General features: G+C 49.5%; 392 protein-coding genes and 1 tRNA gene (1 of these 393 cut by a window edge). 241 read left to right on the forward strand and 152 right to left on the reverse strand.

Annotation, left to right across the window (positions count from 1 at the left end; genetic code table 11):
• Window positions 1-89 carry the 5' portion of a hypothetical protein gene (locus B5D63_RS15335; protein ID WP_078669652.1) on the reverse strand. The gene continues 160 nt to the left of window position 1, outside the view, so 89 of the gene's 249 nt are visible here — the first part of the coding sequence; the start codon lies at window positions 87-89; its stop codon lies off the left edge, out of view.
• A gap of 343 nt (window positions 90-432) precedes the next feature.
• Between B5D63_RS15335 and B5D63_RS15340 the strand changes: the two genes are divergently transcribed.
• The gene (locus B5D63_RS15340) at window positions 433-1539 is read left to right on the forward strand and encodes a glycosyltransferase (protein WP_143312926.1); all 1107 of its coding nucleotides are present in this window, start codon (window positions 433-435) and stop codon (window positions 1537-1539) included.
• Window positions 1540-1623: 84 nt separating this feature from the next.
• Here the strand turns inward: B5D63_RS15340 and B5D63_RS15345 are convergent, their stop codons facing one another.
• A complete protein-coding gene (locus B5D63_RS15345; RefSeq protein WP_078669654.1) occupies window positions 1624-1953 on the reverse strand; it encodes an arsenate reductase family protein in 330 nt (109 codons plus the stop codon).
• 99 nt (window positions 1954-2052) lie between these two features.
• On the opposite strand from B5D63_RS15345, the gene polA reads away from it, so the two are divergent.
• The 3 genes from polA to B5D63_RS15360 all read left to right on the forward strand — a co-directional run bounded on the left by polA (window position 2053) and on the right by B5D63_RS15360 (window position 6782).
• Entirely contained in the window at window positions 2053-4863 is a 2811-nt protein-coding gene (polA, locus tag B5D63_RS15350) for a DNA polymerase I (protein WP_078669655.1), read from the forward strand.
• Between the two features lie 146 nt (window positions 4864-5009).
• The gene (locus B5D63_RS15355; protein ID WP_078669656.1) at window positions 5010-5555 is read left to right on the forward strand and encodes a GNAT family N-acetyltransferase; all 546 of its coding nucleotides are present in this window, start codon (window positions 5010-5012) and stop codon (window positions 5553-5555) included.
• 84 nt (window positions 5556-5639) lie between these two features.
• A complete protein-coding gene (locus tag B5D63_RS15360; protein WP_078669657.1) occupies window positions 5640-6782 on the forward strand; it encodes a C1 family peptidase in 1143 nt (380 codons plus the stop codon).
• 529 nt (window positions 6783-7311) lie between these two features.
• On the opposite strand, the gene B5D63_RS15370 is transcribed toward B5D63_RS15360, so the two are convergent.
• Window positions 7312-7935: a hypothetical protein gene (locus B5D63_RS15370; protein ID WP_078669659.1), complete on the reverse strand. Its 624-nt coding sequence runs from the start codon at window positions 7933-7935 to the stop codon at window positions 7312-7314.
• Between the two features lie 13 nt (window positions 7936-7948).
• Window positions 7949-8566, reverse strand: coding sequence for an L-threonylcarbamoyladenylate synthase (locus B5D63_RS15375; protein WP_078669660.1), 618 nt, complete (start codon window positions 8564-8566; stop codon window positions 7949-7951).
• 169 nt (window positions 8567-8735) lie between these two features.
• Here B5D63_RS15375 and mtgA point away from each other — a divergent pair, with 169 nt between their 5' ends.
• A complete protein-coding gene (gene mtgA, locus B5D63_RS15380) occupies window positions 8736-9512 on the forward strand; it encodes a monofunctional biosynthetic peptidoglycan transglycosylase (RefSeq protein WP_078669661.1) in 777 nt (258 codons plus the stop codon).
• Here mtgA and B5D63_RS15385 read toward each other — a convergent pair.
• From B5D63_RS15385 to B5D63_RS15400, 4 genes are all read right to left on the reverse strand, one after another.
• Complete coding sequence (locus B5D63_RS15385; protein WP_078669662.1) at window positions 9478-9999, reverse strand: AAA family ATPase; 522 nt, start codon at window positions 9997-9999, stop codon at window positions 9478-9480. The two genes, mtgA and B5D63_RS15385, sit on opposite strands and share 35 nt — an antisense overlap.
• Window positions 9996-10619: a nicotinamide riboside transporter PnuC gene (gene pnuC, locus B5D63_RS15390; RefSeq protein ID WP_078669663.1), complete on the reverse strand. Its 624-nt coding sequence runs from the start codon at window positions 10617-10619 to the stop codon at window positions 9996-9998. The genes B5D63_RS15385 and pnuC overlap by 4 nt, the downstream gene beginning before the upstream one ends.
• 30 nt (window positions 10620-10649) lie before the next feature.
• Window positions 10650-12347, reverse strand: a complete 1698-nt coding sequence (locus B5D63_RS15395; protein ID WP_078669664.1) for a PNGase F N-terminal domain-containing protein — start codon at window positions 12345-12347, stop codon at window positions 10650-10652.
• Between the two features lie 85 nt (window positions 12348-12432).
• On the reverse strand, window positions 12433-13029 hold the full coding sequence (locus tag B5D63_RS15400; protein WP_078669665.1) for a NifU family protein: 597 nt from the start codon (window positions 13027-13029) through the stop codon (window positions 12433-12435).
• A gap of 151 nt (window positions 13030-13180) precedes the next feature.
• Between B5D63_RS15400 and B5D63_RS15405 the strand changes: the two genes are divergently transcribed.
• From B5D63_RS15405 to B5D63_RS15420, 4 genes are all read left to right on the forward strand, one after another.
• Window positions 13181-13696 carry a ferritin gene (locus tag B5D63_RS15405; RefSeq protein ID WP_078669666.1) on the forward strand — a complete coding sequence of 172 codons (516 nt, stop codon included), beginning with the start codon at window positions 13181-13183 and terminating at the stop codon, window positions 13694-13696.
• 54 nt (window positions 13697-13750) lie between these two features.
• Entirely contained in the window at window positions 13751-14203 is a 453-nt protein-coding gene (locus B5D63_RS15410; RefSeq protein WP_078670336.1) for a methylglyoxal synthase, read from the forward strand.
• Window positions 14204-14287: 84 nt separating this feature from the next.
• Complete coding sequence (locus B5D63_RS15415; protein WP_078669667.1) at window positions 14288-16141, forward strand: mechanosensitive ion channel family protein; 1854 nt, start codon at window positions 14288-14290, stop codon at window positions 16139-16141.
• Between the two features lie 73 nt (window positions 16142-16214).
• Window positions 16215-17756 (forward strand): glycoside hydrolase family 10-like protein, encoded by a 1542-nt coding sequence (locus B5D63_RS15420; RefSeq protein ID WP_078669668.1) that lies wholly within the window; start codon window positions 16215-16217, stop codon window positions 17754-17756.
• A 23-nt stretch (window positions 17757-17779) separates the two neighbouring features.
• Here the strand turns inward: B5D63_RS15420 and B5D63_RS15425 are convergent, their stop codons facing one another.
• Window positions 17780-18868 (reverse strand): hypothetical protein, encoded by a 1089-nt coding sequence (locus B5D63_RS15425; RefSeq protein ID WP_143312927.1) that lies wholly within the window; start codon window positions 18866-18868, stop codon window positions 17780-17782.
• 363 nt (window positions 18869-19231) lie between these two features.
• Here B5D63_RS15425 and gltB point away from each other — a divergent pair, with 363 nt between their 5' ends.
• From gltB to tamL, 5 genes are all read left to right on the forward strand, one after another.
• Window positions 19232-23761, forward strand: coding sequence for a glutamate synthase large subunit (gene gltB / locus B5D63_RS15430; protein WP_078669670.1), 4530 nt, complete (start codon window positions 19232-19234; stop codon window positions 23759-23761).
• A gap of 97 nt (window positions 23762-23858) precedes the next feature.
• Window positions 23859-25334: a glutamate synthase subunit beta gene (locus tag B5D63_RS15435; RefSeq protein WP_078669671.1), complete on the forward strand. Its 1476-nt coding sequence runs from the start codon at window positions 23859-23861 to the stop codon at window positions 25332-25334.
• Window positions 25335-25625: 291 nt separating this feature from the next.
• On the forward strand, window positions 25626-26243 hold the full coding sequence (locus B5D63_RS15440; RefSeq protein ID WP_143312928.1) for a hypothetical protein: 618 nt from the start codon (window positions 25626-25628) through the stop codon (window positions 26241-26243).
• A 270-nt stretch (window positions 26244-26513) separates the two neighbouring features.
• On the forward strand, window positions 26514-31583 hold the full coding sequence (locus B5D63_RS15445) for a translocation/assembly module TamB domain-containing protein (protein ID WP_078669673.1): 5070 nt from the start codon (window positions 26514-26516) through the stop codon (window positions 31581-31583).
• Window positions 31583-34045, forward strand: a complete 2463-nt coding sequence (gene tamL / locus B5D63_RS15450; RefSeq protein WP_078669674.1) for a translocation and assembly module lipoprotein TamL — start codon at window positions 31583-31585, stop codon at window positions 34043-34045. The genes B5D63_RS15445 and tamL overlap by 1 nt, the downstream gene beginning before the upstream one ends.
• 43 nt (window positions 34046-34088) lie before the next feature.
• On the opposite strand, the gene B5D63_RS15455 is transcribed toward tamL, so the two are convergent.
• Complete coding sequence (locus B5D63_RS15455) at window positions 34089-35825, reverse strand: thiamine pyrophosphate-dependent enzyme (protein ID WP_078669675.1); 1737 nt, start codon at window positions 35823-35825, stop codon at window positions 34089-34091.
• Window positions 35826-35971: 146 nt separating this feature from the next.
• Here B5D63_RS15455 and B5D63_RS15460 point away from each other — a divergent pair, with 146 nt between their 5' ends.
• Complete coding sequence (locus tag B5D63_RS15460) at window positions 35972-36349, forward strand: septal ring lytic transglycosylase RlpA family protein (RefSeq protein ID WP_078669676.1); 378 nt, start codon at window positions 35972-35974, stop codon at window positions 36347-36349.
• A gap of 54 nt (window positions 36350-36403) precedes the next feature.
• Here B5D63_RS15460 and B5D63_RS15465 read toward each other — a convergent pair whose 3' ends face one another.
• Window positions 36404-36958 (reverse strand): type 1 glutamine amidotransferase domain-containing protein, encoded by a 555-nt coding sequence (locus B5D63_RS15465; protein WP_078669677.1) that lies wholly within the window; start codon window positions 36956-36958, stop codon window positions 36404-36406.
• 284 nt (window positions 36959-37242) lie between these two features.
• Here B5D63_RS15465 and B5D63_RS15470 point away from each other — a divergent pair, with 284 nt between their 5' ends.
• Window positions 37243-38502: a DUF3472 domain-containing protein gene (locus B5D63_RS15470; RefSeq protein WP_078669678.1), complete on the forward strand. Its 1260-nt coding sequence runs from the start codon at window positions 37243-37245 to the stop codon at window positions 38500-38502.
• 211 nt (window positions 38503-38713) lie between these two features.
• On the forward strand, window positions 38714-39823 hold the full coding sequence (gene corA / locus B5D63_RS15475; protein WP_235021551.1) for a magnesium/cobalt transporter CorA: 1110 nt from the start codon (window positions 38714-38716) through the stop codon (window positions 39821-39823).
• On the opposite strand, the gene B5D63_RS15480 is transcribed toward corA, so the two are convergent.
• Complete coding sequence (locus B5D63_RS15480; RefSeq protein WP_078669680.1) at window positions 39820-40326, reverse strand: DUF2480 family protein; 507 nt, start codon at window positions 40324-40326, stop codon at window positions 39820-39822. The genes corA and B5D63_RS15480 overlap by 4 nt on opposite strands.
• A gap of 107 nt (window positions 40327-40433) precedes the next feature.
• Window positions 40434-42524, reverse strand: a complete 2091-nt coding sequence (locus B5D63_RS15485) for a peptidylprolyl isomerase (protein ID WP_078669681.1) — start codon at window positions 42522-42524, stop codon at window positions 40434-40436.
• Window positions 42525-43290: 766 nt separating this feature from the next.
• Here B5D63_RS15485 and nadA point away from each other — a divergent pair.
• Window positions 43291-44298: a quinolinate synthase NadA gene (gene nadA / locus B5D63_RS15495; protein WP_078669683.1), complete on the forward strand. Its 1008-nt coding sequence runs from the start codon at window positions 43291-43293 to the stop codon at window positions 44296-44298.
• A 2029-nt stretch (window positions 44299-46327) separates the two neighbouring features.
• Here the strand turns inward: nadA and B5D63_RS15500 are convergent.
• Window positions 46328-46564: a FeoA family protein gene (locus tag B5D63_RS15500; protein ID WP_078669684.1), complete on the reverse strand. Its 237-nt coding sequence runs from the start codon at window positions 46562-46564 to the stop codon at window positions 46328-46330.
• Between the two features lie 164 nt (window positions 46565-46728).
• Here B5D63_RS15500 and ybeY point away from each other — a divergent pair, with 164 nt between their 5' ends.
• The 5 genes from ybeY (at window position 46729) to B5D63_RS15535 (ending at window position 54403) form a co-directional block, all read left to right on the forward strand.
• Window positions 46729-47160: an rRNA maturation RNase YbeY gene (gene ybeY, locus B5D63_RS15505; protein ID WP_078669685.1), complete on the forward strand. Its 432-nt coding sequence runs from the start codon at window positions 46729-46731 to the stop codon at window positions 47158-47160.
• 2443 nt (window positions 47161-49603) lie between these two features.
• A complete protein-coding gene (gene mnmG / locus B5D63_RS15520; RefSeq protein WP_078669688.1) occupies window positions 49604-51472 on the forward strand; it encodes a tRNA uridine-5-carboxymethylaminomethyl(34) synthesis enzyme MnmG in 1869 nt (622 codons plus the stop codon).
• Between the two features lie 575 nt (window positions 51473-52047).
• On the forward strand, window positions 52048-52638 hold the full coding sequence (locus tag B5D63_RS15525) for an RNA polymerase sigma factor (protein WP_078669689.1): 591 nt from the start codon (window positions 52048-52050) through the stop codon (window positions 52636-52638).
• The gene (locus tag B5D63_RS15530) at window positions 52631-53875 is read left to right on the forward strand and encodes a hypothetical protein (protein WP_078669690.1); all 1245 of its coding nucleotides are present in this window, start codon (window positions 52631-52633) and stop codon (window positions 53873-53875) included. The genes B5D63_RS15525 and B5D63_RS15530 overlap by 8 nt, the downstream gene beginning before the upstream one ends.
• Window positions 53876-53992: 117 nt before the next feature.
• Window positions 53993-54403: a hypothetical protein gene (locus B5D63_RS15535; protein WP_078669691.1), complete on the forward strand. Its 411-nt coding sequence runs from the start codon at window positions 53993-53995 to the stop codon at window positions 54401-54403.
• A 4-nt stretch (window positions 54404-54407) separates the two neighbouring features.
• Here the strand turns inward: B5D63_RS15535 and cls are convergent, their stop codons facing one another.
• Window positions 54408-55889: a cardiolipin synthase gene (gene cls, locus B5D63_RS15540; RefSeq protein WP_159456037.1), complete on the reverse strand. Its 1482-nt coding sequence runs from the start codon at window positions 55887-55889 to the stop codon at window positions 54408-54410.
• A gap of 189 nt (window positions 55890-56078) precedes the next feature.
• Here cls and B5D63_RS15545 point away from each other — a divergent pair, with 189 nt between their 5' ends.
• Window positions 56079-58097, forward strand: coding sequence for a glucosidase family protein (locus B5D63_RS15545; RefSeq protein WP_078669693.1), 2019 nt, complete (start codon window positions 56079-56081; stop codon window positions 58095-58097).
• 32 nt (window positions 58098-58129) lie between these two features.
• Here the strand turns inward: B5D63_RS15545 and B5D63_RS15550 are convergent, their stop codons facing one another.
• On the reverse strand, window positions 58130-60274 hold the full coding sequence (locus tag B5D63_RS15550) for an alpha-galactosidase (RefSeq protein ID WP_078669694.1): 2145 nt from the start codon (window positions 60272-60274) through the stop codon (window positions 58130-58132).
• 216 nt (window positions 60275-60490) lie between these two features.
• Here B5D63_RS15550 and B5D63_RS15555 point away from each other — a divergent pair, with 216 nt between their 5' ends.
• The gene (locus B5D63_RS15555; RefSeq protein ID WP_078669695.1) at window positions 60491-61291 is read left to right on the forward strand and encodes a lipid II flippase Amj family protein; all 801 of its coding nucleotides are present in this window, start codon (window positions 60491-60493) and stop codon (window positions 61289-61291) included.
• 65 nt (window positions 61292-61356) lie between these two features.
• Entirely contained in the window at window positions 61357-61890 is a 534-nt protein-coding gene (locus B5D63_RS15560) for a hypothetical protein (RefSeq protein WP_078669696.1), read from the forward strand.
• On the opposite strand, the gene B5D63_RS15565 is transcribed toward B5D63_RS15560, so the two are convergent.
• Genes B5D63_RS15565 through B5D63_RS15575 form a run of 3 tightly spaced genes read right to left on the reverse strand, consistent with a single transcriptional unit; the run spans window position 61859 to window position 63307 of the window.
• Window positions 61859-62539, reverse strand: coding sequence for a ClpP family protease (locus B5D63_RS15565; protein WP_078669697.1), 681 nt, complete (start codon window positions 62537-62539; stop codon window positions 61859-61861). The two genes, B5D63_RS15560 and B5D63_RS15565, sit on opposite strands and share 32 nt — an antisense overlap.
• A gap of 11 nt (window positions 62540-62550) precedes the next feature.
• Window positions 62551-62808, reverse strand: coding sequence for a hypothetical protein (locus B5D63_RS15570; RefSeq protein ID WP_078669698.1), 258 nt, complete (start codon window positions 62806-62808; stop codon window positions 62551-62553).
• Entirely contained in the window at window positions 62789-63307 is a 519-nt protein-coding gene (locus tag B5D63_RS15575) for an RNA polymerase sigma factor (protein WP_078669699.1), read from the reverse strand. The genes B5D63_RS15570 and B5D63_RS15575 overlap by 20 nt, the downstream gene beginning before the upstream one ends.
• 126 nt (window positions 63308-63433) lie before the next feature.
• Here B5D63_RS15575 and B5D63_RS15580 point away from each other — a divergent pair, with 126 nt between their 5' ends.
• Complete coding sequence (locus B5D63_RS15580) at window positions 63434-64900, forward strand: hypothetical protein (RefSeq protein WP_143312930.1); 1467 nt, start codon at window positions 63434-63436, stop codon at window positions 64898-64900.
• 5 nt (window positions 64901-64905) lie between these two features.
• Here B5D63_RS15580 and B5D63_RS15585 read toward each other — a convergent pair whose 3' ends face one another.
• Window positions 64906-65388 (reverse strand): DUF4240 domain-containing protein, encoded by a 483-nt coding sequence (locus B5D63_RS15585; RefSeq protein ID WP_078669701.1) that lies wholly within the window; start codon window positions 65386-65388, stop codon window positions 64906-64908.
• A 190-nt stretch (window positions 65389-65578) separates the two neighbouring features.
• On the opposite strand from B5D63_RS15585, the gene B5D63_RS15590 reads away from it, so the two are divergent.
• Window positions 65579-66136 (forward strand): hypothetical protein, encoded by a 558-nt coding sequence (locus tag B5D63_RS15590; RefSeq protein ID WP_078669702.1) that lies wholly within the window; start codon window positions 65579-65581, stop codon window positions 66134-66136.
• A 31-nt stretch (window positions 66137-66167) separates the two neighbouring features.
• Here the strand turns inward: B5D63_RS15590 and B5D63_RS15595 are convergent, their stop codons facing one another.
• The 5 genes from B5D63_RS15595 to recQ form a co-directional block, all read right to left on the reverse strand.
• Window positions 66168-67307 carry a DUF8184 family protein gene (locus B5D63_RS15595; protein ID WP_078669703.1) on the reverse strand — a complete coding sequence of 380 codons (1140 nt, stop codon included), beginning with the start codon at window positions 67305-67307 and terminating at the stop codon, window positions 66168-66170.
• A gap of 121 nt (window positions 67308-67428) precedes the next feature.
• Entirely contained in the window at window positions 67429-68355 is a 927-nt protein-coding gene (locus tag B5D63_RS15600; protein WP_143312931.1) for a hypothetical protein, read from the reverse strand.
• 66 nt (window positions 68356-68421) lie between these two features.
• Window positions 68422-68494: transfer RNA gene (locus B5D63_RS15605), tRNA-Phe, on the reverse strand.
• Window positions 68495-68578: 84 nt separating this feature from the next.
• The gene (locus B5D63_RS15610) at window positions 68579-69343 is read right to left on the reverse strand and encodes a DUF3050 domain-containing protein (protein WP_078669705.1); all 765 of its coding nucleotides are present in this window, start codon (window positions 69341-69343) and stop codon (window positions 68579-68581) included.
• A gap of 45 nt (window positions 69344-69388) precedes the next feature.
• Entirely contained in the window at window positions 69389-71590 is a 2202-nt protein-coding gene (recQ, locus tag B5D63_RS15615; protein ID WP_078669706.1) for a DNA helicase RecQ, read from the reverse strand.
• Window positions 71591-71765: 175 nt separating this feature from the next.
• On the opposite strand from recQ, the gene B5D63_RS15620 reads away from it, so the two are divergent.
• From B5D63_RS15620 to B5D63_RS15630, 3 genes are all read left to right on the forward strand, one after another.
• Entirely contained in the window at window positions 71766-72740 is a 975-nt protein-coding gene (locus B5D63_RS15620) for a KpsF/GutQ family sugar-phosphate isomerase (RefSeq protein WP_078669707.1), read from the forward strand.
• Window positions 72740-73831 carry a mannose-1-phosphate guanylyltransferase gene (locus tag B5D63_RS15625; protein WP_078669708.1) on the forward strand — a complete coding sequence of 364 codons (1092 nt, stop codon included), beginning with the start codon at window positions 72740-72742 and terminating at the stop codon, window positions 73829-73831. The genes B5D63_RS15620 and B5D63_RS15625 overlap by 1 nt, the downstream gene beginning before the upstream one ends.
• A gap of 84 nt (window positions 73832-73915) precedes the next feature.
• A complete protein-coding gene (locus B5D63_RS15630) occupies window positions 73916-75049 on the forward strand; it encodes a methionine aminotransferase (protein ID WP_078669709.1) in 1134 nt (377 codons plus the stop codon).
• A gap of 217 nt (window positions 75050-75266) precedes the next feature.
• Here the strand turns inward: B5D63_RS15630 and B5D63_RS15635 are convergent, their stop codons facing one another.
• The 3 genes from B5D63_RS15635 to B5D63_RS15645 form a co-directional block, all read right to left on the reverse strand.
• Window positions 75267-75941 (reverse strand): carbonic anhydrase family protein, encoded by a 675-nt coding sequence (locus B5D63_RS15635; RefSeq protein WP_078669710.1) that lies wholly within the window; start codon window positions 75939-75941, stop codon window positions 75267-75269.
• 85 nt (window positions 75942-76026) lie between these two features.
• The gene (locus B5D63_RS15640) at window positions 76027-77676 is read right to left on the reverse strand and encodes a SulP family inorganic anion transporter (RefSeq protein WP_078669711.1); all 1650 of its coding nucleotides are present in this window, start codon (window positions 77674-77676) and stop codon (window positions 76027-76029) included.
• Window positions 77677-77890: 214 nt separating this feature from the next.
• Complete coding sequence (locus B5D63_RS15645) at window positions 77891-78184, reverse strand: hypothetical protein (RefSeq protein WP_078669712.1); 294 nt, start codon at window positions 78182-78184, stop codon at window positions 77891-77893.
• A 389-nt stretch (window positions 78185-78573) separates the two neighbouring features.
• Here B5D63_RS15645 and B5D63_RS15650 point away from each other — a divergent pair, with 389 nt between their 5' ends.
• The 4 genes from B5D63_RS15650 (at window position 78574) to B5D63_RS15665 (ending at window position 83857) form a co-directional block, all read left to right on the forward strand.
• The gene (locus B5D63_RS15650; RefSeq protein WP_078669713.1) at window positions 78574-78915 is read left to right on the forward strand and encodes a PadR family transcriptional regulator; all 342 of its coding nucleotides are present in this window, start codon (window positions 78574-78576) and stop codon (window positions 78913-78915) included.
• Window positions 78916-78953: 38 nt separating this feature from the next.
• The gene (locus B5D63_RS15655; protein WP_078669714.1) at window positions 78954-80633 is read left to right on the forward strand and encodes a PspC domain-containing protein; all 1680 of its coding nucleotides are present in this window, start codon (window positions 78954-78956) and stop codon (window positions 80631-80633) included.
• 150 nt (window positions 80634-80783) lie between these two features.
• On the forward strand, window positions 80784-82916 hold the full coding sequence (gene feoB, locus B5D63_RS15660) for a ferrous iron transport protein B (protein WP_078669715.1): 2133 nt from the start codon (window positions 80784-80786) through the stop codon (window positions 82914-82916).
• 41 nt (window positions 82917-82957) lie between these two features.
• On the forward strand, window positions 82958-83857 hold the full coding sequence (locus B5D63_RS15665) for a M28 family peptidase (protein ID WP_078669716.1): 900 nt from the start codon (window positions 82958-82960) through the stop codon (window positions 83855-83857).
• A 150-nt stretch (window positions 83858-84007) separates the two neighbouring features.
• Here B5D63_RS15665 and B5D63_RS15670 read toward each other — a convergent pair whose 3' ends face one another.
• Together B5D63_RS15670 and B5D63_RS15675 are read right to left on the reverse strand one after the other, a co-directional pair.
• A complete protein-coding gene (locus B5D63_RS15670; protein ID WP_078669717.1) occupies window positions 84008-85426 on the reverse strand; it encodes a S41 family peptidase in 1419 nt (472 codons plus the stop codon).
• 50 nt (window positions 85427-85476) lie between these two features.
• Window positions 85477-86112, reverse strand: a complete 636-nt coding sequence (locus B5D63_RS15675; protein WP_143312932.1) for a DUF922 domain-containing protein — start codon at window positions 86110-86112, stop codon at window positions 85477-85479.
• Between the two features lie 189 nt (window positions 86113-86301).
• Between B5D63_RS15675 and paaA the strand changes: the two genes are divergently transcribed.
• The 5 genes from paaA (at window position 86302) to nadD (ending at window position 89763) form a co-directional block, all read left to right on the forward strand.
• The gene (gene paaA, locus B5D63_RS15680) at window positions 86302-87300 is read left to right on the forward strand and encodes a 1,2-phenylacetyl-CoA epoxidase subunit PaaA (RefSeq protein ID WP_078669719.1); all 999 of its coding nucleotides are present in this window, start codon (window positions 86302-86304) and stop codon (window positions 87298-87300) included.
• 79 nt (window positions 87301-87379) lie between these two features.
• On the forward strand, window positions 87380-87748 hold the full coding sequence (locus B5D63_RS15685; RefSeq protein WP_078669720.1) for a 1,2-phenylacetyl-CoA epoxidase subunit B: 369 nt from the start codon (window positions 87380-87382) through the stop codon (window positions 87746-87748).
• Entirely contained in the window at window positions 87745-88509 is a 765-nt protein-coding gene (gene paaC, locus B5D63_RS15690; RefSeq protein WP_078669721.1) for a 1,2-phenylacetyl-CoA epoxidase subunit PaaC, read from the forward strand. Before B5D63_RS15685 ends, paaC begins: the two co-directional genes overlap by 4 nt.
• Before the next feature lies 1 nt (window position 88510).
• Window positions 88511-89008 (forward strand): 1,2-phenylacetyl-CoA epoxidase subunit PaaD, encoded by a 498-nt coding sequence (gene paaD, locus B5D63_RS15695; protein WP_078669722.1) that lies wholly within the window; start codon window positions 88511-88513, stop codon window positions 89006-89008.
• A gap of 185 nt (window positions 89009-89193) precedes the next feature.
• Window positions 89194-89763 (forward strand): nicotinate (nicotinamide) nucleotide adenylyltransferase, encoded by a 570-nt coding sequence (gene nadD, locus B5D63_RS15700; protein WP_078669723.1) that lies wholly within the window; start codon window positions 89194-89196, stop codon window positions 89761-89763.
• On the opposite strand, the gene B5D63_RS15705 is transcribed toward nadD, so the two are convergent.
• A complete protein-coding gene (locus B5D63_RS15705; RefSeq protein WP_078669724.1) occupies window positions 89760-90836 on the reverse strand; it encodes an AI-2E family transporter in 1077 nt (358 codons plus the stop codon). The two genes, nadD and B5D63_RS15705, sit on opposite strands and share 4 nt — an antisense overlap.
• 209 nt (window positions 90837-91045) lie before the next feature.
• Here B5D63_RS15705 and B5D63_RS15710 point away from each other — a divergent pair, with 209 nt between their 5' ends.
• The 3 genes from B5D63_RS15710 to B5D63_RS15720 are packed head-to-tail and all read left to right on the forward strand — an operon-like array spanning window position 91046 to window position 92121.
• Complete coding sequence (locus tag B5D63_RS15710) at window positions 91046-91240, forward strand: YtxH domain-containing protein (protein WP_159456039.1); 195 nt, start codon at window positions 91046-91048, stop codon at window positions 91238-91240.
• Between the two features lie 26 nt (window positions 91241-91266).
• Window positions 91267-91740 carry a hypothetical protein gene (locus B5D63_RS15715; RefSeq protein ID WP_078669726.1) on the forward strand — a complete coding sequence of 158 codons (474 nt, stop codon included), beginning with the start codon at window positions 91267-91269 and terminating at the stop codon, window positions 91738-91740.
• 18 nt (window positions 91741-91758) lie between these two features.
• On the forward strand, window positions 91759-92121 hold the full coding sequence (locus B5D63_RS15720; RefSeq protein ID WP_078669727.1) for a hypothetical protein: 363 nt from the start codon (window positions 91759-91761) through the stop codon (window positions 92119-92121).
• On the opposite strand, the gene B5D63_RS15725 is transcribed toward B5D63_RS15720, so the two are convergent.
• A complete protein-coding gene (locus B5D63_RS15725) occupies window positions 92122-93147 on the reverse strand; it encodes an SPASM domain-containing protein (protein ID WP_078669728.1) in 1026 nt (341 codons plus the stop codon). It lies immediately after the preceding gene.
• 129 nt (window positions 93148-93276) lie between these two features.
• On the opposite strand from B5D63_RS15725, the gene B5D63_RS15730 reads away from it, so the two are divergent.
• Window positions 93277-94044, forward strand: a complete 768-nt coding sequence (locus B5D63_RS15730) for a glycoside hydrolase family 25 protein (protein WP_078669729.1) — start codon at window positions 93277-93279, stop codon at window positions 94042-94044.
• Between the two features lie 4 nt (window positions 94045-94048).
• Complete coding sequence (locus B5D63_RS15735; protein WP_078669730.1) at window positions 94049-94330, forward strand: hypothetical protein; 282 nt, start codon at window positions 94049-94051, stop codon at window positions 94328-94330.
• Here the strand turns inward: B5D63_RS15735 and B5D63_RS35295 are convergent.
• Entirely contained in the window at window positions 94327-94965 is a 639-nt protein-coding gene (locus B5D63_RS35295) for a CAP domain-containing protein (RefSeq protein WP_200817009.1), read from the reverse strand. The genes B5D63_RS15735 and B5D63_RS35295 overlap by 4 nt on opposite strands.
• A 407-nt stretch (window positions 94966-95372) precedes the next feature.
• Here B5D63_RS35295 and B5D63_RS15745 point away from each other — a divergent pair, with 407 nt between their 5' ends.
• Window positions 95373-95561, forward strand: coding sequence for a hypothetical protein (locus B5D63_RS15745; RefSeq protein WP_078669731.1), 189 nt, complete (start codon window positions 95373-95375; stop codon window positions 95559-95561).
• Between the two features lie 133 nt (window positions 95562-95694).
• Here B5D63_RS15745 and B5D63_RS15750 read toward each other — a convergent pair whose 3' ends face one another.
• Window positions 95695-96132, reverse strand: coding sequence for a YybH family protein (locus tag B5D63_RS15750; RefSeq protein ID WP_078669732.1), 438 nt, complete (start codon window positions 96130-96132; stop codon window positions 95695-95697).
• A gap of 116 nt (window positions 96133-96248) precedes the next feature.
• On the opposite strand from B5D63_RS15750, the gene B5D63_RS15755 reads away from it, so the two are divergent.
• The 4 genes from B5D63_RS15755 to rmuC all read left to right on the forward strand — a co-directional run bounded on the left by B5D63_RS15755 (window position 96249) and on the right by rmuC (window position 100920).
• On the forward strand, window positions 96249-97439 hold the full coding sequence (locus B5D63_RS15755; protein ID WP_078669733.1) for a DegT/DnrJ/EryC1/StrS family aminotransferase: 1191 nt from the start codon (window positions 96249-96251) through the stop codon (window positions 97437-97439).
• Between the two features lie 87 nt (window positions 97440-97526).
• Window positions 97527-98252, forward strand: a complete 726-nt coding sequence (gene kdsB / locus B5D63_RS15760) for a 3-deoxy-manno-octulosonate cytidylyltransferase (RefSeq protein WP_078669734.1) — start codon at window positions 97527-97529, stop codon at window positions 98250-98252.
• Between the two features lie 20 nt (window positions 98253-98272).
• Window positions 98273-99349: an iron-containing alcohol dehydrogenase family protein gene (locus B5D63_RS15765; protein ID WP_078669735.1), complete on the forward strand. Its 1077-nt coding sequence runs from the start codon at window positions 98273-98275 to the stop codon at window positions 99347-99349.
• 116 nt (window positions 99350-99465) lie between these two features.
• Complete coding sequence (gene rmuC / locus B5D63_RS15770) at window positions 99466-100920, forward strand: DNA recombination protein RmuC (protein ID WP_078669736.1); 1455 nt, start codon at window positions 99466-99468, stop codon at window positions 100918-100920.
• Between the two features lie 7 nt (window positions 100921-100927).
• On the opposite strand, the gene B5D63_RS15775 is transcribed toward rmuC, so the two are convergent.
• Complete coding sequence (locus B5D63_RS15775) at window positions 100928-102115, reverse strand: MFS transporter (RefSeq protein ID WP_078669737.1); 1188 nt, start codon at window positions 102113-102115, stop codon at window positions 100928-100930.
• Window positions 102116-102290: 175 nt separating this feature from the next.
• Here B5D63_RS15775 and B5D63_RS15780 point away from each other — a divergent pair, with 175 nt between their 5' ends.
• From B5D63_RS15780 to B5D63_RS15795, 4 genes are all read left to right on the forward strand, one after another.
• On the forward strand, window positions 102291-102761 hold the full coding sequence (locus B5D63_RS15780; protein ID WP_078669738.1) for a Dps family protein: 471 nt from the start codon (window positions 102291-102293) through the stop codon (window positions 102759-102761).
• 103 nt (window positions 102762-102864) lie between these two features.
• Complete coding sequence (locus tag B5D63_RS15785; protein ID WP_078669739.1) at window positions 102865-103614, forward strand: NYN domain-containing protein; 750 nt, start codon at window positions 102865-102867, stop codon at window positions 103612-103614.
• A 4-nt stretch (window positions 103615-103618) separates the two neighbouring features.
• Window positions 103619-104161 (forward strand): O-acetyl-ADP-ribose deacetylase, encoded by a 543-nt coding sequence (locus tag B5D63_RS15790; protein ID WP_078669740.1) that lies wholly within the window; start codon window positions 103619-103621, stop codon window positions 104159-104161.
• A gap of 91 nt (window positions 104162-104252) precedes the next feature.
• Window positions 104253-105629, forward strand: a complete 1377-nt coding sequence (locus tag B5D63_RS15795) for a TlpA family protein disulfide reductase (RefSeq protein WP_078669741.1) — start codon at window positions 104253-104255, stop codon at window positions 105627-105629.
• An 83-nt stretch (window positions 105630-105712) separates the two neighbouring features.
• Here the strand turns inward: B5D63_RS15795 and B5D63_RS35045 are convergent, their stop codons facing one another.
• From B5D63_RS35045 to B5D63_RS15810, 4 genes are all read right to left on the reverse strand, one after another.
• The gene (locus tag B5D63_RS35045; RefSeq protein WP_159456040.1) at window positions 105713-105856 is read right to left on the reverse strand and encodes a hypothetical protein; all 144 of its coding nucleotides are present in this window, start codon (window positions 105854-105856) and stop codon (window positions 105713-105715) included.
• Window positions 105857-105927: 71 nt separating this feature from the next.
• The gene (locus B5D63_RS15800) at window positions 105928-107901 is read right to left on the reverse strand and encodes an alpha-ketoacid dehydrogenase subunit alpha/beta (protein ID WP_078669742.1); all 1974 of its coding nucleotides are present in this window, start codon (window positions 107899-107901) and stop codon (window positions 105928-105930) included.
• 35 nt (window positions 107902-107936) lie between these two features.
• The gene (locus B5D63_RS15805) at window positions 107937-108287 is read right to left on the reverse strand and encodes a phage holin family protein (protein ID WP_078669743.1); all 351 of its coding nucleotides are present in this window, start codon (window positions 108285-108287) and stop codon (window positions 107937-107939) included.
• Between the two features lie 171 nt (window positions 108288-108458).
• A complete protein-coding gene (locus B5D63_RS15810; RefSeq protein ID WP_078669744.1) occupies window positions 108459-109388 on the reverse strand; it encodes a hydroxypyruvate isomerase family protein in 930 nt (309 codons plus the stop codon).
• 189 nt (window positions 109389-109577) lie between these two features.
• Here B5D63_RS15810 and B5D63_RS15815 point away from each other — a divergent pair, with 189 nt between their 5' ends.
• The 3 genes from B5D63_RS15815 (at window position 109578) to B5D63_RS15825 (ending at window position 113282) form a co-directional block, all read left to right on the forward strand.
• Window positions 109578-110543, forward strand: coding sequence for a formylglycine-generating enzyme family protein (locus B5D63_RS15815; protein WP_078669745.1), 966 nt, complete (start codon window positions 109578-109580; stop codon window positions 110541-110543).
• 38 nt (window positions 110544-110581) lie between these two features.
• The gene (locus tag B5D63_RS15820; RefSeq protein ID WP_078669746.1) at window positions 110582-111916 is read left to right on the forward strand and encodes a Gfo/Idh/MocA family protein; all 1335 of its coding nucleotides are present in this window, start codon (window positions 110582-110584) and stop codon (window positions 111914-111916) included.
• Between the two features lie 76 nt (window positions 111917-111992).
• Window positions 111993-113282 carry a D-alanyl-D-alanine carboxypeptidase gene (locus tag B5D63_RS15825; RefSeq protein ID WP_078669747.1) on the forward strand — a complete coding sequence of 430 codons (1290 nt, stop codon included), beginning with the start codon at window positions 111993-111995 and terminating at the stop codon, window positions 113280-113282.
• A 5-nt stretch (window positions 113283-113287) separates the two neighbouring features.
• Here B5D63_RS15825 and B5D63_RS15830 read toward each other — a convergent pair whose 3' ends face one another.
• Both B5D63_RS15830 and B5D63_RS15835 read right to left on the reverse strand, forming a co-directional pair.
• Window positions 113288-113932, reverse strand: a complete 645-nt coding sequence (locus B5D63_RS15830) for a hypothetical protein (RefSeq protein ID WP_143312933.1) — start codon at window positions 113930-113932, stop codon at window positions 113288-113290.
• 106 nt (window positions 113933-114038) lie between these two features.
• Complete coding sequence (locus B5D63_RS15835) at window positions 114039-115811, reverse strand: carboxypeptidase-like regulatory domain-containing protein (protein WP_159456041.1); 1773 nt, start codon at window positions 115809-115811, stop codon at window positions 114039-114041.
• Between the two features lie 232 nt (window positions 115812-116043).
• Here B5D63_RS15835 and B5D63_RS15840 point away from each other — a divergent pair, with 232 nt between their 5' ends.
• The 3 genes from B5D63_RS15840 to B5D63_RS15850 all read left to right on the forward strand — a co-directional run bounded on the left by B5D63_RS15840 (window position 116044) and on the right by B5D63_RS15850 (window position 121813).
• Window positions 116044-119109: a SusC/RagA family TonB-linked outer membrane protein gene (locus B5D63_RS15840; protein ID WP_078669750.1), complete on the forward strand. Its 3066-nt coding sequence runs from the start codon at window positions 116044-116046 to the stop codon at window positions 119107-119109.
• Window positions 119110-119119: 10 nt separating this feature from the next.
• Window positions 119120-120868 carry a RagB/SusD family nutrient uptake outer membrane protein gene (locus B5D63_RS15845; RefSeq protein ID WP_159456042.1) on the forward strand — a complete coding sequence of 583 codons (1749 nt, stop codon included), beginning with the start codon at window positions 119120-119122 and terminating at the stop codon, window positions 120866-120868.
• 159 nt (window positions 120869-121027) lie between these two features.
• Entirely contained in the window at window positions 121028-121813 is a 786-nt protein-coding gene (locus B5D63_RS15850; protein WP_143312935.1) for a hypothetical protein, read from the forward strand.
• A 72-nt stretch (window positions 121814-121885) separates the two neighbouring features.
• Here B5D63_RS15850 and B5D63_RS15855 read toward each other — a convergent pair whose 3' ends face one another.
• The 3 genes from B5D63_RS15855 to B5D63_RS15865 all read right to left on the reverse strand — a co-directional run bounded on the left by B5D63_RS15855 (window position 121886) and on the right by B5D63_RS15865 (window position 126011).
• Window positions 121886-123337 carry a Gfo/Idh/MocA family protein gene (locus tag B5D63_RS15855; protein WP_078669753.1) on the reverse strand — a complete coding sequence of 484 codons (1452 nt, stop codon included), beginning with the start codon at window positions 123335-123337 and terminating at the stop codon, window positions 121886-121888.
• Between the two features lie 142 nt (window positions 123338-123479).
• Window positions 123480-124166: a gluconate 2-dehydrogenase subunit 3 family protein gene (locus tag B5D63_RS15860; RefSeq protein ID WP_078669754.1), complete on the reverse strand. Its 687-nt coding sequence runs from the start codon at window positions 124164-124166 to the stop codon at window positions 123480-123482.
• 105 nt (window positions 124167-124271) lie between these two features.
• Window positions 124272-126011, reverse strand: a complete 1740-nt coding sequence (locus B5D63_RS15865; protein ID WP_078669755.1) for a GMC family oxidoreductase — start codon at window positions 126009-126011, stop codon at window positions 124272-124274.
• Window positions 126012-126094: 83 nt separating this feature from the next.
• On the opposite strand from B5D63_RS15865, the gene B5D63_RS15870 reads away from it, so the two are divergent.
• Window positions 126095-127555 (forward strand): gluconokinase, encoded by a 1461-nt coding sequence (locus tag B5D63_RS15870; protein ID WP_078669756.1) that lies wholly within the window; start codon window positions 126095-126097, stop codon window positions 127553-127555.
• Window positions 127556-127650: 95 nt separating this feature from the next.
• Here the strand turns inward: B5D63_RS15870 and mutL are convergent, their stop codons facing one another.
• On the reverse strand, window positions 127651-129552 hold the full coding sequence (gene mutL, locus B5D63_RS15875; RefSeq protein ID WP_078669757.1) for a DNA mismatch repair endonuclease MutL: 1902 nt from the start codon (window positions 129550-129552) through the stop codon (window positions 127651-127653).
• Window positions 129553-129876: 324 nt separating this feature from the next.
• Here mutL and msrB point away from each other — a divergent pair, with 324 nt between their 5' ends.
• Window positions 129877-130359 carry a peptide-methionine (R)-S-oxide reductase MsrB gene (gene msrB, locus B5D63_RS15880; RefSeq protein ID WP_143312936.1) on the forward strand — a complete coding sequence of 161 codons (483 nt, stop codon included), beginning with the start codon at window positions 129877-129879 and terminating at the stop codon, window positions 130357-130359.
• A gap of 82 nt (window positions 130360-130441) precedes the next feature.
• On the forward strand, window positions 130442-131458 hold the full coding sequence (locus B5D63_RS15885; RefSeq protein WP_078669759.1) for an SRPBCC family protein: 1017 nt from the start codon (window positions 130442-130444) through the stop codon (window positions 131456-131458).
• A gap of 54 nt (window positions 131459-131512) precedes the next feature.
• On the opposite strand, the gene B5D63_RS15890 is transcribed toward B5D63_RS15885, so the two are convergent.
• The gene (locus tag B5D63_RS15890) at window positions 131513-131791 is read right to left on the reverse strand and encodes a YciI family protein (RefSeq protein WP_078669760.1); all 279 of its coding nucleotides are present in this window, start codon (window positions 131789-131791) and stop codon (window positions 131513-131515) included.
• Window positions 131792-132019: 228 nt separating this feature from the next.
• Here B5D63_RS15890 and B5D63_RS15895 point away from each other — a divergent pair, with 228 nt between their 5' ends.
• The 4 genes from B5D63_RS15895 (at window position 132020) to B5D63_RS15910 (ending at window position 136168) form a co-directional block, all read left to right on the forward strand.
• On the forward strand, window positions 132020-133864 hold the full coding sequence (locus B5D63_RS15895) for a DUF4836 family protein (RefSeq protein WP_159456043.1): 1845 nt from the start codon (window positions 132020-132022) through the stop codon (window positions 133862-133864).
• Between the two features lie 98 nt (window positions 133865-133962).
• A complete protein-coding gene (locus B5D63_RS15900) occupies window positions 133963-134613 on the forward strand; it encodes an ATP-binding cassette domain-containing protein (protein WP_078669762.1) in 651 nt (216 codons plus the stop codon).
• Window positions 134614-134622: 9 nt separating this feature from the next.
• Window positions 134623-135819 (forward strand): ABC transporter permease family protein, encoded by a 1197-nt coding sequence (locus B5D63_RS15905; RefSeq protein WP_078669763.1) that lies wholly within the window; start codon window positions 134623-134625, stop codon window positions 135817-135819.
• A gap of 25 nt (window positions 135820-135844) precedes the next feature.
• Entirely contained in the window at window positions 135845-136168 is a 324-nt protein-coding gene (locus tag B5D63_RS15910) for a Dabb family protein (protein WP_078669764.1), read from the forward strand.
• On the opposite strand, the gene B5D63_RS15915 is transcribed toward B5D63_RS15910, so the two are convergent.
• The 3 genes from B5D63_RS15915 to B5D63_RS15925 all read right to left on the reverse strand — a co-directional run bounded on the left by B5D63_RS15915 (window position 136165) and on the right by B5D63_RS15925 (window position 141092).
• Window positions 136165-138723, reverse strand: a complete 2559-nt coding sequence (locus B5D63_RS15915) for a DUF3857 domain-containing protein (RefSeq protein WP_078669765.1) — start codon at window positions 138721-138723, stop codon at window positions 136165-136167. The genes B5D63_RS15910 and B5D63_RS15915 overlap by 4 nt on opposite strands.
• A 28-nt stretch (window positions 138724-138751) precedes the next feature.
• A complete protein-coding gene (locus tag B5D63_RS15920) occupies window positions 138752-139777 on the reverse strand; it encodes a DUF2891 domain-containing protein (protein ID WP_078669766.1) in 1026 nt (341 codons plus the stop codon).
• Between the two features lie 79 nt (window positions 139778-139856).
• Window positions 139857-141092 carry an NAD(P)/FAD-dependent oxidoreductase gene (locus tag B5D63_RS15925; protein WP_078669767.1) on the reverse strand — a complete coding sequence of 412 codons (1236 nt, stop codon included), beginning with the start codon at window positions 141090-141092 and terminating at the stop codon, window positions 139857-139859.
• Between the two features lie 136 nt (window positions 141093-141228).
• Here B5D63_RS15925 and B5D63_RS15930 point away from each other — a divergent pair, with 136 nt between their 5' ends.
• The 4 genes from B5D63_RS15930 (at window position 141229) to B5D63_RS15945 (ending at window position 144277) form a co-directional block, all read left to right on the forward strand.
• Window positions 141229-141531 (forward strand): YbaB/EbfC family nucleoid-associated protein, encoded by a 303-nt coding sequence (locus tag B5D63_RS15930; protein ID WP_078669768.1) that lies wholly within the window; start codon window positions 141229-141231, stop codon window positions 141529-141531.
• Between the two features lie 334 nt (window positions 141532-141865).
• Entirely contained in the window at window positions 141866-143110 is a 1245-nt protein-coding gene (locus tag B5D63_RS15935; RefSeq protein WP_143312937.1) for a PepSY-associated TM helix domain-containing protein, read from the forward strand.
• Window positions 143111-143346: 236 nt separating this feature from the next.
• Window positions 143347-143712, forward strand: a complete 366-nt coding sequence (locus B5D63_RS15940; RefSeq protein WP_078669770.1) for a DUF7674 family protein — start codon at window positions 143347-143349, stop codon at window positions 143710-143712.
• A complete protein-coding gene (locus tag B5D63_RS15945; protein WP_078669771.1) occupies window positions 143699-144277 on the forward strand; it encodes an N-acetyltransferase in 579 nt (192 codons plus the stop codon). Before B5D63_RS15940 ends, B5D63_RS15945 begins: the two co-directional genes overlap by 14 nt.
• Window positions 144278-144369: 92 nt before the next feature.
• On the opposite strand, the gene B5D63_RS15950 is transcribed toward B5D63_RS15945, so the two are convergent.
• From B5D63_RS15950 to B5D63_RS15960, 3 genes are all read right to left on the reverse strand, one after another.
• Window positions 144370-145068, reverse strand: coding sequence for a hypothetical protein (locus B5D63_RS15950; protein WP_078669772.1), 699 nt, complete (start codon window positions 145066-145068; stop codon window positions 144370-144372).
• Window positions 145069-145127: 59 nt separating this feature from the next.
• A complete protein-coding gene (gene obgE / locus B5D63_RS15955) occupies window positions 145128-146162 on the reverse strand; it encodes a GTPase ObgE (protein ID WP_078669773.1) in 1035 nt (344 codons plus the stop codon).
• Window positions 146163-146325: 163 nt separating this feature from the next.
• Entirely contained in the window at window positions 146326-146913 is a 588-nt protein-coding gene (locus B5D63_RS15960) for an adenylate kinase (protein WP_078669774.1), read from the reverse strand.
• Between the two features lie 279 nt (window positions 146914-147192).
• On the opposite strand from B5D63_RS15960, the gene B5D63_RS15965 reads away from it, so the two are divergent.
• Complete coding sequence (locus B5D63_RS15965) at window positions 147193-150174, forward strand: serine hydrolase domain-containing protein (RefSeq protein WP_078669775.1); 2982 nt, start codon at window positions 147193-147195, stop codon at window positions 150172-150174.
• Window positions 150175-150282: 108 nt separating this feature from the next.
• Here B5D63_RS15965 and B5D63_RS15970 read toward each other — a convergent pair whose 3' ends face one another.
• Window positions 150283-150729, reverse strand: a complete 447-nt coding sequence (locus tag B5D63_RS15970) for a hypothetical protein (protein WP_143312938.1) — start codon at window positions 150727-150729, stop codon at window positions 150283-150285.
• A 178-nt stretch (window positions 150730-150907) separates the two neighbouring features.
• On the opposite strand from B5D63_RS15970, the gene B5D63_RS15975 reads away from it, so the two are divergent.
• Window positions 150908-151951 carry a COX15/CtaA family protein gene (locus B5D63_RS15975; RefSeq protein WP_078669777.1) on the forward strand — a complete coding sequence of 348 codons (1044 nt, stop codon included), beginning with the start codon at window positions 150908-150910 and terminating at the stop codon, window positions 151949-151951.
• Between the two features lie 100 nt (window positions 151952-152051).
• On the forward strand, window positions 152052-154283 hold the full coding sequence (locus B5D63_RS15980) for a patatin-like phospholipase family protein (protein ID WP_078669778.1): 2232 nt from the start codon (window positions 152052-152054) through the stop codon (window positions 154281-154283).
• Window positions 154284-154340: 57 nt separating this feature from the next.
• Here the strand turns inward: B5D63_RS15980 and B5D63_RS15985 are convergent, their stop codons facing one another.
• On the reverse strand, window positions 154341-155342 hold the full coding sequence (locus tag B5D63_RS15985) for an alpha/beta fold hydrolase (RefSeq protein ID WP_078669779.1): 1002 nt from the start codon (window positions 155340-155342) through the stop codon (window positions 154341-154343).
• Window positions 155343-155617: 275 nt separating this feature from the next.
• Here B5D63_RS15985 and typA point away from each other — a divergent pair, with 275 nt between their 5' ends.
• Complete coding sequence (typA, locus tag B5D63_RS15990; protein ID WP_078669780.1) at window positions 155618-157426, forward strand: translational GTPase TypA; 1809 nt, start codon at window positions 155618-155620, stop codon at window positions 157424-157426.
• Window positions 157427-157816: 390 nt separating this feature from the next.
• Here typA and recA read toward each other — a convergent pair whose 3' ends face one another.
• The 5 genes from recA to B5D63_RS16015 form a co-directional block, all read right to left on the reverse strand.
• A complete protein-coding gene (gene recA / locus B5D63_RS15995) occupies window positions 157817-158827 on the reverse strand; it encodes a recombinase RecA (RefSeq protein ID WP_078669781.1) in 1011 nt (336 codons plus the stop codon).
• A gap of 533 nt (window positions 158828-159360) precedes the next feature.
• A complete protein-coding gene (locus B5D63_RS16000) occupies window positions 159361-160059 on the reverse strand; it encodes a hypothetical protein (protein WP_078669782.1) in 699 nt (232 codons plus the stop codon).
• A gap of 7 nt (window positions 160060-160066) precedes the next feature.
• Window positions 160067-161569, reverse strand: coding sequence for an RNA polymerase factor sigma-54 (gene rpoN, locus B5D63_RS16005; RefSeq protein WP_078669783.1), 1503 nt, complete (start codon window positions 161567-161569; stop codon window positions 160067-160069).
• Window positions 161570-161686: 117 nt separating this feature from the next.
• Entirely contained in the window at window positions 161687-162286 is a 600-nt protein-coding gene (locus B5D63_RS16010) for a ribonuclease HII (RefSeq protein WP_078669784.1), read from the reverse strand.
• Between the two features lie 74 nt (window positions 162287-162360).
• The gene (locus B5D63_RS16015; protein WP_078669785.1) at window positions 162361-162804 is read right to left on the reverse strand and encodes a hypothetical protein; all 444 of its coding nucleotides are present in this window, start codon (window positions 162802-162804) and stop codon (window positions 162361-162363) included.
• A gap of 268 nt (window positions 162805-163072) precedes the next feature.
• Here B5D63_RS16015 and B5D63_RS16020 point away from each other — a divergent pair, with 268 nt between their 5' ends.
• The 7 genes from B5D63_RS16020 (at window position 163073) to B5D63_RS16050 (ending at window position 171941) form a co-directional block, all read left to right on the forward strand.
• Window positions 163073-165235 carry a S46 family peptidase gene (locus tag B5D63_RS16020; protein ID WP_078669786.1) on the forward strand — a complete coding sequence of 721 codons (2163 nt, stop codon included), beginning with the start codon at window positions 163073-163075 and terminating at the stop codon, window positions 165233-165235.
• A gap of 141 nt (window positions 165236-165376) precedes the next feature.
• Window positions 165377-166552: a porin gene (locus B5D63_RS16025; RefSeq protein ID WP_078669787.1), complete on the forward strand. Its 1176-nt coding sequence runs from the start codon at window positions 165377-165379 to the stop codon at window positions 166550-166552.
• A gap of 12 nt (window positions 166553-166564) precedes the next feature.
• Complete coding sequence (locus B5D63_RS16030) at window positions 166565-167995, forward strand: anion permease (RefSeq protein WP_078669788.1); 1431 nt, start codon at window positions 166565-166567, stop codon at window positions 167993-167995.
• A gap of 17 nt (window positions 167996-168012) precedes the next feature.
• Window positions 168013-168681: a succinate dehydrogenase cytochrome b subunit gene (locus B5D63_RS16035; protein WP_078669789.1), complete on the forward strand. Its 669-nt coding sequence runs from the start codon at window positions 168013-168015 to the stop codon at window positions 168679-168681.
• Window positions 168682-168687: 6 nt separating this feature from the next.
• Window positions 168688-170598: a fumarate reductase/succinate dehydrogenase flavoprotein subunit gene (locus B5D63_RS16040; RefSeq protein WP_078669790.1), complete on the forward strand. Its 1911-nt coding sequence runs from the start codon at window positions 168688-168690 to the stop codon at window positions 170596-170598.
• A 5-nt stretch (window positions 170599-170603) separates the two neighbouring features.
• Window positions 170604-171350: a succinate dehydrogenase/fumarate reductase iron-sulfur subunit gene (locus B5D63_RS16045; protein WP_078669791.1), complete on the forward strand. Its 747-nt coding sequence runs from the start codon at window positions 170604-170606 to the stop codon at window positions 171348-171350.
• 216 nt (window positions 171351-171566) lie between these two features.
• Complete coding sequence (locus B5D63_RS16050) at window positions 171567-171941, forward strand: IPT/TIG domain-containing protein (protein ID WP_078669792.1); 375 nt, start codon at window positions 171567-171569, stop codon at window positions 171939-171941.
• 107 nt (window positions 171942-172048) lie between these two features.
• On the opposite strand, the gene B5D63_RS16055 is transcribed toward B5D63_RS16050, so the two are convergent.
• The 12 genes from B5D63_RS16055 to rlmD all read right to left on the reverse strand — a co-directional run bounded on the left by B5D63_RS16055 (window position 172049) and on the right by rlmD (window position 185526).
• On the reverse strand, window positions 172049-174022 hold the full coding sequence (locus tag B5D63_RS16055; protein WP_078669793.1) for an SGNH/GDSL hydrolase family protein: 1974 nt from the start codon (window positions 174020-174022) through the stop codon (window positions 172049-172051).
• A 177-nt stretch (window positions 174023-174199) separates the two neighbouring features.
• Window positions 174200-174907: a DUF4377 domain-containing protein gene (locus tag B5D63_RS16060; RefSeq protein ID WP_078669794.1), complete on the reverse strand. Its 708-nt coding sequence runs from the start codon at window positions 174905-174907 to the stop codon at window positions 174200-174202.
• Between the two features lie 105 nt (window positions 174908-175012).
• Window positions 175013-175894 carry a hypothetical protein gene (locus tag B5D63_RS16065; RefSeq protein ID WP_078669795.1) on the reverse strand — a complete coding sequence of 294 codons (882 nt, stop codon included), beginning with the start codon at window positions 175892-175894 and terminating at the stop codon, window positions 175013-175015.
• A 17-nt stretch (window positions 175895-175911) separates the two neighbouring features.
• On the reverse strand, window positions 175912-176532 hold the full coding sequence (locus B5D63_RS16070; RefSeq protein WP_078669796.1) for an alpha-ketoglutarate-dependent dioxygenase AlkB family protein: 621 nt from the start codon (window positions 176530-176532) through the stop codon (window positions 175912-175914).
• A gap of 41 nt (window positions 176533-176573) precedes the next feature.
• Window positions 176574-177200, reverse strand: a complete 627-nt coding sequence (locus tag B5D63_RS16075) for a DNA-3-methyladenine glycosylase family protein (RefSeq protein WP_078669797.1) — start codon at window positions 177198-177200, stop codon at window positions 176574-176576.
• A 52-nt stretch (window positions 177201-177252) separates the two neighbouring features.
• Window positions 177253-178227, reverse strand: coding sequence for a M28 family peptidase (locus tag B5D63_RS16080; RefSeq protein WP_078669798.1), 975 nt, complete (start codon window positions 178225-178227; stop codon window positions 177253-177255).
• Window positions 178228-178265: 38 nt separating this feature from the next.
• A complete protein-coding gene (cysS, locus tag B5D63_RS16085) occupies window positions 178266-179762 on the reverse strand; it encodes a cysteine--tRNA ligase (RefSeq protein ID WP_078669799.1) in 1497 nt (498 codons plus the stop codon).
• A 155-nt stretch (window positions 179763-179917) separates the two neighbouring features.
• Window positions 179918-181060, reverse strand: coding sequence for an endonuclease/exonuclease/phosphatase family protein (locus B5D63_RS16090; protein WP_143312939.1), 1143 nt, complete (start codon window positions 181058-181060; stop codon window positions 179918-179920).
• Between the two features lie 30 nt (window positions 181061-181090).
• The gene (locus tag B5D63_RS16095; protein ID WP_078669801.1) at window positions 181091-182164 is read right to left on the reverse strand and encodes an endonuclease/exonuclease/phosphatase family protein; all 1074 of its coding nucleotides are present in this window, start codon (window positions 182162-182164) and stop codon (window positions 181091-181093) included.
• Window positions 182165-182295: 131 nt separating this feature from the next.
• Entirely contained in the window at window positions 182296-183231 is a 936-nt protein-coding gene (locus B5D63_RS16100; protein WP_078669802.1) for a rhomboid family intramembrane serine protease, read from the reverse strand.
• 48 nt (window positions 183232-183279) lie between these two features.
• Window positions 183280-184104: a rhomboid family intramembrane serine protease gene (locus B5D63_RS16105; protein WP_078669803.1), complete on the reverse strand. Its 825-nt coding sequence runs from the start codon at window positions 184102-184104 to the stop codon at window positions 183280-183282.
• Window positions 184105-185526 (reverse strand): 23S rRNA (uracil(1939)-C(5))-methyltransferase RlmD, encoded by a 1422-nt coding sequence (gene rlmD / locus B5D63_RS16110; protein WP_078669804.1) that lies wholly within the window; start codon window positions 185524-185526, stop codon window positions 184105-184107. It lies immediately after the preceding gene.
• 97 nt (window positions 185527-185623) lie between these two features.
• On the opposite strand from rlmD, the gene B5D63_RS16115 reads away from it, so the two are divergent.
• The 4 genes from B5D63_RS16115 to B5D63_RS16130 all read left to right on the forward strand — a co-directional run bounded on the left by B5D63_RS16115 (window position 185624) and on the right by B5D63_RS16130 (window position 189538).
• Complete coding sequence (locus B5D63_RS16115) at window positions 185624-187030, forward strand: TlpA family protein disulfide reductase (RefSeq protein ID WP_159456044.1); 1407 nt, start codon at window positions 185624-185626, stop codon at window positions 187028-187030.
• Window positions 187031-187153: 123 nt separating this feature from the next.
• Window positions 187154-187867 carry a porin family protein gene (locus B5D63_RS16120; RefSeq protein WP_078669806.1) on the forward strand — a complete coding sequence of 238 codons (714 nt, stop codon included), beginning with the start codon at window positions 187154-187156 and terminating at the stop codon, window positions 187865-187867.
• A gap of 155 nt (window positions 187868-188022) precedes the next feature.
• Window positions 188023-188649, forward strand: a complete 627-nt coding sequence (locus B5D63_RS16125; RefSeq protein WP_078669807.1) for a porin family protein — start codon at window positions 188023-188025, stop codon at window positions 188647-188649.
• A 190-nt stretch (window positions 188650-188839) separates the two neighbouring features.
• Window positions 188840-189538, forward strand: a complete 699-nt coding sequence (locus tag B5D63_RS16130; RefSeq protein WP_078669808.1) for an outer membrane beta-barrel protein — start codon at window positions 188840-188842, stop codon at window positions 189536-189538.
• Window positions 189539-189976: 438 nt separating this feature from the next.
• On the opposite strand, the gene B5D63_RS16135 is transcribed toward B5D63_RS16130, so the two are convergent.
• A complete protein-coding gene (locus B5D63_RS16135; RefSeq protein ID WP_078669809.1) occupies window positions 189977-190930 on the reverse strand; it encodes a methylenetetrahydrofolate reductase in 954 nt (317 codons plus the stop codon).
• 171 nt (window positions 190931-191101) lie between these two features.
• On the opposite strand from B5D63_RS16135, the gene lptB reads away from it, so the two are divergent.
• From lptB to fabG, 3 genes are read left to right on the forward strand one after another with little or no spacing between them, the layout of a single operon-like run.
• The gene (gene lptB / locus B5D63_RS16140; protein ID WP_078670338.1) at window positions 191102-191863 is read left to right on the forward strand and encodes an LPS export ABC transporter ATP-binding protein; all 762 of its coding nucleotides are present in this window, start codon (window positions 191102-191104) and stop codon (window positions 191861-191863) included.
• Between the two features lie 23 nt (window positions 191864-191886).
• The gene (locus B5D63_RS16145; protein WP_078669810.1) at window positions 191887-193416 is read left to right on the forward strand and encodes a GH3 auxin-responsive promoter family protein; all 1530 of its coding nucleotides are present in this window, start codon (window positions 191887-191889) and stop codon (window positions 193414-193416) included.
• Between the two features lie 17 nt (window positions 193417-193433).
• Window positions 193434-194183: a 3-oxoacyl-[acyl-carrier-protein] reductase gene (gene fabG / locus B5D63_RS16150; RefSeq protein WP_078669811.1), complete on the forward strand. Its 750-nt coding sequence runs from the start codon at window positions 193434-193436 to the stop codon at window positions 194181-194183.
• A gap of 59 nt (window positions 194184-194242) precedes the next feature.
• Here fabG and B5D63_RS16155 read toward each other — a convergent pair whose 3' ends face one another.
• Together B5D63_RS16155 and B5D63_RS16160 are read right to left on the reverse strand one after the other, a co-directional pair.
• On the reverse strand, window positions 194243-195706 hold the full coding sequence (locus B5D63_RS16155; RefSeq protein WP_200817010.1) for a SusD/RagB family nutrient-binding outer membrane lipoprotein: 1464 nt from the start codon (window positions 195704-195706) through the stop codon (window positions 194243-194245).
• Between the two features lie 24 nt (window positions 195707-195730).
• Window positions 195731-198928 carry a SusC/RagA family TonB-linked outer membrane protein gene (locus tag B5D63_RS16160; RefSeq protein WP_143312940.1) on the reverse strand — a complete coding sequence of 1066 codons (3198 nt, stop codon included), beginning with the start codon at window positions 198926-198928 and terminating at the stop codon, window positions 195731-195733.
• Window positions 198929-199281: 353 nt separating this feature from the next.
• On the opposite strand from B5D63_RS16160, the gene B5D63_RS16165 reads away from it, so the two are divergent.
• From B5D63_RS16165 to B5D63_RS16185, 5 genes are all read left to right on the forward strand, one after another.
• A complete protein-coding gene (locus B5D63_RS16165; protein WP_078669812.1) occupies window positions 199282-199851 on the forward strand; it encodes an RNA polymerase sigma-70 factor in 570 nt (189 codons plus the stop codon).
• A gap of 70 nt (window positions 199852-199921) precedes the next feature.
• Window positions 199922-201013, forward strand: a complete 1092-nt coding sequence (locus B5D63_RS16170; RefSeq protein WP_078669813.1) for a FecR family protein — start codon at window positions 199922-199924, stop codon at window positions 201011-201013.
• A 372-nt stretch (window positions 201014-201385) separates the two neighbouring features.
• The gene (locus B5D63_RS16175) at window positions 201386-204430 is read left to right on the forward strand and encodes a TonB-dependent receptor (protein ID WP_159456045.1); all 3045 of its coding nucleotides are present in this window, start codon (window positions 201386-201388) and stop codon (window positions 204428-204430) included.
• 23 nt (window positions 204431-204453) lie between these two features.
• A complete protein-coding gene (locus B5D63_RS16180; RefSeq protein ID WP_078669815.1) occupies window positions 204454-205938 on the forward strand; it encodes a RagB/SusD family nutrient uptake outer membrane protein in 1485 nt (494 codons plus the stop codon).
• A gap of 129 nt (window positions 205939-206067) precedes the next feature.
• Complete coding sequence (locus tag B5D63_RS16185) at window positions 206068-209082, forward strand: glycoside hydrolase domain-containing protein (RefSeq protein ID WP_235021552.1); 3015 nt, start codon at window positions 206068-206070, stop codon at window positions 209080-209082.
• 163 nt (window positions 209083-209245) lie between these two features.
• Here B5D63_RS16185 and B5D63_RS16190 read toward each other — a convergent pair whose 3' ends face one another.
• Window positions 209246-210139: an SMP-30/gluconolactonase/LRE family protein gene (locus tag B5D63_RS16190; RefSeq protein ID WP_078669816.1), complete on the reverse strand. Its 894-nt coding sequence runs from the start codon at window positions 210137-210139 to the stop codon at window positions 209246-209248.
• A gap of 130 nt (window positions 210140-210269) precedes the next feature.
• Between B5D63_RS16190 and B5D63_RS16195 the strand changes: the two genes are divergently transcribed.
• Window positions 210270-211322 (forward strand): nucleoid-associated protein, encoded by a 1053-nt coding sequence (locus tag B5D63_RS16195; protein WP_078669817.1) that lies wholly within the window; start codon window positions 210270-210272, stop codon window positions 211320-211322.
• A 189-nt stretch (window positions 211323-211511) separates the two neighbouring features.
• Here B5D63_RS16195 and B5D63_RS16200 read toward each other — a convergent pair whose 3' ends face one another.
• From B5D63_RS16200 to radA, 6 genes are all read right to left on the reverse strand, one after another.
• Complete coding sequence (locus B5D63_RS16200; protein ID WP_078669818.1) at window positions 211512-212993, reverse strand: PSP1 domain-containing protein; 1482 nt, start codon at window positions 212991-212993, stop codon at window positions 211512-211514.
• A 147-nt stretch (window positions 212994-213140) separates the two neighbouring features.
• Entirely contained in the window at window positions 213141-214280 is a 1140-nt protein-coding gene (locus B5D63_RS16205) for a DNA polymerase III subunit (protein WP_078669819.1), read from the reverse strand.
• Between the two features lie 34 nt (window positions 214281-214314).
• Complete coding sequence (locus tag B5D63_RS16210) at window positions 214315-214863, reverse strand: DUF6252 domain-containing protein (protein WP_143312941.1); 549 nt, start codon at window positions 214861-214863, stop codon at window positions 214315-214317.
• Window positions 214864-214975: 112 nt separating this feature from the next.
• A complete protein-coding gene (locus B5D63_RS16215; RefSeq protein WP_078669821.1) occupies window positions 214976-215497 on the reverse strand; it encodes a glutathione peroxidase in 522 nt (173 codons plus the stop codon).
• Between the two features lie 106 nt (window positions 215498-215603).
• Entirely contained in the window at window positions 215604-216293 is a 690-nt protein-coding gene (locus B5D63_RS16220) for a ComF family protein (protein WP_078669822.1), read from the reverse strand.
• Window positions 216294-216312: 19 nt separating this feature from the next.
• Complete coding sequence (gene radA, locus B5D63_RS16225; RefSeq protein WP_078669823.1) at window positions 216313-217689, reverse strand: DNA repair protein RadA; 1377 nt, start codon at window positions 217687-217689, stop codon at window positions 216313-216315.
• Between the two features lie 559 nt (window positions 217690-218248).
• On the opposite strand from radA, the gene B5D63_RS16230 reads away from it, so the two are divergent.
• A complete protein-coding gene (locus B5D63_RS16230; protein WP_078669824.1) occupies window positions 218249-218938 on the forward strand; it encodes a zinc metallopeptidase in 690 nt (229 codons plus the stop codon).
• Between the two features lie 59 nt (window positions 218939-218997).
• Here the strand turns inward: B5D63_RS16230 and B5D63_RS35440 are convergent, their stop codons facing one another.
• Window positions 218998-219183, reverse strand: coding sequence for a hypothetical protein (locus B5D63_RS35440; RefSeq protein ID WP_235021553.1), 186 nt, complete (start codon window positions 219181-219183; stop codon window positions 218998-219000).
• Between the two features lie 285 nt (window positions 219184-219468).
• Between B5D63_RS35440 and rplM the strand changes: the two genes are divergently transcribed.
• The 5 genes from rplM to pyrH all read left to right on the forward strand — a co-directional run bounded on the left by rplM (window position 219469) and on the right by pyrH (window position 223219).
• Window positions 219469-219912 carry a 50S ribosomal protein L13 gene (gene rplM, locus B5D63_RS16235; RefSeq protein ID WP_078669825.1) on the forward strand — a complete coding sequence of 148 codons (444 nt, stop codon included), beginning with the start codon at window positions 219469-219471 and terminating at the stop codon, window positions 219910-219912.
• 14 nt (window positions 219913-219926) lie between these two features.
• Window positions 219927-220316, forward strand: coding sequence for a 30S ribosomal protein S9 (rpsI, locus tag B5D63_RS16240; RefSeq protein ID WP_078669826.1), 390 nt, complete (start codon window positions 219927-219929; stop codon window positions 220314-220316).
• Window positions 220317-220378: 62 nt separating this feature from the next.
• Window positions 220379-221362, forward strand: a complete 984-nt coding sequence (rpsB, locus tag B5D63_RS16245) for a 30S ribosomal protein S2 (RefSeq protein WP_078669827.1) — start codon at window positions 220379-220381, stop codon at window positions 221360-221362.
• A gap of 117 nt (window positions 221363-221479) precedes the next feature.
• Entirely contained in the window at window positions 221480-222304 is an 825-nt protein-coding gene (gene tsf, locus B5D63_RS16250) for a translation elongation factor Ts (protein WP_078669828.1), read from the forward strand.
• A gap of 201 nt (window positions 222305-222505) precedes the next feature.
• Complete coding sequence (gene pyrH / locus B5D63_RS16255) at window positions 222506-223219, forward strand: UMP kinase (protein WP_078669829.1); 714 nt, start codon at window positions 222506-222508, stop codon at window positions 223217-223219.
• A gap of 158 nt (window positions 223220-223377) precedes the next feature.
• On the opposite strand, the gene B5D63_RS16260 is transcribed toward pyrH, so the two are convergent.
• Window positions 223378-224487 carry a DUF3298 and DUF4163 domain-containing protein gene (locus tag B5D63_RS16260; RefSeq protein WP_078669830.1) on the reverse strand — a complete coding sequence of 370 codons (1110 nt, stop codon included), beginning with the start codon at window positions 224485-224487 and terminating at the stop codon, window positions 223378-223380.
• An 87-nt stretch (window positions 224488-224574) separates the two neighbouring features.
• Here B5D63_RS16260 and pdxH point away from each other — a divergent pair, with 87 nt between their 5' ends.
• Window positions 224575-225222, forward strand: coding sequence for a pyridoxamine 5'-phosphate oxidase (pdxH, locus tag B5D63_RS16265; protein WP_078669831.1), 648 nt, complete (start codon window positions 224575-224577; stop codon window positions 225220-225222).
• A 102-nt stretch (window positions 225223-225324) separates the two neighbouring features.
• Here the strand turns inward: pdxH and B5D63_RS16270 are convergent, their stop codons facing one another.
• The 6 genes from B5D63_RS16270 to B5D63_RS16295 form a co-directional block, all read right to left on the reverse strand.
• A complete protein-coding gene (locus B5D63_RS16270; protein WP_078669832.1) occupies window positions 225325-225450 on the reverse strand; it encodes a 30S ribosomal protein THX in 126 nt (41 codons plus the stop codon).
• A gap of 153 nt (window positions 225451-225603) precedes the next feature.
• Window positions 225604-225873: an HU family DNA-binding protein gene (locus B5D63_RS16275; protein ID WP_012788562.1), complete on the reverse strand. Its 270-nt coding sequence runs from the start codon at window positions 225871-225873 to the stop codon at window positions 225604-225606.
• Window positions 225874-226189: 316 nt separating this feature from the next.
• A complete protein-coding gene (locus B5D63_RS16280; protein WP_078669833.1) occupies window positions 226190-226492 on the reverse strand; it encodes a DUF4286 family protein in 303 nt (100 codons plus the stop codon).
• A gap of 49 nt (window positions 226493-226541) precedes the next feature.
• Entirely contained in the window at window positions 226542-227306 is a 765-nt protein-coding gene (locus B5D63_RS16285) for an exodeoxyribonuclease III (protein ID WP_078669834.1), read from the reverse strand.
• Between the two features lie 8 nt (window positions 227307-227314).
• Window positions 227315-230086 (reverse strand): methionine synthase, encoded by a 2772-nt coding sequence (metH, locus tag B5D63_RS16290; protein ID WP_078669835.1) that lies wholly within the window; start codon window positions 230084-230086, stop codon window positions 227315-227317.
• Window positions 230087-230106: 20 nt separating this feature from the next.
• The gene (locus B5D63_RS16295; RefSeq protein ID WP_078669836.1) at window positions 230107-231123 is read right to left on the reverse strand and encodes a homocysteine S-methyltransferase family protein; all 1017 of its coding nucleotides are present in this window, start codon (window positions 231121-231123) and stop codon (window positions 230107-230109) included.
• A 412-nt stretch (window positions 231124-231535) separates the two neighbouring features.
• Between B5D63_RS16295 and B5D63_RS16300 the strand changes: the two genes are divergently transcribed.
• Window positions 231536-231751 (forward strand): hypothetical protein, encoded by a 216-nt coding sequence (locus B5D63_RS16300; protein ID WP_078669837.1) that lies wholly within the window; start codon window positions 231536-231538, stop codon window positions 231749-231751.
• A gap of 207 nt (window positions 231752-231958) precedes the next feature.
• On the opposite strand, the gene recR is transcribed toward B5D63_RS16300, so the two are convergent.
• Both recR and B5D63_RS16310 read right to left on the reverse strand, forming a co-directional pair.
• Entirely contained in the window at window positions 231959-232576 is a 618-nt protein-coding gene (gene recR / locus B5D63_RS16305; RefSeq protein ID WP_078669838.1) for a recombination mediator RecR, read from the reverse strand.
• Window positions 232577-232636: 60 nt separating this feature from the next.
• Entirely contained in the window at window positions 232637-234124 is a 1488-nt protein-coding gene (locus B5D63_RS16310) for an Ig-like domain-containing domain (RefSeq protein ID WP_159456046.1), read from the reverse strand.
• A gap of 110 nt (window positions 234125-234234) precedes the next feature.
• On the opposite strand from B5D63_RS16310, the gene B5D63_RS16315 reads away from it, so the two are divergent.
• Entirely contained in the window at window positions 234235-234696 is a 462-nt protein-coding gene (locus tag B5D63_RS16315; RefSeq protein WP_078669840.1) for an SRPBCC family protein, read from the forward strand.
• Between the two features lie 3 nt (window positions 234697-234699).
• On the opposite strand, the gene B5D63_RS16320 is transcribed toward B5D63_RS16315, so the two are convergent.
• From B5D63_RS16320 to B5D63_RS16330, 3 genes are read right to left on the reverse strand one after another with little or no spacing between them, the layout of a single operon-like run.
• The gene (locus tag B5D63_RS16320; RefSeq protein WP_078669841.1) at window positions 234700-235239 is read right to left on the reverse strand and encodes a hypothetical protein; all 540 of its coding nucleotides are present in this window, start codon (window positions 235237-235239) and stop codon (window positions 234700-234702) included.
• 31 nt (window positions 235240-235270) lie between these two features.
• Window positions 235271-236278, reverse strand: a complete 1008-nt coding sequence (locus B5D63_RS16325; protein WP_078669842.1) for a lipid A deacylase LpxR family protein — start codon at window positions 236276-236278, stop codon at window positions 235271-235273.
• A 33-nt stretch (window positions 236279-236311) separates the two neighbouring features.
• Entirely contained in the window at window positions 236312-237583 is a 1272-nt protein-coding gene (locus B5D63_RS16330; RefSeq protein ID WP_078669843.1) for an acetyl-CoA hydrolase/transferase family protein, read from the reverse strand.
• A 146-nt stretch (window positions 237584-237729) separates the two neighbouring features.
• On the opposite strand from B5D63_RS16330, the gene B5D63_RS16335 reads away from it, so the two are divergent.
• The 7 genes from B5D63_RS16335 (at window position 237730) to B5D63_RS16365 (ending at window position 241969) form a co-directional block, all read left to right on the forward strand.
• Window positions 237730-238230, forward strand: a complete 501-nt coding sequence (locus B5D63_RS16335) for a GNAT family N-acetyltransferase (protein WP_078669844.1) — start codon at window positions 237730-237732, stop codon at window positions 238228-238230.
• Window positions 238231-238360: 130 nt separating this feature from the next.
• Window positions 238361-238840 (forward strand): RNA polymerase sigma factor, encoded by a 480-nt coding sequence (locus B5D63_RS16340; RefSeq protein ID WP_143312942.1) that lies wholly within the window; start codon window positions 238361-238363, stop codon window positions 238838-238840.
• Window positions 238831-239307, forward strand: coding sequence for a hypothetical protein (locus B5D63_RS16345; RefSeq protein ID WP_078669846.1), 477 nt, complete (start codon window positions 238831-238833; stop codon window positions 239305-239307). The genes B5D63_RS16340 and B5D63_RS16345 overlap by 10 nt, the downstream gene beginning before the upstream one ends.
• A 127-nt stretch (window positions 239308-239434) precedes the next feature.
• A complete protein-coding gene (locus B5D63_RS16350; protein WP_078669847.1) occupies window positions 239435-239926 on the forward strand; it encodes a hypothetical protein in 492 nt (163 codons plus the stop codon).
• A 131-nt stretch (window positions 239927-240057) separates the two neighbouring features.
• Window positions 240058-240549, forward strand: a complete 492-nt coding sequence (locus tag B5D63_RS16355) for a lipocalin family protein (protein ID WP_159456047.1) — start codon at window positions 240058-240060, stop codon at window positions 240547-240549.
• 116 nt (window positions 240550-240665) lie between these two features.
• Window positions 240666-241415, forward strand: coding sequence for a metal-dependent hydrolase (locus tag B5D63_RS16360; protein ID WP_159456048.1), 750 nt, complete (start codon window positions 240666-240668; stop codon window positions 241413-241415).
• Window positions 241416-241450: 35 nt separating this feature from the next.
• Window positions 241451-241969, forward strand: a complete 519-nt coding sequence (locus tag B5D63_RS16365; protein WP_078669850.1) for a GNAT family N-acetyltransferase — start codon at window positions 241451-241453, stop codon at window positions 241967-241969.
• Here B5D63_RS16365 and B5D63_RS16370 read toward each other — a convergent pair whose 3' ends face one another.
• The 3 genes from B5D63_RS16370 to ispG form a co-directional block, all read right to left on the reverse strand.
• Entirely contained in the window at window positions 241970-242863 is an 894-nt protein-coding gene (locus B5D63_RS16370; RefSeq protein ID WP_078669851.1) for a LysR substrate-binding domain-containing protein, read from the reverse strand.
• Window positions 242864-242979: 116 nt separating this feature from the next.
• Window positions 242980-243321, reverse strand: a complete 342-nt coding sequence (locus B5D63_RS16375; protein WP_078669852.1) for a hypothetical protein — start codon at window positions 243319-243321, stop codon at window positions 242980-242982.
• A gap of 79 nt (window positions 243322-243400) precedes the next feature.
• Window positions 243401-245362 (reverse strand): (E)-4-hydroxy-3-methylbut-2-enyl-diphosphate synthase, encoded by a 1962-nt coding sequence (ispG, locus tag B5D63_RS16380; RefSeq protein ID WP_078669853.1) that lies wholly within the window; start codon window positions 245360-245362, stop codon window positions 243401-243403.
• 127 nt (window positions 245363-245489) lie between these two features.
• On the opposite strand from ispG, the gene B5D63_RS16385 reads away from it, so the two are divergent.
• Window positions 245490-246353 carry a helix-turn-helix domain-containing protein gene (locus tag B5D63_RS16385; protein ID WP_078669854.1) on the forward strand — a complete coding sequence of 288 codons (864 nt, stop codon included), beginning with the start codon at window positions 245490-245492 and terminating at the stop codon, window positions 246351-246353.
• A 515-nt stretch (window positions 246354-246868) separates the two neighbouring features.
• On the opposite strand, the gene B5D63_RS16390 is transcribed toward B5D63_RS16385, so the two are convergent.
• The 4 genes from B5D63_RS16390 to kbl all read right to left on the reverse strand — a co-directional run bounded on the left by B5D63_RS16390 (window position 246869) and on the right by kbl (window position 250968).
• Complete coding sequence (locus tag B5D63_RS16390; RefSeq protein ID WP_159456049.1) at window positions 246869-247627, reverse strand: tetratricopeptide repeat protein; 759 nt, start codon at window positions 247625-247627, stop codon at window positions 246869-246871.
• A 45-nt stretch (window positions 247628-247672) separates the two neighbouring features.
• Window positions 247673-248695, reverse strand: a complete 1023-nt coding sequence (locus B5D63_RS16395) for a VWA domain-containing protein (protein ID WP_078669855.1) — start codon at window positions 248693-248695, stop codon at window positions 247673-247675.
• Between the two features lie 117 nt (window positions 248696-248812).
• On the reverse strand, window positions 248813-249616 hold the full coding sequence (gene blaOXA, locus B5D63_RS16400; RefSeq protein ID WP_078669856.1) for a class D beta-lactamase: 804 nt from the start codon (window positions 249614-249616) through the stop codon (window positions 248813-248815).
• 164 nt (window positions 249617-249780) lie between these two features.
• Window positions 249781-250968: a glycine C-acetyltransferase gene (gene kbl, locus B5D63_RS16405; protein WP_078669857.1), complete on the reverse strand. Its 1188-nt coding sequence runs from the start codon at window positions 250966-250968 to the stop codon at window positions 249781-249783.
• Between the two features lie 384 nt (window positions 250969-251352).
• On the opposite strand from kbl, the gene B5D63_RS16410 reads away from it, so the two are divergent.
• The 6 genes from B5D63_RS16410 to B5D63_RS16435 all read left to right on the forward strand — a co-directional run bounded on the left by B5D63_RS16410 (window position 251353) and on the right by B5D63_RS16435 (window position 258112).
• The gene (locus tag B5D63_RS16410) at window positions 251353-251838 is read left to right on the forward strand and encodes an RNA polymerase sigma factor (RefSeq protein ID WP_078669858.1); all 486 of its coding nucleotides are present in this window, start codon (window positions 251353-251355) and stop codon (window positions 251836-251838) included.
• Window positions 251839-251877: 39 nt separating this feature from the next.
• Window positions 251878-252987, forward strand: coding sequence for a hypothetical protein (locus tag B5D63_RS16415; protein ID WP_078669859.1), 1110 nt, complete (start codon window positions 251878-251880; stop codon window positions 252985-252987).
• A gap of 2 nt (window positions 252988-252989) precedes the next feature.
• A complete protein-coding gene (locus B5D63_RS16420) occupies window positions 252990-253955 on the forward strand; it encodes an outer membrane beta-barrel protein (RefSeq protein WP_078669860.1) in 966 nt (321 codons plus the stop codon).
• Between the two features lie 28 nt (window positions 253956-253983).
• Window positions 253984-254316 (forward strand): hypothetical protein, encoded by a 333-nt coding sequence (locus tag B5D63_RS16425; RefSeq protein WP_143312944.1) that lies wholly within the window; start codon window positions 253984-253986, stop codon window positions 254314-254316.
• Between the two features lie 169 nt (window positions 254317-254485).
• Window positions 254486-257428: a M16 family metallopeptidase gene (locus tag B5D63_RS16430; RefSeq protein ID WP_078669862.1), complete on the forward strand. Its 2943-nt coding sequence runs from the start codon at window positions 254486-254488 to the stop codon at window positions 257426-257428.
• A 120-nt stretch (window positions 257429-257548) separates the two neighbouring features.
• Entirely contained in the window at window positions 257549-258112 is a 564-nt protein-coding gene (locus B5D63_RS16435) for a L,D-transpeptidase family protein (RefSeq protein ID WP_159456050.1), read from the forward strand.
• Window positions 258113-258296: 184 nt separating this feature from the next.
• Here the strand turns inward: B5D63_RS16435 and B5D63_RS16440 are convergent, their stop codons facing one another.
• The 3 genes from B5D63_RS16440 to B5D63_RS16450 form a co-directional block, all read right to left on the reverse strand.
• The gene (locus tag B5D63_RS16440; RefSeq protein ID WP_078669864.1) at window positions 258297-259241 is read right to left on the reverse strand and encodes an alpha/beta hydrolase; all 945 of its coding nucleotides are present in this window, start codon (window positions 259239-259241) and stop codon (window positions 258297-258299) included.
• A 118-nt stretch (window positions 259242-259359) separates the two neighbouring features.
• Window positions 259360-261273, reverse strand: a complete 1914-nt coding sequence (gene acs, locus B5D63_RS16445) for an acetate--CoA ligase (protein WP_078669865.1) — start codon at window positions 261271-261273, stop codon at window positions 259360-259362.
• A 272-nt stretch (window positions 261274-261545) separates the two neighbouring features.
• Complete coding sequence (locus tag B5D63_RS16450; RefSeq protein ID WP_078669866.1) at window positions 261546-261818, reverse strand: hypothetical protein; 273 nt, start codon at window positions 261816-261818, stop codon at window positions 261546-261548.
• 457 nt (window positions 261819-262275) lie between these two features.
• Between B5D63_RS16450 and B5D63_RS16455 the strand changes: the two genes are divergently transcribed.
• The gene (locus B5D63_RS16455) at window positions 262276-262887 is read left to right on the forward strand and encodes a helix-turn-helix domain-containing protein (RefSeq protein WP_078669867.1); all 612 of its coding nucleotides are present in this window, start codon (window positions 262276-262278) and stop codon (window positions 262885-262887) included.
• A gap of 39 nt (window positions 262888-262926) precedes the next feature.
• On the opposite strand, the gene B5D63_RS16460 is transcribed toward B5D63_RS16455, so the two are convergent.
• Entirely contained in the window at window positions 262927-263466 is a 540-nt protein-coding gene (locus tag B5D63_RS16460; RefSeq protein WP_078669868.1) for a 5' nucleotidase, NT5C type, read from the reverse strand.
• A gap of 72 nt (window positions 263467-263538) precedes the next feature.
• Here B5D63_RS16460 and B5D63_RS16465 point away from each other — a divergent pair, with 72 nt between their 5' ends.
• Together B5D63_RS16465 and B5D63_RS16470 are read left to right on the forward strand one after the other, a co-directional pair.
• Window positions 263539-264294 (forward strand): DeoR/GlpR family DNA-binding transcription regulator, encoded by a 756-nt coding sequence (locus B5D63_RS16465; protein WP_235021554.1) that lies wholly within the window; start codon window positions 263539-263541, stop codon window positions 264292-264294.
• Window positions 264295-264329: 35 nt separating this feature from the next.
• Window positions 264330-265484 carry an MFS transporter gene (locus tag B5D63_RS16470; RefSeq protein WP_078669870.1) on the forward strand — a complete coding sequence of 385 codons (1155 nt, stop codon included), beginning with the start codon at window positions 264330-264332 and terminating at the stop codon, window positions 265482-265484.
• Window positions 265485-265574: 90 nt separating this feature from the next.
• On the opposite strand, the gene B5D63_RS16475 is transcribed toward B5D63_RS16470, so the two are convergent.
• The 3 genes from B5D63_RS16475 to B5D63_RS16485 are packed head-to-tail and all read right to left on the reverse strand — an operon-like array spanning window position 265575 to window position 267427.
• Window positions 265575-266192: a hypothetical protein gene (locus B5D63_RS16475; protein ID WP_078669871.1), complete on the reverse strand. Its 618-nt coding sequence runs from the start codon at window positions 266190-266192 to the stop codon at window positions 265575-265577.
• A 6-nt stretch (window positions 266193-266198) separates the two neighbouring features.
• Window positions 266199-267125 (reverse strand): MbnB/TglH/ChrH family RiPP precursor modification enzyme, encoded by a 927-nt coding sequence (locus B5D63_RS16480; RefSeq protein ID WP_078669872.1) that lies wholly within the window; start codon window positions 267123-267125, stop codon window positions 266199-266201.
• Window positions 267126-267175: 50 nt separating this feature from the next.
• Window positions 267176-267427, reverse strand: coding sequence for a hypothetical protein (locus B5D63_RS16485; RefSeq protein WP_078669873.1), 252 nt, complete (start codon window positions 267425-267427; stop codon window positions 267176-267178).
• Window positions 267428-267812: 385 nt separating this feature from the next.
• Here B5D63_RS16485 and carB point away from each other — a divergent pair, with 385 nt between their 5' ends.
• The 5 genes from carB (at window position 267813) to B5D63_RS16510 (ending at window position 276773) form a co-directional block, all read left to right on the forward strand.
• Window positions 267813-270629, forward strand: coding sequence for a carbamoyl-phosphate synthase large subunit (carB, locus tag B5D63_RS16490; RefSeq protein ID WP_078669874.1), 2817 nt, complete (start codon window positions 267813-267815; stop codon window positions 270627-270629).
• A gap of 528 nt (window positions 270630-271157) precedes the next feature.
• Entirely contained in the window at window positions 271158-273164 is a 2007-nt protein-coding gene (locus B5D63_RS16495) for a ComEC/Rec2 family competence protein (RefSeq protein ID WP_159456051.1), read from the forward strand.
• Window positions 273165-273349: 185 nt separating this feature from the next.
• Complete coding sequence (purH, locus tag B5D63_RS16500; protein WP_078669876.1) at window positions 273350-274864, forward strand: bifunctional phosphoribosylaminoimidazolecarboxamide formyltransferase/IMP cyclohydrolase; 1515 nt, start codon at window positions 273350-273352, stop codon at window positions 274862-274864.
• Window positions 274865-274975: 111 nt separating this feature from the next.
• The gene (locus tag B5D63_RS16505; RefSeq protein ID WP_078669877.1) at window positions 274976-275557 is read left to right on the forward strand and encodes an RNA polymerase sigma factor; all 582 of its coding nucleotides are present in this window, start codon (window positions 274976-274978) and stop codon (window positions 275555-275557) included.
• Entirely contained in the window at window positions 275550-276773 is a 1224-nt protein-coding gene (locus tag B5D63_RS16510) for an energy transducer TonB (protein WP_078669878.1), read from the forward strand. Before B5D63_RS16505 ends, B5D63_RS16510 begins: the two co-directional genes overlap by 8 nt.
• A gap of 9 nt (window positions 276774-276782) precedes the next feature.
• Here B5D63_RS16510 and B5D63_RS16515 read toward each other — a convergent pair whose 3' ends face one another.
• The 6 genes from B5D63_RS16515 to mutY all read right to left on the reverse strand — a co-directional run bounded on the left by B5D63_RS16515 (window position 276783) and on the right by mutY (window position 282760).
• The gene (locus B5D63_RS16515) at window positions 276783-278159 is read right to left on the reverse strand and encodes a LutB/LldF family L-lactate oxidation iron-sulfur protein (protein ID WP_078669879.1); all 1377 of its coding nucleotides are present in this window, start codon (window positions 278157-278159) and stop codon (window positions 276783-276785) included.
• Window positions 278160-278272: 113 nt separating this feature from the next.
• A complete protein-coding gene (locus tag B5D63_RS16520) occupies window positions 278273-278839 on the reverse strand; it encodes a DUF3109 family protein (protein WP_078669880.1) in 567 nt (188 codons plus the stop codon).
• 75 nt (window positions 278840-278914) lie between these two features.
• Window positions 278915-279517, reverse strand: a complete 603-nt coding sequence (gldD, locus tag B5D63_RS16525) for a gliding motility lipoprotein GldD (protein ID WP_078669881.1) — start codon at window positions 279515-279517, stop codon at window positions 278915-278917.
• A 30-nt stretch (window positions 279518-279547) separates the two neighbouring features.
• Window positions 279548-280867, reverse strand: a complete 1320-nt coding sequence (gene gldE, locus B5D63_RS16530; protein ID WP_078669882.1) for a gliding motility-associated protein GldE — start codon at window positions 280865-280867, stop codon at window positions 279548-279550.
• A 159-nt stretch (window positions 280868-281026) separates the two neighbouring features.
• The gene (locus B5D63_RS16535; RefSeq protein ID WP_078669883.1) at window positions 281027-281488 is read right to left on the reverse strand and encodes a single-stranded DNA-binding protein; all 462 of its coding nucleotides are present in this window, start codon (window positions 281486-281488) and stop codon (window positions 281027-281029) included.
• 198 nt (window positions 281489-281686) lie between these two features.
• Entirely contained in the window at window positions 281687-282760 is a 1074-nt protein-coding gene (mutY, locus tag B5D63_RS16540) for an A/G-specific adenine glycosylase (protein ID WP_078669884.1), read from the reverse strand.
• Window positions 282761-282979: 219 nt separating this feature from the next.
• On the opposite strand from mutY, the gene B5D63_RS16545 reads away from it, so the two are divergent.
• The 4 genes from B5D63_RS16545 to B5D63_RS16560 all read left to right on the forward strand — a co-directional run bounded on the left by B5D63_RS16545 (window position 282980) and on the right by B5D63_RS16560 (window position 288054).
• Window positions 282980-283267 carry an HU family DNA-binding protein gene (locus B5D63_RS16545; RefSeq protein WP_073084475.1) on the forward strand — a complete coding sequence of 96 codons (288 nt, stop codon included), beginning with the start codon at window positions 282980-282982 and terminating at the stop codon, window positions 283265-283267.
• 122 nt (window positions 283268-283389) lie between these two features.
• On the forward strand, window positions 283390-284133 hold the full coding sequence (locus B5D63_RS16550; protein ID WP_159456052.1) for a tetratricopeptide repeat protein: 744 nt from the start codon (window positions 283390-283392) through the stop codon (window positions 284131-284133).
• Between the two features lie 454 nt (window positions 284134-284587).
• Window positions 284588-286138, forward strand: coding sequence for an Rne/Rng family ribonuclease (locus tag B5D63_RS16555; RefSeq protein WP_078669886.1), 1551 nt, complete (start codon window positions 284588-284590; stop codon window positions 286136-286138).
• 194 nt (window positions 286139-286332) lie between these two features.
• Entirely contained in the window at window positions 286333-288054 is a 1722-nt protein-coding gene (locus tag B5D63_RS16560) for a L,D-transpeptidase family protein (protein ID WP_078669887.1), read from the forward strand.
• A gap of 48 nt (window positions 288055-288102) precedes the next feature.
• Here the strand turns inward: B5D63_RS16560 and B5D63_RS16565 are convergent, their stop codons facing one another.
• The gene (locus B5D63_RS16565) at window positions 288103-288483 is read right to left on the reverse strand and encodes a RidA family protein (protein WP_078670343.1); all 381 of its coding nucleotides are present in this window, start codon (window positions 288481-288483) and stop codon (window positions 288103-288105) included.
• A gap of 111 nt (window positions 288484-288594) precedes the next feature.
• Here B5D63_RS16565 and B5D63_RS16570 point away from each other — a divergent pair, with 111 nt between their 5' ends.
• From B5D63_RS16570 to B5D63_RS16595, 6 genes are all read left to right on the forward strand, one after another.
• Entirely contained in the window at window positions 288595-289257 is a 663-nt protein-coding gene (locus B5D63_RS16570; RefSeq protein WP_078669888.1) for a 3-hydroxyacyl-CoA dehydrogenase family protein, read from the forward strand.
• A gap of 2 nt (window positions 289258-289259) precedes the next feature.
• Complete coding sequence (gene tsaB / locus B5D63_RS16575; RefSeq protein WP_078669889.1) at window positions 289260-289937, forward strand: tRNA (adenosine(37)-N6)-threonylcarbamoyltransferase complex dimerization subunit type 1 TsaB; 678 nt, start codon at window positions 289260-289262, stop codon at window positions 289935-289937.
• 214 nt (window positions 289938-290151) lie between these two features.
• The gene (locus B5D63_RS16580; protein WP_073084462.1) at window positions 290152-290511 is read left to right on the forward strand and encodes an ArsR/SmtB family transcription factor; all 360 of its coding nucleotides are present in this window, start codon (window positions 290152-290154) and stop codon (window positions 290509-290511) included.
• Window positions 290512-290669: 158 nt separating this feature from the next.
• On the forward strand, window positions 290670-292073 hold the full coding sequence (locus B5D63_RS16585) for an MBL fold metallo-hydrolase (RefSeq protein WP_078669890.1): 1404 nt from the start codon (window positions 290670-290672) through the stop codon (window positions 292071-292073).
• A 249-nt stretch (window positions 292074-292322) separates the two neighbouring features.
• The gene (locus B5D63_RS16590; protein ID WP_235021555.1) at window positions 292323-292808 is read left to right on the forward strand and encodes a BON domain-containing protein; all 486 of its coding nucleotides are present in this window, start codon (window positions 292323-292325) and stop codon (window positions 292806-292808) included.
• A gap of 20 nt (window positions 292809-292828) precedes the next feature.
• Window positions 292829-293206, forward strand: a complete 378-nt coding sequence (locus tag B5D63_RS16595; protein ID WP_078669892.1) for a LysM peptidoglycan-binding domain-containing protein — start codon at window positions 292829-292831, stop codon at window positions 293204-293206.
• A gap of 57 nt (window positions 293207-293263) precedes the next feature.
• Here B5D63_RS16595 and B5D63_RS16600 read toward each other — a convergent pair whose 3' ends face one another.
• Genes B5D63_RS16600 through B5D63_RS16620 form a run of 5 tightly spaced genes read right to left on the reverse strand, consistent with a single transcriptional unit; the run spans window position 293264 to window position 299276 of the window.
• Window positions 293264-294136 carry a lysophospholipid acyltransferase family protein gene (locus tag B5D63_RS16600; protein ID WP_078669893.1) on the reverse strand — a complete coding sequence of 291 codons (873 nt, stop codon included), beginning with the start codon at window positions 294134-294136 and terminating at the stop codon, window positions 293264-293266.
• A 54-nt stretch (window positions 294137-294190) separates the two neighbouring features.
• The gene (gene nadB / locus B5D63_RS16605) at window positions 294191-295789 is read right to left on the reverse strand and encodes an L-aspartate oxidase (RefSeq protein ID WP_078670344.1); all 1599 of its coding nucleotides are present in this window, start codon (window positions 295787-295789) and stop codon (window positions 294191-294193) included.
• Window positions 295790-295836: 47 nt separating this feature from the next.
• Window positions 295837-296499 (reverse strand): lysoplasmalogenase, encoded by a 663-nt coding sequence (locus B5D63_RS16610; RefSeq protein WP_078669894.1) that lies wholly within the window; start codon window positions 296497-296499, stop codon window positions 295837-295839.
• 48 nt (window positions 296500-296547) lie between these two features.
• The gene (locus B5D63_RS16615) at window positions 296548-297888 is read right to left on the reverse strand and encodes a sensor histidine kinase (RefSeq protein ID WP_078669895.1); all 1341 of its coding nucleotides are present in this window, start codon (window positions 297886-297888) and stop codon (window positions 296548-296550) included.
• A gap of 41 nt (window positions 297889-297929) precedes the next feature.
• The gene (locus B5D63_RS16620) at window positions 297930-299276 is read right to left on the reverse strand and encodes a sigma-54-dependent transcriptional regulator (protein WP_078669896.1); all 1347 of its coding nucleotides are present in this window, start codon (window positions 299274-299276) and stop codon (window positions 297930-297932) included.
• Window positions 299277-299489: 213 nt separating this feature from the next.
• Between B5D63_RS16620 and B5D63_RS16625 the strand changes: the two genes are divergently transcribed.
• The 11 genes from B5D63_RS16625 to B5D63_RS16675 all read left to right on the forward strand — a co-directional run bounded on the left by B5D63_RS16625 (window position 299490) and on the right by B5D63_RS16675 (window position 318507).
• Window positions 299490-300737: an efflux RND transporter periplasmic adaptor subunit gene (locus tag B5D63_RS16625; RefSeq protein WP_078669897.1), complete on the forward strand. Its 1248-nt coding sequence runs from the start codon at window positions 299490-299492 to the stop codon at window positions 300735-300737.
• 65 nt (window positions 300738-300802) lie between these two features.
• On the forward strand, window positions 300803-301492 hold the full coding sequence (locus B5D63_RS16630) for an ABC transporter ATP-binding protein (RefSeq protein ID WP_078669898.1): 690 nt from the start codon (window positions 300803-300805) through the stop codon (window positions 301490-301492).
• 34 nt (window positions 301493-301526) lie between these two features.
• Window positions 301527-303920: an ABC transporter permease gene (locus B5D63_RS16635; RefSeq protein WP_078669899.1), complete on the forward strand. Its 2394-nt coding sequence runs from the start codon at window positions 301527-301529 to the stop codon at window positions 303918-303920.
• A gap of 15 nt (window positions 303921-303935) precedes the next feature.
• Window positions 303936-306326: an ABC transporter permease gene (locus B5D63_RS16640; protein ID WP_078669900.1), complete on the forward strand. Its 2391-nt coding sequence runs from the start codon at window positions 303936-303938 to the stop codon at window positions 306324-306326.
• 93 nt (window positions 306327-306419) lie between these two features.
• Window positions 306420-308825 (forward strand): ABC transporter permease, encoded by a 2406-nt coding sequence (locus B5D63_RS16645; protein ID WP_078669901.1) that lies wholly within the window; start codon window positions 306420-306422, stop codon window positions 308823-308825.
• A 28-nt stretch (window positions 308826-308853) separates the two neighbouring features.
• Window positions 308854-311247 (forward strand): ABC transporter permease, encoded by a 2394-nt coding sequence (locus tag B5D63_RS16650; RefSeq protein ID WP_078669902.1) that lies wholly within the window; start codon window positions 308854-308856, stop codon window positions 311245-311247.
• Window positions 311248-311259: 12 nt separating this feature from the next.
• Window positions 311260-313668 (forward strand): ABC transporter permease, encoded by a 2409-nt coding sequence (locus B5D63_RS16655; RefSeq protein WP_078669903.1) that lies wholly within the window; start codon window positions 311260-311262, stop codon window positions 313666-313668.
• A gap of 76 nt (window positions 313669-313744) precedes the next feature.
• On the forward strand, window positions 313745-314410 hold the full coding sequence (locus tag B5D63_RS16660) for an ABC transporter ATP-binding protein (protein ID WP_078670345.1): 666 nt from the start codon (window positions 313745-313747) through the stop codon (window positions 314408-314410).
• A gap of 154 nt (window positions 314411-314564) precedes the next feature.
• The gene (locus B5D63_RS16665; protein ID WP_159456053.1) at window positions 314565-315917 is read left to right on the forward strand and encodes a TolC family protein; all 1353 of its coding nucleotides are present in this window, start codon (window positions 314565-314567) and stop codon (window positions 315915-315917) included.
• Between the two features lie 23 nt (window positions 315918-315940).
• Window positions 315941-317305 carry an efflux RND transporter periplasmic adaptor subunit gene (locus B5D63_RS16670; RefSeq protein WP_078669905.1) on the forward strand — a complete coding sequence of 455 codons (1365 nt, stop codon included), beginning with the start codon at window positions 315941-315943 and terminating at the stop codon, window positions 317303-317305.
• A gap of 173 nt (window positions 317306-317478) precedes the next feature.
• The gene (locus B5D63_RS16675) at window positions 317479-318507 is read left to right on the forward strand and encodes an NAD(P)H-dependent glycerol-3-phosphate dehydrogenase (RefSeq protein ID WP_200817011.1); all 1029 of its coding nucleotides are present in this window, start codon (window positions 317479-317481) and stop codon (window positions 318505-318507) included.
• A gap of 15 nt (window positions 318508-318522) precedes the next feature.
• On the opposite strand, the gene B5D63_RS16680 is transcribed toward B5D63_RS16675, so the two are convergent.
• Window positions 318523-318801 carry a hypothetical protein gene (locus B5D63_RS16680; RefSeq protein WP_078669906.1) on the reverse strand — a complete coding sequence of 93 codons (279 nt, stop codon included), beginning with the start codon at window positions 318799-318801 and terminating at the stop codon, window positions 318523-318525.
• Window positions 318802-319472: 671 nt separating this feature from the next.
• On the opposite strand from B5D63_RS16680, the gene B5D63_RS16685 reads away from it, so the two are divergent.
• The 4 genes from B5D63_RS16685 to B5D63_RS16700 all read left to right on the forward strand — a co-directional run bounded on the left by B5D63_RS16685 (window position 319473) and on the right by B5D63_RS16700 (window position 324184).
• Window positions 319473-321749, forward strand: a complete 2277-nt coding sequence (locus B5D63_RS16685) for a glycosyltransferase (RefSeq protein WP_078669907.1) — start codon at window positions 319473-319475, stop codon at window positions 321747-321749.
• Entirely contained in the window at window positions 321694-322116 is a 423-nt protein-coding gene (locus B5D63_RS16690; RefSeq protein WP_078669908.1) for a response regulator, read from the forward strand. Before B5D63_RS16685 ends, B5D63_RS16690 begins: the two co-directional genes overlap by 56 nt.
• 69 nt (window positions 322117-322185) lie before the next feature.
• A complete protein-coding gene (locus tag B5D63_RS16695; RefSeq protein WP_078669909.1) occupies window positions 322186-323619 on the forward strand; it encodes a sigma-54-dependent transcriptional regulator in 1434 nt (477 codons plus the stop codon).
• A 61-nt stretch (window positions 323620-323680) separates the two neighbouring features.
• Window positions 323681-324184 carry a low affinity iron permease family protein gene (locus tag B5D63_RS16700; protein WP_078669910.1) on the forward strand — a complete coding sequence of 168 codons (504 nt, stop codon included), beginning with the start codon at window positions 323681-323683 and terminating at the stop codon, window positions 324182-324184.
• Here B5D63_RS16700 and B5D63_RS16705 read toward each other — a convergent pair.
• Together B5D63_RS16705 and B5D63_RS16710 are read right to left on the reverse strand one after the other, a co-directional pair.
• Window positions 324181-325620 carry a hybrid sensor histidine kinase/response regulator gene (locus B5D63_RS16705; protein ID WP_078669911.1) on the reverse strand — a complete coding sequence of 480 codons (1440 nt, stop codon included), beginning with the start codon at window positions 325618-325620 and terminating at the stop codon, window positions 324181-324183. The genes B5D63_RS16700 and B5D63_RS16705 overlap by 4 nt on opposite strands.
• A 77-nt stretch (window positions 325621-325697) precedes the next feature.
• Complete coding sequence (locus B5D63_RS16710) at window positions 325698-327128, reverse strand: sensor histidine kinase (RefSeq protein WP_078669912.1); 1431 nt, start codon at window positions 327126-327128, stop codon at window positions 325698-325700.
• A gap of 320 nt (window positions 327129-327448) precedes the next feature.
• On the opposite strand from B5D63_RS16710, the gene B5D63_RS16715 reads away from it, so the two are divergent.
• From B5D63_RS16715 to B5D63_RS16730, 4 genes are all read left to right on the forward strand, one after another.
• Entirely contained in the window at window positions 327449-327652 is a 204-nt protein-coding gene (locus tag B5D63_RS16715) for a hypothetical protein (RefSeq protein ID WP_078669913.1), read from the forward strand.
• 31 nt (window positions 327653-327683) lie between these two features.
• Window positions 327684-328259: a YciE/YciF ferroxidase family protein gene (locus B5D63_RS16720; protein WP_078669914.1), complete on the forward strand. Its 576-nt coding sequence runs from the start codon at window positions 327684-327686 to the stop codon at window positions 328257-328259.
• 90 nt (window positions 328260-328349) lie between these two features.
• Window positions 328350-329216 carry an SDR family oxidoreductase gene (locus tag B5D63_RS16725; RefSeq protein ID WP_078669915.1) on the forward strand — a complete coding sequence of 289 codons (867 nt, stop codon included), beginning with the start codon at window positions 328350-328352 and terminating at the stop codon, window positions 329214-329216.
• Window positions 329209-330279, forward strand: coding sequence for a DNA topoisomerase IB (locus B5D63_RS16730; protein ID WP_078669916.1), 1071 nt, complete (start codon window positions 329209-329211; stop codon window positions 330277-330279). The genes B5D63_RS16725 and B5D63_RS16730 overlap by 8 nt, the downstream gene beginning before the upstream one ends.
• On the opposite strand, the gene B5D63_RS16735 is transcribed toward B5D63_RS16730, so the two are convergent.
• Entirely contained in the window at window positions 330265-330612 is a 348-nt protein-coding gene (locus tag B5D63_RS16735; protein WP_078670347.1) for a hypothetical protein, read from the reverse strand. The two genes, B5D63_RS16730 and B5D63_RS16735, sit on opposite strands and share 15 nt — an antisense overlap.
• A gap of 119 nt (window positions 330613-330731) precedes the next feature.
• On the opposite strand from B5D63_RS16735, the gene ku reads away from it, so the two are divergent.
• The 5 genes from ku to B5D63_RS16760 all read left to right on the forward strand — a co-directional run bounded on the left by ku (window position 330732) and on the right by B5D63_RS16760 (window position 336020).
• Window positions 330732-331520, forward strand: coding sequence for a non-homologous end joining protein Ku (gene ku / locus B5D63_RS16740; protein ID WP_078669917.1), 789 nt, complete (start codon window positions 330732-330734; stop codon window positions 331518-331520).
• Entirely contained in the window at window positions 331517-332131 is a 615-nt protein-coding gene (locus tag B5D63_RS16745; protein WP_078669918.1) for a DNA polymerase ligase N-terminal domain-containing protein, read from the forward strand. The genes ku and B5D63_RS16745 overlap by 4 nt, the downstream gene beginning before the upstream one ends.
• A gap of 53 nt (window positions 332132-332184) precedes the next feature.
• Window positions 332185-334047: a DNA ligase D gene (gene ligD / locus B5D63_RS16750; protein ID WP_078669919.1), complete on the forward strand. Its 1863-nt coding sequence runs from the start codon at window positions 332185-332187 to the stop codon at window positions 334045-334047.
• Window positions 334048-334072: 25 nt separating this feature from the next.
• On the forward strand, window positions 334073-334588 hold the full coding sequence (locus B5D63_RS16755) for a DUF4199 domain-containing protein (RefSeq protein ID WP_078669920.1): 516 nt from the start codon (window positions 334073-334075) through the stop codon (window positions 334586-334588).
• 103 nt (window positions 334589-334691) lie between these two features.
• Window positions 334692-336020 (forward strand): sigma-54-dependent transcriptional regulator, encoded by a 1329-nt coding sequence (locus B5D63_RS16760; protein WP_078669921.1) that lies wholly within the window; start codon window positions 334692-334694, stop codon window positions 336018-336020.
• A gap of 1 nt (window position 336021) precedes the next feature.
• On the opposite strand, the gene chrA is transcribed toward B5D63_RS16760, so the two are convergent.
• The 4 genes from chrA to asnS all read right to left on the reverse strand — a co-directional run bounded on the left by chrA (window position 336022) and on the right by asnS (window position 340878).
• Entirely contained in the window at window positions 336022-337182 is a 1161-nt protein-coding gene (gene chrA / locus B5D63_RS16765) for a chromate efflux transporter (RefSeq protein ID WP_235021580.1), read from the reverse strand.
• Window positions 337183-337575: 393 nt separating this feature from the next.
• On the reverse strand, window positions 337576-338532 hold the full coding sequence (locus B5D63_RS16770; RefSeq protein WP_078669923.1) for an isopenicillin N synthase family dioxygenase: 957 nt from the start codon (window positions 338530-338532) through the stop codon (window positions 337576-337578).
• 128 nt (window positions 338533-338660) lie between these two features.
• Window positions 338661-339191, reverse strand: coding sequence for an ExbD/TolR family protein (locus tag B5D63_RS16775; protein ID WP_078670348.1), 531 nt, complete (start codon window positions 339189-339191; stop codon window positions 338661-338663).
• A 247-nt stretch (window positions 339192-339438) separates the two neighbouring features.
• The gene (gene asnS / locus B5D63_RS16780) at window positions 339439-340878 is read right to left on the reverse strand and encodes an asparagine--tRNA ligase (RefSeq protein WP_078669924.1); all 1440 of its coding nucleotides are present in this window, start codon (window positions 340876-340878) and stop codon (window positions 339439-339441) included.
• Between the two features lie 464 nt (window positions 340879-341342).
• Between asnS and rho the strand changes: the two genes are divergently transcribed.
• Entirely contained in the window at window positions 341343-343058 is a 1716-nt protein-coding gene (gene rho / locus B5D63_RS16785; RefSeq protein ID WP_078670349.1) for a transcription termination factor Rho, read from the forward strand.
• Window positions 343059-343243: 185 nt separating this feature from the next.
• Here rho and B5D63_RS16790 read toward each other — a convergent pair whose 3' ends face one another.
• The 9 genes from B5D63_RS16790 to trmB all read right to left on the reverse strand — a co-directional run bounded on the left by B5D63_RS16790 (window position 343244) and on the right by trmB (window position 349781).
• A complete protein-coding gene (locus tag B5D63_RS16790) occupies window positions 343244-343849 on the reverse strand; it encodes an outer membrane beta-barrel protein (protein ID WP_078669925.1) in 606 nt (201 codons plus the stop codon).
• A 62-nt stretch (window positions 343850-343911) separates the two neighbouring features.
• A complete protein-coding gene (locus B5D63_RS35450) occupies window positions 343912-344550 on the reverse strand; it encodes a TetR/AcrR family transcriptional regulator (protein WP_078669926.1) in 639 nt (212 codons plus the stop codon).
• 298 nt (window positions 344551-344848) lie between these two features.
• Window positions 344849-345598, reverse strand: a complete 750-nt coding sequence (locus B5D63_RS16800) for a LytR/AlgR family response regulator transcription factor (protein WP_078669927.1) — start codon at window positions 345596-345598, stop codon at window positions 344849-344851.
• 34 nt (window positions 345599-345632) lie between these two features.
• Window positions 345633-347714 (reverse strand): histidine kinase, encoded by a 2082-nt coding sequence (locus B5D63_RS16805; RefSeq protein ID WP_143312947.1) that lies wholly within the window; start codon window positions 347712-347714, stop codon window positions 345633-345635.
• Between the two features lie 19 nt (window positions 347715-347733).
• Entirely contained in the window at window positions 347734-347964 is a 231-nt protein-coding gene (locus B5D63_RS16810; protein ID WP_078669929.1) for a 4a-hydroxytetrahydrobiopterin dehydratase, read from the reverse strand.
• A gap of 91 nt (window positions 347965-348055) precedes the next feature.
• Window positions 348056-348499 carry an IPExxxVDY family protein gene (locus B5D63_RS16815; RefSeq protein ID WP_078669930.1) on the reverse strand — a complete coding sequence of 148 codons (444 nt, stop codon included), beginning with the start codon at window positions 348497-348499 and terminating at the stop codon, window positions 348056-348058.
• Between the two features lie 35 nt (window positions 348500-348534).
• Window positions 348535-348972 (reverse strand): MGMT family protein, encoded by a 438-nt coding sequence (locus B5D63_RS16820; RefSeq protein WP_078669931.1) that lies wholly within the window; start codon window positions 348970-348972, stop codon window positions 348535-348537.
• Complete coding sequence (locus B5D63_RS16825) at window positions 348896-349102, reverse strand: C1orf53 family protein (RefSeq protein ID WP_078669932.1); 207 nt, start codon at window positions 349100-349102, stop codon at window positions 348896-348898. The genes B5D63_RS16820 and B5D63_RS16825 overlap by 77 nt, the downstream gene beginning before the upstream one ends.
• Entirely contained in the window at window positions 349074-349781 is a 708-nt protein-coding gene (gene trmB / locus B5D63_RS16830; RefSeq protein WP_078669933.1) for a tRNA (guanosine(46)-N7)-methyltransferase TrmB, read from the reverse strand. The genes B5D63_RS16825 and trmB overlap by 29 nt, the downstream gene beginning before the upstream one ends.
• 536 nt (window positions 349782-350317) lie before the next feature.
• On the opposite strand from trmB, the gene B5D63_RS16835 reads away from it, so the two are divergent.
• Window positions 350318-350785 carry an Lrp/AsnC ligand binding domain-containing protein gene (locus B5D63_RS16835; RefSeq protein WP_029465139.1) on the forward strand — a complete coding sequence of 156 codons (468 nt, stop codon included), beginning with the start codon at window positions 350318-350320 and terminating at the stop codon, window positions 350783-350785.
• Between the two features lie 66 nt (window positions 350786-350851).
• The gene (locus B5D63_RS16840; protein WP_078669934.1) at window positions 350852-351781 is read left to right on the forward strand and encodes a tryptophan 2,3-dioxygenase family protein; all 930 of its coding nucleotides are present in this window, start codon (window positions 350852-350854) and stop codon (window positions 351779-351781) included.
• 6 nt (window positions 351782-351787) lie between these two features.
• Here the strand turns inward: B5D63_RS16840 and B5D63_RS16845 are convergent, their stop codons facing one another.
• Complete coding sequence (locus B5D63_RS16845) at window positions 351788-352492, reverse strand: alpha/beta fold hydrolase (RefSeq protein ID WP_078669935.1); 705 nt, start codon at window positions 352490-352492, stop codon at window positions 351788-351790.
• Between the two features lie 166 nt (window positions 352493-352658).
• A complete protein-coding gene (locus tag B5D63_RS16850) occupies window positions 352659-353411 on the reverse strand; it encodes an SDR family NAD(P)-dependent oxidoreductase (RefSeq protein ID WP_078669936.1) in 753 nt (250 codons plus the stop codon).
• Between the two features lie 139 nt (window positions 353412-353550).
• On the opposite strand from B5D63_RS16850, the gene B5D63_RS16855 reads away from it, so the two are divergent.
• The 8 genes from B5D63_RS16855 to B5D63_RS16890 all read left to right on the forward strand — a co-directional run bounded on the left by B5D63_RS16855 (window position 353551) and on the right by B5D63_RS16890 (window position 362543).
• Window positions 353551-354264 carry a DUF4290 domain-containing protein gene (locus B5D63_RS16855; protein ID WP_078669937.1) on the forward strand — a complete coding sequence of 238 codons (714 nt, stop codon included), beginning with the start codon at window positions 353551-353553 and terminating at the stop codon, window positions 354262-354264.
• Window positions 354261-355571, forward strand: a complete 1311-nt coding sequence (murA, locus tag B5D63_RS16860) for a UDP-N-acetylglucosamine 1-carboxyvinyltransferase (RefSeq protein ID WP_078669938.1) — start codon at window positions 354261-354263, stop codon at window positions 355569-355571. The genes B5D63_RS16855 and murA overlap by 4 nt, the downstream gene beginning before the upstream one ends.
• Window positions 355572-355680: 109 nt before the next feature.
• Window positions 355681-356250, forward strand: coding sequence for a guanylate kinase (gene gmk, locus B5D63_RS16865; protein ID WP_078669939.1), 570 nt, complete (start codon window positions 355681-355683; stop codon window positions 356248-356250).
• A 42-nt stretch (window positions 356251-356292) separates the two neighbouring features.
• Window positions 356293-357558, forward strand: a complete 1266-nt coding sequence (locus B5D63_RS16870; RefSeq protein ID WP_078669940.1) for a hemolysin family protein — start codon at window positions 356293-356295, stop codon at window positions 357556-357558.
• Between the two features lie 579 nt (window positions 357559-358137).
• On the forward strand, window positions 358138-358995 hold the full coding sequence (gene tatC, locus B5D63_RS16875; protein WP_078669941.1) for a twin-arginine translocase subunit TatC: 858 nt from the start codon (window positions 358138-358140) through the stop codon (window positions 358993-358995).
• 34 nt (window positions 358996-359029) lie between these two features.
• Complete coding sequence (gene rpiB / locus B5D63_RS16880) at window positions 359030-359491, forward strand: ribose 5-phosphate isomerase B (protein ID WP_078669942.1); 462 nt, start codon at window positions 359030-359032, stop codon at window positions 359489-359491.
• 126 nt (window positions 359492-359617) lie between these two features.
• The gene (locus tag B5D63_RS16885) at window positions 359618-361105 is read left to right on the forward strand and encodes a M28 family peptidase (RefSeq protein ID WP_159456054.1); all 1488 of its coding nucleotides are present in this window, start codon (window positions 359618-359620) and stop codon (window positions 361103-361105) included.
• Window positions 361106-362012: 907 nt separating this feature from the next.
• Window positions 362013-362543, forward strand: coding sequence for an HdeD family acid-resistance protein (locus B5D63_RS16890; RefSeq protein ID WP_078669944.1), 531 nt, complete (start codon window positions 362013-362015; stop codon window positions 362541-362543).
• A 72-nt stretch (window positions 362544-362615) separates the two neighbouring features.
• On the opposite strand, the gene B5D63_RS34670 is transcribed toward B5D63_RS16890, so the two are convergent.
• Complete coding sequence (locus B5D63_RS34670) at window positions 362616-362819, reverse strand: hypothetical protein (protein WP_143312948.1); 204 nt, start codon at window positions 362817-362819, stop codon at window positions 362616-362618.
• A 36-nt stretch (window positions 362820-362855) separates the two neighbouring features.
• Between B5D63_RS34670 and B5D63_RS16895 the strand changes: the two genes are divergently transcribed.
• From B5D63_RS16895 to B5D63_RS16925, 7 genes are all read left to right on the forward strand, one after another.
• On the forward strand, window positions 362856-363356 hold the full coding sequence (locus B5D63_RS16895; protein ID WP_078669945.1) for an RNA polymerase sigma factor: 501 nt from the start codon (window positions 362856-362858) through the stop codon (window positions 363354-363356).
• A gap of 147 nt (window positions 363357-363503) precedes the next feature.
• Entirely contained in the window at window positions 363504-365849 is a 2346-nt protein-coding gene (locus B5D63_RS16900) for an ATP-dependent helicase (protein ID WP_078669946.1), read from the forward strand.
• Between the two features lie 4 nt (window positions 365850-365853).
• Window positions 365854-366312, forward strand: a complete 459-nt coding sequence (locus tag B5D63_RS16905) for a regulatory protein RecX (RefSeq protein ID WP_078669947.1) — start codon at window positions 365854-365856, stop codon at window positions 366310-366312.
• A gap of 65 nt (window positions 366313-366377) precedes the next feature.
• A complete protein-coding gene (locus B5D63_RS16910; RefSeq protein WP_078669948.1) occupies window positions 366378-367184 on the forward strand; it encodes an amidohydrolase in 807 nt (268 codons plus the stop codon).
• Window positions 367185-367196: 12 nt separating this feature from the next.
• Window positions 367197-367586 (forward strand): VOC family protein, encoded by a 390-nt coding sequence (locus tag B5D63_RS16915; protein WP_078669949.1) that lies wholly within the window; start codon window positions 367197-367199, stop codon window positions 367584-367586.
• Window positions 367587-367597: 11 nt separating this feature from the next.
• Window positions 367598-367918 carry an amidohydrolase family protein gene (locus tag B5D63_RS16920; protein ID WP_078669950.1) on the forward strand — a complete coding sequence of 107 codons (321 nt, stop codon included), beginning with the start codon at window positions 367598-367600 and terminating at the stop codon, window positions 367916-367918.
• A gap of 41 nt (window positions 367919-367959) precedes the next feature.
• Window positions 367960-369639 carry an ArnT family glycosyltransferase gene (locus B5D63_RS16925; protein ID WP_078669951.1) on the forward strand — a complete coding sequence of 560 codons (1680 nt, stop codon included), beginning with the start codon at window positions 367960-367962 and terminating at the stop codon, window positions 369637-369639.
• 200 nt (window positions 369640-369839) lie between these two features.
• Here B5D63_RS16925 and thiL read toward each other — a convergent pair whose 3' ends face one another.
• Window positions 369840-370871, reverse strand: a complete 1032-nt coding sequence (gene thiL, locus B5D63_RS16930) for a thiamine-phosphate kinase (RefSeq protein ID WP_078669952.1) — start codon at window positions 370869-370871, stop codon at window positions 369840-369842.
• 12 nt (window positions 370872-370883) lie between these two features.
• On the reverse strand, window positions 370884-371654 hold the full coding sequence (locus B5D63_RS16935; protein WP_078669953.1) for an inositol monophosphatase family protein: 771 nt from the start codon (window positions 371652-371654) through the stop codon (window positions 370884-370886).
• 166 nt (window positions 371655-371820) lie between these two features.
• On the opposite strand from B5D63_RS16935, the gene B5D63_RS16940 reads away from it, so the two are divergent.
• A complete protein-coding gene (locus B5D63_RS16940) occupies window positions 371821-373365 on the forward strand; it encodes a GH3 family acyl-acid amido synthetase (RefSeq protein ID WP_078669954.1) in 1545 nt (514 codons plus the stop codon).
• Window positions 373366-373388: 23 nt separating this feature from the next.
• Window positions 373389-374027, forward strand: a complete 639-nt coding sequence (locus B5D63_RS16945; RefSeq protein ID WP_078669955.1) for a LysE family translocator — start codon at window positions 373389-373391, stop codon at window positions 374025-374027.
• A gap of 200 nt (window positions 374028-374227) precedes the next feature.
• Here B5D63_RS16945 and B5D63_RS16950 read toward each other — a convergent pair whose 3' ends face one another.
• The gene (locus B5D63_RS16950) at window positions 374228-375265 is read right to left on the reverse strand and encodes a 2-oxoacid:ferredoxin oxidoreductase subunit beta (protein WP_078669956.1); all 1038 of its coding nucleotides are present in this window, start codon (window positions 375263-375265) and stop codon (window positions 374228-374230) included.
• Between the two features lie 48 nt (window positions 375266-375313).
• Window positions 375314-375658 (reverse strand): carboxymuconolactone decarboxylase family protein, encoded by a 345-nt coding sequence (locus B5D63_RS16955; protein ID WP_078669957.1) that lies wholly within the window; start codon window positions 375656-375658, stop codon window positions 375314-375316.
• Between the two features lie 246 nt (window positions 375659-375904).
• Between B5D63_RS16955 and B5D63_RS16960 the strand changes: the two genes are divergently transcribed.
• Window positions 375905-378118 (forward strand): transferrin receptor-like dimerization domain-containing protein, encoded by a 2214-nt coding sequence (locus B5D63_RS16960; protein WP_078669958.1) that lies wholly within the window; start codon window positions 375905-375907, stop codon window positions 378116-378118.
• A 53-nt stretch (window positions 378119-378171) separates the two neighbouring features.
• Here B5D63_RS16960 and B5D63_RS16965 read toward each other — a convergent pair whose 3' ends face one another.
• The gene (locus tag B5D63_RS16965; protein ID WP_078669959.1) at window positions 378172-379917 is read right to left on the reverse strand and encodes an N-acetylmuramoyl-L-alanine amidase; all 1746 of its coding nucleotides are present in this window, start codon (window positions 379915-379917) and stop codon (window positions 378172-378174) included.
• A gap of 141 nt (window positions 379918-380058) precedes the next feature.
• The gene (locus B5D63_RS16970) at window positions 380059-381852 is read right to left on the reverse strand and encodes an acyl-CoA dehydrogenase family protein (protein WP_078669960.1); all 1794 of its coding nucleotides are present in this window, start codon (window positions 381850-381852) and stop codon (window positions 380059-380061) included.
• Between the two features lie 289 nt (window positions 381853-382141).
• Between B5D63_RS16970 and B5D63_RS16980 the strand changes: the two genes are divergently transcribed.
• From B5D63_RS16980 to B5D63_RS17090, 23 genes are all read left to right on the forward strand, one after another.
• Window positions 382142-382942 carry an alpha/beta hydrolase gene (locus B5D63_RS16980; RefSeq protein WP_159456055.1) on the forward strand — a complete coding sequence of 267 codons (801 nt, stop codon included), beginning with the start codon at window positions 382142-382144 and terminating at the stop codon, window positions 382940-382942.
• Entirely contained in the window at window positions 382943-384085 is a 1143-nt protein-coding gene (locus tag B5D63_RS16985; protein ID WP_078669963.1) for a glycosyltransferase, read from the forward strand.
• 99 nt (window positions 384086-384184) lie between these two features.
• Window positions 384185-385306 carry an ABC transporter permease gene (locus tag B5D63_RS16990; RefSeq protein ID WP_078669964.1) on the forward strand — a complete coding sequence of 374 codons (1122 nt, stop codon included), beginning with the start codon at window positions 384185-384187 and terminating at the stop codon, window positions 385304-385306.
• Window positions 385307-385354: 48 nt separating this feature from the next.
• A complete protein-coding gene (locus B5D63_RS16995) occupies window positions 385355-385789 on the forward strand; it encodes a hypothetical protein (RefSeq protein WP_078669965.1) in 435 nt (144 codons plus the stop codon).
• Between the two features lie 67 nt (window positions 385790-385856).
• A complete protein-coding gene (locus B5D63_RS17000) occupies window positions 385857-386969 on the forward strand; it encodes a glycosyltransferase (RefSeq protein ID WP_078669966.1) in 1113 nt (370 codons plus the stop codon).
• 55 nt (window positions 386970-387024) lie between these two features.
• Window positions 387025-387369: a gliding motility protein GldC gene (gldC, locus tag B5D63_RS17005; protein ID WP_078669967.1), complete on the forward strand. Its 345-nt coding sequence runs from the start codon at window positions 387025-387027 to the stop codon at window positions 387367-387369.
• A gap of 32 nt (window positions 387370-387401) precedes the next feature.
• Window positions 387402-387851, forward strand: a complete 450-nt coding sequence (locus B5D63_RS17010) for a GatB/YqeY domain-containing protein (protein WP_078669968.1) — start codon at window positions 387402-387404, stop codon at window positions 387849-387851.
• 96 nt (window positions 387852-387947) lie between these two features.
• On the forward strand, window positions 387948-388490 hold the full coding sequence (locus tag B5D63_RS17015; RefSeq protein WP_078669969.1) for a CvpA family protein: 543 nt from the start codon (window positions 387948-387950) through the stop codon (window positions 388488-388490).
• Window positions 388491-388550: 60 nt separating this feature from the next.
• Window positions 388551-389327: an alpha/beta fold hydrolase gene (locus B5D63_RS17020; RefSeq protein WP_078669970.1), complete on the forward strand. Its 777-nt coding sequence runs from the start codon at window positions 388551-388553 to the stop codon at window positions 389325-389327.
• A 115-nt stretch (window positions 389328-389442) separates the two neighbouring features.
• On the forward strand, window positions 389443-390102 hold the full coding sequence (locus B5D63_RS17025) for a CBS domain-containing protein (RefSeq protein ID WP_078669971.1): 660 nt from the start codon (window positions 389443-389445) through the stop codon (window positions 390100-390102).
• 114 nt (window positions 390103-390216) lie between these two features.
• Window positions 390217-391656, forward strand: a complete 1440-nt coding sequence (locus B5D63_RS17030) for a POTRA domain-containing protein (RefSeq protein ID WP_078669972.1) — start codon at window positions 390217-390219, stop codon at window positions 391654-391656.
• A gap of 113 nt (window positions 391657-391769) precedes the next feature.
• Window positions 391770-392660 carry an NAD kinase gene (locus B5D63_RS17035; RefSeq protein WP_078669973.1) on the forward strand — a complete coding sequence of 297 codons (891 nt, stop codon included), beginning with the start codon at window positions 391770-391772 and terminating at the stop codon, window positions 392658-392660.
• A 170-nt stretch (window positions 392661-392830) separates the two neighbouring features.
• A complete protein-coding gene (gene porG / locus B5D63_RS17040) occupies window positions 392831-393697 on the forward strand; it encodes a type IX secretion system protein PorG (protein ID WP_078669974.1) in 867 nt (288 codons plus the stop codon).
• A 219-nt stretch (window positions 393698-393916) separates the two neighbouring features.
• The gene (locus tag B5D63_RS17045) at window positions 393917-394678 is read left to right on the forward strand and encodes an isoprenyl transferase (protein ID WP_078669975.1); all 762 of its coding nucleotides are present in this window, start codon (window positions 393917-393919) and stop codon (window positions 394676-394678) included.
• Window positions 394659-397406, forward strand: coding sequence for a BamA/OMP85 family outer membrane protein (locus B5D63_RS17050; protein ID WP_078669976.1), 2748 nt, complete (start codon window positions 394659-394661; stop codon window positions 397404-397406). Before B5D63_RS17045 ends, B5D63_RS17050 begins: the two co-directional genes overlap by 20 nt.
• 66 nt (window positions 397407-397472) lie before the next feature.
• Window positions 397473-397988, forward strand: coding sequence for an OmpH/Skp family outer membrane protein (locus B5D63_RS17055; protein ID WP_078669977.1), 516 nt, complete (start codon window positions 397473-397475; stop codon window positions 397986-397988).
• Between the two features lie 60 nt (window positions 397989-398048).
• Window positions 398049-398558 (forward strand): OmpH/Skp family outer membrane protein, encoded by a 510-nt coding sequence (locus B5D63_RS17060; protein WP_078669978.1) that lies wholly within the window; start codon window positions 398049-398051, stop codon window positions 398556-398558.
• Between the two features lie 187 nt (window positions 398559-398745).
• Window positions 398746-398901, forward strand: coding sequence for a 50S ribosomal protein L34 (gene rpmH, locus B5D63_RS17065; protein WP_012788729.1), 156 nt, complete (start codon window positions 398746-398748; stop codon window positions 398899-398901).
• Window positions 398902-398925: 24 nt separating this feature from the next.
• A complete protein-coding gene (locus B5D63_RS17070) occupies window positions 398926-399312 on the forward strand; it encodes a ribonuclease P protein component (RefSeq protein WP_078669979.1) in 387 nt (128 codons plus the stop codon).
• Between the two features lie 90 nt (window positions 399313-399402).
• Complete coding sequence (gene yidD / locus B5D63_RS17075; RefSeq protein WP_078669980.1) at window positions 399403-399624, forward strand: membrane protein insertion efficiency factor YidD; 222 nt, start codon at window positions 399403-399405, stop codon at window positions 399622-399624.
• A 57-nt stretch (window positions 399625-399681) separates the two neighbouring features.
• Window positions 399682-401358 carry a S41 family peptidase gene (locus B5D63_RS17080; RefSeq protein ID WP_078669981.1) on the forward strand — a complete coding sequence of 559 codons (1677 nt, stop codon included), beginning with the start codon at window positions 399682-399684 and terminating at the stop codon, window positions 401356-401358.
• Between the two features lie 145 nt (window positions 401359-401503).
• Window positions 401504-402886 carry a Gfo/Idh/MocA family protein gene (locus tag B5D63_RS17085; RefSeq protein WP_078669982.1) on the forward strand — a complete coding sequence of 461 codons (1383 nt, stop codon included), beginning with the start codon at window positions 401504-401506 and terminating at the stop codon, window positions 402884-402886.
• A gap of 20 nt (window positions 402887-402906) precedes the next feature.
• Entirely contained in the window at window positions 402907-403698 is a 792-nt protein-coding gene (locus B5D63_RS17090) for a 3-keto-disaccharide hydrolase (protein WP_078669983.1), read from the forward strand.
• Window positions 403699-403770: 72 nt separating this feature from the next.
• On the opposite strand, the gene B5D63_RS17095 is transcribed toward B5D63_RS17090, so the two are convergent.
• Entirely contained in the window at window positions 403771-404379 is a 609-nt protein-coding gene (locus tag B5D63_RS17095) for a superoxide dismutase (protein ID WP_078669984.1), read from the reverse strand.
• 238 nt (window positions 404380-404617) lie between these two features.
• On the opposite strand from B5D63_RS17095, the gene B5D63_RS17100 reads away from it, so the two are divergent.
• From B5D63_RS17100 to B5D63_RS17110, 3 genes are all read left to right on the forward strand, one after another.
• Window positions 404618-405322: a LuxR C-terminal-related transcriptional regulator gene (locus B5D63_RS17100; RefSeq protein WP_078669985.1), complete on the forward strand. Its 705-nt coding sequence runs from the start codon at window positions 404618-404620 to the stop codon at window positions 405320-405322.
• Window positions 405323-405618: 296 nt separating this feature from the next.
• Window positions 405619-405828 carry a hypothetical protein gene (locus tag B5D63_RS17105; RefSeq protein WP_078669986.1) on the forward strand — a complete coding sequence of 70 codons (210 nt, stop codon included), beginning with the start codon at window positions 405619-405621 and terminating at the stop codon, window positions 405826-405828.
• Between the two features lie 194 nt (window positions 405829-406022).
• Window positions 406023-406955, forward strand: coding sequence for an SPFH domain-containing protein (locus B5D63_RS17110; RefSeq protein ID WP_078669987.1), 933 nt, complete (start codon window positions 406023-406025; stop codon window positions 406953-406955).
• Between the two features lie 67 nt (window positions 406956-407022).
• Here the strand turns inward: B5D63_RS17110 and B5D63_RS17115 are convergent, their stop codons facing one another.
• Genes B5D63_RS17115 through ligA form a run of 3 tightly spaced genes read right to left on the reverse strand, consistent with a single transcriptional unit; the run spans window position 407023 to window position 410285 of the window.
• Window positions 407023-407694, reverse strand: a complete 672-nt coding sequence (locus tag B5D63_RS17115; RefSeq protein WP_200817012.1) for an acetyltransferase — start codon at window positions 407692-407694, stop codon at window positions 407023-407025.
• 40 nt (window positions 407695-407734) lie between these two features.
• A complete protein-coding gene (locus B5D63_RS17120) occupies window positions 407735-408175 on the reverse strand; it encodes a nucleoside deaminase (RefSeq protein ID WP_078669988.1) in 441 nt (146 codons plus the stop codon).
• Between the two features lie 4 nt (window positions 408176-408179).
• On the reverse strand, window positions 408180-410285 hold the full coding sequence (gene ligA, locus B5D63_RS17125) for an NAD-dependent DNA ligase LigA (RefSeq protein ID WP_078669989.1): 2106 nt from the start codon (window positions 410283-410285) through the stop codon (window positions 408180-408182).
• A 167-nt stretch (window positions 410286-410452) separates the two neighbouring features.
• Between ligA and B5D63_RS17130 the strand changes: the two genes are divergently transcribed.
• The 11 genes from B5D63_RS17130 to B5D63_RS17180 all read left to right on the forward strand — a co-directional run bounded on the left by B5D63_RS17130 (window position 410453) and on the right by B5D63_RS17180 (window position 429609).
• The gene (locus tag B5D63_RS17130) at window positions 410453-411172 is read left to right on the forward strand and encodes an NUDIX hydrolase (protein ID WP_078669990.1); all 720 of its coding nucleotides are present in this window, start codon (window positions 410453-410455) and stop codon (window positions 411170-411172) included.
• A gap of 833 nt (window positions 411173-412005) precedes the next feature.
• The gene (locus B5D63_RS17135; protein ID WP_078669991.1) at window positions 412006-415401 is read left to right on the forward strand and encodes a methylmalonyl-CoA mutase family protein; all 3396 of its coding nucleotides are present in this window, start codon (window positions 412006-412008) and stop codon (window positions 415399-415401) included.
• 249 nt (window positions 415402-415650) lie between these two features.
• On the forward strand, window positions 415651-418080 hold the full coding sequence (locus B5D63_RS17140; RefSeq protein ID WP_078670351.1) for a bifunctional YncE family protein/alkaline phosphatase family protein: 2430 nt from the start codon (window positions 415651-415653) through the stop codon (window positions 418078-418080).
• A 64-nt stretch (window positions 418081-418144) separates the two neighbouring features.
• Complete coding sequence (locus tag B5D63_RS17145; protein ID WP_078669992.1) at window positions 418145-419575, forward strand: glycoside hydrolase family 125 protein; 1431 nt, start codon at window positions 418145-418147, stop codon at window positions 419573-419575.
• Window positions 419576-419669: 94 nt separating this feature from the next.
• The gene (locus B5D63_RS17150; protein WP_078669993.1) at window positions 419670-421451 is read left to right on the forward strand and encodes a MutS-related protein; all 1782 of its coding nucleotides are present in this window, start codon (window positions 419670-419672) and stop codon (window positions 421449-421451) included.
• A 133-nt stretch (window positions 421452-421584) separates the two neighbouring features.
• Window positions 421585-422667, forward strand: a complete 1083-nt coding sequence (locus B5D63_RS17155) for a PA0069 family radical SAM protein (RefSeq protein ID WP_078669994.1) — start codon at window positions 421585-421587, stop codon at window positions 422665-422667.
• A 735-nt stretch (window positions 422668-423402) separates the two neighbouring features.
• Window positions 423403-423969 carry a DinB family protein gene (locus tag B5D63_RS17160; protein ID WP_078669995.1) on the forward strand — a complete coding sequence of 189 codons (567 nt, stop codon included), beginning with the start codon at window positions 423403-423405 and terminating at the stop codon, window positions 423967-423969.
• An 828-nt stretch (window positions 423970-424797) separates the two neighbouring features.
• On the forward strand, window positions 424798-425862 hold the full coding sequence (locus B5D63_RS17165; protein WP_078669996.1) for an AAA family ATPase: 1065 nt from the start codon (window positions 424798-424800) through the stop codon (window positions 425860-425862).
• Between the two features lie 129 nt (window positions 425863-425991).
• Complete coding sequence (locus B5D63_RS17170; protein ID WP_078669997.1) at window positions 425992-426741, forward strand: hypothetical protein; 750 nt, start codon at window positions 425992-425994, stop codon at window positions 426739-426741.
• 12 nt (window positions 426742-426753) lie between these two features.
• The gene (locus tag B5D63_RS17175; RefSeq protein WP_078669998.1) at window positions 426754-428166 is read left to right on the forward strand and encodes an RtcB family protein; all 1413 of its coding nucleotides are present in this window, start codon (window positions 426754-426756) and stop codon (window positions 428164-428166) included.
• 225 nt (window positions 428167-428391) lie between these two features.
• Complete coding sequence (locus B5D63_RS17180) at window positions 428392-429609, forward strand: sterol desaturase family protein (RefSeq protein ID WP_078669999.1); 1218 nt, start codon at window positions 428392-428394, stop codon at window positions 429607-429609.
• Here the strand turns inward: B5D63_RS17180 and B5D63_RS17185 are convergent.
• Window positions 429594-430715, reverse strand: a complete 1122-nt coding sequence (locus B5D63_RS17185) for an acyltransferase family protein (protein ID WP_235021558.1) — start codon at window positions 430713-430715, stop codon at window positions 429594-429596. The two genes, B5D63_RS17180 and B5D63_RS17185, sit on opposite strands and share 16 nt — an antisense overlap.
• Before the next feature lie 68 nt (window positions 430716-430783).
• A complete protein-coding gene (locus B5D63_RS17190; protein WP_078670352.1) occupies window positions 430784-431284 on the reverse strand; it encodes an RNA polymerase sigma factor in 501 nt (166 codons plus the stop codon).
• Window positions 431285-431829: 545 nt separating this feature from the next.
• Here B5D63_RS17190 and B5D63_RS17195 point away from each other — a divergent pair.
• The 23 genes from B5D63_RS17195 to B5D63_RS17305 all read left to right on the forward strand — a co-directional run bounded on the left by B5D63_RS17195 (window position 431830) and on the right by B5D63_RS17305 (window position 461367).
• Window positions 431830-434337, forward strand: a complete 2508-nt coding sequence (locus B5D63_RS17195; RefSeq protein WP_078670001.1) for an SLBB domain-containing protein — start codon at window positions 431830-431832, stop codon at window positions 434335-434337.
• 19 nt (window positions 434338-434356) lie between these two features.
• Window positions 434357-435439, forward strand: coding sequence for a Wzz/FepE/Etk N-terminal domain-containing protein (locus B5D63_RS17200; RefSeq protein WP_078670002.1), 1083 nt, complete (start codon window positions 434357-434359; stop codon window positions 435437-435439).
• A gap of 42 nt (window positions 435440-435481) precedes the next feature.
• The gene (locus tag B5D63_RS17205; protein ID WP_078670003.1) at window positions 435482-436774 is read left to right on the forward strand and encodes a nucleotide sugar dehydrogenase; all 1293 of its coding nucleotides are present in this window, start codon (window positions 435482-435484) and stop codon (window positions 436772-436774) included.
• A 4-nt stretch (window positions 436775-436778) separates the two neighbouring features.
• Window positions 436779-437903 (forward strand): DegT/DnrJ/EryC1/StrS family aminotransferase, encoded by a 1125-nt coding sequence (locus B5D63_RS17210; protein WP_078670004.1) that lies wholly within the window; start codon window positions 436779-436781, stop codon window positions 437901-437903.
• A gap of 12 nt (window positions 437904-437915) precedes the next feature.
• Complete coding sequence (locus tag B5D63_RS17215) at window positions 437916-438488, forward strand: acyltransferase (RefSeq protein WP_078670005.1); 573 nt, start codon at window positions 437916-437918, stop codon at window positions 438486-438488.
• Entirely contained in the window at window positions 438488-439510 is a 1023-nt protein-coding gene (locus B5D63_RS17220; protein ID WP_078670006.1) for a Gfo/Idh/MocA family protein, read from the forward strand. The genes B5D63_RS17215 and B5D63_RS17220 overlap by 1 nt, the downstream gene beginning before the upstream one ends.
• A gap of 13 nt (window positions 439511-439523) precedes the next feature.
• Window positions 439524-440969, forward strand: a complete 1446-nt coding sequence (locus B5D63_RS17225) for a lipopolysaccharide biosynthesis protein (RefSeq protein WP_078670007.1) — start codon at window positions 439524-439526, stop codon at window positions 440967-440969.
• On the forward strand, window positions 440966-442042 hold the full coding sequence (locus B5D63_RS17230) for a DegT/DnrJ/EryC1/StrS family aminotransferase (protein WP_078670008.1): 1077 nt from the start codon (window positions 440966-440968) through the stop codon (window positions 442040-442042). Before B5D63_RS17225 ends, B5D63_RS17230 begins: the two co-directional genes overlap by 4 nt.
• A gap of 71 nt (window positions 442043-442113) precedes the next feature.
• Window positions 442114-443298 carry a TDP-N-acetylfucosamine:lipid II N-acetylfucosaminyltransferase family protein gene (locus B5D63_RS17235; protein ID WP_159456056.1) on the forward strand — a complete coding sequence of 395 codons (1185 nt, stop codon included), beginning with the start codon at window positions 442114-442116 and terminating at the stop codon, window positions 443296-443298.
• A gap of 10 nt (window positions 443299-443308) precedes the next feature.
• Window positions 443309-444760: an O-antigen polymerase gene (locus tag B5D63_RS17240; RefSeq protein ID WP_078670010.1), complete on the forward strand. Its 1452-nt coding sequence runs from the start codon at window positions 443309-443311 to the stop codon at window positions 444758-444760.
• Between the two features lie 73 nt (window positions 444761-444833).
• A complete protein-coding gene (locus tag B5D63_RS17245) occupies window positions 444834-445859 on the forward strand; it encodes a right-handed parallel beta-helix repeat-containing protein (protein ID WP_078670011.1) in 1026 nt (341 codons plus the stop codon).
• 57 nt (window positions 445860-445916) lie between these two features.
• Complete coding sequence (locus tag B5D63_RS17250) at window positions 445917-447023, forward strand: glycosyltransferase (RefSeq protein ID WP_078670012.1); 1107 nt, start codon at window positions 445917-445919, stop codon at window positions 447021-447023.
• A gap of 47 nt (window positions 447024-447070) precedes the next feature.
• Window positions 447071-448096, forward strand: coding sequence for a glycosyltransferase family 2 protein (locus B5D63_RS17255; protein WP_078670013.1), 1026 nt, complete (start codon window positions 447071-447073; stop codon window positions 448094-448096).
• A 10-nt stretch (window positions 448097-448106) separates the two neighbouring features.
• Window positions 448107-448784: a class I SAM-dependent methyltransferase gene (locus tag B5D63_RS17260; RefSeq protein ID WP_078670014.1), complete on the forward strand. Its 678-nt coding sequence runs from the start codon at window positions 448107-448109 to the stop codon at window positions 448782-448784.
• 26 nt (window positions 448785-448810) lie between these two features.
• Window positions 448811-450028: a DegT/DnrJ/EryC1/StrS family aminotransferase gene (locus tag B5D63_RS17265; protein WP_078670015.1), complete on the forward strand. Its 1218-nt coding sequence runs from the start codon at window positions 448811-448813 to the stop codon at window positions 450026-450028.
• Window positions 450029-450038: 10 nt separating this feature from the next.
• Window positions 450039-451256: an SDR family NAD(P)-dependent oxidoreductase gene (locus B5D63_RS17270; RefSeq protein WP_235021561.1), complete on the forward strand. Its 1218-nt coding sequence runs from the start codon at window positions 450039-450041 to the stop codon at window positions 451254-451256.
• A gap of 5 nt (window positions 451257-451261) precedes the next feature.
• Complete coding sequence (locus B5D63_RS17275; protein WP_078670016.1) at window positions 451262-451924, forward strand: sugar transferase; 663 nt, start codon at window positions 451262-451264, stop codon at window positions 451922-451924.
• A gap of 59 nt (window positions 451925-451983) precedes the next feature.
• Window positions 451984-453096 (forward strand): GDP-mannose 4,6-dehydratase, encoded by a 1113-nt coding sequence (gmd, locus tag B5D63_RS17280; protein ID WP_078670017.1) that lies wholly within the window; start codon window positions 451984-451986, stop codon window positions 453094-453096.
• Between the two features lie 8 nt (window positions 453097-453104).
• Window positions 453105-454043 carry a GDP-L-fucose synthase gene (gene fcl / locus B5D63_RS17285; protein ID WP_078670018.1) on the forward strand — a complete coding sequence of 313 codons (939 nt, stop codon included), beginning with the start codon at window positions 453105-453107 and terminating at the stop codon, window positions 454041-454043.
• Between the two features lie 131 nt (window positions 454044-454174).
• A complete protein-coding gene (locus B5D63_RS17290; protein WP_078670019.1) occupies window positions 454175-455785 on the forward strand; it encodes a hypothetical protein in 1611 nt (536 codons plus the stop codon).
• A gap of 192 nt (window positions 455786-455977) precedes the next feature.
• Entirely contained in the window at window positions 455978-457729 is a 1752-nt protein-coding gene (locus B5D63_RS17295; protein WP_159456057.1) for a cytochrome-c peroxidase, read from the forward strand.
• A gap of 85 nt (window positions 457730-457814) precedes the next feature.
• Entirely contained in the window at window positions 457815-459152 is a 1338-nt protein-coding gene (locus tag B5D63_RS17300; RefSeq protein WP_078670021.1) for a N,N-dimethylformamidase beta subunit family domain-containing protein, read from the forward strand.
• A 313-nt stretch (window positions 459153-459465) separates the two neighbouring features.
• On the forward strand, window positions 459466-461367 hold the full coding sequence (locus B5D63_RS17305) for an ABC-F family ATP-binding cassette domain-containing protein (protein WP_078670354.1): 1902 nt from the start codon (window positions 459466-459468) through the stop codon (window positions 461365-461367).
• The last annotated feature ends 6 nt before the right edge of the window (window positions 461368-461373 follow it).

Consider the following 461373-nt stretch of genomic DNA (forward strand, 5'->3'; position numbering starts at 1 on the left):
CTGATTTGCCTTACAGCAGACTGGATCTGCTGCTCTGTGTACCTATCTTCATGTAGCAGGATCAATAAATCTCTATCTACCGGTTTCATGAAAAAAATTTTGACTGTTCCCCGAAATAATTGTTTGGCCAGGTTTTCATGGGATAATTCAAAAAAGATAAGGTAAAATCATTTCAATGTTGCGTCAGAAGTGCCTCTTAGTGCATTCGTTTTTTGTTCATAGTGGGACATCCGCAATCGTTCTTCTTAAACACTTTGCAACCTGTCATCGTTAAACTTCCACAAAGAAAAAAGATCACCATCCATTTAAGCCTTTTCATACTGCTAGTTAAAATACTTCCGGTTAATTATAAATCCTTCCCTAATTAGTTTACCTTTTCTTAACAATCACCCTTTGTAATTTAAGCTAAATTCGCAAAAAAATTCAATTTATTTGTCCACAATCCAGCCTCCCGTAAAAATTTTAACAGTGCCTCTGGACTGGGGCCTGGGACACGCCACCCGCGACATTCCCCTCATCTATGAAATGCTAAACGCAGGCGCCCAGGTTTTTATTGCTGCCGAAGGCAAACATGCCGCACTGCTGAAACAGGAATTTCCGGAAATTACCATTTTACCGCTTCCCGGATACCGCATCCAATACGCACAGAAAGGTAAGTTCTTCGGAATGAAGATCATACAACAAATACCCAAGATATATAAGGCGGTGAAATATGAGCAACGGTGGCTCAAAAAGATCGTAAAAGAATACCAGATCGACGCCGTGATCTCGGATAACCGCTTCGGGCTGTCCCATAAAGACATCCCCACCGTGTTCATCACCCATCAACTCCTGATCAAAACCCCTTTCGGCGGCTGGATTGAGCGAACACTACAGAAAATCAACTATAATTTTATCCGTAAATACAGCGCCTGCTGGATCCCGGACTTTGCCGGCGACAATAACCTCTCCGGTGAACTGGCCCATCCGGCAAAACTCCCGCCCAACACTACGTACATTGGCTGTCTAAGCCGCTTTGAGCCACAGCAGGATGTCGAAAAAAAATACGACCTCCTCGTGCTCATCTCAGGGCCTGAACCCCAGCGCACCAACCTGGAAAAGCTGGTACTGGAACAGGTAAAAGACCTCTCCCTGAAAGCCCTGATCGTCAGCGGAAAACCGGGAACCCCTTTTCATGAAGAGGTAGCCCCCGGCGTAATGCATGTTAACCATCTGAACGCCAAAGCGTTAAACGAAGCCATGCTTGCTTCCGACATGGTGCTGAGCCGCTCCGGCTACACCACCCTGATGGACCTTGTGAAGCTCAACAAAAAAGCGATCCTGGTACCCACACCCGGCCAGTCTGAACAGGTATATCTCGGGGAATACCTGATGGAAAAAGGCTATTTCTACGCTGTCGCACAAGAAAAATTTGACCTGAAGACGGCCATGGAAGAGGTTTCCCGTTTTCCGTTCAAATCTTTCCAGCACGAACAGGACATGTCGCTTTACAGGGAAGTGGTCAGACAGTTCGTCCAGAAACTGCAGCAGCCCGGCTGACGCCAGATGAACACAGTGCCTTCCCTGTTTTCCGGAAAAATCTCCGCTTATCAGGGAAATCAGCAGGAATCATGGCCATCACAGCTACATGTTTTTCACTTCCGCCCCGATATAAATCCTGTTTCCGGCAATGCCCACCGGCCTTTTCAGGAAAGAATACTCCTGTAATATCAGGTCCCGGTAATCCTGCTCCGTCAGGTTTTTCTCATGCAGCCCCATTGGCCTGTATTTCTGGGACCTCCGGCTGAAAAGCGCTTCATAGCTGCCCGCCAGCGCATGCATCTCGTCCAGTTGCCCGGGCGTGATTTTTTCCGTTTTAATGTCCTGCAACTCAATCCCCCTTTCTTTGGCCTTTATTTCTTCCAGAATTTTTTTGCAGGTATTGCAGGTAGACAAATGATATATCTTGCTCATATGCTTTGATTTATTTCCGGGTTTAAAAATACATTCTGAACGTATATTGTGGTACTATCTTAATTTTGTGCATTCAAATTAATTCTTGTAGGTTTAGTGATGCAAAAGAAATTATTTTTACTGGACGCTATGGCCCTGATTTACAGGGCTTATTACGCGCTGATCAGAAATCCCAGGCTTACCAGCACGGGCCGCAATACCAATGCCCAATTTGGTTTTACGACCACCCTGCTGGACCTTATCAATAAGGAAAAACCTACCCATCTGGCTGTTGCGTTTGACACGCACGCGCCCACCGAACGCCATACCACTTTCACCGACTATAAAGCCAATCGTGAAGATGCTCCGGAAGATCTGCTGGACGCCCTCCCTGATATTAAACGGATCATCGAAGGGTTTAATATCCCGGTAGTGGAAATTGATGGTTACGAAGCCGACGACGTGATCGGAACGCTTGCGTGGCAGGCTGCTGACGCCGGTTATACCGTATACATGGTAACGCCCGACAAAGACTATGGCCAGCTTGTGAAAGAAAACGTATTCATCTACAAACCGCCCTATATGGGCAGCAAAGAAGAAATTCTGGGCCCGAAGGAAGTGTGCGAAAAATGGCAGATCAAAGACGTGCACCAGGTGATCGATATCCTCGGCCTCATGGGCGATGCGGTGGACAATATCCCCGGTATCGCCGGCGTGGGTGAAAAAACAGCCATGAAACTGCTGGCCCAGTACGAAACACTGGAAAACGTGCTGGCCAATGCTGACGCCATCGGCGGCAAAATGGGAGAGAAGATCAAAGCCGGTCACGACAACGCCCTGCTGTCCAAAGAACTGGCCACTATCATCACCGATGTGCCGGTTACCTTCCATGAAGAAGATTTCTCCCTGACCGGTATCCATAAAGAGAAATTAACGGAGATATTTACCGAGCTGGAATTTAAAACCCTCGGTAAAAGAGTACTGGGAGACGGTTTCACCTTTTCCGGCGGCGCCCCCGAACCCAAAGCCAAAGTGGTGCAGACAGACCTCTTCGGACAGGCCGTGGAAACAGCCGTGGCAGAAGAACCCGCCGAAGCCGCCAGCTTCCTCGCACCCGATAAAAACATTCACAACACGCCACACAACTACCTGCTGATAGACTCGCCGGAAAAACGCGCCGCACTGCTGGCCGATCTCCTGCAACAACAGGAAGTGGCCTTCGATACCGAAACCACCGGCACCGATGCCAACGAAGCGGACATCGTGGGCATGAGCTTCGCTTACAAAAAGGGAGAAGCCTATTACATCCCCCTCCCGGCAGATTACGACGCCGCCCGTGCGATCATGCATGAGTTCAAACCGCTCTTCGAACATCCGTCTATTACCCTGGTAGGCCAGAATATCAAATACGACATGCTGGTGCTGAAATGGTACGGACTGGAAGTGACCACCGCGCTGTTCGACACCATGCTGGCCCATTACCTCATTGAGCCGGAAGGCCGCAGAAGCATGGACGCGCTCAGCGCCCAGTATCTGCAGTACGAGCCGGTAGCCATCGAAACCCTGATCGGCAAAAAAGGAAAAGGGCAGGGCACCATGCGCGACGTGGAAGTAGAAAAAATCAAGGAATATGCCTCTGAAGATGCGGACATCACACTGCAGCTGAAGCACACCTTCCTGCCCATGCTGCCGGCAAAAGCAGTGGAGAAAGTATTTTACGAAGTAGAAAACCCGCTGGTGAAAGTGCTGACCGATATGGAGTTTGAAGGCGTACGCATCGATACACAGGCGCTGGCAGACTACTCCCGCGAACTGGAAACAGAAATCAAACGCGCAGAAGAAAGCGTATACGAACAGGCAGGCGTAAGGTTCAAACTGGCGTCTCCCAAACAACTGGGCGAAGTGCTGTTTGAAAAACTACAACTGGACCCCAAAGCCAAAAAAACGAGAACAGGACAATACGCCACCGGTGAAGACGTGCTGGCCAAGCTGGCCAACAAACACAAGATCGTGGATGACATCCTGATCTTCCGTGAACTGAGCAAGCTGAAATCCACCTACGTAGATGCGTTGCCGTTAATGATCAACAAACGGACGAACCGCGTACATACTTCCTACAACCAGGCAGTAGCCGTTACCGGCCGCCTGAGCTCCAACAATCCCAACCTCCAGAATATTCCGATCCGGACTGACCGGGGACGGGAAGTGAGAAAGGCATTTGTGCCCCGCAACGAAGAATTCGTATTGTTGTCTGCCGACTACTCGCAGATCGAGTTACGCATCATTGCGGCGATCGCGCAGGATGAACAGATGATGACTGCCTTCCGCGAGAAAATAGATATCCACGCAGCCACCGCAGCCAAAGTGTACAACGTGGAGCTGGACGCCGTTACTTCAGATATGCGCCGGAACGCCAAAAGCGTCAACTTCGGTATTATCTACGGGGTGAGCGCCTTCGGCCTGTCCGAAAACCTGGGCATCGCCAGAAGCGAAGCAAAAACCCTGATCGATAACTATTTCACGCAGTATCCGTCTATCAAAAAATATATGGACGATCAGATACAATTTGCGCAGACTAACGGTTACGTACAAACGATACTCGGACGTAAAAGATGGTTGAAAGACATCAACTCTTCCAATGCAGTGGTACGTGGCTATGCGGAAAGGAACGCGATCAATATGCCCATACAGGGCACGGCCGCTGATATGATCAAACTGGCCATGATCTCAATCCACAAGGCGTTTAAAGAAAGGAACCTGAAATCCAGGATGATCCTGCAGGTGCATGACGAATTGGTATTTGACGCCCATCGCTCTGAACTGGAAATTATTAAACCCCTGATATTAGATTGTATGCGTAATGCGCTGCCATTGGACGTTCCCGTTGAAGCAGAAATGGGAATCGGTGAAAACTGGCTGCAGGCGCACTAATTTAATTTGCACATTTTTTCATTTTGATATTTGGTTTTGACGTGCGGAAAAAGCCGTTTACCCCGCGGTATTCCCCACCGACAAATATCAAAATGAAAAAATGTTTAAATGTTGTATTTCCCAAAACAGTTTACTAGTTTCAAAACATGATCCAAACTCCTCGACTACAATTGTTGCCTTGCACATTGCAGCATTTTGAGTCGCTATTACAGGGCAATGATACACTGGCCGACCTTCTTGGCATTTCGGTTCCGGAAGGGTGGACAGAATATCCCGAAATGGTGCTGGTAGCATATGATAAATTACGCAATGACCCTTCCATGCTGGGATGGTTCTTTTACCTTGTTATTCACCGGGAAGACAAACGCCTGATAGGCGCCGGTGGATTTAAAGGCAAACCCAATCACCAGGGACTCGTTGAAATGGGCTATGAAATCACTGCAGATTACCGCGAGCAGGGCCTCGGCTCTGAAATGGCGCAGGCGCTCGTCCGCTTCGCCTTCGGCCATTCGTACGTTAAGAAAGTAATCGCCCACACAGAAGAAGAATATAACGCCTCCGTTAAAATATTACAAAAAGCAGGAATGCGTTTTGTCGGCACTGTTAAGAACAAAGAAAACGAAGACCTCTGGGAATGGGAGGTTACCAGGGAACAATACCAGGAACAACAAAATACTGTACAAAAGCTGTAGCAAGCTCCGTTCATCCATCTTTTTCCGGGTGGAATACCCCGATTCCCTTATTTTTGACCCTTGTCTAAAACCTGTCTTAACAACATGAAGAAATGGATGTTCGGCGCTGCCATGCTGTGCAGCAGTGCTGTATTTGCTCAAACAAGCACCAATGCGGACGGTAGCCGCTACCAGTTTTCCGTTATTAAAAATATGGACGCAGGAGATGTACAGAACCAGGGCCGCACCGGCACCTGCTGGTCTTTCTCCGGCCTCTCCTTTTTTGAATCAGAACTGCTCCGCAGCGGTAAAGGCAAAGGCCTGAACCTCAGCGAAATGTTCGTTGTCCGCAAAATGTACCCGTTGAAAGCGGCTAACTACGTAAGAATGCACGGACGCGCCAACTTCGGCGAAGGCGGCGGTTTCCCCGACGATCTGCTGTGCCTGCGCGAATACGGACTGGTGCCACAGAGCGCCTACGACGGCAACAAAGGCAAAACATACAACCACGCTGAAATGGAAGGCCTGCTGGAAGGTATGGTGAAAACCATCGGCAACGCCAACGGCACCATCAACCCCGACTGGCAGAAAGCATTTGATGGTGTACTGAACGCCTACATGGGCGACGCTCCTGAAAAATTCCAGTATAACGGCAAATCCTATACGCCGCAGTCTTTTGCCAAAGAACTCGGCCTGAGCGCAGACGACTACGTGCTGATCTCTTCCTTTACCCACCACCCGTACAACAGCGAGTTTGTGCTGGAAGTACCGGACAACTGGAACTGGGAGAAAGTATACAACGTGACCCTCGATGATTTTAACCGCATCGCGGAAACAGCCGTTACCAACGGTTATACCCTCGCATGGGCTGCTGACGTAAGCGAAAAAGGCTTCAACTTCAAAGAAGGCCTTGCCATCGTTCCCGATAAAGATTGGGCCGACATGTCTGCAGAAGAAAGGAAAAAAATGTTCCTCGAACCAGTTAAAGAAAAAACCATCACCCCGGAAGTACGCCAGCTCGCCTTCGATAACTTCGAAACACAGGACGACCACGGCATGCACATCGTAGGCATCGTAAAAGACCAGAACGGTAACAAATACTTCCGCGTGAAAAATTCCTGGGGCACCGAAAACTTCGGCCAGGGCTATTTCTACGCTTCTATGCCGTACTTCTCTTATAAAACCACCAGCTTTATGGTGAACAAAAAAGCACTGCCGGCCGATATCGCGAAAAAATTAAAACTCTGATGCCCGTAGATCAGGCACAAACGCCTGATACAGGATTTTCAACTACTTTTAAAGGGGCTGCCTCCGGGTTAGCCCCTTTGTTTTTTTGGAACTCGTCCCCCTGAATCGTACTGCCGATACTACCGCAGTGCCCGCAGACGCATCGCAGCCAGCGCTACTGCCATCACATTTCAGCTGCAGCATTCTCTTTCTGGTTTCCTGCTCAACAGCATCCGGTCTGACTGCTCCACCGGCTACTGAAAGTTGTTACGCAACCGGTTCGCCAGATTCCTCGTTACAGCATCCGGCCGGACTATTCCTCCGGCTGATGAAAGTTGCTGCGCAACCTGGTTCGCCAGGCTCCTCCTAACAGCTGAAATTTTAGCCGTCATCTGATACCAATCCTCCAAACGGTCCGAAACTAGCCCAGCCGCTTTTCCCATAAATGCCTTGTTTTTCATGTTAAATACTTATTTGACTTTGTCAAATAAATATATTTGATTAAGTCAAACAATTATTTATAATATATTGTCTTATAAAATATTATAGATCATTTCCCTTCCTGTCGTTGGGTGAGGTCATAACTTCCCAGCCTTAATTTCACCGGGATACCGGTTTGTTTCTGCCAGCCCCATTCTTTCTTACAGAAAAAACCAAAATGCTGGTCATAGTAAGCATGGCTGGTCATCAGATAGGCCGGGGAAGGAGGGAGGGAGGATGCAGAAGGCGGGGCAATCCGCAGCGGAATATGATCATTGGTCCGCCCTTCTTTCGAAGGCCGGTCTGAAAGGAAGCTACCGAAGGAGATCCTACCGGCCGGAAGGCCATCTGTAAAGAAGCCGTCGAACGACTGCCGTCCGGAAGCATGGCTACCGGACAGGAAACGGGCGTTGATGCCGCCGGGAAGGCGACTGCCGGAAGCGGGGGCTAATGGATGCGCAGCGGGGCTGCCGGTAAAAAGGACAGCACCATTACGGGAAAACAACACAAAGGATACATTATTTCCTGCCTGCGCGCTCCCCCGAGCCGATAAACGCCCATGCCCGGAATCTGCATCCGGCAACCAGGTGTTGCCGGACACCGGCGACGCCGCTTCTGTGATTTTACCGGATGGTACCTGTGCCTGTAATGATAAAGGCCCTATCATCAAACAACCGATCATCCACCATTTCATCTTATAAAATATTTCAGGTAATCGCTTCATAACTACCGATGCCTTCACGTATCAGTTCGGGTTCCGGGCCGGTACAATCCACCACGGTGGAAAAACCCATTCCACCGGGGCCGCCATCCACTACAATATCCACCACCTTGCCGAATTTCTCATAAATGATTTCCGGGTCCGTATATTCTTCCACGTAGTGGTCAACCGGAAGCGTAGTGCTCATCAGCGGATTGTCCAGTTCATGCACAATCGTCCGGCAGATATTGTTGTCCGGCACCCTGATGCCCACCGTATCCTTCTTTGTTTTTAACAGCTTAGGCACCATCTTGCTGGCAGGCAGGATAAACGTATAAGGACCGGGCAGCGCTTTTTTCAGCATCCTGAATACCGGCGTATCCACACTTTTGGCATAATCCGAAAGGTGGCTGAGATCATAACAGATAAAGGAAAAATGTGCCTTCTTAGCATCAACCTGCTTAATACGCGCGATACGCTCGATCGCTTTGTGCTGGGTAATATCACAACCCAAACCGTAAACGGTATCGGTAGGATAAATAATGATACCTCCATCCTTCAGACATTCCACGATCGTTTTTATATGGCGGGGATTCGGATTATCCGGGTGAACATTTAACAGCATAGTATCATGAATTAAATGAAAGTAACAACGATGACAACTGCGCAACAACCGTGCTGCTACTGTAAATTTACCAAATTAAATGCTCACTGTAACTTAATATGCAATTCGTAATTCATAATTCCACAATTACTTCCTATCTTTCAGCCCGATTTTTCCAAACCTACGCGGAATGAAGTTAAAAGGCATTGTCCCCAGAACGTGGAGGAGATTAAAGCGGATACTGCTGGTCCTGTTTGTCGCACAATTTGTATATATCATCCTGTTACGATGGGTCAATCCACCGATCACCATCACCATGATCTCCAGCTGGTTCAGCGGCTGGGGCACCGACAAACATCTGCAGAAATCCTGGGCCAGCTACGATGAAATATCCCAGCACGCCAAACTGGCCGTGATTGCCAGCGAAGATCAGCTCTTCCCTGACCACGACGGGTTCGACTATAAGTCTATCGAAAAGGCGATGAAACATAATTCCACCAGTAAAAAAATAAGAGGGGCCAGCACTATCAGCCAGCAAACGGCTAAAAATGTATTCCTCTGGCAGGGCCGCAGCTGGGTGCGTAAAGGACTAGAAGTGTATTTTACATTTATGATCGAAAAGATCTGGGGAAAGCAGCGTATACTGGAAGTATACCTAAACGTGGCCCAAACAGGGGATGGCATCTTTGGCGTGGAAGCCGCTTCACAGGCTTACTATCACAAAACTGCCGCCAGCCTGAACCGGGAAGAAGCTGCGATGATAGCCGCCTGTCTTCCTAACCCGGTTAAATATACCGTGACGCCACCGGCCCGCATTACCACCTGGAGGCAAAGGAAAATTCTGATACAGATGCGCAACCTGGCGCCGGACCCGGACATTATGGAACTTGTTTCCGGCGTGAAAAAAGAACCGGCCGCATCAGATAAAAACGCTACTCCGCCAGCAAACGGCTCACAGCCTCAATAGCCAGCGCCTCCCGCTGTTCATAACTTCCCCGTATATCCGTCCAGGTTACGCCCGACTGCATCACGATGTCGCGGTACACCTGGTAGAAATAAGACCGCATCTCGGGGTCGGGATATTCACGCTGGGGATCTTCTTCCCAGGGCAGGTCTATATAAGTCAGCAGATAATGATCGCACTCCTGTGCCGCGATGGCTGTCAGTATACGGGGATCGCATTCCTGGTATTTATGCTCGCTCCAAACTTTTATCACATACAGGTCTGTATCACATACAAGCAGGCTGTTGGCCCTGGCGGCCATTTCACGCTCCAGCTGTAACTGTCCCTCGGCGATGGACAGCAGATCATGCTGCTCATAGGGGCGCCCCAGGCCGTCCAGGTATTTCCGGGCATACTCCGGTGTCCAGACGGTGTGGAAATGCGCTGCCAGCAGGGCGCTAAGCGTACTTTTGCCTGTTGACTCAGGCCCTATGACGACTACTTTTTTCATGAATGGGAGGTTTCCTGTTGCAGCACAGCCTTACGCCAGCTACGATATCCGAAGATAGCAATGATAAACAAAAAGATGGTCAGCAACGCAGTCGGATACAGATGTTTGTAAAACAACAGCGGTACCGCCACAAAATTGGAGATATTCAGCAATATCCAGGTTTCTACTTTCCGCTTCGCCAACAGCCACATGCCGCCACAGGCGGTGGCAGAAATAAAGGAGTCCATGACCGGTACGTTAGAATCGGAAAAGTTGACCAGCAACAGATAGAAGGTAGCCCATCCTGCCAGTGCGATGAAGATCGCCGTAGCCAGCTCCCGGGGGCTGCTACGGCTGATCTTCACTTCCGGTTTGGCCGGTCCCTGCCGGGACCAGTATATCCATCCGTAAATGCTCATCACCAGGTAATAGGCGTTGAGCGTGGCGTCTGCATAGAGTTTAAAGTGCTCTCTTGAAAGGAGCCAGGTATAGATGCCGGTACTGATAATACCGGTGGGATACACCAGTATGTTATTTTTCTTCTGAAAGATGACCGACAACACGGAAAACAGGACTGCAACAACTTCCTGCCATGTCATTGCCTGCAGGCCTTTTTGCAGTTCTGCTATAAAATCATTCATACAACAAATGTAAGTATTGCAGTTGATGGATTATTTTTTCCGTGTACCCATGAGCGTGCCGGACACGTCCCAGAAACTCTGGCTGGTACCCGCGGGAGCGCCCTGCGGAATAGCTACCTTAATGGTATGCTGTCCAGGTCCGAGATCAGGCAGGGAAATAAACACCGGCGGCGTCAGCGTGCCCGGGCACCAGTTGGAGCGGCTCAGGTCTGAAGAGGACAAGCCGTTGCCGAAGTTGCCGGATGCCGGATTGGACAGGCGATAGGTGCCACAGTCTGTACGCCACGGGATGAAGTGGTACACTCTTTTTCCGTCAACGAATATTTCATTCTGTTTCGGGTTGAACTCATCGCCGCCGCCCCAGCCACCGTGGCCGGTAGTAATGTAGCGTAGCTGCAGGTTGTGAACCCCTTCCGGTATGTTGACGGTCACGGTCAGAGAATCCTTATCGAAGAGGGTAGGGTACTCCTGACCGGCCATTTCCATCAGGTTGGTCGTATTAAAAACCGGGGAGATCCAGTCCGGCTTATGATTGTTTTCATCTTCATCATCACCAGGATAATATTTAAAGCGCAGGCTTACTTTGTGGCCGCCCTTATCGTAGTTACCGATGTAAACGCCGAGCCACACTTCGCCCTGGAGGCGGTTTTGCAGTTCGGTGATGTCTTGTTTGTACATCACGGAATCGGCCCAGTGGTATCCTTTGATCTTCACCTGGTCATTGAAGTGGCGCACGCCGAACGGTGTAAAGAAACGCAGCACCTCCAGTGCCGGAAGATAATGATCGGTGGCGACCATGCCCTGGTACTGTTTGCCGTTTTTAGCGGTGAACACCGGCAGGGCGGCGGCGCCTTTGCGGAGACCGTCGAGGAAGGAGGACGCTTTGTCTGTGGGCACCATGAATACCGAGCCGGTACGGTCATAGGCGTCCCCGTTGGAATACTGCACCAGTTCAGCGAACATGGTTTCCCCTTTTTTAGGAGCGGGCAGTTTTACTTTTTTGAGGATCACGGTACCGCCGGCATAGCGGTAAGTGACGTTTGGCTGGTCGTCTGCCGGGTTGGCGATATTGTTGCCCCAGCTGATCTGCTCCTGGTCAAACACCGGCAGGGTGGAGTAGCGGCTTTCGATCACCTCCCGCATATAGGCGGCATCGTCTACCAGTTGACCTGTTTGTGCTGGCCATGCCAGTTCTGCCGGGGTTATTCTGCGGTAATCGATTTTTTGGGCGATGGTTTCACTGTTGCCATTGCGTACGATTTTGAGCACCAGTCCCAGTCCCGGCGCAATGGTCAGGTTGGGCGTGCCTTTGAGAGGCAGCTGGTTAGTATACCATACTTCGATGGTATTGGAGCGGATGAAGAGTTTGGCTTTCTGGCACACCAGTCCGAGAATAGTGTCTGTACCCGGCAGCAATTCCGGTTGTACATACTCCGCGAAGGGTTTCTTCAACGTGTAGTTATTCCCGTTAGGACTGCCAAGTACCTGCAGCGAGGCTTTTTCGGCCAGGTCCAGGTACTGCTGCTCTTTGGCGGCAGTACCGCCGGGAACGATATGGGCCTTGTTGTGGTCAATGAACAGCCGCAGGCCGCTGCCCACTTCTTTTCCGTTGCTGCGCATCCCGTAGGTGATCACGGCGGTGGCGCTGTCGGTGTTTTTCTTCTTCTGTGCCAGTACCGGCTGGGCTGTGATGGCCAGGCCGGTCAACATAACCAGTAATCCTTTCATTGTCGCTATATCTATCTTAAAAAATAAAAAAGCACAGCCAAAAAGACTGTGCTTCATTTAACACTATCATTCACTCAACTATGGCTTATTCTGCTTCTGCCACAACTTCCTTCACTTCCGGGATCATACGCTTCATCATGCCTTCGATACCGGCTTTCAGCGTAATCATGGAAGAGGGGCAGCCTGAACAAGAACCCTGTAACATCAACGTAACCGTGCCTGCTTCGTAGTTTTTGAACTGAATGGCGCCGCCATCCATTTCTACCGCAGGCTTCACGTAGTTTTCCAGCAGTTCCTTGATTCTTTTTACCACGTCGCTGTCATCCGCGCTAACGGTGTTGCTGGCGGTGTCTTTGGTCACTACCACTTCGTCTTCGTTGATAACAGGGCGGTTATCCTCCAGGTATTCCTTCAGGAAGGCTTTTACTGTAGGGATTATATCGTTCCAGTCAGTTTCACTGGTTTTGGTAAGCGTAATGAAATTGGCCATAATGAACACGCCCCTGATGAAAGGGAAGCTGAACAATTCTATTGCCAAAGGGGACGGTTTTGCGCTGGCCTCATCCGGAAAATCAATGCTCTTGCCGGGATACAACAGTTTGTTGGCTACAAACTTCATGGTTTCCGGGTTGGGCGTCATTTCCGTGTATATGCTAATGATCGGATTTCCTGTTTTAATCATTTTATCCTAATTTACCCGACAAAGGTAGCACTTTCCGGGCAGAATTTTAGCCGGCTGAAAGGGAAACCTCATCGAATTTTACAATAACGTTATAAGCGGCGACAATATCCCCTCTAACGCCGTTCCCTACATCAAATTAAAAACTAATGTCATGTTACTGAAAGAGCTTTCTCCCAAAATTCAGGCTGCGCTCAACCAACAAGTGGAAATGGAAGCCGCTTCGTCCCAGTATTACCTTGCCATGGCTTCGTGGGCCGAAGTACAGGGGTATAACGGTACCGCACAGTTCCTCTACCGGCATTCCGATGAAGAGCGTATACACATGCTGAAACTGGTGAAATTCATCAACGAAAGAGGCGGTCACGGCCTCGTGCCGGCACTGCGGCAGCCGGAGCATCAGTTCGCCGACATACACGCTGTTTTTGAACATGTGTACAGCCATGAACTGGCCGTTTCCCGGGAGATCAACAACCTGGTGGACCTCTGCCTGCAGGAAAAAGACTATGCCACCCATAACTTCATGCAGTGGTATGTCACCGAACAGATCGAAGAAGAGCGCATGGCCCGCAACATTCTCGATAAACTGAAACTGATCGGGGAAGACAAAGGCGGCCTTTACATCTTCGATCGTGACCTGGCCAACATGGATACGGCCGACAGACACTAATATTATTAAATTTTACATTTATTTTATTCGGGCGGCTTAGTACTTTTGCAGCATATGCAGACCATCAAAACGCTGAAAGCACGCAAAAGGATCGCCCTGATCGCGCACGACCACAAAAAGGCCGAGCTGATAGAATGGGCCACCTACAACAAAACGGTACTGAGCCGCCATGAACTCTACGCTACCGGCACCACCGGCAAACTGATCGAGGAAGCGCTGGACGTTTCTGTCAGGAAACTGCTGAGCGGCCCGCTGGGTGGCGACCAGCAGATCGGCGCCCTCGTTGCGGAAGGCGCGCTGGATGTGATCATCTTCTTCTGGGACCCCATGGAAGCCCTGCCACATGATCCGGATATCAAAGCCCTGCTGCGGCTGGGCGTAGTGTGGAACATCCCCGTGGCCTGTAACCGCGCTTCGGCCGACTTCCTGCTGACATCCCCGCTGATGCACCAGGACTACGAAGTGATCCTGCCAGACTATTCCCAGTACCTGCAGCGGAAAGTATAGTCCCACCTTTATATTCCCCCTTTTTTATGCCCTGCAGCGATGCTGCGCCGGGAAATTTCCGTACTTTAATAAAAAGCTTCGGGAATGAGATCCGTATTTTCCATTTTATTAACCATCCTTACCATCCATCAGGGCCTCGCGCAGGACAGCAGCAAAGTATCACAAGACTCCACCACCAACGCACAGCTCATTGCCACCACCCGGCTGCTCCGGGAAAGCGACTCCCTGATCAGGGCGGATGCCGCCACTAAAGCCGCCCTGGAACAACAGATCCTGCAACTCAGCAATAACAACCAGCGCAAAAAAGAACTGGAACAACAGCTCGCTGTTGTCGTGCAGGCCGATTCGCTCAAAAAAATCCGCCAACGGGAACGCATCCTCCAGATGAAAGCCCTCTCACAAGGCATACCCGTAGCCCCTTTCGGCGATACCCTGTTCCGCGTGTACAACAAACTGGGGCCGTTCAAACCCAGCGACCGCGCCGCTAATATCTCCCGTAAACTGCAACTGATCGAAAAAGATCCGTTCTATTCACCGGACTCCATCAGGGTGGTACCCAATGAAAACAATGTGGATGTTGTGTACAACGACCTGATCATCCAGACCATCACTGATGACGATGCGCTCTGGCTGGACCAGGACAAGGAGCAGGTGGCCACCGCCTACGCAGCCCTCATCCGCAAAGCCATACGGCAGGAGAAAGCACAGCACAGCGTACAGTACATCCTGGTGCGCCTCGGCTGGCTGGCGCTGATACTTGTAGTGCTGGGCTTTATCATCTTCGGCATCAACCGGTTGTTCAGGGCCCTCCGCAAAAGACTCGTCCGTGAAAAAGACCGTTATGTAAAAGGTGTGAAAGTAAAGAACTACGCCCTGCTGAACCAGCAGAAACAACTCAGCCTTATCTACAGCGCCCTTGGCGTGGCACGCATCGTCCTGGTCCTGCTGGTCCTGTACATCACGCTGCCGCTCATTTTTGGCATCTTCCCCTGGACCAAAGGCATTGCCGATAAACTCATTGACTGGACGTTATCGCCCATCAAATCCATCCTGCAGGGTATTTTCAGCTATCTGCCCAAACTGCTCACGATCCTGGTCATATATCTAGTGACACGGCTGCTTATCCGGCTGGTCAATTATCTCGCCAGCGAAATCGCCTGCGGAAACCTGAAAATCAACGGCTTTTATACAGACTGGGCCTGGCCTACGGCCAGCGGAATCAAATTCCTGCTGTACGCTTTTATGTTTGTCGTGATCTTCCCTTATCTCCCCGGGTCAGACTCCAAAGTGTTCCAGGGCGTGTCTGTATTCCTCGGCATCCTTTTCTCCCTTGGATCATCCTCCGCTATTTCCAATGTGGTAGCCGGTTTCGTGATCACCTACATGCGGCCCTTTAAAATAGGGGACCGTATCCGGCTGGGGGAAATCACCGGCGATGTGATCGAAAAAAACCTGCTGGTAACGCGACTGCGCACCACCAAAAACGAAGAGATCACCGTGCCCAACGCCAGTATCCTCAACGGCCATACGGTCAATTTCACCTCTTCCAGTAAAGATCTCGGGCTGATCCTGCATACAACCGTCACTATTGGTTATGATGTTCCCTGGAAGCAGGTGCATGACCTGCTGACCCGCGCTGCTTTGGCGACAGACGGTATCCAGAAAGACCGGCAGCCCTTTGTGTTGCAAACAGCGCTCAACGATTTTTCCGTGGCCTATGAAATCAACGCCTATACGGAAAAATCGCACCAGATGAGTGAGATCTATTCCCTGCTAAACCAGCAGATACAGGACCATTTTAACGAGGCCGGCGTAGAGATCATGTCGCCGCAATACCATGCGCACCGCGATGGAAATGCAACTACCATTCCGGCTTCCTATATGCCGGGAAATTATGAGCCTCCTGCCTTTAAGGTAAAAGTGGACCCTAAGCCGTAAGAATCATATAATTAAGCAAGCAAACAGGCTTCCTTTTTGCTATTTTCGCATCTTACGGTTTAAAGCAAGGCAGATGTTGAAGCAGTTATTAGCCGGTGTGGCCCTTTGTGCGGGCCTCACACAACAGGCATGGGCGCAGTTGCCGCCCAAAAGGGAAATGCGCGGGGTGTGGATTGCCACAGTAGAAAATATTGACTGGCCTTCCAGGCGCGGGTTGCCCTCGGAACAACAAAAACAGGAGTTTATCGATTTGCTCAATCAGATGCAACGCAACGGCATGAACACAGTAGTGGCCCAGGTACGCCCGGCCACGGATGCGTTTTATGCCTCTCCCTACGAGCCCTGGTCCGAATACCTGACCGGCACGCAAGGGCAGGCGCCTAACCCTTACTACGATCCCCTTCAGTTTATGATTGAAGAATCGCACAAGCGGGGCATGGAATTTCACGCCTGGTTCAACCCCTACAGGGCCGTATTCAACGTCAGCCGCAGCAGCTTGGCCGCCAATCACATCACCCGCCTGAAACCACAGTGGTTCCTCACCTACGACAATAAAAAATATTTTGATCCGGGCATCCCGGAAGTACGGACCTATGTGACCTCCGTCGTGCGTGATGTGGTAAAAAGATATGATATCGACGCCGTTCACTTCGATGACTACTTTTATCCTTATCGTGTACCCGGCAAAGAATTCCCCGACAACGTTTCCTACCGCATGTATGGCAACGGGATGATGAAAGACGACTGGCGCAGGGCCAACGTGGATGCCATCATTGAAATGCTCAGCGTCGCCATCAAAGCGGAAAAACCATGGGTGAAATTCGGTATCAGCCCCTTTGGTGTTTGGCGCGACCGCAGCAAAGACCCTGAAGGCTCCTACACCCGCGGCGGCATGACCAACTACGACGACCTGTACGCTGATATTTTAAAATGGCTGAAGAAAGGATGGATAGACTACGCAGCGCCACAGTTGTACTGGGAGCGTGGTCACCGCCTGGCGGACTATGAAGTGTTGCTCAACTGGTGGAGCCAGCACGGCTATGGCCGGCAGATATACATCGGACACGGCGTTTACCGCCTCGGTAGCAACGCCGCCTGGAAAAATCCCCGCGAACTGCCTATGCAGATAGAAGAAGCACGGACACTGAATACCATACAGGGCAGTATCTTCTACAGCGCCAAATCTTTCCGCGGCAACCCGCAGGGCATCGAAGACTCGCTGCGCAACCACTACTACAAATACCCCGCGCTGCGGCCTGTCATGTCGTGGCTGCCCAATACTACCCCCGATCCGCCTTATTTCATCGATGCTTTTGAAAGACCCGGCGGACTGGAAATCCACTGGACCGACGACGATACCAGCGGCCGTACCAAACAATATGTACTGTACCGTTTTGAAGCTAATGAACCGATTAACGTGACCGATCCCACGAAAATTCTGGCCATCCTGCCACAGGCGTCAGATCCGGAATATAAAGACCAGACCTATGTGAGAGGGAAGACCTACACCTATGTAGTTACCGCTCTGGACCGGCTTCAAAACGAGAGCCACCTTAGCGAACCGCTACGGATGGAGATCAAAAACGGGAAAACGACATTTATCTTTGAACCCTGACAACCCGGAAACAGGCGCATGTATCAGAAGATAAATGCGCCTGTTTCCATATCTATAGCGGTAGCGTCCGGATTAACTTTCAGGGCCGGAAATGCATCGGCGCTGACCATATGACCGCTGCCGGATGCGACCATAGCCCCGACAGCGCCACCCAGTATGCCACCGATCATGGCAGCACGGCTACGGTCGCGGCTATCTTTCAGATAACGGGAAAGCACATATCCATATTCGAAACGCTCCAGCTGGATCAGCTTCCCGTCCACATAACGAAATATGTTTCCTTCTTTTACAACAGCCCAGCACGATTTAACCCGTCCCTTTTCGCCTTCCGGGGTAGTTGCGATAATGTCCCACCATTCATACTCGTATTCACCTTTTTTGATTTCAAACTGCGTAAAAGCGGGGCTGTTATTCCGGAAAGCCTCAAAATCCGTATACACGCCATCTTTCATCTGTGCCGTTAATGCCGGCACTTGTCTTGTTTGCAGGTGATGGGCGAGGATATCTGATTTCGCGCACAGGCTGCCAGATTTTTCCGGCGTTTTCTGCAGCAGCTCTGTAAAAACATTGGCAATAAATTGATGGTGTTTTTTTGTCAGCCCAATGCCTCTGTTCAGTTTAGCTTCATCCATGGCGTACAGCCGTTTGTAATGCTGGCCGTCTGTGGAACCGTAGGCCGTAGCTTTCAGGCGGATGAAGGCTTTTTCAGTCACGCCGCCGGGCTGTTCGCCAATACGCAGGTCTTCTATCACCCACAGGAGTTTTATACCATCAGGGGCATAAAGGTGGGCAAAGGCATTTTCCACAAATTCCGAGAGGTAGGAGGTCATTGCTTTATCCGGGGTGGCAGGCACCCAACGGGAGCCCAGTGAAATAAAGCCGAGGTGCGCCGTATCCCACAGCGCGCTGACCACTTCAATATCGCTGATTTTTAACGGCAGTTTCTCCGCCGTCAGCAGTTTTTCCTTTCCAAGCGTGATTTTTCCTTTATTCAGCTCAGTCTGCTTTTGTGATTTCACAGGCGCCACTTCATCAGTAGGGTATTGTGCCATGGCGGTCATCGTAAAAGCAGTTAACAAAGCCGAAAGCAGCAGGGACTGTTTTGTTGACATCTTATATTAATATACGAATGATAGATATAGGATACTTTTTTATGACAATTACCGCGAATTTAACCGAATCCCGGCATTGTCACCGCCTGCTTCCGGGTCAGGACATTTTCGTCTGCCTGGTTGACAAATACTGCCGCAGTCACGTGCCCGGTTTTACCGGCCCCACTGCATCATTTTTCCATAAATTCTAACAATAAGGGATATATTTTTATTTTTTTCTAAATTTTTAGCCTCTATCAAAAATTTGTATAAAAAATACAGCATTCCTTTAGTATCTTTAAACCGTTCCCGAATTATATCGTACACCACCCATCGACGAAAGTCAGAAGGGAGGAGTGTATCAAAGCAAAAAATCTAAACCAAATGGATGAAGTGAAGCAAACGCAAGGTTTATACCGTCCTGAATTCGAACATGATGCCTGCGGAACAGGTTTTACGGCTCATATCAAGGGTCGTAAATCCCACCATATTATTCGTGATGCCCTCACCATGCTGGAAAACATGGAACACCGCGGCGCCTGCGGCTGTGAGCAGAACACGGGTGACGGTGCAGGAATCCTGTTTCAGGTCCCCCATGAATTTTTGTATGATGAGTGCCTGCGGTTAGGTATCAGCTTACCTGAATTTGGTAAGTATGGCGTAGGCATGGTCTTTTTCCCGAAAGAACCCCGCTGGCGCGAAGAGTGCCGCGAAATCCTGCAGCGCAGCGCTGAAAAACTGGGCCTCGAGATCCTGGGATACCGTAAAGTGCCCGTTCGCCCCGATGGCATCGGTGAGTCCGCCCTGTCCGTAGAACCGGAAATTGAACAGGTATTTATCGCCTGTCCTTATCATATCAGCGACCCGGAACTGTTTGAGCGCAAACTGTTTGTGCTCCGCAATTACGTGTCCAAAACCGTTCGTAATTCCATTCCCAAAGAGAAAGCACTGTTTTACATCGCGTCTCTTTCCTATAAGACAATCGTATATAAAGGTCAGCTGACCACCTACCAGGTACGTCATTATTATACTGACCTGAGCGATGAGAAGATGGTATCCGCCTTCGCCCTCATCCACTCCCGTTTTGCCACCAATACTTTCCCCAGCTGGCGGTTGGCGCACCCTTACCGTTATATCGCCCACAATGGTGAAATCAATACGCTGAAAGGCAACCTCAACTGGCTCCGTTCCGGTGAGCGCGACTTCATGTCCCGGTTCTTCACTCCCGAAGAAATGGACATGCTGCTGCCCATCGTAGAAGAAGGACAGTCCGACTCCGCCAGTCTCGACAACGTGATCGAGCTGCTGACCATGACCGGCCGCTCCCTGCCGCATGTAATGATGATGCTGATCCCCGAAGCATGGGACGGCAACGAAGACATGGCGCCGGAGAAAAAAGCTTTCTACGAATACCACGCATCCCTGATGGAACCCTGGGACGGCCCGGCTTCCATCTCTTTCACCGACGGTAAAATCATCGGTGCCACGCTGGACCGTAACGGACTTCGTCCCAGCCGCTTTGTCGTGACCAAAGACGATCGGGTGATCATGGCCTCCGAAGCCGGTGTATTACCTATCGATCCTAAAAACGTAAAAGAAAAAGGACGTCTGCAGCCCGGCAAAATGTTCATCGTGGACATGGACCAGGGCCGCATCATCGGCGACGAGGAACTGAAACAACAGATCTGCACCCAACAGCCATACGCTGAATGGCTCAATAAATACAAGATCCGGCTGGAAGAACTGCCAGAGCCAAGGGTTACCTTTACCCACCTCGAGCACGACCAGATCTTTAAATACCAGCGCGCTTTCGGCTACAGCACCGAGGACATGGAGCATATCATCGCTCCGATGGCCATCGACGGCAAAGAGCCGGTAGGCTCCATGGGCACGGATACGCCACTGGCCGCGCTCAGCAACCAGCCGCAGCATCTGGCCAACTACTTCAAACAGCTGTTCGCCCAGGTAACCAACCCACCCATCGATCCCATCCGGGAAAGACTGGTGATGTCGCTCGCCACCTTCGTAGGCGGCAACGGCAACCTGCTGGACGAAGATCCGCTGCACTGCCACAGCCTGGCCCTGCGCCATCCGATCCTGAATAACTACGAACTGGAAAAAATACGCAGTATCGATACGGGCCTGTTTCAGGCAAAAACGCTCCACACCTACTTCAAGGCCGACGGCAAACCCGGTTCCCTTGAAAAAGGGCTGGCCCGCCTGTGCCGCTACGCCGTAGACGCCGTGGAAGACGGATTTGAGGTGATCATCCTCTCTGACCGCGCCATCGACTCCGAGCATGCCGCCATCCCTTCCCTGCTGGCTGCATCCGCCGTACATCACCACCTGATCCGCAAAGGTATCCGCGGCTCGGTAGGACTGATCGTGGAAGCCGGCGACGTTTGGGAAGTACACCACTTCGCTTGCCTGCTGGGCTTCGGCGCTACCGCTGTCAACCCATACCTGGCACTCAGCACCATCCGCGACCTGAAACTGTCCAGCAAACTGGACACCGACCAGGACGTAGATAAACTGAAGAAAAACTACATCAAAGCCGTTTGCGACGGTCTGCTCAAAGTATTCTCCAAAATGGGCATCTCCACCCTGCAATCTTATCAGGGCGCGCAGATATTCGAGATCCTGGGCATCAACCAGCAAGTGGTAGATAAATATTTCGCCGGCGCCGTGTCCCGTATCCAGGGCCTCGGCCTCGATGAAATCGCCCGCGAAACGCTGGCAAAACACTGGATGGGCTATGGCCGCAAGGAAACACCGGTACAACGGCTCACCGAAGGCGGCGTATACCAGTGGAAACGCAAAGGGGAATTCCACCTCTTCAATCCCACTACCATCCACCTGCTGCAGTATTCCACCCGTATGGGCGACTACAGTGTGTTCAAGAAATACTCCAAAGCCGTTAACGACCAGAGCGAAAAAGCCTGCACCTTGCGTAGCCTCTTTTCGTTTAAACGTACCCGTGCTTCCATCTCTATCGATGAGGTGGAACCAGCTTCCAGCATCTTCAAACGCTTTGCGACAGGCGCTATGAGCTTCGGTTCCATCTCTCATGAGGCGCACTCCACCCTCGCCATCGCCATGAACCGCATCGGCGCTAAAAGCAATACCGGCGAAGGGGGAGAAGATGAGATCCGCTATGAGCAACTGCCCAACGGCGACTCTATGCGCTCCGCCATCAAACAGGTAGCCAGCGCCCGTTTCGGCGTTACCAGCTACTACCTGACCAATGCCGACGAATTACAGATCAAAATGGCCCAGGGTGCCAAACCTGGTGAAGGCGGACAGCTGCCCGGCCATAAAGTGGACGACTGGATCGCGAAAGTAAGGCACTCCACCCCGGGTGTAGGCCTCATCTCTCCGCCACCGCACCACGATATTTATTCCATCGAAGACCTGGCACAGCTCATTTATGACCTGAAAAATGCCAACCGCGCCGCCCGCATCAGCGTAAAACTGGTGTCTAAAGCCGGCGTGGGCACTATTGCCGCCGGTGTGGCCAAAGCTCATGCCGACGTGGTACTGATTGCAGGTCACGATGGCGGTACCGGCGCTTCTCCGATAAGCTCCATCAAACATGCCGGCCTGCCGTGGGAACTGGGCCTCGCCGAATCCCACCAGACACTGGTGAAAAACAAACTGCGCAGCAGGGTAGTACTGCAGACCGACGGCCAGCTGAAAACAGGCCGCGACATCGCTATCGCCACACTGCTCGGCGCTGAAGAATGGGGCGTGGCTACCGCCGCCCTCATCGTGGAAGGCTGTATCATGATGCGTAAGTGCCATGTCAATACCTGCCCCGTGGGCGTAGCCACCCAGGACCCGGACCTGCGCAAACGCTTCTCCGGCGATCCGCAACACGTGGTGAATCTCTTCACCTTCCTCGTGGAAGAACTGCGCGAAATCATGGCCGACCTCGGCTTCCGTACCATCACCGAAATGGTAGGCCAGGTAGATAACCTCCAGATGCGCGAAGGTATCACCCACTGGAAAACACAGAAACTGGACCTTTCTCCCATTCTGTACAAAGAACCGGCTGCTCCTGAAACAGGCCTGTACAAACAGGAAGAGCAGGACCACGGTATTGCCGAAGTGCTCGACTGGCAGCTGCTGAAAGCGGCACAGCCGGCGCTGGAGAAAAAGACGAGGGTTTACCAGCAGTACCCTGTTAAAAATACCGATCGTACCATCGGCACCATCCTCTCCAACGAAGTATCCAAACGCTACAAGAGCGAAGGACTGCCGGAAGATACCATCCACTTCAAGTTCACCGGTTCTGCCGGCCAGAGCTTCGGCGCCTTCTCCACCAAAGGGCTGACGCTCGAACTGGAAGGCGAAGCCAACGACTACTTCGGTAAAGGCCTTTCCGGCTCTAAACTGATCCTCTATCCTCACGGAGAAGCAGGCTTCAAAGCGGAAGAAAACATCATCGCAGGTAACGTGTGCTTCTATGGCGCCACCTCCGGTGAAGCCTATATCCGCGGTAAAGCCGGCGAACGCTTCTGCGTCCGTAACTCCGGCGCTACCATCGTGGCAGAAGGAGTAGGCGACCACGGCTGCGAATATATGACCGGCGGCCGCGCTGTCATCCTCGGGGAAACAGGCCGCAACTTCGGCGCCGGTATGAGCGGCGGTATCGCTTATGTGTACGATGTCAAAGGCTCCTTTGCCAACCATTGCAACCGCGATATGATCGACCTCGATCCGCTGGATCAGGAAGATGTAGCCGCCCTGCAGGACCTGATCACTAAACACCACGCCTACACGAACAGCACCGTGGCGAAATTTATCCTGAAAGACTGGGAAAATCAGCTGCGTCACTTCGTGAAAGTATTCCCGAAAGAATACAAGGCTGTGCTGAAATCAGGCGTAGCACAGGGACAGAAGATAAAACGTTAATATTTGGCTATTGGGTTATCGGATTGTTTAATGAATGCAGAGAGAAACGGACCGGAAGAATAATCAAATAACCCAGTGATAAAATGAGATAATAGTTATGGGTAAACCTACAGGATTCCTGGAATTTACACGAGAGCTGCCCGGAAAATCAGATCCCCGGGAAAGGATAAACCACTACAACGAGTTTGTGGAGCGTTTCCCTGAAAATAAACTGAACCAGCAGGCGTCCCGCTGCATGAGCTGCGGCGTGCCTTTCTGTCACAGCGGATGTCCGCTGGGCAACGTGATACCAGAATTCAACCATGCCGTATACCGTCAGGACTGGCAGGATGCTTACGATATCCTGACTTCCACCAATAATTTCCCTGAATTCACCGGCCGCATTTGTCCGGCTCCCTGTGAAAGCGCCTGTGTACTGGGTATCAACCAGCCGCCGGTAGCGATCGAGGAAATTGAACGGCATATCATAGAAATTGCGTTCGACAAGGGCCTGGTACAGGCTAAGATTCCCCGCGTGCGTACCGGCAAAAAGGTTGCCGTGATCGGTTCCGGTCCTGCCGGACTGGCCGCCGCCGCCCAGCTGAACTATGCCGGCCACAGCGTGACCGTGTTTGAACGCGACGACAAACCGGGAGGCCTTCTCCGCTACGGCATTCCCGACTTTAAACTGGAAAAATGGACCATCGACCGCAGGATCAAACTGATGGAAGAAGAGGGCGTTACCTTCCAGTGCAACGCCAACGTAGGCGTTACCGTAAGCACCAATGACCTGTTGAGGGAATACAATGCCATTGTACTGGCAGGCGGCTCCACCATTCCGCGCGACCTCGGTATCACCGGCCGCGAACTGAAAGGGGTACACTACGCCATGGACTTCCTCAAACAGCAGAATAAAAGAGTCAGCAACCTCCCCGTTGACGGACAGGATATTATGGCCTCCGGTAAAAATGTGGTCGTGATAGGAGGGGGCGATACGGGCTCCGACTGCGTAGGCACCAGCAACCGCCATGGCGCGGTGAGCGTTACCCAGCTGGAACTGTTGCCCAAACCTCCCGGCGAGCGCACCGATTACATGCCATGGCCTACCTATCCCATGGTGCTGAAAACATCTTCTTCCCATGAAGAAGGCGCAGACCGCCAGTGGGCCATTGCTACCAAAGCCTTTATCGGCGACGACAACGGGAACCTGAAAGCCCTCCGCATAGTAGACCTTCAGTGGACACTGGGCGCCGACGGCAAACCAGCCAGATTTACCGAAGTTCCCGGCTCTGAAAGAGACATCCCCTGCGAACTGGCATTGCTGGCAATGGGCTTCGTACACCCGCAGCACACCGGTATGCTGGAACAGCTCGAAGTGGAGAAAGATGAAAGAGGCAACGTAAAAGCCACTGAAAAAGATTACCTGACGTCTATCCCTAAAGTGTTTACCGCCGGTGACATGCGCCGCGGCCAGTCACTGGTGGTATGGGCAATTAGCGAAGGTCGCGAGTGTGCAAGGAAAGTGGATGAATTCCTGATGGGCAGCTCCCAGCTGGAAAGCAAAGACCATTCCCTGCAGGCAATGGCACTGTAATAATAGCGTACACTTTTAGCCTGTTGCTTAACATTGACAGGCTGAAGGCAACGTTCATAAAAATATGATATCGGCTAACGGCTAAAAGCTAGTAGCTATTTATTAACGCTTTTCTCATAAGCAGGTTTAGATTTTGTTGTAACCTTCAGCCGGGCCGGGTTTTTACCCGGCCTTTTATTTGTACCTCCCCCTCATAACTTTACAGACAGAAATAACAGATCAGCAGAAACAATTCCTCCATTCAGCTATTTCCCTCCACCAGCGTACAGATTCCGGATACATTTGTGCCCTATGAAAAAATGGTGCAGCCTCTGGGGACTTCTCTGCTTTTGCCTGACAGCTATGGCCCAGGATGAGTTTATCCTGCAAGCCGCCACCCTCAGGAAAGGGCTGTACAGGTCTTTCCGCGAATTTCAGCAAAACAGCCCCTCCGAATCGGGCGACCTGGTCGTGAAAAATCGCAGCACAGCAGCACAGATCTACCTGCTCGCCAACAGGAACGGGCTGGTGCTCCGCGATGCAACAGGGCAGGAGCACAAAGTGAAAAATTACTGGGGGTTTTGTGATGGCGCCCATAGCTACATCAAAGACAACGGGCTTAATGTCATACAGATCACCGGCTACTATTGCACCTATGAACTGCAGGGGGTGCAGCCCTCCCGCAGTATCTATAACCCCGCCGATATGACGGTGAACGCGCTCAATACGCCCGTCAGGCTCAAAAAGGTCATTAATATCGTTACCGGAGAAATCCTGGAGTTATCACTTTTTAATCTCAAAAAATATATCCTCCCACAAGATCCGGAACTACTGGAAGAGTTCCGGTCCGACAAAGCCAAAAAAGATAAGCTGGATTATTATATCTCCCGCTTTAACGCACGCAACAAACCACCTCAAAGCGGGCAATAATCTACCCGGTCGCCAACAGGGCCCTCTGGATATTATTCACTTCCAACACCAGCCAAAGACGGTTATTTTCGGCCTTCCGGACAATTTTCAGTATGTCCGTTCCCGTATTTTAATGTATCCTTGCAGTACAGTTTATCCCCATTACCCGCGGGTATGGATTTTGTGCTTTTCGCCGGGCAAGCGGACGGAACACGGGTCTTTATCCGAAAGTAAACCATTGGGACGCTCATGCGTTTTAATTCAGTAAATTACTTTTAGTAAGCTATCATAGTGACAGAACCAGCAGAAACAGAAATTAAACACAGGCGCCCCTGGTGGCGGTGGCTTTTATGGATCATCGTTGCGGTGCTTCTTTTGCCCGTGATGGCGGTGTTATTATTGCAACTGGACGGCGTACAGAATTATCTGCGGCAACAGGGCGAAAGCTATCTGCAGAAAAAACTGAAAACCAAAGTACAGATCGGGTACCTCCGCGCCAGAGGATGGAAATACCTGGAACTGAGAAATGTGTTTGTGGCGGACACCTCCCATCAGGCCCTGCTGTATTCCGGCTCCCTGAAAGTACGTTACAACCTGCTGGCTTTTTTCAACAATGAGCTGCAAATAGATAAACTGGAGTGGGATACCCTGCTGGTCAATGTTTACCGTCACCAGGGAGACAGTACTTTCAACTTCCAGTTTGCCGTAGACGCCTTCGTTGCCCCTGATACAAAACCGGACACACTGGCATCCGCTACCGGTACGACGATCCAGTTCCGCATCAAAGATGTTTCCCTCCGGCATGTGAAACTGAGCTTCGAAGACCAGACCGGCGGCATGCATGCGGTGGCCTCCTGGGACACGCTCCACGCCGATCCTGATGATCTTATCCTCAACGACGGCATCTATGCTTTCAGAGGCATAGAACTGGCAGGCCTGAAAGGCTTTTTCCGTCAGCATTATATTCCGTCGGCCGCTGCCGGCGCCGCACCACCACCGCCACCGGCCGATACCAGCAGCGCAGGACTTCACCTGCTGTTGAAGAAATTGCGTATCAAAGAGAGCAATTTCCTCTACAGCAGCGATGGCATCGGTATCACTACCGGCTGGAAAATAGGCGACCTCGTATTACGCAACAGCAGTCTTGACCAGGACTCCACCCGCATACAAGTAGGCGACCTCTCTATTCACCGTACTACCGGTATCCTGGCGATGATGCCCGGAAAAGATACTACGCCCGCACCACCCGACACGGTGCCCAACACATGGCAGGTATTTGCCACACAGGTCAATCTCGATAAACTGGCGCTGCGTTATGACAACGGCGGCCCGGCACCCAAAGCAGCTGGTCCTGACCCGGATTATAACCACCTGTTCCTGTCAAACGTAAATGCTAAAGTCAGCAACATCCGCTACACTCCCGACAGCATACAGGCAGGCCTCAAAAGCCTGGCAGCCCGCGACTGGTCAGGGTTCACTCTCCGGAAAGCCAATATGGACGTGACCTTCACTCCAAAAAGCCTGGAACTGCGCAACTTTTTCCTGCAAACCAACAAGAGTGTTTTCAGGAAACATATAGCCATTACCGTTCCCTCCTGGTCCGGTATCGCAGATCATATGGACCAGCTGGGGATCGACGCCAACCTGGACTCCGTGCAGGTGGCCCTCGCAGAATGGCTGCCGTTTGTGCCCGACGCCCGTAAAAACAAATCCTTTGCACCACTGTGGAAAAAGGAACTAACGCTATCGGCTATATTAAAAGGCAACCTTGGTTTACTGAATATCAAACAGCTCTACCTGAATGACCATGAAGGGAACCTGATCAGAACGGCCAACGGCCAGATAGAACATGCTACCGATGTGGACCGGCTCAATGCGAATCTGCCGGAGCTCTATATCCAGTCCGGCAACAAAGCCCTGCGCTCCTGGCTGCCGGCCGGCACCCTGCCCGACACACCAAGACTGCCGGAAAACATGCTGATCACCGGCCTGTTCAAAGGCGGCATGAAAAATATGCTGGCACAGCTGCAACTGAAAAGCGATTACGCCAACGCCACTATCAACGCCAAACTGGCCAATATTACCGACAGCATCCGTGGCACCTACGATGTAAGTGTCCCATCCTTCCGGGTACATCCGGGTATCATGCTCTATGACACCACCTTTGGCTGGGTGAGCGGTAACCTCATGGCTAGTGGACAAGGATATACGCTAACACAGATGGCAGCACAGGCAGCTATCCGGTTGAACGAAGCGACTTATAACCGATATACTTATCACGATGTCAACGTGAATGCCAATATCCGGAAAGGCGAATTCGACGCCAACGGCGAAAGCGCAGATACCAGCTTAAATACCCGCTTTACCGTCAACGGTAACCTGAGCGATACCGCGCTGCGTAGTCTGAAGGCCAACGCGGAAATTACCAACGCCGACCTGTATGCCACCCACTGGTACGCAGAACCGCTGACCATCAAAGGTAACCTGGACGCCGACTTCAGCAGCCTGGAGCCACAGCGGCTGGAAGGTGCTGCGTTACTGACCGGCTGGCAGGTAGCCACCCAGGGCCATGTGGTGCCGCTGGACACCATTGCTCTCACCGCCCACTACGACAGTCTGCAATATATCGCGCTGAAAAGCCCCTTTGGGCCGGTAACAGCGCAGGGACGTATGGACTATACCAAAATCGGCAACGCTTTCAGTCAGATCATCATGAAACCACTGAAGCCCACCGATTCCGGCCGCATCGTGATTGTTCCTCCCGGACAATATCTGGAGTTTGCCGCAGCCCTGCAGATACCTCACACGCTGGAACCCCTCATACCAGGCATCCGCATGGAAGTACCGATGGACATTGCCGGCCGCATCAACAGCGACAGCAGCCTGCTTTTCGTTAAAGCAAATCTGCCGAAAGTGAATTACGACTCCATCCAGGTAGACAGCCTGCGCTTATACGCCCGCATCGTAGACACTACCTTGCAGACTTATGTGTCTATCGCAGACATGAAACATCCGTCATTCCCGCTTTATCATACGGTGTTATCTGCCAAAGCCAATACCGGCGTGGTGGATTTCGGCCTGCTCATGGACGATGTTAAACGACAGCCTAAATACCGCCTTGGCGGCATCTTTACCTTCCTGCCGGACAATATGATGCAGCTGGTGCTCAAACCAGACCTGCTGCTGAACAAACAAGCCTGGAACGTAGCAGAAAATAATATTTTCCGCATCAAAAACGGCGGTCCGGATACGGCGAACATCAAACTCTCCTATGGTGATCAGTCCATACAGGTCAATACACAGGCGGATACTTCCGGTGTGCCGGCCCTGCAGGCGAAAGTCAGCAACTTCCAGCTGGCCACCATTACCGGTATGCTGGCTACTGACACGCTGCTGGCCAACGGCCTGCTCAACGCCGATGCCGTAGTGCGCAACTGGAACACCCAGCCGCTCATTCATGCCCAGCTGAAAGTAGACAGTCTCACCGTGAAAACAGCACCGCTCGGCACACTCACCGCTACCGCAGAAAGTACCGCTCCCAATACCTATAAACTGGACGCGGCGCTGAAAGGCGACAACAACGATGTCACCGTTACAGGCACCTACGACAGCACCATCAACGCCCGGGTAAACATCGCCAACTTGCGGATGGCCTCCCTCGAACCCTTTACCATGGGCAGCGTTACCCATATGTATGGCGACGCCACCGGTAAATTCGATATCTCGGGCACCGCCAGCAAACCGGAAGTAAGAGGTAATATGCACTTCAACAACGCCGGCGGCATTATCAGCTTCATCGGCAGTAATCTTCACCTGCCCGATGAAGATATCGTGATCGATGAGAAAGGCATCCTGCTTAACAACCTGGTAGTGGCCGACAGCCTCAACAATGAAATGGTGGTGAATGGTCGTATCAATACCTCCGACTTTATCAAATACGGCTTCAACCTGAATATCAACGCCGATAACTTCATGGCCCTGGGCAAACAGCAGAACCAGGACCAGTGGATCTACGGCCCGGCCTTTATAGACAGTAAAGTCACCGTGCGCGGCTCCCTCGATCTGCCCCGTGTAGACGCCAACATTAAACTGCGGGACAAATCCAGTGTTACCGTTATGCTGCCGCAGGAAGAGCCCGGGCTGGCCGACAGGGAAGGAGTAGTGGAATTCATCGACCGCGATCATCCCATCGACAGCGCACTGCTGGCCAAACAGGACAGCGCCAAATATAGCAACCCCAGGCTCAAGGGCATGTTCTTCTCCGGTAATGTGGAAATCACACCCGAGTCGGTGCTGAAAATCATTATCGACCAGGCTAACGGCGACTTCGTACAGGCAAAAGGTACGGCCAACCTGAACGCAACCCTCGACCCCTCCAGCAAAATGAGCATCACCGGCCGTTATGAGATCTCGGAAGGTAAATACGAGATGTCGCTCAATCAACTGATAAAACGCTCTTTCGATATCCAGAAAGGCAGCTTCATCTCCTTCAACGGCGATGCTATGGCCGCAGACCTGGACATCACCGCCAAATATACCGTCAACGCACCTGCCATCGACCTGGTCCAGGACCAACTCGGCGGAATGACCGCAGAACAACGGAACACCTACAAACAACGTATCCCGTTTGAAGTATATCTCAAAATACAGGGAAGCCTGCTGAAGCCCGATATCAGCTTCCAGCTGGATATGCCGGAAAGGGAAAGGAATGCCTTTAATGGTATGCCTTACAACCGGATCAAACAGATCAACCAGGTGTCTTCTGAACTGAATAAACAGGTGATGGGCCTCCTGGTACTCAATACCTTCATCCCGGATGACCCCATGTCTACCCTGGATGGCGGCGGTGGCGCCGTAGGACAGGCAGCCCGCAACAGTGTGAGCAAAATCCTGTCTCAACAGCTGAATAACCTCGCCGGTAACCTGATCAAAGGGGTGGACCTCAACTTCGACCTGCAAAGCAAGGAAGACTATTCCTCTGGCTCCGCACAGGAAACCACCAACCTCAATATCGGTGCGTCCAAGAAGTTATTCAACGATCGTTTAACCGTTTCCGTTGGGTCCAATATCATGCTTACCGGCAACACCCAGAATGCCAGCTCGCTGGTAGGGGATATCTCCATCGAATACAAATTAAGCCGTGACGGCAGATACCGCCTCAGAGTATATCAGCGTAATGATAACCAGACCGTTATTCAGGGCCAGTATACCGAAACCGGCGTAGCGTTTATGCTCGTCATGGATTACGACGAATTCAGGGAGATATTGCAACGTTCCAGGAGAGAGTCCAGAAAAGAACGCCTGCGCGACGAAAAAAAGAAAAAGCAGGCCGCGCAAGATGAATCAAACAAAAACAAGTAATGCAGAAGGGAAATAGCTATATCATCTGTTGTATCATATTATGCCTGGGATTCCTGGCTATCAGCTCCTGCAGCACTACCCGTACCGTGCCAGAAGGCGACCGCCTGTATACCGGCAGCACTGTGGCCTGGAAAGGAAAACAACCCAAAGATTACGGTTCTCTCAGCGAGGGACTGAAAAAAAGAATACGGCCCAATACCAACCGGAAATTCCTTGGCATGCCTATTAAGCTGTGGCTGTATAATATGGGCCACGAACCCAAAGGCAAAGGGCTTAATTACCTCCTGCGCAAGAAATGGGGAGAGCCCCCTGTACTGCTAAGCCAGGCTAAACCCGATTATACCGGCGAGGTGCTGGAAGGTTACCTGGTGGACAACGGTTACTTCCAGGCAGAAGTTTCCTCTGCCGTAAAAAATTCCGGCAGCAAAAAAGCTTCCATCCGTTATGAAGCGGTACCCAATCACCGATACACCATCAAAAGCGTGGCCTACCTGACAGACAGCAGTGCCATTGGCCGTACGGTGACCAAAGCCTATCACAAAAGCTCCCTGGTGGTAGGGAAGCCTTATTCGCTGGATTCCATTAAGGCAGAACGGGAACGTATACACGCTGCGCTGAAAGAACAGGGATACTATTACTTTACACCTGACTATCTGCTGGTACAGGCCGACACTACCAATAACGGTACGGTAGACCTTTTTCTGAAGATAAAAGACAATACGCCGCTGGTGGCGCTCCGGCCTTACCGGATGCATGATATCAGCCTTTTTCCGGATTATTCGCTGGACAATGAGGCACTGTCCACCACCGGCACACCGGTATACTACCGCGGCATGTATATCATCGATTCCTCCAAACGCTTTAAGCCCATTGTATTCGAACGCTCCGTGTTCCTCCGGCCGGACAGCCTTTACCGTTTAAGTTCACACAATATCACGCTGCAACGCCTGATCAATCTCGGTGTATTCAAATTTGTAAAGGGGACCTTCCGTCCAGTGAGAGATACTTCACGCCATAACATCACAGGTGGCAGCCCCAATGCGCCTACCCCCGCCCGGGACACCGCTGCGCCCCGCTTTGTGAAACGCAACGCCGCCGCCGATAGTACCTATCGCCGCGACACAGCGTTGGCCGGCACCTATCGCGCCATGGTGAATAACAAAGTAGCGCTCGACAGCGGATGGCTCGACGCTAAATTTTATCTCACCCCCTACAAACGGCGCTCGCTGCAGACAGAGTTGCGCGGCACTTCCAAATCCAATGGATTTATCGGTTCTGAAGCCCGTATCACAGCGAAAAACCGTAACTGGCTGCACTCTGCGACTTCATTGGAAATAGGGGTCCACGGCGGCATGGAATGGCAAACAGGCAATAAAAGCGCCGGTGGCTCCAACTCCTACAGCCTCGGGGCGGAAGTCGCCGTCACCTTCCCGCGCTTCCTGACGCCCTTCCGGCTGAATATCCGTACACCCTACGTGCCACGTACCCGTATGAGCGCCAGCTATGAATTGTACAGCCGGGCAGACTTGTATAACCTTAACGCCTACACGTTGCAGTTACAATACCTGTGGCAAAAGACAGCTTACCTGAATCATGCTTTTGCACCTGTTGCGGTGACCTATGTACTGCCCACCAAAACCACGGCGGCATATGACAGCATCCTCAAGAACGATCCCAGCCAGCGGGCTTCCATCGAAAAACAATTTATCCTGGGAGGAAACTATACCATCACTTTCAATAACCAGACAGCTAACCGTATCCACAGCTTCTATATCAGCGGCAACGTGGATGTATCGGGCAACATCGCCGGCCTGGTTATCCCCAAAAGTGATTCCGGTACAAAAAACATCCTGAAAAACCCGTTCGCCCAATACGAACGCTTCTCCCTGGAAGGCCGCCACTATTGGCAGATCGGCAAAGGCAAACAATGGGTAAACCGCCTCTTTCTCGGCTACGGCCTGCCATATGGCAACTCACAAACACTGCCCTTCGTAAAACAGTTCTTTACCGGCGGTAGCAGCAGTATCCGCGCCTTCAGGGCACGCACACTCGGTCCCGGCTCCTATTACAACAAAGGGCTTGACACCGCTGCATTGCTGGCCAATGAAGCTGGTGATATCAAACTGGAATTTAACTCGGAAGTACGCATACACATCGCCAGCGTATTTAACTTCGCCGCCTTTATAGACGCCGGTAATATCTGGCTGCAAAAGCAGGTACCGGAAAAACCCGGCAGCCAGTTTAAACTGGATTCCTTCTATCGGCAAATAGCCGTGGGCGGTGGCATCGGCCTTCGTATAGACGCTTCGATCGTGGTGGTACGCTTCGATCTCGCAACGCCTTTCCGCATACCTTATCTCCCGCCAAAAGAACGATGGGTGTTTGACAAGATTAATTTCGGAGACCCCGACTGGCGGAAGAAAAACCTGATCCTCAATATCGCTATCGGATATCCTTTCTGATGATAAACAAAACGGATGGTACGCAGGTACCATCCGTTTTGTTTTATAACACGTCTTTAATGTGTTTATAGTTTGACTTCACTGCTTCCAGCACATCATCCAACCTTCCTCCCAGTATCAGTTTCCCCATCCACAAGGCATATCCTTTCATCTGTTCGAACTCTATTTTTGGAGGCATGGCCAATGAAGCCGGATTCGTGAAAATATTGACCAGCACTGGTCCGGAAGCATCCCCCGCCTGCGTTAGCACCGGCTCCACTTCATCCGGCGTACGGATCGTAAATGCGGTAAAACCCATCGCTGTAGCCACTCCCGCGAAATCCGGGTTCACCATATCCGTTTGCCAGTCAGGCAGCCCCGCTACTTCCATCTCCAGTTTCACCATACCCAAAGCACGGTTGTTGAAAACGATCACCTTTACCGGCAGGTTGTACTGCCGGATAGTCATCAGATCGCCCAGCAGCATAGTAAGGCCTCCGTCGCCGCAAAGGGCGTACACTTCCCGGCCAGGCTGGCACAGGGCGGCGCCGATAGCCTGCGGCATGGCATTGGCCATGGAACCGTGGTTAAAGGAGCCTAACAACGTACGTTTGCCGGTAGCCGCGATATAGCGGGCAGTCCATACATTGGTCATACCGGTATCGACGGTGAAAATAGCGTCGCGCGCTGCCAGCCGGCTGATGACTGTGGCCACATACTCAGGACTGATCGCCTCCTCCTTACCGCGATCTTCCACATAAGTATCCAGTTTCCGTTTTACCTCTTCATGGAACTCCAGCATGGTATCCAGAAATTTTCTGTCTTTCTTGTCCTGTATCAGCAGCATCAGCGCCTGCAGGGTAGGCCTGATATCGCCGCAGAGACCCATTTCCAGGGAGGCTCGGCGACCCAGCTTTTCCGGTTGGTTATCGATCTGTACGATCTTCGCATTTTCCGGCATAAATGGCGTGTAAGGAAAATCAGTCCCCAACAATAACACCACATCTGCTTCGTGCATGCTTTTGTATGCGGATGCCAGCCCCAGCAGCCCTGTCATCCCTACTTCATGGGGATTATCATATTCGATGCCCATTTTAGCCCGGAAAGAATAGCCTACGGGCGCTTTCAGAAGGGACGCCAGCGTTACCACCTCGTCGTGAGCGGCAGTGGCGCCTAACCCGCAATAGATGGTTACCTTGCCGGCAGATTGCAACAGCGCCGCCAGCTGTTGCAGTTCTTTCTCCGTTGGCCGCAGCACCGCTGCCGGCCGGTATAGTTTCAATGCAGTACTGATATTTTCCGCGTCGGCCGACGCCACATCGCCCGGTAGCCCCAGCACGGCCACGCCTTTCTTGTGCACGGCATGTTGCAGCGCCGCCTGCAGCATACGCGGGGCCTGTGCCGGCGTACTGGCCACCTGGTTGTAATGGCTGCAGTCTGCGAATAATTTGATGGTATTCGTCTCCTGGAAATAATCACTGCCAAATTCATTGGTGGCGCAGGTAGAAGCAATGGCGATGACGGGCGCGCCGGAGCGATGTGCATCGTACAATCCGTTGATCAGGTGTACGTGCCCCGGCCCACTGCTACCGGCGCAACAGGCCAGCCCGTTCAACTGCGCCTCCGCACCGGCGGCATAGGCGCCCACCTCTTCATGACGCACATGTATCCACTGGATGCGGCCATCTCTGCGCACAGCGTCGTTAATATGGTTCAAACTATCTCCCGTAACAGCATAAATACGTTTAATGCCAGCATCCACCAGCATTTCCACTAATTGGTCGGCAACTGATTTTCCCATAAATATGTTTTTATTTTTTTCAGGATGTGTTTTTTAAAAACAACCCGGCTGACACTTTGTTTACGCCTGTAATGGCTCCAATAAACGGGCCTGTTCACCCATCAGAAAATATTTCTATATTTATACGACTAAACCACGGCCTTTTTATGAGACTTTCACTACATCCTTCCCTGTTACTCGCCTGTGCTACGCTCATCATCAGCACCACTGCGTGTAGCCGTAAGGTTACCCAAAACGGGAAAGCGTCCTACTATGCCGATTCATTTGACGGGAAACGTACGGCCAACGGGGAAACATTCCGGCAACGCCACCTCACGGCAGCCCACAGAACACTTCCTTTCGGTACCCGCGTGAAGGTGGTCAACATCGCCAACGGACGCACGGTAAAAGTGCGGATCAACGACAGAGGACCTTTTGCTCCCGGCAGGATCATCGATCTTTCTAAAAAAGCAGCTTCCAAACTGGGTATGATCAATACCGGCGTGGCCAATGTGGAAATCAAATACAAAAAGCCTAAAAAATAGGGAAGGAGAAACGCCGCAGCATTTCTCCTTCCGCTAACGCCCAACACAATTGTATCATACCACATGTGCGCCCTCTGCAATCTCTTCTACCATCTTCTTACAAAAAGCAGGCAGATCTTTTGGCGTACGGCTGGTCACCAGTCCATGGTCAGTGACCACCGCTTCATCTGTCCAGTTAGCACCGGCATTTTCAAGATCTGTTTTCAGGGAAGGATAGGACGTGACCCTGCGACCTTTTAGCTCCCCGGTTTCAATCAGCGTCCAGGGACCATGGCAAATGGCAGCAATCGGTTTTCCGTCTTCAAAGAAACCTCCTACAAAAGCGACCGCCTGCTGATTGATACGCAGCTGATCCGGGTTCAACACCCCGCCGGGCAATACCAGCGCATCATAGTCCTGCGCGTTGGCTTGAGACAGGTTTTTATCCACCGGATAATCTTTCCCCCAATCTTTTTCTGCCCACGCCCTCACTTTTTCTTTCTCGGGAGAGATGATATCCACTTTTGCTCCCGCCTCCTTTAACGCTTCCAGCGGCGCTGTCAGTTCCACTTCTTCAAATCCGTTGGCCACCAGTACTGCCACTTTTTTGTTCTGCAATTGAGTTCCCATAATTCATGTTTTTTTTGTGATTAAACCAGCTCTTTTTCCGCTGTGCCTGACGGGCACAGCTAATTCCCATATTTTGTTTCTTCCCCCCACTGCACAAAAAAGGTTCCCCTGTGAGAACAACTGACCTATGGCCGGGGTCCCGCGCCAGCGGTCGTATAACCGTTGTATATATTTTTTCCCATACCGTAGAAGAAAAGGAATCTCATTCCAGTGTAATATTTTTATCCCTCCTGTTGCATTTGGGACGATTGACTGTTTTATTTGTTGATACTAATTCCTGAACAATGAAAAAGAATATGCTTTTCTGCGCCTTGTTCGCTGGTCTGATGGCTATGCAACAGGTTTCGGCGCAATCATCTCCCGTAGTACTGCCGGGGTTTACTGCCTATGCAGACCCTGAAGAGAAAAACGTTGACATCAATGAAAACAACGGGGTAACAAACTGGACCGGCAATGAGAATACGGTCAACTTCTATTTTCACGCTGCCAATACCGGCAAGCTGAAAGTCACACTGCAGGCCCGCTCTGACGCAGGCAGTAAATTGCTGGTGACACTAAACGGCGTTTCAAAAACGGTTAGCATTCCTGTCAATAGTAACTATGCAGCTATCCCTGCGCTGGAGACAAATATTAAAAAACCGGGTTTCTATGCGGTAACGCTGAAAGGGCTGGACAAATCCGGTAAAGTGTATGCTGATGTGAAAGGTGTTAACCTGGAGGGCGCCGCCACCAAAGATATCCAGTTCAATCCAAAACCATGGCGGCGTTCTGCTTCCGTACACCTGAACTATCCTGTTCCGGAGGGTAAAAATGCAGAGTGGTTTTATGGCGAGATAAAAGTACCGGCGGGGGAAGACAAAGTGGGCACATACTTTATGTCCTGCGGCTTCCATCGTGGTTATTTCGGCATGCAGGTCAACTCGCCGGAGGAAAGAAGGATCATTTTCTCCGTATGGGATGCGGGCAGTGAGCCAGACAGGCGCGACAACGTAAAGTATGAAGACCAGGTAGTGCTGCTGGCCAAAGGCGACAGCGTTTATGCCAGCGGTTTCGGCGGCGAGGGTACCGGCGGCCACAGTCACTGGATATATAACTGGAAGGCAGGGGATACCTATCGCTTTTTAATGCACAGCGTGCCTACCGGTACCACCACCACCTATACCGCCTATTTCTATGTGCCGGAACACCGGGAGTGGAAGCTGATCGCCAGCTTCCGTGCACCCAAAGACGGTAAGTATATGGGACACCTGTATTCGTTCCTTGAAAATTTTTCTTTTGAGAACGGACATCTCGGCAGAAAAGGATACTATGGTAATCACTGGATAAAAACAGACACCGGCGAATGGATAGAGCTGACAAAAGCGAAATTCACCAATGATGCTACCGCTAAAGCAAAAGACCGCCTGGATTTCGGCGGCGGTGCTGAAAATGGCTGGTTCTATCTCTGGACCAGCGGCTTCAAGCCCGCAGATGCCCGGTATGGCGACATTTTCGAGCGCCCAGCTACGGGTAAACACCCTGAGATAACGCTACCGCGTTTCTAAAATATGCTATCCCCTGTCGTATAACGTTCACCGTTAGTATTACGACCGAAAGCCGCCGGAAGTTTTTCCGGCGGTTTTTTATCCGTTTTGTTTCCTATATACCCTATGGGGTATTAGGGACAAATTTACTTTCGCCGGTGCTTACCGGATTTTGGTTTAAATTCGGTTTGAAAAATGATCCTTTTGCAGATACCGTTTTATGCTTAAATCAGTGAAAAAGAGACTACCCATTCCCGGTGTGCTGGATGTGTTGGATGAGCTGAACCCATTCAAGGTGAAGCGGCAGCGTATTATGAACTTCAACCCGGCTACAAGCGTGGCTTCGCGCAAACCGGCGGAAACCAGCAAGATCACCGTTTTCGATTATAGCGGTAACGGCTGTACGGAGGAAACACTGGTGTCCCTGGAAGAGGTATTTGCCTTCCGTGATAAACCGACGTCTACCTGGATTAATGTGGATGGTATCCGGAAAGATGATGTACATGCCATTTGTCAGCATTACATGATCCACCCGTTGATAGAGGAGGATATCCTGAGTATAGGACAACGTGCTAAAATGGACGACATTGGAGAACGGCTGTTTTGCCAGTTGCCCATGATGTATTTTAATAGCGAAGCATCTACTATAGATCTTGAGCAGGTAAGCATCGTGATGGGCAAAAATTTCGTGATCTCTTTTCAGGAAGATCCTACACGGGATGTATTTGATCCGGTACGCGATAAACTGAAAATACCAGGTTCCCGTATCCGTAATGGTACGATGGACTTCCTCTGTTATTCCCTGCTGGATCTAATTGTAGACAGTTATTTTTCGGTGCTGGATAAACTGGGAGAAAGGATAGAACTGATGGAAGACCTGGTACAACACTATCCGAATACCCGCACGCTGGCGCGGATCAACTTCCTTAGGCGACAGGTATTCCTTTTCAAAAGAGGAATAGCGCCTGTGCGTGACCTGGTCAACGGATTCCTGAAAAGTGACAGTAACCTGCTGGAGGACAATGTGACGAAATATTACAAAGACGTATACGACCACATCATTCAATGTAATGATCTGGCAGATAACTACCGGGATATGATCCTCAACGTACAGGAGATGTACCATACCCAGCTCAATCTCAAAATGAATGAGATCATGAAAGTGCTGGCGGTGGTAACCACGTTACTGTCGCCCTTAACCCTCATTGCCGGTATTTATGGTATGAACTTCCATAATATGCCGGAATTGGCAACCCGCAACGGCTATTTTTATACCCTTGGCGGAATGGGGATATTGTTAGTACTGATGATCCTTATTTTCCGGAAGCGGGGCTGGTTTTAGGCCTTTTTCTTATATACCGGTACAGAAGAGCAGGGCTCCCCGTACATAATGCTTTTGGCTACCGGACGCAGCAGTCGGGTTACCTCTGCATAGGCTACTTCGCCTACCCGCTGATCGCCGCAACCTTTGATCACGATGCGTTTGTCTGTGAAGGCGGTCACGTCCAATGAAGATAAGTTCTTCAGGTATAGCGTTTTATATATAAATTCTGCATCACCGAACGCAGCATAGGCGGCCACCGGTTCCAGGTTGGTCATCACCAGCATATAAGCCCATAAGGGTACTACAGCGTCAGCCGTGCATACCAGGCCTACGTTTTTGCCACGGTATTGTTCCCAGTCGTGCGACTGCATAGCGGTACGAAAGTCTTTCTCTTTCAGGATCATTCCCATAAAAAGGTAGTCCTTCATATCAAAAATGACAGTCTCCCCCTTAGGGTAGAATTGTTCCAGGTCAATGGTTTCCAGGCCACTCTGTGCTACTTTATTAACGATTTCATCCATAGCTGTCTGTTTTTAACCTCACAAATTTACGAAGATATGGGCATGTAAAAAGGGAGGCATTACTGCCTCCCTTTTTCCTTATGTCAGTTAAAAATGTATGCTGTCTGTTAGAAGAATTTACCGCGGGTATCTTTGATATCGCTTTTCTTCTTCAACACTTCAAACAGCTGCTGGTCGAGCAGGGATTTGATACCTTGTTCGTAAGCAGCCTGCTGGGTGGCCAGGTCTTGTGCCTGCTGGGCTGGTTCGTAGCTATCCGCTTTGATTACGTATACCGCAGCATTGCCTTCAATCGGAGCAGATACTTTGGCAGTACCCCAGCTTTTGTTGAAAGAAGCGCCGGCAACGCGAGGTTCAAAGCCGAGGGAAGCGATAAACGGAGAAGCGAAGCTTACACCTTCTGCTTTCAGCACCGGTTGGTTGGTGGATTTAGCAGCTGCGTCCAGGCTGGCCGGAGTTTGCAGTTTAGCGATGATTTGTTCAGCTTTCTTGTGTTTTTTCACTTCAGCTTCCACCTGCGGTCTTACGTCATCCAGCGGAGCGGTGCCTTCAGCGCGAACGCTGCTCAGTACAGCTACCACATATTTGTCGTCGAAGGTAAACACAGTGCTTACGTCGCCTTTTTTGGCTTCATAGGCCCAACGTACCAGTTCGCGGGACTGTCCGATGCCGGGGATCACAAAATCCATCGGGCGAAGGTTGTCAGCGATTCTTTTATTCAGTTTGCCTTGTTGTACGTTCTTTTCGAAAGTAGCGGCGGTACGGCTTTTACTAGCGAAATCGCTGGCGGCACCGTAGGCGTTATTGTTGGTTTCCTTGCTGGCATCCACGGCTTTACCGAGGTAAGCCACTTTGATAGCCGGGCCAATGTTTTTCTGGTCCATGATTTCGATTACGTGGTAACCGAACTGTGTTTTCACCGTTTTAATCTGGCCTTTGGAACCTTCGAAAGCGAAATCTTTGAATTCAGGCACAAACTGGGTAGCAGGGGTGATATCATATTCACCGCCTGTTTGTTTGCTGCCCGGATCGTCAGAATACTGGGTAACCAGTGCTTTAAAGTCTGCGCCGCCTCTAACTGCTACCTCGATGCTGTCGGCACGTTTTTTAGCGATAGAGTCCGGTAAACCTCCCTGCGGACCGGAAGCGATCAGGATGTGGCGCACTTTCACGCTGTCAGGCATGTTTTTGCGGTCTACCATTTTCGCGAACACGATCAGGTTATTATCATAATAAGGACCATATACGGCGCCTACCGGCAGATTTACGATAGAATCCTTCTGAGGTACCTGGGCGGCGCTTTTGGAAACGTAGCCATCATAGTATTTAATCTCAGAGTTACGGTTAATGAAACCGGCCACATCATTAGTAGTATCCAGTTCTGCCTTCAGGGCAACGATTTGCTGGATAGCAGCAGCGGAGTCCTGGGCAGAAGGAACGGCGTCGAAAGACACATATTCCACTTTGCGGGATTCTTCTACTTTAAAGAGCTCTTTATGGTCCTGAATGAAACGGTTCAGTTCCGCATCAGTTACTTTAATAGTGGAGTCAGCGATAGAAGCATAAGGTACGCTTACATAAGAGATAGTAGCGGTCTTGCTGTTATCTTCCTGCTGTTGGGCAGCCATCCATTTAGGATAGTATACCCCTTGTTTAATCAGGGTGATATATTTCAGCTGTTCCTGCGACTTGGCGATGTAGGTTTCCAACTGCGCGAGGGCCGCACGGATCTGAGGATTCTGGGGAGCCTGTGCGATTGTCTGCTGTAATGCTGCGCGGTCGAACTGACCATCGCGGGTAAACTGCTGAACCACGATCGGGTTCGGGTTTTTACCTTTGATTTGGTCTACCACTTCCGCTTCAGTCACTGCTATACCCAGTTTTTCATATTGGGCCTGCATAATCTGTTCATTCAGAAACTGGTTCCAAACCTGCTCACGGATATATTGACGGGTTTGTTCGTCAATATTACCATTGGGCATCTGCTGGCGTGCGCCTGCTTCGGCATCCTGAATACGGCGCTGGTATTCTCCGAGATCCAGCTCTTCACCGTTTACTTTACCCACAGTGGTAGAACGGCGGGCGAGAGAACTTTTGCCAAAAAAGGCATCCTGCAACAGGAAACTAACAATAGCCAGGCAAATCACTACTACGATCACGACGGCATATTTGTCCCTGATTTTCTGAATTACTGACATATATTATATAGTCTACATTTTTAAGGAAAGCAAAAATAGAATAAAATAACTGTAACTGCAAAAGAGTATTTTTTGCCTCCAAACCCAATACAGTAAAGGATTTGAGGCCTTTCTAACACTTTTGTGGACTGGTTATCATTCACAGGTTTTCCACAGATATCCCCTTTTTTCAAGGTGCTTTTTTTCAAGGTGTTAGTATTTCAAAATACCGGCAGGAACGGGTATTTTCGCAAAACAGTCCACCTGGGAAGCTCAACAGTTTATACACAAATGTGAAAAAGCCATTTTTCACAATCCACAGGAAAATGTGAATAAAACATGGTTATTTTCAACAACACCTCATTTTGGCGTTTTGACTCGTCCGATCGTTTTTTTTCCACAATACCTGTGTAAAACCACCTGTAAAACTGAAAATAAGGTGGGAAAAGGTGCCTTTAGACACCGGTAAAACTAATTTTGTTTTTCTGCCAAAAGTTTACCTCAAAAAAAGCAGTTGTGAATTGTGGATAGTAAAAGCGTTCTTTTAACATTTTTCCAATACCCTCCCGGTAAAAAAGATTTTCACCAACAACGATATCCACGTATGTGGATGAAATAGGTAAAATCCAGCAATGACGGGGAAACAGGGTGTTAATTAGATGTGGAAAGCGTATAAAAAAGGAATAACAACTACATTTGTACAGGTGCTGGAAAATTAATTTCCACATATTCACAGCCCTAATAGTAGTGGGCTTTTCTTTTTAAATAAATAAATAAGTATATAGTTATGATTACTGAAATCGCTGTCGCGAAAAAAAATTTGCAGCATAACGGATTTTTGGATATACCGGTTGACCCAGCTCTGGACCTGTTTGCAGCGATCGAAAATCTGAAAAAGGAAAAAAACGCGATCGTACTGGCGCACTATTACCAGGAGCCTGATATCCAGGATGTGGCCGATTATATCGGAGACAGTCTTGGGCTCAGTCAACAAGCTGCCAAAACGGATGCCGATATTATTGTTTTTGCCGGTGTGCACTTTATGGCGGAAACGGCAAAAATTCTAAGTCCGCAGAAAAAAGTGCTGTTGCCCGACCTGAAAGCGGGGTGTTCTCTGGCCGACAGTGCTCCTCCGGAACTTTTCAAAAAATTCCGTGATAAGTATCCTGATCATATCGTGATTTCGTATATCAACTGTTCAGCAGGTATCAAGGCACTGAGTGATATCATTTGTACTTCTTCCAATGCGGAAAAAATTATCGAAAGTGTTCCGAAGGACCAGCCTATCATTTTTGCGCCTGACCGCAACCTGGGATCTTACCTGATTAAGAAAACCGGTCGTGATATGGTTTTATGGAATGGCGCCTGTATGGTACACGAGATTTTTTCGCTGGAGAAAATCACGAAACTGAAAGCACAGCATCCGAAAGCAAAAATTATTGCACACCCCGAATGTGAGCCGGCAGTGTTGGCGGTGGCTGACTACATTGGTTCCACTACCGGGTTGTTGAAGTTTAGCCAAAAAGACGATGCCCGGGAATATATCGTGGTAACGGAAACCGGAATTCTGCATCAGATGCAAAAGGAAAATCCGGGGAAAACTTTTATTCCTGCTCCGCCTAATAATGCGTGTGCCTGTAACGACTGTCCACACATGAAATTGAATACGCTCGAAAAGCTGTACCTGTGTATGGAATACGAACAGCCGGAAATTACCATGGAAGAAAGTCTTAGAATCGCCGCTAAAAAGCCGATAGAGCGAATGCTGGAGATTAGTGAACGTGCTGGACTTTGATTTAACTATTTGATTTTCAGTATTATTCAAATTTTATTTTTTAGTCAATTAATTATTTGACCATATTCAGAAGCCCCGAGGTTTATATAACCCCGGGGCTTTCCTATTTTAGTCGGAATCATTTAATTCTCAGGCGGTTATGAAGGCTTTGAGAGTGTGATATTTAATTTTGTCCGTCCATTTCCCTGGTTTATTGAACGGAGCTGTCTTAATTTCTCTTTCGTATATGTGCATAAACAGCTAAATCTGCTTTTTGAAGGCGCTGAGATTTTAATTTTTTTTTCCCACCTTGGGTATGCCCGATAAATTTTTTTTTATAAGATTCTCAAAGCCTTATAAGTTTCGCGAGAGTCTTTTATTTGTTTACTTCCTCTAATCCTTTCCGAAATTTTCCGTTATAAAACTGTTGCCCTGTAATTTTTGAAGGCGCTGAGAATTGAATGAAATGTTCAGTAACGGCAAAACCCCGTGATTTCATATTTTATTCAATTCTCAGCGCCTTTATTTTTTACGGACGTTTTTATTTTCTGCATTAGGACGTATTAGCCGTGCCCGGCAAGCTTTGCATACTGGCGTATAAAAATCTTTTTTTCTCCAAACGGAGGCCCTGAGGAGACTACAAGGTGTGATTTTCAGGAGCGCTCTGACAATTAGATATTTGTTTCAGATCAAGGGTTACCCCGGGATTTTGTTTTTCATTGGAACCTCAGCGCATTGCCTGTGGGCTGAGAATAGCTCGGGTATTGGGGGGAGCCTGGCACTGAAAAATATATTCGATTCTCAGCGGCTAAGCAGTGCCTTGAGAATTGAATATATTTTGAGCGATCTAAATTTCTGCGCAGGATGAAAATCCATTGAAATGTCAGGGTGTAGTGAGGCCGCTGAGATTTTAATATTCATGGAGGATTATATGCTCTTTTGAAAAGAAATAGAATATTCGATCCTCAGCGTGTAGTCTAAGCTGTGAGAATTGAATATTTTTTCCAAAAGTGAGGAAGCGGGTATATGGGAGTAACAGAAGCCAGTCTCACGCGCCACACAATGTGGTGAGAATTGAATATTTTTCTGCTTTTGTGACATGACCAACGATCAAACTGTTTTATCGAAATCTCACGGCACAGGAAAGGCGCTGAGAATCTGTTTTATTTGAGTCCGGTGATGGGAAGGGTAGAGGGGAATGTTCTCCAGGCTTAAATAAAGGTCGGAGAATACAGCGGAGAAGAATTTCGTGGGGGGATGCCATTGTTTTAAGCCGGACAGGTTTCTCAGGGCATTCGTAACGCCTTGAATTTTTACTTGAGAGTAAATCGCAGTTTAAAAAGGTTTTTTCGGAAAATTTTTCCTGTTTTCACTATAACAGATGAAGAAAATGTGGAAAACAGCTGTTTTGACGCTGGTTTTAAAAAAATTGACCACGTGATGTGGAAAAGTGCATATTTTTTTGAGTTTCCGGATCCGAATGGAGGAAGAATCCTATGTAAAGTCGGAATTTTGTGGAAAACCGGCTATTTCGAAAATTTTTTTTGTTTTTTCTATTGGAAAATGTGAAAAAGTCTTCGAATTTTTTTCAAAAGATGTAAGTACCGGCGTTTTTTAAAGCGATCTGCATGTTTTTGGAAAATTTTTTTGATTTTTTGCGGAGATTATGTGGAAAAAAGGAAGCTTTTCTCCCTAATTACTTTTTGAAGGTCCTTTTTTGTGGAAAAGGACCTGTATTTTCTAAATTTTTTTTGCTTTTAACCGGATGTTGTGGAAAAGCGGCTTAACAGAAAGGATTTTTGGAGGGAGCGCTTCTAAATTGTGTATAAGGAGTGGCTTTTAGGAGTTAGTTATAGGAAAAATTTTATGAAAGAAGGGTACCTGGGTTATGACAGCGCCAAAATTTTTCTTCTTTTAATGGTAGAAAATAGAAATAGAGGGGATGTTTCCACATCCAGGGCAATTTTTGAAAATTTTTTTTGTTTAAGGGGAAGATAAATAATCAAGGGAAGGGGAGAGAAGAGAAGAAAGGGGGAAACGAGTAGAGGAATTATATTTCCTCTACCCAAATATGATCAGCTTCTGTTTTTCTGAGCGACAGATTATAGCCTGCCACCATGATTGAAATGGGATCACCAAGGGGGGCGATTTTTTCAATCTTAACGGTTTCGCCTGGTACGCAGCCCATCTCCATTAACTTAATATGTAGATCGTCTTTTTCAAATTCTATGATTACTGCGCTTTTACCTGTTGCCAGGGAAGATAATTTCATTATGCCTTTTTTCATACCTACGTATTAATCTGTTTAAACTAAGTTTTGGCAACGGGGGTATTGCTACGATGAATGACAGGGCAAAGGTACCTCCGAGCACGGAATATGCAAAAAGAATCCGGCATTCAATCCAAAATTTCACTTTACTTTTACACCACTTTATTTAATTCGATACATCAATGGCAATTCAGTTTACAGCGCATGAGGTAAAAGTGGACCTGAAAGAAAAAACAAAGTTGAAAACCTTTTTAAAGGATTTATTTGCCGGTGAAGGGCAGGGATTAAAAAACCTGCATTACATTTTTTGTTCTGATGCGTATTTATTGGAAATCAACAAACAGTTTTTGCAACACGACACATACACTGACATCGTCACTTTTGAGATGGGCGAAGATCCTGACGTTACGGAAGGTGAAATTTACATTAGCATTGACAGAGTGAAGGAAAATGCGGAAAAATTTAAGGCATCTATAAACCAGGAGCTGCATAGGGTAATTTTTCATGGTGCTTTACATTTGTGTGGGTTTAAGGATAAAAGTAAAGCAGAAAATGAGCTGATGCACCAAAAGGAAGATGAATATCTTATTAAATATTTCGGTGCGTTGGAATAATTAAAATGTTTCACGTGGAACATTTTAATTAGACGAATTTTGAATGTTCCACGTGGAACATTTTTGCATTTTAAAAGAAACGGTTGACCGCACATTTAGTCTGAGCAAATTTTTATTATTTAAAGCTTTCTGCAGGGGCCGGTTAGGATTCATAACCAATAAGGAAATATGCTTATGAATTTCCTGTCAAACAGACCATAAAAAGGGGGGCAGAAGTCATACACAAGGTTTCCTATCGATGTACCCACGAAGGAAGGCTATTAAGGCTCCAACATAGGCTGCTTTAAGATGCCCGCGGTAAGTAAGTTAATTTCACATCAGAACAGACAGTATATCGTTTATTAGGGGAGATGAAAATTTCTATCGGATCTCTCTTGCCGTTGAGAATTTTACCAGAGAATATATAGCTGGGTTATAACCACTGTTTCCTATTTTAAAATCACTGTGTTCTCCTGGGAGCGCTGCCTGTTACCGACAGGAGTTGCCTGTCTGAAGATTTTGCTTTGGGCAGTTTAAAGGAGAATAATAGCTCTTTGCCGCTTCCTTTGGAATATGTTGAAACGGAAGGTTTATACCTTCCACAATCCACCCGTTGAACCTGGTGCTATATCTCTGTACCTGATACATTCTCTTAGATACTTTCTGATTCTCTGGCCTGATTTAGAAAGTTTCGGCATATTGCCACATTCTTCTTTCTTTGAAACGCAGTTTCTACTGAATACCACTCCATCGGGTAACAGATGAAATGATGCCGGTATTAGCTATTTTAAGCCCTTCTACGCCCTTTTACAGCATATAGGGGTACTGAGGGGAATGTTTACCGCTGAGCGCCTGAAACAGCGGCATAACGCTGTTTTTACAGCATTCTTGAAAGAAGGCGTTTTCATCCTTGAATAACAAAGTAAATCCTTGAACTAAGAAAGTAAATGAAGAGCGAAGTTGTTCCCGGGAGGTTACCTTCGTTTTTACCCCGGGTATTCTCATGTTATCTTAAAAGCCAGCCTGTGATATTGCCATGGGTATTACCGTCTTTGGGGATAACTGTATCTTAGCCCAACCTTCTTAATGCTTCTCCATAGATGCTGTATTGCTTCCTTCCCACGAGGAGCGGTTTGTTATTGCGGCCCCGTTTGACGGGGAGAATTTTTGTCTGATATTCCTCATGGCTTTTCTTTTGGTGATTTTAAATATTCTTCTGATGATGCTAATGCAATGGAAAAGTCGTAGCACCCGCAAAGCGCGAGGTTGCCGGTATTCTGAACAACTTCGAATTCAGGAAAGGAGCCTGTTAGGAGAAGTTGCGTTGCCCGTTTTTGGGATGATAATGACGGTGATTCAGTAACCTGGAGGGTATCCGGATTCAGAGAAATAATCTGTAAGTAAAAGTTGGAAAGTTGTAGGGGGGGATAGTACTTCAGAAAACCGGTATTTCTCCAAAGTTGGAGAGGGGTTAACTGGGGATAATACATGAGTGTTTCCCAATGAATGGATCATATGAACCTGGAGGTATCCGGATTCAGAGAAATGATCTGCTAGTAAAGTTAGCAAGTCGCAGGGGATGATAGTACTTCAGAAACCGGTATTTCTCCAAAGTTGGAGAGGGGTTAACTGGGGATTATACATGAGTGTTTCCCAATGAATGGATCACATGAGTCTGGAGGGTATCCGGATTCAGAGAATCTGTAAGTAGAAGTTGGAAAGTTGCAGGGGATGATAGTACTTCAGAAACCGGTATTTCTCCAAAGTTGGAGAGGGGTTAACCGGGATTATACATGAGTGTTTCCCAATGGTTGGATTTCATGAGCCTGGAGGTCTCCTAATTTAGAGAAGGCGTTGTCAGGAAGATATAAAAGTGGCCCGGATGTTTTGGGGTGATAGTTCTTCAGAAACCGGGGATGTCCCTGAAGTTGGAGAAGAACGTTAGGGAGAATTAACAAGTAACATCCATGTTTAGGATAATAGTGCCTCGTGAACCACATATCTCAATGAAGGATATAGGTGATATAGTTTTGCGAATGAGTATTTAAATCAGGGTGTTTTCGATTTTTGCAGATCTCCGGATTCAGGAAAATGGCAAATGTACTATTTAATGCAGGGGAGAGACCCAATGCCTCAGGTTTACTATATTTCCGGAGGATTGTTCCCATTCAGCATTGAAACGACAGCGAATGTGCCGGGTGTAAAGCATGGTTTGGAGGGAGATACGTCGGGATGAAGTCTTCTGAAGGTTTTTAGGCGTTCCGATTTGTGAAAAGGTAAACCTGCAGATTGGGTCTTGGACATAGGATGAGTGTTTTCAGGATGCCTAAAGGAACAGCAAGATTACTAGATCTTGCCGATTTGTCAATTAGGAGTAAATCGCCGAATGTTCCACGTGGAACATTCCACTTAATCTCTGCAATGTGCTGTCTTCTCCGTAATTTTGCACTTTCTTTTAATTATTATGTTTCCATCATACGATATCATTGTGGTAGGCGCCGGCCATGCGGGGTGTGAAGCCGCCGCTGCTGCTGCCAATATGGGCTCCAAAGTTTTACTGGTGACCATGAACATGCAAACCATCGCGCAGATGAGTTGCAACCCTGCTATGGGGGGAATCGCCAAAGGGCAGATTGTAAGAGAAATTGATGCGCTCGGCGGTTTTTCCGGGATTGTTACAGACCAATCCCTCATCCAGTTCAGGATGCTTAACCGCTCTAAAGGACCAGCCATGTGGAGCCCCCGTGCACAGAGCGACCGTATGCTTTTTGCTGCAAAATGGCGGGAGGCCCTGGAAAAAACACCGAACGTGGACTTCTACCAGGACATGGTAAAAGGCCTCCTCGTAAAAGATGGTCGCTGCTATGGGGTGATAACCGGCCTGGGACATGAAATCAAAGCGAAAGCAGTCGTCCTCACTAATGGTACTTTCCTCAACGGCGTAATTCACATCGGCGACAAACAATTTGGCGGAGGCCGCGTTGCTGAAAAAGCGGCGACGGGCATCACGGAACAACTCGTGTCCCTGGGCTTCGAAAGCGATCGCCTGAAAACAGGAACACCTCCCCGTATCGATGGCAGAAGCCTGGACTATTCCAGAATGGAGGAACAACTGGGAGATGAAGACATCGTCGGATTCTCTTATCTCGATGTAGAAAAAATAAAACCAGCGCAACAAAGAAGCTGCTGGATCACCTATACCAGCGACGCCGTACACGAAATGCTGCGCACCGGATTTGACAGATCTCCCATGTTCCAGGGCCGTATCCAGGGCACAGGCCCCCGTTACTGCCCCAGCATCGAAGACAAAATCAACCGCTTCGCAGAACGGGAAAGACATCAACTGTTCGTAGAACCGGAAGGCTTCGATACCGTGGAAATATACGTGAACGGATTCTCTACCTCCCTGCCGGAAGATGTGCAAATGAAAGCGCTCCGCCTGGTACCAGGTTTTGAAAACTGCCGCATGTTCCGCCCGGGTTATGCCATCGAATATGACTTCTTCCCACCTACACAACTACAGTTCTCCCTGGAAACAAAACAGGTGCAGAACCTCTTCTTTGCCGGCCAGATCAATGGCACCACCGGATACGAAGAAGCCGCATGCCAGGGGCTGATGGCTGGCATTAACGCACACCTGAAAGCCACAGAACAGGATCCGTTTATTCTGAAAAGAAGCGAAGCTTATATCGGTGTGCTGATCGACGACCTGATCAATAAAGGAACGGAAGAACCTTACCGCATGTTTACTTCCCGGGCCGAATTCCGGACACTGCTCCGCCAGGATAACGCAGACCTGCGCCTTACCGAAAGAAGCTATAAACTGGGCCTCGCCAAGGAAGACAGAATGGCTAAAGTGCAACAGAAAAAAGAACAGGTGGAAAAGGTGAAGACCATCCTGAAAGAATTGTCGATAGAGCCGGAAGAAATCGGTGCCCTGCTGGAATCCAAATCTTCCGCCGGCCTCACCCAAAAACAACGGGCCCACCAGATATTACTTCGCCCGAACCTGGACATCTTCTCTATGAAGACAGCTGTTCCTAAAATAGAACAGGCACTGGCCGGCTTCGGAAAAGAAGTATTGGAACAGGCGGAAATCCAGATCAAATACGATGTATATATTGAGAAGGAAAATGAACTGGTGAAAAAAATGAGCCAGCTCGAAGACCTGATCATCCCGGAAAACTTTGATTACAGTAAACTGGTTTCCCTTTCTACCGAAGCCAAACAGAAGTTTACCAAAATCCGTCCGCATACCCTGGGACAAGCGAGCAGAATCAGCGGCGTTAACCCCAGCGATGTACAAATCCTGATGGTATATATGGGAAGATAATTTCCATCAAACGTATAAAAACAAAAAGGAGTATCGCTCAGATACTCCTTTTTGTTTTTATAAAAGACGACTATTGGGACCGGAACAGGTCCAAACATACCAGCCCAAAATTTCAGCAGGAAAGTTCCGTTATAGTCATGAAAAATTTTCAGTCGGGATAGACGCAAAAAAATGAAGGAATATTAATCCTTCAAAATTTCAGCAATAATTTTCCGCCGGTTTTTAACATCCGGAAAAAGAACCAGCGCAAAACCTAAAGCGCACGGATGACCGCTTTTTCTATGAAAATGAAAAATTTTGGGTAAAAAATCAAAAAATCGACCTTCAGAAATGGGGTAAATTTGGCAAAACGCGTTGGGATTGATATTAGTCATTCAAAAAAGAGACAGGCGCGAAAATGGGCTTAAAAATGCCCAAAAAAAGAGAGGGATTTTTTTAGAGAGAAAAGCAACCAATTTTACATCGCCTTCGTATGCATAGGACATCAACCAACTGTTTTTCGGGGAACGGACCCAAAAAATTCAGGGGACGACCACAGTTTGGTTTTTTTAGCTAAAGACAGGTAACGATCATTTGTGGAAGACCTGAATCAAATTCATACAATCATATCAGGTTGCTGTGATAAGAATCGCAGCAGCCAGGAATTGCTATACCGTAAATTTTTTGGGTATGCACTGAGTATTTGTATGCGTTATGCACCGAACAGGGAAGAAGCGATCGAAATAATGAATGATGGTTTTCTGAAAGTTTTTCAGCGTATCTCTACCTTTGACACCAATCGCCCGTTTAAAGCCTGGCTGAGCAAAATTATGGTCAATACCGCCATCGATTTTTTACGCAGCAAAAAGAAACTGGTATTTACAGACCAGGCAGAACAATATCACGAATTGGGAAAGGAAGATAATGTGGTGGAAAAACTGTCGTACGATGAACTGCTGATGCATGTGCAATCCCTGTCACCAGCCTATCGGACTGTATTTAATCTCTATGTTATGGAAGGTTATCAGCATCATGAAATTGCTGTGCTGCTGGGGATTTCTCAAGGCACCTCCAAATCCAATCTGTTTAAAGCAAAAAAAATACTACGGGAAAAAATTCTTATCGCTGCAGGTAAAGGCACTGCCGCCAATGCCGCTGTTAACTTTGTTGTGCATAAAAATGAGTGAAGATTTCGAAAATAGTATCCGCAACAAGCTAAACGAAGCTGACCATCCATTTGACCCACAGGCGTGGGACAAAATGGAAGCGCTGCTGGATGGAAATAAAGGCCGCAAGCCTGTATTCATCTGGTGGTGGGCCGCTGCTGCCGTGCTGTTGCTGGCGCTAAGCGTATGGTGGTTTATGCCGGATACAGGCAGCACAAAACAACCGGAACCCATAACAAACGCTCATCATCTCCCGGGAGAAAATCTCCCTGAAAAAAATACCGGTCATTTCCCTGAAAAGAAGGAAAACCAGGGAAAAATACCGGGAAAACAACAACAAACGCCGGTTGTATCCCCCGCTATAACTAACCGGCAATCCAATACAGTTAAAAAAGAAACTTCGGCAACTGCTTCCTACACCGTAGCAGCGAATAACAACAATAATACACAACGCCCGCCGGATAAAGGAACTACCCGGCTGGTACCGGATCAGCAAGCCCCTGTATTACCATTATCCGGTGAAAAAAAAGAAGATAACGATAATGGATATACGAAAATAAATGTAGATAACATCAACGACTATACGAAAATAGATACGACCGCTGTCAATGATGATTATAGAACGGTATCAGTTGCTTTAAAAGACAGCACACTAACGGCCGTAAAGCGTAAAACAAAAAAATGGTATGCAGGCCTTGTACTGGGGCCCGACCTGACAGTGGCGCCCTCTTTTAAATACGGTAACATCGGCTTTAATGCAGGCGTACTGGTGCACTATTATTTCAACCCTCATCTCTTCGTGACAACAGGAGCCGTGTACAGCAAAAAAATATATGGCGCCGCACCGGAAGACTATCGCACCGGGAGCACCAGCACCCCTTATGGCACCCTTGAAAAAGTAAACGCGGACTGTGACGTGCTGGATGTGCCCATCAATATGAACTATACTTTCCTCTCGGTAAAAAAGAATAAAGTCAGCGCCACCCTGGGTTTCTCCAACTACTTTATGCTGAGAGAAAAATACCGGTACCTGTATGAATACGGTCCACCGAAAGAAAGAACCGTCACCAACGAAAACCAGCATTATCTCTCTATCATCAATGCCGGTATCCTCTATCAACGTCCGGCAGGCCGCGGCCTGCTTCTGGGAGTACAACCCTATGTCAAAATTCCGCTGAATGGGGTGGGATATGGACAGGTAAAACTGTACTCCGCCGGGATGACAGTACACCTGACTTTTACCGGCAGAAAGCCGTGATAACGGCAAAGCAGCTTCCGTTCAGTATAACCGGCTAAAACAATCGGTTTTTTCCGTTGTTATCATGGTAGATGGCACGTCATTTTCTGCGTGTCATCGTACCAAAAAATCTTTTTTATGACAAACAAACATGACGATAAAAAGAAGAAAAAAACGGGGGAGGAAGAACAGGAATTTCCGGGATATCCGGAGTATCCGGCCAGCGAAGATATCATGAACAGGGAAAATCGTGGCAATGAGGTGGACCTGAATATGGACGATGTGACCCGCTCGTTCCGGCATAACAGTGAGTTGCCCGAAGAAAAGCAGAAAAGCCCTAAACGCAGCGATGAACAGGAAGAAACCTGGCGCCAGGACAAAACAGGCGATGACCTGGACATACCAGGAGCAGAACTGGATGACGAGGAGGAAGCAATCGGGGAAGAAGATGAAGAAAACAACCTGTACAGCCTCGGCGGCGATCGCCACCAGGACCTGGAGGAAGACAACGGTGAATTTCTCGATGAGGATGAGGACGATAAATATTAAGCGGTTACAGTAAAGGCGTCAGCAGCCTGCAGACAGAGTCCATAAACCGTTTGAAGATATTTCTTTTGTTCCAGCGGGTTTCCTGTACAGGTAAAGAATACAGCAGATCTTCATCAAATGCGCGGTCCAGTTTGGCAGCCACTTCCTTATCATACACCAACACGCCGATTTCACAATTCAGAAAAAAGCTGCGATTGTCAAAATTGACAGAACTCACCCAGGCCAGGTTATCATCTACGACCATGGTTTTGGCGTGAATAAATCCCCTCGTGTAAAAAAATACCTTCACACCTGCTGCCAGTAAGGGCTTCATATAGGAGAGGGCCGCATGTTGCACAATAAAGGAATCGCCTTTCAACGGTAGCAGCAGCTGTACATCTTTTCCCGCTAAAGCCGCCATCTGTAAGGCTGTCAGCAATTCTTCCGTAGGTACAAAATAGGGATTGGTGATCCTGATCCGCCTTTTGGCCACGTTGATGGCCATAAGAATAGAACTCATCGTCATAGGCCATTCTGAGTCCGGCCCGCTGGCGACGATGTCGGTAAAACAAGTGCCTGTGAGCGGGAGAGAACGGCCGAAGAATGGCGCTTCAAAAGGAAACACTTCTTTGCTGCAATAACGGTAACTCATGAGGAACTGCAGCTGGAGCAGGTTTACGGCATCTCCCTCAATTTTAAGATGCGTATCACGCCAGAAAAGATCGTGCTTGCCATTATTGATATAACGGTCGTCGAGATTGATGCCTCCCACAAATCCCACCGTGCCGTCTATCACGATGATTTTCCGGTGATTCCGGTAGTTGGCATTGCGGTACAAACCCACCAGCACAGGAGAGAATGTATATACGCTGGCGCCATTCTCCTTCAGTATCTTAGGTATCTTTTTGATCCGGTCGCTGCCCATATCATCGTAGACAAAGCGGACCTGCACGCCCTGGTTCAGTTTTTCCACCAGTATTTGTGTCACTTCATTGCCCACATCGTCTGCCGCGATCATGTAATACTCAATATGGATATGGTGTTTGGCAGCCCGCAGTGCGGCCATTACCTCCGGGAATTTTTCTTCTCCGTTGATCAGCAGTTTGACCCGGTTGTTTTTGGTGAGAATAGACTGCCGTGTGTTAAGCAGCATGGCCGACAGTTCCTGTTTGGTGCCCACCGCCTGCCGCAATTCCAGTTGCATGTGTTCTATTTCCGACCGCTGCGATTGCCAGTATTTAGCAAATAACACCTCATCTTTACTGCCTTTGAGGGTGAACCGCCTTTTTTTACGCAGGTCTCTTCCCAGGTAATAGTATACGATCAGGCCAACGATCGGTATAAATACCAGCAGCATAATATAGGCCATAGCCTTTACCGGGTTCCGGTTTTCCAGGAGTATGGAGAAGATGACGCCGGCAAATGTCAGGATTAACAGCACCGTGCTGCTTATTTTAACATACAGGTGCCAGTCGGAGCCAGTCAGATAGTTAATGAGCGTGTGCACTCTCTTGATACGGTTTTAGTATTTAACGCCGGGCCTGTTAAAAAGTTAAACCCGTTTACACCATGAAGATAACAAAACCGCCATTTATATTATTTTATCCGATGTTAACCGGATACTGTCCGGGATGATCTTTCCGTTATGAATTGCGCGGACAATGGTATAATTTGTTTGCCACACATCCACGAATTTATGAAAACGATACTGATCAAAGGGGCGCTGGCCGCGGCATGTTTATGCGCGTATGACGGTTACGCCCAAACGCCCGATCGCTGGCAGATAACGCCCGGCGGCAGCATTATCTGGAACATTAACGGTCATATCCCTCATGCTGACCATATCGAAATGGCTGGTAAAAAGGTCGCCCTCTGGCTGCAATACGGGGTAGACAGCAGTGGGGCCAGCGCCATCACACGGACGATCGTGTTTCCTACGTACCGCCTGGTGCCCAACAAGACGGAGACTGCCATGATGTATACTATTTCCGATAATATGCTGCCCCGCTTTTTTATCAACAACAAGCTGTGGAAGCCGGACGTGTACAACGGCGGGCCGGTAAAGGCGCTGCCGGAGAAAGTGCGTAGCATACAACACAAGGGGATCACCACCGTCACCAGTGTATTGGGAAATGACCACCGGATAGAATTAAAAAGGACTTTCTTTCCATCTGATAACCAGCCACTGGTACTGGAGCAGTTTGTATTCATTAATCATGGCACACAGCCCGTGCCCATTGAGATGGAAGCCATGCAACTGGAACGCATGCCGGCAGAAAGCCGTAGTGCGAACGGACCGCTTTATTTTACCGTGGAAACAGCCGGTGCAGGCAGGCAACAGGTAGCTGCCGGCGATTCTGTCCGTTTTGTGGTAGGGTACAGTGCCCGCCGTGGTACCGAACCCCGGCCGCAGATCAACGCTGATGCGGAGATGGCAGGCCGCCGGCAACGGATCGCCGGTATCTTGTCATTGCTGCAGCTGGAAACACCGGATACCCTTTTGAACACCGCTTTTGCTTTTGCTAAGATCAGGGCCACCGAAAGTATTTATCTCACGAAAGGAGGGTACCTGCACGGACCTGGCGGATTGCGTTATTATGCTGCGATCTGGGCCAATGATCAGGCGGAATATGTAAACCCCTTCTTCGGCTTCCTGGGCGACAGCATAGCGCTTAATTCCGCGATGAACAGCTATCGCTGGTTTGCGAAGTACATGAACCCGGATTATAAACCCATTCCCAGCTCCATCGTAGCAGAGGGCGACGGTACCTGGCATGGCGCCGGGGACCGGGGAGACATGGCCATGATCGCCTATGGCGCCAGCCGCTATGCCCTCGCTGCCGGCAACGCCGATTCTGCCCGCGTACTGTGGCCCCTGATAGAATGGAGCCTGGAATACCTGCGCCGGCAGGTGAACGAAAACGGCGTAGTGCATTCCGACAGCGATGAACTGGAAGGCCGTTTCCCGGCGGGGAACGCTAACCTCAATACCAGCGCCCTCTATTACGATGCGCTCCGCTCCGCTGTGCTGCTGGCGAAACAATTAAAGGTGCCGGCGCGGGACTATGCGCAACGCGCTGCCGAGCTGCGGAAAAACATTGACCGGTTCTTCGGCGCTACCGTGGAAGGCTTTGATACCTATCGCTATTACGGGGAAAACAAAGTATTGCGTGCCTGGATCGCAACACCGCTGACAACCGGCCTGTTTGAAAGGAAAGCGGGCACAATTGCCGCCCTGTTTTCCCCGAAGCTGTGGACGGAAGACGGCCTCGCGTCCCAGTCCGGCGATCGCACGTTTTGGGACCGCTCTACGTTGTATGCCCTACGGGGTGTGTTTGCTGCCGGCGAAACAGCCAGGGCGATGGATAAACTGGAATATTACTCCCGCCGCCGGCTGCTGGGCGAACATGTGCCTTATCCGGTAGAAGCTTACCCGGAAGGCAACCAGCGGCACCTCTCTGCAGAAAGTGGCCTGTATTGCCGTATTTTCACGGAAGGTATGTTTGGTATGCGGCCAACGGGATTTAACAGTTTTGACTGTACGCCACGGCTGCCGGAAGGCTGGGACCATATGGCATTGCGCAACATTCACGCCTTCGGTAGAAAATTTGATGTCGAAGTAAAAAGAAAAGACAAAGGAAGATTATTGGTGATGGCTAACGGAAAAGAATACACGATAAAAGAAGGGACAACTTTACCCATTGTACTGAAATAAAAAACGGGCCGGAACTATCCGGCCCGTTTGCATTACTCTGCTATTACCTCCAGTATATTGCTGCTCAGCGGTTTTACCCTGCCGGGTGTTAGACTGATACCTGTATTCATAAGGAAATCTCCGCTGTATACCTGGTTGCCGAAAGCTGACCTGGTTCCGGGAAAAAGGTTGGTCTCACTGACACGGTAGTTCTTGCTAGGGTCCAGTCCCTGTAGCTTCACCACCGGGAAAACATCCACCCGGCGGGTATTCATGAGATAATGAAATACTACAGCTTTTTGTTTGTCAGCGCTTGTATATTGAAATACTGCACGAGGCTGCCCGTAGGGAGAAACAAGACGATAGAGGTCGCCATACCAAACGATGTCACGTAAACGGTTATACGTAACTACGGCATCGTGACTGAATTGCAGTTCCTGTGGTGTGAAATCGTCTACTTTGATATCATAACCCAATTTACCCATCATGGCCACATCCGTACGGAACTTCAGGGATTGTTTGCCCATGTTGGTCACATGTGCCGCCATGGTGTTGGCCGGGAAGAAATGGGAGTACCCGTATTGAATGTAAATCCTGTCGAGCGGATCGGTGTTATCACTGGGCCAGAATTCCGTAAAGTATTTCATGGCGCCGTAATCCGTACGGCCACCGCCACCGGAGCACAACATAATGGGAAGATGCGGGTATTTGGCGCGCACTCTTTCCAGCACTTTATAAAGGCTGCGGGTATAGTCAATAAAAAGATGGGATTGTTTTCCCTTCAGGTAAGGGGAGTAAGAATTGGTCATCATCCGGTTGCAGTCCCATTTGATGTAGGCGATACCAGGGTTTTCACGCATTGTTTTATCCACGATATCAAATACAAAATCCTGTACGGCAGGATTGACCAGGTCCAGCACCAGCTGGTTGCGATAGTAGTGCTCTTCACGATTGGGAAGACGCAGTATCCAATCAGGATGTTTGGTGTACAGCTCACTTTTGGGGTTAACCATCTCCGGTTCCAGCCAGATGCCGAATTTCACGCCCTGTTTTTCCGCTTCTTTTACCAGGTAGCCCAGGCCATGGGGAAGTTTATCTTTATTGGTGTCCCAGTCGCCGAGGCCGGCGTTGTCCGCATCGCGGGGATATTTATTGGCAAACCATCCGTCGTCCAGCAGGAAGAGGTCTGTTCCGAGTTTGGCTGCGCCGCTGAACAGGCTGGTGAGTTTAGTCTCGTCGAAGTGCATGCCGGTGGCTTCCCAGTTGTTCAGCAAGGTGAGTCGCGGCGTGTGTCCGTCGAGGATACCGTAGTTTACCGCCCAATGCTGAAAATTGCGGCTGGTTTGGCCTTTGCCATGGTCGGACCAGGTGAAGAGGAAAGCGGGCGTAGTAAATACTTCATTGGGCTGCAGCGTGTAGTCGCTGGCGTAAGGGTTGATGCCTGCGCTCACGTGCAGGGCGTTTTTTTCGTCCACTTCAAAGCCAAAACGGAAGTTGCCGGTCCAGGCCAGCGTGCCGGCCAGCACTTCGCCGGTGTTTTCATTGGCGGCGCCGTTGAGGGAAAGCAGGAACATGGGCGACTGGTACATATTGGCACGTACACCCAGTTTGCTGTCCAGTATTTTATTGCCTTTGGTCAGTTTTTCTTCCACCATGTTAGCTTCTTTGGCCCAGTCGCCATGGAACTGGGTCAGCCAGTAACGGGCAGCATTAAAATGCAGCATGGAAGAAGCATAGGCGGTCATTAACACAGGTTGTTTTTCCGTGTGCCTGATTTCTGTCCACGCCTTGATCATATCTTCCTGGAAGAAGGTCTCAAAATGCAGGGTAACGGTTACCGGATATACGGGGTCCTTGAGTATGATATCCGTAGTGGAGACATTATTATCTTTTTTGTCAGTCCGGGAAGAGACGTATTTGAGCTCCAGTGAGGGATTACCGTCGTTATGCACGATCCGTATGGCGGGGTCCAGCAGGCTTTCCATACCGGCGGTAGTATAGGCTTCCTGGGTGTTCCGGGCGGCGGTGTCGGCTTCAGCAGGCTGCAATGCCCGTCCGAAGTATTGCTGTACCAGCCGGCCCTGGGGATTGACGTTATAAACCAGGCTGATATTCCTGGTGGCAAGCCGTATCTGTTGACGCTGCGCGAAAACGCTATGGGAGAGCAGCAGCAGCCCTATGCAGAGCAATTTTTTCATGTGTTATTTTTTAACGCGGAGGAATAAGCGTACAAAATACAAATATTGATCAGAAAAGCTGATGATAATTTACCGGAAAGCGGTTGTTTTGTGCAGTTGCGAACGAATACGTGCGGATAAGTGCGGGGATGGCCTGCAAACTGGCGGTCACCACGCCGGTGAAAAGTTTAAAAACAGAATAATCCGTAGTTTGGGGAGGATTTAAAACGACTCTCCATGACGCCGCAGATCATCATTGTACTGGTACTGACAGCCGTTATCAACCTGATTGTAACCTTATCTTTTGCTGTAAGGACCGTTGGGGTAACGACCGGCAGGATAGCGATTACTTTCTCTCTTTTTAATATACTGGTGCTGGTATCCCGTACCGCCAATACTTTCCAGGCGCCGCTGCTGGCCAAAACGGTGGAGGAGGAGTTAAAGCGGCAGGTGACGGGCAACGAAGGACTTTTCCGGCTTATTATTTTATCCTGTACGATTGGTTCGGTGATCGGTGCGGCGCTGATACCTTCTTTTCAGCGGATGTTGTCAAAGGCCGTAGAACATTTTAGTGTGCACCGTTCTGTTCCCCGGCTCTTCTATCTTGGCTTTTCGGGATCAGGGATGCAGTTTATCAAAGAGAACCTGAGGATGCCTTCCAGGGGAAGTATTACAGGATTACATCCAGTGAAGGGGTTTCCGAGAAAGATGTTTTTGTTTAACCTGGTTGCCACGGCTATTATGACCATCAGTGTGCTCTGCTGTGTATATGCTGCGTACCTGAATCCTGACTACAGGACCACTGCCAGCAATTTATCCGGCGTTATCAATGGCGTAGCGACGTTGCTGATGGTGCTTTTTATAGATCCGCACTCTTCCGTGCTAACGGATGATGTGGTATTGGGAAAAGTGAGTGTCAGTTATTTCCGGCAGTATATCACCTATATGGTGATTGCCCGTGTAGCGGGCACTTTATTGGCCCAGCTGCTGCTGTTGCCGGGGGCCATGCTGATAGCAAAACTGGCGGAATACGTGTGATTTTTTTCTTTGAACGTTAAGAACTGATTAACATTTCAATAAAAAAAAATGCTTTTTTTTGAAGCATGTTTTTTAACCCCCAACCACTTTTTGTTATTGTTGGTTATCCTAACGTTGGTAAACGAAAGGTATTGCAGGAGATCTTTGCCCGAAAGAATTTTTTTCCGCTGAAAGACCCTTTTATACCCGTTGCGTTTCCGGAAAATAAGTTTGTAGTGATCAACAGGACCAATCATCGTGGTGCATCTGATACGTTATGCACACATCTCAGTCACGTAATGAGTAAGCATATTTTTTCTTCTGCGGCTTTTATGCTGATGTTAAGCTTTATCCTGGATGGAGGCCGGCGGGATGCGCGGCGGGTCGTGCAGTACCTGGAGGCGTCCGGGTGCCTGGTGCATTACCTGGTGCTGGCGGGTAGCTGGGAGGATAAACGGGTGCTGACCGAGGAGGCGCTGGAACCCTTACTGGCAGCCATCGGGAACGGACGTATACATTACTTTGACCGGTTGGTGACCCGTTCGCCGCTGCGTTTTCAGCAGCGAACGGAGGAGGTGACCACGGTGATCAGGAGCGTGCTGGCCGGGAGCCACCGGTAAGCGTTTTTCCGGTTGTTAGCAGCGGTTGCATGAGCGCCACCCGGAACGGGGAATGTTCGAGAGCAATGAGGTCTTCCGTACTGCCAAGTACCTGGTCTATCAGGCCAAAAGCCTGTGCTTCGACAGCATTCATGAAGTGGTCGTTTTCGAAGGCGGTTGCTATCTCTTCTGTACTTCTGCCGGCATGTTGGGCAAGCAGGTAGAAGAGCTGACTTTGCAGCCGTTCCTGTTCGCGGTAGGCGATGCGCACATCTTCGGTGTAGCCTTTGGCGCCGCCGGCGGCTGGATGCATGTGTATTGTGGCATGGGGGAGGGCGTACCGCTGTCCCTTTGCACCGGCAGTAAGGATGGCGGTAGACATGCTGCCGGTGAAGCCCATGGACATGGTGGATACAGGCGACTTCAGCATTTTCATGGTGTCGTAGATAGCGAGGCCTGAATAAATAGCGCCGCCGGGACTGTTGATATACATGCTGATAGGCTGGTGCCCGATACTGTCGAGGTACAGCAGCTGAGCTACGATCAGGTTGGCCACCTGGTCGTCGATGGCTGTACCGAGAAAAATGATGCGCTCTTTCAGGAGCAGGCTGTATATGTCAAAGGCATTGCGGCCATCGCCGTCAATGACGGTAGGAATCAAAAAAGCCATATGTAAAAGGATTATTGGAAGATGGAAGTGATTTTCTGACGGTATGTTTCGTCGGTCATCAGCTGCTGATACAGATCGTCCAGCTGCTGGCGCCTGTTGCGGCGTGCCAGCCAACGTACGAGCTGTATTATTTTCCGCTGATAACTAACTTTTGCAGCCAGTTCAGGAGAGGTCAGTTCGCAGGCCTCAAACACCCGTTGATCAGCGGTATCCTGCTGCTGTTCGAGGTATTGTTCGATATCCCTGATTTCACAAAGCTGCTTCCTCATGTTGTGTTTGTTTTACCTGTTCCCTGATTTTTTCGAGGCATTTGTATTTCTGCACGGTAGCCACATGTTGCGTTTTGTATTGCAGCGTCCGGGCTATCTCAGACATCGGCAGTCTGTCATAGTAAAACGCCTGTAGTAGCTGCAGGCATTTTCTGCCGGCGTTTTTCAGGTAGGTGATCACCGGATGGGCAACTGGCGGCGGATCGTAAAAGTCAGCCGGAATAACATCATCACCTTCAGCCGAATGAAAGGCTACATATTGGCGGTCGTCTTTCAGGCGGCGCAGGCAAAGTATCCGGGCGATGCCCATGATATAAGCCTGGTCTGAAACAATGAAAGAGGTGTTTTGTTGTTTTTTCTCCAGGTAGATGATCACCGCATCATGAAAAATATCTTTGGCAGTATCCAGGTCACCACCCATACGGTGTACCATCCTTGCCACTTTAGGAAGGGTATCCCGGTATACCGACTCAAAAATGGGATCGTTATGCATGGTCATACAATCTTCGTTTACAGAGTAGTGTCGAGAATCGCGGAAATATCACCCTGAAAATAAAAAAAACAAGGATGATTCGGAAGGGATCATGTATGTTGCACTAAGTTGTTGTTAACGAACGAGCCATATATGAGAAGCCTTATTATATTCCTTCTTTGCCTGACAGTACAGTGCGCTTTAGCGCAAACGCGCCAGGAGGCGGGCAATGCCATGCCGCGATCTTCAGGGGCCACGGGAAAAAGCAGGGGAACGGAGGGCCGCAAGTCGACCGGGACAACCACCGGCGTGCCACCTTATCGTACGGGTAACACCGCCCCGGCTGTTCCGGACCAGTGGGCCGGCAGCTGGAAAGTGGATTACAAACCCTGGCCGCACATTCCTGCGGTGACCATGCAGTTGCAGATAGGCTTGCCGAGGCAAAACATGCTGTATCCTGCGCTGTTATCGCTGAATTACGGATCGTTTCACGGAGAGTACTACCTGTTACTGGTCCGGAAAAATGAGCAGCAACTGGGCATCGGCAGAGGGAAGTATCCCGTGAAGGAAACTCCCTTCAAGCTGGGGATCTGGATGTTATACCTCAACGGCACCTTCAATTATTCCCGGAAAGGCAATGATATGCCGGTGATGGACATACAACGAATGTGGATAAAAGACTTCGGTATTTTCATGAAAGGCCTCTACGACGATGATGAAATTTTCGTCAGCACCAAAGTCACCCTGCGGGACATGCTGTACCGCAATCCCATACAGCTGAAAAAAATCAGCCATCAGCCATGGGCGGCGCCGGCGGCACAGAAAATGGTAGATCCGGACAGGGACTCCATCTACCTCGGATTATATGATCGTATAGACGTGTACGATAGTACGGGACAGCTGACCATTGTAGATGAAGATCAGCTGGATAAAGACACGGTTACGCTGGTGCACAACGGCCGGACACTGCTCCGGTCGCAGGAAATCAACGAGCAGACACAGTCACAGCGGATACGGCTGGATACCGGCATGAACCTGCTGGCGTTCTTTGCAGACAACTACGGCCGCCTGCCGCCCAATACAGGCGACATGCGCGTGGAAATAGACGGTAAAAAATACAGCTTTGACTTCAGCGACCGCTCCAATGCCTATGCTACTTTCCTGGTGGCGCAGCTGTACCGCAGGCCGGTGGCAGGCAAACCGTCACCGGACACTGTATCACCGGCAATTCCCCCGTTACAGCCGCCGGCAAGGGACACCGCAGCGCTCACCCGCACCGCCACCAGCCGGAAAGACCAATGGGTGACCACCATCAAAGTGAAACAGCAGGAAATTACACTGGAACTCTGGGACGCTCAGACAGAAGACGGAGACAGTATTTCCCTGCGGCTCAACGAAAAATGGATCGTCAGCGGCTTCCCGGTGAAGAAACAGATACAGGAACTGAAAATCACGCTGCTACCGGGCGAAAACAGGCTGCAGTTCATGGCAGATAACCTGGGGCGCATACCGCCCAATACGGCTGCATTACGGTTGCTATTCGATAAGATCAGCCGCCGGGTGGACCTGAGTACAGACATGAAACGGAACAATATGATCCGGATTATTTATGAACAATGACAGGATCACCAACCCTTTTTGTTGGAGCCGCTTTCAATACAATACCGGGTGTTGCGGGAAAAAGGCTCTCCAAACTTATCGAGGTAAACCTCGTAACCGATAAAACCGATGCTTTCCGCTTCTACGTCCATGGTGGCCAGCGCAGGGTTGCTGTCTATGCCGTTGTAATAGGCTTCGCCCATGCCCACGATAAAGCAGCGGCAGTAAAGAAAGCCATCGTCAGCACCGTCGGTGTATTGCTGAACTTCGTGTCTGTCAATGTGATACAGTTTTTCCTCCATCAGGAGGATGAAAGCCGTCAACGCGGGCTTCTCCAGTGTTTCCAGCTGCTGGCGGAGGTTTTCGCCGATAACATCGGTCAGTTCGTAACTAAGGGATTCGAGCAGGAAGGGATCGTTGGTCCTTAAAGCAAGCCGGCGGGCTGCATTGAGTTCGGGAGATGATGACCAGGCAGTTTCTATCAGCTGCCAGAAGTTGGCTTCATTCATAACGAAAGAGATAAATGGGTGAAAAAGAAATTTTCGAGCTAACAGGTCAAAGGTAGGAGGGGGCTGCGTACTGGATATGCGTAACAAAAGGTACAGAAACCGCTGCTGTAACAGGTTTGCAGTAGATGCACCATTTAATCGCGGGGAGTTGTAAATTACAGTACCTATCCATCATGAAATACTATTTCACATGACACCACGTTTTTCCGGAAAGGGTTTTTATCAGAACGTATATATATTTCTGTTAGTAACAGGGATTATACTGATGGTATTTGCGTATCTGCTTTACCGTCATACTTTTATCTCCCTGCTGATACCGGCAGGCGTAGTCCTCCTCGCGGGGATGATCGCATTTGTGGCGGTCCGTAAGCACTATAACCGGGTGTATGGTATCAGGGGTTTCTTTTATGCGTTGTCCAACAGCCTGCTGGCATACGGCGGCATGGTGGCGTTCCTCTTTTTGCTGATCAATTATTACGGCGCCAGTACGGTAGATGAAGGGCTGGTGGTACCCATAAAGCGCAAACACCTGGCAATAGACAGCACCGGGCGTATCACCAGACTGGAGAAGCCTTCCATCATTATTCATCATCAGGGGGTGGACAAGGAGCTGGTATTTGATTTTGCGCGGTATCCGCAGGTGATAGCAGCAGAATATGTGGTGATAGACTATAGCAGGGGATTTTTCGGATACGACATCTTACATTCTTATGATGTGGTGCAGAAGCTGCCGGAACCGGAGCCATAAAAATGCCGGGTATGGATTCATCGGAAAAGCGCTAAAAACGGGACTTAAACGGTTGTCTTAAAGGCAGCAGCTCGTGGAGCAGCGTCTTTATAAAGGCGTATGATTTAATGGGGTGCTGAATCGTCCTGCAAGGTATTGGGTGAGCGATAACATTCACTCGTTCATCATTCTCATATTCGAATTGCTGCGGCTTTGTGCGTACGGAAATAACCTCCTGCTGCATGTCTAAATCCTCAATTTCATAATACTTCCAATGGGGTACGGCATCCACGATCACAAACTTTTCATCCACAATCTCCGGATGGGGAGCCATGTTATCGCTGTTCTGGAAGCAGTTATTGGCGTCGAGCTCCTGCACAAAAATCTTCATCCCCGCACCTTCCGTGTACATATTGATGATGCGGTTATTGGCGTCATAGTTCCGGGTGGTAAGTCTTGTTAGCACACCTTCGGTCAGCTCCAGCTCCAGTTCGCAATAATCTGGCAGGGGACTGCTTTTCAGCTGTTCACTTTTATGAAGATCGTGGATGGCTTTAAACAGGACGCTGTCGGTGGGTTGCCAGGCTTTCAGTGTGATGGTCTTGTAGGCGCCGGAAGCCAGTACGTTAAAAGAGAGCGCTGTATAGTCCTCATTGATCACCAGGTCGAAAACCGGGAGGGCATAGCTTTCCCCGTATGGGTTTTCCAGGTATTCAAACAGCGAGCTTTTTTGATTATAGTTCAGGATGACACCGCTTTTCGACGTGGAGCCGATGTAAATTCTGAACAGGTCTATTGAATGCGGATGATGGGTAAGGTAGCTTATCTTCGATTTGATCGTCTTCGGTTTTCCTTTCTCCAGGCCAAATGCAAAGGCCGTATTCAGGATAAAGTCGGTCAGTTCTTTCGTGTATCCGTTGTAAATGAAGCCCCATAGGAATTCAGGGGCCTCTTCTTCCTGTTTAAAGGTAGACAGTGACCGGAATATCCATTTGATACTTTTAGCGATGCTTTTGCTGTCCGCGCTTTGCGACAGTCTTTTGATGTAGGTGTCCAGATCGGCGGAGCAGTCTTCGATATTACGGGTGGTGTAAAACCTGTCCGCTGCGGCGGTGTTCTCCAAGTCTGTATACATCCGGGTGATGATCTGTTGTTTATCGTCTTTGATATTTTCAGGAACAATGGTTTCCATTTTGTGCTGGGTGTAAGTCTGAAGGGGTAAAAATAAAAAAAGATCATCAGTGAATGATGATCTTTTTCTGTGGACTTCAACTTTCCGGTTATCGGATGATTTAGTATTGGTAAGCCCATTTTTATCGGAGGATAAGTTTCATATCTTTGGGTTTGAGATTATAACTAAGCGCGCTTTTGAATCTAAAGGCAGTGCTAAGAGTGCGTAGCTCCAATACACGTATCAGTTTAGTGTTGCTGTTTTGTACGTATTCAAAAAGAAAAAGAGGTTCATTTTTCTTTTCTTTAAGGAGCTTAATCAGGTCGGCAGTAGCGATAAATTGGAATTTACCCTTGTATTCGGAAAACAGATCTTCGCTTTGCCGTTTTTCTTTACCGCCGGCATAAATATTACGGTGATAAATGAGACTGTCCGGCACATAGAGCGTGCTTTTTTTTAATTGTGCGAGGAGTACCTTGTCTGCAAGCGGATCGGCCAGATTAAGCTTGCTTCCGGTCTCTATTTGTTCCTGTGTAAACTTCAGATAGGCCAGCATATAGGGCAGGCTAAAATTGCGGATGTTATATTGGGTATACATCTGCTCAATAATCGTTTTGGTGTTTTGTATTCCCATCGAGCCTATTTCAGGATACATATCTACCAAGCCAAGTTGCTTCACTTTTAACCGGTTTTTACCTGCTTCCTTATATGGAACATCAAGCGCCATGTTCACATAGGTGTTGGTGCCGTATCTGTGCGTTATCACCTCTTGGTGCAGGGTAAAATAGGTGTAATGTTCCGATGCCGCCGGATACAAGGCCGCTTCCTTATAGGTCACAACTTTGACAGGAGAGATCGTCCATACCTGTGGTAATAGTTGTTTATAGTCTTCCATATAAGGAAGTTCTTTATCAGGAACGATAAACACCATTGTTCTGGCTTTTACGATTGCGAGGAAATCTTTTTTCTCTCTTACTGGTCGCTGTGGCGGATGGCAACTAAATAAAAAGGAGACACAACACAGCGCAATGAATAACCGCATCAACCGGCAGGGTAGAATAGAAAACATATTGGTATAGGTATACAAAGGGTTAAAAATAAAAAAGATCATCAGTGAATGATGATCTTTTTTCTGTGGTGTGGGGCGGGATCGAACCGCCGACACAAGGATTTTCAGTCCTTTGCTCTACCGACTGAGCTACCGCACCATGTCTTTTTTTTGTGTCCCTCTCGTGAAGGGATTGCAAAAGTAAGACAAAAATTATAATTGCAAAATTTTTCTTCAGAAATTTTTAAAAAACTTTTTCCTGAACGATACCGCTCCACAGTTGAGCGCGCCAGAACAGTGATGTAGCGGCATATTCGGCGGCTTCTTCCCATTTCTGCGGATCGTCGCCACAAAGTTCCTGTACCATCTGCATGGCCAGCTGGCTGTGATGATCACCGTCTACTTCGATGTGTCTTTCGAGGTAGTAGATGAAAGTGCCCAGTTTGCCGGGGAACTTACGGTCGAGGTCTTTTACCAGTTCGTGGAACATGTCGGGGATGAGATCTTCACGGCCGAAGGTGAAGACGGCCGCCATGACATGCGCCTTGCCCGTGGCGATCACATCAAAGGTAAAGCCGAGAAAGCCTTTTACAGCCTCAGGGAGCGTTGATGTTGCCAGAATGGTATGTACCGGCGTGCCAGCAGTGATAGCGGCAATAAGGGCCTTTATATGCCCGGTATCGGCGCCTGCCTGTTCCATTGCCTTTTCGTATAATTCGAAGTGGCTGCAACGCTGGCCGTTCATGTCTATATCACTTTCTTCACCGGTAACGATTTCGTTGATGAGATAGCGGGTAGCGGCATTGCCTACAGGCACCCAGGGTACCTGTACACAGGTCAGTTGTTGCTGCAGGCCTTTCAGCAGCGACATAAAATCCCACACGGCATACACATGGTATTCCATGAAAAGACGGATATCGTCAAGGGTTTCGAGGGATGCGTATAAAGGATGGGAAATAACTTTTCCCCTGTTGGCGGAAATGGTTTCCTGTATTTTCTCGATGTTCATTCTATGACTGTTGATTCACTGGTTTCACATGACTGGTAAACTGCATTAGTTGCCGTATTCTACCAGGAACTTAATACGGACCAGTTTTAATTGTTCGAGCGTGTAATCGTTTTCGATCAGCTCTTCCCGGGCCAGCGCCAGGCTAGAAGTTTCGCAACCTTTGAAGTATTCCATGATTTCATCCTGGGCGTAATCGTCCAGTTCCTCGTCGATACAATAATCCAGGTTGAGCTTGGTACCGCTGGCCACGATGGTTTCCATTTCATCCAGTAGCTGGGAGATCGTGAGCTCTTTGCTTTTGGCGATGGTTTCCAGCGGGATTTTTTTATCGATGTTCTGAATGATGAACACCTTCATACCGCTTTTGTTGACAACGCTTTTCATCACAAAGTCATCCGGCTTGGTGATGTTGTTTTCCTCCACGTATTTGGCGATAACGTCGATGAATTGTTTACCGTAGCGGATAGCCTTTCCTTTACTGACACCCTGGATTTTTTCCAGTTCCTGTACCGTAGTAGGGTACTGGGTGGCCATGTCTTCGAGGGATGTTTCCAGGAAGATCACGAAAGGGGGCAGGTTTTTCTCTTTGGAAACTTTTTTGCGCAGCTCTTTCAGCATTTCAAACAGCACCGGATCGGCAGAGGCGTTGGCTTCTGCATTGGCTTCCTCTTCGTCTTCGATACCGTCTTCGTCAAACTGGTGATTGAGTGCCACCATAATTGAGTAGGGCTTTTTGAGGAATTTTTTGCCTTTGTCCGTCACCTTTAGCAGGCCGTATTCTTCGATGTCTTTTTCGATCAGGCCTTCCAGCATCATCTGCCGGAGGAGGGAGTTCCAGAAATGGGCGTCGAATTCTTTGCCTTCGCCGAAGATGTCCAGCTGGTCGTGGCGGTAGGTGGAGATCTGCGGGCTGGTTTTGCCGGTGATCACGTTGACCACATATTCGCTGCCGAAGCGTTCTTCCAGGGCTTTGATGGCTTTGAGCACGATCACCACCCTGTTTTTTACTTCTATTTTTTCTTTCGGGTTACGGCAGTTGTCGCACTGTCCGCAATCTTTCGTTTCGTATTTTTCCCCGAAGTAATGCAGGATCACTTTACGGCGGCATACGGCGCTCTCAGCGTAGGCTACGGTTTCGTTGATCAGCTGCGCGCCCATTTCCCTTTCACTGAGGGGTTTATCGCGCATCAGGTGTTCCAGTTTCTGTACGTCCTTATGGGAATAGTAGCAGATACAGTTGCCCTCCAGGCCATCACGGCCGGCGCGACCGGTTTCCTGGTAGTAGTTTTCCAGGCTTTTGGGAATGTTGTAGTGGATCACAAATCGTACGTCGGGTTTATCGATGCCCATCCCGAAGGCGATGGTGGCCACAATTACTTCCACGTCTTCGTGCAGGAACATATCCTGCCGTTGGGCGCGGGTAGTGGGGTCCAGACCGGCATGATAAGCTACGGCCTTGATATTGTTGGCAGTCAGCATATCGGCCAGCTCCTCGGTGGTTTTGCGGTTGAGCGTGTAGATAATGCCGCTTTTGCCTTTGTGCTGATGGATATATTTAACGATATCCTTGATCGTCTGGTCTTTCTTGCGTTTGGGCCTGATTTCGTAGTACAGGTTGGAACGGTTGAAAGAAGAGATATAGATATTGGGATTGTTTAATCCCAGGTTCTTTACGATGTCGCTCTGCACCTTGGGCGTAGCCGTGGCGGTCAGCGCAATGATCGGCAGTTTATCGTTGATCTGGTCGATCATCTCTTTGAGCCGGCGGTATTCCGGACGGAAGTCGTGCCCCCATTCGGAAATACAGTGTGCTTCATCCACCGCGATGAACGATATTTCCAGTTCCCGGAAGAAATCCAGGTTTTCCTGTTTTGTCAGTGTTTCCGGCGCCACGTACAACAGTTTCGTTTTGCCGGTTTGCAGGTCGGTGCGTACTTTTTTGATCTGCGCCTTGGAAAGGGTGGAGTTCAGAAAATGCGCCACGTTGTCTTTACTGCTATAACCCCGTACCAGGTCCACCTGGTTTTTCATCAGTGCTATCAGGGGAGATACTATCAGCGCACAACCCGGGCTCATCAGTGCCGGTAACTGATAGCACAGGGATTTGCCTCCGCCGGTTGGCATGATAACGAAGGTATCTTTTCCCGATAGGATGCTTTTTATAATGATTTCCTGATTTCCTTTAAAGGAATCGAACCCGAAATGTTCGCGTAATGCATCCATCAAACTTACCTTTACAACAGCCATTGCATTCAAAATTTAAAAAGAATGGTAAACTCAAACTCTAAAGAATCAACAAATGATGAAATAGTTCTATACGTTTTTTAGGGGACACGAAGTTACTTAAAAAAGCGCGTAGTATCAATATAAATTACATGATCGCACTGCTGCTGACTAAAAAATGATAAATTTGTAATTCGTCATGAAAAGGAATGGAACCATTAACATTGGAACAGTAGCCAAACGCACAATTGCATTGGAAGCAGCGGCTATTAATGATTTGCAACAGTTTATAGATGCAGATTTTGAGAAAGTGGTAGAACTGGTCGCCCAATGCAAAGGAAGACTGGTGGTGACAGGCATCGGTAAAAGCGCCATTATTGCGCAGAAAATTGTGGCCACCTTAAACTCAACAGGCACCCCGGCGCTGTTTATGCACGCAGCAGACGCCATCCATGGGGACCTGGGCATGATAACGCCGGACGATATCGTGATGTGTATCTCCAAAAGCGGTACGTCTGCCGAAATCAAGGTGCTGGTGCCGCTGGTGAAGAATTTTGGCAACACTTTAGTGGCCATGGTGGGGAATATGAGCTCATTCCTGGCGCAGGAAGCAGACTATGTGCTGAATACCACAGTAAGCATAGAAGCCTGCCCCAATAACCTCGCACCCACTACCAGCACGACTGCCCAACTGGCGATGGGCGATGCCCTGGCGGTATGCCTCATCGAATGGCACGGATTTACGGCGTCTGATTTTGCCAAGTTCCACCCCGGTGGCGCGTTAGGCAAAAAATTATATCTCAAAGTAGCAGACCTCTGCAAATTACACCAGGCCCCTAGTGTATTGTTAACCAGCACATTAAGGGAAGTAATTGTGGAAATATCCTCCAAAATGCTGGGGGTGACCGCTGTACTGGATGAAAACGGCGCGTTACAGGGCATCATCACCGATGGAGACCTGCGGCGCATGCTGGAAAAGAATGTCGCTACCGCCGGCGTGACCGCCAAAGACATCATGTCGGTCCACCCGAAAAATATCCAGCAAAACGAACTGGCGATCAACGCATTGGAAATGATGCGCCAGCACGACATCACACAACTGCTGGCTATGGACGGAGAACGCTACTGCGGAGTGATCCACTTACATGATTTAATCAGAGAAGGAATTATATAATGACACAACTGAACAGCCATTTTTATGTGGCCATCATGGCCGGAGGCATTGGCAGCCGCTTTTGGCCTCATAGCCGGACAGACAATCCCAAACAGTTCCTGGACATCCTGAACACGGGGAAAACATTGCTCCAATGGACATATGAGCGGTTCGCCACCTTTATTCCAAAGGAAAATATTTTCGTGGTCACGCATCAGCAGTATACCGGTAAAGTGGCAGAACAGCTGCCCGAAGTAAGCGCCGCGAATATTGTCAGCGAACCTTCCCGTAAAAATACGGCCCCCTGTGTCGCCTATATCTCCCATAAAATACACAAACAAGACCCGCTGGCCAATATCATCTGCGCCCCGGCTGACCACCTGATCATGGACGGACCGGCATTTACCTCCGCCTGCCTCAATGCACTCCTGTTTGTGCAGAAACACAGCGCCCTGGTGACCCTCGGTATCAAACCCACCCGCCCTGACACCGGGTACGGCTATATCCAGTATGAACCTCAACAGGTGGCAGACAACGTCTATAAAGTCAAAACATTCACCGAAAAGCCCAACCTCGAACTGGCTAAAACATTCCTGCAAAGCGGCGACTTCCTCTGGAACGCCGGCATTTTCGTCTGGAATGTGAAAACCATCGTTGCCGCTTTCCGCGATTACCTGCCGGAAATAAACGAACTGTTTGAACAAAGTGCTGCAGCACTGAACACGCCGGAAGAGAAAGAGTCTATCGAAAGAGTCTATCCCCAGTGTACCAATATCTCCATCGACTACGGTATCATGGAAAAGGCGGACAATGTGTATGTCATCCCTTCCAACTTCGGCTGGAGCGACCTGGGAACCTGGGCCTCCGCTTATGAAAACCTGGAAAAAGACTATCTCGGCAACGCAGTACAAGGCAAAAACGTAGTAGTGATAGACGCTACCAAATGCATGGTGAAAGTGCCAAACGAAAAACTGGTACTGCTGCAGGGCCTCGATGAATTTATCGTGATAGACACCCAGGATGTCCTTATGATCTGCAAAAAAGATAATGAACAACAGATCAAGGAATACGTGGCGGAAATCAAGCGCAACAAAGGCGAGAAATATTTGTAATCAATATCATCACGAATTACGGATCACGAATTACAATTACAGGGGTAAACTCCGTAATTTGTAAGACGTAATCCGTAATTTTTTATGTCCAAATTACCGCACACAGGAACCACCATTTTTTCCGTAATGTCTGCCCTGGCAACGGAACATAAAGCGATCAACCTCTCACAGGGCTTTCCAGACTACGATTGCAGCGATGAACTGAAAGAAATGGTCAACCAGGCCATGCAGCAGGGACATAACCAATATGCGCCCATGCCCGGCCTGATGCAGCTTCGCACCGCCATCGCCGCCAAAATAAAAGGGCTTTACCAACGGTCCGTCAACCCGGATACGGAGATCACCATTACCCCGGGCGGCACCTACGCCATCTATACGGCGATCGCTACGTATATCCATCCCGGTGATGAAGTGATCATCTTTGAACCGGCATACGACAGCTACATCCCCAATGTGCTGGTCAACGGCGGTAAGCCGGTATTGATATCGCTTTCTTTCCCGGATTACCGGATCGACTGGCAGGAAGTGCGCCGGAACATAACACCCCGAACCCGCATGATCATGGTCAACACCCCCCATAACCCTACCGGTAGTATCCTCCGTGAAGAAGATATGGCCGAACTGGAAAAGTTGGTAGCGGAACATAACTTGCTGGTACTATCCGATGAAGTGTACGAACACCTGGTATTCGACGGCGCCCGCCATCTTAGCGTATTACGCTACCCGGCCATTTACAGGAACAGTTTTGTGGTGTTTTCTTTCGGGAAAGTATTTCATAACACCGGCTGGAAAATGGGCTATTGTGTGGCTCCGGAACACCTGATGAAGGAATACCGCAAAGTACATCAGTACCTTTGTTTTTCTGTGAATACGCCGATGCAGTATGGCCTGGCGGAATTCCTGGAAACACCTGCGCACTACCTGGAACTGCCGGCATTTTATCAGCAGAAGAGAGACTATTTTCTGGAGTTGATGAATGGATCGCGGTTTACACCGCTGGCCAGTGAGGGAAGTTATTTTCAGTTGATGCGGTACGACGGGATCTCGGGGGAAGGGGACAAAGAATTTGCCATCCGGCTGACGAAAGAATTTGGGGTGGCGGCTATTCCTGTTTCGGCCTTCTACCATGATGGGAAAGATGATCATGTGGTCCGTTTCTGCTTTGCCAAAAAAGAAACAACGCTGGAACAGGCGGCAGCACGCCTGAAAAACATTTAGTCATTTGGATATTTAGATATTTAGATATTGTGTTAAGGAATGTAGATTTCTTAATAGCCCGCTAAATATCAAAATGGACAAATAGACAAATAACAAAATATAATGGGGCTTCGATAACCGCCAGACTGGTACCCCTATAAAAACCGGCCTGGCTTGGTTATCTCCGCCCCATTAATATCACAAGCAAACATACGTCTCCTCCTGAGGAGACTTTTTATTAAACGGCCATGGCTGGAGCCGCTTTTTTGTCGTTATTCAGGATCAGCGTATGCTCCATAAAGTCGACGATGCCGGTTTCCACGTTGTACATAGCGCCGATAATGCCTACATCCCCTTTCAGGATCATGTCGCGCAGGATATGGCTTTGTTCCATGATCGCCTGCACAGAGCGCTCGATGTGAATATTGGTCACCGCCTGTACAAACTCCGGATTTTTGGAAGTCCGGTTATCGGTAACGGTTTTTTCTGCAAACACAGACGGCGTGATTTTATTGAGCAAGCCGGTGAGGTTGCCCATTTCCACAGCGTCGCAGGCGCCGCAGATAGCGCCGCATTTGGTATGCCCCAGCACTACGATAAATTTGGAGCCGGCAGCTTTACAGGCGTACTCCAGGCTTCCGAGCACGTTGTCGGAGATAACGGCGCCCGCCAGGCGGATGCTGAAGATGTCACCCAGTCCCTGGTCAAAGATCAGTTCAGCGGAAGTACGGGAGTCCATACAGCTCACGATAGCTGCCATCGGCCACTGACCGTCACGGGTATCGTTCACCATCTGCAGCAGGTTACGGTTGATGCGGAGATTATCCACGAAACGGAGATTGCCTGATTTCAATAATTCCAAAGCTTGTCCTGGTGTAATTTCACTCTGAGATACTTTATTCAATGTTTTCATGATTGTTCGTTTTGTTGGGTGAATGAAGGAGGAAGAGAGCATGGTTTCCGGTTTCTCTTGCCTCTTGTTTACGCTTTAAGCCATATTAGTTCAACTGTAATTCTTTCAGTAACTCCTTGTGATTACCGGCTGCAATAGTGTGTACATGTCCGTTGGCTTTACGGGCATGCTCTTCTACCAAACTCCCGGGAGTGTTAGGGATTTTGTATACGTCCTTAAACCCCGTGAGGATGACAGTAATATTTTTCTGTGGCGCCTTGATGTCTTTAAATTCCCGGATGGTCTGGAGTATATCGAAGTCGATATACGCTGTTTTCTGGGCGTCTATCACTACTGTGGTATCAGCAGGCAGATGGTCCAGTGTGAGCAGGATGCTGGCTTTGTTGAGGAAAGACACTTCCTGCGCCAGTTCCAGGCGGATGCTGTCGCCGGTCTGGTATTTCTCTTTACGGAAATAATAAGAGCTTTTCATATTACCCCGGAGGATAGCCAGTACGCTCACGGCCATACCGATACCAATACCGATCAGCAGGTCGGTGAATACGATGGCGACAACGGTGGCCACGAATGGTACCCACTGGTATTTACCATTCTTGAACATCTCTTTGAAGACCTTCAGCTTACACAGCTTATAACCGGTCACCAGCAGTACTGCCGCCAGGGTGGCCAGCGGGATCATGTTGAGGACCATGGGGATCAGGGCCGCACAGATCAGCAGCAGGGAGCCGTGTATCATGGTAGACATTTTCGTACGGCCGCCGGCGTTAATGTTGGCGCTGGAGCGCACAATAACGGAAGTAATGGGCAGGCCGCCGATAAGGCCGCTCACGATGTTACCGATGCCTTGTGCTTTGAGCTCCCGGTTAGGAGAGGTGTGACGTTTCAGGGGGTCCAGCTTATCGGTAGCTTCCACGTTGAGCAGCGTCTCTACAGAAGCCACAATTGCGATGGTAAGGGCAGTGATCCACACTTCCTTGTCGGTGATGGCGCTGAAGCGAGGGAAGGTGAACTGTCCGAGGAAGTCGTTGAACGACTGCGGCACGGGCAGGTTTACCAGGTGGTTCGTCCCCAGGGCCAGCACTTCGCTGCCGGCAAAGGCACGGTTCAGCAGAATACCGGCTATAACGGCAACGAGGGGTGCTGGTACCAGGTTTACTTTTGGAATCTTGCTCCAGTACAGAATGATAAGAATGGATATGAGGGTGATGACCGTCGCACCGATGCTGATGTGGTTAAGGGTAGACAACAGCGCGCTGAAAGTATTTTCCCCGTCAGCCTGGAAGAAAGCGATGCTGCCTTCACTTTCGGCATCATAACCGAAGGCGTGGGGAATCTGTTTCAGGATGATAATAATACCAATCGCTGCCAGCATGCCGGTGATCACATTAGAGGGGAAATAGTTGGCCACTGTTCCCGCTTTAATGAGACCAAGGATCAGCTGCAGACCGCCGCCGATCACGACTGCCAGCAGGAAGATGTCGAATGCGCCCAGTTTGGTGATGGCTGTCAGCACAATGGCAGTAAGACCTGCCGCCGGGCCGCTCACGCTCAGCTGGGAGCCGCTGAAAAATCCAATGACCAATCCGCCGATAATACCGGCAATCATACCGGAGAAGAGCGGAGCGCCGGAGGCTAGGGCAATGCCCAGACACAACGGCACAGCAATGAGGAAAACAACGAGACCTGCAGAAAAGTCCCCCTTAATATTGGAGAATAACGAAGTTTGCTTGTTCATAAAAAATGCTTTTTCCGTTTAAGGATCGCAATACCGGACAGCAGCCTGCGCCACCACCGCGGAAATAATTACAGATGACACTCCCTTTGGGGTTTCATCGCAGGTATCACGTTATTCGATACACGACACACGATGTCCCTGGAAGGCCTGAGAATAAAGACTTGTAATAAATAGAAAGATCAAGCTGACTGTGTTCACAGTAGCAAAAGGGTGTTTACGCCATCAATGCGTTAGGAGGGGGAGCATGGATTTCCTGGGCTGGGTTGCTGGGTATATCCTCCATTAAAAGAGGGTGCAAAACGCCGATCAGTAATATTGGGTTGAACTGCAGTGCGTCAAATTGCTTGCAGAATTTTAATTCCTTGGCAATTTTTACATGGTCTCCTGCTGCGTCAACAGGATGCTCTTCTACAATCTGATTATTAAACAGCAGCTTTCCTACCTCCTTGATAGGGAGGAATTGGGAGATCATAAGACCCAAAAGGAATATGCCGATAATTTTCTTCATGCGTATTAACTGCTGATACAAAAGTAAATGAGCAAAACCATATATACTAAGTTACGGTAATTAAAAAAATGTTAAAGCAATTTAGTGATGACTGGTGGCGGAAAAAAGTACCGTGAACCGAAAATTCCATTTATCCTTTATAATTACCGTTCATCACATTGTTTTGTTCGCCGGCTTTTATCTTTTTTTGGGAAGACGCCCTACAGTATTGCGTTTGCCCTATTTTCTCAGTAATGTTCAAAACAAGTTATTTTGCTTTCTATGGTATTGTGTATTGCATAGTAGTAAATAATTCCTATTTTTGTATCGTAAAGTTGAAGGAAGGTGTACAAGCCATCAACTGAGACCAATCAAAAACCACCATTTATACAAATTAAAGCTCACTTGCCATGAACATTGATAACACACAGTCACAGATGCGGAAGGGGGTGCTCGAATTTTGCATCCTGTCCGTGATCAAGCAAGGAGAAGCTTACCCGTCAGACATCATAGAAAAGATGAAAGAGGCAAAGCTGGACATCCTGGAGGGTACCTTATATCCCTTACTGACACGGCTGAAAAACGCAGAGCTGCTCACCTACAGGTGGGTGGAAAGCAGCTCAGGTCCCCCACGAAAATATTTTTCCATGACCGACAAAGGGGAAACCTTTTACCGCGAACTGGAAAGCACCTGGAACGAACTGGCCAACGCGGTCCATCAGTTAACACAACAAAACAGCGCACCGCTGTAGCTTATATACCTAAACCTAAAATCTAAAAGAACCAACAAATGAAAAAGATTATCAACATAAACCTGTCGAGTCGGCTGATTCCCATCGAGGATAGCGCCTACGAGCTGTTGCGCCAGTACCTGGACAGCCTCAAGAGCTACTTCTCCAAAGAAGAGGGTGGCGACGAAATTGTGGCCGACATTGAAAGCCGCATTGCAGAGCTGTTCCAGGATAAGCTGAAAAAAGGCGCTCACTGTATTACCGACGAAGACGTGGCTGCTGTAAAGGTATCCATGGGCACACCGGAACAGTTTGACGACGCTGCGGCCGGCGGCGGTGCGCAATCCCAGACAACCAACGATGACGCCTTTTTTATGCCGCGTCCCCGCAAGCGGTTTTACCGTGACCCCGACAACAAGGTGCTGAGCGGTGTCTGCGGCGGCCTGGGGGCTTATTTCAACGTAGACCCTGTGATCTTCCGTGTCATCTTCGTACTGCTGGCCATCGGCGGCTTCGGTACCGGCGTACTGGTATATTTCATTCTCTGGGTAGCCACTCCCTCTGCTGATACAGCGGCAGAGAAACTGGAAATGCGCGGCGAAAAGGTGGACCTGAATAATATTAAAACCACTATTCAGGAAGAACTGAACAATATGAAGGACCAGATGAAAAATGTCGGAAAAAACGTAGGAAAAGATTTCCAAAATTTTTCGCAGGGCCGCGGAAAGCAGGTGGGTAATGATCTGGAACGCTTTTTTGTAAACCTCGTCAACGGGTTGGGAAAAGTACTGGTGTTCGTCACCAAAGGATTCTTTTACTTCCTGGCAGTAGTGATACTGATCTGCCTGATCGTTACAGGGATAGCGATCGCCATTTCTTCTGCGGCCCTCTTTCCCCTGAAAAACTTCCTGCTCACCCCCCACACTGTACAGAGCTTCCTCTTCTGGCCTGCGCTGGTGCTGCTGATCGGTATCCCCGTGGTAGCGCTGCTGATCTTCATCGTCCGTAAGCTGACCGGCATGAAACAAGGCAACCGCTATGCCGGTTACTCCCTGAGCTTCCTCTGGCTGCTGGGCCTTGTGTTCGCCGGCATCGTAGGCGCCTCCCTGGCAAAAGACTTCAGAAGACGCAGTAACCTGTCCGCAGAAAAAGTGGCCATTCAACAGCCTTCACAAAATAAACTGACGCTGCGCGTAGCACCCGGGATCTTCAATAACGGCGACTTCAGCTGGTTCGACGACAACCTGGTGGTAGCAGACGATACCACAATGATCAACATCGTGAAACTGAGGGTGGAGAAAAGTGCCAACGACAGCTTCGGCGTGGAACTGTTCCGCTACTCACAGGGCCGCACCCTGTCACAGGCCAACAAGCTGGCCAGCGACATCCACTTCAGCCTCAGACAGGAAGACTCCGTGCTGTACATCCCGCAAGGGTTCTCCCTGCCGCCTCACTCCACGTTCCGCGGCCAGCGCCTGGTAATGGTAGTGAAAGTGCCGGTAGGCAAAAACCTCGAAGTAGATGACGATATCTACCGCCATTTCTCCTTCGATAAGTACGGCCGCCGGTACAACGACGATGACTGGTATATCGATGCGGACAATGACGGATACAGGAATCACACCCGTCTGAAAATGACGCCCGATGGTGTTACCGAAGAATCCAATACGACGAAAGCGCAACGGGATTCCACGGAAGCTACTTATCACTACAAGGGTAACGACACTACACACAGATAGTTATATATTTTCCGCCATTTTAATGGAAGCGGGGCAGGCCTTTCCGGGCTGCCCCGCTTCTTTTTTCCCGATCCGATCATTACCCGGGAAGATTAATGATTAACTTTGTGTATTCGGCACATAACATTAAAAAAGAGGATAAGATAAGGAATGCAGGCACCAATAAACATCGCGCTGGTAGGAAATCCTAATAGTGGAAAAAGCTCCCTTTTTAACGCACTCACCGGGTTAAATCAGAAAGTCAGCAACTTTCCCGGGGTGACAGTAGATAAGAAAACCGGAACGGCCAACATTGTTCCTGGACTTTCGGCCAACATTATCGACCTTCCGGGGACGTACAGCCTGTACCCCAAAAGTGCGGACGAATATGTGACTTACGATGTGCTGATCAATCCGGCAAACGAAGACACCCCCGATATGGTGGTCATCGTAGCCGACGCCTCCAACCTGAAACGGAACCTCCTCTTCTGCTCCCAGATCATTGACCTCAAGTTCCCGGTGATCATCGCCCTTACTATGATGGACATCGCCCGCAAAAAAGGGGTGGAAATAGACATCGACGGGCTGGAAAGAGAGCTGGGCGTGCCGGTGGTAGCCATCAATCCCCGCAAAAATAAAGGGGTGGCTGAACTGAAAAAGACCATCGAACTCACTGCCCGCGGCAACTATAACGCCGCTCCCCGCGATTTTATCTCCAATGCCGCGTTAGCCGAAAACGTGATAGCAGACGTGAAAAAAGTAGTGCCCTCCTGTAGCGATTACGGGGCCCTGCATGTTGCCGTAAACACAGATGAGCTGACTTTCCTTAATGCCGGCCAGAAACAGGCCATCCGGCAATCACTGCAAAACAATCAGTTCAATAAAACAAAAGTACAGGCGGAAGAGATCATGCAGCGATACAACCGTATCAAGCATATCATGAAAAGTTCCGTTGTGGAAGCCGACCCTTTACAGAAGCAGCTGCGCTCCGAAAAAATTGACGACCTGCTGCTGCACCGTTTCTGGGGGTATGTCATCCTGCTGGTAGTGATGTTCCTGCTGTTCCAGAGCATCTTCTGGCTGGCTTCCTACCCGATGGACGCCATAGAGGCCGGTTTCGGCGAATTGAGCGGCTGGCTGACCAAAGTACTGCCCGACAATAAGATCACAGATGTCTTTGTCAACGGTATCCTGGCCGGTATCAGCGGGTTTGCCGTATTTGTGCCACAGATCATGATCCTGTTTGGCCTGATCACTGTACTGGAAGACACCGGCTACATGGCGCGTATCAGCTTCCTCACCGACCGCCTTATGCGGCAGGTGGGCCTCAACGGTAAATCCGTGATGCCGCTGATCAGTGGTGTCGCCTGCGCGGTCCCCGCCATTATGGCCACCCGGACCATCGAAAACAAAAAAGAAAGACTTATCACCATACTGGTCACGCCGCTCATGAGTTGCTCCGCGCGGTTGCCTATTTATACCATGATGATCGCGCTGGTGATCCCCGACAAAAGAATATTCGGCTTCCTGGGCCTGCAAGGCCTTGTGATGATGGGCCTCTACCTGCTCGGTTTCTTTATGGCCATCCTGATTGCAGCCGTGATGAAGCTGTTTGTGAAGATCCAGGAGAAAAGCTATTTCATTATGGAACTGCCGGTATACCGCGCTCCCCGCTGGAAAAACGTCGGCACCACCATGGTGGAAAAAGCGAAAATCTTTATCACCGACGCCGGTAAGGTAATCGTGGTCATATCCGTTATCCTCTGGTTCCTGGCCTCCTACGGGCCGTCTTCCCGGATGGAGCCGCTGCATGCCAAATACGAAAAAATGATCGCGGCGGCGCCGGCAGACTCTCCCGAAGCTGAAGAGCTGGACCGCGAGTTCCGCTCCGAAAAACTGTCGCATTCCTATGCCGGCATCCTTGGCCATGCTATTGAACCGGCTATCCGCCCGCTGGGGTTTGACTGGAAAATAGGCATTGCGCTGATTACATCTTTCGCCGCCCGTGAAGTATTTGTAGGTACCATGGCCACCCTCTACAGTGTAGGTGAAAATCCCGATGATAACAACGCCACCCTCCGCGAAAAAATGGCGTCCGCCACATGGCCGGACGGCAGACCGGTATACACCCTTGCCTCAGGACTTTCCCTGATGCTGTTTTATGCATTTGCGATGCAGTGCATGAGTACTATGGCCATCGTAAAAAGGGAAACAAAATCATGGAAAATACCCTTCATACAACTGGGGTACATGACTGCCCTGGCCTATGTCTGCAGTCTGATCATCTTTAACATCTTCAGATAATATCTTGTACATTGCAGTAATGCTCACGAAATTGCATTGCTATGAAAGTGCTTTGTTACACCTTATGCCTGCTTTTTGCAGGGCCGCTGATGGCGCAGTCGGTTGATTCCGCTCAGCTAATGAAAGATGTGCGGACCCTTTCCGCCGATAAGTTTGAAGGTCGTAAAACCGGCAGCCGCGGTAGCCGCCTGGCCCAGTTTTATATCATCGACCGTTTTAAACAGATCGGTATCACCCCTTATCATGATACGTACGAATACCCGTTTTATTTCCAGGAAGGAAATAAAAAAATAATGGGGACTAACCTCTACGGCTATATTCCCGGTAAAAGCAACGAGGTGATCGTCATCTCCGCGCACTACGACCACCTGGGAACAGGCCGGCCCAATGCAGCAAAGGACAGTATCTACAACGGCGCAGATGATAATGCTTCCGGAGTGGGCACCCTGCTGGCAATGGCCGCCTATTTTAAAAAGAACCCTCCCAAATACACGCTGCTGTTTGTTGCTTTTGACGGGGAAGAAGAGGGACTGCAGGGCTCCCGCGCTTTTGTACAGCAACCACCGGTATCCCTGAGTTCCATCCGGCTCAATATCAATATGGACATGGTATCGCGCAATGATAAAGGGGAACTGTACGTGGCCGGCACTACGCCTTATCCGCAGCTGAAAAAATATACCGATGCCGCTGCGGCGAAGAGCAGCATCAAACTGCTGGCAGGCCACGACGTTTCCGGTACCGGCTCCGACAACTGGACCAACCAGAGCGACCAGGGGCCGTTCCATGCAAAGAAGATCCCCTTCCTGTATTTTGGTGTGGAAGATCATCCCGACTACCATCAGTTGGGAGATGAGTATGACCACATCCACCACCGCTTTTATTATCAGGCAGTGAAAACCATCGTGGAGGTGGCTAAAGAGGTAAATGAAGCAGGAATTTAGGGATTTTCTGATTTACGATTTTTTGATTTCAGGAATAAATGAGAAGACCAAAGCGAGTAATAATCGCTTTGGTCTTCTCATTTTTATCATTTTATAAAATCAAAAAATCCTAAATCAGAAAATCCTAAATCAGAAAATCTTTACATGTATTTATCTCATGGTCTGTATCATGCCCTGGAAGCGGTTGCTCTGGCGCAGCGTTCCGATCCTGCCGGTGCTAAGCTCCGTGGTGGCTATTCTGCCCAGCGCGGAAGCCGGGATGCCCATGTCCGTCAGCGCGGAGCGCAGCAGCGGGTCGGCGAGGCTGCCCCAGTTGTGGGTGTAGTCGTCTGTTACGGTAAGGGTAGGGGCGATACCACTGAAATAATCTCCTTCTCCGGCAGAATTGAATGTCTGGAAAGAAACCGCATACATATCATACTGGCCAAAAGGGATGTTGATGAAACCTACTGGTTTGCCATAAGTGGTGCTGCCGATCAGATGTGGTTTCATGGAAGGTTTCAGTACGTTGTACAGCAGCTCGCTGGCAGATACGGTGCCATGGGTAACGAGGAAACTGAGATGGGTCAGCGCCAGGCTACCCTGTTTCCGGAATTTGGCGGTCTTGTAAATGGTGGCTTCGTTCCGGAAAATTTCTGTCCAGTACATATCAGGGTTGTAAGGAACCGCTTTCATATTCCGGAAAATGTAGCTGTAGTTGTTATTATTGACGTTGCTGTTGAACTGCTGCGTGTACATCACGGTATTGCTGGCGCTGGCCGGTGCGAGATTATTGGCCAGGTATTCCGCTGTTTCGAGGAGGCCGCCGCCGTTGTAGCGCAGGTCCATGATCACCCGGGTAACGCCGCCCTGCGACCATACATTGAACAGCGAATCAAAGGTGGGCTTTACATCCATAAGGGCGACGAAGCTGTTGAAAACAACGTAACCCACTTTGGTGCCGTTAAAATTGTAAGTGTTGGCGTAGAGAACAGGATTCAGTTTATAAATGGCGGGTGACAGTGTGATGGTCTGTGAATTATTATCCGGTTTGCGGAATATCCAGGTGGCGCTTTTGCCGGCAAAGGCGGCGTTGAGCAGGTTGTCGGTCGCCTGTCCTACCTGGAAGCTGGTGGTGCCGTTGACACTGGTGAGCTGCCATCCGCGTTTGATGCCGGCTTTGTCTGCCGGGGAGCCGGCGTAAACGTATACCACATAGAGCGTGTTGTCTGTCTGATAGCCTACTTCAAAGCCCATATCGCCCACAATACCGTCCTGGATGGCGCGGGAAGTGCTGCCGTCGTCGAGGAAGCTGTATTTATCGAGCGGCTGGCCACTCGTATTGTTCTTTTTGATGCTGATGAGTGAGCGGAACATGCTCACCGGCGAAGCATAACTTTCCGGTTTAAAGGTGGCAGAATCGGGGATCACATCTGTCCAGAGATAAATGTCTTTAAATACGGAGAAGATACTATCGTTGATATTGCCCTGTTGCCGTTGGGGGCCTGCCGCGTCCTTTTTTTTACAGGCAGAGAACAGGACGGTAAACAGGAGGCCGGCGATCAGCCAGTTGCGTCGATTTGGTTGCATAGCAGCAAATTTAGGATAACCCGAATGATTAAACGAACAATAGCACAACACTATTGTGGACCAAAGTTACCAAAGAGATCATATCCAAGTTCTTCCGGCATCACCCCTTTGTTTTTAAGGCCCAGGTTGACTTTATCCCGCCACCGGACCTGCGCGGCCATGTTGTTGCCGTGATGGGTGTCGCGGTCGAAGGCGTACTGCATGCGGTTCATTTCCTGAAAAGACTGGAGATACTGATATTGTATAACACTGTCGTAGTCGTCGCGGTTCAATGCTGTTTGCCGCAGCTTTTGTTTGAAGCGTTCCACTACCAGCCGGGTGATGTCGAAATGCAGTTGTTCGTGCATCAGCGCGTAGTTATCGCGCGCATCGTTCCTCACCCAGGAGGCGCTTTTAATAAAGAACACCTGCATGATAAGCTTGATTTTCAGCGTATCATGAGAAAGCGTGCTGGCCCCTTCGTAGGAGAAGCTGGTGTAGGATACGGCGGCGCTGGGTCCGGCAGGAGAGGGCACGCCCTTGAAGTCGTCCCAGCGGAGTCTGCGGGTATTGGAGTAAAAAAGGGTGTCTGAATCGGGGTCGTCCTCGTTTTCCCGGTCCTCGAATTCCAGCTGGATATGGATGATTTTATGCGGAGGAGCAGGCGGCATGTGCGTTTTCGTCTGCCCGAAAGGCAAAAGAAACATACAAAATATATGTAATAAGGGTGGCATACCTGTGGACAACAGCAATAAAATTAGGAAAATGCGGGACTGCCTGTTCCCGGGGGCGAAAATTTGTAAATTCTATAACATTTGGGGCAGGGTTTTAACAATCATTTTCTGCCGGAAACGGGCTTTTTTCCGTAATTTACTTCCAACCAAAACAATCGCACTATGTACGGCGGCGGATATATTTTCGACGAACCAAACGGTAAACAGCTGCGGGAAGAACAACAGCATGATGATCCCGGAAAGCTGTCGGCCTTTGAAGAAAGAATCGCCAGAGGGGAAAAAATTGAGCCGGGCGACTGGATGCCGGCGGAATATCGCAGACAACTCATCCGTTTAATTGAACAGCACGCGCATTCGGAAATCATTGGCGCATTGCCGGAAGGAACGTGGATCACCCGCGCTCCGGGATTTAAGCGTAAACTGGCCCTGATTGCCAAGGTGCAGGATGAGATCGGTCACGGCCAGCTGCTGTACAATGCGGCAGAAACCCTGGGCAAGTCCAGGGAAGCCATGATCAACGATCTGCTCAGCGGCAAATCCAAATATTCCAACGTATTTAACTATCCCGCCAAAACATGGGCGGATGTGACGGTGATCGGTTTCCTGATCGATGCGGCCGCTATCGTGAACCAGGTGGCCAATGCCAAAGGCTCCTACGGCCCTTATTGCCGGGCGCTGGAGCGCATCTGTTACGAAGAGAGCTTCCACCTGAAACAGGGGCACGATGCTTTTATCGAACTGGCCACCGGTACACCGGAGCAAAAAGCCATGCTGCAGGATGCGCTGAACCGCTGGTGGCAGCCGATCATGCATTTCTTCGGTCCTCCCGACAAAACCTCCCAGCATAGCGAAAAGCTGATGCAATGGAAAGTGAAGATGGCGAGCAACGACGAAATGCGGAACCAGTTCCTCGACAGCTATGTGCCCAAGATCTGGGAATTGGGACTGACCCTGCCGGACCCGCTGCTCCGCAAAAATGCGGATACCGGCCGCTGGGAATATACCGACCCCAACTGGGACGAGTTTTTCCGGGTGATCAATGGCGGCGGTCCCTGCAATGCAGAGCGGCTGCAGGTACGCAAGTGGGCAGAAGAAGAAGGACGCTGGGTACGCAAGGCTTTAATGAACCCGGCAGAGCGACGCTCCCTGCCGGTGGCATAAATCGTATATACCTGCGCGTTATAGCCTGCGATCCCGGTCGACAGGCAGATTTTCGTTTTAAAAAGCAATCAACAAATTCATGTCTAACGAGTCTTTAGATCCGCGTGTTAACAGGCTGAAACTGGGTGATGCCAGCGCGGTCATCAAAGTAGAAGAAGGGGAGAACTGGAATGTGTACGAGGTGTTTCATCAGGAGAAAAGGGGCGCCCATCACGAGCATGTGGGCTGTGTGCATGCACCGGACCCGCAGCTGGCGCTGGTTTTTGCCAAAGAACAATTTGCCCGCCGTAAAAAATGTGTGAACCTGTGGGTAGTCAGAAGTGCCGACATTCTTGCTTTTGATGTGGAAGATGAAGATATGTTCGCCAACAATCTGGAAAAGAACTACCGCGATGCCAGTGGTTTCAAGGTAATGGAGAAGATCAACAAATTCAAACAATCGAAATGAGCAGCAACGCAGCATTAACAGACCTTATTATAAAGATGGCCGATGATGAACTGGTCCTGGGCCATCGCAATTCCGAATGGACAGGCCTCGGGCCTGTGATGGAAGAAGATATTGCCTTTTCCTCCATGGCGCAGGACAAGATCGGCCACGCCTGGGCGCTGTACCGCATCCTGCATGAAAACCTGGGTGGGGAAGACCCGGACCGTTTTGCGTTCATGCGCCCGGAGAGCGCTTTTAAATGCGCCCATCTCGTGGAGATGCCCAACGGCGGTTATGACTTTAGCCTGATACGGCATTTCCTGTTCGACCATGCCGAAACGGTGCGTTATGAAAGTCTGCAGGACAGCAGCTTCGAACCGTTTCAGCTGCTCAGTAAAAAAGTAAAAGGGGAGTTGAAGTACCATACGCTGCATGCCAATGCGTTTATCATACAGCTCAGCAAAGCCAGTGAAGAAGGATATGCCCGGATGCAGACGGCGCTGAACGACACCATCGCGCTGGCCGCCGGTATCTTTGAACCTTCTGCCGCTCACGAAGAGGAGTTGATCGCAGAGAAGGTATATCCCGGGGAAAAAGCGCTGTACCACCGTTGGCTGGACCGTATCTATCCCGTGCTGGTGAAAGCGTCCCTTAACCTCCCTGATATGGAAACCATCACGCCGGTATATGGCGGCAGGCAGGGGTTTCATACCACACACCTGGCGCCGCTGCTGAAAGAGATGGGAGAAGTATTTAACCTGGATACGGAGGCCAGCTGGTAATATGATGTCAGCCACTATTTCACAGGAAGAAGTATATCATGCGCTGGAACAGGTGATGGACCCTGAAATACCGGTGCTCAGCGTGATCGATCTCGGGATGATCACCGGAGTGGACATCACGGAAGGGCAACCGGTATTGATCCGCATGATACCCACTTTCGCCGCTTGTCCGGCCGTCAGCTATATTAAGGATAATATCAGAACGGTGGTGGAAAAAGCGCTTGGGATAGCCGTGACCGTAGAAATCGACAAACACGTGCACTGGGAGAGCAACCGGATGACGGCTGCCGCCAAAGAGAAACTGAAGAATTTCGGGATAGCGCCGCCGCCGGTACTGGAAGGGGATGTGCGTCCGGAGATCATGCTGAACACGCCTTGTCCGCATTGTGGCAGCGAACACACCTATCTCCGTTCGCCGTTCGGGTCTACGTTGTGCCGCGCTATTCATTACTGCAAGTCATGTGGCCAGGTGTTTGAGCAATTCAAGCCGCTGGAATAAGCGTTGTTTCTATGTTTCCACCATGGCTATCGCAGGAAATACCTACTTTTACAATTACGAATTACGAATTACAAATTACGAATTGAGGGCGTTCTTATAGCAAGATTACTTGAGAAAGTTTTCCATAAGGGGGCTCTCAATTCGTAATTTGTAATTCGTAATTCGTAATTGTAAAAAGATGAAACATGAGAATAGGTTTGTATTTCGGGTCTTTTAATCCTATACACACAGGGCATTTGATCATTGCCAATTATGTAGCATACAATACTGACCTGGACAAAGTATGGTTTGTGGTTTCCCCGCAGAACCCACTGAAGACTTCCTCTACTTTGCTGAATGAGCATGATCGTTTTCATCTGGTGGAACTGGCCATCAAAGATGAGCCGCGCCTGCGCGCCAGCAATATCGAGTTTTCCCTGCCGCGGCCTTCCTTTACGGTAGACACCCTGGCCTTCATGGGGGAGAAGTTCCCCACACAGGAATTTGCGATCATTATGGGGAGCGACAGTTTTCAGAACCTGCCGCGCTGGAAGAATTATATGCACATCGTACAGCACTATCCGATATATGTATACCGCCGTCCGGGGCATGATATCACCGATACCTACGGCGCCCGGGTGGAAATACTGAACGCGCCCATGCTCGACATTTCCGCGACAGACATCCGGAAATGGATCAAAGAGGGCAAGTCCGTCCGGTATATGGTACCGGACGGGGTGATCAATTATATTCAGGAGAACAACTACTTCCGCTAGTCAGCAGCTGGTTGGTTTCCCTGCGCAGCCGCTTCCTGCTCGTGCCGTCGCCGGCGGTCCCTTCTTTTCACCAGGTATTCGTTGGAGTAGATTTCCAGCAGCAGGATGAACATGGAAATGAGCAGGGGGCCGAATATCAGACCAATAAAACCAAAGAGGTTAACGCCGATGATGACGCCGAAGATGGTAATCAGTGGATGAACGTCCGCTATTTTTTTTGCCAGCAGAAAACGGGAGATATTATCGGAGGTGCCCACCACCCCAAAACCGTAGACCAGTACCGCAATGCCCTGCCAGGTGTTGCCTGCAGCCAGCAGATATACGCCCATAGGCACATATACCGCCGCAGCGCCGATCACCGGCAGCATGGCCGTGAAGCAGGTGACCACAAACCAGAAAAACGGTTGCGGAACACCGAAAATAAGATACCCTATCAATGATACAACCCCCTGGATAAAAGCAATCAGCGGTATGCCCAGCGCATTGGCAAATACCAGTGTGTTGAATTCTCTGCCCAGTCTTTCCACGTTTTCGTCCCTCAGTGGGATATACTCGTAGAGATTTTCCTCCATCTTCCGGCCGTTGACCAGCATAAAATACAGGATGAAATACATGATGGCGATGGCAGTCAGCGTATTGAACGTGGCGCCGAGGAAGCCGGGGAGGAAGGCCGTGAGCCCGTCCTGCAACTTCTGCAGCTGCTGGGTGGATAGTAAGTCTATCCCCATTTGCTGGTGCAGCCTTTCATTGAATTCCCGGGCCTTGTTGATAATTTCCCCGGAATGGCTGGCGGCGTAGGCCACGCGGGAAGACAGCATGTTTACCAGCGCGCCGATAGGTAACAGAATGACAAGAAAGGAAGCCGTCATCAGGAGGGCGGCAGCGGGGCTCTTCTTCCATTTGCGGACTTCCACCAGCCGGAACATCCATTTGCGGCAGGCCACATACATCGTAACGGCCCCCAGGAAGCCGGGGAAGAACACATATAATTCCTTAAACAGCAGGATAGCCAGGAAAAGGATCAATAAAAGAAAGCCAATTTGTTTGAGGCGGTCGTTGTCCAGGTAGCTCATAGTACAATAATATCGGATAATTTATCCGTACAGGCAAAAAATGAACCAGCGCTTCCGGCCATGATAGCTAAACAAAAAACCGCAAAGCTTGTTCTTAATGCGGAATTTTAGTGGAAAGTTTTATACATTATTCATTTATGGAATGGTGTTTGTGAACCTTTAGGTACCAAAAAATGAAAACTTATTCTCTCACCTTAAAAACCTATTTTATGAGTACAAGTTCCAAAGCTGTTGTTTCTTTTATTGTTGGTGCGGCCGTAGGCGTAGCAGTAGGGTATTTCCTGAACTCCGACAAAAAAGATGAACTGGTGGAAAAACTGAAAGACCAGACAGACAGACTGAAAGACAAATGGAGAAAAAGAAAGGACCAGTTCCAGGATGAATTGGAAAATGAGTTGGTATAACCCCTAAGCTGTTTAAAAAACATTGCATGGAAGAAAATTTCGGCAACTATTTTAACCAAACGGGCAAGGTAGCCAGAGAGTATCTGGAAACCAGGCTGGACCTGCTGAAGCTCCAGGCAGCGGGAAAGCTGTCGAAGGCGTTGGGACTGTTCTTTTCCCTGACGATGGCTTTCCTGCTGTTCTTTTTCGTGATCGTTTTCCTCGGAATGGTAGTAGGATTCTGGATCGGCGAAATGACCGGCAGCTTCACGATTGGTTTTGCGTGCGCAGCAGGCTTGTTTGTGTTGTTATTCGTGGTGATCCTGCTGTTTCGCCGGCAGTTGATACAGCGGCCCCTCACCAGGTTGTTGCTGACTGAATTGGTAGAGGAGATCTCAGAAGCGGACGAACAGTCCGGTCATATTCATAACCAGCCCGGACACAACCCGTCCGGCCGTGATCAGGATACATATAGACATGTGCCCAATGAAGAGGCTACAGAAAACACTTCAAAAGGATAACATGAAAAATGTTTACACATGCGTAAGGTAAAAGTAACCAATCAGGAGACCCTTGACCTGGAAATTGCCCGTTTGAAAATGCGCTCCCGGCAACTGGAAAATGATCTGGGCAGGCGGGTAGATTACTTCAAAGACAACTATAAGAAGATGGCGCTGAATGCCGTTATACCCGGCAGCGCCAGGCATAGCGGCGTACTGAATATTGCTGCCAACGTGGCCAAGATGGCCTGGGGCAGCGGTAAATTCAAGAATTTCGCCACCGGCGCCCTCATGACGGCACTGGAGTTTATAGGCGTGCAGCTGGGCATCAATATTTTCAATAAGGTGACTAACCGCCGTAAGAAGAAAAAAGCAGCGCAGGCCAGCGCTGAGGAAGAATAGTTACCCCCAGACTTTCGTACCCTCACTGCAATTGGCGCAGATATCGATGTTTTTCCGGGTTTCCAGGATCTGGCTACGGAAACGGATATACTCTTTGTTGTGCCACAGCGCCTTGAATGATTCCTTTTTGAGATTACCCAGCCGGTGCTGTGCATCTTTATCGAAGCAGCAAGGCACTACGAGGCCGTCCCAGGTAACAACCGGGGAATGCCACAGGCGCCAGCAATGGTTGCCCAGTTTGTTTTTGATGGCGTAAGTACCGTCTTCGTTACGGTGGTAACGGGAGTATTTGTCAATAGTGGGGATGAGGCGGTTGCCTTCTTCGTAGTCGTATACCTGAGCCGTCTTGAACCGCACCTGGTCCACCCCGATTTCTTCCGCCAGTCTTTTAATGTCTTCAATCTGGTGCTCATTGGGCTTTACCACGAGGAACTGGAAAAACACAAAAGGTTTGGTGGACTTCAGCTCTTTTTTCCACTTCACGATATTTTTGGCCCCTTCTATCACTTTGTCCAGCTTACCACCCACACGATATTGCGTATATACGTCCTGGGTAGTGCCGTCAATGGAGATGATCAGCCTGTCCAGCCCACTTTCCACGGTTTTTTTGGCATTGGCGTCTGTCAGGTAATGCGCATTGGTGGAGGTGGCGGTATAAATGCCTTTGGACGAAGCATATTTCACCATGTCCAGGAAGCCGGGATTGAGGTAGGGTTCCCCCTGGAAATAGAAGATAAGGTATAATAGCTCTTTCGAGATTTCGTCGATGGTTTTCCGGAAAAAATCCTGTTCCAGCATTCCCGTAGGGCGGGTAAAAGCCCGCAGGCCGCTCGGGCATTCCGGGCAGCGCAGGTTACAGGAGGTGGTAGGCTCAAAAGACATGGAAATGGGGTACCCCCATTGCACCGGCTTATTGGTCCACTTGCTGAAGAAGTAGCTGCCAAGCACTTTTCCGGCGTTCCACGCACGACGGAAAGTGAATTTGGAAGCGAGGTTCAGGGTATCATTCAGGTTAAAATCAGGCATATAAAATTCACTTGACCTATGTAAAAGTAGCGTCTTTAAACAAATTATAACCTATACTTGCCGTAAAAAAAGGTCTGCCGGCATTAAACAGCAGCAAATTACCCAATCCCAGCAACTAACTGAAACAAAGTGAAACGTAACTGGACGCGCATTATTTTATTGACGGTATTAACGATCCTGTTGGCCTTGGGCGCCTGGAAATGGTGGTATTCCCGGGAGGAGCGCATCTTCTTTGTGCGATATGATGAATTTGGGATCGATATACCGGTCAATTATAAAATCCACGGGATCGATGTGTCCAAATTTCAGAAGGATATTAACTGGCATGCCGTGAAACAGATGCAGGTCGATAAAATTCGTATATCCTTCGCCTTTATAAAAGCGACGGAAGGCATTACCCGCCAGGACGCCACTTTCCGGCAAAACTGGGAACGGGCCGGCCGGGCAGGGTTGGTAAGGGGCGCTTACCACTTTTTCTACAGTACCCGCGACCCCCTGAAGCAGGCCATCAATTTCCGGAATGTGGCGGACCTTCAGCCGGGCGACCTGCCGCCGGTCCTCGATATCGAAACCAGTAATAACCAGCCGGCGGCGGTGATCCGCAGCACCGCTAAAATATGGCTGGAAGAAATGGAGAAAGCCTATAAGGTGAAGCCGATCATCTATACCAATATCCATTTCTATGAAACGTATCTTGGCAGCGAGTTTGATGATTATCCCCTATGGATCGCGCATTACTACCAGAAAGAGCGGCCGGCGTCCAAAAGGGCATGGCTTTTCTGGCAGCATAGCGACATCGGCAGGGTGAACGGCATCAGAACGACAGTAGACTTTAACGTATTCAGGGGCGACAGCGCAGCACTGGCGAGGCTGTGCATCCCGGCGAACAGAAACTGATCATATGGCGGAAGAAACAGAACATCCACAGCAGGAACCCAGGAAAATAGACAAGCTGGACAGAGACCTTTTCTGGTTTCTTATCAAGATCATGCGTACCATCTTTGTCGGTTTCTTCTGGATGTTTTTTAATGTATTTCTGGGCCTGTTTCTGGGATTTGCCGTGCCGGAGGAGTCAACCCCCGGCCGGATGATATTCTTTTACTCGTGGTTTGTATTATCGCTGGCAGCCTATCTCTATATGATATGGCGCTTCTGGCGTAAAAAAATGGACAGGCCTGATTAGTTGCCACTTCGTCTGCCCAGGTCCATGGTCCAGTAGTTACCGGCCTTGCCAATACCCATTTCCTTGAAGTTGCCGTTCATGATGTTTTTGCAGTGCCCCGGACTGTTGATCCACCCGAGGATGACACTTTGTTCATCCATATAGCCCTGTGCAATATTTTCTCCGTAAGTGTTCCAGTTGTAGCCCACGGCATCGAGGCGGGAGCCCGGTGTGGAACCGCTGGGGGAGGTATGGCTGAAGAAGTTTTTGGTCTTCATTTCCACGCTGAAATCATAAGCTGCTTTTTCCAGCAGGCCGTTCCAGGTAACAGGCCCTACGGGGGGCATTGCTACGCCTCCGCAGTTACAGCCTTTGGTACGAAGGCCGTTCACCAGGTTAAGCAACGCTTCGCGGTCGATGTTGTTCCCGCTTATGCCTGTGCCTGTACCGGGGTTGGTGGTTCCGGGTTTGGTCGTGTCTGTACCCGGCGTGGTACCGCTACCCGGTTTAGAAGTGTCTCCCGAAGGTTTTCCCGGCGTCGTGGTCGCCGTGTCTTTTGGATTTACAGGGAGCAGGCCCGAATCTTTGGAACAGCTTGTAAATACTGCTACTGCTACACATACACCTAAAATCGCACAAATAAATTTCCCTGTCATAACCAGTTAAAAATTAAAAAAATGAATAAATGAACAGATACAGGTCTAAACAGGATAAGGACTAAAACTATAGGAGGTTCCAGGGGATAAGATTAAAACTACTCAGTGGCAGTTTCAGAGGTTATGGGTTAAGGATGTAGTTGCAGTACAAATACATTTGCTGCGCCACGAAAATAGGTGATCGCACTGAAAAAAGAAACGGTGTTTTTGCAAACCGAATGTTAATGAACGCAACCTTTTGCTACTCAGTATTGTAGTGAACTTTTCCCACAAGAGGCCGGCACATGGGGAGGGTTTGCCCCGTCTCCAGTCCGCTACACAGGCCAAAACAGCGGATTTTCATCTGGAATAGTGTTTGCCGGGCTTATAGAGAAGTTGTTTTCATGCTATTGTTCAAAACCGGTATTATGAAGAAAAAGAAACTTAGTGAAGAGAAGTCGGCAGGGTTTTCACAAAACAAGAAAAGACCGGCGGAGGTGTTGACTACCGACAAAGGTTCTGTGAGCCGCAATCCGCTTCATGGAGATTTATCCGAGTCGCCGGAAGAGGAAAATAAGGCGGTACGCGACAGTGAGAAGAGCAAAAAATCGAAATAGAAGACAAATAATTACCATATCCGGAGAAAACCCGAACGTTTTTTATTAAAAGAAGATAACAGCTTACTTTTTAGTTTCTTCTTTAATGTTGTGGTGTATAGCGGCCATCCTACTCTTAGGATGGTTTTTTTATTTAGCTGCTGTGGTCCGCGATAATTTTCCAGGCGCCGTGGATGCGGCGGAGGGTGAGGCTGAAATGTCCCTGAAGGTCGCCAATGCTGCGCTGCAGATGCCATTTGCCAACTACAAAGTATACGTCACGCCCGAGGGGTTTAAATTCCAGCAGTTTGAAGTCCAGCTTGCCCATGGCGGTGCTGTCCGGATAGGTCTTTTTATAGCGGTCCAATGTGGCCTGCCAGCCATAGGTGACGCCATTTTTACCGATAAACAGGAGGGAGTCGGAGCGCCAGTAGGTCTGCATAAACCCGTCGATATCGCCGCGGTTCCAGGCGCTGGTTTGGGCGGCCATCAGGCTCTCGATCTGGCGGCGGTCGTCCTGTTGTGCGTTGGCGTGGCGGGCAGGTAAGGCGGAGAAGCTGGCTATTATGATCAGGAACAGTATAAAACGCATGGTGAATTTTTAGCAAAAGATAAACAGAATTTGCGATGTAACGCAACACTGATTATAGTAACTTTGCAGCACTATTTTGACATCTCTTTCAATTATATTTTAAAAATCAACAGCTTATGCCCGGATATGAACTATTTGGCGCCGAAGAAAGGAAAGAAGTAAATGATGTACTGGAAACAGGGATCATGATGCGTTACGGATTTGACGGTCCGCGTAAAGGCATCTGGAAAGCAAAGGAGCTGGAACAGGCTATTTGCGACAAACTGAATGTACAGTACACACAGCTTGCCTCCAGCGGTACTGCCGCACTGACCACCGCTATGGCAGCCCTCGGATTGGGTGCCGGCGATGAAATTATCATGCCTACCTTCACTTTCGTCGCCAGTTTTGAATCTGTATTCTCCGTTGGCGCTACGCCGGTGCTGGTAGATGTTGATGACACCCTGACACTGGACCCCAAAGCAGTGGAAGCGGCCATTACTCCCCGTACCAGGGCGGTGATGCCGGTACATATGTGCGGCGCTATGGCCGACCTGGACGCGCTGCAGGCCATCTGTAAAAAACATAACCTGTTGCTGCTGGAAGACGCCTGTCAGTCTTTCGGGGCTACCTATAAAGGTAAAGCGCTGGGATCCATCGGCGATGCCGGCACCTTCTCGTTCGACTTCGTAAAGACCATTACCTGTGCGGAAGGCGGTGCCATCATTACCAATAACAAAGACGTTTATATCAAATGTGACGGGTATACCGATCATGGTCATGACCACCTTGGCGTGGACCGCGGGGCCGACCTGCATCCGTTTATCGGGTACAACTACCGTATTTCCGAGCTGCACGCTGCCGTGGGCCTGGCGCAGGTACGTAAACTGGACACCTTCCTGGCCATGCAGCGTAAGACCAAAAAGATCTTCAAGGAAGCACTGGCTACCGTACCGGGGGTAACTTTCCGCCGTCTGCCGGATGAAGCCGGCGACAGCGCCACTTTCCTGTCCTTCTTCCTGCCGGAAGCGGAACAGGCGAGAAAAGCCGCTGCTGCTATGAAAGCCGCCGGTCTGCCTGCATTCTACTACTATGATAACAACTGGCACTACATCCGTCAGTGGGACCATTTCAGGAACGGCGACGTATTAACACCGTTTGCCCCCGGTCTGAAACAGGCGATGGAAATCTATAAAACCAAACAGTTCCCCGCTTCCGATGCCATCATCAGCCGGAACATCTCTACCCCGATCAACCTGTCCTGGAGCGATACCGAAGTACAGGAACGGGCTGAGAAGCTGGTGAAAGCTGTAAAAAGCGCTTTATAATTTCCGCACGCAAAGGCGCAAAGCAGCAAAGGTGTCAAGATCTTTGCCTCTTTGCTGCTTTGCGCCTTTGCGTGAAAATAAACCAACATGAAGAAAGTAGCTTTGATACCTGCCCGTTATGGCGCTACCCGCTTCCCGGGGAAAATGATGGCCCGGCTGGGCGGCAAATCCGTGATCCTGCGCACTTACGAGTCCACCGTTAACACCGGTGTGTTTGACGATGTGATGGTGGTAACCGACAGCGATGTGATATACAACGAGATTGTGGATCATGGCGGTAAAGCTGTGATGAGCCAAAAAGAACATGAATGCGGTACGGACCGTATTGCCGAAGCTGTTGTGGACATGGAGGTGGACATTGTGGTGAATGTCCAGGGTGATGAGCCTTTTACCCAGAAAGAACCGCTGGAGAAACTGCTCCGGGTGTTTGAAGGGGAGGCCGGAAAGCAGGTGCAGGTAGCGTCCCTGATGCAGGAGCTGCATGATGAAGCGTCCATCACGGATCCCAACTATGTGAAAGTGGCGGTAGACAAGCAGTTCAACGCCCTGTTCTTTTCCCGTTCCGTGATCCCTTATCCCCGTAACAAAGACATCAAAAGCATTTATTACGAGCATATTGGTATTTACGCTTTCCGCAAACAGACGTTGCTTGCGTTCACGCAGCTGGCGCCTACGCCGCTGGAGCTGGCAGAGAAGATCGAATGCCTGCGTTATCTTGAAAACGGTATTCCGATGAAGATGGTCGTAACCTCCTATATGGGCGTGGAGATCGATACACCGGAAGACCTGGAAAAAGCGGCCAAATATTTATAACATCTAACTAAAACGGATATATGAAATTCAGGAATTTCAAAATGGTGGACTACGTAGTTTACGGCAGCGGATGTTTTGATCAGCTGGGCGAAATACTGGCCCCCCGTCGTAAAGGCGATGCTCCCATGATTTTTTTCGTGGATGAGTATTTCCAGGACAAACAGGCCTTTCTGTCCCGCATTCCTTTGCAGGGGAAGGACAAGATAGTGGTGATCGATGTGACGTACGAACCCAAGACCGTAACAGTAGATAAAATCCGTGATGAGCTCCAGGCCGAATTCGGCGAGGTGTCCGGTATCATTGGTATCGGTGGTGGTTCCGTGATGGACATGGCCAAGGCCGTGGCGCTGATGATGACCAACCCCGGTTCCTCCGCTGATTACCAGGGATGGGACCTCGTAAAGAACCCGGCCGTGTATAAAGTGGGTATCCCTACTATTTCCGGTACCGGTGCAGAAGTGAGCCGTACCTGCGTGCTGACCGGCCCCACCCGTAAGCTCGGTATGAACTCCGACTATACGCCGTTCGATCAGATCGTGCTGGACCCGGCGCTGACGAAGACCGTAGAAGTCAACCAGCGCTTTTATACTGCTATGGACTGCTTTATCCATTGTGTGGAATCGCTGACCGGCACCTATCTCAATGCTTTCAGTAAATCTTACGGTGAAAAAGCACAGGAGCTGTGCGAGGAAATTTTTCTGGATAAAGACGTGTGGGACGATGATTCCGACGAGAAACTGATGATGGCTTCCTACGCCGGCGGTATGAGCATTGCCTACTCCCAGGTGGGCGTGGCCCATGCGGTGAGCTATGGCCTGGCCTACCTGCTGGGCACCAAACACGGTATCGGCAACTGTATCGTGTTCGACAAGCTGGAAGAGTTCTATCCGGACGGCGTGAAGAAGTTCAAGGAAATGGTGAAGAAACATAACATCGATATTCCGCAGGGTATTACCAGGGGGCTGACCGACGAGCAGTTTGACACCATGATCAATGTGTCGCTCGGTATGGCGCCGTTGTGGGAAAACGCGCTGGGCAAGGACTGGAAAGAGATCATGACCCGCGAGCGGCTGCGTAAGCTGTACGAGCGGTTATAACCTTACGGGAAACCATATTAATAAATACGAATTGCAGCGTAGTTTGCAATTCGTATTTTTTTTGTACGCAGATCCAATGCGTAGTCATAAACGATATTGCTTTTAACGAACTAATCATGTTGATATTATTGATTGTTACGGGAATTGTAGCCCTTGTGCTGGGGTATCTGTACTTCATGGCAACGGGCCGTCAGCGGGCACTGCAAGCGGAAGTGTCAGCGTATCAGGAGCGTTATGCCCAGCTGGAGGCAAAGCAGGGCTATTTACAGCACCTGGTGGAGGACAAGCAGCAACTGGCCCGTGAAAAGCAGGAACAGCTGGAGCGGCTCAATGAGGAGTTTGCTTCCCTGATGGCGGAGCAGGGCCGGCTGGCGGAGCAGAATAAGTACCTGCACCAGCAGCTGCAGAGCGAGAAAGAGCGCCTGCATGAGATGCACCAGGATTTTAAAGCGCAGTTTGAAAATACTGCACAGCAGCTGTTACAGCGAATATCCGGCAATTTTATGCAGCAGAACCAGGTCAAGATGGACGACCTGCTGAAGCCGCTGGCGGAGAAGATCGATAATTTCCGGAGCAGCGTGCAACAATCGCTCGTGGCGGAGACATCGCAACGTACGGAGTTGAAAGCGGAATTGCAGCGTTTGTTGCAGCTGAACCAGACCTTGTCCAAAGAAGCGAACAACCTTACCAAAGCGCTGAAGGCTGATACCAAGAAGCAGGGCAACTGGGGAGAGATGATCCTGGAAAAAGTACTGGAAGCTTCCGGGCTGGAGAAAGGCATTCACTTTTTTACACAGGACGCGCAGCGTGACGATACGGGGCAGCTACGCCTGCCGGACCTGGTGCTGCAGCTGCCGGAAAACAGGCAGATCGTCATTGATTCCAAGGTGTCCCTGAAAGCATACGAACAGTATTGCAGCGCCACAGAGGAGGCGGAGCGGCAGCAGGCGTTGAAACAACATGTGCAGTCGGTGAAGAACCACGTGAACGAACTTAGCAGGAAAGCCTACCACACGCTGTATAAGAACACGACCGATTTTGTGATGCTGTTTATCCCGATAGAACCGGCTTATGGGCTGGCGGTGATGCAGCAGGAAGAAGATCTTTACGACTTCGCTTTCCGCCGCAAGGTAATACTGGTCAGCGTTCCGTCATTGCTGGCCACGCTGCGGATCATTGATGCTATGTGGAGACTGGACAACCAGAACCGGAATGCAGAAGAGATCGTGCGGCAGGGCAGCGCATTGTATGATAAGTTTGTAGGTTTTGCGGAAGACATGGGGATGATCGGCGAACACCTGAAACGCAGCCAGGGGGTGTATGAAAGCGCCATGAACAAACTCAACACCGGTCACGGCAACCTGGTAGGCAGAGCGGAGCGTATGCGCAAACTGGGACTGGAAAATAAAAAGAACCTGCCCTCTCAGCTGATCGTAGCGGTAGACACAACACCAGAGAATGAAGCGGACGCCCCTGAATCCGGAACCAAACAGGTCCCCGCGCCGGGCATTACCATACAGCGTCCTGCTTCTTCCGATGAAGGAGAGATGCAGGATATGCAGGGCCGGTAGGGAATGGCTACCGGCATTCTTTAGCGACCATCACCGGTTTTTTATAGAAGAAGGTGAGATAGAAAGTAGCCAGTAACGTAATGCCGGCAAACAGGTAAAACGTTAGCGGGAAATTGGAAGATTGGTTATTGTACACAAATGCGGAGAAATAGGCGCCCAGCCCGATGCCCGCTTCCATAGCAATATACATGCTGGCCAGTGCCCGGCCGCGGTGTTCGGGCTGTCCGAGGTCGATGGTCCATGCGGTTACCGCCGGGGCATTGAGGCCCACGGAAATGCCATACACCACCGCAGAAGCCATCAATAGGGCCTGAGATCCGGCCAGGCCCATCATTAGCATGGACGCTGCCATCAGTATGGCGGAAGTTTTCAGTACCGGTACCCGGCCGTAGCGGTCAGAAACTTTCCCCGCCAGCAAACGGATGCCGATAGAGCTGATGGTAAAGTAGGTAAAGAACACGCCCTTGTTGGCCACACCGAGGAAAGCACCGAAGTCCGGGATAATGGTAAGCATGGCGCCGTAACTGAAGTAGGTGAGGAAACAGATGATCACCGGAGACCATACCAGCGGCTCAAATATCTCATCTCCTTTGATTTTGAGCAATGAAAAGCGAAAAGATTGTTTGTTGGCCAGCGTTTCTTTCATGCCGATCAGAATCACGACTGACAGCAAGGCAAAAACGGCTGACAGCTGAAACATCACATTGATATTCCATCTTACCGCCATGTAACCGCCTATCGCCGGCCCGAGCGCCATACCAATGGTGCTGGCCAGGCCCACCATCCCCATGGCCTCCCCCCGCCGGTTGAACGGAATGATATCTGACACATAGGCAGATGTGCCGGTCGGTTTGAAGCCGGTGGAAAAACCATGAAAAAAACGGAGTAGCAGAAACGCCCCAACGGAACTCACCAATGGGTATAACAGGCTACACACCACACATACAAGAGAGCCGAAAATCATCACCGGCACCCGGCCAATGGTATCTGTAAGCTTACCACTGAATGGTCTCGACAAACCCGCCATCAGCGTGAATAATCCGATAATATATCCTTTATAATCTGCACCACCCATATTGCTCAGGTAGGCCGGTAACTCAGGGATCATCATATTGAAACTGGCAGAAAACAAAGCATTACTCAGGCATAGAAGAATAAAATGCAGACTATAGATTTTTCCGGAAGACTGGTCCATACCACAAAATTAGTAACTATGGTACAATTTTGGCAAATATGTTGGCCTGGCCCTGAAACCTGAACAAAAGCGGCTATGGACCTGTTTATTATACCGATTGTTAATTTATGATAAACATCAGGATAGCCCTCCCAAAGAATTCGTAAATTTATTTAAACCAAAAAATTCAAAGAATATGAAAATCGATATTGGCATTTCTGCAGAACACGCGAAGAAAATAGCATTAGAGTTGAACAAAGTGCTCGCTGATGAATTACTGGTTTACGCGAAAACGCGCAACAGCCACTGGAATATCGAAGGCTCCAACTTCATGGAAATGCATAAGTTCTATGAAGGTCAATATGAGGAGCTGGAAGAAATCGCTGATGAAGTGGCAGAGTACATCCGCAAGATCGGACATTATGCAGAAGGCCGTTATACAGACGTGCTGAAACTCACCAACCTGCTGGAATCCGAATATTCCAACGACCAGAAAAAACAGCTGCAGGAGCTGCTGAATGACCACGAAACCATTATCCGCAACCTGCGCAGACTGATCGACGAGTTCGATGAAAAGTACAAGGACAAAGGAGCTGCCGATTTCGCAACACAGTTGCTGCAGAAACACCTGTCACTGGCATGGATGATCCGTTCCTACCTCAAATAATAATAATTGGGTGATTTGATTATTTAGAAATTTAATCATTTATAGAACCCATTAAATGATTAAATTTCTAAATAATCAAATCACCCAATGTAACGTGTTCCACATGGATAATTCAAACGATCTCCGCCTCGCCGTACTCATAGATGCCGACAATATACCCTACCACAACATCAAAGGGATGCTGGAAGAAGTAGCCAAATACGGGAACCCCACTTTCAAAAGGATTTATGGAGACTGGACCAAACCCACCGTTGCCGGATGGAAAGGCGTTTTACTGGAAAACGCTATTACCCCCATCCAGCAGTACAGCTATACCTCCGGAAAAAATGCCACCGATTCGGCCATGATCATCGATGCGATGGACATCCTGTACACCGGCAGAGTGGACGGCTTTTGCCTCGTTTCGAGCGACAGCGATTTCACCAGGCTGGCCACCAGGCTGAGAGAAGCCGGTATGCGCGTGATCGGCATGGGAGAGAAGAAAACACCCAGCGCCTTCCGCGCGGCCTGTGATAAGTTTATCTACCTCGAAATATTACAGATCAGGGAAAAGAAAACAGAAACAGGCGCCAAACCCAAATCGGCTAAGGAAAAACCCAAAGGCATCAGCAAAGCCGACAAAGATTTGATAGACCTGCTGTCTACCAGTATCAATGATATCGCTGATGAAGACGGATGGGCATATCTCGGGGAACTGGGCAATCTCCTGCTGAAGAAACAGCCCGATTTCGATGCCCGTAACTATGGCTTTAACAAGCTGGTACAGCTCATCAAAAACTTCCCCAATTTCGAAATCGATATCCGGGAAAGCGGCAAGAAGACCGGCAAACTGGTGTATGTAAGAACAGTATAACGTTATGGCATATAGGAAAATAAAAGTTCTCAAAGGGGATATTACCAAAATGGAGACAGCTGCCATCGTAAATGCAGCCAATTCATCCCTGATGGGTGGTGGTGGCGTTGATGGCGCTATCCACCGGGCCGGCGGCCCGGCTATCCTGGAAGACTGCCGGGCAATCGTGGCCCGGCAGGGCGGCTGTAAAACAGGAGAAGCTGTGATCACCACCGGTGGCCGCCTGCCGGCCAAACATGTAATACATACCGTAGGACCGGTATGGAACGGAGGAAACCATCACGAGGCCGCCCTGCTGGCCAACTGCTACCTGCATTCCTTACAACTGGCATCCCGCCACCAGCTTGCATCGGTGGCTTTTCCCAATATCAGCACCGGCATTTATCATTTCCCGAAAGACCTCGCTGCCAGCATCGCCATGGAAACCATCGTCGGTTTCCTGGAGCAGGACGAGGTGCTGCAGGAAGTAGTGCTGGTTTGTTTTGACGATGAAAACTACCGGCTGGCGCAACATTACTACAACCAGTACATAAGGCCCGAAGAATAAATAATGATGGTTTGGGGGTAACAGATAAGCCTGTTTGTCTATATTTGAAACCACAACGATTAATGATCGAAAACCAAACCACCATTAAGAAATGAAACCAACCAAAGTAAGCAGGCTGCTGCCTCTGGTAGCCTGCATGGCGTGGGCTGCCCCTACTGTTGCAGGTCCATCGCCTGTTTCCACCCTCGCTGTCATTCAGGGACAGGCTCCTGAAAAAGCTAGAAAAATCACATTGTACGCTGTACAGGAAGGCCGCAAAACAGAAATCGCCAATACGGCAGTGGATGAGCAGCAGGCCTTTGCCTTCGCTATTCCGTCGCCCAAAGAAGGCTTCTATTACCTCTCAACCGGTAGCCGCGGAGACACCCGTATCTACCTCAAACCGGGAGATCAGTTGAAACTGAAAATGGACGCCGGCGCTTATACTGTACAGGTGGGATCGCCGGAAAATAAACAGCTCTGGCAATGGCAGGAACAGCTGGGCACTATCTCCCGGCACGCCAGCCTCGGAGATACCGCCACCTACCTGTCTTTCTTTCCCAAGCTGGAAGCGCTGGCTCCCAAAGTAGCCGCCCTGAAAAAGGCCGTGAATACGCCTAACCGGAAGTTCAACGAGCTGCTGAAATACACGATGGACGTTGATGTGGAATATACCGCGATGTCGTTCCTCCTGATGCCGCACTCAAAGCATCCGGAGAAAAGCCAGTACCCGGCTTACTACCGGCAGATCATACAGGATAAAAAGTACTGTGATGGCCGGTTGCTGGGCAACGGAGATGCCGGTCGTATCGTTCGTTTATACGAGACCTTTACCCATATTATGAGCACGGAGAAGCGGCAGGGACCTGCTTCCCTTGAGGAAAACACCCGTCTGTTCTGTAACGATACGATCAAAGGGTTACTGATTACCGAAAGCCTGGGTGGGTTCAGGACGTACGATAAACTCACGGAAGCAGTAGCACCGGTGAAGCAGTATCTCGTTACAGAGAGCCAGCAGCAACTTTATCTTGCAGCGGAGAAAGGGCTGCGTAAGTTTTCTGCCGGTGAACCGGGTTTCAACTTTTCCGGAGAGGATATTAATGGTAAAAAAGTGACTTTCAACGATTTAAAAGGAAAAGTAGTGGTGGTAGATGTATGGGCTACCTGGTGTGGTCCATGCAAAGCGGAACTGCCTCACCTGCAAAAGCTGGAAGAAGAGATGCGTGACCGGAACGTCACTTTCCTGGGGTACTCTGTAGATGAAACCAAGGATAAAGAAAAGTGGCAGGCGTTTGTAAAAGAAAAGGAGATGAAAGGAGTGCAGCTCTTTGGCGCCGGCTGGAGCGACATCACCAAATTTTATGATATCAAGGGAATTCCCCGTTTCATGGTGTTTGACCAGCAGGGTAAGATTGTGACCATTGATGCACCACGGCCTTCCACCCCGGAGCTGAAAGCGCTGATAGAAAAAATACTGAGCAAAAGCTGATAAGTGCCCAATAGTGATGATAAAAGAAAAAGGCTTCCGGAAGGAAGCCTTTTCTACTATAATGCGATGTAAAAAACGGGGTATTAGAGTTTTGCGTATTTCACCCAGGCGTAAATGAACATCAGGGCAAAAATAACGATGGCACAAGGAGCCAGAAAATGACCAATGCTATCACCCACCTTGTAAAAGTTGGTGGTCTGTACTACTGTTAAGAGATTCGTCAACATTGTATAATGATTTTATTTATTTCTGGATGCAAATTAGAACATTCGTGGCAAATTCCCAATCCCGTATGCTATTACCAGTCTGTTAATTGCCGGATACACTGATCCAGCCGGGATTTGGCGAGGAAATTTTTTTCCAGCGCAACAGCGAAAGGTACCGGGGTGTCCAGGCTGGCGCAGCGTATAACGGGCGCATCCAGCAGGTGGAAGCAGTGTTCTGCTATCCAGGCGCTTATCTCGCCCCCCAGTCCGCCGGTGAGGGTGTCTTCGTGCAATACCAGCACTCTGCCGGTAAGGGCTACGGCGTCGCGGATGGCGGTATAGTCCAGCGGCAACAGGGTGCGGAGGTCCAGGATGGCGATGGAGAGCGCCGGATGGGCGGCGGCGTATTCCAGGGCCCAGTGCACGCCACTGCCATAAGTGATGATACTGACATCGTCGCCCGCCTGCACTAGCCGTGCTTTTCCTATTTCCACGGTATAATAGCCGTCGGGCACCAGGCCGCTGATGCTGCGGTAGAGGGCCTTATGCTCAAAATACATTACCGGGTTAGGGTCTGCGATAGCTGCATTCAGCAGGCCTTTGGCATCTTCCGGGGAGGAAGGGTATACCACTTTCAGCCCCGGCACATGGGTAAACCAGGCCTCGTTGCTCTGGGAGTGGAAGGGCCCCGCTCCAACGCCGCCACCGGTGGGCATCCTGACGACCACATCTGCCGTTTGTCCCCATCGGTAATGCATTTTAGCGAGATTATTGACGATCTGGTTGAAGCCGCAGCTGACGAAATCGGCGAACTGCATCTCCACCATGCTTTTAAAACCTGCGATAGACAGGCCGAGCGCGGTGCCGACAATAGCGCTTTCACAGAGCGGGGTATTGCGGACCCGCTCTTTTCCGAAGCTGCCCAGCAACCCTTCCGTGATCTTGAAAGCACCGCCATAGGCCGCAATATCCTGGCCCATCAATACCAGTTCGGGGTACTGCTCCATAGACTGCCGCAGCCCATCGGAGATGGCGTCGATAAACCGTTTTTCCGAAGCGGTGCCGGAGGGAGGTATGACCGGCGCCGCCGGTGCATAGATGTCTTCCAGTTCGGTGCTGGTATTGACAGCGAAGGGGAGGGGCTCCAGTCCTTTGGCCACGTCTTCGTCGATGCGGTGTTTCAGTTCCTGCCGGATGGCCTCTATGCCGGTGGTGTCCAGCAGATGGCTTTCCCGCAGGAAAGTTTCATACTGTGCTACCGGGTCTTTTTTGCCCCACTGCTCAAAAAGTTCGGGAGGCACATATTTTACGCCGCTGGCTTCTTCGTGGCCGCGCATGCGGAAGGTCATCGCCTCTATGAGCACGGGTTTTTGTTCTTTGATGGCATACGCGCGGGCGGTGCGGATGGTCTGGTATACCTCAAGGAGGTTGTTGCCATCTACCTGAACCCCTTCCATACCGTAACCGATGGCCTTATCAACCAGGTTTTTGCAGTGATATTGTTCGCTGACAGGCGTGCTGAGGCCGTAACCGTTGTTTTCCACCAGGAAGATAACAGGAAGCCCCCATACGGCGGCCACGTTCAGCGCTTCATGAAATTCGCCTTCGCTGGTACCGCCTTCACCGGAGAATGCCAGCGACACTTTATGTTCCTTTTTCAGCTGATGGGCGAGGGCTATACCGTCGGCGATGGAAAGCTGCGGCCCAAGGTGGGAGATCATCCCGCAGATATGAAAGGCCCGGCTGCCGAAGTGGAACGAGCGTTCCCGGCCTTTGCTGTAACCATCCTGGCTACCCTGCCATTGCAGCAGCAGGTGATGCAGCGGCATATTACGGGTGGTGAATACGCCCAGGTTGCGGTGCAACGGCATGATCCATTCGTCGGGTTCCAGCGCCAGCGTGGCGCCTACGGCGATGGCCTCCTGGCCAATGCCGGAAAACCATTTGCTGATTTTCCCCTGCCGCAGCAGGAGCAGCATTTTTTCCTCTATCAGTCGGGGGTATAACAACGCCCTGTAAAAAGACAGTAACTCCGTGTCACTGAGATTAGACCGGTCAAAATACATGTATAGGCTGTTTACAACGTGAATAGGGCTGGAGGTCAGTCGTTGCTGCCGCCGGCGAGATTGATCATGATACTGTTGATAATAGTCATCACGATACTGAATAACATGGCCCACCAGAAGCCGTCCACCTTAAATCCGGGGACGATTTTTGCGGCCAGCAGTATAATGACGGCGTTGATCACAAATAAAAATAACCCCAGCGTGAGAAGGGTTACCGGGAAGGTAAATAATACCAGTAACGGTTTTACCAATGCATTGAGCAATGCCAGCACCAACGCCAGGATCAGAGCGGTAACAAAACTATCGATTTTGACTGCCGGCTTCAGCAGGTAGGTTGTTAACATAGCCGCCAGTGCACTTACTAATATACGGACCAGGAAACCCATATGATTGTGTTTAGTGTATCAGTAAGATAACGAAAAAAACAGCACCAGCGTATATTGACATATAACCGCAGTGGTAGCGGCATCATCAAATAAAAACGCCCTGTCAACCAAGGCAGACAGGGCGTTAAGAGGTCTGATTATTTTAATCATCGCAAATCAGGGAAGTCAGTATTAATCCTGTAAATCAACGTTCCGGTAGGCTTTTATCAGCGCCGCTTCGCCTTCTTTACCCTGACCGGCATTGCCATGTTCCATGCCCAGCACACCTTTATATCCTTTCTTGTGGAGGTGCGCGAAAACATTTTTATAGTTGATTTCGCCGGTGCCGGGTTCTTTGCGCCCGGGGTTGTCACCGATCTGGACATACGCAATTTCATCCCAGCACTGATCGATAGTGGGAATGAGATTGCCGGTGTTGCGTTGCATGTGGTAGATATCGTAGAGTATCTTACAGGCGGGGCTGTTTACCGCTTTACAGATTTCATAGGACTGTTCTGCGGTGCGCAGGAACAGATCGGGCGTATCGCTGAGCGGTTCGAGTACCATGACAAGTTTGTGCGGCTCAAAGATAGCGGCGCCCAAACGGAGCGCAGCAATAACGTTGGCCGTTTGTATACCCATCGGCAGATTGCGGTCGAAGAAGCCGGGCACTACGGTAGCCCATTTGGCATTACAGCGTTTTGCCACGTCTACACTGTCTTTACAGGTTTTTACAAAAGCATCGGTAAATTCCTGTTTGCCCGAGGCCAGTGAAGTTTTCCAGTTGTTGCCTGTATCCACTACAAATACGCCCATGGTCATACCCAGTTTAGCGAGCAGGTTGCCGATTTTTTCCTGTTCAGCCACAGGGCGGTGCATCATGCCGTTATCTTCTATAGACCGGAAGCCCTGGTCGTGCATATATTTGATCTGATCGAGGAAATCTGCGCCTGCGCTGTTTTTAAACATGCCATCATGCGGGGCGAAGTCCATTTTAAAGGGTTTTTCCTTAGCAGCTGTTGTGCCGGCAGTAGCAGCCTGGCTTTTGCTGGTGATACCGCCCAGGGCCAGCGCGGAAATACCGGCCAGAGTGCCCTGCTGCAGGAATTTTCTTCTTTCCATAACGTTAGGTTATTTTAAAATGATCATAGAAAAGGACATTGGCTAAATTTAATCGCTTTTACAAGGAAATGCTAATAAAGCTGAAAAAAATTCAATTCATCCTCCTTTTTTCGCATTCATAAAAAAATATTGCATTCCACTTTGTAATTTTTTAAATTCACCCACTTGTATTTTTTTTAAATCGTTTGGATGACTAGATATTATGTGACCTTTCTGCTGGGCGGGTTGCTCGGCCAGGTTATGACTACTCAGGCGCAACAGACCTTTACGCCATTTGAACAACAGATCCCCGGAACCACGGTAAGTTTTAAAATGGTGCCGATTAAAGGCGGCACTTTCACGTTAGGAAGCCCGGACAATGAAAAAGGAAGAAACAAAGACGAAGGCCCTGCGAAAAAAGTAACCGTCGGAGATTTCTGGATGGGAGCCACGGAAGTGACTTTCGATGAATATGATGTATATGCCGATGCGGAAAAGGATAAAACGCCTACTCCGGACGGTATGACACGCCCCAGCCCTCCATATATTGATCTTACCCTGGGGATGGGCAAAGGCGGAGGGTATCCGGCCAACAGTATGAGCCAGTATGGCGCGCTGATGTACTGTAAATGGCTGTATGCCAAAACGGGCGTGTTCTATCGCCTGCCTACCGCCGCAGAATGGGAATACGCCTGCCGCGCGGGGTCTACAACGCCCTACCCGTATGGCACCGACGAATCGCAACTGAAAAAATATGCCTGGTACCGGGCCAACAGTGAAGATAAATACCATAAGGTAGCGCAACTGCAGCCCAATGCATGGGGCCTTTACGATATGCTGGGCAACGTAGCAGAATGGACGCTGGACCAGTACGATGAAACGGGCGTAGCTGCCGCAGCAGCCACCGATCCGTGGACAGTCCCCACCTCCAAGATGCCCCGCGTGATCAAAGGCGGCAACTATAAGGACGGAGCACCTGCCTTGCGCAGCGCCGCCCGCCTGAAGTCCGACCCCGTGTGGAACCGCAGGGACCCGCAGATCCCGAAAAGCTCCTGGTGGAATGCTGACGCACCTTTCATCGGCTTCCGTATCGTGAAACCTGCGAAACAACCTACCCCCGAAGAAGCACAGAAATTTTTCGAAGACGTAGTTGATAAATACAAAGGCGCACGCTAATCATCATCCAAAAAATCAATAAATCACAACGCATTTTTATGGAAAGCGAACAACAAAAATTCCACGACAAAGGCCGCCGCGATTTCGTTAAGCAGACATCAATGCTTGCTGGCGGATTGCTGGCCATGCCCATCTTATCTAAAGCAAATTATTTCTCCGGCTCTTCTGATGTCATCAAAGTGGCGCTCATCGGTTGCGGCGGCCGCGGTACCGGCGCAGCTACACAGGCGCTGAGCACAAAAGAAAACGTTCAGCTGGTGGCCATGGCCGACGCCTTCCCCGATAGGCTCAAAGAAAGCTACGACAACATCAAAGAAGCTTTAGGCGATAAAGCCAGCCGCGTGAACGTACCGGAAAAAAATAAATTCACCGGTTTCGACGCTTATAAACAAGCCATCGCACTGGCAGACGTGGTGATCCTCACCACCCCTCCGGGCTTCCGGCCTATCCACTTTGAAGAAGCCATCAGACAGAATAAACACGTGTTCATGGAAAAACCAGTGGCTACAGACCCTGCCGGTATCAAAAGAGTACTGGAGGCCGCAGCGCTGGCTAAATCCAAAAAACTGAACGTGGTAGTGGGCCTGCAGCGTCGTTACCAGAACTCCTATCGTGAGCTCTACAAACGTGCGCAGGATGGCATGATCGGCGATATCCTCTCCATGCAGGTATGGTGGAACCAGGGCGCGCTCTGGGTAAAACCCCGCAAACCTGAATACACAGAAATGGAATACCAGATGCGCAACTGGTATTATTTCAACTGGCTCTGCGGCGATCATATCGTAGAACAGCATATCCATAATATCGACGTAGGCAACTGGTTTAAGAACGCCACACCGCTGACTGCCGGCGGAATGGGCGGCCGTGCCGTACGCACCGGTAAAGAATACGGTGAAATCTTCGATCACCACTTCGTGGAATACCGTTATGCCGACGGCGTGGTCATGAACAGCCAGTGCCGCCACTGGAAAGATGCGCCCAGCAAGGTAGATGAAGAGATTGTAGGCACTAAGGGCCGTATCTACTGCGATAAGGCGCAGATCGTGGACCACAAAGGGAAAGTGCTCTACCAGTTTGACAAAACGAAAGAAAACAACCCTTATCAGACAGAACATGATGAGCTGTTTGCGGCCATCGCCAAAGGGCAATACAAATTTGCAGACGCCCAGCGGGGTGCAGAGGCCACCCTCTCCGCCATCATCGGCCGCCTGGCTACTTATTCCGGTCAGATCATCAACTGGGACACGGCGCTCAACTCCGGACTGAACCTGCAGCCACAGAAGTACGCTTTCGACGCACCGCCGCCGATAGTACCGGATGCGTCCGGAAACTACGCGTATGCAAAGCCAGGAACGACAAAATATTTCTCCTGATATTTTTCTGCACACGATTTTCAAACAATGGGAAGATGCCAACGTCATCTTCCCATTTTATTTTTAACTTACTGCTATGAGATCTGTTTTACTGCTTTCCGCCATCAGCCTGTCTTTACAGGCATCGGCCCAAACGGCCGCCATCAGCAAGTGGGCCAGCCGCTCCCTCTTACATCAGCAACCACTGGAACAGGCGCATGTGGGGATCTCTATTTATGAGCCGGCCACCGGGAAATACTGGTACCAGTACCAGGACGATAAGTTTTTTACACCCGCTTCCAACACCAAAATATTTGCGCTGTACGCCGGCCTGAAGCTGCTGGGCGACTCGCTGCCGGCCGCCCGCTACTATGAAAACGATACTGCCGTCTTTGTGAAAGGGATGGCCGATCCTTCTTTCCTGCATCCTGATTATACTTTTCAGCCGTTGTTGCAGCTGCTGCAACAAACCGCAAAACAGATATACCTGGTGCCGGCCAATAATCTCAACAAACGGTACGGCCCCGGGTGGTCCTGGGCGGATTATGCCGATGATTACCAGCCGGAACTGACGGAGTGGCCCATGTATGGTAATGTGGTCCGGATCTATCATCATGGCGATACCAGCAAAATAATGCCGGCCCTTTACGACCTGGAAACAACGGAAGACCGCACCATCACCAAAATCAGCACCGAGCGGGATGAGCGAAACAATCTTTTCTTCCTGAAGTATAACCCTGCTTACAAAGAAGTATCCACTACGGAGGTGCCCTTTATTACAGGGACTGAACAGGAACTCCGGCAACGGTTACAAGACACGCTGCATAAGCGTATAGGCCTTGCCGTTGCTCCGCAGCCGGCATCGTTTCAGTTACTGAAAAGTATTCCGGCGGACTCCCTGTTTACGCCGATGATGCACCGCAGTGATAATTTCTTCGCAGAGCAAACGCTGATGATGGCATCCGCCAGCCTCTGGGATACGATCAGCACTAAAAAGATGATCAGCTGGCTGCTGGAAGGAGACCTGAAAGACCTGCCACATGCGCCGCAGTGGGTGGATGGTTCGGGCTTGTCGCGTTATAACCTGATCACGCCGCGCGACTTTGTCAGCGTGCTGAACAAGATGTATGCGCAATATCCGCAGCGGCGGTTATGGGATATTTTCGCTACCGGCGGAAAAGGCACGCTGCGCAATTATTACCAGCAGCAGTTTGTACATGCCAAAACGGGAACCTTGAACGGGGTAGTGGGGCTGAGCGGTTACCTGGTGACAAAAAAGAATAAGACGCTGATATTCAGTGTACTGGTAAATAATCACCAGGATACGGCTACGAGCGTACGAAGAGCGGTAGAGCGGTTGCTGACGATGATCTGGAAGGAATACTAAACGGTTCAGGGCTTGAGAATATAAGATACCAGTTTGATAGTATCGTCTGCCTGGTCTGCTTCAATAAGGCCGATACCTTTGGCGTAGTAGCTGGTGGAGATAGTGCCGATGGTGACCGGGTTGTTAAGCACAATAGCGGAGGCGTCCAGCTTTACAGCGATCACGTCGGGATAGTTTTTCCCGTTAACGGTTTTGGTGACGCCTTTTTGTACGATGGTATGCTGCAGAACGGCTTTGGTAGTAAGCGTACCATTGCTGATGGTGACGGTGTCTGACCAGCTGCTGCCCATGGCGGCAGTTTCTTTCAGGTAGGTAAGTTGCAGACTGTCCGCTTTATATCCCTGAAAAGTGAAGATACTGGCTATTTGTGTGTAAATACCGTCTTTGCAGCTGGAGCAGAAGAATACGCTGTCGTCGCCTACCATTTTGTAAGTGTTGCCGTTGACAGTGGTGTCTCCGGAAACAGTCAGGGTATACGCAAGCGTGTCCTGGGTGAGGTTCACATCAATATAAGAAAAGGAAGAGCCGGTTGTATAAGGGGCATAATCGCAGGTGGGGAATCCTGTCCCGTCATGGCTCATTTCTTTACTACAGGCGATTAGCAATGCGCAGCCTGCCAGAAACAAAAAGAATACGTGGAGGTGCTTCATAAACAATAGATCTGGTTACTGTATAACGTTCAGTGCTATGAATTTATGCAAAAAGGCCGATAGTTTTTTGGACTATCGGCCTTTTTGCTTGTATAACGATTTTAAGTTATTCTATTCTTACTTTAAATGAGCCACTGACGGGAGCAGTAGTATTGCCCGGTATTTTTTGGACGTTCCCGGAAAAAGTGCCTTCGAGGTATTCGCCTGCTATCCCGGTGCGGGTGATGGTAATATTCAGAGACTCACTGAAGTAAGTGCCATCGTTCATAGCGACCGTAAAGTAGCGGGACACGCTGGGGCCTGTTTGAATACCCGACAGCTGTATATTGATCCGAATGAGCCCTCCTGGTGTTTTCTGAGCGGCGGAGAGGGAATAGATGCTAACGGTAGATGTGTCCGAACGGTAGGACGTAAACAGGACGGAATCTGCCGGGGAGGTAAACGTGGTTGTCTGCCCTTCCAGCAGGAGCGAGATGGTACTAACCTGTATCACGTCACAAGCCTGCAGGTCGCGTGTGTAATTGCCCGGTGCCAGCTGGAAAGTGGACGTTGACATTTTATCGGCGGTTTCGTCTATGGGGTTCAGCACCACCGTTGCCGCACCAGTGGCGCAGCGCAGAATGGAGGTGGCGTAATTACCGTTCTGAATAGCTGTTTCGTAGTGTACGCCGTTTACCTGTATGTTGACCAGCCCTTTGGTAACGGCAGCGCCGTCGCAGGTGGTCACTTTGCCGCTGAGGGCTAACCTGGCGTCAGGATCGATGGACACGTTGAAGGTGCCGGCGTTGGCGTCGGTGGACCAGGGGCCGGCATTTTTAGAGAAGATAATTTTGCCACATTGGTCTTTCACAGAGATCGTTACCTGTTCATTGGCAGGAACGAGGCCGCTTACTTCACCCGCTTCATCGGTGTAGCCGTAGCTGCTGCTGTTATTGTTACGGGTAAGCTGTATCGCGGTGTAAGCCAGCGGATTGTTTTTATCGTCTTTGAAAACAGCTTTGAAATTCACCATCGGGAACTGTGCGTCACAATTCCAGAAGGAGAAGTGTTTCACAGTACCGACATAACTGTCGCCCATTTTTTCTGCGCTGCCTTCCTGTTCCCACAAACCGGTGCTCTCATTGAAGTGCCACAGTGGAATGACCGCCGGCGCTGTTTTCCGCAGCGTGGCGGGTATGACCATACGGAAGGTAACGCTGTTGGTGCCGTCGGGATGCAGTTTTTCCCCGGTTGCTCCCTGCAGCTCCAGGGCCATCATTCCGAAGGACTGCAAGGCCACCAGTTCATTTTTATCATTGACAGCGCGTAAGTCGCCGGGCATAATGTCTGCGAAGTCATTACTTTCAGGATTGATGAAAGCATACGACAGCGTGGCTTGACCCTTGTAAGGTTTGTTGGCCGCGTCCAGTACCTGGTTGGGCACGAAGATGAACTGCGCGTTAGACGCCGCCACTACGCCGCCGGCGGTAGCGTCAAAGGTACCGGCGGTAGTTTTGGGAAGCAGCTGTACCTGTACAAACTGGTCCCTACCGGGAGCGGTTACACGAAAAGTACGGATACCGTTAAAGTATCCTGCTTTCTGCACGGTCACTACTGCTGCGGCTTCCGTCATGTTCACTTCCTGGAAACGGAAAGCGCCGTACTGATCGGTGATGGTGTTCTGGTCGCCGCATACTACGCGTGCGCCCGCCAGGGGATCATTATTGGCGTCGGTAACAATACCCTGTACGCCTGCCTGTACTTTTTTATCGGAGATAGGAGGGGCGCCGGTAGTGGGATTGTTGGTTTCAGGGGGATTGTCTGCTGTCACCATTCTTTTGTCGCAGGCCGAGAGCAACACGATACAGCAGGTTAACAGCCATAAAAATCTTCTGGTCATAGGGATGAAAGTTCTGTTGATAACTAATGAGGTAAAGACACGCAAATATAAAATATACTTTTTATGCAGGAGCATTTTAAAAAAAGGCGTAAAAAACACACTTATTTTTAGAAAATAATCAAGTTATTTCTGAATATCTTGCCACAAGGTAAGATTACCACTATGTTATGGATTAAACTATTTATTGAAAAACAGTAGAACGTAGCATTTTTATCACCCAAAAATCTCATTTATGAATCCACGTTATGCGAAGGCAATGCTATTGCTATGCCTTTCCGCCGCCTCCTCGGGGCCGGTCGCTGCCAGGGCTTTAGTGCCTGCGGTATGGCAGCAGGCCAATCCAACAGTAGAAGGTAAAGTAAAAGACGTCAACGGGAATCCCCTGCCGGGGGTAACGGTGTTGTTGAAAGACAGCCAGCGCGGCGCCGTTACAGACGTTAAAGGAAGCTTCACCCTGAAAGATGTAAAAAAGGATGGAGTGCTGGTATTTCAGTTTGTGGGTTATGATCCACAGGAAGTAAAAGTAGAAGGGCGCACGTCCATTAACGTTGTTCTGAAAGAAAATCAGAAAACCCTGGACGAATACGTAGTGGTAGGTTATGGTACCCAGAAGAAGGTGACCAAAACCGGCGCTGTGGCCACCGTAAAGGGTGCTGAATTACAACAGTCGCCCAACGTGAACATCTCCAACTCATTGGTAGGCCGTATCCCCGGTATCATTGCCGTCAATAACAGCGGCGAGCCGGGAAACGACAACTCCCGTATTTTTATCCGCGGCCGCAGCACCCTTGGGGTAAGTACGCCGCTGTATGTGATTGACGGTATTCCCCGTGAAGGGTTTGCGCGTTTGGCGCCCGGCGACATCGAAAGCGTATCCGTCCTGAAAGACGCGGCTGCAGCTATCTACGGCTCCCGTGCGGCCAACGGTGTTATCCTCGTCACCACCAAACGCGGTAAGATAGGAAAGCCTACTATCAACTACGGATTTAACCAATCCTTCGTGTCGCCTACCCGCCTGCCAAAAATGGCGGACGCACCTACCTACGCCAGGCTGGTCAATGAAATACTCCAGTATGGCGGCGATGCGCCCCGCTTTTCGGAAGAGCAGATCAAAAAGTTCGGTGATGGCTCAGACCCCTGGTTGTATCCCAACACCAACTGGTATGATGCTGTTATCAAAAACACATCCCTGCAGAACAGGCATGACCTGTCCCTCAGCGGCGGTTCTGAAAAAATGACGTATTACGTATCGCTCGGAAGCCTCTTCCAGGACGGTATCTACAAGTCCAGCGCTACCTATTACAAACAACAGAATATCCGGGCCAACCTCGATGCTAACGTGAACGAATATGTGCACCTGCGTTTCGACCTGGCAGGAAGACTGGAAAACAGGCACTATCCGCCCCGCTCCGCCGGCTCCATCTTCCGCTCCCTCATGCGCGGACGGCCTACGGAAAATGCTATCTGGCCCAACGGTCTCCCCGGGCCAGACATCGAATACGGGGATAACCCGGTGGTAACCAGCACAGACGTCATCGGCTATACGAACGACAAAAACTATGTAGTCAACGGTACCCTCGGCGCCACCATCAATATACCCTGGGTACAGGGATTGTCTGTGGACGGAAACTTCGCCTATGATCAGAACTTCGCTTTCCTGAAAACATGGGTGAAACCCTGGACGCTGTATACGCTCGATCCCAACAGCCCGGACCACAAGCTGAACCCGGCCTCCAGAGGGGTAAGCGCTCCTGAGCTGAACGAGAGCTTCAACAGCAACCGCATGACAACGGTGAACGTGAAACTGAACTATGTACGTTCTTTTGGAAAACATAACCTGAGTACTTTCGTCGCTTTTGAACAGGCAACTTTCGACGGTGATACCATGCTGGCCAACCGCCGGTATTTTATCAGTGATAAGCTCGATCAGCTGTTTGCCGGTGGCGATAAAGAGAAAAACAATGGCGGCACCGGTTTTTCCTTCGCCCGTCGTAACTATTTCGGCCGTATCTCCTACAACTATAAAGAAACTTACCTGTTCGACTTCAACGCCCGTTATGATGGTACCCAGAATTTCCCGAGCAACAGCCGCTTCGGTTTCTTCCCCGGCGCGTCTGTAGGCTGGGTGGTGTCTAACGAAAACTTCTGGAAAAGAGGCGTGCCCGCAGTGGATTACTTCAAGATCCGCGCGTCATGGGGCCAGATGGGGAACGACCAGATCCCGTCTTTCCAATACCTCAGTACCTATGGCTTCAGCGATGGCGGCGTGATGTTCGGCGGCGACCTGAACAAAGGTATCTACCAGCTACGCTCTCCCAACGAAGCCATTACCTGGGAAATGGCCAACAACTACGACATCGGTATCGAAGCATCACTGCTGGGTGAAAAGCTGTCCCTGGAAGCGGACTACTTCTATACCCGCCGCGCCAACATCCTCGTGAGCCGCAGCCAGTCTATGCCTGCCTATACGGGCATGACCCTGCCACAGGAAAACATCGGTAAGGTGGAAAACAAAGGTTTCGAAGTGGTGCTGAAACATAAAAACGACATCAACAAATTCCATTACGAAGTAGTCGGTACCGTTACCCATGCCCAAAACAAAATCCTGTTCTGGGATGAGGTGCCCAATGTTCCGGAATGGCAGAAATCTACCGGCAGGATGATAGATGCGCCCTTGTATTATAAAGCCATCGGTATTTACAAAACACAGGAGGAAGTAGACAAGTCGCCCCACATCAGCGGCGCCCGTGCCGGAGATGTCATCTTTGAAGATGTTGACGGCAACGGTGTTATCGATGACCTGGACCGCATCCGGGTAAACCGCACTGAAAATCCCACGTGGATTTTCGGTCTCACCCTGAGCGCCAAATACAACAACTTCGATTTCACCATGTTATGGCAGGGCGCTACCGGCGCCAGCCAGTATCTGCATACCGAGTCCGGCCTTATCGGCAACTTCCCCGAAGCCTATATCAAAGACCGCTGGACAACGGAGAATATCAACGCTTCATGGCCAAGGGTGAATGACCGTGACCGCGAATACTGGGTAAACCGCCAGAACACTTTCTGGTTCTGGAAAACAGACTATGCCCGTTTGAAAACGCTGGAACTGGGCTATACTATTCCCGGTATGGCGATCAAAAGCATCGGTCTGCAAAAACTGCGTGTATACGTGAGCGGTCAAAACCTGGTTACCATCGACAATGTAAAAATATTTGATCCGGAAGCGCCTATGGGCAGCGGCCAGTTTTATCCGCAGGTGAAGATTTACAATGTGGGATTAAATGTTACTTTCTAAACAACAAGCCATGAAAAAATCAAACATCATACAATATCTGCTGGCGGCGGGATTACTGTTGGCCTCCGCGGCGTGTAAAAAGGACTTCCTCGAGAAGAAACCGCTGACAGAATACGAGGAATCAGATGTATGGAAAGACCAGGGCCTGGTACAGGCTTTTGTAAATGACCTCTACGTGCAGATGCGCCCGGGGTACCTGGAAGTGATGCTGGCCTCTATGACAGACGAAGCGCGGTTTATCCACGACTATAACACCTCCCGTGTGGTGCAGGGTAACGTATCGCCCGACGATATCGGCAGGCTCAGTGATTTTGCCCGCTGGGATAACCACTATAAAGAGATCCGGAACTGTAACATGTTCTTCGAAAAAATCGATCAGGCGCCCATTGACGGGACTACACGCAACACCATGAAAGGCGAAGTACATTTCATGCGGGCCTGGTATTATCACATGCTGGTGAAATACTATGGCGGTGTGCCGCTGATCACCAGAACTTTTAATGTAAAGGGAGATGAACAGGTGATCCTTAATATCAAGCGTGCTACTTATGACGCCTGCGTTAAATTTATCTCCGACGAATGCGACAGCGCCGCAAAGATGCTGCCCACTGTGTATGAATTACCGAAAGACAAAGGCCGTGTTACCAAAGGCGCTGCCCTGGCGCTGAAATCAAGGATGCTGCTGTATGCCGCGAGCGATTACTTTAATAAAAACGTGAAAAGTCCGCTGATGGGATACACATCCGGCAGCCAGACCGATCGCCTGCGCGCTGCTAAAAATGCCGCCAAAGCGGTGATGGACATGGGCATCTATGAACTGTACCATCCTACAGATTCCGCAGCGGAGAACTACAGCCGTATCTTCCTGGATAAAGATCATAAAGAGCTGATTTTTATAAAACAGTACGATAAAGCGCTGTTGGGCACTTCCCATGACCTCTACAACGGGCCTAATGGTTATCATAACTGGGGCGGTAATGTGCCACTGGAAAATTTTGTGACAGGTTACCAGATGAGAGACGGCTCTGCGTTTTCCTGGGCCAATGCCGCACAAGCCAAAGCGCCGTATGTAAACCGTGATCCTCGTTTTTATGCTACCATCCTTTACGATGGGGCTAAATGGAAACCCCGTCCGAAAGACGGTGCTGAAGTAGATCCTATCGGTGTGATACAGACCGGTAAGTACGAGCCTAAAAACGGTGGCAGGGACAGCGTATGGGGGTTGGACACCCGTAACAGCACCATCGAAAACTGGAACGGTACCTTCTCCGGGTACTACCTGCGTAAGTTCATGGATAAAAACCTGGACGCACAGTTTTTCAGGGGTGATCAGAACTGGATCTTCATCCGTTATGCCGAAGTATTGCTGAACTACGCAGAGGCAAGCATCTGGCTGGGCGAGTATGCAGACGCGCTGCCGGTGCTGAATGCAGTACGCACCAGGGCAGGCATGCCGGCCACCAATGCTACCGGCGATGCGCTGAAAGCGGTGCTGAAATATGAAAGAAGGTATGAACTGGCTTATGAAGAACATCGTTTCTTCGATGCACGCCGCTGGGTGACAGACGCCATGACTTACTTCAACGGCAGTGCGCTGGGCATTGAGGTGCTGGGCTCGCAGATCGCCAACCATCCTTTTGTATACAGACCTATCAGTATCCAGAGCCGTACTTTCAAGGAAAAGGATTATTTGCTGCCTATTCCTGCCGCGGAAATCAGGAAGAACAGCAACCTGGAACAGCAGGTGCCGTATAAATAAGTGAGATATTTGCCTATATAAAGAAAGATGAGGGTGTCTCTGTAACGGAGACGCCCTCTTGTGTTTTTTCTCACCCGTAAATCTCGTAAAAGAAGCCCCAAATAATGTAACAGATATGTTGCCGTATGCCGCGAACTTTACACCATAATTTTAATCATTATGGAAATGAATCACCACCACCACGGGCACCATAAACAGTATGAACAACCTTCACCCGTAGTCATGAAACTGATCGCCGGCGCTGCCGGCCTTATGACCGGTGAAAACGCCAGATTGGTATTCAGACCGGTGAACAGCCATCACCCTGAGGCCTCCGTTCCATTAAGCATACAGCATGAAGCCGAGTTTCACCTGATTATCGTCGATAGCCAGCTGACATCTTTCGGGCACCTGCACCCGCAGCGCGCTGCCGATGGTAACTATTTCATAGACGTTACTTTTAATCATGCAGGCCAATACCTCGTTTATGCCGATTATCAGGCAGAAGGGTATACACCGCAAACAGACCGGCTGACACTATTGGTAGAAGGCCGGGAGCAACAGGGCGCTGATGAAACGAACGAAAAACTTTCCGCAGTTACTGACGGGTTGTATCTTGCTGTCGCAGCAACAGCTCCTTTTGTGGCAGGAGCAGAAAGCCACATTCCGGTAACTATCACAAAAGATGGGAAGACATTGAACGCTGCCGACATCGATCCGTACCTGGGCGCTGTGGCACATATTATTTTAATCGGCCGGGAAGACAAGGATTTTCTGCATATCCATCCCATGTCAGACAGTCAATTTCCTATTATCGGCCATACGATGTTTCCGAAGGCAGACATTTACCGTATGTGGATACAATTTAAAACAGAAGGGGTATTGCATACGGCCAACTTTACGTTACACGTAGGCAACGCTGCAGCGGAAGTGGCAACCGGCCATGGTCATCACCATCACCACTAGCCGGTAAACGCAGGAGGAACAAAAAAGGGCGCCCGTCGGCGCCCTTTTTTGTTTGGATCAAATATCTCCGTATTATACGCCGAGAGACCAGCCGTCGCGATAGGTACGTTTCACGAACTGATTGGCTTCGTCGAAGTTGGTGATCTTCATATTGGCGCCGTCCCAGAGCAGTTTGATATAACGGCCCGGGTAGTCGTAGCCTTTACCGGAGGCTTTCGCCTTGCGGATGTCGAAGCTGCGGATAGCGAGGTTGGCCATCAGTACAGTTTCTGTCAGCGGACCGGCAATGTCGAACGGAGAGCTGAGTGTTTTCGCCAGTTTACTGTTATAGCCGGCGATGGCAGCGTTTACCCATTGCACATAGTGTCCTTCCGGCACGCGGGCAATTGTTTGCGGCACGTTTGCTTCGGCGGTGCGGGAAGTAGGCAGCAGTTTGGGGTACATACCGTAGGTGCCGCACATCATCTTGCCTTTATCGCCGATGAAGACGGCGCCGTTGCCGCCGTCGCCCATCACTTCGTTGGGGCCCAGTTCTTCCGGACGTTCCGGCTGAATACCGCCATCCATCCAGTGCAGTGTCACTTCTTTACCGTTTTTGCCGGGGAATTTCATGATCACATGAGAAGATGGAGGGCAGCTTTCGGGGAAGTAGCCGCGGGTGAATTCACCGACGTACACGCTGCCTACGCTGCATTCTACGGAAGTGGGGTAGCCAAGGCCCAGTACGCGGAAAGGCGGTTCAATGATATGACAGCCCATATCGCCGATGGCGCCGGTGCCGTAGTCCCACCAGCCGCGCCAGTTGAACGGCACGAGGTTGTCCACGTAGTCTTTTTTGGGTGCGGTGCCCAGCCAGAGGTCCCAGTTCAGTTCTTTCGGAACTTCTGCTTTGCCGGTAGGCCATGCAATGCCCTGCGGCCAAACGGGGCGGTCTGTCCAGCAGTATACGGTATGTACGTCACCGATCAGGCCGGCGTTGTACCATTCCATCAGCTGACGAACGCCGTCGCCGGAAGCGCCCTGGTTACCCATCTGACTTACCACCTTATGTTTCTGGGCGCCCTGCGTGAGCATACGCGCTTCATAGATGTCATGCGTCAGTGGTTTCTGCACATATACGTGTTTCTTCAGCTGCATAGCGCCCATGGCGGCTACGGCGTGTGTGTGGTCCGGAGTGGACACGGAAACCGCATCAAAATTTTTATGCTCTTTATCGAACATCTCCCGGAAGTCGGCGTAGAACTTCGCTTTCGGGAATTTCTTAACGGCATCGGCCGCACGACGGGTATCTACGTCGCAGAGGTAAGCAATATCGGCGGGGCCTGCAGCAAATCCGGTAAGATCGCTGTAGCCTTTACCGCCAACACCGATACCGGCAACGCGCAGACGGTCGCTTGGCGCGGTATAACCTCTACCCAGTACATGACGTGGAACGATCATAAATCCCGCCGCGGCAAGGGCGCCGTTCCTCAGGAATGATCTGCGGGACACCTGGTTGTTCCCGCTCTTTTTTTCTGGAACCATGAGTGATATTCGTTTTTAGGTACTTATTAATGGCTTGATAATGATGAATCGCGGATCGCAGGGGCGAAGATAAAAGGCGAAACCAGTTTTTCTATGCCCGCTTATCAATGGACGCTCCGGATTTATCATTCATAACGTTTATTTAATCCCAGGTCATGATCTTGCCTCTGTCTTCTATCTTGAGGCAGGTGGCCAGGGTTTTTTCGTCGTAGGCATAACCGTATTGTTTCAGTACGTCTGCCGGTACCCCGTCCCATTCGTTGGGGGTATTACCCACATAACCGAGGTCTTTGATACCGATTTTGCTGGTGAAGAAACCGGTGGCGGTCAGGCTGCGCATACGGTTGAAGAAGGCCACCCCCTGGCTGTTTTCAGGAGCCGCCTTTTCGGGGTAGGCGATCAGGTCCACTACGGCTATCCGTTGCTCGGGGCTGCACTCCGCAAAGGACTTATTATAGCGTTTGGCGCATTGAACGTCGAGCCAGCGGAGACCGCCGCGCATGGGCAGCTGATGTTCCGGTATATCTTTTACGATAAACTCAATGAACTCGGGCACTTTCGCGTCGGAGGCGCTGCCGGAATGTTCATCTGCCGGTATAATAATATCTGCGAGAATGGTGATGGTCTTCATTTCTTCTGCGGTGAAGAATTTTTCTTCCATCAGGCCTTTGTCCCGCAGGGCTTCGTCGGGCGTGCGCCCGTAGCCCGGGGTGTTGCCCGCTTTGGCCTCGCCGGTGTTTTTTTTGTCTTCACAGCCGGTGGCGGATAAGATAGTGCCTACAGATAAAGTTCCCAGCGCAAGGGCTTTAAGGGATTCTCTTCTATCCATTTGGGTATTTTTTTATTTGGTTATTTGATTATTTACCGGGCGCTTTCGTTGTTTGGATCACCCGCTTCGGTCATTAAATAATCAGATAATTAAATGGCTAAATGATTACAGGTTTTGTTTTTTCAATTGGTCCACGATGTAGTCTGAAGCGCGCCAGGCGAGGGCGAGGATGGTCCAGGTCGGGTTTTTGTCCGCCTGCGACACAAAGGCGCCGCCGTCTACCACGAACAGGTTTTTTACCTCGTGTGACTGGTTGAATTTGTTGAGCACGGAAGTAGCCGGGTTGTCGCCCATACGGGTGGTGCCCACTTCGTGGATGATACGGCCGGGGTTTTCCAGTCCGTACATGGTGTCTGCACCGGCCTTGGTACCGGAAGGAATGCCGCCCATTTCAACGATCAGCTGTTCAAACGTGTCCTGCATATGTTTGGCCTGTTTGATCTCATGATCGCTCCAGGTATAATGGAAGCGCAGCACGGGAATACCGTATTTGTCTACCACGTTCGGATCTATTTCACAGTAGTTGTCTTCCCGGGCAATACATTCGCCTCTGCCGGCGAAACCGATATAGGCGCCATAATAACGGCGGTAGTCGTCTTTCAGCGATGCGCCATAACCGCCGGCTGCTTTGGGTTTGCCATCGCGGCCGGGGTATTTGCCGTTCATATTTTCGAGGCCAAAGCCGAAGCCGTAGGAAGGCATGTGCATGCCACCGCCGAGTTCAATATGGTAGCCACGGGCAAAATCCAGTTTTTTATTGTCGGCCCACCATGGGATGTACACGTGCATGCCGCCTACACCGTCTTCGTTGTAGCGTTTGCGGTCCATCAGGGCGGGTACGAAGCCGCCGCGGGACGCGCCGGTGGAGTCATGGAGATATTTACCCACAACGCCGCTGGAGTTGGCAAGGCCGTTAGGATGTTTGGCAGATTTGGAATTGAGCAGCAGGCGCGCTGATTCGCAGGCGCTGGCAGCGAGTACCACTACGCGGGCGTTAACGGAATACTCCTGCATGTCGGATTTATCGACGTAGGCCACCCCTGTGGCCTTGCCGCTGTCGTCAGTGAGCACTTCCCGTACCATGGCGCCGGTGTAGAGGTCTACATGACCACTTTTCATGGCAGGTTTGATCAGTACGGAGGACGAGGAAAAGTCGCCGTACACGGTACAGCCGCGGCTACACTGACTGCAATAGAAGCATGGGCTACGGTCTTTGTTGACGGAGCGGGTGAGAATAGACAGGCGGGCGGGAATCACGGGAAGGCCCATTTTTTCGCCGGCGCGTTTTACCATCAGCTCGTGGAGCCTGGGTTTGGGAGGAGGTAGGAAGAAACCGTCCGGTTCATTGGGCAGGTTTTCTTTAGAGCCGAAAACACCGATCAGCTTATCTACCTTGTCATAATAAGGCGATACGTCCTGGTAACTGATAGGCCAGTCGTCTCCCAGTCCGTCATAACTTTTATGTTTGAAATCGCGTTCTCCAAAACGAAGGGAAATACGGCCCCAGTGGTTGGTGCGGCCTCCCAGCATACGGGAGCGGAACCAGTCAAATGCTGTCCCGTTCTTTGTCGTGTATGGCTCACCGTCAATCTCCCATCCGCCGTAGGCGGCATCAAAATCGCCGAAAGGGCGGGTAGTGCTGGCGCCTCTTCTGGGAGATTCATAGGGCCATTTCAGTTGAGTCGCCTGCTCCGGGTCTGCCGGATCATATTTTGGCCCCGCTTCCAGGAGCGCTACTTTAAGCCCGGCCTCTGATAATATTTTGGCTGTCATGCCGCCGCCGGCGCCAGATCCAACAATACAAACATCATAAAGCTTAGCCTGTTTTTTAATTTCAAAAGCCATCTGCGTGGAAATTTTTAGACTTTATTTAAAGAACACCGGTTTTAAATCTATAAATTAAATGCGTAAAAAGCTGTCTTTTTTTTATGAGTGACCAGACACCCTACATCATCGGCGCAGATATTGGCACCAGTAGTGCTAAAACGATTGGGCTGAGGCTTCAAAACGGAGCGGTGGCAGGCGTATTTCAACAGGCTTATGCCACCCGCTACCCGCAGCCGGGATATGCGGAGCAAGATCCGCTGCTGTTGCTGGATGCGGTGAAAAAAGGTATCCGTGAAGTGGTGTCCCGGGCGGGGCATCCGCCGGCGGCCATCTCCTTCAGCAGCGCCATGCACAGCATTATGGCGGCAGATGGCGATGGCCAGGCGCTTACGCCGCTGATCCTCTGGGCCGACAATCGCAGCGAGCCGCAGGCGCTGGCCCTGCGCGACACAGAAGCGGGGAAAAGGCTGTACCGGCAGACCGGCACCCCGGTACATGCCATGTCGCCCCTCTGTAAGTTACGCTGGCTGCGGGAACAGCAGCCGGCACTTTTCGCCCGGGCGGCCATCTTCCCGGGTATCAAGGAATATATCATACATCATTTTTTCGGGAGATATTATAGCGATCATAGTATTGCCTCCGCTACCGGGCTGTTTGACATTGCCGGGCTGCAGTGGAGCCGGGAGGCGCTGGACTATGCCGGTATTACGGCCGCGCAGCTGCCGGAGCCGGTACCGGCCACTTTCCGGCTGCCGCCCTTATTACCCGCGGTGGCTGCGGAACTGGGCATACCAGCCGATACGCCTTTCATCATCGGTGGTAGCGACGGATGCCTGGCCCAGCTGGGCAGCCACGCGCTGGACCCGGGGCATGCCACCGTCACCATCGGTACCAGCGGGGCGGTACGCATGGCTTCTTCCCGGCCACAGACAGACGCCCATGGCCGCCTGTTCACCTACCTGCTGACGGACGACGTCTATATCACCGGTGGCGCCACCAATAATGGCGGCGCGCTGCTGCAATGGCTGGTGCGCGATTTCCTGCGGATGCCGCTGACAGCCCTGCAACCGCTGGTGGACGAGGCGCTGCAAACAGACACCGGTCCTTTGTTATGCCTGCCCTACCTGCTGGGGGAGCGGGCGCCTATCTGGAACAGCCACGCTACCGCAGCTTTTGTGGGCATACAACCCGGTCATACCGCGGCGCATTTTATGCGGGCCATGCTGGAAGGGATCTGTTTTGCGCTGTTGAGCATCCGCCAGGCGCTGACGGAAACTGCCGGACCGGTACGCCGGATATCTGTCAGTGGTGGATTTACCGCTACCCCGGGATGGATACAGTTGCTGGCCGATGTTTTCGGGCAGGAGATGACGCTCGATCAGCAGAACGACGCCTCGGCGATGGGAGCTATTATATTGGCTGCCAATGTGTTGCAGTTGCCGTTTGGGGCCTGGGAAGGAACGCCGGCGATGATTTTTTCACCCGACAAAGAGAAATATGAGGGATATCAGCAAAAATACGGGCGGTTCCTGCGACTGTACGAGGCGGTGAAGGAAATTTAGCCATTGGGTTATTTTGGTATTTGGTTATTTAGAAGCCCCTCAATCAACGGGTTCGTCAATAACCAAATATCAAAATATCAAAATATCAAAATGATTTAGTTGCCTCTTTCGAACATCCGGGCCAGGTCCGTGAGTTTGAATGAGATGAAGGTGAACTTCCCGCTGGGCGCCACATTGGGCATGCTGCAGGCGAAGAGTTCATCGATCATGTTCTGCATTTCACGGGCAGACAGGATTTTGCCGGCCGGGATGGCGTTGTTGCGCGCCATAGAGCGTACCAGCTGTTCGCGGCGGTTGATTTTAAGCTCACTGAAGTTTTTAAACTGCTCCAGGAGGCCTTCTATCGTTGCCTGGTCATTGCCAGACTGCATATCGGCGGGGGTACCTCTTACGATAAAGGTATGGTTGCCGAAGGGTTCCAGTTCATAGCCCAGCGCCTGGAGTTCGGGCAGCATCTCCGTGATCAGCACAGCGTCTGCGGGAGGCAGCTGCAGGGTCTGGGGGAAGAGGCTTTGCTGGGTGGCCATCGGTGTTTCTTCGAGGGCGCGCTGGTAGCGTTCAAACAGGATACGTTCGTGGGCTGCCTGCTGGTCTATCAGGATGAAGCCTGATTTTATCTGGGACAGGATAAACTGCTGATGTACCTGCACCGGCACTTTCTGGTCGGTGGCGGTGTCCTGCCAGCGTTCGTCGATCACGGAAGCCGTGGCGTGGGGCTGGCTTTCGTAGGTCACGGCCGGGCGGGTTTCCGGCTCCACGGTATAGGAGCTGATGGTGTAACCTTCGGTTTCCGGCGTGTTTTTATTGCTTTCGTACAGGTCTTTCCAGTGCTTCAGATTGCTGCTGTTGCTGCTTTTGTCAATCATATGGGCCTGGTTGGCCTGTGTAAAGGATTTATAGAGGGGGGAATGGGTGTATTCCTCCTGTTGTTGTTTGGTGAAGGGTTTGCTCACTGCGTCCAGGGCCTGTATGCTGGGGTCCAGGTCGAAATCGAGCGTGGCGGTCACATTGAACTGTGCCAGCGCGTGTTTCACCGTTGCCTGCACGAAGGCGTACATTACTTTTTCATCGTCGAACTTGATTTCCTGTTTGGTCGGGTGTACGTTGATGTCCACATGTTCGGGGTTTACATCAATAAACAGGACGTACAGCGGGTAGCTGTCTGCCGGGATGATATCTGCGAAAGCGCTCATCACTGCGTGGTGCAGGTAAGGGCTTTTGATGTACCGGTTGTTGACAAAAAAGAACTGGTCGCCCCTGGTTTTTTTGGCTGTTTCCGGTTTACCGACAAAACCGTATACGTTCATATAGTCGGTACTTTCCTTCACATTGACCAGGCGGGCGTTGTAATGCTGCCCCAGGATGGCGATGATCCGCTGTTTCAGGGAGCCTTTATCGAGATGGAACAGTTGCTGGTTGTTGCTGGTGAGGGAGAACTGCAGTTGGGGGAAGGCCATGGCCACCCTGATAAACTCGTCCACAATATGTCGCATTTCTGCCGCGTTACTCTTAAGGAAGTTGCGGCGGGCGGGCACATTGAAAAAGAGGTTTTTCATGGCGATGCTGGTACCTTCCGCGGTCTGGCAGGGTTCCTGCTTTTTGATCACGCTGTTGTCTATCTCTACATAGGAACCTACGTCGGCGCCTTTTTTCCGGCTTTTGAGTTCTACCTGGGAAACGGCTGCGATTGAAGCGAGGGCTTCTCCTCTGAAACCCATGGTCCGGATCTGGAAGAGGTCATCTATGGATTGTATCTTAGAGGTGGCATGGCGCTCAAAGCACATACGGGCATCTGTTTCGCTCATACCGCCACCGTTATCGATTACCTGCACCAGTTCTTTGCCTGCGTCTTTTATGATCAGCTGAATCTCCGTCGCACCTGCGTCCACGGCATTTTCCAGTAATTCTTTTACCGCTGATGCCGGTCTTTGTATCACTTCGCCCGCAGCTATCTGGTTCGCTATATTGTCTGGTAATAAATTGATGATGTCCGCCACTTAACTAGCCTTTTGGCGTAAAGTTAATAATTTATACGCAGTTGCTCGCGGGTGATTATCAGACTGTTTGAAACATTTAAGCACGGGATTTGCGAAATACCAGGTTGATTTGCAGGAAATAACAATCCATTAAGCCAGTTCATACGTAATTTATTAAGAGAAAAAATATTCATCAGGCCAACAGAGAAAAATACAATGATAGTGTTAATGACCCGTTAACGGAAACAAAACGCTATGCATGAACCTGCAGAATCTGATAATTTTGAGCATCTTATTAGTCACCAACTGAACAGACCCACGCTAAAAAGCGACAAAAAGAAATCAATGGAAGAAGGAAAAAAGAAGGGAGAAGTTTACTCCCATTCGGATACAAGTAAGGTTAACTTAACGGATGACGAATGGAAAAAGATCTTACCGCCGGAAGTTTATAACATCGCCAGAGAGAAGGGAACAGAATGGGCATTTACCGGCAAGTACTGGAATAGCAATGAAAAAGGGACCTATTATTGTGCAGCCTGTGGCCATCCGCTTTTTGTATCCAATGCCAAATTTGAGAGCAGCTGTGGCTGGCCCAGCTTTTTTGAGCCGGTAGCCAAAGCCAGCGTCATCTATGCCCCCGATAACAGTCATGGCATGCACCGCACCGAAGTATTATGCGGCCGCTGCAGATCGCACCTCGGGCATGTTTTTGACGACGGTCCGCCGCCAACAGGACTCCGCTACTGTATCAACTCTGTGATCCTGGATTTTGAACAGGCCACAGAAGCCGACAAGCAATATTCAGAAAAAGGAAAGGAAAAAGAATAACCCGAACTGTTTATCACTGATGCCAACAGCTCCGGAGGCACAATAAAAAGCGTATTTTTATTGTAATCAATTCACCGGAGTTATGAAAGTCTTAAAAGCACTTGCCTGGATTGTAGGTATTCTCTTGCTTGTACTGATTATACTCATTTTTGCTGCCCCAACCCAAATGCACGTGGAACGTACGGTGGAAATCAACGCACCGGCATCTGTCGTGTGGAATGATATTGTCCGGTTCGAGAAGTTCAACCAATGGAATACCTGGAAAATGATGGACTCCACCGCGGAATACACTATAACCGGAGACGACGGCACCGTGGGCGCTGTCAGCTCCTGGAAAGGCAAAAAGATAGGAGAGGGCAAACTGCAGCATCTCTCGCTCGATCCGTATAAATCCGTTCAGCAGAAACTGACATTCATTTCTCCGTTCCACTCCGAGTCGGACGTGTTCTTCCAGCTCTCGGAGGCTGCCGGCAAAACCAAAGTGGTATGGGGCTTCGACGCCCATTACGACCGCCCGCAGAACGTGATGGCCCTTTTTATGAAAGGCGCGCTGGAAGAAGATTTCGCCAAAGGGCTCAGTAACCTCAAAAGTATGGCAGAGGCCGATAAGAACGGCCCGGGAACGCCGAACGGGATCAATGTCACCGTACGGGAAATGGATTATCCCGCCACCACCTATGCTGCTGTCCGGAAAACCGTGCCTTTTAAAGGGATCTCTGATTATTACCGGACCAACCTGGAACAGATCTACAAAGCGGCCACAACCGCAAAGCTCCAGCCGGGCGTGCCTTGCGGCCTTTTTTATACCTGGGATGAAAGAAAACGGGAAACAGACATGGCGGCTGCCATACCGGTACCGGAAGGGAGCTCCTTGGGACCTGGATTCGAAATCATCAAACTGCCGGCTGCTCAGGCCGCCTATGTGGACTACTACGGGCCCTACGATAAAATCGCCAATGCCCACGTCGCCATCCAGCAGTTCATAGAAAAAAAGGGTAAAAAAGTAATTCCGCCCACCATGGAGATGTATGTGACAGATCCGGGCAAAGAGAAGGATAGTAGCAAATGGCTGACGAAGGTCATTTACTTTATGCAGTGAGCATCAGCACTAACGGAAAGAAATCAACGAAAAAAGCCGGCAAAAACGGAAAGACTATCTGGCAGAAGCAGTGGCGTAGGCGGTAGGTTCAAATTCTATGATCTCATACATGGCCAGCTGGTTTCTCTCCAGCGGATCTTCGCTCATGATCTGCTCCACTTCTTTGCGGCTCGAAGCCTGACAAAGGATCAACGCGCCGGATTTGGGCTTCCGCCTGCCCGACAGGATGAATTTGCCGTTATCATAATATTTTTGCAGGAACGCTGTATGCGCTTCCATAAAGTGCTCTACCGCCGCTACCGGTCGGATGTACTGTAGAAGAATCAGGAACATAAAGGTTTTTCGATGGTTTTAGATGTTTGTTTCATAGTAAGCAACAAAGGTATTAACTATAATGATCCCAAAATATTGTATGTGGCATTGCTGCCCCAAAAAAATAGAGACATATAAGCTACAAAAATATGCGTACTTTCGCACCACCGAAATACCACGATTGTGGGAATGTGCCGGTCAGATGGTCGGTATCCCTACCATAGTCAATTATTAACTCTTATATCTTTTATGAAAAGAACAATTTCCAAAGTTTTGTTAACCGCTGTAACTGCAGCGGTAGTGCTGTCGTCCTGCTCCACCAAGGTACCGGAAGAAAGTAAACACATCCCCAAAACAGCCGGCGTAGTGATTGACCTGAACGCCAAAGAAATTACCCAGAAACTGGCTACCAACGGGCTTACCATGGACAAGCTGTTTTCTGCCGTACAGTCTAAAGACACCTCCAGTGAAGCCATGAAAGCCTGGAAAGATGCCGAAAATTCCGGTGTTGACCTGAAAGGCCACTTCTTTGTGTCCTTCGTTTTCCCGGGCCAGGGTGGTGGCACCAAGTCCTACATCAGCGCCACTGCCAGCCTTGCTGATGCTGATAAGTTTGAGGCCTTCCTGAAAAAAAGTGAAAAAAACTTCTCCCTGAAATCCGGCAGCGACTTCAAATACATCGTGGAAGAAGAAAGCAAAGGGGTGGTTGCCTGGAACAAAGGCACTGTTATTTTCCTGACGGCTATCCCTGATGGTATTGATAAATATGCGCCAGCCGGCACGCCCGGTCTGCCAGGCGCTGACGCCGACTCCGAAGAGGTACAGGTAGATACCGCAGCCACCGCTACCCCGGTAGCCCTCGTGACTGCTGAAGAAGACGCTAAGACCAAAACCCTGGTAGCAGAAGTAGATCACCTCTTCCACCTGAAAAAAGACGAAAGCGCCGGCGTTATCGAGCCATTCGCCAAAATGCTGAAAGAGAATGCCGATATGAGCATCTTTATCAACCCGGAAGCGATCTATAACAGCGGGATGCTTACCATGATCCCGGCCAATTTCAAAAAACTGATGGAAGGCACCTATTATACCGGTACCTCCACCTTCGAAAAAGGCAGGATCGTTGCTAACGGTAACTACTATATGGGTAAAGAAATTGCCGGCATCTATAAAAAATACGGTAACAAGGAAATCGACCTGGATATGCTGAAGAAGTACCCTTCCCAGAATATCACCGGCTTTACCTCCTACGCTTTCGACTTCCATATGGTGGGCGAAATCGTTAAATCTACCGGCATGGACGGCATCGTTAATATGTTCCTGGCTAAATCCGGCCTGTCTATGGATGATGTCCTGAACGCCTTCGAAGGCCAGTTTACCTATGTGGTGTCTGACATGGCTGTTCAGAAGAAAGAATCCAAATACTATCCCGGTGAGTTCCACGACGAACTTACTTCCAAATGGATCTTTAACCTGAAAGTGGGCAACAAGGAAGCATTCAATAAAGTAATGACTTCCCCGATGCTGAAAGAGATGTTCACCAAGGAAGGCGACCGCTACGTATACGCCAATCCTGGTATGTCCGCTATGGGTATGCCGGCTGTGTCTATCACCGAAAAATTCATCACCGTAGGCTCCGACAGCGTACTGCTGCAGGAATACCTGGCCGGTAAAGGCAGCATCAAACTGCCGGAAGGCATCGAAAGCAAAATCAAAGGCAGCATGATGGGCGGCTACGCAGACCTGGAAAAAGTGATCGGCGCTATCCCGGAAGATAAAGCGGACAGCGATGAAGAAAAAGGCCTCCTCGTGAAACTGAAAGGCCTGCTGAAAGACGTTACCATGGTCGTTAAAAACACCAGCGGAGACGTTTCCAAATCTGAAATCATCCTCAACTTCAAAAACAAGGATGAAAACAGCCTGGTACAGCTGGTTAACTTCGGCACGGAAGCTGCCAAAGTAATGGAAGCTAAAAAAGCAAGACAGAAAGCAATGGAAGACAGCCTGTTCGCTGAACCGGCAGAGGGCGCTGTAGATGCCGCAGCAGATGCCGCTATTGCAGCTCCTGCTGTTGACAGCGCCGTTGTTGCACACTAAGCTGCATTGTTATCTTTCAAAATATCTGCACGGGCCGGAGCAATTAAGCTGCTCCGGCCCTTTTTATTTATATTGGGACCTGTTAATCAGCTCGGCATATGCAAATTCAGATACAACACCTGCTGCCCATCCCCCTGAAGGACAAGCTGCTACAGCGTACCTCAGGCATCTGGAACCAGGATGTCTCCTTCAGCCCCGGCAGCTTTGTCAAAATAAAAGCCCCCTCCGGCACCGGGAAAACAACCCTCGTGCACTACCTCTACCATATCCGTTACGACTATACGGGCACCGTGCTGGTCAATAACCGGCCATGGCCCTCTTATAATAAAAATGAACTGGCCACCATGCGGCAGCAGCAGATCAGTATTATTTTCCAGGACCTGCGGCTGTTTGAACAGCTCTCCGCCGTAGAAAACATCAACCTGAAAAGGGTGATGCTGCCCAACCCGTACTGCTCCCCGGAAAAAATCCGGGAAATGGCGGCCCGCCTCAACGTGACGCATGTATTGCAGCAAAGCAGCAAAACACTGTCCTATGGCGAACGACAGCGCATTGCCATCATCCGGGCGCTGTCACAACCCTTCCAGTGGCTGCTGATGGACGAGCCCTTCAGCCACCTCGACGAGGAAAACACCCGCCGCGCCGCCAACCTCATCGCGGAAGAATGTAAAGCCCGCAACGCCGGATTTATTTTAACCGATCTGGATGATGACCAACATTTTTCATACGATGTTCATTACCAGCTTTAATGTTTTTTCATGCGCCCGTTTTTTGAACTGCTAAAAAAGATTATCCATACTGGCATCGGCAAAAGCCGCTTCCTGATGGCCTCTGTGGGCCTCGGCATCGCCATGCTGCTGATATTGGTGGCCATACAGGTACACTCCAACTTCAACCAGCTGCTGTACAGCGCCAAAAATCAGAACGAGACGGCAGACTTCCTGGTGATCAATAAAAAAATCACCAACGCCATCATGGGACAAAGCGGTAAAAGCGCTTTCACCCCGGAAGAAATAGACCGGATCAAAGCCCAACCCTTCGTGCAGTCGTTCGGGTTAATCACCTCCAGCCGGTTTAAAGTGGTGGTGCAAGCCCCCGGAGATCTGCATTTTGCAACCGACATGTTCTTCGAATCGGTGGCTGACAGCTTCCTGGACGTAAAAAACGACGACTGGAAATGGAACACCGGCGACCGTACTATTCCTATCATCCTTCCCAGCGACTTCCTCAACCTGTATAACTTCGGGTTCTCGCTGAGCCAGGACCTGCCGCAGATTTCACAGGAAACAGTCAAAGCCCTACCCCTCCAGGTGGTCATCTCCAACAATATCACCCAGGAACCGTTTATCGGGCAGGTGGTGGGCTTCTCAGACAGGATTTCCTCCTTCCTGGTGCCCGCATCCTTTATGTCCTGGGCCAATGACAAATACGGCACCACCCGCGAAGCACCTACTTCCCGTGTGATCATCAAAACGCCGGACCCGTCCAACCCAACACTGGTGAAGTTCCTGGAGGATAACGGCTATACCACCAACCTAGACAAACTCAAGTTCAGTAAAACACGCCTGATCGTACAGACCATCGTATCCGTGATCGGCTTCTTCGGACTGATACTACTGCTGTTTGCGATGCTTGTATTCAGTATGTTCATCCAGCTGATCATAGCATCCTGTAAGCGGGAAATACAATTGCTGGTGATGTTGGGCACAGCGCCCCGTCAGCTGAAACGGTACCTGCTGAAACAGTTTGTGCCGCTGTATATTATCATCGGGTGTGTGTGTGTGCTGCTGCTGGCCGGATTGCAGTACATGACTGCTGTGGTGTTGGCCAAACATGATATGGTGGTCAGCATATGGCCAGGTCCCGGTGTATTCGCCGGAACAGTACTGGTACTCGGACTGGTGTACATCGTCAACCTGCTGACGGTCAGCCGCTACGTCAACAAAGAATCCTGATTACGCTCATCTAAAATATTTAAGTATGAAAGCACTAGAGAAAAAGCTCGTACACGTGGTGAATTTTTATCTGAAGCCCGGATTGTCTGAGGAGGACAGAAAACGCTTTGAAACCGGCATAAGCAGTCTGCATACGATCGACGACATCACTATCTTTAATGTGGGCAAACCCGCACCGGTGGTAGACAGCCCTACCATTGATAAAGACTACGACTACTGCATGTTATGCGTATTTGAAAACCTGGAAGCGCACGATCGTTATCAGGCGCATCCTGTGCATATCAATTTTATAGAGCAGTGCAAACAGTACTGGTCACGGGTGGTGGTCTTCGATTCCGAAACCATTTAACGGTCCCGCAGCAGTGCCGGATGCGGCATAATAAAAGTTGCTTTCGCACGCGGGGACATCAGCAGATAAGGAACCCAGAGGGCCATGCGTAGCAGTGGCCATACAATGGAGTCCGGATCAAGAAAATTTCCCTGCGTGCTTTCCCCGAAATAATAGCCGTAAATACGGTGAAAAAAGAACAGGTATAGCGTATTGATGAAGTAATAGGTGGCCAGTGCAAAAGGAAAGGTATCCCTTTTGTTGAAGAACAGCACCGCCAGTAACACCGAATAACACAGCAGGAAAACCCGTATGATCATGTCTCCGATCAGGAAAAGCTGTACCAGCGTGATATTCCCCATGTCCCTGCGGGCAGAGATGCCAGTCCACGTTTCATAATTAAATACTTTGGCCTCACAGAGGACCAGCACATCAGACATAGGAGAGAATACCAGCCCTATGGCCAGCAGCGCCAGCCAGCCCCCGATGGGCAATGGTTCCAGCGGATGCTGTACCGGCAGTACGGAATGTTTGTAATACTGAGCGCCCAGATAGGCGAATACCGCTGCGGCGCAGATGGCCAGTACGATGGCGAGCCAGTTGCCATTGCCGGCCGGCTGACCGGCAGGCTGCAGGAGCGCGGGCTTCAGTGTCAGGTCCAGTGAAGTGGTCTTTTGTATTTCTTTGACCTCCCGGGCATACTGCGGCATAAATGACGGTGGCACATGGTCCCGGAATGTTTTCAGGACGTAGGAAAGTACAATCTGTTTGCCGGTGCGGGTGGCGGTGAAGTCGAACTGATAGTAGTCGTTTTTGATATGCAGCGGCTTTTCATCCAGCGACCATTCTATGGGCGTGTTAACGATGATCTGGTAGTCCTGGTCAAAAGGGTACTTAATGGCGAGGGGGACTTGTCTGTTTTCGTCTGTCACATAAGGCAGTATGTCTGAAGGTGACTGTGCGATAATGGAAAAGAGGAGCTTACGGCTGGCGCTGTCTTTTTTCCATAGATGACGGATCACATAATTCTCCCGGATACGGAAGATGTTACTGTCGGCATCGTCGTGCAGCTGGAGGGAGTCTTTCAGCGCCATTTCTCCATAAAACTTCCGGTAGAAAGTGAGAAATGTGGCTTCTTTATCCTTGAGGCTGGCGGAAGCCATGGCGGCCCTTTGTGCATCGGCATCTTCCCGGTACCAGGTGGTGCTGGCCAGGAGGGAGCCGTCTTTCCGTTCTTCTTCCGGGAGGGTAAGGGTTTCCCGGATAACGATATGTCCGTTCTTCTTTTTAGGGATAGGCGTTAGCTGGGTGGTGGTATCTGTGATCACCAGCGCCAGCTGAAAGTCTGGTTCGCAGAAATCAGCCAGTGCGCCCCGCTGATAAGAGAGGGTGGCATCCAGCCAGTAGGTTTTGCTTCCGGGCGTGGCGCAAACAATCGCGTGATTGAAGCTGGTAGGGGAGGGTAGCCGTTGGCTGACTGCCTCTTTCAGGTCGGTATTCACATAGGCCATGTGGGCGCTGATACCGTTTCCGTTGAGCAGGGTGCACAGCAGGAGGGACTTGTCTTTACAGTCGCCGAAACGTTGTGCCAGTACTTTATCGGGTGTATTGGGGCGGTGGGAGTATTCTCCCATTTCGATGCCCATGTAGCGGATATCGTCCTGTACAAAACGGAGGGCTGCCTGGAGATAGGCTTCCTTGCTGTTACCAGCCTGTTGTTTCAGCGCGGCGATTTTGCTTTTGACCGCATTGCCTGGTGGTGCGATGGTATTGATTCGTTGCGCCCACTGTGCTATTTCCTGCCAGCTGTTGTATTCACTGGCTTGCAGCCGGGCGAAGGGGTTGTACCATGAAGGGAGGTGGCTGAAGTTATCAGTATCCTGCAGGTTGATGTTATGCCATTCGTAGACGGTAAGCCCGTTCCAGCTGCGTTGTTGTGGCAGTGCGGCGTGGTTGAACGCTTTGAAGTGCAGCTGCCTGCCGGGGCGCGCGATGATATTCCGGTAGAAGTTGACCACCGGCGCTGCGGTTACCTGGTAATATTCTTCATCTATTTTATTATCGAAGATGGGGTTGACGCCGGTAAGGGAATAGCTGTATTCTATCTGATCGCCTTTGCGTACGTCTTCCAGGATCAGCCAGGCGGTGTAGGTGCCGCTGTAGATAAAGCGGGAGAGTTCTTCTTCCTGCTGCAGTACTTTAAAGGAGGCGCCTGCCAGGCGGTTGATTTCGCGGCCATCGCGTTTGATAACGATGCGGTGGAAAGTAAGTTTTTCGTATTGCGGGTCATAGTCTACCGATATTTCGGAGCCGTTTTGGATGCCGGCTTCCGATACGATCTGGCGGACGTAGTGATGGTAGTCGCTTTTCAGTTCAGCATGGTACTGTGTTTCAGCCAGCAGCAGGTAAAAGCCGTCGCTGATATGTTTGGCATTGGGCTTTTGCTGGAGGTTGGGTTGCCAGGGAACCAGCCAGGAGGGGACAGGGCCGGTGCTGACAGCTTTATGCTGTGCCTGTGTTACTGCCGGCACGAGTGCCAGCAGTAACAGCAGTATTGTTTTCAAGGTACAGGTCATAGCAGGGGATTAATACGTTCAGCACAGCTTATTGCTGTTCTGCCGTGAGCAGGTATACAGCAAAGGAGGCCAGCCAGTGTTCACCGGCATAGTCGCCGCTGGCGATCTGTGGGAAAGATGTCAGCAGGTGTTTGTTGGCGAGGGCCTGGATGGCCTGCTGATTTTTGCCGCCGTGACGGGCGATGGCTTCGAGGCACCAGGTACGGCTGAGATTGAGGCCGTCGAGATGTACGAGTTTGCCATCGGTGCGGTCTTTTACCTGTCCGGGTTGCAGAATGGTGATAGGATGCTGGAAGAGGCCGGGCAGAAAAGCGTATAGCCATGGGCGGTATTCCTTTTCCGGCATGATACGGCGCATCAGGTCGGCTTCTTCCAGGCTGGGAGAGAGGAAGTCGTATCCGCCGGGCTCCCATGCCACCGGAGCGTTTTTGTCTTTGGCATAAAAGCGCATCGCTGCATCGTGGATGGCAGTTTGCAGGGCTTTATCACCGGTAGTTTGTGCGTAATCCCAGGCCAGGCAGAGGCCGAAAGCCAGGTTGGTATGTTCGCCCACACGGATGGGATACATCAGTTTACCGAGGAAATCGACATATGCCTTCGCAAAGTGGCTGGCCAGCGGTTGTACATTGCGGCTGAGTTCTTTGCCCAGCGGATCGTTCCAGGTCAGGAGCTCCCGCTGCAGCTGCAGCAGCCAGCTCCAGCCATAGATGCGTTCAAAGCTTTTGTTTTCTTTGCCCTTAAACAGCTGCAGCTCTGTCTGTATATTTTCTGCGGTGAGGTGCTGTGCCAGCCTGGTGCGGATTTCCGCTGCCCTGTCCATATCGGGGAACATTTTTAGCAGGCGTACCAGCATCCAGTGGCCATGGACGCTGCTATGCCAGTCGAAACAGCCATAGAAAGCCGGGTGGTAGCTGGCCGGTGTGCCCAGCAGCGAGCTGTCCGGAAATACTATGCCTGTTTTATAAGGGAAAGGCAGGTCCAGGCATTTCAGCGGCAGTGCTGCCAGCTGGTTGGCGGTTTTAACCGTCATCTTAGGCCGTTGTTCAGTGGTCATGGTCTGTTTTTGAGCATGAGCGATAGCGGTAGAAAAGCAAATGGCAAGCAAAATGATGTATCTCACAGGGATGATCGGATTATCGGTTAAATAATAGCTTCACATAAAACAGCGGGTTGCCCAGCCGCTTACGGAGGTCTACCTCGTGGAACATGCACGTCATCAGCTCTTTCAGCTGTTTGTTCCGGGAACCCATTTTCATCAGCAGGTTAAACAGCCACGGGTATTTGATCAGTTTTTGCAGTTTGGTGCTGACTTCCATTTCCGGTCCAAGGATGCGGTAAATCTCTTTATCGTAGCTGGCCAGGAAACTATCTGAATAGTCGTTGGCGGCGATGGCTGCTGCGGCTTGTTTGGCAGCTATCTGGCCGGAATACAGCGCGTTGCCGATGCCTTCGCCGGTGAAGGGGTCGATCAGGAAACCGGCATCGCCGACCAGCATATACCGTTCGCCGTGCAGTTTCCGTTTTTTGCTGCCCAGGGGAAGACCGTAGCCGTCGATGCTCCCTTCCAGCGTGGCGTTTTTAAAGCGCTCTTTCATGATGGGATCGGTGGCGAGGGTGTCGAGCATCAGCTTTTTCAGGTTCACCTTTTTGTTGCGCACGGTGGTGCTGAGCATGCCCACGCCTACGTTGGCTTCGCCATTGGGGAGGGGGAATATCCAGAAGTAACCGGGTAGCATGTTTTTCAGGAAGTGCAGTTCAATGAAAGCATCCTGGTGGAGGTCTGCCACGCCTTTATAATACGCGCGAAGACCGGCGATGTAGTGGTCCGGCTCCATTTTGATGCCTGCCACCTCTTTGGTGAAGGCGGAATGGGCGCCATTGGCCACCAATATAAGATCGGCTTTCACCTGGAAAGTTCCTTCTTTGTCTGAGAGGTGATAACCGTCTGGCCGCAGTTCATATTTATCGATACTGACACCTTCGAACAGGCGGATCTCCGGCCGGCGTTTCAGCTCTTCCACCAGGAAGTTGTCGAAGTCCATGCGTTTGCAGACGAATCCCCGGGGATCGGTTTTATCCTGCTGATAGTCAGCTTTATAGGGGATGTCCATGCCGATGCGGTTGGGGGCGACGAAAGTAACGCCCCAGCTGTTCATTTTAAAGGCAGCCTGTTGTAACCGCTCGCCAATGCCTTTGTCTATTCTCTCAAGGATGGTTAAAACTTTTCCGCTGAGGCCATCACCGCAGACTTTATCCCGTGGAAAAACGGCTTTGTCTACTACGATGCATTCGATGCCCAGCTGTGCCAGTTGAAGGGCTGCACATGCTCCGCCCGGACCGGCGCCAATAATACAAACTTTAGTCTCCATTTTTTTTAAGCTGATAACTTATACCTGATGGTAAGATACATAATTGTTGGTTGTAGCTAACGTATGTTTAAAATATTGAATATTAAAACGGTGTGCTAAAAACTTATCTTTACGGCCCTAAAAAAAAACACAAGATATGTTTGGTGATTTATTCGGCAAGCTGACGCAGATCCAACAGAAAATGAAAGAAGGGAAAGAGCGTCTGGCTAAAGTTACGCTGGAAGGCGAAGCGGGCGATGGTGCAATTAAAGTAACAGTAGATGGCAACCGCCAGGTAAAAAGTATTGAGGTAGCAGAGCGTCTGATGGCGCCGGAGCATAAAGAAGAACTGGAAGACCTGCTGCTGACTGCGCTGAACCGTGCATTGAAAGATGCTGAAAATACGTGGGAAGCGGAAATGAAGAGCGCTGCCGGCGGTATGCTGGGCGGTTTGCTGTAGTCACGCAAAGGCGCCAAGCAGCAAAGCGCGCTAAGAAATTTTAAGATTAAATAAGAAAAGCAAAGGAGCGGAGACCTCTTTTTATTTTCTCATTCAGATATTTAACAATTAATAATTATTATTTTTTATAATAACTACGCGGATAAATGAATGAATAAATAATAAAAAGAGGTCTCCGCTCCTTTGCTTTTCTTATTTAATCTTAAAATTTCTTAGCGCGCTTTGCTGCTTGGCGCCTTTGCGTGAAAAATTTCCGGATTGCGTAAATCATTTTCCTCTTCCGCGGGTATATTTCGCGCAACGGATCGTTTTTTTGCGGTTGGATCAATCTGATATGAAAGTTTTTTTTCGCCGTATTCACTTATACCTTGGGCTGGCGGCAGGCCTGGTTATTACCATCAGCTGTCTGACCGGTGCCTTACTGGTATTCGAAAAGGAGTTGACGGAAGCGTTTAATCACAGCCGCTATTACGTGCAGCCTGAAAAGGAACGGTTACCGCTGGACCAGATCGCCGACATGGTGAAACAGCAGGTACCAGGCGCGGGTATTTCCCGTATCCAGGTGTATGCAGATCCATCCCGTTCGCTGGCCGTTCAGCTGGACGAGGGCAAAAAAGGAGAGAAGAACAAAGAAGCCCGCGGGGAAGGCGGGAAAGAGACCGGCAAAGAAGTGAAGGCTGTGGCAGGTAAAGCCGCCAGGGCCGGCGGCAAGGAACAAAAGAAATCCAAAGGTCGTACCGCTTTTGTCAACCCCTACACCGGTAAAGTGATAGCGCTTTACAGTTATCAGAAAACCTTCTACTACCAGATATTTTCCCTGCATCGCTGGTTATTGGCCGGAGACACCGGCAAGATGATTACCGGCGCCAGCACCCTGATTTTCCTTTTCATTCTCATTACCGGCATTATATTGTGGTGGCCTAAAACACGCAGGATCCTGCAACAGCGCCTTAAGGTGAAGTGGGATGGCGGCTGGAAAAGGCTGAACCATGATATGCACGTGGTGCTGGGCTTCTATGTCTGCATCTTCCTGTTTGTATCGGTATTTACCGGCCTTACCTGGTCATACGAGTGGTTTAATAAGGGGCTGTTCGCTGTGCTGGGTGCATCTCCCAAACCAATGGAGGCGCCGGCATCGGTAGTGGTGCCGGAAACGACCGGCAATGTCTCCTACGAGGCGGCGCTGGCAGCGGTAAAACAGCAGGCGCCCGATGCGCAGTATTATGCCGTGGCGATGCCGAAAGACAAAGAAGCGTCTATACAAGTGACTCTGCTGCCCGCCGGTGCGCTGAACGAAGCGGCTACCACCAGCTACTACCTCGACCAGTTCAGCGGTAAGGTTTTAAAATCGCAGACTTTCAGCGAAAGAAACCTCGGTCAGAAGGTACGGGGCATGATCAAGCCGCTGCATACCGGTTCCATTTTCGGGCTGCCGTCTAAAATTTTTGCACTGATGCTGGCTTTGCTTGGAGCCACGTTCCCCACTACCGGAACTATCCTGTGGATCAACCGGACCATGAAGAAAAAGAAAGCGACGAAGAACAAGCGCAGCGTGGTTCCTCCGCTGGCTGCCGCCTGATTTTCACAGACAAAATAATGGCAGAGAGCCTGGCACCTTTTACGGTGCCAGGCTCTCCCGTTAATAGCGGTCACCGGCTTTGCATTTTTTGAAAACACCATGCAGAAACGGAAGGCTTTTCCCGTTTGGCATCATCCGCAAATTGTTGAAAAACCTTATCCCTGCTGTGTTTTAACGTTTTGCTGCTGTTTGTGGAATACCATTTGGCATTAGCTGAATAGTAACAACGATCAGCCATGATAAACCAATACGAAGTGCCGGCTTATATAGAAGATCATATACCGGCACTTAAAAAAGCTTTACATCAGTTTCCGGCGATATTTCACATATACGACACCGTAGGATGCTTCAGTGAATATACCGACCGGCAGTTGCGGGAACAGAATTTTCCGGTGGCCGGCAGATGCCTGCAGCTGGCCGGGAAGTTATATGAACGCGGTAATGAAGTGGTAAAAGGGGCCATCACCCGGGTATTTGTGCCGGCGCTTAGTAAGGTGCCGCTGGGCGATGCCGTGAACCGGATCAGGATTTATGGCCTGATACCGGATGCGATTTATGGTCTTTACATACAGCAACAACTCATTTATAATGGAAACAGATGAGGAGATAATTGTCAGGGTAGCGACGCCGGAAGACGTGGACTTTGCGCTACCCATTGTGGCCGAAATGGAATCGTCCGCCAAAGCCAGGGGCACTGGTATTGCGAAACGGAATCCATTGGATATCAAGAAAAAGATGCTGCAGGGAGATGCGGTCATCGCGTTTACGAAGAGTGGTTTCTGGGCGGGGTTTTCTTATATACAGGCCTGGCAAAACAACCGTTTTGTATCGAACAGCGGTTTGATTGTGGCGCCGGCTTTCAGGGGACTGAAAGTGGCGGCGGCCATCAAAAAGAAAATATTCGAGTTAAGTCGTTTTTTATATCCATCTGCAAAAATTTTCAGTATCACTACCGGTTTGCCGGTGATGAAATTAAACAGCCGGCTGGGATTCCTGCCGGTTACTTATTCCGAAATTACTACTGACACCCATTTCTGGGAAGGGTGTAAGAGCTGCATTAACTATCCTGTTCTGGTGGGGCATCAATTTGCGAATTGCCTGTGCACCGCTATGTTATTTTACCCGCCGGAACCGAAAAACCCTGTTCTGTTAAGTACAGCCGATTGATACGAACCGGTGATGCGTCTGCATTGCCGGTTCTCTTTTTTAGCGCTCTCCTGCCAGGGAGGGGCGTACCTGGTGTGAATTTCAGCCCCCTGTCAGGGCGTTACCTGGATGATCAGCAGTTTATTGATTTTAGTGGGGGAGTTGCGCAGGGTGCCGTTGAACTTCAGGAAGTAGGTGGTGATGACCGCCTCGGGCAGTGCTTCCAGCAGGGCCACCTGGTTTAAAAGTGCCTGTCCGTAATGTTTTTTTACGTGTTGTTGCAGGCTTTCGAGGGTGGCGTCGTCGGGTAGCAGGTTGGTTTGTGCGGCGGTATATTTCCGGCAGATAAAAAAGTTGCTGGCTTCGGGGCGAAGCTGTTCCCATTCGCTCCGGTAGTGTTTCCACTGGCGGAGTATCTGCCGGCCTATGCGTGCGCTGGTTTCGAAGCGCTGCCATACTTTTATTTTTTCGGCTTCGCCGGTGGTGATGGCCAGCATCTGGCCTTCGATGGTGCGTTTGGGCGCGAGTGAAAAGTAGAGGGTGTCGGGATGTTTTTCAAAGTCATTGCGCTGCTGGTCTGCCGAGATCCAGTCGAGCGAAAAGTAGCAGTCACCGAACCGCACATACGTTGTACTGTCGCGGCTTACTACCGACACTTCATTGGACGCGACTTTTTCAGCTGACGGCGCCGGGAGGGCTATCAGCTGCATGGTATCGATCTGGACGGGTTTTTCCTTAACTGGTGTTTTTGTTTGTTGGCAGGCCGTCATCAGCAGGGATGCCGGCAGTACAAGCTTTAACAGTGTTTTCATAGTAGCTGGGATCGTGTAACGAAACATTGACGTTTATCACCTATCCCTTGTCCTGTCAGTTACTCGGCACTAACGGTGTCGGCTGTACTTATCTGGTTGTCTTTATCTGTCAGGGCTTGCCACAGGATATCTTTCAGCTCAGTGATTCCCTGCTGGGTGACAGAGGAGATAAATACATGCGGCACATCTTCCGGCAATTCTGCTGCGATGGCGGCTTTCAGTTCGTCATCGAGCATATCGCTTTTACTGATGGCCAGCAAAAACTGTTTATCCAGGAGCTCGGGATTATACTGTTCCAGTTCGTTGACCAGTATGTCGAACTCCTTACGGTGATCGGCGCTGTCGGCTGGAATCAGAAATAATAATACGGCGTTTCTTTCAATGTGTCGTAAAAACCGGTGACCCAGTCCTTTGCCTTCGTGGGCGCCTTCGATGATACCCGGAAGGTCTGCCATACAGAAGGATTGGTTGTCACGGTATGCTACCATCCCCAGCTGAGGGGTGAGGGTAGTGAAGGCATAGTCTGCCACTTTGGGTTTGGCAGCGGAGATGGCGGAAAGGAGGGTGGATTTGCCGGCATTAGGAAAACCTACCAGCCCTACATCGGCCAGCACTTTCAGTTCCACGACTTTCCAGCCTTCCTGTCCCGGCATGCCGGGTTGAGCATATTCCGGAGTCTGGTTGGTGGCCGATTTGAAGTAGGCGTTGCCACGGCCCCCCTGGCCACCAGGGATCCAGATCACTTCCTGGCCATCGTGGAGGATTTCCGCTTCCACGCGGCCTGTTTCCTCGTCCTTGGCAGTAGTGCCCAGCGGTACTTCGATGATGATATCTTTTCCAAAGCGGCCGGTACAGTTGTCGCCGCTGCCGTTTTCACCGTCTTCCGCCAGCAGGTTCTTATGCCAGCGCAGGTGCAGCAGGGTCCATAACTGAGCGTTCCCTCTCAGGATCACGTGTCCGCCTCTGCCACCGTCGCCACCGTCCGGGCCGGCCATCGCATTGAATTTGGTACGCATAAAATGCATACTGCCTGCGCCGCCTTTACCAGACTTACAAAATACACGGATATAATCTACGAAGTTCGCTTTTTCCACTAATCAATATTTTAAACCAAAATGGCTACTGCCAGAAAATAAAACGCAAAGATCGTTAAGTTTGAGCGAATTTGGTACACTTTCCGGTGTCCTTAGCTCCTAACTTACAATCTTTGCGTGTTATATAAGGTCTGTATGTCTTTCTAATGGCGGGATAAAACCCTTATACCTTCTCTGCTACCAGTTCATTCAGTTCTTTGCAGAGCAGGTCAAATACTTCTGCTTCGCTGCCATCTCCCTTCACTTTCCTGAACTTGCCGAATTTTGCGTAGTGGTCAGCTACCGGCGCTGTTTTATTATGATATTCCACAATACGTGCTTTTACCACGTCTTCTGAGGAATCGTCGCTGCGGCCGGAGGTCTTACCACGGTTCAGCAAACGCTTGATCAGTTCATCTTCCGGTACTTCGAGAGACAATACCACCGAAATGGCCGTTTTTTTCAGGGCCAACAACTTGTCCAGCGCTTCCGCCTGGGCAGTAGTACGGGGAAAACCGTCAAAAATGAAACCCCGGGCCTCCGGATTGGCATCCAGCTTGGAGCTGATCATACCGATCACCACTTCGTCCGGTACCAGTAAACCCTGGTCCATAAACTTGGTGGCTTCCATACCCAAAGGAGTTTTATTGGCTATCTCTGAACGCAGCAAATCGCCGGTAGACAGATGTATAAGCCCGTACTTATCTATTATCTTAGCACTTTGTGTACCCTTACCGCTGCCGGGAGGGCCAAATAAAATGAGATTGACCATGTTTTATTAAAATCTACTTTACTCGCAAGGTTGCAAATATAACAAACAATTGAATGTATTGGTAACTAAAATTGCGATTGGTTAAAAAATGTAAAAGATTTAGACAAAATAGTAAAGATATTTTAATATTTATAGCGGAACTGTAAAATATCTTCAATAGAATATTCTAATTTAACGAATATCTGGCGATTTGACAAAAACATATACGGTTTTTTAATAATTATTTGATAGTCAGGCACTGGTAATGAAATCTTGCCCGATTATTTGTAAGTTTATGACATGAGGAAACAATTATTGGTTGCAGGACTGACAGGCTTGCTGATGACTGGGAGCGCTATACCTATGCCGCCCGGCGTTATGAACAAAAAGAAGAACAAGAAAGTCAACACCATCACCAAACGGCCACAAGATAAGGCTTCACAATGGGTTGACAGCGTATTCCAATCCCTGACGCCGGAAGAACGCATCGCGCAACTCATCGTGATCAGGGCTCATTCGAACTTCGGACAGGACCACATCAACGCCGTGGCCAAAGATATCCGTGACAACAAAGTCGGCGGCGTCATCTTCTTCCAGGGCGGCCCCGTGCGGGAAGCCAACCTCACCAACTACTACCAGTCCATCTCCAAAGTACCCCTGCTGGTATCCATTGACGGCGAATGGGGCCTCGGTATGCGCCTCGACAGCGTTACCTCCCTTCCCCGCAACATGATGATCGGCGCCACCCGTGATACTGCGCTGGCCTATGAAGCCGGCCGCGTCATGGGCGAACAATGCAAACGCATCGGCATCCATCTCGACTTCGCCCCCGATATGGACATCAACAATAACCCGAACAACCCGGTTATCAATGACCGCTCCTTCGGGGAAAACAAATACCTGGTGGCCAGCCTCGGCGTAGCCGCCATCAAAGGCATGCAGTCCACCGGCGTAATGGCCTGCGCCAAACATTTTCCCGGCCATGGCGATACCAACGTGGACTCCCACTTTGACCTGCCCTCCATCAATAAAAGCCGGAAGGCGCTCGATTCTCTCGAGCTGTATCCCTTCCGCGAAGCCATCGCTGCCGGCGTAGGCTCCATCATGGTAGGGCACCTCTTTATTCCCGCGATCGATAACAAGCCCAATACGCCCACTTCTATCTCCTATAAAGCAGTCACCAAACTGCTGAAAAATGAGCTGGGCTACAAAGGCCTTATCGTTACCGATGCACTCGAGATGAAAGGCATCGCCAAATTTTACTCCAAAGGCCAGGAATCCTTACAGTCATTGCTGGCCGGCAACGATCTCATGATCCTGCCCTCCACCGCCTCCGGTAGCATATCCGCTATCATGAAGGCCATCAAAAAAGGACAGATCAGCCAACAGGAAGTAGATGCCCGCGTTAAAAAGGTTCTCCACGCCAAATATGACTTAGGTCTCTGGAAACCACAACGCATCGAGACAAATAATCTCACTAATGATTTAAACGAACTGACGGACACACTGACGCGCCGCATCGCAGAAAAGGCCATCACGCTGGTAAAAAATGATGATAAACTGATACCGTTCTCCCCGGCCATGACCCAGCAGAAGCTGGCCGTGATCGCGGTGGGCGCCGATGGAAACAACGCGTTCATCGATGCTGTCAGGGCCTATAAGCCCGGTACAGACGCATTTATCTTCACCTCCCGGCAGACCGTGCAACAGATAGCGCCGATCGTATCCCGCATCCAGCGCGATTACAAAGCCGTTATCATCAGTGTGCATAACTTCAGCCGCCGCCCGGCCAACAACTTCGGCCTGACCCTGGCAGAACGCCTGATCGTTAAACAACTGCAGTCGGAAATGCCTTCCGCCACCGTGGTATTTGGTAATCCATACGCCCTCCAGCACTGGTGCGATGCCAAAAACATTGTAGCTGCCTACGAAGATGACAGCATCACCCAGAAAGTAGCGGCAGACCTGCTGTTCGGTAAACTGGGCCCCAAAGGCAAACTGCCGGTAACAGTATGCCCCGGCCTGCCCGAAGGAGCCGGCATCTCTTATGATGTGGACCTCTATACCGATCTGCCGACCGTCACCCCCGCCGAAGCAGGGATGAACGAGGCCCGCCTGGCTGGCATCGACGCCCTGGCCAACGACATGGTGGCCCGTGGCGCCGCACCCGGCTGCGAGGTACTGGCCCTGAAAGATGGAAAAATTGTTTACAACCGTACTTTCGGTCACTACGAATACAACAGCCAGGAGCCGGTTTCCCCCGGTTCTATCTATGATCTGGCCTCTGTTACCAAAGTATGCGCTACCACCATCTCCATCATGCGCCTGTATGATGAAGGCAAAGTACGCCTCGACGGAACGCTGGGGGAGTATCTGCCCTTCGTACAAGGCTCTGACAAATCCGGGTTGAAAATCAGGGACATCCTGCTGCACCAGGCCGGACTGGTGGCTTTCATCCCGTTTTACAAGGAAACTTTATACCCCGACGGACGGCCTGATACCGCGTTGTATCACAGCGTCCCGGACGAATTACACTCCGTGCAGGTAGCGGAAAATATGTATTTGGACCACCGCTATGTGGACTCCATCTGGAAAAAAATCCTCGATAGTAAAGTAAATCCCCATCAGGGCTATGTTTACAGCGACCTGGATTTTTTATTCCTGGGGAAAATAGTAGAGCAGGTGACCGGCAAAAAGCTGGACCAGTACGTATGGGAAACATTTTATAAACCGCTGGGGCTGGCCACTACCGGCTTTCTGCCACGGGAACGGTTCCTCTTGCGTTTGCTGGTACCTACGGAACGGGAAAATTTTTTTCGGATGCAGTTGCTGCGTGGTTTTGTACATGATCCCGGAGCAGCCATGCTGGGCGGCGTAGCCGGCCATGCAGGCCTGTATTCCAATGCGCATGACCTGGGAGTGATCATGCAGATGCTGCTGAATAACGGCGCTTTTGGAGGCGTACAATATATTAAACCGGAAACGGTGAGGTTGTTCACTGCTTATAACAGCAGTATCAGCCGTCGCGGCCTGGGTTTCGACAAACCGGAGAAAGACAATAATACCCGCCGGGAAAGCTATCCATCCAAACTCACCTCCGGCGCTACTTTCGGGCATACCGGCTTCACCGGTACCTGTGTCTGGGCAGACCCCAACAGCAAAATGGTGTTTATCTTCCTGAGCAACAGGGTGTACCCGAATGGTGGTTCCAACGGCAAACTGTCGGCCCTCAACACAAGGGGCAAAATGATGGACGTGGTATATGAAGCGATGAAACCCTGACGATTACAGTATTTTGGTACAGATTAAAATACGAAGGAGATTATCAGACGATAATCTCCTTTGCATTTTAAATAACCAATTAACCAAATCAGAAATAGTGTTGCAGGATTATTTTTCTACGGAAACTGTTCTGCTTACCATCGTCTGTGTTTTGATACCGATGGCTTTTTCCGCTACTTTATTTTTTCCGCTTCTGATTTCGAAGATGTACTGGCCGTCTTCGAGTGATTGCAGGTTGTAGCGTGCTTCAAATTTAACAGTTGCAGGTAATACTTCCCGGTGAAGGGTGTTGTTGTAGCTATCTTTGATGTAGAGTGTCAATTTCTCGTTTTCCGGATTGATCACTGCCAGCGTGAAGTTCAGTGTTTCTTTCTGAGGCTGGCTGATTTCCACTTCCAGGTCCTTTTTGATGCCGGAGGAAGGCTGTTCTGCTACAAACCGGTTGTTGTAAGCAAAAGATCTTTCCTGTGCATGCATGGTTACAAAGGGAATGAGGATGGTGGCTAATACAATCATCGTTGCTTTGGGAACTAAAACAAAACAAAAGTGTTTCATGACATTATTTTTTTAATGTGTTGTCTTTTTTACTTGTAAGGGCAGTATTAGCTAATACAATTTGTTGCCGTTTAATTTTCACCGCAAAGATCAGAGGCCAGCGTTAACAGAACATTACGCGATTGTTAAAAGAATGTGAGTATTTCGGGAGCCGTAATTCACTATTTTTGCAGCGTTTATGGAAACAGTTAATATCAAGAATAACCGCCCGGTGGCCATCTGGCTGTATATAGGAGTGGGCATGCTGGTGATCCAGGTATTATTGGGAGGGCTGACCCGCTTAACCGGCTCCGGCCTGTCAATTACAGAGTGGCAGCCGTTGTTGGGCGCTTTTCCGCCAATGAATGAAGCGGCCTGGCAAAAAGCCTTTGACGGATATAAGCAGATTGCGCAATATAAATATGTCAACAACCATTTCACCTTATCAGATTTTAAATTCATTTATTTCTGGGAGTGGCTGCATCGTGACTGGGCGCGGTTGATCGGTATTGTATTTATTGTACCGTTTATTTATTTCGTGGTGAAGAAGAAGATCAGCAAAGAGATGATCAACCCGATGATTGTACTTTTTATGCTGGGCGGCCTGCAGGGGCTTATCGGCTGGGTCATGGTTAAGAGCGGCCTGAACGATGAAAATCTCTACGTAAGCCATATCCGCCTGGCGGTACATTTTATGTCGGCGCTGGTGCTGTTATGTTATCTTTTCTGGTTTGCGTTGAAAATCAGCGTTCCCGGTAAAGAAATCCTGAAAATACCTTCCCTGAAGCGGTTAAATATCTGGTTGCTGGTACTGGTGACGGTACAACTGATATATGGCGCTTTTATGGCGGGCCTGCATGCCGCACTGGTAGCCAATACCTGGCCGGATATCAACGGCGCCTGGGTACCTGCCGGGATGTTTTCCCAGGGCGGCTTCTGGACAGACATTGCACATAACACGATTACTATACAGTTTATACACCGCGGACTGGCTTACCTGATCACCATTCTTATAGCGATATGGTGGTGGAAATCAGCGCAAACGCCGGCCAACAGCCTGCTGCATGGTATCCGTTACCTGCCCCTGTTGCTGGTGTTGCTGCAGGTGCTGCTCGGAGTGCTCACCCTGCTCAACAGCCAGGTGAAAATCCCCATCAGCTACGGTATCCTGCACCAGTGCGTGGGGATGCTGTTGCTGCTGTCGCTGGTATGGACGCTTTATCTCAGCAAGGCAAGACAATAATAACAACCACCGATAATACATAAGGGGTTCATGCATCGCATGAGCCCCTTATTCGTTTTTACTGATTTTTTACGTAGGTTTAATTGTAATTATTGGTCTGATGAAGGTGAAGCTATTCCTAATAAAAACGTACTATTCTTTCCCTGTTCAGTTGCTCCTGCTGCATTTCAGGAAATATCAGGTGTTGCTCATCTTCTGGGTAATTCTCTTTAGCACGATCAATGGCGGATTTGCCAAGGTCTTTGGCGGCGACGCGCTCTTCCTGGCGCCGGAATACCTGGGGAAAGTGAATTTTTACAGTACGGCGATTCTCGGGCTGGCCACGGGCATGTTTATCATGAGCTGGCAGATCACTACCTTCATCCTGCATACCGGCCGGTTTAAGTTTCTGGCCACCACCTCCCAGCCTTTTTTCCGGTATTGTCTCAATAACTCCCTGATCCCGCTGGCGTTTTTTATCTGCCTGCTTTACCGCGGTTGGGAATATCAGCGTTATGAACAGCTGAGCTCCATTCCCGAAATCCTTCTGCTGGGAGAAGGGTTTATCTGTGGCGCCCTGTTTGTCGTTTTTTTTGGGTTCTTTTATTTTTTTAATGCCGATAAAAACATCGGCCGGCGACTGGAGAGACGTTTTGGTAACCCGCGTAATTTTCTCCGGGTGATCCTGAAGCCTACGCAGGAGCCGGATGAGAACGCACTGCCGGTGCACAACTACTTATCCACGCCGTGGAAGATACGCCGGGCGCGGAATGTAGACCACTATAACAAACACTATCTCGATAGTATCCTCAAACAGCATCACTTTGCAGCGATGATCACGGTAGGTTGTGCGCTGATTTTCCTTGTGATACTGGCATATATGATGGACTACGAAGTCTTCAGGATTCCTGCCGGCGCCAGCGTGCTGATTTTTTTCGCATTCCTGATCGGCGTGGCCGGCGCTTACTCGTACCTGTTGCAGACATGGTCTATCCCGGTGGTGCTGGTGCTGCTGTTCGGGCTCAACTGGATGGTAGAGCATAACTGGGTAGATAACCGCAACAAGGCATATGGACTTGATTACCAACAGAAAAAGGCAAGGCCGGAATATAGTGTGGAAGCGTTGCAGCGGTTTTTTAACCGCGAGCGGTATGAGGCAGACAGAAAACAATCGCTGAATATTTTGAAGAAATGGCGCAGCAAGTTTCCGGCGAACAAAAAGCCGCGGCTGGTGGTGCTGAATTTCAGCGGCGGCGGTAGCCGTTCCGCCACCTGGTCGCTGCATGTATTACAGCGGCTGGACAGCCTTTTACAGGGGCGGCTGATGAAACAGACCGTGTTGATGACCGGCGCCTCGGGGGGCATGCTGGGCGCCAGCTATTTCCGGGAGCTGTATTATCAGCAGCTGATGGGGAAACCGATCCGGCTTACGGACAGTATTTATACAGAGCGTGTTTCCAGGGACCTGCTGAATTCCGTGTTCAGCGCTATGGCTGTGAATGACTTCATTACTCCGTGGCGCACGTTTAAGATGGATAACAAGCGGTATGCGAAAGACCGGGGGTACGCCTTTGAGATGCAGCTGAACCAGAACACCGATAATGCCCTCAATAAAATCCTGCGGGATTACAAGGCGCCCGAGCAAAATGCAGAGATCCCGATGTTGATATGGAATGCTACCATTAATGCAGATGGCCGCCGGCTGATGATTTCGCCGCAACCGATCAGTTACCTGTGCAGCCCGCAGTACCTGTATCCTACCAGGCAGGTAAGGGATATTGACGGTGTTGACTTTGCGCAGTATTATGCCAATCAGGACGCGATGGACCTGAAAGTCACCAGCGCTATCCGCATGTGTGCTACTTTCCCCTATGTGCTGCCCAACACGTTTTTACCGAGCAATCCTATTGTAGATGTGATGGATGCAGGTATCAGGGATAATTTCGGCCAACAGACCACCCTGCGTTTCCTTTATACTTTCAGCAAATGGATCAATGAAAATACCAGCGGGGTCGTGTACATACAGATCCGGGACACCCGCAAAAATGATATTTCCCCGATCAAGAAAACCAAAGACCTCAGCGACCTGCTCTTCGAGCCTTTATTTACGATGCAGCAGCATTGGAGCGCCATGCAGGATTTTGATCAGGACGACCTGGTCAACTATATGGAGGGGTATTTTCCCGATAAATTCCACCGGATCATTTTCCAGTATGTGCCGCAGAAACAAGACAAAGGGGCGGCGCTCTCGTGGCACCTCACTTCGCGCGAGAAGCTGGACATCGCGCATGCGCTGGATAATCCGGCGAACCAAAGTGCGCTGGATTATGTCGTTCAACTGATGGCCGAATAATCAGTCCCGTTTTACTTTCCGGATGGCCGCCGGCTATGCTTCGCCGGGATGCTTTCTCTAATGCTGCAGGAAATCCAGTAGCGGCGTAATAAATTTCGTATAGGCTTCAATGTGAGGCAGGTGACCTACCCCTTCGATAGGTACGAGGGTGGCGTGCGGGATACGTTTGGCCGCTTCTTTTCCCAGTTCAGGATAATTGCCCAGGGTTTTACGGATGTCCGGCCGGACGTTGGCTTTGCCTAATGCGGTGCGGTCACGCTGCCCGATGATGAGCAGGGTGGGGGCCTGGATGTTGGGAAACTCGTAATATACTGGTTGGGTGAAGATCATGTCGTAGGTGAGGGCGGCGTTCCAGGCTACCTGGGCGTAGTCGGGACTTTGAATCCAGCTGGCCTGCAAGTGTGCCCATTTTTCGTATTCCGGTTTCCACTGTCCGGCGTAGTAGTTATCCAGTTGATATTGTTTGATTTTATCGTAGGTCTGTTTTAGCTCAGCGTGATACCATTTATCCACAGATTGGTAAGGAACCGCCACTTTCCAGTCTTCCAGCCCGATGGGGTTCTCCAGTATCAGTTTGGTGGTGATTTCGGGGTACATGAGGGCGAAGCGGGTGGCGATCATGCCGCCCATGGAATGCCCGAGGATGGCGGCTTTAGGGATACCGAGCGTATCCAGCAGCGCTTTGGTGTTTTGTGCAAGCAGCTGGAAGCTATATTGCAGGTGGGCGGGTTTGGAGGATTTGCCGAAGCCGATCTGGTCGGGGATGATCACGCGGTAACCGTTGTTGGAGAGGCTGGCGGCGGTGCTGTCCCAGTAAGCGCCGCAGAAGTTCTTACCATGCAGCAGCACAACTGTCTGGCCATTGGGGCGGGAAGGCTGTACGTCCATGTAGGCCATTGTCAGCGGTTGGCCCTGGGTTTGGAATTTGAAATAATGAACAGGATAGGGGTATTTGTAGGACGATAGCATAATATCTTGTGTGGCAATGTCTTGTCCGTAAACGGGGGAAAGGAAGCAGCAGTAAAAGGCGAGTAATAAAAATAAAAAGGTACGTTTCATGCTGATAGGTTTTTATCCGGAGGCAAATCAAATCTCCCGCCATAAACCTGGCGGGATATGCCTGCGCAGGACAGTTTCCGTCACGACGAAATAAGCGATCTTGTAATTGACTGATAATTAGTGTGTTATGAGGGATTTTGTACAAGTGACTAAATGGTTACATTTATTTAAAGCATGAATCCTTCATTCTCGTCAGGTTTTCGTACCTTTGCGCCTCATTTTTGCAGCTATGAGCCAAGAAGTTACAAGCTGCTTATAGCTAAAGAATTAAGTATATGAACATTCGTAATATTGCAATTATCGCGCACGTAGACCATGGTAAAACTACTTTGGTTGACAAAATTCTTCACCAGACGAACGTTTTCCGGGCTAACCAGGAATCCGGCGAGCTGATCATGGACAGTAACGATCTTGAAAGAGAACGTGGTATTACCATCTTCAGTAAGAATGCTTCTGTTGAGTACAAAGGCACCAAGATTAATGTGATCGATACCCCGGGCCACGCCGACTTTGGCGGTGAGGTGGAGCGTGTATTGAAAATGGCAGACGGTGTAATCCTGCTGGTGGACGCTTTCGAAGGTCCGATGCCACAAACCCGCTTTGTGTTGCAGAAAGCTTTGCAGCTGAACCTGAAACCGATCGTGGTGATCAACAAAGTGGACAAGGCTAACTGCCGTCCTGATGAAGTACACGATGCTGTATTCGAATTGTTCTTCAACCTCGATGCAACAGAAGAGCAGCTGAACTTCCCGACCTTCTATGGTTCTGGTAAAAACGGCTGGTTCAACTCTTCCCTCACGCCTTGTGACGACATCACGCCGTTGATGGATGGTATCATCGAGCACGTTCCTTCTCCTAAGATCCCTGAGGGTAACCTGCAGCTGCAGATCACTTCCCTGGATTATTCTTCTTTCCTCGGCCGTATCGCCGTAGGTAAAGTAACCCGTGGTTCTATCGAAGAAAACCAGTGGATCACCCTGATGCAGGCTGATGGTACGTCTAAAAGACAGAAGGTACGTGAGCTGTACATCTTTGAAGCTTTAGGTAAAAGAAAAGTAAATAAGGTACTGGCCGGCGACATTTGCGCCGTAGTAGGTATCGAAGATTTTAATATCGGTGACACCATTGCTGATGGTGAAGTTCCGGAGGCCCTGCCTGTTATCAGCGTAGACGAGCCTACCATGAACATGCTGTTCGGTATCAACAACTCACCTTTCTTTGGTAAGGACGGTAAGTTTGTTACCTCCCGTCACCTGCGTGACCGTCTGGTAAAAGAAACCGAAAAGAATCTGGCGCTGCGTGTAGTGGATACAGACAGTGCGGATAGCTTCCTGGTATATGGCCGTGGTATCCTCCACCTGGGCGTATTGATTGAAACCATGCGTCGTGAAGGTTATGAGCTGACTGTTGGTCAACCGCAGGTTATCGTTAAAAACATCGACGGTAAAAAATGTGAACCATACGAAACACTGGTGGTAGACGTTCCGCAGGAATTCGCCAGCAAAGTGATTGACCTGGTAACCCGCCGTAAAGGTGAGATGCTGATCATGGAAACAAAAGGTGAAATGCAACACCTGGAATTTGAAATTCCTTCCCGTGGTCTGATCGGTCTGCGTACACAGATGCTGACCGCCACTGCCGGCGAAGCTGTAATGGCTCACCGCTTCAATGATTACAAAGCCTGGAAAGGCGCGATCCCCGGCCGTAACAACGGCGTGCTGATCGCCAAAGAAGCTGGTTCCACTACCGCTTACTCTCTGGATAAATTACAGGACAGAGGTTCTTTCTTCGTTGATCCGGGAGAAGAAGTGTACAAAGGCATGATTATCGGTGAAAACAACAAACCCGGTGATCTGGTGGTAAACCCGAACGAAGGTAAGAAGCTGACCAACATGCGCGCCAGCGGTAGCGACGGCGCTGCGAATATCGCACCTAAAATTCTGATGACATTGGAAGAATGTATGGAGTATATCCAGCATGATGAGTGCATCGAAGTTACGCCTAACTTCATCCGTATGCGTAAAACCATCCTGGACGAAGAAGAGCGTAAGAGAAATGCGAAAAGCATGAAAGCAGAAGCGTAATCTGATTATAAGGCCCGCCCCTCAAGGCAGGTTCATAATAAGGATAACACTAACTTGAAAAATGTTTGAAAGGAGAGGGCTGACCATTTGGTCAGCCTTTTCTGTTTGTATGCTGCAGACAGGAATCCCGGGTGTAGACTTTGGGCAACGAATGCAGATCGGGGAGTGCCAGGTCATTCCGAGGGTTTATGTATAATCGCTGGCAGGCAATCAAAACGATTAGGTATAGTTGACAGTGAGAAAAGCATCGGCATATATTCCGGAAAATAAAAAGTCCCCGCCCAGGATAAGGCGGGGAGTGCATACTAACCCAATGCTTACTAAAACTAAAACTAACTTCTATGTATGTATAGTAAAGAGTAAATCTAATTTTTGCAGCTTACATAATAATTAAGCCTCTTCTTGTTTCTCTGCAATTTTCAGTTTGATCTTTGCTTCGATTTCCGCAGACAGCTCCGGATTATCGCCCAGTAACTGTTTTACTGCATCGCGGCCCTGACCCAGTTTATTGGAGTCGTAGCTGAACCAGCTACCGCTTTTCTGGACGATGCCGTATTCTACGCCCATGTCGATGATCTCACCCATTTTGGAGATACCCTGACCGTAGATGATATCGAATTCAGCCTGACGGAACGGCGGCGCTACTTTGTTTTTCACCACTTTCACTTTCACACGGTTACCTACTGCTTCATCACCGTCTTTGATCTGGCTCATACGGCGGATATCCAGCCTTACAGATGCATAGAACTTCAGGGCGTTACCACCGGTAGTAGTTTCCGGGTTACCGAACATTACACCGATTTTTTCACGTAACTGGTTGATGAATATGCAGCAACAGTTGGTTTTGGCGATAGTGGCTGTCAGCTTACGCAGCGCCTGGGACATCAAACGTGCCTGCAGGCCCATTTTGCTTTCACCCATTTCACCTTCCAGTTCGCTTTTCGGTACCAGCGCGGCTACAGAGTCCACTACAACTACGTCTACGGCGCCAGATAAAATCAGACGGTCCGCAATTTCCAGCGCCTGCTCACCATGGTCCGGCTGTGAAATCAGGAGAGAATCCACATCCACGCCCAGTCTGCGTGCATAGCTGCTGTCAAAGGCGTGCTCAGCATCCACGATGGCACAAATACCACCTTTTTTCTGCGCTTCCGCAATTGTGTGGATGGCTACGGTTGTTTTACCGGAAGACTCAGGACCATAGATCTCAATGATCCTTCCTTTCGGAAAACCGCCAATGCCCAGTGCGATATCAAGCCCCAGGGAACCGGAAGAAATTACTTCCATCGGAGCTTCTGCTTTTTCGCCCATCATCATCACAGATCCCTTACCGAAATCTTTCTCAATCTTATCCATTGTAAGGCGTAACGCCTTCAGTTTTTCTGTATTGGCTGTAGACATATCTGTAGTTGTTTTTTACAAATTTAATCGAAAAGCATATCTCCAACTGGAATGCTAAATTATAACCTAATTTTTGATTTTCCTAAATTTTTTAGCATTTTATTTTCAATGCTAAAAAAACTAGTATTCATATCGTATTCGGTCTCACTTTTTTCGCTTCGCCCTAACGACATAACAAAGATCCGAAGCCATTACGCATTGAATGTGCGTAATCATCTTCCCGTGAAAAAAAATTTCTGAGGCAGGGGACAGGGGGGAAATACTGCATTTTTAAAAAGCGTAGTTATACGCTTGAGGTTCAACGCAGAATATCGGACTTTTGTATTGTCAAGTTTAGTTGTTGATGATTGTACCCCAGATGTTTGTTAGATTGTTTGTTAACCTGCCTTGCGGCCTTGCATCCATGTTACCGGAATAAGCAGTCCGGCTGTTAAGGTAAACCCCAAAAAGTTTTTTCCCCATCCAAAACATAGCATATTCCTTGTCTGGCGCTCTGAAAAGAGAAAGCCGGCAGGGAGTATGCTACCGTTGGATCAGATCACCAGGAACCAGCAGGCGGCCAGCTGGGTGATGATCCCGATAAATAAACCGGTGTAAATCTCGAAAGGCTGATGGGCGTTCAGTACCATCCGCGCTGTAGCTACCACGCCGGTCACCAGGAAGGTGATCACCAGCGGTAACGACACGTTCATGTGCATGCCCCACATCAGGGCCAGCAGAAACCCAATCACACCGCCCCAGCCGATACCATGCAGGCTGGTCTTCATAAAACTATTGGTAATGAAAGAGATAGACACGGCGAGAAAAGAACCAAGGAAAAAAGCGGTGTAGAACCGCGGCGCCCGGCCTTCCTGCAGAAAAGTGTAGAAAGCCCAGAAGTAATAAATAATAATAGCGACGTATGGAATAATCCGCTCCCGCTGCGTCTTCATATAAACAGAGGACACAAACCCCAGCTGCTTGCCCAGCAGCACTGTCAGCAACGGGAAAAATATCGTGATCGCCACTACCCGGAAATACAGGATGTCAAAAGCAAACTTTTTGCTCATGGGCTTAAAAGCCACCATGTACTCCGGAATGGACTGTAATATTAAAAAGGTTACCAGCGTAGGGATAAACAGCGGATGGGTGATATAGGAGATCACCTGCGACAGCGACCTGGCTGCAGGTGGAAATACCGGGCCTTCACCGGTACGGATGTTACTTTCCGGTAACGCTTGTTCGTGCATCATCTTATTCTTATAATTCTTTACGTAAACGGGCAACCGGTATGTTCAGCTGCTCCCTGTATTTGGCCACCGTCCGGCGGGCAATATTATAACCCTTGTCCTGCAGCATCTTGGTCAGGTTCTCGTCACTCAGCGGCTTCCGTTTGTTCTCCGCCTCTATCAGGTCGGAGAGTATCTTCTTCACCTCCCGGGTGGATACTTCCTCACCGCTGTCGGTAGACAGGGACTCGGAGAAAAAGAACTTCAGCTTGAAGGTACCGAATTCTGTCTGCACATATTTACTGTTGGCCACGCGGCTCACCGTAGAGATATCCAGCTGCGTACGGTCGGCAATGTCCTTCAGGATCATCGGCTTCATGGTGGTTTCATCACCGGTCAGGAAAAACTCCCGCTGGTAGTCCATGATAGACTCCATAGTAGATAACAGCGTATGTTGCCGCTGTTTAATGGCGTCGATAAACCATTTGGCAGCATCAATTTTCTGTTTGATAAACAATACCGCTTCCTTCTGGCGCTTGTCTTTCTTGTCGCCGCGGTCATATTCCCGCAGCATGTCTTTGTACCCGCCGGAGATCCGGAGGTCAGGCGCATTGCGGGAATTCAGCGTCAGCTCCAGTTTACCGGCATTGTTCATGATGAAAAAGTCCGGCAATACGTAACTCTCCGCTTTGTTGAGCGTCGCATAATTGCCGCCGGGTTTCGGATTCAGCTTGATAATCTGATTGATGGACGCTTTCAGCCCTTCATCGCTTAGGCTCAGCGCTTTCTGTATCTTTTCGTAGTGTTTCTTGGTAAACTCGTCGAAATAATTCTCGAGGATCTGGTAGGCGGTGTTCACGCCTTCATCGTCCTGCGGTTTCCGCTTCAGCTGCAGCAGCAGGCATTCTTTCAGATCGGTGGCACATACGCCGGCAGGGTCAAATTCCTGGATCTTTTTGATCAGCTCCCGGAGCTCTTCTTCTGTGGTGTCTATGTTCTGGGAGAAAGAAAGGTCATCTACCATGGCGCTTACTTCACGACGCAGATAACCGTCGTCATCGATACTGCCGATAATATGCTCGGCGATGGCGTTCTGGTGATCGTCCAGTTCCAGCATGCCCAGCTGGCTCAGGAGGTGTTCGTGGAAAGATGTTTCCACCCGGATAGGGATGGTTTTGTTGCTCTCATCCGGATCGGGATAGTTGTCGTCCCGCAGTTTATAATCCGCTACATCGTCATCTCCATCACTTACGTATTCGGAAATATCTATATTGTCATATTCGCTTTCGCTGCCGTCCGGCTCAAAATCATCCTCTTCATCGCCTTCACTGTCTGTCTTGGCGTCAAAATCCTCCTGCTCTTTGAATTCGTCTTCATGTGTGTCTTCACCGTATTCGAGGGCAGGGTTTTCTTCCAGTTCTTCTTTAATTCTTTCTTCCAGGTTGACAGTAGGAACCTGCAGCAACTTCATGAGCTGAATCTGCTGTGGTGAAAGCTTTTGTAATAACTTCTGCTGTTGTGTCTGCTTTAGCATAATAATCGTTCCCTACAGGGCAAAATTAATAAGTATAAGGTTAACGATAGCCTTACCGCCTTTAGCAGTCCACAGTCAGCGGTCATTACCGGCAACGGTGGCAGCTAATGCCGGGGGCTATAGGTCCAGTTCCAATTGCTCCGGCAACAGGCGGAAAGACTTGCGGTGGTAGGGGGTGTCACCGAACTCCCGCAAAGCATCGCGATGTTGCCGCGTCGGATAGCCTTTGTTTTCATTCCAGCCGAAATGCGGATACTCCAGGTGCAACTGCTGCATGTACTCGTCACGATACGTCTTGGCCAGAATGGAGGCAGCGGCAATGGATGCATATTTGCCATCTCCCTGAACAATGCAGGCAAAAGGTACTTTGCCGTAAGCATAAAACCGGTTACCGTCAATGATGATAAATTCCGGTTGCCGGCTCAACTGCTCCAGCGCCAGGTGCATTGCCCTGAAAGAGGCTTTCAGTATGTTTATCTTGTCTATTTCCACATTGTCTACACTGGCTACGGCATAGTGCAATGCTTCTTTTTCTATCACTCCGCGCAACAGGTCCCGGTCTGCCGCCGTCAGTTGTTTGGAATCATTGAGCAGCGGGTGACTGAAACCTGCCGGTAATATCACGGCCGCAGCAAACACAGGGCCCGCAAGGCACCCTCTGCCGGCCTCGTCACAGCCAGCCTCCAATAATTCGTCCTGATAATGAGATAGTAGCAAATCCGGTTCTGTTTAAGACGGGTAAAATTACAAGATTAATGTTAAGGAACAAGGAATCCCGAATTTTACACGGCTTACTGGGAATCGCGTTTGAACAGGTCTTTGAAATCCTGTTTGAAATCTGTCCACTCTTTATCAGATTTTTTCATCAGCTCATCAGCTGCCTTACGGGTACTGTCCCACGCATCGGCGCTGCTGTTCTGCACCTCTTTCATTTTTTTGTTCATCTCCACTTTCAGGCCCTCCAGCTTTTTCCGCGCTTCCCTGCTTTTCTCCGTCCCTTCTTTTTTCAATTCCTCGCTGGTCTGGTCTATCTGCTTAATCCGCTCCCGGATCGCATCTTCCGCCTGCTTTTTCTGTTCGTTGAGATAATCCCCCGTACTGTTGGCGGCGTTTTTTACGTCCTCCTTCAACTTAGCCGCGTCTTCCTTCATCTCTTCCCGCTTCTCTTCCTGCTGTTTGTTCTCATTACACGCCAAAAACGCTGCTACACCCAGTATTAACATTATTTTTTTCATGATCAATCCATTTAAACAATTAAAAAATATAGGCTTTTAAATTTTTGGCACGCCTTATTGCGTTGCTCCCTTTTATCAAAACATATTCCAGTTTTTTTGTTCACTGCCGGGATATATTATTTACAGAAGAAAAAATAGGTATAAATTATTAATATAATTTAAAAAGACAAATTACCGGGGAAGATCCTACTCATTATGCCCCATCCATGCGTCCGTTAACAAAAAAATAGCTAGGTTTGAGGTCCTTTTACAACAAAACCAAACTGATATGAGAAAAAAATTACTGGTTTTGCTCTTGCTGCTTAGCGTAAGTATTAAATGGGCAAAAGCAGACGAGGGCATGTGGCTCCCTTATTTACTGGGCCAGCAGACCTACAATGACATGGTCAAAAAAGGTCTTAAACTGACCAAGGAACAGCTGTACAGCATCAACAAAGCATCCCTGAAAGATGCGATCGTGATCTTTGGCGGCGGCTGCACCGGCGAAATAGTAAGCAATGAAGGCCTCATCTTCACCAACCATCACTGCGGCTACGGCGCCATCGCGGCAGCCAGCTCAGTAGAACATAACTATCTCAAAAACGGTTTCTACGCAAAAAATAAACAGGAGGAAATTGCTTCCCCCATGCTTTCTGTCCAGTTCCTGGTGAAAGTGGAAGACGTTACCAAAGATGTGGAATCCCAGCTGAAAGGACTCAGCGGTGCCGACAGAATGAAGAAAGAACAGGAAGCCTATGCCGGTATCATCACCAAAGCTACTACCGGCACCGAATACGAAGCGAAAGTAGTGCCGATGTTCAAAGGAAACCAATACCTGATGTTCGTATACGAGCGCTTTAAAGACATCCGCCTCGTAGGCACTCCGCCGGAAAGCGTAGGTAAATACGGCGGCGACACCGATAACTGGGAATGGCCCCGCCACACCGGCGACTTCTCCGTTTTCCGCGTGTATGCCACCAAAGACGGTAAACCAGCCGCCTATTCCAAAGATAACGTACCCCTGAAGCCTAAACACTTCCTGCCGGTATCTGTCAAAGGCGTGAAAGAAAACGATTACGCCATGATCTTCGGTTACCCCGGCGGCACCAACCGTTACGAAACTTCTTACGGCCTCAAACTGAAAACAGAAGTGGAAAACCCGTCCCTCGTGAACCTGCGCGACGTTAGGCTCAAAGCCATGATGGAGCAGATGGTGAAAGATCCGGCGGTGAAACTGCAACTGGCTTCTTCCTACGCCGGTATCGCCAACTACTGGAAATTCTTTGATGGCGAAACCAAACAGCTGAAACAACACCACGTACTGGAAGACAAGGAAAAAAATGAAGCTGCCTTCGCGAAATGGGCCCAGGACAAACCTGAATTCGCCAATATCATGAACGACTACGCAGCAGCTTATAAAGCATGGTCTCCCTACGCCAAACACCGCGTATACCTCACGGAAGGCGTACTCGGTTCCCCGGTAGCGGCTTATGCCGCCTCCCTGATGGCGCTCGAAAAAGCCCTCGTAACACCCGGCGCTCCCAAAGACGCCGCACAACAGGCTGCCGCCGCTGCTGATAAAGCACGCGCCAACTTCCTCGGTGAAGAAAACAAACCCAGCGACCAGAAAATACTGGCAGCTACCGCCCGCATGTTCTACAACGACGTGCCGAAAGATCAGCAGCCTACCGGTTACTTCGAAACACTGAAAAACAAATTCGGCAGCCTCGAAGAAGATAACACCTGGAAACTCTGGGCCGCTTCCCTGATGAACAACACCATCATCTTCGACGATGCGAAATGGAAAGCGTTTATCGCTAACCCCGACGCGGTAACCCTGCAGAACGATCCGATATTTAACTACGCCAGCACTTTCATCAGGAATTATGCAGGTAAATATCAACCGATCCACAGCCAGTTCGTAGTGAAAAACAATGACCTGGGCCGCGAATACCTGAAAGGCGTCATGCAAATGCAGCCTAACGGTAACAGATACCCGGATGCGAACTTCACCATGCGCCTTTCCTATGGCCGGGTGAAAGCTTACTCCCCGCGCGACGCTGTACATTACGACTACGCAACTACCATGAAAGGCGTGATCGAGAAATATGTTCCGGGAGACTATGAATTTGACCTGCCGGCCAACTACATGGACCTGTACAACAAAAAAGATTTCGGTCAGTATAAAGACGCCAAACGCAACGACGTAGTAGTGGGCTTCATCACCACCAACGATATCACCGGCGGTAACTCCGGTTCCCCTGTGATCAATGCCAACGGTGAACTGATCGGCCTCGCCTTTGACGGCAACTACGAAGCGCTGAGCCACAAAATCCAGTTTGACGCCGACTACAACCGCACTATCTGCGTAGACGTACGCTATGTGCTGTGGTGTATCGAAAAACTCGGAGGTGCCAAAAACATCATCCATGAACTGAAGCTGGTAAAATAAGCCTTTGCCTGCTCAAAATATACATCCCGTTCCGGTACCGCCGGAACGGGATTTTTTTATGCCGGGCCGCCAAACATTTCCCTTCTGCACGGTGTTATCACCAGTAAATAACCGCCTGATCCGAAAACTCAACAACCGTGCATGCATAAACGAAATATCCGACTGGCCGCCTTTTTCCTGTGCTTGTGTACGGCTATTCCCCTGGCCTATGCAGGGGCCGGACCTGTCATCGACACTACTGTCACCAGGGACACCACCGCCATCAAACCCGGATTTCTGAAGAAAATAACGCTGGGTGGCGTATTCCAGGCGAGATACACCGTTTCCCTCCATTCCAATGTGGATGTAAATGGCACCCATCAGGCGGATGCGGGGAAGGAAGTGGTGCGTAACAGCTTCAGTCTCAAAAGAGCGCGCCTTCAGGTGAAGGCACAGGTAAGCGACCGGTTCCAGGCAGGCGTGCTGGTCAACTTCGCCGACTTCGCCAGCGACCCTAAAGGAAAAGTGCTGGAAAATGCCTTCATTTCCTACCGGTGGAATGACGCTGTCAACTTCACGGTGGGCCAGTTCCGGCCCTCCTTTGGCCTGGAAGACCTCTACCCGGTAGATATCATCCGGTCCATGGATTTCTCCAATCAATACTATGCTTTTGGGAATAACGGCTGGCAAAGTTTCCAGGTGGGCGTGTCCATGTTCGGCACCTTCCGGAAAAACACATCGCTGCCCATTAAATACGCCGTCTCTGTGGTCAACGGAAACAACCGTAACCAGGTGGCCGACGATGACAATGGAAAACTGGCTTCCGCCCGGCTGGAATTCGGGGACATGAACAAGCTGTCACTCGGCCTGAACGGCGGCGCCGGCACCGTAAAACAATACAGCGTATATGCGTTGGGGATAGACTTCAGCGGCGTGGTGCCGCTGGCGGAAAAATTTGACCTGCAGCTGCAGTCAGAGTTTAAGCAGGGAACGAACCATCGCTTGTTTTACGGACTGGCGGACAGCCTCCGCAGAGGCCCGTTGAACGAATACGGGATGCATGGTGTTTATCTGTTGCCTAACTTCCGGTACAAGATCAACTACCATAAACTTACATCCATTGAAGTGTCGATGCGTTATGAATATTTTAATGAAGACTACCGTCATAGCGGCAACGCCCGCCGGACCTACATTCCCATGATCAGCCTGGCTTTCCTGAAGGATTATGGCGGACGTATACAGCTGGGTATGCAGATTGACAATTACGACCGGAATATTCCCGGAACAAAAACACACAATAGTAACCTGATGATCGTACAGGTGCAATGCAGAATATAAAAGGCCATTATTATGAAAGAAATCAAGTATCTACAGCTGTTGGTCACGGTTATTTTCGGCGTTATTATCTGGCTGATACCTCCGCCGGTGGGCGTAACACCGGAAGCATGGCACCTGCTGGCCATCTTCCTGTCCACTATCCTCGGTATTATTCTGAAAGCAGCCTCCATGGGAACGATGTCCATATTGGCCATCACCCTTGTGGCTTTAAGCGGTGTGTTGGCGCCCGGAAACCCCGGCAAGTCCATTACCCTGGCGCTCAGTAGTTTCGGAGACAAGGTAATTTGGCTGATCGGTATTTCTTTCTTCATCGCCCGTGGGTTTATTAAAACCGGGTTGGGTAAACGTATCGCCTATATTTTTATCCGCATCTTCGGCAAAAGCTCGCTGGGTTTGGCTTACGGCCTGGGCCTGGCTGACCTGGTACTGGCGCCGGCGGTGCCCAGCAACACGGCAAGGGGGGGAGGCATCATCTATCCCATCATGAAATCCATGGCCATGAATTTTGGCTCAGTGCCGGAAGATCCTGCCACCCATCGCAAACTGGGCGGCTTCCTGACGCTGAGCAGCTACAATATGAACCTCATCACGTCATCGCTTTTCCTCACCGGCACTGCGAGTAACCCTATGTGTCAGAAATTCGCCAAAAATATGGGTATCGATATCACGTGGATGTCGTGGTTTGCCGCTGCGCTGGTGCCGGCTGCGCTGTCTATCATCGTGGTGCCTTTTGTGTTGTATAAAGTATATCCGCCGGAGCTGAAGTCAACCGGCAATGCGCCGGCTATGGCAGCGGAGAAATTGAAGGAAATGGGGCCGGTGCATAAAAACGAGTGGCTGATGCTGCTGGCTTTTGTGATCCTGCTGGTCCTGTGGATCACCGGCGATCTGTTTGGGATAGACGCGACCACTACTGCGCTCATCGGACTGGTGTTCCTGCTGCTGTCGCAGGTGCTGGACTGGGAAGATGTTAAGTCTGAAAAAGGCGCCTGGGACACGATCGTATGGTTTTCTGCCCTGGTAATGATGGCCAGCTTTCTCAACTCGCTGGGCTTCATTCCCTGGTTCAGCGACCTCATTAAAAAGCAGGTGGGCGGTATGCAGTGGATGGTCGCTTTCCCGATTATTGTGCTCGTTTATTTCTACAGTCATTACATATTCGCAAGCGCCACCGCACATGTGGCGGCCATGTATTCGGCCTTTCTGGCGGTGGGCATTTCTGTGGGCATACCTGGCACGCTGCTGGCGCTTGTGCTGGGCTTCTGCGGCGGTATCTTCGGTACGCTGACCCACTACGGTCACGGCCCGGCGCCGGTATTCTTCGGCAGCACCTATGTGGAACTGAAAGACTGGTGGAAATGCGGATTTCTGTTGAGCATCGTGTATATCATTCTCTGGATGGGCATTGGCGCCGGCTGGTGGAAGGTATTGGGCATCTGGTAACAACTAAATATCAAGCTATGGGTCAATGGCGACAAAAAACATTAACCAGGAAAAACTGGATGGCGTTTACAGGATTATTCCTGTGTTTCTTTCTCGTTATTCACTTGCTGGGCAATCTGCAGCTGATGCTGCCCGACGAAAGGGCGCACCTGCAGTTCAACGCTTATTCTCACCTGCTGTCTGGTAATATCCTGATCAAGATTATTTCATGGGTATTGTATGCAAGTATTATCGCGCATGTGGTATATGCCATTGCTATAACGTTAACGAATAAACGTTCACGTGATGTTAAATATCACTATGACAGACGGGGAGAGGTGAGTAAATGGTATACCCGTAACATGGGCGTGCTGGGCACCATCATTTTTATATTCCTGGTGATTCACTTCCGCGATTTCTGGTACGTGTACAAATTTGGTTCGCTACCGTTGGACGAACGGGGCAATAAAGACCTGTACCGATTGGTGGTGGCGGTATACAGCGAAACATGGTATGTGCTGGTATACGTGTTGTGTATGGTGGCTTTGTGTTATCACTTGTTGCATGGTTTCTTCAGCGCTGCCAGAACGCTGGGGGTATATCACCCGCGTTATGTGCGATGGGTGAGGGTGATTGGCTGGATATACAGTGTGGGCATCTGCGCGGCCTTTGCATGGATACCGATTTATGTTCACTTCTTAAAATAATGGGGTATGCTGGACGCAAAAATACCGGACGGGCCGCTGGAACACAAGTGGCGTCATTACAAGGAACATGCTAAGCTGGTAAATCCTGCTAACCGTAAGAAGCTGGAGGTGATCGTGGTGGGCACAGGATTAGCCGGCAGCGCTATTGCAGCCTCGCTGGGGGAGATGGGTTACCGGGTGAAGAGCTTTTGTTTTCAGGATACGCCGCGCCGGGCGCATTCAGTGGCGGCCCAGGGAGGCGTTAATGCCTGTAAGAACTATAAAAACGACGGGGACAATGTTTTCCGCATGTTTTATGATACCATCAAGGGAGGCGATTTCCGGGCACGGGAGGCCAACGTGTACCGCCTGGCAGAATGCAGCGCCAGCCTGATAGATCAGGCCGTGGCGCAAGGCGTGCCTTTCGGCAGGGAGTACGGTGGTTATCTCAACAACCGTTCTTTCGGCGGCGTGCAGGTATCGAGAACATTTTACGCCCGCGGGCAAACCGGGCAGCAGTTACTGCTGGGAGCCTATCAGGCGCTGATGCGGCAGGTACACCAGGGCACCGTGAAAATGTATGCCCGGCATGAAATGCTGGAACTGGTAACGATCGACGGTAAGGCGAAAGGCGTCATTGTCCGTAATCTCGATACCGGCGAGATAGAACGGCATGGGGCACATGCCGTGATACTGGCCACTGGTGGTTTCGGGAAGATCTATTACCTGTCTACCCTGGCGATGGGCTGTAACGGTTCCGCCATCTGGCGGGCGCACAAGAAAGGCGCGTTGATTGCTAATCCGAGCTGGACGCAGATCCATCCTACCAGCTTGCCGCAGTCGGGGGAATACCAGTCCAAGCTGACACTGATGTCTGAATCCCTGCGCAATGACGGTCGTATATGGGTACCTAAGAAGCAGGAGGAAAACAGGCTGCCCAACCAGGTGCCGGAAGAAGAGCGGGACTATTACCTGGAACGCCGTTATCCGGCGTTTGGTAATCTATCGCCAAGGGATATCGCTTCCCGGGCGGCGAAAGAGCGTATCGATGCGGGTTATGGCGTAGGGCCCCTGAAGAATGCGGTTTATCTCGACTTCTCGAAAGCGATTAAGGACCAGGGAATAGATAAAATCAGGGAGAAATACGGGAACCTGTTCCGCATGTACGAAAAAATCACGGGTGTAGATGCTTATAAAGAGCCGATGAAGATTTCGCCGGCAGCACATTTTTCTATGGGCGGTTTATGGGTGGACTATGAGCTGATGACCACCATTCCCGGATTGTTTGCGCTGGGAGAAGCGAATTTTGCGGACCACGGCGCCAACAGGCTGGGGGCTAATTCGCTGTTGCAAGCCTGTGTGGATGGCTATTTTATCGCGCCGTACACGCTGGCCAATTACCTGGCGGATGAAATTAAGACCCCGGCGACGGATGTGCATCATCCGGCTTTTGATGCTGCGGTTAAGCAGGTGGAGGAGCAGTTGCATCTGCTGAAAAGCATTGGTGGCAAACTATCGACGGATTATTTCCACAAAACGCTGGGTAAAATACTGTACGACAAATGTGGGTTGTCACGCTCCGCAGAAGGGCTGGAAGCGGCGATCGGGGAGATCAGGGAGCTACGGCAGCAGTTTTATGCCGATCTGTTTGTTCCGGGCGGATATGCCATCAACAGCGAGCTGGAAAAAGCCGGGAGGGTGGCTGACTACCTGGAGCTGGGAGAGCTGATGTGTTATGATGCACTCACGCGGGAGGAGTCCTGCGGGGCGCATTTCCGGCTGGAGTACCAGACCCCCGAAGGGGAGGCGATGCGTAATGATGCGGATTTCGCTTTTATATCTGCCTGGGGGTGGGCGGGAGAAAACCAGCCGCCGGTGTGGAATAAAGAGCCCCTGATCTTTGAATTTGTTACACCTACCGTAAGAAGCTATAAATAACGTGTATGCATATACGATTGAAAATATGGAGGCAGGAAAACAGCCACGATACCGGTAAGATGCAGGATTATGCAATAGCCGATGTGAATCCCGACATGTCTTTCCTGGAGATGCTGGACATGCTGAATGAGCAGTTGCTGGCACAGGGGCAGCGGGTCGTGGAGTTTGACCATGATTGCCGCGAGGGCATCTGCGGACAGTGTGGTATGATGATCAACGGGCGGGCGCACGGGCCTTTAAAGAACACGACCACCTGCCAGCTGCATATGCGCAGTTTCCGGGAAGGGGATACCATTTACATAGAGCCTTTCCGTGCGACGGCCTTTCCCGTGAAATGTGATCTTAAAGTAGACCGCAGCGCGTTTGACAGGGTGATACAGGCCGGCGGTTATGTAGCTGTCAACACCGGGCAGGCGCCAGAGGCCAACAGTATTCCGGTGGGGCACCCGGTGGCGGAAGCGGCGTTTGATGCAGCAGCCTGTATCGGATGCGGCGCCTGTGTGGCGGTGTGTAAAAATTCCAGTGCAGCATTGTTTACCAGTGCGAAGATCACCCATCTGGCATTGCTGCCGCAGGGAGCCGTAGAGGCGCAGGAAAGGGTACGTCGTATGGTGGACCAGATGGACGCCGAAGGGTTCGGTCATTGCAGCAATACAGAGGCGTGTGAAGCCGAATGCCCGCAGCAGATTTCGGTGCTGCACATCGCACGGATGAACTGGGAATACAACAAGGCGCAGCTGCTGAAAAAATAGCGCAGTACTACGTTGCGGCGTATACGTAGTTATACGTAATTTGAAAATTTTGTTGTTTAAAACGAATGTTATTTGCAAAAAAAGGTGTAGATTTGCATCCGCTTTTATACCGAAGATATACTGTTGCGAATAAGAGTTGCTACATGCAATAGTGTTACCCCGGATTTTATTTGTAACAGGGTTTGTTACCCTACCCCAAAATGAAGTATTAAAAAGATGAAACATTACAACACGTTTGTGGTGGCCCTTATGCTGCTGGTAGCGGCAATGACGGCTTGTTCCCCAAACCAGGAAAGAAAAGAAAAAGAAACAGCTACAGTGACCGGTAATGCCGGTAATTTTCTGATCATCAGAGGTCATGGTTTTAGCAAAGAAAAAGAAGCTAACAAAGTGATCTTTGGAGATGTGGTAGCGCATATATTGCGTGCAGAAGCCAACTATCTGCTGGTACAGGTACCTGAGCAGAAAGCAGACACTGTACAGGTGGTAGTAGCAGTAGGAGCTAACACCTCCAACGCTATGTTGTTTGAATACAACTCCGCACGGAAGCTGGTTGCATCCGCACGGGAGTTCGCCAGCGTGGCCTATTAATAACGCAGCGTTTAATTGTTATACCATAGCTTTATTAGTAAAGTAGAAATGAAGAGGGCGCCTCCGACAGAGGCGCCCTCTTTTGTTTTTTTCCGGAAGATGTCCTGCTAGATTTTTATCAGCCGGTGCTGATACTTTTCCGTACCACTGATCAGTCGGATAATATAAACGCCGGGCGCCCAGCCATTGACAGACAGGGTGGTCCTTCCTGCACGGCGTTCGCTCAGTATCCTGTTGCCCGCTGCGTTGAATACTTCCAACACAAAAGGCGCATTGTTTACCGGTGGGATCACCACATAACTGGTAGCAGGGTTGGGAAACACCGCCAGCGGGTGACTGCCGGCAGCAATGTGCCCGGTCATGGCGTAAGCCGTTTGAGGCGCAGCCATGAGCATCGGTGCGGCTGCGGCGGCGGTATCGGGGCAGACAACGGAAGGGATGTATTTATCCACTACCCGTTGAAACAGGATACGATGGCCGGCCGCGTTAAAATGTACATCGTCGCCACTGTTGTATTCAGGCAGTATGTATCCGTTGGGTTGTGCGAGTCCGTTCCAGAAATCAATGGCCTTATCTCCGAAGTAGAGATTGATGGTGTCTTTCATCTGTGCCAGCCGCAGTGCGGCGGCATAACCGAGGTTGCCTCTGGGTTGGGTGGTAGCCACCCATAATGGAACATGATGCAGCGCTGCTTCCTGTTTCAGGGCAAGGTAATTGGCGGTTTGTTTGGACAAGGGGAAGTTCCGCGCTTCATCGTTGCTGGGCATATTGATGATGATGGCATCTGCCTGCAGCGCGATAGCTTTTGTGATGTTGTGCGCGGTGTCTACGGAATACGTGATGCCGGACACGGTATAGGGCGGAGTGCCGGTGGGCATGATCGCCTGTGTTGTGTTGCTGCCGAACGCCATCAGGATGATAGAGTCTGCACTGTTATGCTGTTGTTTGAGATAACGGTTATACCGCATTACCCAGGCGCTGTCGCGGTTGGGAAGACCGTTGCCCCATGCGGTAGAAGAGCCCAGCACCACAATACGCAGCGGTTTGTTGCAACTACCGGGTACATATACCACTTTACCTCCGGCAACGCTGCTGTAGTAGTGGCGGTTTAAGGTGGCTTCCATATTCAGCCGGTAATAGTATTGTTGGTTGAGCGCTGCGGTAGTGTCGGTAAACTGGTAATTGCGTTGTGTGGATGCGCTTCCCGCGGCGTTAACGTTGCCGATGGCCATCCAGCTGATGGTATCGATGCTTCGTTCGATGACGAATTTTACCGTACTGTTTTCTTCGATGGTGCTCCAGGAGAGTTGTAGCCGTTGTCCGGCGGTGGCCACTGTAAAAGCGGACAGCCGGAAGGGCGGGGCGGGAGCTGTGGTACACAGCGCCTGCGGCAGTTGTTTGGTCACCACCCGGTCGAACAGGATGCGTTGTCCGGCGGAATTCAGCAGGGCGTCATCGCCGCTGTTGTAGGCCGGCAGGATGTATCCTCTGCTGTCGGCCAGTCCTGTCCAGAAATCGATCGCTTTGCTGCCGAAATAGGTAATGATGCTGTCTTTCATTTGCGTGAGACGGGTACCGGCGGCGAGGCCCAGGTTGCCGCGGGGTTGTGTGGTGGTTATCCACAAGGGGATGTTGTATAAGGCGGCTTGCCTTGCGAGGGCTTTCAGGTTTGCCACCTGTACGGTCATCGGGAAGTTGCGGGCTTCGTCTTCATTGGGAATGTTTATGATAATGGCGTCGGGCGACAAGGCAATGGCGCGGGTGATATTACACGTGGTGTCTACTGCGAAGGTGTTCCCGGACACGGTATAAGACGGTGTTCCATTGGCCTGGATGGTGTGGGTGGTATTACCTCCTTTCGCCAGGATGATCACCGTATCGGACGGATGGTGCGTTGCTTTCAGGTAACGACGGTAACGGAATGTCCAGGCGCTGTCGCGTACCGGCACGCCGTTGCCCCAGGCTGTAGAAGAACCTAGTACAACAATCTTCAGGGGATTGGTACAGGTCTGGGAATAGCTGCCGGAAAACGGTAACAGGGAAAAGAAGGTAAGCAGATACAAGTAGCACAGCTGTTTCATGGGGTTGATAATTAGGGATTAATAATAAAAATTCAGCGGCTGTAGTGTATACGAAAAACAGGGGGTGTATCTGCGGTTAAAAAGTATTTAAAGTTAAGCAATTTAACCCGTTTGCGGAAAAAAAGAGGTTGTCTTATACAAGACAACCTCCTCTGTTATAATGGGTTACTAAGTAGTCTATTTCAGGTCTTTCGGCTGCATCCCGAATATCATGACCAGCTGATTGTTTTCGTAGAAGTTCAGTGTCTGGTCTGCCACATCATAGCGATAGGTATGTTCGCCGATCCTCTTCAGAAATTCCGTTTCGCGGCGCATCACATTTTCATCCATGCAAGCCATTCTTGTGCTGATCGCCATTGTAAAGGTAATGTTTTCTCCGTTAGTTTGGTAACCTCCGGAAATCCTGTTACAACCACCTTTACCATGGAAGCGTTTAGCTACCGGATCAAATTCTACCCAGATACCGGATTGTGTGAGTGTGCTGTCTCCGAGTTTGATGAGGTTCCATCTTTTACTGGCGATAAACGCCCACGGGGAGCCTGCTTCAGGAGTGGTGTTCACTTTTTTCTTCTCCAGAACTTTCCGCAACGTATATCTGATTGAAGAGCCATCGGCCGGTGGATTTTTAACGGGCGTCACCCTTACCAGCAGTTTGTAACGATAGCCGGGCGTATATTTAAATCCTTCAATGTTGGTGTACAGGTTAGACCATTCGGTATCCTTCACTCCTTTGATCTGCAGACATTCCATGGGCGCCACACCGGTGCAAGGCTCCTTGGACTCTTTCACATAAATAGTCTGTTTTTTTGGGGACTGCTGCTTTTGTACAGGCTTCACGGGCGTCATCAATGTCGTAGCCAGCGTCAATGCTAATTCAAGAAACATAATTGTGATTTTAATCTTTAACAACAAAAGGTACCTGACGGTTTACTTTTGTCAGAATACCTTCTGTTTGCAAAAACGCTGCCAGCATGCAGAATGTTACAGCTTTCAGGACGATTTTCGTTTACCTATCCGCTGAATGATGCTGGTATAGTAGGCCAGTTTATCTTTTCCCGGCAGGCTGATTACCTGTACATCATTGGCGGCAAGCAGGTCCAGCTTGAATTTGGAGCCAGGCACCAGCTCTTCCGGAATATAGTAATAGAGGGTGTTGTGTACCGGTACATTTTTATGATGAAATTTCTGACGCGCCCTGTAAGTGAGCAGCCACCAGAGGTCTGTTTCCACAAAATCGAGCGATAGCCCGAAGATGTGGATGTCGTGCGTAAAGAAAAAGTCTATCCACGAATGGTAGTACACCTGTTTGGCGTGTATGCGTCGCAGTAAGGATTCCTTGGGTACTTCCTTGCTGGAGTAGAAGGTGCCGCTTACCACATAATTCCGCATCAGCTGGAGCTGTCCGCCATAGTGCTCAAAGCCAAGGTTGATACTCATGGGATTGAGGCAGTCGCCATGGATGTGCCAGTAATGGATATCGTCCATGGTGTACCTGCGGAAGATGCTGTAGAATTTTTCGTTGATAAGACTGGTGTTTTCATAAGGAGTCCGGCCTTCAAGGGTAAACTCATAATTGGTGGTCAGGATATGCGCCGGTTTCAGCGCCCGGATGGCGGCGTGGATGCCATTGGCTTTAATTTCGGCGGCTTTGATGGCGATAAAAGCTTTCAGTTCCCGTTCCCGAAGTTTTTCTCTTTTGATGGCGGTTAAAAAAATTTCTTCATACAGCAGCGGGAATGGTTTTTTATCATCCAGTTCCACGCAGTCTCCTGTATGACAGAAGGTGATGATATCCTGCAGCAGGTCTTTCCAGCTTTGTCCGCTGGAAATGTTGTTGATATCATTTCCGATTAACAAAATAAGGTTGTTCATAGCAGGTGTATATGGTTTTATGAGTGGATAAAGCGGAAGGTGAGGTTAATCCTTCCGGAGATCTGCCGGTTTGTTTTGGGTACCTGATGTTCCCAGTATTGCTGCAGTGTCCCTTTCATGACCAGGAGGGAGCCGTGTTCCAGCAAAATTTCATGTTTCAGGTGATGATCATTTTTATAGCGTAATAAAAAACGGCGGGAGGCGCCGAAGTTGACAGAGGCGATTACCGGCTGGGGGCCCAGTTCGGGCTCGTCGTCCGCATGCCAGCCCATGGAGTCGCTGCCGCTGCGGTAAAGGTTGAGCAATACACTGTTGAAATCTGTTTGGGCAATATGGGTAATACGGTCGCGTATTTCCTGTAGCGCCGCCGTCCAGGGACGAGGTTCAAAGGTATTGCCCGAAAAACTGTAGGAAGTGGCTACGTCTCCATACCAGGCCATCAACCGCGGGAATAACACCTGTTTGCCATACATGTTCATCGATTCCTGTTTCCAGTCGATCGTATCCAGTAACGTCTGATAATAAACATCACTTTCCGCGGGCTTAAAAAGGCGCGGATAATAAGCCAGTTCTCCGTTCTTCAGGTGGATGGCATTCCCGGCGTCGGGCTCTTCAAAAAGGCTTCCCTGCAAACTCATGATACAAATTTACGACGGCAGTACGCAATGTATTTACATGCTTATTGATCTTTCCACTGCCAGAGATAACGGCAGGCATGGGTCCGGTAGGGCGACCATTTGGCGGAGATGGTTTTCATTTTCTCACGAAAGGCTTTTTTATCGGTGATGTCCAGTTTGTACAAACGGGCCATCGCCTGTTGTATGCCCAGGTCGTCGATGGAGAAAACATCTTCGCGGTGCAGGTGGAACATGAGCAGCATTTCCACCGTCCACCGTCCTACGCCTTTGATCTGGGTAAGGCACAGCATCACGGCTTCGTCGTCCATTTTATGCAGCCTGGCGTCGGTGAGCTTCTGCGTCATGAAGAAGTTGGCCACATTATGCACATAGGAGACTTTGGCGTTGGATAATCCGATGGCGCGGAGCTTTTCCGGAGGGGTGGCGGCCACCTGCTGGGGCGTGGGTTCTTTATTGTCGTAGAGGGCCAGGAAACGGGCGTAGATCACATCGGCCACTTTGGTGGACAGCTGCTGGGCCATGATCGCTCCGATGAGGCGCAGGGGAAAGTTTTTCTGCTTTACCCCCACGGCCAGCGGCCCGCTGATGATCTTCTGCAGCTTTTTGTCTTTGCTGAGATGGGAGATATAAGCATGCTCCGTTACCGGAGTGCCTGACGGTCTGGGCATAAACGATTGATTAAATGATTATATCCGCTATCCTGCGCTCCGGCAAGGGCCTTTAATAGGTGAAAGGCTGATTGTAGATCACCTGCAGGATAGTTTGTCCTACTGCTTTTAATGTTTTGGTATCAATCACGCTCATGTTATCTCCCTGGGTATGCCAGTGCGGTGCGAAGTTGCCGCTGGCCTGCCAGGCGATGATGTCAAAGGTCGGGATGTTGGCCATGGTATTCACATAGATGTGATCGTCGGTAATGTAAGACCCGTTTTTTTCGTACCGGAAATAGTCGGAATACCCCAGCTGGTTGGCCACGTCCCAGAACATTTTCATCGGGCCGTAAGCGTATTGCTGGGAAGAGCCCTCCATGTAAAACTGGGAGCCGCGGCCGCCTACCATGTCCAGCAGGATGCCGTAATTGGCTTTGTAACCCTTTATATGCGGGTTTTTAGCCCAGTACTGGGTACCGAGGCAAAAGGAGTTTTCGTTGTCTTTAACGCCGTAATCCTCTACGTCTACCAGCAGGATGTCCACGCCGGCTTCAGGTTTCTGCGCTTTGAACTGGCGGGCGGTCTCCATGAGTACGCCTACGCCGCTGGCGCCGTCGTCTGCGCCGTCCAGCTTGCCTTTTTTGTTGAAGGCGTCTTCATCGGCCCAGGGACGGGTATCCCAGTGCGCCAGCAGCAGCACGCGCTGTTTGGCAGCAGGGTTGAAGCTGGCGATAATATTGATACAGGGCAGTTTCTCTTTATTCGGACCGTCCACGGTGGTACGTTGCACATACACGGTGTCTGCCCATTGTTTCAGGGTGCTGATCATCCAGTCGGCGCAATGTTGCTGTGCGGGCGTATTGGGTATTCTCGGTCCGAAGCTCACCTGCTTTGCCGTGTAGGCGTAGGCAGAATCTGCGTTGAACGCCGGTACCGGCACGCTCAGTTTGGCCACTTTGCTGGCGCCGGTGCTGTCAGCAGTGTTGTCTGTTTTTGTGGATGGCTGCTGACAAGCGCCGGCCAGGAGGGCCAGCGTTGTCAACATGCTAAGAACTTTACGCATTATTATCAGTAGGTATTTGCTTATTGAACGCTATAAGTGACGTTACCGTCTTTTTCATCCTTGAGCTGTATCCCGATGCCCAGCAATTCATTGCGGATACGGTCGGAAGTAGCGTAGTCCTTGCGGCCTTTGGCTTCCTTACGCATGGAGATCAGCATCTGCAGTACGCCGTCCAGTAACTGGTCGTCGCTGCTGGCCGGCGGTTGCTGTACGCCGAGGATGTCCACCAGGTAAGTTTTCCAGGTCTGTTGCAGCAGCCGGAAAGTGTCTTCGCTGATTTCATGCATTTTGATCTGGCCGCCTTTCAGGGAGTTGATAACAGGCGTCAGCTCAAACAGGTTGGCCAGCACCTTGGCGGTGTTGAAATCGTCGTTCATGAAATCGGCGCATTCCTGGCACCACGTACGTACCTGTTTATCCAGCTCCTCGTTGAGGGCGGCGCCATCGGAGGCATAGCTCAGTTTCTGCAGCGTTTCGTAGGCGGCCCAGAGGCGTTGCAGTCCTTTTTCGGCCGCCTGCAGCGCTTCGTTGGAGAAGTCGAGCGTGCTGCGGTAGTGCGTCTGTAATACGAAGAAGCGGATGGTCATGGGGCTGTAGGCCTTGTCCAGCTGCGGATTTTCACCGGTGAACATTTCCGTGAGCTTGATGGTGTTGCCATAAGCCTTGCCCATTTTACGGCCGTTGATGGTGATCATATTGTTGTGCATCCAGTAACGCGCCATCATTTCGCCGTGGGCGATCTCACTCTGCGCTATCTCGCACTCGTGGTGGGGAAACTGGAGGTCCATACCACCGCCATGGATATCGAACTGATGGCCCAGGTATTTGGCGCTCATGGCAGAGCACTCGATATGCCATCCGGGGAAGCCTTCGCCCCAGGGGCTCGGCCAGCGCATGATATGTTCCGGCGGCGCTTTTTTCCACAGGGCAAAATCTGCCTTGTTGCGCTTTTCGTCCTGGCCTTCGAGCTCGCGGGTGGTCTCGAGCATGTCTTCCAGCACACGGCCGCTGAGGATACCGTAGTCATAGCCGGCGGCATATTTTTTTACGTCGAAATACACGCTGCCGTCCACCTCATAGGCATAACCCTTTTCGATGATCGTTTTAATCATCTCTATCTGCTCGATAATATGACCGGTAGCGGTAGGTTCAATGCTCGGCTCCAGGTTGCCGAACTGCAGCATGGCCCAGTGGAACAGGTTGGTGTATTTCTGTACCAGTTCCATCGGCTCCAGTTTCTCCAGTACGGCGGATTTGGAAACTTTGTCTTCCGCCGCGCGGCCTTCTTCTTCAAAGTGGCCGGCGTCGGTGATATTGCGTACGTAACGTACTTTATAGCCCAGGAACTGCAGGTAGCGGTATACCACGTCAAAAGTGATATACGGGCGGGCATGGCCGAGATGGGATTCTCCGGATACGGTAGGGCCGCAAACGTACATGCCTGCGTGGCCGGGGTGCAGCGGGGTGAATACTTCTTTCTGGCGGTGTATTGAATTGTATATTTTGAGTTCTGACATATGCTGTAATTAAGATTTCCGGGGGACCTGTTACAGGCAACAGGCCTTTTTTCCGGTGGTGGATGGCAAAGATAAATATTGTTCCAGATGTAAGTGAAAAGTCCGGAAACAACATCGGTCAGATCTCAAAATATTAAACATTTTCATAATTATACTTATTTGTTTACTTCTACTTCCTGCACGCCGCTGCCAACGAGGCTGAGATTGGCGATGACCGGATAGTGGTCCGACAGGTCGGATATGATTCTCCGGAAACTGTTGACCTTAAAATCAGTGCTGGCAAACACATAGTCAATGCGCAGGGTGGGGGCTATCCCGTTAAACGTGCGGCCTACACCCCAGCCCTTGTTCAGGAAAGCGTCCTGAAGGTTGCCTTTGATCGTGAAATAGGTATACGACGCCGGGGTGTCGTTAAAATCTCCGCATACAATCACCGGGTAAGGGCTCTGCCGGATAAAATTACCGACAATATCGGCCTGCTGACTGCGGCGTATATACGCCTCGCGCATTTTCTGAATGATGTTCTTCGTTGCCACCAGGCCGGTATCTTCCTGGTTTTTGATCTTGCGGATATCGGTATAGTCCTTTTCATTGAAACGATACGATTCCAGGTGCATATTCACAATGCGGATGGTATCGTCGTCTTTCACGATATCTGCATAAATCAGGCTCTCACTGAGGGGGCCCATGCTCATTTTCACCTTGTCTGATGCAATAATAGGGTATTTTGAAAATATGATGGAACCCCAGTGCTGCATTCCGTTCCGGTTAAAGTCGCTTGAAAAGAAGCGGAACGGCATTTTCATCTCCCGGGAAATATCCTCCCGGTTATTAAAATCATTCTTCCGCTCAGACGTATAAAAATCCTGGAAACAGGCGATGTCCGGCTCCTGTTTTTTGATCAGCGCAAACATGGCCTGCCGGTTGTATTTACTGTCTTTTTCGCGGTACAGGCCAAACTGGCTGACGTTGTAACTCATCACGGTCAGGCTCTGCGCTGCCGGCGCCGGTTTGTTACCGGAAGGCAGGTTAAACGCCAGGAAAGCGCTGATGGACTTCCAGCCGAGGAACAGCGCGGTGAGTGATAAAAAAGCATATTTGTAGTTGAAAAACAACCATCCCGCCAAAAAGATCACCAACAGCCCGAGTAAAAAAGGAAAGGCCAGCGTGATGAAGCTGATAGGCCAGAACCAGGCCGGTGAAATATACGGTGCAAGGCAGGCGGCAAGAAACAGCACCACCACTCCAACGTTGATGAATACAAAAAAGCCCTTCGTAAATAGTCTTAAGAATCGCACCGCGTTTCCACGTTTGTTGAATGAATAAAGTTAATGTTTTTTCAACGACAGACGGGATATAACCGGGAAATGCTCCGACTGCGGCATTTCCAGCACCCGGCATCCTTTGATGCTGAAACGCTGGTCTGGCAGTATGTAATCAATGCGCAGGGTGGGCGACAGGTAGGAGAGCGTCCGGCCCCAGCCCATGCCGGTGGCCAGAAAGGCGTCCTGTAGCCCGGCGGCGGCCACACGGTAGCTGTAGGATGCCGGCGTATCATTAAAATCTCCGGCCACTATCACCGGATAGGGACTGGCGGCGATCAGCGCCGTCAGCTGCTCTACCTGTGATGACCGCCGCCGGAAAGTAGCTTTCATTTTACTGCCAAGGCTCATCAGCCGCTGTAAGCCGGTTAATTGCAGGTCGCTACGTTCAAGCATATACGAAGTGAACTGAACACTGAAAATTCTCACCGTGTCACCATGGACCACTACGTCTGCCTGCAGGAAACTGCGGCCGCTGCGGGGAGCGAGGCTATCGCTGAGGATCATGGCGGCGGCTGCAACAGGGTAGCGGGAGAACAGCGCTATACCGTAGTGCCACGTATCCCAGTTGGTATGATCAGGGGCAAAATAATGATAAGGATACTGGCCTATCAGCCGCAGCGAGTCGATATTGTGCGACTTGCCGGGGCCGTCGTTGGTGTAAAACTCCTGCAGGCAGAGAATATCCGGCGAGGCGTCCGCAATCTGCCGGAAAATGGCGGTACGGAACGACTGGTTGATGTTATACCCCTGTAACCCCATGCTGCTGCTGTTGTAAGTCATCAGGGTAAAATCAGTGCTGCCAGCTTCAATATGAAGGTCGGCCTTCGGGGAAAAATGAAGCCCCCAGGTATTTAAAGCCGGGCGGATGCAAAGCAGCAGCGCAATGCCAAGCGCGAAGAAGTACTTTCTTTGCTGCCGCCAGCACCATAAGATCGGTAATGACAACCCGCAAAAGAGAAAAACGACGGGAAAAACAAGGGCGGCAAATCCGGAAACCCAGTAAGTTCCGGGATTAAGCAGCGGCAACCAGGCGCTGGTCAGTAAAAGAATGATGAACAGAGAGCAAACAAACTTCATGGAGGGATATTGATATTTAGCTATTTTTTTATTCAGGTATCTTCCGGGAACGGTAAGTTATCATATTAATCAGCAAGTTGCTCATCAATAACCCTTAAATAACCAAATATTAAAATCAAAATCCCCGGATGTTAGTTGTCGCCCGCCCGCAGCAATGTTTCCCGCTCTTCAGGGGAGAGGGAGTCGAGGCCCATTTCGTTGATCTTATCCAGAATCTCATTGAGCCGTTGCTCCGGGACCTGACCGATCTTGCGGTAAGGCTGACTTTCCAGCCGGGCAACGATTTTGGCGGCGCTTTTCGGATGGTTGGGATCTATTTGCTGTGCAGCGGGATGGAAAACGTGTGTCAGTTTAAACAGCAGATGGTTGAACCCTGCGCCCCAGTCATGCCCCTTTCTCCAGCTGTACATGAACAGCAGCCCGGCAATAGCGCCGCCGGTCAGCTGTACCAGGTAGGCAATGCCGCCCGGGGTAGACACGCTGGTGCCGATGGACAGGCCGGTATACACTATGGTAATGATCCAGAGGGGGATGCCGCCGGCCAGCAGCGGAAAGATGCGATAGCGCGGAGAAATCAGCGTAGCGCCGGCCGCCATGGCCATTATGCTGGGGGAAGACCCCATAGTGGCTGCGTTGGGCAGCAGGGTATGCAGGCCGGGAATGGCCTGAATGCCGAGGATATAAAAGAGGTTGCCCACCAGGCCGCCAAACAGGTACATGGGAAGTATCCGCTGATGACCGGCGATATGCTGCAGGAAAGTGCCGAAACACCACAGCCATACCATATTGGTGAATACCTGCCAGACTTCTATATGGGAGAAAAGGGAGGTAAGCAATGTCCACGGACGCGCCAGCAGTTGGGTAGGGTCAGCCGGCATCCGCAGCCAGTTCATAATATTTTTATAGAAAAGGGCATCTCCTTCTTTCCCTACTTCCATGGTATAAATCACCTTGGCGAAAAGCAGGAATATAAAAATAGTAAGATTAACAACCACTAACTGGGTGACCATATTCCGCTCTTCCCCGAGGGAGAGACGTGGCATTTTCTCTTTTTCCAACGCATGCATGGTACAAGTAATTTACAATACAAAATTACGGCTTAATAAGGTCTTGCGTCAATAAAAATCCGTTCGGTTTCTTTTATTCCAGCCTCTGAGCAACAGGTACGCAAAAAGTGCGCCGCCCAGGTGCGCAAAGTGGGCTACATTATCGTCCGGTGCGTTTTGTACACCGGCCCATACTTCCGTAAGGATCATAAAGGCCACGAAGTATTTGGCTTTTACCGGGAAAAAATACAGGAAGATGATTGCGTTGGGGAACAGGTAACCAAAAGCGAACAGGATACCGTATACCGCGCCGGAAGCGCCTACCACGATACTGTTGCTGTAAGCAATCGTGTATTGTTTGACATAGATTTTTGCCATGTCGATGGCAAACTGGTTCCCCTGCGCAATGGCCTCCTTCATGTCATTCATGCTCACATTGGCATTGTCCAGATGGAACTTGCGGTCCAGCGCTACGAAATTATCAAAGGTAGGATGGTCCAGGAAGGCATTGGCGTATTTGGTCAGCGTCATGTTCTCATAGGTGAGCACACCCATGTAACAAAGCGAAGCACCAATGCCGCAGATCATATAGAAAATCAGAAAACGTTTGGAACCCCACCGGTTTTCCAGGGTAGACCCAAACATCCAGAGGGTAAACATGTTCATGAACAGATGCCAGAAGTCACTGGTAGAGTGCATGAACAGGTGGGTAATGAACTGATGAGGCCGGAATCCCGGTGACCCCCAGTAATGAAGGGCAAAAAGGTCGTTCATATCATACCCGTACCGCTTGAGCAGGGTGATCTGTACCAACCAAACCAACCCGTTAATGATCAACAGATTTTTGATCACAAGGGGTAAAAACTGAAATTTTCCGGGCCTGTACTCGTTCATTTATTGCTGATTATTTTCTCTTTTCTTCAGTAACACCACATTTTCGATGTGATGCGTATGCGGAAACATATCTACGGGTTGTACCTTTTCCACCGTGTACAGTGCATCCAGCAATGCCAGGTCTCTGGCCTGTGTAGCCGGGTTACAGCTTACATATACGATTTTTGGGGCAGCGATTTCCAGCAGTTTGTTGACCAGTTTTTCGTGCATGCCTGCCCGTGGAGGGTCCGTGATGATCACATCCGGTTGTCCGTGATGCGCAAAAAAGGCGTCGTCACAGATGTCCACCACGTCGCCGGCAAAAAATTCGGCGTTGCCTACCTGGTTCCGTGCGGCGTTTTCGCGGGCATCGTCAATCGCTTCTTTGATCAGTTCTATGCCTACCACTTTTCCGGCCTGCCGGGATACAAAAATACCAATACTACCAGTACCACAATACAGGTCGTATACAATTTCCGAACCAGTCAGCCCTGCAAAATCGCGGGTAACTTTATATAACACTTCTCCCTGGTAGGTGTTTGTCTGGAAAAAAGATTTCGGGCCAATTTTAAAAACAAAGTCCTCCAGCTTCTCTTCTGCATAACCTTTCCCGAAATAAACTTTGGGGTCCAGGTCAAAGATCGAGTCGTTTTTCTTCGGGTTGATGGTATACAGCAGTGTGGTGATGGCTGGCACCGTCTTCAGCAGATGGTCCAGCAGCGCCACCCTGTTTTCCTTGTCTTCGTGGTGAACCACCAGGTTGACCATGATCTCCCCGGTAGTACACAAACGTACGACCAGGTTCCGCAGCCACCCTTCCTGCAGGCGGATATCGTAGAAAGACAGTTCGTGTTGTATCGCATATTCCCGGATGGTGTTCCGGATAAGGTTGACCGGCTCCTGCATCAGATAGCAGGTGTTGATGTCGAGCACCTTATCGAACAATTTGGGCACGTGGAAGCCCAGTGCGGGGCGGACGGGGATTTCGCCGTTGAGGGCGCGCACTTCCTCATTGGTGAGATACGCCTTGTTGCTGAAGGTAAACTCCAGTTTGTTACGGTAGTGCTCCGTATGGGCCGAGCCGAGGATGGGGCTCATGGCAGGGAGCTCCAGCTTACCGATCCGCTGCAGATGGTCCGCCACCTGCTGCTGCTTGTATTCCAGCTGCAGGCTGTAGGGCATCATCTGCCATTTACAGCCGCCACAGGTGCCAAAATGCTGGCAGAACGGAGTAATACGTTTGTCGGAGTAACTATGTATATGAACGGCTTTGCCTTCCGCCCAGTCTTTTTTATTTTTGGACAGGCGTACGTCCACAATATCGCCGGGCATTACGCCGCCTTCGATAAAGATAACTTTACCGTCATGCCGTGCCAGGGCCTTACCTTCTGCGGCATAGCCGGATACAGGTACTTTTTCTATTACTACGTTTTTTTTCCTCACGGCTGCAAAGGTAAAAGGAAATCATGAATCGTTGGCCGTAAAAGGATATCACAGTTAGCTTTTTTACATGTATTTTTACATATTGTTACCAATTCCTATGCGTAAGATATTTCTCCTGCTTCTGACAGCACTCTCTATCCAGCTCCACCTGCATGCGCAGGGCTATCAGCTCTCTATCCGGCTGAAGAACTACAACAGTGGCAAACTGTTCCTGGCCAACTATATGGGACGGACCACCTACCTGGCCGATTCGGCAGAGGTAAACCCCGCAGGGGAAGTGGTACTGAAAGGCAAAACACCGTTGTATCCCGGTATCTACCTGATCGTATTGCCCGGGAAACAGAAATATGTGGAAACGCTGATCGACAGGCAGCAGTTCTTCTCCGTGACGATTGATACGGCAGACCTGGTGGGTAAAACTGTCTACAAAGGGTCCCCGGACAACGAGCTTTTCCTGGCTTATAACCGGTTTCTGTTCCAGCAGGAGTCGCTGACACGCAGCATCACCGACCAGCTGAAAACGGCCCGCACCGCCGCTGATTCTGCCAAGGTGGCGCCGTTGCAGCAGGAACTGGGCAAAAAACTGCAGGAATACCGCCATGAACTGGTGTCCCAACATCCCCAGGCTATCCTGTCGGCTATTTTCAAGGCGATGAAGGAGCCGGAAATACCGCAGAAGCCGGAAGGGGAGGATTCTTCCTTTGCTTACCGCTACTTTAAAGGGCATTACTGGGATGAAGTGGAGCTGTCCACAGACCGGCTTGTGAGGACGCCGGTACTGGAGGCCAAGCTGAAAAAGTATTTCTCCCAGTTGGTGGTGAATATGCCTGATTCCATTATTGTAGACTGCGACGCGCTCCTTGCCCGCACCCGCAAAAGCAAAGAAGCCTTTAAATACGTGTTGTGGTGGCTCACCTACAACTACGAAAGTTCCCCTTATATGGGCATGGACGCCGTATTTGTGCACCTGGTGGAGAAGTACTACGTTCCGGGAGACGCTTTCTGGCTGAATGATGAACAACTCAACAAAATCATCAACCGCGCCTATACGCTGGCGCCTAATCTGATCGGCCAGCAGGCGGCGCCGCTGGAATTGAAAGATACCGCTTCCAAACCCGTCTCGCTTTATAAGACAAAAGCAAAATACACGGTGCTGGTATTCTGGGACCCTACCTGCGGACATTGTAAGACAGAGCTGCCACGGCTCGACTCCGCCTTCAAGGCCAGCTGGAAAGATAAGGGGGTAGCTATGATCGGTATCAAAACAGAAGGTACCCGCGAGGAGTGGTTATCTTTTATCAGGGACAACCACCTTACCGGATGGATACACGCCCTCGATGCGGACAACTCCACTAACTACCGCCGGCTATACGACGTTTACAGCACCCCGGTAGTATACCTGCTGGACGAGCGCAAGAAAATTGTTGCCAAACGTCTCGCTGTAGAGCAACTGAACGATTTTCTGGAGCGTTCGGGACAAAAAAACACAGCAGCAAAGCTGTAGAAAACAGGGTGTAGAACGTAGAATATACACCCCGTTTTATACTGAAAATCAATTACTTGTAAAACTTTAACATTCTTTTGGCATACTCTTTGAATTTTGGGACGCGGACCAAAAATTCAGGTTATGACCAAGAAGACGATTTTCCTCTCCTTTGCAGCGATGACCTTGTCCTTTGCAGCGATGGCTCAGGCCCGTGTAGGCGTTAAAGGTGGCTGGAACCTTTCCAACATCACCACCAGCAATGACGGCAGTACGAAAGATGCCAAAAGTCTCTCCGGCTTCAATGTCGGTGTGATAGCGGATTTACCGTTGGTGCCCCGTATTTTGTCATTCCAGCCTGGGGTGTTTTATACCACAAAGGGTACTAAATCCGAAGTTGGTGACAAAAACAATGTGACGGTCACCAATCCTTATGCTAAGTACACACAGAATCCATCTTACATCGAAGTGCCCTTAAACTTTGTTGCGAAACTGCCGGTGGGTGAGCACGCCAGCCTGTTTGCAGGCGTAGGCCCGTATTTTGCATTCGGGGTAGCGGGGAAGAACAAGTACGAAGCCACTACTGTGGCCGGTACCACCAGCGGTTCTTCCAGCATTAAGTGGGACGATGACACGCCGTTTAACAATGGAGACCTCAACCAGGGCCGTGACAAGTGGAAACGGTTTGACTGGGGTGGTAACGTACAGGTAGGCGCTGAAATCAGCAATTTCCTGATCAGCGCCCAGTATGGTATCGGCTTCGCCAAAGTGTATTCAGGCGAAATCAACAGTACGGACAACAAAGACAAGAACCGTGTATTCAGTGTTTCCGTGGGTTATCTCTTTGGCGGCAGATAAAAAATTTCCGAACAATTTTTAACTCGTGTTGTAATTACAGCTAGCAAGCAAAAAGTACAGGCTGATTCATAATCATTTAGCAATCAGAAAAAGACAAAAAGTGACGTCACCGGCCTGTTGGCGTCACTTTTAACCTCATCCAAATACACATTAAAATGAAAAAGGTACTCTTAGCTGCGGTCGCTTTATTGATCGCAGGTGTTACATTCGGTCAGACAAAATGGGGCATTGTAGCAGGCCCTCAGTTTTCCAGTGTAACCACCAAAGCATCCGCTTTTGGTACTACCTCCAAGGAAACCAGCAAACTTTTGACAGGATTAAGAGCTGGCGTAACCGTCGACATTCCTTTAGGGGATGAATTTTATGTAGGCACCGGCTTATTGTATTCCGGTAAAGGCGGTAAGTTCAAAAACTCGGATATGAAAGTATCCCTGGGCTACCTGCAGGTGCCGATCAACTTCATGTTCAAACCGGAAGTAGGTAGCGGTAACCTGGTACTGGCCGTTGGTCCTTACATCGCCTATGGCGTTACCGGTAAATACAAGGACATGCCACTCGTTGGCGAAAGAAAAGCGTTTGATGATGAAGCCGGCCTGGCCAAACTGAAACGTTTTGATGCCGGCGGTAACATCCAGATCGGCTATGAAATCCCGGCTGGTCTTTACTTCGGTCTGAATGCCGACCTGGGTATGGTGAACGCATTTGACAACACCAGCAACGACGCAAAGTTCAAAAACACTTCCTTCGGCGTGTCCGTAGGATATAAATTCAGCGGTCGTTAATCATCGCAAAAACACCACATCACAATTAATTAACAGGCTGCCTGGTAAGTTCCAGGCAGCCTTTTTTATATAAAATCGAAACCTTTTGTTTAGCTTCGCCGTTAGTATCCGTTGGGTGAACCTGAAGAACCTTGTCTGTTTCATAACGATATATTGAGCAAGTATCATTAATCCCGTAGTACAGTTCTACATGAAGTGTTTAAAATTCCTGTGTGTGTTGGCCTCTCTGGCCATTACCACCACAATTGTTAACGCCCAGGTAAGCTTAGGCTTGCAAGGGGGTTACGTGAATGCCGAAATGAATGTCTCTTCCGGAAGTGCCGGAGTTACACAGCCCGGACCGCAGCCACTGCACAGCTGGCAAGCTGGTTTTTACCTGAATATTCCTGTATTTCCCAATGGCGCCCTGCAACCTGGCCTGAACTATATCGTGAAGGGGGCCAACCGGTCATTTAACGGTCAGCAGGACGTTAATGTAGCCTTGCCCGGCGCTACTAAAATCAGGTTGCAATACCTGGAACTGCCGGTGAACCTGGTATATAAAATACCGATTGGCATCGGGAAGCTGGCCATAGGCGGCGGCGGTTACGGCGCTTATTGTACGCGCGGTGACTATAACCTGGCCATCTACAAAGAAGGAAAACTGCTACAGTCCAGCAACCAACGGGTGGACTTCGGAAAAAATCCCAATGTGTTTACCACCGGATATAACCTGCAACGCTGGGACGCCGGCTTAAATGCCGTTGCTACCATCGAGTTTAACTGCTATGTGACACTTGGTGTTAATTACAGCCACGGTTTGGTGGACCTGGACCGGTCTGACGGTAATATCAAAAACAGATACTTCGGCATTAATGTCGGCATCCTGTTTAACAGGGAAGACTGGTAGGGTGTATTTAAATATTTTATTATTTATTTATTTTTTATATTTGTTGACTGATGGATACTGTTTCCGGGGCTGCCGTACAGACATCATGGAAGAGGTTTTCCTTGTGACAGGGGGAGCGTAAGGTAATAGCAGGCATTCGTTTATTTATTTTCGTACATACTTATCAGTTAATCATTAATAGGACCAGGAGGCTGCCGTAACAGGCGGCCTCTTTTTTTTGCCGGGAGAATAGGGGTGAACCTGTTTGTGTGCGTCTTGTTTATAGAAAGTTGCTTCCCCAAGGGGTTGCGATGATCATTGGACAGTTAATTTAAATGTGTGACAGTTATAGGGATATGCCACTACGTCTCTACGTAATGGCATTATAATATGAAAGAAAAGCAAAAAAGGGAAAGACTTTCGTCATTCCCTTTTCTTTTTATGTAAAAGCGGTTCGTGTTATATAATAGCTTCCACGGCTTTGCGTACTACCTGTGGTTTGCCCAGCGTGTAGTAATGAAGCACCGGTACACCAAAAGCCTTTAATTCCCTGGACTGGTTGATCAGCCATTCGGTTCCTACCTGTTCTACTTCTTTATCTGTTTTACAGCGCATAATTTCGCTGGACAGCTCTGTGGGCAGATCTACGTGGAAAATCCGGGGCAGGATGTTCATCTGTTTTTTGGAGGTGAGGGGTTTCAGGCCCGGGATAATGGGTACAGTAATGCCCATTTCACGGCATTTGGCCACAAAATCGAAGAACTTCTGGTTATCGAAGAACATCTGGGTAACGATATAATCCGCTCCCATTTCCACCTTTTTCTTCAGGTAGCCCATATCTGTCTGCATATTGGGCGCTTCGAAGTGTTTTTCCGGGTATCCGGCCACCCCGATGCAGAAATTGGTTTTTACGCCGCCCTGCAGGTCGTCTTCCAGGTATACCCCGTTATTCATGTGCACTACCTGGTCCAGCAGCTCGCTCGCATAGGCGTGTCCGTGAGGGTCGGGCTCGAAAAACGTTTCATTTTTTGGAGCATCTCCTCTGAGGACCAATACATTATCGATTCCCAGGAAGGCCAGGTCAATCAGTGCGTTTTCCGTTTCCTCCCGGCTAAAGCCGCCACAGATCAGATGAGGGACCGCGTCCACAGTATAGTGGTTCATAATGGCGGCGCAGATACCTACCGTACCGGGGCGTTTCCGGATTTCCACCTTCTCGAAAGCACCGTCGGCCTTCTTTTTGAACATATGCTCACTGCGGTGGTAGGTTACATTGATATAGGCCGGCTTGAAGTCCATCAACGGGTCCAGATGGTCGTAGATGGATTCAATGCTCTTTCCTTTCAGCGGGGGAAGGATTTCGAAAGATATCAGTGTATCCTTCGCCTGGGCAATATGTTCTGTTACTTTCATGTGTTATGGAATTTGTGGAATAATGGCTGTTTGGGTAAACCTTATTCCGACTGAAAATTTACGGGGGCAAAAATAACATATCCCCTCATCAATCTTCTATGATTTTTCATCTTGGCAGAACTATGACTAGGCCAAGTGAATGAATTGTTTAATTTTGCTAAGTTTGATCATATGGCATTAAGAATACATACGGACCAGCTGGTAAAGCGCTATGGCGCCAGGACGGTGGTAAACCACGTGTCTGTTGAGGTGTCCCAGGGGGAGATCGTAGGGCTGCTGGGCCCTAACGGAGCGGGTAAAACCACTTCCTTTTACATGGTAGTAGGGCTCATCAAGCCGGATGAAGGGAATGTTTACCTCGATGAGGTGAATATTACCAAGCTTCCCATGTATAAAAGAGCGAAAATGGGCATCGGTTATCTGCCGCAGGAGGCCTCCGTGTTCCGCAAACTCAGTGTGGAAGACAATATCGCCGCCGTGCTGGAGATGACCGACCTCAAAAAGGCCGAACAGAAAGATAAGCTGGAGGCGCTTCTGAGCGAATTCCGCCTGACACACGTCCGTAAAAGCCCCGGTGACGTACTGAGCGGTGGGGAACGCCGCCGTACCGAAATTGCCCGTGCACTGGCCGTAGACCCTAAATTCATCCTGCTGGACGAACCCTTTGCCGGGATCGACCCTATCGCCGTGGAAGATATCCAGTCTATTGTAGCTAAACTGAAATATAAGAACATCGGTATCCTGATTACGGACCACAACGTACAGGAAACGCTGTCCATTACCGACAGGGCTTATTTATTGTTTGAAGGAAAAATCCTGAAATCAGGGTCGGCAGAAGAACTGGCTGAAGATGAACAGGTAAGAAAAGTGTATCTTGGCCAGAATTTCGTTCTTCGCAGGAAGAATTACCTGGACGAAGCAGCTAAACAATAAAAACACGCTACAGCATCCTATATATGAAGATTTTAAGTCCTGCCATATCACAACTCGCACGTTTGCGCATGGGGCGCATCGCCTATTTTATGCAATATCCCGTGCAAGTGCAACAGCAGGTATTCCAAAACCTTATCAGCGCCGCCCAGTACACAGAATTCGGCAAACAACACGGCTTTTCGAAAATTTATAAGATAGAGGAATATAAAGAAAGGGTACCGGTACACACGTACGATACCATCAAGCCCTATATCCAGCGTACCATGGAAGGCCAGCAGAACGTGCTGTGGAACACGCCTATCAAATGGTTCGCAAAATCAAGCGGCACCACCGCAGACAAAAGCAAGTTTATCCCCGTTACCGTGGAAAGCCTGGACGAATGTCATTACCGTTCCGGCCGCGACGTGATCTCTCTTTATTACAATAATTTCCCTGACTCCGACGTATTTACCGGAAAATCGCTGATCATCGGCGGCAGCCACCAGGTCAACAAGCTGTCGGAAGACAGCGACTCCTATTGCGGAGACCTCAGCGCTGTCATGCTGCAGAACATGCCCTTCTATGGTAACATGATCCGCACGCCCGACCTGGAAATCGCGCTGATGGACGAATGGGAAGAAAAAATAGAACGCATGGCCAATGCGGTCATTCACGAAAACGTGACCTCCATCGCCGGCGTTCCCACCTGGACCATCGTACTGATCAAACGGATATTTGAGCTTACCGGCAAAGATAACCTGGCAGACGTATGGCCCAACCTCGAACTGTATATGCACGGCGGCGTGAGCTTTACGCCTTACCGCGACCAGTTTGCGAAACTGATCCGCAACCCGCTGATGCACTACCAGGAAACCTATAACGCGTCGGAAGGCTTCTTTGCCGCCCAGGACGTTATCGGAGAAGAAGGATTGCTGCTGTTCCTTAACCATGGCATCTTCTACGAGTTTATGCCTATGGAGGAACTGGGCAAAGAAAATCCGCGCACCCTGCAACTGCAGGAAGTGGAAACCGGGAAAAACTACGCCCTGGTGATCAGTACCAACGGCGGATTATGGCGTTACCTCGTAGGCGACACCATCCAGTTTACCTCCCTGCTGCCTTACCGCATCAAGGTTAGCGGCCGCACCAAATCGTTTATCAATGCCTTCGGTGAAGAAGTGATCGTGGAAAATGCTGACAGCGCTATCGCAAAAGCCTGCGAAGTGACCGGCGCCGTAGTGAATGATTATACCGCAGCACCCGTATATTTCAGTGATGAAGGCAACGGCGGCCACGAATGGCTCATCGAGTTTGAAGTGCCGCCGGGAGATATCAACACCTTTGTAACTGTGCTGGACAATACACTGAAGTCCATCAATTCAGACTACGAAGCCAAAAGACACAAGGATATCGCACTGCGCCCGCCGGTAGTACATGTGCTGCCCAGAGGAACCTTCTGCGAATTCCTGAAAAGTAAAGGCAAACTGGGCGGCCAGCACAAAGTGCCCCGCCTGAACAACGACCGCAATTACCTCGAGGAAATCCTGAAGTTTGCGGCAACCATGAACACTTAAAACCTATCAACTATAACATGAAATTACTGGAGAACAAAGTAGCGATTGTAACTGGCGCCAGCCGTGGTATTGGAGAAGCGATTGCTTTAAAATTTGCAGAACAGGGAGCTAACGTGGCTTTTACTTATGTAAGTTCTGACGAAAAAGCGAGAATCCTGGAAGAAAAACTCCGTGCGCTGGGCGTACAGGCAAAAGCCTATAAGTCAAACGCCGGTGTTTACGAAGAAACAGAAACGTTGGTAACGGAAGTGCTGAAAGAATTCGGAAAAATTGATATCTGCGTGAACAACGCCGGTATCTCCAAAGATAACCTCCTGCTGCGTATGAGCCCGGACCAATGGGATGATGTGATGAACATCAACCTGAAAAGCGTGTACAACATGACCAAACACGTGATCCGCCCGATGATGAAAGCCAAATCCGGCAGCATCATCAACATGAGCTCTGTTATCGGTATCATGGGCAACGCTGGTCAAAGCAGCTATGCCGCCTCTAAAGCCGGTATCATCGGGTTCACCAAATCCATCGCACAGGAACTGGGCAGCCGTAACATCCGCTGCAACGCGGTAGCACCAGGCTTTATCGAAACAGATATGACCAGCTACCTGAAAGAAGGCGAACAAGCCACCAGCTACATTCAGCAAATTCCGCTGGCCCGCTTCGGTACACCAGACGATATCGCTAATGTATGCCTCTTCCTGGCCTCCGATATGAGCAGCTATGTTACCGGTCAAACGATCAGTGCCTGCGGCGGTTTATGCATGTAATTTTATTGAAGAGATAAAAAAAACGCGGGTGACAACACCCGCGTTTTTTTGTTATGTGGTTATTGTTCCCACCATACTTTGATATTGATCTTATCTCCTCCCATCTGTTCTACCGCTTTCAGATAATTGTCGGTATTGTAAATCCGGGCAGTAGTAGGATAATATAACCGGGTGGGCATCTTCCTGTCATTATACATGAAAGTAGTGGTAGGCAATACCGGCAGGCCGGTACGGCGATGCTCAAACCATTGCTGGTAATCGGTAAAGAAAAGCGCATAATACTTTTGCAGCATAATACGGTCCAGCGTGCCGTCGTATTTGGTGCTCTCCAGTGTAAAATAATTATCCGGCATCACACCTCCCCACATTTCAATAGCTGCTTTCACCCCTTTCTGGTAATGCTCTTCGGCGGTTGCAGCAGGAATAATATTGCGCTGGGCCAGTTCCGCCTGAATCAGTTCCACTTCGGCGTAGCTGAGGATCGGCGCTATCATCGGTGCAATGACCAGCCGCTGTAATAACCCGGAAGGGCTGTAATTAACGCTGGTAGGGGATTCCATGTAATTCACCGGAAGCCCTTTGTACCCGATGTTTTTGTTGTTCTTATCTTTTGCCTGACCAGCGAACAGCGCTAAGCGCGGATCTTTGAAGTTACTCAGGTTGCTGACAAAGAAGTCAAAATACACGCGGCCGGTACTGAAGTCCTGTGGCCTGCTCCAGGGAGAGATATTCGGCGTAGTGCCGGTAATGCTCAGCACGGCGGCTTCGGCATTGCTCTGGAAAATGGGATACTTCGTAGCGTCCTGCAACATGGCAGACATGATATCTGCATTGCCAGGCAACCTTTTCAGGGTACGCAGCAGCAAACGGAGACGGAGGGAGTTGGTGAACTTTCTCCATTTGGTCAGGTCGTTGTTGAAAAGGATATCCGGTGCATACATAGTAGCCGGGCCAGTGCCATAGAGCGTATTGGCCTTTTCCAGGTCTGCCAGGATGGTTTTGTAGATCACTTCCTGTTTGTCGAATGCAGGGAAAAAAGTGCCCTGTTCGCCGTTCAGTGCGTTACTCATCGGGATATCGCCGAAACAGTCTGTCAGTATGGAGTAGAACCAGGCTTTCAGGGTGAGCGATATCGCGAGGTAGTTATTGTTGCCCAGTTTGATGGCAGACAATTCCATCTCGCGGGCGTTGGCGAGGCCCTGGTAATAAGTATTCCAGATGCCATTACCAATATCTTCGCGGAAGTCGTACAGATAAGCCTGGTCTTCCACGGACTCATTCGGGTATCCGCCGGCAACCTGCATCAGTTCAAACGTAAAGGAGCGGCTGCGGCTCATGCCGTAGGAGGCGCCGTCGTAAATGGTAGGATTCAGCAAGGTGCCCGGTGTGATGCTTTCAAGGCGGTTCGGGTCCTTGTTGGTTTCCACAAAGTCTTTGGTGCAACTGCCCAGCAGCGCAGTGGCCAGTACGGCGGCAGATAAGGCTTTGAGGCGATTGCTTATGTTCAGAAATATCATGGTCATACTGATTTCAGTAACAGAGATCGATTATAATTTCACTTTCAGATTGAAGCCAAAAGTTGATGGCGTCGGCATCTGGCCTACTTCCACACCGGTGAGGATACCTGTTCCGCCGGCCTGTGTGGCTACTTCCGGATCATAGATCGGGAAATCGGAGAGGGTAGCCAGGTTACGGCCGTAGATGGCGAGGCTCAGGTTCTGTACTTTGGTACGGCTGAACCATGCTTTCGGGAAATTGTATTCCAGTGATACTTCCCGCAGCTTGATGAAAGAAGCGTCGAAGGAGTTGGCCTCGGTGTTGTTCAGGCGGTAGTACTGTGCGTAGTAATCAGCTGGCCTTACTTTTACGGTGTTGGGGCTGAAGGTTCCGTCGGCATTCTGTACCACGCCTTCGCCCACGATCCATCCTTCTTCCCTGCCTTTCAGCGTATGTTTGAGTTTACCCTGTTCTGTCATTTTATGGTGGGAATGGGAATACAGGGTGCCGCCCAGCTGTCCGTCGATGGTGGTGCTTAACCTGAAGCCTTTATAAGTGAAGCTGTTGTTCCATCCGGCTCTCCATTCAGGGTTGGTATCGCCTACATATTCGGCGACCTGCGTTACGCTGGGGATGCCCTTTACGTAGATGATCTGGCCATCCGGGGCACGCTGGAACTTCAACCCGTAGAGCGCGGAAGCTGTTTGTCCTTCTACGGCTGTCAGCGTAGCGCTGGAAGAGCTCATGATATTCAGTTTACCGCCAAGGCGTGCATCGAGGCTCAGCACTTTACTGCGGGTGGCCGCCCAGGTGATGATGGTGTTCCAGGTGAAGTTTTTATTGGTGACAGGCGTGGCGTTTAAGATCAGCTCCAGGCCCTGGTTGCGCACTTCTCCGGAGTTCAGCAGGGCTGAACTGAAGCCGCTGGACCAGTCCAGGGGAACGGAAAGGATCTGGTTTTTGGTACGGGTACGGTATACGGATGCGTCCAGTCTCAGGCGGTTGTTCAGGAAAGCCACTTCGATGCCGGTTTCCAGACTGGTAGATATTTCCGGTTTGAACTGCAGGTTATACAGTTCGCTGGGTGCTTCTGCGGAGCTGGGAAAGCTGCTGCGGCCGTAGTATTTGGCGGTTCTGCCAGGCTCGGTGTCGTTACCTACCTGCGCCAGTGACAGGCGGTATTTCAGGTAGCTGATGGACTTGGGCAGTTTCACCATGTCGCTGATGATCATGCTCAGGTTGGCAGAAGGGTAGAAGAAAGACCAGTTAGCTTCCGGCAGGGTGCTGGACCAGTCGTTTCTGCCGGTCAGGTCAAGGAATACCACGTCTTTGTAACCCAGGTTGACAAAGCCATACAGGCTGTTTACCTTTTTCCTGGAATCGTAGGTGGCTACGAGCGGGTTGCTGATACCATTGGTCATTTTATAGACGCCGGGCACCACCAGTCCGATCAGGGTATTGTCTGTCCGGTCGTAGCGGCTGCTCATGGCGTTGCCGCCGGCGGATGCGGTCAGGGTGAACTTGTCCTGCATCCATGCATTTTTATAAGACAGGAGGAAGTCGGTGTTGATTTCCTGCGTGTATACGGTTTGTTTGGTGAACAGCCCTTGTCCGTAACGGTTGGTGTCGTAGGGACGGCGCTGGTCCCTGTTCTGGTGGTTGGTGTTGATACCACCGCGCAGCATCAGGGTGAGTTTAGGCGCCAGCTGTACGTCTGCTTTCAGGTTGCCCGTGATAGCATTGCCACGCAGGCCGTTGGTGATCTCTTCAGAGATAACGAACGGGTTATCGATGAAAGAGCTGTAAGGGCGTATCATGTCGATGCCTTCCATCCCTGGTCTCCATTTGGGCCTGTACCAGTCGAGGTCTACGTTGGGATTCTGGAAAATCATGAAGTAGGCGATGGAGTGGTTGTTATACCCCAGTCCCGGCAGGTTGTCGCTGGACTTATTGGTATAGTTCACTGCCGATGACAGCCGGATGCTGTTAGACACTTTATAGTTGGCGTTCACTGCGGCGGTGATGCGTTCAAATCCGGTAGTGGGCATGATCCATTTGTTGTTGGAGTGCGTCACGGAAGCGCGGATAGAGCCATCCTGACCGGAGTTTTCGAGGGACAGGGTATTGGTGACTGTGCGGCCTGTCTGCCAGAATGATTTGCGGTTGTCTTTATAGGGTTGCCACAGTGTTCTTTCGGCGCCGGTGCCCATCTTAACGGGGTCGTACTGATAGTAGTATTGTCCGTTGAATTTGGGACCGAAGGCGCTGCTGCTGCCACCGGTGCTGCGACCGTCTTCGGTGGCGCCATAAGAATAATACAGTTCGCCGTTGGCGTTATAGTTGGTTTTACCGTCGCCCTGGCCGTACTCATATTGCCAGTCGGGCCAGCGGGTGATCACGTCGAAGCTGGTGTTGGAATTGAAAGAGATGCCCAGTCCTTTTTTGGCTTTAGCGCCTGATTTGGTGGTGATCAGCACGGCGCCATTGGCAGCGCGGCTGCCATACAGCGCAGTAGCGCCGGGTCCTTTCAGGATGGTGACGCTGGCGATGTCGTCGGGATTGATATCTGCGATACCGTTACCGAAATCGACCGGTACGTCGATGGAAGCAGCGCCGCCCATATAGGCGTTGGAGGCGCCGGAAGTCGTGAGGCCGCCGTTCACGGGAATACCGTCTACCACCACCAGCGCGGCGTTGCCGTTGGTGGTGAGGGAGTTGGTCCCACGAAGCCTGATCTCCTGGGAATTGAGCGGGCCGCCGAGGGAGGCGATGTTCAGGCCGGCTACTTTCCCGCGCAGCGCGTCAGACCAGTTGTTGGGCCGGGCGTCTGTCATGGCTTCGTCGTTGAGGGTTTGTTGTGCGTAACCCAGTGCTTTCTCTGCTCTTTTGATGCCCAATGCGGTCACCACCACCTCATTGAGTTTACCCGTGGTGGTTTTCAGACGCACCTGCAGGTTCAATACTTCTCCATTTACAACCAGTTGCTGTTTTTCATAACCCATCATGGTGATGTAGACGTCCGCGCCCGGAGGAATGGCTTTGATGTCAAAGGCGCCGTTTACGTCGGTGATGGCGAGGAGTTTACCAGCGGCCATGATGGCTGCGCCCGGAATAGGCTCACCTTTGTCGAATGATTCCACGCGTCCTTTTACGTGGACAGGCTGTTGTGCATACAAGTGTCCCGAGAGCAACAGTACAGTAGCAAGGCCCAGTGGTCGCTTCAGATACTTCGTAAATTTTTTCTTCATGCTTTGACTGGTTTTTAAAAAAAATCAGACTGCAAAGCAACCGCTCCACTGTTATGGGCATATTAACAAATGTTTACAAAACTGTTAACTTACTAAGTATCAGTTTTCATTTAAACTTAACCCGCGGTATGATGAAATTTCAGTGACGATTACAGGTAGGGAAGCGGCGGACATTGTTATTTTTTTTACACATCTCTGTGTTATTTCCAATAATTTGTCAATTACGTGCGGACTTGTCGTATCTTTTCATGAACGTATCACATATATTTGTTTGCGGCGGATGAGCAATGAAGTGAACAATCACGGGGCCGTACAGGTAGCACTACAGCCAGTATAACAGTGTGCAGGATCTGATGAATACATTGGAAGCGAGTTTACATATCAGTCAACATAAACAACAGTTACCGGCGTTTGAAGGGCTCTTCAAAGCGCACTATGCTGCGCTGTGTACTTTTGCATTTGATTTTGTGAACCGCCATGAACTGGCGGAGGAGATTGTACAGGACACCTTCCTGAAAGTATGGGAGCGGTATGAAGACCTGGAGATCCAGGTATCTGTAAAAGCTTATCTGTACAGGTCTGTACAGAACAATTGCCTCAACTACATCAAACAGGACCGTATCCGCTCCCGGTATGGTCATGAGCTGCTCCAACAGCTGGAATCCCGTATTACTTTAATGAATATGCCTGCTGCGCCTACACCGGCGGAAAGGCTCGAGAATGCGGAGCTGGAGCATATGGCCGAAAAAGCGATCCGGAAGCTGCCGCCGCAATGCCAGGACGTATTCCGGCTAAGCCGCTTCGAACAGCTGAGTTATCCCGAGATCTCCCGCCAACTCGGTATTTCCGTTAATACCGTGAAAACACAGATGACCCGGGCATTACAGCGCCTGCGGGACGAGCTGTTGCCACTGCTGAAATAATTCCGGAAATTTTTTTTCTGCCTGTCACCCTATAGGGACTAAAAAATTGTCTTACTACTTGTTTAATAATATGCAGCCTAACTATTTACCAGGGCAGATGGATGATCTGATAGCGCGATTTTTGTCCGGAGATATCACCCCGGAAGACCAGCAGGAGCTGGAGAACTGGGTAGATGCCAGCCCGGAAAACCGGGCGTATTTTATACAGTTGAGAGACGCCTGGATGGCTACCGCGGCAACAGGTCCTTACAATGCCGATGCGGCCTGGGAAGAAATGCGGCAGATCAGTGCGCCGGTTGCTGTAAAAAGATGGAAACAGGTACTGAAAATGGCCGCCTCCTTTACCTTACCGTTTGTATTGGGCGGTGGCGTGGTGTTTTCCTGGTTGACCCTCAAGAAAGGCGAAGGCGGTCAGGGCCTTGTGACGGTGACCAGCCCGAAAGGAGCTACCACTAAAATAGAATTGTCTGACGGAACAGAAGTGTGGCTGAATGCCGGTAGTAAGCTGGAATATGCCTCATCCTTCAACACCTCCGCGCGGGAAGTAAAACTGGAAGGGGAAGCCTTTTTCAAGGTACGCACAGATTCCCGGAAACCGTTTACAGTAAAGGCGTCTGACCTGAAAATACTGGCGCTGGGCACCTCTTTCAACGTGAAGGCCTACCCGGAAGACAGAGGCGTAGTGACCACATTGGTAGACGGCGCGGTAAGGATAGACGGAAGCAGTACGGCCAATCCGTTTAAAATGATGTTAAAACCACATCAGCATGTGGTGTACAAAAAAGCGGCCAGTGCGCTGCAGGCAGGTAAAAGCCATATTGACCCGGCATCCGCCCCGGCCCCGGTGGAATCAAAAGACGTGAGCAACACAGATGTATATACGGCCTGGAAAGACGGCAACTGGATCGTCACCGGTCAAACGCTGGAAGAGCTGGCTGTCACCATGGAGCGCAGATTTAATGTAAACGTTGACTTCAAAGAAGAAGAATTGAAAAACTACCGGTTCAACGGGACTTTCCGCCAGGAAACCCTGGAACAGGTGCTCAACATCCTCAAGCTGACGGCCCCGCTGGACTACAGGATAGAGGAGGGGACAGTGACCATCAGCGTGGATAAAGTACTGAAAGAAAAGTATGCCAACGCACTGCGGAACGGTAAGTAACCGGGAGGCGGGCCAACAACAGAATAACAATTATTCAACCTGTAAAAACCAATGAATGAACAGTAAGAACAACTGAAAAAAATTGGGGTAATGCGACTTACCCCAATCCAACGAAAATCACCCAGAATGCAGCAGCCTTTGCGACAGGCGTGCTGCCGTAATTCATCGTTTAACTAAAATCTATACAAGTTTATGAAATCCACTCTAAACTTGGCGGCATTTCTTTGCCCCAGGCGAAAATTATTCCTAATGATGAGAATGACGGGATTGCTAATTTTCGGAAGTATTCTACAAGCATCTGCCACCATTTCCGCACAAGACCGAATTAGCGAACTACACGCAGAAAACAAAAGCGTTCGTGAGGTTTTCAAAATGATTGAAAATACCAGCAACTACCGCTTTTTTTATAATGAAAACTTCGCCGACCTGGACAGGGCAGTGTCCATCGATGTGAAGAATAAAAAACTCAACGACGTGCTCGGACAGCTGTTCTCCAGCGCCAACGTCACGTATCGCGTATTGGAAAACAACCTCGTGGTGATCACGCCGGTGAACAACCAGCAGATGAAAATCACCGGCAAGGTCACCGATGCCGGCAATCATGAACCATTGCCCGGTGTGACCATCGCGGTAGAAGGCACTTCCGCCGGCGCCGTTACGGATGCCACGGGCCACTTCACCGTACTGGTGCCCTCCGGCAGCGCTACGCTGATATTTTCCTTCGTGGGGTATGTACAACAGAAAGTGCCCGTAAATAACCGTGCGGAAATCAATGTGAAACTGGAAGCCGACACCAAAAAGCTGGAAGAAGTAGTGGTCATGGGGTATACCACCACCACCGTAAAAAACCTGACGGGCGCAGCCCAGTCCGTTGGCGGCGCCAAGCTGAAAGACGTGCAGGCCACCAGCGTAGATAAAATGCTGCAGGGAAAAGTCAGCGGCGTATTTGTGGGTAACAGCTCCGGCAACCCCGCTGCCACCCCCACCATCCGCATCAGGGGTAATGGTACCCTCACCGCCGGCAATGCGCCACTGGTTGTGGTAGATGGTATCATCGGCGGTTTACCGAACCCCAGCGATATCGAAACCGTGACCGTCCTCAAAGACGCGGCCGCTACCACCCTGTACGGCGCCCGCGCTGCCAACGGTGTCATGGTGATCACCACCAAACGCGGTAAAGCCGGTAAAACACAGGTCAACTTCCGCACCAACGTAGGTACAGCACAACTCAATACCGGACGTTTCCACCTCATGGACGGTACTCAGCTCTATGACCTGCAGACCGCTGCCGGCAGAAAACTGGACCCCTCCATCAGAAATATCAATACCAACTGGCAGAAACTGGCCTTCCAGAACGCTTCCAACCAGAACTACGAACTGTCTGCCAGCGGCGGTAACGAAAAAACGAAATTCTACCTGGGCGGTAACTACTACAAAGAAGATGGTATCCTCAAAGGTACCGGCGTGGAACGTTTCAGCGCCCGCCTCAACCTGGACCATAACATCACCGAAAAACTACGCGTGAGCGCCAATTTCGCGGCGGTACAGCAGACCGATAAGGACAATTCCGGCGGATCTTTATACCAGTACTACACCAACCTGCCATGGGACAAACCTTTCGACGCATCGGGCAAACCCATTAACCCGGTCAATACCGACGTATGGTACGGCCGTGATATGACCAACTTCCTCTACGAGCAGCAGTATAACTACGACAAACATAAAAGACAGTCGCTCGAAGGATTGCTGAAACTGGAATATGACATCACCAAATGGCTGTCGTTCAGCACTACCAACCGCGCGCAATATTACCACGACCGCAACGAAAGCAACGGCGATGTAAGAACATCCGCCGGCGCCGACTACCAGGGAACACTGTATAACTACTATCAGGATACCTCCGTTTACATCAGCTCCAACCTGCTGAAAGCCCGTTACACCGTTAATAAAGTGCATAACATCGACGGACTGGTGGGCGCTGAGTTCCAACAGGTGCAACTCGGAGACATCAATGCCAAAGGTAAAGGCATCCTGGCCGGTAAAGACGTACTGGACGGCACTTCCGCCCCCATGTCCATCGGTGGCAGCAAAACAGACCGGGTGTTCAATTCTTACTTTATACAGGCCAATTATAACTACAACTACAAATACTACTTTACTTCCTCTTTCAGAAGGGACGGGTCTTCCAAGTTCGGCGCCAACCAGCAGTATGGTAACTTCTATGCTTTCGGCGTGTCCTGGGCTGCCTCTGAAGAAAACTTCATCAAGTCCATCAAAGCCATTACCAACCTGAAGGTGAGAGCCAGCTATGGTACCACCGGTAATGCTGAGATAGGCGATTATGCCGCTATCGGCGCCTATGCTATCAGCACGCAGTATAATGGCGTGCCTGGCGCATACCCCAGCATCTATAATGTGCCTAACCTGTCATGGGAAAAAGCCTATAACACCAACATCGGGTTTGACCTGGGGCTGTTCAACCGCATCAACCTTAGCGTGGACTTGTACCAGAAAGACAACAAAGACCTGCTGTTTAACGTACCGTTGCCCGGAACCGCCGGCTACAGCTATATTTCACAGAACGTTGGCGGCGTACGTAATAAGGGTATTGAAATCAACCTGAGCACGGATAACCTGGTGGGTGAGTTTAAGTGGAGCACCGATTTCAACATCGGGTTCAACAAAAACACTGTACGTGAGCTCTATGGCGGCAAAAACTACATCATAGATCCGCTGAGCAGCTCCTTTATCTTACAGAAAGGACAGGACATGCGCAGCTTCTATATGCGCAAATGGGTAGGGGTAGATCCTGCCAACGGTAATCCGTTGTGGGAAAAAGTGACCACCGGCGCAGATGGCAGCAAAACCGTAACCACTACCAGCAACTACAACGATGCCTCGCTCCAGATCGTAGGTACCGCCACACCTAAATTCTTTGGGGGTATGCGCAACGTATGGTCTTATAAAAACTTCCAACTGTCCGCCTTCCTCGCCTTCGTTTCCGGTAATGAGGTGTACAACAGTACCCGTGAGCTGATGGACAACGATGGTGCATACTACACCTACAACCTGATGCAGCTCGATAAAAACTGGAATCGCTGGCAGAACCCCGGAGACAATGCCACGCATCCGAAGTATGTGATCGGCGGCAATAAAAACGCACACAAACCCTCTTCCCGTTTCCTCGAGAACGGCAGCTACCTCCGCCTGAGAAACGTGAACCTCAGCTACGCGCTGCCCAAACAATGGCTGGACCGCGTGAAAGTGAACAATGTACGTGTATCCGTGGGCGGCGACAACCTGTGGACCCTTACCAGGTTTTCCGGTATCGATCCGGAAGTGGACGACCGCGGTATCAACGGGACCAAATATCCCTTCAGTACCAAATGGTTTGCCGGACTTGAAATCAATTTTTAACAGGGTGCAAAAAAGATATTATCATGAAACAGATAACTAAATATATAGCAGGGCTTTCTCTGGTGGCTTTTACTGCCTCCTGTTCGCTCGATAAAGAACCATACAGCGCATTGCCCGATGACGGCGTGCTGAAAGATGAAACGAAATGGCCGGCCGCCACTATCGGTAATTATGCGTTGCTCAAAGAAGAGAATTTTACGCGTAACTATTTTCAGATGGGAGAATTTCCCAGTGATGATGTGGCATTGAGCGGCGCTACCACTGACCCGCTGTTTTACTCTTACACCTACGGTCATCTCACCAATCAGGGAAATACCGGCCAGCTGTGGCGTATGGCCTATAAAGTGGTGAACGGTTGTAACAGACTGCTGGAAGTAATGCCGGAAGGAAAGTCCCCTGCGGTGAATCAGCTGATCGGCGAGAACCTGTTTATGCGTGCCTTCGTTCACTTTGGACTGGTGCGGTCCTTTGGCCGTCCTTACAGCCAAAGCCCTGAAACCAACTTAGGCGTGCCCGTTGTGACTAAATATGATATAACGGCTATGCCTAAACGCAATACCGTAAAAGAAGTATATGCACAGATCGTGGCGGACCTCTCCCGCGCCAAAGCGCTGATGAACAACGACAACACCAGCAGCTACGCTTCCAAAGGAGCGGCAATGGCACTGCTGGCACGGACTTATCTCTATATGGGACGTAATGACTCCGCTGCCATCTATGCAGACTCTGTGATCATCAGCGGTAAATATACATTGGCCGGCACAGCGGAATTACCTCGTTATTTCACCAAGAGCAACGACATCAACAACGAAACGATCTTTGCCATTCATCACACCTTACAGGACGACCGCACCTGGAGCTCCCTTGGCTCCATGTATTACATGTCGCCCGGTGGTATGGGATACGGAGAAGTATATGCCTCCCAGTCTTACCGCGCGCTGCTGGACAAATATCCGCAGGATGTGCGGCACGCCTTTGTACAGCCCGTATACCTGAAAGCACAATCAGGGCAGGATTCGGTAGACGCCGGCGGGAACAAGGTACTGGCTTCCCGCAATAACGTACCGAAGTGGTACATCCTGAAGTACAGCAACCAGGACAACGTGCCTACCCTGAGCTCCCCGGTAGTACTGCGCCTGGCCGAAATGTACCTCATCCGGGCGGAAGCCAATGCTAAAATGGGCAAGGCCCCGGAAGCACTGGCAGATGTGAACATTATCCGTGCCCGCGCAGGTCTGAGCGGCAACGCCCTGTTCTCCTCCGCCAATATGCAGGGCTATCCTTCCGTACTGGACGTAGTGCTGGATGAACGCCGCCTGGAGCTGGCGTTTGAAACACACCGCGTGTTTGACCTCTTCCGTAACAACAGGAATGTTTTCCGTGATTATCCGGGCGTACAGCCGGAGCATCCGCAAACGATCAAGTACACCGATGCAAGAGTGGTGCACTTCATTCCCGAGTCGGAGATCCTGCTGGACCCCAACCTGGTACAGAATCCAATACAATAACCATATCTGACACCCGAAAGCCCCGCACTGCGGGGCTTTTCCATTTATGTAATTATCTGTGAAAAAAACCGCCATCCTGCGTAAATTAAGCCCCGCAGTGATCAAGTGAAAAAAGTAAAATAATTGTTGATGCATCAAACGAAATATCATGACCGCCTCGGGCGGAAAGGCACGCTGCTGGCGGGCGTTATGCTCGCTTTCTTCGGCGCTGCCAACGCACAGGTGAAGTACACCGCCGGTAACAATAGCTGGGATACCGATTCGCTCGGTAATCACCGCGCGGTGGTCTCTTTCAGCGGCGCCACGGGCCCGGCCCGCGTCATTATTCCATGGCGCCGCCATGACCGTCATCCTGAACAGAAACGTATCATCGTGCAGGATGCGCGGACCAAACAGCCCGTCAGCCGCGTGTTTCCCGTGTCCATCAACCGGGAAAAGGGCGACATCGTTTTTGACCCGGTGTCCGGAAAAGGGACCTACTACATCTATTATCTTCCCTATAAAAACGAAGGGCGGCCCAATTATCCGAAAAGCGCCTACCTGGCGCCGGAACCGGCCAGCGGCAACAGCTGGGCGAACACGATCACAGTACCGGCAAAACCCAACGCCGTGGTAAAAGAGCTGGAAGCCATCGATACGTTTAATACCTTTTACCCGATGGAAGTGATAGCCACCGCCGCAGAGGTGAAACAGCTGTTGCTGAAGCATCCCGGCGCAGGCTATCTCGTATTCCCCGAAGACCGCGCTTTCCCCATCCGGATGACGCGAGACCTGCCCCAGCGATGGATACAGCGCGGCCCTTCTCAGCGTTTTGCAGGCCAGGCCAATAAAGGAGAGTACTATGCCTTTCAGCTGGGCGTTTATGCCCTCAGGCCACTGAAGCGGGTGCAGGTCCATTTCAACGATCTTAAAACCACCGACGGGAAAACGATCCCGGCATCGCAGCTGCAATGCATCAACACACAGGGTACAACTTACGACGCACAGCCCCTTACCGCCACTGTCAACATCCCGGAAGGGGCCGTGCAGGCCATGTGGTGCGGTATAGACGTGCCGGCCGATGCTGCACCGGGCGTGTATAAAGGCGTGGCCACTATTCACCCGGAAGGCAAGCCTGCCATGCCGGTGAGGATCACACTTACCGTGACCAGCAAAACAGCGGTCAGCAGCGGGTTCAACGAACCCTGGAAACAAACCCGTCTTAAATGGCTCAACTCTACGCTGGCACAGGATAATTCCGTGATCGCGCCTTACACGCCACTGGACATGAAAGACAGCGTTATCAGCCTGCTGGGGCGCAAAGTAGGTATTCATAAAGACGGGTTCCCGGCGCAGATACAGACCTTCTTCACACCGGAAATGACCTCCCTGTCCAACCAGGCTAAAAACATATTGACAGAACCAGTACACTTCCACTTCGTCGCCGCTGATGGTAAAGACCTGAAATGGAAGAATAACGGCTGGCGGTTGACCGGCAAAGAAGCCGGCAAAATCAGCTGGAAAGCCTCCAATACCACCACCGGCCTGAAAATGGACGTACATGCGTCTCTTGAGTTCGACGGGTATATGGACTATACCGTGAAAGTGACCGCCCTCGAAGACGTAGCCCTGAAAGACATTACGCTGCATCTGCCTCTGGAGAAAACAGCGGCGAAATACATGATGGGCCTGAATCAGAAAGGAGGCGCCCGCCCGGAGAAAATAGACTGGAAGTGGGACGTACAGCATAAAAACCAGGACGGCGCCTGGCTTGGCGATGTCAACGCCGGCCTGCAGTTTACCCTCCGGGATGAACATTATGTACGGCCGCTCAATACCAATTTTTATCTGCAAAAGCCTTTGCTGTTGCCGGTTTCATGGGGTAATGGCGATAAAGGCGGTATCACCATCGGTGAGAAAGGAAAAGCGATCCTGGTAAATGCGTATAGTGGTGAACGTACCCTGCGTAAAGGGGATACGCTGTATTTTAATTTCCACCTCATCATTACCCCGTTTCACCCGATCAATACCGATTTCCAGTGGAGCACCCGTTTTTATCACAAGTACAATAACCTGGACAGCATTAAGGCTACCGGCGCTACCGTCGTTAATATCCACCATGGCAATGATATCAATCCATGGATCAACTATCCGTTCATAGAATGGAAGAAGATGAAGGATTACATTGACGAAGCCCATAGGAAAGGGCTGAAGGTGAAAATATACAATACGGTGCGCGAGTTGTCCAATCACGCATGGGAGACCTTCCCGCTGCGCAGCCTGGGCCATGAGGTGTACAGCCCCGGTAAAGGCGGTGGTTTCTCGTGGCTGCAGGAGCATGTGGACAGTGACTACATTGCGGCGTGGTTTGTGCCGGAATTTAAGGATGCGGCGATCATCAACAGTGGCATGAACCGCTGGCACAACTACTATGTGGAGGGCATGAACTGGCTGGTGCAAAATGTGGGCATCGACGGTATTTATCTCGATGACGTGGCCTTCGACCGGGTGACGATGAAGCGTATTAAAAGAACGCTTACCCAGTCAGGACATCCGGGTATCATCGATCTGCACTCTGCCAACCAATACAATAAGTCAGATGGGTTTATCAACAGCGCTATGCTCTATATGGAGCATTTCCCTTATCTGAACAGGCTTTGGTTCGGCGAGTATTTTGATTATGAAAATAACAGCCCTGATTTCTTCCTGACAGAAGTGAGCGGCATTCCTTTCGGTCTGATGGGTGAAATGCTGCAGGACGGCGGCAATCCGTGGAGAGGCATGGTATATGGCATGACCAGCCGGATGCCCTGGTCTGACAATGCCGATCCCCGGCCTATCTGGAAAGTGTGGGACGATTTTGGTATGCAGGGCGCTGAAATGATCGGTTACTGGGTGGAGAACAGCCCGGTGAAAACCAACAACGCGCAGGTGCCTGCCACAATTTACAAGAAAGGCGGGGCAGTATTGGTTTCCCTTGCCAGCTGGGCGAAAGAGAATACTACCATACAACTGAACATCGACTGGAAAGCACTGGGAATAGACCCTGCGAGGGCGGTGATCACTGCACCGGCTATACGTAATTTCCAGGACGGCCGTACGTTCGGGAAAGATACGCCTATACCGGTGGCTAAGAATAAAGGCTGGCTCCTTATTATTAAATAAGGATTCAGGAGATTTTTTGATGTACGATTTTGCGAATAAAAGTGCGAAGACCAAAGCGAATATTTATAGCCGCTTTGGTCTTCGCACTTTTATCAGGAAACAAAATCAAAAAATCAAAAAATCAAAAAATCAAAAAATCGTAAATCAAAAAATCCCTAAATGCTTAGTAGAGTTTGCCCGGGATATCGGTGCGGTAGGTTTCCACGCATTTGCGGTCCTGCAGGGTAACATACACGGTTTTGCCGTCTTTGTCGCCGAAGATGAGGTTGCTGCAGTTTTTCCCTTTGAGTGGCACCTCGCGGATCAGTTCTCCTTCAGGAGTGAATACAGCGATCACGCCTTTGCCCCAGCGGGCGATGTGCAGGTTGCCGGCTTTATCGCATTTCATGCCGTCGAGGCCGAAATCGGGGAAAGTGGTAAACAGGGTTTTGTTGGACACATTACCGTTTTTGTCCACATCATATTTCCACACTTTACGTTGGACACTTTCGTTGACGTATAATGTTTTTTCATCCGGGCTCAGTTCAATGCCGTTGGTGGTGCCCATGCCGGTTTCGAGCAGTACCGCCTTTCGGTTGGGGTCTATGCGCCATATCTGTCCGCCGTTGGTGCCCCAGGCGGGGTCTGAAGCGAAGATCTGATCTTTTTTATTGATGCAGAGGTCATTGGGCTGGTTGAACTGGCCGGAATGTACATATACATTAATTTTACGGGTTTTCATGTCTACCCGCAGCACATTATGCCCTTTGAAATCGGGGAGAAACATATCTCCTTTGCTGTTGAAGTTGACACTGTTTCCTACGCTGCTATCGGGGAGGGTGATAAAGATGTTCCCTGCGCCGGTTTTGGTGTTGATCTTGCCCACGGTACCATCTTTTTGGAAGTTGACCACGTAGAAGTTACCGGCTTTATCGAAATTAGGGCCTTCAATATTGACGGAAAACATGTTCTCGGCGGTGAGGTCACGGGCCTGATAGAGCGGGCGTTCTGTTTGCTGGGCCAACGTGGAAAGGCCATGGCAGGCCATCAGCGCCATCAGATAGAGGTGTCTTTTCATGAGCTAGAATATTTGAAGGGTTAAGTTACTCAAGAATTACCGATTTTTTAACGAGGGCAGAAAGGAGGGGGGAAGGGGTGTTGCGGGATCGGCCAACGGGACTGTCAACTTATTTCTTAATTTTGCGCCCATGATTCATGTTTCGGAGTTCAAAGACCTTGCTCAGCTTACGATTCATAAGGTAGGCAATCCCGCTAATGACGAGCCGCTTCTTTTTTCGAAGGCTCCGCTGAAGCTGGAAGATGAGACCATTGCCCAGCTGCTGGTCACCTATTTTATACAGCCGTTTGCGAATTCAGCGGAATATTTCCGCTTTTATCATGAGGCAGATTTACAATTGAATGAAATATTTCAATATTGTCGACGTATATTTACTGACGAGAATGAATTTCAGGAGCAATCTGTTAATATAGCCAAACATCTATATAAACATTCCACCCATCCCAAAGTCAAAGGTGGAGAGCTTTATATAGCCTACTTTAGCAAATGTCAGGTGGATGGAGAAGAAGTGGCGGCCATCGGTATTTTTAAATCGGAAAACCGGGATACCTATCTGAAAGTGTTTTTGTCTGATGAGAATTATCAGGTGGACTATGAAGATGGCATCAATATTAACAAACTTGACAAAGGTTGTCTGATCTTCAATACAGAAGAAGAAAACGGTTATAAGGTCAGCATAGTTGACAGCATCAGCAAACAAACAGAAGCAGTTTATTGGAAAGACGCGTTTTTACAGGTGCAGCGCCGTGAAGACAGCTACCATCAGACAGAGACTGCGGTGAATATGTGCAAGCAGTTTATTCACAACAAGCTGCCAACCGAATATGAAATGGACCGTGTAGACCAGGTAGATTTGTTAAACAAATCGGCTGTCTACTTTAAAGAAAAAGAACAGTTTCAGCTGGAAGATTTTGCACAGGAAGTATTAGGGCATCCGGACGCGATCGCTTCTTTCAAGGAGTTCAGAAATGAGTACCAGCAAACATATCAACAGGAGATCCCTGACGAATTTGAGATTTCGGCCCCGGCAGTAAAAAAACAACAGAAGGTTTTTAAGAGCATACTGAAACTGGACCGCAATTTCCATGTGTATATTCATGGTAACCGCGAGATGATTGAGCGCGGGTATGATGAAGCTACCAATCTGAACTACTATAAGCTGATGTTTGAAAGTGAGTCGTAGGCGCAGTAGACCACAGGTAGCCGTGTTGTTGAATTGGTGAAAGAGATAATCAAAAGTGTTTATTAAGTTTTTCTCATAAGCAAAAACCAATTGTTAACAAAGGCTGCCTCGTCTGGGCGGCCTTTTAGTTTTTATATATCTACTTAATTAAGCAAAAAAAAGACAACCAGTTACGGTTGTCTTTTTCTTTTATCCTTTGTTGTTATTATCGGGCTTGGGTCTGGGTTTATGCCTTGGAGGCCGACGGTCCTGTTTGGGTTGTCCGCCTTGTCCCTGCTGGGCTCCCTGATTCTGAGGCTTTGGGCCCTGTTCCTGCCGTGGTTGTTGTTCACGGCCCTGTTTGGGTTGTCCGCCTTGCTGGCCTTGTCCCTGGCGTTGCTGGTGGCCTCCGCCGCCGCGTCCTTCCTGTTTGTTTTTACGATCAGGATGGTGGCGTTCGTGGCGTTCATGGCGCTGCTGGGCAGATTTTTGTTCCTGTTTAGGCTCGTTTTTGGGATGACCGCCCTGCTTCTGCTGCTGATCGGAAGCTTTTTGCTGTTTCTGACGGTCTTTATCCTTTTGTTTGCGCTTCTGTACTGTTTTTTCCAGTGATTTAAGGCTGATCTGGCCTACCACGTCGGCAAAGCCGAGGTCGGCTTCTTTGGGTTTGGCGGTCACCACTTCCACCGCTTTCAGTTCCTCAGGTTTAACACCCTGACGGTTGAGCTGGCGGATTTCCTTTACCCTGGTAATTGTCAGCGGATACTGTTTGTTGCTGCCCTCATAGGAGTACCACATGAGGCTTTTGAAGATATCCCTTTTCTGCAGATTGGCGACACCGGAGGAAGTTTCGATGGTGTCAGCGTCTTCAGGGAATTCCTTCAGCGCGTCGAGGTAGGTATCCAGCTCGTAGTTGAGGCAGCATTTCAGGCGGCCGCATTGACCGGACAGTTTCGCCTGATTGATGGACAGGTTCTGGTACCTGGCGGCGGTAGTGTTGACGCTTTTGAAGTCAGACAGCCAGGTAGAACAGCAGAGTTCGCGGCCGCAGCTGCCGATACCACCTACTTTTCCGGCTTCCTGGCGGGCGCCTATCTGGCGCATTTCCACCTTGGCGCGGAATTCAGAGGCATAAACCTTGATCAGCTCACGGAAATCCACACGATCGTCTGCGGTGTAGAAGAAGGTGGCTTTTCGGCCATCGGCCTGTATTTCCACTTCTGCCAGTTTCATTTCGAGGCCCAGGTTACGGGCAATAGCCCTTGATTTTATCAGGGCATCTTTTTCGCGGGCCTTGTTATCGGCCATCCTTTGCAGGTCGTCGTTGCTCGAACGACGTAATACTTTTTTGATCTCGGGGGTGTCTTCAGCGCGCCTTTTCTTCATCTGAAGTTTTACCAGTTCGCCTGTCAGGCTCACCGTGCCAACATCAAAGCCGCTAACGCCTTCCACGGTCACCATCTCACCTTTGTCAAGGTGCTGTTTGGTGACATTGCGGAAGAAGTCCTTACGGCTGCCGTTGTTGAAACTTACTTCTATAATATCGAATGGTGCTAAGCTATCGCCAAGCGGAATATTGGACAGCCAGTCAAATACATTCAGTCGGTTACAACCTCCCGTACTGCATCCTCCATTACTCTTACATCCTGACGGCTTTCCCTCCACACCCGTACCACATCCGGCACAAGCCATATTAGTAATTAGTTTAAATTTTATAAATAAGCATTTCAGGTTACTCCAATCCTTTAAAATACGCTTTTCCCTTCAGAAAAACAAAAAGGACGGGAGATGACAAAGGTAAGGAAATGCTATGACAAGAGGAGAGCGGCTTTCCGGTTATTACAGAACGGGTAAAGGTTTCTTTTTGAATATATATTGTAGCTTGATAGACAATGCATGAAATAACATTTTAGCATTGGCATTTCGCTCGATATGATAATATGCATTGTCCAGCTCATCGGCAATGAGCCGGGTTTGTTCCAGATTGGCCAGTTTCGCCAGCTTACCGGCAAAATCTACTTCTTCGTCTGAAAAAGCGAGCTGGGCCTTTTCAATATACTGAAGGCGGATGGTATGTTCCAGCAGGTTGATGAAATACCGCAGGAACTGTTTCTGATTTTCACGGCCTGTTTTGGCGCTGGAGATTGCTTCGATCCATTCCTGCAGCGCCACCCGGTTGCCGGTAAACAGATAGTTGAGCCAGTTACGCAGCAGTTCATGGTAGTCGTCATCGGAATGCTGCAGCAAAAAGATAGCCTCCCGGTAATTGCCCGCCGTAATAGTGGCAACCTGTCGGGCTTTGGCAGCCGGAACTTTCGCCCTTTCCGTCAGGGCTTTTTCCATATCCTCCCGGGTCAGCGGGTTTATTTTCACCAGATGCGTACGGGACAGGATGGTAGCCAGGATCTGTTCCTGATTTTCTGCAATCAGGATAAACAGCGTATTGGCCGGTGGTTCCTCTATCAGCTTTAGCAGCCGGTTGCCCTCGTTACCGAGGTATTCCGGCATCCACATCAGCAGGATCTTATAACCGCTTTCAAAACTCTTCAGGTTCAGCTTCCGGATAATATCCTGGCACTCGTTAGCCGTAATATTCCCCTGTTTGTTTTCAGCCCCGATAAACTGCAGCCAGTCATAGGCATTGCCATATGGATTGGTAGTCACAAACTCCCGCCATTCGGAAATATAATCCGTGCTGACAGGTTTGTCACCTGGTTTTCGGGGTATCACCGGATAGGAGTAGTGAATATCGGGGTGTATATGCTGCGCCGCTTTCAGGCAGGATGAACACTGGCCGCAGGCATCGTGCGCCTGCTTGTTTTCACATACCAGGTACTGGGTGAAGGCCAGTCCCAGCGGTAAACCGCCGGCTCCTTCGGGGGCCAGTAATATCATCGCATGACTGAGGCGGTTCTGTTGTATGGATTGTATCAGCTGCTGTTGTGCCGCTGCCTGTCCTATGATCTCCGAAAAAAGCATGGACGCAAGATACTGAAAAGGGGCTAATCACCGGTTAGGGTAATGTCACATAACAAGCATTCTGGAACGTGCCGGAGCCGGTAACCTTATGGTTGTCCGCCTCAAAATAAAAAGTGCCGCTTACTTTTTTCAGTTTGGTATTGATAAAAGTAATGGTGATACTGGAGGTGTCGGTACGCAGGTAGTCAAAGTCTGCAGAGTTATTGATGGCTGCAACCACCAGGCCACCCTGCAACCGGCGGGCTTTGGAGTATACGTATGTTTTCAGCTTCAGGCTGTCGTTGCCGATGGCAGGGTCGCCGTAAGGGCCGTCCATCAGGTTCAACACGAGCTTAAAGCTGTCATTGACCGCCTCGATGCTCAGGAACTTAACGCCGCCGCTGTCCAGCTGTTGCCGGAACAAGGTGCTGGTGGAAAGGTTCATGGAACGGGTGGTGTTCTGAACAGTGCCAGTCATCGTCATTTCGGGGCATGAAAGAATTGGTGTGTCTATGTTGCGCTGGCAGGCGGCCATGCACAACATTACCACCGTAGAAACCAGGACTACGGTTTTTTTGCGGTGTACGGAATGTTGGTTTTTCATCTGTATTATGTATCCACTTGTTGTAATGTTCTCAGGCACGCTAACGTATAGGTATATACGCAGGCGTGTGGCATTTTATTACACTAAGTTGGCAAAAGGCAGGGAGGTAATGCTATTTTTCAATGGCAGCAATTACTTCCGGTGCATCCGGTTGTGTTTTGGGTGAAAACACAGCAATGAGATTCCCTTTTTCATCCAGTAAGTATTTCTGGAAATTCCACTTAACGTCTGCCGGCTCCAGGTGTTTGGCTTTGCTTTCTTCCAGCAACCATTTATACAGCGGGTGGATATTATCCCCTTTTACTGATATTTTGGCGGCCATGGGAAAGGTGACAGCATATTCTTTGGTGCAGAAGGACTTGATTTCTGCGTTAGTGCCAGGCTCCTGTGAGCCGAAATTATTCGCCGGGAAACCCACGATGACGAGCTTATCCTGGTATTTCTGATATATTTTCTCCAAACCTGCATATTGTGGGGTATTGCCACAAAGGGAGGCAGTGTTGACAATCATTATTTTTTTACCCTTAAAACGGGAGAAATCAATTTTGCCCCCGTCAACTGCATCTACTTTAAACTCGTAGATACGCGGACCTACAAATAACAGAAGGACCCAAAGTATGGCCAGTCTCAACATAAATAATATTTTTAGAGGGAATGATCGGTGGTAGTAAAGTCAGCGTGTAACGGACTTTACGGTGTAAAGATACGCATCCGCAGGAACAAAAAGAATTAACTTTTTGTTAGCCCGAAGTCCAGGCCAGGCAACAGATGCTGACGGTTGCGCCGGCCTCTGCCAAGGCCTGTCCGGCGGCTTCTGTGGTGGCGCCGGTAGTAATAACATCATCTATCAGCAGTACATGCCTGCCCGTTAGTAGCGCAGGGTTGGCCTTAAAAACCGTTTTCACATTTTCCCAACGGCTGGTCCTGCTTTTCCTGGTTTGCGTACCGGTGTATTGGACCCGTTGCAGCGCATGGGGAAGCACCGGTTTGTCCATAACGGCACCAATGCCTTCGGCCAGCAACGCTGCCTGGTTGTAGCCCCGTTCCTTCTCTTTCCGGGGAAAGAGCGGTACCGGCACCAGGCAGTCGGCAGCCATCGCCAGATGGCCCGACCGTAATATATAGCCCGCCTGTTTTCCCAGCCAGCCGGCAATGTCTTTTCGCTGATGATATTTGAACTGGTGGACCAGCTGCTGCAATCCCGATTGCTGACTGTAATAATAAATGGCCACGGCATGGGCCACCGGAAGGCGTCCGCGGAAAATATCCGCTACCGGGTTGTCTGCATAGTGGTGAAAGCCTGTCAGTGGAAGGCTGTCGTGGCAATGCAGACACAACAGGTCGCCGGCAGCAGGCAGTTCCGTTCCGCAGATTTCACAGCAGTGCGGATAAAACAATTGTACCAACGGAGATAACAAACGGGTAAACATCGGGTTAGTATGAGGTGTATCAGAATAATTGTTGATATACTTCTTCCACTCTTCCTACCGGCACCACTTCTATATTGAATTTGCTGAGATCTATTCCTTTTTTATTATAACGGGAGATAAATATTTTATGAAAGCCGAGTTTTTCCGCTTCTGCAATACGTTGTTCGATACGGTTGACAGCCCTGATTTCGCCACTCAGGCCTACTTCTCCGGCGAAGCATATTTTATTGGCGATGGCGTTGTCTTCATAAGAGGAGAGCAGCGCGCAGAGTACGGCGAGGTCAATGGCCGGGTCTTCCACACGAATGCCGCCGGCGATGTTAAGGAAAACGTCTTTCACGCCAAAGTGGAAGCCGCCGCGTTTTTCCAGTACGGCCAGCAGCAGTTGCAGGCGGCGCAGGTCGAAGCCGGTGGCGGTACGTTGCGGCGTGCCGTAAACAGATTGGGTGACGAGCGCCTGCACTTCCACCAGCAGCGGACGAAGCCCCTCCATGGTAGCGGCGATAGCGACACCACTCAATAGGTCGTCCCGTTGGGAGATCAGTATTTCAGAAGGGTTGGTCACCTGCCGGAGACCGGTGCCGGTCATCTCATAAATGCCCAGTTCAGCAGTAGAGCCGAACCTGTTTTTGATGGTGCGCAGTATGCGATAGGCATAGTGCTGATCGCCTTCGAACTGCAGTACAGTGTCCACCATGTGTTCCAGTACTTTGGGGCCTGCAATGGAACCGTCTTTGGTGATGTGACCGATAAGGAAGACGGGGGTGTTGCTTTCTTTGGCGAAGCGTTGTAATTCCGCAGTGGTCTCCCTGATTTGTGACACGCTGCCAGGTGCCGATTCTATCAGCGGTGTATGTAGTGTCTGAATGGAATCTACGATCACCAGTTGCGGCTGTAGTTTTTTTATTTCAGCGAAGATGGTTTGCGTAGATGTTTCTGTGAGCAGATAAAACTGATCGTTGGTATTCTTGATGCGATCGGCCCGCATTTTTATTTGTTGTTCGCTTTCTTCGCCGCTGATATAAAGTGTTTTTATTTGTTTCAGCTGCAGGGCATTTTGCAGGAAGAGCGTGGATTTGCCGATGCCGGGTTCTCCGCCTACAAGTACAAGTGAGCCGGCAACGATACCGCCGCCGAGTACACGATTCAGTTCATTGTCGGGCGTCAATAACCTCTTCTCCTCGTTGGTAACTACTTCAGAGAGATTGACTATTTTCTGGGTGCGGCCGTTGCCGCCGTCGTTGTTTTTCCAGTCGTGCTGTTTGCCGGGAATATCTTTCTGCACTCTTTCTTCAACGAAGGTGTTCCATTGTCCGCAACTCGGACATTTACCATTCCATTTTGCAGATTCGTATCCGCATTGCTGGCAAAAAAAAGCGGTTCTTATTTTACTCATAATATTTTTGAAACAGGATGTTACAAAGTAAGTGGTTTTGTAAAAAAACGGGGGTGAAATGTTAACGTGAAAGGCTAAAAAAGGGGGGTATCGGGTACTTAAAAGAGAAAAGAGCCAAACGGAAGATTCCGTTGACTCTTTCTACTTACTAACCCATTAAATTCAGGTCTAAATTACAAAATGGCTTCAGAATAAAAAAGTTTATTTGATTGATGTGAATAACTTTTGATTGATTTTCGTAATGTAAGAAAGTGGCTGCCAACGCCTGTTTCAGGCCATAAATTGTCCAATATTACTTTCATTGGCAACTCGTAAAATGTTGATAAATAGGATTGATGTTGAGGATTTTTGCATATGAAAAAATTAACATAAGATGAGCGGTGAGTTCTGCCAAACCGGCCGTTTTTTCAGGTAAATTTCTTAAAAAAAGACAAAATGACAGTGTTAAATTTCTGTATGAAAGGTCACAGGCGAGGTTGGCAGGAAAACTCTTAAATAAAACTTAAAACGGGGTATCTGGATAGAAATTTGTGCGTACAGCACCATCAAATGTATAAGTATGACACCAGGAATCATGTTTGTTTCGCTGATTTTTGTGGGGATCAGCTTTCTTGTCAGTTATGTATTAAAGAGTAAGTTCCGGGCCTACGCTGAGATACCAACCTCATCCGGACTTACAGGCAAGCAGATCGCGGAGAAAATGTTGAGGGACAATAACATTTACGATGTCCAGGTACTGTCGGTAGACGGATTTTTATCGGATCACTATAATCCGGCCAATAAGACGGTCAACCTGAGTCCTGACGTATATGCCGGGGCCAATGTGGCGGCAGCGTCCGTGGCGGCGCATGAATGCGGGCACGCGGTACAGCATGCGGCGGCTTATCCCTGGCTGGGCCTGCGTTCCCGGTTGGTGCCGGCAGTGCAGTTCAGCGCCTCGCTGGTACAATGGGTATTGCTGGGCGGCATCCTGCTGATTAATGTATTTCCCCAGTTGTTGCTGGCGGGTATTGTCCTTTTCGGGATTACTACCGTGTTTTCGCTGATTACGCTCCCTGTGGAATTTGACGCTTCCCGCCGTGCGCTGGCATGGCTGGACCGTAGCCAGGTAATGCGTCCGCAGGAGCATGACAAGGCTAAAAATGCCCTTTGGTGGGCGGCTATGACCTATGTGGTAGCGGCGCTGGCCTCCCTGGCCACCCTCTTCCAGTATATACTACTATATATGGGCGCCCGCGACCGGCGATAACCGTACTGAGCTGAAAATTAGGAGGGCTTTCCGGATGGGAAGCCTTTTTTGGTAGCTTTCTACCTCTGTGTGGCAGTACTTTCCTGGCGGTGCCACCGTGGCAGTGCTATCCTTGCAGTACCACCCTGCCAGTATCCTCCCTGGCGGTGCCGCCGATACCATCGCCGGAATCTCCCAGCCCTCCTGCCACCGATACCACCGCCGGCTTCGCCGGTGAGTATTATCTTTTTATAATATAGAAACAAAACATCTGCATAAGCATTTAAAAAACAGCTGGTAGTTCAAAAACGGGGAGAAGTGGCGCCGGGAAAGCCCCCGGAGGCTGTGGTCGCTGTAGTGTCCCGCGGGGCGTCGTTTTTTATTGTGTTAATAACTTTTATTCAAATTTTTTATTGAAAATCAATCAATTGCAAAGGTGTCTTTCAAAAAATAACCTAAAATGTATGGTTATTCAGAATAGTGAATGTACCTTTGCACTCCCCGTTACAGGGGGAATTGTTTACAAGACGTAATTTTTATCGTATACAACAATGAACACATTAAGCTTTAAAACTAAATCGGCTAACGACGCTTACGTAAAGCGTGACTGGCATATAGTAGACGCTACTAACCTGACTCTGGGAAGAGTATGTGCGAAAATGGCAGCGATCCTGAGAGGTAAGAACAAGCCTTACTATACGCCTCATACTGATTGTGGTGATTATATCATCGTGATCAATGCGGAAAAAATTGCTTTGACCGGCAATAAAATGGCGGAAAAAGAATACATGCACTACACTGGTTACCCAGGTGGTCAGAGAGTTGAACTGGCTAAGGACCTGATCCGTCGCCGTCCTGAGGTGATGATTGAGAAGGCAATCAAAGGTATGCTGCCTAAGAACCGTCTCGGTCGTAAAATGTACAAAAAACTGTTTGTATACGCAGGTGCAGAGCATCCTCATGCAGCGCAGAAACCAAAACCATTAACTTTCTAATTTTTCTCTGATACATGGAAAAGCAAAAAAATACAATAGGTCGTCGTAAGGAAGCTGTTGCCCGTGTGTATATCAACAAGGGTACCGGTAACATTACCGTAAACGACAAGGATTATAAAAACTACTTTTCTCTGATCTACCTGCAGAACCAGGTGGAACTGCCCTTCAAAACTATCGACGCGCTGGATAAATTTGACGTGAAGATCAATGCACAGGGTGGTGGTATCAAAGGACAGGCAGAAGCGATTAAACTGGGTATTGCACGTGCACTGTGCGAAGTGAACATCGAGTTCCGTCCTGCACTGAAAGCAGCCGGTCTGCTGAAACGTGATCCGAGAAGCGTAGAACGTAAGAAACCAGGTAAAGCGAAAGCAAGAAGAAGCTTCCAGTTCTCTAAACGCTAATTTTGAGTACTTAGCAATTATCGCTAAACATTATTTGATCCTTTTAATTGAGCAATATAAACATGGAAAATAATACCTCATTGCAGCAGCAGTTACTGGAGGCAGGTGTTCACTTCGGTCACCTGAAGAAGAAATGGAATCCTAAGATGCTGCCTTATATTTTCGCAGAAAAGAAAGGTATTCATATCATCGATCTGAACAAAACCGTAGAAGGTTTACAGGAAGCAGCTGCTGCCCTGAAATCCATCGCTAAAAGCGGTAAAAAGATCATGTTCGTTGCTACTAAAAAGCAAGCGAAAGAAATCGTAGCAGATGCTGCGCGTAACATCAACATGCCTTACGTTACTGAAAGGTGGTTAGGTGGTATGCTCACCAACTTCTCTACCATCCGTAAGAGCGTGAAGAAAATGCAGAGCATTGAAAAAATGCTGCAGGACGGAACTTTCGACAACATCACCAAAAAAGAACGTCTGACTTTAAGCCGTGATAAAGAGAAAATGGAAAAAGTGCTGGGCGGTATCGCTCAACTGGCACGTGTTCCGGCCGCTCTGTTCATGGTAGACATCAGCCACGAACATATTGCACTGGCAGAAGCTAAACGCCTGGGCATCGTTACTTTCGGTATGGTGGATACCAACTCCGATCCGAGCAAAGTTGACTTCGCTATCCCTGCGAACGACGATGCTACCAAATCCATCGCTATCATCACCAGCTACATCTGCGCAGCAATCGCAGAAGGTCTGTCTGAAAGAGCTACTGAAAAATCTGAAGAAGTAGAAGAGGAAGAAGAAGCAGAAGATAAAGCACGCAGATTTGACGTAGAAGGTGGCGAAGACCGCGAAAGAGGTCGTAAACCAGGCAGCAACAGCGGCGGTGGTCGTGGCCAGGGCGCAGGTGCTAACCGTGGCGGTGGCCAGGGTGGTAACCGCGGCGGTCAGGGCGGCGGTAATCGCGGCGGTGGCAACCGTGGCGGTGGCCAGGGTGGCGGACAACGTCGTCCTTCCAACGCTGGTGGCGGCGGTCCGAGAAAACCAGCCGGTAAATAATATCATCTTCTGATTTTGATATTTAATTATTTGGTTATTTAAAATGCAGCGAAGATTACCTTCGCTGCATTTTAAATAACCAAATGACCAAATAATAAAATAAAAAAATAAACTCTCATGGCAACAATTACAGCAGCTGATGTAAACAAACTGCGTCAGCAAACTGGTGCGGGTATGATGGATTGCAGAAAAGCACTCGTGGAAAGTGATGGCGATTTCGAAAAAGCAGTAGACTACCTGCGTAAGAAAGGTCAGAAAGTAGCTGCACTGCGTTCCGACCGCGAAACTAAAGAAGGTGTTATCATCGCTAAAGTTGCTGCTGATGGTAAATCCGGCGTTATCGTAGGTCTCGGTTGCGAAACCGACTTCGTGGCTAAAAACGAAGACTTCGTGAAATTCGCACAGGCTATCGTTGACCTGGCCCTGGCCAAAGGTATCAAAACCATCGACGAACTGAATGCTGCTGAGCTGGACGGTGTAACCGTTGCCGACAAGGTAAACGACCAGGTAGCTAAAATCGGCGAAAAAATCAGCCTGAATAAATTCGAATTCGTGGAAGCCGGTGGTGTAACTGCCTACATCCACGGTAACTACCGTATGGGCGTTCTCGTTGCTTTCTCTAAACCTGTTTCTGAAGAAGTAGGTAAAGACGTGGCCATGCAGATCGCTGCCATGAACCCGATCGCAGTAGACGCTGACAGCGTTCCTGCTGACGTTATCGCCCGCGAAAAAGAAATCGCTGTTGAACAGGTGAAAGCTGAAGGCAAACCTGCTGAAATGGCCGAAAAAATCGCTGTCGGTAAAGTGAACAAATTCTTCAAAGAAAGCACCCTGCTGGCTCAGGCTTTCGTGAAAGACAACAACAAATCCGTTGCAGATTACCTGAAATCTGTAGACGCTGATCTGAAAGTATCCGGCTTTAAGCGAATCGCTTTAGGTTAATACCAGCATATTAGAAAAAAGGAGAGAATTTTGGTTCTCTCCTTTTTTTTGCGCACTGCAAAATCAGTCGCCCGCAATCGCCTGCTTACAACAAAATCATCCGGCATTTTGCTTTCACTTGCAGGTTTTTGCTTTTAAATTGTATCTTAGGATACCGTAATTACATTAGCAAATCACAATCTTACAATATTTTATAGCGTCATGTTGCCAAAGTATAAGCGTATTTTGCTCAAATTGAGCGGTGAGGCCCTTATGGGGGATGCAAATTATGGTATTGATCATAAGGTAATTACCCAGTATGCCTACGATATCAAAGCTGTTACCGACCTTGGAGTTCAGGTAGCCATCGTGATCGGCGGCGGTAATATCTACCGTGGAATGAATGAAGCCGAAACCGGCATTGAGAGAGCCCAGGGAGACTATATGGGCATGCTGGCCACCGTGATCAATGGAATGGCCCTGCAGAGCGGACTGGAGAAAATAGGACTCTATACCCGCCTCCAATCAGCTATTAAAATGGAACAAATCGCAGAACCTTACATCCGCCGCCGCGCCATCCGCCACGTGGAAAAAGGTCGCGTGGTTATATTCGGAGCCGGCACCGGTAACCCGTACTTTACGACCGATACCGCCGCTTCCCTCCGTGCTATCGAAATCCAGGCAGACGTCATCCTCAAAGGAACCCGCGTAGACGGTATCTATACCGCCGACCCGGAAAAAGACAGCACCGCCACCCGGTTCGAAACTATCACCTTCTCTGAGGTATACCAGAAATCACTCAACGTCATGGACATGACAGCCTTTACCCTCTGTCAGGAAAATAAACTGCCGATCATCGTGTTTGACATGAACAAACCAGGAAACCTCCTGAACGTGATCATGGGCAAAAATGTGGGTACCCTGGTAAAGGACTAACCCCGGATTTAGGGATTTTTTGATTTGCGATTTTTAAATTCAGCGAATAAAAAGCGAAGACCAAAGGCGACTACTGTTCGCTTTGGTCTTCGCTTTTATCAATATACGAAATCAAAAAATCGCAAATCAAAAAATCCCTAAATCCCTAAATCCCTAAATCATTTCATGATGCTTTTCAGCTCCGTAAACGGAAGAAACAACGTCACCTGCCCCAGGGCATAAGGCCCGATCTCATAAGGCACATAACTGAACGCTACGCCTTTATGGGTAACAATAAAATTGTTATTGGGCACGATCGTCTTCACCAACAGGCTCTGGTCCAGCGACTCGTCCTCGTCAATATGGAACTTCTTCCGGAACGCCTTGTCCAGCAAAGGAGATAAAACTTCTTTATAGCCGGGTTTGAAAAAGCCGTCAGGCGTTATCTCCTTATGACCGGCCAGGTCCAGCGTCTGATAGAACGCCCCGGAATTGCCATGGGCGCCGCCGGTAAAATCATAGGCATATTTTTCTATCACCAGCAGTGGCCACGTATTGTAAACCACCTTCATGTCACTCTCGGTGGTCCAGTTCCAGGAGGCTGACTGGCCATCGGCCATGTCACTGCTGTCTGCATCCCTGGCAGCGATACGATAACTGGTCACAAAAGAATCAATGGCCCTTTTCACAAACCGCTCCGGATCTGTCACCCTGTTGTCGCCGGTGATCGCTTTCCGCAGAAAAGCCGCCGTGGCAGAATCCGTTGCCGGGTCCGGCCAAAGGATGCTGTTGGATGCAATGCCCAGCGGAGAACCGGTGAAAGAAGGCAACAATTGCACAGAGTCAGCAGCGTAATATACTTTCAACGCCTGCGCCTTTCGCAGGTCGGTACGCAGTTCAAAATGATAGGAGGTGCTGTCGCCATGCCATACCCCTTTGAAAATACCGTCATCACTCAGCGTGCCCCCAAAAAAACGTTCTTCCTCCCGGTTGCCGTTGTCTTCATAAATCTTGACCTGATCAGCTTCCTGGCTGCCCCAGATGCTGATCGGCTGACCGGTACTGTCATCGTAATAATAGCCGCGAAACAGATTGGGCGCCGTTTTCAGCAATTCCATGGTGATCTGCCTGTTACCCACTGCGCCTTTTAATTGCGTATAATAATAGGGGGTACTCAACAGGGGAACCACCATACTGGCCGTATCTTGCCGGTCCTTTTCCTGGTTACCGCTGTGACAGGCCGGCAACAGACCACCAGCCAACGCGAGTAATAGAAGCACTCTTTTCATACTATGATTTATATCAGGTCTCCCAAAATTACTATTATCCTTCCATACCTTTGTTTACAGGTTTAAACCAATTAAACATTTACGATCATGTTAAACCAGAAAGTAGCAGACCTGCGGAAAGACTATAGGCTGGCTTCGCTCGACGAACAGGATGTAGCTCCGTCACCTTTGCAGCAGTTCGGGAAATGGTGGAACGACGCCACTTCCAGCGAAATAGACGAGCCCAACGCCATGACGCTGGCCACCAGCACGCCGGATGGACGGCCCTCTGCCAGAATTGTGTTGCTGAAGAGTTTTGATGAAGAAGGATTCATGTTTTTTACCAACTATGAAAGCCGTAAAGGGCATGAACTGGCCCGGAACCCCTATGTGACACTATTGTTTTTCTGGCGTGAGCTGGAACGCCAGATCAGGATAGAAGGGATCGTGTCCAGGGCAGGGGAAAACGTGAGCAATGAATACTATAACAGCCGTCCGCTGGGCAGCAGGATAGGCGCCATTGCATCACCCCAGAGCCAGGTAATACCGAACCGTCATTTTCTGGAAGAAAAAGTGAACGAGATAGCTGTAAAATATGAAAAGGAAACGCCGCAAAGGCCGGAATATTGGGGTGGTTATATCGTGAAACCCTTAGCCATGGAGTTTTGGCAGGGTAGGAGCAGCCGCTTGCACGACCGTATTCTGTATACACATACCACCGGTGGCAGCTGGAAAATAGAAAGGCTGGCACCCTGAGCCATGTATAGATTTTCTGATTTACGGATTTTTTGATTTGGGGAATTCCTGTCGTTGATACACGAAATCAGGAAATCCCTACATCAAAAAATCCGTAAATATTTATGCTTTTTTCTCAGCTTTAGGAGCAGCTGCAGCAGCGGCTTTCCTTGTTCTTGCTGGTCTTGTTTTACCGAAAGATTTGTTGAAGATCTTACCTCTTTTGGTTTTTACATCTCCTCTACCCATAACGAATAATTTGAAGTTTGTTGTTTTTATTAAAAGGATGTTATCAGGCTGCAAATTACGCTAAATCGCGGAAATAGCATACAGTCGGACTTCTATATAAAAAAAAAGCAAGAAACATGATTGTTCCTTGCTTGAATAAGTTGTGCTAACTGATTAGAGCTTGTCGGATAAAGCTTTACCAGCTTTGAACTTAGCAACTTTCTTAGCTTTGATCTTGATGATCTGGCCAGTCTGCGGGTTTCTACCGTTACGTGCAGCACGTTTAGAAACAGAGAAAGTACCGAAACCTACCAGCGTTACTTTACCACCTTTTTTCAGGGTATCAGCAACAGCTTTAGTGAAAGAGTCCAGCGCTTCGTTAGCTTGGGTTTTAGTGATTCCTGCGTCTTTAGCAAGTTTGTCGATTAATTCGGCTTTGTTCATAGTTAGTAAGATTTAACTAGTGAAAAAATGTTTGATGTGAGCAAATATAGCGCGTTTTATCAGATTACCAAATTTTTCACAATTTTTTTATGGAAATTTTTATCGGCTGAAAAAGCCTGCTGGTAACGGTTACAGCTGATTGGGGGGGTGCCTGCTAAAGACATGAACTTTAGCAGGCTCTCTTAAAACGTTGTTCCATAGCGGGTTTCCGGGCTTTTAGGTTGTAAAAGAGGGTGTTTTCCAAGTATTGTACCAAAGTCCGGAGGCCTTGAAAATAGTGAATTTCCTGTGGATAAGTTTAATTGTTAAGCATGGTTCAGATGACCTCCATAACGGTATGAAAGGCCACAAAACGATCGCCAAACAGGTCGTAACCCCTTTGCCGGAGCGTATTTGCCTGTACGGCCTGATAGGTCTGATAGTGCTCCTGGCTGGTGGCAAAGAACTGTATCACATAGGTAGGCCCTTCCGTGTCATCCTGCTCCAGTAGCCGGCACATACGGTAGTCGGTAAAAAGACCGGTGCTCAATATGGCGGGAATGTGCTCTTCCCTCATCCACTGTAACCAGGTGGAATGCACATCTGTGGCCACTTTGGCCGTTACGTTGTATATGATCATAAGTTGCGTGCGGATATAAAAACCACATGTACGGATACCGTAGAACCGCCTATAAAGACAGCTCCAGGAACACCGGGCAATGGTCTGAATGTTTCACTTGCTGGTAGATGGTGGCGTGCTTCAGCTTTTCCTTTAAGGGAGTGGTCACATTGATATAGTCAATACGCCAGCCTTTGTTATTATTGCGGGCATTGGCGCGAAAGCTCCACCAGCTGTACTGGTGCGGGTCCGGGTTAAAATGCCGGAAACTGTCTACAAAGCCGCTTTCGAAGAACCGGTCCATCCAGGCTCTTTCTTCCGGCAGGAACCCGGTGGAATTCTTATTGCTGACGGGATCATGGATATCAATCGCCTTGTGGCAGATGTTGTAATCACCGCACAGCACCACGTTGGGCCGGGTTTGTACCAGTTCGCCAAGATGAGCGAAAAGCTCTTCCAGCCACTGGTATTTATAGGTCTGACGGAGGTCTCCGCTGGTACCGGAAGGGAAGTAGGTGTTGATCAGTGTCAACTCGCCAAAATCCAGGCGGATAAAGCGGCCCTCTTCATCGCTTTGCGTGTGCCCGCTGCCGTAATGCACCTTGTCGGGTGTAATACGCGTCAGTACGGCCACGCCGCTGTATCCTTTCTTCTGCGCGGGGAACCAGTAATGTTCGTAACCCAGCGCCTCAAATTGTTTGAAGTCCACATTATCCTGGTGGGCTTTGATCTCCTGCAGACAGATCACGTCTGCAGGATCAGTTTGCAGCCACTCGGTGAAACCTTTGGTCATAGCGGAACGGAGGCCGTTCACATTGTACGATATGATTCTCATGTGTTGGATTAAATGTCGTATTCCAGGTTGGGCCGGAGCCATTTTTCGGCTTCTTCTACTGTCCAGCCTTTACGGGCTGCGTAATCTGCCACCTGGTCTTTTTCTATTTTACCGAGACCGAAATACCGGGCGTCCGGGTTGGCGAAATACCAGCCGCTTACGCTGGCGGCAGGGTACATGGCCAGCGATTCTGTCAGCGTGATACCGGTGTTCTCTGTAGCATTCAGGAGGTCAAACAGCTTGTATTTCTCTGTATGATCCGGACAGGCAGGGTAGCCGGGCGCCGGGCGTATACCCATGTATTCTTCCCGGATAAGCGCCTCGTTGCTGAGGTGCTCTTCGCTGGCATAGCCCCAGAACTCTTTGCGCACGCGTTCATGCATCAGTTCGGTGAATGCTTCTGCCAGCCTGTCTGCCAGGGCTTTCAGCATAATGCTGTTATAGTCGTCATGCTCCGCCTTGAATTTCTCCAGCCACTGTTCGATGCCGATGCCGGCAGTAATGGCAAACCCGCCGATATAGTCGGTTTTGCCGGTGGCAGCAGGGGCAATATAATCCGCAAGGGACTGGTTGGGTTGTCCGGGTGCTTTTTTGATCTGCTGGCGCAGGAATTCCAGCGTCACCGGCGCAATATCAGCTTGTTCGGGTGTCACCTGTATGCTGTCGGCAGCGGTGGCATTGGCCGGGAAAAGGCCGATAACGGCTTTGGCGCCCAGCCATTTCTCGCGGATGACTTTCGCCAGCAGTTCCTGCGCATCGTTGTACAGGCGGGTGGCTTCTGTTCCTACCACTTCATCTGTCAGGATCTGCGGGAATTTGCCGTGCAGTTCCCAGGCGATGAAGAAGGGTTGCCAGTCAATATATTGCGCGATCTCGGCGAGATCGTAGTCTTCAAAGACCTTTACGCCGGTGAACTTTGGCTTTACCGGGGTAAAGGCGTCCCAGTTGATCGCTGTTTTATTTTCCTGGGCAGTGGCAAAAGGAAGGTATTGTTTAACCGGTTTCTTATTCCTGAAGGACTCGTTCAGTTTCTCGTATTCCGTTTTCACAGAGGCCAGGAAGTCCTTTTTCAGCGCTTTGTTGAGCAGACTGCCGGTAACGGTCACGCTGCGGGAGGCATCCAGTACGTGTACTACGCCGTGGGCGTATTCCTGTGCGATTTTCACCGCTGTATGGGTACGGGAGGTGGTGGCGCCGCCGATGATCAGCGGAATATCGAACTCCTGGCGCCGTAGTTCGCGGGCTACGTGCACCATTTCATCCAGGCTGGGGGTGATCAGGCCGCTGAGGCCGATGATGTCCACATTTTCCTGGCGGGCGGTCTGCAGTATTTTCTCAGCAGGCACCATCACGCCGAGGTCGATGATTTCATATCCGTTACAGGCCAGTACTACACCTACAATGTTTTTGCCGATATCGTGCACGTCGCCTTTCACGGTGGCCAGCAGGATTTTTCCGGCAGATTTTATCTCTCCGCCGTGAAGTGCCTGGTTGCGCAGTTTTTCTTCTTCTATATAAGGAGTAAGGATGGCTACCGATTTTTTCATCACGCGGGCGCTTTTCACCACCTGCGGAAGGAACATCTTACCGCTGCCAAACAGGTCACCGACGATGTTCATGCCGTCCATCAGCGGCCCTTCGATGACGTCGAGCGGACGGGCATATTTCTGGCGGGCTTCTTCGGTGTCGGCGTCAATATAATCGGTGATGCCGTTTACCAGTGCGTGGCTGAGTCTTTCTTCCACAGTGCCCTGGCGCCAGGTTTCATCCTTTTCCACCACTTTGCCTTTGGCTTTTACCGTTTCGGCAAACTGTATCAGGCGTTCGGTAGCGTCGTCACGGCGGTTTAGTATGGCGTCCTCACAGAGCTCGCGGAGCTGTGGTTCGATATCGTCATATATCTGCAGCATACCGGCGTTGACGATGCCCATGTCCATCCCTGCCTTGATGGCGTGGAACAGGAATACGGAGTGCATGGCTTCGCGCACGGTTTCATTACCACGGAAAGAGAAAGACACGTTGCTGACACCACCGCTTATTTTAGCCAGTGGCATCAGTTCTTTGATCCTGCGGGTGGCGTTGATGAATTCCACCGCATAGTTATTGTGCTCTTCTATACCGGTAGCGATAGCGAAGATATTGGGGTCGAAGATGATGTCCTGCGGGTCATACCCTACTTTTTCCGTCAGGATCTTATAGGCGCGGTGACTGAAGGACACCCGTTTTTCTTCGGTGTCGGCCTGGCCATGCTCGTCAAACGCCATGACTACTACCGCAGCGCCGAAGCTTTTGCAGATATGGGCCTGTTCTATGAATTTGGCTTCCCCTTCCTTAAGGCTGATAGAGTTCACCACGCATTTGCCCTGTACGCATTTCAGACCGGCTTCAATAACACTGAATTTACTGGAGTCGATCATGATGGGGATACGGGAGATGTCCGGTTCGGCCGCCAGCAGTTTCAGGAAGGTAGACATGGCCTGTTCCCCGTCGAGCAGGGCGTCATCCATGTTCACGTCCAGGATCTGGGCGCCGTTTTCCACCTGCTGCCGGGCTACGGACAAGGCTTCTTCATATTGGCCTTCCCGTATGAGGCGGGCGAATTTTTTGGAACCGGTAACGTTGGTACGTTCACCGACGTTGATAAAGTTGGTTTCAGGCCTTACCACCAGTGGTTCAAGGCCGCTCAGCCGCATAAACGGCCGGATTACCCGTTGCGGGGCAGTTTCCGGTTCCATCGCTATCGTTTCGTTGCTTGTATGGGAATGTATGCTTGCGCTCATGATTGCTTTTGTGTTTAGGATTATGCCAGGGTGTCTACCAGCTCCGGTTTCCGGCGTGGTGCAATGGTTTTTACATGCTGTGCAATATGGCGGATATGGTCTGGCGTGGTGCCGCAGCAGCCGCCCACAATATTCACAAAGCCTGAACTGGCAAAATCTTCAATGATACAGGCGGTATCTTCCGGCTCCTCATCGTATTCTCCGAATGCGTTGGGCAGGCCTGCGTTCGGGTAACAGCTGACATAGCAGCTGGCGATATTGGACAGCTCTTCCACATAAGGGCGCATCTGCTGACCGCCAAGGGCGCAGTTGAGTCCTACAGAGAAGGGGTTGGCATGCATCACGGAAATGTAGAAAGCTTCCAGGGTCTGACCGCTCAGCGTCCGGCCGGATGCATCCGTAATGGTCCCGGAGATCATCACCGGCAGCTCCGGCTTGCCGGATTCACGGAAGTACTTTTTGATGGCATAAATGGCCGCCTTACAGTTGAGCGTATCGAAAATCGTTTCAATCAGCAGGATGTCCACGCCGCCGTCTGAAAGGCCTTTTATCTGCTCTTCATAAGCTTCGGCCACTTCATCGAAGGACACGGAGCGGTACCCGGGATTGTTTACGTCCGGGGAGAGCGACAGGGTTTTATTCAGCGGTCCGATGGCGCCTGCCACAAAGCGGGGCCTGTCCGGGTTTTTGGCGGTGTACTCCGCAGCCGCTTTCTTCGCGAGCCGGGCCGCAGCCACGTTCAACTCGTAAGCCAGTGCCTGCATGTCATAGTCGGCCATTGCAATGGAAGTACTGCTGAAAGTATTGGTCTCGATAATATCGGCGCCCGCTTCCAGGTATTCCTTATGAATGGCTTCTATGATCTGTGGCTGGGTGAGGTTGAGCAGGTCATTATTGCCTTTGAGGTCCATATGGTAGTTGGCAAAACGGGTACCTCTGTAATCAGCTTCCTGGAGTTTGTATCGCTGGATCATGGTGCCCATGGCACCGTCAATGATGAGCACACGCTCATTAGCGCAGTCTTGTAAAGATTTCATGGTTTTCTTTGCTGTTTATTAGTTGCTGTTAAAATCCAACAGGGTCGAACAATAAACAAATCCACCCCGTAATATCTTGTAAAGATACGCTATTTTAATATCTAAAAACAGCTTATTTGCCTGTCCCGTACTGTATGGGACGGCCTTTCTTCCGAAGTTAATATTAACAGTATTTTGTATAGATTTTGTCTATATTGATATTTTTATTTGGTAGAAGTCTATAAAGTCTACTATATTTGTAGGGTAATAGAAAACACCATGCAACAACAAAAGCTGAACATACTGTTGAACCCGGCGGTAGCCCCCCACCAGTCCTATGCCTGCTGTCCTTCGGGACGCTGTTGCTGTTAAAACGGCACCTGGTTTCTCATTGAATTCTTCCCGGTTTTTATTACAACAAAAAGCATTTGTCATGACAATAGCAGAACATATCCATGCGCTCAGGGAACACCTGGCAGGCCTTGGCCTGCAACCGGTTCCGGAGATGAATGATGGAAGTGAGCCAGCGGTTTTTAAGGTATGTTTTCTTAATAAATATGAAATGCAGCGCTGGAAAGAGCTGCGCGAACAGGAATCAAAAACCAATCATACCATATTTCAGGGTACGCCTGAAAAAGACGTACACTGATCTTTTTCATAACGTGGAATTACAGGTTAAACGAAGACGGGCGTTATTGAACGCCCGTATCTATTTTGCCATTTATCTATTTTGCCATTTATCTATTTCGCCATTAGGTTATTTTGCCATTTATTTATTTAGATATTTAGTTATTGATTCATTTTAAATCGCTTTAATCCAATATCTAAATAATAAAATGACTAAATGACTAAATGGTCAGGGTTTAACGTAGCTGTCCAGCGGCAGCCGGTTGGAAATGGACCGCGCCAGCGTCATCTCGTCGGCATACTCCAGTTCGCCGCCAAAAGCAATCCCCCGCGCAATCGTGGTAATCTTCACAGGATATTCTTTCAGTTTTTTAGACAGGAAATAAATGGTGGTATCTCCTTCAATGGTGGGGCTTAAGGCCATAATCACCTCTTCTACGCCCTGGTGTTTTACCCGTTCTACGAGCGACTGGATATTCAGTTGCTCCGGGCCAATACCATCGATAGGGGAGATAATACCGCCCAGCACATGATACAGGCCGTTGAACTGCTGTGTGTTTTCAATGGCCATCACATCCCGGATGCTTTCTACCAGGCAAACCACCTGCCGCTGCCGGGAATGGTTACTGCAGATACCGCACACTTCTTCATCGGAAACGTTATGGCATACTTTGCAGAAGCGGATCTGCTGCCGCATACGGGCTATCGCCTCACCAAACTGCTGTACCTGCACCGTTTCCTGCTTCAGCAGGTGCAACACCAGTCGCAGGGCCGTTTTTTTACCGATGCCCGGCAGCTTGGCAAATTCATTGACAGCGTTTTCTATCAGAGCGGAAGAGAATACCATAATGCAAAGTTAGGAATATTGCCGCTGTACAGGCCACAGGGGCCGGTAATGCGGCAATAATTATATTTCTATCGTTGGCCGGAGCGTCCAGTAAGCTTTCAGGTTCTGCTTGCCTGGCACCAGGATCACCCGTTCGGGTTGCCGCTTGGGCGCTTTGTAGTACTGGCCGCGGTCCCATTTGCCGTTGCCATTGGCATCCAGCAGCACCCTTACTTCGTATTCGCCGGGTGTAATGAACTTCTGCAGCCAGGTGCCGTTGACAGCGGTACCGGAGTATTTAATAGCCTTATCCTGTACCAGTTGTATCACGTAATGCATGGAGTCGTCATTGATAGCCTGCCGTGTACTGTCACTGATCTTCAGCGTTACCCCGAAAATGGCGTAATCGCTTGATTTTTTGGACTTAAAGCTGATGGTATCTGCTTTGGGCAGCTGCTGTCCGGTGGTATCAGTGGCGGCATCTGCCGGGAAGATCATCCGGTAAGGGGTCCCTTCTTTCCACGGATAAAACACCGTGAGCTTGGTATGGGTGCTGTCCATACTGGTATGGAAAGTGACCCTGGTAAATGCACTGTCTTCTCCCAAGGTCACACGGGCGCTGTCCAGCGTTCTCAGCGGCAGATTGAACGTCAGCTGCAACGGTGCAGGCAATTCCTGCAAGCCCCCGTCAAGCGTGGGCGTTATCTGAAGTTTAGGCGTTTTCTTCTTTTTGTCTTTTTCCTTTTCTTTCTCCCTTTCCTGGTCTTCCAGCTCCTGGTTGGCCCGGTCCAGCGAATCCTGCGGGGAAAGCGGTTCCTTGATCGTACTGTCCCGCTCCATGAAAAGCAACAGGTTGACCCCCTCCACATTCTGCTCCTTCATTACAATGGGTTTCTCCACGAAAGCGATCATTTCGGAAGGCTGGTTGTACTGGAGGTCACGATCTTCCTCTTTCAGTGCAAAAAGCTTGTAAGTGCCGGGAGCCATATTTTTAAACCGGAAAGAACCGTCGGGACGGGTTTTGGCATAATACACCGGTTTCTCCTGGGAAACGATGGAGTCCTCCAGGTTGCGGTACAGCATCACAGCGATGTTACTGTCAGGAACGCCGTTTTCGGCATCTATCATATGGCCCGTAAGCTGGAGACTGTCCAGGTAATTACCGGTAGACACCACATACTGAAAGTCGGGGATAGCGTTGCGCTCATTGATGTCCCGGATGGCGTCCGAAAAATTGAAAGTATAGGTGGTATTTTCCTGCAGGGTGTCCTTCAGTTCCATGGTCACCGTACGCAGCTTGGCGGTGATGATGGGTGTACGTTTCAGCGTGGGCGACACAATAAGTTTGTCGTTCACATTATCCAGTTCCACAAACTCGTCAAACACAAAGTATACCTTCTTGTTTTTAAAATGCAGGGAGGAATCGGGTGGATTCACCGCCGCAAGGGAAGGAGGTAGACTGTCGCGCGGTCCTCCGGCTGGCGGTACAATGTTGGCACAGCGGGTCATCGAAACAGCAATCATAAAGGATATCAGCCAGAATGCCCAGCTCCTGATATATTGATACATATTTCCGGTCGGATTAAAAAAATATGTTGCAAACTTACGAAAACGGCGGAAAGCTTCGCTTTTCTTTTGACCTCGGGTCGGGATGGGCATCAATGGCGTATCTTTAGGCTATGGCCAGTGTCTTTCTATTGCAACGTACCCAGTTTATACCCGCGCCATTGCAACAGGCGTGGGACTTCTTTTCCAATCCCAACAACCTGGCGAAGATCACGCCGCCCTATATGCGTTTCACGGTTACTTCCCCGCCGGATGACAGGAAGGTGTATCCCGGGCAGGTGATCACCTATACCGTTTGCCCGCTGATGGGCATTCCGCTGGAATGGATGACGGAAATTGTACATGTGCGGGACGGAGCATATTTCGTGGACGAGCAACGCGTAGGCCCTTACCGGCTTTGGCACCATCAGCACCATTTCAGGGAAGTGCCGGGAGGAGTGGAGATGACAGACACGATCCATTACCGCCTGCCACTGGGATGGCTGGGCCGCCTGGCGCATACTCTGTTTGTGCGGCGCCAGCTGGAAAACCTCTTCGCTTACCGGTACCGGGTAGTACAGGAGTACTTCGGATAAACGTTATTCTTTGATGGTCAGGGTCGTCGAAAGCTGATCGCCGGTATACACTTTAATGCTGGTCCTGCCGGTTTTGGGAATACTGCCTACCCACAGCGGTGTGGTACTGTAAGAATTTTTCTCCGCCTGGGCGGTGGCTACAAAATGCATCTCCGCATTGTTGGTCAGGTTGTCCGTAGTGGCGGACGCCAGCTGTATCTGCGTGCCGTAATAAGTGGAAGGCATGGTAGCGGCAACGACCACCTGTGTACCAAAATCGGGACGGTCAATTTTGTTGTTCATAGTTTTGGCCACGCCAAACAAGCTGTCGAAGGCGGCGGGATTGTCGATCAGCCAGAAAGTGAGGCTGTCTTTTACCTGGATACTGTTTTTGACAAAGTAGCCGTTCAGCGGCTGTACATCGAGACTGCCGCCGCTGTCGGCCTGTATGTTCAGGGCGGTGTCATTGGCAACGGCGCCATCGGCGGCGTTGTTACGGGTAGCGCCTCCACAGGAGGCCAGCAACAGAAGAATGGCTGCGGAAAAAGACAGACGGCTGTTCATGTGATTTTCTTTTTTAGATAAGATAACAGCATTACGGGAAATAGGTTGCCTTCGAGAGGGGAATTAACAAGGTAATATTACCGACGGAGTGTTTGCCGGTACCGCTCATCCAGGCGGTGGCCGTCTGCTGGGTATAGCAGATGGTCGTACGGCCGATGCCGATGCCAACGCCGTAGTCCATCCCGATGGTGAAGCGGCGCATGTACGATGTCTGCTGGTCGGTCAGCTCTTCGAAATTGGTATCGGTGGACCGGAAGATGCCGCCCTGCAGCAGTGCGTTGAACAGGTTGATGGCAAATTGTGGCCGGGCGAAGATATACAGCTGGAACTTCCGCCGGGTGGCGGCATCCAGGTCCGTTCCCCCGAAATAGGGGTTGATGAGGCCATACCTGCCATAGAGGGACGCGCCTAAGGAAGTCATCATAGTGCCGGCGTGAATGCCGATTTCCCTCGTTATTTCAAGACTTTTGACCGGATTCCATAACATGGCCTCAAAGGAAAAGTAATAGTTCAGCAGGGGCGCGTTGGGGACCTGGTTGCCCCAGCCTTCCGGTTCCTGGTAGTGAATCAGCCGGTGAAAGAGGCGCTGGGTCTGTTCGGCACCGGCCCATGGTCCCAGTACGCCAAACACGAGTTCGGAATGGAAGGCGTACTTTTTGACCGGGTTGTAGGAGGTCAGTCCATGGGTGGCGAACAGGGCGCCGGCGTAGTAAAAGTCATTCGGATGAAAGGAGGTGTCTGCAATCTGATTGGGCGTGATCATGACCTGCATGAGTTGCCACTCGAAAACATTGATGGCGGAGGGCCCTGCTTTGGGAAAGATCCACTTGTCAAGGAAAGTGGATTTTTTCTTCTTCATATATACGTACCCGATAGCGGTACCGTTGCTGTAGCCCCGGTCTGTTCCCCTTCCCCATACATTAAAGAAGTCGTCATCTTCGTATATACGTAGTTGTCTGGTGGCATTCTGGGTGATCTGTGCCTGTGCGATAGTCAGCGTGCCGAGACAAATGAATATTCCCCATAAAAAGACTTTCATAGGCCCTCCTTTTAATCTGACAGTTATCTGTAGCTAAAACACTTTGAATATTTCAAAGGCGTCTTTCTGCAATTGCTCCCGGTGATCAGGGTGTGCTATGTTGATAAGCGCCTGTGCGCGTTGTTTCAGGTTTTTTCCGAGCAGGTGTGCGATCCCGTATTCTGTCACCACATAATGCACGTGGGCGCGGGTGGTAACAACGCTGGCGCCGGGTTGCAGGCGGGAAGCGATGCGGGAGATACCTTTGGCCGTCACGGATGGAATGGCAATGATCGGCTTACCGCCGGCAGAGAGTGCTGCGCCGCGCATGAAATCCATCTGGCCGCCTACGCCGCTGTACTGCCGGAATCCGATGGAATCGGCGCATACCTGACCAAAGATATCGATTTCTATGGCACTATTGATAGCGGTTACCCTTGGGTTTTTACGTATAGTCGTGGGGTTATTGACGTATTCCACGTCCATCAGGCGGATGATAAGATTGTTATCCATAAAGTCATACAGGCGGCGGCTGCCCATGGCAAAGCTGGATACCATGAGGCCGGGGTGGATGGCTTTGTAGCGGTTGTTGATAACGCCTTTTTCCACCAGGTCGATGATGCCGTCGGAAAACATTTCCGTGTGGATGCCGAGGTCCTTATGGCTGTGCAGGCATTGCAGTACGGCGTTGGGGATACCGCCGATACCCATCTGCAGGGTGGCGCGGTCTTCTATCAGGGAAGCCACATGCTCGCCGATGGCCAGTTCTGTTGGGCTGGGCGGGCGTACAGCCTGTGCATAAATGGGGTAGTCGGTGGCTACGGCAGCCGTGATGCGGGATATATGGATCACGCCGTCGCCCAGCACACGGGGCATATTGGGGTTGACTTCGGCTATGATAATACGGGCAGTATCGATGGCGGCTTTGGACACGTCGCAGGATACGCCGAGGGTACAATAGCCGTTCCTGTCAGGCGGAGACACGGTGATGAGCGCCACATCGATCGCGGGCTCCAGGGTGCGGAAGTAGCGGGGCACTTCACTGAGAAACATGGGGATATAGTTGGCCCTTCCTTCGTTGACGGCCTGACGGATATTTTTACCGACAAAGAAAGTATCGATCTCAAAAGCGTGGGCATGTTCCGGGGAAGCATAGGGGGCGTCCCATTCGGTATGGATACTTACCAGCCGGACATTTTTAAGCTCATGACTGCGGAGGGACATGGCTTTTACCAGCTCCCGCGGAGTGGCGGCAGCGGTGTGGATAAAAACGGTTTGGCCGGAGTGGATCTGTTGTATGGCATCCTGGATAGTGGTGTAAGACATTCTCGTTGGTGTTGTTTGAGCAAATTTATCGAGCGTTTAATAGATTATTTATGAGTAATATCATGTTGTATTTTTATATGCTGTTATTTATCCAACAACCGGCCCTGTTTATTTGTTGGATAACCTGACACCAGAGCAGAAAACAAATGGACACACTCGTTTACGAAATGGCTATCCCGGCGGATGCAGCGGCTATCCGCGATCTATCGCTGTTAAGTTACGGCGAGTATGCGGCCGTTATGGAGCCGGAGTATTGGCGTGCCATGCATAAGAACCAGTCGGATATGGATAATCTGACGGCGCTGATGGAGCAGGCAGGGACTTTCGTGTGCCGGTCGGGCGAACGGCTGGTAGGCGTGGTGTTCCTGGTGCCTTCCGGCCAGGCTACCGCTATTTATCCGGCAGACTGGGCATATATCCGCCGTTTGGGGGTAGATCCCGCTTTCCGCCGCATGGGCATTGGCCGCCGGCTGATGGAGCTGGCCATCGAAGAGGCGCGGCGTTCGGGTGAAAAAATACTGGGCCTGCATACCAGCACGATGATGCCCGCGGCCCGGAGAATGTATGATGAACTGGGCTTTTCGCTGATGAAGGAGCTGCAGCCTATCCTGGGGCAGCAATACTGGCTGTATAAGATGGCCCTTTAAAAAAAATTGTCCATTTCAGCTTTTGATGTGAATAACTCGCTGCGGGCTTAACGTACATATTTCTTAAATTAGCAAGCTTAAATGTAAGCACAACTGTTTGCGGAGAGATCTGACACATATAAGTGAGCAAATGCTTATAGAACGACTGACGTTAGGTGATCCCGCGGCAAAAGAGTTGTTATATGACCGATACGCCGGGGCACTGTATGGAGTTGTCTTGCAATTGGTGCCTATAAAAGATAGAGCCAATGATGTTATCGTAAAGGTTTTTGCGTGGGCGTTCCATCATATCAATGCGTTCCACTCTTCAGGCTTCCGCACTTTATTTGCCTGGTTATTACGTAAAACGAGGGAACTGGCCATCAAGGAAGCCATCCCGGAAACGGCGCTCACGGGGATTGAGCTGATGAAGAAAGAAGAAGGTATCCTGCAACAGTTCTATATCATATTACCGGCTTCAGAACAGCAGGTGTTCCGGCTGAGTTATTTTAAAGGATTATCGATCACAACTATAGCCCGTATGCTGGCCATACCAGAAGGGCAGGTAAATGAAATACTGGGGGAAGCAATGAAAGCCTTCCGAAAATTCTTGAAAGAACATTGGAACTAAAATTTTATATCGAAAGTGGCATCATCGAATCTTATGTGCTGGGCCTTGCTTCGGAAACGGAAGTAGAGGAGTTGGAACACATGAGAAAACTGTTTCCTGAACTGGACACAGAGGTGGAACTGGCGGAACGCCGGCTGGAGAAAGCCTGCTTCGACGAAGCGGTACTGCCGCCTGTGGAAATACGGGAACGGGTACTCCAGAAAGTACGCTGGGAATACGCCGGCGCCCAGGCAGATGCCCAGTCAAACTATACGTTTATTAATATCCAGCCTAAAGACGGAAGCCATATCTCGGTACATCGCTGGTGGAAAATATTCTTCATCATTATTTTTATCCTATCTAAGATCTTTCTCTTTTTTGCCATCTTTTATTACCTGAAATACCGTCAGGAAAAGGAAAAACAGGACGAAGTTCCTGCCGCCACAGTGCTTACACATGAGCGAAAAGCAAATATTTTTTATATATAATATAACCTGTGGCAAGCCGTTATTTAAATTATTTTCTCAATTTTACAATCCAACCGGCCGTCCCGGTTCGTAGATATTTTGTTTATCAATCATGTTTGATGGGTATGCGGTTTTTTAAATCATTGCTTTGGACTTAAAAAACTATATCGACAGTGGAGTAATTGAACGTTATTTACTCGGCCTTGCCACACCTGAGCAGGAAAGGGAGCTAACGTACATGAGAAGGCTGCATCCTATACTCGAACAGGAAATCGCCGCGGCTGAACTGCGCATCGAAAACAATATCATGGCAGAAGCTGTGCCGCCGCCCGTCCAGCTGAAGGACAAAATTATGGGAGACGCCCGGCGCCATAAGCACCGGGAATACTACTTCAAACATTCCGGCGACGCCGATGGGCAACAGCCGCCACAAGACCCCGTTTATATCAATATCAGGCCCGGATGGAACCGCCAGATCACCGTCAGCATCTGGTGGCGCTGCGCATTCCTGGCCCTCTGTGTATTGACCATGTCGCTGGCGGCCAGCACCTGGTATCTCTACAAGCGGACCAATCAGCTGGAAGATGTATTGATCCGGCTCAAAACCCCGGCAGAAGCCCTTTTGCCGGCCGGCCGCTGACCTTTCGTATATTCATTTGGTACGTTTCTTGTAAATGCTGAACTTGCCGCAGTATTCAGGCTGTTTTAAACCTTATGGTAGTACAGCTGTTGAATGCAGAGAAGGCATTAAAACATACAAATTATTATTCCATGAAAAATTTATCATTCGCAGCATTGTTTTTGGCTCTGGTCGCAATCCTGGGTACTTCCTGCTCTCCCAAACAGGGCGTAACTACCAACATTAACAAAGGCGCTGTAAAAGGCAACTGGGTACTGACGGATATCCGTTATGAAGGTATTCCCGAAAACGCCAAAGTAACCGTTTTTGACGAGGCCAATGCTAAATGCTTCATCGGCAGCCAATGGGTATTGCCGGACAATAATGCAAATGGTTCCTATACATTGTCCTCCACTGCAGACGGCTGCAGCCCTGCATCGCAGAAAATTGTCTGGACACTCAGCAAACAGGGAAATATCACCATGTTCGGTTTCAAAAAACTGTACTCCGGCGTAAAAGCCAAAAACGTAGCAGACGGCTACCTGATGGAATGTACTGAAGCCGGCAGCTCCATGACCTGGAGAGCCAATGTTAATTTTGAAGGTAAAACAGCCTCCATCATCTACACTTTACAGCGGAAATAATTTTTATCGTTTTATACGAAAGACATCCTGCCCGGTCACCTCCGGGCAGGATTTTTCATTTATCGGTGTTCATAGATAATAGTATATTTAGATAAGGTTAAAAAAGCCAGATGAATATGAGCACGCAGCATTCCAATATCAAGTTTCTTGGCCATGCCAGTTTTCAGCTTACAACACCGGAAGGCCATATCATTCTCGTAGACCCCTGGTTTACCGGTAACCCGGCGCTGCCCGCCGATTACACCATCCCGGAACAAATTGACCTGATCCTGATCACCCACGGCCACAGGGACCACATGGACAGTAAAATCATTGACCTGATCCGGTCCCATTCCCCTAAAGTGATCGCCAATCCTATCGTCCGGCTGTTCCTGCAGGAGCAGGGCGTACCGGAACATGTTTTTGAACAGATGAATGCCGGCGGCACCGTCTCCATCCTGCAAACGAAAGTCACCATGACCAACGCCTTCCACTTTGCACAGGTATGGCTCCCGGATGGAAAAATCGGGTATACCCACGCAGCCAACGGCTTTATCGTCTGGATGAGCGACGACGTCTCTGTTTATTATTCAGGAGATACTTCCGTTTTTGGCGATATGGCCCTGCTGGGAGAGATCTACGAACCTGATATCGCGATCCTGCCTATCGGCGACCGGTTTACCATGGGGCCACTCGAAGCGGCATTCGCTATCCGCCTGCTGAAAGTAAAACATGTGATTCCCTGTCATTACGGTACCATGCCCGCGCTCACGGGCACGCCTCAACGACTGAAAGAGCTGACGCAGGACCAGGAAAGGCTGCAGATCCATGCCATGAAAGCTGGTGAAGAACTCGATACGTCTCAACTACAGCTGCATAAACCGTAGCTGTTCCCTGATATTTTTTCTTTAATCATCCGTATATGTTACCCCTGACCACATCCCGTTTACTGGTATGCCCCTGCCGGCTGCCGCTGATCACAGCGATCTATCTGCAGGACCCGCAGGCCGTCACGCTGCTGAATGCCGACATTCCGCCCGATTGGCCTATGTCTGAACTAAAAGAGCTGCTACCACACCTGATTGAACAACTACAGCACGATCCCAAATCATTCCCCTGGTTATTATGGGCGATCGTGTCCGCAACAAACAAAACCGTATTGGGAAACATCGGCTTTAAAGGCCGCCCCGACGAAAACGGGATGGTGGAAATAGGCTACTCCCTGCTGCCACCGCACCGTAAACAGGGCTATATGCAGGAAGCTGCCGCCGCATTAATTGCCTGGGCCTTTCAGCAGCCATTCGTAAAAAGTATCGAAGCGGAATGTGCTGTGGATAATATCGCTTCCGGAAAGGTGTTGCAACGCCTCGGCATGCGGCAAACCGGCATGCAGGACAACATGCTTCGCTGGCAACTGCTGGAAAAAGATTTTCTGTTATAATCAGGGTGTCATGTGCTGGCGGGCAAACTTGATGAAAAGCTGCGCCAGCTTATCCTGCAGCCCCTGCAGGTAGGTAAAGTGCAGCTTCCTGATCAGCTTGAAGTTTTTGATGGGAAGCACTACAAACTCGCCGGCTTCCACTTCCCGCTGTACGGCCTGCAGGGAGATAAACGCTGCGCAGGAAGAATGGTGCACATAGGATTTGATGCTCTCCGTGCTGCCCATATACATGGCTACGTTCAGGTCTGTAATTTTCAGCTTCAGCCGCTTCAGCTCATCGGTGATCACCTCCAGCGTACCGGAACCGTGTTCCCGCATGAGCAGGGGAATGCTCCGCAGCTCGTTGGCAGTAAGCGGCTCGCCGCTGCCATAGGCATGTTTGGGGTTCCCGATGAGCACAATTTCATCGCGGGCAAACTCTACATATTTTAGCAGGGGATTTTTGGAACTGCCTTCTATGATACCCAGTAAAATACTTTTTTCGAAAAGCGCCTGTTCTATCTGCTCTGTATTACCGTTGGTAAGCGAGGTTTTTACGTCCGGGTAACGCTGGTTGAATTTGGCCAGCAACGGAGGAATGAGGTATTGTGCGATGGTAGTGCTGGCGCCGATGGCGAGCAGGCCGCCCTGCGTGTGTTTCAGCTGGTTAATTTCATACTCCAGGTTGCGGTAGTCCGTGAAAATAATTTCGGCGTGATGCATCACCAGCTGGCCTGCACGGGTAAGCTTGATACGGTTGCCGATTCTTTCAAACAGGGCCAAGCCCAATTGCTGCTCCAGCTCATGAATATGTTTGGTGACAGCTGGCTGTGAAATATATAGTTCTTCTGCGGCCTTGGTGAAACTGAGCCTCTTCGCAACGGTATGAAATACTCTGAGTCTGAAATCGAACATGCAATAAAAATAAGGTTTTTTAGAGGGCAGTGGTTGGTTGTCAGGGCTAAAGGTAAAAAAATAAGGATTAAACCGCCGGAGGCAGCTTAATCCTTATGGGAAAAGATGTTTATGGATCAGGCTTTTTTCTTTCCTGCGCTGGCATTGTTTGATTTATAGCGCATATCAGGAGTACCGTCTTTCTTTTTGGGCCCTGCTGTTTCGGAGGTGCCTTTGTTTTCTTTGAAACGCTTGTCAGGAGCCCCGCTCTTGGTAACGTGCGCTGTTTTTGCTGCCGGTGAAGCCTGGGCGGCAGGTTGACCAGCATCCTTCTTAACGGAGGCCGCTTCTTTCCTGGCTGCCTTTTGCTCCGTTTTCACTTTGGTTTTAGCTTCTTTTTGGGTGGTGGCAGGAGCCTGGGCCATGGCGACAGTTAAGCCCATGAACATTGCCAGAACGCCGGTAAGCAACTTTTTCATAAGAAATGTTTTACCAAAAATTAAGCTTTTTATAGATGATAGAACATGCCCGCCCTTATTTTTAAGCTACATTTAATAATTAGTTTTTCTCCACCCACATGCCGTTTTCACGGATCAGGCTGATCAGCTCATCTACTGCTACGTCGCTGTTCAGGCCACGTTTTACCACCTCTTTGCCTCTGTACAGGGTAATTTTTCCAACACCACTGCCCACATAGCCGAAGTCGGCGTCTGCCATTTCCCCGGGGCCGTTCACGATACAGCCCATGATAGCGATTTTCACGCCTTTCAGATGATGGGTGACCGCCCTGATGCGCGCGGTGGTTTCCTGCAGGTCAAACAGGGTCCGGCCGCAGGAGGGGCAGGAGATGTATTCTGTTTTGGAGATACGGGTACGGGTAGCCTGGAGGATACCAAAAGCAATATTGTTGAGCAGGGCTGCCTGTGCCTGGTCCTGGTTGGTCAGCCAGAGGCCGTCGCCGAAGCCATCCAGCAGGAGGGCGCCGGCTTCCGTGGCATGATGGATCAGGTGCTCGTCTGCGGTGGCCTGCGGACTAACGCTGTGGATGATCACCGGTACCGTCAGCTGTTGGGCTGTCAGCAGGATGAAGAACCTTCTGATGCTGGCCATGGCGTTGCTGCCGGTAGCATGAACGGCCAGGATGACGGCGCTGGCGGCAACGGGTTGTGCCAGTTGTTTCAGCAGGTCGCTGATATCTGTGGTGTCCAGGTCGTCTGCATTAACGGCCACGAAGTTCTTTTTACCGGTTTGTCCGGCTGCCACGGCGTCCAGGTAGGCGCGGGTGCCGAAGTAGGGTACATAGGCGGCTTTGTCGGCCAGCGTCTGCCAATGACCGGCGTCTACTACCACCTGCAATGTACCGGGCAGGGCAAAGGAGGGCACCTGCGTGCCGGTATAAATATAGTCGGCGGCGGCATCGGCGATGTTCCATTTATCGGAGGGTTCATCGTACGTATAGCCGATCGCGTTAAGGTCGGAGGGTTGTATCGTGGCCGGATTACGGTAGTCAGCCACTACTACGGGCACCTGTTTGTCGCCGGTATTGTCTACGGCGATGCTCTCCCTGCGTTTGTAGGAGAACGGGGAGTAGGGAAGTGCGTCCAGCGGCCGGGCGGTAGCTGGTTTTTCCGTACGGGCGCCGCTGTAGCGTTTTACGATGTCGCGGCATACGGGCAGCTCAAACTCAGGATCTTCTGTAAGGGAAACCCGGATGGTGTCGCCCACACCGTCTTCCAGCAGGGTACCGATACCGATGGCTGATTTAATACGGCCGTCTTCGCCGTCGCCGGCTTCTGTAACACCGAGGTGCAGCGGGTAGCAGTGGCCCAGCTCCTGGTGCATGGTTTGCACCAGCAGGCGGTAGGCCTGTACCATTACCTGCGGGTTGCTGGCCTTCATACTCAGCACAATGTTACGGTACTGCAGGTCTTCCGCGATACGCAGGAATTCCATGGCGCTTTCCACCATGCCCATGGGCGTGTCGCCGTAGCGGCTCATGATACGGTCGCTGAGGGAGCCGTGGTTGGTGCCAATGCGCATGGCAGTGCCGTATTCCTTGCAAATGCTCACCAGTGGCGTGAAACGTTCCCGGATACGGTCTATTTCTTCCAGGTATTCGGCATCGGTATATTCGATGGTTTCAAACTTCTTTTTATCGATATAGTTACCGGGGTTGATCCTTACTTTTTCCACGATGCGGGCCGCAATTTCGGCTGCATTGGGGGTAAAGTGTATATCTGCTACCAGCGGTGTGTGGTAACCCTGGCGACGAAGTTCGTTTTTGATGTGCAACAGGTTTTCCGCTTCCTTTTTGCTGGGAGCGGTGATGCGTACCAGTTCTGCCCCCGCCTCGATGCACCGGATGGCCTGGGCTACGGTGCCGGCGGTGTCCATGGTGTCGGTGGTGGTCATGGTCTGGATACGGATAGGTTGGAAGTTGCCAATGAGAAGATCACCTACCTTTACTTCCAGTGTGGCCAGTCGCTTGTATTCTGTTAATGAGTTGCAATAAAGCTGCATACGTTTTTGTTTTCTGCAGGTGCAAAGTTAATAAACCTGAGGGGCAATTAGCCCACACCTTAAAGCTACATTAAATTCCACGAACGGTGCCGCCAAAGAGGGCCATTCGTTTAAATTTGAGCTACTTATGTCGAATAATAAAAGTCTGGACATCCCCTATCAGGAATGGCCGCTGAAATCACAGTTCAACATCGCCCCGCTGGGGATGGCTGCGACGGATTTCACCCACCAGCCGCACCGGCATCACCATTTTCAGATCCTGTGGTTTACCAAAGCCAAAGGCCGGCATATGGTCGATTTTGTGTGGTATGAAATGGAAGACAATATGTTATTCCTGCTGAGGCCCGGACAGGTGCATCAGCTGGACTGTGAGCGGGAAGGTCATGTGATCTTTTTCACCGAACGCTTTTATTTTGCCAATAAACACGACAAAGAAACCCTGTACGATTTTTCCAACCTTTTCGACAACTGGCATGGCTACGGCCCGATCCTTATCGGCGAAAACACGGCCCCGTCATTATTGGGGCTGGTAGACCTGATGAGCCGGGAACACCGCTCTCCGGGCGCCAACGGTCGCAGTATCGTCAAACATTATCTCAATGCCTTCCTGTTGCTGGCAGAAAGAGAGAAAAAACGCAACGCTACCGATACCATGCGGCCGCTCCATCACGATTCCCGCGTGGTACAGCTCCGTCGCCTGCTGGAAAAACACTACACCCGCGAACATCAGGTGGCCTTTTATGCCAATGCTTTTGCCCTGACACCCAAGCGGTTAAATGAAATCACGAAAGAAACTACCGGCCGTACCGTCACGGAACTGCTGCATGACCGCATTATCCTGGAAGCCAAACGGAACCTGGCCTTCAGCCACAAGAGCGTAAAAGAAATCTGCTATGAGCTTGGGTTTGAAGATCCTGCCTATTTCAGCCGGTTTTTTAAAAACAACGCCGGTATCTCTCCCCAGGACTTCCGGGACATAATGTTCAAATAGTCCAAGTCAATAGCTGAATTGTCCTAGTAGATTGTCCCGTCTGCACTTAGTTTTGCGTATTGAATTGTTTTTTGCCCGCTGACGTTGAACCGGAAATCATGCAAGGATGCTAAAATGTTAACTGTGCTGTAAGTCTTCCCGTCACCCACGCAAGTCAGGGGACCGGATGGGCGGGAAGCCCTCTGGTCGATGCCAGCGATAAAACAAAAATATCAGCAGCCGTGAAAACGCACTGCCTAAAAATATGTGTGTTTTAAAGTTCGGGGAGGTGTTTGCCGGAAATGTAAGATGAATACAAGACCATTAGGCTGGCAAATAGGTAAAGAGTAACCAGTCAGGCGGCGAACATCTTCCCCTTACCTTATTACTGGCAAAGAGTACTGTTACCATGCGTAACTGTTGTAGGTTTAGGTAAAATGGCCGGAATAATCATGTTCCGGTTTTTTTATGATAAAAAATCCGGCAGTATCATTGATGCTGCCGGATTTTTGCTGTTTACTGCGTATATAGAAAGATTACCAGTCTTTTTCCACAGGCACCGGTTGCCCTTTCATTTTCTTGGCTTTGTCCTGCAGTTTCTTTTCTTCCTGGGATAATGCCTGTAACAGCCTTTCAGCTTCCTGTTTATTCATTTTGCTGGGCTGTGGCTCTGGTTTCTGCTGGTCCTGCTGGTCTTTGTCTTTGTTCTGATCTTTGTTCTGATCTTTGTTTTTGTCTTTGTCCTGCTGGTCTTTATGCTGGTCTTTTTTGTCTTTATCCTGCTGGTCCTTGTTCTGGTCCTTATTCTGGTCTTTGTTCTTGTCCTTGTTCTTGTCTTTGTTTTTATCCTTATTGTCTTTATTGTCTTTGTTGTCCTGCTGTTGTTTTTTCAGCATAGCCTGCGCGTAAGCGAGGTTATAGCGGGCATCTTCATCGGCGGGATTGATTTTCAGGGCCTGCTTGTAGGATTTAATGCTTTCTTCCCACTTTTTGGCCTCCATAAAAGTGTTGCCGATGTTGTAATCCGCCTCCGCTTTCATCCGGCTGTTATCGGCTGTTTTCAGGCTGTTGGCATATTGGGTACGGGCGTCGTCATATCTTTTTTGCTGATAGAGGGAGTTGCCCAGGTTATAGCTGCCTACGGCTGATTGTGCATTTTGTTCGAGGGCTTTTTTATAGTTGGCCTCTGCGTCGCTGAACAGCTGCTTCTGATACAGTTCATTGCCTTTGCGGATAAACTTGTTGGTGCCGTTCTGCGCCAGCGTGGTAAAGCCGGTAAGCAGTAATGCAGCCATAAAGCAACCCTGTTTTATAAAAGTAATGTTCATGATCTGTTGGAATTAAGCTACGGTAGTTTCCCGGGGCTCGCGCGGGAGGCGTACTTCCGGTATGAAAAATTCAATCAGCAGTAACGCCAGGCAGATGCCCAGGAAATATTGAAAATAGCTGTTATAGTCTGTGAATACATTTTCGCCGAATTCTTTCTGCTCCATGCTGTCGATCTTGCTGACCAGTGTATTCACCACATCGTCTGTATTGTTGTCCAGGTGTTGATAGATGCCTTTTCCTGCTGCGGCGATTCCTTTGAGCTCATTTTCATTGAGTTTGGAAATCACGGTATTACCTTCCCTGTCTTTTTTATAGCCGCCTGTTTCCGGGTCCGGAAGCGGGGAGCCGGCCACGGAACCGATACCGATGGTATTGGTAACCACGCCGTTATCGAAAGCGGTCCGGGTTTTTTGCAAGGCTGTTTCGTCATGGTCTTCCCCGTCGGAGATGACTACCAGCGCTTTATGTTTACGTTCTTTTTTGTTGAAGGCTTCGTCGGACACCTGGATGGCTTGCCCGATGGCGGTGCCCTGTGTGGGGATCATCTCCGGGGAGACGGTGCTCAGGTACATTTTGGCGGCGGAATAATCGATGGTGAGCGGCATCTGGAGGTACGCATTGCCGGCAAACACCACAAGGCCAACGCGGTCGTTGTCCAGTTTGTCCATCAGCTTGCTGATAAGCTGCTTGGCGCGGGTGAGCCTGTCGGGCTGGATGTCGTTGGCCAGCATACTTTTACTCACATCGAGCGCTATCACCACGTCCACGCCTTTCCGGGTGATTTTCTCCATGCGGCTGCCCTTTTGCAGGTTGGCAAGTCCCAGTACTCCGAAGAAAAAGGCCAGAAAAATCAGAAGGAATTTGAATACAAACAGTTTACGGGAATAACCGGCGAACAGTTTTTCCACGAGGGCTGGGTCGCCGATACGGCGTATGGAGCGGCGTTTCCACCAGGATACCCCCAGGAAAGCCAGCTGCAATACCAGTAACAACGTCAGTGCCCATAAATATTCACTATGCTGAAAACGTAACATATGCAGTTTTAAGATCGCTTGCGGTTGGCAAGATCTCAAAAATAATTTTTTTGTCACGTATTACAAGAGCGGAAAGAGGGGTTTAGGTTTTTTTTAACCAAATACCCCTCATTAGTATTACATTTCTCCTTTGAAATAGCCGGCCTCGGTGAGGATATTCCGGAGAATCGCCATCCGGTTTTTGACCATCTCAAAGTTGGGGTCTTCTGTTTCTATATTCAGGACAAAGAAGGAGGGGTGCCTGTTTTCTTCCACCCAGCCTACGATCCAGCCAATTTGTTTGGCGCCGGTGGTGCCCCAGCCGGTTTTATAGGAAAGTTCGTATTTAGGGGTTTTCTCCATCAGCATTACGTCACGCACCATTTGCATATTGGTTTTGGCGAAGGGCAACTGGTCGAAATACAGTTTTTTAACAAAGCCCAGTTCTTCGTCTGCGGAAATCTGTAAGGAGTTGTCCAGCCAGAAAGTATCCACACGGCTCATTTTCATGTTGCCGTATTTAACGGAGTCCAGCCATTGCTGCATATTGGTTTTGCCAATGCGGCGGGCTACTTCCTGGAAGTAAGGAACAGCAGATACTTTAAACGCCTGCTGCATGCTCAGGTCCTGGTTCCATGCCGGGTATTTGCGGGTAACGCCGTCCCAGGGGATGACCATGCCGGTGTCGGTGATCACACCGGTCTGCAGGCCCACCAGTGAATTGAAGATCTTGAAGGTGGAAGCCGGCAGGAAACGTTCTTTGGCGCGGTCCAGGTTATACACCTTGAATGTACCCTGTGCGTTGTTGAATAACATAAAAGTGCCTTCCACCTTGTATTCGGTGAAATATTTCTCCCAGCCTTTTTCCTCCTTAACATTGTTCGGTGCGCAGGCGGCCATGAAAAGGCACAGTGCTAATAACATCCAGCCAAATCGTTTCATCAGTATTAAGATTTAGTAAATAATCAGGTGCGAAATTACGAATTACGGATTATGAATTACGAATTAGGGGTCCGATTGTATAAAAGACACCTTACGATATTTAAAATATTGTAAAACAGTCAATTATAAAACCGGACCCCTGATTTGCAATTCGTGGTCTCTGATTATTTAATCACGCCCAGTTCCTTACCTACTTTGGTGAAGGCGGCGATAGCTTTATCGAGATGTGCCTGTTCGTGGGCGGCACTAAGCTGCACACGGATACGGGCCTGGCCTTTGGCTACTACCGGGAAGAAGAAGCCGATCACGTAGATGCCTTCCGCCAGCAGTTTCTCCGCCATTTGCTGGCTTAGCACGGCGTCGTACAGCATCACCGGTACAATCGGGTGATCGCCGGGTTTGATATCGAAGCCGGCGGCTGTCATTTTTGTGCGGAAATACCGGGTATTGTATTCCAGTTTGTCGCGCAGTTCGGTGGTTTCGCTCAGCATATCGAGTACGGCGATAGAAGCGCCTACGATGCTGGGTGCCACAGAGTTGGAGAACAGGTATGGACGGCTGCGCTGGCGCAGGATGTCGATCACTTCTTTCGGACCGCTGGTGAAGCCGCCGGAAGCGCCGCCCAGCGCTTTACCCAGGGTACCGGTGATAATGTCTACCCGGCCCATAACGTTGCAGTATTCGTGGGTGCCACGGCCTGTTTTACCAAGAAAACCGGAAGAATGGCTTTCGTCGGACATCACGATGGCGTCGTACTTGTCCGCCAGGTCGCAGATCTTGTCCAGCTGGGCGATAGTACCATCCATGCTGAAAGAACCGTCTGTTACGATAATACGGCTGCGGCAGTCCTGGGCCTCTTTCAGTTTGGCTTCCAGGTCAGCCATATCGTTATGTTCATAACGGAAACGTTTGGCTTTGCACAAACGCACACCGTCGATGATAGAAGCGTGGTTCAGGGCGTCGGAAATAATGGCGTCCTGTTCGCCGAACAGTGGCTCAAATACGCCACCATTGGCGTCGAAAGCGGCTACGTACAGGATGGTATCTTCCGTGCCAAGGAATTTGGAAATTTTTTCTTCCAGCTCCCGGTGGATGTCCTGGGTGCCACAGATGAAGCGGACGCTGCTCATACCGTAACCATGTGTGTCGATCGCGTCTTTCGCCGCTTTCACCACCGCAGGATGAGAGGACAGCCCCAGATAGTTATTGGCGCAAAAATTTATGACCGTCTTACCGCCAACCTGTATTTCAGCTCCCTGCTCGGATGTAATGATACGCTCTCTCTTATACAGACCGGCTTTGTTGATTTCCTCCAGTTCTTCCCGTAAGCGGGATGTAAACTTCTTATTCATAGTAAGTACAATATTTAATTATAACGCTTTTGCAAAGTTACAGGCAATAAAAGTATTACGAATCTCTGTCGCATCCACAGTTAACGGCGAGGAGGGTAAAAAGTTTGACTAAGGTGTAACATTTAACGGCAGCACTCCGTCATAATACTATCACGATTAAAGATGCCATGTAGTGGAAAACTGTGAATTTGACCTGAGAAAGAAAGATACAAAAATAATGTGCTGGATAATAGGTTGATGATCAGTTTTATATAAACTGTTCCTGCTGTGCAAACCGGAAAAAGCGGTGTGGGCTGATTATTTAGGTGTGGGTAAGCGGATAGTGACCATGATAGGTATTAAAGTAAAAGTCGGAACTTAGCACTAAAATCCCGCACCACCGGAATGACGGAAAAGGAGTACAATAAATGTGTGGATCTGTATTCGGACAATATATTCCGCTTTATTATTAAAAACCTGGACCACGCGGAAGATGCCAGGGACGTAGTACAGAACGCATTCGAAATATTGTGGAAGCACTGCCAGGACGTGCCTTTTGAAAAGGCAAAATCGTACCTGTTTACAGTGGCGTACCATAATATGATCGATCATGTACGTAAGACAAAGCGGGTGACGCTGGTAGACGAGTTCAAGGACGAAATGAAAGTGGCAGATCATAAGATCAATAATGCCAAAGAGGTGATTGCCAAGGCGTTGGCTAATCTGAGTGAGGTACAAAGATCACTGGTTTTGCTGAAAGATTATGAAGGTTACAGCTATGAGGAAATAGGCGAAATCATGCAGCTCAACCCCTCCCAGGTAAAGGTTTACCTCCATCGGGCCAGGATACATTTAAAAAATTATCTTGTAAAGATGGAAAACGTGATATAAATATTTATAATTGTTAATAGGTTAATAACAAACAATTTCTTGGCTGTAGAGATCGACATATCGAATTACGAATCTTACCTGCTCAGTTATGTGGACAACGAACTGAACGACGCGGAGCAAGCCGCGCTGGAACAGTTTCTGCAACAACATCCTCATATACGGGCGGAGTTGGAACTGCTGAAAGGCGCCTGTGTGGTGCCGGACGAACAGGTCGTATTTGAGCAGAAAGCAGCCTTGTACCGTCAGTCTCCCGCCGCCTCCGCCGATGCCTATGAATCGATGATGCTGAGCTATGTGGACGGAGAACTGCCTGCCGAAGAAACGGCGCGCCTGAAATCCTGGCTGAAGGAGCATCCGGAAGCGCAGAAGGAAATGGCGCTGCTGCAGGTAGTGAAACTGGAGCCGGATACCACGGTTGTATTCGCCAACAAAGCCAGCCTGTACCGCACCTCCCGTAAGACTATCAGCATGACGCCTTACTGGTGGGGCGCCACCGCCGCTGCTGTACTGACAGGGCTGCTGATCTGGTTGTTGCCCCCCGGTGACCGCCATAACCGTCAGCCTATCGCCGGCACAGTGACGAAGGAAGCAATGGCCCCGCCCGCTGCTCAACCGGAAACGACAACGGTTCCTGCTCCGGCACCGGAGAAAACGGGAACACCCGCTGCCTTCCCTGCAGAAGCGCCCCGTCCGGAAGTAGCGCATATGCCAGCCGGCCGCACCGCCTCCCGTAAAAAGGAAACAGCTCCGGCAAAAGTTACCCCGGTTACACCTGCCCCTCAACAACCGCAAAATAATAACACCGTAGCGTCAACGACTGTAGCCGCCGCCGATGTACCGGTCATTTCCACGCTGCCTTCTCCGCGTAATACGTCGGATGAAGTGGTGGAAAAACACCTGCAGCAAAACACAACGCTGGCGGCAGCTGCTCCGGCAGATAATACCCCGGCTGCAGGTCCCGCTAAGGAAACTGTTATCGCAGCCAATATGCCGGCCATGCCTGCCAAGGCATCCAGCCCTGTGGCGGCCGCTCCGGCCCCTGCTGCCGTGAAAGGGGAGCTGATCCTGTCTGTCAGCGGAAGTGACAGCCGCATCCTGGACAAGGTCACCAACGTCGCTAAATTTTTCTCCCGTAAAAGGAATAAATAATTATGAAGCATAAAGTTTTACTCTGTTTAATATTGGTATTGTGTATGGGATGGGCGCAGGGGCAAAACGTTGACACCAGCCATCAGGCCAATATTGCTGCAACACCTGCGGCCGCTCCGGTTCCGGACACCTTCTGGATAAAAGGGCTGATCCTGATCAAAGGGAAGAACGAAAAAGGACGCAATACCTATAAAGTATACAGCGATACCGCCTATGCACGGGCCCGGCTGAAGAAAAACCTGCACACAAGATGGTTTGTCTTCGATATCGGATTTAATAATTACATCGACAGAAGCGAATACGGCGGTGCCAGCTACATCGCTTATTATCCCAATACCAGCGGCTTCTATAACGGCGCCATGCCCGCTGCCAGGGCCTATGACTACTCTGCGGTCGGACTCTCCACCTTTGCACCCAGGGAAGGAAGCGAACCATTAACACCGGCAGAATTTAAACTTGTCACCGGAAAATCGATCAATTTTAATATCTGGTTATTTCAACAACGGCTTAATATAACAAAACACAAACTTAACTTGTTATATGCTTTGGGATTGGAAATGAACAATTTCAGGTATGCCCGGAATATTACTTACCAGCCGGGTTATGCCACGAGAATAATCAGGGATACAGTAGAATTTTCAAAAAATAAGCTGTTTGCTGAATATATCTCCATCCCGGTGATGCTAAACTTTAATTCTAACCCGGCCCGCCCTAATCGCGCGTTTCAGGCGAGTTTTGGCGTCTCTGGAGGTTACCTGATCAAATCCAGGACCAAACAGATTAGTGAGGAGAGAGGAAAAGTGAGGAAGACCGATGATTTCAACCTTAACAAATGGCGTTTCGGACTTACCAGCGAATTGGGCTACGGCCCGGTGAAGCTGTACGGTAACTTCGCCCTTACGCCTTTGCATGACTACGGTTTGCAGCAGTATCCGTTTTCTGTTGGGTTGCGGTTAAACGGTTTCTAAATTTTTTGACCTGACCAAAATTCTATCTATGCGTTCTTTTGTCGCCCTGCTGGCGTGCATTGGTTGTATTGCGTGGGTGCATTCCTGTGATAAACGTCTACTAGGTGTGAATGTATCGGGAATTTCCGGCGCAGACCGGCAGCTCCCCGTAGATGTTCCTTCTTTCAGCAACATTCCCGTAGCCGCTCCGCAGAAAGCCGTGACCGCTTCCGTAAAGCGGACGCCCGCCGTTCATAAACCGGCCACACGAGCAACGACAGCCAAAAAGCACTATGCTGCCGTCGTTCAGGCGGATTCCCTGTGGAACAGCCTCGTGCTGGGAAAGCGGGCCGCCTTCTTGATGAATAACTTAACTCCCTGATAACCAAATGAATAATTAGATTTGTTGCCTTGTTGCCCCTGCCGGTTTTCAATCGGTTGAAGCTTGTCTTGTGTTACCACTCATAGAATTATCCGCTGCCAAACTGCTGTAATTTTTCCCCTTCCGTTATATTTGGAGACTATTTTCAAACCAACCTTAACAGATTTCTATGAAACTGCGTAAACTCGCTGTATCGCTGTTGCTGTTTGCAGGGAGCCTGCCAACAGCCTTCGCTCAGGGTAAATTTCAGTGGAAAGACGCTACTTCCGGCGGTTACTCCTACCGGTATGTAACAGACGACCCCATGAAAGCCCGCTTCTACACGCTGAAAAACGGGCTGACCGTTATTTTGAGCGTTAACAAAAAAGAGCCCAGAATCCAAACCCTGATCGGTACCCGTGCGGGTAGTAACAACGACCCAAAGGACCACACCGGCCTGGCCCACTACCTGGAACACCTGCTCTTTAAAGGTACCCAACAGTATGGCTCACTCGACTGGGCAAAGGAAAAACCCTATATCGACCAGATCGAGAACCTGTACGACAAATACAATAAAACAACAGACCCTGCCGCCCGCAAAACAGTCTATCACCAGATCGATAGCGTATCCGGCATCGCCGCCAAATATGCGATTGCCAACGAATACGATAAGATGATGACCGGCATGGGCGCCCAGGGTACCAACGCACATACCTGGGTGGAAGAAACCATCTATGAGGAAGATATCCCCTCCAATGCGGTCGATAAATACCTGACCGTACAGGCAGAAAGATTCCGCACCCCTGTATTCCGCCTCTTCCACACCGAACTGGAAGCAGTATATGAAGAGAAAAACCGCGGTCTGGACAACGACGGCCGTAAAGTATATGAAACCATGCTGGCGGCCCTGTTCCCTACGCATAACTATGGCCAGCAATCCACCATTGGTACGGTAGAACACCTGAAAAACCCCAATCTGAAGGTTATCCGGGATTTCTACAATACATGGTATGTGCCTAATAATATGGCCATCGTAATGGCAGGTGACTTTGATCCGGACTATGTGATCAAAACCATCGACCAACAGTTCGGTTACATGAAGGCAAAACCGGTAAAAGAATATAAACCCGCTCCGGAAGCACCTTTCAAAGCTCCTGTCGTGAAAGAAGTGCTGGGCCCGGATGCAGAAAGCATCGACCTGGCTTTCCGTCTGCCCGGTGCGCTCGACACCCAGTCCAGTCTGATCCTCGGCGTACTTTCCAGCATTCTGCAGAACGGTAAAGCCGGCCTGCTGGACCTGAACCTCAACAAACAACAGAAAGCCCTGAGCGCCGGTGCACAGGTGCTGGGACTGAAAGATTACTCCGTACTGGTGCTGTCCGGTAAAGCCAAACAAGGCCAGACCCTGGACGACGTAAAAAACCTGCTGCTGGGACAACTCGACATCCTGAAGAAAGGAGCGTTCGATGAATCACTGGTAAAAGCCATCGTCAACAACTCCAAACTGGCTGAACTGCAAGGCCTGGAAAGCAACAACAACCGCGCTACTTCCATCATGGACGCTTTCATTAAAAGCCGTGGCGCCAACTGGGCGCATGATGTGTCTTATGTAGATGATATGGGTAAAGTCACCAAAAAGCAGATCGTAGACTACGCCAATAAATATCTTGCTAACAACTACGTGGCTGTGTACAAACGCAAAGGTGAGGATAAAAACATCGAGAAAGTGGAGAAACCGGCGATCACACCGGTGGAAGTAAACCGTGAAGCACAATCCCCTTTCCTGCAGAAAGTAGCTGCCATCCCGGCTACCCCGGTGAAACCGCAATGGCTGGATTATGAAAAAGATATCCAGACCGCGCCGGTAGGCAATACAAACATGATGTACGTGCAGAACAAGGACAATGGCCTGTTCCGTTTGTACTACCGTTTTGACATGGGCTCCTGGAATAACAAGAAACTGGCCCTGGCTGCGCAGTACCTGCAATTCCTCGGTACGGACAAGTACACTTCTGAACAGATCAGCAAAGAGTTTTACAATATCGCGTGCAACTTCAGCGTAGGTACTTCCACAGAAAATACTACCATCACCATTACCGGATTACAGGAAAATTTCGACAAAGCAGTTTCCCTGTTTGAACACATACTGACCAGCTGCAAGCCCAACGAAGAGGCGCTGGCGGCACTGAAAGGCCGGTTGCAGAAATCCCGCGCAGATGCCAAACTGAACAAGTCTGCCATCATGAAAGGGGTGATTAATTACGCTATGTATGGCGCCAACAATCCGTTCAACAATCAGTTGAGCCAGGCAGATCTCGATGGTATTACCGCTGCAGAACTGACAGGCCTGCTGCATGAACTGCCTTCTTACAAACACACTATCATTTATTATGGTCCTCAATCGCTGGCTGCTGCTGCTGCAAACGTACAGAAACTGCACACACTGCCTGCAAGCTTTAAGGAAGCGCCCGCTGCCGTGAAGTTCAGCAAAACTACACAGTCAGCCAACCAGGTACTGTTTGCCGATTACGATATGGTGCAGACAGAAGTGAACTGGGTGGGCAATGAAGCGGTGTATGATCCGGCCAATACCGGCATTATTTCCCTGTTCAATAACTACTTCGGCGGTGGCATGGGCTCTATCGTATTCCAGACCATCCGCGAATCCAAAGCACTGGCTTACTCTACCTACGCGATGTTTATTTCTCCTGATAAAAAAGGAGAGCGCTATTCCCAGATTGCTTACGTAGGCAGCCAGGCGGATAAAATGAACGAGGCTATCAAAGGCATGAATGAACTGCTGAATGATATTCCCCGTTCAGATAAACTGCTGGAAACCGCCAAGGAGTCTATGAAGCAGGATATTGAAACAGAACGCATCACCAATGATGGTATCATCTTCAGTTACCTGGCCGCGCAGAAACTGGGCCTTAATACAGACATCCGCAAACAGGTATATGAGTCGATTGATAAAATGAATTTCGATGATGTGAAGAAATTCCATGATACCAACATCGCACACAAACCTTATACATACTGTGTGGTGGCTTCCGGAAAGAAAGTCAGCATAGACGATCTGAAAAAAATCGGTGAAGTGAAAACACTTTCTCTCGAAGATATCTTTGGTTATTAATATTACATAGAAAGAATGCCAGCGCAGCATACAGCCTGTTTGTATGCTGCGCTTTTTTATTTTACTGCAATAAATAATTATCCTGTGGCGTTATCAGGATTATTTAATCACCCTATGAAAATGTACCGAATTTACGGATACGCAGTGCTGCTATTGCTGATGCCGTTGTCCGGATTTGTTGGGAGCAGCGCTGATCTGTACAGTGTACGGCTGACTCCCGGCAATATCAATCCGGACAAGATTTTCCTGCTGGTAGACAAAAGTGATTACCGGATGTATCTGTATGAAGATGTAACACTGCGCAAAATTTACAAAGTGGTTTTTGGCAACAAGGACCAGAGTGACAAGCTGGTGGAAGGCGATCGCAAAACACCGGAAGGTACCTTTCGTATTCAGACCAAACGCATGGACAACCGATGGAGCCGTTTTATGTTGCTGGATTACCCGAATGAAGATTCAAAACAAAAATTTTTGCAGCGGCAGAGCGAGGGCAGTTTGTCGCAGGGAGCCAGTATGGGCGGCGGTATTGGGATACATGGCGTGGAGTATGGCGCTGGTATCCGCGACAATTACGTGGATAGCCGCATCAACTGGACGTTGGGTTGTGTGAGTATGAAGAATGGAGACGTGAACGAATTATATGAAATTGTTAAAGTAGGCACACCGGTGGTGATACGCCGTTAAAAAGGAAAGGTTTTTGTGGAGGGTAGCAGGTGTTTTCCAATGGCAGCATAAGTAGGTAATTTTATACTGCAACCATTGTGTATTGCATCTAGTGGTACAGGTTCAATACTGTACCATGACTCCAATATATACGGCGGGTCAGATCCTGTGAAGAGCGCGCTCCACTCGGATGGTGCGCGCTTTTTTATTGCGCCATAAAGGCCTTTACCAACTGCTTCCATACGGCGCCGTCTTTCTGGCAGAAGGACTGATGCCCGGCGTCTTTAAAAATATGCAGCTGTTTTTTTGAGGTCGCCAGTTGGCGGAACACCCGCTGTGTTTCATCGGGCGTAACCCGGATGTCCTGCTGGCCCCAGCAGTAAAGCACCGGCACGTTTATCTGCCGGGCGTAATCCTGAGGGTTATGACTGAAGCCCCAGAAACCCAGTTCCAATCCGCCCCAGAAAGTAAGCAGCTGGGAAAATGGCGTGGCAGGCAGGTGTACGGCGCGCATGCGGCTTTTTACCGCATCGAGGAGGGTGGCGAACGGGGATTCGAGGATAATTTTCTGCGGTGTGAGGTGATATTCCGGCACTGCTTTCATAATGGCCGCCGCGCCCATGCTCATGCCCCAGAGGGAGACGGGCCTGTCGGATCGGGACCTGGCATAATCCCACGCCAGCTTCACGTCTTCTGCTTCTTTATAGCCAATGGTACAGGCGGTGCCGTCACTGTTGCCATGGCCCCGGAAATCTATCAGGAAAGTATTGTATCCCAGCTGACGGAACCAGTAGGCTTCCGGCAGGTGCGAACCTTTATTGCCGCCATAGCCGTGGAAAAGGATGACGGTGCCTTTGGCCTGTGGCACCGGCATCCACCAGCCTTCCAGGTGCAATCCGCTGGCGGTGAGGAGCTGCACGGTATCATAAGGGATGCTGGGTCTTGCGCTGGTAATGGATTTGGAGAGCCGCACGCCGAAGAAGATGATGTTGAGTTTTTCCCCGATGTTCATTTCCTCCGGCCGTTTGTTCCGGTGACGGTTGTTTTCGGAGAAATGGGTGAATTTATAGGCATGGAAGGCCGTGATGCAGTTAAACACCAGCATGAAGAACAGCAGGGTATAAAGGGCTCTTTTGAAGAAACGCCGCATGGGATTTACGGATTTTTGATTTATAAAATTTAAATGCAGCGAAGATCACACTATATCATGTGATCTCCGCTGCATTTTAAACATCAAAAATATCAAAATCAAAAAATCCGTAAATGATTTACAGCTTGCCTTTCTTGATCTCATCTACCACAGCCGGATCGAGGAGAGTAGAGGTATCGCCGAGGTTATCGAGGTCGTTTTCCGCGATTTTGCGCAGGATACGACGCATGATTTTGCCGGAGCGTGTTTTGGGCAGCCCGCTTACAAACTGGATTTTGTCCGGTTTGGCGATGGGGCCGATGATCCGGGAAACGGTTTGTGCGATATCTTTTTTAGACAGCTCTGGTTCATGCGACATTCTTTCCATGATCACATAAGCATAGATGCCTTGTCCTTTGATATCGTGCGGGTAACCTACCACGGCGCTTTCGATGACGCCGGCGTGCATGTTGATGGCGTTTTCCACTTCGGCGGTGCCGATACGGTGGCCGCTTACGTTGAGTACGTCGTCTACGCGGCCGGTGATGCGGTAGTAACCGTCTTCGTCACGTTGGCAGCCGTCGCCGGTGAAGTAGAGGTTCTCGTACGTGGAGAAGTATGTTTTCCGGAAACGTTCATGATCGCCGTAGGTTGTGCGGAGCATGCCGGGCCACGGGAATTTGATGCAGAGGTTACCGTTAACGCCGTTGCCTTTTATTTCCTGCCCGTTCTCGTCTACCAGGATGGGTTGTACCCCTGGCAGCGGTAAGGTGGCGAAGCCTGGTTTCTCTTTAGTGATGCCGGCAATGGGGGTGATCATGATACCACCGGTTTCCGTCTGCCACCAGGTATCCACGATCGGGCAGCGGCCTTTACCGATATTGTCTTTAAACCAGTGCCATGCTTCTTCGTTGATCGGTTCGCCCACGGAACCCAGCTTTTTGAGCGAACTGAGGTCTTTATGGTTGACCGGGCCGAGTCCATAACCCATCAGGCTGCGGATGGCGGTGGGAGCGGTGTACAGGGTATCGACGCGGAATTTGTCAACGATTTCCCAGAGGCGGCCGGCATCCGGATAGGTGGGCACACCTTCAAACATGAGGGTGGTGGCGCCGGCGCTGAGAGGGCCGTATACGATATAACTGTGACCAGTGATCCAGCCGATGTCGGCAGTACAGAAGAATACTTCGCCGGGCTGGTGCTGGAAGGTATTAACGAAGGAGTAGTTGGCATATACCATGTAGCCGCCGCAGGTGTGTACCACACCTTTGGGTTTGCCGGTAGAGCCGGAAGTGTAGAGGATGAAGAGCATATCTTCCGCATCCATTTCTTCCGCCGGGCAGGGAGGATTGCCCATGGTTTCCACCTGTTTGATCTCATCTTCCCACCATACGTCTCTTCCTTTGAGCATGCTCACCGGCGTGCGGGTACGGGTGCATACGATCACTTTTTTAACTGTGGGACAGGCCATGAGGGCGTCGTCGATCACGGATTTCAGGGGAATGTCTTTATTGCCGCGGTAAGCGCCGTCGCAGGTGATCACAAGGCTGGCCTGTGCGTCCTGTATCCTGTCGGCGATGGACTGGGCGCTGAAGCCGCCGAACACCACAGAGTGGATAGCGCCAATGCGGGCACAGGCCAATACAGCAATTGCCAGTTCGGGGATCATGCCCATATAAATACAAACACGGTCGCCTTTTTTAACGCCATTGTTTTTCAGTACGTTGGCGAACTGGCATACTTTGTTGAACAAGTCACGATAGGTGATGATGCGATGGCGTTCTTCCGGGTCGTTGGGTTCCCAGATGATGGCCGGGGAGTTGCCGAGGGTGCCGAGGTGGCGGTCCAGACAGTTCTCGGTGATATTCATTTTGGCACCGGAGAACCATTTGATTTCAGGGTCCTTGAAGTTCCAGTCCAGTACCTTGTCCCATTTACGGCGCCACATAAAGTGGTCTGCCACATTGGCCCAGAATCCTTCCGGGTCTATTACACTCTGCTGATAAGCCTGTTGATAATCTTCTATAGTCTTGATCTGGTAAGGGTACGACATAGCACCATGAATGTTTATTGGTTAAGTAGATTTTTTCCTAACGGGCTTTAAATTTAAGAAAAACCCGACGGTATGCTAGAAAAAATCTAAAAAATCATATTAAAACCAGATTATTTTTCAAAATGGGTTGGAAGAAAGGCCATGGTAAAAGCACCTTTAGGGCACAACAATAGCCGTTGCCCGCTGGGGCAGGCTGGTAAAGGGATGCCGCTAAAGGTGCTGAAGAAGGACAGGTTGGCAAGGCAGGCGCCAGGAGGTCTGTAATGGTCAGTTTACCTGGGGGTGCGGTACTTGATCGCCGATTTCCAGAAGGTGTTGTACACTTCATCCATGATTTCCACAATGCGCTTTTTTTCCGCGCTGCTCAGAAAAGCGCTCTGCCTGGACGTTTCGGCGTTGCCGCGTCCTTCTTTGGCGCGCATTTTCCGGTAAAATGTGGGGGTGCTCCAGTTGCAGTCCTGACATACCCTTTCCCGGAAGAGGGCGGCCATGCCCGAAAACTTTTCATGAATGGAAAACAAGAGGTTGGGTGACTCCTTACTCATAATAACAATCTTTTTATGATGAACAATGGAATCACAGTTATACCCGTACGGCCGGTTGCAAAATGAGATTATTTATGGCTGTTAGCAAATACAGTTATAACTGTGAAAATTATCAGCATAAAATTACACTATTTGCGATATAAAAATCATGTAACCCTTTGTGGTATTGATTTTAGAGTGTTTGTTGGAGAGGTTTTCCGATCAGTTTCAGCGGATATTTATCATTATGATAACGGGGCGGTTGAGATATGATTTTTAGGATCGTTTTATACTGATTTCAATCAAAATGATCGTGAAATAATTTTTTCAGCCTACGTATAGGCATAAAAGTTAGCACATCGGATCAATATGCTACCTGCTATGATCAATTTATTATTTTTTAACGCGATTTGGTAATTTTATTTACGAAATGAAAGATTAATTGTTATATTATACAATTATTTATAAAAAAGCATAAATGATGCAGTCGAGTTTGATACATATGGGCCAGCGATTAAAGCAGATACTGAAGCAGAAAAAAATCAAAATCATCGATTTTGCAAAAATGGCCGGCTTCACCAACCAAATTGCTCACTATCACTTGAGGAACGGGGATATGAAGCGGGTCAACCTGGAACGTTTTTGTGAAATTATCGGTATCACGCCGGACGAGTTTATCCGCTGGAACGGCACCATGCAGCTGGCCAACGGAAAGAGTATACACCACGGGAACCGCCTTCAGCACCTGATTGCGGAGAAAGGACTCAACAAGAGCAAACTGGCCGAACGACTCAATATGAGCAGGCGTACCATGTATAATGTTTTTGAAAAGGAAACCTTTTCGCCGGATGAACTGGACCGGGTAGCCCGTGGACTGGACATGACGCCGGAAGCATTCCTGAATCCCGGCACCACACAGGAAACAAGGCAGACAGACAGCGAAGAAATGATGGTGCTGCGGGAGAAATACTATAAAATACTGGAAGAGCACAACCAGCTGCTGAAGAACTACACAGCCCTGAAAGATGATGTGCTTAAAATGAAGAAAGAGCTGGCCACGCTCCGTAAAGGAAAAGCGAAGAGGGGATAAACCTCCTGTAACCAGCCGTTATGTTATCCCCCATTGTGGTTATACCCGGGCAGCCGGAACTTCTACTTCCAGCGCTGCTGCTACTTCTTCCCAGTTGTGTACCCGCTCGTAATCTGTCAGATGAACATTGTGCGGTGCCGTAAACAACAACTGCCTTCCCTTAAAATGCCGCAGGTTCTTGTCGTAGTCGTCAATCATGATGTCGGCGTTCACAATGGTTTTGGAGCCGCAAAGCACAATATTGTGCCAGCTGATGAAAGGGAAATGTTCATGCAGCCATTCCAGCTTTTCACGGAGTGACTGTGGAAATTCCATGGCCGCAGATACAATGAAGACTTCATATTTCTCCATCAGGGCTTTGATCACTTCCTGGCTGCCCGGCATTACCGGCGCTGTCCTGAAAAAGCCCGGCGTCAGTAAAAACTTCCTGACCAGCCCCTCAGGCAGTACTTCCCCTTCGGGAACACCGTGCAAGCCTTGCGGGTCCAGCTTAATACCGTGCGACGTTTCGTAATAATTGAGGTAATGGCTGTAAATATCCGCCATTACATTGTCCATATCTATTGCTATTCTTGCCATATTTTGCGGTTTATTGCAAAGATATGCAAATAATTGCAGAATATTGCAAATTATTACATAATATTGCAGAAAATGGCAAGTATGCTGAAAGAGGAAAGACTTGATTATATACTAAAGAAGCTGCAAACCGATCAGAAAGTATTACAGACGGAACTGAGTACCGACCTGCAGGTATCGGAAGATACGGTGCGGCGGGACCTGGAGGCGCTGGCGCAAAGCGGGCAGCTGATCAAAGTGCGGGGAGGGGCTATCCCGCATTCCCCCAACCCCTATTCTTTTAAGGAGAGAGTAGAGCGGCATGCCGCGGATAAACAGCTGATGGCCCGCAAAGCCCTCACCCTGCTGCACGACGGACAGACGGTGCTGATGGATGGCGGTACTTCCACGCTGGCGCTGGTAAAACTGTTGCCCCCCCAGCTACGGCTCACCATCATTACCAACAGTGTGCCCATCGTCACGCAGCTGATAGAACACCCTACCATTGAAGTGATCTTTACGGGCGGGCGTATCGGTAAAAACTCACAAACTGCCACCGGCATGGACACTATCCGCGCCATGCAGAAGATCCGCGCCGATCTGGCTTTCGTGGGTATCTGCAGCCTGCATCCCGAAGCCGGTGTAACTGGCCTGGACCTTGAAGAGGCAGATGTAAAAAGTGTGATGATAGAAGCGGCCAATAAAATTGTTGCGCTGGCCACCAGCGATAAAATGGACACGGCAGAGCCGTTTAAAGTCTGTGAAATTACCGGGATAGATGTGATTGTGACGGATAAACCGCAACTGCCCTTGTTTAAGCCTTACCAGGACCTGGGAATACAGGTGATATAACGTTAAACGGAAACCTTACTTGAATTTACACAACGATGTTACAGGATTTATCGATACCGGTGATACATAAGAGAGGCACCCGCATTGCGGTAAGCGCGTTGTTTTTCCTGACCGGATTGTGTTTTGCCAGCTGGGCATCACGTATTCCGGATATACAGCAATCCCTGCACCTCAACGATGCGGGACTTGGCAGCGTGCTGCTGGCCCTGCCGGTAGGATCGCTGATTTCCCTGCCGGTAGCGGGTGTCCTGGTGTCCCGCTTTGGCAGCAAGCAGGTGCTGATCATTGCTGCGGTGGCGTATGCCGCTATTTTACCGGTACTGGGCCTCGCGAAAGCCCCCTGGGAACTGATCTCTTTTCTCGTGTTTTTCGGCTTCTGCGGCAACCTGGCCAATATTGCGGTCAACACCCAGGCGGTAGCTGTAGAAGCAATGTACGGCCGCTCTATCATGGCATCCTTTCATGGGCTGTGGAGTGTGGCGGGTTTCACCGGCGCCGCTATCGGTGCGGCCATGAGCGGACTGCATCTGCAGCCGGTATATCATTTCCTGCTAATCACCGGTATTTCCTGGACGCTGGTACTGCTCACGATGCGGCATATTGTACAGCAGGATAATAATGTACAGGCCAATCAGCCACTGTTTGTTAAGCCTGACCGCTTTTTGCTGACGCTGGGCATCATTGCTATGTGCTCTATGATATGCGAGGGTACTATGTTTGACTGGAGCGGGGTGTATTTTCGCCGTGTAGTGAAGGTAGATGAAGGACTGGGAGGCGCCGGTTATGCCGCCTTTATGGGCACCATGGCTTCCGGCCGCTTTGTGGCCGACTGGATGATAACGCGATTGGGTACACGAAAAATGCTCATCATCAGCGGAACACTTACAGCTGCCGGCTTGCTGGTAGCGGTGGCTTTCCCCTACCTGGTGAGCGCTACGCTGGGCTTTATGCTGGTTGGCGCGGGTGTTTCTGCCGTAGTGCCGCTGGTGTACAGCGCTGCCGGCAAATCGTCGGTATTGTCGCCGGGAATGGCGCTGGCGGCGGTTTCCACCATTGGCTACCTGGGCTTTCTTTTTGGCCCTCCGCTGATTGGCTTTGTGGCGCAGGCTACCAGCCTCGCGGTGTCTTTCTCGCTGATCGCCGTCATGGGCGCTGCCATCGCGATTATGTCCACCCGGCTGAAGCTGTAACGGCTTACAGTCGGTGAGGCTCAGGAAGGCAACAGAAGTTGTGGCTTCCATGTCTTAAGCGATAACAGCGTACGGGGCTTCGGCCCTGGGTCATGACGCTTCGAAGGTGGAAGTGGTGCTGAAAAACATCTCTTCTCCGCTGTAATCGATGATCAGGAGCCAGTTGCCCACAGCTGGCCTCACTTCCGGTAACCGCAGTGCAGACAAGGCTTCCAGCAGCGGTCCGGGTTCATGTTCAAAAGGGATATATCTCACCTTTAAAGCGGCGTCCTGCTGCTTCGGTAAAAATTTCAAAGCATTGATGGCGGTTTCCATCCGCAATATTTCAGGCAGGTAAAGTACCTGCAGGCGCCCTTGTATTATTTGTTGTTCCAGGTAATCAGCAAAACCTTCAATTTCCCGTTTGAACTGGAGATCGGATTGCCGGCAGGCCTCCCAGAAGGCGGTGGCCAGCGGCATGAGCCGGTTGCCCAGCAGCAGACAGGTATAGGGCAGAAGCGTATAGATAGGCGTTATACGGTTCACCCGGTACAGGGTGCAGTTGACCGACATGCCCCGCTGGAACACGACCGATTCCAGTCGTTTTCTTTCGCGGTCGGTGAGGTCATAGGATGCGAAGACTGCATCCGGCTGTTGTCGGGCTTCCACGCATAGCTCGGGGGAAGCGATGAGTGCGGCGAGTGCCTGCTGAAAGGAGAGGAGTGACATGGCTGTTCACGTATGATATTGATTCCATACTGCTTTGGCTCTGTTCAGCTCGCGGGTGATCCCGTCGAACTGCAGCAGATGGAAATAGGATTCATGAAATTCGAAGGTGATGCCGCAAAGGTTGGGTACTAACGGCAACGTATACTCGAGAAGTTCCCAGACGGCTTCCGGACAGGGGCCTGCATGGGAGTCGGTATACATACCGGCCATTTCATTGCCGCCGGCGATGTGTATCTCCACAACTTTGCCGAGGTCCAGTGCGGCAATGAAGCTGCGTGGATCGAAGCCATGGTTCACCGCATTCGTATATACGTTGTGGATATCGAGCAGGAGGCCGCAGGCGGTGTCCTGCGACAGTTCGTTGAGGAAATCCGTTTCGGAAAGCTCCTGTTCCGGCAGGTCAATGAAGTAGACGTTGTTTTCTACCAGGAAAGGTGCTCTGATACTGCGGCTGATAGTGTTGATGCGGCCGTCGATCATATCCAGCACTTCGTAATCGTAGGGCACGGGAACGGCCATACCGGCATTGCGTTCCTGCTGATGTTCATCATGTACTTTTACGAAAGAGAGGTGATCGCTGTGCCACACAAAGGAGAAGCGCTGATGCCATTCTTCCATTTTGTGGAGATAGGCCATATCGAAGATGCCGGCACTGCCCAGGGAGTAGGAGATGTTGTGTGCCGTGAGCGGATAACGGGCAGCGAGTTTATGAAGCACGTCCATCCAGCTGTCTATTTCTTCAAAGCGGCCGGGGTGGCCGTTGCCCAGGTCTGTCCAGAACATGTCCGGAATAATTTCCACATAATCGCAGCAGGTAGCGGGGCTGTCGAGATATAGTTCCAGGGAAGGATTGTACAATAAACCCACGCCCAGCCGGGGAATAGTTTTTTCATACAACCGGCTGCTGTAGCCGGTAAGCTTAGCAGGATACATGGTAGGGAATGTTTAAAAAGCCCCGCTCCGGAGAACGGGGCGGTGATACGTTAGTGGCCGATGACAGTGCCTTTGATGGTACCTTTGATGGTCGCCATTTTGTCGAGGTCTACTTTCATAACATGTTCCAGTTCTTCCCGGATGTTAAAGTGGACGCCGGACAGGCAGGCCTGACAGCCACGGGGGTTAATTTTCGAAATTACCAGTTCCTGTAATCTGGCGATGTCGGCCATCTTCGTGCCTTTAGGCACGGTGAGGTTTACCTGGCCGTCAGTTCCGTAGTGAACTTCTGCTGTACGCATGACATGTGGTTTTTGGGGTGATAAATGATAGATATAAAAACGACAGATATAAACGAATAAAAATGCTGCTCAATTGATGCCGGTCACTTTGGGGTATGTACTAACAGGATCTAAAGGTAGGATATTCCGGGATGATAGCGCAACGTATTTGTACGGAAAAAAAACCGGCGTGTTTCTGCTGAAATCCGCCTCTGCCGTAATGTTTTATACAATAATTATTGTATGTAAAAAAAGCATTCTATCATGCCGTCTCCAAAATTCTTTCATAAAAAATCAAATTTAATTCCATTATTAAATTTCAAATCACGTAACTTTGCACGATTTTTTTGGTCCCTCGTACGGCATTAAAATCAATGTGGTTTTTCATTTTCAATAGATTACAAAAATGCCAAAAGACTCATCTATCAAATCTGTCCTCATTATCGGATCTGGTCCCATTATTATTGGTCAGGCTTGCGAATTTGACTATTCTGGTTCCCAGGCAGCACGTTCGTTGCGGGAAGAAGGAATTAAAGTGATTTTGATTAATTCCAACCCGGCTACCATCATGACGGACCCTATGATGGCCGATAAGGTTTATTTGCTCCCATTAACCGTGGAAAGCATTGAGCAGATTCTGGAAGAAAACCAGATTGATGCCGTATTGCCTACCATGGGTGGTCAAACAGCGCTGAACCTTTGTAAAGAGGTAGATGAGCTGGGAATTTGGGAGAAATTTAATGTTCGCCTGATCGGGGTAGACATCAAAGCGATCGACAAAGCGGAAGACCGTGAACAGTTCCGCCAGTGGATGCTCCGGATCGGTATTCCGGTAGCTCCTGCCAAAACGGCCAACTCCTTTCTGGAAGGTAAAGAGTTTGCACAGGAGATAGGATTCCCGTTGGTAATCCGTCCTTCTTTCACCCTCGGCGGTACCGGCGGCGGTTTCGTACACAGCAAAGACGAGCTGGACGAAGCGCTGGACCGTGGCCTGAAAGCGTCTCCCATTCACGAAGTACTGGTGGAGAAAGCGGTGCTGGGATGGAAGGAATACGAACTGGAACTGCTGCGCGACAAGAACGACAACGTGGTGATCATCTGTACGGTGGAAAACCTGGACCCGATGGGTATCCATACCGGCGACTCCATCACCGTGGCCCCTGCCATGACCCTGAGCGATACCGCTTTCCAGGACATGCGTAACAAAGCCATGATGATGATGCGCGACCTGGGTAACTTCGCCGGTGGTTGTAACGTACAGTTCTCCCTGAACCCGGAAAATGAGGAACTGATCGCCATCGAAATCAACCCGCGTGTGAGCCGCTCTTCTGCGCTGGCGTCCAAAGCTACCGGTTATCCGATTGCGAAAATCGCCGCCAAACTGGCGATCGGTTACACCCTCGATGAACTGGAAAACCAGATCACCAAAACCACTTCCGCTTTCTTTGAACCCGCGCTGGACTACGTTATCGTAAAAATGCCACGCTGGAACTTCGATAAATTTAAAGGCGCAGACGATACGCTGGGCCTCCAGATGAAATCAGTAGGTGAAGTAATGGCTATCGGCCGCACCTTCCCTGAAGCCTTGCAGAAAGCCTGCCAGAGCCTCGAAAACGATGCGCTCGGCCTCGGCTACTACGGCAAGTCACTGATGAAATCTGAACAACTCATCGAAAAACTGAAACGTCCGACCTGGGACCGCATCTTCCGTATTAAAGATGCCCTGATGGCCGGCGCTTCTGTAAAACATATTCACCAGCAGACTTACATCGACCGCTGGTTCCTCCACCAGATACAGGATATCGTAAACCTGGAAAAACAACTGGGCGAGCACGATCTGGAAAGCGTTCCGGCTGATATGCTGGCTGACGCCAAGAAGCTGGGCTTCTCTGATGCCCAGCTGGCGGTTATCTTCGGCAACTGTGAAGAAGAAGAAGTTTACGAAAAGAGAAAAGCCAACGGCATTGTACGGACTTACAAAATGGTAGACACCTGCGCCGCTGAGTTTGAAGCAAAAACACCTTACTTCTACTCTACTTTCGATACCGAAAACGAAAGCAAGGTAACTGACCGTAAAAAAATCATCGTACTGGGTTCCGGCCCTAACAGGATTGGCCAGGGCATTGAGTTTGACTACTGCTGCACCCACGGTTTGCAGGCGATCCAGGATTGCGGTTATGAAGCCATCATGGTCAACTGTAACCCTGAAACCGTATCCACCGACTTCGACATGGCCGATAAGCTGTACTTCGAGCCGGTCTTCTGGGAGCACCTGTGGGAAATCATCGAGCTGGAAAAACCGGAAGGCGTGATCGTTCAGCTGGGTGGTCAGACAGCGCTGAAACTGGCAAAACGCCTGGAAGAAAAAGGTATCAAAATCATCGGTACTTCTTTCGACAGCATGGACATCGCGGAAGACCGTGGTCGTTTCTCCGATATGCTGAAAGACCTCGGTATTCCTTATCCGAAATATGGTACCGCCTACAATACAGACGATGCGATCGAAGTGGCGAAAGAAGTAGGTTATCCGGTACTGGTACGTCCGTCTTATGTACTGGGCGGCCAGCGGATGCGTATCGTGATCAACGAGGAAGAACTGGAACAATCTGTATTAAGCCTGCTGCGTCACCTGCCGGGCAATAAGATCCTGATCGACCACTTCCTGGACCGTTGCCAGGAGGCTGAAATCGACGGTATCTTTGACGGTACGGATTTTCACGTGATGGGTGTTATGGAGCACATTGAACCTGCAGGTATCCACAGTGGTGACAGCCACGCGTTGCTGCCGGCCTTCAACCTTACGCCGATTGAAGTGACCACCATGGAATACTACGCGGAAAAAATTGCCCGCGCATTGAATATCCGTGGTCTGATCAACATTCAGTTCGCGGTGAAAGACGGCCAGGTGTATGTGATCGAAGCCAACCCGCGCGCTTCCCGCACCACACCGTTTATCGCCAAAGCTTACCAGGTGCCTTACCTGAACATCGCTACCAAAGTGATGATCGGAGATAAAAAACTAAAAGACTTCAAAATTGAAAAGAAACTGAGCGGCTTTGCCATCAAGGAACCAGTGTTCTCTTTCAATAAGTTCCCGGGCGTGAATAAAGAACTCGGCCCTGAAATGAAGTCCACCGGTGAAGCGATCCGCTTTATCAAAGACCTGAGGGATCCTTACTTCCGTCAGTTGTATAAAGAGAAGAGCATGTACCTGTCTAAATAAAACAGGTCGCACCATAAAAACAAAAGCCCGTCAATATTGTGTTGACGGGCTTTTTTGTTTTATCTTTTAAGTGTGACAGCTATAAAATAACAGAGCCTGATAAAGATCAGGCTCCTTCTTTTCCCTCAAAATAACCATTAAAGACACGACTATTGAATCTTGATACGACACAAATAGCGTGACCGGTAATGCATTTTACAAATAATATTATATTTAAAGAAGATGTTAACTAATCAATAACAGATTCGAGAAGTTAATATATTTATAATATTGATATTTAACATATTAAACAAATACGATTTTGTTAACCTAAATTATCTTAACACATCCTGAATCAAAAATTACCTAGTTATCATATCTTTTTCGGATATGCTGTTTTTGCGTTTTTTGGACGGTTTAATTTCCGGATGTCGGAAGATCAAAAGTTGACCCTCTTTTATGCAGTTTGAATCATCCATGTTTGTTGCAGCATGTTGGAAACGTGCGCCCTTTCTGCGTTTAACGCCTCCGTTATTAACGGGCATCTGTATGCAGTTATCCAATCCTCTTTCAGCACAGTACCTGCATATCCTTATGCTGTCGGCTTTTGCCTTGTTGTTGCTGATACGATTGCTGCCGGTTGTATACCGTTATCATTATGCATGGGCGGCAGGTATTCCCGTGCTTATCCTGTTGTATTGCAGTGGAGCGTTGCTGCTGGTTTCTGCCGGTATCCGGCAGGACGACACGTGTTTTTCCGCACCACCGGACAGTGCCACGTATTGGTTGGCAAAGGTAGAAGCGCCTTTACAGGACAAACCCCGTTCCCGTAAAACATGGCTGGCCGTTACCGCCACCTGCACGCAGGGACGCTGGCGGGCATCGAAGGGACGTTTATTGGCCTATTTTAGCCGGGATAGTGCATCATCCGGTTTGGTGTACGGCGCAGTGGTATTGCTGGCTAAAAAGCCGGTTAAAATCACCAATAGCGGTAATCCCGGTGGGTTTGATTACCAGCGTTACTGTGCTGCACAACAGCTGTATCACCAGGTATTCCTGAAAGCGGGCGACTACCGGCAGCTGTCGCGTCCGCCGCTTCATGACCTTACCTTTTTCCTGCTCCAGGCCCGTGAGTTTTGTCTCGGTCAGCTAAAGATTTATATCGGCAACGGTCCGGAGGCGGGCATGGCAGAAGCCCTGCTGATCGGCTACCGCCAGGACCTGGACCCCGAAGTGGTCAGCGCCTATAGCAACACCGGCATTGTACATATCATCGCCATTTCCGGCATGCACCTGGCTTTGTTGTACGGCTCCCTGCTATGGCTGCTGCGTTGGCTGCCCGCCCGCCGCGCGGCGAATGTGGTCCGGGCAGTGGTACTGCTGGCCGTGTTATGGGGCTTCGCCCTGCTGACAGGCGCGTCTGCATCGGTATTACGGGCGGCAATGATGTTCTCCGGCATCACGGTGGGCAACTGGTTGCTTGGCAGAAAAGCCAGTACCTACAACATGCTGGCCGCCTCGGCATTTGTGTTGTTGTGTTGCCAGCCCTGGCTGGCCGTGGATGCAGGCTTCCAGTTGTCCTACCTGGCAGTGCTTAGTATTCTGCTGTTTTATAACGTGACCTATGCATTATGGACACCTTCCGCCCGATGGGCAAAGGCTGTATGGCAACTGGCGGCGCTGTCTCTCGCAGCACAGGTACTGACGCTGCCGGTATCTATCTACTACTTTCATCAGTTCCCTGTTTATTTTCTGCCGGCCAACCTGGTGGCGGTGCCGCTGTCCACCGTGGTCATCTACGGTGAGGTCCTGTTGTTGTTGCTGACGCCTTTCAGCACCCTGGCAGGGTGGGCGGGAGCGGCGCTCCGCTGGCTGATTCATCTTATGAATACCGGTGTGGCCTGGTTGGGACAACTACCTTTTGCCATGATAAAAGACCTGCAGTGGAGCTTGTGGCAAACCGGCTGCTGTTACCTGTTGATAGCAGGTATAGCAGGCTGGCTGTTGTGGCAGTACCGCCGCGGTTACTGGCTGGCACTGGCTGCCTTTTGGCTGATGGTGGCCGATCAGGCGATACGTCATATATCTTCCCGTCAGCAACGGCAACTGGTCATTTATAACGTGCCCGCCTATACGGCGATGGATGCTGTCGCTGAGGGAAATGTGCAATTCATCGGACAAGACAGTATCTGGAAAGCGCCGGCGGCCAAACATTTGCAGGCAGCCCGGGCGGCCATGGGGGTGAAGCCGGGCATTGTGCCCGGTTTTCAGCAGGACGGCCGTTATCTGCTGCTGGGACGGAAAACGGTGGCGGTAGTGGACACTACATTGCCTGCATGGGCGCCGGTACGGCCATTGCGGGTTGACTATCTTTTGCTGAATGGACACATAAAAATGAACATGGACCGGGTACAGGCCTGGTATAAAGCGGACACGGTTGTTTTGGGCGCTGCCTGCCCGCTTTACCGCATCCGGCGCTGGGTGGCCGAATGCGACTCCCTGGGAATGCCTTTTTACAGCATCCCGGAGAAAGGCGCATTTATTATTCCGTTCTGACTTTTTCTCCGGTTTGCCGGCCGGCAATTAATATTTTTTGCTCATCTGACAACGATCTGCCGGCCTTTCCCTGGTATTCCACGCCGGCAGGAAATGGAAAAGTGATTGTTACGTGTTAACTTTGCGCAACTTTTCGGTTCCGGACCAGGGGCCTATGTTATTAAAATTTCTAATGTTTTCCATTCATGCAAAAGCAAATTAAATCAGCGCTGATCTCCGTTTTCTATAAAGATAACCTGGAGAACATTGTTAAAAAGTTAGGTGAACAGGGTGTGACCATCTATTCTACCGGTGGTACCCAAAAATTCATTGAGGAACAGGGCGTAAAATGCGTGGCAGTAGAAGATCTGACTGCTTACCCGTCTATCCTCGGCGGCCGTGTGAAAACGCTGCACCCTAAAGTATTTGGTGGTATCCTGGCCCGCCGCGAAAATCCGCAGGACCTGGAACAGCTGAAACAATACGACATTCCGGAAATTGACCTCGTGATCGTGGACCTGTACCCGTTTGAAGAAACCGTAAAAAATACGACCGAAGAACAGACGATCATCGAAAAAATTGACATCGGCGGCGTATCCCTGATCCGCGCTGCCGGCAAGAACTACAAAGATGTGGTGATCGTAGCTTCCAAAGACCAGTACGCAGACCTGGAAAAAGTGCTGACAGAAAACAATGGCGCCACTTCCCTGCAAGACCGCAGGAGCTTTGCCGCTAAAGCTTTTGAAGTATGTGCCAACTATGATGTGGCTATCTCCCAATATTTCCTGAACAACGAACCTGCGGATTATTTCCAGGTATCCGTTCCACAGGGACAGGTAAACCGTTACGGTGAAAACCCGCACCAGCGCGGTGTTTTCTATGGTAACCTGAACGATATCTTTAATAAACTGCATGGCAAGGAGCTTTCCTTCAACAACCTGGTGGACGTAGACGCCGCCTGCCAGCTGATACAGGAATTTACTGAAACCACTTTCGCAGTTATCAAGCATACCAATGTATGCGGCATCGCTTCCCGCGCTACCCTGAAAGGAGCCTGGGACGCAGCGCTGGCCGGCGATAAGGAAAGCGCTTTTGGTGGCGTACTGGTGTGCAACCAAACCATTGATAAAGCCACAGCGGAATCCATCAACGAAATCTTTTTTGAAATACTGATCGCTCCCAGCTTCGAGGCTGACGCGCTGGCAGTACTGCAAACCAGGAAAAACCGTATCCTCCTTGAGCAGAAACAACCGGTGAAAAGCAAGTACATGTACAAAAACGTGCTGAACGGTGTATTGCTGCAGGATAGCGATAATGGTAACTATAAAGAATGGAACGATGTGGGCGCACAGGCGGCTACCGCTGCGCAGAAGGCAGACCTGGAGTTCGCTAATATTGTGTGCAAACACTTGAAATCCAATGCTATTGCGCTGGTGAAAGACAAACAACTGGTAGGTAAGGGCTGTGGCCAGACTTCCCGTATCGATGCACTGCGTCATGCTATTGAGAAGGCAGGCCAGTTCAGCTTTGAGCTGAAAGGCGCAGTGATGGCTTCCGACGCGTTCTTCCCGTTTGATGACTGCGTACGCATTGCGCACGAACAGGGCATCGAAGCGGTAATCCAGCCGGGTGGTTCCGTTCGGGACAACGATTCCATCGAATTCTGCAAACAACATGGCATGGCGATGGTGATGACCGGCATGCGTCATTTCCGCCATTAATCCGTGTAAAATATAAAAGCAAAAAGCGGAGCTCATTTCCTGGAAATGACCTTCGCTTTTTTTTAAAGAAAAATTGGCGCCATTGCCTGAAAATAGCTAGTATTGTTGTTCATGGCCTTTATCAAGCAAAATATCATGCAGGATGCGGCAGATACGGACCTTGTCCGGGAGTATAAAGCTTCCGGCAGTCTGGAGCTGCTGGCTGCCCTCTACCAGCGTTATATGAACCTGGTATATGGTGTATGCCTGCAATATTTTGATGAAGAAGGCAGCAAGGATGCCGTCATGCAGATCTTTGAGGAGCTGATTGATAAACTGAAACGGCACGAGGTACAGAACTTTAAAAGCTGGCTGCATGTTTTATCGAGGAACCACTGCCTGATGAAGCTGCGGTCCATGAAAAACAAGGAATCTCTCCAGGTGACCATAGAAGAAAATTCCCCGGTTATGGAAAACGGAGAATTAGCGCATCATGACCACGAAGTCACGCTGGAAGACAATCTCCAGTCCATGGAGAAATGCCTGGAGACCTTGCCGGAAGAGCAAAAACGCAGCGTGAACCTGTTCTACCTGGAGGAAAAAAGCTACCGGGAGGTGGCTGTTATCACCGGATATGAAATGAATAAAGTGAAAAGCTATATCCAGAACGGGAAACGGAATCTTAAAATTTGTATGGAGCAACAACATGCCTGACAAGCACGCACATAACAAACCTGCCGTAAGCGCCGAGCTTATCCGCCAGTACCTGGCCGGGGAGCTGGATGATAAGGCCATGCATGCCCTGGAACGCCAGGCGCTGGATGACCCGTTCCTCGCCGCCGCGCTGGAAGGTTATGCCCTGCACGCCCCTGCCCAGCAGGTCCACCAGGAAGACCTGGCGGCCCGGCTTTCCCGGCGGGTAGCGCAAGAGGGGCGTACGGCGGTGGTGCGTCCTTTGTATCCACGTATTGCAGCGGCAGCGGCGATCCTGTTATTGCTCTTTACCGGTGGCTGGTTCCTGTTCAAAACACAAAACGACAAGGCTCCGGAAATAGCACAGGCGGATCGGCCAGTGGTGATACCCGAGGATACCGCAGCAGGGGTCCCGGCCGACAAACCAGAAATGGCCATGCGGCCATCCGGAGACTCCGACAATAAGAAGGCGGCCCCCATCCGGCAGAAGGAAGCCCCCGCTTTAGCCCGTACAATGGAGCCTGTAGCGGACATCAGTGCCAAAGACGAAAGACTGGTGGAAAAACCGCTGGAGCGGAGGGAATTAAAACAATCGCCGCCCAACGCTACCTTCGCGGCACCTGTACCGCCGCCGGCCGCAGCGCCGGCATTAGCACAGGCTGCTCCGGTGATTACGCCGGCTCCGGCGCCTGTCAGCATTGATAGGCAACAGAACGATATAGCGGCAGACCGGCGTGATTCCGGTGCCATGGGCTATAATAACAGGGCGCTGGAAGAGGTGGTTACCACTGGCTTTGGAGCAGCCCGTGCGAGGAAAGCAGCGTCCGTGCCGCATGATTCCCTCACCCGTAACATTCCCCGGGATGAGCAGATGGCCTATGCTTTAGAGGGCAAAGTGGCAGGTGTTAGTGTTGACAGCGAAACGAGGCGTAAGGGAAATAAAGGCCGGAAACCGGATACGCAGCCTGTGCCTGTGAGCGGCCGCGTAGCTTACGAACAATATCTTCTTGAACATACCGCTAACCCCGGAGCATTTAATGGCGTTGTACGTATAGCGTTTACCGTTATGCCGGACAGTACGCTGCAGGATATTAAAGTTGTCCAAAGCCTGAATGCCGCCTGCGACGCGGAAGCTGTCAGGGTGGTGAAGGAAGGGCCGGCATGGAAGCCTGCGGCAGACAGAAAGCCCGCCAATGTTACATTGGAAGTGATCTTCAGAAAAAAAGCAGACCAGTAAAAAAACAGTTTAACTTTTGCGTTCCTTCCATTGCTGGTTGAAGGATTTGGCTGCAAACACCGGCAGGTCCCGGTTTTCTCCCCAACTTTTTGCGAAGAATTTGCGGAAGAAGAAGTTTTTCATTTTACCACTGGCCATATTCATCATTTTACGGCTGGTGCATCCCTGTTTCCATACAAACCATGCAAACTTCTCTCCGCCGGAGGTATGGTTTTCCTCTACCGCTTTTTGGCGGTTGTGGAGCAGCAGTTCATGCAGGTTGATACGTACGGGGCATACTTCCGTACAATTACCGCAGAGGGAGGAGGCAAAGCTGAGGTGCATATAATTATCCATCCCTTTGAGGTGCGGCGTGATGACGGAGCCTATCGGGCCACTGTAGGTGGTGGCATAGCTATGGCCGCCGATGTTTTTATAGACGGGACAGGCGTTGAGGCAGGAGCCGCAACGGATGCAATAAAGACTTTCGCGGGCGGCGGTATCCTGGAGGATGTTGGTACGGCCGTTGTCCATCAGGATCACGTACATTTCTTCCGGGCCGTCTGTTTCGCCTTCCTGGCGGGGACCGCTGAAGATGCTGTTGTACGCGGTTACCTGCTGGCCGGTACCGTAGGTGGCCAGCAGTGGCCAGAACAGCGCCAGGTCTGCCACGGAGGGCAGTACTTTTTCGATACCCACCAGCACGATATGCGTTTTCGGGAAAGCGGTGCTGAGGCGGGCATTGCCTTCGTTTTCCGTAACGGCGACGGAGCCCGTATCGGCCAGGATGAAGTTGGCGCCGGTGATGCCTATTTCCGCTTCCAGGTATTTCTGTCTGAGTTTTTCCCGGGCTACGAGGGTCAGTTGTTCGGGAGTAAGGTCGGGAGGAGTGCCCAGTTTTTCTGTAAAGAGGCGGGCTACATCTTCCTTGCTTTTGTGCATGGCCGGTGTTACGATATGATAAGGCGGTTCACCGTCCAGCTGTTGAATGTATTCTCCCAGATCGGTTTCCACGCATTCAATGTTATGTTGCGCGAGAAAGTCATTGAGATGCACTTCCTCGGTGGCCATGGACTTGCTTTTGACGATGCTTTTGCATTGTTTGGCCTGGCAGATGGCGAGGATTTCCTGTAGCACCTGTTCCGCTGTTTCCGCCCAGATCACTTTACCACCACGTCTGGTGAAATTCATTTCGAATTCCTCGAGGTGGTTGTCCAGGTGTTCAATCGCTCTCCACTTGATGTTCTTGGCCCGTTCACGCGCCACTGGCAGGTCGGCAAACTGCTGTTTGCCGGCTTTTACAGCAGCATTGTATTTTCCTATGTTGAAGTTGATCGTCTGGCGGTGACCAAGATCTGTCGCTTTTTTTTCACTTGCTTCGAGAAAAGTGGAGGCTGTTTGATGCATAAGCAAACGATAATTCCTTGATAAATATAGTGTATTTAAGCGTTGCGAAATAGCTGCAGCTTAAACAACTCCTTCTAAATCACTAAATAACAAAATCCCTGATCAAAGATGATCTAGTATTTTTTAGTGGCAATTTTATCCAGCACTTCATAAAATTCCGTGCCGTATTTTCTGGTAATGGCCTCTTTCAGGAATCGGTACACCGGAACTTTCAGCGACCGGCCGTTTTTGCAGGCGGGTTTGCAGATATCCCAGCGGTCGTAATTGACTGCTTCAAACGACTCGTATTTTGTTATCCGGATGGGATAGAGATGGCAGGAGATGGGTTTTTTGTAGTCCACTACGCCGTCGTTGTATGCTTTCTCGATGCCGCAACCCACGATACCATGATCATCGATGGAGGCGTAGGCGCAAATGCCATTGTTCACGATAGGCGTCACATACCCGTATTCTTTGTCGGTGGTGTTGGTGCCGGTACGTTCAATCTCTTCGATGCCTTCCTGCCGCAGATAGGATTTGATTTTCGGGTAGATTTTTTTCAGGATTTTAGTCTCGTCCTTGTCCAGGGGGGCGCCACAGTCGCCGGCTACGCAGCAGGCGCCTTTGCAGGCTGACAGATTGCATACAAACTGCTCTTCCACCAGTTCGTCACTAATATATTTATCGTCAATGATAATCATCGGGTTATGGTCTTTTGTTGGTCCTGATGGGGACGAACAAGCATTTAAAGACCACAAAGTTACGAGATTGCCGGCTTATCTCCAGCGGAGGGTTTCCACCAGGTGCCACATATCTTTTTCGAGGAATGCATTGACGGGCGCGAGGGAATCGGCCTGAGGGGGAGCGTAAAAATAGAGGGCGCCCCGCAGGAAGTGCTGCAGGGAGTCGGTAGCGTAGAATTGTTTGGCGGAGGCCGCGTTGCCGCCTACCTGGTAGAAGGTACCGGCTACGTGGTTCGGTGTTCGGATGCTGTTTTCGTCTATATATTCTGCTTTGTAGGTGTGTTTATAGGTCATTTTGTAGGCATCGTCCACCAGTTGCTGGAAGTTGTTGCCTTTGCCGATGATTTTGTAGCTGAGGTATATTTTGCCGTTAAGCGTGGGGAAGTCGATATTGATCCAGTAAGGGTTCTCCGGTTTTTCACCGAAGAAGGAAGTGTCTTTTACCACATTGGCGTACACGGGGTATTCGAAGGTGTACGGATAGCCGGGCGCATCAAAGGTGCGGTATTTTTTTTCCGGGAATTTCATCAGGAAGAAGCCCCTGGGCTTAGGTGTGGGAGGCGTGTTGCAGGCAACAGCCAGGATGGTGATCAGCAGGGACAGGAGGGTAATACCCTTTCCTTTGAAGTATGGCATTTTTTTCTGAAATCGTTTAACTGGACAGGATTACGCTTCTTGGGCGGCGTCCGGCCGTATGGTGACCTGTACTTTCTGGATGCGCATTTTAGTGACTTCCAGTACAGTGAAATCGTAGTTGGTATAATTGATAACGCTGTTTTCTTCCGGAAATTTTCCGGCCAGTTCGAGGATCAGGCCTCCGAGGGAGTCGCTTTCACCTTTTACTGATTCGAAGGTTTCCGGTGGGATGTTCATGATGCGGCAAACATCGTTGAGCATGGTTTTTCCTTCAAAAACGTAAGTGAAGTTGTCCAGTTTGCTGTAGTTGAATTCTTCTTCGTCGAATTCGTCTTTGATATCGCCGATGACTTCTTCCATAATGTCTTCGAGGGTAACGATACCGGAGGTACCGCCGAATTCGTCGACGACCACGGCAAAGTGCATGCGTCTGCTCTGGAACTCGGATAGGAGGTCTTCGATCAGCTTGTGGCCGTGTACAAAGAAGGGCTGGCGCATTACTTCGTGCCAGTCGAATTTATTGCCTTTATCGAGGTGGGGGAGCAGGTCTTTGGTATGGATCACGCCTACGATGCTGTCGAGGTTGCCCTTGTACACCGGGAGGCGGGAATAGTGGAGATCTGCCACCTGTTTGATGACTTCTTCGAAGGTGCTGTCGTATTCGATGCCGTTTACATCGAGGCGGCCCCGCATGATCTGTTTAACGGTGATATTGCCGAATTTGAGGATGCCTTTGAGGATGTTTTTTTCTTCCTGGGAGGCGGTTGGGTCTACGCTCATTTCGATGGCTTCGTCAATTTCGTGGTAGTTGACAGGGCCGGTGCCGCGATGGAACAGGCGGGCTTCGATGCTGCCGCTGATGCCTACGAAGAAATCGCTGACAGGTTCCAGGGTGGCGTGGACGAGGCTGACAAACCACGCAAAGTACGTGGCGAAGCGGATATTATTCTGGGCGGCCCATACGCGGGGAAGTATCTGTCCGAAAAACAGGAGGATGAGGCAGATCAGGGAGATTCTCACCACGAAGGACACTACTGGCAGTGTTTGAAGGTCTTCCATCTGGGTCACCAGGTAGTTGGTGATCATAATGAAAGCAATCATAAGGATGATACCGGCGATCTGAAGGGATGCCAGGAGTGATTTTGGTTTTTCCAGCAACTTGGTAATCAGTTTGCCGGAGGTGTTCTGTCGTGTTTTAAGAACGTTCAGGTCCTTATAATTCAGGGAAAAGAACGCTACTTCTGCGCCGGAAACGATAAAGGTAAGCAGCAGTATTACAAAAATGACAAGTAAGAATACCACCATGTTTGGCGTAGCGATAGGTGCATTTACTTGTAACAAACAGGACATGTTGCTTGCCGAGAGGATCTCCAAGATATTTAGCTTTGATGTAATCAATCAAAAAACAGGAAAGGTAATTCACACAACTACATTTTCCTGCACGCAAATATAAGTAATGTCCCTATATGGGATTACGTAGTTCCGGAAAGATAATATTTTACAGATGTACTAAAAAGGCAGATCGTCTGCGGGCTCATTCAGCGAAGGGGGAATTTCCATATTGTTAGCGAAATTGTCTCCGGTTGAAGTGCCTGAACTGCTGTGGTGAGGTATGGGGTGGTCTGAGCTGTTGAGGTCCATGCGTTTATCCAGCATAACCAGGTTGTCTCCTACAACTTCTGTCGCAAATTTTTTGTTGCCTTCCTTGTCTTCCCAGCTGCGGGTGCGCAAACGTCCTTCAATATAGACCAGACTGCCTTTGTGCAGGTATTTCTGGGCCAACTCTGCCAGTCCGCGCCACAGCACTACGGTATGCCATTCGGTTTGAGAAATGAGTTTTCCCGCTCTGTCTTTAAAGGTTTCGGTAGTGGCCAGGGAAAATTTGGCCACGGCGATATTACCTTCGAGGAACTGCACATCCGGGTCTCTGCCTAAATTGCCTATCAGAATTACTTTATTAACACCTCTCATAGTTGTAGGTTTTTTTAGTCTATTGTTAAAAGGTTCTTCTTTTATAAATAAACAACCTTCTTAAAGTTAATATTTTTTTCCAATCGACAGTGAAAAATTTCTTGCTGGCAGCGTGTTAAGCATGAATGCACGCATGTATTATAACTTCCTGTAATTTAACCAGATAATACATTTTTATTTTCGTATATATGTTTCGCGTCAGAACAACTGCAGTTTTTTGCTTTGCAAAAAGGCGGTGATGGTTTTTGGAAACGCGTATTTATCAAGTGTTTTACGGGAAACGAGCAGGTGACCGTTTTCCGGCAGGGGCTGCTTTATTTCCAGGGTAAAGAAGCTGCTGTAGATGGTTTGATGGGTAAGTTGTTGTTTTTGTGGGGCTGAAACGTTGATCACGGTAAAGGCGGTATTGCCGAAAAGCCGCCGGAAGGATTCATTTTTCCGAAGATCATCGAGCGTTGTCGCTTCCGGTGTTTCGATCAGGATAAATTCGTGCAGGTTCTGCCAGATATCTTTTTCTGTTCTTTTCCGGATATAGATACTGTCTTTGAATTCCACGAGGAAGTGGTTGAAATAGCGTTTTTTGATCTGCAGTTTCTTTGATTTTACGGGAAGAACTTCCACCAGTTGCTGCTGCCGGGCCAGGCATTTGCGGTTGAGCGGACAGGTAGGGCAGGCGGGTTGTTGTGGTTTGCAGACCACGGCGCCGAAGTCCATAATACTTTGATTATAGGCGGCGGACTGGTTGGCCGGGAGCAGTTCCCTGGCCAGGTCGCTGAATTGTTTTTTGCCGGCGGTGGTATCGATGGGGGTATCGATGGCGAAGTAGCGGGAGAGTACGCGGTATACGTTGCCGTCCAGTACGGCGTGGGGGAGATGAAAGCCGAAGGAGGCGATGGCGGCGGCGGTGTAGTCGCCGATTCCTTTCAGGGCTTTGATCTGTTCGTAGGTATCCGGGAATTTCCCTTTATAGGTGGTGGCTATTTCGCGGGCTGCGGCGAGCATGTTTTTACAGCGGGCGTAGTAGCCGAGGCCCTGCCAGAGGCGGAACACTTCTTCTTCGGGGGCCTGGGCCAGGCTGGTGGCGGTGGGGTAGTGTTCTATAAATCTCTGATAGTAGGGCAATCCTTGTTCCACGCGGGTTTGCTGGAGTATAATTTCGGATAGCCATATCCGGTAGGGGTCTTTTTCACCTTTCCAGGGCATGGTGCGGGTATTGCTGAGTTGGTTCCATTCCAATAATTTTTCTGTAAAAAAAAGTCGGGAATCGGCCATTTATATATTATTTTAATAAAATTATTTAGTAAATTGATATGGTAAAAGCTGTCCAAAAACCCTATGGAGGTACATCTGATGCCTTTTCCGGGCATGCAAATAAATATAAATTATCATCAATACAGTTATAAGAAAAAATGATAAAATTTATTTGCTTAAAATTCAGCAATTAAAATTTTTAAATTAACTTTGAGAGTAAAGTAATCCTCTCGCTTTCATATGAGAAAAGCTGATTTAATAAACAACATTGCTGAAAAAACCGGCATCCCCAAAGTAGATGTTCTAGTCACACTGGAGGCTATGTTTAAAGAGGTGAAAGAAGCCCTGGCCAATGGTGAGCACATTTACATCCGTGGGTTTGGTAGTTTTATCACAAAGAAACGGGCCGCCAAGATTGGCCGCAACATCAAGAAGAACGTAGCTGTGGAGATTCCGGAGCACTTTATTCCGGCATTCAAACCTTCGAAAGAATTTGTTGCTGAGGTAAAGAAGCTCAAAAGTTCTTAGTTTTGCAGCCTAATCTTTAGGCGATGCGAAAGTCACAAGTTCTCCTGGTTGGTGCTGCTGCAGCACTATTGGTGGTTTTATTTGCTTTTGGCCGTACTGTACCCCGGTCAGAAAAGCAAGCTATGTCAACTGCTGCTCCTATGCAGGGCGGTCAGGGTGTAGAGCCTATTGCCTTTTCCGAGCTACTGGAATCGGCGAAAGGAAAAATTCCTGCTGAAAAATTATTATTGATCAACACGATTGAGACCAACGTTGTACGCGGGGACGTGAAAGCCCAGCAGATCGCTGCGTACAAACAGTTGTATAATACCTGGGACAGCCTCAACCAGCTGCCTGTGGCGGCTCATTATCTCGGAGAAGCCGCCAAGTTGGAAAATTCCGAAAAAAGCCTCACCTTTGCAGCCAATTTGTTTCTGGCTCACCTGCAACACGCTCAGGATCCACGAATAGCAAAATGGGAAGCCGAACAGGCCATCAGCCTGTTTGACCAGGCGATTCAGCTGAATCCGGCCAACGACACCCTGAAGATATCACAGGCCATGGTGTATATGAACACCGGCGAACCGATGACAGGGGTTTCCAAATTAAGGGAAGTCGTAGCCAAAAATCCTGATAATATCGACGCACAGGTTACTTTAGCGAACCTGGCCATTACATCAGGCCAGTATGATAAAGCTATCGAAAGGCTGGAAGGCGTGATGCAGAAACATCCGGACAATGCCAAAGTACTGTTTGTACTGGCAGAATCCTACAGAAGCAAAGGTGACAAACAAAAAGCAATTGCGCTGTTTGAGAAAAGCAAACAGGCGATGACCGATCCGGAGTTGAAGAAAGAAGTAGACAGCTATATTAAGAGCATTCAATAATATTTTATTTTTTCCATCATTTAAAAACGTATAAGCGTATGCCTTGCGGTAAGAAAAGAAAAAGACATAAAATTGCCACTCACAAGCGTAAAAAAAGACTGAGAAAGAACCGGCATAAAAGTAAGAAGAAATAATTACTCCAGTTTCCCGCCATTTATACTAACTAGGTATTACCCGGCGCGGTGGTCGGATAAAAAATTTTCATATACCCTGCATGATTCTGGCAATTATCTTAAATTGCCTGAGTCATGCAGGTTGTTTCCATAGATCCCGCAACCAGATCCCCGGACATTTGCCTGCAGTGATCGCTGAACCCTTAAGCAATCCATCATCACATCGGTGAAGAATATGCTAACTTTATAGTGAGCTATTGTTTGGTATGCAGTAAGCTGTTCTTACATAGCTGTGTGCATAGCATAAAAGGTGTAGTTTTAAAGGTTAAAATTTTGGACGCTTGAATAAGGAACTTATTATAAATGCGGCTCCCACAGGGGTGGAAATTGCGTTACTGGAAGATAAAAAGTTAGTGGAACTGCATCACGAAAGTGGCAATCCCAACTTCGCAGTAGGCGATTTGTACCTGGGCAAAGTGAAAAAGCTGATACCCGGCTTGAATGCTGCATTTGTGGACGTAGGCTTCGAAAAGGATGCCTTTTTACATTATACGGATCTCAGCCCCTATATCCGTTCCATTCTTAAATTTACTGCAACTGCCATCAGTGATAAAACCCCTGAAGGATTTGATTTCACTAAGTTTAAAAATGAACCGGAAATAGTTAAGACCGGCAAAATAACCGACGTACTGGGCGGTAAACCCAATATCCTCGTACAGATCCTGAAAGAACCCATTTCTTCCAAAGGCCCCCGCCTGAGTTGCGAAATTTCTCTTCCCGGAAGATTCATCGTGTTAACTCCCTTTAATGATATTGTTGCGGTTTCCAAAAAAATCCACTCTTCCGAAGAAAGAAAAAGACTGCAGAAAATCGTGGAAGCCATCAAACCGCCGAATTTCGGCGTTATTGTAAGGACTGCCGCAGAAGGAAAGAAAACAGCTGAACTGCACGAAGATCTGACCACGCTCGTTCAAACCTGGAAAAATATCCAGTCCAACCTGAACGGCGCACAGGCCCCCCAGAAAATACTGAGCGAACAAACCAAAACCACCAGTATTCTCCGCGACCTGCTCAACGAGAGCTTCAACCGGATCGTGATCAACGATAAAAATATCTATACGGATACCAAAACCTATATCCAGAAGATCGCCCCGGAAAAGCAGGATATCGTTAACTACTATAATAACGGCTCCCCCATCTTCGATAACTTCGGCATCACCCGCCAGGTAAAAGCTTCCTTCGGGAAAACCGTCAACCTCGACAGCGGCGTATACCTCATCATCGAAGCCACGGAAGCCCTGCATGTAATAGACGTCAACAGTGGATATAAAAGCTCCAGCAACAACCAGGAACAAAACGCCCTTGCGTCCAACCTGGAAGCTGCGGCTGAAATTGCCCGCCAGCTGCGGCTGCGTGACCTGGGCGGCATTATCATTATCGACTTTATCGATATGAAACTGCCGGAAAACAAAAAGACCGTTTTCGAAGCCATGGAGAAATTCATGGCGCAGGACAGGGCAAAACATACCATTCTCCCTATCTCCAAATTCGGGCTGATGCAAATCACCCGTCAGCGCGTAAAACCGGAAATCACCATCTCCGTAGCCGAAGATTGCCCCACCTGCCGCGGTACCGGCAAAATAGGCGCCTCCATGCTGATACTGGAAGATATCGAGAAAAACCTGCAATACCTCCTGAACCACCAGCACAAAGGACTGACCATTCGCGTACATCCTATCCTGCACGCCTATCTGACCAAAGGATTCCTGACATCCAAACAGTGGAAATGGTATTTCCAATACAAAAAATGGATCAAACTGAAGGCAGACTCCAACTATCACCTGACTGAATATCGCTTCTTCGACGCTAATGATGAAGAGATCAAATTATAACAGAATTTAGCTATTTGAAAATTTGAAAACTTCCCCTTGTCAAATTTTCAAATGGCTAAATTTCAAATTGTTAAATCCCAAACCCCACTTCAAACTGTATATATTTCATACATTTATGTCATCGAACAGTACCCATCCCATACTGTTTATTGTCATGTTTGTTCTTGTTTCTTAATCACATCCATTACATCTTTATGAAGGTACGTTTTTACACCACCCTCTCTTTATTGACCCTCCTTGTCTTTGCTGCCTGTCAGCAAAACGGAGGCTTTCGAAAAAAGTTGAAAATCAGAGATACTACACATTACACTAAAGAAGCGTATATTGAAGCGTCGCTGGACAGTAACCTGCTCAACAAATTCCTGGCAACGAATACCAACTTTGACCAGTATGATGAATACATCCGGAACTTCTACCAGAAGCGGGGGTATCATTATGCATGGATCAATAAGGATTCACTGACGGAACAGGCGGCCAACTTCATCAACATGATGAAAAACGACGCTTCCTATGGTATTAACGACAGCAGCCTCATCAACTCCGAATTGCAGCAGCTTACTGACACCCTGCTGCTTAGCGAGGCCGGGCTCCGCATCGCCGATACGGCCCGCCCGCGCCTTGAAATGTTGCTCACGGCCCAGTTCTTTGCCTATGGCAATAAAGTATGGGGCGGCCTGACTGCCGATTCGGCCAAAGACCTTGAGTGGTTTATTCCCCGCAAAAAAATTGACATGGAAAGCCTGCTGGACTCCGTAGTCCGCAAGAAATCCAATGCTTTTGAAGAAGATGAACCGGTGAACCGCCAGTACAAACTACTGCGTAATGAACTGAAAAGGCTGGCTAACCTGGAAGCCTCAACGAAATGGGATTCCGTTCGGCTGGCAGCGAAGGCCACCTTCAAAAAAGGAGATTCCTCCGCGGTGATCATCGCTGTAAAAAATAAACTGGCAGCACTGGGCGACCTTGCTGTCAACGACAGCAGCAGCCGTTTTACACCGGAGCTGGACAGCGCTGTCCGCTCTTATCAGGCCCGCATGGGCCTGAAAGTGGACGGTGTCGTCAAACAAACGACGGCAAACGCGCTCAATGTGCCTTTAGAGCAGCGTATCCGCCAGATACTGGTAAACATGGAACGTTCCCGCTGGGTGCCGCTGGAACCCACCACAGACTATATCCTGGTGAACATCCCTGCATTTACCATGTATGTGTATGACAAAGGCAAGCTGGACTGGAGCTGTAACGTAGTAGTCGGTAAGCCCGGCGCCAACACCGTCGTGTTCTCCAAAGACCTGCGTTATATCGTGTTCAGCCCCTACTGGAACGTGCCTCCGGGCATTCTGTCCAAAGAGGTACTGCCCGGCCTTAAACGCAGTGGCAGCGGTTACCTGGCACGTCAGAACATGGAGATCGTAGGCGCCAGCGGAAAAGTGATCCCGCCGGGTTCCATCAACTTCAGCAAATATTCCGGTGGCAATTTCCCCTATGTGGTAAGACAACGCCCCGGTGGCAGAAACTCATTGGGCAAGGTCAAATTCCTGTTCCCCAACGAGTATAACATCTACCTGCACGATACGCCTGCACGTTATCTTTTCGGGGAAAACAAACGTTCTTTCAGCCACGGCTGTATCCGGGTGGCAGAGCCTAAACATCTGGCAGAATGGCTGCTGAGAGCCGATTCCGCGTGGACAGAGAAAAAGATCGACGAGGCTATGAATGCCGGCAAAGAAAAGTATGCGACGGTGAAAGATAAAGTACCGGTGTTCATTGTTTACTTCACCGCTTTCGTGGACAGCAAGGGAAAACTGAACTTCCGGGACGATGTGTACGGCCACGATGCGAGACTGGCTGCTACGTTGTTTGGCAATAACGAGCCGAAGCCGGCAAAGAGCCCGGCAGACAGCGCCGAAAAATATTAAGAAAAAAAAGAGATGTCCGCGGACATCTCTTTTTTTCATGTATCATGTTTAGCTATGCGCTATTACAGATATTTCCACATTCACGCCTTTGGGTAAACCAGCCACCTGCACGGTTTCGCGGGCGGGGTAATTACCGGTGAAATAACTGCCGTACGCTTCATTTACTTTCGGGAAGTCATTCATGTCTGTGAGGAAGATGGTCGTTTTTACGATGTTGTCGAACGTGAGACCGGCTTCTTTCAGTACCGCCTGCAGGTTTTTCATGACCATATGGGCTTCATCTGTGATGCCTGACTTTACCAGTTCGCCGGTGGCAGGGTCCACAGGGATCTGGCCGGACACATAAAGGATATTACCAGCTTTTACAGCCTGGTTGTATGGCCCGATAGGAGCGGGCGCCTGATTGGTATTGATAATTTGCTTTTCCATCTGACGAAAATAAAAAAATAAGCGTTGCGGAGGGCAGCAGTGGCCCGGCATGCGGCTGGTTTAACAGGAAGATAAAGGGATTTTTTTCTTAGGTTTGCCGAAATTTAACGCATGAATATCCTCGTAATAGCAGATGCGCAGCGGTATGATGAATTGCAGCAAAGAGATTTTTCCCGGCATGAGGTACAATGGAAGACCAGTCTGGAAGAGGTGCTGTCTGTGAAAGCGTTTGACCTGGTGATAGATCTTATTTTCGATGATCGGCCCGACCATGCCGCGGTGTATGCCCGTAATCCAGGGGTGCCGGTGCTGGCGGGAATGGTAAAAACATCGTTGTCTGAGCTGATGAACCACTATGCTTTTGAGCAGGGGTTCAACATCATGGGCTGCAATTTTCTACCAGGATTTATCAGTCTGCCGCTGCTCGAAGTGACGTTGATGGATGATGGGCAGCAGGAAGTGCTGGCAGACATCATGTATCGGCTTAACTGGGAATACGCGCTGGTAGCGGATGCTACAGGGATGGTGACACCACGGGTGGTCTGCATGATCATCAACGAGGCTTACCTGACAGCACAGGAGGGAACTGCTTCCCGCGCGGATATTGACATCTCCATGAAGTTAGGCACCAACTATCCGTTCGGGCCTTTCGAGTGGTGTGAGCGTATAGGCGTGAAACATGTGTACGAAGTACTGAAAGCAGTGCACGACGCTACCGGTGATGACCGTTACGAGGTAGCTGCATTATTACAAACAGCATATGAGGCGATATAACAATGGCATTAATACTGAGCATAGATACAGCCACCACTACCGGTTCGGTGAGCCTGGCCCGCGATGGGAAAGCGTTACAGACACTTGTGAACGAGCAGCAGCAGGACCATGCCGCCGCAATGGTGTTGTATGTGCAGCAGGTGCTGCGTGAGCAGGGCGTTACTGCGGCCGATCTCGATGCCGTGGCCGTCAGTGCCGGACCCGGGTCTTATACCGGTTTACGGGTAGGCGTGGCTACAGCCAAAGGACTGTGTTATGCCTGGAATAAGCCGCTGCTGGCCGTTCCCACATTGCAGATGATGGCGCAGGGCGCCATGGCGGGCATACAGGATGAAAACGCGTGGTATTGCCCTATGCTGGACGCACGCCGGCAGGAAGTGTTTACCGCTATTTATGACGCCTCTCTGCAACCGGTGATGGCGCCGCAGGCCCTTATCCTGGAACCGGCGTCGCTGGATGCCTGGCTGGTGCAAAAGAAAGTATATTTTTTCGGCAATGGTAGCCCAAAGTGGGCCGCCATGCTGCCTTCCATCGATAATGCCGTTTTTGTTCCCTATGAAATGAATGCCGCGGATATGGCCCCGTTGGCTGAACAGTTATTCCATCGAAAGTCTTTTGCTGACCTCGCTTATTTCAGCCCTTTTTACCTCAAAGGCTTTTATTTCCCCCAAAAATCCTAACACGTTCGTTTTATTTGTCATGCAACTGTCAAATTACATCTAATTTGCACATATCCTCGGGTTATATATGATAAAATAAGGTATAGAAATTTTTTTTATTGTGACAGATATTATATTTTTGTGTAAATCGATAACCGCATTTGTTGTCTAACTGTTTTGCGATTACTGTCCGTTGATCCCTTTCATTTCATCATTTTTTAAAAACTATTATGCGATGGAAAAAACATTATTAACTACCTCTTCTAATACTCTTATTATTTCTAGAGGTAACAATGAAAAAGACCAGATCAAATTGGATTACATTGCCGTTAAAAAGGCCGCTATGGTTTTGCGTGCTATCAACCATAAGTTGCGCCAGCAGATGATAAAGCTGCTGGAGGACCATAAGAAAATGACTGTGACAGAGATATATGTAAAATTGCGTTTGGAACAATCGGTAGCATCGCAGCATCTGGCCATATTAAGACGGGCTGGTATTGTAATTACAGAAAGAGATGGTAAGTTTATCCACTACACCATCAACAAGCAGCGTATTGCTGAGGTGGCAAAATTTGTGGAAGAACTGGTTGGTTAATGCATATTAGCCATTTTTAAATACGGAATTGAATTATTGTAAAAAGTAGCCGGAAGGCTACTTTTTTATTTTAGTATAGATTTTATCCATACGTGCGGGGGGTGATTTATTTGTAAATTTGTGGATTACAAAAACCAATCAAATCAAAAAGCCAATCCATGTACGTAAAACAATTATACACCAATTGCCTGTCAGAAGCGGCATACTTCATTGAGTCAGGAGGAGTGGCCGTGGTGATAGACCCGCTGAGGGATATCGATGTATACCTGGACCTCGCCAGGGAACGCAATGCCACCATCAAATACATTTTCGAAACCCATTTCCACGCAGACTTCGTGTCGGGGCACCTGGAACTGGCGAAAGCTACCGGTGCACAGATCGTGTTTGGCCCGGACGCTGAAACCGGCTTCGACGCCTACGTGGCAAAAGATAATGAAGAATTCGCCATTGGCGATGTAGCCATTAAGGTCTTACATACGCCGGGGCATACACTGGAATCTACCTGTTACCTGCTGCTGGACGCCAACAAAGCGCCGCACGCCGTTTTTACGGGAGACACCCTGTTTGTGGGCGATGTAGGCCGTCCTGACCTGTTCAGCGGCAATCTCACGAAAGAAGAACTGGCTGGTCTCCTGTTCGAATCACTGAACAGCCGGATCAAAACACTGCCTGATAACGTGATCGTATATCCGGCGCACGGCCCGGGATCTGCCTGTGGTAAAAACCTTGGCCCGAACACCTATAGCACTATCGGAGAAGAAAAAAGCACCAACTATGCACTGCTGGCCACTGATAAGGCGCAGTTCATCCAGGAGGTGACCAGTGGTTTGGCCACACCGCCTTCTTATTTCCCGATCAACGCAAAAATCAACAAGGAAGGTTATGACGCGCTGCAGGCCGTGATGAACAAAGCGTTGCAACCGCTTACGCCCGCTGCTTTGAAAGAAAGACGCAACGCAGGCGCCCTGATCCTGGATACCCGTCCGGCTACGGAATTTGGCGACGGTTTTGTGCCTGAATCCATCAGCATCGGCCTGGAAGGCCGTTTCGCAGAATGGGCCGGCAGCCTGTTGCCTTTCGATCAGGAAATTATCCTGGTCACCACACCGGGCAAAGAAGAAGAAACAGTGGTAAGAATGGCCCGCGTAGGTTTTGAAAACGTAGCGGGTTACCTCGAAGGTGGTTTCCCTGCCTGGGAAGCAGCCGGTGAGGAAAGAGATATGATCATCACCGTAGAAGCAGATGAGCTGGCTATGGACGTACCACATGATGAAAATCTTGTGATTGTGGACGTACGCAAACCGGTAGAATACGCTAACGGACATATTAAAGACGCCATCAGCCTGCCGCTGGGAGATATGATGGACGCCGCCAATCTCGCCAACCTGGAAGAGCATCTGAACCTGTATGTTCACTGCCAGGGCGGCTACCGCAGCATCATCGCCTGCTCTATCCTGAAAAAAGAGGGTATCCACAACCTGCGTAATGTAGAGGGTGGTTTCGCCAAAATGAAAGATGAGAAAGGACTGGAAGTGGTACAGGAAAAGAACGTGCTGAACTAAGCGCCTTTTTTAAATGATATATCAGCAGGCCGCAAGGGATTCCTTTGCGGCCTGCTGTTTTTATATAGATAAATAAGCGAATGTATATTGCTGCTGTCCCGTTTCCCCCAAATCCTTTATTACAGCCGTTCTTTTTCAGGTTGACTTTTTTGTTTGTGTGATTTTTTAGTTGATTAACAATTAGTTAAACGAGAAAAAATTTTCTGTTAGCACGTTATTTGTTATCTTCTGGAACTAAAACTTCTCACCATGAATAGAAAATCCTTAGCGCTCGCCCTTATGATGATGATGGGCGTTTTCCTCTTCGCCTGTAAGCCATCGGACAGCAAAATCCAACAGGCCGTTAACGAAAAACTAAGCACTATTCCAGGTATCTCCGCAGAGGTGAAAGGCGGGGGGGTAACCCTGAGCGGCGAAGTGACCGACGACGCTGCCAAAGCAGCAGCGGAAGAAGCCCTGAAAAGCGTTTCCGGTGTAAAATCTGTCACCAACAATATCACTGTGAAAGCGCCGGAACCAACCCCAGCTCCGGTAACGATCAACCCCGACGATGTGCTGAAGAAAACCCTTGATTCTGCATATGCTGCAGCGGGATTTTCTACAGTAACCGTAACAGTGGCCAACGGTGAAGTAACCCTGAACGGCGAAGCTAAAAAAAGCGATCTGCGTAAAATCATTCAGACAGCGCAGGAATCCAAACCCAGGAAAGTTAACAACAACCTTAAATTGAAATAACCCTTTAAAAAATTACTGTCATGAGTTTACAGGATAAATACCAGGAACTGATCAGCCAGGCTAACAGCGCCGGCGTTACCAATTTACAGGTAAGGGAACAGGACGGTGTACTGTATATCGATGGTGGCGCTACTGCAGCGGTGAAAGACCAACTGTGGGACACCTACGAAAAACTGGACCCCGAAATGCGTTCTGCTGATGTGGTCATGAATATCACTGTTGCCGATGGCAGCGGGGGTGGAGTGCAGACCTACGAAGTAAAATCCGGTGACAATCTGAGCAAGATAGCCAGGAACTATCCCGGTGTTTCGTGGAAGGATATCTTTGAAGCCAATAAGGACCAGATCAAAGACCCGAATAAAATTTTTCCCGGACAAAAACTCAAAATACCCGGATGATCTTTCCGGTGAAGGTATAAAAGCAAAGACCCGGGCGGCTGCCCGGGTCTTTGCTTTTTATTTCGTTTCCGGTGTGCCGGGATAGGCATGTTTCCATCTTCTGTGGCTCCACACCCATACCTCCGGTTGCTCATGAATATTTTTCTCCAGGAACCGTACAAACGCTTCCGTTATTTTCCCTACCGGCGCCTGTTGCGGTTCTTCAAACATCAGTTTCAGGGTGGCGTGGTAATAACCGCGTTTGGTTTTACGGATATCTACAAACACTACCGGGATATCGTTTCTGCGGGCCGCCATTTCAGGGCCTTTATAGAAGGGCGTCATTTTATTAAGAAACGGATACCACAGGCAGCTCCTGGGGTTGCCGGGATTCTGATCGGCCACCAGTGCAATCAGGTATTGTTTCTCGAGCCAGGGCTTCATACTGTTGGCCATGTCATTGGCGGGGATGAGTATAGACCCGAATTTTTCCCGGAAGTGGCGGAACATACGGTCGGCCGGTTTGCTGCTGAGCGGCATATATACTACGAGGAACGGGAAAGCTACGCCCTGCATGCAGAAGAGGTTAGCCCATTCCCAGTTAAAATTGTGCCCCAGGTGCAACTGGCAGCTCTTGCCTTTGGCATATAGCTCGTGCAGGACCGTCAGGTCACAGATAAAGCGCTTCTGCAGCTGCTTTTTGCTCATGGTGAGCAGCTTGATGGTTTCCACCATCATATCGGTGAGGTTGCGGTAATATTTTTTAGCCAGCCGGTTAATTTCTTCCGGCGATTTATCCGGGAAAGCCTGTTTCATATTGGCCAGCACCACTTGCTTCCGGTAACCGAATACGTAATACACCAGTGCATACAGGATGTCACTGATGAAGTAAAGTACCGGGAAAGGCAATAAGGAAATGCCGTAACAAAAAACAAGTAATAAATAGTACATATGCCTGTCTAAACTTGAATGCCCCGCAAAGGTAGTGAAAACCAGCCGGTTGGCTTACAAGACAATATTTTGCACCAGTTCGCATTTGTACGGGTAGTCCGTATTGAAATGCAGGCCTCTGCTTTCTTTGCGGAAGGCGGCGCCTTTTACGATCAGGTATGCGGCGGTGATCAGGTTACGCAGTTCACATAATTGCGGGGATACTTCTGTTTTTTCATACAGGGCTTCCGTTTCTTCGTGCAGCATATCGAGGCGGCGCATGGCGCGGGCCAGGCGTTCGTTGGTCCGTACGATACCAACATAGTCGCTCATGATCTGTTTCAGTTCCTTGAGGCTCTGGGTAATAAGGATCATTTCCCGTGGGGCGGTGGTGCCGCGGGCGTCCCAGTCGGGCACGTTTTCCCGGAACTCCAGCATATCTATTTTGCTGGTGGCGTCCATGAAGCAGCGGTGGGCAAATACCATGGCTTCCAGCAAAGAGTTGGAGGCGAGGCGGTTGGCGCCATGCAGGCCGGTGCTGGCGCATTCGCCGCAGGCATAGAGATTACGGATGGAAGTCTGGCCCCATTCGTTGGTTTTAATGCCCCCACAGCTGTAGTGTGCAGCCGGCGCTACCGGTATCATCTGTGTCTGCACATCGATGCCGGCAGCTTTACAGGTTTCGTAAATATTGGGGAAGTGATGAATGAACTTTTCAATATCCATATGGCGGCAGTCGAGATACACATACTCGGTACCGGTGATCTTCATCTCACTGTCGATGGCGCGGGCCACGATATCGCGCGGCGCCAGTGACAGGCGGGGATCGTACTTATGCATGAAATCTTCGCCGTGGATATTGCGGAGGATGCCGCCGTCGCCACGTACTGCTTCCGTGATCAGGAAAGAAGGGTTGACCCCGGGTTGGTAAAAGGCGGTCGGGTGAAACTGGATAAACTCCATGTTTTCGATGCGGCCTTTAGCGCGGTATACCATGGCTACACCATCGCCGGTAGCGATAGTAGGATTGGTGGTGCTGCGATACACCTGTCCATTGCCGCCGGTGGCCAGCAGCGTTATTTTCGCCAGGATAGTTTCTATTTTCCTGTTGTTGAGGTTGAGCACATACACCCCGAAACATTCGACGTCGGGCGTGGATTTGGTGACCAGGTAGCCCAGGTGGTGCTGGGTGATCAGGTCTACCACGAAGCAGTGGGTAACGAGTTGTATATTGGGCCGGCGGTGGATAGCCTCGAGCAGCGCCCGTTCGATCTCCTTACCGGTAACGTCTTTATGGTGGATGACCCTGAAAACGGAATGCCCGCCTTCCCGGCCGAGAGAAAAATCGCCGTCGGGATTTTTATCGAAGTTGGCGCCCCATTCAATGATTTCATTGACTCTTTCAGGTCCTTCGGTGACCACGATCTCCACAATACGTTCGTTACAAAGGCCGTCACCCGCGATAAGGGTGTCTTCTATATGTTTTTCAAAGCTGTCGTTTTCCAGATCGTTGACCACTGCCACACCGCCCTGCGCGTATTTGGTATTGGTTTCATCCTCACGGCTTTTAGTGATAACGGTAATTGTTTTATCAGGGTATTGCTGAGATACTTTGAGAGCATAGGTCAAGCCTGCAATCCCCGAACCGATGACAAGAAAATCTGTTTGCTGCATAGGGTACGAAATTACCGCTTTTTTAATACCAATACCGGTGATTTTTGTCATTGGCGGTAATACTGTACAGCACCATAAACCAGCCCTGCCTGTGCCAGTCCGTAAGTAAGCATGACCAGCTGCCCGCCTGCCGGCAGGGGATGGTAAAACCGGCCCAGCGCAATGAGGGAGTCAGACAGCACAAAAAGCACAGCACCTCCCAGGCAATACCAGGCCATACGCTGGTAACGGTAATGAAAGGCGTGGATCACGCTTTGCAGCATAATGGAGATCACCAGCGAATAGATGATCACCGGGATGACCATCCTGCCAAGGTAAGGCATCAGAAAGAGAACGTAACCGATGACGGCAGCGGCGTTGAGAAACACCCAATGGTATTTGCAGGGCGGTACGGGCGGATTGGAGTACCGGATCGTCAGGAAAAAGAAAATGTAAAAAACATGCCCGGCGAGGAAACACCCCAGTCCCGGTAAAAAAAGGTGGTCAAACATCAGCAGCACATCTCCCGATAAACAAAACAACATCGCGCCATACATCCATGCCTTCTGTCTGGCCGGCGTTGTTCCCCCGGCTGTCAGGAAATAAACAGCCAGCAATGGTACGAGCAGAGGTTTGGTAGCAAAGCGGAGGCCGTCCATGTTCAGGCTGATCAATACCAGATCAGCAAGGAGGGTCACGAAATACAGCGCTAACCATCTGGATGCGTTCATGAGTTGTGCAGGTTGTTATAACAAGATAACAAACTTTTAGCACAAACATCAGGTATTCAGCAGAATAAGGAACGTAGTACCGTTGCCGTTATTACCGGGACTTAGAACCTTTAGCTGGCCGCCATGCATCTGGATGATCTGTTGGGAAAGACTGAGGCCGATACCGGAACCGGTTTTTTTGGTGGTGAAGAAAGGGATAAAAATTTTGTTCATGGCGTCGGTATCGATACCGGGACCGTTGTCGGTGATTTCAATGCATACCTGTTGTATGTTGTTGAGGTATACCTTCACATGGATACTGGGGTTGTCGGTTTGTTCCAGGGCGTCCATAGCGTTTTTTACCAGGTTGATCAGCACCATCTGCAGCTGCGACACGTCGGCATGTATCTCCACATTTTCAGCGTCCACTTCCAGCTGGAACTGGATACCGGCCTGTTTCATGTCTGTCTGGAAAAGGCTGCTGACGGTAGTTGTCAGTGATTTGATATTAACGCGGGTAAACTGCGGTTGCGGCAATGTGGTATAGTCGCGGTAGGCGTTGACGAAGTTCATGATGCCTTTACTGCGGCTTTCTACTGTCAGCAGGGCTTCCCGGAGATCTTCGATGCCTTCCCTGTTGCCGGCGGAGGGGGCTATGTCGAGGTCCACGATTTCCTGCATGGTGCCAATAAGTGACACGATGGGGGTAACGGAATTCATGATTTCATGCCGTAATATTTTCGTCAGGTTCTGCCATGCTTCCAGCTCTTTTTTCTGCAGTTCGGAGTGGATATTCTGGATGGAGATGAGCTTGATAAGCCGGCCCTGCAGCCGCACGGTGGCGGCGTGGATAGACAGTTGCTGTTCCTGCCGCGTGGCGTACAGGGTTTTGTTGCCGGAAGACAGGTCCGTCAATAATTCCGAGAGGCCGGGATGCACGGTTTTCAGTTCTGCAATATTGCGGAGGCGGTAGATGCCCAGCAGGCGGAAAGCGGCGGGGTTGATCAGTTCTATCCGTCCTTCGGCGTCGAAGGAGAACACGCCGATACTGATATGCTGGATGATGGTATCGATGTATTTGAGATTGGCTTCTTTCTCGGCGCGGGTTTGCCGGAAGGCTTCCAGTACCTCGTTGAACTGGTGGTTGAGCATCCGGAAGCTCTTGCCCAGCTGGTTGTCTGCGCTGAAGCGGATAGAGAAATCCTCGTACCGGATGGACTCGAGAAAGAGGGTAAGTTTACGGTTGATCCGGTTGAGGTAGTAGTAGATACCGTATATCTGCACGGCTACCAATGGGACCGTAAGGACTGCCAGCGGTGTCATGTCCCGCATGTACAGCCATACTACGGCGGCCAGTGTAATGGTGAGCAGCAGTATGCGAAGGATGATATTGAGGCTGAAACGGTTCATGATAAAGAGGTTTGCCGGAGGAGGCTCCGGCAAACAGGCAGTTAAATATTGTATTTTTCGAGCCTGCGGTAGAGCGCTGCTCTGCTGAGGCCCAGTTCTTTGGCCGCTTCGGTGATATTCCCGTTACATTTTTTCATGGCCTGGGTGATAATGTTACGTTCCATTTCTTCCAGGTTATAACCGGTATCCATTTGCTGGTCCTGCGCGGTATTGTTTTTCACGAAAACGTCTTTGGCCTGCAATGATTTGCCCTGAGAGAGGATCACGGCCCTCTCCATAGCGTGCTGCAGTTCGCGGATATTACCGGGCCATTCATATTTCTCCAGTTGCGGGATGAGCGATTCATGCAGGCTGTTGACCGGGCGCTTATATTTCTCCCTGTACAGTTGCAGGAAATGTTCTGCCAATGGTATGATATCTTCCCGGCGTTCGCGCAGGGGAGGCAGTTGTATTTCGATGGTGTTGATACGGTAGAGAAGGTCCTGGCGGAACAGTTGCTGGGCAGCCTGTTGCTGAATATTACGGTTGGTGGCGCAGATCAGTCTAACGTCGATGGGTATACTCTTGTTGGACCCTACTTTGGTGACGGACCTGTTTTGCAGTACTGTCAGGAGTTTAGCCTGAAAGGGGATGGAGATGTTACCGATTTCATCGAGGAAGATGGTGCCGCCGGCGGCTTCTTCGAAGCGTCCGGCCCTGTCTTCCCGGGCGTCGGTGAAGGCGCCTTTTACGTGACCGAAAAGTTCGCTTTCAAAGAGTGTTTCGCTGATGGCGCCGAGGTCTACGCTGACGATAGGTTTTCCGCTGCGGTGCGATTGCTGGTGGATATGCCTGGCCAGCATGTCTTTACCGGTACCGTTTTCGCCGAGGATAAGGACATTGGCATCGGTGGCGGCTACACGGGAAACGGTGTCGAATACGGCCTGCATAGCCGGGCTGTTGCCCACGATCAGGTTGCCGGTGTTATGTACTGCGGGCGGTTTATCCAGTTTGGACGCCCGTTTGTTGTAGGCCGACTGGATGGTGGCCAGTAGTTTTTCATTTTCCCAGGGTTTGAGCACAAAATCCACTGCGCCGGATTTAATGGCTCTTACCGCCATTTCCACATCGCCGTAGGCGGTAAATAATACCACTGCTGTATCGGGTTTGATGTCGAGGATACGGTCCAGCCATTCGAATCCTTCCTTGCCGCTGCTGAGGTCACGCGTGAAGTTCATATCCAGCAGGATAACGTCGTAGTCGAAGTTGGTTACCAGATATGGAATCTTTTGCGGATTTTTTTCAAAATCCACCTGTTCAAAGTGCCGTTTCAGCAGCAGGCGGGCTGCGCGCAATACATCAACATCGTCGTCAACGATCAGAATTTTTCCGGGTTGCATGGTGGTCATGGGTAAAAGGTGAATGCAACAATATTACAGAAAGATTTTTTTACAAAAGCGCTTTATTTCAGGCTTTCCGAAAAGTGTCCGTTTATGAACACCGGTTGTCCGGCATAGGACGTTTTTTAACCGTTTGGCCCCTCTAAATGCTTGATGGTACGCTGTTTTGTGCTTTGGCATATGGATTGAAATTCCTTGGGCACAAACTTTTTGATAAATATCATGGACAGAAAAATAGAAAAGAAGTTCTGGAACAAAAAGCGCATCCTGATGGTCGGTGGTGGCGGACTGGTAGCATTGCTGTTACTGTATACGCTGATTTTTGCGGATCACCGGGCCACGCTGAATGTGGAGAAAGACAAGATCACGATCTCTACTGTTAAAAAAGGAACATTCGATGTATATATCGCTGTCACCGCCGTGGTGATGCCATTGAAGACCATCCGTCTCGACGCCATTGAAGGCGGTTATGTGAGCCGCAAGTATCTCGAAGGCGGTAGTATGATAAAAGAAGGTGATTCCATCCTGAAGCTGGACAACCAGCGAATGATGATGGAGTTTGTGAACCACGAAACAGAGATCTACCGTTTGCGAAATGAGTTACAGAACACCCGGTTGAATATCCGTCAGCAGGACTTCGTGATGCAGCAGACCATCTCCGACCTGGACACCAAGATCGACGCCGCACAAGACCTTTATGATCGCAATAAGCAGCTGGTAGACGAGAAGATCGTTGCCCGCCAGGAGTTCAATAAAAACAAGATTGAACTGGAGGGACTGAAACGGCAGCGGGACATCCAGATGCAGTCGCAGGCCTATCAGCGTGACAACGCCCGTCAGCAGATTACGCAGCTGGAAGGGACCTTGTCCCGCACCCAGCGTAACCTGGAGCTGATGAAGCAGAACCTCAACAGCCTGATCGTACGGGCCCCGGTGTCCGGCCAGCTGTCATCCATTGATGTGGAAGTGGGCTCCAGCATTACCGCTGGTCAGAATATCGGCCAGATTGACGACCTGAACGGGTTTAAGCTGCGTGCAGACATCGATGAGCACTATGTATCCCAGGTTTTTGCCGGTCTGAAAGCTACTTTTGAATTTGATGGAAAATCCTATGATATGGTGGTGACCAAGGTATACCCGGAGGTGAAAAGTGGTCGTTTTCAAGCAGATATGAATTTTGAAAAAGAAGCACCTGAAGGCATCCGCCGTGGACAGTCCACCCCCATCCGGCTGGTGTTGGGCAAATCACAGGAAGCGCTGCTGTTGCCCCTTGGCGGCTTTTTCTCCGACACAGGCGGCAACTGGGTGTACGTAGTAGACAAGAGCGGGAACAAAGCCGTTAAACGGAATATCTCGCTTGGAAGGAAAAATCCTTTGTATTTTGAAGTATTGGAAGGACTGCAACCGGGTGACCAGGTGATCACTTCTTCCTACGAAAACTTCGGTAACAAGGATGTGCTGGCATTTTAAAACATCATCCATTTTTATATAACGAGCATTGTAAAACCATTATTCATTAAAGACAATCAAGAGATATGATTCGCACCGTTAACTTACAAAAGCTGTTCACTACAGAAGAAGTGGAAACAACTGCGCTCAACGGCATTAACATGGAAGTGCAGGATGGAGAGTTTGTAGCGATTATGGGACCGTCCGGTTGCGGTAAGTCCACCTTGCTGAATATACTTGGGTTACTGGACAATCCCAGTGACGGCGAGTATCATTTCTGGGGCAAAGAGGTAGCAAGAATGAGCGAGCGTCAGCGGGCGCAGCTGCGTAAAGGATCCATCGGGTTTGTATTTCAGAGCTTCAACCTGATTGATGAACTGACGGTATATGAAAATGTGGAGCTGCCGTTGTTATACCTGAAAGTAGCGCCGGCAGAAAGGAAACAGAAAGTAGAGGAGGTGCTGGAGCGCATGAACATTATGCACCGCCGCAACCACTTCCCGCAGCAGCTGTCCGGTGGCCAGCAGCAGCGTGTGGCCATTGCCCGCGCCGTAGTGGCCAAACCTAACCTGATCCTTGCGGATGAACCTACCGGTAACCTCGATTCCTCCAACGGTGAGGAAGTGATGAAGCTGTTGCAGGAGCTGAACAATGCCGGTACCACGCTCATCATGGTGACGCACTCCCCCTATGATGCAGGGTTTGCCCACCGTATTGTCAACTTATTCGACGGACGGGTGGTAACTGAGAATATTAAGGAACAGTTTCACGTGTGATTTTCTCTTTCCGCCATTCTAAAATCATCACATCATGTTCCGGAACTATTGCAGCATCGCTTTTCGCCATTTGCAGCGGCATAAATTTCTCACTGCCATCAACGTTTTTGGTTTGGCAGTGGGAATGGCCTGCTGTATACTGATCGTACTGTATGTACGGGACGAACTGAGTTTTGACCGGTTCCACCATAAGGCAGACAGTATTTACCGGCTTACGAAAGTAGAAAGTAATAATGCCAATGGTACCATGAATCATGATGCGAGCACACAGATAGCTGTAGGCCCCGCACTTAAAAAGGAGATCTCCGGTATTAAAGATGTAGTAAGAATATTTACGCCAGGCACTACACTGTATACCTACGGTGATAAAAAGATACTGGAAGCACATTCTGGTTATGCAGACGCTTCTTTTTTTCAGATGTTTGATTTTCCGCTGCTGGAGGGAGATCCCGCAACTGTACTCAAGGCGCCTTATACTGTGGTACTCTCCGCCAGCGCTGCCAGGAGATATTTCGGCACAGCATCGCCGGTAGGGAAATTGCTGAAAGTAGGCAATAAATATAACTGTACGGTTACCGGCGTAGCTGCTGACATGCCGGCTAATACGGACCTCCGGATGGACGTTATTCAGTCATTCGCTACGCTGACCAGTGAAAATAACCGTTGGGAAGACATGTGGTACATGTTTACCAATAACGTCACCTATGTGGAGCTGGCCAAAGATGTTACCCCTACTGCACTAATGCCCCTGTTGAAAGACTTTGTTGAGCTGCATATCGGGGAAATTACCAGGAAGTACGGAATTAAATTTTTCCTGGAACTGCAACCATTGCAGCATGTGCACTTACATCCCGACAGTGACAGCGGTGGGCCGGATAATACGCCCATGATCTGGTTATATGTTGCCATTGCTGCCTTTATTGTCTTGATTGCCTGTATCAATTTCATGAACCTGACCACGGCGCGGGCGAATGAAAGGGCCAAAGAAGTAGGGCTTCGCAAGGCGTTAGGCGCCGAAAGGAAGAGCCTTGTTCTGCAGTTTCTGACAGAGTCGTTAGTGATCAGCGTGTTGTCGCTCATAGGCGCTTTGCTGCTGGTGTTGCTTTTTATGCCGTTATTTAACAATATTACCGGAAAGGAACTGGTGTTGTTTGCCTCAGCAGATGTATCGGTTTATGGAGGCTTATTGCTGCTGGTGGCCATTGTTGGCTTACTGGCAGGCAGTTATCCAGCGTTGTACCTCTCGGGGTTGATACCTGTTAAAGTGTTGAAAGGCAGTTTTATCACTCCCGGCAGGAAAACATTTATCCGACGCGCCCTTGTGGTATCGCAGTTTGCCATTGCAGTTGTGTTGATTGTTGCTTCCGTAGTGGTGTACAGTCAGTTACGTTTCTGGCAGGAGAAGAACCTCGGGTTTGATAAGGACCATCTGGTGAACGTTTACCTCGATGGGATAGACGCTAAAGCGGAATTGCTTCGTACGGAGTTAAAAGCGTTACCGGGTGTGCAGCAGGCTTCTGTAAGCAATTTTCTGATCGGCGTTGGTATTATGAATGGTACTGCCATTGCCAGGGAAGGGGCTGATAGCAAAGAATCTTTTATTGCCGACGTGATCAGCGGGGACGATGCTTTGTTAAAGACAACAGCCATTAAGCTGGTCACCGGTAGAGATTTTGATCCAGCCATGTCAACAGATTCGACTGCCGCATTTATTGTGAACAGGGCAGCAGCTAAACGATTGGGGTTTACAGATCCGCTCGGCAAACGGATTGAATGGAGACCTGGTAACCTGATCAAACACGGAACTATCATAGGGGTGGTAGAGGATTTTAACTATCGTTCCCTGCATTACCAGATAGGCCCGGTGGTTTATCAGATAAGGCCGCAGGATGCCGAAGTGCTGACGATAAGGCTGGCGCCCGGCGACAACCAAAAGCAACTGGCCGGTGTCGAGCGGGTATGGAACAAATTGGCTCCTGACATTCCTTTCAACTTTTCTTTCGTGGACCAGGCCCTGCAACAACAATACGCCGGTGAGCGTACCATGGGAAAGATTTTCGGCCTATTTGCCAGCCTCGCCGTGTTTATTGCCTGTATAGGTTTACTGGGACTATCTATGCTGATAGCCAGGCAGCGAACAAAGGAAATCGGCATCCGCAAAGTGCTCGGCGCTTCTGTGGCGCATGTATCTGCTTTGTTGTCGCGCGATTTCCTGAAGCAGGTGCTGGCAGGCATTGCCATTGGGTTACCAATCGCCTGGTATGGAATGGAACAGTGGCTGAGCCACTTCGCTTTCAGGGTGCCCCTGCACTGGTGGCTGTTTGTGCTTACAGCAGTTGTTGTCATCCTGATAGCGCTGTTTACCGTAAGCATTCAATCGGTGAAGGCAGCGCTCATGAATCCCATAAAATCACTGAGAACTGAATAAAATTTATTTACGTATATGCTACTCCGTTACATACAAATTGCTTTCAGAAACCTGCGTCGGCAAAGGCTCTTCGCTTTTATTAATATTGCCGGGCTGGCACTGAGCATGACCGTATGTCTGATGGTATTGAAATCGACCAAAAAAAATTTCAGTTACGATAAATTCCATCCTGCTGCTTCCCGTACCTGGCGGATCACCTCCCAGGCGACTACGCAGGAAGGAAAACATTACCATATGGCCAGCGCGCCGTTGCCGCTGGCCAACGTATTGCGGCAGGACTATGCCATCGCGGAAGAAGCGGTAAGCCTGTACGGTGTTTTATCCGGCAACGTAACAGCCGGTAAAAAGAAACTGCCGGTCAGCGGCGCTTTTACCGAACCTGCTTTTTTCCGGGTATTTGGCTTCCGCCTACAGAGCGGTAATCCGGCCACGGCCTTATCCGCGCCCAACAGCATTGTATTAAGCGAAGCCACCGCCAGCCGTATTTTCGGGACTACGTCCGCCATGGGTAAGGTGGTGCACTTTGAGAAGCTGGGCGATTACATCGTTACTGGTATCCTGGCACCTCCTCCGGGATTGAGCCATATCGACTATGAGGCTTACGCTTCGCTCTCCTCCGTGCAGGCGCTGGAGCAACAGGGCCTGTTGCCGGAACGGTTGCTGAACTGGAACAATGTACAGGACGGATATGTGTATGTGAAGCTTAAACCGGATGTCAGCGAAGCGTCGCTGGCTACCGCCCTGTCTTTTATCTCCCGGAGATATTATCAGCCGGCTTCCAAAGGGATCGGCAGTATTACGCTGGAGCAGCAATCCCTCCGCAGTATTTCTCCTTCCCGGGAAATGTATAATGACATCGGCAGTGCGCCGCCATGGGGCAAAGTACTCGGTGAGATAGCCGTTGGTCTTGGTTTGCTGGTATGTGCCTGCTTTAACTATATTAACTTATCCATTGTTCGTTCATTGCAGCGGGCGCGCGAAGTAGGTGTCCGTAAAGTGAACGGCGCCTACCGCTGGCAAGTGTTTATGCAGTTCATCGTGGAATCGGTGATCATGTGCGTGCTGGCGCTGTTACTAGCCCTGGCCCTGCTGCTACTGGCGGAACACTATACTTCTATCGGCATCGGTTTCCTTTCCGGCGAGCCGGTGGACTTTATGCTGATAGGCTGGTTTCTGCTTTTCAGTGTACTGACCGGCGTGCTGGCGGGTGTTATCCCGGCCTGGGCGCTGTCGTCTTTCCAGCCGGCCAAAGTACTGCGCAACATGGTAGATATCAAACTGTTTGGAGGGCTGGGGTTGCGCAAAACCCTGATCGTGATCCAGTTTTCGTTGTCGCTCACCGCGATCATCTTTTTTGTGACCGTATACCGGCAGTTTGCCTACAAAGCCGCTTTTAACATGGGATTTGCCCGTGAGAACATATTGAATGTACCGTTGGCGGATGCTGATTTCCAGCTGATGAAAGACAGGATGATGCAGGTGAAAGGCGTGGAGATGATCACCGCCAGTTCAGGCACGCTGGGCGTTCCCCGCCACAGCGGTTTTATGCAGATAAAAACAGCGGTGAACGGAAGTCATATGCAGGCAGGCTATTATGCCGGCGATGCCGACTTCCTGAAAGTGATGCAGCTGAAGCTCCTGGCAGGGTCCGGCTTTCCGGCCACCATGTCCCGGGACCATGAGCAGTATGTTATCGTCAATGAGCAAATGGTGAAAGCGATGAACCTGACATCCCCGTCAGACGCCATCGGGAAAGCGATATGGCTTTCTGATTCTGCCATGGTCAGCATCATCGGGGTCATAAAAGACTTTAATTATCAGCCTATAGAAGCCCCTGTGTTTCCGATGGCCATCCGGTTTGTGCCCGGCCAGTTCACCCAGTTACAGGTATTGGTGGACACACACGATAAAGAAGCGCTCACAGCCGGCATTAAAAAAGCCTGGCTGGAGATGCATCCCGGAGAAACATTTTCCGCGGAATGGATGAGTGACCTGATGCATGAGAAAACCAGCGGTAAAGAGCCGGTGTCCGGACTGGCGGTACTGGTCTTCATGATCACCGTGATAGCCGCACTGGGCTTGTTGGGCGTGGTGTCTTACACAACGTTTACCCGCCGGAAGGAAATTGGAGTGCGTAAAGTAATGGGGGCCGGCGTATCCGGATTGGTACTGCTGCTTTCCCGTAATTATCTCCGCCTTATCCTGTTGGCGGGATTGATTGCGCTGCCACTCGGCTACCTGGGCAGCCTGCTGTTTCTGCAAATATTTGCCAACCGGATCAGCATAGGTTTTTTTACACTGGCCGGCAGTTTTGTTGCGCTGCTGGGGATCGCGCTACTGGCGATCATCTCCCAAACATGGCGCGCAGCGCAGTCTAACCCGGTGGATGTATTGAGAAATGATTAAAATATTATAAAGAGAATAACAAGTGAACAGCAAATCGGAGTGTGTATCTACGCGCCCTGTTTTATTTTCTAACTTTTAAACCAACGATGTCTCATGTTTACAAGCTATCTCAGGATTGCCTGGCGGAATTTATGGAAGCAGAAGGTATTTGCTGCAGTAAACGTGGCCGGCATGAGTATCGCTATCTGTGCGGCGCTGCTGCTATCCCTTACCGCCTACAAGGAGTGGAGTTATGATGATTTTCAACAAAAAAGGGATCATATCTATCAGCTGTACCGGGAAGATCATCGAACAAACGGCACACACATCTCCAAAAGCTTTTCGGAACCTATGGCCGGAGTGCTACGGAAAGAAGTGCCGGGTGTAAAACATGTTACCCGTATCGGAGGCGATAACTTGTTCGTACGGTACAAAGATAAAAGTATCTATCTCGATGTGCAGATGACGGATCCTGACTACCTGCAGATGTTTTCCTTCCCTTTGCAGAAGGGGAACGCTCATACCGCGCTGGACCGGCTGGACCAGTTGGTGCTTACCCAGGGGGCTGCCGCATCGCTTTTTAGCCAGGATGACCCTATCGGCAAAACGGTGGAGATAAATATCGGAGATCAGTGGAAACCTTTCGTCGTTTCAGCGGTAGCGGACAACATACCAGACAACTCCTCGATTTCTTTTGAAGCACTGATAAGGTTTGAGAACGTAGAAGACTATGCAGCGATCCGTAACGACTGGCATACTTCCTCTTATCCTGTTATGCTGGAAGTGGCGCCTGCTGTTTCAATGGCCACACTACGTAAAGACCTGGTGCCGGTAGCGCACAAATATATGGGAGACCTCATCAAGGACCTGACGGGCATGGGGGGAACGCCTGATGAAGACGGGGAGTTCCTGCGTATCCGGACAATACCGCTGAAAGACCTGCATCTTTCTCCCTACAGCGTTTTTGGTACCGGACTGAATCCCTTTTATCCCTGGATGATGCTGATGCTGGCCTGCCTGATCACCGGTATTGCCTGTGTTAATTTTATCAACCTGTCTATCGCCAGATCGTTTACCCGTGGCAGTGAGATAGGGCTGAGGAAAGCGCTGGGCGCCATGGACAGGCAGCTGATGCTGCAGTTTTGGAGCGAAGCCTTCCTGCTGTGTTTTATTTCGTTGCTGCTAAGCCTGTTGCTGGCCACGCTGCTGTTGCCCTACTACAATGCCACTTTCAAACATGACCTGAGTTTCCGCCTCTTCCAGAACGGATGGCTGATATTGGGCACTGCCGCTACTTTCTTTGGGATAACGCTGCTGGCCGGTGGTTATCCGGCGTGGAAGATAGCCAGGGTAAATATCATACAGGTGCTGAAGGGAAAGCTGAACCTGAGCGGGAGCGGCGGCGTGCGTAACGGCCTGATTGTTTTCCAGTTTATGGTGGCGGCCCTGCTGATCAGCTGTACTGTTATTATCTGGCAGCAGCTCAATTTCATACGTGCCACGCCGTTAGGATACAATACTACGCAGGTGATCAGTATTCCTGTTGGAAATGCCCCGCAGCAGGCACTGACGGCGATACGTAACAGGCTGGCATCTGAACCTTCGGTGGAGAGCATTACCGCCAGCACCCTGAACCTGGGCATCGGTAAAGACGGATCTTCCGGCAACTGGACACTCGGCTTTGATTACAAAGGCAATCACGTCAATACCCAGGCGATGGTGGTAGATTACGATTATGCTAAAACGTTAGGCCTGACGTTGCTCGCCGGCCGCGATTTTTCCCGTCAGTATGGCGCCGACACTACCGGCGTGGTGATCAACGAGCAGATGGCTAAACAGCTGGGAGAGAAAGACCCGCTGAATATTGTATATAACGCCAACGGTAATGACTATCATGTGATTGGCGTGGTAAAAGACTATCACTTTGAATCGCTGCGTAAAAAGATAGAACCCCTGATGTTGTCCATATCGGCATCGGCGCGGAAGAGTTATCTCTTTGTAAAAGTAAATACTAACCATCCGGCGGCTACCATGGACCGTATCAGCGCTATCTGGAAAGAAATAGATCCGCTGACAAAGAGCGACCCCAGTTTCCTCGACGAAAACACAGACCGGCTCTATCGGCAGGAGGCCCGTTTCTCAAAAATCTTCATGAGTGGCGCGGTACTGGCCATCCTTATCTCCTGCATGGGATTGTTTGCCATCGCCGTGCTGGTGATGGCGCAGCGCCGTAAGGAAGTAGGTATCCGCAAAGTGCTGGGTGCTTCTGTGAGCAGTATCGTGATGCTGTTGTCGAAAGATTTCCTGAAACTGGTACTCATAGCCGTACTGGCGGCAACGCCCGTCTCCTGGTACCTGATGCAGCGGTGGCTGAACGGGTTTGCACTTCATGTGGAAATCCAGTGGTGGATGTTTGCCGGTGTTTGCGGGTTGGCTGTGCTGATTGCCCTGGCGACTACCAGCCTGCAAGCTGTCAAAGCTGCGCTGGCCAACCCGGTAGAAAGCCTGAAAGTAGACTAACGATTAACTGATTATAAACAAATGCCCGATGTGGAAAAACTATTTTAAGATAGCTGTTAAGAACCTGCTCAAACGCAAGTTATATGCAGGTATCAATGTTTTCGGACTGGCTACGGCTATCGCTTGTTTTATATTATTATCCCTATACCTGGAAAATGAATGGACGTATGACCGGTGGTATAAAAACGTGACGGAGTTGTACCGCTTGCGTATGGACTATGGCGAGAAAGGAGAGAAACCGGTTCAGACGGCCCTGACCCCCAATATCCTGGCGACGGCCATTAAAGACCAGCCTGAGATAGAAAAGGTTGTACGTGTGTACCACCGCGATGTAAGCATCCGGTATGAAGACAAAAACTGGAACGAAAAGCGGTTCCTTTATGCCGATGCACCTTTTTTTCAGCTGTTTTCTTTTCCGCTGAAATCCGGTAATGCCGCAACGGTACTGAGTGGCCCCGATATGGTGGTGATATCAGCGTCTATGGCAAAAAAATATTTCGGAGATACCGATCCTGTGGGTAAGATACTGCTGATCAATGGTAAACGTTCTTACCAGGTGACAGGCGTTGCGGCAGATGCTCCTTCCAATACACATCTCAAGTTCGATTTTGTGGCCAGCTATAGTACGTTGCAGCTGAAAGAATACTGGGGTTCGGCTAACTATTATACTTACGTGCAGGTGCAGCACCCGGCGCAGCTGGAGAGTCTCCAGGCGAGCCTCACCGCGCTGGCACGGCAGCAGCTCAGCGATGAAGAGCTTAACAGCGGCGCTTCGCTGAACTTTGTGCCGGAACGTATGGCAGACATCCACCTGCACTCTGTAGCAGCTGACGTCACCGAAGAAAAAGGAGATATGCGCTACAATTATATTTTCGCGCTGATAGGTGGAATGCTGTTGGTCATCGCCTGTGTTAACTTCATGAACCTGGCCACGGCACGGTCTACCGAACGAAGCCGGGAAGTAGGGGTGCGTAAGGCGCTGGGCGCGCAGCGGGGGCAGCTTTTCTGGCAGTTTATGATGGAGTCTGCACTGCTGACCGGCATTGCGTTAGGCATCGGGCTGTTGCTGGCTAAACTGCTGCTGCCTGCTTTCAACCAGCTGGCGGACGTACACTTGCAGATGGGCGGCACCAGTGGTTACCGCCTCTACCTGGTACTGGTGATCGTTTTCTTCCTTGTTTCCTTCGTGACGGGAATTTACCCTGCGTTGTTCCTGTCCGGCTTCAGACCGGTGCAGGTGTTGAAAGGATCGCAGACCGCCACGCCCCAGGGCCGCGGTATCCGTCAGTCGCTGGTGGTGTTCCAGTTTGCAGCTTCTATTTTCTTCATCATCTGTACACTGGTGGTACAGCAGCAGATGCAATATATACAGCATAAAAAACTGGGCCTGGACCGCTCGGAGGTATTGGCGCTCAACGGCTTCAAAGCTGATGCGCAGGTGCTGGAAGCTTTTAAGGGACGTCTGCTGCAACTTTCCGGGGTGACACATGTTACCGCTTCGGCCGAATCGCCGGTAGATATCCAGGGCGGCTACAGCATAGACCATATTGAAGGCAGACCGGCGTCTTATGCGCTTAACATCAACGCGCTGCCAATAGAAAAAGACTATTTGAAAACGCTGGGCATCAACCTGTTGTCCGGAGAAGACCTGACGCATGCCGATATTGCTGACATCCTGAAAGAACCTTCCGAAGAACGGGCATATCATTTTTTCCTGAACGAGACAGCAGTCAAAAAGCTTGGATGGACGCCGGAAGCCGCTGTAGGCAAACGGATGATGCTCAACGGACGCCAGGGGACCGTAAAAGGTGTGATGAAAGATTTCCACTTTACTTCCATGAAAAGCAAAATTGAGCCTATCGTGGTATTTCCTGAATACGACTGGTTCCAGCAGATCTATATAAAAACAGGCGGAAGTGACAAACAACAAGTGATTGCCGCTATCGGAGCGCTTTGGAAAGAAGTGCAGCCGGCAACACCGTTTGATTATCATTTCCTGGACGACGACTTCAACCGGATGTATAAATCAGAGTACCGGGTGGGCGCTGTGCTGGGTGTTTTCGCCACACTGGTAATGATAGTGTCCTGCCTGGGTTTACTGGGACTGGCCGCGTTGACAACGCAGCAACGTACGCGGGAAATAGGTATCCGTAAAGTATTGGGCGCCTCCGTGACCAATGTGGTGGCCATGTTGTCGAAAGACTTTATCAGGCTGGTGGTGATAGCATTGGTGCTGGCTGTGCCTATAGCCTGGTATGCAGGCCATAACTGGCTGAATGCTTTTGCCTACCATGCTTCCCTGAGCATGTGGCTTTTTGTGGCAGCCGGCGCGCTGGCCATCGTGGTAGCCCTGCTGACGGTCAGCCTGCAGTCGTTGAAAACAGCCACCATGAATCCTGTAAAAAGCCTCAGGGCAGAGTAAAAAAAGAAAGTGATGCTTAGAAACTATTTTCTTGTAGCCATCAGGAATATATGGCGTAATAAAGTCTTCTCCCTGTTGAATATCATGGGATTGGTGACAGGTATCAGCGCTGCACTGGTGGTATATCTCGTTGTATTTTACGAATCGGGGTTCAACAAAGCGGTCGCCGATAAGGACCGTATTTTCCGGGTAGTGTCTACGATCAGTTTTTCAGGAGACAGTATCAAGAATAACGGTGTGCCCGTTCCCGTTATAACGGTGGCGAAAGAGAATGTGCCGCAGGTAGAAAAGGCGGTGGATTTTTTTATCAATAATACGACTGCCCGTATTACCGTTGAAGGCAAAGACTTTAAGAACAAAGAAGACGTCATTTTTGCGGACAAGGGATATATGGACATGCTGGGATACGAGTGGCTCGGCGGAGATGCGGCCACCGCTTTATCGCAGCCGCTGTCAGTAGTGCTTACGCAGGAGCGCGCCCGCGTTTATTTCCCTAACACGCCGGTAGCGCAGGTGCTGGGAAAGCAGGTCCTTTACGATGACAGCATCAGGGTTACGGTCACCGGTGTGGTGAAAGACCTGGCTTACGATACAGATTTCTGGTTCAGGGAGATGATTTCGCTGCCTACGCTGCAAACCAATGCCACGTTAAAGGAAATTTACCTGGGCGACAACTGGCAGAGCATCAGCTCTTCCACCCAGTTGCTGGTTAAACTCCGTCCCGCCGCCAGGCCGCAGGATGCGATCGCTATACTGGATAAGTATATATCGCAACACGACACAAAGGATTTTACGACGGAGCTGTCGCTGCATCCGCTGAGCGATCTGCATTTCGACACCGGCTTCGAGGCCTACCGCCGCACCGCGAGCAGAAAGCAGCTCGATATTCTTTCCATGATAGCCGTGGCTTTACTGGGGCTGGCGGTCATTAATTTTGTGAACCTGACAACAGCGCAGGCCTCCCGCAGGGCGAAAGAAACCGGTATCCGGAAAGCGATCGGCGGCACCACCGGGCAGCTGATCAAACAGTTCCTCGGGGAAACGATGATTCTTACACTGCTGGCAGCTGTTCTGGCGTTGTTGCTGGCACCGTTGCTGATCGTCAGTTTCCATGCTTTCCTGCCGGACGATCTGCCCGTGGCACAATTGTATACGGCGCCGGTGCTGTCGTTTTTATTCCTGCTGGCGGCAGGGGTGGCGCTCATCGCCGGAATTTACCCGGCCTATGTGCTGTCGCGGTTCCAGCCGGTAGTCGTGCTGAAGTCCAATACAGGGCATCGCGGCGGAAAAGTGTGGGTTCGGCAGACATTGACGGCGGTACAATTCACCGTAGCGCAGTTTTTTGTCATCGCCACGCTGATTGTCGGCAAACAAATTAATTTTTCCCTGAATAAAGACCTGGGCTTCCGGAAAAACGCCATTCTCAGCGTTAACACGCCGCGGCGCGACCCCGACCAGTCCAAACGCAGGCAGCTGGAGGCGCGGGTAGCTTCCCTGCCGGAAGTGGATATGGTCAGCCTGTCGGCCAACACACCGGTTATCAGCGGTACGGAATCCACTATTTTGAAGTACAACAATGGCCGTCAGGAAGTAGATAAGACAGTCGAAGTGCGTTATGGCGACAGTAACTACCTTCCGCTGTACCAGCTTCGTTTGCTGGCAGGCAGGAACATTGCCACCACGGATTCTGTGCGCGAGTGGCTGCTGAATGAGAAAGCGGTGGCGGCTTTTGGCTTTAAAAGGCCGCAGGATGCCATCGGACAGGTGATAGAAGGACATCCGGTGGTGGGGGTGGTGGCCAACTTCAGTGCGGCCAGCGTACGCAGTGAGATCCCCGCCATGGCCATTGGCAGCGAAGCGCTGAAACGGCACCGGGTGTTGCATGTGCGGCTGCGCAGTCCCGGTGAAGATGGCGTAGTCTGGAAAAACGCTATCGCCGGTATAGAGAAAGCCTGGAAGGATATTTATCCGCGGGAGGAATTCAGCTATGAGTTCCTCGATAAAACCGTCGCAAATATGTACAGGCAGGAGCAGCGGATGAGCAACCTGTTGAATTGGTGCGCCGGTCTGGCTATTTTTATCAGTATCCTCGGATTGTTAGGCCTGGTTATTTTTACCACCGACCAGCGCACCAAAGAAATAGGTATCCGCAAGGTGCTGGGGGCCACCGTGTGGCAGGTAGTCCGTATGCTGACGACCGACTTTATGAAGCCGGTACTGGTGGCGTTCCTGCTGGCCATCCCCTTGTCGTGGTGGGTGATGAGCCAATGGCTGCAATCTTTTGTTTACCGTACCGGTCTTACCTGGTGGGTGTTCGCTGCCGGTGGCGTAATCATGGTCCTCATGGCCCTGGGCGCCATGAGCCTGAAGACAGTGCGGGCAGCCCTTAGTAATCCGGTCCATACTTTAAAAACTGAATAAAAAGATCCGGTGAAATGAACTTATATTGCTTCACCGGAAAATTGTAAGCAAGTCTAAATTTCAAAAAAAAGTTATCATGATAGAACTGCAGAAAATATCCAAGCATTACCCGGTAGGATTTGGTAAAAACGAGATCCTGAAAGACGTCGACCTGACGATCAGGGAAGGCGAATTCGTGTCCATTATGGGCCCTTCCGGATCTGGTAAATCAACCTTGCTGCATATTCTGGGGCTGCTGGAAGAACCTTCTGCCGGGCAATATCTCTTTCAGGGAGAACGGGTAGACAAAATGAACGAGAAAAAGCGGACGCAGTTGCACCGCGGTGCCATTGGTTTTGTGTTTCAGGCTTATCACCTGATCGATGAGCTGACCGTTTACGAAAACATTGAGACCCCGCTGCTATATAAAAACCTTTCCGGTTCTGAAAGAAAGAGCAAGGTGGCGGATGTGCTGGACCGGTTTAATATGGTGGCCAAAAAAGACCTTTTCCCCAATCAGCTCTCCGGCGGCCAGCAGCAGCTGGTGGGTATCGCCCGCGCCATCGTGGCTGAACCGAGGGTGATACTGGCAGACGAACCTACCGGCAACCTGCATTCGGACCAGGCGAAGGTGATCATGGAACTTTTTAAACAACTCAATGACCAGGATAAAATAACCATTGTACAGGTGACCCATTCTGACCTGAATGCTACTTACGGCAACCGGATTATCCAGATCCGGGACGGGTATATACAGGGATAACGACAGATGGTGTTCTTAATCAGTATTAATCTCCAAAAAAAAGATTATGTTGTATACGCATGGCGTTGGGTATGACACCATACCTAACAAAATTTTGCCTTCTATCAAGAAGCGAGGAAAACTATCCTTACATTTATTATATTTTTGGCCTGTTATGAGACTATCCCAAATCGCAGGATTTTTCCTGTTCTTCTGCATGTTTGCTAACATAACCCCGGCTGTGGCGCAGGATACGTGGAGTTTGAAACGCTGTGTGGACTATGCTATGGAACACAGCATCACTGTGAAACAACAGGAGGTGCAAAAACGGCTCGCAGAGCTTACCCTGCAACAAAGCCGCCTCAGTATGATACCCGGCTTCTCCGGCAACGTCAGTGCAGGGTATTCCGATGGTCGTATCGCCAGCATCCAGGATAACGCCTATATCAATCAGTCCGTTTTCAATGCCAGTGGTTCGCTCAATATGAGAGGTGACTTGTTTAACTGGTTTTCCAAACAGAATCAGATAGCCGCTAACAGGCTGGATGCGGAATCCAATAGCTTTCTGCTGCAAAAAGCCCGGAATGACCTCGCTTTCAATGTTGCAACAGCATTTCTGCAGATCCTGCTGAAAGAAGAGCAGGTGAAAGTAAACGAGGTGCAGGCAAAACAAACTTTGTCCAACCTTGAAAATACCAAAAAACTGGTGATCGCCGGCTCTGTTCCGGAAAGTAATCAGGCCGACCTGGAAGCGCAACTGGCGCAGGACAGCACTAATCTGGTGACCGCCAAGAATGACGTAATTTTGGCTATCTTGCAGATGAAGGCTTATCTGAACCTCGGTTTCGAGATTCCTTTTGTACCGGAAATCCCGGAGAACATCGCCACACTGTCGATGACGCCTCTCGGCGAAATGGACCCGGAAATGGTGTATAGCGCCGCGCTGACCACCTATCCGCTGGTGAAATCCGATGAGCTCAGGATCAAAAGTGCAGACAGGGCCTATCGTGCAGCGAAAGGACAGCTGTACCCAACCTTGTCCCTGGTGGGTGGGCTCTCTACCAGCTACGCCAACAACTTCTATGACCGTGACGGAAAGCTGATCCCTTTCAACAAACAGCTGGATAATACCTTCGGTAAAAATATCGGGCTGAGTCTGGGCATTCCGCTGTTCAGCGGCTGGCAACAAAGAACCAATGTAGCAAAGGCAAAAGTAAATGTGTATAACTTAGAACTGAGCCGTGATCTTGATAACCAGAAACTGCGGCAGGACATCTATACCGCCCATGCCAACGCAGTGGCCGCCCTGCAGAAATTCAACGCTTCCTCTACCGGCGTAATGGCCGCCCAAAAAGCGTATGACTTCGCCACCAAGCGGTTTAACCTTGGATTAATGAACACCATTGATTATATCACAACGCAAACCAGATTGTTCAAAGCCCAGATTGATAAAGTCTCGGCCCAGTACGACTATATTTTTAAAATGAAATTACTGGAGTTCTACCGGGACCAGAGAATATCCCTGTAGATAGCCGGGAAATAAATTGCTTTATGAAGAAGAATAAAAAGACCCTCATTTGGATCACGGGCATATGTTTACTTGTTATTTTGCTCATTGTTTTAAAAGCAGCAGGTGTTATCGGCAAAGAAGAAGCACTGAATGTAGCGGCAGACAAAGCGGAAAAGAAGAACATCATTGAGGTGGTGACCGCCAGTGGCAAAATTTATCCCGAAATAGAAGTAAAAGTAAGCTCCGACGTATCGGGTGAAATTACTGAGCTGACAGTACTCGAAGGAGATTCTGTGGCTAAAGGCCAGGTACTGGCCCGTATTTACGGAGATATCTACGGTTCTATGGTAGACAAAGCCATGGCTTCCGTTAGCCAGTCACAGGCACAGCTGGCCAACACAGCTGCAGCGCTCAATTCCTACAAAGCCCGCCTTGACCAGAATAAGGCCGCTTATCTTCGTAATAAAGAATTGCTTTCCCAGAAAGTGATCTCCCGCTCTGAGTTTGAAACCAGCGAAGCCACCTTCCTTGCTTCCCAGGCGGATTACAACGCAGCGGTGCAACAGATCAACAGTAGCAAGTTTGGCGTGCAGAGTGCACAGGCCAATCTGAAAGAAGCTAATAAGAACCTCGGTCGTACCACCATCGTAGCTCCTATGAACGGTATCGTTTCCCTGCTGAATGTAAAGAAAGGGGAACGCGTGGTAGGTACCGCCCAGATGACCGGTACCGAAATGCTGCGTATCGCTGATCTGAGCCGCATGGAAGTACAGGTAGACGTAGGAGAGAACGACGTTCCCAAAGTAAAATATGGTGATACCGCCATCATCGAGGTAGACGCCTATAACAACCGTCGTTTTAAAGGGGTGGTGACCCAGATCGCCAGCTCCAGCAAAGGCGCTGCTACTGCTACCACTACCACTGCCTCTTCAGCAGAACAGGTGACCAGCTATATTGTGCATATCCGCATCCTGCCGGAATCCTATGCCGATCTGATAAATCCTGCCCGTCACAAATCATTTCCTTTCCGTCCCGGTATGAGCGCCAGCGTGGATATACAGACCCGCCATGAAAACAACGTGCTGTCTATCCCCATCAATGCAGTTACTACCCGCGACACTGACTCGACCAAGAAAGCGGAGAAAAAACCGGAAGATACCAATACCAATAAGAACGCTGCAGAGCTGAACGAAGTGGTGTTTGTATTGCAGAAAGACAACACCGTGAAAATGGTGCCTGTAAAAACCGGTGTGCAGGACGATGCCAATATCCAGATCCTGTCCGGTTTACAGGAAGGGGACCAGGTGATCAGCGCTCCTTACAGCGCCGTGTCCCGCACGCTGAACAACGGGAAGAAAGTAAAGGTGGTGCCTAAAGACAAACTTTTTGAAGGGCAGAACAAGTAGTCACGCAAAGACGCTAAGCAGCAAAGACGCTAAGTTTTTTTAAGACTGATAAGAAAACAAAGGCGGGAGATCAAATCGATCTCCCGCCTTTGTTTTCTTATTTATTTTCTTAGCGCCTTTGCTGCTTAGCGCCTTTGCGTGCCGGATTTCCTATCTTGCGTAAAATTAGCATTGTGAGCAAGGAGAATCGCATTGGTATTATTGGCAGTGGCAGTTGGGCCACTGCATTGGCCAAGATACTGACAGACAATGGACAGCATATCCACTGGTGGATCCGCAATGAAGATACCATCCGGCATATGCAGCAACGTCATCATAACAAACATTACCTGACTTCTGTGTATTTTGATACCAGCCTGTTATCACTCAGCAGCGATGTGCGTGCTGTGGTGGCAGCCTGTGATGAGCTGGTGCTGGCGGTTCCTTCGGCGTTCCTGACAGACGTGCTGGAGCAGCTGCCTGCTACGGCGCTGGAAGGGAAGAAGGTGATTTCGGCCATTAAGGGATTGGTACCGGGCAATAATCAACTGATCAACGAGTACCTGGAGGAACGTTTCCAGCTGCCGTCAGCGCATTATTTCACGATCACCGGGCCTTGCCATGCGGAAGAAGTAGCCAATGAAAAACTCTCGTACCTCACTTTCTCGGGGGTACATCAGGAGGCCGCACAGGCTATCGCTGATAAGTTTACCGGCAGCTATTTACAGACGATCGTCAATACAGATATGATTGGGGTGCAGCTGGCAGCGGTGATGAAAAATATCTATGCGCTGGGAGCGGGGATTGCGCACGGACTGGAATATGGCGATAATTTTCTGAGCGTATATATCACCAACTGCTTCCGGGAGATGCAGGCTTTCCTGGAGCAATACGAGGCACAGAAAGCGGAGCAGCGGGGCAGCGAGCCTATGGTGCACAACTACAGCGCCAGCGCCTACCTGGGCGACCTGCTGGTAACCTGTTATTCCCTGCACAGCAGGAACCGGACTTTCGGAAATATGATCGGGAAAGGCTACTCTGTTAAAGCTGCCCAGCTGGAGCTGAATATGATTGCAGAAGGGTATTATGCCAGCAAATGCATGTATGAAATGAACAAGGAAATAGGGGCGGTAATGCCGGTTGCCCAGGCGGTGTATGCCGTATTATGGCAGCAGGTGCATCCGTCTGAAGCTTTCCTTTCGCTCGAAAAAGGATTTATCTGACATGAGGACTGACGACTAGTAGTCGTCATAGTCCTCATAATTATCTTCCCCCACTTTTACAATGGCTTTTACTTTGGGAAAATACTGTTTGATAAGGGCAGCTATTTTCTCAAAGAGATAGTCATCTAATTTAGGTCCTTCATAATATTCCACTTCATTGGTCTCGTCAGAAATGATGTATTCTGTAACTGTCTGATCTACAATTGCCAGGAATCTTCTTTCTTTGGCTACTTTCCGGATGTTGATTTTAGTGGGGACTCCATCCACGTTGAGGGTACATGCAATATGTCGCATAAGCGCGGTAAGGTTTTATAATGAATAGATAGATTTTGATCCAAGTAAATCGCCGATACAATAAAAAATCAAAAAAAGAAGTGTGTTAATCTTTGGTTAATTGGGTCTGATATGGTTATGGATTTAAAAATAAACAAGTTTGGACAATTAACAAAATTGTATACATTTTTTCATTTTTTAGTAATATATTGATTGATATTATTTACAAATAAAACATCTTTGTTCCCCGCCCTCCCCCAACAGCCGCTGCCATTACAGATCTCCCCTGGTAGCAGATATATGACGCATTGTTCTGCCTTTTTTTCTGCTGAACATGTATGCCGGACATAATGTGACATGTGTTTTCAGTGAACACCTGAGGCCCTTTCTCGCGTTGTACAGCCTGCTGATAACAGGCCTGTTTGCCTCCCGCCCGTTGGCGAGGTAAACAAATAATTTACAATTATAATAATAAATAGATATTTCAAATGTTAATCACTTCTAAACGCCGGACAAAAATATTTTCCCCACAGGGGAAAAAGCGGGATAAACATATGGGGAATATTTTCTACAGTTTTGGTTTGATGAATCCGGTAAAACGCAGCAGTCAGGCGTTGGATTGATATTTGAAAAGCTACATCCCGGACTGCCCAATGGGTCCGTTGTGAATGAAAGCCTTAAATTTTTGACCAATGACTAAAAACTTGCTTTTTGTATCATCTTTTCCGCCCCGTGAGTGCGGCATCGCTACATTTGCGCAAGACCTGATCAACGCGCTGGACAAAAGTTTCGCCGGGAAACTAAATATTGAAATCTGTGCACTGGAAGAATCGGGAAAACCATGGGGGAGCAAACAAGCTCCGGTCACGTATACCGTTAATCCTTTCGATATAGACAGCTGCATCGCTTTTGCGCAGCAGGTCAATGAAAACAGTAAAATAGACCTGCTCTGCTTTGAGCACGAATTCGGCCTCTACGGCGGCGAATACGGGCATAACCTGCTCGCCATGCTGTCGCTGCTGGACAAACCTTTTATCGTCCGTTTTCATACCGTACTGCCTTACCCTGATCAGAAATGCCTGAAGGTGGTCAGCCTGATCGGCGCCCTGGCCACCAAGGTGACTGCCATGACCCGCTCGTCGGTTGATCTGCTGCGTGATGTATACCAGGTGCCGGCAGATAAAATCGTCCATATTCCGCATGGCACCCATGCCCATATCATCGACGATGTGAATGCCCTTAAAAAACAATACGATCTGGAAGACAAGCTGGTGCTCAGCACCTTCGGCCTCCTGAGTGAAAATAAAGGGCTGGAAACGGGTATCAGGGCCATGAAAGAGATCGTCAGAACATATCCCGATGCCATCTATCTTATTTTGGGTAAAACGCATCCTGTCATCGTAGCCCGCGAGGGAGAGCGCTACCGCGAACGATTGGAAGAGATGGTAAAGGAACATCAGCTGGAAAACAATGTACGGTTTGTTAATACCTATCTCTCTCTCGAGACCTTACTGGATTATTTGTCACTGACGGATATTTACCTTTTCACCTCCAAAGATCCCCATCAGGCTGTCAGCGGAACTTTTGTATACGCCATGAGCGCAGGTTGCGCCGTTATTTCCACGGCTTTTGTGCAGGCAAAGGAAATGCTGGACGAAAACTGTGGCTGCCTGATCGATTTCAACAATGCGGAACAGCTTGCCCGCGCAGCTATGACGCTGCTGGGCGATCCTGAACTGCGGCGCACGATGAGCCGCAACGCCATCGAAAAAACACGCAGCTCTATCTGGGACAACGTGGCCATCGCACATATGGCCATGTTCAGCGAAGTGCTTGATGACAGCAAAGTGACCATGCCCAATCTGCCGGCGCCTTACCTGGACCATGTGGACCGGCTGACAGATGAACGGGGCATGCTGCAGTTTGCCCGTTACGACGTGCCGGACCCGGCCCACGGTTATACCCTGGACGATAATGCCCGTGCACTCATCGCGCTCTGCATGTACACTACCGCCATCAAACCCAGTACCTTCGCGGATTCCCTGATCCGTAAGTATATCCGTTTTATGGCCTCCTGCCGTAAACCGTCCGGCCGCTTCCTTAACTATGTGGACAAAGAAGGGAACTTCACCGGCCAGAATGAGGACGTGAACCTGGAAGACGCCAACGGCCGCACCGTATGGGCGCTGGGATACGCCCTTTCCTGCCACCGGGTCCTGTCTTTCGATATGATACAGGAACTGCTGTCTCTCTTCAGGCCCTGCCTGCGGTGGATAGACAGCCTCTCTTCCCCGAGGGCTATCGCTTTTGCCATCAAAGGACTCTTTTATTTCCAGCAATACCGGAAAACCGAACAGGTCGCAGACCTGCTCCATAAATTGGCCTCGCGATTGCAGGGATTATATACGGCAGAAGCAGATGATGACTGGAAATGGTTTGAATCGAGCCTTACCTACGGTAATGCCGTACTCCCCGAAGCCATGATGCTGGCTTTCCAGATGACCGGAGTGCCTGCTTACCGCAAAACTGCGGAAGAAAGCCTGGCGTTTCTTTGTGGCAAAACCTTTACTGATAGCTATATGAAAGTCATCAGCAATAAAACATGGTACCATAAAAATATGCCCCCTGCCAATGAAGCAGGTGGTGAACAATCTATAGAAGTGGCATATACCATGTTAGCTTTGGACACTTTTTATAACACCACTAAAAACCATTTGTACCTGGAAAAAATGCGCGTCGCCTTCAGCTGGTACCTGGGGAATAACCATCTCAAGCAATTGGTCTATAATCCCCTTACCTACGGATGCTATGATGGACTGGAACGTAACAATGTTAACCAGAATCAGGGCGCCGAATCTACGGTGTGCTATCTGATTGCCCGTCTTTTGATGGAACAATGGAACAAACACAAATATGTTACAACCAAAAAAGACAACCGTGAACCGGTCCGGATCGGGTTCAGCGGATGAAATAAAAAACGGACCGAGTATCCTTATTATCGATGATGAACCGGACATTTGTCGATTGTTGCAGTTGACCCTCGTCAGGCATGGCTATGAGGTTAAATACGTCCATGCGCTGACTGAAGGACTGCTGCACCTGCGGTGCCACCAGCCGGACCTGCTTTTCCTGGATATCCATCTTCCGGACGGATCGGGGCTGGACGCATTGCCGGTCATCAGAAAAGAATGCCCTGGTTTACCGGTAATAACCATTAGTGCCTATGACAACGGGATGGAGAAACAAAAAGCGCTGAGCGCGGGAGCTACCTTCTTTTTACCCAAGCCTTTCAGCGTAAAACATGTCGATGAACTGATAGGCAGCATCAGGCACTAGCCGCCACGAGCCGGGATTTATTTAGTAATTTTAAGTAAGCTGTTGACAAATACCACATATTAGAGAAGTATGAAAAATATCCTGATTATAGATGACGAAATTAATATCTGTACGCTCCTCAGTAAATTTCTGAGCAAACACGGGTTCAATGTAGATACCACTATGACAGGCGCCGCTGCGCTTAAAATGATGAAGGAAAAAACATTTGACCTCGTACTGTGCGATTACAGGCTGAAAGATACGGATGGCGCACAATTGCTGCAGGACATCCATCAGATCAATCCGCGGACAATCGTCATTATCATCACTGGCTATACGGACGTACGTGTGGCAGTGGAAATGGTGAAAAATGGCGCATACGATTACCTGTCCAAGCCGCTGTATCCGGATGAAATACTGAACCTGGTACACAAAGCTTTTGCGCATAAAGAGTCCGAACAGGAACGTCTGGCTGTGCAGCCGGTAGATGCCGGCAGCGCCCCGGAAGCCCGCGAAACGCTGCTGTCCCGTAACCAGAGCGAGAAAAACGATAAGTATGTATATGGCGAGAGTGAAGGCGCCCGTGAGTTGATCCGCCAGATAAAACTGGTGGCGCCTACGGACTATAGCGTGATCATCTTCGGGGAAACCGGTACCGGTAAAGAATCGGTAGCGCACTTGATACACCATCACAGCAAACGCTCATCACAACCATTTGTGGCGCTGGACTGCGGCAGCCTCTCTAAAGAACTGGCTGCCAGTGAACTGTTTGGCCATGAAAAAGGCGCCTTTACCGGCGCTATCGGCACCAAAATAGGCGCCTTCGAACAGGCGCAGGGAGGCACACTTTTCCTCGATGAAATTTCAAACCTGTCTTACGATATACAGGTGGCCATGCTTCGCGTTTTACAGGAAAAAGTGATCCGCCGCGTGGGCAGCCTCAAGGAAATACCGGTAGACGTACGCATCATCGTGGCGTCCAACGAAAAACTGTCGGAATCAGTGCAACGTGGTAAATTCCGGGAAGACCTCTTCCACCGCTTCAATGAATTCACAATCTACATTCCGCCACTGCGTGAACGCCGGGAAGACCTGCCGCTGTTTGTGACCGCCTTTGTGGAACAGGTGGAACGGGAACTGGAGAAATCCTGTGGTAAAATATCACCGGAAGTATGGAAATGTTTTCAACAGTACAACTGGCCCGGTAACATCCGTGAGCTGAAAAATATCATCCGCCGCGCCTGCCTGCTGACACCGGAAATGCAGGAGATTAATATGGCAGCACTGCCGCTGGAGATGAAAGAATCGTTCGCCCAGCCTCCGGAAGAAATGCAGGTAACCGGTGAACTGGCCATCATGGCTAATGACAACGACCTGAAGACAGTAGCGCTGCAGGCCGAGTACAATAAAATCATCAACGTACTCAAAGAAGTAAAATACAATAAAACCAAAGCAGCGCAGCTGTTAAATATTGACCGAAAAACCCTCTATAATAAATTACGTTTGTTGAATATCAACTACTAAAAAAGATGGAGATGCAGGCAGGCTTTTTGCCTGCATCTCATTTATAACAAATGAGGCAGCTATGAAACCACTATCCGAAAAACAATCCGGTACCCGATTTTTCGAAACCATGGCCGCCAAAGTTATTGCCGCTACCGGCAGCCCCCGGGCCTTCTTCCTGGCACTTGGCGTCATTGTACTCTGGGGTGTTTCCGGCCCGTTATTCCACTACTCCGATACCTGGCAGCTGGTGATCAACACGGGTACTACCATCATAACCTTCCTGATGGTTTTCATTATCCAGAAATCGCAAAACAAAGATTCGAAGTCCATCCAGCTGAAACTGAATGAACTGATAGCAGCGAACAAGCTGGCCAGCAACCGGCTGATTGATGTGGAAAATCTTTCTGAAGAAGAGCTGGATATCCTGCACAGGTACTATCATGTGATGGCAGAAGAAACAGCCAAAAAAATCAGGATGAACGAGTCGCATTCTGTGGAAGAAGCGATTAGCGGCGCCCTCAGCAAACACGAAGCGCGCCTGCGCAAGCGCAAGTTTTCTGAAGGCAGCGGACAAGAAGACTAAACAGCCGGCAATGTAATGGTAAAAGTAGTTCCCTTTCCCTGTTCACTATCTACGTGAATGGTTCCTTTATGATTTAACAGGATATTTTGTGTGCTGGTCAAACCAAGGCCGGTCCCTTTGGCTTTGTTGGTATAGAACGGATCAAACAGCCGGGAGATTTTTTCTTCCGGGATACCGATGCCATTGTCGGAGATCTGTACCTGCGCTTTGTCCTGGTTGCGGCGGGTGGTAACGGTGAGAATTCCCTTACCGGGCGCCATGGCCTCAATAGCATTGATAATGATATTAAGAATGGCGATCACCACTTTTTCATCGTCGGCATTTACTTTTATATCAGGGGTCACCAGCTGTTTATTGAGCCGTATTTCATGCAGCTGCATACGGTCCTGCGCCAGACGGAGCGCATTTTCAATCAGTTGGTTAATACCGTGTTCTGCAGTGTGCAGCTCTATCATGCGCGTACTGTCCAGCAGTTCGGTAATTAACTGGTTAATACGGGTGCAGTTCCTTTCAATGATATCGGTATACAGCGCCGAGTCGTCATGGGCCACTACCTCATCTTCTTCTTTGAACTGACTGACAGCCAGCAGGATATTGGTCAGCGGGTTTCTGACCTCGTGGGCGATCACCCGGGCGATGCGACCGGTGATCACAAATTTTTCCTGGTGTTGTTTTTCCTGCTCTTCCCTTTTTTTCTCTGTGATGTCCTGTATAACACACAGGAAGATCTGTTCTGCTTCATCCAGCATCACTGCATTGATGAGCACAAACAGTTTTTTATTGTCGCGCGTTTTGAATTCATATTCCTGTGTGCCCGCCACGCCATCGTTGCAGATGTTCTCCAGGAACTGTTCGCTCTGCTCCTGGAAGGTAAAGAGCTCGCGCAGGTGCAGCCGGAGAATATCTTCTTTGGCGTACTGCAGCCGTCGCAGGGCGGCCGGATTGGCATCGATGATGTTTTTGTCGCAGTCGGCCAGGATGATCAGGTCATGGGCTTTTTCAAAGATGCCAAAGTATTTTCTTTCGCTTTCCTCGATGGTGCGGAGGTGCTTGTATTCGTCGAGTGCGTAGCGGATAGAGCGTTCCAGCAGGTCGGCGGTGATCTCACCTTTCACGAGATAGTCGTATGCCCCGGCTTTCATGGCTTCCTGGTCAATGGCATAATCGCCCTTACCCGTCAGCATAATCACGGGCATACTATAATGCATCTCCTGAAAGTGATGGAGGATGTCCAGGCCGGTGTGTGGTCCCAGCCGGTAATCTACCAGGAAAATATCGTGGGCTTTCCGTTCAATGGCTTCAACGCCTTTCTGATAGGTAGGCGCCCATTCCAGGGTATATTGACCGGGAGAAATATCACGCAATAGTTCCGTTACCAGGAAAAAATCATCTTCATCGTCATCAATCATCAGTATCTGTATCGGGCGCTCGCTCATCTGGATAAGTTAAAGAGTGGCAAAAGTTATCTGAGCTTTGCTCCGCAAGAAAAGTGCTAATCTTTTAGGAAAGCATGTCAATCCTCATTTTTATTGTTCTGCGTGAGGGGTAAAACAACGATAAAAGTGGCTCCCTGCCCGGGTTCGCCCTCTGCGAAGATGAAACCGTTGTGGCTGTCAACTATTTTTTTGCAGATCGCCAGCCCTATGCCGGTGCCGGTGTACTCGCTGATACCGTGCAGGCGCTGGAAGATAAGGAAGATGCGCTCTGCAAAGGCCGGGTCGAAGCCGATGCCGTTATCTGCGATACTGATACGGCAGAACAGGGTGTCCCACCGGTTTTCTTTCACCAACCCCAGTTCCCTGCCCGTCAGCACCTCTTGCCGGATCGTGATCACGAGCGGCCTGTCGGGACTGGCGAACTTAATAGCGTTGGCCAGTATGTTCTGGAATAGCTGGTGGAAAGAGGTATCGCTGCCTTCTATTTCAGGCAGGCTGTCGTAGGTGACGGTCACTTTTTTCTCTTCGAGGGTTACCTCCAGGTCGGTGAGCACCTCCTGTAAAAGCACGTTCATATCTACCCTGGTAATGCTCTCCGGGGTGATACGCCCGGCCCGGGAGAACACGAGCAGGTCGTTGATCAGCACCCGCATACGCGCCACGGCCGAGACCATGCGGTCTATCAGCTGAATGGCATCGGGTGGCAGATGTTCCTGGTACTTCATCTGCAGGCGGTCGCTGAAGGTGGATATTTTGCGCAGCGGCTCCTGTAGGTCGTGAGAGGCCACGTAAGCAAACTGTTCCAGTTCCTGGTTGGTTTTATTGAGGAGGGAGATATTCTGCTGCAGATCGCGCTGATAGGATTTCATCTTGCTCTCGATGTGAAGCTGGAGGCGGAATTCGCGTGTCAGCGTCACATAGGAATAAATACCGATCAGGATGGCCACGATCGAGGAGATGAAGATTACCGGCACCCACAGTACCGAGAAAAAATGAAATAGTTTGGATTTTTCGTGCACCTGGCTTTCCTCGATGCGTATCATGTCCTGCACCTTCCGGTCCAGCCGGTCCGCCGCTTTCTCCCCTTCTTTTACAGACGTTTCCTGCCGCGCCACGGTCACCCTCTGGCTGCCGGACATGAGCTGTTCATATTTGATGGTCAGCAGCTGTCGCAGCGTGTCCAGGTGTCTTTGCTGCCGGGGATTCTCGGCGGTGATTTTTCGCAGCAGCAGATATTCCTTTTCTATGCGCGTACTCCTTTCCTGCATGGTAGGGTTCAGGAAGGAACTATCTTTAGTGAGATTATAGCCCCGTATGGCAGCCTCTGCTTCTTTTAGCTGCCGGGTAATCACTTCCAGCCGTTTGGATACTTCGATGGCGTGATTCAGCCGGCCGGCGTTGTCCAGCAGGTTTTTGGCCACCAGGTAGGAAAAGATGGATGCAGCTATAATAACCGTAAAGGCGATGAAAAATCCGATGCGTATTTTTTTATATACTGGAAAATGCATTTGGTCTCTTCAATAGTGGTTACTGTGTAAGCAATTCAAGATACTATTTTATGCGTTAAAAACAGATGACCGGGCCGCGTATTTTTCTGAAGTCCTCTCTGCGCAACTATTTCCACAGTATGATACTTATTTCTACGGCTCATGCGGAGCTATAAATATGCGCTGCGGCTGGCGTCGTTGATACGCGTTGATAATAGCTGGATGCCTTTGCTGTATTGTGTTCCCGGAGAATATAAAAGTGTGTTGACGCCTCCCTTTATGGCATTGGAATGAACTTTGATTTTTTTTCAACAGTTATTTAACCCATAAAACAGCAAGCTATGAACCCGGAAAGAAAAAAACAGCCAGACGAGGAACCTAAGCCGGACAAGGAACAACCGGGAAGGGAAAATCCAACGCCTGTGCAACCGCCTCCCGACAAACCCGAGCCTATTCCGGAAGAACTACCCGAAAGGGAAGTGCCCCGGCAACCGGCAGATCCTCAGTCCAATCAGGCGTTTCAAAGACACAAACCAGATAACTAGCATTTCATCACACAACTAAATTTTTACGTTTATGCCTACGTCCAGAACAACAGCAAAAACAGCTTCCACTACCAGAAAACCCACTCGCAAATCCAATACAGCGGAGCAGATGAGTAATTCCAAATTTCATGAGCTGTTCATGGAAGAACTGAAAGATATCTACTGGGCGGAAAAAGCCCTGGTAAAAGCGCTGCCTAAAATGCAGAAAGCAGCTACTTCCGAAGAACTGAAAACCGCTGTCGGTGACCACCTGGAGCAAACGAAAACCCACGTTAGCCGACTGGAAGACATTTTTGACATGATGGGAAAGAGAGCGGTGGGTAAAAAATGTGAAGCCATGGAAGGGCTTATCGCTGAAGCACAGCAGGGTGTTGAAGATACGGAGGAAGATACGATGGTAAGAGACGCCTGCATTATCATCGCCGCCCAAAAAGTGGAACACTACGAAATTTCCGCTTATGGCAGTCTACGTACACTGGCAAACGTCATGGGACATTCCGATGCAGCAGACCTGCTGGAACAAACCCTCGAAGAAGAAAAACACGCAGACAGTCTGCTCACAGAGATAGCTGAATCTACCGTTAACGAAGAAGCAGCTGCGGAATAAAAACGCTTGTGTAAAAGATTGTGAATTTGTTGAATAGAAAAACTGCAAGGGTCCCTGTCATTGCACAGGGACCTTTTAAATGAAGAGATCATGCAGAAATCCCATCCAAAGAAGGCCGTCAGGCCGGCGCAGCAACAACGCCGTCAACCGGGACTGGAAACGGCCATGGAGCCTAAGCCCGTATTTGACCAAAAGCAACTGCCCAAAGGCCGCCTGCAAGGAAAAGTAGCCATCATCACCGGCGGCGACAGCGGCATCGGCAGGGCAGTGGCAGTCGCTTTCGCCCGCGAAGGAGCTGATGTGGCGATCGCTTTTTACAACGAAAAAGAAGATGCCGCTATCACCGCTAAAGAGGTGGAACGGTATGGCCGCCAATGCCTTACCATTGCAGGTGATATCCGCCAGGAAAAACACTGTCAGGATATTATCAAAAAAGTCATTAAACAGTTTAAAGCGCTGGACATAGTAGTCAATAATGCGGCGGTGCAATACCCGCAGCAGGGACTGGAAGATATCACTGCGGAACAGCTGCATAAGACTTTCGGGACGAACATCTATCCGCATTTTTACCTCACCCGCGCAGCATTGTCACACCTGAAAAAAGGCAGCTGCATTATCTGTACCACCTCCGTGACGGCCTACCGGGGCAGCAGTCACCTGATCGACTACAGCGCCACCAAAGGCGCTATCGTGAGCTTCGTCCGCTCCCTGTCGGCATCCCTGGCGGAAAAAGGTATCCGGGTAAACGGCGTGGCGCCCGGACCTATCTGGACGCCGCTCATCCCGGCAACGTTTAAGCCGGAAGAAGTGTCCAAATTCGGGTCAGACGTACCGCTGAAGCGGGCAGGACAACCAGTGGAAGTGGCACCCTGCTACGTTTTCCTGGCTTCTGAAGAATCTTCTTATCTCACCGGGCAAATCCTGCACCCCAACGGAGGAGAAATTGTAAATGGATAATATCGCGATCAAAACAGATCCCGTGGCGGTGGCCAAAGCGGTGAAATTACGCTACGTGAAAGCGGGCGCTCCGGGCTACTCCCGCGAACGCACGAAAAACGGCGATTTCGTTTATAAAGATGAAAATGGCGCCGTCATCACCGACGAAACAGTGCTCGACCGTATCCGTAAGCTGGTGCTGCCGCCGGCCTGGGAAGACGTGTGGATCTCCAAATGGGCCAACGGCCACCTGCAGGCTACCGGTATCGACGTGAAAGGAAGGAAGCAGTATCGCTATCATACCACCTGGTCGCAGGTACGCAACGAGACAAAGTATGACCGGCTGCGTTATTTCGGCGCCCTGCTGCCGGCGGTGCGGCGGCAGATACAGCGGGACCTTCACGGGAGCCGGCTCAACAAGGAAAAGGTCATCGCCATCGCGCTGGCGGTCATGGAAGAAACCTTGATCCGCGTAGGGAACAGCGCCTATGAAAAACTCTATGGCTCCCATGGCCTCACCACACTTCGCAATAAACATGTGACAATCAACGGCTCCGCGGCCTTCTTTCAGTTCAGCGGCAAAAAAGGCGTAGCCCATAAAATCCAGTTACGCCATGCGGCCCTCACCCGCCTCCTCAAAAAGGTACGGGACATACCCGGACACGAACTGTTCCAGTACTATGATGATAACGGGGAAACACATGCGCTGGACTCCGGGGAAATCAACGACTACCTGAAACAATGTACAGGAGAAGACTTTACCTGTAAAGATTTCCGCACCTGGGCAGGAACGGTGTATGCGCTGAACCTGCTGGCCGAACTGGAGGATTTTACTGCTGTAACAGCCTGTAAACGCAATGTGGTGGGGATTATAGACACGGTGGCCGCCAAACTGGGGAATACCCGCGCCGTTTGCAGGAAATATTATATCCACCCTCAACTGCTGGACGATTATGAAAACAGCGTACTGGAGCCATGGCTGAAGAAAATCCGGCTCCAATGCAAACAACCCGCCAACAGTGACGGGTTGCATGCTGATGAAAAAATTCTGCTGGATTATCTGAAGCAGTTAGCCAAACAGTAACTGCTCTTCCCTGTCTTCCACTTTGATTTTCTTGATAAACTCGTCGAACCAGGGCTCGTCGTGTGACGAATAGGCGCCATAGGCGTCCAGTACGTACCCTTTATTGCCCTCGGTATCTTCCATCACATACAGAATAGAAGAATCTGAAGGGTCTGATTCGCCTTCGAAACGATAGGTTTTGATAATGGTAAGGTCTTCCGGATCGTAAATTTTCTGCATGTCCGGCGATTGCATTCTGCCGTGGTCACTCATCTTCAGCTCATGGTCATAGCCTTTTTCATGCAGTCGCTCTAATACGCGTGTCAGTGTTGTCATTTCTCCTGGCTTTTCCATAAAATAAGGGTTTTGGTTACCGGAAGAAAAAACCAAAAGTTATGCCGCGCTGTTTACCATTATAGCGTACACTGGTACTATTTGTGTTAACATTAACGTATAACCAAAACTTTCACACTATGCGTGCAATTTGGTCAGGATCAATCGGCTTCGGATTGGTCAATATACCCGTCAAATTATACAGTGCCACACAGGATAGCAAGCTGGACCTCGACATGCTGGACAGCCACGGTCTGGCGCATATCCGGTTTAAAAGAGTGAATGAAAATACCGGAAAAGAGGTGCCCTGGGAACAGATTGTGAAGGGATATCTCTACAATGATGAATATGTGATACTGGAAGACGAAGATTACGAAGCCGCCAGCCCTAAAAAAAGTAAGATCATCGAAATAGAATCTTTTGTGGAAGAGGTTTCTATAGATGATATCTATTTTGAGAACCCTTACTTCCTGGAACCTGCCAAAGGTGGTGAAAAAGCATACGAACTGCTCCTGGAAGCCCTGCAAAAAACAGGGAAAGCAGGCCTCAGCCGTTTTGTGCTGCGCACGCAGGAACACCTGGCTGTCATCAGGCCGCGGGAAAATTACCTGCTGCTGCAGCAGCTGCGCTACGAAGAAGAGATACGTACTTCGGAAGACCTGAAGCTGCCGGATAATGTCAAAATTGCTAAAAGGGAACTGGATATGGCCATAGAGCTGATCAAACAATACTCTGCCGAATTTGATATCAGTCAGTATAAAGATGAATACAAAGCGGAACTGATGAAGATCATTAAAGCCAAAGCCGGCGGTAAGAAACCGGTGGTGAAGAAACTGAAGGTAGTACATACCAAGAGTGACGATCTGTTTGACCAGCTGAAAGCCAGTCTGGGCAGTAAACCTTCCACCAGTAAAAAACGCGCCTCATGAGTCTTGCCCGATATAAACAGAAACGGAATTTCGGGGAAACCACGGAGCCCTTTGCCGGTAAGCCGGCAAAGGGAAAACACATTTTTGTGGTGCAACGGCATCACGCCTCCCGGCTGCATTACGATTTCCGTCTCGAAATAGATGGTGTGCTGAAAAGCTGGGCCGTGCCCAAAGGTCCTTCGCTGGACCCCGCCGATAAGCGCCTGGCCATGCAGGTGGAAGACCACCCATATGACTATAAGGACTTTGAAGGGACCATCCCCAAAGGCAACTATGGCGCCGGCACGGTGTATATCTGGGACAAAGGCACCTTCGAACTGCTGCGCGATGATGGTAAGGACTTCGATAAAGAAGCCCTGAAAGAGATAAAGGCCGGTGATCTGAAGGTGGTGCTGAAAGGAAGGAAGCTAAAAGGGGAATTCGCCCTGGTGAAGATGAAAGGCTCAGAAGATAACGCCTGGCTGCTGATCAAGCACCGCGATAAATACGTGAAAGAGCAATATGACAGTGAAGACTATACGCCGCAGCGGGTAAAAGAACAAGGCCTTCGTGAAAAAGCCGCCGGTAGTAAAAAAAAAGCCCCGTCCGCAAGCCCGCACCGGAGCCGGTAAAGAAATCAACAGCGCCGCGGAGAAAAGAACCCATCAAAAAAGTCTACAAGCCGATGCTGGCTACCCTCGTAGATGCGCCCTTTGATGATGCCGACTGGCTGTTTGAAACCAAGTGGGACGGGTACCGCGCCATCGCCGCCGTACATAACGGTAAAGTACAGTTGTATTCCCGCAATGAAAAAGACTTTGGCAAAGACTATCCCGCTGTAGTGGCGGCCGTGGAGAATATTGCGCACAGTGTGGTGCTGGACGGCGAAATTATCGTGCTCGACAGTAAAAAAAATTCACATTTCCAGTCCCTTCAGAATTATAAAACCACCGGCAAAGGCAACCTGGTGTATATGGTGTTTGACCTGCTGCATCTCAATGGCAATGAGCTGCAGCAACTGACCCTGCTGGAACGTAAAAGCCTGCTGAAAGATGTGGTGACACAACTCGGTGATAAGCGGGTACAATATTCGGGGCATGTGCTCAAAAAAGGGAAGGCGTTTTTTGAAAAAGCCAGGCGTCAGCACTGGGAAGGCATGATCGCCAAAAAAGCGGACAGCCCGTATGAAGAAGGACGCCGCTCCGCCTCCTGGCTGAAGATAAAAGTCACCAATGAACAGGAAGCTATCATCTGCGGGTTTACCGCACCCCGGGGCAGCCGTAAGAAACTGGGCGCGCTGGTGCTCGGCTTGTATGATGATAAGCAACTGAAGTACATCGGCAATTGCGGTGGCGGGCTCAATGAGGCTACGCTGGATATGCTGTCCAAAAAGCTGCAGCCGCTGGTGCAGCCCACGTCGCCGTTTGACCGTAAAGTCAGGACAAACATGCCCGTCACCTGGGTAAAACCCAAACTGGTATGCCAGGTGAAATTTTCAGAGTGGACAGGCGACGGCATCCTCCGTATGCCGGTATTCCTTGGATTAAGAGAAGATAAACCACCGTCAGACGTACATCCGGAAACACCTAAAACAGTTCAGACTATGGCTACTGTTACCGCTACTGCAGAAAAGGACCGCGTTCTTACGCTCAATGGCAAAAAGGTAAACCTTACCAATCAACAGAAGATATACTGGCCCAAAGAGAAGATCACCAAGGGCCAGCTGGTGGATTATTACCTGTCGGTAGCGCAGTATATCCTGCCGCATCTGAAAGACAGGCCCATGTCGCTGCACCGCTTCCCTAACGGGATAGATAAACCTTCGTTTTATCAGAAAGATCTGGACCTGGAACAGACGCCGGCATGGATCAAAAGCATTGCGCTGCACGCGGCTTCCACCGGCAAAGACGTGGACTACCTGTTGTGCAACAACGAGGCTGCGCTGGCTTATATGGTCAACCTGGGCTGTATAGAGATTAACCCGTGGCTGTCGCGCACCAGCAAGCTGGATAACCCTGATTACGTGGTGATGGACCTCGATCCGGAGAACATCGATTTTAAGTATGTGGTAGAAGCTGCCCTGCATATCAAGGCTTTCCTGGACCCGTATAAAATAACCACTTTTTGTAAGACTTCCGGTTCTACCGGCCTGCACATTTATATTCCTACCGGCGGCAAACACAGTTACGATACAGGACGGTTGTTTGCGGAATATATTGCCCGCCAGGTAAACAAACAGTTGCCGAAGAGCACCAGTGTTACCCGTGCAAAAGCCGCCCGCAATAAAAAAGTATACCTCGATTTTCTGCAAAACAGCCGCGGCCAGACGGTGGCCGCCCCTTATTCCGTGAGGCCCAAACCCGGCGCCACGGTGTCTATGCCGCTGCAATGGAAGGAGGTAAATGAAAAACTGAAGATCAGTGACTTCGATTTGTTTAACTCACAGGAACGGCTAAACGAAAATGGAGATATCTGGCACGATATTCAAACGACAAAAAATGATCTGCGGAAGTTTATCCGTGATGTGGAACAGTCCGCAGACAGTTGATTTTTTGAAGTTAAAACCCAATGTTATGCAACAGTCGTCGCAAGTTTCTGTGAAATTGTCCCCCGTTTACGGTATTATTATCGCGGTCATCTGCATGGCGCTGACAGTTATTTTTTATGTCACCAATCAGTACGGTACCCTGTGGACCGGCTTCTGCACGAGCCTGGTGTTTTTCCTCGGTGTGATGTTGTCCATCGTGCATTATAATGGCAGACATCATAACCAGACATCGATGATGTCGTCGTTTGCGATGGGGTTCCGGACCACGCTGCTGGCTACCTTTCTGGTAGCGGTATTTTCACTGGTATTTCATTTTCTGGTGGTGAGCGGGGAAGGGCATTATATGGTGCAGCAGGAAAACGGCGCTGGCGCCACTGTGGTCAGCAATCACAACACGGAACAACAGAAGTTCTGGATCATGTTCCTCGGTAATGTGCTCTTTGCCAATATTGCGATGGGCGCACTGGCGGCCGTGCTGGCGGCACTCGTTTTTAAGGCCAACCAGAAAACCACGCGGAACAGGCCGGAACAAAACGTATAGTCGGCGATTTGATGATGTTGATATTTGGTTATTTAGTTACTTTGTTGTGTTTACCGGAATTGGTAAATATCTAAATATCTAAATAACAAAATAACAAAATAGCTTGAACGGTCATATACTTATTATAGACGACGAAGACCAGCTGCGGAAGCTCCTGAGCCGGTTGCTGTCACTGGAAGGTTACACCATGCATGAAGCGGCCAACGTTCGTTCCGCCCTGAAAATCCTGGAAAAAGAGGACATCAGCGTGGTATTGTCAGACGTGAAGTTGCCGGATGGCAACGGCGTGGAACTGGTACAAACGGTCCGCAGCCGTTTCCCGCAGGTGGAAACGATCGTCCTTACCGCCTATGGCAATATCGCCGACGGGGTACAGGCTATCAAGAACGGTGCTTTTGACTATATTACCAAAGGAGATGACAACAACCGCATTCTCCCGCTGGTCAGCAAAGCGATGGACAAAGCCCGGCTGCAGTTCCGCATCCGCGACCTGGAAAAGAAGATCGCCGGCAAATATAATTTCGACAATATCCTGGGCAATTCCCCTGAAATCAATACGGCCAAAGAGCTGGCCCGCAAGGTGGCTCCTACGGACATGACAGTGCTGCTGCTGGGCGAAACCGGCTCCGGCAAGGAGGTGTTTGCCCATGCTATCCATGAGGGCAGCAACAGGCGCCAGCAGCCGTTTGTGGCGGTCAACTGCAGCGCTATCGGTAAAGACATTCTCGAAAGTGAGTTGTTTGGCCATGTGGCCGGCGCCTTTACCGGGGCGGTAAAGGATAAGAAAGGCTTTTTCGAAGAGGCCCGGGGAGGCACCATCTTCCTGGACGAAATCGGCGAAATGCCGGTGGAATTGCAAGCCAAATTGCTGCGGGTGCTGGAAGCACAGGAGTTTTATAAAGTGGGAGAGGCTAAGCCGGTTAAAACCGACGTAAGGGTGATCGCCGCTACCAATCGCCACCTGGAGCAGGAAATAGCGGCAGGCCATTTCCGGGAAGACCTGTTTTACCGCCTGTCGGTGTTTCAGATCTCGCTGCCCTCGCTCAATGAGCGGAGAAAGGACATCCCGCTGCTGGCCACCTGGTTTATACAGCAGTTCTCCCCTAAACTGAACAAACGCCTCACCGGTATGAGCCCCGCTTTTATGCAGGCGTTGCAGCAGCATAGCTGGAAAGGCAATATCCGTGAGCTGCGGAACGTAATAGAGCGGGCCGCCATTCTTACGGACACGGATACACTGGATGTGGCTTCCCTGCCTTTCGATTTCCAGCAGGGCGTGGATACGCCTTCGTCTATGCGCCTGGCGGAAATGGAGCGGAGTCACATCATCCGGGTGCTGGCCCATGTAAAAGGCAATAAAACCAAGGCGGCGGAGCTGTTGGATATTGGCCTCACCACCTTGTACAATAAAATCCGGGAATATAATATCTGATTTATAGCAGCCAGCCCATAAGCAGGCAGGCTATTACGATAAACGGCGACGGCAGCCGGCTAAACAGCAGCAGCGCCAGGGTGGTAAACATGATCAGCAGGTTGTACCACGTGATCGGGATCGCAAAAAACAGGATCAGGGTGGCTGCCCACATAATACCTACCACCACGGAGTTAATCCCTTCCAATGCCCGGTAGATGACCACATATTTCTTCAGGTTATGCCAGATCGGAAAGAAAAAGAGCACCAGTAAAAGGCTGGGCAGGAAGATAGCGACAGGAGCAAGGATACAGCCGAGGAACTGGTAGCCCATCCCCAGGTTACGCATGGTCATCCCGCCTACATAGGCGGAAATGGAGAAGGTGGGTCCCGGCAGGGCCCTCATGATGCCGGCGCCGGTCAGCAACTCTTCTGCGCTCATATAGTTGGACTTGGCGCGGGTTACATACTGTTCCAGCATCATGGCGATGAGAATATCGCCGCCGCCGAAAACGAGGCTGCCGAAACGATAGAAGTTCTCAAACAGGTTAAAGGGACGGCGGGTGATCCATTCATGTGACCGCGCATATTCGGAGAGGAAACCAGCCAGCACAAAAATCACCACAAACAGCCAGATATTCCCCCATTGTATTTTTTTAGGTTTGTCCGAAATATCGGGGATACGTTTGTTACTGAAGTTGGACACGATTCCCCCCAGTATGATCAGTGCCGGAAAGGTCCACGGCGATTTCAGGTAAAAGGCGGCAAACATGGCGACGATCATGATCACGAACGTTGCCAGGTTGTTGATGCTGATCCGGAAAGCTTTGACGCTCCCAAAGGCCAGGAAGCCTACCGCCATCGGCTGTACGTATTTAAAAATATCGGTCTGTAACGCGCGTTTGTCGAAGTACTGCAGCAGAAAACTAAGCGAACCCATCATTAAACAGGCCGGCGTGATCCAGATAAGCAGGGTAACGATGGCGAGCATAACGCCACCGCGTTTATAACCGATAAGGGTAAGTGTCTGGGAAGAGGAGGCGCCCGGAAGGAGCTGGCAGAAGGCGTTATATTCCATCAGTTCCTGTTCGGTAACGTCTTTTCGCTGGTACACGAATGTTTTCATCATCATTGCCAGGTGCCCCTGCGGACCACCGTAGGCAGTAATGCTATGTAATAGCACCGCTTTCAAAAAAGGTATATGACGTAGAAACACAGTTATTGATAAAGTGAATTCCGCTCGATGGATTCAATAAGTTAGTAAAAATAATCCGACAAAATACAACAGTGTTGCTAATAATACTAATCCGTAATATAATAAGGGCACAATACTTGTAATAAGGGTGGCTATCGTAATCGAATATGGCCTTTTATCCGTTGTAACTGGTTTGTACTGTGAAACTTATAACCCACCGGCATGAAAGAGTGCCCGGACCAAAAAAGTGACCATATCAGAAAAACCTTGAAAAAAATAACCATGCTGAAAAGCCTGAAATAACCAGAACTTGCCCTTGCGCAGGATAAACGAAAAGTCCCGGTAGGTAGCCCTGCCGGGACTTTGAACATTATAGGAAGTCTATTTTTTCAGTCCGATTTCGCGCAGGCGTTCATCGAGGTATTCGCCGGCGGTAACGGGTTCATAGGCCAGCGGGTTGTCGGCGGTAACGCAGCTCTCCAGGCAATCCAGTCTCATGGCGGACTTGGGGTGCAGGAAGAAAGGAATGGAATAACGGGAAGTGTGCCACATTTCGCGGGGAGGGTTTACCACCCGGTGGGTAGTGGACTTTAACCGGTTGTTGGTAAGCCGCTGCAGCATATCGCCTACGTTTACCACAATCTGTTCCGGAAGGGAGGTAACGGGCACCCAGTTGTTTTGTTTGTCCAGGATCTGTAACCCGTCGGCAGAAGCGCCCACCAGCAGGGTAATCAGGTTGATGTCTTCGTGTTGTTCCGCCCTGATGGCCGACTTGGGTTCCTCTTTGATAGGAGGGTAGTGGATCGCTCTCAGGATGGAGTTACCGTTGTGGATCTTATCGTCGAAGTAGCCTTCATCCAGGCCCAGGAACAGGGCGATAGCCTGTAACAGGTATCTGCCGGAAGTTTCAAAGCCACGGTAGGCTTTGAAGAACGTAGGCGTAAAAGCCGGTACTTCATCAACCTGCACATTCGGCGGATATTCTTCCCCAATGGGGTCGTTGTCTTCCACAGTTTGTCCAAACTGGAAAAACTCCTTCAGGTCTGGCGCCTCATATCCTTTGGCATGTTCTTTACCAAAAGAGGTGTAGCCGCGCTGGCCGGCCAGTTCCGGGATTTCATATTTATGTTTTGTGTCAAAGGGCAGCTGGAAGAACTGTTGCACATACTTGTAGAGGTCAGCAATCAGCTCGTCAGGAATGCCGTGATTCTTTACTGCTACAAAACCAACTTCTTCGTAAGCTTTTCCCAGTTGCTGCACAAAGGCAGCTTTCCGGCTGGCGTCACCAGAGGTAAAGTCCGCCAGATCTACAGAGGGGATGGAATGGGTTATTGCCATATTACATTGTTTTGGAGCGGTAAAGGTACGGATCCAATTACGAATTACGGATTACGAATTACGAATTGAGGTTTTCTTTAATGCATCTGCGTTTCCCAACTTCGTAATTCGTAATCCGTAATTCGTAATTATTTGAAGTAAGCTTCTTCCTGCCGGCTGATATCCACGATAGCGTAGCGGTCTACCTGGTTGATCAGCATTTCATCCATGATATCGACTACATTTTCGTAGCGGGCCTGTTTATCGGCTTTGATCAGTACCATCAGGTCATGCTTGTGGGTGGCCTGGTATACAGCTTCTTTTTTCCGGATAATCACATCGCGGATGCCGTTACGATTGGAGAAGCTGGTGTAGCTGACCTGCGGCGGTGCGGCAGGGTCATCTCCCATGCCTTCATACCAGGCGATGCGGCCTTCCGGCCCGAGGATGACGGTCAGTGCTTTTTTAGCCGGGAGTGACATGGGGTTGCCGTCGCTGCGGGGCATCAGCAGCTGCATTGTCTTGGGTTGGGAGAGGGTAGTGGTCAGCATAAAAAAAGTGATCAGCAGGAAGCCCAGATCTACCATAGGTGTCATATCCACGCGGGTGGATTTTTTACTGCTGCGGGTATTTTTACTGTCGTGGCGTCCCTTGGGCGCGTCGTTGTTCATTTCAGCCATAAGTAACGGTTTGGGATGTACGAAATTGGTTGAAAGCGCTTTCTGCATAAGAGATGCAGCGGACCTTGTTTTCCATAAGGGGTAGCAGCCGTATGGCATAAAAAGAAAAAACCCGTACAAGCCAGGCCTGTACGGGTTCCATAAATATCTAAAAAGAGAATGCCCGAAGGTAAATAAAAGTAGTTACAATGTAATCACAGTCTTGTCAAACAATCAGGCGAATCAGTGATAATCTTGTTTGTCACCGTTAAAACTCGGCGCTCTTCGGTGTTCTGGGGAACGGTATTACGTCCCTGATGTTGGTCATGCCGGTGACGAACAGCATCATGCGTTCGAAGCCGAGACCGAAACCGGCGTGCGGTGCGGTACCAAAGCGGCGGGTGTCGAGATACCAGGACAGTTCTTCTACCGGCACGTGCATTTCCTGCATGCGCCGCACCAGTTTGTCATAGTCCTCTTCACGCTGGGAGCCGCCCACGATTTCGCCGATGCCGGGGAACAGGATATCCATGGCGCGAACGGTTTTATTATCGTCGTTGAGCTTCATGTAGAAAGACTTGATTTCTTTCGGGTAGTCCGTAAGGATCACCGGTTTCTTGAAATGTTTCTCTACAAGATAACGTTCATGTTCGCTCTGCAGATCGGCGCCCCATCCTTCGATGAGATACTGGAACTTCTTGTTTTTGTTGGGTTTGCTGTCTTTCAGGATATCGATCGCTTCAGTATAGGTGATGCGAACGAATTCGTTGTGCAGCACAAATTCCAGTTTTTCGATCAGGCCCATTTCACTGCGTTCCTGCTGTGGTTTCTGTTTTTCCTCTTCAGCCAGGCGGGTAGCGAGGAAGTCGAGGTCTTCGCGGTTATGCTCCAGGATATGGCTGATGAGCGATTTGATGAATGCTTCAGCGAGGTCCATGTTATCTTCGAGTGCATAGAAGGCCATTTCCGGTTCAATCATCCAGAACTCAGCGAGGTGGCGGGCGGTGTTGGAGTTCTCTGCGCGGAAAGTAGGACCGAAGGTGTAGATTTCACCAAAGGCCATGGCGCCGAGTTCCCCTTCCAGCTGGCCGGACACGGTAAGGTTAGTAGACCTGCCGAAGAAGTCTTCTTTATAATCGATTTCGCCTGCTTCCGTGCGGGGCGGGTTTTTCATGTCGAGGGTGGTTACCCGGAACATTTCGCCTGCGCCTTCTGCGTCAGACGCTGTGACGATGGGGGTATGCAGGTATACAAAACCACGGTCGTTAAAGAACTTATGTACTGCGAATGCCAGCGAATGACGGATCCTGAAAATAGCGCCGAAGGTGTTGGTGCGGAAACGAAGGTGTGCGATCTCACGCAGGTATTCCAGACTGGGCTTGTTTTTCAGCTGCAGCGGATATTTTTCCGGGTCGCAGTCGCCCAGTATTTCGAGTGTGGCTGCTTTCAGTTCCACACGCTGACCTTTACCCATAGAAGGGATGACTTCACCGGTAGCGCTGATGGCGGCGCCGGTGGTGATCCTTTTCAGCAGGGCAGCATCGGTATTTTCAGCATCGATAACGATCTGTAAATTATTATTGGTAGAGCCGTCGTTTAAAGCTATAAACTGGTTGTTACGGAAAGACCGCACCCAACCTTTTACCGTTGCTTCATAATGCGTCTTGTCGTCCGACAAGATTTGTTTGACTTTCAGTCTCTGGCTCATAAAAAATTAAATTTTGGATTGCAAAAATAAGTGTTCTCCGTCATAGTCCATAGCATCTTATAGCGGCCGCTACAAGATAATTACTCCTGCCGGGTTGCAAAAAAAATGTTAAAAATGGATATAATATAAAAAAGGATATATGTTGGGGGCGGGTTTTAAGGGCCGCGCCCTTCCGCATTTATAGCCGGAACGGCGAGGCCGGAATGGCGTCACAGCGGTGACTGCGGGGCGTTTGGGCTGAAATTTTTTTGGATAATAATAAAACTTGTTTTAATCTTGCGGTATAATCTGACTGATTAAGTTCAAATTCACGCCTTCATCAGCAGTTCCTAAACTCAATCATTCCCTATCAAATTTAATAATCTATTAAATTTCTTGACACAAAACAATTATTTGTAATTGGTGTATGTTGGTATGCAGTGGTACCCGCCTCACAACACTTCTAAAATTTGACAACACAGATGATGTACGACATCTTACAATTGAACGACATGCTCGTTCCTGAGCTGCTTGACATTGCAGAGAAGCTTGATGTTCCCAACGCGAAAAAATTGAACAAACAGGACCTGATCTACAAAATTCTGGACAAACAAGCAGTGATGGCCTCAGAAGATAACCAGTCCAACGGAGAAGAGAAAAAAGCACGCAAACGCAAACCTGTAAAGAAAGAAGAAGCGCATCAAGAGACTGAAGAACCCTCCTCCGCCGCGGAAGAAAAACCAGCCGCTAAAAAATCTACCAAAAAAGTTTCCGGAAGCAAAACAAAAGAAGTAGAAGCAGCACCCGCTCCTGCTCCCGCTCCGGCAGCTAAATCTAAAATAAAAGATTTCGATATAGACCTGGACAGCATTCCTTCGCTCACTTTTGACGATGATGATGATATCATCATTCCTGCTTTCACCGAAGATGAAGCGGAAGAAGAAGAGGAAGCAGCACCTGTTCCGGCACTGGAAGAAGAAGAAGAGGAGGACGATGATTTTGTGATGCCGGAAGGTCTGGACCCGGTTGTTCCTGCTGCGCAGAAACAGCGCTACCCTAAGAAGGACGTAGCTTTCAACATAGAGTTTGACGGTGTGATCCTCAGTGAAGGCGTACTGGAAATGATGCCCGACGGCTACGGTTTCCTCCGCTCTTCTGATTATAACTACCTGAGCTCCCCCGATGATATTTATGTATCTCCTTCCCAGATCAAGCTGTTTGGCCTGAAAACCGGCGACACTGTGAACGGTTCCGTTCGCCCGCCGAAAGAAGGAGAGAAGTATTTTGCACTGCTGAAAGTGGAAACGATCAACGGCAAGTCACCGGAAGAAGTACGCGACCGCGTGCCTTTTGACTACCTGACGCCGCTGTTCCCCTTCGAGAAACTGAAGCTCACTACTACTTCCAATAACTACTCCACCCGTATCATGGACATGTTCACCCCCATCGGTAAAGGACAGCGCGGCCTCATCGTGGCGCAACCGAAAGTGGGTAAAACCATGCTGCTGAAAGAAGTAGCCAACGCCATCGCTACCAATCACCCCGAAATTTATCTGATGGTGGTACTGATCGATGAACGTCCGGAAGAGGTGACCGATATGGAACGCAGCGTAAAAGCAGAAGTGATCGCCTCTACGTTCGACGAACCGGCTGAAAAACACGTGAAAGTGTCTGCTATCGCTTTGCAGAAAGCAAAACGCCTGGTAGAATGCGGCCACGATGTAGTGATCCTGCTCGACTCCATCACCCGTCTGGCAAGAGCCCACAATACCGTTGCCCCTGCCTCCGGCAAGGTGCTGAGCGGTGGTGTGGAAGCCAACGCCATGCAGAAACCCAAACAATTCTTCGGCGCCGCCCGTAAAATAGAACACGGCGGTTCCCTCACCATCCTGGCCACTGCCCTGATCGATACAGGTTCCAAAATGGACGAGGTGATCTTCGAAGAGTTTAAAGGTACCGGTAACATGGAGCTGGCGCTTGACCGCAAACTGGCCAACAAACGTATCTTCCCGGCAATCGACGTATCTGCGTCTTCTACCCGCCGCGACGATCTGCTGCTCGATAAGGACGCGCTCAAACGTATCCACATCCTGCGCAATCACCTGGCAGATATGAATACGGACGAATCCATGCACTTCATGCTGCAGCATATGCGTGGTACCAAAAACAACGAAGAATTCCTGATCTCCATGAACGGATAATCAGGAGTCCAAACTCATAATGAAAAAAAGCCCCGCCACCGGCGGGGCTTTTTTGTGCGTCAATATGTATCAGGCAAAAACAAAAGCACTTAAAACAAGAATCCCGCTACAGTAATACTGCAGCGGGATTATCCAATCTATCTAACCTTTTGACTTTCTTATGTAAAACATTCAATCAATACGGACTAGAAAATGAAGTTCACACCCAGGTTCAGCTGTTTAGTGAAGTTGAATTCGAAGTCGCTAACGTTGGTTTTTACGCCGGTCGCTTCATTTTTGTTCTGAGCGTAAGTGTAACCCAGACCACCAAATGCGCCTTCAATCATGAAGTTTTTAGTCACGAAGTAAGTGATACCAGGCAGTACGTTTACGTTAAAGCCATTGTAGCTTTCAGTTTTCTTGTCAGCAACTTTAGTGTTACCGAAACCGTAACCTGCGTTAGCTTCTGCGAAGAATGCGAATTTGCTCTGACCAATCATGTGGTAGTTACGAACGAAAACACCAGGAGTAATGTCCAGCGTCTTGGTTTTTACTTTGTTCACGTCTTTGGAAGAACCGAACTGCGTCTGTGCGAAAACACCGATTACCCAGTTAGAGTTCAACGCTACACCCACTTTAGGGCTAACACCAAAGGTGGTGGAAGTTGCTTTCGCGTCGGAGTCTTTTACTTTAGCTGAAGTGGTTTTTACATTAACATTTCCACCCAGGATAACATCGCCTTTTGATAACTGTGCCTTAGCTACTTGTGTGCCGAACAGTGCTACTGCGGCCATTACAATCAACTTTTTCATCTTTCGTAAAATTTAAATATACATTAAAACTGTTCTCTCTGTCTTTGATTCTTCTACATACATTAAAGCCTGTCCTGGTTGATTGCTGGTCTATATCTTAATCCATTAAAGAAAATATCCAATACCTTTTTTTCCCGCTGCATAAAACAATGCAAGCTTTCCCGGTCCTGCGGATCAAAGCCTGTTGCCTGCCATTTGCACCATATTACCCATAAGCCGAATAATACGTTGATCAACAACTGCGCTGTATCATCAGCGTCAATGCTTTCATTCAGTTCCCCAAGGCTGATCCCTCTTGTGATAGTGGCGGAAAGGAAGGAAATTTCCACCGTCTGCAGCAACTCTATCGTCTGCCGCATCAAAGAAGATGGCATATCTTTTATCCATTGGTTAATCCCAAACAGAAAATGATACTCTATCAGCATGGTTTCCTTCAACTCCAGATACCGGTTTATAATTGCATCGGTAGAGGGGGCCGTTTCCACAAAAGCCGACATGTCAATGAAACAATCAGCAATCATGCGCTCCACTACTGCTACATAAATGGACTCCTTATCTGAAAAATAATAATACAAAGACCCTTTTGAGATGTCCAGATCCCTGGCGATCTCTTCCATGGTGGTTTTAGACAGTCCGAACCTTTTGAACCGCTTTAAAGCGGCCTCAAGGATAAGTGTTCGCTTCTGGTCTAATTCTGCCATAGTTTGTTTTGTCAAATTTCCAAAGTCTGACTGTCTGACTTTTTTGTTTGACGAGTCAAAAGTACGACCAAAACCTATTCCACCAAATTTTTTTGTTAAATAATTGTTACGTATTCTCCGCGCAATCACATCAAAAAGAAAAAAAAGGGGGGACGTTTTGCTCTGCCCGCTAAAAAACAGGGTCTTTTTTGAAGGAAATTGAAAGAGGGACCTTAAAATTTTCAAATTGCGTAATACGGTAGGCGTAAACCCCGGATAAACCGGTAGTTATCAATGCCTTTTTGCCGCGAATGCCGCGCTACCGTTGCAACCGGCTCAATAAGTCCTTCCGGCGGCGCTCTGTAATCTCTACCACCATGCCGCTTTTGAGCAGCACCTTGCCATGACTGGCATCGATCTGGCTGATATTGGACAGCTGTATCATCTGCATATTATTCACCTGATAAAAAGGAAGTGAGGAAAACAAATCGGCATAATACCGGAAAGGCCGCTCTGCCAGCAGCTCCTGGCCGGAATCCGTCCGGAAAAGGCAGTTCTCCTGCCGTACTTCCAGGCATTCCACGGAAGGAAGAAATATCGTTTGGGTGTCGCCGTTAGTGTCCTGCACCAGCAGTTTCCACGACGCATGCTGCAGGTTATGGAAATTCTCCAGCAGCACCTGGTAACGTTGTTTACTGCTGTTGCCCGCAATCCGGTCACGCACCAACGAAACGGCCTGCAACAGGCTTTCCTTATCGATCGGTTTGAGGATCAGCTCCACCTCGGCGCAGCGGATCACGTGCAGGAACTTCTTCTCGAATGCAGTCACAAACACCGCTTCAAAAGATACGTCCTCCCGTGTGCCCAGCAGCACATCAAACCCGGTGCCGTCAGGCATTTCAAGGTCCAGGAACACCAGCTCCGGCTGATGCTCCCTGATCCGTGCAATGCCTTCTGCACAGTCAGAAGCCGTAGCTGCTACCGTTACTTCAGGGCAATATTTTTCCAGCATCAGGGCAATGATATCCCGGCTGTTTCGCTCATCATCAATAATCACTGCTTTTATCATAACAGTATGTTGCTATCTAACGTTTACGTATATATTATAGTTGAGGTATCAGGATCTTTACCACTGTGCCGCTATCCGCTTCGTTCCGCGCCGACAGGTCAATGATCTCTATATGAATCTCCGTGTTGTACATTTTATTCAGCAGCTCCGCCCTGTTCTGGCTGATCTCCATGCCGGACGACTGGTGGTGCTTCGGCAGCGTGCGTAAGGAACGGGAGCGTGCGATGCCGATGCCATTGTCGGCAATTACGCATTCGAGCATGTCTGCAGCAATCTGGTTGAAATGGATAGACAGCTGGCCGATGGGCTGCTGCGGATTGGTCATACCATGTTTCACGGCATTTTCCACATAAGGCTGCAGCAGCATGGCAGGGATCTCCAGTTCGGCGGTGGCTATCTCCGGGTCCACCACAATTTCATATTCCATCCTGTTCTCAAACCGCATCTTCTCAAGGCCCAGATAGGTATTGAGATAGGTAATCTCGTCAGCAAGAGATATGAAGTTGCGTCGGGAGAAATCCAATGTTTTCCGGATCAGGTAGGAGAAGTCCGACAGGTATTTCTGGGCGTACTCATAATCGCGCTGCATCACAAACAGCTGTATGGAATTGAGGCAGTTGAAGATAAAGTGAGGATTGATCTGCGCCCGGATAGCTTTGAGTTCTATCTCCGTGAGTTTTTTATCATACTCTGTTTCCAGCTGTATCTTTCGTTGTTCTTCCAGCTCCTGTTTCTTGCGGAGTATTTCGGTGGTCTGTTCTTTCACCAGTTCCTCCAGCTGCTCGTTGAGCTTGCGTTGCAGCTCTTTGTTCTTATTCAGTTGTTTGATCAGCAGCTCCTGGGTACGGGTCCTTTCCAGGTGCACCAGTTTGTTGCGGTAACTGAGGCCGGCCAGGAAAAACATGGCTTGCAGCAATACCCCGCCGATGAGCAGCATGCTGGGCGCAGCCAGTTCGCCTAAAGCGCTTAGCAGCCCCAATGGCCTGATATGCATGAGGAAAGAGCCGAGGCAGGCCAGGTACAGGCATACCGACCCGTACAGGAAAAAGCGTACCAGCGGATGATGGCGGGATCGCCTGGCCAGCGCCACAAACACCACCAGGAAGGGCACCAGCGTACAGAAATAAACATAACTGTAGATGATCACCGGCAGATGGTATTGCTCCATCAGAATACAATATATACAAACAATGATCAGCCCCCCTACCACGGTGGACACCCAGGTGAACACCTGTTCCATAAAGGGATATCGCTCTTTCAGGTTCAGGAAGGTATTGCCGAACATCAGGTACATGAGGTAGAAGCAGAACAGCAGTCCCGGTATGTCCCAGTAATATTTCAGCATGGGCCAGCGGTGGAAGAAAGACAGCTGATAGGGCTTGCTCTCCAGCCGCAGGGCAAAAAACAGGATCAGCCCGAGGATATAAATGGCGAAGTAGATATACGACCGGTCGGGCAACTGTATATAGTTGATGATGGAGATACTGAAGAAAACGAGGAGCATGCCCAGTAATACCTGTATGATGACGGCCTCTTTGCGGTAGCTGTCCTGCTCCTTGTTGTGGAACCGGGCAAAGGCCTGTTCGCTGAAAAGGGCAGGCATCAGCGGATTTTCATTGTACGATTTGTTGATGATATGGAGATAAAAGGTACGGACCTGGCCGGGCGGCACGCTGACATTGAAACCGTAGTGGTCCCACCTTTCCACGCCGCCTTTGTCGTACATGAGACCTGTTTGCATGAGCAGGGTAGCGCTGTCGCCCGGAGCTTTGGAATACCAGTACATGAAGTCATGCCATCCGGCAAAAAGAATGGCGGAAAGGCTGTCGGAGCCTTCATTTTTTATCTGCAGACGGAACCAGCAGTTATTAACCTGGCCGTTATTTTTTTTGAAGTTGTGAAAATAGTGGGGGGAAGACGTAAAAGGAAGGTGAGCCACCTGCTGTATGGTCAGATGACCCTCCGGGTCGGAGAGACTGTTGATGTAGGGACGCAGGTCCAGGGCCGAGGCAGCAAAGTCGTCTTTTGCTATCAGGGTGTCCGGAGCAGGGTTAACGGCAAGGGTGCCTACGGCGTAACAGTACAATAACAGCATTAAAATAATAATGCGCTTCACAAATGGAGTATGGATTTGATTATAATAATTGATCGATTGCTTTCGCCAGCGCCTGGTCTTTTTCCGTCACCACATTGCCTGCATCATGTGTGCTCAGGTAGATGTCTACCTTGTTGTAGACATTGGTCCAGTAGGGATGGTGGTCCATTTTTTCTGCGACCAGCGCCACCCGGGTCATAAACCCGAATGCTTCCCGGAAATCCTTAAAGGTAAAGGCCCGGTGCAGTTGATTGTCTTTTTCTTCCCACATACAGCGAGTGTTTAAAGGTGAAAATGTGGCAATTCACTAGGTTACTGGTCAAAATATTAGGTGCTGTAACAGCTTTGGTCGTCTTCCTGTCCTAAAAAATGAGGTTCATTTTGTTTTTGATCTCTCTTGTATCCAGTAAAGATACTAATTGTACGAGGGGAACAAGGCGTAATTGTTCCAATAATTTTTTGACGTCGTCTGCCTGGTAATAGTCGCCCTTGATCATCCAGAGGAAGTGGATATGTTTGAGCTCGGGCAGCAGGAACTCGGCCTGGCAGTGGTTGTTGTAAAAATAATGGGATACCGAATTGGTGGGTTCGTGGAACTCCATGACAGTAAAATGGAAGGACCTGTTTTTCTTGGAGAGGGTGATCTCCAGCAGATTATTGACCCGGAAATTGGTATGCAGCTGCCGGTTGATCTGCCAGCAGAGCTGGTAATCGCGGGCGCTGGAAGCGATACCGATCAGGTGGGTGTTTTCAAAGAAATCCTCTACCAACTGTTCCTGGTCCAGTTTTAATTTTAGTATCGACATAATATAAAAATAAGGTGAATCGGGGGAATTAATGCTCAGGCTTTCTTGCTGACAGTTTTTTTGGCGGTGGCAGTTTTGGGCTTGCCCGGGTCCCAGAATACATTTTTGAAGTCGCTGACCTTGTCGTTTTTGACGGTCACCCCTTCCTGTTCCAGCAGTTCCTGCATGAGGGTAGGGGTGGCGAAGAACTGGCGGCCGCTGAGTTCCCCGATGCGGTTCACTACGCGATGCGCGGGGACCGCCGGTGTGGCGTTGCCGGCGCCGTTCATGGCCCAGCCTACCATGCGGGGTGTTAGTTTGATGTTGGCCGCTTCCGCAATGGCGCCATAGGTAGTGACCCGGCCTTTGGGGATTTTGCGGGCTATTTTATACACCACATCGAAGAAAGAGACGGGCTTAGGATCGTCCGTCTTTTTCTTCGTTGCGGCGTTTTTCGAGGAGGACGGACTTTTTGGGTTCGGGTACTTTTTCATATGAAAATGGACAATGTTTACAGCCGTTGCCACAGCAGTAGCCCCGGTCCAGGTGATATTTTTCGGTAAATACCATATAGCCCTCCGCGTTATAGTAAAAATCAATCTTCTCCACCAACGGTTGCTTCATCGGAAGGCAGTTTTATGCTGCGCCAGTTCAACGGTGTGTCGGGCAGGCGGAATTTCAGGTAGCGGATGGTACGACCGTCTGCGAGGTGCATACCTTCGTAATAGGTCTGTATTTTCAGCAGGGCCGGTACTTCCGGCAGTGCGTATACGTCCGGGATATCTTCAATAAGGGTGAGGCCGGCGGCGGCAATCACTTCCTGCGTGAAAGCATATAATTCCGGGGAGTCGGTCTTCAGATTGATGGTCGCGCCGGTGGCCAGCAGCGGCTGATACAGCTGCAGGAACCGCGGGTGGGTCAGTCTTTTGCGGGCTTTGGATTTACGGAGAAAGGGGTCCGGGAAGGTGATCCAGATGTCTTTGATTTCTCCGGGCGCAAAATAATTGTCCAGTTTCTCAATCTGTGTACGGAGGAAAGCCACATTGGTGAGCGATTCGTCGAGGGCTGTTTTAGCACCTCTCCAGATGCGGTTACCTTTCAGGTCTACCCCGATGAAGTTCTGCTCTTTGAACAGGCGGCCCATTCCAAGGGTGTAATCCCCTTTGCCACAGGCCAGTTCCAGGGTGACCGGATGGTTGTTTTTAAAGTATTCGTTCCATTTTCCCTGCATGCCTTCCGGGTATATCAATACGTTGGGGAAGGTCTCAATTTCAGCAAAGCGTTGTAGTTTTTTCTGTCCCATTTGGCGCAAAAATACCACGTTATTTTTTTATTTGAGGTATTTGGACAGTGAGCCATTGGATTTACGGATTTTGAAATTTTTTGATTTTCGATTTCGGGGATAATAAGCAGAGGGCCGCACCGATCTATTTACCCGAAATCAAAAAATCCGTAAATCAAAAAATCCCCAATAAAAAAAGCCCATGGGCCATAGGCTCACGAGCTCTTTAAACCAATTTGGCTGTAGGAGGAGGAGTCGAACCTCCACGGGGCAGTTAGCCATAGCACAATTAAGATTAGTGGTCAACCCAGTTATGCTACGTTTATCCCGAATTCCCCACCCCCGAGACAAGGGGGCATGTCTGCCAGTTTCATCATCCCACAATTTTTATTATCATTACTGTCACGTTCTTTCCGGTGGCTTTTTTGTAATGATTATAATGCAAATCTAAAGACGCGGGTGATTCTTTGCAAATTTTTTAAGAAAAATTTTTGAATTTTCGATATTTTTTAAATATTTGCATATAACTTTAAAACATTCAAAAACAAATTGTAAAAATGAGCCACAATTTGAATATTGACAAACTCGATTTGCAGATTATCAGCGAGATGATGAATAATGCTGAGATCTCCTACGCCGATCTGGGGAAGAAACTGTTCGTTTCCGGCGGCACTATTCATGTGAGAATGAAGAAATTGCAAGAACTGGGTATAGTTAAAGGTACAAAATTACATGTAGATTTGAAAATGATCGGCTATGATGTAATTGCCTTTATCGGTATTTACCTCGAAAAAAGTTCCATGTATGATACGGTAGCTAAAGAACTGCGTAAAATCCCGGAAATGGTACGCCTCAATTACACCACCGGCAGTTACAGCATGTTCGCCGAAATCATCTGTAAAGACATTACCCAGTTGCGCCGTATCCTTCACGATGAATTACAGAAAATAAAAGGTATTGAAAGAACGGAAACCCTCATCTCTCTCGAAGAAAGTTTTTACCGCACTATCAATGTGGTGGAATAATTAAAGCAGGCCGGACCAGGAAATCGCTACAGTTGCTTTTTCATCCGGAATGATTAATTTCCGCCAATGGTTACAACAGAAATTGCCGATAAAATAAAACGGCTGGAAGAAAAATACGCCGCTATGGGGCAGAACCTGTCTTCCTATCTCGACGGGCTGCTATACGCGGACTATCTGACATACTGGGATTATATCCAACTGGATGTGTTGCTGAACCTGCAACACCCGCGCACGCCGATTCCGGATGAAAACATCTTCATCATTTATCACCAGATAACGGAATTGTATTTTAAACTGACGCTGCAGGCCATCGAACAGATCGGCTTCGCGCCGGAACGGACCGCTGCTGTATTTACCACACAGCTGAAACGGATCAATAACTATTTCCGTAACCTGATCCATTCATTTGAGATCATGGTGGACGGAATGGACAAAGACCAGTTCCTGCAGTTCAGAATGGCACTGCTGCCGGCCAGCGGCTTCCAGAGCGGACAGTTCAGGATGATCGAGATCTGCTCCACCCGGCTGGTCAACCTGGTGTATGAACCGCAGCGCCCGGCTATGGAAAACAGCGACCTGAAAACGGTGCTGGACAGCATTTACTGGAGAAGCGGCGCTACCGAACTGGCTACCGGCAAGAAAACCCTTACCCTGCAGCAGTTTGAAAAGAAATATATGGGCCCCTTCCTGCAACTGGCTACCCGGTACGAAGGCTGTAACCTGCAGGCGGCCTATCGGCAACTGTCGGACGCCGATAAGGCGATCGTAATACCCCTGCTGAAGGAATATGACCTGAACATCAACGTGAGATGGCCCCTGATGCACTATAAGTCAGCAGTCCGATACCTGCATAAAAAGCCGGAAGACATTGCTGCCACGGGCGGGACCAACTGGCAACAGTTCCTGCCCCCGAAAAACAAGCGCATTGTATTTTTCCCGGAACTGTGGACGGAAGAAGAACTCAATAACTGGGGCAAACTGGCGATGGGCGAATAGCCCCCCTCAGTCTATTTTCTGCGTAGTAAATCTTTTGATAAAATATGCCAACAACGGTACATCTGCCTTTTCCAGCGGATGTGCCGTATCCGGCAGAATGGTCATCTGCGCCTCCGGCAAAGACCGGTACACCTCCACCGTTTCCGAGAAAGACACCATGTTATCCCGGTCGCCCATCAGCAACATACAGGGAGAAGCGATCTGCGCGTAATCCTGTGCCTTCAGCAGCGACTGGTGCCCCAAGTCCTCGATCAGCTGCGCTGTCCGTGTCACCAACTCCTTCCAGTCGTTCGGGCTGTGCCTTTCGGCCAATAATTGGGCAAAGCCGGGTACCTTTTCTGCTATCAGGGCCGGATTCAGCTGTTTTACCTCTTTGCCTGCCGTCGCTTCGTTCCAGTTGTACTTGGTGGCCAGCGTCATCACCCTCCCGATTTTCTCCGGGTAGTGCCGGGCCAGGTACATGGCCACATAACCTCCCATGCTGTATCCGAAGACATGCACAAAGTCAAGCTGATGCTGGTCAAGGTACTCCAGCACTTCCGCAGCAAATACCTGCACATTAAAACCATTCTGGGAAAACGGCACGCTGCCGTGACCACTAAAGTTGATCGTATGAATATCGTAGTAGGGTTCCAGTTGTGCTGCCAGCTGTTCGAACTGTTTGGCTGCGCCGAGGGCGCCGTGCAGTAGCAGTAGAGGGAATTTATGCATTTTGATATTTTAATATTTAGAGATTTACCGGACCTTTCGTCTTAACAGATTGCTATTTAAAGGAAAATCCCTTTAAAAACAAACGCTTTAAAACAAAACATTTAAACAAATGCCGGTCAAATCACTAAATATCAAAATATCAAAATCCAAAAATCCAAAAATCCAATCATCGAGCCAGATATGCCCCGTCTACCGGGTAATAACCACCGGTTACGAAGGAAGAGAGGGGGGCGCTTAGCCATAATACAAGTTCCGCCACTTCCTCCGGCTTGCCTAACCGGCCTATGGGATGCAAACCTACAAGGCCCTGCATCTCCTGCTGGCTCAGATGTTTGGTTAATAAAGGTGTTTCAATGAATCCGGGGCCTACAGCATTCACACGGATGCCTTTGGCGGAATATTCCAGGGCGGCTGTTTTGGTGAGGCCTACCACCGCGTGTTTGGCGGCAACATAGGCACAGGAGCCTGCAAACCCTGCAGTCCCGAGGATGGAGGCCATATTGACGATGGCGCCGCTGCCAGCTTTTTCCATGACGGGCAACTGGTAGCGCATGCCGTAGAATACGCCGTTGAGGTTAATCCCGATTACTTTTTCCCATTCGGCAAGTTTGTAATTCCCGGTGGGAGCCGACTCGCCGCCGATGCCCGCATTGTTGCAGGCGATGTCCAGTTTACCATATTCTTTGAGGGTGGCCGCCACCAGCTGCTCATTGTCTTCCGCTTTGCTCACGTCCGCTTTCACGAAAAAAGCTTTGCCGCCTGCCCGCTGTATGTCTTCCACCACCGCAAACCCGCCTTTGTCGTCTATGTCGCTGACCACCACGCTGGCGCCGTTGCGCGCATAAAGTTCCGCTACGCTGCGGCCGATGCCCGAGCCAGCCCCTGTCACCAATGCCACTTTGTCTTTCAGAAGTTCCATAACATTCGTTTTGGCTCTTTAACAATGCGGTAGTGTTAAATGTTCCTCGTATTTTTTTGTTATTTTTGCAGGGATGTTGTCACTTTACTATCTTCACTTTAAGATGTTCCTGCATCAATAATACTTTTAAATACATATAATGGAATATAATACCACGCGTAATTACCTGATAATGAAGGAATATGGCCGGAATATCCAAAAAATGGTGGAGTTCCTTGGAACCATAGAGGACGATGAGGAGCGCCAGCGCAATGCGATGGCGGTGATTGAATTAATGGGTACGCTGAATCCGCATCTGAGAAATGTGGAAGACTTCAGGCATAAACTATGGGACCATCTGTTCAACATATCCGGCTTCACCCTGAAAGTGGAATCACCGTACCCGGTGCCTACCCAGGAAGCTTTGCGGGCTAAACCGGACCGTTTGCCCTATCCCAAAAAATATCCGCGTAACCGTCACTTCGGTAAAAACCTGGAGATGGTGATCGATAAGGCCCTGCATGAAGATAACACCGAGAAAAAAGAAGGGTTTACCCAGTGCATCGGCAACTACATGAAACTGGCCTACTCCAACTGGCATAAGGAAAGCGTGCACGACGACGCCATCAAGGCGGAACTGGCGGCTATCACCAATGGCGGACTGGAGTTCCAGACCGGCGGCAGCGCGTCTGCACCTGTACAGACAGCTACGTTTAACCTCGGCGGTAATACCAGCGGCGGTGGCGGTGGTGATCACTTCCGTACCAACAAACGCAAGAACTTCCAGCAGAACAAACAGTTCAAAAGCAACAGCGGCGGAGGAAAAAATAATAACAAGCACAATAACAAATACAACAAAAACAGGAACAAGTGAGCAGTGCTTTTGAAGTAAGAGGTGGCAACCGTCTCAAAGGTGAAATTATACCGCAGGGAGCCAAAAACGAAGCTTTACAGATCATCAGTGCCGTGATGCTGACTTCAGAGAAAGTCACCATTCACAATATTCCCGATATAGTAGATGTCAACCTGTTGATAGAGTTGCTGGGCGATGCCGGCGTAAAAGTAAACCGTATCAGCCGCGACAAGTGCGAGTTTCAGGCGGATGATATCGACCTGGCCTATTTGCAGGGTGCCGATTTTAAAAAGAAGTCCGGCAGGCTGCGTGGCTCTGTAATGATCGCCGGTCCGCTGCTGGCAAGGTTCGGCAAAGCGCTGATCCCCAAACCCGGAGGCGACAAAATCGGCCGCCGCCGGCTGGATACGCACATCATTGGTTTTGAAAAACTGGGTGCGCGCTTCAACTACGAATCCGACGATAACTATTTCCGCCTCGAAGCCCCCGGTGGCCTGAAAGGCACTTATATGCTGCTGGATGAGCCCAGTGTGACCGGTACCGCCAACATTGTGATGGCTGCCGTACTGGCGCAGGGCACTACCACCATCTACAACGCTGCCTGCGAACCTTACCTGCAGCAGTTATGTAAAATGCTCAACAGCATGGGCGCCCGTATCAGCGGTGTAGGTTCCAACCTGCTCACCATTGAAGGGGTGACCAGCCTGGGCGGCTGTCAGCATACCATGCTGCCGGATATGATCGAAATAGGATCATTCATCGGCCTCGCCGCTATGACGCAGAGTGAGCTGACCATCAAAAACGCCGGCGTGGACAGCCTGGGCATTATCCCGGAGAAATTCCGCTCCCTCGGCATCCAACTGGAAATCAGAGGCAACGACATCTATATTCCTTCCCAGGAATCTTATGAAATACAGACGTTCCTGGACGGTTCTATACTGACTATTGCAGACCATCCATGGCCCGGCTTTACGCCCGACCTACTCAGCATCGTGCTGGTAGTGGCCACACAAGCCAAAGGCAGCGTGATGATCCATCAGAAAATGTTCGAGAGCCGCCTGTTCTTCGTAGATAAGCTCATTGACATGGGCGCACAGATCGTACTGTGTGATCCGCACCGCGCCGTCGTGATAGGCCTGGGCCGCCAGCACCCGCTGCGTGGCATTACCATGTCTTCCCCGGATATCCGTGCCGGCGTGTCCCTCCTGATCGCTGCCCTCAGCGCAGAAGGTAAGAGCACCATCCAGAACATCGACCAGATTGACCGCGGTTACCAGTACATCGACGAACGGTTGAGAAACCTGGGGGCCGATATCAAACGCGTATAAGAACAAACGGTTAATATTACCTCAAAACCCAAATTCCGGGCAACCTTTTGCCGGATTTTGGGTTTTGCATTTGAAAGCTACCGCCACATTTCGATTTTTGATTAGCATAATGGAAAAAAAGATCATCATTATCACCGCTCCCTCCGGAGCGGGTAAGACCACCATCGTAAAGAAACTACTGGCCAACATGCCTGTGCTGGCCTTCTCCATTTCCGCCGCCACCCGCACGGCCCGCGCCGGTGAGGTAAACGGAAAGGATTATTATTTCATGACCACAGAAGAATTTCACGCTAAAATCGATGAAAATGCCTTCGCGGAATATGAAATGGTATATGCCGGTAAATATTATGGCACCCTGAAAAGCGAGCTGGAACGTATCTGGGCCGATACCCGGATCCCGATGGTGGATATTGATGTGAAAGGCGCCCTCTCTATTAAAGAACACTACCACGATAAAGCCCTGACGATTTTTATTCAACCCCCCTCCATCGATGCGCTGCGCGCACGTCTCAGCGACAGAGGCACCGAAACACAGGCGTCTATCGACGAGCGGCTGGCCAAAGCACAGTATGAACTGTCGTTTGCCCATGAGTTTGACAAGATTGTTGTCAACGATGAACTGGAACGCGCCTACGAAGAAGTAAAAACGCTGGTGCAGGATTTTTTAAATATAAAATAGCAGGGTGATCGTTGGTGTACCTAATTCATTATTTTTGTTAGGATGGACGGATACACAATTATAATTCTAGTTTCCCTCTTACTGCTGGCAGGCTTCTTTGCGGGCATTGAAGCTGCCTTTGCCAATGTGAATAAACTCAGCATTGAGCTCAAAAGAAAGCAGGGAAGGGCTACCGGCAAAATACTGGCCGGTTTTACCGAGCACCCCAGCCGTTTTCTGGCGACCAGCCTGGTAGGGCTGACCATTACCGTAGTGATCTACAGCATCCTGCTGGCAGGCTTCTTTCAGCCTGTGTGGGAAGCCAGTACCGCTACGCCGGACAATGTGCCCATGCCGCTGGTGATCTTCCTGGAAATATTGCTGGCATCCCTCGCCATGCTGTTTCTCGGATTTTTTATTCCAAGGGCTATCTTCCGCTCACGCCCCGAAGCATTGCTGAGCTTTTTTGCATTGCCGATTTCTATCGTGGCCAAACCACTATATATCATCGGTAACCTGCTGGTGTCCATCTCTGAATGGATGCTGAAATATCTGTTCAACGTCCGTATCCTCGAAACACGGGAGTCCTTTAGCCGCGTGGATGTAGAGCATTTCATCCGGCAATCGCAACAGCATGTGGGCGAAAACCAGGAGCTTAATACAGAGCTGTTTGAAAACGCCCTCTCCCTGGCACACGTGAAAATCCGCGGCTGCCTCATTCCGCGCAAGGAAATCGAAGCGCTCGATATCAAAAATCCGATCATCGACGCCCGGAAAAAATTCATGGAAACCAAACTCTCCAAGATCATTATCTATGATGCCACCATCGATAATATTCTCGGATATATTCATCAGCTTGACATGTTCAAGAATCCGCAGAACATCGAAAGCATCATCCATCCGATACTGGCTGTACCGGAAACCATGAGCGCCATCGATCTGCTGAGCAAGTTCAACAAAGAACGTAAAAGCATCGCGTGGGTGGTGGATGAGTTTGGCGGCACCGCAGGTATTGTAACTATAGAAGACGTACTGGAAGAAATTTTCGGAGAAATCAAAGACGAACACGATGAAGAAGAGTTCGTGGAAAAACAGATCGCCGAAAAAGAATACATTTTTTCAGGCCGCCTGGAGCTAGATTACTTAAACGAAAAATACAGCCTCGATTTTCCGGAAGATGAAAGCGAAACATTGTCCGGTTATATCATCAACCATCATGAAACCATTCCCAAGATCAAGGAACGGATCATTATCGGTGACTATGAGTTTGATATACTGAATGTTACGGATACACGTATTGAAATGGTGAAGATGAAAATTCTCGGCTGAAAAGTTGTTTTTTGACCGGTGTTATACGATGTTTATATGATATAAATTTTTTTATAATATCTGTATTAACGGTACAATAACAATTTTGCTAAAACGTTTTCAAAAAAAGTAGTAGGAATTTAACACGGATTGTATACATTTGCTGTAGATGATGTAACACAATGATTTGATTTTTGTTAAAAGGTTGTAAAAAAAGTGTTCCAACATTGATAATAAAATAATTCTTGTTATTTTTGTATTACAAAATAAAAGCAACCAGTGATTCTTACTTATTCTGAACGCTTGCCATCAATTAGGTAAGTAGCTGAACTGGAAGCAAAAGACATTCTCGAATTCAACTTTTTTGGGGTTAACAAACAATGGATGAAAGGCCGGCTCTTGATTCTTCTCGGGCTGGCTCTTTTTTTTGTCCCTGCTCATTGCCTGCTATCTCACGCAACATCATGCTGTTGCAGCACTCCCGCTCTTAAAAGACTATTAAAACCTGCTACTTTATCGCCGCTGCGCTGTAAATTGTAGTCTCCATCCGCTATATTTGTGCTCCTGTAGAAGAAACATTCAACTTCGATCGATCGTATCATGTTAAAGAAACTTTTTTCCAATAACGAGGACAAGGCAGAGATGTCGTTTTTTGATCACCTCGAAGATCTCCGCTGGCACCTCGTAAGATCAGCATTTGCGCTTGTGGCGTTCAGTGTATTTGGGTTTGTGTATACCCAGGAAATTCTGGACAATGTGATATTCGGACCTACCAATGCCGATTTCCCCTCCTACATTGCCTTGTGTAAGTTGAGCCACTGGATCGGCATGGGCGACAAACTTTGTATTACACCGGTGAAGGTGACTTTCCTGAACTATAAAATGGTGGGCCAGATCATGCTGCAGTTCAAGCTGGCCTTTATGATCGGGTTTATATGCGCCTTCCCCTATATTTTCTGGGAGTTCTGGCGTTTCGTGAAACCTGCGCTGAAAGAGAAAGAGCTGAAAGGCGCCAGGGGCGCTATTTTCTGGGTGTCTTTCCAGTTTTTTCTGGGTATCGCTTTTGCGTACTTCCTGATGGCGCCTTTCACCATCAACTTCCTGGCGTCTTACACCGTGACGGATAAAGCGCTGAACCAGTTCTTTATGGACGATTACTTCGATCTGATGACCCAGATCGTGCTCGGTATGGGACTGCTGTTTGAATTGCCCATTCTCGTGTTTTTCCTGACCAAACTGGGCATTTTGACGCCGGACTTCCTGCGGGCCTACAGAAGGCACGCTATCGTGGTTATTCTGATCCTGGCGGCCATTATTACCCCGCCCGACCTGATTGACCAGCTGATTGTATTCGCACCTTTATACTGTCTTTACGAAATCAGTATCTTCGTGTCCAAGAAAGCGCTCCGTGACAGAGAATCGGTAGAACGGAAACAGGACGTGCAGGAATGGTCCTAAAAGTGGATGCTCATTAACCGTAAACACTCACGCTATGCAACAACATAACACTTTTGACACTGCTTTGCCTGTAGCCATCGGCTCAGACCATGCAGGATTTGAATACAAGGAGGAAGTGATTTCCTACCTGGAAGCGAAAGGGCTGTCCGTAAAAGATTTTGGTACACATTCCAAAGACTCGGTAGACTATCCGGACTACGCACATCCGGTATCTACAGCAGTGGAAAGAGGGCAGGCTGCCTTTGGTATCCTGATCTGCGGCAGCGCCAACGGAGTGGCTATCACGGCCAATAAACACCAGGGCATCCGCGCTGCCATCTGCTGGGGCGAAGAGTTGGCCAGGCTGGCGCGCTCCCATAACAACGCGAATGTATTGTGCATTCCTGCCCGTTTTGTGGACGTCGCTGTGGCTAATCAAATGGTGGACGTGTTCATCGATACGCCGTTTGAAGGCGGTCGCCACCAGAACCGCGTCAGCAAAATGGCCTGTCTGTAATGGTTTTCGACCACTCCCCACAAAGGATGGTCTGTACCTTTTCATATTATTTGTAACTTAAAGAGCCGGATGAAAGTCCGGCTCTTTTTTTATAGGCCGGTATCCGGCTTCACCAAAAAACAGTTCATGAGATTGTTAGTGACGGCAGTGTGTCTCTTTTCACTGTCTACCGTATTTGCACAAGGGAAATCCCCGCTCGTTTTCGACAAAGCCACTGCGTTGCGCTATGGCGCTACCATCACCCCTGCTTCCACAAAGGCGCAACTGGCGGTTATCGCCGGGGAAGAGATGGAAGGCAGGGAAACCGGCACGCGCGGACAGGAGAGGGCTGCCGCCTACATCGTGTCACAGTTTAAGGAAGCCGGGCTGCAACCCGGCGCCAACGGACAATGGGAACAACATTATCCCTTGTACCGCGACAGCCTGGAAACCGGCACCATCACCGTGGGAGACCGTACTTTCCAGTTCGGGACGGACTTCTACTCCAACGTACAGGAAACACTCAACAGTACAGTGGAAGCCGGGGTGGTATTTGCCGGTTACGGTGTTGTTACCCCTGAGCGCAACGACTACAAAGGGCTCGACGTGAAAGGTAAGATTGTAATGGTAAGGGAGGGCGTGCCTGCCGGCGTGGCGCGCGAAAAAGCCAGTCCCTCAGAGAAGGCTGCCGTCGCGGCTTTCAGGGGTGCTGCTGCGGTATTGGTGATCAGCAGAAGCGCCAACCGGTTCCGGCTGCTGAACCAGGACTATCTCCGTAGGACCGATATCTATAAATTTCGAGACACCAGCAGCAGGCCGGGCGTTTATTATATTACGCCGGCCATGGCGGGCGCTATGATGGGGCGGGACAGCCTGCAGGCAGAACAGGGCTTGTTACCCGTAACATCGTTGCAACCGGTGCAGATCCGTTTTGCCAAAAAAGACCTTACCCTCTGGCCATCCAATGTATTGGGGTATCTCGAAGGAACAGACAAAAAAGACGAAGTGGTGTTCATTACCGCGCACTACGATCACCTGGGCATTGTAGACGGTAAAATCAATTATGGCGCAGATGACGACGGCTCCGGCACCGCCGCCGTAATAGAAATGGCGAAAGCTTTTGGAAAGGCCGCCCGCGAAGGCCGCAGGCCGCGCAGAAGTATCGTGTTCATGACGGTTTCCGGCGAAGAGAAAGGTTTGCTGGGATCTGCCTATTATACCGCCAACCCGGTGTATCCGCTGGCTAAAACCGTAGTGGACCTGAACATTGATATGATTGGCCGTATTGACCCGGAGCACGAACACGATCCCAATTACATCTACATTATCGGCGACGATAAAATCAGCAGCGAACTGCGCCCGCTCAGCGAAAGCGTCAACGACGCCTACACCCGTTTCACGCTGGACTATAAGTTCAATGACCCCAATGATCCGCACCAGTTTTATTCCCGTTCTGACCATTACAACTTCGCCAGGCATGGTATTCCGGTGATTTTCTATTTTAATGGCACCCATGCGGATTATCACCAGCCGACAGATACAGTGGAGAAAATCAACTACGAGCTGCTATCCAGGAGAGCCCAGCTGGTATTTTACACCGCCTGGCAGATTGCGATGACAGCCACAAAACTTTGATGGTCATAATGCCTGCTGATTCCCCTGGTCCACAGAGATAAAAGCGAAGAGGGGAAGAAGAAGAAATACAATATTTTACCGCCTTTATGAATGACCTGTCTGACAGGTCATTCATAAAGGCGGTTCGTTTTTGGGCTATTATTTTTGAAAGAAAAGAACGTCATCTTAAACCTCAAAGCCCCGGAGTGGTCATATAACCGGTTGAATGATTCAGCAGTGCGGCGGCAATATATTTCATGATCTTATTTACGGTTTTACGGTATTATCAGTATAGGTAGTCATCCTGTCTATCACAGAGGGGGGCGTTTATCTTCGCTGTGGTGACGGATTTCTGTTCTGCTTCGGGTTTCGGTTTTATCTCCGCGAATCAGCAGACATCATGACCATACAGTTTTTTTTGTTTTTTTTAACAAAATTTTATAAATTGTGTATACAGTCCTAGCTTAAAATAATAGATATATATATCATATATTTTATGTGAATTTGAAGTTGAATGTAAGCGATGTCATTTGAGTGTGAACGGACGATTTTTTTTAACGAGAGTCAGGTAAAACCCTTTAAACTTTTTCGACAAACCTGTTGTTGTTCAAATCGGTATTTATAGTATCAGGCGGTGTATAAGCTTGTCTTTTATTGAATCGGAAACTTAGACCCCGCTATTTGGTAACATTATAAATTTACCATCATGAAAGCACCTGCCATCTTTCCTTTGATGACCCATTGTACCCGCAGGATGTATGCATTAGTCCCGCGCCGGTGTTGTCATGGAATTCCATAGGGAGGTCACCATTATCGTTTTATAATTAATCCTGCATGAAAACTCAAGATATACCTGGTTGTTTATTCGCGATTGTGTACCCTATTCACTTGGCCGGAGCGCTCATTGTGAAATTATAAAACGAGATGCATGCGTAACTTTTATAGTGCCTATTGGTGGATTTTTTTGCTCAGGGGGATATTTGCGCTGGTTTTGGGTGTGCTGGCCATTGTATGGCCGGGGGCTACTTTCACCACTTTGATTGTTTTTCTGGGGGCCTATCTTTTCATTGCCGGCTCTTTTGCGATGGTGGGCGCTATTGCTGCCCGTAAAACGGCCGAGAACTGGGGGCTTTTTTTGATGTCTGGTTTAGCGGGTATTGTATTAGGAATCCTGACATTGTACAATCCTTTTGCGACCGGCGCCGCGCTGATATTCCTGGTAGGGTTCTGGGCGATGCTGGCCGGTATTTTCGAAATCATTATTGCGATCAGGTTAAGAACACTGATAACCGGTGAAGGTTGGTATATCGCTGGCGGACTGCTGTCTATTCTCTTTGGCATTCTGCTTTTATCTAACCCTGAAAACGCTGCTATTACGCTGACATGGTTGTTTGGCTTTTATGCGGTGATATCGGGAGTCATGTTGATACTACTATCGTTCCGGTTACGGAAAAAATAAAACAGAAACGGAAAATAAAACAGAAACGGAAGCCCTTGTTGTTGTTCAACTAAATTATCCCCATATGCAAGCTTATTTTCTAACTAAAACGCTTACACGATGCTGATCAAAACACCTGGTTAGTAGCACCTGTTTGCTGCGTCTGTCCGCCGGTGTTGATACCATCACGGTTCCGACGACAGCAGGTGCCGGCAGTACGCCGGTCCGGAGTACCGGTGGCCACCATTGCTGCCCCACGCGCACGCTCACTCCCTGGCCCTCAAAAGGGGTTAGCATGCTGTAGCCTATTTTGAAAATTTAAAGTTAACCGTTATGTCATCCACCGAATTCAATAATTTATTATTGGGAAATGCTGATTTCCTGCGGCCGTATGCCGTTACGCTAACAAAAGACTCTGAATCCGCCAAGGATCTCTACCAGGAAACCTTGTTCAGGGCTTTGTCCAACCGTGATAAATACCTTGCCGGCACTAATATCCGGGCATGGTTGTATACCATCATGCGGAATATTTTTATCAACAACTACCGGCGGGGAAACCGTCAGTATAAATTGCTGGACAACGCCGTCGGCGATTACCTGTTGAGCCACCAGCCTTCTGCTATCGGCAATTTCGCAGAGTCCGACCTCCGCGTGAAAGACGTGCAGATGGCCGTATATAATCTGCCGGTTATCTTTAAACAGCCTTTCCTCCTCTATTTCGAAGGCTATAAATACTATGAGATCGCCGCTATCCTTAATGAACCATTGGGAACAGTGAAAAGCCGCATCCACTTCGCAAGGAAAATGTTGAAAACCAGGATAACCAGACACTAACATTATTTTTTGGAATATTATTCACCGTCCCCTTCAACCTGCTGGCCCTATCCCGCCGGTTAAAGTCGTGTGTGTACCTAAAGACGACCGCAAAATCAAAAGAATCACAGTTTCATTTCGTACTTTTACACCCTCAAAAAAGTCGTGATGAAGGCAAATTATTTAGACGAGCTTAACGAAAGACAGCGGGAAGCAGTTACACATATCAATGGCCCCCTGATGATCGTTGCAGGCGCGGGTTCGGGAAAAACGAAAGTTCTGACCACGCGTATTGCACACCTGATGCGCAACGGGGTAGACGCGTTTAATATTCTGTCGCTCACGTTTACCAACAAGGCGGCGCGTGAAATGAAAGAACGTGTGGAAAAAATCCTGGGAGGCAGCGAAGCCCGGAACCTCTACATCGGAACCTTCCACTCCGTATTTGCCCGCCTTCTCCGTGTAGAAGCACACCGGCTGGGCTACCCCAACGATTTTACCATCTATGACGCAGATGATGCCAAAAGCGTCGTGAAAACCATCGTGAACGAGCTTAACCTCGACGATAAGCATTATAAACCGAATTTCGTGTACAACCGGATCTCCGCTGCTAAAAACAGCCTGATGGGACCGGAAGAATACCAGCTCGACCATCTCGTACAACAGGAAGACATGAGGGCCAACAGGCCGCTGATCGGCAAGATCTACGATATGTACGCCAAACGCTGCTTCAAAAACGGCGCTATGGACTTTGACGATCTGCTCTTTAAAATGTACGTGCTGCTCAAAAGCTTCCCTGAAGTTCTGCACAAATACCAGCATAAGTTTAAATATATCATGATCGATGAGTACCAGGATACCAACCCGGCCCAGTACGAGATCATCAAACTGCTGGGTGCTGTCAACGAAAATATATGCGTGGTAGGAGACGATGCCCAGAGTATCTACTCCTTCCGCGGCGCCACCATTCAAAACATCCTCCAGTTCGAAAAAGACTACGACGATGTGAAAGTGGTAAAACTGGAACAGAACTACCGCAGTACCAAATCCATCCTGAGCGTGGCCAATGAAGTCATTGCCCACAACAAAGGACAGATAGAGAAAAACCTGTGGACAGACAATACCGAAGGCGATACCATCAAACTGGTACGCACCATGACAGATAACGAAGAAGGTAAGTTTGTAGCGGACACCATCGCAGAACAAAAGCTGCGCAACCACTACGATAACCGCGATTTCGTGATTCTCTACCGTACCAACGCCCAGAGCCGTTCCTTCGAGGAAAGCCTGCGCCGTAAAGCTATACCCTACCGCATTTTCGGTGGCCTGTCGTTCTACCAGCGCAAGGAAATCAAGGATTTTGTAGCCTACCTCCGGGTAACCATGAACACCCGCGACGAAGAAGCCCTGAAAAGAATCATCAACTACCCGGTACGCGGCATCGGTAAAACCACCATGGAAAAAACCATTGTCCTCGCCAACGACCACAATATTACCATGTGGGAAGTGCTGGAGAGAGCCAGGGAGTTTGGTTTCAGAGCCGGTACCCTGGAAGCCATCGAAGCTTTTGTCGTGATGATCAAAAGCTTTCAGGCCCTGCTGACCACCCACAACGCTTATGATGTGGCCGTGGTGGTAGGTAAATCCACCAACATCGTAAAAGAGCTGTTCAACGATAAAACCACGGAAGGCCTGGCCCGTTACGAAAACGTACAGGAACTGCTCAACTCCATTAAGGAGTTCACCGAAACGCCGGATGAAGAAGGCGAACTGCTGGATAAGAGCATGGGCTCTTACCTGCAGCAGATCACTCTCCTCACTGATGCCGATCAGGGCAATGAGGAAGACAGCAACGTGGTGAAACTAATGACCATTCACGCCGCCAAAGGGTTGGAATTCCCCGTGGTATTCACGGTGGGCCTCGAAGAAACCCTGTTCCCCAGCGGTATGTCTATCAATACCCGGGAAGAACTGGAGGAGGAGAGGCGCTTGTTCTATGTGGCTATTACCCGCGCTAAAGCAAGACTGTGGCTCACGCACGCCAACAGCCGCTACCGCTTTGGCAACCTGGTACAGAATGAACCCAGCCGCTTCCTGGAAGAGATGCCGGAAAAATTCATCGACCGCAGTTATGCCGGCGGAGGAAGTGTCCGCAACGCTTTCGGCAGCGGCAGCACCTCCGGATGGGGCGGTGGCAGCAATATGGGCAATATGTTTGACCGGATGCAGAAAAAAGCGCCCGGACAAACTACTTCCCAGCCGTCTTCCTCTCCCAAACCGGCGCCACGTCCCACGTCAGCAGCCACTACCCATGTGCCTACCCCCGGATTTACCCCGGACGACCCGGCAGGCATGGAACCCGGCATGCAGGTGGAACACCAGAAGTTCGGCTTCGGCACCATTATGGGCATGGAAGGCGCTCCCAACAACAGGATCGCTACTGTGGTATTCCCTAAAGGCGGTGGCGAAAAGAAAATTATGCTTAACTACGCCAAGCTGAGGATCGTCAGATAGCCGTATGGAAAAAGAACTGGAGATGCTGCGCCGCTATTGCGCTTATCAGGAGCGGTGCCATCAGGAAGTGAAATATAAAAGCCTGGAACTGGGATTACGCGGAGAGGCAGTGGACACGGCCATTGCGGAACTGATAGCCGACAATTTCCTGAATGAGGAAAGGTACGCCAAAGCCTTTGCCGGCGGTAAATTCAGGATCAAACAATGGGGCCGCAATAAGATCAAAGCGGAACTGAAGCAGAAACAAGTGTCTGATTACTGCATCCGTAAAGGGCTGGCGGAGATCGACGAAGACGACTACTACGCCACCCTGCAGAAGCTGGCCGATAAAAAATGGCAGTCGCTCAACAGGGAAACTGCGCTCAAACGGCGGTATAAAACCATGCAACACCTGATGCAGCGCGGCTTTGAAAGCTCCCTGATCCATGAAGCGCTTGAAGAAATTGCAAATAATGACGCCTGAACGGGGAATAATTTGAAAAGTTTCTAATCCATCAGGCAGTACTTTTGTAGTCACAATACCCGATAATGGCAGATTTAAAAGTTACACTGATACAATCCCAGCTCTACTGGGAAGATATTGCGGCAAACCTGCAGATGTTTGACGAGAAAATCGATCGCATAGGTGAGCGGACAGAAGTGGTGTTTCTCCCTGAAATGTTCAGCACCGGCTTCAGCATGCAGCCGGAGAAGCTGGCGGAAACCATGGACGGAAGCGCTGTGCAGTGGATGAAGAAAAAGGCCGCCGAAAAAAATATCATCCTCACCGGCAGCCTGATCATCGAAGAAAACGGTCATTATCTGAACCGCCTCATCTGGATGTTGCCCAACGGCACCTACGGTACCTACGATAAACGCCACCTGTTTGGTTATGCCGGCGAACATGAGCATTACCAGCCGGGCGACAAACGGCTGATCGCACAGGTGAAAGGCTGGAAAATCAACCTGAATATCTGCTACGATATGCGTTTCCCGGTATGGGCCCGCAATACCATCCAGCCGGACGGTAATCCCGCCTACGATGTGCTGGTATATGTGGCCAACTGGCCGGAACGCCGCAGCACCGCATGGACCACGCTGCTGCAGGCCCGCGCCATTGAAAACCAGTGTTACGCCATCGGCGTCAACAGGGTGGGCAACGATGGCAATAACATCTACCACAGCGGGGAAACCAGCCTCATAGACCCTATGGGCGAAATCATCTACCGCAAGTCACATGATGAAGATATCTTTACGTATACCCTTCAGCGTGACCGGGTGGATGAAGTGAGAAAAAATATCCCTTTCCTGAAAGACGCCGACAACTTCACTATTCTCAGTAACGAACTCGTTTAATCTTTATCATAGATGCTCCTGCAGGCCGTGCACCATATCGCTGTTATTTGCGCTGACTATCAACGTAGTAAGGCTTTTTATACCGATGTGCTGGGCCTGCAGGTCATCCGGGAAGTTTACCGCGAAGAGCGCGACTCCTGGAAGCTGGACCTGGCGCTGGGCGACCAGTATGTGATAGAGCTGTTTTCCTTCCCTGATCCGCCGCCAAGGGCCAGCCGCCCGGAAGCCTGCGGCCTCCGGCACCTCGCTTTTGCTGTGAAGGACGTTGCTGCCGCGGTACAGGAGCTGCACCAAAAAGGCGTACCCACCGAAACAATTCGTATAGATCCCTACACCGGCAAGCGTTTCACTTTTTTTACTGACCCTGATGGCCTACCTTTAGAGTTGTACGAACAACCCTAACACATTTTGCCATGTCCGTTATTTATACAAACGCCCTGATATTCACCGGCGACCGCATTCTCAATGACCATGCAGTAGTAACGGACCATCACATCATCACAGGTATTGTACCTGCTTCCGAATATAAAGGCCATCCCAATGCGATAGACCTGCAGGCGGTGCACAACTGCGTGGAGAAAGTCGGTATACCCTTACACACGGCATTGCAGATGGCATCGCTTCATCCGGCGCGGGCCTTGCGCCTTGATTCGCGGCTTGGACGCATTGAAACCGGCTATGAAGCGGCATTTATCGTGCTGAGGGACCACTGGGATATGGCAGTTTACTGTTAATACTACTATCTTCGCAGGATAAATCATCATTTCTTTAGCGCATGGATGCCATAATCCGTTTTTTTACGAGACGCCAGTACAAGAACCTGTTCCTGCTGACCTGGGTGGTCCTGGGCCTTCTGCAGGCCTGTTTTTCTGAACTGTGGGACGATGAAGCCTACTACTGGGTGTATTCCAGGCATATGGACTGGGGGTATTTTGATCATCCCCCAATGATCGCCCTGCTGATAAAAATGGGCTACGGCATTTTTCACAACGAACTGGGCGTACGGTTGTTTATTGTGTTGTTCAACACCGCCACCCTGTGGCTGACTGCCCGTTTGATCGCTTCCAAAGACAATATCCTGTTTTATCTGATCATGGGCTCCATGGGCGCCATGCAGATAGGCGGTATGCTGGCTGTTCCGGACCTGCCGCTGATATTCTTCGCCGCCGTGTATTTCTGGGCTTACCGTTATTTCCTGGCCAGCCAGAACTGGCGAAATACGCTGCTGCTGGGCGTTGCCATGGCCTTGATGTTCTATAGCAAGTACCACGGTATTTTACTGGTGTTTTTTACGGTGTTGTCCAACATGAACCTGTTGCGGGTGGGTAAGTTCTGGGCTGCCTGTATCATCACCACCATCCTCTTTTTCCCGCATATCTACTGGCAGTACACGCATGGTTTTCCTTCCCTGCAATACCATCTGGTAGAGCGTAACGCATCGTCTTACGATATCACCTATACGCTGGATTACCTGGCGGGGCAGCTGTTGCTCTTTGGTCCGCTGATGGGCTGGCTGTTGCTGTATTACGCTTTCCGCTGCCCGATCCAGAATACCTTTGAGCGGGCGCTGAAATTCAGCCTGATAGGAGTGCTGGTGTTTTTTGCCATCAGCACTTTCAAAGGAAGGGTGGAGGCCAACTGGACGGTGATGGTGTTTACGCCGGTGGTAATACTGGCCCACCAGGCGATTGTGCGCAGAGGCTGGTCCCGCAAGCCGCTGTTATATACGTTGCCGGTATCGTTGTTGCTGGTGTTGGTGACAAGGGTATATATGATATGGGACTTTATGCCGGAAGTGGAAATACGGCCGGAAATACATCACAACAAAGAATGGACATCCGCGCTGGCTGCCCGCGCCGAAGGCCGCCCGGTGGTGTTTATGAACAGCTACCAGCTGCCTTCCAAATATATGTTCTATACCGGCAGCCTGTCTTACAGCCTTAACAGCCGCTATTCCCGGCGCAGCCAGTATAATTTCTGGGACACGGAAACGCAGTTATGGGGAAAACCGGCCATGGTCGTATTTGAGCCAGGCGCCGATATGCCGGTAACGGATAGTATCAAAACCGTCCGGGGCACCTGGGACCTTAACATACAACCGGCTTACTATTCCTATTCGCTGGTGCAGATGAAAGCAGGACTGCAACATATTAAAGCCCGTCCGCGTGAACAGGTGAATGTGTTGCTGCAGCCGAACAACGGTTACAAAAGACCATTGCCGATAGACCGGGAACACCCGCCGATGCTGGGTTATGGCTTCTCCACCAAAGACGATGCCCTGCCGCCGGTCAAATCGGAGCTGACGCTGGAGCGTGCCATGTTGCGCAGGGTGGTGACGATGCCCGTGGTGATGCCGGATAAGCCCGGAGAATACCTGCTGAAATTCTGTGTGTTTGCCGGCGATCTGATTCCTACGCATAACAGCCAGGGGATAAAGGTGATTGTGGAAAAATAGTCGCGCAAAGGCGTCACGCAAAGAGCGCAAAGGAGCAAAGAGCGCAAAGAATACAATATAAGCGAGCAGAGAAAGCAAAGGAGCGGAGATCAAATTTGATCTCCGCTCCTTTGCTTTCTTATTTAAACTTAAAAAAATCTTTGCGCTCTTTGCTCCTTTGCGCTCTTTGCGTGACGCCTTTGCGTGACTCCTTTGCGTGACTATTGTTTAAAGGCGTTCCAGCCCTGCGCTACCAACTTGAATTTGTTGCCGCCCTTGGTGTGGATATGTGCACCTTCGGCGATGTCTGTCATATAGCCGATTACGCTGATTTGCTCGTTGAGCACAATTTTATCATAGTCCTGCTGTTTCATGGTGAACAGCAGTTCGTAATCTTCTCCGCCGCTAAGTGCGCAGGCAGTAGGATCGAGGCTGAACTTGAGGGCCATTTCCTTGCTTTCCTGTGCAATGGGGATTTTCTCTTCATACAGTACCACGCCGAGATTGCTCTGTTTGGCGATGTGGAGTATTTCAGAGCTAAGGCCGTCGCTCACGTCCATCATGGCGGTGGGCACTATTTCCTGCTCCTGCAGGAATTCGACGATATCTTTACGGGCTTCCGGTTTCAGCTGGCGGCCGATGATATAGGTTTGATCTTCCAGATCGGGTTTTACCGCTGGGTTTTCGAGAAATATTTTCTTTTCTCTTTCGAGGAGAGTAAGGCCAAGGTAGGCCGCGCCCAGATCGCCGGTAACGCAGAGCAGATCGCCTTTCTGGGCGGTAGATCTTTTCACGAACTGGTCGGGGGTAACTTCACCGATGGCGGTTACGCTGATGATAAATCCTTTCTGGGAGTTGCTGGTATCGCCGCCGATGAGGTCTACGCCGTATTTTTCACAGGCGGCGTAAATGCCTTCATAGAATTCGCTGAGCGCTTCCAGGGACACTTTATTGGAGAATGCGATGCTCACGGTGATTTGTGTGGGCGTGGCGTTCATGGCATAGATATCGGAAAGGTTTACCACGACCGATTTGTAGCCGAGGTGTTTCAGCGGGGTGTACATCAGGTCGAAGTGGATGCCTTCTACCAGCATATCCGTACTGATCACGGTTTGTTTGCCGAAGTGGTCGATGACGGCGGCATCGTCGCCTACTCCGAGGACGGTGCTGGCGTTTTGTATTTCAATATTTCTGGTGAGGTAGTCGATCAGACCAAATTCGCCCAGGTCTTTTATTTCTGTTCTTTCTTCCATGTTGTCCAATACTTATTTACCGTTAATGAGGTTCCTCAGTTCACTATGGATATGGCCGTTGGTAGCCAGGATATCTTTTTGATACGGGGAAAATTTGTCGCCGGAGAATTGGGTCACTTTGCCGCCCGCTTCTTCTACCATCAGGTATCCGGCAGCACTGTCCCAGGCCTGGAGGTGATGTTCCCAGAAGCCGTCGAACCGGCCGCAGGCTACCCAGCAGAGGTCTATGGCCGCCGAGCCGAGGCGGCGTACGGGAATGCCCTGTTTGATGACGCTGGTCAGCACCTGTAACGGGTTTTGATCACTCTCTTCCCATTTATAAGGGAAGCCGGTCACCAGGCAGGAAGTGGCCACGTTCGCCTTGGCAGACACATGAATGGGTTTGTCGTTCAGGGTGGCGCCTTTACCTTTTTCGGCAACGAACAGTTCGTTCATAAAAGGGTTGTATACCGCGCCCAGTACCATTTCTCCTTCTTTTTCCACGCCTATTGAGACACAGCAGATAGGGATGCCATTGGCAAAATTAACCGTGCCGTCTATAGGGTCGATGATCCATTTATAAGCAGAGTCCGTTTTAATGGCGCCCACTTCCTCGCTGAGAATGAAATGGTCGGGGTAGGTGTTGCGGATTACCTCGATAATTACCGCTTCAGATTTTTTATCCGCTTCCGTTACCAGATCATTGACAGTGCTTTTGCTGCTCACTTCAAAAGCGCCGTTAAAATATTGTTGGAGTATTTTTCCGCCGGCTTCAGTAGCTTTGAGTAAAGTAGATTTTAGCATGCCGCAAAGGTAAAAACGAATTATCAATTGCCGGTTGCCAATTTTATCATTTTATTAGTAAAAAATACATGTGTTAATAGTTAACTTGCAATCTATAACTGGTAATTCGCGTTTATATTCATTATTCAACTTATTTTTGCAGTTCAATTAAAGAGAGGGAAAGTTAATGGCCATCATAGGTAATCTGATTTCCAGGTCACTACGTATCAGGAAGAAGTTCACGTTTAAGTTAGGTACACCTCGCCAATACCAGCTGCAGGTGCTGCACCGTCTGCTGGAGAAGGCCAAGGATACTGAGTTTGGCCGGCACTACGATTTCCAGGACATTTTGGACAGTCCGAATTTTATCGGTCAGTACCGGGAGAAAATACCTGTGCACAACTACAGTAAGATGCACAAGGAGTGGTGGTATCGTTGCCTGGAAGGGGAAGCCAATGTCAGCTGGCCGGAGAAGATCAAGTACTTTGCGCTGAGCTCCGGTACATCCGAATCGGCGAGCAAGCATATTCCCGTTACCAAAGCCATGCTGCGGACAGTGAAAAAGGTGGGGGTGAAGCAGTTGTACTCGATGGTTAACTTCAATGTTCCGCCCAAATCGTTTACGAAAGGGATCCTGATGCTGGGAGGCACCACCTCCCTGTTTGAGAAAGGTGACTATTACGAAGGGGACATGAGCGGCATCCAGGCCAAGAACATCCCCCGTTGGTTCCGCCGTTTTTATAAGCCCGGAGGCAGCATTTCCCGCAAACCCAACTGGGAGCAGCGTATCAAGCTGATTGTCCGCAAGGCGCCCAGCTGGGACGTAGGAACCGTATGTGGCGTGCCCGCCTGGGTACAGATCGTATTTGAGGAGATCATCAAATACCATGGTGTAAAAAATATTCACGAAATATGGCCTAACCTGGCTATCTATATCCACGGTGGGGTATCTTTTGAGCCTTACCGCGAAAGCTTCCAGAAGTTACTGGGTAAGCCGATCAATTTCATCGAAACCTACATGGCCTCTGAAGGCTCTTTCGGTTTCCAGGCACGCCCCGGTGTAAGAGGCATCAAACTCGTGCTCAATGCCGGTATCTTCTACGAATTCATTCCTTTCAACGAAGAAAACTTCGACGCAGACGGAGAAGTAAAGCCTAACCCAAAATCTTACATGATCAACGAGGTGGTGGAAGATGTGGAGTATGCAGTGATGCTGTCCACCTGTGCGGGCGCATGGCGTTACCTGATCGGCGACGTGGTGAAGTTCTCTTCCGTGAAAGAACATGAAATCGTGATCGTGGGCCGTACCAAACAGTTCCTCAGCCTCGCCGGTGAGCACATGAGCATTGACAATATGAACAAGGCTATCGATACGGTACAGAAAAAGATGAGCATCACCATCCGTGAGTTTACCGTAGCAGGTTTCCCTTATGAGAACCTGTTCGCCCACCGCTGGTATATCGGTACAGACCAACCAGTGGCCGATGTGGCCAGGATCCGGGAAATCATTGACCAGACGCTGGCCGAAGTGAACGATGACTATGCGGTGGAAAGAACTTCCGCGCTGAAAGACGTGTTTGTAGAGGTGCTGCCTAATGAAGTGTTTATCGATTACCTGCGTTGCAAAGGCAAGGAAGGCGCGATGAATAAATTCCCGCGGGTCATGAAAGGAGAAAAACTGAAAGACTGGGAGAAATTCCTGACCGGTAAAACAGTGAAGCATCAGGCATAACCCGTGACCCCGAATATAAACACATGATAACATCAATTGTAGCTGGATTAGGACTGGGATTATTTCTGTCGTTATCGGTGGGGCCTGTAATTTTCGCCATCATCAAGTACAGTATCAATAATGGCTTCAAGGCGGGTATCAGCTTTGCGCTGGGCGTGTCTATGAGCGATATCTTCTTTGTGCTGACCGGTAACCTGGCCACCTCTTTTATCACCGGACTGGAAGAATACAAGCGCTCTATCGGTGTGGTAGGCGGGTTCCTCCTGATAGGCATGGGCGTCTACGGGCTGTTCTTCAAAAAAGTGAAAATCAGCACCGGAGATGAAAAGCCGGAAATGTTCCGCACGCATGACTACCTGAAGATATGGCTGGCCGGCTTCCTCATGAATACGCTGAACCCCGGGGTTATTATTTTCTGGCTGGGCGTATGCGTGGCCAACGCCGCTACCTCTGTGGGGCACCGCTTTGTGATGTATGCGGTATGTCTCACCCTGGTGCTCTCCGCGGATATCCTCAAGGTATTTATCTCCGACAAGATCCGCCATAAACTCACCCTCACCAACGTTGAATGGCTTAACCGCGTGGCGGGCGTAAGTATGATCATCTTCGGCGTGGTGCTGCTGTACAAGGTGATGTTTGAGCTGGGATCGCTCGCCCATTAACTGTGATGGCCATGATTATTGCTGATTTCCCGGAGACAGAAGCGGAGAACGAAACGGGGGAGTACAGTAAAAAAGAATAATACAATGAGATTCAGGGAGATCATCAACGTCTTGTCCTGATCAATAAAAAGCAGACCGCCCTTTGACATTATCAAAGGGCGGTCTGCTTTTATAAAAATATTGGTGGTAATGTATGACCATCAGGGGTTTATGGTCCAGGTTTCATTGCCGGCCAGCAACTTATCCAGGTCGCCGGGGCCTTTCCTGGAAAGGGCGTCTTCGAGCTGAGCGGCCATCACTGCTTCGTAGGTAGGACGTTCTGTTTGATAGAACACACCGAAAGGACGCGGCATGTGTCCTTCGATACGCGGATCGTCGAACAGGCGGGTCAGCAGCTGCGCTTTATAGAAGTCGCTTTCATCATGTATCCAGAGGTCGGCGGCGGAGTATTCGCTGCCCAGTTCCACTACTACGGGTTTGATACCATCGAGACGGAGGCCTTTATTTTTCTGTGCGCCGAAGATCAGCGGCTGTCCTTGTTCTACGAACAGGGTCTCTTCTGCTTTGCTGGATTTTTCAGTGAATATTTCGAATGCGCCATCGTTAAAGATGTTACAGTTCTGATAAATTTCCAGGAAAGAGGCGCCTTTGTGGGCGTGGCTGCGTTTCAGCAGTTCCTGCAGGTGTTTCGGGTCGCGGTCCATGCTGCGGGCAATGAAGGTGGCGTCAGCGCCCAGTGCCAGTGCCAGCGGGTTGAACGGGTGGTCGATACTGCCGAAGGGCGTGGATTTGGTCACTTTGTTCTCTTCGGAAGTAGGAGAGTATTGCCCTTTGGTCAGACCATAGATCTGGTTATTGAACAACATTACATTCACGTCGAAATTACGGCGCAGCAAATGGATGGTGTGGTTACCGCCAATAGAGAGGCCGTCGCCGTCGCCGGTAACGATCCACACGCTCAGTTCGGGGCGGGTTGCCTTCAGGCCGGAAGCGATGGCGGTAGCACGACCGTGGATCGAGTGCATACCGTAAGTATTCATGTAATAAGGAAAACGCGAAGAGCAGCCGATACCGGAAACGATCACAATATTTTCGCGGGGAATGCCCAGCGAAGGCATAATGGTTTGTACCTGTTTAAGTATAGAGTAGTCGCCGCAGCCAGGGCACCAGCGCACTTCCTGGTCCGTTGCAAAATCTTTGGCTGTTAAGGCCTGCGGAGCTATAGTTGCTGTTGACATTTGTATGAGTTAAGTATATATGAGTATGTTTATATGTAGTCTGTAAAGTTACTGATTATTCAGCTCTTCCCAATATTCAGCTGCCCTGCGGGTGTGCGGAATAACGATCGTACCACCTACAATGTTGGCCACAGCAAAGATCTCGTACATTTCTTCTGTATTGATGCCCTGCTCGTGACATTTGCCGAGATGGTATTTGATGCAGTCGTCGCAGCGAAGCACCATCGACGCCACCAGGCCCAGCATTTCTTTCGTCTTTGTACTCAGCGCTCCCTCGGCATAGGTATTGGTATCGAGGTTGAACAGCCTGTTAATCACTTTGTTCTGCTTTCCCAGAATCACTTCGTTCATCTTACCGCGGTAGTCATTGAACTCCTGTATCGTATTTGACATATAAATCCTCTTTATAAAAGTTAACGGATGGTTTCACAGGGATAAAGCTATGAAAGTGTTTACAAATATACATTAATCTACTGGTGAAGTGGACTATTCGGCCTATAACCTGTGATTATGGACAATAACAAAAAGTTATGTTGATAATTTCTTCATCAAAAAGGTCTATTGATATGGTAGACTATTTGTATATTGTCTGATATACCAACTTTTCTTTTTGTCAACCAACAGATCTGAACCTCTATTATGAAAAAAACGCTTTTTTACCGCCTGCTGGCCGTCTGCGTATGTGCCAGCGGTACTGTGCTGGCGCAGGACAAAAAAATGCTGGGCTACACCGACAGCGAAGCGGCCCGGCAGCAGCAACTGGAAGCCCGTTTTGACCAGCATCTCAGCAGTACTCATATCGGGGAAGCTATTAAAGCCCTTTCCGCAAAACCGCATCATATTGGCTCTGCCCAGGGGAAAGCGGTGGCGGAAGACATCCTGCAACGTTTTAAAAGCTATGGCTGGGACGCTGAAATCGTCACCTACCAGGTATTGTTTCCCACGCCCAAAGAACGCCTGCTGGAAATGACCGGCCCCACCAGCTATAAAGCTGTATTAAAAGAACCGGCACTTAGGGAAGATGCCACCTCCGACCAGGAAGGACAGTTGCCGACGTACAACTGCTGGAGCGCCGATGGTGACGTCACCGCTCCGCTGGTATTTGTGAACTACGGTCTCCCGGAAGATTATGAATACCTGGAACGTGCCGGCGTAGATGTAAAAGGAAAAATCGTCATCGCCAAATACGGCCGCTCCTGGCGTGGCACCAAGCCCAAAGTGGCACAGGAACACGGCGCTGTTGGCTGTATCATCTACTCCGATCCTAAAGATGACGGCTACTTTGCGGGAGACGTATACCCGCAGGGCGCTTTCAAAAACGAATATGGGGTACAGCGCGGCTCTATCATGGATATGGTGATCTATCCCGGTGACCCGCTCACGCCCAATGAGGGCTCTACCGCTACCGCTAAAAGGCTGGACCGCCTGCAGGCGCCTAACCTGCTGAAAATACCGGTGCTGCCTATCAGCTACCACGACGCCGCTCCGCTGCTGAAAGCACTGGATGGCCCCGTAGCACCTGATGCCTGGCGCGGCGCCCTGCCTTTTACCTATCATATCGGGCCGGGCAAAACCAAAGTACATCTCAAACTGGCGTTCGACTGGCAGATACGTCCCTGTCACAACGTAATCGCTAAAATGAAAGGCGCTGAAGAGCCCGATCAGTGGGTGGTACGCGGCAACCACCACGATGCCTGGGTGAATGGAGCTGCCGACCCCATCAGCGGGCTCGCAGCGCTACTGGAAGAAGCCAAAGCTATCGGAGCGCTGGTTAAAGAAGGGTTCAAACCCCGCCGCACACTGGTATACTGCGCCTGGGACGGCGAAGAACCTGGCCTGATGGGTTCTACCGAATGGGTAGAAGATCATGCGGCCGAACTGCAGGAAAAAGCAGTGGTGTACGTCAACTCCGACAGCAACGGCCGCGGTTTCCTCAATGCCAGCGGCTCCCATGCCCTCGAAACACTGATCAACCAGGTAGGCCGCGATATCATCGACCCGCAAACAAAAGTGAGCATACTGGCCCGCCGTCAGGCGGCCGACGTGCTGAGAGCGGCTACCGTCAAACAAAAGAAAGAAAAGCTGTCCCGCCAGGGCATTGCCATTAATGCCATGGGCTCCGGCTCCGACTACTCTTCCTTTCTCCAGCACCTCGGCGTTCCCTCGCTGGACCTGGGCTTTGGCGGAGAAGACGCCGGCGGCGAATATCATTCCATCTACGACTCCTACGATAACTACATACGGTTCAAGGATCCTACTTTCAGCTACGGGGTAGTACTGTCACAAACTGCCGGTCATACAGTATTACGTATTGCCAACGCCGTTACATTGCCGTTCGATTTCCGCAAACTCTATGAAACGGCCAACGGCTACGTGAATGAGCTGACAGCATTGGCTGCCGACCTGCGCGAATCTACTGCCCTCGAAAATCAGTTGATCCGCGAAAATAAATACCAGCTGGCTACAGACACCGCCAAACACCTGCTGCCACCGGTTCCCCGCGCGATGGTGCCTTACATCGATTTCAGCCCGCTGCAAAATGCACTCGCTGCGCTGGATACCGTGACACAGGGATTTACGGGTAAACTGACTACCGGCAAACCGCAGCTCAATAAACAACTTTATCAGGCGGAACAACAACTGCTCAGCAGCAAGGGGCTGCCTTCCCGGCCATGGTATAAACATACGTTGTATGCTCCCGGCTTCTACACCGGTTACGGCGTAAAGACCATTCCCGGGGTAAGGGAAGCGCTGGAACAGCGCCGCTGGAAAGAGGCCGGTGAGCAGATAGATGCTGCGGCAGCAGCCATCAACCGGCTCGCCAGATATCTGCAGACGGTAACTACCCGCTAAAAAATAAAAGGGCTGATCAGAGGATCAGCCCTTTTATTTCAATAGATAAGACGCTATCTGCCACCCGCCAGGCCTCTCAGATAGTCTTTCAGGCCCAGCATAATTTTACTGATCAGTTCCTGTTGAAACTGTGGGTTTAGTATCTGCTCTTCGTCGCCGGGGTTACTGATGAACAGTGTTTCAATAAGCGCATCCGGAAACTCGGTCGGGTTATTCAGGATGAAGTTAAAGTCGCCGTTGTTTTTAAAATCATTTAGCCCTGTTTCCAGCAACCGCCGGTGAATAGCGGCGTTCAGCGGTTCACAGAAAGGATGTTTGTAATAGGTGGCGGTACCGGATATATCTACCGGGTTGCCGGAAGAGTTGAGGTGTATGCTCAGCAACAGGTCGGGATTAGCGCGGCGGAAGAGCGACAGCCGGTCTTCGTTGGCTACGAACTTTTCGCTGGTACGGGTCATGATCACGCTGGCGCCTTCTTTTTCCAACGCTGCTTTCAGCTGCAGTGACAGATTGAGCGTCAGTGTTTTTTCATAGACGCCGGTAAGGCCCACAGAGCCCATATTGCCGCCGCCGTGGCCGGCGTCTACCCCGATGACAAGGCCGCGCAGCGAGAGGTTCTCCGGTACACGTTTAACCTTTACCGTTATACGGTTACCTTCATAGTAGATCTGGTATCCCCACGGCGCGTGTTTCAGGGAGATGGCCATGCGAAACACATCATGCGCCGGCTGCTGCCATTGTACGCCGGTGATTTCCCGGGTTCCCTGCAGCAGCGTGCTGACACCCTGTTCTGTATATGCCCCGTGTATATCCACAATGATTTCTCCGGGAGATACGATTTGTGTGGAGGTGTATGGCAGTTTATCCGATAGTTCTATGGATACATAATCCGCCTTTTCGTCGCCCCATACTTTGGCATCCGATACGATGCTGACAGCCGGGGCTTCCTGCGGTATTTCGGTATCCAGCAGCGGCTCAGGGATAAAGGCCGTCCGTTGGGAAGAGAGCCGTACTTTGTAGTAATCACCTTGTTTGCCTACCACCTGCAGCAGCACGTCCTTGTCGAGGTAACCGGTTTTATCCGGGCCAAGCCGGTCGCCGGTTGCGGAAGAGGTGAGATAGGTCATATTGTCGATGGTACGGCCCATCAATGGGGTGCCGTGGGGCATCATACGATACCGGTAAGTGCTGTTCAGGACAGCTGTTTCGCTGCCGTTTTGAAGACGGGCGGAAATTCTGCCGTTCAGCAGTGAGTCTGAAGGCTGCAGTATATACATGCCGGTATAATACCCGGGCACGCCGCCGCTCTGGGAGGCGGGCAGTTCGCGCAGCGGTACATTGTTGAGCCATGTGGCCCTTGCGCCGGGATAACCTTTCATCTTGATATGCAGCGTGTCGCCTGCAGACAGTTCCAGGTTGCCTTTGGGGAAGATCTCCATAAAGTCTATGCGAAAGGCGCTGGTGACGCGGGGCGCCGGAGGCGGGGCATAATACCAGGTAATATTTTTCGTATAGGTTTTACCGTTATCATCTTCTGCTACGATGGTAAAAGCGTTTCTTCCTTCTGTCAGCTCTTTTTTCACGGCAAAGGTGCCGGTGCTGTACACGTATACCTTTTCCCCGTTGATGGTAACCTGGCAGCCGGTGCAGGTCCTGCCGGCAATAAACTGCCGTGCGGTGCTTACATTACTTTGTTCCCGGGAAGGTTGGCTGAGCCGGATAAACGCCTGGCTGCTGGCCCGGAGGGGGACTACAATGGCAATTAATGTCTGGAGTAATAATCTCGATACGTGCTTCATATCCCTGCGTAATCATGTAAAGATAAGAGGGAAATAGGAGAAAGCAATTGATATTTAATGATTTAGGGATTTTCGGATTTTTTGATTTTGGGTAAAAAACGACGAAATCAAAAAATCCGAAAATCAAAAAATCCCTAAATGTTAGAAGATGTATTTATTTTCTGCGATCAGCTGGTCCGCTATTTTTCTGCGGGCTTCTTTTGCATTGAAAGGTTCTGCTTTGGTGAAGCGTTTCAGGCCGAGTAACATCATCCGTTGTTCATCGCCTTCCGCGAAGGCGTTGATAGCGTCTTTACCGGATTTGTTGATACGGTCTGCTGCGTCGTAGAGGTAGGTACGAACGATGTCTGTCTGCAGGGCAGCGGCAGCTTCGCCTTTGTGTTGTACCAGTTTCAGGAGGCGCAGGAGGGCGCTTTCAGCCACAAAGGTTTCGATGGCCATATCGGCGATATTCATCAGTACTTCCTGTTCGGTTTCCAGCTTCATCATGAGTTTCTGGGCGGCGGCGCCGGCGGTCATGAGGATGGCTTTCTTGAAGTTGGCGAGAAGCTTTCTTTCCTTGCTGAAAGCGCTTTCATCGTCGTTGCCGAAATCGGGGATGCTCATCAGTTCCTTCATGACGTTCATGGCAGGGTTCATGAGGTCCAGTTTGCCTTTCATGGCGCGTTTCAGCGTCATGTCCAGTGTCAGGAGGCGGTTGATTTCGTTGGTGCCTTCGAAGATGCGGTTGATACGGGAATCGCGGTAGGCTTTGGAGATGATGTATTCATCGCTGAAGCCGTTGCCGCCGTGAATCTGTACACCTTCATCCACTACGTAGTCCAGCACTTCGGAACCGTTTACTTTCAGAATAGCGCATTCTACGGCATATTCTTCAGCAGCGCCCAGCAGGGCTTCGTTGAAGGGTTTGCCGGAGGCCAGCAGTTCTTTTTCCTTTTCATCGATCAGCTGCGCGGTGCGGAACAGGGCAGATTCAGCTGTCCAGGTACGGATGGCCATTTCTGCCAGTTTATGTTTGATGGCGCCGAAATTGGCGATCGGTTGTTTGAACTGCTGACGGGTATTGGCGTACTGTACGGAAGTGGTGATACACTTCTTGGCAGCGCCAAGAGCGGCGGCGCACAGTTTGAGCCTGCCGATGTTCAGGATATTGAAGGCGATCAGGTGTCCTTTGCCGATCACGCCGAGCACATTTTCCACAGGTATTTTGGCGTCCTGGAAATAGATCTGGCGGGTGGAAGACCCTTTGATGCCCATTTTATGTTCTTCTGCGCCCAAAGTAAAGCCGGGCGTACCCTTCTCTACGATAAAAGCGGTGAATTTATCGCCGTCGATTTTGGCAAATACGGTAAATACGTCCGCGAAGCCGGAGTTGGTGATCCAGCTTTTCTGGCCGTTGAGCACATAGTGCTGGCCGTCTTCCGTGAGTTTGGCCGTAGTCCTGGCGCCGAGCGCATCGGAACCGGAATCGGGCTCGGTAAGCGCATAGGCGCCTTTCATTTCACCGGTGGCCAGTTTGGGAATATATTTTTGTTTCTGGGCTTCTGTACCAAAATAGAGGATGGGGAGCGAGCCAATACCGGTGTGTGCGGCCATGGCTACAGAAAACGAGTGACCGGCGCCCAGCCCTTCATTGATGATGGTGGCCGTTACAAAATCTTTACCCAGCCCACCGTATTCTTCAGGGAAAGAAGCACCCAGCAGCCCCTGTTCGCCTGCCTTTTCCAGCAGGGAAGGCATCAGGCCCTCTTCCAGTTTATCAATCCTGTCAACGATCGGGGTGATCTCCTTACTGATGAACTGATCGGCCATGTCTTTAATCATCAGCTGCTCTTCCGAAAAATCTTCGGGGGTAAACACATCCTCCGGTACACTTTCCTTTATCAGGAACTCTGCGCCTTTCAGCGCTTGCTTATTGTCAACTGTTGCGTCCATGTTTTCTGATTTTTTTTGGTACTTCCGTAATTTACCGAATTAACCTGAAATATAACCATACCGGCTGCCATCCCGGTATGCCCACTGCTTCCCGACGCCGGTCGGCCGGCTGTTTGCCCGCAGGACAGCCGTTCCGGGGCAAAATTTTTAACAAAACCGAAACATTTACCATGCAGCCATTTATTGATTTGAAGGAAGCCCTGCTGCCGCTGGAATCAAAAAATTCTAAAATCAAAAAATCCCTAAATCAAAAATGGCTGGGGTTTTTTCCCTATCATTGTTCCCCCTTATGCATTTTTATCTGCCATATGCTAAAAGCCGGTTCCACGGAATCACCAATGGAACGGGTCCGCAATTGCTGATCTGCCTGCATGGATTTGGGGAAAGCGCCGCCCACTTTGCGCCATTGGCGGAAGGCCTGGGCGACCGGTTCACCATGGTGGCGCTGGATATGCCGCTGCATGGTGAAACCGACTGGCAGGAAGACCGTCCTTTCGAAAAAAAAGATCTGGCGGCCGTAGTGGAAATGGTGCTGCAGCAGCACCGGCAAGAGCGCTTTTCGCTGCTGGGGTATAGCATGGGAGGCCGCCTGGCGCTCTGCCTGGTGGAAACAATGGCGGAAAAAATAGATCATCTCCTGATGCTGGCAGCTGATGGCCTCCGGAATAACCCCTGGCATATGTTCGTCACCCAGACCAGCGTGGGAAACAGGATCTTCAAATATAATACCGACAACCCCCGGCTGTTTTTTACCCTGCTGGAACTGTGGCGTAAGCTGGGATGGCTGAATCAAAGCGTGTATAAATTTGCATTGCACCGGATGAACCAACAGGCCAAGAGAGAACAGGTTTATAATATCTGGACGCTCATGCGCCGGATGATGCCGGATAAAAAAAAGTGTAAACAGTTATTGGGAGCACAGCATATTACCACGCTCCTGGTATTTGGAAAATATGACCGGGTAATACCACCCATACTGGGCACCCGGTTTATGGACGGTTCATTTCCCTGTAAAATGCTGGTCCTCGATAAAGGGCACCAGCTGATTTCAAAAGAGCTGGCCTCCGTTATTAAAACAAACCTGAGCTGAATGTATTTTTTCTTGATCATTGTCGTCATACTGGCACTTGGATATGGATTGTTGATGCTATGGTACAGCCGCGGCTGGAGAAAGCTGCCGGAGTATGTGCCGGCGCAGCCCATAGAAGGCACTACCAGTGTAACGGTTATTATCCCTGCCCGGGACGAGGCAGAGAACCTGCCTCTCCTACTGAAGGCTTTACAGCAGCAAACCTATCCTGTTGATCTGCTGGAAGTAATTGTTGTCGATGATTTTTCCACAGACGATACGGCTGGTATTGTCACCCGGTTTCCGGCGACGAATGTCCGCCTTTTGAAAATGGAGGATATGCTCTCCAAAGACGAGCGTCTCAACGCCTATAAGAAGAAAGCGATCGCCATGGCCATCGAACGGGCGAAAGGAAACCTGATCGTTACCACCGATGCGGACTGTGTGATGGGGCCACGGTGGATAGAGACCATCGTCCGTTTCTATGAAGCCTATCGCCCAAAGTTCATTGCGGCGCCGGTAAGTTTTTACAGGGAACGTAATTTCTTCATGAAACTGCAGTCGCTCGATTTTATCACCATGCAGGGCATTACGGGGGCGGTAGCCCGGCTGAAGTCCGGTACCATGTGCAACGGCGCCAATCTCGCCTACGAAAAATCCGCTTTTCATGCAGTGGGTGGTTTTACCGGGATCGATAATATCGCCTCCGGCGATGATATGCTGCTGATGTACAAAGTTTACAACGCTTACCCCGAAGGAGTCCTGTACCTTAAAAACGACGATGTGATTGTTCGCACCCTTCCGGTGGAGACGCTGCGCGGGTTTATGAACCAGCGTATCCGCTGGTCGTCCAAGGCCGACAAGTATGAAGACAAGCGTCTTACCTGGATGCTGTTGCTGGTTTATTTTTTCAACGTAGGCGTACTGGCCCTGGGCGCCGTGGCGCTGTTTGTACCACACTGGTGGCCTGCTTTCCTGATCCTGATGCTGTACAAGGTGACACTGGAACTGTATTTCCTGGTGCCGGTGGCCGGTTTTTTTCATAAAACGGCTTTGCTGGTGTGGTTTATACCAGGACAGATCTTTCATATTCCTTATATTGTTCTCGCTGGTTGGTTGGGGAAGTTTGGCAGTTATCAATGGAAGGGCCGGCAGGTGAACTGATTTGTATTTTAGTCATTTTAATATTTTCATTGGGAGAGTGCCTGCTTTCGCCAATATCCGAATGAATAAATAAACAAATAAAGAAATAAAGAAATCCATATGGGGGCTGCCTGGAAAAGGCTTCGAAAAAACAAAGGCGCACTGGCTGGTTTGATGGTGATAGCGCCGGCCGTGGTAGTCAGCCTGCTGGCTTATGTCATAGCGCCGGACAATACCCCGGACGCCAACAGGATGGTGCTGGAGGTAGGCGGGCAGTATCCCGGGTTCCGGGTGCATATGCTGGCTGTCAAAAAAGCGCAGCCGGTGGCCCGGGCATCTTTTTTCGGGAAGCTGTTGTACGGGCAGGAATCTGATGTTACCTGGACCCCGGTACGTTCCTGGCAGTTGAAAGATACTACGCTGGTGGTACAACGTTATGTAGATGAAACCCTGTCCAGGGAAGAAAAATATGATCTCCGTGAAATATGGTATGGCAGCAGGCAGGCGGTGGATATGCCGTTGCCGGAACTGCAGCAGCGGGTTGTCCGTGAAAGGATTTTTCCGGTGACCTACTGGCTGGGGACCGATAAATTTGGCCGTGATATCCTGAGCCGGTTGCTGGTAGGCACCCGCGTAAGCCTGGGGGTGGGCTGCATTGCGGTGATCATCTCCCTGACCATCGGGGTGTTTATGGGCGCCATCGCCGGGTATTTCAAAGGTACGGCCGATGACCTGGTGATGTGGCTGGTGAACGTGGTGTGGTCTATGCCATCGCTGCTATTGGTATTTGCGCTCACGCTCGCGTTGGGCAAAGGCTTCTGGCAGGTGTTCATTGCGGTGGGGCTGACCTTATGGGTAGGCGTGGCCCGTATTATCCGCGGACAGATACTGGCACTGCGGGAACTGGAGTTCGTAGAGGCCGCCCGGGCGCTGGGGTACGGACATGCCCGTATTATCGTTCGCCATATCCTGCCTAATATCCTCGGGCCGGTGATGGTAGTAGCAGCAGGGAATTTCGCCACCGCCATCGTGGTAGAGGCGGGCCTGAGCTTCCTCGGGGTAGGGGTGCAGCCGCCGCAGCCTTCATGGGGACTGATGATCAAAGAAAATTACAACTTCATTATTACGCATAACCCTTTGCTGGCACTGGCCCCCGGTGTAGCTATCATGCTGCTGGTACTGGCTTTCAATCTGTTAGGCAACGGACTGCGCGATGCGCTGGATGTGAGAAGTAAAATTTGATTTACATAAGGAAAAAATATAATTTTATTGCTTACATACCCTGTTGCCATGTCTTTAAAAAACTATTTATCCGTACTGCTGATCGGTGCATTGATAGTGCTGACTGCCTGCAAAAAGAATAAAAAGAACGAGACCCCTGCACCGGTGACGCAGGAAGAGGCTCTTCAGGTAGAGCTGGCCGGCGTAGTGGCTGGCAAAGCCAATGTAGCCATGGACAGCACCTTTACGTTTCAGGTGAAAGTGACCTCCAAAGTACCGGACAAAGGGGTGAAAATAACGCTCAATGTGGCGACAGACCCGGGCGGTATCCCGCTGGCGCAGGATGATGTTGCCAATGCTACGGGTAACGTGATTAATATTACGCTGAAACATCTGAAAGAGGTAAAGACCTACAAGGTGACGGTTACCCTGGCGTCGCTGGGGAATACCGCCAATATCGCTACTCCGCTGGAATTCCTGATTACCAACAAGTCCGGCTCATAAATTATCCATCTTGCGGCAAAACAAAATAATGTAGGTTTGCAGGCTGTCACATCAAGTGAAAACGACTATGCAAATTGCTGTTAATGCCGCCTGCCTGAGAAAAGACCTGCCCGCAGATACGGGACGGGTGGCAACTGATATCATATTCGCCCTCTGCCGGCAACAGCCGGAGCACCGCTTTACTTTTTATTTTGATGGGGAGATACCCGCGCACCTGACTTTTCCGGCCAATGTTACCCCGGTGGTATTGCCGTTGAAAGGGGGGAAACGATGGCATCGTTACTGGTGGCGCGAATGGCAGCTGCCACATGCCATGAAAGCCGGGGGCGCCCAATGGTACATCGGGCTGGATGGCACCCTGCCGCTGCGCAGTAAAGTGCCGGCGCTGATCCTGCTGAGGGATTTGTCGTTCCTGAAGGATGCCGGTCTGCAATCCGCCCGGGAACAGGAATCGCTGAAAAAACATATCACACGTTACCTGGACAGGGCCAGCCATATAGCCGTGTTGTCGGCCACCGCCAAAGAAGAGTTGCTGCGTTATGCGCCCGGCGCTGCGGGTAAGGTAGTACAGCTGGAACCGGCTGTCAGCAGCGTTTTCCGGCCACTGGAATGGGACGACCGGGAAGATGTCAAAATTAACTGGTCCGGGTCAGTAGAGTATTTCCTCGTGACGGGCAGTATTCATCCGCGCAACAATATCATGCCGGTGTTCAAGGCTTTTTCCGCCCTGAAGAAGCGGCAGCGCACCAACCTGAAACTGGTGCTGGCCGGTAACCTGGCCCCCGAGGGTGCAGAGATCGTGAAAGCACTGGAGTCCTTTAAATTCCGGCGTGACGTGGTGTGGAAGGAAAACCTGACCATGGAGGAGCTGGCATCGGTCATAGGAGGCGCCTATGCGCTGATATATTCCACCCGTTTTGATGGGCTGCCGATGCCTTTGTATATGGCCCGGCAGTGCGAGGTACCCGTAATAGCGCTGGAGAGCGTTGCTGCCCGGGAGGCTGGCGGAGATACGGTATTATATACTGATCCTGCCAGTGTAGATGACCTGGCGGAGAAAATGAGCTTGCTGTATAAGGACGAACAGCTACGCAGCCGGCTGCTGGCCATGGAGCCACCGGTAAGGCCGGGAAGCAGCTGGGAGGCTGCCGGGGCGGCCCTGGCCGGCCTGTTAAAATAAAGCCGGATGTCAAAATCCTGAATGATTAGTTATTTTTGCGCTTTAATAGAAAAACATGAGTAAGAAAAACATACAGATCCAGGTGGGTCTGGACGAAAATAAAGTGCCGGAAACGATCGAGTGGAGCGCCACTGACAGCAAGGAAGAGCGGATGATCAAGGCGAAAGCCATGATGATTTCTTTCTGGGACCCGGCGGAGAAAGCCGCCCTGCGGATTGACCTGTGGACCAAGGACATGATGGTAGACGAAATGGCTGATTTTTTCTTTCAGACCATGATGACCATGGCCGACACCTATGTACGGGCCACCCAATACCGTGACCAGGGCGATGAAATGAAAGCCTTCGCACGGGACTTCTTCAAAAAATTCCAGGAAAAACAAGCGGCAGAAACCAAATAATCGACCTGATTATCCATTAAACGTAACCACATATGTCATTAGAAACAAACATCAACGCCGAGATCAAAACGGCGATGCTGGGTAAAAAAGAGGCAGACCTGCGTGCATTGCGCGCCATCAAAGCAGCCATCCTGCTGGCTAAAACAGCGGAAGGCAGCACCGGCGAGCTGACAGAAGCCGATGAGAGCAAGCTGTTACAAAAACTGGCCAAACAACGGAAAGACTCCCTCGAAATTTTCCGTCAGCAGCATCGTGAAGATCTGGCAAAGAAGGAAGAAGAGGAACTGGAAGTGATTGAGCGTTTCCTGCCCAAACAGATGACCGAAGATGAATTGAGAGCTGCCCTGACAGACATCATTGCATCTGTAGGTGCTGCTTCCCCTGCCGATATGGGCAAGGTGATGGGCGCGGCCACCAAACAACTGGCCGGTAAAGCCGACGGAAAGGCTATTTCCGCAATGGTGAAAGAACTCCTTAAATAAGAGATTTTTGATTTACGATTTTTTTGATGGCGGGATTTCTCCGTTATCTCCCGGATATCAAAAAGTCGTAAATCAAAAAATCGCAAATCATAACTATTGTCGATTGATATCGTTTTTGCCATTATCATGGTATTCGCCCTGTACAAGGGGTATACCCGGGGATTGATAGTGGCGGTATTTTCGCTGGTAGCCGTAACGCTGGGCATGGCGGTAGCCCTTAAACTATCCGCGGTGACGGCCCTGCAAGTCCAGCAACGATGGGATGTACATTCCCGCTGGGTCCCTGTACTTTGTTTTGTTTGTCTTTTTGTGGGCGTGGTATTATTGGTACGGTTGGGCGCAGGCGCCCTGCAGAAGCTCGTGGAGATGGTCATGATGGGATGGCTGAACCGGCTGGGCGGTATCCTGTTGTATGCCCTTATCTTCACTATTATCTACAGTGTGGTACTGTGGATGGCCAATCAGATTTACCTGCTGAGCCCCGAAACCAAATTGCAATCTGTAGTATATCCCTATATTGAACCTGTTGGCCCCTGGGTACTGGACCACATGGGTGACTGGATACCTGTTTTTAAAGACATTTTCTCCCAGTTACAGGCCTTTTTTGATAAAGCAGCCCGGCAGTTGCAACCGGCCTGACAGTATTTAGATTAATAAAAAGAATTATTTTAGCGTAAAATTGACTTTCAAGATTTGGCAATGGATTACGAAATCAAAACACAGGGCAAGTTTAATTTCATAGAAGAAGGAGAAGGAGAACCACTGGTATTATTGCATGGACTTTTTGGTGCTTTGAGCAATTTCTCGCACATGATCGAGTATTTCCGGCAGTATAACAAGGTTGTGATACCCATGTTACCCCTGTATGATTTAAACATCCTGGAAACGTCTGTTGGCGGACTGGCGAAGTTTGTGCATAAGTTTATAGAGGCCAGAGGCTATCAGAACATACACCTGCTGGGCAACTCACTCGGCGGCCACGTGGCGCTGGTATACCTGCTGAAACACCCTGAGGCACCGGTTAAGTCACTGATACTCACCGGCAGTTCCGGCCTGTTTGAAAACGGCATGGGAGAAACCTATCCCAAGAGAGGGGACTATGAATACATCCGTAAAAAAGCAGAGCTTACCTTCTATGATCCGAAGATCGCTACCAAAGAGCTGGTAGACGAGATGTTCGAAATTGTGAACAACCGTTTAAAAGTGATCAAGATCATCACCCTCGCCAAGTCAGCTATCCGGCATAATCTGGGCGATGAACTGAAGGACATACAACAACCTACACTGTTGATCTGGGGCCGTAACGATACCGTAACACCACCTATGGTAGGCGAGGAGTTCCAAAAGCTTATACCTAATTCTGAACTGGAATTCATTGACAAATGCGGCCACGCCCCGATGATGGAGGTGCCCGATGAATTCAACAAGATCCTGCATGCTTTCCTGGAAAGATTGAAAACACAGCCAACTGCCTGAAACTTAGCTGTAAACGCCTCTGTACCGCTCTCTGCAGGAGCGGCTGGCAGCCCGTGCGCGTAATTTCTTTTTTGTTGGAAGATTCTTTGTTATTATTGTGTAAGAATACACGAAAATGACCGCCAGAGAACTCATATCCACCGTGCCAATTCTGCAGCCTTCGGATGCAGGTGCCAAGGCATTGCGCCTGATGAATGAATATCATCTTACGCAATTGCCTATGGTAGTGGAAAACAAGTACGTGGCGCTGGTGGAGGAAGATCAGATCATGGACCTGGAAGAGCCGGAAATAAAACTGGAGTCCATCCAATACAACGGCGCCAATCGCCCGGCCATCCAGGAAGGTGCCCATCTCTTTGAGGCGCTGAAGTTGTTTCACGAATTCAAATTATCTGTACTGCCCGTCATTACCAAAGAAAATGACTACCTGGGCATTATCACCAAAGATAACCTGCTGGCAGCCCTGGCCCAGTATAACGGCGCCAAGGAAGCCGGTGGCATCCTGGCGCTGGAAATGGACCCCAGGGACTACAGCCTCAGCGAAATTGCCCGCATCGCTGAATCCAACGATGTAACCCTGCTCAGCGTCAATACGTTAACCGACCCGTCCGGTAAACTGGAAGTACTGCTGAAAACCAACCGTCAGGAGCTGCACTCCCTTGTAGCTACTTATGAGCGGTTTAATTACACCATCAAATACATCTATTCTGAAGAACAGGAGGAAGACCTGCTCAAAAAGAACTACGACCTGCTGATGAATTATATCAGCATGTAAGGCTCACCGCACTAAATTTCCGGTTATTTGATTAACTTGATTGGGTTCGTTATCTTCCATGATAACGACACACATTTAAATAACTTTAGAAGACGCTAAATCAGAGAGCCTACAATGCTGAGATGCTGTTATTACTTGCTGGGAATCGTATGCCTGCTCGGCATCGGGTTATCCGGCACGGCCGCAGGCCGGTTAGGAGAGGAAGGAGAGGCTGTTACAGCGCTGGTGCAGGATTCCGGCTACCTGGTTGTCCGTAATATTGCCATTGTTGGTAACAAAAAAACCCGTACCTCCATCATTCTCAGAGAAATCAGTACTGTGCCGGGAGATACCATCTACCTGAAAGATCTGGCAGAAACGCTGGAAGAACGCCGCAAACAGCTACTGAATACTTCTCTCTTCCTGAATGTCACCGCCAACGTCAAAAACTGGGACGGCAACAATGCTGATCTCGTGTTTGAAGTATGGGAGCGGTGGTACACCTTCGCCTTCCCCATTTTTAAACTCGCCGACCGCAATTTTAACCAGTGGTGGGTGGAAAAAGGTCACAAACTGAACCGCCTCAACTTCGGCGTGAAAGGCACCCAGGAAAATCTGACCGGCCGCAATGACGGACTGGACGCCACCCTGCAGTTTGGTTATACCCAGAAAATCGCCCTCGCTTATAATCTGCCCTATATCGATAAAAGTTTCCGCCACGGACTGGGTATCCTGTTTTCATATAGCCGTAACCGTGAAGTTAACAACGTCACCAGCAATAACAAACAGCAGTTTTTCAAGAAAGACGACGAATACCTGCGGCAGGCCTATGTGGTAGGGCTGCGCTACAGTTATCGTAAAGCCATCAATGCCCGCCACCAGGTGTTTCTCACCTATAACTATGAAAAGGTGGCAGACTCAGTGGCCATCATCAATCCGGATTACCTGGGAAAAGGGCGCACCAGCGTACGTTACCTGGACCTGTCCTACCGTTTTACCTATATCAAAGCAGACAGTTGGATATACCCGCTGAAAGGCGTCAGTATCACGGGAGAGGTGGCCAAACGGGGCATCGGTCCGCTCAGCGATATCGACGATGTCCGCTTCCGGCTCAACTATACCAAATACTGGCAGGTGCACCGCAAAACTTACCTGGCGCTGGGCATGCGCGGGCAGGTGAAATTCTCCGCCGATCAGCCCTATATCAACCAGCAGGCACTGGGATATGCGGAAGATTACCTGCGGGGATTGGAATATTATGTGGTGGACGGTACCAGTTTCGCCATCCTGAAATCCACCTTACGCCGGGAACTGGTGTCTTTCAAAATCAAACTGCCCATTGTCCCGAAAAAATTCAACTCGGTGCCTTTCCGGATTTTTGCCAAAACCTACGGCGATGCAGGGTATGCGTACAGCAAGTTCCCGGGCAACGGTTTCCTGAATAACCGCTTTCTGTATACCGGCGGCGTAGGAATTGACATCGTTTCTTTTTATGACACCTGTCTGCGTATAGAGTACAGCGTTAACCAGTTAGGGCAAAAAGGACTATTTTTACACACCAGTGTAGATATGTAAGTCAATTACGAATTACGAATTACGAATTACGAATGGGAATTCGTAATTCACCCGTACTCCGTAATGGGCAACAAGTGGGGTTGTAATTCGTAATTCGTAATTCGTAATTTAATATGCAGGTTGCTCTTTATAGCAGGGGATTTATTTCAGAAGACATAGCCAATATCCGGTTGTTGCTGGATGAATTGCAACGCGCGGAGATTTCCGCTACTTTTTACGAACCGTTTTACCGCATCCTGGTACAGTATATTCCTTTTGAGAAGGACCCTGCCCTGTTTTCCTGCGCGGAAGACCTGCCGGGGAAAATAGATTTCCTGATGAGCCTCGGCGGCGACGGCACCCTGCTGGACACCGTTTGTTACGTCCGGGACACCAATATCCCTGTTATCGGGATCAATTTCGGCCGGCTGGGTTTTCTGGCCAGTATCGGCAAGGATGAGATCCATGCCCTCGTACAGGCCCTGCTGGACCGTACGTACATGGTAGACCAGCGGTCGCTCATCCACCTCGACGCCAACATACCGTTGTTTGGCGATATTCCATATGCATTAAATGAATTTACCATACATAAGAAGGATACTTCCGCAATGGTGAAGATCCATACTTACCTGAACGGCGAGTTTCTGAACACCTACTGGGCGGACGGGCTGATCGTGTCCACGCCGACAGGGTCTACCGGCTACTCGCTGAGCTGCGGCGGCCCGATCGTGTTCCCGGACGCCGGAAATTTTGTGATCACCCCGGTGGCGCCGCACAACCTCAACGTGCGCCCGATCATCGTTCCCAATGAAAGCGTTATCTCCTTTGAAGTGGAAGGCCGGAGCGACCAGTTCCTGTGTACGCTGGACAGCCGCATGGAAACCATCGACAGCTCGGTGCAGCTGGCCGTCAAAAAAGAAAAGTTCAAAATCAGCCTGTTACGGCTCGATGAAAGTAATTTCCTGCATACCCTGCGTAACAAACTGCTCTGGGGCATCGATGCCCGGAACCGGATCAAAATATGAGTACCGGATATAATATTTGTTAAATATATTCCTACATTTACAAATGTATTGCCTGCTGATTGTAAGTTCAGTTATGCCTGTGAAGGAGGTTGATAAGGAAGCTGTTAGCATAAATGATCCGTCACACATTAAATAAATCCGGCATTATTGCGTTTAAGTAGAACTGATTTATGCTGAAACCTTTTTTATATCCTAAAAACTTCGTGCTATCGTTCCTGTTGGCGGCGGCCTCTTTGCTGGCCGGCGAGGCGAGGGCGCAAAATGAACTGGAATATGTGGGGGAGCTGGGAATATCGGTCGGAGGAGCGCAGTATTTCGGGGATTTGAACACCAGGGGGGCCTTGAATACCATTAAGCCGGCGGTCGGCATTTACTATCGTAAATACCTGAATGAGTACGTGGGGGTACGGGCCCATGGCCGTTTTATGCAATTAGGCTATTCAGACGCATATAATAAAAATGAATTTGAACGTCGCAGGAACCTCAGTTTTAATACGGATGTATTTGAGCTGGCCCTGCAGGGCGATTTTAATTTTTTCAAGTTTGAACCGGGCACCCTGGACCATCGTTTTTCCCCGTATTTGTCCGGCGGCGCCAGTATTTTCCATTTTAACCCTTACGCTTACCTGGACGGGGTTAAATATAAATTACAGCCCCTGCGTACGGAAGGGCAGGGAACGGCCCTGTATCCCGACCGGAAGCCCTACAGCCTCGTTTCTTACGCCTTCGTGATCGGCGGCGGCTTTAAGTATAATATTTCAAAAAAAGTGAATGTGGGTCTGGAAGCGTTGTACCGGTTTACGCAGACGGACTATCTCGATGATGTAAGTACCACTTACGCCGGACCGGGAGCATTTCCGGCATTGGCCGGCGACAAAGCCAGTGTAGCCTACCTGTTGCAGGACCGGTCATACGCCACCGGTGAGCGTTTGGGCGTTACCGGGCGTCAGCGGGGCAACAGCCGCGACAAGGACCAGTTCCTGACCATAGAGCTCACGATTAGTATATTGTTCACCTCTTACAACTGTAAATTTTAATTTACGGTTAATATACTTTCTACAGGCCGGCATTTCTTGCCTCCGGATGGCCCGGTTCTACCGCCGAAAATCCTGAAATCCCCGCTGGTATTGATTTCGCTGTTAAAACTACGTTAAAACAAGGGGGCAAGCTTTGCTAAAAAAGTCATTGCTCTATTTTTGTATCTTTGCACACTTTTAGTGAATCTGTATAAACTGATATAATACGCCTGACACAAAATGAGCTTGAAGGATAAATTAGACTTACAACGGTTACCCCGCCACATCGCCATTATCATGGACGGTAACGGCCGTTGGGCTAAGGAGCGTGGACAAGACAGGCTGTATGGGCATCACGAAGGCGTGGAAAGTGTGCGCAATATCGTTGAAACCTGTGCAGAACTTGGAATAGGCTACCTGACCCTGTATGCTTTCTCTACTGAAAACTGGGACCGCCCCGTTTACGAGGTGAACGGCATAATGGAATTGCTGGTGAATACTATCCGTAAGGAGGTAGGTACCTTATCCAAAAACAATATCAGGCTGAGTGTCATCGGCGACATGAGCATGCTGCCCCCCCAGGCCCAACAGGAAATGGAAGAGGCTATTGCGCTGACCAGCCACAATACCGGCCTCAATCTTATCATGGCCCTCAGCTACAGTGCCCGTTGGGAAATCGTGAATGCTGCCCAGAAAATCGCTCTGGATGTGAAAAAGGGAACCCTCGACCCGGCTTCCGTAACGCCGGAGGTATGGGAAAAATATCTCTGTACCGCAGGATTGCCCGACCCGGAATTAATGATCCGTACCAGTGGTGAATGCCGGATCAGCAATTTCCTGCTATATCAACTGGCTTACGCGGAACTGTACTTTACAGATACCCGCTGGCCGGACTTCCGCAATGAACATCTTTACCAAGCCATCTTAAACTATCAAACCAGAGAACGGCGCTTTGGCAAAACAAGCGAACAAATTCAGCAGAATGAAGAAATTATTTCCTAAGGGCCTTCTGGCTATAGCATTATGTTGCAGTGCAGGCATACGTGTATCCGCTCAACAGAAAGATACCGTGCCTCCCGCGCAGCCTCCCGCTAATCTGCCGGCAATTATGGCTAATCCGCAACAGTATGAAATTGCCGATATCACCGTTGCTGGGACCCAATACCTGGATAAAGCATTACTGCTGTCTCTCTCCGGCCTCAGTGTAGGCGATAAGGTGGTGTACCCCGGCGGAGACCAGTTCACCAAAGCTATCCAAAGCCTCTGGTCCCAGCGTCTCTTCGCTGACGTTACCATCTACGTCACCAAAATCGAGGATGGCAAGATCTGGCTGGAAATCGGCCTGACGGAAATGCCCCGTATGAACAGCTTTCAGTTCAAAGGCATCAAAAAAACAGAAGCTGACGACATCGCCACCAAAGCCGGCCTCCGTAAAGGTACCGTGGTTACCCCGGCGCTTAAACAAAACGTAATCGGCGTTGTACATAAATTTTACGCTGACAAGGGCTTCGGCAACGCCACTGTAAGAACAGAAGAAAGAAGGGACAGCAACCAGGTAAACTCCATGGGGCTCGTTTTCCTGGTAAATAAAGGCAACAAGGTACGTATCGACAATATCAACTTTGTTGGCAACTACAACATCCCCGATTCCAAACTCAAAAAGAGAATGAAAGGGACCAAGGAGCGCACCCGCTTCACCCTGCACCCCGATACCAGGCAGGTGTATGTGGACTCCCTGGCACAGCCGGACGACTTCTGGAAAACCTACGGTTTCCTGCAGCCCACCCGCGCACTCGATAAGCTGGACCCTTACTTCCGCTTCAAACTGTTCAGCTCCGCCAAATTCAACGAAACCAAGTACATCGAAGATAAAAGCAAAGTGGTGAGCTACTATAACTCCAAGGGTTACAGGGACGCGCTCATTCTCAAAGACACCACCTATAAATCCAATGCCAGCAACCTGAATATCGACCTGGCCGTTTCTGAAGGTAAAAAATACTACTTCGGCGACATTACCTGGAAAGGCAACACCCGCTATTCCGACTCCGTACTGACCCGTATCCTGGGCATCAAAAAAGGAGACGTGTATAATCTGGAACTGCTGGAAAAAAGGCTGGGTAAACAAATGTCCCAGGAAGGCGGCGACATCACCGGCTACTACATGGACTATGGTTACCTCTTCTTCCAGATCGACCCCGTGGAAATCGGTATCCGTGGCGATACCATCGACTACGAGATCCGTTTACGCGAAGGTCCGCAGGCTACCATCAAAGAAGTACGCATCGCAGGCAACGAAAAAACCAATGAACACGTTATCCGCCGTGAACTGCGTACCATCCCGGGAGAAAAGTTCAGCCGCGCTGACCTGATCCGTTCCAACCGTGAAATTGCCAACCTTGGCTTCTTCAACCCGGAAAAGATCGGTATGAACCCCGTGCCCAATGTGGCCGATGGTACCGTGGACATCGACTATACCGTAGAGGAAAAAGCCAATGACCAACTGGAACTGTCTGCCGGCTGGGGTGGTTACATCGGTCTGACCGGTACGCTGGGGGTAACCTTCAACAATTTCTCCCTGCGTAATATCTTCCGTAAGGAAACATGGGACCCGCTGCCCAGCGGCGATGGTCAGAAACTCTCTGTCCGCGTGTCTTCCAACGGTAAAGCATACCGCTCTTACAACTTCTCCTTTACAGAACCCTGGCTGGGCGGTAAAAAACGTAACCAGTTCTCCGTTAGCTTCTACAGCAGCTACCAGAACCCTTACGCTTACAGTAACTACTACGCAAACATCTATAACCAGAACGCCACTACTACCGATGGCCACTTTAAGGTAATGGGTGCTTCCGTATCGCTCGGCAAGCAGCTGAAATGGCCGGATGACTTCTTCACGCTGATCTACTCTGTCAACTACCAGCAGTATAAGCTGAAGAACTATAACTACTTCGGTATCGCCGGTTTTGACAATGGCACTTCCAATAACCTTAACCTGAAGTTCACCCTGGCGCGTTCTTCTGTAGACCAGCAGATCTTCCCGCGCAGTGGTTCCAACTTCATGCTGTCTGCCCAGTATACGCCGCCGTATTCAGTGTTCAACCCGAACAAAGACTATACGAAAGAGCCTATCTCCAAACAGTTTAATTTTATCGAGTACCAGAAATACCGCTTCAACGCAGAATGGTATGTGCCGTTGAGCCGCCCGATGGGTAGCGATAACAAGACTTTCGTATTGAAAGTGGCTGCCAAATTCGGTTATATCTCCCGGTACAACAACCGTACAACGTTGTCTCCGTTCGGCCGCTTTGAGCTGGGTGGCGATGGTTTGAGCAACTTTGCCATCTATGACCGTGATATCATCTCCCAGAGAGGTTATCCGGTGTATTATACCTCTGATCCGAGTGTAAACCCGGAAAGCGGTCAGCCGATAGATTACCGCGGATTCACTGTATTCAACAAGTATGTGATGGAGCTGCGTTATCCGTTCAGCCTGAACCCCAGTTCCACCATTTTCGGCCTGGCGTTCATCGAGGCAGCCAACGGTTACCGCGACATGCAGGATTACAATCCTTTCCGCCTGCGTCGCTCTGCTGGTATAGGTATGCGCTTCTATCTGCCGATGTTTGGATTGCTTGGATTTGATTATGGTATAGGATTTGACCGTATCAAGTCCGGCGGTGGCCTGAAGGATGCGGCTAAGTTTACCTTCATGCTCGGCTTTGAACCAGAATAATTGTGAAATAAATTTATATATTGCAAAGATTAACCGGTGTTCCGGAAGCCAAAAATCTATAGTAGCATGAAGAAAATATTTATTACAGCGGCCCTGGTGGTGGCCATGGCAGGTGCAGCCAATGCACAGCGCTATTGTGTGATAGATACCAAATATATCCTGGAGAGCATCCCTGAATACAAGGACTCCCAGAAAAAACTGGATGCAGTGGCGGAACAATGGCAGAAAGAGATTGACGCCAAGTTCCAGGAAGTGGATAAAATGTACAAGTCTTACCAGGCGGAGCAGGTGATGCTCACAGAAGAGCTGAAACGCAAGCGGGAAGACGAGATCGTGGCAAAGGAGAAGGAAGCCAAGGACCTGCAGAAGAAACGTTTCGGATATGAAGGGGACCTGTTTAAAAAGCGGGAGGAGTTGGTAAAGCCGATCCAGGACAAGATCTACAATGCTGTTCAGAAGCTTTCTGCCAGCAGGATGTACGACTTCGTACTGGACAAGGCCGGCGGCACCACCGTTATTTTCTCAGATCCTAAACTGGATAAAAGCGAGGAAATACTGAAATCGCTGGGCGTAAAGAAATAATCACTTGTACCTATTTTTTAACTAATAAGTATTAAAATTTTTTTAAACACAGACAACATCATGAAGAAGTTCGTAATTATTGCTTTCGTGGCAGTTACCGGTTTGTTCAGCGTGAATGCAATGGCCCAGTCCAAAGTAGCACATATCAATGCGCAAGCGCTCGTAGGTAGCATGCCTGAAGCCAAAAAAGCAGAGACTGATCTCCAGACTTATGCACAAAGCCTGGAAGCTGAGGGCAAAACAATGGTGGACGAGTACACTAAAAAAGTAAAAGAATTCGACGAGAAAGCGGCCAGCATGACCGACAATATGAAAGAAATCAAAGGCCGTGAAATCCAGGACGCACAGAAACGCATCCAGGATTACCGCGAAAGAGCTGAACAACAGGTACAGCAGAAACAACAGGACCTGCTGAAACCGATCTACGATAAAGCCCGCAAAGCGATCGAAGATGTTGCCAAAGAAAAAGGTTACGGTTATGTAATCGACAGCTCCGCTGGCCTGCTGCTGGTGTCTCCTTCCGCTGACGACCTGCTGCCTGCAGTAAAAGCTAAACTCGGTATCAAATAATTAACTTCGTTAATATAAGAGATGGAATATGGCAGATGCTGTATTCCATTTTTTATTCCGGAAGCAGGTATTTTGCGATTTATTTTACTTTTTGAATTATTTCTGCTACCTTTGCCTTCCGTTTTAAAAATAGTGTCTCCGAAAGGGGAATCTTTTAGTATAGTACAGGTAAAAACATAAAAAAGAAATGAAACGTACTTTTCAACCGCATAACAGACGCAGAAAGAGCGTTCACGGCTTCAGAAAGAGAATGGAAACTGCCAACGGCCGTAAGGTATTGGCTTCCCGCAGAGCTAAAGGTCGTAAGAAGCTGACTGTTTCTGACGAGCGTAAGCTGAAATAATCCAGTAGCTAAATACTATTTGCCATAAAAACTTATTCTTTTACAAAAGAGGAGAGGTTAAAGAGCAGAAAACTTATTGAAACGCTTTTTCGTGAAGGAAAAGCGTTTTCTGTTTTCCCGTTCCGTGTCGTTTACCTGCCCGTGAAGGAGCTGCCGGTAAACAAATATCCGGTGCAGGTAGGCTTTAGCGCCTCCTCCCGGCGTTTTCCCCATGCGGTAGACCGTAACCGTATTAAAAGGCTTTCCCGTGAAGCCTGGCGCCTCCAGAAGCAGGGACTGTATGATCACCTGCGCGCCGAATCCCGCCAACTAGCCGTTTTCCTCGTCTACACCGATAAAAAAATAGCGGATTTTTCTACCCTTCACCACAAAATTTCGGTAATTTTAGAGAAATTGAAAAATAGCTACTAGCCTGTTGCTGTTAGCTTTTAGGGAATGCTGGGAAAGTTGTTTTACTAAAAGCCTACACCCCGGCAGGCTATGGCCTAAAAGCGATGTTATATGAAGCGCTGGTTAAGTTACCCGTTTATCTTCCTGATTAAAGTATATCAGTGGCTGATCTCTCCGCTGCTGGGCGCCAAATGCCGCTATACGCCCACCTGCTCCCAATACGGACTGGAGGCGTTCCGGAAATACGGCGTTTTTAAAGGAGGCTATCTGACGATAAAGCGTATCTTGTCGTGCCACCCCTGGGGAGGGCACGGTTACGATCCGGTTCCCTGATAGCGCCGTATCCACCCGCCAACGATCACCCATCATTCATCTTATACCCTCTTTTGCATGCGTGCATTTTTGAATAAAAGGAAAAAGTTGCTGGCAGCCCTGCTGTTGCTGGTCACCGCCGGTGGCCTCTTCGCCTATAACGAAAGCGACCGTTACTTCCAGATCGCCAAAAACCTCGATATCTTCGCCGCCTTTTACCGCGAGCTGAACACCTACTATGTAGATGACCTGCCGCCGGAAAAAGTGATGCACAGGGGCATTGAGGCTATCCTGGAAGAAACAGACCCCTTCACCGATTTTGTGACCGAAGAAAACCTGGACGATCTGAAGTTCATGGCAACAGGCAAATACGGCGGGGTAGGAGCCTCTATCAACAAAAACGGGGAATGGACGGCCATCACCGACGTGTATGAAGGCAGCCCGATGGACAAGGCCGGTGTAAAACCCGGTGATATCATCGTTACCATGGATGGTAAATCCGTGAAAGACACCCCCCAGGAAGAGATCAGCAAGCTGCTGAAAGGCGCTCCCGGCACTTCGCTGGACATCCTCTTCCGGAACCCGGTAAGTGGTAAGGAAACTCCTAAAAAGATCATCCGCGAAGAGATCAATGTAAAGCCTGTCAGCTACTCCGGCCTGGTAGGAAAAGATGTGGCCTATATCCGGATGACACAGTTCACCGAAAACAGCGGCGCCATGGTACGCAATGCCTTCCAGCAGCTGAAACAAGCCAATCCCGGCCTCAAAGGCGTGATAGTGGACCTGCGCGGTAATCCCGGCGGTCTGCTGGATGAGGCGGTGGTAGTGTCCAACATCTTCGTGGAAAAAAACAAACTTATTGTCAGCACCAAAGGCAAAGTGAAAAACTGGGACCGTAATTACGAAACTTCAGAGGCGCCGCTGGACACCCATATTCCGTTGGCAGTACTGACCAACCATTCCTCCGCTTCGGCCGCGGAAATCGTGGCAGGGGCTGTACAGGACCTCGACAGGGGCCTGGTGATCGGACAGCGCTCTTACGGCAAGGGGCTGGTGCAAACCACCCGTCAGCTGCCTTATAATACCAAACTGAAAGTCACTACCGCTAAATACTATACGCCCAGTGGCCGCTGCATACAGGCGATCGACTACTCCCACCGCGCCGATGATGGCAGCGTGGACTATGTGCCGGATTCCCTGAAGAAGACGTTCCGTACGGTGAACGGCCGCACGGTAAAAGATGGCGGCGGTATCGAACCGGATACCCTCGTACCTCCAACCTATATCAGCCAGGTGTCTGCCACCCTGCTGCGCAAGCAGTTTATCTTCGACTACGCTACCAGCTATTATTACAGCCACCCCAGGATAGCGCCGGCCGCCGATTTTGCGCTGACAGACGAGGAGTTCGCCGATTTTGAACGTTATCTCGACAACAAAGACTACAGCTATAAGACCCGCAGTGAAGACGCGCTGGAGAATTTTAAGAACACCGCCAGGCGCGAGAAGTACTACGACGCCGTGTCTAAAGAGCTGGAGCAGCTGGAGCAAAAGATGAAACATGATAAGAAGCAGGACCTGCTGAAAAATAAAACCGAGATCAAACGCCTGCTGGAAGAGGAAATTACCAACCGGTATTATTCGCAGCATGGCCGCATCGCCAAATCACTGGCATGGGACCGTGAGGTAAATACCGCAGCAGCCATGCTTCGCGACCCGGTCGTATACAAACAGGCGCTTAGCACCAGCCGCAAGTAAATGCACAGCCCCCGATATTACTGCAAAGCCTGCTTCCCTTGTCGGGAGCAGGCTTTCGTATTTCTAAAATTATGATTTCCCATTTATTGTTTTTATTTTAACAAACGCATTCATCAATTTCTTCCATTAAAGTAAAAAGATATTCATGCCAGTAAATTCCAACGAAAGCTCACGCCGGCATTTTATCAGCAAATTCGCAAAAGGTGTGGTGGGGGCCTCTTTATTGCCTAGCATCATTACAGCAGCTGACAGAAAACGGAACGTTGAATCACTCTCACGACTAAACGAAAAGTACAGTGCCAATGACCAGATCCAGGTGGCATTGATTGGCGCCGGCGGTATGGGCACCGCAGACGCCAACACCGCGATCACCGTGCCCGGTGTGAAGCTGGTAGCGGCCTGCGACCTGTATGACGGACGCCTGGCGGACGCCAAAAAGAAATGGGGCAATGATATTTTCACTACCCGCAACTACAATGAAATTCTTGACCGTAAAGATATTGACGCGGTAATCATTGCAGTGCCGGACTTCTGGCATAAGGAGATTTCCGTGGCAGCGATGAACAAAGGCAAATCTGTTTATTGCGAAAAGCCGATGGTGCACGACGTCAGCGAAGGCCCTGCCGTAGTGGACGCGCAGAAAAGAAACAGCAAAGTGGTGTACCAGGTAGGCAGCCAGGGCATGAGCTCACTGGGCAATGAAAAAGCCCGTCAACTGCTGAAAGACGGTGCTATCGGTAAACTGAACTACGCAGAAGGCTTCTGGGCGCGTATGTCGCCAACGGGCGCGTGGCAGTACCCGATCCCGGCAGATGCTTCCACTAAAACGGTGGACTGGGACGCATACCTCAAAAATGCACCGAAACGTGCCTTTGATCCGCTGCGTTTCTTCCGCTGGCGTAATTACAAAGACTATGGCACCGGCGTTTCCGGCGACCTGTTCGTACACCTGTTCTCCAGTCTTCACCTGGTGACCGGCTCTATCGGTCCCAATAAAGTAATGGCTACCGGTGGCCTGCGCTACTGGAAAGACGGCCGTGAAGTACCCGATATTATGCTGGGCATGTTCGACTACCCGGAAACAGCTATCCATCCGGCGTTTAACCTGTCACTTCGGGTGAACTTCGTGGACGGTACCGGTGGTACCAACTACCTGCGTATGGTGGGCAGCGAAGGCTCTATGACCGTAGAATGGGACCGTGTAACGCTGTACCGCAACAAGGTGGCGGTAGACGAGAACGATCCGCTGGCAGCCGCTAACGCCGCTGCTGACGCTGCCAAATCGTATACCTATCACCGTGCGGAAATGCTGTCGCCGGACAAGATGATATACGAAGCTGACAAAGGCTATAAAGGCGCGCATTTTGATCACTTCTATAACCTGTTCAATGCCATGCGTACCGGGGGTAAAGTAGCGGAAGATCCGTTGTTCGGTTTCCGTGCAGCCGCACCGGCGTTACTGTGTAACGAAAGTTATTTCAACAATAAGATCATTCAGTGGGACCCACAGAACCTGAAAGTTGTATAATCCATAAAAACGTGAACCATATGAAGAAGTTTTTAGTACCTGCCTTGTCCGTGATGGCTGTCACTGTGATGTCGTGCGGCGGAGGCGCTACCAAAGAAGCAAAAGATTCAACAATCGTAACGGATTCGGTGACTACCATCCCTGCTGCTACAGCAGTAGACACCACGGCGATGACGGCGCTCAGCGAAGCCGATAAAGCTGCAGGCTGGCAATTGCTGTTCAACGGTACCAGCAAAGATGGCTGGCGCGGTTACAAAAACAAACCCACCGAACCATGGGTAGTGGAAAACGGTGTCCTGCACTGCCTGGGCAGCACCACCGATAAAAGCGATAAACGCGGCGACCTGATCACTGACAAAGAATACGAAAACTTTGAGCTGACAGCCGACTGGAAGCTGGCGGCCAAAGGTAACAGCGGTATCCTGTACATGGTGACCGAAGAATTTGACGCACCCTACCTGAGCGGACCGGAGTATCAGATCATTGATGATAATAACTTCCCGGAGAAGCTGGAAGACTGGCAGAAAACCGGCGCCAACTATGCCATGAATCCTCCGCTGGTAGCTGCATCCAATCCAATCGGACAGTGGAATACCACCCGGATCGTTGTTAACAAAGGACATGTGGAGCATTGGCTGAATGGTCAGAAAACGGCTGAATATGACCTCGGCTCAGAAGAATGGAAGAAACATAAAGCCGAAGGCAAATGGAAAGACGCCAAAGGCTACGGTATGTCTAAAAAAGGCCACATTGCGTTGCAGGACCATGGCAGCGAAATCTGGTTCAAGAATATCAAGATCAAAGAACTGTAACAGGTTGTACCTGCTATAAAAAACAAACCCCGCCATCATGTGGCGGGGTTTGTTTTTATAGGAGCTAATACCTTATTTGGCAGCAGCCTCGTATCTTTTGTTGATAGCGTTCCAGTCCACCACGTTCCAGAAGGCGTTCAGGTATTCCGGACGACGGTTTTGGTATTTCAGGTAGTAAGCATGTTCCCACACGTCCACGCCGAGGATGGGAGTGCCTTTTACTTCAGCAACGTCCATCAGCGGGTTGTCCTGGTTAGGAGTGGAAGATACTTCCAGTTTGCCGTCTTTTACGATCAGCCATGCCCAGCCGGAACCGAAGCGGGTAGCGCCTGCAGTGTTGAATTTTTCTTTGAAGGCGTCGAAAGAACCGAAGGTGCTGTTGATCGCTTCAGCCAGTTTGCCGGTAGGCTGGCCACCTGCGTTAGGTGCGAGGCTGGTCCAGAAGAAGCTGTGGTTCCAGTGACCACCGCCGTTGTTTCTTACTGCAGGGCTGATTTTTCCAGCATTTGCCACCAGTTCTTCCAGTGATTTGTTCTCGTTTTCAGTGCCGGCAATCGCTTTGTTCAGATTGTCAACATATGCCTGATGATGCTTACCATGGTGAATTTCCATTGTCAATTTATCAATATGCGGCTCTAACGCGTCTGTAGCGTAGGGTAAGCTCGGGAGTGTAAATGCCATAACTCGTGTTTTTATTGGGTTTGAAAATATTATTTACTGATAGTCGCCAAATTTACTGCCAATCCGTTAAAAATCAATTTCATTTTTCAATTACTAAATTAGGCCCCGTTCAATGCTATGTCATATGGAAAATTATTTTATATTTACATATACTCGGTTTAAAAGGACGTAACATCAGACATGTTTTTTCGTATGTGCCTGACAGTTGTTTACCTATTGTTTGTTTAAAACGTATAGTATGCATACAGGCTCGGACTTAGGGCAAAACCTTTCCCTCACTGCCTTACAAAAGGAAAATGAGCAGTTAAAAGATCGTCATCTGTGGTTGGAGAGCATTGTCAACAGTGTACCTGCCATGCTTTATTGTTATGACAATAACAACAAAACCATCACCTGGTGCAACCATTATCTGGCGGCGGCCTTTGGTTATACGCCTGCGGAGATGACCGGCCTCGGCATGGACTTCTTCAGGCACATTATGCATCCCGATGATTTTAAGATGGCGGTGGTGGCCCAGCAATCATTCATAGACAATAAAAGCCACTTTGGCGGGGTGGCCCGTATCCGTAAGAAAGGGGATACAGACTACCGCTGGCTGCTGGGCATGGAAGTGCCCTTTACCTGGGACACGCAGGGGAGGGTGAAAGAAATCATCTGCGCTTTCCTCGACCTCACCAATGCCATTGATACCAACGCCCAGCTGACGGTGGCGCTTAGTGAAATACTGCGCCGGCAGAATGAGAACCTGTTAAATAAACTCACCCCCCGTGAAAAAGATGTGCTGGGACTGGCTGTACAGGGGCTCAATAACAAGGAGATTGCCAATTCTTTAAACCTAAGCCGTTATACTGTTGAAACACACCGGAAAAACATCCGGTTGAAGCTGAAGGTCCGCAATACGACGGAGCTGGTGGCCATCGCCCGGAAAATTGGTTTTCAATGAATAACAATTAGTTAAAATAGTATTAGTTATTTGCGTTTTTACATCGGTTTTTTTGCACCCTCAAAATAAACAGCCTGGCATGAAAAATATATTAATAAATTGTATATTGTTGATTTTCAACTACTGCGACTGCAAAAACTGCGAAAAATTTTTTGCTAAATCTTGCTAAATTTTCATAAAAATACCCAAGCTTGGGTATTTGCTTGCTTTTGTATCTCCACTAATTTAGTGTATTAAAAAGAAGTATGTTTTTTAAACATCCGGACATGATTATTGGCTGAAATACCCCTATCACTATGATAACCGAGGAAAGAGCATTTGATATCTTACAACTGGAACAAACTGCCACCGCAGAGGAAATCGTCGAGCGCTATGAAGATCTGAAAGATCAGTACAGAAAGATCAAGGACGAGACGGAGGACCTGCGGACCCGGCTGGCCTACCAGCTGAAACAAATTGAACTGGACGATGTGTTCATCTATTTCAGAAGAAAACAAAGGATCTAATTAACTCAGCTTTTTATAATATTCATTCATTGTCTTTTTAAGCTCAGTTTTCATCCATTGTTTGTCTTCATACAAACACCCTCAAAATGTACCTGCTTTCAGCTTGCCGGTATTCCCTTGCCCTTCCTGTACATTGCGTTTTATTTGATTATATTTAGGGCATTAAACCCGACCCTAAACAAAAAACACGCATTATGAATGTATTTCTGATCATCCTGGGAGTGCTGGCGCTGATAGTGATCTTGTCCTCTTTTGTGACCGTACAGCAGGGGAATGTAGCTGTGACCACTATTTTCGGCAAGTATAACCGGATGTTGTTCCCCGGACTGAACTGGAAAATACCCCTGATTGAAAAAGTATTTAAGAAAATTTCTATTCAGAACAGATCTGTCGAGCTGGAATTTCAGGCCATTACTGTAGACCAGGCCAACGTTTATTTTAAAGCGATGCTACTGTATTCCGTATGGAACCAGGAAGAAGAAACCCTGAAAAACGTAGCGTTCAAATTTATGGACGAGAGAAGTTTTATGCAGGCGCTGGTACGTACCATTGAAGGTTCCATCCGTGGTTTTGTGGCCACCAAACGACAGGCGGAAGTGCTGGGGCTTCGTAAAGACATCACGGAGCATGTAAAAGAGCAGATCGACAAAACCCTGGAAGAGTGGGGCTTTCATCTGCTGGACCTGCAGATGAACGATATTACTTTTGATGAAGTGATCATGAAGTCCATGGCCCAGGTAGTGGCTTCCAACAACCTGAAAGCTGCTGCTGAAAACGAAGGCCAGGCGCTGCTGATCACCAAAACAAAGGCCGCCGAGGCCGACGGTAACGCCATCAAAATCGCTGCGGAAGCAGAACGCCAGGCGGCGCAGCTGCGTGGTATGGGCGTGGCGCTGTTCCGTGAGGAAGTGGCCAAAGGTATGACCACAGCCGCCAAAGAAATGCAGCAGGCTAACCTCGATACTTCCGTGATCCTTTTCTCCATGTGGACAGAAGCGATCAAGAACTTTGCAGAGAACTCCAAAGGCAACGTTATCTTCCTCGATGGTTCTTCTGAAGGGATGGACCAGACCATGAAGCAGATGATGGCGATGAATAAGCTGATGCAGACCAAAATGGAAAAATAGAAACCGCTTGATACACAAAGGCGCCCGGCAGTATTTACCGCCGGGCGCCTTTTATTTTGAATATTATTTACAGGTACTTATCACCTGCTTTACGTTCACCCATTTTGCGGGCAGGCACGCCGTACCAGATGCTGTAGGCTTCCACCGGCTTCAGTACTACGGCGCCGGCGCCGATAATGCTCTGTTCACCGATGCTGATGCCATGTTTTACCACTGCGCCGATACTGATCGCCGTGTAGGCGCCGATCGTCACATTGCCACCCGTAACCACCCGTGGGGCAACACTGGAATAATCGTCCATACGGTTGTCATGTTCTATGCAGGCAGCTGTATTGATGATACAGTGATGGCCAAGGGTGGCATTGGTATTGATCACAGCGTTGGCCGCAATGACATTGCCATGGCCAATATGGGCCGTATCAGATATCACGGCGGAAGGATGTATCGCATTGACAAACTCAAAAGAAGGCACGACGGCTTGTACTTTCGCAGCCACCTGGCTTCGCACCCAGTTATCGCCAATGCCTACAATTCCACCTGTTATCTGGTGTTCCGCCATGAGGGCAGGAAGGTCCTGTTCTCCACCGAGAACAGACAGATGTCCGAAACGTATGGTTCCTTTTTCCGCGAAGCTGTCAATAAACCCTGCTACCCTGTAGCCGGACATTTGCGAAAGAATATCTGCTACGACCCTGCCATGGCCGGAAGAGCCGATGACAACGATGTTTTTTATGTGCATAAATTCCGGTCTCTTAATAAAATCAGTTTCAATAATATGGTTAGCGTCTTTGCTCGAAAAAGGTTTTCATTAGTTGCAAACTCTCTTCTTCACAGGGTCCGGCTTCCAGCTTTGTTTTCGGATGGAAGGGCGACCGTTCGCCGGTGGCCCGCCGGTAGCTGTTTTTATCGTCTGCCGCCGCATAAACGATGCGGCCTATTTTACTCCAGTACAGAGCGCCGGCACACATCAGGCACGGCTCTACGGTAACGTACAGGGTGGCTTCCATGAGGTACTTGCTGCCCAGTGTGTTAAACGCCGCGGTGAGCGCGATCATTTCCGCATGGGCGGTACAATCGTTCAACCGCTCCACCTGGTTGTGACCGCGTCCGATCACCTGGTTGTTCAGTACTACCACGGCGCCGATGGGCACTTCTCCGTCTTCAAAAGCTTTATGCGCTTCTTTCAGCGCCTGCTTCATATAAAAAGTATCGTCAATCATAATCCTATTTAATCATCTCCAGGAACTCATCTTCTGTGATAATCCTGATGGTGTTGATCTTCTTCGCTTTTTCCAGTTTGCTGCCGGCATCTTCTCCTACCACGAGATAGTTGAGCTTGCTGCTTACGCCACTCATGATTTTACCGCCCTGTTGTTCTACCATTTCTTCCGCGTCGCTGCGTTTCAGCTTGTGCAGGGTACCGGTAAAGAGGAAGGTTTGGTCTGCGAGGTTGCCGCCGGTATGACGTTCGCTCTTGGTGTTGGTCATATTGATGCCCAGCGACGCCAGTTTCTCCAGCATATGGATATTGTCGTCGTTGGTGAAGAACACGCGGATAGCGCCCGCAACTTTAGGGCCGATATCTTCCAGCGCCAGTATTTGTTCTTCTGTCCAGTGACGAAGGTCCATGATGTTGGTGACGGCGTTGGCCAATGTTTTGGCGGTTGTTTCGCCGACGTAACGGATGCCCAGGCCGAAGATGAGACGATGCAGGGGCTGAGCTTTGGACTGTTCAATCGCCGTTTGCAGGTTGCTGAGTGATTTTTTGCCGAAGCCCTCCATGGCGCCGATTTTTTCAAAGTCCAGTTCATAGATGCCGGGGATATCTTTCATGAGGCCCTGTGCATAGAACTTGCGGACGTTGCTTTCGCCAAAGCTTTTGATGTCCATGGCGTCTTTGCTCACAAAGTGGATCATCCGTTCCACTACCTGCGCTTCACAGTTGATGTTGGTGCAGCGCCAAACGCTTTCTCCTTCCGGTTTTACGAGTTGGTCACTGCAAACGGGGCACACGGTAGGGAATACAATATCCTTTTCTTCCCCGGTACGGAGGTCGGCCACGGACTTAACAATATAGGGGATCACGTCGCCGGCTCTTTCTACCAGCACCATATCGCCCAGTTTCAGATCTTTTTCCCGGATCACATCTTCATTGAACAGGGAGATGGAAGATACCGTTACGCCACCGATGTGCACAGGATCGATTTTGGCTACCGGGGTAATGGAGCCGGTACGGCCTACCTGGAATTCCACGGCGCGCAGGCGGCTGGTAGCCTGGCGGGCTTTAAATTTATAAGCGATGGCCCAGCGGGGGTGATGGGTAGTCATACCCAGTTTGTCCTGCAGGGCATAATCATTTACTTTGATCACCATACCGTCGATTTCGTACGGGAGGTTGTCGCGCTCTGTTTCAAACTGAAGACAGTAGTCGATCACAGCCTGTACGCCTTTCACCACCTTTTTCTCTTTGGCAGGGCTCCGAAAACCGAGGGTGGACAACAGGTCGAGGGTGCCGCTGTGTGTTTTGATGGCGTCCGGTTCTTCCTGGCCGGCTTCCATGGTATGAAAGCTCATATGATAAAGAAAGGCTTCCAGTCCGCGTTTGGCCACTTCGTTAGGGTCTACCATGCGCAGGGAGCCGGAGGCGGCGTTGCGTGGATTGGCCAGTGGTGGCTGGTTTTCGGCGATACGTTTATCGTTGAATGCCTTGAAGGTATTTTTATTGATCAGTACTTCCCCCCGTATTTCTATCTGGTGGATACCATATTTGGAAAAGCTGGCTGACAGCGGAATGGAGCGTATCTGGCGGATATTGGTGGTGATATCTTCTCCGGCAATACCATCGCCGCGGGTAGCGCCCCTGGTGAGCCGGTCGTTTTCATAAATGAGAGAGATGCTGGCGCCGTCGAACTTGGGCTCGATACAGTATTCTATTTCCTGCAATCCGCTGGCCTCGCGGGCTTTGCGGTCCCAGTCGATAAGATCGTCCGCATTGTAGGAGTTTTCGAGGCTCAGCATGGGCACAAGGTGTTGTACCGTTACAAACTCTTTGGTGAGGCCTTTGGCCACGCGCTGGGTAGGGGAATCGGGACTGATGAGGTCCGGGCGTTCCTGCTCCAGTTTTTTGAGCCAGGTAAAGAGCTGGTCATACTCATAGTCGCTGAGCACAGGATCACTTTGTACATAATAGCGCCAGTCATTGTAGGAAATGACGCGGCGCAATGCCTCCAGGGTTTCGTCAATGGAATGCAGCAACGTTTGTTGCTGCTGATGCTTCAGCAGGTCTTTGGCCAGCTGTGCCAGGGTTATTTCTATTTCCTTTGTGTACATATAGCTTGATACTGAGCTGTAAAAATAAACTTATCTTTCCGCTTCCCTAAACCAAAGCAAAAAAATCCGGTCTTTTTTGCTTTTAATGTCCCTTTTTTTTCTTTCATTTGGATTATAAATGCCTTACCGCGAGGTTTAAGACGATAACTGTAATTCCACGTATTTTTATGATGTCTATGTACACCAAAAACATCAATACTCACCTTGTTGAGATCAAGAGTTATTTCAAAGTTGCCATATCGGTAGATTGTGTCATTTTCGGATTTAACGGAAATGAGCTGAAAGTACTGCTGATTGAGTCTGACCTGAAAGAATATAAAGGGAAATGGTCGCTGCTGGGAGACATCGTGCGGCCGGACGAAGAGCTGGACGAAGCGGCCTATCGGGTATTGAAGGCGCGTACCGGGCTGGATGACCTGTATATGGAGCAGGTGCAAACGTTCGGGGCGATCAACCGCCATCCTGCCGGCCGCGTGATAACCGTGGCGTATTATTCGCTGGTGAACATCGAACATGTGGAACTTAAAAAGCATAATAACGACCTGCACTGGCATGCTATCAAAGACCTGCAGAACATGGCTTTCGACCATAAGCAGATACTGGATACCTGTCATGAGCGGCTGAAACAGCAGGTGATGGTACAGCCTATCGGTTTTAACCTGCTCCCTAAAAAGTTCTCCCTGCGGGAACTGCAGAACCTCTATGAAGCTATCCTGGACGTAGAACTGGACCGCCGTAATTTCAGAAAGAAGTTTCTGTCTATGGACCTGCTGATGGACCTCAATGAGGAGGAGGAAGATGTACCGCACCGTCCGGCCAAGCTTTACAAGTTTAATTTTGATAAATACGACCAGCGCAAAAAACGTTATCTCGGGATCGGATTTTGATTTCGATATTTTAATATTTTAATATTTTGATATTTTGATATTTTGATATTTTGATATTTGGTTATTGGGGTATTGGTTATTTAGCAGGCCTTTTAAGGAATTTCTATTCCAAAACACAGTAATTAAATGACCCAATAATCAAATAATACTTTTTTAGCCCTCCGGGCTCTCCCCCGCTCGAATTCCTGTTAATATAAATGTTGATGAAATCCTTTACCATGAAGGATTAGACGCGCTATGCCCTATGGTGCGGACATTTGAACTTATTTCTCCATAAAACAGAAAAAAAAGTTTGTTTTTAACAAAAATTTAAGTAAGATTGTGTAAAATATACACACCCTGCACAATGGCTATTGGCAGGGGTATGATGAAAACCAGCGTTTAGATCGTATTTGCACGTTTTGCCATTTGAGTCGGGGTTTAGAAATTTTCCATTTATCAAGTATGCCAGAAAGAAATCAATACAGTATTTATCAATAGTTTGATTTTATAGTTCCACGTTATGAAACAAGAAGGCCGCTAAGCACTTTTGCGAGTGTCTTATTTTCTACGCTTTCCCTTGTACAGTCGTTTGTACAGGGGAAAGTTGTTTTAGGGAAAAACTAACCCTTCCCGGGTATGCTTAAATAATTTGCAACAGGAATCTTTTTCCGTTTGATCTCTTCTAAACCCCTGTTAGTCCTGTATTTCAGGCAGTTTTTCCGTAACTTGCATTGCTCGCAAAGCAGGTAAGAAAGCAAAGACACAAAGATTGTTGTATAAGATTTTATTGTGTTGTGTTCTTTGCGTTCCTCGCTCTCTTGTTTGCTTTGCGTGAAAAAAAAGAATCTCATATGTCATATACACCACAACATAAGGTCCGTATCGTAACTGCAGCAGCATTGTTCGACGGGCATGACGCCGCTATCAATATCATGCGGCGTATCATGCAGGCCAAAGGCGCCGAAGTGATCCACCTGGGGCATAACCGTTCTGCTGCGGAGATAGTAGACTGTGCGGTCCAGGAAGACGCGCAGGGAATAGCCATCACCTCCTACCAGGGCGGGCACGTGGAATTTTTTAAATACATGTATGACCTGCTGCAGGAGAAAGACTGCGGCCATATTAAAATCTTCGGCGGCGGCGGCGGCACCATCCTGCCTGCGGAAATCGAAGAACTGCACGCTTACGGCATAGCCCGGCTTTATTCTCCGGATGACGGTCGTCAGATGGGCCTTGAAGGCATGATCGAAGACCTGATCCGCCAGTGCGATACGGCCGTCACCCCGCTAAGCAGCGGCAGTAGTGTGGAAGACATCCCGCAGCTGAAAAAAAGCAAAAACCCGAAAATCATCGCCCGGGCGATCAGCCTCGCGGAAAACGACCTGCCGGTAGCGCTGCTGAGCGGCGTTAAAGCGCACAAAGCCGTGACCGTAGATGCAGACGCAGGCACACATATTACCAGCACACCGGACAGTACCTCCCCGGTACTGGGCATCACCGGCACCGGCGGCGCGGGTAAAAGCAGCGTGACGGATGAGCTGGTACGCCGTTACCTCACGCATTTTTCCGATAAAACAGTGGCCGTCATCTCGGTAGACCCCTCCAAGAAAAAGACGGGCGGCGCCCTGCTGGGCGACCGTATCCGGATGAACGCCATCCACCATCCGCGGGCTTATATGCGCTCCCTCGCCACCCGCGAAAGCGATAAAGCCATCAGCGAACATATCCAGGAAGCCATCGACATCTGCAAGCTGGCAGGGTTCGACTTTATCATCCTCGAAACATCCGGTATCGGTCAGAGCGACACCGCCATCACCGACTACTGCGACGTGTCCCTCTACGTGATGACGCCCGAGTACGGCGCCGCCTCCCAGCTGGAGAAAATCAACATGCTGGACTACGCCGATGTGATCGCCATCAACAAGTTCGATAAAGCCGGCGCCCTCGACGCCCTGCACGATGTACGCAAACAATATAAACGTAACCACACCCTGTGGACGGCGAAAGACGAAGAACTGCCGGTAGTAGGCTCCATTGCCTCCCAGTTCAACGATGCAGGCATCAATCTCCTCTTTGAAAGAGTGATGGAAAAAGTAGTGGAGAAAACCGGCGCCCCCTTCGGCCCCATGGCCCATGAAAGCCTGAAGTCCACCACCACCAAATCCCAGATCATTCCACCGGCAAGGGTGCGTTACCTGGCAGAAATCAGCGAAGCTATCGCCGACTACAGCAAATGGGTGGATGAACAATGTAAGATTGCCACACAGCTCTACCAGATAGCAGGCGTCATCAATATAGACGCTTCCAAAGCGCCGCTGCTGGCCGATATACAAACCAAACTCACTGAGGCGCTGCATCCGGAATGCAAAAAACTGGTGGACGAATGGCCGGCATTGCTGAAAAAATATGCCGCCGATAACTATGAATTCCAGGTAAGGGATAAAGTGATCAAATTACCACTGTTCACCGAAAGCCTTAGCCATAGCCGTATCCCGAAGGTCAGTCTGCCTAAGTACAACGACTGGGGCGATATCCTGCGGTGGCAGCTCACTGAAAACCTGCCGGGAGAGTTCCCTTATGCAGCTGGTGTATTCCCGCTCAAACGGGAAGGAGAAGATCCTACCCGTATGTTTGCCGGGGAAGGCGGCCCGGAAAGGACCAACAAACGTTTCCACTACGTATCGCTCGATCAGCCGGCAAAACGCCTGTCTACCGCGTTCGACAGCGTGACGCTCTATGGGGAAGATCCGGCGGTCCGCCCGGACATCTACGGAAAAATCGGTAACTCCGGCGTAAGCATCGCCACCGTAGACGACGCCAAAAAACTGTACAGCGGCTTTGATCTCTGTGATCCGAAAACATCGGTGTCCATGACGATCAACGGCCCGGCGCCGATCCTCCTGGCTTTCTTCATGAACGCTGCTATCGACCAGCAGTGCGAAAAATATATCCGCGAAAACGGCCTGACAGAACAGGTACAGGCTACCATCCGCGAGAAATTCAAAGATCACCCGCTGCCACACTACAACGGCGACCTGCCGGCAGGCAACGACGGTCTCGGCCTCCATCTGCTCGGTATCTCCGGTGAAGAAGTGCTGCCCCGCGAGGTGTATGAGAAAATCCGCGCCCACGCGCTCAGCACCGTACGCGGTACCGTTCAGGCAGACATCCTGAAAGAAGACCAGGCGCAAAACACCTGTATCTTCTCCACAGAATTCGCCCTGAAACTCATGGGCGACGTGCAGGAATATTTCATCACGCAGAAAGTCCGCAACTTTTATTCTGTCAGCATTTCAGGCTACCACATCGCCGAAGCCGGCGCTAATCCCATCACCCAGCTGGCCTTCACGCTGGCCAACGGTTTCACCTATGTGGAATACTACCTGAGCCGCGGCATGCATATCGACGACTTTGCGCCTAACCTGTCTTTCTTCTTCAGTAACGGCATGGACCCCGAATATGCAGTGATAGGCCGCGTGGCGCGCCGCATCTGGGCCAAGGCCATCAAATACAAATACAAAGGCAACGACCGCTCCCAGAAGCTGAAATACCATATCCAGACTTCCGGCAGAAGCCTTCACGCGCAGGAGATAGACTTCAACGATATCCGTACCACGCTGCAGGCGCTGTATGCTATCTACGACAACTGTAACTCCCTCCATACCAACGCCTACGATGAGGCTATCACCACGCCCACAGAAGAAAGCGTGAGAAGGGCCATGGCCATACAGCTTATCATCAACCGCGAACTGGGTACCGCGAAAAACGAAAACCCGGTACAGGGCTCTTTCTTCATCGAAGAACTGACCGATCTCGTGGAAGAAGCCGTGCTGGCTGAATTTGAGCGTATCACCGAACGCGGTGGCGTACTCGGCGCCATGGAGAGGATGTACCAGCGGAATAAAATCCAGGAAGAAAGCCTGTACTACGAATCTCTGAAACATACCGGCGAATACCCGATCGTAGGGGTGAACACCTTCCTGAATAAAAATGGTTCGCCTACCATCATTCCCGCAGAGGTGATCCGCTCTACCACAGAAGAGAAAGACTTCCAGATCAAAACACTGGACGCCTTCCGTCACCGCCATCAGCATAAAAGCGCCGCTGCGCTGAAACAGCTGCAACAGGTGGCCGTCAATAACGGCAACCTTTTCGCTGAACTGATGAACACGGTGAAACACTGCTCCCTCGGCGAGATTACCCATGCATTATATGAAGTGGGAGGCCAGTACCGCCGAAACATGTAACTATGATGTCCATGATTTTTGCTGATTCGCCTGATGAGCGGAGATAAAAAGAAAAACAATCATTGATTTATAAAGATGGGCCGGCCTTTGGGTCGGCCCGTCTTTTTTGGAGGGGCTATCCCATAACACCCTGGCTGCGGGAAATGTTATATTAGTATTATTAATGCAGGGGCTATTGTTTTGCGCTGGGTGACTGTTCTATTTTTATCAGCTTATTGGTTAATTGTCAGCACAATATCAGACATGCATATGAAAAAAATAATTTTCAGTGCGCTGTTACTGGCCGGGTTACAGGCCACAGCACAAACAACAGATACCGTAGCCGCACGGATAGTATTGCCCAATGGATGGGCACTTACGCCGGCCGGCCATTCCCTGCCGCTGGGCGATCTGCCCCTGAATATGATGCTCTCCGGCTCCGGAAAGTACCTGGCGGTAAACAACAACGGCCAAAGCAAACACACCCTGCAACTGATAGACGCCCGGCAGGAAATACTGCTGGATGAAGTGGTTATCCCCAGGTCATGGTACGGGCTGGCCTTCAGCAAAGACGAAAAGACACTCTACGCTTCAGGCGCCAACGATAACGTAGTGCGGGAATACCAGCTGCGGAACAATAAACTGGTGGCGACAGACAGTATCCGTCTCGGGGCTGCCTGGCCTAAAGAAAAAATATGTCCTACAGGAATGGCCCTGGACCATTCACGTAACCGGCTATACGTAGTAACAAAAGAGGATAGCAGTCTTTACCTGCTGGACCTGTCCATCAAAAAGGTCATACAGCGGATACCCCTGACAGCAGAGGCTTTTACCTGCCTGCTGTCTAAGGACAATAAAACGCTGTACATCTCCCTCTGGGGAGGAGACGCTATCGCAGTATATGATATTGCCGCTGGTAAAATTGTACAGGAGATTAAAACAGGTAGTCATCCTAATGAAATTATCTTATCAAAAAACGGGAAATACCTGTATGTGGCAAATGCCAACGATAACTCGGTAGCTGTTATTACCACTGCCGATGGTAAAGTGATAGAAAACCTGCATGCCGCACTTTATCCGGATGCGCCTACCGGTTCCACTACCAACGGGCTCGCGCTGTCTGAAGACAATAAAACACTATACATCGCGAATGCAGACAACAACTGTCTCGCTGTATTCGATGTGGCCCACCCCGGTAAAAGCCATGCAGAAGGGTTTATCCCGGTAGGCTGGTATCCCACCTGTGTACGGGTGAGCGGCAAGAAGGTGCTGGTAGCCAACGGTAAGGGTTTTACTTCGATGGCGAACCCGGAAGGACCTAACCCTGTCAGTCGCAAAGATGCCAGTGGGTCGCATCAGGCCAATACCCGTAAAGACCGTCCTGTACAATACATCGCCGGGCTGTTTAAAGGCACGTTGTCTATCTTCCGGGAACCGGGGGAAAAGGTACTGGAACAATGGTCTAAAATAGTGTACGACAATACTCCCTATACCAAAGAGAAGGAGCTGCGCGCTCCCGGCGAAAAAGGCAATCCTGTTCCCCGGGAGGCGGGGCAACCTTCACCTATCAAATACGTGTTTTACGTAGTCAAGGAAAACCGGACTTATGACCAGGTGCTGGGTGATATCAAGGAAGGCAATGGTGATAGCAGTCTCTGTATTTTCCCTGAGCGGATCACGCCCAATCAGCATAAGCTGGTGCGGGACTATGTGCTGCTTGATAATTTTTATGTGGATGCAGAAGTAAGCGCCGATGGTCATAACTGGAGCATGGCGGCTTATGCTACCGATTATACCGAAAAGACGTGGCCTACCAGTTATGGCGGGAGAGGTGGCACTTATGACTACGAAGGCAGCCGCAGAATCGCCTACCCTAAAAAGGGGTTTATCTGGGACTATTGCCGCCGGGCGGGCGTGAGCTTCCGCAGCTACGGCGAGTTCACCGGTGAAAAGTCTGCTACGCTGAAAACGCTGGAGGGGCACTATTGCAAGGATTATCCGCCATACAACCTGAGCATCCTGGATGTGGACCGCCAGCAAATCTGGCAGCGAGACTTCGATTCACTGCTGGCGGCAGATGCGGTGCCCCGCTTTAACACCATCCGGCTGGGCAACGACCATACCAGTGGTATGCGGAAAGGCGCCTATTCGCCCTATGCTGCCGTGGCGGACAACGATCTGGCGGTAGGTAAGCTGGTGGAATATATTTCCCACAGCCGTATCTGGAATGAAAGCGCCATTTTTATCCTGGAAGACGATGCCCAGAACGGCCCTGACCATGTCGATGCCCATCGTTCCACTGCTTATGTGATCAGTCCTTATGTCAAGCGGAATACCGTGAACCATACCATGTACTCTACCTCCGGGATGCTGCGGACCATGGAGCTGATCCTGGGACTGCCCCCCATGAGCCAGTATGATGCCGCTGCCACGCCTATGTGGGAGCTGTTTACCGCTACGCCCGACCTGGCGCCTTATGTAGCGCTGCAGGCCAATGTGGATATCCGCGAGCGGAATACCGCCTGGAATGAGAGCGCCCGCCGCTCTGCTGCTTTTGATCTCTCCCATGAAGACAGGGTGCCAGACCTGGAGCTGAACGAAGTGGTGTGGAAGGCCGTCCGTGGCGAAAATGCGGTGATGCCGGCGCCCCGGCGGAGCGCCTTTGTGAAGCTGCAGGAGAAGGAAGAGGACGACGATTGATAAATCGATTAAGCAAATCCCGGAAACTTTTCTATTTTAGCCTTACTTAAATGTAATAAACAGTATGGTAGCAAGGAGAGATTTTATCAGGAACAGCGCGCTGCTGGCAGGTGCTGTTGGTCTGGGGATGCCCAAGACCGTGTTGGGCTGGGATGGTTATTCTTCCCAACGTCCGCCGCTGGCGAAAAGAAAATTTACCAGCGACGCGGTAGAAAAGACAATCACCAACGTTAAAAAACAGATTGCCGACAACAAACTGGCCTGGATGTTTGAGAACTGTTTCCCGAACACCCTTGATACCACTGTCAACTTCAAAACAATGGAAGGCCGGCCCGACACGTTTGTGATCACCGGTGATATTAACGCTATGTGGCTGCGCGACTCTTCCGCGCAGGTGTGGCCTTATATTCCGCTCATTAAGGAAGATAAGAAGCTGGAGCAGATGGTGGCAGGGGTCATCAACCGTCAGGTGAAATGTATCCTGATAGACCCGTACGCCAATGCCTTCAACGACGGACCTACCGGCAGCGAATGGGAAAAAGACCTGACAGACATGAAACCGGAGCTGCATGAGCGCAAATGGGAGATAGACTCGCTCTGCTATCCTGTACGCCTGGCATACCACTACTGGAAGCATGGCGGCGATACCGGCGTGTTTGATGCGAAATACAAGCAGTCGGCCCGGCTGATCGTTAAAACCTTTAAAGAACAACAACGTAAGGAAGACAAAGGTCCTTATAAGTTCCAGCGTGTCACCGCCTGGCAATCTGATACCGTTCCCAATTCCGGCTACGGTTCACCGATGTTGCCGGTAGGGCTGATCGTTTCCATCTTCCGTCCTTCCGACGACGCTACGGTGTTTCCTTTCCTGATCCCGTCCAACATGTTTGCGGTGGTGTCCCTGCGGCAACTGGCGGAGATCAGCACGGAGATCTATAAAGATGCCGCCTTTGCCAAAGAGTGCGCTGAACTGGCGGACGAAGTGGACCGCGCTATCAAAGCCTATGCGATCGTAGAACACCCGTACCTGGGCAATATGTACGGATTTGAGGTGGATGGTTTCGGAAATCGTTTATTCATTGACGATACCAACGTACCGAGCCTGCTGTCTATCCCTTACCTGGGCTATACCACTGCAGACGATCCGCTGTACCAGGCTTCCCGCCACTTTGTGTGGAGCAGTTTCCATCCGTGGTTCTACAAGGGTAAATATGGCGATGGTGTAGGCAGCCCGCATACGGGGGTAGACTATATCTGGCCGATGAGTATTATTATGAGGGCTTTGACCAGCCAAAGCAAAGAAGAAATCGCAGCATGCATCAAAACACTGCGCAATACCGACGGTAACACAGGGTTCATTCATGAGTCCTATCACAAGGACGACCCTACGAAGTTTACCCGTAAGTGGTTTGCCTGGGCGTGCACCCTGTTCGGTGAACTTATCCTGAAGGTAAGCCAGGAGTATCCTGACCTGCTGAAACGGCAGTACGCCTGATCATTTTTTTAGTTTATTATTTTTTTATGTTGATATTTGGAATGCAGCGGAGACGATCGTCTTCCGCTGCATTTCACTTTTAAAAATGTAAGTAATGGAGCACCCTCATCTGTACCAGCAACGCATCAACGACTTTCAACAGGCGATTGACAAGGAAAAGAAGCGGACAGCGCTGCTCTCCTGGTCCCGTTTGTTGAGTTTCCTGTTGATCATTGCCGGGGTGGTATTTTACTTCCGTGAGGGAAGGGAAGGAGCGTGGTTGCTGGCCACGGCAGTGGGCGTGGTCGCTTTCGGTTTTTTCCTTAAAAGACATCATCGCTCGCAGCAACAGCTGGCGTTACTGAAAACATTGCTGGAGTTGAATAACAAGGAACTTCAGCAGGCTACTACCTGGAAGTCTTCCTTTGATGACGGTCATGAGTTCATCGACGATCAGCATGATTATTCCGGTGACCTCGACGTGTTTGGCCCTGCTTCCATTTTTCAGTCGATCAACCGTACCGGCACCTTGTCCGGCAAACGGTTGCTGGCGGCGTCATTATCTGCGCCCATGCTGGATACCGCGCAGATCCTGGCTACACAGGAAGCGCTGAAGGTGCTGGCCCCGGAAACGGATTTCCGGCAGCATCTTACCGCCAATGCCATGCTGGCCAAAGAAGATGCCAGCGACCGCCGGGAACTGGCGCAGTGGCTGGATATGCCGTTTGCCTTTATACATAACCGGTTTATGGGCATCGCCCGGTGGCTGTTCCCGGCGTTAACCGTGGCAGCAATAGTGGCCGGCAGATATATCGGCCATTATTATTTTTTCATCGGGATGGTTATGGTCAACTGGCTGATACTGCTGAGTATCCAGCCCAGGTTGCTGGAGCAGTATAAACTCATTTCGCAGAAGGAGCGGATACTGGAGAAGTTCGCCCTGTTACTGGGCCTGATCCGTAAAGGCTCCTTTGAGCAGTCGGTGTTGCTGCGGCAGCAGCAGGAAACGGCGCGTGAGGCTGACGTGGCGTTGCATCAGCTGTCCCGCATCAGTTCCGCGTTTGACCAGCGGCTGAACCTGTTGGTGGGCGTTGCCCTTAATTCCCTGCTCTTGTATGATCTGCATTGTATTCTGCGGCTGGAGCGGTGGAAAGAGCAGCATAAAACGGCGGTGGACAAATGGATTGAAGTGATTGCGCAGCTGGAAGTGTGGAACAGCCTGGCCACTTTTGCGTTTAACCATCCGGGGTATGCCTATCCGCAACCACAGACGGAGCCGATGTTGCTGGAGGCGGAAGGGCTGGGGCATCCACTGATCCCTGAGCGTGAATCCGTTAAAAATGACGGGCAGGTTGGCCGGGATGCCAGTTTCCTGATCATTACCGGTTCCAACATGTCGGGCAAGAGCACCTTTCTGCGTAGCGTGGGTTCGAACCTGCTGCTGGCCATGTGCGGCGCGCCGGTATGTGCCGGCCGGCTGGTGTTTACGCCCATGCGTATTATGACCTCCATGCGGATCAAAGATTCTATCGCCAGCCATACCTCGTATTTCCAGGCAGAGTTGTTGCGGCTGCAGCATATCATTGTTCAGCTGAAAACAGGGGAGCGGGTATTTATCCTGCTGGATGAGATCCTGAAAGGCACCAATTCGGAAGATAAGCTTTCCGGCTCCCGCAGCCTGATAGAGCATTTTCTGGCATATAACTGTCTGGGTATGATTGCCACGCATGACCTGGAGCTGGGCCACCTCGAAGAAAATTATCCCAATAAAATCCGGAACTACTGTTTCGAAAGTACGATCCAGGACGATCACCTGTTTTTCGACTATCGTATCCGTCCGGGTATTGCGCGTAACAAAAACGCCACTTTCCTGATGAAACAGATGGAGATCATCTAGATTTTGATATTTTATTATTTTGATATTTTGTTATTTGATTGATCCCATTGGGAGTCAGGCATTCATCAAATAATAAAATAGCTAAATAATGAAATGACAAAATATTTAGTATTTTTACTAAAATATTTAGTGTATGACATTGCCATTCCAGGAAGGAGGAGGTGAAACTCCCTATTACAAAGGACGTGGTGCACAAATAAATCCGCGGAACAAATACCTGAAGGGAGAGTATGTGCAGGAGCATGTGGAGGGGATTGACGAGTGGTGGCAGGCGGATGTGCCTACCCAGGTATTTGAGGAGCATGCCAGGACGCTGGTCAACAAGGTGGATAGCCCGGATGTGGGGATGTGGTATTCCATGAACCCCTACCAGGGCTGTGAGCATGGCTGTATTTATTGTTATGCCCGTAACGCCCATCAGTTCTGGGGGCTGAGTGCGGGGTTGGATTTTGAGCGGAAGATCATTGTTAAACATAATGCGCCGGAGCTGCTGCGCAAGTTCCTGGACAATAAAAACTGGGTACCCAAGCCTATTTCCCTTTCCGGTAATACAGACTGTTATCAGCCGGTAGAACGTAAGATGTGGCTTACCCGGCAGCTGCTGGAGGTAGCGCTGGAATATAAACAGCCGGTGGGTATCATCACCAAAAACTCACTGGTGCTGCGGGACCGTTACCTGCTGCAGCAGCTGGCGCAGGAAAAGCTGGTCTGTGTATATGTTTCCATTACCACCTTGCAGGAGGAGCTGCGGCAGAAGATGGAGCCGCGGACGACGACGGCAGCGCAGCGGTTTAAGATCGTAAAGGAGCTGAGTGATTTTGGTATACCCGTTGGCGTGATGACGGCCCCTATGATCCCGGGGTTGAATGACCATGAGATTCCCCGGCTGCTGGAGATGGCTGCCGCCAATGGGGCTAAGTATGCGGGGTATACCGTTGTACGGCTCAATGATGCGGTAAAACTTATTTTCAATGACTGGCTCTATAAAAATTTCCCTGACCGTGCGGACAAGGTATGGCATCAGATCGAGAGCATGCACGGCGGTAATGTGAATGACAGTGAATTTGGCCGCCGGATGCGGGGGGACGGCAATATCGCGGATCTGATCCGGCAGCAGTTCAGGGTACACGTGAAAAAGAACGGGTTGAATCAGGAGCGGTTTGAGTTTAATACGGAGTCCTTCCGCCGTCCTACCAGTCAACTGAGTTTGTTCTAGGTAAGATGGCTGCAAAAGCACTGATCCTGAGCCGTTTGGCGAACGGCCGGAAAGTGGCTGGTGTGGCGGGGCTGCGGCTGAAGACAGGCGGCCATTGTCCGGGAAGAGTTGGTGGCTGATAATAGTGAAAAGCTGTAATAGGCCATGGTAGCCGAGATAGGGAGAGGGGCGCCTGCCGGATATAAACGAATTGTTAACGCTATAAAAAAAGTAGGCTATATTATTGTGTAATCAAAAAAATAAAATCTACCTTTGTAGCAAATAACAAAATTTCTTAGTGCAACTTCTGTCAACATATAAGATTATTGCGATGACCTGCAAGCAAGAGCAGGTCTATGACGGATTGCGGGCACGTTGCACCGATTGTTAACGAAAAAGTTATCAAACGATATAAACAAAGGTCCCGCTCTCGAAGAGGCGGGACCTTTTGCTTTTGAAGCAGTACTGAAATGACGACAGTGAAAGAACTTCAGACGATAACTGGTCAAAATATTCAATACACCATCTGGTGTAAAGGGAATGGCTTTGCCTTAAAAAAGCCATACGGACAAGGTATGCAGTAATGTAAGCTTAACCCATTACATGATTGCCCGGTCCGTAAATACGGCCGGGTTTTTTATTTCACGGGAAAATCCGGCACAGAAATGGCAAACAATTATTTTAAGAATGTTATGTGCTAAGCCCATTTGATCTCGTACAGACAGGTACAGTGCATAACCCCAAAAACGTTAGTATATGAGGAACGTTATTCAAGTTGTAAGAGAGGCTTTACTCACCAATTTCAAGGAATTGGACAATTGGTTTGACAAGGAACAGGCTTTGCTGGACTTCAAACCAGACCGCGATCAATGGAGTATACGGGAAGTGCTGGAACATATTTCCCTCACTAACTACTTCCTGTTACTGATCATCAACAAAAGTACCCGCAGGGCGCTTGACCGTAAAAGTAACGGTCATACCGTTGTTGTGCCGGCAGATTACCAGGAGAAATTCAGCCAGATCGATGTGATCAGCAGCAAGTCTTTCGGATGGGTAAGGCCTGAACACATGGAGCCTACAGGGCTTAAAAATATGCAGGAAGTAAAAGTGCTGCTGAAGCAACAGTATGCGCAGTGCATGTACAATCTGTCTTTGCTGAAGAATGGCGAAGGAGTGCTGGTATTCACCAACATGTCTGTAAACCACCTCGGCAAACTGGATATCTATCAGTACATCTATTTCCTGACCAAACATATAGAACGTCATATCCGCCAGATGAAAAGACTGGAAAAGGAGTATGAAGAAAGCGCCGTTCTGATCTGATTTTTTGGTCGACCAACAACGTCTATTGTTGTTATCCTCATTCGATTACAGCAACCGGAAGTATGCGCACTTCCGGTTTTTTTATGCCGTCAGGAGCCGACACTATATTTATCTACATAGAAAAATTTTTTGAAAAAAGTCTGTTAAAAATTTGCATTATCACTATTTATCACATTATCTTTGCATCGTTAAAAATTGATAATAGTAAACACTTGTAAAAATGGTACGCTTTAAATTAAATATGGAATCAGCAATCCCCTGCGGCACGCAGGATTGGGGCGGGTTCCGGGCGTTTCATTGTTACAGGTAGTGTAAAATATTTGTATCATATAACGGAAGCCCGGATCCATGGATCCGGGCTTTTTTTATGATGGTTTTGATAATGACATTACCACTGAATACAATCAATAACCGGGCACTGGTCGCTGGAATGCGCCGCAGTAAAGAATTTAAGGATAGCATCAATCGTATTGACGCTAAACGGACCTGGCATGCCTTAACGTAGTATGTGCGTTAACGTTAGTAGCCCGGTCCGTGTAAACTGACCGGGTTTTTTTGTGTTCATCGCGAAAAGATATTTGAGGAGGTACAATTTATAAACAGGTAGCGGAGTAATCCTGCTCCGCTGATCCTCTCTCTTTAAGTTGTTTTTTTCGTCTCTGTTTGAATTAACCCCCATCTTCAGGTTATCAAGAGGATAACTTGTAACTTCCCCCCAAAAGAGGTACCTATACGTACCGGAAATGATAAGTCTGATTTGCCAGGAGCCCGGTCAGGGCTCCGGTAAATCACTATCAGGGAAGATTAATTTTAATGTGCAATTTGTAAATGAAAACAATGGTCAATAACCAGATAGATATCACCGATGGAGAATACTTTGCACCCAAAGGGGTGTATACGTTTCATTTTAACAGTATACCCAATATCAATAATATCTACGATATAGACGGAGAAAAAGCTGCAGCGGCGTTTGTGAAGACTTTTGAAAAAATGATACTGCATACTTACCGCTATACCGACTATGACACTAAAAAGAAAAAGTATAAGCACGCCCAAACCGTAATGGTGCTTAATAACCACAGCGTAGTTGCCTTCTGGCACTCCTGGGTGGAGATATTGCACGATGGTTCGGATACCGCGTTTGTATCAAAAGTAACAGAAACGGCTACACGCTATAAGGAAAAGCAACGCCGTGAGCCGCATGAAATCAACCTGATCGTAAGCGGTCGGAAAGGACTGGAGCTGAAAAGCATGGAAATCAAACGCACCAAGCTGGATATCGGACTGTTTTATGAAGATGATTTCCGTGAAGTGGACAAGGTAATACAGCAGCGGCTGCGCAAAGATAAAGACAAGGGGATCGTGCTGCTGCACGGTATTCCCGGAACCGGCAAGACAACCTATCTGCGTTATCTTATCGGTAAAATCAAGAAGCGGATCCTGTTTGTTTCGCCCGATCTGGCGCATAACATCATGAACCCCGAATTCATGGAACTGCTGATAGACAATCCCAACTGTGTGGTGATTATCGAAGATGCGGAAAACGTGATCATGGACAGGAAGTTCAGCGGGAACTCTTCCGTTTCCAACCTGCTCAACCTGTCTGACGGGCTGCTGGCAGATTGCCTGAACATACAGCTGGTATGCTCTTTTAACAGCGACCTGTCTGCTATTGACAGTGCACTGTTGCGCAAGGGAAGATTGATCTCCAAGTATGAGTTCAAAAAACTCTCGCCGGCGAAAGCACAGCGCTTGTCCAAACATTTAGGCTTTGACACCGTGATCAGCAAACCCATGAGTGTTGCAGAAATAGCCAATCAGCATGAGCCTTCTTTTGAAACGCCGAAAAACGTGATCGGCTTCAGAAGGACCCTGCTGGAAGAAACCGTATAAACAAACATTATTCATCTTATTTAGAATATTATTCGTCATGAAAAAGAATCGCTTGTCCGTATACAATCCAATGGTACACTGTGTTTACCGACCGGTAGACACTATTGAAAAACAAACAGACGATTTGTTATGGACAAGTTATTTTCTGACGAATTACAATTTTATATCGATACCGCACGGCTCAAAACCGCAAGACAAAAGCGCCGCGCAGTTATAACAGCAAGAGATAAACAGCTGTTGCAGCTGAGCAGATACGAAAAGAAGCTCTGGAAGAAAAGCCGGCAGGCGATATATGTGCCGCTGCAACCGCCTATACAGAAAGGCTACATCCGCACTTTTGTATTAAGGGACGATGTGGCGCGCGGAAAGCAGGCATTATTTTTTCAGGGTATCCTGGACAAGATCAATACGGCACAGCATTTTCACCGTAGGGATTTTAAAAAGAAAAAACGGGTACGCGGCAAAAAAGTGTGGGTAGACAAAGAGCAGTATTTGAAGAAGCTGCTCCCCTGGGAAGTGACAAAGGCTGCGTTTACCCCGGAAGAAGCCGCTTATTTTGAAACGCGGATGGAGTTTTACGAAAGGAAGGGAAAGGAAGTAGAAATGACAGTGTTTACGCAACCCTGGCGGTTTGTACTGCGGGTACGGCCGTATATGCTGACGCATCGGAGAGTGGTAGACCCGGAGCTGGAATCACGGATACAGGAAGTAGACAATTACATTACTATCCGTCAGCTGAGACACCGCATGAACTGGCTTACGCAAAGCAGACGTGGCGGCCGTAGGAGCTGGGAGCCTCCCGTGAAAGTAAAGGAAAGGTATAAAAAGAAACCCCTGCTGCAAATGCTGCAGGAAGCATATTATGATAACATTGATTGAAACACCCCCATTATGTCTGAATTGAAAATGACCGGAAAACAATTACGCGCCCTGGGTTATCCGCAGGGACCTGTAATCAGTATATCCATTGACGTTATTGCCCAATATTATGCAACGGCTACAGCGGAAGAGATAACAACGATACTGGCCAAAGTACTGGCGGACCCGGCGGCTTATACCGAAGATGCGGTATGGGCGCAGGTGGCCCTTGCTTTGGTCCCGGAGGCGCGTCCGGAGATAATACCATTGCGGGAGAAGCCGGTGGATTATGCCGTTTTCGGCGCCGGCTTTATTGAAGAAGGTACCATCCGGCAGCTGAACAGCGCGGTGCGTTTACCCGTTGCCGTAGCCGGTGCGCTGATGCCGGATGCCCACCAGGGCTATGGCCTGCCTATCGGTGGCGTATTGGCCACGGAGAACGCCGTTATTCCTTACGGTGTAGGCGTGGATATCGGATGCCGTATGTGCCTGAGCATCGTGGACCTGCCGGTGGACAGCCTGACGACGAAAGCGAGTCAGTATGAGAAAGCGCTGAAATACAAAACCAAATTCGGTGCTGGTGCTGAATGGAAAAGGAACGATGAGGACCCCGTACTGGAAAGAGACGAGTTCAAGGAAATTCAGATACTGCGTACCCTGCAGGCGAAAGCTGCGGGGCAGCTGGGAACTTCCGGTTCCGGTAACCACTTCGTGGAGTGGGGCGTGGTGTCGATCACGGACGCCCATAACGAATGGGGCCTGGCGCCGGGCGATTACGTAGCGTTGCTGTCGCACTCAGGGTCCCGTGGCCTGGGCGCCCAGGTAGCCGGGCATTATACCCGGCTGGCGAAAGAGCTGTGCGTACTGCCTAAAGATGCGCAGCATCTGGCCTGGCTGGACCTGGACACAGAAGCCGGACAGGAATACTGGCTGGCGATGAATCTTGCCGGTGACTACGCTTCTGCGTGTCATCACCTGATCCATAAAAGACTGATCGCTGAAATGGGCGCAACGATGCTGGCGCGGGTGGAGAACCACCATAACTTCGCCTGGAAAGAAGTGCATCATGGTAAAGAGCTGATCGTGCACCGTAAAGGCGCTACTCCCGCCGAGAAAGGTGTGCTGGGTATTATACCGGGTTCTATGACCGCTCCTGGCTTTATTGTACGTGGCAAAGGAGAAACCACCAGCCTGCATTCCGCGTCGCATGGCGCCGGACGGCAGATGTCCCGTACCAAAGCCATCGCTTCCATCAGCGGTGAGGAGATGCGGAAAATGCTGCAGGATAACGGCGTAACGCTGATCGGCGGCGGACTGGACGAGGCGCCCGGCGCCTACAAGGACATCCATACCGTGATGGCGGCGCAGGCCGACCTGGTGGAAGTGGTAGGGCAGTTCCAGCCGAAAATGGTACGGATGGCCAACGGCGGGCCAGCAGAAGATTAACAGAAAACGAACCAGATATATGCAATGTCGCAGCGGCGGGAAATGGCGAAAGCTGTTTTCCGCCCTTTGTTTTTGTAGTCTACAAGTTTAGTAGGATATTAAAGAAATATTCTCTAATATTGTTACCAGTTACCACCAATAACGAGATTCAATACCCCTGCACATGGGCTGGCACCATGCGGGGATACCTGTGTTTTCATTTTTAGCATTTTAAACTTTATCAAAGTGCATTTGAATTTTCTGGCATTGGCAGTTCCTTTTTTCCTGACATTCATGGGACTGGAGTACCTGGTGGCGCACAAGCGGGGAAAACGCTATTTCAAGTTCAACGATTCCGTGGCCAACATCAGCGTGGGCATTGCCGAGCGGCTGCTGGACACTTTTACGGTAGGCCTTTTTTATTTCCTGTATGATTATCTGCACCGGCATTATGCCTTGTTTGATATAAAGCCGGGCGTATTGCTATGGGTGGCGTTGCTGGTATGCACCGATTTTATCTGGTACTGGTACCACCGGCTGGCGCATGAGGTGACGTTGTTCTGGTGCGCGCATGTGGTGCATCATCAGAGCGAGGAGTTCAACTATACCGTGTCGGCGAGGATCACTGTTTTCCAGGCCTTCATCCGTACCGGCTTCTGGGCGGTATTGCCGGTGATCGGGTTTCCGCCGGCAATGATCACCAGTATGTTGCTGGTGCATGGGCTGTATCCGTTTTTCATTCATACCCGTACGATCGGTAAACTGGGTATCCTGGAATATATCCTGGTAACTCCCTCGCACCACCGGGTGCATCATGCGAGCAATCCAAAGTATCTGGATAAAAACTACGGTGATGTCTTTATCATCTGGGATAAATTGTTCGGCACTTTTCAGAAAGAAGAAGAGGAGCCGATATACGGGCTGACGAAACCGCTGGAGAGCAACAGTTTCCTGTGGCAGCATTTTCATTTCCTGTTGGAAATGTTTTATTCCGTGAAGCGGGCAAGCGGTTGGAGGAATAAACTGTGTGTAGTGTTCGGAAAGCCTGACTATGTAGATCCCGCTGCGCGGGAAGTGCTGGAGGAATCGTTCCTGTTGCGGAACCGGACGATAACGGAAACGCCTAAGCTGAATAATTATGTGGTGTGGCAGATGGCTGCCACACTCACATTGTTATTTATTTTCTTGTTGCTGGAGTATTATGTGCCGGTATTTGTACAGGTATGTGTGACCCTGCTGATCCTGCTGACGCTGATTAACTGCGGTGCAATCATGGAGCAGAAACGCTGGGTGTTTTACCTGGAGTACGCGCGTTACAGTGTTTTGTGTTTCGCGTTGTACTACTATTGGCCGCATCCTTCCCTGCTGACACTGGCGGTCCTGGTGTTAACCACAGCGCTCTGGTTCCGGTCGCGGCTGAAGGAGCGGTATTACCGGCTGGTATACGGTTATACCCGTACGTAAATTTTCTTTTTGTCCATCCAGTAGCCGATCGCGGCGAAGGCGCACACATGGAAGAGGGCGAAGAGGAAAGAGCCTACCATATTGCCCCCTATGGGTTGAAATACGCTCTGGTACAGCCAGGAGTACATGTTCTGGCCGGGTACCGGGTGTATCAGCAGGTATAATTTTACCACTACGCCGGACAGTACATAGATAAAGAGCGGATTTTTACCGAAAACGGTGAAGAAGGTCGTCCACCGGGTTTGTCCGCGGAATTCCACCACATACATCAGGATGGAGAGCAGCAGCAGTGCGATGCCTACGGTGTAGAGCACATAAGAGCTGGTCCATATTTTTTTGTTGATCGGGAATACCATGTCCCAGCAGAGCGCTGCGAAGATGAGGAGGCAACCCATGATCATCAGGCGGGCGAGCATTTCATAGGTTTTTCCTTTTTCCTGGATGAATTTACCGGCGAGGTAGCCGAAGATCACGTTACAGATGGCCGGGAAGGTACTGAGTATTCCTTCCGGGTCAAAGGGAACTCCTTCTCCTCTATACATATGATTTTCTCCCAGTATTAACTTATCGAGCGGCAGGCCGGCATAGCCTTCGAGGCTGTAGGGGTCTCCGGTGCCGAAGGCAATCAGCACAAACCAATAGGCGAGCAGGATGACGCAGGCGGCCACGAAGGCGCCCCTGTCTTTCAGGTAGTGCACGATGAAGGCTGCGGCGCCGTAGCAAAGGGCGATCCGTGGGAATACGCCCAGGATGCGCAGGGAGCTGAGTGGTTTCATGACCAGGTGCCCGTCGGCCCATTTTACGAAAGGGAACCAGTTGAGCAGCAGGCCGATACCGAAGATCAGCAGGGTTCGGGTGAGTATTTTCCGGATGACGGCGGCGTTGCCGGCGTCGGCGTATTTTTTCATGGCAAAGCTCATGGCATTGCCTACGGCAAAGAGAAAGAAGGGAAATACGAGATCGGTGGGCGTGCAGCCGTGCCATTTGGCATGTTCCAGGGGCGGGTATACATATTCCCAGCTACCGGGATTGTTGACCAGGATCATGGCGGCCACGGTCAATCCGCGGAACACGTCCAGCGATAAAAAACGTTGCGATGCAGTCACTATAGGATGATTTGGTTGTTTGGTAATTCGCCAAGATAACTATTATCGTGAAGGATCGCAACAGTCGTTTAGTGCCGGAGCACCTGCGTCTTGAGTATTTTACGGGCGAAGTGGATCCTGCTTTTGATGGTCCCGAGGGGTTCCTGGAGGATATCAGCTATTTCAAAATATTTATATCCTTCGTAATAGAGCAGGAATGGCTGTTTGAAGATCTGAGGAAGATGGTAAACGGCCACGTGTATGTCTTTTATCCGGAGATTGGTATCAGCTTTGTTAGTAGTCGGGCTCTGCTGATAATTAAGGAAAAAATCGCTGACGCTGGGTTCGGCGATCATCCTGTTTTTGGCTTTTTTGCGGTAGTGGTTGATGAAAATATTGCGCATGATGGTAAAGAGCCAGGCGCGGATATTGGTGCCTTCCAGGTATTTTTCCTGGTTGGACAGTGCGCGGAAGAGTGTTTCCTGGTATAGGTCCTTGGCCTGTTCAGCATCTTTGGTAAGGGTAAAAGCAAAGGATTTCAGGAAATCAGCGTTTCCGATAAGCAAGGTGTTAAATTCAACAGATGACATCATGTTTCAGGTTTTGGCTTAACTGAATGAAACGGAACTACACGGCGTCGGACGTTCACGAAATTTTAATAAATTGGTTTACAAGGGTTTAAGGATGTGTATTAGTTAAAATGTGGTCTTCTGAGTGTTCCGGTCTGTTATAAAAAGCGCTGATTTGGATAGTTTAATAAAAACAACAGGTTCTTATCAGCATGACTCTCTGCTATTATTAACGAGAAAAAGTGAAAAACGGATTGAGAATGTTTCAGTTATATTGAAATAAACGAATTGTAAAAATATTTATATTATAAATAACTTAAAATTAATTTAAAGGCGTGCCGGTACCTTAATTTTCCTGATCTTACAGGTACAATCAGTAGATGTTTCAACGCATATCAGATAATGTCTAACGATTTCGAAACAAAACGGTTAGCTAATCTGATTCCTGTCACATTTATATGTTATTTTTAATAGATTTGCAACTTGTTTGGCCATCCCCATGCGGTATGGTCCGTTAAAAGTTGTTTTCCAGAAAGTATTCGAGAAGTTTTTTATCCTATTAATACATGTTCAGAAAATTATTGCTGCTACAGCTTTTCCTGTTTATTGGCTATTGTGTGACTGCACAGAATCCGGTATTATCCAAAGAACAAATCCGGCAGATGAAGGTGGACAATCTGAGTGATGATCAGATTCGTCAGGTGGTGGCGGAAATGAAAAAGAACAATATGTCTCTTTCTGACATTGGAACATACGCACAGCAAAAAGGAATCCCGGATAGTGAAGTCAGCAAGCTGGAGGCAAGAATTCGGCAGCTGGGACTCGATAAAGACCTGGAACAAAGTCAGAAGTCAAAAGACAAAAGCGACAAGGAAAATGAGGATGAGACTGGTAACCGCAGGGTAGAGGGGGATGGAGCAACGGAAGACAGTGTCACAGAAAAAGGAGATAAGCCGGCCACCCGTGAAGAGAAGGAACGCGAAAGGAGACGAAAAAGAATTTTTGGTTCAGAGCTTTTCAATAACAAAAATCTGACTTTTGAGCCCAACCTCAAGATGCCAACCCCTCCCAACTACCGTTTGGCCGCCAACGACGAAATTCTGATAGATGTTTATGGATACTCCGAAGTGCAACATCGTCTGAAAGTAAGCCCTGAAGGCTATATCCGGATTCCCAACCTGGGCCCGGTATATGTGAATGGTCTTACCATGGAGGAAGCTAAAAACCGGATCACCAAACAGTTAGCAACTATTTACAGTGGTATCCCATCGGGGAACACGTCGGTTCAGATTTCTCTGGGCAATATCAGAAGTATCCGGGTATTGCTGATTGGGGAAATAATGAACCCCGGTTCCTATACCGTTCCTTCACTGGCCACAGTGGCCAATGCCTTATATGTGTCGGGCGGTCCCAGCGAAAATGGGTCTTTCCGCAGTATTCAGGTCATCCGTAACGGTTCTGCCATAGCGACATTCGACTTGTATGATTTTCTGACCCGTGGTGATCTTAGTAATAATGTTGTGCTGCAGGACCAGGACATTGTAAAAGTAAATCCTTATAAAACGCGGGTGGAGCTGATCGGGGAGGTGAAACGTCAGGCAATCTTTGAAGCGAAAGACAATGAGACGCTGCAGAATATCCTTGATTATGCCGGTGGTTATACAGATTTGTCTTTCCGTGATGTGATCCGTGCATACAGGGTAAATAATAAAGAGCGGGAGGTGGTTAATATTCCTGCCAGCGAGATTGCGTCTTTTAAACTGAAATCCGGGGACCAGTTTTTTATTGACTCCATCCTGAACCGTTTCAGTAACCGGGTGACTATTGCGGGCGCTGTCTTTCACCCGGGTAATTACGCGCTGGAGGATAATATGACAGTGAAAGACCTGATAAAAAAGGCCGATGGTGTAAAAGAAATAGCGGCTTTGTCAAGAGGCCTGATCCGTCGTTTGCAGGCCGATTATACACCTGCTTATATCAACTTTAACGTGCAGGACGAGCTGACCGGTAAAGCCAACATGCACTTGCAGAAAGAAGACAGTGTAATGATCTATTCCAAGTTTGATCTCCGGCAGGAATACCAGGTGAGAATAGATGGAGAAGTGAATAAGCCCGGCTACTTCAACTACGCTGACAGTATGCACCTCGAAGACCTCATCCTGATGGCCGGAGGGCTGACTGATGCAGCTTCATTGCAGCAAGTGGAGATTTCCCGCAGGAAACGGGGTAATATATATGATCCTAAAGACAGCACCAAGGCTATCGTACAACGTTTCGACATCAATGCCGATCTCAGTAATAATCCTGAAGCAAAGGCATTTGCGCTGCAACCATTTGATGAAATCGTAGTACGGAGAGCACCGGCATATGCCTCACAGGCCAACGTGATGGTCAGCGGAGAGGTGGTATACCCCGGTGACTATACGATCAACAGCCGGTCAGAGCGCATTTCCGACCTGATAAAAAGAACGGGAGGACTTCGCCCGGAGGCATATCCCGAAGGGGCCGTGATGATGCGCAAGACATTTATCAATGAGGGAGATAGCATGCTCCTGGCCAACAAGCTACAGGTGTTTTACAATAAACTGCAGGACAGCGCAGATATTTCACGGGTACAGGCGGCAGTAGACCGGAAGGAACAATTGCTGGGAATTAACCTGGAACATATTATGAAACATCCCGGATCGAAGTATGATCTGTTGCTGGAAGAAGGAGATGTGATCAAGATACCCAAAAAGTTACAGACAGTACAGCTGTTTGGAGAAGTTTACTTCCCCAAAAAGGTACGGTTTGACGGAAAGTATAAATTCAAGGATTATATCCACGGAGCGGGTGGATTTACCTCTCAGGCATTAAAAAGGCGAAGTTATATCGTGTATGCGAACGGCGAAGTGAAGAATACCAAGAAAGTCTTTTTATTTAACTCCTATCCTGCTGTAAGGCCGGGAGCTGAAATATATGTGCCCACCCGTAAGGAGAGAAAAGGTCTGAGTACCGGAGAAGCGGTAGGGCTGGCGAGCGGTGTGGCCTCGGTGGCATTGGTGATCGTAACGTTATTAAGAACAATTCAATAATTCATAAAGGATAAGCTAAATGGATCCGATCAAGCAAGATAGTGGTTTGGAGTCAGAACTGACGCTGAAAGCCCTGATCCTGAAAATTAAAGCGTGGATCTCGTTCCTGTTCAGTAAAAAGTATATTATTCTGATCGTTGGTTTGCTGGGAGGAGGATTGGGTTTAGTTTATGCTTTATACAAGAAACCGGCCTATGTAGCAGAACTGACCTTTGTGGTAGAAGATGGTAAGGGGGGGATGCTCGGTGCATATGCAGGTATCGCAAGCCAGATTGGTATTGATATGCCTTCAGAGACTGGAATGACTGGTGTATTTTCCGGCGATAATGTAATCGAATTTCTGCAGTCCAGGCTGATCGTTGAGAAAGCGCTCATGACGCCAATCAAGGGAGGAGACGGGAAACAGATTACGCTGGCCGACATTTTTATTGATGCCAATGAACTCCGTAAAGCCTGGAAAGGTAAACCAGGACTGGAGAATCTTCATTATCCTCCGGGTTTGCAAAGAGAAAAGTTTAGCCTGAAGCAGGACAGTATCATTAAAGTCCTGTATGATAAAATTACCAAGGATAATCTGGATGTAACAAAGCCAGATAAAAAACTGGGCTTTATTGCCGTGAAATGTTCATCAGCGGATGAGACGTTTTCGAAGTATTTTACCGATAATCTCGTAAAGGAAGCGACCAACTTTTACATCCGGACAAAAACTCAGCGGTCTAAATCAAACGTTGATAAACTACAGATGACTGCTGATTCCATTGAGCATCTGCTTAACAAACAATCCTATGCGATCGCCAGAAGAATGGACATCAATCAGAATCCTGCCAAATCGCTTGCTACTGTCCCCACGGAATTGGGGGTACGGGATAAAATGGTTTTACAGACCATGTTCGGCGAGGTGCTGAGAAATCTTGAAGTAAGCAAAATGGCTATGGCCCGTGAAACTCCTGTTATTCAGATTGTAGACACCCCATCCTTTCCTCTCAAGATCGAAAAACTGGGAAAGGCAAAAGGAATTGTTATCGGTGGAATTCTGGCTGGTTTTTTTATCTGTGTATGGCTAATTATTAGGAAACTGTATAAGAATATAATGGAAAGCTGATGCTAACAAATAAAACTTTTAAAACTATAATACATTAAAGTTATGGAGCAAATGCAGCATAAAATTGCTGTTATAGGTTTGGGTTACGTTGGACTCCCCTTAGCAATTGAATTCGGAAAGAAATATGATGTCTTGGGATTCGATATAAATGAGAAGCGTATTGCAGAGCTTGCGCAAGGTCTGGACCATACCAAAGAAGCCGATCTGAACGGGCTGAATGCCGCAATGCAGCTTAGAAAGGAGAATCCCGCAATGGGACTTTTCTTCTCCAGTAACGTAAAGGACCTTGAAGCGTATAACACATATATTGTAACTGTTCCTACCCCGATTAATCAGTTTAAGACCCCGGACCTGCAACCCCTTATCAAAGCTTCTTCCATGTTGGGAAGCGTGCTCAGGAAAGGAGATATTGTAATTTATGAATCCACGGTATATCCTGGTTGTACGGAAGAGGATTGTGTGCCCATACTGGAGAAGGTGTCAGGTTTGAAATTCAATGAGGAATTTTACTGTGGTTATTCGCCTGAAAGGATCAACCCGGGTGACAAGGTAAATACGCTGACCAAGATCAAGAAAGTTACTTCAGGCTCTACCGAAGAAATTGCTGAGATAGTGGACAACCTCTACAAAAGCATCATAGAAGCAGGTACATTCAAGGCCTCCAGCTTAAAAGTGGCCGAGGCTTCCAAAGCAATTGAAAACGCTCAGCGGGATGTGAATATCAGTTTTGTGAATGAACTCGCATTGATATTCGACAGAATGGGAATCGACACGAACGATGTTATTGAGGCGGCAGGGACCAAATGGAATTTTCTCAAATACAAACCAGGTCTTGTTGGCGGTCACTGTATAGGTGTGGATCCCTACTATCTTGCCCATAAAGCGCAGGCGTTGGGTTATCACCCGCAGGTGATCCTATCCGGCAGACGGGTGAACGATAACATGGGCATGTTCGTTGCCAATAAGGTGGTTAAGTTAATGATCAAGAAGGGACATAAAGTGGATGGTGCCAATGCACTGATATTGGGTATCACTTTCAAGGAGAACTGTCCCGATACCCGTAACTCCCGTGTGATTGATATCTTTGAAGAACTCAGACAGTTCGGTATGAACGTGGATGTCTTTGACCCGCATGCAGATAAAGATCATGTAGAGGACGAATATGGCATCAGACTGATAGATCGTATTCAGAAACAATATGATGCTGTGGTGTTGGCAGTATCCCACAGCGAGTTCCAGGAGTTGGATTATAAAGCGTTGAAGAACGGTCACAACACTATTATTTTTGATACCAAAGCATTTCTGAATCGTAATCTCGTAGACGGACGTTTATAATTATATGGAAAATATTCAAATGGTTGACCTGAAAGGTCAGTATAAAAAAATCAAAGCGGAGATCGATGCAGCTGTTCTCGATTGCATAGAAAGTACCGCATTCATCAACGGGCCAGCTGTTAAAATATTCGCTACTTCCCTGGCACAACATCTGGATGCCGCCCGGGTTATCCCGTGTGCCAACGGCACTGATGCGTTGCAGATAGCGATGATGGCCCTGGGCCTTGAGCGCGGCGATGAGATTATTGTTCCAGCTTTCACCTATATTGCCACTGCTGAGGTGATTGGTCTTCTCGGCCTTGTTCCGGTAATGGTAGACGTTGACCCTCGCACATTCAACATTACGGCAGAACATATCAGGAAAGCCATTACGCCGAAAACGAAGGCTGTCGTTCCGGTACACCTATTCGGCCAGAGTGCCGACATGGAATCCATAATGAAACTGGCGGCTGAGCATAATCTCTATGTAATCGAGGATACTGCGCAGGCCATCGGCGCTGAATATACCTTCAGTGACGGCCGCAAACAGAAGGTAGGTACAATTGGTCATATTGGCTGTACTTCCTTCTTTCCTTCTAAAAACCTTGGTTGTTACGGGGACGGTGGCGCGATCATGACAAACGACGCGCAACTGGGAGAGAAAATTCAGATCATTGCCAACCATGGACAGATTAAAAAATATGTTCACAAATATATCGGCGTAAACTCCCGTCTGGACACGCTGCAGGCTGCTATTTTGGGTGTGAAGCTGAAGTATCTGAACGATTATTCAGCAGCACGTCGAAAAGCCGCTGATTACTACGATCAGCAGCTGAACGGTATTGAAGGAATCACAGTGCCTGTACGCGCTTCAAACTCTACGCACGTTTTTCACCAATATACCCTTAAAGTTGCCGGGAATCGTGATGAGCTGAAAACGTTTCTGGAGTCAAAAGGAATTCCGGCAATGATTTACTATCCTATTCCGCTTAATGAGCAGGAGGCATTTCAAGGACTGGGGAGAGTAGAAGGTTCCCTGGACGTAACCATAAATCTATGCCAAACGGTACTGTCGCTTCCTATTCATACAGAAATGGATACTGCACAACAGGATTACATTATTGGCGGCATTAAGGAATTCTTTAAATAATATAATTGCGATATGGATTTTTTTGTACACGAAACGGCAATAGTAGATGATGGGTCTACAATAGGTACTGGTACCAAAATCTGGCACTTTTCCCATATCATGCCCAACTGTAAGATAGGACAGAACTGCAATATCGGCCAAAACGTAGTGATATCCCCGGAAGTTGTGCTCGGTAATAATGTTAAGATACAGAATAATGTTTCCATTTATACCGGTGTGACGTGTGGTGATGATGTATTTCTGGGCCCTTCCTGCGTTTTTACGAATGTCGTTAATCCGCGCAGCGCTGTCAACAGAAGGGGGCAATATGCTAAAACACATGTAGGCACAGGGGCATCGATAGGAGCGAACGCGACTATTGTTTGCGGACATGATATTGGTCAGTTTGCCTTTATTGGAGCCGGAGCTGTTGTTACAAAAAATATTCCTAACTATGCCCTGGTAGTGGGTAATCCGGCCAGGCAAACAGGATGGATGAGCGAATATGGACACAAACTTGTGTTCAACAGTGAAAATATTGCCGTTTGCCCCGAAAGTGGCCAGGAATATAAATTAGATAATAACACAGTAAAAAGAATTAAATAATGGTAGCCAAAGACGAGAAAATAAAATTTGCAGTTATAGGCTGCGGCCATATCGGTAAACGTCACGCAGAAATGATTCAGCGAAATGAAGAATCCGAACTGGTGGCCATCATTGATGTTAAGCCCAAAGAAAAACTTGGAGCAGATCAATTTAGTGTACCTTTCTTCAACTCCCTGGAAGATTTTTTGCAATCAGACATTAATGCTGATGTCATCAACATCGCTACACCCAATGGTTTTCATGCTGAACAGGCACTGGCGGCGTTGTCGGCCAGAAAACACGTAGTAATTGAAAAGCCGGTTGCCCTGAAAAAGCTGGATGCAGAAAAAGTAATTTTTAAGGCGCTGCATGTACATAAACACGTTTTTGCCGTGATGCAGAACCGGTACTCTCCGCCGGCTGTATGGATCAAAGACATGGTAGATTCCGGAACATTGGGTAAGATCTATATGGTCCAACTCAACTGCTATTGGAACCGGGACGAGCGTTATTATAAACCAGATAGCTGGCATGGCAAAAAAGATCTCGACGGCGGTACCCTGTTCACACAGTTTTCTCATTTTATTGATATCATGTACTGGCTCTTTGGCGACATCGAGAACGTGAAAGCAAGATTGGCTACCCACAACCACAGCCACCTGACAGAGTTTGAGGATTCCGGCTTTGTAAGTTTCGATTTTGTTAATGGTGGTATGGGCTCGCTTAATTATTCCACTTCTGTGTGGAACCAGAACCTTGAGAGCTCCATGACCATTATTGCCGAAAACGGATCGGTGAAGATTGGCGGACAATATATGAATGAAGTGGAATATTGTCACGTTAAAGACTATACCATGCCTGAACTGGCGCCTACCAATCCGGGTAATGACTATGGAGCATATAAGGGGTCTGCGCAGAACCATCATTATGTTATAGAAAACGTGGTAGATGTACTGAAAGGAAGATCGGCCATTACAACAAATGCGCTTGAAGGATTGAAGGTAGTGGATATTATAGAGCAGATTTACGCGAGTACGTTGTAAAAGGAATGATATTGTGAGTTTACAACAGAAAACGATTTCAGGTGTTCTATGGACTTTCAGCCAGCAATTTAGTGTTCAGGCAATAAACTTTCTGGTCCAGATCATTCTGGCGAGAATGCTGATGCCTTCAGAATTTGGATTGATAGCAATGCTGACAGTATTTGTAGGGATTGGTAATTCACTGATGGACAGTGGACTTACCACATCCCTCATTAGGACAGAGGCGCCAGACCAACGGGACTATTCCACCGTTTTTTTCATTAATCTGTTAGGCAGCCTTGTAGTTTATCTGGCGTTATTTGCCCTGGCGCCACTGATAGCCGTTTTTTATAAACAGGAAATTCTCACGAACATTATTAGGGTCTACACCGTTTCGATTGTCATCAAGGCGTTTGTCGGTGTGCAGACGGCAAGGCTTACAAAGGCAATGAACTTTAAGATCCAGATGTTTATGCAAATTCCTTCTGTTATTGCAGGAGGAATAACCGGAGTTGTGCTTGCATATAAAGGGTTTGGTGTCTGGAGCCTGGTTTGGATGGAAATCGTTCAGTCGTTCCTGTTTACCCTGCAGCACTGGTTCCGCACCGGCTGGTATCCTTCCTTTATCATCGATAAAGCCAGGTTGAAGCATCATTTTTTATTTGGATATAAGCTGACATTGTCCGGGATACTGAACACGGTATTCACGAACATTTATAATCTTGTCATAGGGAAATTTTTTTCAGCGACGCAGTTGGGATATTACAACAGGGCTGATTCCATGCGTATGTTGCCGGTGCAGAATATTGCTACTGCATTGAATAAGGTTACCTATCCCACATTTGCGGCCATTCAGAACGATAATGAAAAACTGAAGGTAGCTTATAGAAAACTGATGCAGCAGGTAGTATTCTGGATAACACCCCTAATGATTATCCTGATGATTGCTGCTGAACCATTATTGAGATTTTTGTTAACAGACAAGTGGCTGCCGGCGGTTCCTTATTTCCAGATTTTGTGTGTGTCGGCCATTCTGTATCCTTTGCAGGTATATAACCTGAATATTCTCAATGTTAAGGGGAGAAGCGATTTGTTCCTTAAACTTGAAGTGATAAAGAAGGTAGTAGTCGGTGTGGGAATAGGCTGCAGCCTGCCATTCGGCATCTATGGGTTACTTTACTTCCAGATCCTGCTGTCTGTCATATCATTCTATATCAACACGCTTTACAGCGGCAAACTAATTAATTATCCTATTAAAGAGCAATTGAAGGATATATTGCCTATATTTATTCTGGCTGCTTTAACGGGAATTGCGGTTTTTTTGATGATCCACCTGCTGAACCGACATCTGAATCCTGGGCATTTGGTTAACATTGTGACTACCGGAGTAGTTTACCTGCTGATATATCTGGGAATAGGATTCTATACAAAAATGCAAGCCATTACAGACATTAAGCAAATAATTTTTAAGAAGAGATGATTCCTGTTACTAAACCATTTCTGCCCTCCCAGGAGGAATATCAACGACATCTGAATGCAATCTGGAACCGGCAATGGCTGACCAATAACGGCCCATTGGTAAATGAATTGGAAACAAGGCTGAAAGAATATCTGGACACCTCCAACGTTCTTTTCCTGGCAAATGGCACCCTTGCCTTGCAGATAGCTGTCAAAGTCTTCGATCTGAAAGGGGAGGTTATTACTACGCCATTTTCCTATGTAGCCACAACTTCGGCAATTGTATGGGAAAACTGCCGGCCAGTGTTTGTTGACATTGACGCTGAAACCTTTAATATTGATCCGTCGAAGATTGAAGAAGCCATCACAGAAGATACTACCGCTATCCTCGCTACACATGTATTCGGAAATGCCTGTGATATAGACGCTATAAAAACAATAGCAGATAAACACAACCTGCATGTTATCTACGACGCAGCCCACTGCTTCGGGACCAAGTATAAAAATAAAACTGTATTCGAGTATGGTGATGTCAGTACGGCCAGTTTTCATGCCACCAAGCTGTTTCATACCATAGAAGGGGGTGCGGTATTTTGCCAGGATAACGAATTGGCAGATAAAATGGGGTTGCTGCGGAATTTCGGCCACACTTCACCGGTTACTTTTGGTAGTGTCGGGATCAATGCAAAAAACTCTGAGTTCCATGCTGCAATGGGACTTTGTTGTCTGGATCATATTGATGATATTCTGGTGACGAGGAAGACACAATGGCAACGCTATGAGAGCTTATTACGGGCTGAGAAGCGGATACAATTGCTGAAAATTACTCCGGGATGTGAATTTAACTACGCTTATTTCCCTATTGTATTACAAGATGAGGCACAGTTAAACAAAGTAACTGCCGCCCTGAATCTTCAGTATGTACAGCCAAGAAGATATTTTTATCCGTCGCTGAATAATCTCTCTTACGTTAAACAACAGCCCTGTCCGGTATCTGAATCGATTTCTGAACGGGTGATCTGTTTGCCATTATACCATAGCCTCCGGAAGGAAGATCAGGATATGATTACCCGTGTAATCATTAAAAACCTTTAATGCTGCTGAGAAGAAAAAGGGAACCAGACTATGAAATCAACTGACGGTGAATGCCACAGAACAAAATATGTATGAAATATCTTCACCTAATTGATGATACTGTTTTTACCAATTTTGCAATCAACTTGTTTGAGCAATGCAATAAGGGAAATAACATGTTTTTGATTAGCACTGTTGACCCGCAAGCAACTCTCAGGCACACCGAAGCCCGCCATGAAGTGAAAGTGCTCAAAAGACGGACTAAGCAGTATATCTCTTTTATCAGGCAATATCCCTTTGACGTGCTGGTAGTTCATGCCATGTGCCGTGACAAGCGCTGGGCGGTGAACAGATTGGTTAAAGGCAACCGCAGGATCATATGGCTGTCGTGGGGGACCGATATCTATAATACTTCTTTTTACAAAAAGCCGTTATATCAGTATTATACCAACCAGATTGTCGGACAACAAAGAAGTGGTGTGACAGCGGGTATTAAGTCGCTTCTGAGCAGGCTGTACTATTTTTCATATACCGGTATGTTTCCGGATGCAGCTTATAAAAAAGCCGTTGCCCAGGTGGATTATTGTGCCACTGTAATTCCGGATGAGTTTGAAATTCTCAACTCGTTCCCATTTTTCTCTGCGAAACAGGTTCTTTTTTCATATGAGTCTATCGAAAATATGTTTAAAGACAAGATTGGAGAGGATGATTATGTAATGGGGAATGACATTCTGGTGGGGAACTCTGCAGGGCCTGAATCCAATCACCTTGATGTGCTCAATGCCATTTCGGAAATGGAATTGGGGGAAAAGCAGAAGGTCGTGGTCCCCTTAAATTATGCAGGTACGCCAGCTTACAAGGCAGTGGTTTTAAAGCAAGGAGAGGATCTGCTGGGAGAAAATTTCTTCCCTTTACTGGACTTTTATCCTTCAGCGGCATATGTTACATTGTTAAAACAATGTAGCGTCGCCGTAATGAACCATAACCGGCAACAGGCAGTTGGGAATCTGATCGCACTTTTATGGTTAGGTTGCAGAATCTTCATGTCTGAGGAAAGCATTGTATACAGTTATCTGAAGCGAAAAGGATTTAAGATCTATAGTTTTCAGCAGGAATTTAACGGTAAGAGCATCGGCACTGCGCTTACGAGGGAAGAACGGGAACATAACAGGGAATTACTGATTGCCGAATATAGCCATCAGGCTGTATTGACGAAAGTGAAGATGTTGATTGCAGAAGTTGAGCAGGGTGTGCCGAAGTATTTACAGGAAACCTAAAAGTAAGTGAATGAAACCTGTACAGGGTAAATTGATAGAGGTCTTCTTTTTGCTGATTGTTATTATCTGCTACATACTGTCATGCACCTTTAATGACGACCCCTTTGTGTATGTAAAGCTTTGGTCAATGCTTACACTGGGGGTTATTTATACCTATCTCCGTTTTCAGAAGCGGCTTATCATTTTTGCGCCGCTTAATTTATTTTGTATATACTATACAACTGTTGTTTTTGTTAATTTTTATTATCTGAACACAGAGTGTGATTTTACGCCATATCTCCAGAAGACTTCATTGCATAATAATTATATACACCTGTTTAACTGGAGTTCATTTTACTACTTCGCCGGCCTGATTTCTATTATCGCCGGGTACAGTATATTAAAGCCTCTAGCCTTCAGACCAATGACATTTGACAGTGAGGCTTCCATGAGCTCCTATGTGCTGATGATTGTTGCGTTGGCAATGATGGGATTAGGTGCGCTGAACTTTTTTTACAACGTGGTTAAATTCGCCGGTGGTAATCCTGTTGCATATTTATCGCAGGTGGCACTTAGAAAGTACCAGTTTGAAGATGGAGGAACTACTATCGGGTATATTATGTATTACATGGGCACTTACCTGCTCTCCTTTCAATATCTCCGGAAAAACAAAAAGCCCGACCTGTTCTTCATCCTCTGTATCTTTGGTGGAGTGGTGCTCTGGGCATCCAATGGGAGGATCGCCTCTACCGTGTTTTACCTTGTAACTGTAATCATCCTGTTTTATTATAAGGGGTTGTTATCGCTTCCCCGGTTCAACAACCGGAAATACCTCATGTTTACGGTACTGATACCCGTTTTTGGCATCTTTTTTTATTTTTTCCGGTTGCTCAGTAGTATGAGTGACAGTGGAATGGCGCTCAATGCCGATACTTTTAGTCTGTTAGGTGACTTTCTAAACAGTATGAGTTTTTATATCATCGATAAAGGGAATATGCCCAATACAGTAATATTTATTAAAGTGCTGGATGCCTGGAAAATTGATCATGGCTTTATGTACGGAGAGTCCCTTGTTTCATGGGTCATGAATATTTTGCCAAGTAAAATAAGACCTGAAGATTATCAGCCAAGTGCAATTATTAAGCAATTATGGTATTCTCATGCGGAAGGTGGGCACCTCCCGCCTACTGGTGTTGCAGAAATGTATATCAATTTTGGCCCTTTTGGCCCGTTTATGGGAATGTTTTTCCTTGGGCTGATGATTAAGTTGTTTTATAACGCAGTCATCAAATCTGCAAGTTTTTGGAGTTTCCTGATACTTGCCCAGATTTCCGTTACATTTATTATGCTGTATCCTAAAGGTGAATTTGATAATCTGAATCTTATATATGTGTTTTTTTCATATTTTCCGATGATATTGGTTAAATTATTCACAAGCATGTTTAAAGTGCCATTGGAACCTAATCGCAAGGTGATCATATAGTCCGGAGAATGCAACAACCTGAGGTACGCAGGCACTACCCGACGGTTATTGTTAACAATAAAAAAATAGTGTTATGGCATCAAGAATTTATTGCTTTATAGCGGTCGTTCTTTTTTGCTGGCTTGGCGCCAATGCTCAGTCTGCCGCAATAGATAATCTGAAATACCTGCAGAAGTATTATGCACAAGGATTCACCAAGGTCCCGGCCTCATCGGCCCGATACCGCGTTAACACGCGGGATGAACTGGTGAGCGCTCTGAAGAAAGCCGGGAATGGGGATGTTGTGTATGTTAATGATAAGGCTGTCATTGATCTGTCGGGGTTGACCTATCTTAATCTGAACGCAGGAGTAACGCTAGCCAGTGGCAGGAGAACGCGCGGATCGCGGGGAGCGTTACTGTATACGGATAGCCTGAATACTTTTCCCTTATTTTATGTAGCTGGCGATAATGTGAGAATAACCGGCCTGAGAATTCAGGGCCCGGACTCTGCCCGGAACGTAGCGGCAATGAAGAAACTTATATCAAGCAAGCAGTACTATACTGTTGCCCCGGCAAACGGCATACAATGCAAATTCGACCGGCTGACGGTGGATAATTGTGAACTGTATGGCTGGTCACATTCCGCTATTTTTCTTCGTACCGGAGCGTCCAACGCCAGTATCCATAACAATTATATTCACCAGAACCAGCGACAGGGACTGGGATATGGCATCTGCCTTGACCAGGCCAACGCCAATATCTATAATAACGTTTTTGAGTTGAATAACCATTCCGTGGCAGGAACAGGCAAACCCGGCACCTCTTATGCTGCCTACCGGAACATCGTCCTGAAGTCATATGCGGACTCTCCCATATTTGACATGCATGGTGGTAAGGATAGAGGGGACAACACAGATATCGCCGGTGATTCCGTTGTGCTGTATGATAATATAATATACTCAAAAAGTATAATATTTGGTGTCAGGGGTACTCCGAAGTATTATTATTCAATCTATAATAATACCTTCGTAAATGGCACTAATAATGCTCAGAGCCTGGAAACGCTCAAAACACGTTCTTTTATGAAAGTTACCGACAACAAGAATGTCCGGTTCTGACAGACATCAAATTAAAAAATAACTTATAACATAAAAATACAGATTGCTTAGTTATATATGGAAGTTGTGTGTCATATGACCAGCGCCCACACAAGGTACGATATACGTATTTTCATTAAAGAATGTATCAGCCTGACAAAATGGTACAAGGTATATCAGATCGTAGCGGACGGCAAGGAAGATGAAGTTAAAGACGGAGTTCATATTCTCAATGTTGGAAAGTCGGGCAGCAGACTAACCCGTATGTTCTTCACCCCCTTTCGTATCCTTAGGAAGGCGTTGCGGGTAAAGGCGGATGTGTATCATTTTCATGACCCTGAACTGATGCCGATCGGGTTTATACTCCGGATGATGGGGAAGCGTGTGGTCTATGATATTCATGAGGATTTTCCCAAGGACTTGTTGGAAAAGCCATACCTCAACAGCAGGTTTTTAAAGAAGTTGCTTTCCCGGACAGTTAAATTTATAGAGAAGCTGGGCGATAGATATTTTTCAGGGATTGTAACGGTAACTCCAGACATCAGTGCACGTTTCAATAACCCATGGAAGGTAATACTCAAAAACTATCCTATTCTCGAACAGATAACAAAGGCGGTGCCGATGGCAGATAAACCAAAAAACGGAAAGGTGAGGCTGATTTATGCCGGCGGACTGACGAAGATAAGAGGTATTAAAGAACTGGTTGACTCTCTGCAGTTCAATAATAATGTGGAACTATGGTTGCTGGGTGTTTGGGAAAGTGAGTCCTTTATGAAGGAATGCATGGCTTCTCCAGGTTGGAGCATGGTGGATTATATGGGTAACAAACGGATTGCGGAAGTATATGGCTTAATGAAATCCGCTGATATTGGTATGACGACCCTGCATCCGACACAGGGCTATATCAAGAGCATTCCCATTAAATCATATGAATATATTGCCTGTGGCCTCCCGGTAATCATGTCTGATTTCGCGTTTTGGAGAGAAATTTACAGAGACGCCGCCATTTATGTGGATCCATTGAACCCACAGGATATTGCTGCAGCTGTCAGAAAATTGGAGGACGAACAATACAGGGAATACCTGATTAAAACAGGTGGCAGTATAATGAATTATGATATGTTTTGGGAAGCAGAAGAGGTCAAATTACATGCATTGTACAACGATCTGATAGTAAATAAATAGTAAATTTGAAATAACTGTCCATTATTGGCAGCTAAATGTAAACCTTTATGTACGGATCTAGCATTGCAATTGTTATCGCTGCCAAGAATGAGGAAAAATATATAGAAAAGTGCATCACTTCCATTACCGAACAAAATTATCCGCAGGAATTAGTAAAAATAATAGTTTGTGATGGAAAAAGTACAGACCGGACTCCCGACATCGTAAAGGCGATATCAGGCGTGTCGCCCAACGTTGAATTGCTGATAAATGAAAGGGAAGCGGCTCCGTTTGCTTTTAATCTTGGTATCAGGCACAGCAATACTAATTACCTCATGATATTGGGAGCCCATGCAGAACTAAAGCCCAACTATCTTACAGACGCTATCAGTTTCCTGGAGGCTCATCCGGAAATTTCCTGTTTAGGTGGAATTCTTGACAACGTATATGAAAACGAGGCATCGAAGGCAATTGGTACGGCGATGTCACTGCCATTCGGTGTAGGAAATGCTCACTTTCGTACCGGCGCACAGGAAGGGTTTGTTGACACGGTGGCATTTGGCATCTACAAGCGCGAAATTTTTGAAGCGATAGGCGTTTTTGACGAGGAATTGATCCGAAACCAGGATGATGAGTTTAATTACAGGCTCACTAAATGGGGCGGCAAAATATACCTGCTGCCAGCTTTACAATCCCGGTATTTCGTGCGTGCGTCCTTCAAAAAACTCTTCCGTCAGTATTATCAATATGGCTACTGGAAAGTATTTGTAAATAAGAAACATAAAATAGTAACATCCGTCAGACAGCTATTCCCGCCGATGTTTGTATTATTTCTTGTTTCTCTGCCCGTTATGTTATTGTTAGGCACCTGGTTCCTGTACTTCTATTTGGCAATTTTATGTCTATATTTGTTAATTGCCTCCTGGTTTGCTGCCAAGTCAGCCAATTCCTTCAAAAATTTCAGTAATATTTTTCTGTCCTTTTTATGCTTGCATGTAGGATATGGAGCTGGTTATCTTGTTGGATTGTATGATGTCCTCTTGCTCGGTAAGTCCCCGGTACAGAATGCAAAAATGAAAACCTTAACGCGATAAACCATATGATATGCATCGAAACCTGAATCATTATTTCGAATGGGATGTGGACAGCTGGAGCAGAGCAATGAAACTTTGGGAAAGAGGACTGAATCTTGCCGGAGATCCTAAAAATGCTCTGGAGATAGGTGGGAGAAGGGGCGGACTTTCTTTTTTTCTTGCCAAGGAACATGAAATGGACGTGGTCTGTTCTGACCTTAATAATCCCTGTAATTATGCACGTCCGCTGCATGAAACGTTTCAGGTAGCAGATAAAATATCTTATGCAGCGGTTGACTGCACGAAAATTCCGTATGATGACGATACTTTCGATGTTGTAGTGTTTAAGTCGGTGATAGGAGCTTTGGGTGATTTAGAAAAGCAAAAACTTGCCATTAACGAAATGTACAGAGTCCTTAAAACCGGCGGAGTATTGTTGTTTGCTGAAAACCTGCAGGCAACCAAAATTCATATGCTGCTTAGAAAAAAGCTGGTAAGGTGGAGTAGTTACTGGCGCTACCTGCACATAAAAGACACCTCCTCCTTTTTAAGCCCGTTTCGTGTGAAAGAACATCGGTCCACCGGATTCATAGCCATCTTTTTACCTGACGGCATACTGCGGAAAGTGGCGGCTTTTACAGATAAAATACTTTGCCCGATACTGCCATCCAGTTTTCACTATATCGTTTATGGCTACGGTATAAAATAAATAAGAATTCTAAAATAATTTGATAGATGAATATTCCATATTCCCTTCCGCTGATTGATCAGGATGTAATTCAGGAAGTCAATGATACACTTATTAATACAGGGTGGTTGACCTCTGGTCCTAAAGTAAAGCAACTGGAAGAGGAACTCAAAAAGCTTACAGGAGCTCCCGCCTGTATCTGTGTGAACTCCTGGGTTTCAGGCGCCATGTTGATACTCAGGTGGTTTGGCGTAGGCCCTGGCGACGAAGTAATTATTCCCTCCTATACTTATTCTGCAACGGCGCTGGCCATCATGAACATCGGCGCTACGCCGGTGATGGTCGACGTGAAAGAAGACTTTACGATTGATGAGCATAAAATTGCCGCTACGGTAACGCCTTCCACAAAAGCGATCATTCCTGTTGATCTCGGAGGGTGGCCGTGTAACTATGATGAAATATTTGCTGTTGTAAACAGCGAGGCGGTGAAGGCCAGGTTTCAGGCTAAAACCGAACGCCAGCAGAAAATGGGGCGGTTACTGGTACTGGCTGATGCCGCACATAGTATCGGTGCCGTATACAAAGGCCGCCCGGCCGCACTGGCAGCTGATGTGGCTATATTTTCCTTCCACTCGGTTAAGAACATCACCACTGGTGAAGGCGGTGGCATTTGCCTCAACTTTCCTGCACTCTTTAACAATGCAGAAGAATACCAGTTCCTGAAATATTTCGCACTAAATGGACAAACAAAAAGCGCCTTTGAAAAAAATCAGATCGGCGGATGGAGATATGATATTGTTGACCAGGGTATGAAGGTAAACATGCCTGATATCTGCGCGGCCATCGGCTTGTCGCAAATACGCCGCTACCAGGGCGCCCTGTTGCCTGAGCGCAGATTGATCTATGATCAATACAACCGTAAATTTTCAGACCATGGCTGGGCATTGCTGCCACCCTATGACAACAACGAAAAGACATCTTCCTACCACCTGTATCTTCTCCGTATAAAGGATATTACTGAAGAACAACGGGACCAGATCATCCAGTACGTTTCTGAAAGAGGGGTGGGGGTGAATGTACACTACATTCCGATGCCTATGCTCACCTTATTCAGGCAGCGCGGGTACAAGATCAGCGATTATCCTGTTACCTACAGGATGTATGCCAACGAAATTTCGCTTCCGCTGTATAATGGCATGACTGAAGAACAGGTGTCCTTTGTTGTTGAGACCATTGCAGCGGCATATAAAAACATCATTAAGTAAAATAAATCTTGTGGATAGGATAATTAATTTATCAGCTTTTATTGGCAGAATTTTACACCGTAATTCCAGTATTCTGACGGATGATATTATTCAGAATAAGCAAAAACTTGCAAAGGAAATAGACGGTAAAAATATCATGGTGATCGGTGGTGCAGGTACCATTGGGGGGTCGTTTATTAAAGCGCTTCTCAGGAATGGCACTCCTGCGCAACTAGTGGTGGTAGATATCAACGAAAACGGCCTTACTGAAATTATCCGTGATATCAGAAGCAGCAGCGATCTTAATATTCCTCCAAACATCCTTACCTACCCTGTAAACTTCTCCGATCCTGTGTTTGAGAAGATACTGCGACGATATGGACGTTTTGATGTGGTGGCTAACTTTGCCGCCCACAAACATGTAAGAAGTGAGAAAGATGAGCTGTCTATTGAAGCCATGGTCCACAATAACGTGCTGAAAGCGCGCGACCTGCTGGACAAACTGCTGAAAGAACCTCCCGCACACTTTTTCTGCGTTTCCACTGATAAAGCTGCCAATCCGGTAAACATTATGGGGGCCAGTAAAAAGCTGATGGAAGATGTGATCATGGCCTATTCGGAGAAAATAAAAATTACCACGGCGAGATTTGCCAATGTGGCCTTCTCTAACGGAAGCCTTCCGTTTGGATTCATGGAGAGACTGCAAAAACGCCAGCCATTTTCTGCACCCAAAGACGTTCGCAGATTTTTTGTTTCCCCGGAGGAGTCCGGCGAAATCTGCATGATAGCGTGTCTGCTGGGCGCATCGGGTGATATTTTCTTCCCTAAGCTGGACGAGGTAAATGACATGTATACATTTACCTATGTGGCAGATGAGTTACTGAAGGAGCTTGGACTGAAGCCTGTTTATTGCCAGTCGGAAGAGGAAGCAAGGCAGATGGCCAGTAAATTAAATGCCAACTCATCGGAATATCCTGTTTATTACTTTGCTTCAGATACTTCAGGAGAAAAGCCTTATGAGGAATTCTACACAAGCAGCGAAGTGATTAACCTGGATGCTTTCGGGAAACTGGGAATTATCAAAGAAACGCCCCGTAAATCATTGGCGGAACTGGATGGCGTTATTCAGCGCCTGGAAGCGGTTTTTCAGACGCAAACCACGAAAGCTGAAATTGTCCATGTACTGAAAGATTACCTTCCCGACTTCCAGCATATTGAAACCGGAAAATCTTTGGACCAGAAAATGTAGTTATTATGTATCGAATCGTTAAGAGAATAATTGATTTTTTGGCTGCTCTGACGCTGTTAATCCTGCTGGCGCCCATATTGTTGCCAATTGTAATTATCCTCTGCTTTACCGGGGAACGGGAGGTGTTTTACTTTCAAAAAAGGATTGGATATAAACAATCAACTTTTGATATCTGGAAGTTTGCTACCATGCTGAAGAACAGCCCTAATATGGGTACGGGCTCCCTGACGCTGAGAAATGACCCCAGGGTAACCAGGATAGGCAAGTTCCTCCGGATCACCAAACTGAATGAGTTACCGCAGATTGTTAATGTGCTGATTGGTAACATGTCACTTGTAGGGCCGCGTCCGCAAATGAAGGTCGATTTTGATGTTTATCCGGAACATGTCAGGGAAAAAATTTATGATGTACCACCTGGTATTACTGGTATCGGGTCTGTTATTTTCAGGGATGAGGAGAAACTTCTCTCTGAAACAACATTGCCTCCCAAGGAATACTATGCAAAGGTGATCGCACCCTACAAAGGAGAACTGGAACTCTGGTATCAACGCAATTTTTCGTTCGGAACTGATATTAAGATCATATATCTGACGGTTTTGGTGATTTTCTCCCCGGAGACCGATATGCCCTATAGAATTTTTAAGGATTTACCCAAGAGGAATTTTTAAAACCGAAAAATTCCTTCATTAAAGGGAATAGTTAATTTTGCCTGCAAATATCTAATTATATGAAGAAAGCCATTATTACCGGTATAACGGGGCAGGACGGCGCCTATCTGGCACAGCTCCTGCTTGACAAAGGCTACGAGGTTCATGGTATTAAAAGAAGAAGTTCCCTGTTTAATACAGGCCGTATTGATAATTTGTACCAGGACCCGCACGAAAAAAATGTGAGGTTCAAATTACATTACGGAGACTTAACAGACTCAACAAATCTTATAAGGATAATCCAGGAAGTTCAGCCTGACGAAATTTATAACCTGGGGGCCATGAGCCACGTACAGGTAAGTTTTGAAACACCTGAATATACAGCCAATGCAGATGGCATAGGCATGTTGCGCATACTCGAAGCTCTCCGTTTGTTGGGATTGGTGCAGAAGACAAAAGTTTATCAGGCCTCTACTTCTGAGTTGTACGGGATGGTGCAGGAAGTGCCGCAATCTGAGAAAACACCGTTTTACCCAAGGTCCCCCTATGCCGTAGCTAAAATGTACGCATACTGGATCGCGGTGAATTACCGGGAAGCCTACAATATGTTTGCCTGCAATGGCATTCTTTTTAACCATGAAAGTCCTTTACGCGGGGAAACCTTCGTTACCCGGAAAGTAACAAGGGCAGTGGCAAAAATGCACCTGGGCATGCAGGATAAACTTTACATGGGAAACCTCGACGCGAAAAGGGACTGGGGGCATGCAAAAGATTATGTGAAGGCCATGTGGCTGATGCTCCAGCAGGAGAAGCCGGAAGATTACGTTATAGCGACCGGCGTTACCACTTCTATCCGTGATTTCATTATTATGGCTTTTAAAGAAGTAGGCGTTGAACTGGAATTCAAAGGGTCGGGCGTGGATGAAAAAGGATATGTAAAAAGCGTGACTGCTGATAATGCCGCGTTGAAGCCGGGCCAGGAAGTTATCGCGGTGGACCCGCGTTATTTCAGACCTACAGAAGTAGACCTGTTGATTGGAGATGCTACGAAAGCCTGGACCAACCTTGGCTGGAAGCCTGAGCACACGTTGGCTGATTTGGTGAAGGAAATGGTTGCTGCCGATCTGGACCTGTTCAGAAGGGAAAAACTGCTGAAAGATGCAGGCTATACCATCTTAAGCCAATTTGAATAAAAATAGTCATGAAAACTACCGATAAAATATATGTTGCCGGCCACAATGGAATGGTTGGTTCTGCAATAGTCCGCCGCCTCAGGGAGGCCGGATTTGCCAATATCGTTACCAGGAGCAGCGCCGAATTAAACCTGACTAGGCAGGCGGAGGTGGAGCAGTTCTTTAGTGAAGAAAAGCCCGACTATGTGTTCCTGGCAGCCGCGAAGGTCGGTGGCATATTGGCGAATAATACTTTCCGGGGACAGTTTATTTACGAAAACCTGATGATACAGAACAACGTGATCCATCAGGCGCACGTCAGTAATGTAAAAAAGCTGATGTTTCTGGGCTCTTCCTGCATTTATCCTAAAATGGCCCCTCAACCGCTTAAAGAGGAGTATTTACTCACCGGATTGCTGGAACCTACGAATGAACCCTACGCAATAGCTAAGATAGCAGGGATAAAGCTCTGCGATTCTTACCGTTCACAATATGGGTCTAATTTTATCTCGGTGATGCCGACGAATTTATATGGCCCCAACGACAATTACAATATTCAAAACTCCCATGTGCTTCCGGCGCTTATACATAAAATTCATCTTGCCAAAACCCAGCAAGATCCCGCGGTTGTTGTTTGGGGAACAGGCACACCGAAGCGGGAGTTCTTATATGTAGATGATATGGCAGATGCCTGCGTTTTCCTCATGCAGGGCTACGATGAGCCAGGGCTTATCAATATTGGCACCGGAGAAGATATCAGCATTGCCGAGCTGGCTATGCTGGTCCGTGAAATCATCGGATATGAAGGCCGCGTTGAATGGGATACTTCAAAGCCTGATGGTACTCCCCGGAAACTGATGGATGTTTCAAAACTGAATAGCCTTGGGTGGAAAGCCAAAATAGGTCTGAAAGAGGGTATTCAGAAAGCCTACCGGGATTTTCTTCAGGGTAAACATATCAGGGCCTGATATTTGACCGTTATACGGTCAATACTTCTGTCCGGACCTTTATAAGAAATTTGTTGGAGGCCGGATAGGTGAAATGATCCGTCTTGCCAGGAATAGTAGATCCTTATTTGTTTAACGCTAAAAAATAATAATTGAAACAGTTACTTTATCGGCTGCCGAAACCTTTTCAATTGACGTTGCTGGCTGTGCTGCTTGCTGTTGGTGCTCATGCACAGGAAAAACTACCTGTCATTGCACCCTATAATTATTTGAATCTCCGGGAAGCATATATGGACAGTCTGAACGTCCATACTGCTGTTCGCCCATTGCTCCACGAAGATACCAGCGCAATGTACACACGGCCAGATACCACCAAACGTAGTTGGATTTATAGGAAACTGTTCCGTGAACATCTGTTCGAATTCAGAACGCAGGATTATAATGTTTTTGTTGATTTCCTGCCTGACTTCCAGGTAGGAAAGTCCAGGATAGGCAGCAAAACTACCTGGTTGAATACACGCGGAGCATCCGTGAAAGGTAACATCGGAAAGAATTTTTATTTCGAAACCACTTTTTTTGAGAACCAGGGTGTCTTTCCGTATTATCTTGATAGCTTTATGCGTAAGATGTCGGTCGTGCCGGGCCAGGGTTCGTATAAGCTTTACCAGGACGGGAAAGGGTTTGACTATAGCAATGTATCCGCATTGCTGGCCTATACGCCCAACAAGTACCTGAGTATGGCAGCGGGCTACGGGCAGAATTTTATTGGAGATGGTCACCGTTCCCTGCTTCTCTCCGACAACCAGTATAGTTACCCTTATCTGAAGCTGACCGGCACATTGGGCAAATTTCAGTATACCGCTATCTGGGCACAGTTTATGGACCGCTATGCGCTTGACTTCGGCCAGGCTTACCACGATATCGGGTATCCCAAAAAATGGGGAGTCTTTCATTACCTGGATTGGAATGTCAGCAAAAAACTCAGTATCGGGGTTTTTGATGCGGTTATCTGGCCTGATGCAGATTCATCAGGAAGAAAAAGGGGATTTGACTGGAGCTATATGAACCCGATCATCTTCCTCCGTCCTGCGGAATTTTCAGAAGGTTCTTCCGATAATGCTGTGCTGGGCGCCAACGCGAAATTTAAACTTGCCACAAAGACCACCATGTATGGTCAATTAGTGCTGGATGAGTTTAAATTAAAAGAAATGGTGAGTGGTAAAGGTTGGTGGGCTAATAAATGGGGAGTGCAGCTGGGCATCAAAAGCTATGACGTTTTCCGCGTCAAAGGCCTGGATGTACAAGGTGAGTTCAACACCGTGCGTCCCTACACGTACAGCTACAGGAACACTGCCACGAACTACGCACATTATAATCAATCATTGGCTCACCCGCTGGGCGCCAATTTCAGGGAATTGCTCGGTATTGCTTCCTACAGGTTAAAACGGTGGTATGTCAGGGGAGAACTGATGTGGTCACAGTATGGAATAGACCCGGACAGCAAAACCAATTATGGCCAGAACATTTATAAGCCCTACCTGACCTATGTGAATGTATATGGTAACCATATTGCTCAGGGCATTAAAACTGATCTGTTGTATGGCCAGGGGGTGGTGGCATACGTATTGAATCCAAAGAATAATCTGAGAGTTGAAATGTCTGTTACGGGCAGAAGTGAAAAGAATAACGTGTTCATGAGCAGGGACCTGATCTTTAATATTGGTCTCCGCAGCTCCTTCAGGCAATTTGCCTATGATTTTTAATATCCGGAGAGCACCTCCACAGGTTTTTCAGGAAACTCACTAATTGTTTTATTTCACATATATAGAAAAGAAGCTACCTTCAGCTTCTTTTCTTTTTTTATGATAAAGGCCAAAACTACTTCCATCCTTGCTTTTTTTATCGGGGTTGCCGTTCTTATTAGTTACTGGTCATGCGGCAAAAGGGCCGCGGTTGTGCATAATACTGAAGTGATGCGGCAATACATGCACATGCTGGACAGTACTGCTATGTATGCCACTAAGCTGGAAAACAGTATGAAGAATGGCGCCGGTCCTGGTCAGTTGCAGGACGACTTTAAAAAAGCCCGGCTTTATTATAAGCAAATTGAGTACCTGGTGGAGTATGTGTCCCCGGATATTGCAAAGCTGCTCAATGGGCCAGCCACTGCAGAAATCGAGACGGAAGATAAAATAACAGTGGTCCAGCCAAGAGGGTTTCAGGTGATCGAATCCATCATTTTCGATCATGATGCCCCAGCCGATAAAGACAGCCTGCTACAAATTATCAGTGACGTTCGTCAGTCTTTACAGATACATAAAGCCCGCATGGCTGAATTGGCCGTCTCGGATACATTAATCCTCAAATCCGTCCGCCTGGAATTGTTTCGTTTGAGTGCCCTGGGCATATCAGCATACGATGCAGAGCTGTCCGGTAACTCGGCCGCGGAGTGCAGGTCTGTTCTGAAAAGCGTGCTGAATGTCGCTAATGAGTATTCCGGCAGCCATGGAGGCAGAAAGGAACCGGGATGGGAGAAAATGCTCCATGCATTGCAGGGAGGTATCGCATACCTGGATGGAATTAAGTCAGATTCACTGTTCAACCGCGCCTTCTTTTTAACGGAATATGTTATCCCTGTTTCGGAGCAATGGTACGATACTGCGCTTCGGGGAACTGGTCTGGACGATGGCCCTTCTGCAATAAGCCCCACAGCAAGAACGCTTTTTGATAAGGACGCTATTGATATACGGGCTTTCATTGCCGACAGGAGGGAATGGCCGGACAGCAATAAAATACTTCTCGGCAAGCGCCTTTTTTATGACCCTGTTCTTTCTGGTAACAAGACAAGATCATGTGCCAGCTGTCACAATCCTCAAATGGCATTTACGGATGGTGTAGACAAAAGCACCGCCATTGATGGCAAGCGTAAGGTGAGCAGGAACGCACCAACGTTGCTGAATGCAGGTTATCAGCCGGCGTTGTTTTATGACGCAAGGGTAACCTATATGGAGGACCAGATTACGGAAGTGTTGCAGAACCCGGACGAGATGCACAGCTCTTCCGGTCAGGCCCTTACCCGGTTAAGTGCAGATGAAAAATACCGGGAGATGTTTGGCCGGGCATACCCGGAAGACGACAATCCCATAACCACTTTCCATCTGCAAAACGTCATCGCCAGCTATGTCAGAAGCTTAAACACCATGAATTCGCCGGTGGATGACTATTTGCGGGGGAACCGGAAAAAACTGAACAGCGACGAAATTAATGGCCTGAATTTATACCTAGGCAAGGCCCGGTGTGCCAGCTGCCACTTTTTGCCATTATTCAATGGTGCCCTGCCTCCGGACTTTACCTCAGCAGAGGCCGAGGTTATCGGCGTTACCGTAACACCGGGCAGCAACCTGATTGATCCTGATAAGGGCATGTATAACAGGTTACCAGTGCCGGAAGCCCTCTATTCATTCAAGGTGCCCACTTTACGCAATATCGGCCTGACTGCTCCCTATATGCATAATGGTAAGTTCAGGACACTTGAAGAGGTAATCGACTTTTACGATGCTGGCGGAGGATGGGGCCGCGGCGTGAAGCTGCCTAATCAGACTTTACCTGCGAAGCGCCTGAATTTGTCGGCCGGGGAAAAGACGCAATTAATAGCTTTTCTTCAAAGGTTAACCGATACTACCATCCGGAATAATTTAATGTACTAATAGAGGGGGCCCCCGTTTTCATCGTCATTAAACGGAATGGTTTTATTCACGACGCGAAACCATTCATCGGGGTAATTCCTTATTTATGAAACATTGTTATCTTATCGGATTGTTTATTGCAGTTAACCTGCTTAGTTCCTGTACCAAGGTTGGCTTGGAAGATGCGGAGGAGTCTCAGAAGCCTCCGGGAAATACCATAGAGTTAGATAGTAGATCTTTGCTGAACGGATATCCGGACAAACAGTCTTATTTTCCTGGTGACAGTGCGAAGATATACATGTCTACTGCTAATGTATATAAAAATAAACTATTATATGTGTACGACCTTGCAGGCAACGTGGTACATAAGATTAATGTCAGTGTCACCAAGCCACAGGACCCCAGGGGCGACTCGCCGTCCGAAATGGGGTTCGGCTATACCGAACCGGTAGCGTTCAAAGTGCCTGACATCAAGAGCGGCGTATATCTCCTTGCGAAAAAAATACCTATAGTTATCAAGACGACCGGCCATCCGGATATAACTATTGTATATCCGTCCAATACAGAAAACGCCTATTGCACCTCAGGGAGAAGGAGCCTTTATACAGTGCCCGCCGCCAAGAAGGTTTCCTTTCTGCGCCCCATACCCTACACGTTTTACGGAGCTGGATTTTTTGCCTGGATTGAAAAGCAGCCTTATTCTTATGGTGTAATTGCGGATGTGGACATGGAAGACTATAACAATTTTAAGGGCAAGCTGGTCGTTTTCCCAGGGCATAATGAATACTGGACCAGGAAAGCAAGACGTAATTTCGACCGGTTTGTGGATAACGGAAACCATGCCTTGATCTTGTCTGGCAACACTATGTGGTGGCAAACTTCGTATAATGCGGGTCTTAATCAGATGGGCTGCTACAAGTATTCCGGTGAGCCGATACATACGCCGGATTCACTCAAAACAATCAACTGGCCTGAAAAGTCGTTGAAGTATCAGCCCATTCATAGCATCGGTTGCGATTTCAACAGAGGCGGATATGGCAATAACGGTCAGGGGAAAGGTTGGCATGGCTTTAAGGTAATGACGCCCGGTTCCCCACTGTTTAAGGGACTGTCGCTTGCAAAAGGAGATATTATACCCTGCCGCTCTGTGGAATACGACGGAGCGCCGCTTCTGGGTTTTGCGGCCGATGGGGATCCTATCATAGACGCTGCAATGCTACAGTTTCACAAAGTAGAACTCACGGCGTTCGACCATGGCTTCAGGGTAAAAGGAACGGTTGCCACTTCAATGGTTTTTAAAAAAACGGTTCATTCCGGAACAGTGATCAACTTCCCATCTACCAACTGGTGTACTGCCGAAAGCTTCAGGCAGGGGCCTATCCCCAGAATTACTAAAAATGCTATAGATGGCTTATTGACGAACCAGGATATGTTTAGCAAGTAGGTACCGTAGGTCCTTAAACAGGCGCCAGCCGAAAAAGATCAGACATATCAGCAGAAATGTGTAGTCATCCGGACGTTTAAAAACACGCAAGCCCTTCCGCGTTACGCGCAAGGGCTTTTTATTTTACGCAAAGAGGGGCAAGGATAATGGACAAAGGCCGAAATAAAACGAACAACAAAAAACGTTCTCATTAGGTGTAGGATCATCCGTCCGGCCATCCATTCCTATACTGAATATACGAAAAAAATCATAATATCAAATACATAATTCGGGATTTGGGGGAGTTTTCCTGAATATGTATAACTTCGCGGTTATGCATTACGTTACAGTAGAAGGGCTCACTAAATCATACGGCGTTAAGCCATTATTCCGGAATATCTCTTTTCACATCGAAGAAGGCGATAAAATAGCGCTGGTGGCGCTGAATGGAACAGGTAAATCCACCCTGCTCAAGATCATCCTGGGCAAAGAAGCCCCTGATGATGGAAAAGTATGGATACACAAGGATGTGACCGTTGTAATGCTGGAGCAACAGTCCGATTTTAATCTCAACAAATCCGTGATCGAGAATATCTTCGATCATGATAACCCCACACTAAACGCTATCAAGGAATACGAACTCCTGACAGAAGAAGGCCACGAACCGGATGTGGAAAAGCTCACCGCAGCTTTTGCCCGCATGGATGAGCTCAATGCCTGGCATTTTGACGCCAAAGTGAAACAGATCCTGGGGAAACTCAATATACACCATCTCGATCAGCCCGTAGGCTCCCTTTCCGGTGGCCAGCAAAAACGCGTAGCCCTGGCTAAAGTACTGATAGACATCGGGTTTGAGCACAAACACGTGCTGCTTATCATGGATGAGCCCACCAACCATCTGGACGTAGGCATGATCGAATGGCTGGAAAACTATCTCGACCAGGAACGGGTGACCCTCCTCCTGGTAACGCACGACCGATACTTCCTCGACAGCGTCTGCAACGAGATCATGGAACTGGACCAGGAGCAGCTCTTCGTTTACAAGGGAGACTACGAAAATTACCTGGAACGCAAAGCTACCCGGGAAGAAATGGACCGGTCCAGCGTAGAAAAAGCCCGCAACACCTACCGCAAAGAGCTGGAGTGGATGCGCAAGCAGCCCAAAGCCCGTACTACCAAATCCAAGGCCCGCCAGGACGCTTTCTATGAGGTGAAGGAAAAAGCATCCACCAGGATGGCCGATCAGCAACTGGAGCTGAATGTGAAAATGACCCGCCTTGGCGGAAAGATACTGGAACTTAAAAAGGTCTATAAAGCTTATGGCGACCATGTGATCCTCAAAGGATTTGATTATACCTTCAAAAAAGGAGAGCGTGTAGGCGTTGTCGGTAAAAACGGCGTCGGTAAATCCACCTTCCTCAATATGCTGCTGGGCTCCGAACAACCGGATTCCGGTAAAATCAACGTGGGAGAGACCATCGTGTTCGGCAACTATTCCCAAACCGGCCTGGTGGTGAAAGAAGACATGCGCGTGATCGAGTTTGTGAAAAACATCGCAGAAAACTTCCCGCTGGCGGATGGCACCAAAGTGAGCGCCGCCCAGTTTCTTGAATTGTTCCTCTTCCCGGCGGAAAAACAGTATACCTACATCTCTAAACTCTCCGGCGGAGAAAAAAGAAGATTACACCTGCTGTCTATCCTCTTCCGTAATCCCAACTTCCTGGTACTCGATGAACCTACCAACGATCTGGACCTGCCCACGCTCAGTATCCTGGAGAACTTCCTCATGGAATACCAGGGCTGCGTGATCATTGTGAGCCACGACCGTTATTTCATGGACAAACTGGTAGACCACCTCTTTGTATTTGAAGGTGACGGCGTGGTGCGTGACTATCCCGGTAATTACACCCAGTACCGCGAATGGCAGAAAGAGGAGGACAAACGTAAAGCAGAAGAGAAGAAAGAAACAAAAGCGGAAGCTGTGCAGGCAACTGCTGCTGCCCCTGCAGACAACGGCCAGCGCAAAATGACCTACAAGGAAAAGCGGGAATTTGAATCACTGGAAAAAGAAATGGAGTCGCTGGAAGAAGAGAAGAAAGCCATCGAAGCTAAACTGGCCGGCGGAACACTGCCCTATGAGGAAATGGAGCCACTCACCCACCGGATAGGGGAAATCATACAGCTGCTGGATGAAAAGGGCATGCGCTGGCTGGAATTAAGTGAACTGAATGGATAACACAAT

It is taken from the genome of Chitinophaga eiseniae (genome assembly GCF_900167135.1).
GTDB classification, from domain to species: Bacteria; Bacteroidota; Bacteroidia; order Chitinophagales; family Chitinophagaceae; genus Chitinophaga; species Chitinophaga eiseniae.

Excerpts from the sequence above, each read along its gene's own strand:
- B5D63_RS15345 (WP_078669654.1), bottom strand. The coding sequence starts at position 1,953 with ATGAGCAAGATATATCATTTGTCTACCTGCAATACCTGCAAAAAAATT.
- polA (WP_078669655.1), top strand. The coding sequence starts at position 2,053 with ATGCAAAAGAAATTATTTTTACTGGACGCTATGGCCCTGATTTACAGG.
- B5D63_RS15355 (WP_078669656.1), top strand. The coding sequence starts at position 5,010 with ATGATCCAAACTCCTCGACTACAATTGTTGCCTTGCACATTGCAGCAT.
- B5D63_RS15360 (WP_078669657.1), top strand. The coding sequence starts at position 5,640 with ATGAAGAAATGGATGTTCGGCGCTGCCATGCTGTGCAGCAGTGCTGTA.
- B5D63_RS15370 (WP_078669659.1), bottom strand. The coding sequence starts at position 7,935 with ATGAAATGGTGGATGATCGGTTGTTTGATGATAGGGCCTTTATCATTA.
- B5D63_RS15375 (WP_078669660.1), bottom strand. The coding sequence starts at position 8,566 with ATGCTGTTAAATGTTCACCCGGATAATCCGAATCCCCGCCATATAAAA.
- mtgA (WP_078669661.1), top strand. The coding sequence starts at position 8,736 with ATGAAGTTAAAAGGCATTGTCCCCAGAACGTGGAGGAGATTAAAGCGG.
- B5D63_RS15385 (WP_078669662.1), bottom strand. The coding sequence starts at position 9,999 with ATGAAAAAAGTAGTCGTCATAGGGCCTGAGTCAACAGGCAAAAGTACG.
- pnuC (WP_078669663.1), bottom strand. The coding sequence starts at position 10,619 with ATGAATGATTTTATAGCAGAACTGCAAAAAGGCCTGCAGGCAATGACA.
- B5D63_RS15395 (WP_078669664.1), bottom strand. The coding sequence starts at position 12,347 with ATGAAAGGATTACTGGTTATGTTGACCGGCCTGGCCATCACAGCCCAG.
- B5D63_RS15400 (WP_078669665.1), bottom strand. The coding sequence starts at position 13,029 with ATGATTAAAACAGGAAATCCGATCATTAGCATATACACGGAAATGACG.
- B5D63_RS15405 (WP_078669666.1), top strand. The coding sequence starts at position 13,181 with ATGTTACTGAAAGAGCTTTCTCCCAAAATTCAGGCTGCGCTCAACCAA.
- B5D63_RS15410 (WP_078670336.1), top strand. The coding sequence starts at position 13,751 with ATGCAGACCATCAAAACGCTGAAAGCACGCAAAAGGATCGCCCTGATC.
- B5D63_RS15415 (WP_078669667.1), top strand. The coding sequence starts at position 14,288 with ATGAGATCCGTATTTTCCATTTTATTAACCATCCTTACCATCCATCAG.
- B5D63_RS15420 (WP_078669668.1), top strand. The coding sequence starts at position 16,215 with ATGTTGAAGCAGTTATTAGCCGGTGTGGCCCTTTGTGCGGGCCTCACA.
- B5D63_RS15425 (WP_143312927.1), bottom strand. The coding sequence starts at position 18,868 with ATGTCAACAAAACAGTCCCTGCTGCTTTCGGCTTTGTTAACTGCTTTT.
- gltB (WP_078669670.1), top strand. The coding sequence starts at position 19,232 with ATGGATGAAGTGAAGCAAACGCAAGGTTTATACCGTCCTGAATTCGAA.
- B5D63_RS15435 (WP_078669671.1), top strand. The coding sequence starts at position 23,859 with ATGGGTAAACCTACAGGATTCCTGGAATTTACACGAGAGCTGCCCGGA.
- B5D63_RS15440 (WP_143312928.1), top strand. The coding sequence starts at position 25,626 with ATGAAAAAATGGTGCAGCCTCTGGGGACTTCTCTGCTTTTGCCTGACA.
- tamL (WP_078669674.1), top strand. The coding sequence starts at position 31,583 with ATGCAGAAGGGAAATAGCTATATCATCTGTTGTATCATATTATGCCTG.
- B5D63_RS15455 (WP_078669675.1), bottom strand. The coding sequence starts at position 35,825 with ATGGGAAAATCAGTTGCCGACCAATTAGTGGAAATGCTGGTGGATGCT.
- B5D63_RS15460 (WP_078669676.1), top strand. The coding sequence starts at position 35,972 with ATGAGACTTTCACTACATCCTTCCCTGTTACTCGCCTGTGCTACGCTC.
- B5D63_RS15465 (WP_078669677.1), bottom strand. The coding sequence starts at position 36,958 with ATGGGAACTCAATTGCAGAACAAAAAAGTGGCAGTACTGGTGGCCAAC.
- B5D63_RS15470 (WP_078669678.1), top strand. The coding sequence starts at position 37,243 with ATGAAAAAGAATATGCTTTTCTGCGCCTTGTTCGCTGGTCTGATGGCT.
- B5D63_RS15480 (WP_078669680.1), bottom strand. The coding sequence starts at position 40,326 with ATGGATGAAATCGTTAATAAAGTAGCACAGAGTGGCCTGGAAACCATT.
- B5D63_RS15485 (WP_078669681.1), bottom strand. The coding sequence starts at position 42,524 with ATGTCAGTAATTCAGAAAATCAGGGACAAATATGCCGTCGTGATCGTA.
- nadA (WP_078669683.1), top strand. The coding sequence starts at position 43,291 with ATGATTACTGAAATCGCTGTCGCGAAAAAAAATTTGCAGCATAACGGA.
- B5D63_RS15500 (WP_078669684.1), bottom strand. The coding sequence starts at position 46,564 with ATGAAAAAAGGCATAATGAAATTATCTTCCCTGGCAACAGGTAAAAGC.
- ybeY (WP_078669685.1), top strand. The coding sequence starts at position 46,729 with ATGGCAATTCAGTTTACAGCGCATGAGGTAAAAGTGGACCTGAAAGAA.
- mnmG (WP_078669688.1), top strand. The coding sequence starts at position 49,604 with ATGTTTCCATCATACGATATCATTGTGGTAGGCGCCGGCCATGCGGGG.
- B5D63_RS15530 (WP_078669690.1), top strand. The coding sequence starts at position 52,631 with ATGAGTGAAGATTTCGAAAATAGTATCCGCAACAAGCTAAACGAAGCT.
- B5D63_RS15535 (WP_078669691.1), top strand. The coding sequence starts at position 53,993 with ATGACAAACAAACATGACGATAAAAAGAAGAAAAAAACGGGGGAGGAA.
- B5D63_RS15545 (WP_078669693.1), top strand. The coding sequence starts at position 56,079 with ATGAAAACGATACTGATCAAAGGGGCGCTGGCCGCGGCATGTTTATGC.
- B5D63_RS15550 (WP_078669694.1), bottom strand. The coding sequence starts at position 60,274 with ATGAAAAAATTGCTCTGCATAGGGCTGCTGCTGCTCTCCCATAGCGTT.
- B5D63_RS15555 (WP_078669695.1), top strand. The coding sequence starts at position 60,491 with ATGACGCCGCAGATCATCATTGTACTGGTACTGACAGCCGTTATCAAC.
- B5D63_RS15560 (WP_078669696.1), top strand. The coding sequence starts at position 61,357 with ATGTTTTTTAACCCCCAACCACTTTTTGTTATTGTTGGTTATCCTAAC.
- B5D63_RS15565 (WP_078669697.1), bottom strand. The coding sequence starts at position 62,539 with ATGGCTTTTTTGATTCCTACCGTCATTGACGGCGATGGCCGCAATGCC.
- B5D63_RS15570 (WP_078669698.1), bottom strand. The coding sequence starts at position 62,808 with ATGAGGAAGCAGCTTTGTGAAATCAGGGATATCGAACAATACCTCGAA.
- B5D63_RS15575 (WP_078669699.1), bottom strand. The coding sequence starts at position 63,307 with ATGACCATGCATAACGATCCCATTTTTGAGTCGGTATACCGGGATACC.
- B5D63_RS15580 (WP_143312930.1), top strand. The coding sequence starts at position 63,434 with ATGAGAAGCCTTATTATATTCCTTCTTTGCCTGACAGTACAGTGCGCT.
- B5D63_RS15585 (WP_078669701.1), bottom strand. The coding sequence starts at position 65,388 with ATGAATGAAGCCAACTTCTGGCAGCTGATAGAAACTGCCTGGTCATCA.
- B5D63_RS15590 (WP_078669702.1), top strand. The coding sequence starts at position 65,579 with ATGACACCACGTTTTTCCGGAAAGGGTTTTTATCAGAACGTATATATA.
- B5D63_RS15595 (WP_078669703.1), bottom strand. The coding sequence starts at position 67,307 with ATGGAAACCATTGTTCCTGAAAATATCAAAGACGATAAACAACAGATC.
- B5D63_RS15600 (WP_143312931.1), bottom strand. The coding sequence starts at position 68,355 with ATGTTTTCTATTCTACCCTGCCGGTTGATGCGGTTATTCATTGCGCTG.
- B5D63_RS15610 (WP_078669705.1), bottom strand. The coding sequence starts at position 69,343 with ATGAACATCGAGAAAATACAGGAAACCATTTCCGCCAACAGGGGAAAA.
- recQ (WP_078669706.1), bottom strand. The coding sequence starts at position 71,590 with ATGGCTGTTGTAAAGGTAAGTTTGATGGATGCATTACGCGAACATTTC.
- B5D63_RS15620 (WP_078669707.1), top strand. The coding sequence starts at position 71,766 with ATGAAAAGGAATGGAACCATTAACATTGGAACAGTAGCCAAACGCACA.
- B5D63_RS15625 (WP_078669708.1), top strand. The coding sequence starts at position 72,740 with ATGACACAACTGAACAGCCATTTTTATGTGGCCATCATGGCCGGAGGC.
- B5D63_RS15630 (WP_078669709.1), top strand. The coding sequence starts at position 73,916 with ATGTCCAAATTACCGCACACAGGAACCACCATTTTTTCCGTAATGTCT.
- B5D63_RS15635 (WP_078669710.1), bottom strand. The coding sequence starts at position 75,941 with ATGAAAACATTGAATAAAGTATCTCAGAGTGAAATTACACCAGGACAA.
- B5D63_RS15640 (WP_078669711.1), bottom strand. The coding sequence starts at position 77,676 with ATGAACAAGCAAACTTCGTTATTCTCCAATATTAAGGGGGACTTTTCT.
- B5D63_RS15645 (WP_078669712.1), bottom strand. The coding sequence starts at position 78,184 with ATGAAGAAAATTATCGGCATATTCCTTTTGGGTCTTATGATCTCCCAA.
- B5D63_RS15650 (WP_078669713.1), top strand. The coding sequence starts at position 78,574 with ATGAACATTGATAACACACAGTCACAGATGCGGAAGGGGGTGCTCGAA.
- B5D63_RS15655 (WP_078669714.1), top strand. The coding sequence starts at position 78,954 with ATGAAAAAGATTATCAACATAAACCTGTCGAGTCGGCTGATTCCCATC.
- feoB (WP_078669715.1), top strand. The coding sequence starts at position 80,784 with ATGCAGGCACCAATAAACATCGCGCTGGTAGGAAATCCTAATAGTGGA.
- B5D63_RS15665 (WP_078669716.1), top strand. The coding sequence starts at position 82,958 with ATGAAAGTGCTTTGTTACACCTTATGCCTGCTTTTTGCAGGGCCGCTG.
- B5D63_RS15670 (WP_078669717.1), bottom strand. The coding sequence starts at position 85,426 with ATGCAACCAAATCGACGCAACTGGCTGATCGCCGGCCTCCTGTTTACC.
- B5D63_RS15675 (WP_143312932.1), bottom strand. The coding sequence starts at position 86,112 with ATGTTTCTTTTGCCTTTCGGGCAGACGAAAACGCACATGCCGCCTGCT.
- paaA (WP_078669719.1), top strand. The coding sequence starts at position 86,302 with ATGTACGGCGGCGGATATATTTTCGACGAACCAAACGGTAAACAGCTG.
- B5D63_RS15685 (WP_078669720.1), top strand. The coding sequence starts at position 87,380 with ATGTCTAACGAGTCTTTAGATCCGCGTGTTAACAGGCTGAAACTGGGT.
- paaC (WP_078669721.1), top strand. The coding sequence starts at position 87,745 with ATGAGCAGCAACGCAGCATTAACAGACCTTATTATAAAGATGGCCGAT.
- paaD (WP_078669722.1), top strand. The coding sequence starts at position 88,511 with ATGATGTCAGCCACTATTTCACAGGAAGAAGTATATCATGCGCTGGAA.
- nadD (WP_078669723.1), top strand. The coding sequence starts at position 89,194 with ATGAGAATAGGTTTGTATTTCGGGTCTTTTAATCCTATACACACAGGG.
- B5D63_RS15705 (WP_078669724.1), bottom strand. The coding sequence starts at position 90,836 with ATGAGCTACCTGGACAACGACCGCCTCAAACAAATTGGCTTTCTTTTA.
- B5D63_RS15710 (WP_159456039.1), top strand. The coding sequence starts at position 91,046 with ATGAGTACAAGTTCCAAAGCTGTTGTTTCTTTTATTGTTGGTGCGGCC.
- B5D63_RS15715 (WP_078669726.1), top strand. The coding sequence starts at position 91,267 with ATGGAAGAAAATTTCGGCAACTATTTTAACCAAACGGGCAAGGTAGCC.
- B5D63_RS15720 (WP_078669727.1), top strand. The coding sequence starts at position 91,759 with ATGCGTAAGGTAAAAGTAACCAATCAGGAGACCCTTGACCTGGAAATT.
- B5D63_RS15725 (WP_078669728.1), bottom strand. The coding sequence starts at position 93,147 with ATGCCTGATTTTAACCTGAATGATACCCTGAACCTCGCTTCCAAATTC.
- B5D63_RS15735 (WP_078669730.1), top strand. The coding sequence starts at position 94,049 with ATGGCGGAAGAAACAGAACATCCACAGCAGGAACCCAGGAAAATAGAC.
- B5D63_RS35295 (WP_200817009.1), bottom strand. The coding sequence starts at position 94,965 with ATGACAGGGAAATTTATTTGTGCGATTTTAGGTGTATGTGTAGCAGTA.
- B5D63_RS15745 (WP_078669731.1), top strand. The coding sequence starts at position 95,373 with ATGAAGAAAAAGAAACTTAGTGAAGAGAAGTCGGCAGGGTTTTCACAA.
- B5D63_RS15750 (WP_078669732.1), bottom strand. The coding sequence starts at position 96,132 with ATGCGTTTTATACTGTTCCTGATCATAATAGCCAGCTTCTCCGCCTTA.
- B5D63_RS15755 (WP_078669733.1), top strand. The coding sequence starts at position 96,249 with ATGCCCGGATATGAACTATTTGGCGCCGAAGAAAGGAAAGAAGTAAAT.
- kdsB (WP_078669734.1), top strand. The coding sequence starts at position 97,527 with ATGAAGAAAGTAGCTTTGATACCTGCCCGTTATGGCGCTACCCGCTTC.
- B5D63_RS15765 (WP_078669735.1), top strand. The coding sequence starts at position 98,273 with ATGAAATTCAGGAATTTCAAAATGGTGGACTACGTAGTTTACGGCAGC.
- rmuC (WP_078669736.1), top strand. The coding sequence starts at position 99,466 with ATGTTGATATTATTGATTGTTACGGGAATTGTAGCCCTTGTGCTGGGG.
- B5D63_RS15775 (WP_078669737.1), bottom strand. The coding sequence starts at position 102,115 with ATGGACCAGTCTTCCGGAAAAATCTATAGTCTGCATTTTATTCTTCTA.
- B5D63_RS15780 (WP_078669738.1), top strand. The coding sequence starts at position 102,291 with ATGAAAATCGATATTGGCATTTCTGCAGAACACGCGAAGAAAATAGCA.
- B5D63_RS15785 (WP_078669739.1), top strand. The coding sequence starts at position 102,865 with ATGGATAATTCAAACGATCTCCGCCTCGCCGTACTCATAGATGCCGAC.
- B5D63_RS15790 (WP_078669740.1), top strand. The coding sequence starts at position 103,619 with ATGGCATATAGGAAAATAAAAGTTCTCAAAGGGGATATTACCAAAATG.
- B5D63_RS15795 (WP_078669741.1), top strand. The coding sequence starts at position 104,253 with ATGAAACCAACCAAAGTAAGCAGGCTGCTGCCTCTGGTAGCCTGCATG.
- B5D63_RS35045 (WP_159456040.1), bottom strand. The coding sequence starts at position 105,856 with ATGTTGACGAATCTCTTAACAGTAGTACAGACCACCAACTTTTACAAG.
- B5D63_RS15800 (WP_078669742.1), bottom strand. The coding sequence starts at position 107,901 with ATGTATTTTGACCGGTCTAATCTCAGTGACACGGAGTTACTGTCTTTT.
- B5D63_RS15805 (WP_078669743.1), bottom strand. The coding sequence starts at position 108,287 with ATGGGTTTCCTGGTCCGTATATTAGTAAGTGCACTGGCGGCTATGTTA.
- B5D63_RS15810 (WP_078669744.1), bottom strand. The coding sequence starts at position 109,388 with ATGGAAAGAAGAAAATTCCTGCAGCAGGGCACTCTGGCCGGTATTTCC.
- B5D63_RS15815 (WP_078669745.1), top strand. The coding sequence starts at position 109,578 with ATGACTAGATATTATGTGACCTTTCTGCTGGGCGGGTTGCTCGGCCAG.
- B5D63_RS15820 (WP_078669746.1), top strand. The coding sequence starts at position 110,582 with ATGGAAAGCGAACAACAAAAATTCCACGACAAAGGCCGCCGCGATTTC.
- B5D63_RS15825 (WP_078669747.1), top strand. The coding sequence starts at position 111,993 with ATGAGATCTGTTTTACTGCTTTCCGCCATCAGCCTGTCTTTACAGGCA.
- B5D63_RS15830 (WP_143312933.1), bottom strand. The coding sequence starts at position 113,932 with ATGAAGCACCTCCACGTATTCTTTTTGTTTCTGGCAGGCTGCGCATTG.
- B5D63_RS15835 (WP_159456041.1), bottom strand. The coding sequence starts at position 115,811 with ATGACCAGAAGATTTTTATGGCTGTTAACCTGCTGTATCGTGTTGCTC.
- B5D63_RS15840 (WP_078669750.1), top strand. The coding sequence starts at position 116,044 with ATGAATCCACGTTATGCGAAGGCAATGCTATTGCTATGCCTTTCCGCC.
- B5D63_RS15845 (WP_159456042.1), top strand. The coding sequence starts at position 119,120 with ATGAAAAAATCAAACATCATACAATATCTGCTGGCGGCGGGATTACTG.
- B5D63_RS15850 (WP_143312935.1), top strand. The coding sequence starts at position 121,028 with ATGGAAATGAATCACCACCACCACGGGCACCATAAACAGTATGAACAA.
- B5D63_RS15855 (WP_078669753.1), bottom strand. The coding sequence starts at position 123,337 with ATGGTTCCAGAAAAAAAGAGCGGGAACAACCAGGTGTCCCGCAGATCA.
- B5D63_RS15860 (WP_078669754.1), bottom strand. The coding sequence starts at position 124,166 with ATGGATAGAAGAGAATCCCTTAAAGCCCTTGCGCTGGGAACTTTATCT.
- B5D63_RS15865 (WP_078669755.1), bottom strand. The coding sequence starts at position 126,011 with ATGGCTTTTGAAATTAAAAAACAGGCTAAGCTTTATGATGTTTGTATT.
- B5D63_RS15870 (WP_078669756.1), top strand. The coding sequence starts at position 126,095 with ATGAGTGACCAGACACCCTACATCATCGGCGCAGATATTGGCACCAGT.
- msrB (WP_143312936.1), top strand. The coding sequence starts at position 129,877 with ATGGAAGAAGGAAAAAAGAAGGGAGAAGTTTACTCCCATTCGGATACA.
- B5D63_RS15885 (WP_078669759.1), top strand. The coding sequence starts at position 130,442 with ATGAAAGTCTTAAAAGCACTTGCCTGGATTGTAGGTATTCTCTTGCTT.
- B5D63_RS15890 (WP_078669760.1), bottom strand. The coding sequence starts at position 131,791 with ATGTTCCTGATTCTTCTACAGTACATCCGACCGGTAGCGGCGGTAGAG.
- B5D63_RS15895 (WP_159456043.1), top strand. The coding sequence starts at position 132,020 with ATGAAAAGAACAATTTCCAAAGTTTTGTTAACCGCTGTAACTGCAGCG.
- B5D63_RS15900 (WP_078669762.1), top strand. The coding sequence starts at position 133,963 with ATGCAAATTCAGATACAACACCTGCTGCCCATCCCCCTGAAGGACAAG.
- B5D63_RS15905 (WP_078669763.1), top strand. The coding sequence starts at position 134,623 with ATGCGCCCGTTTTTTGAACTGCTAAAAAAGATTATCCATACTGGCATC.
- B5D63_RS15910 (WP_078669764.1), top strand. The coding sequence starts at position 135,845 with ATGAAAGCACTAGAGAAAAAGCTCGTACACGTGGTGAATTTTTATCTG.
- B5D63_RS15915 (WP_078669765.1), bottom strand. The coding sequence starts at position 138,723 with ATGACCTGTACCTTGAAAACAATACTGCTGTTACTGCTGGCACTCGTG.
- B5D63_RS15920 (WP_078669766.1), bottom strand. The coding sequence starts at position 139,777 with ATGACCACTGAACAACGGCCTAAGATGACGGTTAAAACCGCCAACCAG.
- B5D63_RS15925 (WP_078669767.1), bottom strand. The coding sequence starts at position 141,092 with ATGGAGACTAAAGTTTGTATTATTGGCGCCGGTCCGGGCGGAGCATGT.
- B5D63_RS15930 (WP_078669768.1), top strand. The coding sequence starts at position 141,229 with ATGTTTGGTGATTTATTCGGCAAGCTGACGCAGATCCAACAGAAAATG.
- B5D63_RS15935 (WP_143312937.1), top strand. The coding sequence starts at position 141,866 with ATGAAAGTTTTTTTTCGCCGTATTCACTTATACCTTGGGCTGGCGGCA.
- B5D63_RS15940 (WP_078669770.1), top strand. The coding sequence starts at position 143,347 with ATGATAAACCAATACGAAGTGCCGGCTTATATAGAAGATCATATACCG.
- B5D63_RS15945 (WP_078669771.1), top strand. The coding sequence starts at position 143,699 with ATGGAAACAGATGAGGAGATAATTGTCAGGGTAGCGACGCCGGAAGAC.
- B5D63_RS15950 (WP_078669772.1), bottom strand. The coding sequence starts at position 145,068 with ATGAAAACACTGTTAAAGCTTGTACTGCCGGCATCCCTGCTGATGACG.
- B5D63_RS15960 (WP_078669774.1), bottom strand. The coding sequence starts at position 146,913 with ATGGTCAATCTCATTTTATTTGGCCCTCCCGGCAGCGGTAAGGGTACA.
- B5D63_RS15965 (WP_078669775.1), top strand. The coding sequence starts at position 147,193 with ATGAGGAAACAATTATTGGTTGCAGGACTGACAGGCTTGCTGATGACT.
- B5D63_RS15970 (WP_143312938.1), bottom strand. The coding sequence starts at position 150,729 with ATGAAACACTTTTGTTTTGTTTTAGTTCCCAAAGCAACGATGATTGTA.
- B5D63_RS15975 (WP_078669777.1), top strand. The coding sequence starts at position 150,908 with ATGGAAACAGTTAATATCAAGAATAACCGCCCGGTGGCCATCTGGCTG.
- B5D63_RS15980 (WP_078669778.1), top strand. The coding sequence starts at position 152,052 with ATGAAGGTGAAGCTATTCCTAATAAAAACGTACTATTCTTTCCCTGTT.
- B5D63_RS15985 (WP_078669779.1), bottom strand. The coding sequence starts at position 155,342 with ATGAAACGTACCTTTTTATTTTTATTACTCGCCTTTTACTGCTGCTTC.
- typA (WP_078669780.1), top strand. The coding sequence starts at position 155,618 with ATGAACATTCGTAATATTGCAATTATCGCGCACGTAGACCATGGTAAA.
- recA (WP_078669781.1), bottom strand. The coding sequence starts at position 158,827 with ATGTCTACAGCCAATACAGAAAAACTGAAGGCGTTACGCCTTACAATG.
- B5D63_RS16000 (WP_078669782.1), bottom strand. The coding sequence starts at position 160,059 with ATGATGCACGAACAAGCGTTACCGGAAAGTAACATCCGTACCGGTGAA.
- rpoN (WP_078669783.1), bottom strand. The coding sequence starts at position 161,569 with ATGCTAAAGCAGACACAACAGCAGAAGTTATTACAAAAGCTTTCACCA.
- B5D63_RS16015 (WP_078669785.1), bottom strand. The coding sequence starts at position 162,804 with ATGAAAAAAATAATGTTAATACTGGGTGTAGCAGCGTTTTTGGCGTGT.
- B5D63_RS16020 (WP_078669786.1), top strand. The coding sequence starts at position 163,073 with ATGAGAAAAAAATTACTGGTTTTGCTCTTGCTGCTTAGCGTAAGTATT.
- B5D63_RS16025 (WP_078669787.1), top strand. The coding sequence starts at position 165,377 with ATGCATAAACGAAATATCCGACTGGCCGCCTTTTTCCTGTGCTTGTGT.
- B5D63_RS16030 (WP_078669788.1), top strand. The coding sequence starts at position 166,565 with ATGAAAGAAATCAAGTATCTACAGCTGTTGGTCACGGTTATTTTCGGC.
- B5D63_RS16035 (WP_078669789.1), top strand. The coding sequence starts at position 168,013 with ATGGGTCAATGGCGACAAAAAACATTAACCAGGAAAAACTGGATGGCG.
- B5D63_RS16040 (WP_078669790.1), top strand. The coding sequence starts at position 168,688 with ATGCTGGACGCAAAAATACCGGACGGGCCGCTGGAACACAAGTGGCGT.
- B5D63_RS16045 (WP_078669791.1), top strand. The coding sequence starts at position 170,604 with ATGCATATACGATTGAAAATATGGAGGCAGGAAAACAGCCACGATACC.
- B5D63_RS16050 (WP_078669792.1), top strand. The coding sequence starts at position 171,567 with ATGAAACATTACAACACGTTTGTGGTGGCCCTTATGCTGCTGGTAGCG.
- B5D63_RS16055 (WP_078669793.1), bottom strand. The coding sequence starts at position 174,022 with ATGAAACAGCTGTGCTACTTGTATCTGCTTACCTTCTTTTCCCTGTTA.
- B5D63_RS16060 (WP_078669794.1), bottom strand. The coding sequence starts at position 174,907 with ATGTTTCTTGAATTAGCATTGACGCTGGCTACGACATTGATGACGCCC.
- B5D63_RS16065 (WP_078669795.1), bottom strand. The coding sequence starts at position 175,894 with ATGAACAACCTTATTTTGTTAATCGGAAATGATATCAACAACATTTCC.
- B5D63_RS16070 (WP_078669796.1), bottom strand. The coding sequence starts at position 176,532 with ATGAGTTTGCAGGGAAGCCTTTTTGAAGAGCCCGACGCCGGGAATGCC.
- B5D63_RS16075 (WP_078669797.1), bottom strand. The coding sequence starts at position 177,200 with ATGCCCAGACCGTCAGGCACTCCGGTAACGGAGCATGCTTATATCTCC.
- B5D63_RS16080 (WP_078669798.1), bottom strand. The coding sequence starts at position 178,227 with ATGTTGACAACGCTGGCCCTCCTGGCCGGCGCTTGTCAGCAGCCATCC.
- cysS (WP_078669799.1), bottom strand. The coding sequence starts at position 179,762 with ATGTCAGAACTCAAAATATACAATTCAATACACCGCCAGAAAGAAGTA.
- B5D63_RS16095 (WP_078669801.1), bottom strand. The coding sequence starts at position 182,164 with ATGAAGTTTGTTTGCTCTCTGTTCATCATTCTTTTACTGACCAGCGCC.
- B5D63_RS16100 (WP_078669802.1), bottom strand. The coding sequence starts at position 183,231 with ATGCATGCGTTGGAAAAAGAGAAAATGCCACGTCTCTCCCTCGGGGAA.
- B5D63_RS16105 (WP_078669803.1), bottom strand. The coding sequence starts at position 184,104 with ATGAACGAGTACAGGCCCGGAAAATTTCAGTTTTTACCCCTTGTGATC.
- B5D63_RS16115 (WP_159456044.1), top strand. The coding sequence starts at position 185,624 with ATGCGTAAGATATTTCTCCTGCTTCTGACAGCACTCTCTATCCAGCTC.
- B5D63_RS16120 (WP_078669806.1), top strand. The coding sequence starts at position 187,154 with ATGACCAAGAAGACGATTTTCCTCTCCTTTGCAGCGATGACCTTGTCC.
- B5D63_RS16125 (WP_078669807.1), top strand. The coding sequence starts at position 188,023 with ATGAAAAAGGTACTCTTAGCTGCGGTCGCTTTATTGATCGCAGGTGTT.
- B5D63_RS16130 (WP_078669808.1), top strand. The coding sequence starts at position 188,840 with ATGAAGTGTTTAAAATTCCTGTGTGTGTTGGCCTCTCTGGCCATTACC.
- B5D63_RS16135 (WP_078669809.1), bottom strand. The coding sequence starts at position 190,930 with ATGAAAGTAACAGAACATATTGCCCAGGCGAAGGATACACTGATATCT.
- lptB (WP_078670338.1), top strand. The coding sequence starts at position 191,102 with ATGGCATTAAGAATACATACGGACCAGCTGGTAAAGCGCTATGGCGCC.
- B5D63_RS16145 (WP_078669810.1), top strand. The coding sequence starts at position 191,887 with ATGAAGATTTTAAGTCCTGCCATATCACAACTCGCACGTTTGCGCATG.
- fabG (WP_078669811.1), top strand. The coding sequence starts at position 193,434 with ATGAAATTACTGGAGAACAAAGTAGCGATTGTAACTGGCGCCAGCCGT.
- B5D63_RS16155 (WP_200817010.1), bottom strand. The coding sequence starts at position 195,706 with ATGACCATGATATTTCTGAACATAAGCAATCGCCTCAAAGCCTTATCT.
- B5D63_RS16160 (WP_143312940.1), bottom strand. The coding sequence starts at position 198,928 with ATGAAGAAAAAATTTACGAAGTATCTGAAGCGACCACTGGGCCTTGCT.
- B5D63_RS16165 (WP_078669812.1), top strand. The coding sequence starts at position 199,282 with ATGAATACATTGGAAGCGAGTTTACATATCAGTCAACATAAACAACAG.
- B5D63_RS16170 (WP_078669813.1), top strand. The coding sequence starts at position 199,922 with ATGCAGCCTAACTATTTACCAGGGCAGATGGATGATCTGATAGCGCGA.
- B5D63_RS16175 (WP_159456045.1), top strand. The coding sequence starts at position 201,386 with ATGATTGAAAATACCAGCAACTACCGCTTTTTTTATAATGAAAACTTC.
- B5D63_RS16180 (WP_078669815.1), top strand. The coding sequence starts at position 204,454 with ATGAAACAGATAACTAAATATATAGCAGGGCTTTCTCTGGTGGCTTTT.
- B5D63_RS16185 (WP_235021552.1), top strand. The coding sequence starts at position 206,068 with ATGCATCAAACGAAATATCATGACCGCCTCGGGCGGAAAGGCACGCTG.
- B5D63_RS16190 (WP_078669816.1), bottom strand. The coding sequence starts at position 210,139 with ATGAAAAGACACCTCTATCTGATGGCGCTGATGGCCTGCCATGGCCTT.
- B5D63_RS16195 (WP_078669817.1), top strand. The coding sequence starts at position 210,270 with ATGATTCATGTTTCGGAGTTCAAAGACCTTGCTCAGCTTACGATTCAT.
- B5D63_RS16200 (WP_078669818.1), bottom strand. The coding sequence starts at position 212,993 with ATGGCTTGTGCCGGATGTGGTACGGGTGTGGAGGGAAAGCCGTCAGGA.
- B5D63_RS16205 (WP_078669819.1), bottom strand. The coding sequence starts at position 214,280 with ATGCTTTTTTCGGAGATCATAGGACAGGCAGCGGCACAACAGCAGCTG.
- B5D63_RS16210 (WP_143312941.1), bottom strand. The coding sequence starts at position 214,863 with ATGAAAAACCAACATTCCGTACACCGCAAAAAAACCGTAGTCCTGGTT.
- B5D63_RS16215 (WP_078669821.1), bottom strand. The coding sequence starts at position 215,497 with ATGTTGAGACTGGCCATACTTTGGGTCCTTCTGTTATTTGTAGGTCCG.
- B5D63_RS16220 (WP_078669822.1), bottom strand. The coding sequence starts at position 216,293 with ATGTTTACCCGTTTGTTATCTCCGTTGGTACAATTGTTTTATCCGCAC.
- radA (WP_078669823.1), bottom strand. The coding sequence starts at position 217,689 with ATGAGTAAAATAAGAACCGCTTTTTTTTGCCAGCAATGCGGATACGAA.
- B5D63_RS16230 (WP_078669824.1), top strand. The coding sequence starts at position 218,249 with ATGACACCAGGAATCATGTTTGTTTCGCTGATTTTTGTGGGGATCAGC.
- rplM (WP_078669825.1), top strand. The coding sequence starts at position 219,469 with ATGAACACATTAAGCTTTAAAACTAAATCGGCTAACGACGCTTACGTA.
- rpsI (WP_078669826.1), top strand. The coding sequence starts at position 219,927 with ATGGAAAAGCAAAAAAATACAATAGGTCGTCGTAAGGAAGCTGTTGCC.
- rpsB (WP_078669827.1), top strand. The coding sequence starts at position 220,379 with ATGGAAAATAATACCTCATTGCAGCAGCAGTTACTGGAGGCAGGTGTT.
- tsf (WP_078669828.1), top strand. The coding sequence starts at position 221,480 with ATGGCAACAATTACAGCAGCTGATGTAAACAAACTGCGTCAGCAAACT.
- pyrH (WP_078669829.1), top strand. The coding sequence starts at position 222,506 with ATGTTGCCAAAGTATAAGCGTATTTTGCTCAAATTGAGCGGTGAGGCC.
- B5D63_RS16260 (WP_078669830.1), bottom strand. The coding sequence starts at position 224,487 with ATGAAAAGAGTGCTTCTATTACTCGCGTTGGCTGGTGGTCTGTTGCCG.
- pdxH (WP_078669831.1), top strand. The coding sequence starts at position 224,575 with ATGTTAAACCAGAAAGTAGCAGACCTGCGGAAAGACTATAGGCTGGCT.
- B5D63_RS16270 (WP_078669832.1), bottom strand. The coding sequence starts at position 225,450 with ATGGGTAGAGGAGATGTAAAAACCAAAAGAGGTAAGATCTTCAACAAA.
- B5D63_RS16275 (WP_012788562.1), bottom strand. The coding sequence starts at position 225,873 with ATGAACAAAGCCGAATTAATCGACAAACTTGCTAAAGACGCAGGAATC.
- B5D63_RS16280 (WP_078669833.1), bottom strand. The coding sequence starts at position 226,492 with ATGATCATATACAACGTAACGGCCAAAGTGGCCACAGATGTGCATTCC.
- B5D63_RS16285 (WP_078669834.1), bottom strand. The coding sequence starts at position 227,306 with ATGAGAATCATATCGTACAATGTGAACGGCCTCCGTTCCGCTATGACC.
- metH (WP_078669835.1), bottom strand. The coding sequence starts at position 230,086 with ATGAGCGCAAGCATACATTCCCATACAAGCAACGAAACGATAGCGATG.
- B5D63_RS16295 (WP_078669836.1), bottom strand. The coding sequence starts at position 231,123 with ATGAAATCTTTACAAGACTGCGCTAATGAGCGTGTGCTCATCATTGAC.
- B5D63_RS16300 (WP_078669837.1), top strand. The coding sequence starts at position 231,536 with ATGACAATAGCAGAACATATCCATGCGCTCAGGGAACACCTGGCAGGC.
- recR (WP_078669838.1), bottom strand. The coding sequence starts at position 232,576 with ATGGTATTCTCTTCCGCTCTGATAGAAAACGCTGTCAATGAATTTGCC.
- B5D63_RS16310 (WP_159456046.1), bottom strand. The coding sequence starts at position 234,124 with ATGTATCAATATATCAGGAGCTGGGCATTCTGGCTGATATCCTTTATG.
- B5D63_RS16315 (WP_078669840.1), top strand. The coding sequence starts at position 234,235 with ATGGCCAGTGTCTTTCTATTGCAACGTACCCAGTTTATACCCGCGCCA.
- B5D63_RS16320 (WP_078669841.1), bottom strand. The coding sequence starts at position 235,239 with ATGAACAGCCGTCTGTCTTTTTCCGCAGCCATTCTTCTGTTGCTGGCC.
- B5D63_RS16325 (WP_078669842.1), bottom strand. The coding sequence starts at position 236,278 with ATGAAAGTCTTTTTATGGGGAATATTCATTTGTCTCGGCACGCTGACT.
- B5D63_RS16330 (WP_078669843.1), bottom strand. The coding sequence starts at position 237,583 with ATGTCTTACACCACTATCCAGGATGCCATACAACAGATCCACTCCGGC.
- B5D63_RS16335 (WP_078669844.1), top strand. The coding sequence starts at position 237,730 with ATGGACACACTCGTTTACGAAATGGCTATCCCGGCGGATGCAGCGGCT.
- B5D63_RS16340 (WP_143312942.1), top strand. The coding sequence starts at position 238,361 with ATGCTTATAGAACGACTGACGTTAGGTGATCCCGCGGCAAAAGAGTTG.
- B5D63_RS16355 (WP_159456047.1), top strand. The coding sequence starts at position 240,058 with ATGAAAAATTTATCATTCGCAGCATTGTTTTTGGCTCTGGTCGCAATC.
- B5D63_RS16360 (WP_159456048.1), top strand. The coding sequence starts at position 240,666 with ATGAGCACGCAGCATTCCAATATCAAGTTTCTTGGCCATGCCAGTTTT.
- B5D63_RS16365 (WP_078669850.1), top strand. The coding sequence starts at position 241,451 with ATGTTACCCCTGACCACATCCCGTTTACTGGTATGCCCCTGCCGGCTG.
- B5D63_RS16370 (WP_078669851.1), bottom strand. The coding sequence starts at position 242,863 with ATGTTCGATTTCAGACTCAGAGTATTTCATACCGTTGCGAAGAGGCTC.
- B5D63_RS16375 (WP_078669852.1), bottom strand. The coding sequence starts at position 243,321 with ATGAAAAAGTTGCTTACCGGCGTTCTGGCAATGTTCATGGGCTTAACT.
- ispG (WP_078669853.1), bottom strand. The coding sequence starts at position 245,362 with ATGCAGCTTTATTGCAACTCATTAACAGAATACAAGCGACTGGCCACA.
- B5D63_RS16385 (WP_078669854.1), top strand. The coding sequence starts at position 245,490 with ATGTCGAATAATAAAAGTCTGGACATCCCCTATCAGGAATGGCCGCTG.
- B5D63_RS16390 (WP_159456049.1), bottom strand. The coding sequence starts at position 247,627 with ATGGCTGCATTACTGCTTACCGGCTTTACCACGCTGGCGCAGAACGGC.
- B5D63_RS16395 (WP_078669855.1), bottom strand. The coding sequence starts at position 248,695 with ATGTTACGTTTTCAGCATAGTGAATATTTATGGGCACTGACGTTGTTA.
- blaOXA (WP_078669856.1), bottom strand. The coding sequence starts at position 249,616 with ATGAAACGATTTGGCTGGATGTTATTAGCACTGTGCCTTTTCATGGCC.
- kbl (WP_078669857.1), bottom strand. The coding sequence starts at position 250,968 with ATGAATAAGAAGTTTACATCCCGCTTACGGGAAGAACTGGAGGAAATC.
- B5D63_RS16410 (WP_078669858.1), top strand. The coding sequence starts at position 251,353 with ATGACGGAAAAGGAGTACAATAAATGTGTGGATCTGTATTCGGACAAT.
- B5D63_RS16420 (WP_078669860.1), top strand. The coding sequence starts at position 252,990 with ATGAAGCATAAAGTTTTACTCTGTTTAATATTGGTATTGTGTATGGGA.
- B5D63_RS16425 (WP_143312944.1), top strand. The coding sequence starts at position 253,984 with ATGCGTTCTTTTGTCGCCCTGCTGGCGTGCATTGGTTGTATTGCGTGG.
- B5D63_RS16430 (WP_078669862.1), top strand. The coding sequence starts at position 254,486 with ATGAAACTGCGTAAACTCGCTGTATCGCTGTTGCTGTTTGCAGGGAGC.
- B5D63_RS16435 (WP_159456050.1), top strand. The coding sequence starts at position 257,549 with ATGTACCGAATTTACGGATACGCAGTGCTGCTATTGCTGATGCCGTTG.
- B5D63_RS16440 (WP_078669864.1), bottom strand. The coding sequence starts at position 259,241 with ATGCGGCGTTTCTTCAAAAGAGCCCTTTATACCCTGCTGTTCTTCATG.
- acs (WP_078669865.1), bottom strand. The coding sequence starts at position 261,273 with ATGTCGTACCCTTACCAGATCAAGACTATAGAAGATTATCAACAGGCT.
- B5D63_RS16450 (WP_078669866.1), bottom strand. The coding sequence starts at position 261,818 with ATGAGTAAGGAGTCACCCAACCTCTTGTTTTCCATTCATGAAAAGTTT.
- B5D63_RS16455 (WP_078669867.1), top strand. The coding sequence starts at position 262,276 with ATGATGCAGTCGAGTTTGATACATATGGGCCAGCGATTAAAGCAGATA.
- B5D63_RS16460 (WP_078669868.1), bottom strand. The coding sequence starts at position 263,466 with ATGGCAAGAATAGCAATAGATATGGACAATGTAATGGCGGATATTTAC.
- B5D63_RS16465 (WP_235021554.1), top strand. The coding sequence starts at position 263,539 with ATGGCAAGTATGCTGAAAGAGGAAAGACTTGATTATATACTAAAGAAG.
- B5D63_RS16470 (WP_078669870.1), top strand. The coding sequence starts at position 264,330 with ATGTTACAGGATTTATCGATACCGGTGATACATAAGAGAGGCACCCGC.
- B5D63_RS16475 (WP_078669871.1), bottom strand. The coding sequence starts at position 266,192 with ATGTCACTCCTCTCCTTTCAGCAGGCACTCGCCGCACTCATCGCTTCC.
- B5D63_RS16480 (WP_078669872.1), bottom strand. The coding sequence starts at position 267,125 with ATGTATCCTGCTAAGCTTACCGGCTACAGCAGCCGGTTGTATGAAAAA.
- B5D63_RS16485 (WP_078669873.1), bottom strand. The coding sequence starts at position 267,427 with ATGCGTACAGCAGAAGTTCACTACGGAACTGACGGCCAGGTAAACCTC.
- carB (WP_078669874.1), top strand. The coding sequence starts at position 267,813 with ATGCCAAAAGACTCATCTATCAAATCTGTCCTCATTATCGGATCTGGT.
- B5D63_RS16495 (WP_159456051.1), top strand. The coding sequence starts at position 271,158 with ATGCAGTTATCCAATCCTCTTTCAGCACAGTACCTGCATATCCTTATG.
- purH (WP_078669876.1), top strand. The coding sequence starts at position 273,350 with ATGCAAAAGCAAATTAAATCAGCGCTGATCTCCGTTTTCTATAAAGAT.
- B5D63_RS16505 (WP_078669877.1), top strand. The coding sequence starts at position 274,976 with ATGGCCTTTATCAAGCAAAATATCATGCAGGATGCGGCAGATACGGAC.
- B5D63_RS16510 (WP_078669878.1), top strand. The coding sequence starts at position 275,550 with ATGCCTGACAAGCACGCACATAACAAACCTGCCGTAAGCGCCGAGCTT.
- B5D63_RS16515 (WP_078669879.1), bottom strand. The coding sequence starts at position 278,159 with ATGCATCAAACAGCCTCCACTTTTCTCGAAGCAAGTGAAAAAAAAGCG.
- B5D63_RS16520 (WP_078669880.1), bottom strand. The coding sequence starts at position 278,839 with ATGATTATCATTGACGATAAATATATTAGTGACGAACTGGTGGAAGAG.
- gldD (WP_078669881.1), bottom strand. The coding sequence starts at position 279,517 with ATGCCATACTTCAAAGGAAAGGGTATTACCCTCCTGTCCCTGCTGATC.
- gldE (WP_078669882.1), bottom strand. The coding sequence starts at position 280,867 with ATGTCCTGTTTGTTACAAGTAAATGCACCTATCGCTACGCCAAACATG.
- B5D63_RS16535 (WP_078669883.1), bottom strand. The coding sequence starts at position 281,488 with ATGAGAGGTGTTAATAAAGTAATTCTGATAGGCAATTTAGGCAGAGAC.
- mutY (WP_078669884.1), bottom strand. The coding sequence starts at position 282,760 with ATGGCCGATTCCCGACTTTTTTTTACAGAAAAATTATTGGAATGGAAC.
- B5D63_RS16545 (WP_073084475.1), top strand. The coding sequence starts at position 282,980 with ATGAGAAAAGCTGATTTAATAAACAACATTGCTGAAAAAACCGGCATC.
- B5D63_RS16550 (WP_159456052.1), top strand. The coding sequence starts at position 283,390 with ATGTCAACTGCTGCTCCTATGCAGGGCGGTCAGGGTGTAGAGCCTATT.
- B5D63_RS16560 (WP_078669887.1), top strand. The coding sequence starts at position 286,333 with ATGAAGGTACGTTTTTACACCACCCTCTCTTTATTGACCCTCCTTGTC.
- B5D63_RS16565 (WP_078670343.1), bottom strand. The coding sequence starts at position 288,483 with ATGGAAAAGCAAATTATCAATACCAATCAGGCGCCCGCTCCTATCGGG.
- B5D63_RS16570 (WP_078669888.1), top strand. The coding sequence starts at position 288,595 with ATGAATATCCTCGTAATAGCAGATGCGCAGCGGTATGATGAATTGCAG.
- tsaB (WP_078669889.1), top strand. The coding sequence starts at position 289,260 with ATGGCATTAATACTGAGCATAGATACAGCCACCACTACCGGTTCGGTG.
- B5D63_RS16580 (WP_073084462.1), top strand. The coding sequence starts at position 290,152 with ATGGAAAAAACATTATTAACTACCTCTTCTAATACTCTTATTATTTCT.
- B5D63_RS16585 (WP_078669890.1), top strand. The coding sequence starts at position 290,670 with ATGTACGTAAAACAATTATACACCAATTGCCTGTCAGAAGCGGCATAC.
- B5D63_RS16590 (WP_235021555.1), top strand. The coding sequence starts at position 292,323 with ATGAATAGAAAATCCTTAGCGCTCGCCCTTATGATGATGATGGGCGTT.
- B5D63_RS16595 (WP_078669892.1), top strand. The coding sequence starts at position 292,829 with ATGAGTTTACAGGATAAATACCAGGAACTGATCAGCCAGGCTAACAGC.
- B5D63_RS16600 (WP_078669893.1), bottom strand. The coding sequence starts at position 294,136 with ATGTACTATTTATTACTTGTTTTTTGTTACGGCATTTCCTTATTGCCT.
- nadB (WP_078670344.1), bottom strand. The coding sequence starts at position 295,789 with ATGCAGCAAACAGATTTTCTTGTCATCGGTTCGGGGATTGCAGGCTTG.
- B5D63_RS16610 (WP_078669894.1), bottom strand. The coding sequence starts at position 296,499 with ATGAACGCATCCAGATGGTTAGCGCTGTATTTCGTGACCCTCCTTGCT.
- B5D63_RS16615 (WP_078669895.1), bottom strand. The coding sequence starts at position 297,888 with ATGAACCGTTTCAGCCTCAATATCATCCTTCGCATACTGCTGCTCACC.
- B5D63_RS16620 (WP_078669896.1), bottom strand. The coding sequence starts at position 299,276 with ATGACCACCATGCAACCCGGAAAAATTCTGATCGTTGACGACGATGTT.
- B5D63_RS16625 (WP_078669897.1), top strand. The coding sequence starts at position 299,490 with ATGGACAGAAAAATAGAAAAGAAGTTCTGGAACAAAAAGCGCATCCTG.
- B5D63_RS16630 (WP_078669898.1), top strand. The coding sequence starts at position 300,803 with ATGATTCGCACCGTTAACTTACAAAAGCTGTTCACTACAGAAGAAGTG.
- B5D63_RS16635 (WP_078669899.1), top strand. The coding sequence starts at position 301,527 with ATGTTCCGGAACTATTGCAGCATCGCTTTTCGCCATTTGCAGCGGCAT.
- B5D63_RS16640 (WP_078669900.1), top strand. The coding sequence starts at position 303,936 with ATGCTACTCCGTTACATACAAATTGCTTTCAGAAACCTGCGTCGGCAA.
- B5D63_RS16645 (WP_078669901.1), top strand. The coding sequence starts at position 306,420 with ATGTTTACAAGCTATCTCAGGATTGCCTGGCGGAATTTATGGAAGCAG.
- B5D63_RS16650 (WP_078669902.1), top strand. The coding sequence starts at position 308,854 with ATGTGGAAAAACTATTTTAAGATAGCTGTTAAGAACCTGCTCAAACGC.
- B5D63_RS16655 (WP_078669903.1), top strand. The coding sequence starts at position 311,260 with ATGCTTAGAAACTATTTTCTTGTAGCCATCAGGAATATATGGCGTAAT.
- B5D63_RS16660 (WP_078670345.1), top strand. The coding sequence starts at position 313,745 with ATGATAGAACTGCAGAAAATATCCAAGCATTACCCGGTAGGATTTGGT.
- B5D63_RS16665 (WP_159456053.1), top strand. The coding sequence starts at position 314,565 with ATGAGACTATCCCAAATCGCAGGATTTTTCCTGTTCTTCTGCATGTTT.
- B5D63_RS16670 (WP_078669905.1), top strand. The coding sequence starts at position 315,941 with ATGAAGAAGAATAAAAAGACCCTCATTTGGATCACGGGCATATGTTTA.
- B5D63_RS16680 (WP_078669906.1), bottom strand. The coding sequence starts at position 318,801 with ATGCGACATATTGCATGTACCCTCAACGTGGATGGAGTCCCCACTAAA.
- B5D63_RS16685 (WP_078669907.1), top strand. The coding sequence starts at position 319,473 with ATGACTAAAAACTTGCTTTTTGTATCATCTTTTCCGCCCCGTGAGTGC.
- B5D63_RS16690 (WP_078669908.1), top strand. The coding sequence starts at position 321,694 with ATGTTACAACCAAAAAAGACAACCGTGAACCGGTCCGGATCGGGTTCA.
- B5D63_RS16695 (WP_078669909.1), top strand. The coding sequence starts at position 322,186 with ATGAAAAATATCCTGATTATAGATGACGAAATTAATATCTGTACGCTC.
- B5D63_RS16700 (WP_078669910.1), top strand. The coding sequence starts at position 323,681 with ATGAAACCACTATCCGAAAAACAATCCGGTACCCGATTTTTCGAAACC.
- B5D63_RS16705 (WP_078669911.1), bottom strand. The coding sequence starts at position 325,620 with ATGAGCGAGCGCCCGATACAGATACTGATGATTGATGACGATGAAGAT.
- B5D63_RS16710 (WP_078669912.1), bottom strand. The coding sequence starts at position 327,128 with ATGCATTTTCCAGTATATAAAAAAATACGCATCGGATTTTTCATCGCC.
- B5D63_RS16715 (WP_078669913.1), top strand. The coding sequence starts at position 327,449 with ATGAACCCGGAAAGAAAAAAACAGCCAGACGAGGAACCTAAGCCGGAC.
- B5D63_RS16720 (WP_078669914.1), top strand. The coding sequence starts at position 327,684 with ATGCCTACGTCCAGAACAACAGCAAAAACAGCTTCCACTACCAGAAAA.
- B5D63_RS16725 (WP_078669915.1), top strand. The coding sequence starts at position 328,350 with ATGCAGAAATCCCATCCAAAGAAGGCCGTCAGGCCGGCGCAGCAACAA.
- B5D63_RS16730 (WP_078669916.1), top strand. The coding sequence starts at position 329,209 with ATGGATAATATCGCGATCAAAACAGATCCCGTGGCGGTGGCCAAAGCG.
- B5D63_RS16735 (WP_078670347.1), bottom strand. The coding sequence starts at position 330,612 with ATGGAAAAGCCAGGAGAAATGACAACACTGACACGCGTATTAGAGCGA.
- ku (WP_078669917.1), top strand. The coding sequence starts at position 330,732 with ATGCGTGCAATTTGGTCAGGATCAATCGGCTTCGGATTGGTCAATATA.
- B5D63_RS16745 (WP_078669918.1), top strand. The coding sequence starts at position 331,517 with ATGAGTCTTGCCCGATATAAACAGAAACGGAATTTCGGGGAAACCACG.
- ligD (WP_078669919.1), top strand. The coding sequence starts at position 332,185 with ATGCTGGCTACCCTCGTAGATGCGCCCTTTGATGATGCCGACTGGCTG.
- B5D63_RS16755 (WP_078669920.1), top strand. The coding sequence starts at position 334,073 with ATGCAACAGTCGTCGCAAGTTTCTGTGAAATTGTCCCCCGTTTACGGT.
- B5D63_RS16770 (WP_078669923.1), bottom strand. The coding sequence starts at position 338,532 with ATGGCAATAACCCATTCCATCCCCTCTGTAGATCTGGCGGACTTTACC.
- B5D63_RS16775 (WP_078670348.1), bottom strand. The coding sequence starts at position 339,191 with ATGGCTGAAATGAACAACGACGCGCCCAAGGGACGCCACGACAGTAAA.
- asnS (WP_078669924.1), bottom strand. The coding sequence starts at position 340,878 with ATGAGCCAGAGACTGAAAGTCAAACAAATCTTGTCGGACGACAAGACG.
- rho (WP_078670349.1), top strand. The coding sequence starts at position 341,343 with ATGTACGACATCTTACAATTGAACGACATGCTCGTTCCTGAGCTGCTT.
- B5D63_RS16790 (WP_078669925.1), bottom strand. The coding sequence starts at position 343,849 with ATGAAAAAGTTGATTGTAATGGCCGCAGTAGCACTGTTCGGCACACAA.
- B5D63_RS35450 (WP_078669926.1), bottom strand. The coding sequence starts at position 344,550 with ATGGCAGAATTAGACCAGAAGCGAACACTTATCCTTGAGGCCGCTTTA.
- B5D63_RS16800 (WP_078669927.1), bottom strand. The coding sequence starts at position 345,598 with ATGATAAAAGCAGTGATTATTGATGATGAGCGAAACAGCCGGGATATC.
- B5D63_RS16810 (WP_078669929.1), bottom strand. The coding sequence starts at position 347,964 with ATGTGGGAAGAAAAAGACAATCAACTGCACCGGGCCTTTACCTTTAAG.
- B5D63_RS16815 (WP_078669930.1), bottom strand. The coding sequence starts at position 348,499 with ATGTCGATACTAAAATTAAAACTGGACCAGGAACAGTTGGTAGAGGAT.
- B5D63_RS16820 (WP_078669931.1), bottom strand. The coding sequence starts at position 348,972 with ATGAAAAAGTACCCGAACCCAAAAAGTCCGTCCTCCTCGAAAAACGCC.
- B5D63_RS16825 (WP_078669932.1), bottom strand. The coding sequence starts at position 349,102 with ATGAAGCAACCGTTGGTGGAGAAGATTGATTTTTACTATAACGCGGAG.
- trmB (WP_078669933.1), bottom strand. The coding sequence starts at position 349,781 with ATGGGACAGAAAAAACTACAACGCTTTGCTGAAATTGAGACCTTCCCC.
- B5D63_RS16835 (WP_029465139.1), top strand. The coding sequence starts at position 350,318 with ATGAGCCACAATTTGAATATTGACAAACTCGATTTGCAGATTATCAGC.
- B5D63_RS16840 (WP_078669934.1), top strand. The coding sequence starts at position 350,852 with ATGGTTACAACAGAAATTGCCGATAAAATAAAACGGCTGGAAGAAAAA.
- B5D63_RS16845 (WP_078669935.1), bottom strand. The coding sequence starts at position 352,492 with ATGCATAAATTCCCTCTACTGCTACTGCACGGCGCCCTCGGCGCAGCC.
- B5D63_RS16850 (WP_078669936.1), bottom strand. The coding sequence starts at position 353,411 with ATGGAACTTCTGAAAGACAAAGTGGCATTGGTGACAGGGGCTGGCTCG.
- B5D63_RS16855 (WP_078669937.1), top strand. The coding sequence starts at position 353,551 with ATGGAATATAATACCACGCGTAATTACCTGATAATGAAGGAATATGGC.
- gmk (WP_078669939.1), top strand. The coding sequence starts at position 355,681 with ATGGAAAAAAAGATCATCATTATCACCGCTCCCTCCGGAGCGGGTAAG.
- B5D63_RS16870 (WP_078669940.1), top strand. The coding sequence starts at position 356,293 with ATGGACGGATACACAATTATAATTCTAGTTTCCCTCTTACTGCTGGCA.
- tatC (WP_078669941.1), top strand. The coding sequence starts at position 358,138 with ATGTTAAAGAAACTTTTTTCCAATAACGAGGACAAGGCAGAGATGTCG.
- rpiB (WP_078669942.1), top strand. The coding sequence starts at position 359,030 with ATGCAACAACATAACACTTTTGACACTGCTTTGCCTGTAGCCATCGGC.
- B5D63_RS16885 (WP_159456054.1), top strand. The coding sequence starts at position 359,618 with ATGAGATTGTTAGTGACGGCAGTGTGTCTCTTTTCACTGTCTACCGTA.
- B5D63_RS16890 (WP_078669944.1), top strand. The coding sequence starts at position 362,013 with ATGCGTAACTTTTATAGTGCCTATTGGTGGATTTTTTTGCTCAGGGGG.
- B5D63_RS34670 (WP_143312948.1), bottom strand. The coding sequence starts at position 362,819 with ATGCTAACCCCTTTTGAGGGCCAGGGAGTGAGCGTGCGCGTGGGGCAG.
- B5D63_RS16895 (WP_078669945.1), top strand. The coding sequence starts at position 362,856 with ATGTCATCCACCGAATTCAATAATTTATTATTGGGAAATGCTGATTTC.
- B5D63_RS16900 (WP_078669946.1), top strand. The coding sequence starts at position 363,504 with ATGAAGGCAAATTATTTAGACGAGCTTAACGAAAGACAGCGGGAAGCA.
- B5D63_RS16905 (WP_078669947.1), top strand. The coding sequence starts at position 365,854 with ATGGAAAAAGAACTGGAGATGCTGCGCCGCTATTGCGCTTATCAGGAG.
- B5D63_RS16910 (WP_078669948.1), top strand. The coding sequence starts at position 366,378 with ATGGCAGATTTAAAAGTTACACTGATACAATCCCAGCTCTACTGGGAA.
- B5D63_RS16915 (WP_078669949.1), top strand. The coding sequence starts at position 367,197 with ATGCTCCTGCAGGCCGTGCACCATATCGCTGTTATTTGCGCTGACTAT.
- B5D63_RS16920 (WP_078669950.1), top strand. The coding sequence starts at position 367,598 with ATGTCCGTTATTTATACAAACGCCCTGATATTCACCGGCGACCGCATT.
- B5D63_RS16925 (WP_078669951.1), top strand. The coding sequence starts at position 367,960 with ATGGATGCCATAATCCGTTTTTTTACGAGACGCCAGTACAAGAACCTG.
- thiL (WP_078669952.1), bottom strand. The coding sequence starts at position 370,871 with ATGGAAGAAAGAACAGAAATAAAAGACCTGGGCGAATTTGGTCTGATC.
- B5D63_RS16935 (WP_078669953.1), bottom strand. The coding sequence starts at position 371,654 with ATGCTAAAATCTACTTTACTCAAAGCTACTGAAGCCGGCGGAAAAATA.
- B5D63_RS16940 (WP_078669954.1), top strand. The coding sequence starts at position 371,821 with ATGGCCATCATAGGTAATCTGATTTCCAGGTCACTACGTATCAGGAAG.
- B5D63_RS16945 (WP_078669955.1), top strand. The coding sequence starts at position 373,389 with ATGATAACATCAATTGTAGCTGGATTAGGACTGGGATTATTTCTGTCG.
- B5D63_RS16950 (WP_078669956.1), bottom strand. The coding sequence starts at position 375,265 with ATGTCAACAGCAACTATAGCTCCGCAGGCCTTAACAGCCAAAGATTTT.
- B5D63_RS16955 (WP_078669957.1), bottom strand. The coding sequence starts at position 375,658 with ATGTCAAATACGATACAGGAGTTCAATGACTACCGCGGTAAGATGAAC.
- B5D63_RS16960 (WP_078669958.1), top strand. The coding sequence starts at position 375,905 with ATGAAAAAAACGCTTTTTTACCGCCTGCTGGCCGTCTGCGTATGTGCC.
- B5D63_RS16965 (WP_078669959.1), bottom strand. The coding sequence starts at position 379,917 with ATGAAGCACGTATCGAGATTATTACTCCAGACATTAATTGCCATTGTA.
- B5D63_RS16970 (WP_078669960.1), bottom strand. The coding sequence starts at position 381,852 with ATGGACGCAACAGTTGACAATAAGCAAGCGCTGAAAGGCGCAGAGTTC.
- B5D63_RS16980 (WP_159456055.1), top strand. The coding sequence starts at position 382,142 with ATGCATTTTTATCTGCCATATGCTAAAAGCCGGTTCCACGGAATCACC.
- B5D63_RS16985 (WP_078669963.1), top strand. The coding sequence starts at position 382,943 with ATGTATTTTTTCTTGATCATTGTCGTCATACTGGCACTTGGATATGGA.
- B5D63_RS16990 (WP_078669964.1), top strand. The coding sequence starts at position 384,185 with ATGGGGGCTGCCTGGAAAAGGCTTCGAAAAAACAAAGGCGCACTGGCT.
- B5D63_RS16995 (WP_078669965.1), top strand. The coding sequence starts at position 385,355 with ATGTCTTTAAAAAACTATTTATCCGTACTGCTGATCGGTGCATTGATA.
- B5D63_RS17000 (WP_078669966.1), top strand. The coding sequence starts at position 385,857 with ATGCAAATTGCTGTTAATGCCGCCTGCCTGAGAAAAGACCTGCCCGCA.
- gldC (WP_078669967.1), top strand. The coding sequence starts at position 387,025 with ATGAGTAAGAAAAACATACAGATCCAGGTGGGTCTGGACGAAAATAAA.
- B5D63_RS17010 (WP_078669968.1), top strand. The coding sequence starts at position 387,402 with ATGTCATTAGAAACAAACATCAACGCCGAGATCAAAACGGCGATGCTG.
- B5D63_RS17020 (WP_078669970.1), top strand. The coding sequence starts at position 388,551 with ATGGATTACGAAATCAAAACACAGGGCAAGTTTAATTTCATAGAAGAA.
- B5D63_RS17025 (WP_078669971.1), top strand. The coding sequence starts at position 389,443 with ATGACCGCCAGAGAACTCATATCCACCGTGCCAATTCTGCAGCCTTCG.
- B5D63_RS17030 (WP_078669972.1), top strand. The coding sequence starts at position 390,217 with ATGCTGAGATGCTGTTATTACTTGCTGGGAATCGTATGCCTGCTCGGC.
- B5D63_RS17035 (WP_078669973.1), top strand. The coding sequence starts at position 391,770 with ATGCAGGTTGCTCTTTATAGCAGGGGATTTATTTCAGAAGACATAGCC.
- porG (WP_078669974.1), top strand. The coding sequence starts at position 392,831 with ATGCTGAAACCTTTTTTATATCCTAAAAACTTCGTGCTATCGTTCCTG.
- B5D63_RS17045 (WP_078669975.1), top strand. The coding sequence starts at position 393,917 with ATGAGCTTGAAGGATAAATTAGACTTACAACGGTTACCCCGCCACATC.
- B5D63_RS17050 (WP_078669976.1), top strand. The coding sequence starts at position 394,659 with ATGAAGAAATTATTTCCTAAGGGCCTTCTGGCTATAGCATTATGTTGC.
- B5D63_RS17055 (WP_078669977.1), top strand. The coding sequence starts at position 397,473 with ATGAAGAAAATATTTATTACAGCGGCCCTGGTGGTGGCCATGGCAGGT.
- B5D63_RS17060 (WP_078669978.1), top strand. The coding sequence starts at position 398,049 with ATGAAGAAGTTCGTAATTATTGCTTTCGTGGCAGTTACCGGTTTGTTC.
- rpmH (WP_012788729.1), top strand. The coding sequence starts at position 398,746 with ATGAAACGTACTTTTCAACCGCATAACAGACGCAGAAAGAGCGTTCAC.
- yidD (WP_078669980.1), top strand. The coding sequence starts at position 399,403 with ATGAAGCGCTGGTTAAGTTACCCGTTTATCTTCCTGATTAAAGTATAT.
- B5D63_RS17080 (WP_078669981.1), top strand. The coding sequence starts at position 399,682 with ATGCGTGCATTTTTGAATAAAAGGAAAAAGTTGCTGGCAGCCCTGCTG.
- B5D63_RS17085 (WP_078669982.1), top strand. The coding sequence starts at position 401,504 with ATGCCAGTAAATTCCAACGAAAGCTCACGCCGGCATTTTATCAGCAAA.
- B5D63_RS17090 (WP_078669983.1), top strand. The coding sequence starts at position 402,907 with ATGAAGAAGTTTTTAGTACCTGCCTTGTCCGTGATGGCTGTCACTGTG.
- B5D63_RS17095 (WP_078669984.1), bottom strand. The coding sequence starts at position 404,379 with ATGGCATTTACACTCCCGAGCTTACCCTACGCTACAGACGCGTTAGAG.
- B5D63_RS17100 (WP_078669985.1), top strand. The coding sequence starts at position 404,618 with ATGCATACAGGCTCGGACTTAGGGCAAAACCTTTCCCTCACTGCCTTA.
- B5D63_RS17105 (WP_078669986.1), top strand. The coding sequence starts at position 405,619 with ATGATAACCGAGGAAAGAGCATTTGATATCTTACAACTGGAACAAACT.
- B5D63_RS17110 (WP_078669987.1), top strand. The coding sequence starts at position 406,023 with ATGAATGTATTTCTGATCATCCTGGGAGTGCTGGCGCTGATAGTGATC.
- B5D63_RS17115 (WP_200817012.1), bottom strand. The coding sequence starts at position 407,694 with ATGCACATAAAAAACATCGTTGTCATCGGCTCTTCCGGCCATGGCAGG.
- B5D63_RS17120 (WP_078669988.1), bottom strand. The coding sequence starts at position 408,175 with ATGATTGACGATACTTTTTATATGAAGCAGGCGCTGAAAGAAGCGCAT.
- ligA (WP_078669989.1), bottom strand. The coding sequence starts at position 410,285 with ATGTACACAAAGGAAATAGAAATAACCCTGGCACAGCTGGCCAAAGAC.
- B5D63_RS17130 (WP_078669990.1), top strand. The coding sequence starts at position 410,453 with ATGATGTCTATGTACACCAAAAACATCAATACTCACCTTGTTGAGATC.
- B5D63_RS17135 (WP_078669991.1), top strand. The coding sequence starts at position 412,006 with ATGTCATATACACCACAACATAAGGTCCGTATCGTAACTGCAGCAGCA.
- B5D63_RS17140 (WP_078670351.1), top strand. The coding sequence starts at position 415,651 with ATGAAAAAAATAATTTTCAGTGCGCTGTTACTGGCCGGGTTACAGGCC.
- B5D63_RS17145 (WP_078669992.1), top strand. The coding sequence starts at position 418,145 with ATGGTAGCAAGGAGAGATTTTATCAGGAACAGCGCGCTGCTGGCAGGT.
- B5D63_RS17150 (WP_078669993.1), top strand. The coding sequence starts at position 419,670 with ATGGAGCACCCTCATCTGTACCAGCAACGCATCAACGACTTTCAACAG.
- B5D63_RS17155 (WP_078669994.1), top strand. The coding sequence starts at position 421,585 with ATGACATTGCCATTCCAGGAAGGAGGAGGTGAAACTCCCTATTACAAA.
- B5D63_RS17160 (WP_078669995.1), top strand. The coding sequence starts at position 423,403 with ATGAGGAACGTTATTCAAGTTGTAAGAGAGGCTTTACTCACCAATTTC.
- B5D63_RS17165 (WP_078669996.1), top strand. The coding sequence starts at position 424,798 with ATGAAAACAATGGTCAATAACCAGATAGATATCACCGATGGAGAATAC.
- B5D63_RS17170 (WP_078669997.1), top strand. The coding sequence starts at position 425,992 with ATGGACAAGTTATTTTCTGACGAATTACAATTTTATATCGATACCGCA.
- B5D63_RS17175 (WP_078669998.1), top strand. The coding sequence starts at position 426,754 with ATGTCTGAATTGAAAATGACCGGAAAACAATTACGCGCCCTGGGTTAT.
- B5D63_RS17190 (WP_078670352.1), bottom strand. The coding sequence starts at position 431,284 with ATGTCATCTGTTGAATTTAACACCTTGCTTATCGGAAACGCTGATTTC.
- B5D63_RS17195 (WP_078670001.1), top strand. The coding sequence starts at position 431,830 with ATGTTCAGAAAATTATTGCTGCTACAGCTTTTCCTGTTTATTGGCTAT.
- B5D63_RS17200 (WP_078670002.1), top strand. The coding sequence starts at position 434,357 with ATGGATCCGATCAAGCAAGATAGTGGTTTGGAGTCAGAACTGACGCTG.
- B5D63_RS17205 (WP_078670003.1), top strand. The coding sequence starts at position 435,482 with ATGGAGCAAATGCAGCATAAAATTGCTGTTATAGGTTTGGGTTACGTT.
- B5D63_RS17210 (WP_078670004.1), top strand. The coding sequence starts at position 436,779 with ATGGAAAATATTCAAATGGTTGACCTGAAAGGTCAGTATAAAAAAATC.
- B5D63_RS17215 (WP_078670005.1), top strand. The coding sequence starts at position 437,916 with ATGGATTTTTTTGTACACGAAACGGCAATAGTAGATGATGGGTCTACA.
- B5D63_RS17220 (WP_078670006.1), top strand. The coding sequence starts at position 438,488 with ATGGTAGCCAAAGACGAGAAAATAAAATTTGCAGTTATAGGCTGCGGC.
- B5D63_RS17230 (WP_078670008.1), top strand. The coding sequence starts at position 440,966 with ATGATTCCTGTTACTAAACCATTTCTGCCCTCCCAGGAGGAATATCAA.
- B5D63_RS17235 (WP_159456056.1), top strand. The coding sequence starts at position 442,114 with ATGAAATATCTTCACCTAATTGATGATACTGTTTTTACCAATTTTGCA.
- B5D63_RS17240 (WP_078670010.1), top strand. The coding sequence starts at position 443,309 with ATGAAACCTGTACAGGGTAAATTGATAGAGGTCTTCTTTTTGCTGATT.
- B5D63_RS17245 (WP_078670011.1), top strand. The coding sequence starts at position 444,834 with ATGGCATCAAGAATTTATTGCTTTATAGCGGTCGTTCTTTTTTGCTGG.
- B5D63_RS17250 (WP_078670012.1), top strand. The coding sequence starts at position 445,917 with ATGGAAGTTGTGTGTCATATGACCAGCGCCCACACAAGGTACGATATA.
- B5D63_RS17255 (WP_078670013.1), top strand. The coding sequence starts at position 447,071 with ATGTACGGATCTAGCATTGCAATTGTTATCGCTGCCAAGAATGAGGAA.
- B5D63_RS17260 (WP_078670014.1), top strand. The coding sequence starts at position 448,107 with ATGCATCGAAACCTGAATCATTATTTCGAATGGGATGTGGACAGCTGG.
- B5D63_RS17265 (WP_078670015.1), top strand. The coding sequence starts at position 448,811 with ATGAATATTCCATATTCCCTTCCGCTGATTGATCAGGATGTAATTCAG.
- B5D63_RS17275 (WP_078670016.1), top strand. The coding sequence starts at position 451,262 with ATGTATCGAATCGTTAAGAGAATAATTGATTTTTTGGCTGCTCTGACG.
- gmd (WP_078670017.1), top strand. The coding sequence starts at position 451,984 with ATGAAGAAAGCCATTATTACCGGTATAACGGGGCAGGACGGCGCCTAT.
- fcl (WP_078670018.1), top strand. The coding sequence starts at position 453,105 with ATGAAAACTACCGATAAAATATATGTTGCCGGCCACAATGGAATGGTT.
- B5D63_RS17300 (WP_078670021.1), top strand. The coding sequence starts at position 457,815 with ATGAAACATTGTTATCTTATCGGATTGTTTATTGCAGTTAACCTGCTT.
- B5D63_RS17305 (WP_078670354.1), top strand. The coding sequence starts at position 459,466 with ATGCATTACGTTACAGTAGAAGGGCTCACTAAATCATACGGCGTTAAG.